The sequence below is a fragment of the Synechococcus sp. HK01-R genome (assembly GCF_014217855.1).
Lineage (GTDB): Bacteria > Cyanobacteriota > Cyanobacteriia > PCC-6307 > Cyanobiaceae > Synechococcus_C.
In genome coordinates, this window is record NZ_CP059059.1 from 1,332,847 (window position 1) to 1,769,589 (window position 436,743).

Consider the following 436,743-nt stretch of genomic DNA (forward strand, 5'->3'; position numbering starts at 1 on the left):
CGGCGGGTGGATGGGCTGGCCGGCTGGCAAGATCCCGCCCAGCGCCTGCAGGCCACAGGGCCGGCCACGGCGGTGTTCGCAGCGCCCCAGCGTCTGGGTTACGACGATGGTCTAGGGGTGGCGGTGATCGGTACCTTCGCCAACTGCGCCGGTGGCACCACCCCTTGGGGCACAGTGCTGAGTGCAGAGGAGAACTTCCAGTCGCAGGTGCCGGAGGCTGTGTACGCCGATGGCAGCGCCTCGGAACCCGGGGCCATGCCCCTGGTCTGCCGGGCCGGCGCCCTGGCAGGCCTTGGCAATCCCTACGGGCTGGCTGGCAACAAGTACGGCTGGATGGTGGAGCTCGATCCGTCGGATCCCGGCTCGACTGTGCGAAAGCACACGGCCCTGGGTCGCTTCCGCCATGAGGCGGTGGCGATGCGGGCCACGGCCGGTGAGCCACTGGTGGTCTATTCCGGCTGTGACCGCAGGGGTGGCCACCTTTACCGCTTCGTGAGTGAGAGTCGCGTGACGCGCCCGGAGGATCCCGCTAACTCCCGCCTGCTGGAGGCGGGGGAGCTCCAGGTGGCCCGTTTTGCTGCTGATGGCACCGGCGAATGGTTGCCCTTGCTGCCGCAGACACCGGTGCAGCCGTTTGCGCCAGGGCGGTTTCAGGCGGCTGGCCTCAGCTGTCCAGTGGAACTGCCCCATTCCGACCGTGCTCGCGCCGGTGCCGAGCTGTTCCGTGACGATGCGGCGGTGGCTGCCTATGCCCGGCGGTTCCCTACTCTGGCGGACCTCTATCGCGGCGATGGGGAGGCCTTGCAGGGCGCGATTTTGATTGATGCGCATCTGGCTGCCTCGGCCATCGGTGGAACCCCCACGGCCCGTCCGGAAGATACGGAGATCGATCCGATCACAGGGGATCTGCTGGTGGCGTTCACCTCTGGTGCTCCTGGCAGTAGCGGCGGTGCCGACCCGGCGATCTTCAGCGGTCCCAGGGGTGAGGCCAGTTGGGGCCATGGCTGGGTCATGCGCCTGAGTGATGAATCCTCCCGGTTCCGTTGGCGCATGGCCGTGACCGGAGGGGAGCCCTGGGCCGGTGGACTTGGTTTCACCAATCCCGACAACCTGGCGATTGATCGCGGGGGCAACCTTTGGATCGTGACGGACCGCTCCACGAAGTCCGCCGCCAGTGATCAATTCGGCAATAACAGCTGCTGGTTCATCCCCCGTTTGGGGGATGGGGAGTCAGCGGCTTGCTTTGCGATCGGTCCGATGGAATCTGAGCTCACCGGACTCTGCCTCGATCGGCAGGAGCGTGCCCTGTTTCTGGCGGTGCAGCACCCCGGTGAGGTGAACGGGCGCCGTCTGGCCGGTGCTGAGGAGTATCAGGCCCACCGTCTTCAAGACCGAGATGGCGTCACGATCGAGCAGCTTCGCCGGGTGCCTTTGGGTTCCAATTGGCCTTCGCAGGCGCCGGGGCGCCCTCCCCGTCCAGGGGTGGTGGTGGTGCAGCGCCTCGACGGTCAACCTCTGCTGGGTGCTTGATCCCGCTGCTGCCGTTCCAGGCCTGGGATCAAGGCCAGGGAGGCAACAAGACCCAGAAGCAGGATCATCAGAGCTGGCCAGAGGGCGGCGGCCAACCGCTCATCGCTGGCGTACTGAAACACCCGCACAGACAGGGTGTCGAAATCGAAGGGGCGCAGGGCGAAAGTGAGGGGCAGCTCCTTCACCGTGTCGACGAACACCAGAAGTGCTCCGACCGCCATGGGGCCACGCAGCAGGGGGAGATGCACCCGCTGGAGCACATCTGGCCAGCGGCAGCCCAGGCCTGTGGCCGCTTCATCAAGGCTGGGGGAGAGGCGCTCCAGGGCAGCGTCCAGCCCGCCTTTGGCGACGGCCAGAAAGCGGTCGCAGTAGCCCCAGAGCAACAAGAGCAGAGGAGCGAGACGCCAGGGACCGCCTAGGAGCAGCAGGGCGAGGGCGAGCACAGCTCCGGGAACGGCATAGCCCATGCCAGCGAGAAAGGTCAGGCTGCGCAGCCATGGAGCGCTGCTCCAGCGTTTGGCGATGGCCAGCACCAGGGCTGCCGTGAGGGCTAGCCCAGCTGCCGCGAGGGCAAGGCCGAGGCTGCGTCCAGCCAGCAGCAACAGTTCAGCACTGAGCCCTGACTTCAGCTGATCAACGTTGACAGCAGCCCAGAACAGCGGGATTCCCAGGCTGAGCAGCGGGGGGACCAGGGCCAGGGCCTGGGCTGCAAAGGCGCGCTGACCCTGCAGGGGCCAGGAGGGTGATTCACCACCGGCCACCCCATCCGACCAGCGACGACTGCGTCGTCGCAACCGCCGTTCACCCACCAGCAACACCATCACGATCGCCAGGGTGATCAGGGCAAGACCCACGGCACCGGTGGGATTTCCCTCCGCTTGCCAGGCCTGGAGGATTCCGGCCGAGAGGCTGGGGATGCCGAGCAGCTGCACGGCGCCAAGTTCGTTCACCACCTCCATGCCCATCAGGGCAATCCCGGCACCGATGGCTGGGAGGGCCATGGGAAGGGCGATCCGTCGGAAGCTGTTCCAGGGGCCGACCCCCAGGCAGCGGCAGGCCTCCAGTTGGCGACGCCCGCAGATCGTGAAGCTCTCGGTGCTGAGCAGAAAAACGTAGGGGTAGGTGCTGAGGGCCATCACAAGAACCCCCCATCCCAGTCCATGGATGCGGAGGCCCTGGCGGCTTCCCAGGTCGATCAGGGTGGCGGCAAGCAGATAGGAGGGGCTGGCCAGGGGGAGGAGCTGGGCGATCCGTAACAGTCGTCGACCCGGAAAACGGCAGTTCGCCAGGAGCCAGCCATTGGCTGTCCCCAGCAGCCCTCCCAGGAGCGCTGTGCCCAGGAGCAGCAGGGTGGTTCCCCTCAATTGCAGGCCCCCGTCAGCTCCCAGGCGGGCGGAACCGTTGGTCAGCCCCTGCAGGCCCTCGCGCAGCAGCCCGGCCACAGGCCACAGCGCCAGCAGGGCGAGCAGCAGGGCGCCTGCGCTCAGCAGACGCCGACCAGGCCGCCAAGGCCTCCCTTGGGTTGCGGTCAGCCTTGAGCTGCTCATTGCCAGCCGTTGGCCGTCATCAGTTCGAGCGCCTTGCCATTGAGTTCACCGAGACGGGCGGCGGAAACATCAGCTTGCCGGAACGGACCCCAGGCCTTCAGCACTGGGTCATCGCCGAAGCCTTTGATCGGATATTCATGGTTGGCGGCTGCGTAGCCCCCCTGGGCCTGATGGGAGGCAAGAAATTCAAGGAAGCGACGGGCTGCCGCTGGCTGGCGACTGCCGCGGGTGACGCCGGCCCCGGTGATGTTGACGTGAACCGGGTCGGGCCAGACCACCTTGACCTTGGTGGAGAGGCTGCGATCGGTCTCCCCTGAGTCGCCTGCCTGCAGTCGGCCCAGGTAGTAGCTGTTGGCCAGGGCGACACCGCAACGCCCCTGGGCCACGGCCCTTATCATGGGGGTGTCACTGCTGAAGACCGGCTGCGCCAGATTGGCCACCATGCCGCGGATCCAGGCGGCTGTGGCTGCATCTCCTTGGCGATCGAGCACAAAGGCCACCAAAGACTGGTTGTAGACGCTGCGGCGATTGCGCAGGCAGAGGCGGCCCTTGAGGGCGGGCTGGGCCAGTTTCTCGTAGCTGTCGACCTCGGAGGGCTGCAGAGCCGCCGGGTTGATCATTGGGGCACGCAGGCGGCGGGTGAGGCCAAACCAGCGGTTCGCTGGATCCCTCAGATCGGCCGGGATCGCCGCTTTGAGCTTGTCCGAATCCACGGCTTGGAACAGGTTCAGGTCGGCCGCACGATCCAGGCGGGCTGCATCGGCAAGGATCAGCACGTCTGCCGGCGATTCCGATCCCTCGGAGCGAAGCCGCTGAATCAGGGCGTCGTCCTTCGCTTCCAGCAATTTCACCTTGATGCCGGTTTCAGTGGTGAAGCGGTCGTAGAGCGCCTGGTCGGTGTTGTAGTGGCGACCGGAGTACACGCCGATTTCCTGTTCGCTTCGGTTGCCGCAGGAGGCCAGGAGCCCTGAGCTGAGCAGCAGCAAGGCAAAGGCTGAGAGGCGACCCATCCGGGCTTTGTTGAGACTGATCCGCATTTGCGAATGGCAACTGGTTGCGAATGATACTCAATAGCCGCCGCTGGCGGCGGGCAAAAAAAATCCCCGCCAAGGCGGGGAGTTGAGTTGGGGTTCACAGGGCTCAGCGGCGCTGCTGACGAACCGGAATCGGAACCAGGGCGGGCTCCATCAGGCCGCCTCCACTGTTGTCATCGTCGGAATCGACCAGAAGCCAGAAGGCAACACCTAGAACGATGAGCAGGGTGCCTGCAGTGAGAAGTTCAACCATTCCCTCTCCCGGTCGAACGCCACCCTAATCACCTTCGCGGGATTCCGCCTGTGACCAATGCTGCGGTTTACAGCCCTGCTGCGGTTTACAGCCCTGCTGCGGATTACAGCCCTGCTGCGGTTTACAGCCCTGCTGCGGATTACAGCCCTGCTGCGGTGTTCAGCCGAAGCCCTGACCGGCATCCTTGGCCACGCAGGCCTGCAGCTGTTTGCGCAGCAGGGCGTGATCGAGATCGCGACCGATCAGGACCAGCTGGTTCTTGCGCTCGCCGGGCCAGTCGCTGTCATCGATGGAGAAGCGTTTGCCAGCCAGGTGGAAGACGTGGCGGCGATCGCTTTCGTTGAACCAGAGAATCCCCTTGGCGCGGAACACCGACGCCGGCAGTTGATTGTCGAGGAAGTTCTGGAACTTGCGCAGGGCGAAGGGGCCATCGCTGCTGAAGGAGAGGGAGGTGTAACCCTCGATCGCTAGATGATCGGCGTTGCCCTGACCGTGGTGATCATGACCGTGGTGATCGTGATGCCCGTGGTCATGCCCATGGCTGTGGTTATGCCCATGGCTGTGGTCATGCTCATGGTCATGACTGCAATGGCCATGGTCGTGATCGCAGTCGCTGTGATCGAGGCTCGGGTCGCTGGAGGCGCTGACCACGCGGTCTGATTCGAACAGCCCCACGCTCAGCAGCAGCGGCAGTGGAACCTCACCTTTGACCGAGCGCAGGATCCGGGCGTCTTTCTTCACCTCCTTGAGGCTTGTCTCGAGCGCCTGCAGACGCTCCTCCTCCACGAGATCGGTCTTGTTCAGCAGAAGAATGTCGCCGTAGATCACCTGGGAGCGCCCCACCTCGGTGTCGAGAACCTCGGGGCCGAAGTTCTCAGCGTCAATCAGGGTGATGATCGAATCCAGTCGGGTTTGGTCGCGCAGCTCGCTACCCAGAAAGGTCATGGCCACGGGCAGAGGGTCGGCCAGGCCAGTGGTTTCGACGACCAGATAGTCCACCGGGTCAGGGCGTTCCAGGATCCGATCCACCGCCTCCAGCAGTTCGCCATTGATCGAGCAGCAGATGCAGCCGTTGCTGAGCTCCACCATGTCTTCGCCGGTGCTCACCACCAGATCGTTATCAATGCCGATCTCGCCGAATTCGTTCACGAGGACGGCGGTCTTGACGCCGTCTTGATTGCTGAGGATGTGGTTGAGCAGGGTGGTTTTTCCAGCCCCCAGAAAGCCGGTGAGGATCGTCACCGGCACGCCACCGGCCTGAATCGCTGTGCTGGTTGGGGTGGCTGTCATGGTCGCTGCGGGGGAAGCCGACGAAGTCCAGCCCACCATGCTGGCAGGCCTCAGGCAGGAGTGATGCGATCGATCGCTTCGGCCAGGGCTCGGTCGAGACTGGAGAGTCCCCCGAGGTCGTGGGTGTGCAGCTGAATGGTCACCGTTGCGTAGACGTTGCTCCAGTTGGGGTGATGGTTCATGGCCTCCGCTAGGAGGGCGACCCGGCTCATGAAGCCCCAGGCCTCACTGAAATTGGCGAAGGTCCATTGGCGGGTCAGCTTTCCATCGACGATCGCCCAAAGAGGCAGCTGATGGCTGAGTGCTGCGCATGCATCTGGGCTGAGCAGGGTGGCGGCCATCGCGGTGACGCACGGAGGATCAGACCTAGTCTTGCGCTCAGAACCCGCCGTCAGCTCTGATGCGCCGGACTGTCCTGACGCTTGCCTTGTTCGGTGCGGCCATTGCCTGGCTTCCCTTCCGGGCGCATGCCCAGCGTGTGGTGCCCAAAATCGCCGATCTGTGCCCCATGGGCTACGTCGATACGTTCAACGGCAAGTGCAGCACCTTGGGTCTGGTGACCTACACGGTGAAGCCAACCAATGGCAAGCCTTGCCCCTCCGGCTGGATGAATGTGGGCGGCGGCTACTGCCGTCGGAAGTGAAGCGTTCGGCTCAGATGGCATAGAGCCTCGCTTGCTCCAGGGCGGCTCGCACGATCAGCGCATGCCGCTCCACGAGCGGTTCAAGGGAGTCATAGCCGCCGCCAATCACTGTGGCGACGGGAATCGAGCGTCGCAGGCAGGCATCCAGAACCAGCCTGTCTCGTTGCAGGAGACCCTGATCCGTCAGAGCCAGCCTGCCCAGGCGGTCGTCCCGGTGGGGGTCGACGCCGGCGTTGTAGAGCACAAGGTCGGGTCGGATGGCATCAAGCTGTTCTGGCAGGCGGTCTCCGATGGCCTGTTGATAGAGCTCGTCATCGGTGCCATCCGGCAGGGGAATGTCGAGATCGCTTTCACCCTTCCGCAGGGGGAAGTTGCTTTGGGCGTGTGCTGAAAGGGTGAACACGCGTGGATCAGCGGCAAAGCAGGCGGCGGTGCCATCCCCCTGGTGCACATCAAGATCGATCACCATCAGCTGCCGCACCACGCCATCCGCCAGAAGAGCAGCAGCGGCGACGGCGCAGTCATTGAAGATGCAGAAGCCGCTTCCGTAGCCGGGGTGGGCGTGATGGGTGCCACCCGCCAGATGGCAGGCGATGCCGTGGCGCAGGGCCAGCCTTGCCGTGAGCAAGGTGCCCCCGACGGCAAGCCAGGTGCGTTGCACCAGCTCCCGGCTTGCGGGCAGACCGATGCGCCGCAGGGCGCTGCGGTCGAGCTGATGGCGACTGAAGGCCTGGTGGTAATGGCGCCCGTGGACGCGCTCGATGTCCCTCCGGCAGATGCTCAGCGGCGTGTGCACCTGTTCTGGTCGGATCCAGCGTCGCTGCAGCAGCAGAGCATGGAGCAGACGGAATTTGGCCATCGGGAAGCGATGGCTGCTGGGCAGAGGGGCCGAGTACCGGGGGTGGTAGACGATCGGCAGGGGCACTTCGAGAGCTGCAGGGGTGCTGCGAGGGGAATGGGCCAAACTGCCCGGATTCCCTTCTAATCGCGATGGCGGAGACGCCTGATTTCAACAGTTCCGCCGAGCGGCGGGCCCGGTTCGGCAAGGTGTTTGCGCCGCGGGTGGAGAAGCTGATCGAGGATTTGCAGGCCGTTGCCAAGACCGCCAACCTCGAGATCTATGACTTCGATGAGGCGCTTGTGAAGAAGCTCTTTATCGAGTTGGCTCGGCGCTTTCGGGCGACGGCCCATCGATTCGGCATCGATTTCGAGATTTCCGTGGAAGGAGAAAGCGTGGAGTAGGGCTTGCAGGTCGGTCTCGCCGTGAGCCAGTCTTAAGACAATCTGTAGCCGTTGCTGTGAAGGCTGGACCCTCCTGTCCGATCCATCTGGGAACCCTGGACTCCCCTGACTATTGGACCGATAACGCCCTGGTGGCAGCGGTTCAGCCCGCCAGCGAGGTGGAGTGGCGTCGCTGGGCCACGTGGACAAGCGAGCAGCAGGCTCGGCGTCGCACCCGTGACCTGCGGCGCTAAGTCGCGGCCTGTTTGAGAGGGTGGTGAGACATTGGTGTTGATCGGAGTGAGCGGTCGTAGCAGCGCTTGGCAGCGCCTGGGCTACCATCTGAGGGAGACCAACCTGCTTGGTTCGATCCAGAGCACGCATTGAGCGTAGACTGTCCAAAGCTGATTTGGCTAGCAGTTGCTCCTCGTCCCTCTCCGCCGCGTCTCTTCCGGTGAGCAGGTCTCAGGGTCAGGACTGGCCCGTCAGTCCGATGCCATGGCCGCCTACGCCGAAGCTCGTGGCTGGGATCTCCACCCCGAGACCTACTCCGACGAAGGCGTCTCCGGCTTCAGCGGCGCCAACCTGGATGGCGACCTTGGCAGGTTCCTCGCCGACCTGAAGCGCGGCCACTTCGGCACGCAGCCAGTCGCCCTCGGTGTGGAAGACATCGACCGCCTCAGCCGTCAGTTCACCCTGGCGTTCCTGCCGGTCCTGATCGACCAGCTGATCAATGCTGGCGTCACCATCTCGGTGGTCAGCAAGGGCCGTGACTTCAGCAGGGAATCAATCAAGGCCAACGGCTTCGAGCTTCAGGAGCTGCTCCTCTATCTCCAGCAGGCCCATGAATTCAGCGAGAAGCTCAGCAGTCGCATCACCGATCACCGCGGGCGGATCCGTGCTTCCATCCGCGACGGCAAGCCCGCCAACCCCGGCACCGCCCCCAGCTGGATCTCCCTGGTCAATGGTCAATGGGCGCTGAACGGTTACGCCGGCGTCATCCGCGAAGTGATCGCGATGTCCCAAGCCGGTGATGGTGCCCCGATTATCGCCAAAACGATGAACGCTCGAGGCGTCATCAATCCCGGCACCGCCAAGAAACGGCGCACCAACCCCGATGCAGAGCCCCAGCCCTGGGCAGCCAATCACGTCCTACAGGTGCTCAAGCAACCGGCAATTCACGGCGCACGGCTGGTCGCCAAACCCGGCCACAACTCTCGGCTCCGCAACTGGAAAGAGGAGTGCGCGCGACTCAAGCGGCAAGGCAAGGCTGAATCAGAGCTGCCCCCTCGGCCTCAGCGCGAGTTCGAGTCAGAGCAACCGAATTACTATCCGGCGCTGCTCAGCGAACCCGAGCATCGACTTCTGCTGCAGCAGATCTCCGATCGCGCCAACCCTGGTCATTCACGCGGCGGTGCCTGTCGCTGGATTGGCCAGGAGCTGACCACTTGCAGCGAATGCGGTTCAGCCCTCAAGCACTTCCACAGCCGTGGCAGGAAAGGTGAGATCTACAACTACCTGCGCTGCGCCGGGAAGGAGCGGGGGATCTGCTCGGCGCCGCTGCAGAGGTTTGACCCGCTGCAGGCGCATGTTCTGACCCGCCTCTCGGTCGGCGTGCTCCAGGAGCTGCTTGGCCTTGATGCCACCGGGGCTCAGCAGCGGGAGCTGGCTGCGGCAATCGACGCCATGGAATCGAGAAGGGGAGATCTGGACCGAGTGAGCCTGCGCCACGCCGCTGGTGAACGGGCCCTGGAGGAGGCCGACGACCCCTCGGAACTCAAGGTGTTGGTCAAGCGGCAGAGCGCCTTGGAGATGCAGCTGGAAGCCGCCAAGCAACAGCTGGCCGATGCCGAGATCCAGGTGGAGCTGCTCAGCCGCAGGCCGCCAGCGGCGGAGGCAGCCGCTGAGATTCAGGAACATGTTTCCAAGCTGTTCAAAACATTCGACAAGGGTGAAGACACCTTCGAGCAACGCAAGTCGATCAATCAGCAGTTCAAGCGGATCGGCCTGAAGATTCAGGTTGACACCGCCGGAGGCCGGGTCGGCATGGCTATTGGTGATGGCGAATTGGACTGGCAGCCGCTGGCCCCTGCTGCTCGCCGGTATGCGCTCAACTCCGGCATGGTGGATCCCATCGCCGCCAAGGACACTGCCACTGGGCTGCAGGTGGCCGTGGCCGGTGGTCTGGAGTCCGGCGCCCCAGGGCCAGCAGCCGATGGCAGCAAGCCGGGTGTGGTGACAGTGATCACCAGCGAGGACGCCACCGAGGAGGCTGAGGTGCTGGAGCTGCTGCGCGAGCAGGGCTTGGAGCCGGTGGAGCAGGGTAGTTGAAGCCGGACAGGACTGCCTGAATCTTTCGCCGCAAGACCCGCTAATTCCCAGCCCGTGGTGTAGTGGTGGCATAAGCGCCCTTATTGCCCTAATGGACCTAATCGACCAGCTGCAGAACCTGGCCGCCAGGGCCGAGCAGACCGGCGACAGCCTCACCAATGAGGAGGCGACCAAGATGGCCCTGATCGCCCCCTTCATCCAGGCGTTGGGCTACGACATCTTCAATCCCACTGAGGTGAAGCCCGAGTTCAGCGCTGACCTGCCGGGCATCAAGCAGGGCGAGCGAGTGGACTATGCGGTGCTGGAAAACGGTGTGCCCAAGATCCTGATTGAGGCCAAGCCTTATCGGACTGACCTCAAGAGTGCAGAGAAGGGTCAGCTGTCCCGCTACTTCCAAGCCACGCACGCTCGCATCGGCATCCTGAGCAACGGCAGGCAGTTTCTGTTCTTCTCCGATCTCGACCGTCAGAACCTGATGGACGAGAAGCCGTTTACAGAGATTGACCTGGCCGACCTGAAGGCGGCACCGCTGGAGCAGATCAAGCAGCTCTCCAAGTCGATGTTTGATCTGGACACGCTGCTGTCCACTGCAGAACGCCTGAAGTATTTGCGTGGGGTGAAGGAAGAGATCAGAACCGAGCTGGCCGATCCGAGCGACTGGCTGGTGCGTGAGATGGCCCGCCGTGTTCACACGGCAGAGAGGGTGTCGGGGCAGCTGGTTGAGAAGTTCAAGCCTGTGGTGATCGACGCGATCAAGGCGGTCATCAACGACCGCATCAACGACCGCCTCAGCTCAGCCATGGAAGCTGAGAGAGAAGCGGCCTCGGCGGACGCCCCTGCAGATGCTTTCGTGGAGGCCGAAAGCTCCGAAGGCACTGACTTCACGGAGGAAGAGCGCGAGGGTCTCTATGTGGTGAGAGCAATCTGCGCCAGTGAGATCGACCCCGCCCGTCTCAGCGAGAAGGACACCAAGAACTACTGCAACATCCTGCTGGATGGGAACAACTGGAAGTCAATCCTGCGGATGCACTTCAACGGCCCCACCAAGAGGCTGGAAATCTTCGATGAAGCCGAGCCCAAGTTCGTGCAGCTTGAGAAGGTGCTGGACATCTATCAGCACAGCGACCGCATCAAGACTGCGCTGCGAGCAAAGCTCGGCTGAGCGGGGAGAGGGCACTGCGGCGAGCACTGCGGGAATCGGTAAAGCTCACGGTTGAGGCGGCTTGAGCAGCGTTAGACCCCCCAGAAGGATCAAGCTGCAACGGGCATGTCCTTCAACAGCAGCTGTTCCAGCGCTTCGCGCAATGTCTGCACAGCAGCCGCGTGTTGGCCACCACCGGCGGTGCGTCGCACAGCATCCACCATGACCGTTGCCTGGCGGTCAGGCCGCGGCGGGCAAATGTCATCAGAACACAAGCCCTAGCCGGCGCTGGGCCCAGTGGCCTGCAGTTCCTCAAACGCCTTCAGGATCTCGCTGGCCGCCATGGTCAGGAAGGGGTGAGGCTCTCGATCAAGCACCTTGACGGGTGCAGGCCATGGCTCAGGCGTTGCAGGTAGCTCAACGGATTGCGGCGGCGCAGGCTGAATGCAGGTCTCTGGCGCTGAGCCGGCTGCACGCTCACGCTGACGCCGTGCCAGGAGTCGCGTGTAGGCGACATGCTCCGCCAACTCCGGTGGTGGGTGCTGCTGAGCCCCCGGCAGTGCGTTCAACGCTGCTCGCGCAATGACCGCCCTTGCCCGCGGGAAACCAGGGACATGGATCGGCAGCCCCGCAACATGCGGCGGCAGTGTGCTGATCGCACGCCGTGCGTCCTCCTCGGCCTCGCTTGCATCCAGCGACCACCCATCAAGCACAACCGGCTGGCGATCCACCGGCAATGCGGAGTTTCTGCTGGTGTTCAGCCTGGCTGTCCACTTCTGCGCTGCAATCGCTTCGGCTTTGTCGGCACTGGTCTTGCACCAGGGATAGAAGCAGTTGGGAACCACCGCCCAGTAGATCGCATTGCTGCGCTGCACCCAGGAGATCTCCAGCTGTAGCCACTGCCGCACTTCCCCGTCGCGTTTCACAAATGCACTGCCGGGCAGCACCTCGGGGAACACCGGCCCAGAGTTCCGCTTCCGCTTTGGGACGCTCGGCCAATCAGCCGCCGCCATTGCCACAGCTTCCGGCGCTCTCCGCCGTTCGATCTCGCGTTGTTCACACAGCGCTGCACGCTCAGCAGGGCTCACCCGTGGCTTCGGTCTTGATCTGCGATGGGCCGCGGCATCCCGTGCCTGCTGGTTCTTCTTTGCCGCCGAGAACAATGCCCTGGTCATTGCGCTGCACCTCCGGCGGCAACCACCCAGCTGCGACCTCTTGTTGCCACGCCCTGCTTCTCCAGCTCCATCGAGGCCCGTGTTCGACGCTTCTGCCAAGTCGGGCTTGAGATCGAACGCTTGGTTCTCCGGCGCAACTCAGCCTTTGCCGCCATGAAGCTGACCACTTTCATCCCGTCCTTATCCGGTGTGGCGGCATCCAGCAGATCAAGCACAACCTGTTTCACCTCCTCTTCCCTGGACACAACTGGCAGGACTGGCTGGCCAACGCCTTCCCAGTTCACCAGCTCATAGTTGCCAAGCACCTGCCGGCTCAGTCGGACAAACTCCATCGGCTTGCTGCCTGGATCCCAGATCTGGCAGTACAGATTCATTGGGATGCAGCCACCATCGGATGATCGCCTGGCGGCACCACGCATTGCGGCCTGAATGAAATCGCAAACCATCTGCGAGCGGCGCAGTTCCACCAGATCCCAGGGCAGTACTTTCACGCCTTCATTGCTTTCCCCTGCTTCGCTCCAGCTGTGCATCTGCAACCCAAGCGCTGGCTGCTGAATCAGACCAAGCAAAAGCACATTCTCAAACAGCACATAGGCATTGGTCGCCTTATGCCGGCCCCAGGTGTCGATGGCCACTCGATGCCATGGCTGCAGCTCATCTCGATCCACGCAGATCAGATCAGCTGGGATGCCCGCACGGATCAACCATTTCCGAAGCCATGTGGCATGGTTCAGCTCAACGCCACCACGAAACCCTGGCAGGAAGGTGAACACTAACGCTCGTTCGCTGGTGGTGCGGTAAATGCGCAAGATCTCATCAACGATTGCCTTGCCCAGTCGCCTGCGTTTCACGGAATCAGTCATCGCTTCGCTGCCACAAGGCCCAGCCGCCATGTGGACTCGCAGTGCTGCCATATCCTTGAGCTTGTGCGATGGCACCTTGACCAGATCCATCAACCGACTTCGGCTGTAGCGGTTGGATGCGCTGGACAACAAATCAGCAGACCAGTTGGCATCCAGCGTCACAACGCTTTTAATCTCCTCCGGCCAGCACGGCACAGACTTACACACAACGGTTGATTCTTCGCCTCGCTTATGAAGCGCAACCTGCAAGTCAATAACTGAGCCGATCTCCGCCAGCATGCTCAGTGTTGAGGAAATTGCAAAATGGCTTTTCCTCAACTTGTTTGCCAGCACTTTTGTTGAGCCCGCCAACCGCTCGTCCATTGCGGGGACTTTGCACAAGCGCACGCTATGGGCCGGGTCGTTCTGTAGCTCGTCAGCCACGGCGACCAAGTTCTCCTCTAGCTCCACCAGGAACCCGCCCAGCCACTTGTTTTTGTCCATGACACGCTTGATGGCTGCCGTTGGCTGGTGGCAAAGCGTGTAAGCCGTATGGCGTATCGCATTCAGATCGGTGACATAGCACTCCGTGACATGCAGTGTTTCATCCTTGATCACCAACGCCCTTTTGCCGTGCTCGCCGATCTGCATGAATGGCTTGGCACCAACTGCAAACGGGATTCTTCGCGCCTCCTTGGCCCTTGCCTGCAGCTGCTGAGCGCACATCAGCAGGATTGGATACTTCGGACACTCATCACGCTCGATTGGCTGGATCTTCCGGTCTTCCAGTGTGTGGAATACGCCAAGCCATTCGCTGGCTTTCAGTCCTGCGCGATTCAGTGAACCTGACAGCGAGCGATGCACACTCTCCAGTTCATCTGTTGAATCAACTGCAAACAGAACACCTGGATAGCGGTCAACCCCCAAGCCACCTTCTTGAAACAGAATTGCCGATGCGATCAGGAAACCCTTGGCGGACTCTGACTTGCCAAAGCCGCACGGCACATCGAGCACAGGCGCATCAACCCAGCGCAGTGCATCTGCGATTGGACCGCCCTTGAGTTCGTCACGGAAGGCCGCCAGCGCTTCATCGCTTGGTCGCAAGAACTGAATGGCCAGCTGGTAGGCGCACAATTTCAACGCGATCAGCTGAACCGGCGTGTATCGGAGCGGGCCCTGCCCTGAATAGCTGGCCATGGCCGCCACCGTTGCCAAAAAGCTCAGCCGGGTCAGCTCCTCCAGCGTTGCGATCCCTGGATGCACTTCTGCCACTCGCCGAGCAGCGCCACGGATCCGCCCATGGGTGTCCGTCAGCCGGTCGATCTCGGATTCCAGCCCTGGGGCTGCGTTGCCCAATGCCAAGCCCTGCCTCTTTCGTGATTAATGCAAAGACTTTAGCTATTTCGTACAGATTAAGGGGTTGTCATTGCCGGCCACTGCGCTCGCTGCAGCAGGGCTCCCAAAACCCTCAATGACGGGCTCCGTTACGCCCATTTCTGAGCCACGGAGCCCGTCACCAACCCTTGGCGCGTATCTGAAAAATCCAGTCCCAGCCTGGTTTTGTGACCTCGCGCACCTACTGATTAATGCTTGACCCCTCTTTTAAAAAGTCCAAGGTGGGGTCGTTTGCATTAATCCCTGCCTTATCCACCCCCCTTCTTGGATTAGTCCAGCGCCTTCTGCGTACCCCTCCCTGGCTCGCCACGGATCGCGCCACGCTCTGGACGGCTTCGCCGCCCATCGCTTAGCGATCCGGGCTCCCTGCGGTCGGTCGCGTTTCTGCTGGACCAAAACTCCGATGGCCTGGATCTCGCTCCGCTCGATCCGCAGCCACCTCCGTCTCCGCGCTGGGTCAAGCCACTGCCACGCTCACGCCTAACCCCTGCGCTTCCCCCTGGTGGGCTACCTCTCGATCAACTCGGGAACCGTCTCACCATCCGGACTCACATCCCGCTGATCACGAACACATCGCCACACCCCTGCAAGCCACTACGCGATCCCGATTTCAACCGGGGCCAGCAACGACTGTTCACTGTCAGCAGCTGACAGCCAACTGCCTGTTGTGTCTCCGGCCTCCTGAACAGCTGATCCCTGCCCTGCCTGCTGGGATCTCTCTGGAACAGATGCTTGCCTGTGGTCTCCCTCTTGCCGAAACCAGGCATGGCTGGGCAATGCCAGCCTTCCTGCTGGAACCACTGCTCCAGCCAAAACGCTGAACACAGATCTGTTCAGTTGTCTTCTCTGCGCCACGACCAAACCGCTGGACACCCCACGGCCAGCCTTCCTGCTGGAACCGCTGCTGGGATCCCGCTGGAACCGCCGCTGGGATCCCGCTGGGGCTGTGTGTCTCCCGCCGGCAGGCGGCTGTTCCCGACATCGGCTGTTCCAGCCAAAACGCTGAACACAATCCCCTGGCTTGTGTCTTTGCCCTACGGGCCGGCACGCGCCCAGGCCCTTCGGGCACGCCGCTTCGCGGCTCTGGGCTTCGCCGAGCAGAAGCGGTGGGCTTTGTGTTCGGCTCCGCTGCGCTCCGCCTCACGCCCACCGCAACAGCCCCGCCAGAGGCCGCTGGAAGACCTGCTGGAAGACCTGCTGGACAACACGCTGGAACAACCGCTGGACACAGACGCTGGAGCTGCGCTCCCCAGTTCGCTCCGCTCACTGCTGGCCTTCCGCTGGAAGACCTGCTGGGCTTCGCCCTCAGACCGCTTCGCGCTCTGCTGGCAAAAACGCGGGATGATTCCCTAAACGCCTGCCACCCCCTCAGCCGTGGGCTATCAGCTCATCCCCCAAGAACATCGCCACCGCGTTGATCTTGCCGATCAAGCCCTCCGATTCCTCTACGAAAGCGGCAGCCCCCTCGTCGGCAGGCTCGTCCTCTCCATCGCCGCTGATGGTCCTGACAACATCAAGGCCATCGCTCAGCGCATCGGCGTACCCACTACTTCCGCCTGGGCTGCCGTTCGCTCTGTCTCCCTCGGCCGCATTCGTAACGGCAAAGTCATTCCCCCACGAGCCAAGCTCCTCTGCATCACACGCTCCGGTGATGGCAATGGCCGCTTTGTCTACCTGACTCCACAGGGCAATGACCTCGCACGCGCTCTTGCTGGCCTTTGATTAACGCCAGGTCGCACATCCCGGCGGTAAGCCCGCACATCCCCGTCGCTTGACCGCCCTTTATCGAGTAACTGTGCTGAAATTTGGGGCGCGCACTTGCTTTTGCGCCTGCAGGCGCCCGCGCCCCTGCTGGCGACCGCTGCATTTTCAGCCCTGCTCCTTGGCCTTTGCTGCTGCTCTTAGTTGTCGCTTTCGTTCAGCGAACACTGCTTTTCCCGCTGGGCTTTTTCTCCAGCACGGGTTACACAGCAGGTTCAATTCTGGGCTGCCTCGATCTACTTGTTTCAGCAGTTGAATCACCCGACCGCACGCCAGACAGGGTCGGGTCTGTGGCGCACCATTGGCCGCCAACCGTTCGCGGTAGCGCCTGGTGCGTTCGGCTCCTGATTGCGGCATCCCTTCCGATGTGACGCTGGCCGCCATTCTGGGGGCCTTCATCACTGGGGGCTCCGCTCAGCTGGCATCTGCTGGGGGCTCCGCGCGGTGACGCTCGGGCCGCAGGCTGCTGGGGGCTCCTGCTGGGGACTCCGACGCTGCAGGAACCGGGCCACCGCACTGGGGCTGGCGTCCACGCTGGCGGCGATGGTGCGCAGGCTCTGTCCCTCTGCTGCCAGGCGCCGCACCAGCTGGGCCTTCTGGCCGGTGATTGATGGGCGGCGGCCACCAGTGCGGCCCTCTGTTCTGGCGCGTGCCAGGCCGTCCATGGTGCGCTCCCGGATCATGTCTCGCTCCAGCTCAGCCACGGCGGCCAGCAGGGTGAACGTGAACCGGCCAGCGGGGCTGCTGGTGTCGATCTGCTGGTCGAGTGCCACCAGATCAACGCCGCGCCCCTGCATGGCCTGGGCCAGCTCCAGCAGCTCGCGGGTGCTGCGTGCCAGGCGGTCGAGCCTCACCACCACCAGGGCATCGCCTGGCCTGAGGTAGTCGAGGCAGGCGGCCAGCTGTGGCCGGTGCTTGATGCGTGAGCTGATCGTCTCGGTAAACAGGCGTGAGCAGCCTTCAGCCCGTAGGCGTAGGGCCTGGGCCTCGGCGTTCTGATCGGTGGTCGAGACGCGGGCGTAGCCAACTCGTTCCATGTGTCGATAAGGGGTAGCGGTGTGGTTTTGAAACGGTGCACAGAAACGGCGCAACGGTTGGCCCGTGGGGCCGTGTCACCGCTGCGCCTGGTTGGTTGTGTCGTTCGGTGCCGTTTGCGGTGCGGCCTTCAGCAGCGCCAGCAGCTGCCGGAGGTAGGCGTGGCGTTGCTGTTTGGTTCTGGGGTTGCTGGTTTGCTGCAGCAGGCGGAGCGCCTTCTCGCGTTGCTCCTCGGTCAGGGCCAGCCCCGGGCCTGGTGGCTTGGGTGCTCGTGGTCCTGCCGGTCGGATGGTGCGCAGGCGCTCCAGCTCGGCCAGCACCTCAGCGGCTGGCCGTTGCGGGAACAGGGGCAGCTGCACGGGTCAGCAGCCGGGGCCGCCGTGGCTCTGGCTGTAGCGGCAGGCATCGGCCTGGCGTTGCTCCTGCTGCCGCTGGATCTGATCGTTGATGTCCTGCTGGTCGTACCTGAACGGTCGGCCTGCGTTAAACGCCTGGCCCAGCAGGGAGACGGCAACGATGGGCAGGGCCAGCACCAGGGCAACGAGGCCACCGAGGCCGGCGAACTGCAGCAGCAGGCGCAGCAGGCTTGCCGGCGTGATCCGCACGGGCTGGGCGCTGGCGGTGCGTCGGGTTGGGTGGGTCATGGCTCAGCGGCTGCAGAAGATATGCACACCGCCGGAGCTGCAGGGCTCGGCGTGGTAGCCATCACTGGCAAGCTCGCGCCAGGCACCGGCCCAGTCGATGTGGGACAGCGGCCAGGGCAGCTCATCCGGCAGGGCGCCGGTTCTGATGGCCTGTTTGTAGGCGTAGTCCTCCTCGCTGCTGTAGCAGTCGCAGTAGGTCTCCCAGAACTGGTCCTTGTCGAGGGTCTTTCCCTGGTTCTCGCAAGCCAAGCGGTAGGCCTCGTCTTCTTCGGGGCTGCCCAAGGAGCAGGCAACATGAGCCCATTCGATCAGATCGCTCAGGGCGGGCCATTCGTTGCGGCTCAGGTAGCCGGGCAGGTTGGAGCTGTCGTGCATGGCCCACTCCTCAGCGCCAGGCTCGGGGCTGGTGGCCAGAATCCAGTCGATTGCGGCTTGGATGTCGCCCTCGTCCTGACACTGCTCCAGATCGACCCAGGCGCCATGCAGGCGGCCTGCGTTGTAGCTGGCCAGGCAGGCGATGTAGACGCCCGTGTAAGGCATTTCGGGGAAGATGCAGGCGGGCTTTTTGGTTGTGGTTGCGGTCACGGGTTGTTTTCGGTTGTGGTTGGAGCTGGGAGAACCCAGCAGAGAAGCCCCTAAGGGCCTCAGTGCTGGGTTCAGTCCGCGTAAGGCGGCAAGTCGTAGTGATCGGCCATCAGGGCAGGCCAAGCCGGCTGGGAGCCGTCACCAGGGCGCACGGCGATCAGATGCCCGGGCCACCACCACCGGAGGCAGCGGGCCAGCCGGTGGGCTTCGTGGTTGGTCAGCGGGAATCGCGCGTTGTGTTTGGCCAGCTGCCACGGGAGCCAGTGCTCGCCGTCATCAGCGGGGCAGGCCATCCAGACCGTGTAGGTGGTGGCGGTCATCAGGCGCTCTCCTGCTGCAAGCGCTGCCAGGCCACGGCCTGCCCAGCCATCACCTGGGCATGGGTGAGGGCGTGGCTGTGGTCGCCGTAGACGGTGCCGAGCGGGCCAGCTGCCCAGCCCTGGCCATACCGGCGTGCTCGCGGCTGCTCGAATGGCACCGGCTCAGGCCTGACGGCTGGCCATACTTCGCTGCTTTCGTCGTCCTCGAGCTGGGCCCGCCAGTCATCGAGGCTCACCAGACAAACGGTGCCACGGTTCAGCTCACGGGCAAGCTGACGCAGCACAGCGGCCAGGGTGTGCTCACCACTGGCGGAACCATCCATTTGCCGGGCGATGCAGGCCCAGGCCAGCAGGTTGGCGCCATAGGTCTCGGGTGTGGTCTGCCCCTCAGGCAGGCGCACCACGGCCAGCTGGCCGGCGGCGATGCGTTGGGCGATGCCATGGGCGAGCTTGTCGGCCTTCACCGGGGCCAGCGCTGACGCGATCGCGTCCTGTTCGCCGATGGAGAGGGCTCCGGAGCGGGTTGTGGTGGTCGTCATGCCCACACCCCCTGCAGTTGGATTCGCTGGGCCACCTGCTGGGCGTGCCATGGCAGGGCGCTGAGCCGAATCGTCAGGCCCTGCTGGTAGCGGCTGCGCAGCTGTTGGTGAGCCACCAGGTAGGCGTCAGTGCCACGGCAGCCCCAGCGGGCGCAGTAGTCCTCGTGGCGGTTGTGGGCATCGGCCAGGGCCTTGATCAGCTGGTAGCGGCTGAGCGGGCCCCAGCGGGCTGGGTCGGTTGCGCGTTGCATGTCTCCTCAGGCGGTAGCGGTTGTGATGGCCCGTGCTGCCCGTTCGCGGGGTTTTGCCGGGGCCTTGGGCGTGGTGGGCGCCGCAGCGGTTGCAGGGGCCTTGCTGGCCCGCCTGCGCGGCGCTGGGGTAGCGGTGGCCGTAGCGGTGGCCTGTGGCGCCTTGCTGGGCCTGTAACCGGCCAGGGTGAGCACCAGAGCCACCAGCGCCACCAGCAGTGGGCGCAGGGCCTGCAGGGCCGCCAGGGAGGCAGCCAGGGCCAGCAGCAGCAGGTCGTCGTCGTGTTTCATGGCGGCGCCTCAGTAGCCGAGCCAGGCCAAGGCCTGAGCGGCGTGGGAGAGCGGCAGGGCAGTAGCGCCCTGGAGCTGGCCAGCGGCCAGGTCGGCCTGGAGGTCAGCCACGGTGAAGCCGTGCTGCTGGAGCAGGCGGTGCAGGTCAGCCATGGCCAGCAGGCAGTCGTCGTCACTGGCCCAGATCACGGAGCTGGCGTAGGTGTCAGCTGCGCAGTCCTGGTAGGCGTCGATCCAGTCGGCGCGGTCGTAGTTGGATTGCTCGGCGGGGATGATCCAGCCGGGCGCGGTGAGCGTTGCGGTCATCGGTTGGTGTCCGGCGGTGCCGGGGCGTGGTGGTGGTGGCGGTGGGCCAGAGCTGGAGCGGCAGGGCTGTTGCCTCGCTGCCGGTTGCCGTGTCTGGTTGGCGTTCTGTGGCTGGGGCTGGGCCGCTGCTGCAGGGCCTGGCTCCATCGCCTACCGGCCACCATAGTCTCCGGGCGTCACAGATGGGAAGGCTCCTGGCCAGAAAAGTGGCACACTGCCAGCAAAACGCCTGCACCGCAGCGGTTCCGCCCTGGCGCTCAGCCTGCCCCGGCTGGGCCAGCCTGCTCGGCATGGCGTCAGGCGTTACGACTGGCGGGGCTGGCCCGGCATCGGCGCCCAGCACCAGGACCAGCAGCTCCCGGCCCGGCTGACCCGGCCCGGCTGGCGCACCACGGCCACCAGCCCAGCTGCCACCACCGCCAGACCGGCCACCACGGCCAGCGCTGCCGGCGCCACCGCCAGCCAGGGCAGGGGGGCACCCCCACCCCCGCCCCCGCCCCTTGAGGCGACGAGGGGCTGGCGGGCCCGGCCCGCCCACAGCGGAAGCGCAGGGGGGCACGGGGGGGCTGCTGCGCTTTGCGCTGGATGGATGCCCCCGCAGTCGTGAATAATTTTTCTGCCGTTGACGAAGGAACTCCCCCCGGGTCGGCATCAGGAATCGCCCCAGGGATTACCCCAGCTGGTGCTTAGCTAATGCCCCAGCGAATGCTGAGGGTGATGTTGTGTCAGTGGCGGGGGGATTGGCGGGGTGTTGTCCAGGATCAGCGGTAGGACTTGAGCAGGGCATTGATGCGTTGCCGAGAAACGCCTAGGGCCGAGGCCAGTTGTACTGCGACACCACGGGGCCAGGATGTGCCGAGAGCCCTGACGACACGATCAACGGCTGCGGATGTATCTGTGTCGGGATTGAATGTTGCTATGAGCCCGGACAGTTCAGCTGGGGTGGCGGTGGATGGCATTGGTGGGTTTGGGTGTCTGTTCAGTTGTTCGGGCTGTTGGATCAGACAGCGGACCACATGGGTTGTGGGTGTGGCAGGTGGTCTTCCTTTGGGCGTTGTGTATCTGCAGAGCAGGTTGCATTGACTGGCCAGCGTTGTCCGTCTCTGGCTGGTTGCCAGGGGTGTTGCTGCCATAGGGCCAGCGCTGCTGACTGGTTCAGGATGCTGTCATCAGCTGCGGCACCGATGATTTGGTTGCGGTCGTCAAGGATGAATAGGGCTTTGCGTTGGTGTACGGGGAGCCGATTTCTGTGGATGGGTTTGTCCAGCTGGGTTATCGCTGGGCAGGGGTGCTGGAGCTGCATTGGGGCTGAGTAGGTCTCTTCACTGTGACCACTGCACTTGATCGGGACTGATGCGCTCAAGAAAGAGCCTATGCACCTCGCCAATTTTCCATCCTTCCAACGCAAGTTTTGGCCTGTAGTTGAGGACAATTCCGGCCTATGCGTGGGGCGGTTGAGGTGAGTTTTAGCCGGACAGATGGGGCGTTTGAGCCCTAGTGTCCGCGTAAGAAATGTCCGCGTAAAAGATGGGGACGACAGCACGGTGTGAGCAGTGCGGGAAGGGGATCGAGGCCGCTAGGCGGACGCGTAGGTTTTGTTCTGACGCTTGTCGGAAGAAGGCGAAGAGGGCTTACGCGGACACGGCTGGATCACCGGCAGCCGACTGTCCGCCTAAAAAATGTCCGCCTAAGGACTGTCCGCCTAAGGCTTGCGCGGACAAATGTCCGCCTAAGGCTTGCGCGGACACGGCTGGATCTGATGTGTTGTCCGCGGAAGCAGGTGAGGTTGCGGTGTCCGGCTTAGCGGTTACGGCTGAAGCCGAGCCAGCCCCAGCCCCAGCTGAGCCCGTGACGGATGCCCCGGCCCAGGTGAAGGTGGTGATCACGCCAAGCGATGAGCCTGACCAAAAAGGTGGAGCCCAGATCTCCACCCCTGGCTTGCTGTGTGTGTCCGAGCCTGCTGAGCCAGCTGCTGGCGACACCCCAGCACCAGTCACCGATCAAAAGGGTCCCCGCCAGATGGGGACCATTGATCAGAAGGGTGTCAGTCAGATTGACGCCCTTACCGAACCGCCAACCCCAGCCCCGACTGCTGTCCTGTCGATCACCCCGGACGAGCAGGCGCTTGCTGAGGAGCACGGGTTGCAGTTGGGCAAGAACGCACAGGGAAAGGACTGGTGGGTTGCTCCTGCGGGTGCAAGTCAGGCGGCCAGGGCATTGGCACGGGAGTTGAATTTCAACCGGGATGCCACCCCCCAGCGGGGGGACGCAGCAGAGCGCGGATCAAAAATCGAGTCCACGGGTGCAAGCGGCAAAGTGGCTGTCCGCGCCTGGGATGGGGCGGTATTGCGAGCGGAGGCGGTTAGCGGGGAGTTGGTGTTACCGGCAGCGGAAGCGCTAGCCAGCCGTCCCCTGGATCTGGAGCTGGAGGGCGATCTGCCTTGCAGGGTGGATGGTCTGGATGGCGAATGGCTGTTGCATGGCACCTGCGTGCGGAGCGAAGACCACTTGGCGATGGTCTTGTCGGCCGATCGGCAGCGCGCTGCGGTGGTGCTGCTGGAGGCCGTGAAGTTGAGCAAGACGCTGTCCAGCCACGGGTATTTGATGCGGACGCTGGAGCAGGAGAAAGCCGGATTTGAGCCGGATGTGCGGCTGGTGACGACCACGGAGGGTGGAGTGACCAGAACGGTGACGGCACCGCTGCAGGAGCCTGCTGCTGCCCCTGTGACCACGGCCCCTGCCGTGGAGTTGAAGGAACTGCCGGCAGCGATCCTGAAGAAGCTGCCGGACGATGTCGTGCATCACGGCAATCGCCCCTGTCGTGTTGTCGGCGATCCACACGAATGGCTGTGGGTGTGCTCCCGGCCTGCTACCAGCAATGCGTTGCTGAAGCGCAAGGCGGGTCGGAGGTGGCTGGTGGTGTCCTGCGTGGAGGGCGCTGTTCAGCTGATCCAACCCCGGGTGGAGGCCGGCGATGCGGATGCCGCGGCCAATGGCTTAGCAGCTGCGTTTATGGGCGAAGTGCTCAACCTGGAGAATCCGCTGGAGGCGGTGGCCTGAATCCAACGCTGGTTGCGCTCTACAGCCACCGCCCTGGCAGTGGTGCAGTCGGTGGACGCCTACTCCGAGTGCGCGGCACCACGCCTGAAAAGGTCAACCGCCCAGGCGTGGCATCCCCTGCAGCAACAGCTGGCCGAGCATCGCTCGCTGTCCCTCGCTGAGCTGCAGGAGCTTGCGACACATCTCCTGCAGGGCTGTGGTGTCTGCTGTGGAGTCGATCACCCTGCGCAGCCGTTCAATCTCAAATTGATGCGCTGTGTCCTGCTCCACGATCAAAGTCGCTGCACCCACCGTGGCGCTGTTCAGCATCCACTGCAACTGCGTAGCGAGAACAACACAAACTGCCTTGCACAGTTCTTGTATCATTTGTGCATCAATCAGCGGGGTCAGCCATGACTACTGCTACAGCGCAAGGCAACAAGAACCAAAAAATCCGCAACGAACTGGCTGGCACAGGTGCTGATCCCTTTGCCATTGCTGCCCAGGCTTTGGCTCGCAATGAGGAGCTGCTGAACCACATCCAGCGGCTGGAAGCGATGCTGCGGCTAAAGCCCTAGGTCGCCACCAGCAGCAGGTTTTGCTGCGGCAGTTGGCCGCCACGAACCCGTCAAGCCGTCAACGCCGGCAGCTCAAGGGCTTCCAGGTCGGCTGGGTCGATGTCTTGGCCCTGGAGGTGCTTGCGGATGTCGGCGATGCCGCGTTGTCGTAGTTGGCCGGCTCGAGTGCGGCTGTCGCCGTGGTCTGCGGCGATTTCAGCGAGGGTGCGGCCCTGGAAGTAGGTGCCGAGGATGTATTTGCGATCTCGCTCATTTGTGTGCTTGATGAGGCTCCGAGCGAATTCAGCCCGAGCTGAGGCGAGTTCAGCCTCGTGGAGTTCTTCATTGGTGGCGCCAGAGGCGGCGATCAGCTCGTGGAGCAGGCTGGCGTCTTCTTGGCTGTTGCTTCCATTTTTTCGGCAGTGGGCATCGAGGCTGCTGACCAGTTTCATGGTGCCGGCAACGATGGTCTCCTGGATCTGGGCGGCAGTGAGTTTTGACTTCTCGACCAGATAAGCCAGAGGTGGGTCGATACCTTTCAGCGCCCGGTATTCGGAGATGAGTTTATTTAGTCGTTTCCACTGATCATTTCGGTTTGCAGGAACATGAATCAGGGGCAGGTCGTTTTCATAGGACCTTCCTACGGCCTGCAAGATCCACCAGTAGGCGTAGGTGGAGAACGCAAAGCCGCGTTCAAAGTCAAACTTTTCGGCAGCTCTTATGAGGCCGATCGTTCCCGCCTGGATGAGGTCCTGGAGTTGATCCTGGTCATTGCTCAATCCGCGTTTGTATTTATTGGCGATTTTTATGACGAGGCGCAGGTTGCCTTCTACTAGGCGATTCCTGGCTTTCAGGCCACGCCTGGCAATAGCTGGTGGGCATGGGGCTGGGTGTTCAAGCCAGGCCTTTACGAGGCGCCCTGCATGGATCTGCGCTTCGCGTGACATGACCGGGCGTGCGCTGCAGAAGCTGGTCAGTGTTTGATCAAGCCCGTGCATTGGTTGTGGCAGCGGAGTCCTTTTGCGAGGTTGCCACGACCCGGGGGCAGATGGAATTGGTTAATCAGAGGTTTTCGTAGAAAGCCTGCAACGAAGAAGTCGCTTGCAGCTGCTCTTCAGCAGCGGCACGGTCCAGGGCAATCATGTGCTTGTTAATAACCACACGGCAGTAGCTGCTAACGGATAGGCCGTGCGCTGCGGCAAGGGCCTCCAGACGCTCCTTTAGGGGTGCGTCAACGCTCACCTGAACGATTGGCTGTCGCATCTATTCGGTCAATAGCTGTTAGTAATTTTCTCACGGATTCGTTCTGGCGGTTGGGATTCAGCAAACTACATTCGGGGTGACGCCTTTCTTCTGGCGCATGAAATGCCGCTGAGTCAGCCAGATGATCATTGATCCCATTTCAGCTGGCGTTGCTGGTGTTTCGACAATCCTTGGTGTTTTCCAGGGTGTTGCCCAGAACCGTGCTCAGCAACAGGATTACCTCAACCGGACTGCCTACGCGAATGCCAGCGCCAAGTTCAACCAATGGCAGGCAGGGCTGAACCAACGGACGAGCAACCTCAACTCGCAGTACAACTACTGGGCCGAAACGGTCAACTACAACCAGCAGCTGGCGTACACGTCACAGCTGCGCAACTACGACCTGGCGATGGAGATTGCCCAGGCGGAGAAGGTATGGGAGACGCGGGTAGGTGCTGGCACGGACTACCTCGTCAACAGCCAGGCATTGAGCGACAAGTTCGCCGAGGAAGGCATGAGCCGCGCTGTGGGGATGCAGCAGTACATGTACCGGGCCATGCAGCAGTCGGCTGCGTTCCAAGCGCAGATGACCGAAGGACAGTCGATTGATCGGATCGTGAACAACTTCTCCCGCCAAGTGGGGGACATGCAGACGTTGCAGGCAATCAACCAAAAGCTGTCTGAACGCCAGTACAACCGAGATCAACTGGGGCGGATCACGGAGTATCTGAGTCAGTACAACAGTCAGGGTTTTTTCAAAGCACAAACGCGGATGAATCCGCTTGCACCATTCCCGCCATTGCCGTCTTTGGTGACGCCACCACCGCCGTCGATGAGTGGCGGTGCGCCGAGTGGTACGGCTGCTGGTCTGAATATCGGCAGTGCCGTGTTGGGTGGCGTGAACACCTACATCAACACAGCTACAGCGATCAAGAAACTCTGAGGGTTGAACCATGGCACGCGAGATTGATTTACCCCAGGGACAGATTCAGCCATCTGCCAGGCCGCTGGATGCTTTCATCCGACCTGCTGACATCAACGTTGCGAAGCCAAATCAGCTGGCGCAGTTGGGTCAGCCAAAGGGCGTCAGAACGATTGGCACTGGCGCTACGCCAGATAGTCGGGGTCGCAACAGCTATGTCCAGCTGGCCGAAGCGTTGGAGCCGTTTAACAGGAACCTGACGCAGGTACTACAAACCGCTGGGTTGATGTATGCCCAGGAGCAGATTGCAGAAGGCGAGAAGCAGGCCCGCAATCAGGTATTGCAGGCGATGGCTCAGAACGACTCTGCAATGGAGTCGGAGGAGCTGCAGCGTGCGGCGATGAATCGCTCGCTGGCTGCTAAGGATCCCCAGGCCGGGGGATTCATGGCGATGCTGAATCCGTATCAGCAGATCGGCTGGGAGCGGGGCAAATCAAAGATGGCAGCGCAGGAGGCAGAGATTGGCCTGCCTGCCTTCATTGCACAGAACAACAGCAAAATCGACTACACCGCCCCCGATCAAGGGTTTGCGGTGTTGGCGCAACTGCAGGCGCAGTACACCGCCCAGTTGGCGCAGAAATATGGGGTGGATGCCAGTAGCCCTGGCTTCCAGAAGTACACCCTGCCGTCACTGGAGAAAGCGCAGGAGAAGGTACAGACAGCTCATGTTGCGGATCGGAAGGCTTATTTCGACACAGCAGCGGTTGGGCAGGCATCAGCGCAGTTAGCGCAGCTGTATCGCAACGCCAAAACCACAGGTCAGGTTGAGTTCAAGGGACAGGTTTATTCCTTTGCTACAAACCCGGACTATTTCTGGGGTGCGCTATCAGCTCGTGCGCAGGAGATTGTTAGCACAACTGTGCTGAGCGGATCTCTGCCTGGTGAGGCATCAAAGCGTTCTGAGTCGATCTTTCAATCGCTTCGTTCCGTTGCCGACTACAAGAGCGATAAGGAGTATCGCTATTTCATCGACAACATTCAGGGCACTGAAATCAAGCGTGATGTCAACGGCAAGGCTGTCATCAATCCCTTCACGCAGCAGCCTGATCGGCTGACGTGGGGTGAGCAGTATTCGCAGGAATCTCTGGATTCAGAGATCAAGTACGGGCAGGCGGGTTACGCAGAACGCAAGCGTCAGCGAGAGGAAGCGGTTGAAGCACCTGGCGGGTTGGAGGACCGGCTATTGCGGGCGACAGCTGGCATGGAGGTAGGGCCAGAGCGCAATCAAATAGCTGATGCAACTGCCCTGCAGTTCTTCCAGGAGCAGAAAGCAAAGAACATTCCGGTTAGCTGGGCAGAGATCAAGCGTCGCCAGAAGAATCTGCTGGATCTGAACACTGATCTACGCACGCAGGGATTGGATCCGAATGTGGCCTCGGATTACTTCATTGGTTTGGAGCAGCGTCGTGGCAGCAATTTCAATGCCAGGGATGAGCGTCTAAGGGTTGATGAGATTGCTGCTCAGCTACCAGAGAAGGACCGGGCAGCGTTCACCACCCGTGCATTGGGGTTGATCAAGGACCGGGAGGAGGAGCAGCAGAAGTTCACGGGGTACAACGCAACTCGTGATTCGGTGTTGCGGACCAACATCAACTCACTGCTGGATCGGAACTATGGCCCGCAGAACGAACGGAACAAGGTCAACCGCACGGAGTCAGAACGGAGGATGCGGCTTGGTCTGACGGCATTGGCCAACCAGCGGTTGCTGGAGAAGGAAGCGCAACTGAAGCGACGGCTGAATGATTCCGAGGTCCGCCAGACGGTACAGCAGGCGATTGATGACTACGGCAAGGGTGACGGCGGGGGTAGCACCGCCACGAGTGGCAGGCGGAATCAGCAGCGGGATTACCTATTCCCTGGCGGCAAGTTCAGTGATGAGCCGTCTGTACGTCCGAGTGATGTGCAGGCTGCGAGCCAGCCACGCAATCCAGACGGCACCCCCAAGCAGCAGGTGCCAGGCGGGAAATATGGCGAGGGGGATCTGGACTATCTGCCTGATCGGAAGATGCTGCTTCGTAACTTCCGGGACAAGGCAATCCTTTCAGCGCCTGCCGTTGATCGGTTGATTGACCTGGTGGTGAAAGGCAAGCCATTGCCTGCTGCGGTGCAGCGTGCATGGCGTGATGCAGGTGCTCGGAACTTGGGTGAGTTTCTGCTTGAGCAGGCGGATTTTTACCCCGACATCGAGCTGGCCCCGCAGGTGCGGCAGAAGGTCCAGCAGGTGGCGTCTGCACAGGCGGCTGCGCAGAACTACCCAGTTGCACAGGCGCAGTCCTCACAACAGACGCCGTTGTTGGCATCGTTCGGCAACTGGGCGATGAACACATTGCTGGGCACTGCTCCAGCCGCTGCAGCTGAGATGCCATCAACGGCCAGCAATGGTGTGCGTCCTGGCCCGCCTCCTGGCCCGCGTCCAGGAGGCAGCACTCCAGGCGGTGGCGGTGGTTCACCGGCACCAGGCGGCGGCGATGGTGGTTCACGCCCTGGCAGTCGTCGGCCTGGGCCAGCACCAGCTGCGCCTGCACTGCCTCCACCTGAGCGGGCGCCGGTTGGTGCTGCACCCGTTGCTATTGAAGTGACGCCGTATCAGGGGACTGCAGCTGCTCCGATGCAGGTGGCAACAGCGTCTGGGCCGTTGCCATTCAAGCCACTGCCGGGCCCTAGTTACCAGCCGCAGGCTGCGCCATTTGATCCAACCGAGGGAGGTGCCGCCCGCCCTTTTGGGCCTAGCGGCTCCTTTGAGAAGCCGGTGAGTGTTGTCTACGAGAACCGTTCAGGTCAACCAGGCGTCGATCTGTACTTCCCCAGCAAGCGATTCCCTGCGGTGCTGGGAGGTGTGGTGAAGGACGTGAGCAGTGAGCCGGGATACGGCAACTACGTCGTGGTCGAGTCCACCGATCCACTGACAGGGCGAAAGGTTGATGTGTTGTACGGCCACCTGGCGGATGGCGTGCAGCTGCGCCGTGGGCAGCGGATTGAGGCCGGGCAGATCGTCGGCAAGCAAGGCGGCACGGGCAATGTCCGATCTGCTGACGCGACCATTGCCAGCGTTGATTTCTTCGCTCCGCGCCCCGCCGGGTCGAAGGACATGACGCCATACAGCGGGTTTGATCAGCTACGGCGGCATGTGGTCGCAACGCTGCAACGTGGCGGCGACGGTCGGCCAACAACGCGCCCTGGTGGTGGCCTGACCGGCCTGGCTACTTACTACACCGGCAGCGGTGGCAGCGATGGCGTTGCTGGTGGCCCTACTGCAAACGGGGAGATCTACGACCCCAACAAATTGACTGCCGCTGTGCAGTGGAGCCTGCGGGGCAAATACCTCAACAAATGGGTGACTGTTGAGGACATGGATACAGGAAAGACCGTGAAGGTATGGGTCAACGATGTTGGCTCAATGGGTGGCGACAGGTTGAGCGTCAATCGCTCTGATCCAAGGGTGATTGATCTGTCGCCTGCTGCATTCCGCAAGTTGTTTGGCAGCACCCAACGCGGCGTGGGTCGCATTCGCATTCTTCCTAACTGATCGCCATGCCTGTTACCTACCAAGTTGATAAGAACGGCAAGGTCGTTCGCGTTGGTTCGCTTTCTTCTGCCGGAAACCAGGCAGCAGCCAAGCCCCCAAGTCGGCAGGCTGCTCAACCTCAGCAACCAGCAATTGGCCAGTGGGCAGTCTTAAACGGCAAGCGCGTGCGATGGTCTGGCAATGGATGGAAATGGCAGTCGCCAGAGTCCTACGCAAAGCTGCAACGAGAGAATCGGTTTGATACGCAACGCAATCCATTCAACTGGATTGAAAACAATCTCAAGCACTTATTCAACGCCAGCAACCAACTCGATAAAGGCACCAGACTCGTTGGCACGGTTGGGTTCCTGCCGATTTATGAGGAACCCAATGGCCGTGTATCGAGTTCCACGCCAGCGCAGCGGCAGGTTGCTCATGCCACAACGGCACAGCCAGCTACGAATGCAGCGTTAGCAGCAGTCAACTTGGGGCAGCGGTTGCTGAGTGGTCAACCGCTCAAACCAACTGATCCAGAGAGCAGCTCCATTGGCCGGAAGTTGGTGCAATGGAATCGTTCAGCTGCTGTTGGCATGGGTGCCAAGTTGCCAGAGCAGCTGACGCCTGATCAGAAGTCAATCCTGACGGACTTGCCTTCGTCGTTGGCAACAAACGCCGCTGTTGCATTTATTCCAGGGCTACGGGTTGGCACGACTGCATTTAGCGGTTTGGTTAGCAAGGCGCCGTATCTCTCAAAGCCACTGCAGAACGTGTTGGCAGGTGGTTTGCGTTGGGGCACCAATGCAGGACTGAATGAAGGCGTGAGCGGCATTCTTGATGACAGCTCACAGGGTGGTGCGGGCAACCTCTTGCAGGCTGCTGGAGTTCCGGTCCCTGATGCGTTTGTTGTTGACCCACGGCGTGATGACCGCATCAGCGGCGGTTTGCGCAGTGTGGTTCCTGGCGTGTTGCTGGGTGAAGCAATCGGCGCACCATTTGGTGCATTGGCAAAGGGGGTTGAGTTTGCTCCGAATGCTTATCGCAACCTGCGGGAATGGCGTGCTCGTAGTGAGGTTCAGACGGCCAGACAGCAAACGGTGAACGCTGGTTTGCAGGAGCCGGTGGAGGGCACTGGGGAGCATCGCTTCACGGCAGCTGCAACACCTTCCCCTGTCGTGCCGGATGGCGCTGCAGCTCCCGCCGCTGCTCCAGCCAAAACGCCACGGCAAGCAGTGGAGGACGTGATTGGTCCTCGCCCTGGTGCTGAACCGCAGGCGGCTGCCGCAACCCCTGATGCAGCACCCACTGCTGCAGCTGAGCCTGCCGCAATCCCATCGCAGGAGATGACTGTTGGTGGAGCAGTCATGCCTGGCGAGCTACCGGACGGCTCTGCTGCCGATCCGTGGTACGACCCATCCCTGCCGGAGATTGACTTGCCGGCCATTGCTCTGAATCGTCTGGATGACGACGGGCTGAAGGCCATTCAGCAGGGCGAGGGCCCAGTGCTGCAGCGGATCGAGACCTACCTGCAGACGCAACAACTGCCTGAACTGGATCCAGGTCTGGCAACAGCACGAACTGCAGCACCGACTGAATCATTGGCTGATCCAGTGGTGGGGTATGGCGAGCAATGGCAGACGCTGCCGAATGATCGGCTGCTGCAGCTGGCCCATCCCGAGGTGAGCCCTGATCTGTATGAGCGGGTGCAGGGTCTGACTGGCCGTGAGTGGGAGCAGTTCAGCAGGCAGGACATCCTCGATGGGATGGAGACATTGCGGCAGGACGGTTTGACCGTGATGCCGACACGGTTGCAGCCCAATCAGAACCTGCTCGGCATTGAGGACATTGCTGTTGACCCTGCACGGTTCCAGTTCAAGGGCAACACCGATGAACAAGGCCGTCAGCGCGGCAACTCGTTGGAGGGTGTGGATCGTTGGAATCCTGACGCCGAGGGTGAAATCCAGGTTTGGCAAGACCCAATGGATGGCCGCACCTATGTGGTGAATGGTCATAACCGTGTAGCGAAAGCACGGGAGCTAGGTATCCCGACGCTGCCCGCCAAGGAGCTGTTGGCGACCACCGCTGAGCAGGCCCGTACACAGGGCGCAATCAGCAACATCAGCAGTGGCGGTGGCACCGTCTTTGATGCAGCCAAGTTCCTGCGGGATTCAGGTGTTACAGATCCGGCTCGTTTGAGCCAAATGGGGATCCCCCTCGATTCCGGGTTTGGCACTCAGGGCCTGGCGCTGAGCAAACTGCCGGACAGCCTGTTCCAGTCGGCCATCAATGGGGAACTACCGCTAGGTCGGGCGCTGGCGCTGGGTGGCAGTGAGCTGGACCCGGCAGACATGATCCGGGTTGCTGGTCTAGGCGCTCAGAAGGAAATCAGCGAGCGTGGTTTCGCTGAGCTGGTGGAGATGGCTTCCTCTGCACCGAAGGTTGCTGATAGCGCCCAGGGCGGAATCCCTGGCCTTGATGAATGGTTGAAAGGTTCAAGTGTTCTGGAGAAGGCTGAGCTGGCAGCAAAGATCAGAGCAGAGCTGAATAGCGAAAAGAATCTGATGAGCAAAGTCGGCAAGAACAAGACAGCTCAGAAGCTCGCTGAGAAGGGTGGAACTGAAGTCAACCAGGGGCAAGTTCTTACAGCTGCTGATACAGCCAGAAGCATTCTGGCTGAGTTCGACCGCACGAAATACCTAACCGGTACGCCGATCAGTGAACTGCTGAATCAGGGCGCCATGGAGATTGCCAATGGCGCCAAGGCTGCGGTGATTGCCAAGCGGATCCTGCAGCAGCTGGAGAAGGCCGCGTTGGATTCCGGCATGGCTGGCGCTGATGTCGCTAGCCAAGCTGCTGCTGCTGCGGCCCCTGGTCGTGGCGCTCAGGCGTCGCCAGCAACTGGAGCGGACCCTGCAAGGCTTGAGGCCAGATGGGCGCAGCTGTCGCCTGAGCAGCGTGCTGCCAAGGCAGCAGAAGCGAAGGCGTTGTTGCTGACGCCAAAGAAGCTGCAGAACCGGCAGGCATTTGAGGCCGACTACAAGGCGAATGAGGCCCAGGTGCAGCAGTACCTGGACGAAATGCCTGGCTCCAACTCAGGCAAGGAGCTGACAGAGGAGGAGTTCCTGGCGAAGTACGGCGCGGATGAAACGCAGCATCCACAGCTGAAGCACAAGGGAAGTGCAACACCGAAGCAACTGAAGGAGCTTGAGGCTCACCGCTGGGCGGAGCAGTACCTGGCTTGGTACGAACGTCAGCCGTTGTCGCCTGCTGATCGGGATGCCGTGAAGGCTGAGATCCTTGGCCAGGCGATTGCCAATGGTGAGGTCAGGCCCAGCGCCACACCAATCCCACCATCACCGGATCAGCCGTCTGTTCGTCTGACGGAGGGCTTGCGTGATCTGGAGCAGCAGCTGCGAGAGCAGGGAAACATTGCGCCTGGCACACCAGCTGCTCAGTTGTTGGTGGATGAGGTGCGACTGGCAGAGACGTATCAACAGCGTGATGCAGTCATCGCCCAGGAAACGGCTCGTGCTCAACGCGAAGCGATGGGATACACCGACCTGACCTTTGAGGAGAAGAAAGCTCAGGCGGGGATTGCTGAGGGGTGGGAGCTGCCACCTGCTCGTCAGCCAGGTGAGCTGACGACACAGGACGCCACCACGTTGGATCAACGTGCGGCATTGGCCAAGCAACAGCGGGAAGCAGCGGAAGCAGCTGGTGATGCTGAAGGTGCTGCGGCATGGCGTGAGGAGGAACGCCGCCTGGAGCGCAGCCGTATCGCCAATGCGCAGGGTGCGATGGATGCCAGCCAGCAGGGGTTGTTTGCCCCTGGTGCGTATGACGCCGATGCACCGCTGTTGAATCAGGGCGGGGTCATCAACCCCGAGGTGCTGCCACTCGAGGGTCGAGTGACACCGATTGGGGCCGGGGCGTTGCCTCCTACGTCAGCCTTTACTCTCCCTGCTGACCTGTCGGGCGCAAAGCCTCGTTATGGCTACCGGGATCTGAACCTGGAGGTTGGATTTGGCAATGACTTCGACCTGGCGGCGTACATCTTGGCTGGTGATGCCAAAGGGCAGTCCAGGCGTGCTGGGCAGTTCCGTGCGGCGCTGGAGGCTGCTGGGTACGACCTGAAGGAAGTGATCGCCCATGGCCAGCAGGTGAAGGCTGCGCTGAAAGATGCAGCCCGGAACTGGAAACCCGATCCAGCCAACCCTTCCGTTCAAGCGATCACGCTGGATGCCCAGCCATTTGCTGGTGCTCCACGCCCTGCGGTGACGGTGCAGATGCAGCCGGTGATGCCTGCTGCGCCGCTTGAGATCCCTGCTGGTGCCAGCCGGAAGATCACAATCAAGACCAGCGAAGGCCGTATTCGGGGTGCTGCTGAAGCTCTCTACAGCTGGGCAAACAGCGGCATCCCTGGCGAGGGGCAGGCGATCAAAAGCATTGATCAGGCCCTGGAGCTGGTCAGAGCAAAGGGGGCAATCCTCGATCCAGACAAGATCCCTGGCTTGGACATGGACGCGGCACGCAACAACAAGACCATGGGTCGCACCACCCCTGAGGTGACTGCTGCGTACAAGCAGTTCTACGGCCTTGAGCAGCCTGCAGCGGCACCGCTGACGCGGGTGAAGGTCTCTGCCACACCCAAGGTGGCAGACATCTTTGAGTCGCTCTCTGACGCCCTTCTGGAGTCCGATAGGCGGACCTTCAAGAAGGTTGATCGTCTGCAGGGTTTAACCCAACGGGCGATCAAAGAGCTGGATGCAGGTGATCCAACCATTGCCCTGCAGGAAGCAGCAGCACTCGGTGAAACCCGACTGGCTGAACTGCAAGGTCAGATCGAATCCATCAAACAACGCGCTGCTCAGGAGGGCTGCTGATCATGTCCCAATGCGATGACGCCTTCCAGGAAATCCAACGCCTGGAACAAGAACGCCGGAAGATCGAGGACCAGCTGATCCGCGCCAGGGAGGCGTTAGATCCTGAGCAACGCATTGATCCAGCACGGGTCTTTGTCTTCCAAGACAAGGCCACTGGCGCCTCAGTCGAGGTGCAGTTTGACCAGATCTGGGATGCGTTGCGGCGTACCGATAGCCCTGCCATGCAGGCATGGGCTGATCGGGCATTAGGTGCTCGTGAACGCCCTGTCGGTTCGGAGGGCCAGTTCCAGAACCTGAAGCAACTGGTGGACCGCATCGGCATTGAAGATGCCAACCAGATGGCCCGACTGGTGCAGACCATTACGGGCAGCTGGGAGGAGATGAATCCCAAGGATTGGAACGCCGTTACTGCCATCAACAACAAGGAGACCTTTGCTCAGCGGTTGGCCGATAGCTTTGCTGAGGCAAACATCCGGCTGGATACGGACAAGATCAGCCGTGGTGTTGCTGAGAATGTCGCACCATTCCTGACGATCCTGAACCGTCAGACCAAGCTGCAAGTCTTCTCTGATGTCACTCGGAAGACATTGATTGAAAAGGTTCGTGCGATTCGTGAACACATTGAACAGACGGGAACTCCAGCGACACAGGAGTTGAAGTGGGCATTGGTTGATGCAGGTGCCAAGGCGATCTTTGCTCAGCGTTCTGCTGCACTCTCCCGTCGTGTATCAGGCCAGCTGCTGCAACAACTGCAGAACAACAGCATGGTGGCGCCTGCGATTGCAGGTCGGTTGTTCAGGGAGGAGCTGGAACGTGAGGCCGGGAAGCTGTTTGTCCCGACTGCTGGTGATCTGATTGGCGAGAACACCGTGCTGGGCAAGGTGGCAGAAGCCTCTGCTCGTGGTGTGGATGGCGTGGAAGACCTGAAACAGCTTGAGATCACACTTGAAGCTGAAGGCGCTGATCCATTTGCGCCCAGTCTGGATGATGACTTTGCTTACAACTGGCGTCGTCAGGCAAGGGCTTACTACAAGGATTCTCAGCTGTTTAACCTCAACACTCAACTGCTGAATAACTACCTCGCCAATAAGCTGGTGTTTGTTGCTGAGGGTTTTCGCAAGGCGTTTGAGAATGGCGTCAAGTTGCGCCCTTTCGGTACATCTTTTCTGCGTGGCATCTTCGATTTAGACAACACGATCAAGGGTGCTCGCATTGCGGCTGAAGCTGGCTTCATCGCCCAGGACGTGATTCGTCAGAGCTGGAAGGACAGCTTCCGCGATGCCTTCATCGAGGGCCGTACACCCTTTGCTGGCAACCCGGACCAGCTAGGTACGCAGGGTGCCATCCCGATTGATCAGCAGTACGAGATTGCGTATCGGGTGCTGTATGGCGATGAAGGTCGCCCAACGATGAAAGACGCCGATGGGAACGATGTGCCCATCGAGATGCCAAGCAAGGTCCAGAAGCTCCGTGCTGCCATCACGCAGGGCCTGGACCCTGACGCCCGCTACTGGCCGATGGACATGCGGGATAAGGCGTTCGTCGGGCTAAAGCTGCTTGGAAATCACCTGATCGAGAAGCAGACCGGCATGAAGTTGCCTGTCACTTCAGCTCTGCAGATGATGGCAGCTGTCGATCATCGCGCTGGTCTCAAGACCTTCATGACCGCAAGGGCCAATGAGCTGCTGCTGCGGTCTGCCAATGAAATGCCGTTGCTCAGCTGGGCAGAACGCAAGGCATGGGTCAGGGAACAGTTGGAAGATCAGCTGTATCAAGCCACCCCGACTGCACAGAACATCAAGGACTTCAGGAGGCAACACGACCTGAGCCCGGAGGAGTTTAGTGATGAGGACATTGCTTCTGCATTGGCTTACCAGGCAGAAATCGGCAAGCCGGTGTTGGCATCACCAGAGCAGCAGGAAGCATTTGCGTTATCGCAATACGCCCGGATGCAACAGAAGCCTGATGGCTGGCTGGGCAAGTTAGATCAAGGAATCATGGGCGCTCGTGAAGATCGCTATGTCGATTCCTTCTTCCCCTACTGGCGTTCACCGATGGGTCAGGCGTTGTGGGACATGAAGCAGGCCAGGCCGCCCATCATCGAAACGGCCAAGGTCATCTTTGGCAAGAACCCCACCACCGAACAGATCGCCAAGGTGACAGGTTCTTGGTACACATGGCTGGGGATGCTCTCCATGTGGGGTGTGTTGGAGTCCCAGGGGCTTGTGGAAGGCAACGGCCCAACGGACCCCAAGGAGCGTGCTGAATGGCTGGCTGCTGGCCATAAACCCAACAGTGTTTTTGGCATCCCGTACAACCTTGGCGGTCTGCCAATCCTCAATACGTTGTTCCTCTACAGCGATCTATGGAACACGTTTGTCAGCGGGGAGTACAGCCACTACGACCGCAAGAACGCCTTCATGGGTCTAGCCCAGGTGGCGATTGGTCAGCTGATGCGTCAGACCGGCTGGCGGCAGTTCCAGATGCTGGGTGACACGTTGATGTCGCAAAGCGAGGGGCAGTGGGCGCGGTTCATGGGTTTCCTGGTGAACGGACAGGTGAATCCCGCGTCTGGTGTTACACGCCAGGTGGAACGTCTTACTGGACTGACCAACCAGGATCTGATGCAACCTCGTGCTCTCACGCTGGAGGACCGCTACTGGCAGGACCAGATCGGTGATGACGACCCGCTCAAGAAGCTGGAAGAGAACCTCCGCAACTTTGCTTACTACTCCGTGCCATCGGTGTCGTTCCTGATGGGGCAGCCTCTCAAGGAGGAGGACTACATGGGTCGCAAGGTCCAGCGGCCTGAGGGGATCTTCAAGGGTGAATGGCCGCTTGGCTTCCCAGCCCATTGGGATAACCGGGTGTACGCCACGTTGGATCGGTTGAACCTGTTGCAACCACCTGCACCGCTGATGAGCGGGAGGCTGGGTGGGGTGTTGATGGATGAACCGTTGGAGAAGGAGTTCAACCACTACACCGGCAACACCAAGGGCGGAGTGATCAGCGACCACCCGTTGTTCAGCCGTCGTCTCAGCGTGCGCTTGTCAGCCGTGGAGGGTGAGCTAGATCGCGGGGAGGGGCGTCGGTATGAGGTGAAGACCACCGTGCCGGTTGACCTGCAACCGCTGCTGGATCGTCTGACGAAAGGCAAGACGCTGTATGAGGCGCTCAATGGTCTCTTCACCTCAGCAAGCTGGAAGCAATGGGAGGCCGATCCAAGGTTCAGCACTAATCCCAAGCTGAATGACCGTCCACGATCACAGCAGCTGGAGCTACCAGGGCCCAGGGCTGTCAAGATCTTGCACGACTACTACGCCCAGCTGGCGACTGAAAAGGTGGAGCTGAGCCAATCGCCTGGTGCAGCGCAGTGGCGTCAGGAACGTGATGCCCGCAATGCGCTCACCACACCTGATCAGGTGGAGCGTGATGCGACTGAACTTGAGCGGATGGTTCGTTGAGACGCAGCAATCGGTTCAACGTCTTTGCCAGCGCTCGCGGGCAACGCGGGCCATGTATTCCGACCGAAGCCCCCAGGAGCAATTCAGGGGTGTGAAGTCACCATCAAGGTCGTCGCGGGTCAAGCAGTGTTTATCGGTGGGCCGATCGCCCATATCGGCGTAGAAGTTGCGGAAGTCGGTCCACTCGTCGCAGACGGAGATCCGGTCTCCGAGATAGCCGGGGCAGGAGGGGCGACGGACACGGGCCAGCATCTGCGTCCAGGCTCGATGCTCTGGGCCGTAAATCATCCCGTGACGGTAGTGAGCAGCTGCGGCCCAATCCTTCCGGTAACAGCCACAGGAGGTGGACCGCCCCTGGATCAAGTTGGTTGCCAGCACTGAGACCTCAGTGCCGCAGTCGCAGCGACAGCTCCAGAAGTGGTGGCTGCATTGCTTCTCGCCGGTGGGGCGTAGCGCAACCAGTCGGCCAAAGCGCTGGTCAGTTAAATCTTTCATTTGGGCTGGACCTCGGCTGGCTTGCGCTTGGACACGGGCTTCAGTTCGTCATCCCGGAGCTGGAGATTGCGGGCTTGGCAGGCCGCGGCAATCGCTTCCTCGCTAGGGCAGGACTCCGCCAGGTTGAGGGCCTGCCGGATTGCAGTGTCGATGAAGGGCATGATTCAGAGGGGTGGAGCTTCGTTCTTTCTATTGAAGCGAGCCTGTTCTTCCGCGACGGCATCGCCATGTTCGGCATACCAGTTTTCAAGGATCTCCAGCCATTTCTCTTGGTAGCTGCGAAGCTCGAGGCCTTCAGTCGAGACAACGGTGACAGGCCTCCCTGGCTCGGGATGGGCAAATAGCAGGCTGCAGCGTTTGACCGGACTGGGGAGCTGGTCGCCATACAGCTCATTGATCGCCAGGGAGTAGGCGGCCAGTTGTGTTCTCTGCTTATCGCAGAACTTGGAGTGAACTTTTTTGTTCTCTCGCTTGGTCTTGTAGTCAATGATCACGACATCACCGTTGTCAGTCATCATCAATCCATCGCAGCTTCCGGCATAACCCAGACCTGCAATCTTGGTGTGAACCGGAATCTCCACGGCGAGGGTTTTCTTCGCCTTGGAGACAAGCTCCTGGAGCGGGTTGATCCAGGGCAGGTGATCAGCCAGCGGCTCATGAGGCTTGCCCTGAAGCCATTGCTCCATTGCGTAATGAACAGCAGTACCGCGTTCTGCTGATTCGCGGGCGACAGCGTCATGGTCAACATCTGGCTCTGCTTCGATCCATTTGGATTTATCGAATGGGAACTTCCATCCCAAGATCGAGGTGACATTGGGAGCGATAACTCCCTGGCTCTCGTAAAGGCCGAAGTCCCGGCCCCTAGGAAACCAGCGTTCGCTGATGGTGATTGGCTGGATCGGGGAATAGATAGGAGGCTTCAATTTCACTGCTCTACCTCCTGCTTCAGTTGATCGGAGAGCTGATCCACCAAGGCCTCTTGATCTCGAACCTGGGCCTGCAGGCGGTCGAGCACCGCCATGGCGTTGACCAGCTCAAACAGGCGCGGAGCGGCGGCTCCAAGCTCGGGGTATTCGGCAACAGCTTCAAGAGGCGACTTTTCGGTGGCGGTTGCGATGGCGCTTGTCAGACAAAAACTTGATGCGGTCATGGTCAAAGCGTTGGTCAAAAGGAGCAAAGCAGGCGGGGCAATTGGCCGTCAAGGCTTACACCCCCGCAAGGAATTACGGGGCTGGAGAGTAAAACGACGGCGGCGATGTTTCGGGTTCAGAGAATGGCGCAGGTGCTCTGTATTCGTCCTGGCGAATCAGCACCCCATTGACTTCCTGCAGGTTGGTGTCGCCAACATTGCAGCCGCCGGGTGACGATGGCGTGGCGCCATAGGTGCCACACTCCACCCAGGCCAAAAGAAAAAGTTCAATCACGATTAGTCGGTTTCAGTGTTGTTTCTTTGCCGGCGCTTTCGGTCAAGCGGCCTCCTTCAATCGGCCTCCCCTGCAAGCGGTCGGTTGGCCCAGCGTTCCCACAGTCGGTAGATCTGCTCGGCCCAAGCCAGCAGTCCATCCGGGTCGCCTGGGTATTCGGGGATGCTGCCGGGTTCGCCCTCGACGCAATCGCCAGGGCTGTCGTGGACGACAACCTCAGCCCTCAGGAACAACCCGTGAGGAGAGAAGTGCACCAACAGGAACCACGGCCTATCTGGCCAGATCGCCAGCGTCTCTGCTGCACAAGGTCGCAAGGTTGGCCGCGCACCGTCGGCTTCCCCATCTGAGAGCAGATACCAGCAGGGCGTATGTACATCGGCCCAACTGCGTTGCCAGCCGCGCTGCACAAGCTGACTGGTGATGCGCTGGAGCGTGTTTTGCTCAGGCGACGCCATCATCGCTGCGCTCCAGCCAGCAGGCGCTGGCACGCCTCGGTGATGGCGATGAACTGTTCCTGCTCGCCGCCCTGGTCCGGGTGGTGCTGCATCGCCAGCTGGCGATAGGCCTGCTTGATCTCGGCCGCTGTGGCGCCGGGCTCCAGATCGAGCAGCAGCCAATCCGATTGCCGGGGTGGGACTTTGCCCGTCAGCGGCGACCACTGGGGTTCTTCCGCAAACTTGCCCCATTTCATGCGGCGCCACAGCTCGGTCATGGTTTCGCCGCCGCTGATGAAGAACATCTCCTCGATTTCGGCGAAGCCAGGATTGCCAGTGGGTTGGTGCCCGAAGCGTGCCTGGAACTCGGCCTTGCGCTCAGCTCGGATCCGATCGCCTTCCGCCTTGGCTGCCAGGTATCCCGGCAGGCATAACTCCTGGATGCGCTGCAGGTCGGCGGCCGAAAACAGCAACCCGGCAGCCTGTTGATCACCGCCGGCATCCGCCAGGGCGCGACCGAGATCAGCGATCTGATGCCGCCAGTTCAAGCGGAGTTCTGGCGCCCAGCGGAGTAGGCGCTGCTCCTGGTCACGGCTGAGCCGTGCCTCTGACTCGTGTGAACAGGAGTGGGTGAGCCCTTCAGTGCACCCCGCCTCACAGGCGAATTGGGAGACTTTCCCCTTGGTTTCCATCAGCAGATCGCGGTGGGGATGCTTCTTGTCTTCCTTCCACACGGTCTTGAGCGTGGCCTCGATCGCCTGGTGGTAGCCGGGGTCATTGCAGGCGGGGAGATCAGCGAGCGGCACGCCAGCAGCCTCAAGCACCAGGCGGGTGCTGGGGTTCTGCACCACGCTGCAGGCAGGGCCGAAGCCTTTGCGGATCGCTGCGGCTTGCTCCACCTGGAGCAGGAATCGGGCCTGTTGGCGGGGGCCTTGTTCCTGGATCGGATCACGCCAGGTGACGGGTGGGTTGCGTCGAGCCATCAGTCCACCTCCGCCGCTTCATCCACCTGCAGCCAATCCGGCAGGTTGCTCTTGAGGTGCTGGGCTAGCAGCGCATCATCGAGCAGCGCATCACCGCCCTGGTTGCAGATAGCAGCAACCCGGTCAAGGCCATCCAGCAGCCCATCAAGATTCTCCGGAACGGGGCTGAATCGGACCACGACAGGGGTGCTGCCGATATTGATGCTGCACTTTTTAACCGTGCCGCTAAATACAGCGCAGACGCTGATCTTGATGTCGCTGCCATCGGGGTAAACCCACAGCCGATGCTTGCCATCGCAGGAGACTGCTGCCGGCAGGATCGACCAATAGCGCCCACCGGCTGGGGGCACATAGGTGCCAAGGTCGCCGGGATCTTTCTTCTGGTAGCCACGCAGCACCAGGCCAGCGGTGAGGGTGAAGATGTTCAATGGTGTGCTCCTCGTTTGATCAGGTGGACGGCTTTGCTGGCCCTGGTGAGCGCCGTGTAGTGCAGTGGGATCAGGTCAGCGGTGTTGCAAAAAGCCAGATCACTTGCAATCCAGATGTGCTTGAAAGTGCTGCCCTGGCTCCGGTGAACCGTGAGCACTGCCGCTGAACGCAGGTCACAACACCAGCTGCGCAGTTCATGCCATTGCTTCCACGCCTTGGTGCGTGCTGGCCCGGCTTCGATCTTGGTGATCGCCTGCCGCAGTTCCTGGATGCGTTCACCCCAGGCAGTGCTGCCAGGGATTGGCGCAAACACCTCGATGGTCTTGAGCTGATCGCCGGGGGCCAGCGGCTCCAGCTTCAGCTTCTGAACGGTGAGATCACAGCTGATCGAGAAGTGCCGGCTGTCTTGTCGCTTGGGGGTGCGCCATACGGCATCGCCGATGTGTTGCACCAGCCGGTGCTGCTTGGCTTCCACCACCCGCCATTCACAGGTGGAAGGTGCCAACGGTGCGGCCAGTGATTTGCCGGGTTGCTGGACGGCATCACCGTTGGCGACCACCTCGCCGACCTGCCAGCCCTTGGCGGCAAGTTGTTTGCCGAGCTTGGCCTCGCGGATGGCCAGCGTGAGCTTGTCCACCTGCCTGTTGGACCAACAGAGGATCCGCCCTGCATCCGGCTGCTGCTCCCAGCGGGGATCGCAGAGGATCCGCTTGGCACTGGCCAGCCAGGGGTTAGCCCAGTCGTAGGTGATGACCTGGCTTTCGGAGTGGGTCAGGTCGCGGCTGGGCCAGGCGCCGTTGATCTGTTCGCGTGTGGCGTATCGCCTGATGGTGGTGGCCAGCTGCAGCACGGGGCCCTGGTGGCGCACCACTTCCGTCAGGGCAGCAATGCCGCCGGGTGGATTGAGGAACGCCTGGGCCATGACGCCGCGGTAGTTGTCCTCCTCGCCGGGTTCCGGTGGTGGGTCCACAGGCGGCAGCTGGCTTGCATCGCCCACGCAGATGATCACGGTGCCGGTGGTGGCAGCGAGGCGCTCCAGATCTTGTCCCAGTTGTTGGCTGAGCATCGACGCCTCATCGACCACGAGCACATCGACCCCGCGGAGCTGGCCGCGTTTCTCGGCCTGCTTGAAGTCGGCGATGAACTGGACGTAGCGGCCCCGTGCCACCGGCTTCAGCCCGAGCAGGGAGGCCACGGTTTTGCAAGGCACCTTGTCAGGCACGCGACCACGAATCACACCCACGGCCTTGTGGGTCGGGGCAGCCGCGGCCAGGCGTTTGCCCTGCTCCAGCAGGCGGTGGATCAGCACGCCGGTGAGCGTTGTTTTCCCGGTGCCGGCAGGGCCATGCAGCGCTGTGTTCCTGCCATCAGCCACGGCCGTGAGCAGCTGGGTCAGGGCCTTCTCCTGGCTGGGGGTGAGGTTGATGGGGTCAGCCATTGGCCTCACCTCTCAGCCGCTTCAACGCCTCAACCAGCACGGTGCCTTCGCTGGCTTTGAACAGCAGGTGGTGGTGGATGGCCTCGGGCTGGCCCTCCAGGAAGCCGCAACCGACGCCCTCCCGGCCAAGGACAAAAAACGCCTCCTCGACCTGGTATTCGGTGGCCTCCCAGTCCAGGAACAACACCGTGGCCCGGTCACATTCCGGGAGAGCCTGCGCCTCCTTCGCCAAGGCCAGGGAGCCGGAGAGATCGGCAAGTGATCCGGGCACCAGGTAATGACGCTGGCCCTCTACCTCAAACCAACAGCAGGCCACGCCTGACGGCAGAACTGCTTCGTGGATTTGGTCGCCCCATGAGACTGAAGCTCGCTTCTTTTCGATCCAGGCTTCAGTCATCGGCCTGCCCCTCCGTTTCAAGCAAGCTGTTCAGCTGCCGCCGCAGGGATGCCATAGCCGAGCTGTCGCCCTGTTGCATGGCAATCTCGGCAGCCTCGTTGTCGAGATATTCGGGTTGCTGAATCAGCGTTTCAATTAGCGCGGGTTCAATGTCGGTCTCGTGGCCTTTCTTAAATGCGTCGTTGCAGGCATCGGCATGGCTCAATACGGATGCCAGCGCACAGATGACGACGCCGATAGTCGCCTGGGTTGAGCAAAGGTGTTCCCCTAGGGAGCTGTTCTTTGAGACCGCGTCGCTGTCGAAGCTGTCGTAGGCAGCGTCAATCTCTGCAGTGGATCCTTTGACTCCTGCGTTTAGTAGGCGGTCGAGAAACCACAACTCATCCTGGATGTCACGCAAGGTCTGCCGGATGCCACGGGTAGCAATGCCCTTCATCCGCTCCTTGATGTGCTCAATGCTCTGCTGTTCATTCGTCATTACTGAATGCCTCCTGCAAAATCTGTTTTCTCCATTCAGGCTTCATCAGAACTCCACTCCAAAGGCTTCGCAGGCGTTGGCGATCCGCGCCACATAGGCGGGGTCGGCTTGAGCTGATTCAGCGGTGAAGCGGAACATGGGCGCAGGGTGCGTCTCCATCCGCTCCAGCAGGCCGCAGGCGCTGAGGCGTTTGGTGTGGCCTTGCACGGTGCGAGGAGCGACGCCGGTGGCATCTGCGATCTGCCTGGCGGTTTGCCATTGCTTGCACCGCTTGAGGTGCGCGAACAGGCGACACTCCTGCGGGCTGAGTTCAATCCGTGGCGGGGTGGTGGTCATGTGATGCGCGGTCAGGGACAAAAGAAAGCCCCGAAGGGCGACGGTCTTGTTCGTGGGCCGACAGCGATGGCGTTACGCCGAGTTGCGTTTGGTCGCGGTGAGAAGCGAAGAGTTCGCGTTGTGACTCGCCCTTTACGGGGCTTGTCGCGATGTCCTTGACCCATTTGCGAGGCTGGTGTGAGCACCGGCCTGGCGATTGAGATGAGCGGTCAAACCGCCTGGGAACGCCTGGGCATCCACCTCAAAGAGACGAATTGCCTGGAGTCAATCCAGAGGACGCTCTACTGGGATCAGAACACGCGCATGCCCAGCGGAGGGGCTGCCTGGCGTGGCGAGCAGCTGGCCTTGCTGGCGCGGCAGCTCCATGCCCGTCAGAGCGCTGCGTCCTATGCGGACCTGATCGCCGAAGCCCGACAGGACTGGCACGTTGCCGTTGCTGCAGCAGGAGCTGCAGACAACAGCGAACTGCAGGCCCGCGGGCGCAATCTGGATCTGCTGGAGCAGGACTTACGTCGTCAGCAAGCCCTGGATCCTGATCTGGTCAGCGCCCTGGCCACCGCCAAGGCGGAGGGCTACGACCGATGGCAACAGGCAAAGGTCAGGTCTGATTTCAGCCTGTTTGCGCCGGCCTTGACCCGCATGGTGTCCCTGCGTCAGGAGCAGGCCCGCCAGCTGGCGGAACCGCGCAGCTGCTGGGAGACCCTTGCCCAGCCCTTTGAGCCCGATCTCAGCCTGGAGCGACTTCAGCAGTTGTTTGCGCCCTTGCGCCAGCGGTTGCCGGAACTGCTGGATCAGCTGCGCAGCGGCCCGAGGCCCACGTCCCTCAGCTGGGATCTGCCTGCCGCGACTCAGCAGCAGCTCTGTGATCAGCTCCTGGAGGACTGGGGCCGCGATCCGGCGATCACCTGCGTGGCCGCCTCCCCGCATCCGTTCTCGATCACCCTTGGCCCCCGCGACTTCCGAATCACCACCCGGGTGGTGGCTGGTCAGCCGCTCTCCTGTTTCCTGGCGACGGCGCATGAATGGGGGCATTCGCTCTATGAGCAGGGGCTGCCCACCGCGAGCCACCAGTGGTTCGCCTGGCCCCTAGGGCAGGCCACGTCGATGGCCGTGCATGAAAGCCAGTCGCTGTTCTGGGAAAACAGGGTGGCCCGCAGCCTCCCCTTCGCTGAGCGCTGGTGGGAACGGTTCGCCGCGGCGGGTGCCCCGCTTGGGTCGGCCAGGGAGTTCTGGGGGGCGATGAATCCGATGGCGCCAGGCTGCAATCGCGTGGAAGCCGATGAACTCAGCTACGGGCTACACATCTTGATCCGCACGGATCTGGAGCTGGCGCTGCTGGAGCAGGGGCTGGCAGTGGACGATCTGCCGCAGGAATGGAACCGTCGCTACGGGGAGCTGCTTGGGGTCAAGCCTGCCGATGATGCTGAGGGGTGTTTGCAGGATGTGCACTGGAGCGAGGGATTGTTCGGTTACTTCCCCTCCTATCTGCTGGGTCATCTGATCAGTGCCCAGCTCAGCGAGGCGATGACCGCGGCGATCGGTGCCCCGGAAGACCACGTCGCCCGTGGCGATCTCAGCGGCATGCTCGCCTGGCTGCGTGAGCATGTGCACCCGATCGGCCGTGCCCTCAATGCGGAGCAGCTGGTGGAGCAGGTGAGTGGCCGTGCCCTGTCGGCCGAGCCGTTTCTCGCCTACCTCGAGGCGAAAATCAGCAGGCTGTCTCCGGCGATGTCAGGGAGCAGCTGATCAGAAGAAAAAGCGATGTGTCGCTGCTTACACGCGCCAGGTGTCTAGCGGTGGGGAGTCCCATCGCTGGCGTGACCATGTCGATGAAACAACTGGAGACGTTCCTCTCCAAGGCTCAGAGCAACGACACGATTCGTCGTGAGGTGGAGAGCTGCGGCAGCGACAACACCTGCGTCGCCAAGGTGGCGCTCCGTCACGGTCACAAATTCTCCCCGGCCAACCTCAGCCGTTGGCAGCGGGAGCATCAGTGATCCAGATGGCTTTGGACCGTTTTGTGTCTGAGCCGCAACGGCAGCCACGACAGTGGCTGCCTGCCCTCTACAACGGACGAGTCCCGCCTGAGACCTGGCATGCCGCGATCCTTCAGCTGCGAGCTGGCCCAGGCCTTGGCCGTGATGCTGCTTGAGCTCGATGCGGAGCTCAGGGAATTTGCCCATCAACTGGATCGCTTGGACGAGTCGCCTTGCTCTGCGGTTGTGACAGGCGAGAGAGAGTTGTTGCCCCCCCGCTGATGCAGGCTCCGGAGTCTTTGCTGATTCGCCTACGGCAGACGGCTGATGGCCAGACGGGCCGCCGTTTGGTGTTGTTGCTCAGCCAGCTCGGTGACTTTGATTCGATGGAGTACGCCCAGGCCCTGGTGCCAGTGCTACCCAGGCTCAGGGATGCCGGTATCAGCCTTCTGGCGATCGCCATTGGAGATGAGGCGGGCGCTGAGAGGTTCTGTGCGTTCACTGGCTTCCCGTCCACGGCGCTGGAGGTGGTGCCTGATGCGCAGCTGCATCGTTCCCTGGGGCTGTATGCAGGTCTCAGGACGCCGGGTGGACCCTGGCCAGGGCTTTTGCTGATGTGTGCCGGCCTCGGGTCACCAGGCACTCTGGCTGAGGTGCTGCGGGGGTACGTCGGTGATCGTCGTGCGGCCCAGCGTTTCACCGACGACGCCGTGATCGATACGGGGGTGCTGCCTGCTTTCCCGGCGTCGTTGTTTCAGCGCGCTGGAGGCAGCGGTTTTCAGCGCCCCTTTGAACTGGCCACCCTGCGGTTGCGCAACATGAATGAGGTGCTGCGCCACTGGCGCACCTATGTGCCGGATGACGCCTTCATCACCCAGCGGGGCGGCACCTTCCTGATTGATTCCGACGACAGCCTGCTCTACTGCCATCGCGATCGCGGCATCCTCGGCTTCTCGGAGACCATGCATGAACCGTTGGCGTTTCTCGAACCTTGGCTCTCGCAGGCGTGAGCGTCGTATCGCAACGCAGTGACGCGCCAGGCAGTGACGCGCCAGTGAGTGGTGGGCCGCCTCCCTGGAGACCGTTGTTGCGCGCTGCCCGCGAGCGGGAGGGGCGTGCCCCCGGGGGCGGATGGCTGCAGCTGGCCACATTGGCCAGTGATGGCACCCCCCGGGTGCGCACCCTGGTGTTCCGGGGGTGGTCGGCGCCTGCCCAGCTCGATTTGCTCACGGATGCCCGCAGCGAGAAGCCGCAGGATCTGATTCAGCAGCCACGGGTGGAGCTCTGTTGGCTCTTTCGCAAGGCTCGGGAGCAGTTCCGACTGCGGGGGACTGCCCGGGTGATCGGGGCCGCAGAAGCGATCGAAGCCCTCGAGCAGCACTGGCAGGGGATGTCGCCTCAGGGGAGGGCGGTGTGGGGCTGGCCCGCCCCCGGGGCCTCGTTCGTGCCGGAGGGACCCTGGCCCGAGCAACTGCCTGATGGCAGCCCACTGCCGGAGGCGTTTCGATTGCTGCAGGTGGTGATCGATCGCGTCGAGCAGCTGGATCTCAAGCCACATCCTCACCTGCGCCGCTGCTGGGAGCAGGGGCAGGGTTGGCAGGAGCAGCGGCTCAATCCCTGAGCGTCCAGAGAGCAAGTCCGCCGCCGCGTCCCCTTGCCGTCAGTGAACCGTTGCGGTCGCGATGAATCAGGGCGAAGAAAGGCTCCTTCTGGGCTGTCGGGGCGGGCAGGTGCCGCTCGATCAGCACCTGCTGTCCCAGGGAGAGGCAGAGGGTCGTGAACTGGAAGCGCAGCAAGGGACGAGCCCCGATCAGTTGCCCGGGGCCTCGGAAGCGCAGTTCCAGGGCGCCCAGATTCACCGCATTGCTGAGGTTTAATTGGCCATCGGTCTCGATGGCGATCTCCAGGCGAGCTTGAAGCTGCCTGAGCAGCCAACCGCTCATGCCGTTGGCCTCACCGGTTGTGCGGGGCCAGACGGTTTGAAGCTGCCAGCAGCCCACGAGTTCCGTGGCCGTGATGCCGCTTCCATGGCGGCGTGCCCCCTGCTCGAGTTCCAGGAGTTCCTTTCGATCCGGGGCGTGCATGGGTCAGCCGAGATTGAGATACCAGCGCAGGGCTGCCAGCACCTGACCGGCGGGGCCAACGCCACTGAGTCGCTCGCCAATCAAAGCCGCAACGAAGCCCAGCATCGCCACGCGCCCGTTGAGGCGTTCAACGCCCACGAGGGCCTGAGTGTTCCAGGGGCGCCGCGTCGTGAGGCTCTCCCCGAAGGCCTCCAGGGGTTCGTAGCGGTAGTCGGAATCGTCCGGCATGGGGGTCAGCAGAGGGTGGCTGAGCTTATTCAGCCTTACCTGCACTGGAGTCGGCCTGGCTGAACTTCCAGAAACTGATGCTGGCCAGGGCACCGCCGATGCTTAGGACGATGACAAGAAAGGATTCCGTGCTCATGTCAAGAAAACGTTTCGTTTCTTGATGCATCCTGGCGCGCGGGAGTGTCGGTTGTGGTGCCGCCTGCTGCCTAGGTACTTCTGCTCAATCATCCGCGAGCGCCACCCGGCGTCCACGGCTGTCGTGGAGGCCTCCTTACGTTTTGTAAACCTGCTTGTTCTCTTGTGTTGCGCACTCTGCTGACGCGCCCGTTTCTTGCCGACTTCGGCCTGTTGGTGCTGAGGGTTTTCACCGGCTCACTGCTGATCCATCACGGCTACGAAAAGCTGGCCAATATCGACAACTTTGCTGACGCCTTTGTGCGGCCGCTTCACCTCCCTTTCCCGATCACCCTCTCCTATCTGGCGGCGTTTTCCGAGATCGCCGGAAGCTGGCTTCTGATCACGGGGTTCCTCACCCGTTTCGGGGCACTGGCGATTCTGGGCACGATCAGTGTTGCGATCTACCACGCGATCGTGATCAACGGTTTCAACATCTATTTGCTGGAGCTGCTCGGCCTCTATTTCGCCAGTGCCGCTGCTGTGCTGGCCGTGGGCCCCGGACGCTTCGCTGTCGATGAACTGATCGTGCGGCGATTGGCTCCTGAGCTCAGCCAACAGCAGACCCGCTTGGAGGCCTCCTTTGCTGCCAGCTCTCAACCCGATGTGGAAACCGTGGGGTCTGCCAGCTGAGCTGGGTCTCCTTGAATGAGGAGGCCTTTGGCTGCCGGGAGCTGGCTTGATGTGTGGTCGCTATGCCTTGAGCACAGCCCTCCCCAACTTGCCGGTTCCCTTGCTGGAGCATCTTGATGGGGACCATCGCCGTCATTACGCCCCAAGGGATCTGATCCGCCCCGGTGAACCGCTGCTGGCCCTGCGCCGCGAGGAGGGCAAGGACCAAGCTGCCCTGATGCTCTGGGGGTTGATCCCCTCCTGGGTCAAGGACCCATCCACCGGCCCAAGGCCGTTCAATGCCCGAGCCGAAACCGTGGCCGAAAAGGCCAGCTTCCGTGGGGCCTGGCGACACCGGCGCTGCCTGCTGCCGGCCAGCTGCTTTTTTGAGAAGGGCCAGCAGATCGCCCGGGATGACGGTCAGCCCTTCTGGATCGCGGGCCTTTGGGAGCGCTGGCTCGGTGCGGATGGCAGTGAGGTGGACACCTGCACCGTGCTCACCACCCAGGCCAACGCCTTGATCCGCCCCCTCCACGACCGGATGCCGGTGCTCATTCCCGCAGGACTGGAGGAGGCCTGGATGGCTCCGAGCGATGGTGCCGAGCTGCGTGCCCTCGAGCCCTTGCTGCTGGGGTGGGATCCAGTCGGCTGGCAGGTCCGACCGCTCACACCGTTGCGCGCACCCGCTGAGGCGCCGGTCCAGGGCTCATTGTTCTGAGCTGCGGCCGCTTCCCTTGAACAGATCCCGCCAGCGCAGCTCCTGATCCTGGGCCTCTGGAGTCCCCTCGAGCGGGAACATCGGCAGAAAGTCCTTGTCGGCGGTGGGGAAATAGGGGCCTTGCTTGAGTTCGAACATCACCGTGTCGGGTTCCAGGGCCACCAAGGTGTGGAACTGGTTCTCCGCCAGCTCCACACCCCGTAGGGAGCCCTTGGCGCTCAGCCGTTCCTGCCTCAACACATGGCCCTGAGCATCCAAGACCAGTAGGCCGAGTGCCCCCTGCAGCACCAGGAAGCATTCGAACCCGGTGCCCGCCTCGGCTCGTACGTGGCGGTGGGGACGCACGTAGGTGCCAGGCTGCAGTGCATTGAGAAACCTCTGCACCAGGTCGCTCTCCCGGTGAAGGTTGTGGTTGCGTCGCAGGCGTTCGCGCTGGCGTGCTTCGGTGGCAACCGCATCGAGCAAGTGCTGGTCGATGCGTTTCAGCTGTACCTGCCAGCGCTGCAGCAACTGCTCCACCCGCCCCTGCAGCTGGACGATCGGGTCGGCATCAGCCTCCCCCTCGCCCAGGTCCTTCACGCTCCAGAACGTGATCTGTTCCTCCCAGTCAGGGCACTGGGCCTGCACCATGGGGCGATGGGCTTCGGCGTCGACGGCGATGACGCAGCTGGCCTGCTCGAGTTCCTGGCGGCTCACCTGATGCGGCAGGGCCAGATCCGCTGGATCCAGCTCCAATCCGCGCTCCCGCAGGGCCGCCAGAGCCTCCTTGGCCATCGGTCCGACGTTGCCGCTGTCAGGCCTCACCCCCAGGCCGGCTGAGCTGGCCTGGACTTGGTCATCAAGTCCGAGCTGATGGGCCCTGTGGTTGAACCACTGCTCCGCAAAGCGACTGCGGAAGTAGTTGCCCGTGCAGAGAAACAGAACGAGGTCCATCGAGGAGTCAGCGGGGGGCGGGGTCGGGTTGGCTGCTGATCACGCCCTGCTCCAAGGGCAGCAGCTCTTCGTCGTCGCCGGCACGGCTGCGCACCGGAGCACTGAAGCCGCGCGCGCGGGCGTTCTTCACTTCAAAGGGGCCTGGGGTGCCGGTGGGCACGGCCAGACGCAAGGCGAAGGGATGGGAACCAGGTTCCACATCGCCGATGGACCCCACCCTTGTGCGGTTCTGCAGGACCGGCTCGCCGCTGCTGTCGAGGATGCGCGCGTAGACGTCGGTATCGACCACGGGACGGCGGCCGGGGTTCTCAACGGTGCCCGTGAGCACGTAGCAGCTCGCTCCCTCCGGGCTGCTGATGCTGCCGCGGTTGCTGGCGCTTGTCGCTCCCGGCTGGGCTCCGGGATCGGCGGCGTCGCAGGGGGCAAGCTCCACGGCGCTGAGTTTCAGGTCGGCGGCCCAGGCCGTTGAAGGGCCCAGAAGCAATGCCGTGACCAGCAGAAGGGCGAAAAACAGACGCGAAACCATGGGAGCCAACTCAGGCAGGCGCAAGGCCCTGAAGAAGGACGTATTCATACGCGGCGACCCCGGCCAGTGCCAGCAGGATGGTCACCACCAGCAACTTGCCGTTCATCGTGAAGCGCGCCTGACGACTACCCCACCGATGATGGACGGGATCGTCCTGCCCTGCAGAGTCATGCCATACGGACCACGACCATCACGGGGAGTGACTTGAAGCCAAGGGTGCGCACCGGACTTCTGATTGTTTTGGCGCTGGGGTTGTTCACCCACTGCGCATCGAGAACGCGGGTGCGCGTCCGTTATCGATTGATTCCTGTGCAGCCGCAGCCTGAGCTCAAGCAGAGATCTCCGGGCCAACCGCTGCCACTGCCCTCCCGGGGCAGCCGTCTGATCTGAGCGAATCAGCTGAGCTCAGGCTCGATCCGGATCCAGAGGTAGGCCCTGCAGACCGAGAGCGAGTTGCCGGGCGGCGAGAAGGCCTGGATAGAGCAGGTTGGCGCGGCGGCTGTCGCGGAAGAGTCCGTGCAGCAACTGAAGCAGTGGGTCAGTCGGCGTCAGCTGGCGGCAGAGCACAGCGATCGCTTCACTGCCATGCCAGACCCGTGCACCATCCATCAGCACGGCGCCTTTGTTGAGGTCGTGGCCCTGCTCGCGGAGCTGCCGTCGCAGCCCGTGATCAGCGCGGCCATCGCGGATCACCAGATCGGGGATGCCACCGAGCAGTTCACTGCGCAGGGCGAAATGACGGCAGAACGGGCAGCCGCCGTCATACACAAGGGTGAGAGGCATCGGACCATTCTCGCTGCTTCCGAGGCTGATTCGCAGCCGGGTAGGTTGATGCGATTGATTGTTGTGAAGGGATGTCTGACAAGGCCCTGCTGAAGGAAGTGGCTCAGGAGCTCTGGGCCAGCGTGAAAAAGCTGCGCCCCGGCTTGCCCCGTGATTCCCGCTTGGAGCTCACCCTCAAGGCGCTGATGACCATCGGTGATCTCGCCGATCAGATTCAGGCTGCGGTGATTGTGGGTCTGGTGGCGGAGATGGAACCTCCCGAAGATGAGCCGAAGGGCGAGGACGTGACCACGACCCCCGGGGGTGACGCGACCGTGGAGCAGACCCCGGATGGGCGCCGGGTGGTGCGTCGCCGCTCCAGCACGGCCGGCTGACGCCCCTCAGCCGGATTGCCCCTCCAGCAGCGCCATGCCGCGTCGGTGAATCTCCTTGGCGTAGTCGGTCCAGGTGCCCTGCCCCCAGTAACGGAAGCAGCTGGTTTCCAGCAGCAGCAGATGCAGGAGGGCCTCCTGGTAGTCGGCGCGTCGGCTGATCGTTGGATCCTGATCGCGCAGTGGATCGAAGCGGGCGTGAAAGCGGGCGCTGAGTTCCTGCATCGGCTCCAGAACGTTGTCGTATCCCTGCACCCAGCTGAGATCGTTGGTCCATGAGGATCCCTCCATCGCAAAGGAGGGATCGGCCTGCTGCAGTCGCTCGATCGCAGCCTGCACAGCTGCCGGCGTCGGGGCCGATCCCACCGCCTCCCAGAGCCGGCTCTGACCCACGGCCTGAATGGTTGGGAATGCACTGGTGTCGATTCCGGCGGCATCCAGCTGCGCCAGATACTCCGTGCCGTTGAGGGCGATGCAGCCGTTTCCGTTCTCATGGAGACGGCGATGGGCCTGCCGGAAGGCTTCGGGAAACTCGTTCATCATCACGCCCCCGTTCTCACCATCGGCAATCTGTGTCACCAGGGCGGGCACCGTTTTGGTGCCGAGGGGGAGGCGATCAAGCCCCAGTGCCTCGTAGCAGGGCTGCATCTGACCCACGAGCTTGGTGTCGGAGCCCTGGGTCTTGATCAGCGCTGTGATCGCAATCTCCTCGCCGCAAGCATTGCGGGCCACCAGGCGATTGGGCAGCAGGCACTGCTCCCTGCTCAGGGGGGAACCGCTGAGGGTTTCCACGCTGTGCTCCTGAACCAGCAGCCACTGATAACCGCTCTCCCGGAGAGCGGTGATGAAGCTGAACAGGGTGTCGGGATGGTTGGGCAGATGCATTTCCGGTGGCGAGAAGCCCCGGACCCTCTGCAGCGCCTCATCACCGAACATCGCCGCAAACTGATGCTGCCAGGCGCTGATCTGCAGCTTCAGATCCGGGATCGGCGTGGAGGGGGCCACTGCATGGCTCCAGAAGCTCCCGAGAAACTCAACATGGCGCTGCATCTGCGGGTCGCAGGCCAGGAATCGGAGCGCGCCCGTGATGTCCTCACGCCCCATCTGGGTGGCACCCCAGAGCAGGTTGCCGGAGTAATCGAGCATGATCCGCGGCTCGCAGCCCTCACCGATCAGCTCGGGAATCAGCTCGGCCATTCGCCGGTAGCAATGGGCAAACGGCTCGGCGTTGTGGTTATCCCCCTCGCCGGGGTGATCCAGCATGTATTGCAGGTGGGAGATCAGTGCTCCATCGGGCCCGGCTGGGATCGTGGGCTGATGCATGTGCAGCGCACAGGCAAAGGCGGAGCGGCTCGACGCCAGCGGTCGCTCTGAGGAGGTGAGTGGTCTGAGCGCGGGCTGTTCCATCAGGGCCCGGAGCTCGTCTTCGCGGCCGGCGATCGGCGGTGGAGCACTGGTGGTGATCAAGGTGGCAGCCGCTCCGTTTGTTCAAAGCATGGTCCCGGCTGGCTGCGATGACCATGCTGGCTGGGCTGACTGCTCATGAAGGAGGCCGCCCCTCCCGGATGGAAGAGACGGCCTACGTCGCTCGTTTGTTCATCAGTTTCCTGTCATCGACTGAACTGAACGCGAATCAGAAAGAAACTCCGTTGCGAAGGACAGTGTGTGAAGCGAAAGGAAACAGGAAGCGTCTGGCTGGTGGCGCCTGGGGCCATGGTTCCAGGTGAGGGGCTTTTGACTCCGAAGGGCACCTGTGGCGGTGCGGTGTGGAGGGTCGTTCAGGCGTTGATGACCTGATGAGGTGACGAGCCCTTCTTTGGGTGTGAAAACTGTTGGAGCAGGGGCCAGAAAGTCAGCTTGCTTCTAGAAGTTGCTCAGGTGGAGTGTCTGCCGTCATCCGGTTCCTCCGATCTCGATGCACTCAGTCTTGGTTGCCTGGAACACATCGGCAATCGGTGTAAAGGCGCATTGCCTCACGACTGGCGCTGACCGAGATTGGATCTGGCGTGCCCGCGGCAGAGTGAGGGCAAAAGCGCTGCTGCCATGAAGCAACTTCCTGGGCGAAGCCGGCCGCGATGGCTGCGGCGACTGAGTGCCATGCTCGCCGGGATTGTGGCTGCGACCGTGGCGGCGATCTGGCTGGTCACCTTGCTGCCGGTGCTCCTGGTGGTGGGACTCGTTGCAGCGCTTCTCTTGATCCCCGTGTTGCGTGAGCTGCGTGCGGAGTTGGAGCGGATGGAACGGGTCCAGCAAGGGCCTCCGCCTCCCCTGCAGGACTTCACCCCATGGCATCGAAAGGCCTGGAATCGCTGGCGAGAGCGCTGACTCCTCAGGCCACCTCCGGTGCCCAACCCGCCTGTTGCTGCCAGGTGGGGGCCCAGAGCGAACAGGTGCGGGTGAGATGGTCTCCCTGGGGCAAGAGGCGCTGGCGAAGTCCGCAGGCGAGCAGCGTTCGGCAGTGCTGATCGCAGCTGTAGCGAAAGTGTTGGCAGGTGATGCAGACGCTGGCGCAGCGGCTGCTGCGCAGCTCGCCCTGCTCAATGAAGTCCCAGTCCTCCATGGTTCCCGGAATCAGTACGCACGTACTAAGCCTGGGGGTTGGTGCTGTGCAAGGGAGAAAGGGTTAAGGCTGATCGCTGCCTGTAGGGTCTGCCTCGACTGCATGGAAGGCCTCTGAATCCGCTCGAGCAGTTTCTTCAGCGGCTGGCGCGCGATCCGCAGTTGCGGCGGCAGGTGCAGGAGGCGATCACTGCGGATCAGGTGGCCATGCTGGCCCAGGAGTTGGGTTATGCCGTTTCGGGGAGCGACCTTCTGCGCCTTTCAGGGCGATCCGTGGCCGGCGTGCGGGTGACGCGGGTGGACCATCCCGGGGAGTATCCAGGGCGTTACTACTGACCGCAGTGCGGAGACCCTGTGGCCTCCCTGCTTCACAGCAAGGTCAAGAAATCGCACGGTTCTCGTCAGCGGAGGGAGAACCGCTCGAAGCTGCATCCATGGGATTGATGCACTGCCCTCTCTGCCTCGGCCTCGCGATCGTTTCGGCGCTTCGCTTCTCGGCTCATGTCGTCCTGCTGCTGCAGTTGGAATTGCTGCGCACGGATGGGGTGGATCATCCCGCCAGCCTGCTGGGCACGGTGTTTGAGCTGTAAGGGTGTTTGAGCTCTAGTCCGGTTTGTCGCGCTCCTGAACGCGCTTCTGAAACTGCTGCACGTGGCGACGTTGGCGGGCGATGGGGACGCCGATCAACAGCGCGACGAGGCCAAGTAACAGCAGGGTGAACAGCAGTTGTCCGAGCGATGCCTGGGGAAACACTGCGTTCGAGAGTTGCTCCACCGCATGGCCGATCGGATTCGGCGTCGGTCCCCCTGCGCTTGCCATCGATGCCGTGCTGCCGAACGTCATTGCCTTGATACCGCAGCCTGAGTTGCAGCTGGTCACAACCCTCCCCCATTTGGGGGAGATCTTCGGTCTCTGTGCCATCGACAGTGAAGGCCCAAGCGAAGACCGATGCCTCGTCTGCCGTTGATGACCGCTGCAGCGGCCCTGCTTCAGGTGCTAATCGGCCTGGAGGGTGCAGCGATGGCGGAGATGGTTGCCGTGCCGGTGCCAAGCCCCTACAGCTACGACGATGCCTCCGTGCGACCGATTGTGCTCAGCGGTCGTCGTGATCGATATCTGGAATTCGTCGGCCACACGGTGATCGAGTGGCCAGCCATCCCCGCTCGACTGAATCAAGGCAACCCCGGCACGGTGCGCTGCGAGCGCAACCGGTGTTGGCGTGATGGCTATGTGGCTCCGAGCCTCACGGGCGGGACGCCCGCGGGGTCGACCCGCTCCTTTTTCACCTATCGCCTCGACTGTCAGGACCGCACCTTTGACCGACTCGGTGATGTGCGCATCCCCCGCTCAGTTCCGAAGGGTTGGCAGCCCGTGACCAACGACCCCACGGCCCTGGCAGTGGCCAACCGCTTTTGTCCAGGGCATGCTGGCTGGCATTGAGGCTCAGGGCACGCGTGGACCCACCACCCATTCCGCCCTTACCGCCTGTGGAGATGCGCCGGCAGAGCCCTCAGCAATCCGGGATACCCATCGAGGAGTTCTCTCTGCAGATTGACGGCCGCAGCATGGACTGCGGCGTCGCAGAGCTGGGTTCCGGCAACCGGGCACCCTATGCCTACAACCCCATGAATGGCACTTCTTCTGGTGAGCTTCAGATGCATGCCGCCCGCTGTCGCCTGAGTTTCTAGGGCCAGCACGGCGGGTTCGGCCTCAGGGACACCACTCCTGATGCACCACATCCAGTTGCTGGGGACTGAGGGTGAGCAGCTGAATGTGGAAGGACTCGATCAGAGGTTGTTGCTCGTCCGCTGCGTCGGCCACGTCCGCGGCCACCCGACCGGCATAGGCCTCGAGGATCTCCTGGATCATGTGGTGTTCCGGGAAGGCCATGGTGCCGCCGGACATGGGCGGTTGGGATCGGGCGCCCCATCGTCACCTCAAACGGCCATGGGGTGTGTGTCGGCGTTGAGTTCCTGACGGTTCATTGTCCGAGGAGCTCCCTAGCCTTGCTGGGTTGAATCCAGCGAGGGTCATGCGTCGCTCCACTGGTCACGCCCTGCTGAGCGCGGCCCTGATCGCCGGGGTTGGCAGCGCCATCGCCTACCAGGCGAGTGGCTATGTGATCGGGCTGCTCTACGGCGGGGCGATGCGCGCCTATCGGCTTGGTGCTGAATCCAACAAACAGCCCGTCACCGATCAGGCTTCAGGGGAGCCGGATAAGCCCAAAGACTGGGCTCGCGACAACGTTTATCTGGGTCGCTGGAAGGCCAACAGCACGGCCGGACGCGCCGTCGTGGATGTGCTGTCGGTGGAGCCGAATCGGATCCGCTGGGGGACGCCAGCGAATGGAATCTGCGAAAGCGACTACAGCGTGAAGGTTCTGCCCTGGGGCCGCAACGGCGCTTTCCCGGATCAGTTGGTGCCACCCAATGAGCCCAGCGACCTGGTGTTTGGCGTTGCGCGCCTCACCCTGTTTCCGAAACCCTGTCCAACCGGTGACGCCGTGGTGCAGTTGGCGGTTCCTCTGGATGGCAGCAATCGGCTGGCGATGAACACCTACGACAGCAACGGAAAGCTCACGGCTCAGTATCCCGATCTCACTCTGATCCGCTGAATCTTCTTGCGCTGAACCTTCTTGCGCTGAATCTTCTTGCGCCGAACTCTCAGCTCAGGGGCGGCAGGGTGAGCCAGCACAGCACCACGCTCACGGTTGTGAATCCCACCACGCTGAGCGGCCAGAGTTCATCGAGGGTGTGCAGGCGCTGGGCAAGCGCCTGTCGCTGTGGCCCCTCGGGCATCGCCTCGAGTTCGTTGTAGCGGCGTCCGATCCAGATCACGAGCACGAAGGCCAGCAGGGTGACCACGTAGGCCACCACATACACCTGATCGAGGAAGGTGAGAAAGGGCAGCTGGGGCAGTTCATCCCGGTAGGTCTGCTGCAGGAACACCAGGGTTAGCAGCACGGTCACGGGAATACCGGCGCGTGCATCCTGCTCATCAGCACGCACCTTGAACACCAGCAGCACCATCGCCATCACCACGAGCAGCGGCAGGATCAGGCGCCAGAATGCCGACCAGGAGGAGGTGCCGAAGGCGATGTCGTACACCAGGGTGCTGTAGGCCGCTGCTGGACCGCCGAGGCCGAAGTTGGTGGCGTATTGATGGCGATATTCCGCAATGGACCAGCCCCGTTTCAGCCAGCCGATGATTCCTGAGAACAGGCCGACACCGCTGTTCTTCACATCCGGCACAAAGCGCAGATTGGCGTACTCGAACACCCCGTCAACGTCATCGGCCTCCAGCACCAGCGGCAGGCTCACAGTGGTGAAGGGAAAACGTCGGAAACTGGCGCGATCGATGTAGAAGCGTCCGAGGTAGGAGAAGAGCTGGTAATAACTGCCATCGTCGAGACGTTCTGGGTCGCCGATCGGTTGGAGTCCCGGATCGGCATCGGAGAGCAGCTGATTGAGCAGGATCACGCGATCCTCAAGTCCAAGCTGCTGCTGCTCGAGGTAGCGCTGCAGCGGCTCCTGCCAGCGCAGCCAGATGTAGCCGTTGGACGCGAAGCTGGGAACGCTCAGGTCGAGGTCGTAGGTATTGGTGGCGTAGACCCCGACCGTGACGCGATAGGTCGCGGCAGCGGCGTTCTCCGCATCCTGCTGCAACTCCCGTTGTGACATTCGATCGCTACGCAGGGAGCTCCAGCCGTCGCGCCGCTGCTGCTCCAAGCGGATGCTGCTGCGGTGGGGCAGGGCGCTGAGCTGCAGGCGATCGGCGTCGGCACCGCGCTGAAGATCAAGCTGGCTGATCCCCGAGACCGCCAGCATCGCCGCCAGCAGCAGGGCCACAGCGGCCATCAGATTCCAGCGCTTGGTTCGGCGCAGCGGCATGGCGTTGATCGAATGTCTCCATGATGGCCATCCCTGCAAAGCCCATAAACTGAGCGCCCACAAAGGGTTCCGATGGTGGTGTTAGGGCGCCGGGCCATTCTCGAGGCGATGGATCACGGCCAGATCACGATCACCCCGTTCACGGCCGAGCATGTGGGACCGGCCTCTGTGGATCTCACCCTGGCCAGCACCTTCCGGGTGTTCCGCAAGGTGCATGAAGTGATTGAGGTGCGCGAACACACCGATTACCGCAGCTTTACCGACAAGCTGGAGGTTCCTGAGGGACAGCATTTCCTGATCATGCCGGGCGAGACGGTGCTGGGTATCACGCGCGAGCGTCTCAAGCTCGGCCCGGGGCTTTGCGGTTGGCTGGAGGGGCGGAGTCGGTTTGCACGCCTCGGATTGATGGTGCACATCAGTGCACCGTTCATGGGGCCAGGCATCGACAGCCAGCAGGTGCTGGAGATGAGTAATTTCGGGCCGGCGCCCTTGGCGGTCACCCCGGGCACGCCCATCTGTCAGTTCATCTTCCAGCGCATGGAGGGCGATGAACACTATGCGGGGCGTTTCGCTGGCCAGAGCGAGCAGAGCTTTTAGGAGCTGGGCCGCGGCTTCAGTCGGACCGCTGCTCCTGCTGCCGGAGGGTTTCATAGGCCTTCCAGAGTCCATCCACTTCGGCGCAGTGCGACTGGCGATCGCAGACCCGGTAGCGGCCGTTTCCGACGGCATCAATGGTGGACCCGCGGGAGGTGGCACAAATGCGGCTGATGAACGCCATTGGAATCGTGCGGATGGATTCGGTTTAGGCCTGCCTGTGATCCTTCCGTCAGGGGAATTTCATTTCGACATCTCTCCGGCGGGATGAAATTCGCCTGTGCCACAACAACGGATGAGGGTGCGCTCCGGAGGCGTGATGCGTGGGTCCTATGAGGTTTGCCTGTTGTCGGCGGCTGGTGAACAGAGAGTGCGGGTGCGGGCCTCCAGCCGCAGTGATGCCTGCCGGGTTACGGCGGCCGATCATCCCGGTCGCAGCTTCGTGGTGATTGGACTGATCAGAGATGGGGCGATCCCCCAGGATGGGAGCGGAAAGCCAGTGTTTTGAGGGTGGATGGCAACGTGTCTGGTTACAGGTGCCAACCGGGGCATTGGTCTGGAGTATTGCCGGCAGTTACAGGCACGAGGTGATCAGGTGATTGCGGTCTGCCGCGAGCCCTCTCCGGAGCTTGAGGCCCTGGGGGTGCGAATTGAAGCGGGGCTGGATCTGGCCGAGTCTGGGACCCCCGCTGAACTGGTTGCTCGCCTGCAGGGACAGCGTCTCGATGTGGTGATTCTCAATGCCGGCATCCTGCAGTCGATGGGGCTGGAGGATCTCGATCCGGAGGGGATCCGCCGTCAGTTCGAGCTGAATGCCCTGGCGCCGTTGCTCCTGGCGCAGGCGCTGCTGGATCAGATGCCGCGGGGGGCCAAGCTGGCGTTGATGACCAGTCGTATGGGTTCGATCGCCGATAACAGCTCCGGGGGCTCCTATGGCTACCGGATGTCGAAGGTGGCCTTGAACATTGCCGGCAAATCGCTGGCGATTGACCTCCAACCCCGCGGTATTGCAGTCGCGATCCTGCATCCTGGCCTCGTACGCACCCGCATGATCAACTTCAATCCCAATGGCATAGCCCCGGAGCAGGCGGTCGAGGGGTTGCTGGCGTGCATCGATGCACTCACCCTGGAAACCAGCGGCAGCTTCTGGCACTCCAATGGTGAGCTGCTGCCCTGGTGAGCGCACCCCATGGGATTTGATCCGCGCCAGTGGTCGACCTCTCGATCGCGCGCTCAGGACCCGGGGGCTGATCCCCGTGTCACCGTCAATCTCACGGCACTGCTCGCGGAGAATGAGGCCCTGCGCCGGGAGGTGCGACGGCTGCAGCGGGAGCTTGAGCGGCAGAGGCGTCAGCAGTGGGTGCAGTCCCCGCGATGGCAGGAGCCTTCCGCCAGTCCGCCGCCGCGGGTGAGTGCTGACCAGGTGCGTCGCTGGGGCGAGGCCATGGCCCAGCAAGCGGGCTGGTCTGACCTGCGTCAGAGCGGCCTGGAGGCTCTGGTGGATCGACTCAACCGCAGCAGCTTCCACCCGCAGCTCAGTCTCCAGCAGCGCCTTGACCGGCTGGTGAGCGGCCTGGGCACCGATCTGCTGTCGGCGGTGGGGCGCAGGGCCACCAAAAAGGGCATGGCCGTGCTGGCCGCCTTCGCGCTCTATGGCGTGCGGGCCAGTGAGTGGCTGGATGAGGATCCGGCCCGGGTGGTGGCGGAGCTACGGCAGCGGCTGCGTCCGAACAGCAGCCGGCGCACTCGCACGGATCAACGCAGTACGGATCAACGCAGCACGGATCAACGCAGCAGTGATCGCCGGCAGAGCAGCGACCAGGCCTGGACCTCCGGCTCGGATCCTTTGGCAGTGCTGGGCCTTCAGGCCGGGGCGTCTCAGGAGGCGATCAAGCAGGCGTTTCGGCGCCTGGTGAAACAGCACCATCCGGATATGGGTGGCTCGGCAGAGGCCTTCCGGCGCATCAGCGAGGCCTACCAATCACTGATGGCCTAGCGGCCCGGGCCTGGCAGGCAAATCAGCTGAGAATCTGCTGTCTCATCACTGGAATCCTTGGCGGTGCCAGCTTGAAGCCATGAGCATGTCTCTCCAGTTGGTGGTTGCCCGAGGTACGGCCCGGAGTTTCCTCAGTGGAAACGCTGCCGCTGACTACGGCGATGTGATCCTGTTGAGACGCTTGCTGCTCGCTGAGGGGGATCAACTGCTGGCGGCCGACCTGCTGCTGATGGCGATCGCGATGAATCCAACACCGGCGGAAATCTCAGCGTTTGGGAAGGCTCTTTGAGCGGGCCCTCCAGGGGCAGAGGCGATTACGACGAACAGCTGTAGTGGGAGAGGCCGCCGGTATTGAACAAGTCCCGGGGCCTGAGGCGGTCGTAGCGGGCAGCACGTTCTGCTGAGAGATCGTCGTAGGGAGTGCTGAACACCTCCTGCAGCTCCTGGATCAGGCTGTGGTCTCCCTGTTCCGCTTGCTGGTAGGCAGGGGCGATCAGCCACTCGCGCCAGGTGACGGCGGGGTTCACGCGACGCATCGCGGCCGATGTTTCCTCCAGGGTGTTGTTGGCATGGAGTTGTGTGCGCCACTGCTGCAGCCAGCTCTCCCACTGCTGATCGAGCTCACTGGAGCTCGGCACATAGAAGCTGGGGTGCAGATCGGAGGCCTGCTCAGGAATGGCAGACAGCAGCCGGAAGCTGCGGGTGTAGTCAGCTCGGGAGGCCATCAGCAGCTGCAGCAGCTTGCTCACCAGCTCTTCGTCGTAGATGGCGAGACCGAGCTTGCGGGCCCACATCGCTTCGAGTTCCTGCTGCATCACGGCGGCGAAGCCTTCGTGGATCGCATCGAGCTCCGTCAGGGCTTCACGGTTGCCTTCGAGCAGCGGCCGCAGGGATCGCCAGAACATCCCGTAATTCACTTCGGCCGCCGCAGGTTGGTTGAAGAAGGAGAAGTGCTCACCCCCTCCGGTCCAGGGTTGGAAGCGCGGATCGAACAGTTCGCAGAAGCCGAAGGGGCCGTAGTCGAGGGTGTAGCCCCCGGCGGCGCAGTTGTCGCTGTTGAAGTTCCCTTGGCAGTAGCCGACGCGCATCCAGTCGGCGACCAGTCGCGTGAGCCTGGCGCGGAAGTGTCGGGCCAGCTCCAGCAGCTGCTCTGAGAACGGCAGCGCTGGATCGATCTCGGCCCGGTAGTTGCGCTCGATCAGGTGCTCCACGATCAACTGCAGTTCGGCCATGGCCTCGGGGTGGGCCTGGCTGCGGGCGCGGCGGGCGAACAGCTCGAGCTGCCCCACGCGCAGGAAGGACGGTGCCACCCGGGTGCTGATCGCTGCGGGGTTGTCGACCATCACATCCGGCTCGAAGGAGCGTGACTGGGGGCTGTACCAGGGCCGGCGCACGGTTTCGGCGCGCGACATGTAAAGGGTGAGCGAGCGGGAGCTGGGCACACCGAGGGCGTGCATGAACTCCTGGGCCAGGAACTCACGCACACTGGAGCGCAGCACCGCACGGCCGTCGGCGCCGCGGCAGTAGGGGGTGGGGCCGCCACCCTTGAGCTGCATCTCCCAGCGCCGGCCTACGTAGACGCCCTCCACGATCGACAGGGCCCTGCCATCGCCGTAGCCGTTGCCAGTGCCGAAAGGACACTGCTGGATGTATTCAGTGCCGTAGATCGAGAGGGCATAGCCCGTCGCCCAGCCCCAGGGACGCATCGCTCCTGTGGCCACTGAGGCATCCCCGGAAAACAGTCGGCGGAACCGAGCGTCGTGGGCCAAGGCATCGCTGAGTCCGAGCTCGGCGAAGAGCCCCTGGCTGTGGGCCACGTACTCGGGCTCAGGAAGGGGGGTGGGCGTGACCGGTACGTAATGGCCTGAACGGACCTGGCGAGGCCGGTGATCGTTGCCGTCGCTGGTGGCCTCGGGATCCGGACGAAGGGCCTCCAGCAGCGAGTAATCCACCCGCTCGGCGAATTGGCTGAAGTCGGTGATCACCTCGGCGCTGCTCTCGTCTCGCGTTGGCATGGGCCCGACTTCCGTGTTGGTCGATGCTATGGAGTGAGACTGAGACCAGTTGTTTCCTCTTGGCGATGTCAAAAGCACGCGACATGATCAATGCCCATCTGATGCCGGTGCTGGGGATCATCGCCACGGCCAGTGCGGTGTCGATTGCCGTGTCTCTGCGCCCGATTGCGGAACAGTCGGCTCGCTGGAACACCTGTTATCTCGACAGCATCCGTTGGTATCAGGCCAATAAGCCCGACTGGACCGTGCAGGACCAGGAGGTGTTTGCCTCCAACTTCTGCAACGGCGGAATCCCCGTCAAGCCTGGCCCTGGATTCCAGAAGGCGCCTTGAGGAAGCCAACACCGTTCGCCGTGTGGTCGTTACGGCTGATGTGGGGGCTTCCCCAGAGGGACGGCTGGGATCTATGACTGTGGGTAGGAAAGCTCCTCACAGGGCTTTTCTCCTCACACCCTCCGAGAGGCTGCCGAAAGGGGCCTCTTTTTTGTGGGTCGCTGTTGACGCTGTGGGCAGATAAAACAAAACCCCCGCCGAAGGCAGGGGTTCCGAAAACGCTTCAGGAGTGTGACCTTGTTTCCACCCTGAAGAGTTTTTTCTCCTCACGCCGCAATACTACCCGGATGAACTGGCACTGTGCCAGTTGCCTTTGGCCAGAACGTGAGCTGCCACAGGGGGTGGTCGGGTTGAGCCTGGCCAGCATGGGGCCACTCAGGTTGTTGCTTCGGGATGGGACTCCGTATTCCCTTTGCGCTGTTTGCTCTCGCTCTGCTGCTGGTGGGCTGCGGCGGGCGGGATGGCGCAAAGCCAGGCGGTGGCTCGGGCAGCGCTGAACCGCTGGACGGTCCGATCCGGATTGCGATCGATCTGAACGATCCGGCCCAAAGCAAAGGCACGTTGGTGCGTGGCAAGCAGCTCACCAGTTTTCAAGTGGGCTACGGCCGTTACGGCGTCACCTGTGCCGGCACCCGATTCGAGGAGGGCTACACACCGCTGGGGCGCTTCAAGGTGAATGCGATTCTGAGCCGGGACCAGTTCGTGATGGCCCCGCAACTCATCAAGCAATCGGGCAAGAGCGAAGCTGAGCTCAAGACGATGCTGTTCAACAACATGAGCGCGATCGACTTCAGTGGCGATGGCGAGGTGGGGGAATACGGCATCGGCTACATCAGCCTGGAGCCGATCGACAGCGTGAAGCAGCCGTTCCGATTCAACGAGTACGCCGGCAAATTCCGCTGGTACAGCTTTGCGATCCACGGCAGCAACAACGAGGCGCGTGTCGGCGAGAAGGTCACCGGCGGCTGCCTGAATGTGAAGGAGCCGATCCTCAAAACCCTGCTCCAAACCGTGACGTTGGGGGATGAAGTGGTGGTGACGGCCAACGGCCCCTGCACACCCTGAGCACGCCGCCGTCGGGCCGCCGCACGGATCTGCCTAGCCTCAAGCACCGTCTGGTTCAGATGACCATTCCCTTCGGCGAGCCCGAACCGAGTGATCGGCTGCTCAACCGATCGGTGGCGTCCACCCGGCTGAAAGCCTGGCTGAACACGCGTTTGCGTCAGCTGGCCTCGGCGCAGCGCATTCAGGATGCGCGGGCTCTGCGCAGGGAGTTTTCGCTCGAGTGATGGCCATGACGGAACAATCCAGGCCTTCCCACGTGGTGGTGATCGGCGCAGGCTGGGCTGGCTGGGGAGCGGCCAAGGCCCTCGGCGAAGCCGGAGTGCGTGTGACCCTGCTGGATGGGATGGCGGATCCCACCGGCAGCACGCCGCTCATCACCGCCACCGGTAAGCCGTTTGAAGCCGGCACCCGTGGCTTCTGGAGGGACTACCCCAACATCAATGCCCTCACCGCCGAGCTCGGCCTCAGCGATGTGTTCACCGAATTCACCACCAGTGCCTTCTGGTCGCCCGATGGTCTGGAGGCCACGGCGCCGGTGTTCGGGGATGCGCCCCAGTGGCCGAGTCCTTTGGGACAGGTGGCAGCAACGCTCACCAACTTCAAGCGCCTGCCGATCGCCGATCGGTTGAGCATCGCCGGTCTGCTGATCGCCATGCTGGATCTGCAGCGCAGCGAGCAGGTGTTCAGGCGCTACGACGCGATCAGCGCCCAGGCCCTGTTCGAGAAGCTGGGCATCAGCGAGCGCATGATCCACGACTTCCTGCGGCCGATCCTGCTGGTGGGACTGTTCAAGCCGCCCGAAGAGCTCTCGGCGGCGGTGACGATGGAGCTGCTCTACTACTACGCCCTCGCGCATCAGGATTCATTTGATGTGCGCTGGATCAAGAGCAAGAGCCTTGCCGAACAGCTGATGGCCCCCCTGGCCCGAAGGCTCGTCGAGCACCACGGCCTGAGGGTGCTGGGGGGCACGCTGGCCACGGGATTGAACCTCACGCCCGATGGATCGGCGGTTGCTTCGGTGGCAACCCGTGCGGTTGAAACGGGTGAGCAGGGGCTGATTGAAGCGGTGGATGCGGTGGTTCTGGCCGTGGGCGCCAAGGGGATGGGCGCGTTGATGACGGCCTCGCCGGCCTGTGCTGCTGCCGTTCCGGAGCTGGTCGAGGCCGGCAGGCTTGGTGCCATTGATGTGGTGTCGGTGCGTCTGTGGCTCGATGCCTATGTGGAGGTTGCCGATCCCGCCAATGTGTTCTCCCGTTTTGAGGCGTTGCGGGGAGCCGGTGGCACCTTCTTCATGCTCGATCAGCTGCAGAAGGGGGAGGAAGCAGCCCTGTGGGGCGGGGAGCAACCCCAGGGTTCGGTGATTGCCAGCGACTTCTACAACGCTTCGGCCATCGCGGCCCTCAGCGATCAGGAGATCGTGGCGTTGTTGATGCGGGAGCTGTTGCCGGTGGCCAATCCCGCCTTTCACACCGCCACGGTGCTGGAGGCGGAGGTGAAGCGCTATCCGGGGTCGGTGTCGCTGTTTGCACCGGGGAGTTTCAAGCAGCGGCCGCCCCTGGAAACGGCGCTGCCATCGATCGTGTGTGCCGGCGACTGGGTGCGGATGGGCAGCCGCGAGCATGGCGCCAAGGGTCTGTGTCAGGAGCGGGCTTATGTGTGTGGCCTGGAGGCCGCCAATTCCCTGATTCGTCGTTGGGTCGTCACGACTCCCACCGCCTCGGCCAGGGAACACCCCGTGATCCCGATCCGCGCTGATGAACCGCAGGTGCTGATCGGTCGCGCCTTGAATGCTCTGGTGATGAACCCGGCGGAAGCTCTGGGTCTGCGCTGGCCGTGGTTGCCATGAAACGACTCTTGATCACGGGCGCCAGTTCGGGCATCGGTCTGGAAGCGGCTCGGCGTCTCGCTCGCAGTGGCCATCAGCTCACGTTGTTCTGTCGCACGGCCGAGCGAGCCGATCAGACGGAGCAGCAGCTGCGAGCTGCCGGAGCGGCGCCCAGTCAGATCGCCTGCATCGCCGTGGATCTGGCGGATCTGGCGAGCGTGGAGCGCGCCTGCCAGAAGCTGCTGGATCAAGGGCAACCCCTGGATGGCCTGGTGCTGAATGCCGGCCAGCAGCGTGCCGGAGCCGCCGCGCCCGTGTTCACGCCCCAGGGGATTGAAATCACCTTCGCTGTGAACCAGCTGGCCCACCAGTTGATCGCCGCCCGGCTGCTGCCGTTGCTGCAAGCGGGGCCGCAGCCACGGATCGTGATCACCGCGTCGGAGGTGCACAACCCCGCCAGCGGCGGAGGGCGTGTGGGCCAACCGGCTGACCTGGGGGATCTGGCGGGGCTTCGGGCGGGTGCCGGCTTCGTGATGCTCGATGGCAGTGATCGCTTCGATGGCGACAAGGCCTACAAAGACAGCAAGCTCTGCAATGTGCTGCTGGGGCGCGAGCTCGATCGGCAACTGGAGGGCTCCATGCCGGTGATCAGCTGGAGCCCTGGGTTGGTGATTCCCCGCAGCAGCGAAGGCTTCTTCCGCCACAACCGCCAGAACAACCCTCTGGGGATGGCGTTGTTTGCGCTGGTGGCACGGGATCTGCTGCGTCTCACCGAATCGGTGCCGACGGCCGGTCGGTTGCTGGCTGATCTGGCCACCGATGCTGCCTTTGCGACCCCTGGCTTCAGTTACTGGAGCAACCGGCTGGTGCGCCCGGGCCTGCATCGCTTTGAGGCCACGGCCACGAGTGCGGCAGGCGCCGATCACGAGCTGGCGGCTTCGTTATGGCAGCTTTCGGAGGCTTTGCTTCACAAGCCATGGGAGCGGGCCCAGGCGTAGCCGAGAAACGCCACCACGTTGAACCTGATCACCAAGGCCCAGAGAGGCGCCAGGGTAAGCCTGATCTCAAGCTCGATCTTGATGCGCTGAAGCGGCTCGGGCGCAGCTGTTCTTCAAGGAAGGGATCGGCGGAGCCGACATCCACGAGCAGGCTGTCGTCCCGGCGATGACCATCCTCGAGTAGGGCCACGCCATCCCAGGCCCGCCAGCTTGCCTGCGCCTCGGCGCTGTTTCCGAGAAAATGGCTGAAGGCCTTCTGCCCCCATGGGCAGGCGCTGGGATGGCAGATCGGTGCCACCGCTGAAACAGAGCGGTAGCGCTGCGGATGACGCAGGCCCAGCACCGTGGGAAAAAGTCCTTCGGGATCGGCTCCCGAGAGGGTGTAGGCATCGGTGTGGCACACCCCTGTGGCTACCACCTTCAGCAGCACCTCTCCGGCCTGGGGCGGGGCCACGTCGATCTCGGTGACATCGAGGGGTTCACAGGGAGCCCAGGCCACGGCAGCTCTGGCGCGAATCATGGGCAGATGCTGATCGGCTCATCCTTCATCTTGGCCATGGTCGGCGCCAGTGCTGCGTGTTCGAGATGGGTCGTGGATCAATCCGCTGCGTCCAGTGCACAGCGAAAACCCATATGGCATGTGGACGTATCCAAGGTTTGCCCAATCAGGGCTGAAGGCCTGTAGCGCTTGCAGTAATTATCCGCGCACAGGAAGGAACCTCCCTTCACGATGTGGCGTTGTTGTTCAGCTTTCGGAGTTGGATAGGCCGATGACGTCCATTCCCAGACGTTTCCGCAGACATCCATCAGGCCGTAGCCGTTGGCCGGGAAAGCGCCAACAGGCGATGTCCATTCCCACCCGTCGAGACCATCGTTCTGCCAGGGGAATTCACCTTGCCAGGTGTTCGCCATCCAGCGACCGTTGGGATTGACGTCCTCCCCCCAGGCGTAGTCCGCATCCTTCAAGCCACCGCGGGCTGCTACCTCCCATTCCTCTGCGGTGGGCAGACGCCGATTGGCCCAGGTGCAGTAAGCGATGGCATCGGCGTAGGCGATGTGAACGACAGGGTGATCGTCCAGATCAGCAATGGAACTGCCGGGCCCCTGAGGATGTTGCCAACTGGCTCCAGGAACAAGCGCCCACCACTGGCGAGGCTGAGAGCGATCCACGGCCGATGGTGGCGCCTGAAACACGATGGATGCGGGTTGACGCTGTTCCGGGGTCAGTAATGGATAGACCTGTGGATCGGCGGGTCGCTCAGAGATCGTGCGGTACCCGCTGCTGCGCACGAAGTGAGCAAATTCTCTGTTGGTGACGGGTGATCGTTCGATCTGGAATGCGGGCAAATCGATCTCCCGACTGGGTGCTTCCTCCGGGTAGAAGCGATCCGATCCGATCCGGTATCGACCGGCAGGGATGTGCACCAGTGAGCTAAGGGAATCAAGGCTCATGACGACGACTCCAACACCGCAATCCCCAGAGTGTCAGCAACAGCTCTGATGCGGTGTAAACCAGGAAGATGGCACCTGGGCGACCATCGACGGCCAGGCTGAGGAGACGACCGGCGGCGAGCCCGCCCATGAAGACCACTTCGCTGATCAGCGCCGTTGTCAGCAGGGCACCCCCTCGCAAGGCTCCCGTGATCCAGAGAGAGGCCATGCCCAGATACAGGCCCATGACTGCTCTGAAGACATGCGCCATGTTGGTTCCGCTGAACTGCAGATCCATCAGCTCGGGCAGCAGCGAGCTGGGGTTGATGCCGTAGCTGAGTGCAATGGGCAGAAGTCCCACCGCACTCAGCAGCAGATACCAACGCGCTTCTCTCATCTCGATGCAGGTTGCTCCCTGGTCAATCCCTGCCCGAAGGTGTTGATCAAACGGGTGTTGATCGCCTGAAGCACTGGAGACACGGCCATGCCCTGACGAGCGGCGATCCAGGTGAGATCGTTGAAGCGCACCACAACCTGGCCTTCGGCATCTCTGCGGATCAGCATCTTCTGGCAGAACGCATCCAGCCCGAGCAGGGTGGCGTCAGCCATCGCGCGGCCGCCGGGGCCTGGCCCCCCGAAGAGAACAAGGGTGACAGGTGCGCCTTGCTGGGCTGCCTCATCGGTGGCATTGAATCGGATCACCTCAAAGAGCACCGTGTCGCTCTGTTCATCGATGATCTCGAGAACCCGCGCGAGGGTTTGATTCAGATCCAGTGGACTGGGGATGCTGACGATGCCATCTCCAGCTCTCTTGAAAGCAGGAACGACCTGAACCGCTGAATTCGGCACCTGCTGGAGAAGAGAGACCATGCTCCGGTCGTATTGCCCAGCCAGGGATGGATGGCTCAGCCCATGGCGCTGCAGCAGGGAGGCACCGCTCTGACGACTGACCCGGGGGGATAGCTCCGTTGTTGGCTGGTGGACGAGTACACGCAGGGGGAGTTCCAGCGCCAGGTCGGGATCAGCTTGCAACCAGCTGGTCTCCAGATCTGGATCACGAACCATCACCACCGTGGAGGGCGGCATGGGTGACCCGGCCTTGCGGGCGAGCCGGGCGTGATCAATGCTCAGGGCGACGGGCAGGGATGCTTTGCCGGCTCCTTGCTGCACCTGTTCAACAATCTTGTCGACGGCGTTCTGTCGGGCTTCGTCCTGGGCTTGAGCAGAGGGTGCGGACCATCCCGCCAAAGCGACGATCAGGGCGCAGCCAACAGTGAACGGAGCGCTCGCGAGGGAGAGACCTGCCATCAATTCACTCTCCCGAAGGAACTCCATGGGCTCCAGTCGTCGGCCACCGGCACAATCCCTTTCTCGCTGGCATAGATCTCGTATTGCGCGACCATGCGCTTGAGACGTTCGGGCTGGGCGTCGTCCAACGGTTGGGTTTCGCCAGGGTCAAGAACAATGTTGTAAAGGTGCCATTGGCCATCTCCCCACATGCCGCTGCGCTGGCGCATCACCTTGTAATCGCCGTCAATCAGGTAGGCATTGCCCATGAGTTCAAAGGCCATCCACTCACCCGGAAGGCGTGGTCTTGGCTTTGTGCCGGTGAGGTAAGGCTTGAGATCAACACCGCTGCTGGGCACAATCTCGCGATCGCCGTAGCGACGCTCTGGCCGCTCCACACCCGCATAACTGAGGATGGTGGTGGCAAGATCCTTGACCCTGACAGGTGCCGATTCGATGACGCCGGCCCGGGTGAAACCACTGCCCTCGGGTGGTCGGATGATCAACGGTGTGCGCACCCCGCCGCCAGCGACGAAGACCTTCATCCACTGCATCGGGCCGGTGCTTCCGTTGGCCCACTCAGCGCCGTATTGCCAGTTGCTGTTGGCCTTGCCGATGTCATTGTAGGCATCGGAGTAGTTTTGTTGGATGTAGGACTTGCCGATTGGGTTGGTGATCACTCCTCCCTGTCCGTCGAAGGCTTCAGGGCCGTTGTCCGCCAGGTAGATGATCAGTGTGTTATCGAGTTGATTAGTATCCTCCAGGTAATCCAGCAACCGGCCGATGGATCGGTCCTGGTGGTCAACCATTGCGGCAAACGTTGCCATCACACGGGCCTGAACGCGCTTTTGCTCTGGCGACAACGATTCCCAGCGCCTGCGGACCAGCGGATTAGCAGGTGGCAGGCTCACGTCGGCAGGAATCACGCCAGTCGCCTGCATGCGTTTGAGCCGATCGGCTTTGAGGTCATCCCAGCCGAGAGCTAGGTAGTGGTCTTCGTACTGATCGATCAGCTCCTGCGGTGCCTGCAGGGGGAAGTGGGCGGTGGTGTAAGGAAGATAAGCAAAGAATGGTTGGCCTTCCTTTCGTCCTGCTTCGATGTACTCGATCAGTTGATTAGTGAACAGATCATCGGAATAAACCCCTTCAGGACGAGTGACGCGTTGACCATTTTCGTAGTAAGACTCTTTGCCGACGGGGGGAACCTTCCCCGCTTTTAGAGCGGCCTGAACTTTCGGATCCCGTTGATTCGGCAGGAATTCCTCGTCGTTCCAGTGGTTGCCGCCACCACTCAACATTCCATAGCTGCGCTCAAATCCCCACTGCGCAGGTCCTTCTCCTCCAGTTTTACTGCCACCTAAATGCCATTTTCCAGCCATCACGGTGTTGTATCCGGCATCTCTGAGCAGCTCGGAGATCATTACCGTATTGCGGGTGAGATAGCCCTCGTAACCGGGTTTACCCTTGGCTGGACCATACACGAGATAGTCGTAGGAACCGAGTCCTACTTCGATGTTGTTGTTGCCCGTGAGCAGCTCCGCCCGAGTGACCGAGCACACCGGCGTCACGTGGGAATTCGTGAAGCGCACACCCTCTGCCGCCAAAGCGTTGAGGTGAGGGGTTTGGATTTCTGATCCGTAAGGTCCGATGTCCGCGAGACCCATGTCATCCCCGACGATCAGAAGAACGTTGGGACGTGCGCCAGGCAATCGTGCTGTTCTGGATTGGGCTAGGCCATTGGGTGCCTGAATCAACAGCACTGAAAGCCAGCTCAGCAACAGGAAGGCAAAGCGCTGTCGGACAGGCATGAACAAGGGCATCGTTGTATGTCCTGATCGCTTATAGCTCCATCTGGGTTGGGGGCAATGTATTCACCAGGAGCAGGTCGCCCATCGCCTTGCACTGATCGCAATGAACTGCATCGGAGAATGAAGTTTGAGCAAGCCCAAAAACTTCTGCACCTGAAACCCTGAGCCGCCGCTGGCGATGCCCAGCCGCAACATGCCCACCAATGTCGGCGGCGATCCCAAGGCCAAGTGCAGCGCAACTTCACGGACCCCGACAAGCGGGGTGGGCTGTGACTGTCGAACTGTGCAACACGCTCCTGGCACTCCACAGCTCGCCTGATCCCTTCCTGCTAACCCATCGATGACCGCTGTCCACTCCAGGCACCTGCATCACGCAACCGCTCCCCTGCTGCTGGCGTGCAGCCTGCTGCAACCGGCCCCCGCCCAGGCTGATCACGCTGAGAACGGGGCAATGCCGGCATCGCCGAGGCAGACAACCAGCACACTCGAACCGAACACTGCCTCTGCAGTGGAACTGGCGCCTGGATAGGACGCGGCAGAAGGCAGCAACCCCTGGCGGGGCTCGGTGGAGCTCTATGGCTTTGCGCCCCTACGGGTCACGGGCAGCACCACCATCAAGGGCTTCGAGGCCGACACGGACCTCGACCTGAGCGACATCCTCTCCGGCCTGAAGTGGGCCACGGCGCTGCGGGGCAGCGTGGAACGGGATCGACTGGGCCTGCTCACCGATCTGAGCTACGTGCGCCTGGGGGCCGAATCCGCCTGCACCACCCCGGGGGGCGCTTCATCGGTAAGGCCATGGTGTCCAACACCCTTGGCCTTTACGACCTGGCCTTGCGCTATCGATTCAGCTTGCTTGGAGTTTGAAGCAGGCGCCTCAGGGGGCGCTCACCTCGATCTTGTTGCCGTAGCCACCGATCTCCACCAGCTGGAAGGAGTGATGGCCGCTCATCGCCCAGCGGGTACCGGTGCTGTCGACCATCTCCTGCCGGTCAGTTGTGGCAGGCCCCACCGGGGTGAGGGTGTAGATGGGTTGGTCGGCATGGGAGAACTCAAGGCGGAAGCCGCCGTTCGCCGTTGGTGTGGTCTTACAGGTGGAGGCGACTGTGTTGAGCCAGCACTGGAGGGGGTAGGCCCTGGAGACCTTGGGGGCTGTTGTCGGAGCCGGCTTGCCGCCCTGATAAATGCTGAGGGTGTACTCCCCTTCCCTGATTAACCGGATCCGCTCGATTGAATTGTCGCGCTGGAAGGTCTTGCCCTGTTCAGCTGCCGGGAACAGAAACGACCAGCGTGTGGAGGTGACCTGCACCGTCCCCTGGGATTGCCGGAACTCGCAGTCGAACTCTTCCACCGGAATGGTGTGGTCGTGCCGGGAGAGAACGCAGAAGGCTTTCACGATCTCGGCCTTGGCTGGAACCACCAGGGAGCCGGCGATCAGAGCTGATGTGAGACAAATGCTGCGGAGCATCGGGCCCAGTGCAGGGGGAGATGGCCCAGTCATAGGTGCCGCAGCTGCTATCTGGCAGAACTCAGCCAAGATGGTGGCCAGTTGGAACAAAGGGTTCGATCGTGCGCGCCTCACTGTCTCTGTTGCTCGCCTCTGCCGTCGTGCCCCTGCTGCCGCTGCCGGCTCCAGCGGCGGAGGTGTGCAGCTCATCTCAAAGCACGGTGGCTGAAACCGGTTGTGTGATCGCCGCGCTGAAAACGATGGACCAAACCCTGGAGAAGGCCCTCGCCCGGGTGGCCAAGGAAGCCAATGAGGTGCCCAGTGAGGTGTTTCAGACGCTTTGGCGCGACAACCTGACCGGGTTCTACAAAACCAGTGCCGATCCAAAAGCACAGGCCTCTGCCTTCCGGGCTGAACGCCGCACGATTTGCGCCTATGCCAAGTCGATGGCGTTCCAGGGCACGGGCTATGGCATTTTCACCACGCGCTGCGAGTTGGCGCTGACCCAGACCCTTCTGGATCAGCTGAAGCCTTGAGCACCAGCCGACCCGGCTCCCACTTGTGAGCGGAATTCAGCTGAAGGGGAAGAATCGCTTCCAGCAGCTTCCTGGCCCTCTGACCCTTGCGCTGTTTGTTCTGTTGAGGGGAAGCGACAGCACCCTCCTCAAGTGGCTTCAGCTCCGCGGCGCCTCGATCGCCATGGACGAGGGCATCGAAGTGATCAGCTTCTGCAATGTGTTCTTCTTCTCCACCTTGGTGAGTGGCGTGGGTCTGGTGCTTCTGGATCGCCGCACCAGTTGTGAACGATTCCAGCTGCTCACTGTTCAGGAGAAGCAGCTGCTTGCCTGGCAGACAGTGCTCGGTTTTTGTCTTGCCCCTGTGGCGTATTACCTCGCGCTTGAGTCGCTGGGTGTGGTGCAGCAGACCCTGGTGTTCTCACTCACGGTGCCGGCGAGTGCACTTCTGGCCTCCTGGTCGTTGGGGGAACGCCTGCCGCGAACGTTTCCTCTCAGCGTGGGGCTGATCATGGTGGGTTTGCTGGTGGCTGCTGCAGCCGGTGGCTCAGCGACGTTCGAGGGTGGAGGGTTGTCTCTGTCTGGAGTCGCTTGGGCCCTGGTGGGTGTGGTGGCTTTCGCCTTCAGCGGGCTTTCGGCACGCAGGATTCAGCAGCACGGCTTACCTCCAGGGCTCTCGGTGGGCCTTTGCAGCCTGGTGGCCTCCATCGCGTTTGCTGTGATTGCTCTGGCGCTGTATGGACCCAGCCATTTCATGGATCTCAGCCGATGGTGGGTGCTGGGAGTGATCGGTGGTTATGCCTGCCTGATCACCCTGGGGAGTCAGTGGACGCTTGCGCGCGCTTACGGATCGCTGGGCGTGGTGACAGTCACGTTCTGGGCCACCCTCACGCTGGTGGTGTCTTTGATTGCCGCGCACTGGGTGTTGGCCGAACCACTCGGCTGGCCGCAAGGGCTGGCGGCAGCGCTGATCGTGATTGCTGTCTTGATCCAGCAGGTGTCTGGCCGTCGGCGGATCGGCGCTGGATAGATCCGGTCAGATTCTTCTTCAGGTTCAGTCACCCTTCCGCCGTCGTCTCGGAGTTGGCTGGTGGTAGGTCAACAGGCATGGCGTCTGTCTGACCTCCTCACACACACTCAAGCGTCATGACCTTTTTCGCGTTTCAGCACCGTTGGCTGCGGCCAGTGGCTGTCTGCTGCCTTGGCATTTCCGCAACCATCAGCGCCCTGTTCCCTCCGATGGCCGAGGCGCGCCCCTGGTGGAGGAGCCATGCAGGCCAAAGCAACGGCCCTAGCTACAGCAATGGTTATGTCTATGGCAATGGCTATGGAACACCAGTGAACAACGGTGATCAGGCCTACGGCACGCCAGCACTCACGCCGGAGCAACAGGTGCAGCGCTGCAATCTCGGTCGCCTGATCGGTGGGCTCGGTGGTGGTGCTGCGGCCTACGCCATGTCTCGGGATGACGGCCGCTCCTGGGCGATTCCCCTCGGGGCACTGCTCGGCTCCCAGGTGGGTTGCAACACTGCGGCAGGACGCGGGCCGCTGCCCTGGTGAGCTGGGCTTTGCGATCCCTCACTCCAGGACCCTGGCCGGCCCGGTGCACACCCAGGTGCCTACGCAACGGGCAATGGCTCCAGCGATGCGGGGCGTTGGTTGTTGCTGGAGGACCTCTCGGCCATGGCGGTGGGGAACCAGGTGCGCGGCATCAATGCCATGGCCTGCGGGCAGGTTCTCGAGGCCATGGCCGCGATGGATCTCGCCTTCCTGATCGGCGATCGCCCAGGGCACCGCTGCCTGATCAGCCTCTGCTAGTTGATCGCACCTGATCGACTGCGGACTGATTCAGGAATGCAGGGAACCGGTTGCCTGTGAACAGGGCGGGTGCTTCGGAGGCATACGCAGAAGCGATGCGCATTGCGGTTGCGTCGTCATAGGTGGTTGTGCAGATCTGAAGACCCGTCGGCATCTGATTGCGATTGAGACCTGTGGGGATGGAAACAACCGGATTCCAATTCAGGAGATTCCACAGTGCTGTGAGCACCCAGCCCACATTGGGCTCCACGGGCTGACCATTGATGCGGATGGTGTCTTTTGTTGGATCGAAATCAGCCGCGACATCGCTGGTGGCCAGTGTCGGCATCAGCACTGCGCTGTACCCGTTCAGGAAGACAGCATCCTGAATCCGTTTGTAGAGGGCATTGATCATGTCCTCGGCTTGCTTGGCTTCGGCGCTGCCGCGAGCTGTTGCCGCCATCTCGGAGAAGTAACGGCCGTAGCTGGTGAGTTGGTCGCTGTAGGCGTTGAGCTGCTTCAAATCCTCTCCGAAACCTCCGCTCAGCAGAGCATTGACGAGGGCGGTGCGAAGTGCGGGGCCGTCCACGCCGAGATTCAGGTCAACCTCGTCAATGACTGCACCCAGGCGCTCAAAGACCCGCAAGGCTTCACGGGTGTTCGCTTGGGTGTCCGCATCGATCTCGGCCCAGCCTTGATTCATGCTGAAGGCGATCCGCATGCCCTTGATCGATGGATAGCGGAGGGGAAGCTCCAGCTTGGGTCTCAGGGCCGTTGGCGTATAGGGAGCCGGTCCGCTGAGCACGTTCTGCAAACGGACCATTCCTTCGAAGGTTCGAGCCATTGGCCCTTCTGTGGAGGGCAACAGAAAGGTGGAACCCGGTGGCGGTGCGTTCCGCCCATAGGGAGGCTTGAACCCGTAAAGGCCATTGAAGGCGCAGGGAATTCTCGTTGAACCCCCCATGTCTGAGCCAGTGGCAAGGGTCGTCATGCCTGCTGCCAGAGCAGCGCCTGACCCACCCGACGATCCGCCAACGGTGTACTTCAGATTCCAGGGATTCCGCGTGACCCCCCAGAGATCAGTCCATGTCACTGCGGCGAAGTACATCTCCGGGACGGTGGTCTGCATGTGCAGAACGGCTCCGGCCTGGATCAGCTTGTCGACAGCTGGATGGTTGCTGGTGGCCACGTTGTCCTTCAGGACCTTGGATCCTGCCGTGGTGATCCAACCTGTGACGTCGTATTCGTCCTTGAGAGCAACGGTAATTCCCTCCAAAGGACGTGCCGTCTTGTTTTTGTATCGCTGTTCTGATGTCTTGGCGGCTTTTCGTGCCGAGTCAAAATGTGTGTAGGTGCAGGCATTGATGAGCGGCTCGACTTCGCTGTAGCGCTCGATCTGTGCCTCAAGAACCTCAACCGGCGACAGCTCACGACGTCGATAGCGCTTGAGAAGATCGGCCGTTGATGCATAGATCAGATCGCCACCTTTGGTGTGCAGCGGTTTGGCCACGGCGGCACCTGAAGCCCCAGCTATTGGAATGGAATCGCGCAGCAGGATCGCAGACCCTGCTCCGACACTCCCCGCGATTAAACGTAGCGCCTGTCGTCTATTTAATGGCATCATTCAAATGTATAATTTTTTTATTGTAAATAGCATTGTTTGGCCAGGAGTCGTCTTGTGCCAGATAGGGATTTGGTTCAGACTGGTCGGAGTTGACGGATCCAGACGATGCCTGCTGTCGAGTTCGAGCCTGTTGGCGCTCCAATCATGGATGCCGAAGTTCGCTCCCTTTCGCGCCTTGAGCGACTCACGGATATTATTTATGGTCTTAGTTTTCTGTTGATTTTGCTGCAGATTGATCGCCCTGATCTGGCTGTCTTGCTTAACAATGAAGCCATTAATCACTATCTCAGGGAGCAACTGCCATCCCTCGGAATTTATTTCACCTCTTTTGTTCTGGTGGGTTGTTATTGGCAGTCTCATCTCTCCATGGCGAGTCGCTTCAGTCGTTCTGATACGACCCACCGATGGCTGCAACTAGGGGGTCTGATGGGTGTGGCCTTGCTGCCCTTCGTGAATGACCTTCTGGAGCTGATGCCGCTGCAGGCCTCGATTCAGGTGGTTTACAGCCTTGTTCTGGTGCAGATCGGGGTCTTTGACCTGCTCACCCTTCTGCATGGATGGCGTCGGCCCAGGCTTTTGGTTGAGCCTCCACCCAACCAGCGGCGATGGCATCTGCTTTTGGAGCTCGCCCTTGAGCCTGCGGTCTGCCTGTTGAGTCTTGGAGTGGCCCTGTGTCTGTCACCTGTCTGGTGGGACTGGACCTTCCTGATGCTTCTTCCGGGTTACGGCCTGCTGTGGTGGCTGGATCGATGACGTGTCTTGATTGGGCTAGGCCAACCACTGCGATGGGGCTTGCAGAACGCGCGCGCTGGAGGCAGCGGGTCTGCCGGTCATGCTAATACTTCCAGCTGAAGGAGCTGGGCGGCCTGATTCAGTCGGCGGTCGTAGCAGGCGAAGAGAACAGTCTCGGATCAGCGAGAAGGGGCTGACTTTTGCGCTCGATGCGTGCAATAGCTTTCAGAAGGCCGCTCAGAAGCTCGCGCTGTTCAGGAGTCATGCCGCCAGACCCTCGCGTTCGATCCGCTGCCGCAGCGCCGGGTTCATGCGTTGACGTATACGCACAACGTCCACAGGGGCCTGTAGCAGGGCATTGAGCTCCTGCTTGAGATGCACCAGGGCATAAGGGGTGAGGGGTTCAAGCTCCACCCAGATGTCGATGTCGCTGCCTGGGCGCTGTTCGCCTCGGGCCACGGAACCAAACAGGCCGATCGCCTTGAGGTGGTACCGCTGCTGCCAGTCGGCCCAGTGGTGGCGCAACTGGCTGAGAACCGCGTCGGCGGCAGGAGGCTGATCCATGGCTGGGGGAGGCCGCAACAACCAGAGACTGTGGGTCCCTGTGGGGATTCTGGATGCTTAGCTCTGCATCTGCCGCACGTCCGGCAGGAGGAGCTGCGCCAGACCTGCCGCGGCCTTGCAGACGCCGACTTCATGGCGAATGGGCTGATGGCACTGGATGCGGGGATGGAGCGCTACCAAGCGGCCCAGGCGTTGCGGGTGGAGAAGGAGTTTCAGGCCTTCCTGGCCGTTGAGGGTCATTCTCCCGCGAAGAGTCGCAGAACTACTGCGAAATTGCTGCAGATGCTGGAGCCGCGGTTGCAGCCGGAGCGGCTGCGGGAGCTTGTGCGGCAGGCGCCTATTGGTCACTCCAGGACCCTGGCCGGCCCGGTGCACACCCAGGTGCGGCTGATGCCTTTCGCTGAGAGGAAGGGGGCGTCGTAAAAGCTGGGGCGACCTTGTGGGTTGTCGCTGTTTTGAACCCGCCACTGCTCGCTGTGATGGCGTTAAACCCGCCGACGCGGAGTGCCCCACCCACAACCAGTGCCATGCGGATCATGTTGTGCGTGATGCCGTGGCTGTCCATCATCATCCGTTGAGCCACTGCATCGCCCATGCGTTGTTCGTTTCTTTCTGGGCTCGCATCGATGCTGCTGCCGTTGCTGAGTGCAGCGGCTTCGGCGGCGCCGATCCCGGTGGTGCCGATTCAATTCGCAAGGGGATCCAGTTGCGGCACTTACGCGGGAGCGGCGCCGGTTGAGCTGATGCTGCAACTGGCTGGCGCGCAGGACTGGAGGATTGACCCACGCCTTGATCCACGGCCCGATGCGGTTCCTTTGCAGGTGATGGTGATCTATCCGGGCGAGGAGGCCGATGGCATGGCCGAACCCGCGGGCTATCGGCGGATCAGAACGCCCCGTGCCGGCCTGTACCGCTACAGGGTGCTCAACGGTGATGCTGTGGATGTGCGCTTTTGCGTGTTCTGAGTTGCTTCAACGCAGCAGCAGCCACATGGCCAGGGCTCCCAGCCCCACCCCTTTGCCGAATTGCACCCAGGTCAACCCGTAGGTATCGAGCCCGAAGGTGCGCATCATCCAATTGAGCACTTCCTTGTGCTTGCGAATCACGAATGCGCTATCGGCCGTATTCAGCTGTTGAACACGTTTGAGCTTGAGTTCTGCCAGCTTGGCCATGGACTGATTTGCTTCACGTGCGCAGCGACTGTAAAGACGCTCCCTAGGGTCGATTCGCCAAGGCAGCCTCCTCCAGGTGCAGTCGCCATGGGGCTGGGCCTGCTCTCAGTGCAGCTCTGCCGGATCAATGCCCGGGCTGTCTGATGGAGAAGCTCTTCGTCTGAACTCCTTGAGCAAGGCGCGATTGAGGCGGTCATCGCACCGACGACCATCTGCGGATCGATCGTGCCGTCCTTGTAGGGGGCGTAGGCGTGGCTGCAGAGCGCCTTGGTCGCCTCGTGCCACTGCTCCATCAATCGCTTGCCCACCTTCTGGCGCAACTGGGCGTCCGACTGCTCCCATGACTTTTCAGCGCAGTAGCGACCCAAGAGGTGCTCCACCACGAAGGTGGGCACCGGGTACTGGCGGCCGTTTCTGTCACGGCAGCACCTCCAGTTTCAAGAGCTTGGCGGCCTGATTGAGTCGCCGGTCAAAGCAGGCGAAGGTGAGCGGAAGCGCAAACTGCTCATGCAACTGATGGGCGGCTGCAAGCTGCACGCTGTCGTAGCCACGCAGGGCGAAGGCCTCGGAGAACACACCAGCTTTTTCGACCAGCGACTGGGTGACATCGGCGATCGCAAAGCCAGCCCAGGCCTGCTCAAACATGGATCTGGCCTGCGCCAATCCAGCCTGATTTGCACCCTTGAAGCGAGTGCGCTGGGCGAATGCAGCCATCGACTCAGCCCAGGTGATTCTGCAAACCGCGATTCCTTCTGAAGAGGAGCGCGCCTTGATCATGCTCTCGCTGTCCTGTTCATCAATGAACAGCTTGAGAAGCGCAGAGGTGTCACAGAAAAGGATCACAGCGCCTAACCACGATCCTCGATCACGATGTCGCTCATCAGTGGACCACCATCATTCAGCTTGACCGGTGGTGGAATCACTGGGTTCTGACCGTTCCAGCTGATCAGGCCCGCGTCAATCGCTTTTTGCAGCGGGCTCGTTGGGGCTGGTGCAGCTGGCTTCACAGCCGTGATGCGGGCGATCGGTTTGCGGTGTGAGGTGACTTCCACCTCCTCACCGGCCTGCACCCGGCTGAGCCATTCGGAGAGGTGGGTCTTGAGATCCCGCACCGAAACCTGGCTTGCGACTACTTCTGACACGACTGACTTCGCTAATGCGACCACATTAGGTCTGATTTCGGCGCTCATGCCTCGCCTCCCACCCACCACGGTGCGGCGCTGGGCGATCACGCGATCGTTGCCATCGACCAAAACGGCCGTCACGGCCTTTCCCTCCAGCGCGTCGTCGCCAACGAGCAAACGGGCACCGCCATCCTCAAAAGGTCTGGGTTTGGTTGCGACCCTTGGTCCGCCGGGGCCGTCAAGGCGTAGATCGGCCATGAGTGCTGAACCACCGCCGCTCTCCTCCAGGTTGCAACGCATCCCCTTCCAGCTGATTTCCGTGATGGCGGCTGCGGGGGCGCTGCTCGACCCACCGGAGACACCAACACCGGGGTGATGCACTCCTGCAGGCTGATGCCGCCATGGGCGTAGGAGGTGCTGCCCCCTGTTTATGAAGCAGGCGGCGCCGTTGGGGGTGGCGAACTGCTCACTCTGGTTCCAGCTCCAGTTGGCGGTGGGAACGGGCACCTGCGAGTCGCCTTTGATGGCGGCGCCGCGGGCCCACTTGCTCGCGGTGAGGTGCTTGGGCAACTCGGCGGTGGGCAGACCATCGGGGCAGAACAACCAGCCGTGGTCGGTGACGACCTTTATCGAACGCCAACCGGCATCAAGGAGTTTCTGGATTCGGTGGGCTAGTCGTTCGATCTTGTCTGCTTCATGGCGTGCTTTCTCTGCAGGTCTGCTGGATCAATGCCCGGGCTGTCTCACGGAGAAGCTCTACGTCTGAACTCCTTGAGCAAGGCGCGATTAAGTCGATCATCGCATCCGACAACCATCTGCGGATAGATCGTGCCGTCCTTGTAGGGGGCGTAGGCGTAGCTGCAGAGCGCCTTGGTGGCCTCGTGCCACTGTTCCATCAATCGCTTGCCCACCTTCTGGCGCAACTGGGCGTCCGACTGCTCCCATGACTTTGCAGCGCAGTAGCGCATCTGCGGAGTGGTTGCGCCGGGGCACTGGATCCGTGCTGGTTGGGCGGCGGCTGGTTGGGGAACGAGTGCCAGGGCGCCAACGATCAGCAGCTGTCTCATCTGTTCCGGTGCCTTCGCTCCTGTTGGCCAACTCTGGCTGCCCTGATCCTGCTCGGCATCCCCATCCCCCATTCGGGGGATGCGACTCATGGCCAGATCAGCCAGTTTGATTGAAGGATCCCAATGCCTTCATGGCCCCAATCCTTCTCTTCATCACTGGTGTGCTGGCCGGCTTAATCGCCGGCTTCATCCTCAGCCGCTTGTTCAGCAAAGGCCGCAGCGGTGATGGTTCCGGTGAGGCGCGTCTCCTTGAAGAGCGGCTGCTGAAGGCCGACCAGGGTCTGGAGCAATTCAGTAGGCAGCTGGAGGCGCAGAGCAGTGAGCTCAAGGCGGTGCAACAGCAGGCGCAGCAGGCCAGTGAACAGGCGGCGATCAGCCGCACCCAACTGGAGGGGGTGAGCCAGGAGCGGGATGCCCTCAAGGCCGGCCATGCCACGGCCTTGGCGGCAATGGAGCAGTTGCGCAGTGAGAAGGAAACACTCACAGCTGCGATGGCGGAGGTGGCCGAGAAGCTGCGCAGCCAGGAAAGCCAGACTCAGTTCCTTGAGCAGGCACGCACCGATCTGCTCACCCAGTTCCGCTCGCTGAGCGGCCAGATGCTGGATGGCTCCCGCGAAGCCTTGCTCAAGAGCACCAAGGAAACGGTGAGTGAGCCGTTTGCCAAGGAGGTGCTGCAGTTGCGCCAGCAGGTGGAGGCCTTGCAGAAGGAGTCCAATGCCAAGCTCACGGTGCTGGCGGAAACCACTCGCGATCTGCGCCAGCGCAGTGAAGACGTTCAAGGTGCAGCCCAGCAGCTCACCTCCGCGCTGCGTTCCCCGAATGTGAAGGGCCAGTGGGGGGAGGTGAACCTGCGCCGGATCCTGGAGTTTGTGGGCTTACTCCCCTACTGCGATTTCGATGAGCAGGTGCATGTGGGCACCGAGGAGGGCGCCTACCGGCCGGACTGCGTGATCACGATTCCCGGCTCACGCCGCTTGATCGTGGATTCCAAGGCACCGATCGAGAGCTATCTCGATGCCCTGCAGGCCACTGATCAAGCCAAGCGGGACGCAGCCCTCACTGAGCACCTCAAAAAGGTGCGCAGCCACATCGATCTGCTGAGCAAGAAGGATTACGCCGGCAAGCTCAGCAGCCTGGGCCAGGTGGTGGATGGGGTGGTGCTGTTCATCCAGGTGGAAGGTGCCCTGTCGATGGCACTGGAGCGGGATCCGCAGCTGCTGGAGTATGCCTTCAGCAAGAACATCATCCTCACCTTCCCCACCAGCCTGCTGGCGATCTTGAAGGGATTGGCGATGACGATTCAGCAGGCGGAAATCGCCAAGAACATCGATGAGATTCAGGCGCAGGCGGTAGAGCTGCACAAGCGCTTCTCGATTTTCATCGACAAGTTCAACGACATCGGCAGCAACCTCAACCGCTTGAACAAGAGCTTCAATGCAGCGGTGGGTTCTGCGCAGAGCCGGCTGTTGCCTCAAGGCCGGCGTTTTGCAGAGCTGGCGGGGCAAAGCGGTGAGATGGATGTGAGCGATCCAATCGATGAGGTGGTGCGGGAGATTCAGGCGGGGGAGTGATGCTCCAATAAGTAAGTCCTACTGGGCTGATATCGATCCCCCCAACCGCTGCGCCACCACCACGTTGGCCATGGCCTGCACGGTGGGGTTCATGCCCTGGATCCGCACGGGGCCGTCGAACACGGCCTGACCGCGTGGGTCTTCTGCCGCTAGACGTCCAAGGAGCTCATCAAGGAAGCTGCTGGCTGCAGATTTCACGCCTGAGAAATCAAGGATCAGCGGCTCGCCCTCCATGGCGGGCAGAAGGCTCTGAATTTTCCTGCGCAGCAGCTTGGCGGGGGCGCGCCCACCGGTGTGGAGACATTCAGCAGCGACATCGAGTCCGCTGTCACTGGCTGATTCCGTGAGGAGATTGAGGAAAAGGCATTCCACTCCTGAATTGGAGGCGATCCAGGTGCTGGCGAGATCAACGGGTTTACTGGTGTCGAGCGAGAACATCACTCCTGTTCCGAAAATAGGCGGCATGGCCTGGAAGCCAGGGCGGCGTTTGCCTTTGTTGAGCTCGTAGACGACATCACCGGTCCAGATCTGATATGTGCCGCCGTTGAGGCGCACGATCTCGAAGGAGCCGGCCATGCCATTGCCCTGGCCAATGGCGGGATCTCGAGTAGCTCCGCGTTCGATCGCTTTGTCAATTGCCTGGCCGTAGCTGCGCACCTCAGGAAAGGCGGGTTGCAGGGATCCGAGCAGGCCTCGGCCCATGTCGCAGATGCCAATGTCAATGCGTTGCTGCTTGGGGTGGTACTGAGCGCAGACCACGCCGGGTGTTTCTGAGGCTGCGTGGGTGAGGATGTTGCCGAGGATTTCGTTGGCCAGCCATTCCAGAGCCGGGATGAACGCCGTGGCGTTGTCGACGGCTGCAAGGGCGATGGCACAAATGGCATCAACGGCTTCGTATTGCTGCTCTTCAGTGGCAATCGGTGAGAGGGGCAGCACGCCAACCGTGGAGGCCTTGGCAGGTTGAACGTTGGACTTGGTGCTTGAAGGTGGAATATCGAGAAGCTGATGAAACCCCAGTAACTGGAGCACTGTGAGTGTTTTCGCCTCACCCCGCAGCTTGATGGTGCTGCCGTTGTTCCTGGCCATGAGGCCCCAGGCGCCGAGGAATGCCAACACATCTATCCCTGGAACGTCTGCAAATGAGAGAAAGATTGTGTCGCCGTTGGGATGCAGGGCTCCCTCGGTATGGAGAGCTGCAACCGCTTGATGAATGGCAGCTCGTGCAGGTAAGGAGACGATGGGCATGCCTACCTCCTCCGATACCCGCGCACCCGGGTGCCGTCTCGACGGGTGTAGGAGTTAACCCAGGTACCCGTCGCCGCTGAGCTGGCGGCGCTGGAGGCCATGTTGCCCACCAGTCGGCCGACGCCCTCCCAGAACTTTTTGGAGCGCTGTGCCGCCTTCTCTCTTCTGATGGCGAGTTCGCGTTCTTCCAATTGTTGTTGACGAAACAGACGGCGACGCTGTGCTTCCTCCAGGGCTTTGCTGAGCCTTTCCTCTCTCAAGCGCCGGAGTTCAAGTCGCTGGGCCTCGAGCTGATGGCGTTGCTGTTGATTGATGGCCTTCCCGACCGCTTTCCAGTCGACCTTGCGTGCGGTCGCAGCGACACCGCGGTAGGCCTGGACCAAGGCTTCTGAGGTGGTTCGCTCGATTTCACGTATCTCTGGATCGGTGTTGAGGGCCGCTTGTGCCAGGGCCGATGGAAGCTCTGGCGCAGGAGGGAGCGCAGGGATGGGGCGGCCAAGCAGCCGGCGGAAGAACTGCTCGATCCGACTGAGGAACGATTGGCGCCTCGCTAACTCTTGTTGGTAACAAGCCAACTCTGTGAGCTGCGAAGCGCGCAAGAACACCTGCACCGAGTGATCTGTGCAAACAGCTAGAACATCACCCGATCCGCTGATTGTGAGCGCCTTGGTTTTCCCATCGACCTGTAGTGCCGATATGGGTTCCAAGGTCCGGAGATTCCACTCCTGAACCACGCCCTGCTGATCAGCGAGAAACAGCGATGGCATTGTATCCGCGATCTGAATACCAGCGAGCTCGTCGTTGGCAATCGGCAGCACGCTGCGTTGGCTGTGCGTGCCGGCATTGAGAATGGTGACCGTGCCATCTTGAGCAGCTGCGACCAGATGTCCATGGCCTGAACTGTTGTGGGTCTGACGGGCTGTGCCCGCGTGGATCACCAGCAAGGGGGCTAGGAGTTGAGGGCCGACCAGGTGAAGGTTGTTGTCACTGCCAGCTGAGATCAACTGTTGATCAGGTTCAAGGAGTTCCAGGTCGTGACTAACCCAACGAAGTTTTTCTGAGGTAGAGATTTCTTCAAGGCTTTCAGGAGCCAGGCGACGGAGTCGACGATCCTCTGCGGCCACAAGTAGCCCGTAGTCCGCTGACCAGAGCACCGATGTGATCGCTTTGCGACTGACCTTTGCAGACAGGAGCTGCAGCCCTTGTGCCGAAAGAGAAATGACGATGCCATTGTCCAGGCCAGCAAATAGCTGCTGCCCTGAATCTGCGAAGCACAGACTTCGAATCCCAGACTCAAGCTTCTTGGGTTCAAGTGCTTCGAGAGTCTGAAGATTTACTAGAAGGACCCGACCGCCACCCCCAGCAACTGCAAGGACATCGCTTCGTTTGCTGTAGGCCAATGCCGTGAGCGATGAAAACCATCCCTGCCTGACGTGGCGTTCGTATCCTTTGACCCAGAAATCAGTCAGGGAAGAATTAGGCACCACTCAACCTCCAAACAGCCGATCCCATGCCTCAAGCACTAATCGTTGTGTTCGGTACTCACCAAATTCACGGATTTCGTTGTTCTTGAGTACCCGGAAGGTTTCGCTTGGGTAATCAGGCCCCATCACATCGGCAGGGTCAAGGATGTATCGCAGGTCTTCACGGTTGAGGCCGTAGAGGTTGGCGTATAGGGCATCGAGTTCTGCACGTAGCAGGGCTCGGCGTACGGGATCGAAGCGGAAGGGTGCGCCGTCGTAGCCAATGTCTTCGGCCCAGGGTTTGAGGTCGTATGAGGTGTATGTGAGTTCGAGGACGCGGGGTTGGATGAATTCGACGACAGACTGGGTATAGGTGCTGGGAGCGACGAAAGGTAGTTGCTTGAGATAAGAGTATGTGAGATGAGTGCCGCCAATCTTGTTTCTTGTGCAAAAATCGAGAACCAAGCTCGTCCAATTGCCGAGCAAGCAGCACGATAACTCTGCGAACTCGGCCGCAAAAAATAAAGGCATTGTGTGGCCAGTCCCGGCAATTGGAATGACAGATGTGATAGCCGTGCGTGTGTTGGTTGGAAGGGTTACATCGCGCCACCCCATCAACCACTGTCGATCCCACCCTTGCGCCTTTAGCCGCGCCTGCACTTCTGACTCCTCCACCCAGTAGCGCGGTGTGATCTGAAAGCTGGGATCCCGCTTTTCGGCCAGTGTCACATCGCGGTTGGAGTCATCTGCTTCGTATGTGGCCCAGCGATGGTCGTAGTGGTGGATCAGTTTGGCTTCGTAGAGGAGCAGGCGATCGGCGGCCGACTCATCGAAGAACAGATGGCTGTCGTTCGACATATGGAACATCGTTGTGAACCTGACACCCCAGGGATTGCCCTGCTCCCCGAGTGCCTCATCGATCAGCACCGGCACACGGTTATAGATCTTCTTGGTGAGTTCCGCATCCATCTGGCTGCGGAATACCGGACAAGTCCGGGTGTTCGGATTCAGGAGGGTGATTTCATCTGGAGACAACTCAAAGAATCTCGCCTGATCGTTCAGTTGAGAGAAGTGGCGGATGTAGAAGACGTATTGAGCGGCATCATTTTGGTCGGTGGCCTCCCGGAGGGTGAGACAGCAGAACTTATAGGCATGATGAACATCGCGGAAGATGAATGATTCATTTTCAAATGAAATCAGTGATACCAGCATTCCCCTGCCGCTCACCTCATCGAAGAAAGCTTTGGTGCTGTTATCCGTCGCAATCCCCGTCGGCACAATTACGCCGGAACGGCCCGATGGAGCAATCAGCTTGAGGAAGTGCTCTGCGAACAGTGCGTAGGTGTTGAGGTCACCAACGGCAGTGAGTACAAAGCGTCCACTGCCGCGTATGAATTCGCCATTACCTTCGGCTTCGCGCTTGGCTTGTTCAAACTCGGCAACTAGCGACCGATCAGCTTCAGATGCTTCCGTTGCACTCAATGCCTTGATTAGGCGTTCGCGTGCCGCCTTGTTTGTCGCCGTGGCGATCGCTTCGGATCGTGCAGCAAAGAACTCCTTCTCCTGCAGCTTGATCCGCTCCCATGGCGGATTGCCCAGGACGCAATCAAAGCCGCCTTGCTCCATCACCTCGCCAAAGCGCAGGTGCCAATGGAAGAAGCGAAAGTTTTGAGAGGCCTGAACGACGGCCTCTTCCATCGCTTCATCAACGGGTTGACCAGCGAGAAGTTTGAGCAAGTGCTCCGTGGTGGGCACCGTGGCGCGTGAGTCGCTGGTTTTCCCGAGGAAAAACGCTGCTGTGTAGAGATCAGCAGCCAACGCCTCCGGATCCCGGCCTCGATCAGACAGCCACTGGGCGTAGGCAGCTTGCTTGGCAGCCGTTTCAGCCAGGGAGCTTTCCGGCATCGCCTCAATGGCCTGCAAGGCCTGCTGGCCTTGGCTGCGCGGTTGCGTGCCGCTGAAAGCCAAACTCCCCTGAATCCCGCGGTTAGATCCACGCCGGCTGATGGTCTTGCGGGCTGCAGCGTTCTCCTTCTTGAGGCTCGTGCACACCGTTTTGTTGTCACCGGTGAGTGGCTTGTAGGCCCCATCAGGGATGCCCTCCTCCAGCACCTTGGGGTCGAAAACCCCCACCAGCGAATCGCCGCACTGGATGTGAGCATCCAGGAAGCTCAGTGGCTTGCCGGGATCGATCGCTTCGATCCACAGCGCCACCTTGCACAGCTCCACCGCCATTGGGTTTTTGTCGACCGCGTAGATGCAGTAGGCCACCACATCGCGTAGGGCGTGCTGGCGGTCGTCTTCGCTGGGTTGGTCATCGCCCGCGCGCACCTGGGCGAGGGCCACCGCCAGGCGACGTGCGGCTGCCAACAGGAAGTGCCCACTTCCGCAGGCCGGATCGATCACCTTGATTTTGAGCAGCGCCTGTTCCTGCTCTGTCGGACCATCGGCTTTGCTGAGCCGATCGTCAATCACCGGGATCAGGGCGCTCTTGATCAGCCCCTGCACCAAGGCATCGGGTGTGTAATAACTGCCGGTGGTTTTGCGATCACTGCCCGCACCGCCGCCATAGCTCAGCTGCCATTGGCTGCCCTGTTGCTTTAGCTGGGGATGCAGTTCAAGCAGGCCCTCATAGACACTGCCCAGCTCTTCAGTGTTGAGGTCGCGGTAGCGCACCCGGGTGAAGCTGCCGTCAGCGTCGAACCAGCCAATCGCCTTGATCGCCCGCAGCAGGGGGCCATTCCAGAGTTCAGCGGCCTGCAGATCCGGGCATTGCTCGAGGCTGAACAGACCGCCCAGGCCTGGCAGCCCCAGGGGTGAGTTGCCAATGCTCAGCTGCTGGAACACCAGCCGCTGAAGCTCCCAGAGATCGCCGTAGGCCCCCTCATAAGCACTGCGCTTAATCGCCAGCTCACGCAGACGGCTGACGCTGTAGCCCTCCTGATAAATCCGGCGGCGTGCGTCAGCCTTGTCGACCTCGCGCGGGAAAAGCAGATTCCGATCTTCTGTGGTGAACAGGAAAAGGAACCGATACACCAAGCGCAGCAGCTGCTCATGGAACTGTTGGGGGCTGAGTTGTCCGCTCCGCAACGCCTCCCGCAGTTCGCCATTGTTTGGGTGATTCAGGAAGCCCCAGCCCAGCTTCTCCAAAGCGCTCTGGACCCCAACGCGCAAGGCACCGAGCACCCGCTCACCGGAGGCTTCCGCCTGCTGCTTCCACTCATCCAGCACACAACTACCCGTTTGGGGATGCTGAAAACGACTGGAGTGGAGTAGCAGCCAGAGCACGGCGAATTCGGCATGCAACCCGCCTTCGATCAAGAGCTCAAGATCAGCAGCCAGATAGGCGGGCTTCACCAGGGACGGGTTGTCGTGCAACAGGCGGAGCCGATCGCCGGTGAGCAACAGGCCCCAATTGGCGCTGTCGTCAGCGTTGAGACATTCCTGAAGGCAGCTGTGGGGTGAGCGCTTCCGACCCTCCTGGCCGAACTGGGCACTACCGCTATCGAGAGCGCCCACGTCGATCCCTCGCAGGATCAACGGCACGGCTCCATCAAAGGCGCGGGCGTTGATCGGATAGTGCGATTCGCCTTGCTGCCAGCCGTTGCAGGGTTGGGTGCCACTCCAGCCGAACACCTCCTTGAGCAGGCGCGTGCCGAAGTGCTGCCCTGCAATGCTCTTCCCTGCTCGATCGCTCAGTTTTGTGTATTCCTTCCACAGTTCTTTGGTGAGCACCCAGGCGGCATCGATCCGCTCCCGCAAGCCTTCGCCTTTGCCCAAGCCGTAGTCCTTCGGCTCCAACAGGAGCTCCTTCGGGCGGCTGAACTTGGACACCTCCTCGAGCAGGGACGCCGGCAGCAGGCTGCCTTTGAGTTCAAGTGCCTGAAAGCTGACGGTGGCGGTGGTGCGGGCCATGGCTCAAAGGGTTGGGGCAGGAAGCAGCAGGAAGAGGCCGATCACATCCACGGCCGGGGCGGGTTCGCAGTTGAAGCGCATCCGCAGCGATTCACCGCGGCGCAAGGAGGCTTCGCGGACGCGGCGGTGGTCGTCTTCGGCCAGTTGGGCCCGCCGTTCAGCCAGAGCCTTGAGTGCCGGTTGCAAGGCATCAAGGGCAGCGACGGCATCCTTCAGCCACTGCTGGCGTTGGCCAGGGTCCACGTTGCCTGTGGGTGCCGCTTCGAGCAGTTCCAGTGCAGCGGCTCCCTCCAGCGGTTCAACGCTTTGCTCCTTGACCTGCACCGTGAGGCATTCCTCCACGAGCAGATCGGGGAGTGCGTCGTAGCCATTCCCGGTCCAACGGTCTTGATGCAGCTGATGCCGCAGGCGTAGCACCAGCAACTGGGTGCGGCTGCTCACGGCTTTGGTGCGGATCACCGAGGCCCGTGCCGCTAACTCGGGTTCCAGGCCGCTGAGGGCACGCTCTGCCACAAAGTCAGCAAGTTCCACCACCAGCGGATGGGAGCGGCTGAGCAGTTGGCTTCCCGCCTGAGCGGGCGAGCGGAAGCTCAGGCGCAACCTGCCCTCCAGGTCGTGATTGCGCAGGCGCTCCCGCAGGGCCGTGCGGTCGTCTTCCAGTCGGCTGAGATCCAGCTCCCAGGTTCCGGGGCTTGCGCCGATGGGGCCGATCGGGAGGTTGAGCCTGCGGCTGGCATTGACCACCAATCGCTCGACGGCCTCTTCACTTCCCAACGACTCCTTCATTCGCTCCCACTCGCCGAGCGCCTCCTCCGGCTTGAGGCTCCGTTGGGCAAAGATCGCTTGGTTCTTCTTGGCGTTGTCTTTGGCGCTCGTCCATTCAGCATCGATCGTGGCATCAAGCGCCAATTGCGTCGTGGTGTCTCCCTCCAGCTCAAGATCAAAGCTCCCCTGAATGTGCTGGGCTGGGCCTTGCAGGATGTTGCTGAGGACGGCTTGGGTGATTGAGTTGGCATTGCCGGGGATCGGCACGCTCACCCCCAGCTCCTTGCGGATCGTTTTCTCCTTTTCAAGGATCACCGTGCGCACCCGATCGTCGACGGGATTGGAGCTGCCGCCGTGCAACATCAGCGCCCGCACAGCTGTTCGCGCTTGCCCGAAGCGGTCCACCCTGCCCTCCCGTTGCTCATGGCGGGTGGGGTTCCAGCAGAGGTCGTAATGCACCACCGCATCAAAGGTGTGCTGCAGGTCGATCCCCTCTGACAGGCAGTCGGTGGCCACCAATACCGGGACTTTCTCGTTGGCGACCTCAGCTTCCAGCTCCTGGATGCGCAAGACGCGTTCTTCTGGTGGCAGATCACCGGTGACCGCCGTCACCACGTGGCTGCGCTTTGGCAGTGCCTCTTTGAGCTGCTCGGCGAGGTAGTACGCCGTCGGCCGGAAGCGGCAGAAGATTACCGGGCGAAAGCCTTCCTTGAGCAAGGCATTCAGCTCCTTGATCAGCTGCTTGAGCTTGGGGTCGTGTGCCTTGCCGCGCAGGAGATCGGCTCGAGCGATCAGATCCTGGAGTTGCTCCGCATCTTCTGCAATGGCCAGATCAGCACCGGGTGCTGCTTCCTCCCCGCTGAATCCCTCGTCCGCCCCATCCAGCACCGCCAGGGAAGCCATGGCTTCCAGGTCGGCGGCAACTTGGTTGTCATCGCGGTCGCGATCACCGTTGGCGTCGGTTTGCAGGTTGAGCAACTTTGTTCGCAACGAGGCGGATGCCGCTGCCGGACTGCTGCTCACGCAGCGCAGTAGTGCCAGAGCTGCCCACCAGCTCATGCGCTGCCGCAGCTTGCTCTCACCGGCACTGCGTTGCACCAGATCCTTGGCGTAACCGAGCACGTCGTGAAACAGCTCAGCCCAATCGCCTGAGAGCTTGTACTCCGCTTCCCGTGTTTCTCGGTCTGGGAAGTCGGCGCCGTTGGTGCCCCACTCCTCCTTGAGATCTTGCCGGCGCCGCTGCACGAAGTAGTTGCCCAGGTCATCGCGCAAGTCCTTGCGCCGTTGACCTTCCGGCATCTCGCTCAAGCCGGAGAACTTCGGGTCCAGCAGCGCCAGAAGGTTGTCAAAGGCTTCGGTATCGCCGCTGTGGGGTGTGGCCGTGAGCAGCACCAGATGTCGATCGGGCTGAGCCGATAACCCGCGCAGCAGTTCAAAGCGTTGTTGGCGTCCGCCACCTTTGCGCGCCGCGCAGGTGTGCGCTTCATCCACGATCACGAACTCACCGCAACTGCGCAGGAAGCTCTCCCGGTTGCGATCGCTCTTGATCCAATCAAGGCTCACCACGGTGAACGGGATCACATCGAAGATCGACTTGCCCGCCGGCAGCCCTCGCTCCAGCTTCTGGGCCGTACCAGGCCGAACCACCTCAGCGGCGAGGTTGAACTGGCCGATCATGTCGGCCCGCCACTTTTCGCAGAGGTGTGGTGGGCAGATCACGGTGATCTGGCGGATCTCGCCGCGATCAAATAGCTCCCGGGCGATCAGCAACGCCTCCACGGTCTTGCCAAGCCCCACCTCATCGGCGATCAGCACCCGGGTGACGGCTTGCTTGAGGGCCATCAACAACGGCACCAGCTGGTAGGGCCGTGGCTCCAGCGCCACATTGCCGAGGCTGCGGAACGGCCCTGCGCCAGCGCGGAGTTTGAGCAGCAGGGCATCCCGCAGCAGCAACGCCGAACTTTGTGAGCCACTTTGGGCTGGATCCGGCGGATCAAAGCTGGCTGGCTTCACCGCTGCGCCTTCTAGCGGCCAATACAAGGTGGCGATCGTCTGATCTCCACCTCCCAGGGGCCGAAGTTTGAGCACCTGCTCCTGCTTCTCAGTGCTGCTCTGGGGCAAGGCGATCCACTCACGCCCGCGCACCTTCACGATCGAACCGGGGCTGGGGATGTCGATGGGAGCCGCAGGGGTTGGTGTCAGCGTCATGCGTCGATCTCCTCGAGGGCAGCGGTGGTTTCGTCGTCTTCATCCAATTGAGGAAGACCTTCCTCACCCGCAGATTGCGTTCCCTCAACGGCAATCGTCTTACCGATCACGCGGCTGATTAGCTCGAGCAGATCACGCCTTCGTTGCTCATAGAAAGCCTCAAAGGCGTCACGCCTGAGATGTTCGGGGTGAATGCTGTGCGAGTGCAACAGCGCATCCATCTCCGTTCTGCCATTTCCGACTTCATCTCCTTCCTTGCCTTGGTGCTTGAGATAAGCCTTCTCCAGCTTTGGCAGGTAAATCGATGGCGCTGCCCCACCAATGACTCGGTTGGTTCGCGCCGTCAGAGGAGTCTTGTTGAGAATTGAATTCGCCTGATCTGTGTCAATGCCCTGGGCTTCACACCACACAGCGGGGAAAACGTGGTGGATATCAATCGCGTCTTCGTAGAAGATGGAGTCGTCGATCGGCCTGCCTGTGCGGAAATCTTTGGCCTGTTCGCGCAAAAGCAGTGTGTAAAGCCCTTTGTAAGCCGCACTGTTACGGGTGCGCATCGTGTCGAGCCGGCTGGGCCTGAAGTCAGCGTCGTAGACGGTGCTCGGGACGCCCTTCCCTTCAATCCAATGGATCACTTCAGGGAGATCCTTTCCGAAGCGCGTTTCAATTGCGCCCCCGTAAAGCTCTCCGAGAACACCGCACCAGTACCACTGCTCTACTTTTTGCGTGGTTGCAGCAGCGTTGTAGTCGTCCCCCAGGCTGCTCAAGATGGCAGCAAGGGGCACCAGCTGAGTGACATATGGAAGATCTTTGCTGCGGTAATAGCCCTGTTGAATCAGGAAACGGCCTGCTCGAAAAAAGCCCAGCTCTGCTTGATCGGCCCATTGTTGGTATTCACTGAGTGGCAGATCGAGGATGGTGGCGCGCTTGCAGCTGATGCCTGTACACTTCTCAATTGGCAGTTGAGAGTTCTGCTGATCCAGTTCTCGGCGCTGACGGGTTGAGAGCAGGGCGACGCATTGCAGAAAGTCGGTCTCACGAACAGCCTTGAGGATCTTTCCGAGCCGCTGAACACCATCCGTTTTGCCATGTTCACGACCCGCTAAGAAACGCTGATAGCGGCCTTCGATGGCCTCGTCTCCATCACGTGCTTTGCGGCCATACCAATCAGCCCTGAGATCAAATCCATCAGCGGCATAGCTGGCCGTCACCAGTTCAAACGCATTCAGCTTCACCCCGCCGGTATTGACCTTCTCAAACACCTGGCAGACCGCTTCGCGTCGACTGCTTTTTGCCAAGGTGATGACCGGAAGTTGGTATTCACAGAAGGGAGCAATCACCTTGTCTTGAAACGCGGTGTACACCTCAAAAGCCTCAGAGAACTGCTCGGTTTCCTTCCAATGTTTGACATAACCCGTTTGCCAGCTCGACGCTTCGTAAATCCTGCCAAGCGGGAAAAGCTGGAGCTCGTATTCAAGTTCTGATGTGGAGAGATCGAGCCCCTTACGCCCAGCAACATCAGGACGTATCCGGTCAGCTGGAACATCGATGACGGCTTCCTCCAGCAAATCGGGGTTATTAAGCAGCCTGTTCATATCCAGGTAGTACCAGCGTTCAACCTTCTGCTTGCGTTCGTTCTCCGTCTTTGCAGCAGAACCCATCAAAGTGGCCTGAAACATGGAGGTCAGGCGTTGCTGGCCATCAAGAATCAGGAGCTCAGGATCGGGCGTCTGTCCTTGAAAATGCAGCCCCTCTACAGGCCTGGTTTGAAAACGAACCTCACCACCCGCTTCCAGTAACATCACAGCACCGATGGGATATTGCCGAATCACAGAGGCAATCAACTCCTTGATCTGCTCGTTTTTCCAAACCCAGCCCCGCTGAAATTCAGGTAACTGAATGGTTCCTTTTCTCAGTTCCTGGAGAAGTTCGCGAAGGGAACGCTTTGTGCTGTCAAACATCAGCTTTTCCCCTCACCAAACAACCAGCTGTATTCGCTCAAAACTTCCGGCCAACTGCTGGTGTCCTGGGTAAACACCACAACCGAGATCCCTGCATCGATCAGGGCCTGGCGCTTCTGTTGGTCCAGCCGTTGCTGCAGTGGTTTGTCGTGATGGGGGCCATCGATGAACACCACAACACAGGCCTCCTTGTAGGTGAAGTCCGGGGTGACGTAGTGACCCGGCACCTCCTGTTGAGCGTTGTCAGGAAGCGTGTGGCCATGCCGGTAAAGGGTGTCGAGCCAGAGCCTTTCCAGACCACTGCCGGCTAGCTCCTTGAGCCGCTCCAGCAACGCGCTGCGGCTATCCACTCCGCCCTGGCCCACCAGTTCACAGCGCGCCAGATCAAGCAGAACTTGTTTGAGCTCGGTGAGCTGGCGATCAATGAGGTCGTGATCGCGTTGGTTGTGATAGCCGAGCAGGCAGCGGTAGCAGCCCGCCTCACACTCGGGATCTGAGTTGATCAATTGGGATTCGAGGGCGGGCACCTCGCCGACCCAACTCCAGTGGCAGATCTCGAGGGCGGTTTTGCCCACGGCCTGCAAAGCGCTGGCGCTTTCCACCAGTCGGCTCAGAACGCCGGCACCACCTTCTGCCGATTCATAGAGCAGTAGCGCCGTTGCTGATTCTTCGTTGGGCATCAGCTCAGCTGCCACCTCACTGCCATCAAGCTGAAACGCCACTTCGATGCCCCGTTTGATCGCGCTCTTCACGCTCACCAGCTGTTGCGGCTCCCATTCCCCGAGGAAGCGAACCAACAATGCGTTTTTGCGGTCCTGCACGTAGGGCGTGATCTTCACGAAGCCCACTTCTGGGCCGTCGTCGTCGGCCGCATCGCCACGCATGTCTTTTTCGCCGCCCCACTGACCGTTGATCGGGTGGATCGGGAAGCCCATGTCGTTTTTGTTCTCCCGCCGCCGCCAGCCGAGGTTCACCCGGCTGATTTGCGTGGCCGGTGCGTAGCTGAGTTCCAGCAACGGTTGTCCCTCGCAACTCACCTGGGCCTTTGCCACTTTCACCACACCGTTGTCCTTGGGGAATTCGTAGGTGGTGATCAGCTCGTAGCCAAGGCGTTGGCGCTCTTCGTCGTCGGAAGTAATCCGATCAGCTCTCCTCGTGGTGACCTGCTCGATTTGATACAGCTTCGGGATCCGAACGGCTTGGCCCTCGGGATGCAGCTTGAGCGGTGTGCCGCAGTGGCAACACAGTTCTGATTCAGCGGCATCACCGAGATGGGCATGGCCGCAGGCCCCACACACCAGGGCGTCCTGCGTGGCGAGGGTTGCTGATCCGGCTGCAGCAGCGTTGTCCTGCAACCCCAGCAGCGCACCTTTCACCTTGTAGGTGTTCCCCTCGTGATAGATCAGCGAGTGGGGACCGAATTCACTGATGCCGACAAACCGCGGGCGAGTGATGTAGGTGCCGCCGCCCACTTGTTCTCGTGTGCCAGGGATATACGCCATCAGCGGTAGACGCGGGAAGTTGTAGCCCGGCATGAAGCCTTGGCTTGCCAGGTATCGGTAGGTGCTGAAGTCGTTGTTGCTGTTGCCGCTGCCTGGCTTATCCGCCAGCAGCAACTGTTGTTGCATCCGTGCTGCTTTGAGACGGGTGTCGGCGGCCAGGCGCTCGCGCTCGCTGATGGCGTGGTTGCCCAGATCTTTGAGTGCCAGGTTGATCTGACCATCCACTGCCTCAAGTAGCTCACGCCAGCGGCTGAGCGCGGCTTCGAAATCCAGCGCGGCGCCATGGGTAATCGCTTCCAGCCAGCTGCCTGTAAGCCATGGCGGTGGCGTGCTTCCGAGCCATTGCTTCTCGATCAGGTCGTCAACGATGGCCTGGCAATCAGCCTGGGCTGAGCGGTAGGCCTCATCCCTGGAGAGGGCCTCCATCAGCTCGGCTTGAACTGGCCGCCCTGGGGCACTGATGTTCACCAGCTCCTTCACCTTCCCGGGCAGGCGCTGCCGAGTGGCTGCCAGCCAAAGCGCCCGGAAGTGGGCCTTGAGCAACTCTTCATTGGCCAATTCCAGCGTTGGAGCGCTTACAGCACCCGCCACCATCCGCACGGGATCCGCAAAAAAGTACTGGTCGTGGGGCGATGTGGCACCGCAGTAGCTGAGCACCAGAGCTGGTTGCCCGCTGCGGCCGGCGCGGCCGCTGCGCTGCGCGTAGTTCGCCGGCGTGGGCGGCACATTGCGCATGTAAACAGTGTTGAGCGATGAAATATCAACGCCCAATTCCATCGTGGGTGAGCAGTACATCAGCCGAAGGGCAGCACTGCGGAAGTCATCTTCCCGTCGTTCGCGCTCACTCGCATCCACTTGGGCTGTGTGCTCCCGTGCGGACAGCGTCTGCAGGAATGGTCGGCCTTCCGTTGCGATCAGATGGGCGAGGTCGGCGTAGAGACTTCGGAAGTAGGGGTTGACCGGCCCACGTCGCCCACTGTTCTGCCGCACTTGTTCCAAACACGCGGCGTAGCGGTCCTGAGGTGGTGCTTCCGGGTCCACCAGAGTCCAACGCAGAGCAGTGCTGTTGAGGCGCCAACCTTGCATCACCTCACGAGCCTTGCTGCCAAGCCGCACGTCCACGGTCTTCACAAGGCCCCATGCCGAAAGCATCTCGAGGATGTGACCCATCACCTCTTGGTAGAGGTCGTCCTTCCATTTCAGGGTTCGGTAGAGGTCTTCTGCCGAGAGCCAGCGTTCGCGTGCCTTCAGCCAGCGACCGAATTCACCACGGAGCGATAAGCCTTCAACACCCCGGTTTCTGAGCTCCTGGGGGACTGGGCTTGTCACCACACTGCGGGCCAGCTCTGGCTTCTCCTCGCGGCCGATGCTCCAGACCTCCTCAAGATCGGTTGCTGACTTCTTGCGCCGTTCAAATTCCTCTTGAATCAGTGCATCACAGTCGATCGCAAGTCGTTCCCTGAGCTCTTCCAGGAGGCGATGGCAGATCAGGAACCGTTCTTCACTGCTCGCTTGAGCCAGCAAAGGATGGCGCTGCCCCCAGTCCTCCTGGTCTTCGGCGCAATTCACCAGCTCCGCATAATCCACTTCAAGCAACCGCAGTTGCTCGAGGTTGGGATTGGTGAGCCGCCAGCCTTTGCGCAGGTCCACCATCAGCCGGTACTCCAACACTCCCCGCAGAGCACGGCGATTGCTTTGCTCGATGTTGGGTTTGACGTTGGGAATGGCGATGAAGTCTTCCGCATCGAGCCGTAGGGCTTTTTCCACGGCCTGCGCCAGGGTTTCAAGGCTCAGTTCCTTCTCGGATTGCGCGCTCAATGCGGCAATGAGGCCTGCCCGTAGCTGCAGAACCCGCACAAAATCGTTGAAGTGGCCGGCCTGCAGTGATGCGTCCTGCCGGTTGTCACTGAAGGCCAGCAGTTTGCGGGCCTGATCAGGGATCTCCTTCGCTGGGAACGCCAGCAGTTGCCTCAGCACCGCCAGGCTCAAGGTGGTCGTGGCGGAGCTGCGGCCTTCTGAGTTGAGCCCACAAAGCTTGCGAAATTCGCTGCTGCGCACCCCGTGCTCCACACCACAGCTTGGGCAGAAGCGGAAACTCCCTTTCAGAAACCAGCCGGAAAGACCATCACTGCTCGCACCTCCATCGGAGCGAAAACGACAAGGCACCGGGGCAAACTCCCGATACGTGCGCTTCAGGACAAGCTCGTCATTCTTGTCAGGCTCAAGCCAACCATCGGGAAAGTTGGCTTTGTCCAAGTCATCGATGGTGTATTCACCGTTGGCATCGGGCATGAAGTAGCCATTCACCACATCCCGTTCGCGAAGACTTGATTCGTCTTTGAAATCGCGTGGATCGATCTTGACCGGAACCTTGTTATTGAGATGGGCCCAGACTGGGTGAAACTCTTGCCCGCAGTTCCGGCAGAACACAACAGGGTAGAGCAGTGCCTGGCGCCCGGCATTGGGTTGGTACTTCTGTGCCTTCAGCGTGAGATAGCGTTCCTGAGGGGCTTGGAGAGATGCCTGTACTTCACCACCTGCGGAGACAAATTGATGCAGGCGAAAGGCAAAAAAGCGCCGATTCGGACCAACTTCCACCTGATAGGCAGCCAGAAGGAAATCCCTCAACGTTGCCAGGATCTGTTCCTCATTTAGCCCTGTTTGCTCGGCCAATGTGCTGGTGGCCTGCTGCAGGGTGTGCGGCTTACAGCGCACCCATTTGCCATCAGGCAACCCGTCTTCTTTCTCGAGGCCGAGCTTCAACTCAACCCAGCGGGCGAGAGGGTGCTGGCGTAAATCTTCAGCTGTCCAGGTTTCGGTTACTTGAGTCGAATAATCAACTCTTAGGGCCTGGGTTAACTCTTCCTGGTTGGGAAGATCACCTTCAGTGCAGCGCTGCAGCGTCTCCGTGACGATGTGTTCGCTGGGGATTTCGGTGCCAAACAGCTTGCTGGCAACATGCGCCACGGTGGCATTGCGTTCCTTGGCCGTGCCTTCTGAGGCCATGGTGGCCGAGGTGCCAATGCAGAGCAGATTGGCATTCAGTCGTTGTCTGACTCGGCGTACCAAGAGTGCGACGTCCGCACCCTGCCTCCCTCGATAGGTATGCAACTCGTCAAGCACCAGGAACTCCAGTCCCTTGGCGTCGCCGATGACTTTCTGATCGAGTGGATCCTGCCGGGTCAGGATGTACTCGAGCATCACATAGTTGGTGAGCAGGATGTCGGGGGGATCATTCTTGATCTTCTCCCGCTCTTCATCGCTTTCCTGACCTGTATATCGCGCAAAAGTGACTTTCGGGCCTTCCGGATAGCCAAGGCCGAGATATTTCTGTAATTCCTCTTGCTGGCTATTGCACAGCGCATTCATCGGATAAATCACAATCGCCCGAATGCGTTTCTGCTGATCCCCTCGCGCTCGCGCTTCCAGAACCCGATTCACGATCGGAATGATGTAACCCAGCGACTTACCGGAGCCCGTGCCCGAAGTCACCACAAAGCTGCCGCCACGGCTGGCAATTTCAATGGCATCGCGTTGATGGCGGTGCAGTTGTAGCTCTTGCCCGGGGCCGTTGTCCTTACCCCAGCGGAAGATCCGGCTGCATTCCGGATGCAAAAGCCCTGCGTCCACTAGCTCGCTGATGGCGCCGCCGCTCACAAAGCTTGGATTCAGCTGGATGAGTGGTGAAGGCCAATACTCGCCCTTGCCATAGGTCCCATCCACAAACGACTGGAGATCGGGCGCTTTGATCTGGGTGAAGCTGCGCGAGAACTGGCCGTAGTCCTCAATAACCCGGTCTCGGAAGGAAAAGACGTCCATCAGCCCATCACCTCACACAACCGATTGATCTGCTCGGCTTCCGCCACCGTGTTGGCGATGCCGCTAGCCAGACCCGGTGAACCCACCACGATCGAGAGGCATTGGGCGCGGCTGATCGCCACATTCAAGCGATTGGGCTCCAGCAGAAAGCTCAGCCCGCGAGGTGCTTCATCACCACTGCTCGCCGTGAGCGAGTGAATGGCAACCGGGGCCTCCTGGCCCTGGAACTTGTCCACCGTGCCCACCCGGGCTTTGCCAGCCAGCCGTTGCTGCAGCCGGTTCACCTGCACGTTGTAGGGCGCCGTCACCAGGATTGTGTCTGGCGTCAGCGTGCCTGCTGCGATGCCGCCGGCTTTGGCGTGTTGATAGCTGCCCCCCAGCAGGGCATCCACCAGCGATTCGATGCGGTTGATTTCTTCGTCGCTGCAGACGCTGTTGCCGCTGTGCGCCACCGGATCAAACACCAGGCCTTGACCTTGTAATAGCTGTCCGTCACTGCTTTGGCAGGGTGTGCCCCAGTTGATGCGGTTGGCGCAATTGGCGGGGCTGGCCTGTAGCCGGCCCTCGTAAAACAGTGCACTCACCATCGCCGTGAGGCTTGGTTCCATCCGCCAGCTGGTGGAGAGAAACACGCCGCGATCGTCTGGCACCACCGAGGCGCCTTCCATCCAGTACTCCAGGCAGCTCTGGCCTGAATTACCCGGGTGATCGGCCTGGGAGGGCTGGGCCAGTTGCTGTTGATCGCCCACCAAAAGAATCGATCTGGCGCAGCGTGCCATCACCAGCAGATTGGCGAGCGACATCTGCCCCGCCTCATCCACCACCAGCCAATCGAACTGATTCGCCAGCTCCTCTTTGCAGAACATCCAGGTGGTGCCGCCCACCACCGCCATGGCCTCCGTGATTTGGCCGGGCTTCACCACGCTGATGCCTGCGGCGCTCAGCGCCTCTTCCTTGCTGTTGTTGCACTTCACCACCTCGCCGGCCACCCCTGCAGCGCTGCAGGTGCTCTTGGCTTTTTTGAGCAGGTTGTTGATGGCGGCGTGGCCGTTGGAGCTGATTGCCACCCGTTGGCCTGCGGCCACCAGCTGGGCGATCACCTGGCCGGTGACGGTGGTTTTGCCCGTGCCCGGTGGCCCCTGCAGCGCCAGGCTGATGCCGGAATGCTCCTGCAGAAAACCCGCCAGGGCATCGCCAACGGCGTTGGGATCTTCGGCAATGGCTGCATTGAGCTCTTGGAGTGCCGGCAGGGGGTGCCGTTCCAGCAGTTGCAGGATCGCTGGTGGGATCGGCTGGTGCTCGTGCACCCATGCCATGGCCTGCTCTTCCAGCTGTTCGCGCAGGCTCTTGCTGATGTCGGCCGGCACCTTGATCACCGAGGTGGCGTGTTTGGGGATGCCCTCGCCTTCGCCGTTGGCAAGGCGTTGATCGCGCTTGCTCCAGGGCAGCTTCAGGCTCAGCGTTCCCCGTTCGGCATCGAGCGCATCCACATCCAGCTTCAAGCCGGTGGCGGGCAGTTCAACGGTGAGCCGGCCGTCGCCATCGCCGGCATGCAATTTCAGCGGTTGGCTGGGGTCAAAGCGGAAGTGGTGGATGTCGGCGCCGGTGCGGGCACTGGGGCGTTCGTCCATCCCTACCCATTGGGCGTCGGCGATCGCTTCGCCGTCATCGATCAGCTCCGCTGGGCTGAGTTCGGCCTTGGAGCGGCGATCGAAATAGGCCCACCAGCCCACCTTGGCTTCGCGGTGGTGGAACGGCAGCAGCTGAGCCAGCAGCCTGTGAGTACGCCAGCTCATCCCGCGTGGCCCCAGAGCATCCTCATCTGCCAGGTGGTCAGGAATCTCTTCGAGCAGCTGTTGGCTGAGCAGCTCGAGGGGTTGTGGTTCCCGTGGCTCCTGAGCAGCCTCATCAGGGGGCTGCTGCAGGGGTTGCTCTGGCAGGCCTTGCTCACGCCTGAGCTTCAGCAGCCAGTCGTGCAGGAACACCGTGCTTTCGCAGTCTTCGCGGTTGTAGTCCTCAATCGCCTGCAGCTTCGGGCTGGCTTTCGGTGCTTCCCCGGGCATCTCTGGCTCGCCGGAGAGCTGCCAGTGCAGGTAAGCCACCACCGAATCGCCGGCGTTGGTCACCCCCGCCTGGCGCTGCTCCATATAAAGGTGCTCCACCTTCTTGATCGAGTAGCTCGGCTCACCGAGCACAATTGCGCTGGTCACCACCGGCAGCAGGTCAACCAGCAGGCCGCTGCGCAGCCAGTCGTCGATCTCCGCTTCCCGCGTGGCGTGCTGCTGGGCCAGACGCCGCATCGCCGTTTTCTCGTAGGCCGCGTAGTGGTAGACGTGCAGGCCCGGATGGCTCCGGCGCCGCGCTTCCACCCAATCCACCCAGTCTTCGAAAGCGGTTTTTTCTTCGGCCTCACTGTGGGCCCACCAGCCCTTGAAGCGGGGCTTGGCCTCTGGACTATCGCGGTAGCAAGCGCCAAAAAGGTATTCCAGCTTGGTTCCCGCCACGGAATCCTGGATGCCCTCCATGTCGAACCAGATGTCGCCGGGATCCGCTGCCGGCAGTGCATCCAAACCTTTGCCCGCTACCAGCGGCCGCAGCCGATAGGCCGGCCGGCCGTTGGCATCCACAGGGGCGAGTTGCAGTTCAGCTTGTTGGCGCAGCTCATGCAAGGCCTCGCCAGACAGCCCTTTCACGCTGCTGCCAGCCGGCAACGCCGCCAGCTGCTCGATTGTGTTGATGCCTTCGGCGCGCAGTTTCTGGCGTTGGCTCTGGCGCATGCCCGCCACCAGCATCAGATCGCGCTGCTGCTCGAGCCGTTCGTCGATGAAGGCCGTCCAGCCGCCGTGATCACCCGGGGAATCCTCGGGCGCTTGGCTGGGGTCAAAGCTCTGTTGAAACGTCGCGAAGCGTTGGCGCAGCAGTTGGTACCAGGCCCAGAATTGATCGGTGGCGTAGCGCTGAAACTTGCCGCCGCCCAAGTACAGCTCGAACTGATCGGGGCGATGCCCCAGCAGTGGAGTGAGCAGTTCGCAGTAGGCCGAGGCCTGCACCAGGAAGGTGGTTTTGGGCTTGCTGGCGAGCTTGCATTCGATCGGGATGTAGCTCCAATCGCCCAGGGCCGATGGCTGCTCGATCCTGCGCAACAGATCGGCACTGCCGCGCATGCCGCCATGGCACATCGAGGCCTGATGGATGAAGTCGAAGCCGTCGGCCATCGCAGCCTGGGTGGCGGCGTAGTCAGCGTCGGTTTGTTTGCCGGGCAGCCGGGCAATGCTGTGGCCTGCCTTTTCCAGCTTGGTGAGCAGCACCTGCTCGTGGCGCAGGCCATCAGCAAACAGCTGCTGATCCAGCTCACTCACCGCTGGCTTGCTGCCTTCAAACAGCTTCTGCGCCTGCAGCTCCTCCCACCAGGACCCGATCACGGGGCTGATGCTGAACAGCGACAGCTGGCTCGGTGTGATCAGGCGGGTGGGCATGAACGTGCATGTTCCTTCTCAGGATGGTTCTGGCCAAGGGTTTTGGGCATCCCTTGATTGAGGGAGATGCGCTTTGGTGGCTCCAGCAAAAAGGCTTGGATGCGCATCCGGTAAGGGACCTCTAAGTTCCAGATCCCCGCCGCCGTAGGTCTGTGACCTTTAAATCTCCTCGTGCCTTGAAGCGAGTGTCTCTTGAGTTGCCTGAGGAGCTTGTGGCAGCGATCGATGCCCGCAAGGTCGCGATGGGGTTTGCAACACGTGGTGAGGTTCTCTCAGGGCTGATGAGTTGGATGTTGAAGGATCCTCTTGATGATGGATCTGCTGGATAGGCCTTTGGAGGCGAGAGTGCTGGTTGTTGATCGCTGCTTTTTGAGTGATACGTCGGCCGCCTCCCATGTCGAATTTCAAGGCACGTTGGCGAGGAGGTTTTGATTCCTGAGATCGCCAAAGAGCAGCTGGTGTTCAAGTGCATCCCCGATCCAGATGCGGATCTCTGGAGTTGAGAATGCTTCGCGCACACCATCAACGGAAAGCTTTGGTTGCCATTGCTAACGGTGGTGGTCGCCTGCTTTGTGGTCATGCCGCTGCGGGTACGCTTCGGCCCACTCCGTTTCCGTGATTCCTTGAGGAATCAGGGCTTGATAGGCGCCGCTGTTGAGGATGTCGTTCACCGCTTCCCCCAGGCGCTCCACCGAGCGGCTGCTGGGCAGGCGGTCCACCAGCGCCTGATGCATGCGCAGCAGATACCAGGCACTGCCATCGAGGCCGGCATTGAATTTGCTCCACATCGCTGGATCGCGCCTTTCATCCAGCACCATGTCGCCGGCGTTGTGGGCCTTGTCGGCAGCGGTCACCAGCAGTGAGGACAAGGGCTTGCTGGCGAGGGAGTCGAGGTAGCGCGTTTTGCGCAGCAACCAGGGTTCCTTTTCACCCGGCTTGGCCTCGGGAGAAGTGTCGGTGCAGTCGCGCACAATGTCGGCCACCGCCACCCCGAAGCGTTCGGCGATCGATGCATGGCTCTGGCCTGCGTCTTCGATGGCGTCGTGCAGCAGGGCTGCAATCGCCTGATCTTCATTGCCGCCGTCTTCCCACACCAGGGCGCTGACGCTGATCAGGTGCGAGATGTAGGGCACCGGTTTGCCTTTGCGGCGCTGCGCGCGATGCAGTTCTTCGGCCCATTGCAGGGCTGCGCCGTAGCGGGGGGTGGTCATCATTGGCTTCCTGTCTGACTGGCCCATCGGCGAACTCCTCCGCTGTCAAGCCAACACGCCTGAATACACACCCTCAGTTGAGGGATGGAAATCGAGCAATGCCTCCCTCAGTTGAGGGATGCGGAGATCCGCTTCATCGCCCTCAATAGAAGGAGCGCAAGGAGTGGTGATGCCCCCGGCCTACGACCTGATCCTGCAACGACGCGGACAGCTGCAGACCGAAACCGTGCAGGTGAGCGATGCCGCCGCGGCATGGCGTCTGGGCCGTGATCGCTACCCCGAGTGCATTCGTGGGGTGGTGTGCCGCGATCACTCTTCTGTTGATGCTGCTGAGCCGGATTCACGCAGCTAGAACAAGGGCTCTCGACCTCGCTGGTGATGGAACTGCGGCTGGAGTCGCAAGCGCTGCTCGAGGCGATGCATCAGGCAGAGCAGTTTTTCAGAATCAGCGGGTCGTGGCCTGCATGGGCGATCGCTTTGCCCTCAGCTGCCTTTGCCTGGCGGAGCCGATTCGACGTTCGATGGTGGGCGCTGCCACCACAGAAGACGAAGGTTTGGAACTGGTGCTACGCACCCAACCCAGCCTGTTGATCTGCAGTTCGGATCTGGAAAGTGGCTACGGCATTGATCTGCTCAAACGGGTGAAGGCGGAGCTGCCCACCTGCCAGCTGCTGATCTTGCTGGTGCGTGAAACCAAGGAGGTGGTGCAGGAGGCGATGGAAGCTTTCGCTGATGCCGTGGTCTTTAAATCCAGCCTGGGCAGCGGCAAGGGCGATTTCATTCAGGCTTTGGCCACCCTCGCCGAAGGCGGGGTGTATTTCCCCGAGGAGATTCGTAAGCTTGGTGCTGCGCAGTCACCCCGACCTGATCTTCCGCCTTTGGTGGAAGAACTCAGCGACCGGGAACGTGATGTGGTGGCAGGCGTGGCCCGCGGCCTCACCAATCAGGCCATTGCCGAAAGCCTCGCCATTTCCCTGGAAACGGTGAAAACCCATGTGGTGAATGCCAAAGACAAACTTGGCGCTGCTGATCGCACCCAATTGGCGGTGATGGCCTTGCTTTATGGCCTGATTGATCCATTGGGGTGATCAGGTGGTGCTCCTTAATACATCAGCTCTCCCGCTCGAAGGTTAATGCGTGAAGTATTGATTGCTTTCTGGTTATGTCGTTCGACAAGCTCGACCGCACCACTCAGACCATCTACAACGCCAAGATGCGCGCCACTGCGGTGCTGCATGAGACAGCGCCAAAGCTCACGGCCTTGGAGAAAGCGATGTGGCTCCAATTGAAGCGCAAGCAGCACTCCTCTCGCTGAAAGGGAGGCGGCCATGGTGTGCAAAGGCTTGAGCTAGGTGGAATCACTTAAAACGTCGAGCGTGTGTTGCTTGCCACATCACTGGTTTGTGGGCTGAGGCGATAACGAAATATCTTGTTCTCTCCGTGATGGATTCGTTAACGGCCTTTGCAGCGGTTGGCTTTGCCGCTGTGTCTTGGGATGGTCATTTCACCAAAGCGGGCACGCGCTCATTTCGCCATGCGCTGGATTATCGCGAACCGTTCTGCCAGATGACCGATGGCGAAATGATTGCCCTTTTGGATGAACTGCTCGATTTGCGACGCGCGTTAGGGGCCCACGAGATGATGCTTCAGGCCGCGAAATGTCTCACGAGCGCTCAGTGCATGACGGCGTACGCGATGGCCTCCGAGTTGATGCGTTCCGATGGCCCATTTGAGCCCGAGGAGCGACGCTTTCTGGATCACCTCGCAGTGATCTTGGAAATGTCCAAATTTGAAGCGCAGCGGATTGATGCGGTGTTTGAAATCTTTCATTCCCGCCTCACCCTCAGCAGCACGCTTGAGCTCAATCCTGTTGTGCCCTGCTGATTCAGTCTTCACTCCAGGACCCTGGCCGGCCCTGTGCACACCCAGGTGCGGTTGATGCCTGGTGCTGCCAGGAAGGGGGCGTCGTAGACATTCGAACGCCCTTGGCTGTTGTTACTGCTTTGCACGCGCCACTGCTCGCGTTCGCAGCTCACCGACACGGTGAGGCTGCCGCTGCCCTGCTTGTTGATCCGCAGCAGGCGCACTCCGTCGTAGAGGCCCAGGGGCTTGGCATCCAGCTGTTTGAGCAGGATCGCCAAGGCCTGCTGGGGCTCGGCGCTGGCCTGATTCGGTTTCGCTGCGCAGAGATCGCTCAGGCCTGAGTTGGGGCATTGCTCGAGCGACATATCAAAAATGATCGTGTTGCCGTTGGCTTGATTGATAAGCCCGAAGCTGCCGGCGTACTCCCGCAGCATCCATTCCCCTCCCCTTGCGTCTTTGTAGAAGCCCACATTGCGGGCAGCACCGTCTTTCACCCGGGTGTAGGTGTCGTGGACGCCGTCTTTCCACTCAATCTTGAACCGGTCGCAGGGGGCATCGGCGCAGAGAAAGGTGCGCCGGCAGGGGATGCTCTTGTTGTTGTAGAGGCAGCTCACCCAGGGTTCAGCGGCCATGGCTTTCCCGGCACTGTTCGCAGTGATGGCGTTGACCCCACCGAGGAGGAGTGCCGAACTGAGCCCCAGTGCGATTCGGATCATTGGGTGAGTGATGCCGTGGCTTTGCGTCGACATCATCGTTTGATCCACGACAGCGCGCCTGCGTTGTTCGTTTCTGTCGTACTCGGAGGCAGCGACAGGGCACAGCTTCAAAGGGAGACACTTGCCGCCTCGCTGGATAACGCAGCGAACTTCGGTCTCTAGTTTTTCGCTGCTTGTTCTCTTGTGTCGCGATGCGCTCTGCCGTTCTGATGGCCGGTGTTGCTGGTTTGCTGATCAGTCCCCTGGCGGCCCAGGCCAACACTGATGCCATCACTTTTCCCCGTGCAGGTGAGGTCTGCGACCAGGTGGGGCAGGTCTGTTACGACAGCTACGGGCCTTCCATCGGCATCACCAAGATCTATTTCGGTCAGTTCGCCGCCGATCGCCTGACGCAGAACCTCAGCGGCTCCAACAGCCGCGACTTCCGGCTCAGCTCCGGTCAGGCCTGCAGCATTGCGCAGCGCACCTGTTGGAAAGATGGTTGGAGTGCCCAGAAGAAAGCCAAGCGGCTCACCAGGCAGTTGTTCGGCGCTGACCCGGTGCAGCCTCAACCCCAGCCACAGAAGCAGGTGGCGCAACAAACCGGGTTCTGCAGCCTCAGCGAAGCGGGCAGAACCATGTTCGATGGGCCCTGTGATCTCAAGCAGGTGGTGAAGGGAAACAACAGCCGCTACCGCATCCATCTCGGCAACGGCAACACCTATGTGTTCACCAGCAAAGGGGGCCATAGCTACACCATCACCGCTTCTTTCGGGGGCAGCTGGCCGGTGACCTTCGTGGATCACGGCAACACCGGTGTGTTCCGCTTCGCCAACTACAAGCTGGTGGCCACCCAGAACAATGGCAGCCCGCAGCCCACTGCCGGGGAAGCGGTTGGAGCGGCCGTTGGTGCTTTGCTGCAGAACCTGTTCAAATAAGCCGTTGCTCGCCCTGGTCCCTGTTTCTCATGGGCCAGGGTGGTGAACTCAGATCACCGCCGCGTCATACCGACCCTCAGTATTGGTTGGAGCCGAAACAGCGTCAGCAGGGCTCTCGCCGGATTGTCAGCTGATCCGTGTTATCGGCGCTTTCGACGCGAGTGGTGAGCTTGGTTGTGATCGGTCTGTAGATCTGGTGGATGAATTCCCGGGCTGTCCCTTGGGGAGCTCTGCGTCGCCACAGGTAACGCAACTTCCAGCTTCAAGCCTGAGTGGAGGCTCCCAAGACTATCGGCCATTGCTATTGAACGGGAATGGCTTGAGTGCTCTATGGCTCCCACCCTTCTGTTCATCACCGGGGCGCTGGCCGGGCTCATTGCCGGCTGCACCCTGCGTCCATCCTTAGTGCAGTGGTTCAGTGCTGTTGCGGCCCCGGGGGCGGGCAGCAGCTAGAAGGAGCTCGCCCGGTTGGTGTGGGTTCGATGCACAGCAACCTCGGCGTTGAGGTTGGAGTCGAACCCTCTGGCTAACGTCAACCCAACCGTTCGGCGATGACTGGCGTGCGCAGGAGCAAATGGATCGTTGCGTTTCTGGCTGGCCTTCTGAGTGCGTGCCTGCTCTCCGGTCTGCCGCTCTGGGCTGGTCCTCAAACAGGGAACCATCAGCTGCTGGATCAGCGTTATGGGAGTGCCCAGACGGTGATTCCGCTCGAGGATCAGCCGTTTTACACCGATCTGGAACGGCGTGCCGATCTCTGGCGCCACACGCCCCTGGGGCAGGTGGTGGGGGACTCACCGCAGGCCACCCTGCTCAATTTCTATGCCGTGATGGCTGATGTGGGTCAACTGATCGAGGATGTGGAGGCGTCGCACCTCAACGATCGCGGCCTGTTCTGGAACCGTCAGGCCCGGGCTGAGATGGAGGAAGTGGAGGTGCGCTTCGATGCGGCGGTGGCGTCGCTGGATGGATCGCTGTTCCCGCTCGGCGTGCGCCCGTACCTCAAGGACGAAGCGGCGATTCAGCTCAAGCATGTTCTCGATTTCATCTTCAACAGCAGCCGGCAGGTGATCACCATCCCCGATGCCGCCGCCATGAAGGCGCTGAATGACGAACGCTCCAAAGACACCCAGTCATGGACGCTTCCGGGGTCCTCGATCGTGCTCACCAGCCAGCTGGCGGAGGATGCGGCCAACAGCAACTTTTATTTCTCGGCGGCCACGGTGGCGAGCGCCTCGGCCATGTATGCCCAGCTGAGCCGGCAGGTGGCTGATCTCGGCGATCAGACCTTTGTCACCCGCAATTTCTACGACGATTTCATTCACACCCCCGGCCGCCTGTTCCCGCCCAAGTGGTACCTGAATTTTCCAGCCGGCCTGCGCGCCGGTCTGGAGACCGAGGTGCTCTTCGGGCAGACCCTGTTCCGGCTGGTGCTGTCGGTGCTGGCGATCGGTCTGCTGCTGGTGTTGCTGTCGCTGCTGTTCCGGCAGCTGATCCGCTCCTTCCGCACCATCTCCACGGATGCGGCGGGGGTCTGGATGCGCGATTCGCTGGCCTGGAAGCGCTTTGTGCTGGTGCTGCCGATGGTGATCGCCACCAAGGCCGTGGAGTTGCTCGTGGACGACTACCTCAACTACACCGGCCTGCCCCTGGTGGTGCTCACGTTGCTGTTTGAAGTCGCCTACTTCAGCCTGGGCGTGTTGCTGGTGTTTTTGTTCTTCGAGGCGCTGGGCCGCTCGGTGTCGGAGGGGCTGGTGCGCCTGTCGGGCAGTCACGACGTCTGGCGCCTCTCTCGCACCAGCAACCGGGTGATGCCCACCTGCCGGATCGTGTCGGGGGTGGTGGCTGTGGCCCTGATCTACAAGCTGCTGCTGCAGCTGGGCCTGTCGCCCACTCTGGTGCTTGCCCTCTCCACCGTGCCCGGCCTGGCGATCGGCCTCGGTGCCTCCAAGCTGCTCAGCAACCTCTTCGCCGGCCTGTCGCTGCAGACCGACCGGCCGCTGCGGGTGGGGGAGTTCTGCGAGATCGGCGACCAGCAGGGCTTCCTCACCAAGATCGGCCTGCGCTCAGTGGAACTCGAAACGGTCACCGGTCGCGTCACGATTCCGAATGCGGTGGCGGAAGACTGCATCGTCAACAACCTCTCGCGCCATGTCACCGTCGCCGGTTCGCCTCAGCTGCAGGGCCTGGAGCTGAACCTCGAGCTGGATGCGGAGTCTCCGTTCAGCCCCGATCAGATCGCCGATCTGCTGGCGCTGGCGCGCCGCTATGCCGAGGGCCGGCCCGATCTGATCAATCCCTGCCTCACCGTGGAGCTGGAGCCAGGTTCGCCGCAGCGGCTGCGCTGCATCGGCCTGATTCACGTGGTGAACTGGCGCGACTACATCGATCTGCAGGAGTCCCTGACGCTCGCCTTCAATCAGCTGATCTATCGGGTGGATCTCTCCCACTTCGTGCTCTCGGTGTCGTACGACACCACCGATCAGCAGCTGGCATCGATCCCCGGCCTGGTGCGCGGGATCATTGATCGCACAGCCGGATTCGAGCTGAAGGCCTGCCGGCTGCTGGCTATCGCCGAGTTCAGCTACGACTTCAAATGTCACCTCGTCTCGGAAGGGCTGACCTTCACCGCGTTCAAGGATTCGATCGACTGGATCAACCGGGAGCTGTTGCGGGAGCTGGCGGCGGCGGAGATCGTGATCCCTTTCCCCACCGCGATCGAGATCAAGGGGTGACGACGCTGTGGCCGTAGATGATTCCGCCGCGATCGCGCCCCTGATGCCTCTCAAGGCGCAGATCCCCAACCATGCAAGGCCTGCCGCATGCACGCCGACCTGCGTGACACGGATCCAGCGGAGTTCCCTCCTGCCACGATCTTGCGGAGCAATCAGCTCCTTCTGATCTCAGCTGATCTGGAACGACGGTTCTGCTATTGGGTGTTGACCCAGCTCAAAACCGACACATTCAACCGCCTTCAGTCTTTGTTCATCCACGTCGATGAGCTGCAGCCCCGACCGCTGGCCGTCTCAGGCAACCATCTCGATCACCGCTGCCGATCAGCCTCTGCCGGTTGATCGCTCCTGGTCGACTTCGGATTGATTCAGGAATTCAGGGAACCGGTCGCCTCTGAACAGGGCGGGTGCTTCGGAGGCAAACGCTGAAGCGATGCGCATTGCGGTTGCATCGTCATAGGTGGTCGTGCAGATCTGAAGACCCGTGGGCATCTGATTGCGATTGAGACCTGTGGGGATGGAGACGACCGGATTCCAGTTCAGGAGATTCCACAGTGCTGTGAGCACCCAGCCCACGTTGGGCTCCACGGGCTGACCGTTGATGCGGATGGTGTCTCTGGTGGGATCGAAATCGGCCGCGACATCGCTGGTGGCCAGTGTGGGCATCAGCACTGCGCTGTACCCGTTCAGGAAGACAGCATCCTGAATCCGTTTGTAGAGGGCATTGATCATGTCTTCGGCCTGCTTGGCTTCGGCGCTGCCGCGAGTCGTTGCCGCCATCTCGGAGAAGTAACGGCCGTAGAGAGCATTGACGAGGGCGGTGCGAAGTGCGGGGCCGTCCACGCCGAGATTCAGATCAACCTCGTCAATGACTGCACCCTGACGCTCAAAGACCCGCAAGGCTTCACGGGTGTTCGCCTGCGTGTCCGCATCGATTTCGGCCCAGCCTTGATTCATGCTGAAGGCGATCCGCATGCCTTTGATGGATGGATAGCTGAGGGGAAGCTCCAGCTTGGGTCTCAGGGCCGTTGGCGTATAGGGGGCCGGTCCGCTGAGCACGTTCTGCAAACGCACCATCCCTTCGAAGGTTCGGGCCATCGGCCCTTCTGTGGAGGGCAACAGAAAGGTGGAGCCCGGTGGCGATGCGACCAGGCAAACGCCGAGCGCTACCTGACACTCCAGAAGGAAGGCTTGAGGATCTGATCGAGGCTGCAAAGGCACACGTCCGCGCCAAGGTTGAGCACCCATTCAGGGTGATCAAACAACAGTTCGGCTTTCAAAAGACCCGACTGCGTGGCCTGGCCAAGAATCGATGCAAGATTAATGTGATGGCCGCACTGACCAATCTGTTTCTCGCTCGTGGCCATCTACTGGCTGCAGCATGAACACAGAACTGGTGTGGCTGTTGGGATGAACAGGGTGCCAAAAGAGAAGGCAAAGAGCCCGTAATCAGCTATCCAGGGGCTGATTCAAGTTTCAATGCAACACAAAGGCCACGTCAGACAACTTTTGGCGGCCCCGCGCCGCTCAAACCGGCGTTGCCCAGAGCTTCCCTAGTAAGAGTTAACCCTGAAAATATTAATTGCTGTTAATTGAAGCCTGTCTCTAGAACATTGACATCGCTTTGACTTTGCTCAGTTTTTTCTGATCTAAGCCATTGAGGTCGTCTGAGGTGATCAATTTTTGTTTGATCATGTCTGCAAGCGTGAAAAGAATATTGCTGGTGTCGAAATCAGCCAGGCCCTCGTATTGATAGCGCTCCGTGCTCAGATAATCGTGGAGTAACCAAATCGACTCAGGGGAGCTGAGGTCCCCAACGCTTTCCTGAAGGGTTTGAATCAAGACCTCGATGGAGCGCTGCTTGCCTGCCTCGAATGCTGCGCGAGCGATTGTTAATTCGTCTGGGGTCCAGTCAGTTGTCGACATGGGGATTGGGGGAGTGGAGGTTTGCGATCAGGCTTGGTGACTCTTTAAAGACTGCTGGTGTGCGGCGTGCAGCTTGGGCAGCTGATACCAAGGCGTTGAAGGGAATTCATGGTGTTCCCGATGGTAGCCAAAGTGGTAACAAGCTGCGAAAGATAGTGCTGCTGGAAGTCGGAGGCTTGTCGGTTGATTGGATGCGTTGTAAGCATTCAATCGTTTTCTGTGAGGTAAACAGGTGCCGATCAGGAACAGCTGCCAGGAGCTGATGATGAGAGGCAGAACAGCAAAGAGAATGATGGCTCGTGCTGCATGGTCTTGAACGCTCAGGGTCACAAAGAAAAGCGCAAGCCAGATTGCCGCAAGGCGGACAATCTGTTGGCCTCCGATGTAATGACCTAGGAAATGAACGTACCAAGCCAAGATGGATTGCTCACCTGTTTGGCAGTAATCGGGGTCTGACTCGGATGCAGGATGTTGGTGATGAAGATGGTGGTTGCGAGAGCAAGTCGTATACGACAAGCCTGCATAGGCCATTAAGCACCAACGTCCGATTCGGCGGTTCAAGGCGAAAGCCCCTGGTGCCAAGCTTTGGTGCATTGCATCGTGGGCCACGATGAACAGGCCGGTGTGCAGGAAGCTGCGGAGCAGAACCAGCGCAATCACCACAGCAAGCTGTGCCTGTTGAACAGGAAAGCCAAGGCAGACCACAAGGGACAGAAGCCAGCCGGCACCAATCAGCCCGGCAAGTTTCAGCCCCTTGTTGGACACAGGCGCTACCTCATTTCGCGCCAAGTTTCAGCAGCTCTGCAGGGGAGGCCAGCAAGTCGATGGCAACGAAGTAGATCTTGTTGTTGTCATCGAGCAGGAAGCGCCAGGCAACGTTCATGCCCACTTCGCGGCCGAACCAAGGGGTTTGCACCTTGCCGGTGACTTTGATCTGGTTGAAGCCACCCTCTGCGGGCTCGCCGAAGCCGCCCTGGGGCATCAGCTTCAAGTTCTGGCAGTCGCGCTTGAAGAACTTGAGAATGGCTTCACGGCCAACGATCGGACGCTGGAAGGGGGGCTGGAGGGCGCCGTCGTCAAGGAACAGATCGATCAGTTGATCGAAATCGTTGGCGTTGAGGAGCTTCATGTAGCTCAGGATCGTCTCGTTGAGCACGCCTGGGATGAAGATCTCCTCGCGTTGCTCGATCGGAGTGGGAGCGACGATGGGTTCAGACACCACTTTGTCGTCGTCGAGGTTGGGGTCGAAGCCCATGTCAACCACGAAGTTGCGCAGCAGGGTGATCTGCTGGCCCTGTTCCACTTTCTTCACCGCGTCGAGAACAGACGAGGCGTTGGCAGACAGCTTGTAGCCCTGGGGGATCGGCGCCACTTTGCCCTGGCGCATCAGCTCACCGAGCTCGTACCAGAAGCCCAGCTTCACGTTCACCGACCAGTAGGCGTAGCGGCTGGAAATCGGGGATTCGATCTTGGCGGCCAGGTCGCACATCACCTTGGTCTGCTCGTCGAAGCTCATCGCCACCATCTCGTCGAGGGTGGGTTGGGCCAGAGCCATGCGAGCGGCGCCAGGAGCGGCAATGGTGATCGAGCGACCCATCTCGAGATAGGCAAACCAGATCAGCGCCAGTTGGTCTTCGGCGCTGAGCAGTTTGAAGCGGGCTGTAATCGCTGGGACGGCGTCGGCAGTCTTGGTTTCAGGAAAAATCTGACGAGCTTTGTCGAGCGTGTACATCCGCAAAACCATTGGGTCAGCGGAACCGTAACACTGTGTTTCAAAAAAAGCGTCAGCGGAAGCCGATATTTGCCTTTATTCGATCTTTGTGGTAATGCGGCCTTGCTTCGAGGGGTTCGCTGGCCATCGCGAGTTGGATCTCTAAGGAGAAGGCCGCCTTCCCGGGTGGAAAGACGGCCTAACTCGCTCGTTCGCGCATGGTTGAACCCCGTCACGTCTTGAGGAAAGAAGGAAAGGGGCGAAGCGTTCTGGCGTTGGCAACCCTGGGGCCATGACGTCCAGGAGTAGTGCTGATGAAGCTCCGGGGCACCTTGTCTGAAGGAACAGCGTTGGGCGGTGCAATGGAGTGTCGATTCGCGTGGCGCACCGGATCAGTGCCTACGAAAGGACCAGCTCTACGGATGAGTGGAAACTGTTGGAGCAGGGGCCAGAAGTCAGAGAGCTTCTTGGATCTGGTTGGGTGGAGTGTCGGCTGTCATCAGCGCCTCCGATCTCGATGGACCTACTTTGCGGTGAATGGCGTTGGTTGCCTATCCGTGTAAAGGCGCATTGCCTTTGCGTGCAAAGCAAACGAAAGTTTGAACGGCGTGGCTGACGCAGGGGCGCTAAGACAAGCCTGCTGACGCTTTAGGTGCGATGTCGAAGGCTCGAGACATGGTCAACGCCCACCTGTTCCCCGTGCTGGGGGTGGTGGCCACAGTCAGTTCTGTGTCGATTGCTGTTTCCCTGAGGCCGATCGCGGAACAGGCGACCCGGTGGAACACCTGTTACAGCGACAGCATCACTTGGTATCGGGCCAACAAACCCGACTGGACGGTGCAGGACCAGGAGGTGTTTGCCTCCAACTTCTGCAACGGAGGGATTCCCGTGAAACCAGGCCCCGGCTTCCAGAAGGCGAATTGATCAGGGATCTGATCAGGGGGCGCTGACGCTGATGCGGTTGCCGAACCCGCCGACCTCTTCGAGTTCGAAGGAGCGGTGGCCGCTCATCAGCCAGCGGGTGCCGGTGCTGTCGACCATCTCCCGTTTGTCGGTGGTGGCAGGGCCGACGGGGGTGAAGGTGTACACCGGACCTTCGGCATGGCTGAAGAAGAGGGTGAACCCGTCGTTGGCGGCGGGCTCTGTGCGGCAGGTCGACGCCACCTCATTGAGCTGGCAGGTCAAGGGCCATTGGTCGGTGCTCTTTTCTGCTGTGCCCTTGTCCGCAGTGGGCTCGGTTGCAGCGGTGTTCGGGGTCGTGGATTGGGTGCTGCCGGCCGTGCTTGCGGCCGTGGTGTCGGGCTTGGTCTGGGTGCAGCCGGCCAGCAGGAGTGCACTGCTGAGTAGGAATGCGCTGGTTTTCATCGCGTTCGATGCAGATCTCGCCGATGGTTCTGTAGAGAGCTATGGCTCCGTTGCCCAGGCAGCGTGGACACTTGCTTCAACGCCGTTGGTTTCGTGGTCCGATTCGGTTCATGCAGGGGAGCCATGGCTGCCCTGAACCAAGTGTGATGCTCTTCCCCCTTCGCCGTTCTTCCGAGCCAAAAAAATTCCCAAGAGCCGAAGCTCTCGGGAGTTGGTGCCCCGTCCCATGGGACCTGCAACAGGTCTAGGGCGATGGCTTCAGAGGCGAAAGATGCGGCTTGCCGCCTTGCAAGGTTCGGTCGGGCTGTGGCCTTCTCTCAACTGAGCGGATTTCACTGTGCGCTTCGTTCAACTGTGCGCTTCGTTCAACTGTGCGCTTCGTCTCAGCTGAGGGTGTCGACGCGGAACTCGGTGGTGGCATCGCCTGCTGCGTTTTGCAGGGTCACATCAAAAAACCAACTGCGGTCATCGGGGCTGCGGCGGTTCACCTTCCACTGCTGCACGGCGGTGTTGGCCAAGGCCAGGGTGAGGGCATCGCCGCTGCAGCCACTGCACTCCAGCTGTTGGGTGGGGAACCCATCGGCACTGATTTCAAAACGGCGCATGGGGCGATGGATTGAGGCTGATGGTGAGGTGGGCGACCCTAATCCTGCTCACGCCAACCTGCTGAAGCCTTAGCCCCAGGCCTCTGAAAGGGGTTGCATCTGGCCCTGGCTGTCGTAGCGACGCATGATCTGATGGTTGCTGCCATCTGGGGAGGACCAACGCAGGCCGCAGGCGGTGGCGTCGCCGCTTTGGCGGACGCGGCTGTCGAGCAGCAGTTCCACGCCGGGCTCGGGCGTCCAGACCGTGAACGCGTTGATGGGGTGGCTTGGGCAGTGCAATGGCTCGGGGAGGAGTGGTTGCAGCGGCTCGTCTTGGCTTTCCCTCACGTACACCACGCTGTCGAGGCCGCTGGTGCCGTGGCGCACGATCATGCGGCGCCGTTGCGTCCCCCGCACCACGCACAGTTCCCCCACCCAGTTCCAGGGGGTGATCGAGCTGGGGCCCAGCGACCAGCCACCGTCTGCGCCCACTTGCATCGTGAAGGGCAGGGCCGTGAAGTTCATGGCCCGCTGCTCGCCTCTGTTCACGTAGGTGAGGTTGGTTTGAATCACCCCGTCGCGTTCTTCCACATCCAGCACGGTGGGGAAGCGTTCCTGCTCAAGGCCGCTGCCATTGAGGCGGATGAAGCACCCCGCCCAGCGTCCGCTGTTGTGGTTCAGCAGCGTTGAACGGGGATCGTGCATGGAGCGTTGCCGCCATCGGGTGGGGGCATCGTGGCGGCAACGACCGCGCCACTGCGGATTGGGCTGCAGCGATGCCGATGGTGTGTCTTTAGCCTCGAGTGCCGTCCGCTGCCGATGACGATTCCCTTCGGTGAGCCCGAGCCGAGCGATGCCCTCTTGAGCAAATCTGTGGCCAGCACGCGGCTGCGGATCTGGTTGACCGAACGGCTGCGCCACCTGGCTGGTGCGCAGCGCATTCAGGATGCCCGGGCGTTGCGCAGTGAATTTTCCCTGGAGTGATGGCCATGACTGACGCCTCCAAGCCTTCCCATGTGGTGGTGATCGGTGCCGGCTGGGCTGGCTGGGGCGCTGCCAAAGCCCTCTGCGAAGCCGGTGTGCGCGTCACCCTGCTGGATGGTCTGGCAGACCCCACCGGTGCGACGCCGCTCATCACCGCCAGCGGCAAGCCGTTTGAAGCCGGCACGCGCGGTTTCTGGAAGGACTATCCCAACATCAACGCTCTCACCGCTGAGCTCGGCCTCAGCGATGTGTTCACCGAATTCACCACCAGCGCCTTCTGGTCTCCGCAGGGTCTGGAAGCGACCGCGCCCGTGTTCGGTGAGGGCCCTCAGCTGCCCAGTCCGTTGGGGCAGGCCTTCGCCACCATCAACAACTTCAAGCGGTTGCCGGTTGCCGACCGCTTGAGCATCGCCGGGTTGTTGGTTGCCATGCTCGACCTGCATCGCAACCAGGTGGTGTACGAGCAGTACGACCGCATCGATGCACTGACGCTGTTCCAACAGCTGCGGATCAGTGACCGCATGATCAACGAGTTCCTGCGGCCGATCCTGCTGGTGGGTCTGTTCAAGCCACCGGAAGAGCTCTCGGCGGCGGTGACGATGGAACTCCTCTACTACTACGCCCTCGCTCATCAGGATTCGTTTGATGTGCGCTGGATCAACAGCAAGAGCATCGCCGAGCAGTTGCTGGCGCCGTTGAGCCAAATGCTCTGCAGTGAGCACAAGCTCGAGGTGCTGGGGGGAACGGTGGCATCACGCTTGACCCTCGATGCAGACGCTGCGGCTTTCGCCGTAGGCGCGTCCGCGGGCGATCAGTTCATCGCTGCGGTCCGGCGCGATCGTGCTGAGGATCAAGCCCCAACCCCAACCCACGGCCGTATGGCCTGAGGGGTAAGAGCCATCGCTGCGCAGCGCTGGTTCATCTTCCGGTGTGCAGATCGGTTGGCCATTCACCATGAAGGGCCGCTGACGCTGGTATTTGTTTTTGGCGGGGTAGGTGGAGAGTCCCAGGTCGGTCATGCTGCGGCGCATCAGCATCAGCAGCTTGGGCGTCTCCGTTTCGTTGATTGGTACGCCTAAGGCGCAGGAAAAGGTGGCGGCGACGCCGGGAAAGTGCAGGTCGGCATCCTTGGCGGCCAGGGTCCAACGGGCCGTGCCTCGCAGCGCAAAGGTGGCTTTGGCCGTGGCTTGATCGAGGGCCTCTGCCGCACTGCCTGATGCCGGTGGACCGTCGACCAGGGCCAGAGCCTTGGCCATCTCGTTCTTCTCGAGATAGCCCTTCCAGATTCCAGGCTTGATAGCCCTGCTGCTTTGGTTGTTGTGGTGCGGCTGGTGCAAATTGACCTGATTCGGATCAGGGTCGGTTTTCTGCCCCACAGCAGGCACGGGGCAGCCGCCACAGTTCTGGCATTGACGGATCCAATCCATGGCCGATCACAAGCTGTCGGTGGAGCAACGCTTTCGGCTCGAGGCCGCCTGCCGCAAGTTGGATGGCTGCGATGACATCGATGCCATCCGTGATCTGGCCAAGCAGCTGCTTCATTCCCTGGAAATGGAGAGGGCATCGGCACGGCAGGCCATCGCCGATCTCAGGCAGAACAATGAGCAAGCCCCTTCTCTGGCCCGGCGCTTTGGCTTCAACATCAACCAGATGTGAGGGTCAATGGGGGACTCGCAGCTCGGCAGGGTGATGCGATGAAGCGGCTTCTGATGACCGGCGCGAGTTCGGGCATTGGCCTGGAGGCGGCGCGTCTGCTGGCCTGCGCCGGTCATCAGCTCACCCTGTTGTGCCGTTCGCAGGAGCGTTGTGAACAGACGCGCCAGCATCTGCTCGCAGCGGGCGCCGATGCCAGCCGCATTGTTTGCCACGCCGTCGACCTGGCGGATCTGTTCAGTGTGGAGCGGGGCTGTCAACAGCTGTTGGCACAGGGCCAGGCCTTGGATGGGCTGGTGCTCAATGCCGGTCAGCAACGGGCTGGTGCTACGGCTCCGGTGTTCAGTGCTCAGGGGATCGAGATCACCTTTGCGGTGAATCAACTGGCCCACCAGTGGATTGCCACCCGACTGCTGCCGTTGTTGCGAGCCGGAGAGCAGCCACGGCTGGTGATCACGGCCTCGGATGTGCATGACCCCGCCACGGGCGGAGGCCGGGTGGGCCAACCCGCGGATCTGGGGGATCTGGCGGGACTGCGCTCTGGAGCAAGCTTTGTGATGCTCGATGGCAGTGAGCGCTTTGATGGCGACAAGGCCTACAAAGACAGCAAGCTCTGCAACGTGCTGCTGGGCCGTGAACTCGCCCGACAGCTGGAGGGGGTGATGCCGGTGATCGCCTGGAGCCCGGGCCTGGTGATTCCCCGGTGCCGAGAGGGCTTCTTTCGCTACAACCGCCAGAGCAATCCGGTGGGCATGGCGCTGTTTGCTGCGGTGGCCCGGGATCTGTTGCGGGTGACTGAATCGGTGCAGACGGCCGGGCGACTGCTGGCGGCGCTCACCACGGAGGCTGACTATGGCACTCCTGGTTTCAGTTATTGGAGCAACCGGTTGGTGCGGCCGGGTCTGCATCGCTTTGAAGCGAAGGCCACCAGCCCCAATGCTGCCGACTTTGACCAGGCTTCGGCGTTGTGGCGGTTGTCGGAGCTTTTGATTGGACGCTGCCTTGACTGTGTGTCAAGGCCATGATCAGGTGTTTACGCCGGTTTCGGCGTCAAGACACTTGAGGCGATCCGGGCAAGCCCCTGTTGTTGCGACGTTGGCATGACATTCGCTACATCAAGCTGTGTCAGCCCTGATGTGAGCACTCTTTCGTCGCAATCGAACTGAAAATCCCCTTTGTGTTTTTCGGAGCCCTGACCGTGGGCTCTGCTGTGGTGTTGATGGCGAACAGATAGCAGGAGCTCGTTCCCCTTGGCGGGGTGTTGAGGGGTTACACGGATTCGGGCACCAGCATCGATGGGGACTGAAAGCTGAAGCCAGCTGCTTTAATCTTGTCGTTCGACACCCTGGCGTTCATCATGCGCGCGCCTGCCGGTTCGCTGTGGCCCCACAGCACGGGAGGAAGCCCCTCGCGGTCGCAGATCAAGGTCGAGAGTTCGCGGCGGGACAGCTGCATGTCGTCGACAAGGTTGTAGGTGCCCTCGAGGCCTTGTTGAAAGGCGAAATGCACGCCGCGGGTGATGTCGAGGATGCTGCTCCACGCTGGAATGGCATTGCCATTTTTGGGGACTTGCTGTCCCGCTGCGCGGCGAATCATGGCCACCATGTCGCGGCCGGGACCGTAGATCCCGCCCAGGCGGAGAATGCAGATTTCGGTGTCGGGTCGATCGATGTTGCGCAGAAGGTCTTCCGCTGAGGCCAGCAGCGCATTCACCGGATTGCTGGTGTCGCAAGGAGAGTCTTCATTCACGCCGTTGCCCTGCTGGTCGCCGTAAACGCCGGCGCTGCTGATCAGGGTGATGTGCAGGTTTCGGGTGCTGCGGCGGCAGCGCAAGGCACGGGTGAGGTTGCGCAGGCCGCTGGCAAACACGCTGTTGTAGCCCTCGCTCTGCTGGGTGGGAGCCACACTGATCAGGAGGCCGTCGAGCTGCTCGAGAAAGGTGAAATCCGCTGCGGCATCGGTGAGGTCCAGCTGATGGGCCTCATGAACCACCTCCTGGAGTGCTGGCATGCGCTCAGGCGAGCGGGTGGTGCCGATGAGCTGATGGCCTGCATATTTGAGGTGCACGGCGACATCACTGCCGACGTAGCCGCAGCCAATTACTCCAAAAACCGCCATGCTTGTCTCTCAACTGCACATGTTGTAACGATTTTGGTGTGGCTTCGGGTGCAGCGATGCTTACCGTTTCAGCACTCTGTTGGGCGCGGCCTCGATGCCGGCTCTCACCCCGCGATCAATGCATCCCACTGCTGGAGGAGGGCGCGGGGCACGGGGCGCGGGCGATAGTCGCGCGGATCGCTGGGGCCGTGCCGCAGCACGGCATTCACCATCACCGCCGCCTGGCAACTGCGGTTAATCGCTCCATGCGGCACGCCTGCGGGAATGCGCACCCAGGTGGCTTCGTCTTCTCGCAGGGTGATGCGGCGCAACTGCCGGTTCTGCAACACGATCAGATCGACGCTGCCGCGCAGCACCATCAACTGGTCGGTTTGTCGGCGGTGACAGAACAGCTGGGGTTGGTCTGATGAGGGGACTTCTGCGATGAGGGTTGCATCGCTTGGCAAGGGGTCGCTGAAAAAGGCCACGCCGGCTTGAAGGCCTGAGCGGGGAAGAATTTCAACGGGTCGATGACTCGACATCGTCGCAAGGATCAAGTGTTTTCACGATTGCGACCTTCTGTTATTGCCATGGGTGTCGTTTGGTACGAAAGGCGCCTGATGTCAGCAATGGCAGATCCTTTGAACCTGACGCCAGCCGGAGGCTCGCAGTTGGCCCCAGCGCTCCAGTGCATCGTCGAGAGAAATCAGACGGCGGTTCTGGGTGACTGGCGGATGGGGCGGAACCCAGTAAAGGTAGCGCAATTCGATCCATTCGCCGCTGCCTTTATTCACAGGTTTGAAGTGCAGCAGTTGACGACTCCTGCCATGCATCAACCAGCTCCCCGCGGGGGGCTCGGGCTGATGTCGTTTGGCGTTGGGAGGTCGATGCCGCATGCCTCCACTCTTGTCGATCGTGCTCTGTGTGGTGAGCCGAATCGTGCATGATTGCGATCAGTTGGCAGGTGATCAGTCTTCAAAGCGGTAGCGGCTTTGCAGCGCACCATCGTCGGCATGGCGGCTCAGGTATTGGGCATTACTCCAACCTTTCACAATGACGCAACCTTGCTCGCCGCAAACGCGGAAGTGATGATCACCGAGAGCTTCAATCGTTGAGGGTCGGCAGCTCGAAAGTCTGTTCTGCATCGCTATTAAAGCAAAAGGCTTGTTGTGAGTTAACACGTTGGGACGTCGTTAAACCATGAACTATGGAAATCGCAAGTGAAGACTTCACCTGCAGATCAGCCATGGGGCCACCACCCCGGTTTGGAGAAGCGTCGGGGAGAGGTGGCCTGAAGCGGAACGTTCGTGGTGAAGCGTTCCGCTGACGGCAATGGGCTGTGTCTTGAAGCCGCTGCTGCCGCGACCACTGTCTAGTGGTCTTGCTCTGGAGCTGCAAAGAGCAAATATGCTCACTTCAAAGCGTCTTACACATCCAGCCTGCATGGGTGTTGTCGGCTCAGGTGCCTGCCTGCCCGATCCCTCACGCTATTGAATCAGCGAAGGCCGATGCCCTGGGAGCGGGCCCAGGCGTAACCCAGAAAGGCCACGAGGTTGAAACCGATCACGAAGGCCCAGAGCCGCCAGGGTTGTTGGGGGTTGTTCATGGTTGCCATTAAAAAACCCCGCATCAGCGGGGTTGAGAAGCATCGTGAGCCGATGGCATTCACTGGGCGTTCATTTCTGAACAACAGTGCCGCGATACACGAGAACTGGGCGCTGGTTGCTGGTGGCAGCAGCGGTGTTCTGCACGTACTTCTGGCCGCGATAGGTCAGGGTCATGATGAGGTTCCTCGAAGCAAGCTCAGGTCCCCGTTCCATGGCCTGAGTCGAACTGCGCCTCTCTGAATGAGAGGTGAACGTATGTAGCGGTGGCTACCCGATCAGTGTGCCGCCTTTGGCGGATTCGTGTCGTTCATGCGGGCACAGATCAATGGCTCTTGCCAAACTTTCAGTGATTGCGCTGCTGTGGTGATGGCTCCTTCCGTCGTGACCTACGCGCTGGATCGTCTTGCCGATCTCGGCATTGGGCATGTCTTCGGGGTGCCAGGGGATTACTCGTTCCCGCTGAATGATGCGGTGGAGGTGCATCCACGGCTGCAGTGGGTTCCGTCCGCGAATGAATTGAATGCGGCCTATGCAGCTGATGGCTATGCCCGCCGCCGCGGTGCCGGCATTGTGTGCACCACCTACGGCGTGGGGGAACTGAGTGCGCTCAATGGCCTGATGGGCGCGATGGCCGAGCGGTTGCCGGTGTTTCATCTGGTGGGCACCCCCAGTTTGCGCATCGTGCGCCAGGGTCTGATCTGTCATCACACCCTTGGGGATCGCAACTACCAGCGTTTTGAGGCGATTTCCGCCGCCGCCAGCTGTGTGAGCGCGCGCTTGACCCCTGAAAACGTGGTGATCGAACTGGAGCGGGTGATCGATAAAGCCCTGGAGGAATCCAGACCGGCCTATCTCACCTTTCCGATGGATCTGGCGCTGATGCCAATCACTGGCACGCCGATCCAGGGGGCTCCGCTTGGTGCGATTGATCAACACGCCAGCGTTGCCGTGGAACTGGAGGCGGTGCTCGATCTGCTCGAAGCCAGGATCAAAGCGGCGCAGCGGCCGGTGGTGCTGCCCACCATCACCTTGCGGCGTTATGGATTGGTGGAGGCCTTTGAGGCGTTTCTTGAGGCGTCGGGTTTGGCCTATGCCACCACGCCGATGGACAAGGCCCTGCTCAGCGAAGGCCATCCCGCTTTCCTTGGGATGTACAACGGCGGTCGCTCCACTCCCGCAGAGTTGCAAGGGGTTGTGGAAGACGCCGACCTGTTGATCGATGTGGGCGGACTGGTCTTGGAGGACCTCAACACCGGCCTTTGGAGCGGACGGGTGGATGGGCGCCGCACCGTGGCCTTGCATGCCGATTGGGTGCAGGCCGGTGATCAGGTGTTCACCAGCGTGAGCATCAGTGATGTGCTGGCCGGACTGACTCGGCGTTTCCAAGCGGATGCGCCACGCGTTGCCTGTTGGGGAGACCAGCGACCGGTTCAACCCTCACCGCTGCTGCCCCTCAGTGGAGAGGGCGATCAAGCCACGGGATCAGCCAGTTTCTATCCCCGCCTGCAGCGCTTCCTGCGAGCCACGGATCTGCTGGTGTCCGACACCGGCACCTGCCTGCTGCAGCTCAATGCGATACGGCTGCCGGCTGATGTGGCCATGGAAAGCCAAACGCTCTGGAGTTCGATCGGTTGGGGCACGCCGGCAGCGTTGGGGTGTGCCTTGGCGGATCAAGGCCGCCGGGTGGTGTTGGTGACGGGCGATGGCGCCCATCAACTCACCGTGCAGGAAATCGGTGTGATGGGTTTCACCGGCGTCACCCCTGTGGTGATCGTGCTCAACAACGGCCTCTATGGGGTGGAGGCCCTGATCAGTGAAACGGGCCATGCCTATAACGACTTGCCTCCCTGGCGTTATGCGGAGATCCCGGCGGCACTGGGTTGCAAAGGATGGTGGTGCGGCAGGGCCTCCACGGTGGTGGAGCTGGAGCAGGCGTTCACGGCAATCAATGCCCACAACGGGGCTGCCTATCTGGAGGTGTTGATTCCAGCGGCAGAAAGTCAGCCCCTAGCCGAGGAGGTGATTGAAACCATGCACCAAACCACCACGCCAATGCTCAAAGATCAATCGAGGTGATGGTGAGGATGCCGTCGTTGGGCAGGTTTCGGAAGGCGAAGCTGCTGGCGCTGTGCAGATTGAAATGGCGGTCGCTCGCTTGATTCACTGGCCTCAATGCTTGCTGTGGTCCTGATCGCAGCTGCGTCCAGGCCAGATCACCCTCAGCTACCAAGGTTTTCAGGCCTCGATGACGTTGCTAGGTGTTGATCGAGAGTTGCGTTCGGAAAGCTCCAATGGAATTTCATGGGACCTTCCTCGAACTTCAAGCTGCTGTGGAAAAGCTTGGTGTGCCCTGCCATTGGGAGCATCGCCACGATTTCGAATCTGCTTTTTTTGATGACGGCATCAGCAACCTCAAGTTGAACTGGTGGCCTGCAACTGGTGCCATCCAAATGATTGGCGACCCTGAGGTTCGTACTGAGCGGTGGCAGCGGCTGCAGTTGCTGCTTGAGATCTGATCACCAGTGCGGCTGGCACCGCACCCATCTGGCCTTGAGCATGCGCTCCCAGGCTTCGATGGCGTTATGGCGCAGCATCCGACGCACGACGGGCTGCCCGCCGCCATGAAGCGGGCGCGTTTCCACCTCAATCCACTTGGCATGGGCTGACGGCAACGCATTGCGAAAACAGCAGATCAGCTGCTGCTCCTGGCTCATCAGCCAACCCTCGCCTTGCTTCTGAGGGTGTTGCTCAACCTGGGGCTGGTCTTTCTTAGCCATCAGCTCAATCCTTGGTGCCCCCACAGGCATGCCGGGGTTGGTAGCCGTTGTGTTCTGCCAGGTAGCGGAGGTAAACGATCGAATGGCGATCGGGAAGACCTGCCGCAGCAATCAAGCCAAGGGGGCCAAACAGCAGGCCGGCCAGCAACCAGCGGTTGCTGTTGCGCGCCTTCTGGGCCGCCAGGGTTTTGGACCAAAAGGCGCTGGCCAGATGAGAGACCACCACCATCACCAACAACTTGGGCTCCATGGAATGCTCGCAATTCACCCTTCTATAGCCAGTGCAAGGGTGAAGTTCATCGCTCAGGGCATGGCGCCAACGCCACGGCACGGTATCCAGCTCTTGCCACGATGTCGCGCATGCTGAAATCTCCCAGTGGTTGACTGATTGTTCAGCAGGCACTTGAGCTTTTTTAAATCCGTAGTGAAGTAGTGCGTCGCAGCACTGTTGGCGCTCCTGGTTGCCACCTTGTGGATATGAGCTTGACCCTTCAATTGTTAGTGGCGCGTGGCACTGCACGCGGACTCATCAACGGCATTGCCTCACCTGACTATGGCGAGGTGATCACCTTGAGAAAGTATTTGCTGCAGGAGGGTGAGCATGGCCTGGCATTCGGCCTGCTCACGCTTGCCAAGACCATGCAGCCCACCTGAGCCCATCGCCGCGATTGAATTTGTACTGGAGCAACGAGGGCTGTCGCGAAAAGATTTAGAAGGAGTCATTGGGAGCAGCGGCCGTATTTCAGAGGTGATGAACAAGCAACGCTCGCTTTCGTTGGCCATGATCCGAAAGTTGGTGGAGACGTTTGATCTTCCCGCTGATGTGTTGATTCGTCGCACAGGAAGCACAGCGGCTCAGAGCTTCACGTCCCGCGTGGCGCTGTAGGCGTCGTACGGGAACCAATCCCGCCCGGTGCCCTGATGACTGGCGTGGTGGGGTGGAACGCGGCGCGGAGGCATCAGCGCAGTCCTCCTTCCTGCTGAAAGCAGGCCTCAAGCCCCTGCAGCTGTTCTGCGCGCTTGGCACCCTTCAGTTTGGCCAGGTTCTGAAGCTTCCAGCGGATGGCCGGAAGCTCCTGCAGATGGGCAAACGGCATGCACTCCCAGCGGGGTTGGTTCTGCACCAGCGAAAGCAGGAAATTACGGTGCTGATCGGTGAGGGCGCGGGGCAGGCCCTGCACCAGACGTTCTCGGGTCTGCTCCAGTGTGTCCAGGCTGATCTCGGCGCGGGTCATGCCATCGAACTGATTGGCGAACGGGGCTTCCAACGGATGCAGACGGGGCTTCAGCACCTCATGCACCGGCCTGTTATGGCTGGCCAGATAGACCACGAAGCAATCCACGATCTCCGGGGTCAGGCCCGTGTCGTTGTAGAGAATATGAACATCAAAGAGATCGCGGGGATGCTGGCGGTCCATGGCGGCCACAAGCTTGCTGCCATAGAGCTCAGCGGTGGCGAGCAAGGGCAGGGTGACCGCCTGGGCAAATTCCTCCTCGGTGGTTGGTGAAAGGGGTCGTTGCTGCAACGGGAGCAGTGTGCCGCGAAACACCTCATTCACCTCCACCTTCACTTCGGCCAGTGGGCCCAGAACCTTCAGCTTGCTTTCGTTGTTGCTGCTGTTTCTATGCAGCAGCACCTCGTAGCCCATGGCCTCAAGCTTCTCGCTGATCACTCGCAATTCAGTGGAGATGGCTTGCAACGCGGTTGCTCGATCAAGGGTGTGGTCGGTGAACACCACATCGATATCGACCGACAAGCGGGGCAGGTCGTGTAGGAACAGATTGAGGGCGGTGCCGCCTTTGATGGCGAAGTTGGGTGACTCGAACACCACGGGTGCGATGTCCAGCAACTGGCGAACCGTGGCGGTGTAGACGCCGTTCATGGGGTTGCGGCCAGATTCAGCCGTTCACCCGTACGGCCCACGGCCACCCAGCGGCGGCCGCCACCGAGGCGGCGGCTGTGCTGCTGGGCCAATGATGCCCAGGGCAACTCCAGCTCGGTTGCAAGACGAGCTGCGAGGCGCACAACTTTGATGCGAGATAGGTGGCCGAGAAGCTCATCCATCAGCGGGAGCCTCAGGTTGCGCGTACTCTCCACCAGCTGGCGAACCTCCTCCAGGCCTTCAAAGCTGCCGGTTTCGCTGAGTAACTCCAGCAGGGCCCGTTCCGGGGCGGATACAGGCAGCTCTGGATGGCCGCCAGCCAGGGGTGCCAGGCCCAGACCAGCCGGTAGATCCGGGGCAAAGATGTGGGCCACGCGGTAGCGCACGCGCACGACGCCATTCAGCCAACCGGGAAGGCGGGCCGGCTGATCACCCCAGAGCACCACGGTTTCCCTGTAGGCCAGGTTGTGACGGACACCACGCCAAGCCAAAGCCGTTTTGCCGGCGACGTGCAGGCCAGGCACCTGCTTCGCCAGGAAGGCCAGGCAGTCGTCCCGCTGGAGGGTGTCGCCGGGAAGGGCGTAGGCACCGCGGCCGAGGCGCAACAGCCAGCCCGAGCGCACCAGAGCAGAGGCCCGCTTGGCCGCGATGCCATGGGCATCAAGGGTCTCCACCCCCAGGGGGCCGCCGCGAGGAAGCTGCGCCAGAGCCTCCTTGAATGAAAAACGGGCCACAGCTCGTGCCATAGAGGAACTGTAGCTGTTTTTCCATGCAGGCCTCGGAGCTCGCCGGAATGCTTTGCATGATATTTGGGCTGCAAGTCGCTCTATCAGTGAAAAAGAGCAGGTTTTTCATGCGTTGAGCCGCTCACCTGCTCAATCGCCGCTGCCACCAACTCCAGCCTCTGCTGCAGGAATGGCTCGTAGTCATCGCTCCATAGCCCCGACTCAGGGCCATAGGGGATCAGGTGACTGCTGAGCACGGCCTGCATGGGGAAGCCGGTTTCATCGCGCAGTTCGGCCATGTAGACGGAGGGGGCGCTGCAGCTGATGCGTTGGTTGGTGGCGCTGTCGATCAGGCAGCGGTTGAGCACGCAGTCGCGCTGGCGGGTGTCGAAGCCGCGGTCTTCCAGGAACTTGGCGGGGAAGATGTGGTGGTCATCGATGCCGCTGGTGGAGAGCAGCTGATCGTTGAGCACGGCGCGGCTGTGGAAGTCGAGCGGGCGATCCCGCTGGCAAGGATCAGGCAGATCGTGGCCCGGTAGAGGGAACGCTGGCGGGGGGTGACATCCCGCAGCTGCTCGGGATTGAAGCGGAACTGACGCACGTTCTCGGGTGCTGGTGCCGCTGGATCGCTAAGTGTTGTGTCTCACCACGTTGATCAGCGGAGCAGCTCGTTGAGCCGCTGCTGAGGAGATCGGTCGCCGAGGGCTGAGTGCTTCCTGAGCCGGTTATAGATCGACAGGTAGCGAGGCAACCACTGATTGCGTTCCTCTGAGTTCTGGAACGGCATCCCGTAGGCCCATTCCCGGCACAAGGTCTGGATGAAGACGCAGTCGGCCGGAGGCCATACCGTTCGGCTTTGCCGTTGGTGCGGGGCGTGTAAGGCCTGGTGCGGATGTGCCTGAGGCCCAGGACCTTGCACGCCTTGGCAAAGCTGCGTGAGACATAGGCGGGGCCGTTGTCAGACATGACCTGCCTGCACTCGACACCCTGACTGTTGAACCAAGCCAAAACTCGGCTCATAAAGCCAATGGCCGTTGCCTGCTGCTCGTCTGCGAGCACCTCGACGTAAGCAAGCCGTGTGGCGTCATCAATGGCGACGTGGACACGGTCGTAGCCGACGCCAGTAGAGCGGCACTGCTGGCGGTTGCCGGTGATGCGGTGGCCGACCTTGCGAAAACGGGCGAGCTTTTTGACGTCGATATGGATCAGGTCTCCGGGATGCTCCCGCTCGTAGCGCTGCACTGGAGGTTTGGGCTCGAGATTCCGCAACCGCCCGAGACCAAGGAGGTTGAGCACCCTGGCCACGGTGGAGAAAGGTGCTGCTAGAAGCCTCGCGATGTGGCGCAGGTGCAGCCGTTGATGACGGAGCTCCACGGCGTGCTGCAGTTGCTGCGGATCGAACGTCCGCCGCTGGCTGCGGCGAACACTGCGTCGATCCACCAGAGCGGCTGCCCCACCTGAGCGGTAACGGGCCAGCCACTTGTAGGCACAGCGGAGGCTGATACCAGCTTCTGCAGCCAGTTCAGCCAGGGAGCGGTGGTGGTTCAGGTGTTGAGAAACCAATCGCAGCCGGCCTCGCTGCGTCAGGCGGGCATTGGCGTGTGTATGCATGGGGCGTGAGGTTTCGGTTGGGCGGTGACACCTCAACCGGTAGCGACCTCACACCTCATTGGCTACTGAACAACCTGCTGAGACAGAACAGCTACCCACTTACTTGAACGTGGATCCGACATTCGAACCATTCAGGAACTTCTGGGACACAGTGATGTGAAGACAACAATGATCTACACGCATGTGCTTAATCGAGGCCCGGTGACGTGGCCCCTGGAAATTGGTCCAGGGTGAATGAGAGTCCTCATCCGGCCAGACTGGGCCGGGGACTTCACCATGAAACGCATCCGCCACACACCCGAGCAGATCATCCGCAAGCTCAAAACCGCTGAGCAGTTGATCGCCCAGGGCAAGACCGTCGCCGACGTCTGCCGCGCCATTGAGGTCACCCAGCCGACCTACCACCGCTGGAAACAGCAGTACGGCGGCATGCAGGCCGAGGAAGCCAAACGGCTGACTCAGCTGGAGAAGGAGAACGCCCGCCTCTAGCCGAAGGCTTCTCCGAAGGAGTAGAAGCTTCTGGCCGAGGCTGAGCTGGAGAAGGCAATGCTCTAGCCGCAGGCCCGGCGAAGCCGTAGGAGTTAGCCGAGGGAAACTTCTGAGCCCGGAACGACGTTGAGCTGTCAAGCGCACCTTGCGGTGCGACAGGGCTGTTGAGGCCCTGCGCGCCATGTTCCGGGTATCGGAGCGGTTCGCCTGCAGGGTGGTGGGTCAACACCGCAGCACTCAGCGACATGCCACCAAGGTTGTCGACATTGAGGAGGCCAAGCTGCGGCGGCGACTCCGGGAGATCGCGGCCGCCGGCTCAAATTTCTCAACGTGATCGACGAGCACAGTCGTCTATGCCTGGCGATCCGTGTCGGCCGGCGCTGCAAGGCCAAGGACGTGGTGGCGGTGCTGGAGGAGCTCACCAGCCTCTACCCCGCACCGACATACATCCGCAGCGACAACGGTCCTGAGTTCAACTGCTTCGCAGAAGCCTTGCGGCTACGCTCACGCCCTCAGGAAGTGGTGCCAGAGCAGCGGCACCAGCACCGCCTACATCGAACCAGGAGCACCGTGGCAGAACGGCTTTGCCGAGTCGTATGAGCTCCGCTCGACTTCGTCTACAACAGCAGGTTCAGGGATGAATTCCTCAACACCGAGCTGTTTGCCACGGTGGCAGAAGCCCAGGGCTTGGCCAATCGCTGGCGCTGGGAGTACAACACACTCAGGCCTCATTCGGCCCCCCAGGGGCGTACGCCCCTGGAGGCAGCTCAACAAGGAGCTGCAGCATGATCACGACCACCCACTCTCATAAGCACTGGACCGATGAAGGGGGTCACGTCACAGGAACGGACGGCAGGTTGGTGACCGGCAATCCCCCGGAGGATTGGCGCCGGTGCGCGGGATGAACGGAGCAACCTCCACGACCAAACATTAGGCCTTTACAGCCGTATACACCAATGCCTTCGTGCGAATAACGAGGGGGAATGCTTCGTGCAGAGATCCTCAAGGCTTTGACCAGTGCCAGACCTGGCTTGATTGCCACGTATCGGGAAGCGTTGTCTTCACGTCACTACGCCCGACGAACAATTGGAACGTATGAGCGCTGGCTCCGGCGCTTTTTGAGGTTCCATCAGCGGCGCCATCCACGTGAGATGGGTGGGCCTGAGATCAATGCTTTCCTGACCCATCTTGCCGTTCAAGAGCATGTGAGCGCATCCACTCAAAATCAGGCCCTGGCCGCGTTGCTGTTTCTTTACAGGCGGGTGCTCAACGTTGATCCTGGCGACCTCGATGGTGTTGTTCGTGCGCGACGGCCCAAGCGTCTGCCAGTGGTTCTGAGTGTAGAAGAAGTCCGCGCGGTGCTTCAACAATTAGAAGGAGCCCCTGCCTTGGTGAGCGGACTGTTGTATGGAAGTGGGCTCCGGCTGATGGAAGCCCTACGGCTCCGTGTTCAAGACATTGATTTTGCGGCTTGTCAGGTGGTGATTCATGGCGGCAAAGGCAACAAGGATCGGGTGACGGTGCTTCCTCAGAACCTGATGGAGCCTCTGCAGATCCATCTGCAGGAGGCCAGGAGGCTCCATCGCCAAGACCTCGCAGCTGGGTGGGGGCAAGTCCCACTCCCGAATGCACTGGCCCGAAAATACTCGTCAGCCTCGCGTGAATGGATGTGGCAATGGGTGTTCCCGCAAGTAACGCGCTGGCGGAATCGGGAGTCTGGTGAACAGGGTCGCCATCATCTTGATCCTTCTGTCATCCAGCGAGCCGTTCGCTCTGCAGTCCAAGCTGCCGGGATCAGTAAACATGCCAGCTGCCATACCTTTCGTCATTGCTTTGCTACCCACTTACTTGAACGTGGATCCGACATTCGAACCATTCAGGAACTTCTGGGACACAGTGATGTGAAGACAACAATGATCTACACGCATGTGCTTAATCGAGGCCCGGCAGGCGTAACGAGCCCGGCAGATTTGCTTTGAGACAGGTTCTGCGGGTCCGTAGAACACCCGGAACGCCATCAAAAAGCCTCTCGCCGGTTGAGTAGACGAAAGGCCTATCCGCTGCTATCTGGGCCGATATACGCGATCTAGGTTGCTACGCAGACTTTCTAATTAGCGTTAGGAGGGCTCGCTCCGAGTGTTTGCACTCTTGCAAGGCGTAAGTAAGCTAAGGAAGACTCGTTTTCTAGCCACTCTGCGATGAGCATCGAGATATGCAGTCTTATTCCTGTAGATCTCAGGCTCGCATGGGCACATGAAGCCAACGATTTTACGCCATGGCTTGCCAGCAATTTGGACAGGTTACGTGCAGCAGTCGGAATAGATCTTGTCCTAGAAGGCACAGAGGTTACCGTCGGCCCTTTTTCGGCTGACATTCTGGCAACGGATGCACTCACAAATGAAAGAGTGCTGATCGAAAACCAACTTGAGCAAGCAGATCACGCTCATCTCGGGCAAATACTCACCTATCTTGCTGGACTTGATGCTCGATCGGTCATCTGGATCGCAAAGGCATTTCGCGACGAACACCTCTCTGCAGTGAGATGGTTGAACAATAATACCATGGATGACTTTTCGTTCTTTGCTGTAGAAGTCAGTGCTGTTCGCATTGGCGATTCTCCTGTTGCCCCTCTGTTCAGCGTTGTAGAGAAACCTAATGACTGGGACAGGCAACTCCATCAAGCTGCTCCTGGCATACAAGAAGATAAGCCTTCGCGCCTCGCGAAAGAGTACTGGGAAAAGGCATTTCTTGCTTATCCAGAGCTGCAGGGAGTGGGTAGAGCTGGTCCAGGGGGCTCAAATGTCTGGATTGAAATTCCAAATACACACTTCATCCTGTCACTTGCTTATAGCGTATCTTCTGTTGGTTGGTTCGTAAGGGGAGGTACTGGGGTCCCAGATTCTGATGTCGCTGAGGGATTACTGCCATGTCGCGACTGTCTTGCGGAGAACCTTGGCATACAGATAAATTCCAGCCCAAGTAACAGTTGGTCCACACTCTCAGAATGGCAGTCGCTTGATATGAAAAATCGTGATAACTGGGATGAAGGCATTAAATGGCATAGCCAACGGCGACTCATGGTCCTTGAGGCATTCAGTAAATGCATCGCAAGCCCACAGTCCTCCTAACACGGCCATGCACCTGACCCGCCTCCTACAGATTCCTGACCCGAAAAAAATCTCGAACCGACGGCTCTCTGCGGGCGGGTGATGGCCAGCGTTAGATTGCCACAACAAAGCAGGAGGCCCAATTGAAAGTGACAGTTGGCGGGAGAGAGTTGATTGACTACGCCACTCTCTTGGTACCAAGTGGCGAAGACGCTTGGGTTGAATTTACTGCAGACACGTCCCCAGTCAAAATCAAAATCTCCTTTATAGACGACAAAGAAGATCCCGAGACTGGCTATGCATTGACGGGCGCTGGAGATCACGCAATTCTGACGATAAGGAACTGGAATAATGCATTGCCAATGTGTATCGAACACCCATTTCACTTTGGCGAAGAAGATGGACGAGGCATCTATCTTCAATTTATTGGAGATTCTGTTGGCAGCCTAAAGCGGATTGAGCTTGCATTCTTCTGGGAGGCATCACAATGACCAACAGAGTGCGCTACAGCCAGGCAAATGCACGAATTGCAAAAGTCCACAACAATACGGACCAAGAGCTAATTGTTATCACAGCTGACAAGCTTGAGTTGGTTCTTCAAAGGCATCTAAGCAATCTCGAACGCCGAAAAGAGTGGATAGCGCCACTTGGCATACTGATTGCGATTGCGTCTGCATTTTCAACGGCAACATTCAAAGATGCTTACTTTTCGGCGGCAACATGGCAAGCGATATTTGTAATCACTGGTATTCTTTCTGCTATATGGCTTGTTAAAACCGGATGGACTGCGATACGGGCCCCTGCCCTTAGTGAGATCATGGATAAGATCAAGCAAAGTTCAGACAAGCAATCTAACAACCAACTGCAGCGGACGGATTCAAGTGCGTCCTCTGTTTAGCACTGGATTTTGGCCGCCGCTGATCTTGAGCGTTAGAGAGATGGGGGCGGAGCGGTTGCCGCCCATAACGGGTATACTCCCTGTATAGCCGCTGAGTTGCTGTGCAGACGCGGGTCCAGAAGTGGGGAAACAGCCTCGGGGTGCGGATCCCTCGTGGCCTTGCTGAGGAGGTTGGCCTCGGCGCTGGTACTGAAGTGAGCTTGAGTACCAAGGATGGCGAGCTTGTCGTGAAGCCGTTTGTCCCTGCTCGCCTCAGCCTCGATGATCTCTTGGCAGAGGTCTCAGAGAAGAATCTCCATTCCGCTATCGATACGGGATCAGCTTTCGGTGCGGAGATCTTTTAGTGACTGCTGCGTATGTCCCTGATCGGGGTGACTTGGTCTGGCTGGAGTTCACACCGCAGACAGGTAGTGAGCAGGCTGGACGGCGTCCTGCTTTGGTGATCTCGCCAAGGGCCTACAACGCGAAGGTTGGCTTGGCCTTGTTTTGTCCAGTGACGTCACGCGTCAAGGGTTATCCGTTTGAAGTGGCATTACCTAAAGGCAGTGGTGTGGTTGGTGTCGTTCTTGCTGATCAGTTGAAGAGCCTTGACTGGCGTGCCAGGAAGGCGAAGCTGATTGAGTGTGCCTCGCCTGATGTGCTGGCGATGGTTACAGCAAGGATCCTGCCCCTGCTTGTTCCTGACAATCCTTCAACTCCCTGACACAGCCATTCACCTGACCCGCCACTGCAGAATCACCACACCCATTGGCTCGCTTCTGCCTCAGCTCTGCGCGTACAGGTAATGGCCAGCGTTCGGTCGATAAGGAGACAGAATTGGTGTGGATGGACGATCCCTCATTGTGCAGTACTGATTTCACGGCGCATGAGATAGCCCGCCTTCCTCGAGAGTCTCGTCAAGCCGTTCAAAGGCAAGTTTGTAGCGCAGGTAGCGCCCGATAGGGCCTCAAGGCTACGGATGCCTCCCTGAAGGCTCAGTCTTTTCCGAATCGCGGATCCATGCCTTCACTTAAGCAGCCGTCTGATGGAGCTTGTGATGGCCTGGGCGCACAAGCGTGGGGCCACGGTTCCAGCTGGGCATCGAGAAGCGTTTTGATGCGATTGATGGCTTCCTTGCTGCAGACGCTGTGCGCCACTGGATCAAACACCATCCCTTGACTTCGTTTTAGCTGGCAGCCTCCGCCTTGGCATGGTGTGGCCCAGCTGATGCGATTTCTGCAAGTCGCTGGGCTGCCTTGCTGTCGCCCTCCCTCAACCAGCGCACTCACTGTTGGCTTGCTGTTTCGCTTTCGCATCCCCCATTCGGGGGATGGCCCCCACGACCCTTGGCGGCCGTTGGTTAGAAGAGCGCCCATGACCCAGTTCGAGCGCAACCAGATCCGCGCCAAGCTCCACCGTCTGGAGTTGGATGAGCGCTTCATTGAGCGCTACCTCGCCAAGCTCGATCGCAACGGTGAGTGTTATGCGATCGCCTGCCGCACGATCGATCGCTGGGAGAAGCCGGATCCCTCCGCCACCGTGCTGCAGGCACTGATCTGTGGCTTGCTTGCCGCTGCCGCTGGCGCCTGGCTGGCCCTGGTGGGTTAAGCCGCCTCGGCCTTTAAGGTTTCATCCGATACAGATCCCGCCTGAGCGGCCTGCCTGCGCCATGAAAGCTTCCAAGGTTGTCGACTTCCTCGGCCGTGTGCTGATGGCCGCCGTGTTTGTAAATGCTCTACCCGGCAAGCTCACCGATTTCGCCGGCACCGCTGGCTTCATCGCCTCTAAGGGCATCCCTGCTCCCCTGGCTGCTTTCCTGCTGGTGTGCGCGATCGCTGTGCTGATTGTGGGGGCGATTCTGCTGGTGTTTGGTGAAACCACCGTGCTCGGTGCCTCCTTGCTGCTGGTGTTCCTGGTGCCTACCACGCTGATCTTTCACACCTTCCCCATCGATCAGGGCTTTGTCATGAACCTGGCTCTGATCGGCGGGTTGATCCTCGCGATCACCCGCGGCAACGCCGGCGCCGCCCCCAGCTTCAGCAATCTGCGCGCCAGATCGGAACAGTGGCGCGGTTGATGGCTATCAAGGGGTTGCCTGCTGCAATCCCATGACTGTCGGCGACATTGTTCGCATCATCATTGCCTTCATTCTTCCGCCCCTGGCGGTGGCCACTCAGGTGGGGGTCACCGGTGCGTTCTGGCTCAATCTGATCTTCTGGTTGCTCAGTTTCGGGGGGCTGGGGCTGCCTCTCCTGGCGATCATGTGGCCTGTGGCTGTGATTCACGCGATCTACATCTGCGTGACCCGCAAGTGAAATCCGCGTCTCGTGCTGAGACCTGCAAGTCGTGTTCTGAGACACGTGTGAGATTCGCGGTGCCGCCTAGGTTCCAGCGGCAGGTCCTTCCGTAGATCCATGCAGCTCTATTTCGTGATCGGCACGATCCCCGATATCGATAGCCAGCTCGATGTTTACAGGGAATTCATCAACTACTTCGAAGCAGGGTGCCTCAACGATTGTTTCGAGGGTTTTGAGCTGATTCAGCGGGCTCACCTCCCTGGCCAGGGCCAGGTGGTGGCTTTGATGAAGGCCCGTGGCACGGAGGAGCTCTTCCGCCATCTCGCCCCTTGGCGAGCCCAGTTTGGCGTCGAGATGGAAATCACTCCGGCGATCAGTGATGCCGAGGTGGTGGCCAGTCACAAAGTGCTGTTCGCATCGATGGACGACTGAATCAGTCTCCGGCTTGCAAGCCGGGTTTCAATGGCCCTGGTGGCAACCCTGAGGTTCCAGATCGATGGCGCTCCTTCCCCGCTGGCACTACATGACCGACCAGAGCAAGGCTCTGGTGAAGCGCACCGCCGTGAGCCTGCTCGTGTTGCTCATCGCGGCCACCCTGCTGCGGGGGCTGCTGCCCTGGGTGCTTCTGGCTGTGATCGTGTGGTTTGTGTGGAGCTGGCTGAGCCGTCGTTGAGCTTGCGTCTCGGCCTGTGTCGTGATGCTGTTGCCCAGATCTCACGAAGCAGGCAGGCTCAGCCTGAGCACGCTGGTTCTCCGGATGGAACTTCGCCTCGGATCCCCGTCCATCCTGAGGGCCCTCGAGACGGCCGAGCGTCTGCTGGCCGATCAGCGTTTGGTGGCTGTGATGGCCGATCGCCTCACCCTGTCGGCCTTTGCCCTGGCCGGGCCCGTGCGCCCCGGCCTGGTGGGTGCCGCCACCACCGAAGACGAGGGTCTGCAGCTGGTGCTGCGCACCCAGCCCGATCTGCTGATCGCCTGCGATGGTCTCGAAGCGGGCTACGGCATCAGCTTGCTGCGCCGCGTGAAGGCAGAGCTGCCCACCACGCGCTTGCTGATCTTCCTGGAGCGTGAAACCCGGGAGGTGGTGCAGGAGGCCATGGAGGCCCACGCCGATGCGGTGATGTTCAGATCGAGCATGGGCAGTGGTGAGAGCGATTTCATCCAGGCCCTCAACGCCGTCGCCGAAGGCAAGGTGTATTACCCCGAAGCGATCCGCAGCCTGGCGGCTCAGTGCAGCCCCAGGCCAGGCCTGCCGCCGCTGGTGGAGGAGCTCAGCGCCAGGGAGCTGCAGGTGGCTGCTGCCGTGGCCCGCGGGCTCTCCAACAAAGAGATCGGTGATCTGTATGGCATCTCGCCGGAAACGGTGAAAACCCATGTGAGCAACGCCTCCGACAAGCTCGGCGCCAGCGATCGCACCCAGCTGGCGGTGCTGGCCCTCCTCTACGGCCTGATTGATCCGTTGGGGTGATGATGATCAGCTGCAGCCGCAGCTGACGCTGCCTTTTGTGCAATGGCTCTCGATCAGTTGAAGGCGTTCCTTGTGCGCATGCAAGACGATGCGCAGATCAAGCAGACCGTGCTGGCCGCCTCCACCGCTGACGATGTCGCCAAGATCGCTGCCGGGCTTGGTTATGAGTTCTCCGGTGATGAACTGCTGCGCTTCTCCGGCCAGAAGGTGGGCCGGGTCACCGTCTCCAAGCAGGAAACTCCCGGCGAATACAACTGAGTCCCCCGCGGAGGGTTGACGCTTCTGGAATCGTCACATCAGGGCGTGCTCTCTGATACAGCGCCGATCGTCGGCCGGGCCAAAGCTGATCGTCTCTCCTGGCGCCACCGCGCATGTCAGCTCCACGCCGCTACAGGCTGATTGATGCCGCCCTGCAGCCCCATCCCCACTTCGATGATGAATATGCCTCGCTGCCGGAGGCCCTGGATGCAGCGATTCACTGGAGCCTGTTGCTCGCCTTTGATCCGATCCAGTCATCCATCGGCGTTGAGGTGAGCACCGATTCCGGCAGCTGGCGCACGCTTCAGCTGCCCTCCAGCGCCAAAGCTCTCACTCTCTAGCCCGGAAGATCCAGGGGCGGGTGATGCCCTGCTGGCTCCAGATCCCCAGCCGTTGGCGTTGGGCCTGCCGCTCTGCCTCCAGATAGGCCTTGCGATCACAACGCTTCAGGTAGCGGTGGAAAACAAACGCCTGGCCCTGTTGAACCATCGCCAGATTGATGTTGCGCCCTTCAGAGCTGAACAGTTCCGCCACGCTGCGGCCATAGCGATCCTTCGTTTGCACCCGGACGCTGAGCCCGCTGCCCACGGGGACGAGTCGCACCAGTGCTGCTTTGGATCGCGCGCCGTAGGGAGCCTGGGCCCGTTCCGGTGCATCGATGCACGCCAGGCGAAGGGTGAGTGTGCGGCCGGCTTCGCTCACGCGCAGCGTGTCTCCATCGCCGATCGACAGCACACGCGCCCTCTGGATCACGATCGGAGTGGTGGCCAGCACCACAGCCAGCACCTCAGTCAGCACTGGGGCTGCCATCACCCACTGATGCGTCTGGCATCAATGATCCGCGCCAGCTCGAGCATGTAGCCCGCTGTGCACCAGCGGCCATAGTTGCGAGCCCGGTTTTCCAGGTCGGAGCGGATCTCAGCGGTTTCCGCCATCAGCAGATCCAGCTCACCCTGCGGGAGCTCGAAGAGCTCCTGAAGTTCCACCTCCCGATCGAGTAGGTGACTCCGGAACCACTTCTGTGTTGTGTCCTGGGGTGGGGTGTCGCGTGGCATGCCTGCATTGCCTTGATGGGCAAAGGCCGCCCCCTCCGTTGGGAAGGGACGGCCTTGTTCGCGTTCTGTGCGAAGCGACTGGCTGTTGGCGCCTGGGGCCAGGGGATCCAGAGGTGGGGTTGATGAAGCTCCGGGGCACCTACTCCGTGGAACACGGTTGGGGCGGTGCAGTGGAGTGTCGATCGACGTGGCGCACAGTCGTTGCCTGCCGAAGGACCAACCTCACGGATGGGTGGAAACTGTTGGAGCAGGGGCCGGAAAGTCAGGCTGCTTCTCAGTTTTGCTCCGGTGGAGTGTCGGCCGTCATGGGCTCCTCCGATCTCGATGCACACAGTGTTGGTGATCCCGGCGACCAGGGCAATCGGTGTTAAGGCGCATTGCCTCCAGGGGCGGAAGCGCCGAGAGTCAGAACGGCGTGCCCATGGAGTGCCCAGCCATCGCCAGGATCTTGCAGCGCCTTAGCGCTGCCCCAACAGTTCATCCCAGCTGATCAGTTGACCGTTGCTGATGCGCTGTTGGGTTTGCTGTCGTTTCTGACGGGGACCGCTTGATGGGCGGCTCGCGGATTCATGAGCAGGCAACGGCTTAGGGCCGCGCCTGGGAGCGGTGTGTTGTTTCATCGTGGTTCACCTGTTAGGCGGTATCTGGATCGCGCTGAATGGAATGAATATTCAGGCTCACTTGGCGACCGAGCGTCTTTAGGGGCTCGTTTCACATCTCCACCATCGCACAGATCCAATCGGCCCGGGTTCGCTCAGGTTGTTCGGTTGCACGCCAGCACTCACCAAAGCTCCGGATTGTTCAGGGCGCCTTCGATGCGTGAACCGCTCCGCACGCCCTTCAGCACACCAGGCGTCAGCGCACGGGCAAACCAGCAGTCACCATGCTCCGTGGGTTGGGGGGTGCTCACCTGGTGGGGTGTGGAAAAGCGCCGGGCGTAGTGCAGGGGATTGCCCAGCACGAACAGCGCATCGGCTTCCAGGGCCTCTTCCGCTCGGTTCATCAATTCGCTCGCGAGCCCCTGGCGCTGCCAAGCGGGGAGCACGGCCAGCGGTGCCATCACAAACGTCTTGAGCCGGGGCGCTGCAATCAGTGTGAGCGGGGTGTAGCAGGCATGGGCCACCACGGCCCCGTCCCGTTCCAGTGTGAAGCTGGGGCGTCCTTCTTGGATCAACGTCTCCGCCAGGTCGGCAATGCTGCGCGCTTCGTCGGGGCCATAGAGCGGTTCCCGGGAGAACGCCTCAAGGTGAAGAGTGCGTATTTCCTCGATCAAGGCTCGATCGGACGATGACCGGGAGTCCAAGGGTCTGACGTCTGTTCGACCTTGTCTAGCGATGGCTCCCGTGCGGCGGCCACCCGTGCTCCAGCCCTACGCTGCACCGGCTGCCATGGAGCGACTTTTTGATGAAGGCGATCTTCAACGGAACCGTGATCGCCGAGAGCGATGACATCGTCATGGTCGATGGGAACCCCTATTTCCCCCGCTCCTCCATGCGTGAGGAGTACTTCCGGGAATCCAGTCTCACAACGGTCTGCGGCTGGAAAGGAACCGCCCGCTACTGGGATGTGGTGGTCGGAGATCAATCGGTCGCCAATGGTGTTTGGGCCTACGACACCCCCAAGCCCGATGCCGAATCGATCCGTGAGCGGTTCGCGTTTTATCGGGGCAAAGGGGTGGAGGTCAGCTGACGCGACCGTTCCTGGAGGCCTTCACTTGCCCTCCGGTAACGGGCAGGGCATCAGAGGCAGGGTCTCGCCTTTGGGGTGGAGCCACTCCTCGAATTCCTGGTGAACCGCCTCAGCATCAGCCAGTCGATCGCGGCTGGTGAGCACCCTGCTGCGTTGTCGGCTGTAATCCACAGCGCCTTCGATCAGTTCGATCGCCTGTTCGGTGGTCATGGGGATAAGGCATTTGCCAGCCATGCTTGGTCCCCTGCACCAGTCCGGTCGTCGCGATGGCGACAGTGCGGCTCGTTTTTCAGCGTTCCAGCACCGCCGAGTGCAACTGGCTGAGCAGGCGGGCGGCCAGACCCCTTGAAATGCGGCGTGCCACCAGCAATTGGCAGATCCAATCAAATAACGGAGGGTTGCTGGGGTTCTGCAGCAGGTGATCGCGAAGGTCCAGCAGTGCCTCCTGGTGCCGACACCCCCGCAGAGCATCGATCAGGGTGTCTTCCGGGGCCCTGGTGCTTGGCGCGGCGGTGATTGTCATGGAACCGTTCAGACGCTGTTTCGTTCTGGCACCGATGAGCGGTCTGTTGCAACAACCGCTTGAGATCGCAGCCTTTCTGCTGCTGAACAGCCTTCCTGCTGCTGAACAGCCTTCCTGCTGCTGAACAGTCTTCCTTCCCAAGCATTGCCCTTCACATCTGCAGCACCAGCCAAGCCAGGCCGCAACCCACCACCAGGGAGATCACGCCAACGATGGCCTTCCAGAAGCGGGGATCACTGGGTTGGAAGACCATCGGTTGGGTGATTCAGCACAGCTCCAGTTTCAGATAAGCGTCGTCCAGTTCTCGCATCTCTTCGAGGTTTTCGTGGAACCAGCAGCCATACATCAGATGGATGATCCGGCCGGTGTCCATGTCGCGATCGGCGACTTCCTGCCAGAGCCGGTGGGCCAGCTCCTGATCCGCGAGCACAAACTGCGCTTCCACCAACGCCTGCACCATCTGGAAGTACGACTGACGGTCATTGCGAAGCCGGCATTCCTCGCTGCCAGTTGCTGCCGGCATCGAAGCCGGTGATTTCAGCTGGGTGCGCGTCATCGACAACCTCCTTGCTGCGATCAAGCTCATCAACACTGTTGATCGCGGCGCGATCCGCGGCAATCAGTATTCATGCGCACTCTTTGGCGCTGGCTGACTAGGCGCCGACGGATTGGGAGCGGCCTGAACTCAGGGGATCAGGTTCATGCCAAGGAAACCGCGGCCCAGGCCGGAGCGTTTGTCCTGCAGAAAGGTGACCGCCAGTTCGAAATCCATCAGCCCGGCGGCTTCGATCGTCTCCAGGGGTAATTGCCCCTGGCTGCGCTGGGCGTAATTGCTGTAGATCTCCTCTTTACGAGCTGAGAGAAAACTCACCAGTTCGCGCAGGATGAAGTCTCTCCATTCGTCTTTGTCCTGCTGACGCACCTCAGGAGCAGTCATCACGATGATTCAGGCCTGATCGGCACCCTAGAGACAACGCACCGATGCTCACCGCTCTCGATACGCCCACCATCAGTCTCCTGTTGTTTGGTGCTTGTTTCGCGGCCCTGCAGGTGTGGTGGATCGCCTCCCTGTTGCAGCGCAACCGTCGCCGCCGTGCGGGTGAGCCGATGAGCAGCCGTGAGTTCCGCGCTGAGTTGGAGCGCATCTTCCGGCGAGAGGCCTGAAGCTTCCAGGCTGAAGCGTGGCAGCATCTCCCCCATCGCGTCTCCCCTGTCATGCCTTTGATCAACGTGCGCACCTCGTTGCCTGCCGTCAAAGACGGCTCCGCGCTGTTGCAGGAGCTGTCGACGGCATTGGCCGAGCAGACCGGCAAGCCGGAGGCTTATGTGATGACCCTGCTGGAGACCGGCGTGCCCATGACCTTCGCCGGTAGCGCTGACCCCTGTGCCTATGTGGAGGTCAAGTCGATCGGTGCCCTGCGGCCGCCGGCGATGACCGCCGCATTTTGTGAGCTCATCCAGAGCCGCACGGGTATTCCCGCCAATCGCATCTACATCGGCTTTGACGATGTGCAAGCCAGCTGCTGGGGCTGGAACGGTTCAACCTTCGGTTGAATTCCGATGCCTGTGTGCAACGCCTGTCCTCAACGTTGGCGTTGACGGCGGTTGGCCTTGCGGGTGCCGCCGTAGCGGTAGCCGGGCTGTCGGCTGATTGGTTCCCAGCATTCAGGGCAGGCGAGTCGCCACTCAGGCCGTGCATCGCTGCGCACGCGGTAGTGGAGGGGGCCTGCCTTGCCGCAGCAGTCGCACTGGGGCAAGTGACGCGTCAGCAGATAGCTCTCCTCCTCGGCAGTGGAGAGTCGCCCCAGGGCTGCATTGCGATGGGGGTACCGGCCGAAACGCAGGAGAAGCTCCCTGTTCCTTCGTGCCACGGCGGCAGTTGCAGGATCGCTGAAGCGCTCGAGCAACGGAATCCCCTCCTCCAGGTCAGCGAGGGTTTCGCTGTGCAGAAAGGGCATCAACCAGAACTGTCGTCGCGGGCGGGATGCTTCGTCTGACAACCAGCCGCAGGTCAGCGCCTGACGGCTCAGGGCCAGGGCCGCTGCATCGCCACTGAAGGCCTCGGGCTGATCCCGATACAGCTGTCGACTGAACTGATCCAACAGCAGCACCAAGGCCAGCCCGCTGTCCGGCTCCTCTCCCCATGCCGTCAGTTGGCCGGCAAGGGCCTCCATGGTCAGGGGGCCAAAGCGGCTGCGAACCTCCCCATCAAAGGCATCGCTTTGTTGGAACCACTGACGGGGCCGGCATTCTTCAAACCAGAACCGAAGCACAGCGGCAGCGGCCTGCTGGTTGTTCACCCCTGGTTGCGACGCACCCGTTTCACGGCCAGCCCCGCTTCAGTCGCCGTGATCGCTGCAAGCAGCACCAGGCCGATCAGACCCACAAGCTGGTTCTGAGCCTCAGCACTGGCCTCAGCGTTTTGGCCCAGAACGGCTCCGGCGATGAACCAAGTGCTGGCCAGGATCGAGGTGATCCAATAGGCCTTCCAGCGTCGTTGGTAGAGATAGCCGGCTCCAAGGCCAGGAATCACGTTGAGCAGAGCGGCCACCCAACCGGAGGAGGCGGCCAGGATCTGTTCGCGGCTTGGAGAGGCTGTTGCCTGGTTGGAGGAGTCGTTCATCACTTGCTGCGAGTTGCGGCGTAGGCCACGGCGCCACCGGCGATCAGGGTGAGCAGGCCTGTGCTCAGCAGAAATCCGGTGAGCATGAACAGGCCGAGCAGGGAGCCGAGCAGTGACATCTTCACGCGCAGCAGTTTCGACTTGATCAGAAGCACGAGCAGCAGCATCACCGTGGCCTTCAGGCCGGCGATCTTCGCTGCACTGATCGGACAAAACGGACTGAAGGGGAGCATTGCTGGAAAGGCCACACTGTCACTCTGTCGCGCCCTTGAGCACGCTGTGGATTGCTCCCTGCTGAATCGCTGCTGTTGCGCCGTGTTGACGCTTGCGCTCACCCTGCAGCTGATGCTGGCGATTCCGAGCCCGGTGTCCGCCGACTGGATCTGCGAGGGCGATCGGCTCAGTGTTGAGACGATTGATCTGGGCCGGGAGGCCATGGGGGCTCTGGCCGACTCGATTCCCAACACGGCTGCGGGCACCTTGCCTGGTGATGGCGTACTCATTCATTGGCGGGGCGTCACCCTGCAGCTACCCCGCACCAACAACGCCGGTGCCCCCAGTTACACCGATGGTCGCTGGTGGTGGAGGGCCGAGGACCCCGATCATCCTGAGTTCCGCCAGCGGCGTGGTGGGGTTGAGACCTACCGCTGCGAACCCTGGGCCTGAGCTCCGGTTCGGATCGGCCAGAAGACCCGTTAGGCTCCGCTTGTCTCATGGTTGGACCCATGCTCCGCAGTCTGTTTGGCGTGCTGATGGCCGCGGTGCTTTGGGTGCAGGTGCCCCAGTGGAGCAACGACTGGTCCCATTGCGCTGTGGATGTGCCGGATGCCGATTGCCACTGGTATGTGGTCGCGCCTGACAACACGTTTGGTGAGGGGTTCGACTGGGCCACGGCGCCTTGGTTCGACGTCAACGGTCTCCATGACATCGCCCAGCTCCAGCACACCGTGGATGCGATCCAGGCTCAAGCGATCCAGCCCTGATCATGAGCTGAGGGATCGCCCCTTCCAGGTCCAGCCCTGACCGGTGAGGCTGCGCCAGACCGATGTCGGTGCCAAGCCGGCCACGATCAGACCGCCGGCGCCCATCAGCCACCAATGCTTCAGCGGTAGGGCGAATCTCTTCAGGGTCCAGAGCCTCAACCCCAGCTGCAGGCCGATACCCACCAGGCCCAAAACGGTGATGGCCTGCCAACAGGTCTGTAGAGGGCCAGCCGGCAGGAGTCGATCCATCACCAGGGCACCCGGAACCACCAGCCAGGGCGTGCTGAACATCAGCAGAACCACACCGCCGGCACTGAGGGCTTTGAGGATGCTTCCATCGAGGCCAAGAAACCAGTTTTTGCTCCACCCCTCCCAGAGGGCGCTGAAGCTGGCATACATGTGCAGCTCCACGGCATCAAGCCCCAGGCGGTAACGCAGCCGATAGCCCCCATGCTTGATGCGGCGGGCGAGTGCCAGGTCTTCCACCACTTCTGCGGCAAGGGCACGGTGGCCTCCGATGGCCTCATAGGCCTCCCGTCGGAAGAGCATGAAGGGCCCGGCGGCAAAGGCCACGCTGGAGTCGGGTTCATTGGTTTCTTGAATCGGAAACCCCAGGCCCAGCAGGCTGGCCATGATGGGCTGGACCATCCACTCCGCCAGACAGCTGCAGACCAGGCGGGGCGCAAGGCTGAACAAATCCGCCTCCTCTCTGGTCGCCTGATGCAGGGCGCGGCGGATGGCGTCAGGGGCTAGGCGCACATCGGCATCGATGAACAGCACCCAGCCACTGGAGACCTCATGCATCGCCTGGCTGCAGGCCCAGTTCTTGCCCACCCAGCGCTCGCCTTCTGGCCGCGGGCCCGCTGCGATCACCTGGCCTTCAGGGTTTTCGCCCGAGCTCTTGCACTCGAGTTGGCTCATTTCTGCCCTGGCGATTGCCAGGGTTGCATCGCTCGACTCATCATCCACGACCAGAACCTTCCACTGTTGGCAGGGAGACGCGCTGGTCAGCACAGTTCTCAGGCAGGCTTCAATGTTGGCGGCTTCGTTGAAAGCCGGAATCACCACTGTGAGGCTGGTGTCGATCGGATCGCCGCCGTAATCCGTGGATTCGGCATCCAGTTCCGGTGCCGTTGCAAAGGTGCGCTGGAGGCCAATCAGCAACGTCACCAGCCCCAGTGCGGCGGCCGAGGCCGAGATCAAAAAGAATGCGGTGATCAGCCAGCTGGCGTCCATTGCTGAGGCGTCAAACCTCAAGAATCCTGCTGCATCGTCCTTTGCTTAGCTGCTTGCTTCTGATTTCCTAACCTTGGGTTAGGAGCAGTCCAAGGCCAGGTGTTGGCGGTTGTGCTCATGATTGAGCAATGATGAAGTTGCACATGAGGCATGGCCATGCGTTGTCTTTCCACGCTCGACCCCTACACGGTTCGCTACAAAAACTTTGACGGCCATAAATTGGAAACCTGCTTTTATGCCAGTGATGCCTTTGAGGCTCGTTTGCTGGCGATTGAGTTCAATGCTTATATCCGCAACCGTCCCCAATGCATTGATGCCGTGATCCGCGAAGTGCGGCGTTCTGCTTGATCATTGATGCGCTGCATGAATGCCTTGGTGCATGAGTGCATGTGCATCATTGTGCTTTCCTTTGGGCCGTTATGGTGATGGTTTCAATCAGTCTGAATGCCTCGGCTCACGCTGACTCTTGATGATCGGCAGCACAAAGCCCTCAGGCTTTTAGCACTGCAGAGAGATCGAACAATGCTCTCCTTGATCAAGGATGCACTTGGGGAATATCTCGAGCGAGAGGGAGGCTTTGAATTGAGAATTCGCTCTTCTGCCGATGGTGGTGATTTGAACTCAGCACCAACTGATTCCGCCAGCCGCTGATTCCGCAAGGGTCTGATTCCGCCCCAGACGCCTGGAGATTCGCCAGCATGGTGCAGTCGACTGCGCGCTGCATCGCTCCATGCCTTGGCGTTCCCTGGTGGTGCTGTCCATCCTTTTGAGCGTGTCCTCGTTGCCGCCCGGGCCGGCAGCTGAAGCCAGCGGTTACACACTGGTGTTTCAACGCTCCAAGGGGGCTCTCCCCTCAGGGCATCGACGCTGGCTTCTGCAGGTGCGTCGGGCAGGTCAGACCCTGGCGAGTTGGACAGCGGTGAGTGGCACTCGCCAGGCTCAGACATCCGACCGGCGTTGGTCTCCCGGCAATGGAGCACCGCTGCCGGTGGGCACCTACAACGTGGGGCGGCCTGAGCGTTGGGAAGGCTCCTGGTGGATTGACCTCAACCCTCGCTTCTCCACGACCCGCAGCGCCCTTGGGATTCACACTTGCCTGCCGGGAAGTGGTTGTATCTGCCTGCCAAGTCGGGCCGATACAGAGGCTGTGGCTCGCTGGATCAACAAGACAGGGCTCAGCCGGCTGCAAGTGCTGAACTGAAATCCGAGTGGGATTCAGACCAGGCGCACGCTGCCCGTTTCCACCAGGCGCAACAGGGTGGTCTTGAGCTTCTGCTCCTGTTCGTCAAGGTTCTGCTGCAGCAGAACGGCCCTGTATTCGTCTGTGCTGATCCTGTTGTGGAGTCGCGCGGCGAGATACATCTCGACCATGGAAGCAGCTTTGATCGCCCGACGACCCTAGGGGGAGGACGATGCGATCTGTGGTTCGTAGGATGCGCCGCGCCGATCCTCCCTGCCCATGGCCAACCTTGACCAGGCCCCGAGCCGCAGCATGCCCAACCTGCTGCATGTGCTGCCGGCCTTCGCCGATGAGGCGGAGCTCCGCCTGAACACGATCGTGGAGCTCAACTCCAACACGATCAACAAGTATGAGCTGATCACTGAGACCGGTCATCTGAAGCTGGACCGTGTCGGCTACTCCTCCCTGGCCTACCCCTTCGCCTACGGCTGCATTCCCCGGACCTGGGACGAGGACGGCGATCCCCTCGACATTGAGATCGTCAACGTGACCGAGCCTCTGATCCCTGGATCCGTGGTGGAAGCTCGCATCATCGGCATCATGACCTTTGATGATGGCGGTGAGGTGGACGACAAGGTGATCGCTGTGCTGGCCGATGACAAGCGCATGGATCACATCAAGAGCTTCGAGGATCTCGGCGAGCACTGGAAGAAGGAAACCACCTACTACTGGGAGCATTACAAGGATCTCAAGAAGCCTGGCACCTGCAGGGTGAATGGCTTTTTCGGTACCGAGAAGGCCGTGGAGATCATCAAGAGCTGCGAGGCTCGTTACATGGCCGAGATCGATCCCAAGTTGGTCGACTGAGCCTGAAGCGTTCCGTGGCGCTGTTGAGGGCGGGGGAGACCCCGCCTTTTTTATTGGCTTCGCGGAAGGGCTGCTTTTTCTCTGAGCGATGTTTACGTTGAGACCAAAGGGTCTCGACGATTCAATGTCTACTCGCTCTGTGCCTCTTCCTCGACCGGTTGTGCTCGGCGCCCTGCTGGGGCTGGCCCTTCCGGTGTGCTCGGCTGCTGCCGCGGTCGCAGCGCCCCAGCTCGGGCCTGGCCCCCTCGCCGTGTTGCCGGCAGCTCCCACCACCCGGATTGAGCTGGATCTGCGGACGCGGCGCATCAGCGTGATCCGCAACGGTGAGCGCCTCGGCCCCTGGCCCGTGGCGATTGGTGACCCGAAAACGCCAACGCCGGCTGGGGTCTTCCAGGTGGAAAACAAGCGGGTCAATCCCCAGTATCAGAGCACCAAGTCAGGCAAGGTGCATCCCGTCACTGGACCTGCCAGCCCCCTCGGCCACCGCTGGATCGGTTTTCTCCAACATGGCCCGAATCAGTTCGGAATCCATGGCACCCCCTGGCCCCATTGGGTGAAGATCCGCGCCGCGGTCTCCAATGGCTGCGTGCGCATGCTCAACGCTCACGTGCAGCAGCTCTATGACCTGGTCGATGTTGGAACGCCGGTGGTGATCACGCGCTGAGCATCAACTGCTCACGCCATGCTGAAGAAGCACCGGGAAGCCGGCGCTCAGGCCGCTGAACAGCATCTGCACGGCGATCGCCGTAAGCAGCAGGCCCATGATCTTGGTGAGCACCTTCAGCGCTGAACTGCTGATCTTTGAAGACAGCATCTCGCCGGCGTCGAAGATCAAATACACCACCACGGTGAGCAGCAGCACCACCAGGCTTAGGCCCAGCTTGCCGCCCATGCTCGCGGCCGCAGGGTCAGCGATCACCACGGTGAGGGTGCCAGGGCCCGCCAGCAGAGGGATGCCCAAGGGCACGATTCCCTCCGCTGTGTGCAGCAGAGACATCAAGTCAGGCTTCGGGACGCACCGAAGCAAAAATCTCTTTCAGAATCTCTCCTGCGCCGCGGGATTTCAAGTCGTCGGCAAGACCTTTGCCAAGGTCCTCGGCGCTGCTCACCGCTCCGCGACGCTCATCACGGATCAGGCGTAGGCCATCAAGGCTGGCCACCATGCCGGTGAGGATCAGCTCGTCACCCTCGATGCAGGTGTTCACGCCAATCGGCACCTGACAGCCGCCTTCGAGTTCACGCAGAAAAGCTCGCTCCGCCAGACAGCGGGAGGCGGTTGGACCGTGTTCCAGCACCTTGATCAGCTCCAGCACCTCCGGCTTGCCTTCCACGCATTCGATCCCAAGGGCGCCTTGGCCAACGGCATGAAGGGAGATGGCGCTGGGGATGATCTGGTGAATGCGATCCCCGAAGCCGAGCCGGCTGAGGCCAGCTGCAGCAAGGATGAGGCAGTCGTAGTCGCCGGCATCCAGTTTTTCCAGACGGGTGATCACGTTGCCGCGCACATCCTTGAACTCAAGGTGCGGGTAGTGATGGCGCAGTTGAGCCAGGCGGCGAAGGGAGCTGGTGCCCACCACGGATCCCTCCGGCAAGGTCTCCAGCTTGTAGTCGGCATTTTTGGCGTTCACCACCAAGGCGTCGGCGGGATCCTCCCGTTCAGTGATGCAGCCCAGCATCAGGCCTTCCGGCAGGTTGGTGGGTAGATCCTTGAGTGAGTGCACGGCGATCTCGGCGCGCCCCACCAGCATCTGAGCTTCCAGCTCCTTCGTGAACAGACCCTTGTCGCCGATCTTGGCCAGGGCGACATCCAGGATCTTGTCGCCCTGGGTGGCCATGGCTTCCACGGAGATCGCCAGACCAGGGTGGGCTTTCTCAAGCTCCGCCTTCACCCAATTGGTCTGCACCATGGCCAGCTGGCTGCGGCGGGAGGCGATGCGCAGGTGCTCGAGGGCCATGGATAAAGGATTGCAGCCGCTAAGACTACCCAGTCGGCCCTCCATTCAGGCCGCTGTTTGACAACGCATGAAGCACCAGTGGCCAGCGGCAGCTTTACGATTCGAGACAGTTGATCCGCTGTAATGCCGGGACCCGTGGTCAACGGAGTGCGTCATGACGCTGGCTCCACCGAGCCTGGAGCTCCAGCAGCACGTTCCTCGGCAGTCCCATCAGGTGCCGGGGAAGCCCAGGCCTTCCTTCCGGTGCTGGCGGAGGGAACGATCCGACTGCTCCTGCTCACCAGTGGTCAGCTGGTGATGGCCCGCCTTCGCCAGACCAGCGACGGTGATGGTGAGAGGGCCTACCAGCTCCTGAGGCCCCTGCTGGTGGAGGCGAAGACCGCAGCCGATGGCACCCAGGCCGGTTGCGGTTGGGTTCTCGCACCGTTTCTCGATGGCCTCACGGCTCAGAAGAATCTGGTGCTGTTCAAGGGAGCGATCGCGTCGATTCTTGAGCCTGAGCCTCGTTTGATTCAGGCCTACACCATCCGCACCAACCAGGAGTGCCCTCCGGCCGAGACCCCAGTGGAGCGGCTCAAGCGTGCTTTTCAGGAATTCACAGAGAGCATCGAGGGCTGAAGCGTCGCCGCAGCCCCCGACGCGTTGCTCGCTTACTTGATGTATTCCTTGAGCACGCCGTTGCGGTTGGGGTGGCGCAGTTTGCGCAGGGCCTTGGCTTCGATCTGGCGGATGCGTTCCCGGGTGACATCGAAGATCTGTCCGATCTCCTCAAGGGTCTTCATGCGACCGTCATCGAGGCCATAGCGAAGACGCAGAACATCTCGCTCCCGTGGGCTGAGGGTGGCCAGCACACCCTCCAGGTCTTCCCGGAGCAGGTTCTTGGCCACATCCTGTTCGGGGTTCTCAATGTCGGCTTCGATGAAGTCGCCCAGACGGGAATCCTCCTCCTTGCCGATTGGGGTTTCCAGAGAGATCGGAAGCTGAGCACTTTTGGCGATGAAGCGCAGTTTCTCGATCGTCATCTCCATGGATTCAGCAATCTCTTCTTCGGTCGGCTTGCGACCGAATTCCTGGCTGAGCACCTTGGTGGTTTTCTTGATGCGTGAGATGGTCTCGTAGAGGTGCACCGGAAGCCGGATGGTGCGGCTCTGGTCGGCGATGGCGCGGGTGATCGCCTGACGAATCCACCAGGTGGCGTAGGTGGAGAACTTGTAGCCCTTCTCGTGATCGAATTTTTCAGCGGCCCGGATCAAACCCAGGCTTCCCTCCTGAATCAGGTCCTGGAAGCTGAGGCCCCGGTTCATGTATTTCTTGGCAATCGACACCACCAAGCGCAGGTTGGACTGCACCATCTTTTCTTTGGCCCGTCGGCCAAGCATCAGCCGGCGGCGGAACTTGATCAGCGGCATTTCCACCAGGGCTGCCCATTCCTTGGTGTCAGGCAGGCGACCGTTGTCACTCTCGAATTGAGCTGCCAGCTCCTCGAGCAGCAACAGGTCGGCAATTTTCCGGGCCAGTTCGATTTCCTCATCCGGACGGAGCAGACGGATGCGGCCGATCTCCTGCAGGTAAACCCGGATTGAGTCTTCGGTATAGACCCCTTTGGGGCCAATCTTGATGCTGGCCAAGGCCTTGGCCTTGGCATCTTTTGCGGCGGACGCCTCGGCGGCATCACTGCCGGCCTTGGCATCCGCCTTGGCTGCAGGGGCAGCGCCGGCCGCGGCCAGGAGTGCATCAGCAGCGGCATCGAGATTGTTGCCTGCGGCGGCAGCCGCTGCCTTGCTGTCGGTTGCTTTGGCAGCCGCAGATTTGCTGCTGCTGCTTTTCGCCTTGGTTGTGGACCTGGCCGCCGTGCTCTTCGCAGCAGTGCTCTTGGCCTTGGTCGCCGTGCTCTTCGCAGCCGTGCTCTTCGCAGCCGTGCTCTTCGCAGCCGTGCTCTTGGCCTTGGTTGTCGACTTGGCCGGGGGTTTCACGTCCTTCGCCTTGCCGCTGGCGTCAGCCAGCATCACGATGGCGGGCTTCTTTTCGGCAGCGGCTTTTGCCGATTTGGCCGCAGCAGTTTTGGTCGCAGCAGGGCTCATGGCAGATGGGGAATCGAGGCGGACTCAAGGAACGTCACAACATGAGTGCGGACGCGACACACTCACTGACAGCGATCTATTTCAGTGCGCACCCGTCTTTGCGTGACAGGTGCGAAGCTGAACAGGAATCGACAAGGTGATAACAGGATCGGGACCAAGGCAGGGCTGTCAGGGGCTTTCGCAGACCGGTCGGCCGTAGTGGAGGAGAACTCCTGGCTCGAGCTTCGTGTCTTCCCTCTGGACGGAACTCTGCACGGTTCCGACGACAGCGTATGGCTGTCCAACTTCTTCATCTTAAGAAAAACCTGTAGCCCCTGCAACCCCTACCCTGCAGGCCGCACCTGCTGGCCGTGCTGATGGTGGAGGTGGTGGATGTCTGGCTCGAGGCGGGGCGTGATGGTCGCTCGTTCACTTACGCCGACTCCCTTGGGCTAGGGGTTGCGCCTGGTGATCTGGTGCGTGTTCCCCTTCGCGGTCGCTCGATGCAGGGGCTGGTGATTGCCCGCCGTCTTGCAACCTCGACCGATGCCGATCTCGGCGAGTCCCTTCAGGCGGTGCAAGCGCTGCTTCAGCCCGCTGCCGTCGACCCCGCCTGGAGGGATTGGTTGGATGCGATGGCGATCCGTTGTCACACCAGCCCCTTCCGCATGCTGAAGGCGGCTCTGCCTCCGGGCTGGCTTGGCCAGCGGGTCCAGCCCTCCTCGGCGGGGCGTCGGATCTGGTGGGTGGAGGCGTTGCCCCTGTCTGACGTGGGCCTACCCCCTCGCCAGGCTGCACTGCATGCGTTGCTGCTCGAGAGGGGTGGCGAATGGCAGCGTCAGCTGCAGCAGGAAGGTTTTGGCTCCCAGCTCATGCAGGCCTTGGAGCGCCGCGGAGCTGCCAGTCGTGAGCTGCGCCTGGCTCCAGCTGTCACCGCTGCCGCGACACCGCCGGCTGTTCCATTGGATCCCGAGTTGCCCCAAGTTCTCACTGAGGAACAGCAGCGGGTGCTGGAAGCCTTTGCTCCGCAGCCCGCCGGTGGCGGCATGCTCCTGTGGGGGATCACCGGTTCCGGCAAGACCGAGGTGTACCTCCAGCTGGTGGCCCGCGAGCTCGCAGCTGGTCGCCATGCCCTGGTCCTCACGCCGGAGATCGGTCTGATTCCTCAACTGGTGGATCGCTGTCGCCGCCGTTTTGGCTCGTCGGTTCTGGAGTATCACAGCGGCTGCAGCGACCGGGAACGCGTCAGCGCCTGGCGTCGCACTCTCGACACCGCCACGCCTCTCGTGGTGGTGGGGACTCGTTCGGCCGTGTTCCTGCCCCTGGATCCTCTGGGTCTGATCGTGCTTGATGAGGAGCACGACAGCTCCTACAAGCAGGAGTCCCCCATGCCCTGCTACCACGCCCGTGACCTGGCCCTCGAGCGGGTGCGTCGACTGGGGGGACGGGTGTTGCTCGGTAGCGCCACCCCCTCCCTCGAAACCTGGATTCAGCTGGAACCCCGGGGACCGCTGGCCCTGGCCCGTCTCAGCCGGCGGATCTCCAGTCAGCCACTCCCGCCGGTGCATGTCATTGATATGCGTCAGGAACTGCAGGATGGCCATCGACGCCTCCTCAGCCGCCCACTGATGGATCGACTGGCGCTCTTGCCAGAGCGTGGAGAGCAGGCGGTGGTCTTGGTGCCTCGACGCGGCTACAGCAGTTTTCTCAGCTGCCGCAGCTGTGGTGAGGTGGTGCAATGTCCCCACTGTGATGTGGCGCTGACCGTCCATGGCCAGCGCCCAGGTCGCCAGTGGCTGCGCTGCCACTGGTGTGACCATCGCGCTGAGATCACCAGTGCCTGCGGCCACTGCGGCTCCCTGGCGTTTAAGCCTTTCGGGGCTGGAACCCAGAGGGTTCTTGAACGCCTCTCTGAGGAACTCGAGGGCTTGAGGCTGTTGCGGTTCGACCGGGACACCACCGGGGGGCGTGACGGTCACCGGCGCCTGTTGGAGCGTTTTGCAGCCGGCGAGGCGGATGTGCTGGTTGGCACGCAGATGCTCGCCAAGGGAATGGATCTGCCTCGCGTGACCCTGGCGGCCGTTCTGGCTGCCGATGGCTTGCTCCACCGGCCTGATCTGCGCGCCGGTGAGCAGGCGCTCCAGCTGCTCCTTCAGCTCGCCGGTCGGGCCGGTCGTGGGGAGCGACCCGGCCAGGTGTTGGTGCAGACCTACACGCCTGATCATCCCGTGATCCGACATCTCGTGGATGGACGCTATGAGCGTTTTCTTGAGGAGGAGGAAGTCGTACGCCGTGAGGCGGCCCTGGTGCCTTTCAGTCGGGCCTGTCTCCTGCGCCTCTCGGGTGTGTCGGTGTCGGCCACGGCCACGGCTGCCAGCGTGCTCGCCGAGCGGCTTCGCCCCCTGTGTCAGGCCTCGGGTTGGCTGTTACTGGGACCAGCCCCAGCTCCCGTGGCCCGGGTGGCCGGACGCAGCCGCTGGCAGTTGCTCCTGCACGGTCCTTCCGGAACTGATCTGCCTCTGCCACCGGGATCGGCCCTTTGGGATGCCTTGCCCAGGGATGTGGCCCTTGCTGTTGATCCCGATCCCCTGCAGCTCTGAATCAGGACGGCAGCTCCGGGTAACCAAAGCCCAGATTCAGGCGCAGACGCTGGAGCAGCAGGGTCACCCCAAGCAGCACCACCACGACGAGGGCGCCGAGACCCAGCCGGCTCCAGCGCCAGATCCGCAGTGTCAGCCGGTTCACCTGACCTGCTTCAAGGGGCCAGAGCAGTGCGCCGTCGCCGATGGTGGGCTTCTGTGGGCTGCCCTGGCTGTGGCGGCCCGCAGCTGGCGGCGTCAGCCGTACGCGCAGTTCGGGCAGCGGCAGCCCCTTCAGCGCTTGTAGATCCAGGCTCAGTTCCAGCCGTTGCTGCACCCCGATCAACCAGTTGCGCTCCTTGAGCTCCAGCTGAGGCGCAGGCAGATCAAGGCCCGCGGCGGCGGCGGCGGCCGCCGCCGTGTTCTGCAGCAGCCGTTGCGCTTCGTCGCTGCGAAGCACGGGGGCCTGGAAGTGTTGTGAACCGCCCCGGGGCTGGGAGGCCGACCAGCGGGGGCTCAGTGCTTCCAGGCTTCGAGCGAAGCGGCCCTGCCAGGGAAGCGGCTGACTGGTGCCGCTGTCGATCGTCCATCCCAGCTGCACTCGGTCTGGACCGGGCAGACCGATGTCCGCCGTCAGGCGTCCGCATCCACTGAGCAGCACGGTCAGCCCGATGAACACCAGCAGCACCACGACAGCGAATCCAGGCGTGGCGGCTGTGGTGGGGCCGGTCGGCGGTGGCGGCGGCGGTGGTGGCCCCTGATTGCGGCGGCGACGGATGGGGCGGGGTCGTTCCCCCATCTGCGGCGCCAAGTCGAGGGTTGGCAGTTGCATCGACCACCGCGCCGGCCGCTGCAGGCTCGGTGCCTCAAGCACCTCCAACAATTGTTTGGCACGGGTGCGCACCTCGTTGTCACGGCAGCGAGTCAGCAGGCGACAGGTGCTCAGGGCTTTCTCCTCCTGCCCCTGCCCCATCCAGGCCGTCACCATCAGCATCCGGATCTGGGCCCCGGCCGGATCCGTGATCGGGCAATCGGCCACCAGCGGCTCCAGCAGCTGCAGGCACAGGCCATAGTCCCCCCGTTCAAGGGCGGCTTCCGCCGGTGCTACGGGCGTGCTCATCGATCAACCGCGACCCAGCACCATCGTGCCGATTCCGGCATCGGTGAACACCTCCAGCAAGAGGGCATGGGGCACGCGTCCATCAAGGATGTGTGCTGCGGCAACCCCCTGGGCGAGGGCACGGATGCAGCACTCGGTTTTCGGTGTCATGCCTCCAGCCACGACGCCCTCGCTGATCAACTGTCTCGCCTCCGAGAGCCGCAGTTGGCGGATGAGGGAGTCGGGGTCGTCACGATCCCTCAGGATCCCCGGGGTGTCGGTGAGCAGGATCAGCTTCTCGGCTTCCAGGGCTGCGGCTAGCTCACCGGCGACAGTGTCGGCATTGATGTTGTGAGCACGGCCATCAGCGGTGGCGGCCACACTCGAGATCACCGGCACGTAGCCCTTCTCAAGCAGTGGTTCGAGCACATCGGGGTTGACCCGGGCCACATCTCCGACCAGTCCATGGCTGCCATCCCCCCAAGGGCGCGCTTCAACAAGCATTCCATCGCTGCCGCTGAGGCCAACGGCCCTGGCGCCTAGGCGGTTGAGGCCGTTGACGATCTGTTTGTTGACCCGTCCCACCAGCACCATCTCGACCACATCCATCGTGGCCGGATCCGTCACCCGAAGGCCGTCACGGAACTCAGCCGGAATCTCGAGACGTTTCAACCAGGTGTTGATCTCTGGCCCGCCGCCATGCACCACCACCGGCTGCACACCCACGCTGGTGAGCAGGGCGATATCCCGGAACACCGCTTCCTGCAATGCGGCATGGGCCATGGCAGCCCCGCCATACTTCACCACGATCCGCCGACCGGCGAAACGCTGGATGTAGGGAAGGGCTTCGCTGAGAACCGAAACCCTCAGGGCGTCGTCAGTGGCCATCGCGTCAGTTCACTGCTCTCCATGCTCGCCTGCCGCCGGCAGCAGGGTCAGGTCGATCCGATCACTCCCCAGAGCTGCGATCTTGGCTTGAAGGCCTTTGGCGAAGAAGCGTCCCAGACGTTCTTCCCGCTCCTGCCAGCGCTCCAATGGCACGGCTCCAAGGGTGAAACGAAGTCTGAGGCCATAACCGCCATCACTGGCTAATTCCTCGATCTCCAGCAGCTGGGGCGGGGTGTCTTCATCCCAGAGTTTGAGGGCTTCCAGCGAAGATTCCAGATGGGCTTTCTGCCCGTAGCGCCAGCGGGTCACATCACCGAGCAGCTTGCCCAGTTCCGGAGCGGCGGCTTCACGCTGTTGCCGAAAGGTGGTGGCTGGAATCACTCGGCGGGCTGGGGGCAGTTCGGATGACTTGAGTGCCAGGCCCCCCAGCAGGATCGGAATCCCGTAGAAGATTGTCGGCAGGCTGAGGTTGGCGTTCCCGCTGCCATAGGCGATGGCACCCACCACGGTGAGCACACCGCCAGCCACGGTGATCAGGTTGCCGGGAGAGATCAGGTTGGTCATGGGTGCACTCTGATGCAAAGGCCTGCCCTGGCGTGGCGCAGCAGGGCCCGGGGGCACGGAGAATGGGATGGTCATCGGCGGTTATGCCCCCATGGAGAGCTCCCCCCAACAGGACCCGGGCACGTCTGCTGATCTGGCCACCCTGATCGCCAAGCTCGACCAGGACAGGGCCTGGCTGCTCGAGCAGATCGATCGTGGACGCTGGGCCGAGCTGAGGCTTGATCTGGCGGCCTTGGAGCGGGAGCTGGGCCAGTTGCTGGTGAAGGCGGCGGAGCGTCTGGAGACGGATGGCGGCAGGTCCTGAGCGCTCACCTCACCGCCGGCTTCATGGCATTGGCTGTTCGGATAGGCCTCGCTGTTCCGGACAGACCGGCTGTTTAGAAAGGTCTGGCTGTTCAGAAAGGTCTGGCTGTTTAGAAGGGAATGTCGTCGGTGTCAGGCACGAGCGGTGCGCTGTTCCAGGTGGCGGCTGCCTCCTGGGGTTGCGCTGGAGCTGGGGGTACCTGTTTGGGAGCAGGCGTCACAGGGCCGCTCGAGGCGGGGGCAGCCGAGCGGGGAGCTTGCGGCGCTGTGGTGGCTCCAGAGCCCACGGGATGGAGACGAGCAAGCGTGAATTCCGCACGCTTCTCCTTGGTGCCGTCCTGGCGGGCCACGGTGTTCATCCGCAGGCGCCCTTCAATCATCAGGCGCTGTCCTGGCTGAACTCGGTTCTGAAGGTCCTGGGCGAGGTTGCCCCAGCCCACCACCTTGATCTGGCCGGCCGGATCATCGGGACGCAGGCCGTCGAAACGCACCTCCATTTCCGCGATCGGGGTCTGGTTGTCCTGGGTGTAGCGAAGGGTGGGGGCCTCCAGCACCTCCACTTCGAGCACACAGTGGTTCATCGCCGTCCGACGCGTTGATGGAGTCGCCATCCTGATGCACGAACCGCGCAACCGCCAGGGCCATGTGTGGCTGCTTGCCGGCACCGGCGAAGGCCCTCTGATCGCCCGCACCCTGCTGGCCAAAGGCTGGCAGGTCAGCGTGAGTGTGGTCTCCTCCTCTGCTGCAAGCGTTTACGACGGCCTGTCGCTGCGTCACCTATGGATCGGTGCCCTGGCCGGACCGCAGGCGATCCGGGGACTCTTCGAGCGCGAAGGGATTGATCGGGTTGTGGATGCCACCCATCCCTTCGCCACGCGGATTACGGCCCAGCTGCTGGAGGCCTGCGGCGGCGAGGGGCCAGCGTTGTTCCGCTTTGAACGACCGATCGAGCCCCTTGCCGGTGCACGGCTGATGGAGGGCGTTGATGCACTCACAAGCTCCGCGGGAGGGCGTCGGATCCTTCTGGCTCTGGGTGCTCGGCACCTGCCGGCGGTCGTGGCAGCCCTCAAGCCCGGCGGGCATCACCTCCATGCCCGCGTGCTGCCCAGTCCTCTCGCCCTTCGCCAGGCCCTGGCGGCCGGACTTCCCGCCCAACGTCTGGCGGTGCACCGTCCGCAGCAGGAAGGGGATGGCGCCTCCCTGGAGGCAGCGCTCTGTCGCCACTGGGCGATCACGGATGTGCTCTGCCGACAGTCTGGGGGGATCACGGAGCGTGCCTGGCACCGGGTGACCCAGCAACAGGGGCTTCAGCTGTGGCTGCTGCGTCGCCCCCCTCTGCCGGAGCAACTTGAAACCGTGCATAGCGTGGATCAGCTGCTCGATCGCCTGTGCTGAAGCTTGTTCTCACCACCGAAGCCGATGCCGCAAAAGCGGATGCGCTGGCCCAGGCCTTGGTGGAGCGGCGCCTGGCCGCTTGCGTCAGTCAGCATCCAATCCGCTCGTGCTACCGCTGGAACGGGGTGATCGAGCACAGCGAGGAGGTGCAGCTGCTGATCAAGACGACCGAGGCCGCGTGGCCGCAACTCCAGCCCGTGCTGTGTGAGCTGCACAGTTATGACACCCCCGAATTGCTCCACTGGACGGTGGAGGCCAGTGATGGGTATGGGGGGTGGGTGGTAGCGGAGCTGCTCAGCTGAGGTGCTGCCGCACGAGCTCGGGCAGGGATGCCTGGGAGCGGGGGCCGAGCTGGGTGACCACCTGACCGGCGCAAACAGACCCGATTCGGCCGCAGCTTTCAAGGTCGAGCCCCTGGGTGTAGCCGTGGAGGAATCCGCCGGCATAGAGGTCGCCTGCTCCAGTGGTGTCGACCAGGGTGCCCAGGCGATAAGCAGGAATGTCCCAACGCTGATCGCCGCTGAGCACGACGGAGCCCTGTTCACTGCGGGTCAGGGCCGCCACCTGGCAGCACCCCTTCACCTGTTCAAGGGCGCTCTCAAAACTGTCGGTGCCGTACAGCGAGGTGATTTCACTTTCGTTGGCGAACAGCACATCCACATGGCCATTCACGAGCTCAAGAAAGCTGTCGCGGTGACGATCCACGCAGAAGCCGTCGGAGAGGGAGAGGGCGACTTGTCCGCCGCTGTCCCGACAGGCTTCCGCTGCTGCGATGAAGGCGCGCTTGGCTGCTGGGCTGTCCCAGAGGTAGCCCTCCAGGTAGAGCACCTTGGCGTCACGGACCATGGAGAGATCCAGGTCTTCGGGTTCCAGTTGCACGGAAGCACCCAGGTAGGTGCACATCGTGCGCTGGGCATCGGGCGTCACCAGAATCAGGCAACGGGCCGTGCTGGGGCCGTTGGTCGCTGCTGGGGTGTCAAAGCGGGTTCCGACAGCTCGGATGTCGTGGCTGAAGATTTCACCGAGCTGGTCATTGCGCACGCGACCGATGAATCCGGCCCGGCTTCCTAGTTGAGCGAGACCCGCCAGGGTGTTGGCGGCAGATCCACCGGAGGTCTCGAGGCCGGCGCCACTGGCCTGGTAGAGGATCTGGGCCTGCTCTTCATCCACGAGGGCCATCGCCCCCTTGGTGAGGCCATGGCTTTCCAGGAATGCATCGCCGGTCTGGACCAGCACATCCACAATCGCGTTGCCGATGCCCACCACATCCAGGGAAGCGGCGGAGTTGCTGAATCGGGATGAGGTCATCGGGTGATGGCGAACGCGTTACGCCGCAGTATCACCCTTCGCCGGATCGACTCAGGCGCTGAGCAGGGCCCGTTTGGGCCCGTGGATTGGGTCTTCCACCACGATCGTCTGATCTCTACTGGCGCCGAGCGACACGATCGCGATCGGCACTTCCATCAGGTCGGCCAGGAAGCGCAGATAGGCCATCGCCTTCTCTGGCAGATCGTCCAGGCGCCGGCAGTCGGCGGTGGAACACTGCCAGCCCTGCAGGCTTTCAAAAATCGGCTTGCAACGGGAGAACTCCTCGGCGCAGCTGGGGAAGTAATCGATGCGCTCTCCATCCAGTTCGTAGGCCACACACACCTGGATCTCATCGAGCTCATCGAGCACGTCCAGCTTGGTGACGGCCAGGCAGTCCAGACCGTTCACTTCAACGGCATAGCGGCCGATCACGCCGTCAAACCAGCCGCAGCGGCGACGACGGCCCGTGGTGGTGCCGAACTCGCCGCCACGCTCGGTGAGCTGGTCGTTGAGACTGCCACTCAGCTCTGTTGGGAACGGCCCTTCGCCAACACGGGTGGTGTAGGCCTTGGCCACGCCGATCACCCGGTCGATCAAGGTCGGGCCGACGCCGGCACCGATGCAGGCCCCGCCGGAGACCGGATTGGAGGAGGTGACGTAGGGGTAAGTGCCGTGGTCGAGATCCAGCAGTGTTCCCTGGGCCCCTTCGAACAGGATGTTTTTGCGGTTGCGGGCGGCGCTGTGAATCGCCCGGGTGCAGTCGACCACATGGGGAGCCAGACGCTGCCCATAGGCCAGGTATTCCTGGATCACCTCGTCGCCATCGACGGGCTCCATCCCGTAAATGGTTTCGAGCAGTTGGTTTTTCTCCCTGAGGGGCCCTTCGAGTCGGTCGCGGAGGCGCTGCTCGTCGAGCAGGTCAATCACCCGGATCCCGCTGCGTTGGGATTTGTCGGCGTAGGTGGGGCCGATGCCGCGTCCGGTGGTGCCAATCCTGCGATCACCACGCTGCTTCTCCATCGCCAGATCCAGCAGGCGGTGGTAGGGCATGGTCACGTGGGCGGTGGAGGCCAGCTGGAGGCCGGAGATGTCGATCCCGTTCTCGATGAGCATGTCGAGCTCCCCAAGCATCACCTTCGGGTCAACGACCGTTCCCGAACCGATCAAGCAGATGGTGTCGGGATAAAGGATTCCAGAAGGGATCAGGTGAAGCTTGAGCACCCGACCGTCCACGACGATCGTGTGGCCAGCGTTGACGCCGCCCTGATAACGGACGACAACATCGGCGGAGCGGCTCAGGAGATCGGTGATCTTTCCTTTTCCCTCGTCACCCCACTGAGCACCGATGACGACAACGTTGGCCAAAGACACTGCGGCCCGAAGCCGCTAATCTGCACAATCCGGCAGTTTCGCACTTCACCCTTCCCTACGTCAAAAATGCCCCTGAGTGCGTGACATTTTCAGTCCGGATCAGCGCGATGCCGCATGCGGGCAGCTGAGCTTTCCTCAGCTGCCGCGCACAGCCGAACGCTCGGCCTTGGACAGTTCTTTGCCGACCCGTTCTTTCAGGCTCTCGGGCAGTGGGCGGTTGGCGTAGGTGTTGTAGTGACCGGCCAGGGAATTCAGAGCGGTCTGCATCGTGGTGAAGGAGGCCAGGCCATTCACTTGGGGGCGTGGGCGGTACCGGGACATGTAGTCATTGATCAGACTCCGCGCTGCCAGTTCTGCATCAGGACGCTCGGCATCGTCCTGGCTCAGGGCGATCGTGGCCTGCAGGGTGTGTGCAACGGCCACCGTGTCCTCCACGTAATCCCCGGTCAGGCCGGACGCTGAGGCCCCGGAGCAGGCGGTCAGCAGCAGGGTGACGCTGAGGCAGGCCACCACGGTCCAGGCCATCGCCACCTTCAGCAGCTGTTGGGTGAGGCGATACAGGGCGGAGAGCATGGTGGCGGATCCGATTCAGGCGACTGTACGAGTTGTGCCCCGAACCGTCAGCCCAGAGCGGATCGCGCTGATCACTTTCTCGAGGGCTTCTCCCTGGGGCAGCACCGCCGTGCTGCGGTTTTGGCGCTCCACGAGCTCAATCCGCCCATCGGCAGCATCGCGACCGACCACGAGGCGCCAGGGGATGCCGATCAGGTCGGCATCCTTGAACTTCACCCCGGCCCGTTCGTTGCGGTCATCGAGCAGCGCATCGATGCCGGCCTCCAGGAGTTGGCTGTAGAGCTGCTCGCCGAGCTGGCGTTGCGTGTCGTCCTGCATGCTCGCCACCACCACGATCACTTGGAAGGGGGCGATGGCCAGGGGCCAGCAGATGCCACCCTCGTCGTGGTGCTGCTCGACGGCGGCCTGCGCGAGGCGCGAGACGCCGATGCCGTAGCAGCCCATCCAGAAGGGTTCTTGCCCGCCATCCGCATTGGTGAAGGTGGCTTCCATGGCGGAGGAGTACTTGCGCCCCAACTGGAAGATGTGACCCACTTCGATGCCGCGCCGCTCGATCAGTTGCTGCGAAGGGTCCGAGAAACAGCGATCCCCTGCTCGGGCATTGCGCAGGTCCACCTGGATTGGTGCCGTCCCAAGATCGCCCCAGCTCCAGCCCCAGCGATGCCGGTCCGGCTCATTGGCGCCGCAGACGAAACGGTCCAGCTCAAGGGCTGTGGGGTCGGCGAAGCGAAGGAAGGAGTGAGCCCATGATTTGGCGCCCTGAAGGATCCCGTCCTCCAGATCCGGACCGAGAGCACCGAACGGCCAGGCCTGCAGCCCCTGGCTGCCGATCTGCTCCGGGCTCACGGGATTGAGATCCAGGACTCCTTCACCAAGGTGGGCCGCCAGGGCGTTGGTCAGCTTCACCTCATTGAGCTCCTGGTCACCACGAAGGCTGACCAGGAGCGGACGCATGGCCCCGGATTCCATCCGGGCAACCAGGGCCAGCACCTTGACCACCTGGCTCGGCTCAAGAGCCTGGTTTTGGCAGAGCGCCTCAATCGTGTGCTGGCCGGGTGTGTCGATCACACGACGCTCACCCGCTGGCAGGGCAACGGCATCGGGAGGAATCGAGACCGCCTTCTCAAGATTGGCGGCGTAGTCACCCGATTCGCTCATCAGGATCAGGTCTTCACCCGCTTCAGCCGTGACCATGAACTCCTGAGATGCGGCGCCGCCAATGGCGCCGCTGTCGGCATCCACGGCAACGGCTTGCAGGCCGCAGCGTTCGAAGATCCGCCGGTAGGCCCCATCCATGGCCTCGTAGCAGCTGCGCAGATCGGCTTCGTCTGCATGGAAGGAATAGGCATCTTTCATGATGAATTCACGCCCGCGCATCAAGCCGAAACGGGGTCGAATCTCATCCCTGAATTTGCTTTGAATTTGGTAAAGCGTGACTGGCAACTGCCGATAGGAGCGCAGCAGGTCTCCCGCGAGGGCGGTGACCACTTCTTCGTGGGTCGGCCCTAGGCCAAGACGGCGCCCCTGACGGTCCTCGAGGTTGAACATGATGCCCTCGCCGGCGGTGTAGCCCTGCCAGCGACCGCTGCGCTCCCAGAGCTCGGAGGGCTGGAGTTGCGGCAGCAGGGTCTCCAGTGCTCCGGTGGCGTCCATTTCCTCGCGCACGATGGAGCTGATCCTGCGCAGCACCCTCCACATCAGGGGCATGTAGGCATAGATGCCGGATCCGACCCGCCGGATGTAGCCGCCTCGCAGGAGCAGTTGATGCGAAGCGATCTCAGCGTCAGCGGGAACATCCCGCAGCGTCACCAGCATCAGGCAGGAGACGCGCATGGGAGGAGATGACGAGAAAGCGGGAAATTACCACCGCTTCAGTTAAGGGTCGATCGGCGAAGTGGCCCTGATCGAAGGAGGAATGGGTGACTCTTGAGTCTCAACTGCTAACGTCCCTGAGACTTCAGTTGCCATCAGGCTTTCCCATGCTTTCTCGGTCGATCGACCCTGCTTCCGCCGCCGGCGGAGTCTCCGTCGAAACGACCGCCGATGTGGATGCGGTGATCGCCCGTTCCGACGCGCTCGTCGGCATCGAAGACGTTCAGAAATCGCTCAACAGATCCCGCGCGTCGGTGTACCGCTACACCAACACCGATCCCAGGAATCTCAACCCTCCGTTTAATCCTCGCAAGCTCAATCCTGAGTACCGCGGCGACCAAAAAGATCCCCTCCTCTTCCACCCCAACGAGGTGGCTCGCTTCGCTAAGGACGTCCTTCGCATCAAGGAGGTCACCGTTGAAGTGCTCAACTCGCCTTCAACCGCCACACAGCAATGTCTGGGGGCGATTCTCGAGGAGCTGCGTCTGATTCGCTCCCATCTCGAGGGCCTGCAGGACGCTCCTTCCGATCTTTCCGCTCGCCGTGAGCGTCAGGACCGCAGCGCCGCCTGATCGATCACCCGTCCTGCAGTCTGCTGGAGGCGATGCCATGATGGATCGGCTAGCCCTGCATTGTTTGTGATGGAGGGCGGCTCTCCCGGATGAGAGATCGAGCCCCCCATGGTGCTCCTCTTCATTGGGATGTCCCCGATCACCCCTGCATGGACCCCGAACCTCCTCACGGTTCCCAGCCCGACTCTTCCCATCACGACGGCCTCGACCTTTCTGGCCCGGCCCTCGTTCTTGCTGGTTTTGCCCTCGCAATCGTCAGTCTCGGTGTTCCGATGATTGCAGTGATTACGGACCGGCCCCTCAGAGGTGCTCTGCCCTCCACCGCTCAGGAGCGCAATGGATCTGCGATCCCTTCCCCCTTCGCCATCACCCGGGTTGGTGAACCTGGTGGTGGAGATCCCGGCGGGCAGCCGCAACAAATACGAGTATTTCGCTGACGCGGGAATCATGGCCCTGGATCGGGTGCTGCACTCCTCGGTGCGCTACCCGTTCGACTACGGATTCATTCCCAACACCCTGGCCGAAGACGGGTCTCCCCTCGATGCGATGGTGATCATGGAGGAGCCCACCTTCGCGGGTTGCCTGATCTGTGCCCGGCCGATCGGCGTGCTCGATATGCACGACACAGGCCATTACGACGGCAAGATCCTCTGCGTCCCCGTGGCTGACCCCCGTCAACGAGGCATCACCAGCATCCGTCAGATCGCTGCGAACCAGTTGGAGGATGTGGCTGAATTTTTCCGGATTTACAAAAATCTCGAAGGCCGGGTGACCTCCATCGGTGGCTGGCGTGATGCCGATGCGGTTGCCCCGTTGCTGGAGACTTGTATCCGAGCCACCCAGGTCTGATCGGCGCGCGGTCCCTTCCTTGGTGACGTTCCGGGAACGTTCCGTTGCAGAGCCGCGGGTTGGTGCCGGGATGCTTGTAAGTTGGTGCGCGCCCAGCATGTGAACGACCCGTGCCCACCATCCGTTTCGAGCAGGAAGGCCAGCAGGTCGGTTGCATTGAAGGAGCCAATCTTCGAAAGGCCGCCCTCGACGCCGGCATCAACCCCTACAAGGGTTTGAACAACCTCAACAACTGCGGTGGTGTCGGCCAGTGCGGCACCTGTGTGGTGGAGGTTGTCGAGGGTGCCCAGAACCTCTCTCCCCGCTCTGATGTCGAGGAGGTCTATCTGGCCGACCGTCCCGCGAACTACCGCCTGAGCTGCCGCACCAGCGTCAACGGTGACGTCACCGTCCGTACCAGGCCCAGTGATGGGGTGGGTAAGGGTTCCAACAGCCTGCTCGGCGCCGTCAAGAACCTCCTCGGACGCTGATTCTCTGTGGCTGGCTTGCAGATCTGGAGCTACTCAAAATGCTCCACCTGTCGCAAAGCCCTGGCTTGGCTTGATCAGCGGGGTATTGCCTACGAGTGCGTCGATATCACCGTCAACCCACCCGAACGCGACAGGTTGGTCCGAGCCTTCCAGCACTTCGGTCGCCTTCAGCCGCTTTTTAACACAAGCGGTCAGAGCTACAGGGCCCTGGGAGCTGCCGCTGTCAAAGCCATGACGCCTGAGCAGGCTCTTGATGCTCTGGCCGCAGACGGAAAGCTGATTAAGCGTCCCTTCCTTGAGAGCGGAGACGGCGCTTTCCTCGTTGGATTCAACGAGGCCGTATGGAGCGAGACGTTTCAGGGTTGAAGCTGAGGCCATCCAGTTCGGTGATCAGCTCATCGACGCCACCCTGGTCGCGGAGTTGCACGACACTGTTGCGCTTGAACTCTTCCAGGAACGAAGCCACCAGTTCCTGGCTGCGTTCCAGAACCGGACCTTGTTCCAGCGTGCGGGCCAGTTCCTCCCAGAAGCGATCGAAGGCCTTGATGGTCAGCTCCTCCATCTGTGCGTCTTTGCGGCCCAGGCGCTGACCGGTCTGCCGGGAGAGATCCAGAAAGGCATCCACCATTCCTGCTGCGAGTTGGCGGCTGATCCCGCTCTCTGCTTGCTGCACGGCAGCCAGCTCACGCAGCGGAGAGGGCACCATCACATCATTCATGCTGCGCTGCAAGGCATGGCCGAAGAGGGCGATCAGCTGTGGGCGCATGCCAGGTCCGACCTGGGTGAGCATCAGGGGGGCCCAGAGCCGCACCAGTTCCGCAAGCTCTCGTTCGCCGTTCTCTTCCACGGACTGGTGACTGCAGAGTCCTCGGATCCGCTGAGGCAGCCGTGGTGATCGGATCAGTCCCTGGAGAGCATCGAGGATTCGCAGGGTGAGGACTTCAAACAGTTCCAGGGCCAGCACGGCGACCACCGCACGGCTCACCGCTGTGCGCAGGGGCTCCAGCTGGATGAGGCCGCTGCTCGAGAGCCGCTCGGTCACCGGAAGAATCCGCAGCAGGCGCCAGAAGGGCAGAAGCAAAGGCAGGTCAATCCAGCGTCTCAGCAACGCATCTCTCCAGTGGATCGCTGGATAGCGCCGTTTGAGCCGTACCGCACGGATGAGGATGTCGAGCAGGAACAGCACCTGAAAAGGGGTGTCGATCCTCCAGGCGTGATCGATCGGCTGGCCGTTCTCGTCAATTCCCCGCCAATAATTGGTTGCGGCCAGGGGAAGGACGCGGGTGTTCCAGAAGGCACGCTCTCTCTCCCAGTCGCTCAGCTTGAGATAGGAATCGCTCAGCAGTCGTGCGGCGGCTTGTTTCGCTGAATCGAGGCCGGCGCGAGCCCTCAGATGGTTTTTCAGCTTCTCGAGCGTTCCTGCATTGCCCGATCCGATGAATGGGTTCTCATCGATCAGCTGGCTGTTGCGGACCACCATCTCCAGGCGCAGCTGTCGAGCCGCCGCGCTTTGGATCCCCTGCGACTCCGCAACCCGCTCCAACTGACGGAACTGGGAGATGAAGGCCTGCGTGTCCCGGTGGGGTTCGATGCCCTTCACCCGGTCATAGGTCGGAGTGATGTCAGGCAGCCAGGGCAGGGGCAGGGCCAGGTTCACCGATGGCAGGGGGTACAGGGTCCGCTGTTGCCAGAAGGTGCGCAGTGGCACATAGGTCACATCGAAGACCACCCAGGCCAAGTTGGCGGTCGCCACCAGTGCGATCAGTCGGTCCCAGCGCAGCCAGAAGCGGCCGGTGGCTGTGGGTTGCAACGCTTGCCAGCGGGGACGGACCATAGACCTGTCTGCCTGACGTCAGCCTAGAAGCCGGCACCGGTCGCGCCTATCCTTCCGGATCAAACGAGACTTGCAGCGCCTTGGCTGACGAGCAGAGGGATCCAGAGCTTCAGGCGCAGCCCGATGCCAAGTCGGAGGCCAAGAAGAGCAACACCCATCCCTTCTGGGATTTCTGGGGGCCGGTGCTGTTCACCGTTGCTCTTTATCTAGGCATCAGGCACTACGTGGCTGAAGCCCGCTTCATTCCCTCGGGCTCCATGCTGCCAGGGCTCCAGATTCAGGATCGGCTCTTGGTGGAGAAGCTCACCTACCGCCGCCGATCCCCCCGTCGTGGCGAGATCGTCGTGTTCCACTCGCCCTATGCCTTCGACCCTGTCCTCAAGTCCAACGCCTCTCCATCCGGCTTGCGTTGCGCCCTGGCCAACCTGCCTCTCGTCGGCTTGATTCCCGGGGTCGGCGATGTGGCCTGTGACGCCTACATCAAGCGAGTGGTTGCCGTGGCAGGTGATCAGGTGGTGGTGAACCCCCGCGGGCAAGTGAGCGTCAATGGTGAAGCGGTATCAGAGCCCTATGTGAGCCATGACTGCCCGCTGGACGAGCAGGGAATGAGCCGTTGCCGCACCCTCAATGTGACCGTGCCGAAGGGGCATGTGCTTGTGCTTGGGGATAACCGCCGCAACAGCTGGGATGGCCGCTACTGGCCCGGTGGCCCTTTTCTGCCTGAAAAGGAGATCCTTGGGCGGGCGGTCTGGAGGTTCTGGCCCCTCAATCGCACCGGTTCCCTGGGCTCCTGAGGCCTGAGCTGGTCACCCGACCCTGAAGCATCAAACCCTGCCAGGGCTGATTGGCAGCTCGGGGTTGATCAGGGTCTCGGCGATCCATGCGCCAGCTGTGCTCCGGATCAAACAGGAGCCAGCGTCTGCTGCCAGTTTCCAGGCGCTCCTCCGGCCGGCCAAGAAGGCGTGAGGGGCCAAAGCTCAGCACCTCCCAGAGCTGACGGATCGTCCAGCCCCGTTCCAGCACAAGGGTTTGCCAGAGCGCAGGCAGCACCAGCTGATGACCGGCCAGGCCTCGTTTTCGCTGGTCCGGCGGGAGCAGGCAGTCCTCCTCGTCGATCGGCACCGCATGCACCGCCACGGCCTGAATCACGCCGGACCCTAGGGCTTGGATCAGGGCCTCCCGGTCCTCCGGGGCACCGAGGGATGGGGTCACGCTCCAACCCATCTCGGTGGGGCTCAGCCGGCTGTGGTCGCTGACCAGATGCCACCAGCAAACACTCGCCTGCGGGCGGACGCTCGCAGCGGCAAGCTGGCTGACGGCCGCGGCGGTGGAGAGATTCATCAGCCGAAGCCGCCGCTGTGGAAACTGGCGCTGAAGGTCTAGCAGCTGTCCGAGCGGCAGCGTTTCGCTGGCGACAGGGTCAGGCGTCCATCCGGCCCGCAGGGTGGCGACCCCCTCTCGCACCAGGCCATCACCCTGGATGCCGGGATCGCGGGGTGCCAACAGGACTGGCGCTTCACCCATTTCACCAAGCACGAGTGCCCGCTGCAGCAGAGCGATCGGCGGGCAGGCATCGTCTTCGGCGAGACCGCATGCACCCTGATCCAGCAGGTCGCCGTGGGCTGAAAGCTGCTCTCCACGGCCCTCGAGGCTGAAGCCACCCCACAGGTGCACTCGCACATCGCTGTCCTCCCCGGCAAATCCCTGCAGGCGCTCCACCCGGTCGCGCCACGAGTTGGCTCTGGGCAGCAGCGCCACCTGGCCGTAGCCCGCTCGGGCGGCGGCATGGCGCAGGCTCAGGAGCGTCTCGGCCGCTCCTGAGAAGGGGCGATCCAGCACCGAATGGGGGTCCACAAGGCAGGGGGCCAGGATCTGGCTCGGCCTTGGATCGGGCGCCACTCCGAGCGTGGAAGCCTGTTGCCGAGCCTCGTCATCGAAGGCCACGAGAACGCCGTCCTGGATCAGTGCGGCGCCACCATCATTGGGCTCCCGGTCACGACTGATCAGGAGCCGGACGGGATCCAGCAACAGGGTCTGGCGCATCAGCTCAGAGGGCTCCGGCGGCGGTGCGATCGAGAACGCCTCCCAGGTGGGAGGTGAGATTGAGGCAGGTCACCACTGCAGGCTGGCCCGGATCGACCGGCATGTCGACCACGGTCACACCACCGTTGCCCTGTTTCACCGCCCAAATGTCCCCGGGGCTGAGGCCGAGCAGCTGGCAGAGAATGGTTTTGTTGACCGCGTCATGGGCAACCACAAGGGCGGTCTCCTCAGGCTCGAGGCTGTCGGCGATGGTGGACCAGGTGTTGACGGAGCGATCCCAAACGTTCTGGATTGTTTCCCCCTCCGGCATCTGAACCGTTTCCGGCGTGCGCTTCCACTCCTCGAGAAGAGCACCCCACTCCGCCTGGATTTCGGCTTCCAGCTTGCCCTCCCAGAGCCCATGGCCGATCTCCACCAGGCCGCGGGTCACGGTGAGGGGTACACCTGGATGGGAGCGCAGGATGCCCTCTGCGGTCTGACGGGGTCTGGACATCGAACTGCTGTAGGCCCTCTGCAGAGAGACGTCAGCAAGGAAGGCCCTGGCGGCCTCTGCCTGGGCGTGACCGTTCTGGTTGAGGGGGATGTCGATCTGTCCCTGGAAGCGACCCTCTCGGTTCCAATGGGTTTCTCCGTGGCGAACCAGGATGAGGCGGGCGCCCTTGCCCTTCGCCGGCAGGGCCTGGCCGAGGTGGGAGGTGTTGTTGAGGCATTCGATCTGCACCTGATGGCCATCGGCCTTTGGCGTGAGGTTGAACACCGACAGGGAGGCATTGTCGATCTGAAGGCGTCGGAATCCCCGCTCCGGTTCCCCCAGGAGCACCAGGATCAGGCAGCGCAGGATCGCGTTGTGCCCCACCACGAGAACGGTTTCGTTCCCATCCACCGGGTGCTTCTCGAGCAGTCGGGTCAGGAAGTGGCGGGCCTGCTCCATTAATTCGGGCACAGGCCGGTAGCGACTGCCGTCCTTGCGGGTGAGTTCCAGTGTTTCTGGGTGCAGGCGCCAAGCGCTGTAGGCCTCTGGATCTCTGGCAGCCCGCTCATCGGCCGTGAGACCACTCCAGGGCTCCAGGTCCACCTCCAGCAATCCCTCATCCAGCACAGGTTGGAGATCACCGCCCTTCGCGGCGAGCAGGCCTGCGGTGGTGGCTGCCGCTCGCTGGAGCGGGGAGCTGTAGACCGCATCGATCGGCACCTCCTGGAGAGCTTCGCCGGTCCGTCTCGCCTGCGCTTCCCCCTCGTTGGTGAGCTTGGACAGATCATCCCGTCCCTGGATCCGGCGTTCCACGTTGAAGCTGCTCAGGCCATGGCGAACGAGGAGAAGTCGCAGAGACACCGGATCAGGGGCGAAGGCGCGGCCATCGTATGGGCGGCCGGTGAGAATCAGTGCCAGTCGCCGCCGGCCGTTGACCACGCCCCCGCTCGGACGCACCACTCCCGTCAAGGGATTCCTGGCCGTTCTCTCTCTGCTTTTGGCAGTGACCGTGTGGGTGGTGGGCCTGTTGGATAGTCTCAGTCGCCCCTCAGTGGCGCCGGCCCTGTCCCTCCAGCAGCAGGAGATGGCTTTGCTGGCCGGATCCGCCTTGCCGGATCCGCTGCGCTCCCTCTTGGTCGGCAGCGATCCGGCGGCCACCCTTCGGGATGCTCTAAGAGAGATCCCTCTCGATCGACTGGACGATCGGCAGCGTCTTTTGCTGGCGTCCCTTGAGGCTGACTCAGACAAACGGCGACTTGTGCTGGCACCACCGCTCGGCAGTCCTGACCTGCAACCACTGCAGCGGGCTCTGGTGGATGACACGCAGTCCGCACAGTTGTCGGTGTCGGAGCGAGATCTCCTTGCGGACCCCAAGGCCGATCCACTCCTGCGGGAGTTGAGTTGTCTGGCGCTTGGTGGCACCACCGTTGATTGTCGGCAGCAGGCCATCGCCAGGGCCGTCGCCCGTCGTCTGGTCCTAGCGGAATTGCTGCCCTTGCTCGCTCTGGTGCTTGGTGCCGGCCTGCTGCTGCGTCATCTGTGGCTGCTCTGGCGGGGGGGGATCAACCCTTGGCCAATGCTCACGGCTCCGCCTCTGACGCTCGTTGACATGGTGCTCCTGGTGGCGGGTGGTTTCGTCGTGCTCGGGGAGGTGCTTCTGCCCCTGGTGGTGAGTCCGGTGACGGCGGCGCTGTCGCGGGGGTTGGCTCCTCCCCTCAGTCAGGCGGTGTCGGTGCTGTTGGGTTACGCCGCCCTGGCCCTGCCTCCTTTGGTGATCATCCGCCAGCAGCTCAAGGGTGTGGACCCGGCCACGAGGCCGGAGTTTGGTTGGCTGCAGTGGCGCCTCCGTCCTGCGGGGACGTCCGTGATCCAGGGGGGACGGGCCTGGCTCATGGTGATGCCACCGGTGGTGTTCACGGGTTGGCTGATGGGGCGTCTTCTCGGCGATCAGGGGGGCAGCAATCCCCTGCTCGAACTTGTGCTGCGCAGCCAGGATCCGCTTGCGCTGATCTTGCTGGCCACCACGGCCATCGTGCTGGCTCCGCTGTTTGAGGAGACCGTCTTCCGGGGGGTGCTGCTGCCGGTGCTTGTGCGTTATCTCGGCCGCGGCTGGGGTGTGTTTCTCAGCGGTCTTGTTTTTGCAGTTGCGCATCTGAGCATCGGGGAGTTGCCACCATTGCTCGTACTTGGTCTGGGGTTGGCGTTGCTGCGTCTCAGCAGCGGTCGTCTGTTGCCCTGTGTGGTCATGCACGCCTTCTGGAACGGCGCCACTTTCCTCAATCTGATCCTGCTGGGTGGCTAGCCCAAAGGCCCTGTGATGATCCGGTGTCTGCCGCTTGCAGCAGCCTGTCTCAGGTGGTTCACTGGCGCATTGGTTGGCAGCTGCCGTGACCGCCGTTCCCCAGCCCAGAGAGACTGCCCATGAGCGCAGTCGCGCTAACGCGGCGCTTGAGCTGATTCAGGGCTCTATGTCAGCCCAGAAGGTGGCCCGGCGTTCCCCCTTGCTGGCTAGTTGTCATCGTGCAGCTGATGGGGGCTTGCTCGGCGTGTTCCTGGCTGTGGTCGTGCTGAGTGGCCTCACCCTTCATTGGCAGCACCGCTGGACCATGGCGTTCCGCCAGCTGGAAGTCACCCGCTCCCTGTCCCATCGCTTGACGGAATCCACGGCGATGCTTGAGCAACATCTTCTCGAAAAAGCGCGACTTCCCCGCACCTTGGTTCCCACCAAGGCATCGGATCTTGTCTATCTAGAGCGGCCCGCTGCTGCGAGTCAGCCACCGCTGAATCATCTGGCGATGATCGGTGCCTGGATGGACGGGCCCATCCATCAGGGGTACTGAGCTGATGCCGAAGGCGATGGATGAGAGGACGCGCAGGCCGGCGCGTCCCCGCCAGCGGGTGATTCACCTTGAACCGGTTCCCGCAGGTCGGATCCGCATTGTCTATGCGTTGCTTTGCCTGGGATTGATCGGTCTGGCCGGGCGGATGGCCTGGTTGCAGGTGGTGCAGTCACAGGACCTTGAGGCTCGGGCGCGTTCCTTGCAGACCCAGCGCACCGATCCGCTCGGAACCCGGCGTCCAATCGTCGATCGTTCCGGTCGTCTTGTCGCTCTTGATGAGGAGCGCTTTCGCCTTTGGGCTCATCCCCGCTATTTCAATTTCCCCGGTGATGCCCCCCAGCGGGTGCGCCCGCCCCTTGAGGTGGCCCGTCGCCTCTCCGGCCTACTGGCGGTGCCGATGGCTGAACTCGTCAAGCGAATCGGTGATCGTCCCTCGGGGATTCGTCTCGCCGAGGGCATTGATCCTGAAACCGCATCCGAGATCCGGCGGCTTGGCATTAGTGGTCTTGATCTTGAGGCCTACCCCTATCGCGTTTATCCGCAGGGTGACCTTTTCGCCAATGTGGTGGGCTTTCTCAATCTGGAGCGGGTTCCACAGGCTGGTCTGGAGCAGAGCCGGGATGAAGACCTGCGCCGTCATGAGCAGTCCCGAAGCCTGAGGCGCGGTGCTGACGGCACGCCCCTGCCCGACAGCCTCAGCCCCGGGGTCTTCTTTGGAGATGATCTGCGCTTGCAGCTCACCCTCGATGCTCGACTGCAGGAGCTGGCTGCCAAGGCACTGACGGCTCAGGTCAAGAAATGGAAGGCCCGCAAGGGTGTTGCGATCGTGATGGATGTGCGCAACGGCGAGCTGCTTGCCCTTGCCTCCACCCCCACCTACAACCCCAATCGCTACTGGTCCTTCCCTGCGGCACGGTTCCGGGAATGGTCTGTGCAGGATCTCTATGAACCTGGCTCCACCTTCAAGCCCATCAATCTTGCGATCGCTCTTCAGGAGGGGGTGATCCAAGCCAACGGTCGAGTGAATGACACCGGTCAGCTTCAGATCGGTGGCTGGCCGATCTTCAACCATGACCGCCAGGGCAATGGCGTGATTGATTTTCCCACCGTGCTTCAGGTGTCAAGCAATGTCGGCATGGTGCAAGCCATGCGCAATCTCAATCCGTCCGTTTATTGGGATTGGCTTTACCGACTCGGTATCGAGACCCGTCCGGATACGGATCTCCCTGGTGCCCAGGCTGGCCAGTTGAAAGCGAAGGAGCTCTTCACAACCCAGCCGATTGAGCCTGCTACAGCCGCATTCGGCCAAGGATTCGCTCTCACGCCGTTGAAGCTCACTCAGCTCCATGCCCTGCTTGCCAATGGTGGTCGTCTGGTCAGTCCCCACATCACGCGTGGTCTTCGCGCCGGTGATGCCCTCACCAGCTCGGGCCGTTCGTCTGGTCAGCAGTTGCTCCGCCCTGAGGTCACCCGCACCGTGATGGCCTGGATGGAGTCGGTGGTGGATAAGGGCAGCGGCAAGGGAGCCAAAACCCCCGGCTACCGGATCGGTGGCAAAACCGGAACGGCTCAAAAAGCCCACAACGGTGTGTACATCCCTGGGGCCCGGATCTGCAGTTTCGTGGCCACCCTTCCCGTCAACGATCCCCGCTTCGTGGTGGTGGTGGTGGTGGATGAACCTCAGGGAGACAACGCCTATGGATCCACCGTTGCCGTGCCTGTGGCCAAGCAGATCATTGATGGCTTGCTGGTGTTGGAACAGATTCCGCCCCAGGTCGCGGTCAACGCAGCACCCGGGTAGCGCAGAGGGCTGTCAGTTCGAAAACCGCCGCTACGTTACGGGCATTGAGCCTGTTCTTTGCCCCATGGCTTCACTTCTCGAGCAGCTGTCCGCCATGACCGTTGTCGTGGCCGACACCGGTGATCTCGAGGCGATCCGTCGGTTCACCCCTCGGGATGCCACCACCAATCCGTCCCTGATCCTGGCAGCGGCACAGATTCCCGCTTACCAGAGCCTCATTGATGAGGCCTTGCGCTGCTCACGCAAGCTGATCGGCGAGAACGCACCCGTGGAGGATGTGGTGCATGAGGCCCTCGATGAGATCAGCGTGATCTTCGGTAAGGAGATCCTCAAGATCGTGCCCGGCCGGGTGTCGACTGAGGTTGATGCCCGCCTCAGCTTCGATACTGAGGCCACCATTGCCAAGGGTCGCAAGCTGATTCGGCTCTACAACGATGCTGGGATCAGCCATGATCGCGTCCTGATCAAAATCGCCTCCACCTGGGAGGGGATTAAGGCCGCAGAAGTGCTGGAAAAAGAGGGCATTCATTGCAATCTCACCCTGCTGTTCGGTTTCGGTCAGGCCGTGGCCTGTGCCGAGGCAGGTGTCACCCTGATCTCCCCCTTTGTCGGGCGCATTCTCGACTGGTACAAGGCCGATACCGGCCGCGACTTCTATCCCGGTCCTGAGGATCCGGGCGTGCTGTCGGTGACGCGAATCTTTAACTACTTCAAGACCTACGGCTACAAAACCGAAGTCATGGGTGCGAGTTTCCGCAACATCGATGAGATTGTCGAATTGGCTGGTTGCGATCTGCTCACCATCTCACCCAAGCTTCTTGATCAGCTGCGTGAGAGTGATGCCTTACTCACCCGCAAGCTTGATGGCTCCAATCCGGTGAGCAGCGAAGAGCAGATCCATGTGGATCGTGATCGCTTTGATGAACTGATGCATGCCGATCGCATGGCGACTGACAAGCTCGGTGAGGGCATCAAGGGCTTCAGCAAGGCCATCGAGACCCTCGAGCAGCAGCTGGCGCATCGTCTGGCCGAACTGGAGGGGGGAGCGGCATTTCGTCATGCCGTTCAGGAGATCTTCATGCTCAATGACATGAATGGCGACGGTTCGATCACTCGTGACGAGTGGCTCGGTAGTGATGCCGTTTTCGATGCCCTCGATCAGGACCATGACGGTCGCCTCACTCCCGAGGACGTGCGTCAGGGCTTCGGGGCCGCACTGACCCTGGCCACCGCCTGAGATGAACGCTCTCGATACGATGCGAGCCCTTGCCGCCAAGGGTGAATCTCGCAGCTGCAACGCCGGGGATGTGATCTTTGCGGCCGGTGATTCGGGCACATCAATGTTTGGTGTGCTCGAGGGATCGGTCCGGCTGAATTGGCACACCGATGCCGGCACAGAGGGCTACGAGCTGATCGAAGCGGGCCATGTGTTCGGTGCTGGTGCTCTCGTGATGAGCGACCACCGACGGCTCGGCACCGCCATCGCCGTGACGCCCTGTCGGCTTCTTGAGATGAACCGGGAGAAGTTCCTGTTCGCTGTGCAGGAGGCTCCGATGTTTGCGATCGAGTTGCTCGCTTCCGTCGATGAACGGCTGCGTGATCTCAAGCTCAAGGGCCAGGCCTGAAGGTGGGAAGCCGCTGAACAGAGCGCTCTGTTCCTAGGGTCATTTCCGGTGCTTTAAGGCTGATGCCGGATCACGACCGGCCCCTCCAGCTGGTCTGGTTCAAGCGTGATCTCCGCACGGTTGATCACTGGCCCCTGTTTGAGGCTTTGCAGCAGGGGCCAGTGCTTCCCCTCTACATCGTTGAGCCTGAGTTTTGGCGTCAGCCCGATGCTTCCGCCAGGCAGTGGGCCTTTTGCGCTGAAGCGCTTGCAGATCTGCGCCAGAGACTCGAGCAGCTCGGGCAACCGCTTGTGGTGCGTGTGGGGGATGCGATCTCTGTGCTTGAGCGGGCTCGGCAGCGCTTGGGTATGGCGGCTCTCTGGAGCCATGAGGAAACAGGCCATGCGCTGAGCTACGCCCGCGATCGGCGGGTGGCGGCCTGGGCTCGGGAGCATGGCATTCCCTGGAGGGAGATTCCCCAGTTCGGGGTGATCAGGGGGTTGCGACGGCGGCAGGGGTGGGCACAGCACTGGGAGACACGGATGAGGGCCGAGCTCGCTCCTGAGCCGCAGTCTCTGCTCCGGCTCGATGGCCTGGCCCCTGGAGCGATCCCCACATCCGCCGATCTGCAGCTGCGCTCCGATCCCTGTCCCCATCGTCAGATCGGCGGTCGTCGTGAAGGACAACAGACCCTGGACACATTCCTGCGTCGTCGTGTGAACCGCTACGCCGGTGGCATCTCCAGCCCGCTCACCGCGTTCGAGGTCTGTTCCAGGCTTTCGCCCTATCTCACCTGGGGCTGTCTGTCCCTGCGGGAAGTGGTCCAGGCCAGTGCGCCGATTCAGGGACGTGGTGGACGTCAGTTCCGCTCCCGCCTGCACTGGCATTGTCATTTCATCCAGAAGCTCGAAAGCGAGCCTGCGATCGAATTTCAAGACTTCCACCCCTTCATGCGCGGCATCCGTCCGTCGCACCCCGAGCGCTTGCAGGCCTGGGCGGAGGGGCGCACCGGTCTGCCGTTCGTGGATGCCTGCATGCGTGCGCTGATCGCCCATGGCTGGCTCAACTTCCGGATGCGGGCGATGTTGATGTCAGTGGCGAGTTACCACCTCTGGCTTCCGTGGCGAGAGAGCGGTCTGCATCTGGCCCGGTTGTTCGTGGACTACGAGCCTGGGATCCATTGGAGTCAGTGCCAGATGCAGTCGGGCAGCACCTCAATCAACACGATTCGCATCTACAACCCGATCAAGCAGGGGCTCGACCATGACCCGCACGGGGTGTTCATCCGTCGCTGGTGTCCAGAGCTGGCAGGAGTTCCTGATGTGGTGCTGCACGAACCCTGGCGGGGTCACCCTGACCATCCACGGCCGATCGTCGATCCAAAGGTTGCGGCCCGGGAGGCGCGCGATCGCATCTGGGAGATTCGGCGCGCCTCCGGTTTCGATCAGCTTGCTGATGCAATCCAGGAGCGCCATGGATCGCGGCGTGCGGGGCTTCGGCCCTTGGGCAAACGTCGATCACGCCGGACCCTGGAGGGGGCAGGCGCTCAGCAGCTGACCCTGGATCTGGGGGCAGAGATTTAACCGCGCTGCAGCATCAGACGGCGGATCACCCGTTGGGCAATGTCGCCGTAGCCCATCTCGCCGGAGAGAATCTGGGCAATGCGCTGGGGAGCGGTTGGCCGCTTGATTCCCAGCTGGTAGCCCACCTTCGGAAAGCGGTAAAAGACCTGAGCAATCCGGCGACCCCAGGCCATGGAGTCTCCCCAGCGTCGCCGCATGCCGGCGCTGTAGCCGCTGAGATCGCGGTTCTCGCCTCGGAGCCAACCATCCAGATGGGTCGCCGCTTCACACCCGCTCATCAGCGCGGGCCGCAACCCCTCCGCCAGGAAGGGATCACAGAGAGAGGCCGCATCACCCACCGCCAGGATGGCCTCGCCGTGGAGGCGCTGATGGCCATTCCAGACCCGCAAGGAAGCCTGTTGGCGTAGCCCCGCATCCGCAGCGAAACCCAGATCCGGAAGCAGTTGCTTCAGGATCGCCTCGCTGTCGGTGTCCTGACGACCGATGAAGGTGCCGACCCCCACATTGACCCCATCACCGATCGGAAAAGCCCAGGCGAAGCCGTGGTGCACCAGGCCAAATTCGAACCGGGCCGAACCGGGTTGCAGCGCTCCGCGACCCTGAAGGCGCACAGAGGTGGTGCGTGCTGTGTGAAGGCTGGAGGGGCCCAGGCCGAAACGCGCCGGCCAGGGGGAGTTCGAACCATCGGCAATCACCACGGCTCGGCCGACACATTCCTGGCCGTCGTCACTGCGGACCAGCCAACGCTCATTCTTCCGCTCCAGGTCCTTCACCGACCAGCCCTGCAGAAGTTCAGCCCCCTGCGCTTGGGCCTGCTCCAGGAGAAGCTGATCGAGTCGTTCGCGGCGCACAATCCAGAACGGTGCCGAGCCAGGAAGGTTCGCCACCACAGGATCCTCCAGGCACCAACTGAAATCGACCCTGTTGATCACCTCCTCCACCGCCGGGGTGAGTGGGAAGGGGAACCATTGCTGCACGGATGCCGCCATGCCCCCGCCACAGGGTTTGACCCTGGGCGAGGGATCCCGTTCAAGAACGACCACCCGGTGTCCCGCGCTGGCCAGATGGAAGGCCGCAGCACCCCCGGCTGCACCACCCCCCACGATCAGCACATCGGCATCGCTACACCATGCAGAACCGGTCACAGGTGTCTGCTCACACCTTCAGGATGTCGGCTTCCTTCGTGGCGAGGTGCTTCTCGATCTCGGAGATGTAGCGGTCGGTGAGCTTCTGGATACCGTCCTGCTCGTCACGGCTCTGATCCTCCGAGAACTCACCCTCCTTTTCCAGCTTCTTCACCTTGTCGATGCCATCGCGGCGGATGTTGCGAAGGGCCACCTTCCCCTCCTCCGCATATTTGGAGGCCAGCTTGCAGAACTCTTTGCGCCGTTCTTCGGTGAGGGGCGGCACGTTGATGCGGATGATCTTGCCGTCGTTGTTGGGGGTGAAGCCCAGTTCGCTCATGGCGATCGCCTTCTCAATCGCGCCAAGGGCACCGATGTCGAAGGGTTGGATCTGGATCGTCTGGGAGTCGGGGGTGGAGAGGGTTGCCAGCGACTTCAGGGGGGTGTCGGCGCCGTAGTACTCGACGCTGATGCGGTCGAGCAGGGAGGGGTTGGCCCGCCCGGTGCGGATCGTGTTGAACATGCGCTGGGTGGATTCCACCGACTTCTGCATGCTGGCTTCGATCTCGTTCTGAGTCATGACGTTCTCTAGTTGCTGATGCGGGATCCGATCGGTTCACCGGCCACGGCCCTGCCGATGTTGCCGGGTTCAAACAGATTGAAGACCACAATCGGAATGTTGTTGTCTTTGCACAGGGCGATGGCGGTGCTGTCCATCACGGCCAGTTCCCCACTGAGGACCTGTTGGAAGGTGAGACTGTCGTAGCGCACGGCATCGCTGTGCTTCTCCGGATCCTTGTCGTAGACCCCATCCACCTTGGTGGCCTTGAAGACAACGTCGGCGCTGATCTCTGCAGCCCGCAGGGCAGCGGTGGTGTCCGTGGTGAAAAAGGGGTTGCCGCAGCCGGCGCCGAACACCACGACGCGACCTTTCTCCAGATGCCGGATCGCCTTGCGGCGGATGTAAGGCTCGGCGACTTCCTGCATGCCGATAGCGGTTTGCACTCGGGTCGGCACACCGGCGCGTTCCAGGCCGTCCTGGAGTGTGATCGCGTTCATCACCGTGGCCAACATGCCGACGTAATCGGCAGTGGCTCGATCCATCCCAGCAGCTGAACCCTTGAGACCCCGGAAGATGTTGCCTCCGCCGACAACGATCGCCAGCTGGGTGCCACTGGCAACGACCCGTGCCACGTCCTCGGCGATCGATTGAACGATGGCGGGATCAATTCCATACCCCTGATCACCCATCAGCGCTTCGCCGCTGAGTTTGAGAAGGGCACGCGCGTAGGCCATGCATCCACCAGATCTTGCTGACAGTAGCAACAGCCACTCAACGTTTCTTCCCGTGGGGACTTCGCAACTGAAGTGGCCAGGGGCTGGTGCATTGCCCCTGGAATCGCTTCCATGGAGCAGTGCTGAGCAGTGCATGGCGGCGGAGCAGGAACCTCGCAGCGGCGTGATGGCCCGTCTCACCCTTTCCGCACTCGATCGGGCCAGTCGCGATCCTGCCTGCTGGCGAGATCCAATCGTTCATCGGGCCTTGCTCGTGAGCGGTTTGTCTGTGCTCACCACCGCCTCCAGCCTTCTGGAGGCCGATCTCAACCGCTCCTGAACCTGGCGTCAGTATTCGATTCCTGCCTGGGCCTTGACGCCTTGTTCGCGGAATGGATGGCGCACCAGAGTCATTTCCGTCACGAGATCAGCCCGTTCAATGAGTCCCTGGGGTGCACCTCGGCCCGTCAGGGCTACATGGGTGAGGGTCGGTCGGGCATCCACGCCGGCCAGCACGTCCTCAAGGTCGAGGTAACCCAGTTTCAGGGCCACATTCACCTCATCGAGAATCACCAGCTGGTGCTCTTCGCTGCGCAGGTAGTCGAGTGACTGTCGCCAGGCTCCCTGCACCAGCTGCCGATCCCGTTCACGATCCTGGGTTTCCCAGGTGAATCCCTCCCCGAGGGCGTGCCAATTCAGGGCATCACCAAAGGTCTGTAGGGCTCGGGCTTCCCCAGGTTCCCAGCCACCCTTGATGAACTGCACAATGGCGACCCGATGGCCATGTCCGAGGGTGCGCAGAGCGAGGCCAAGGGCGGCTGTGGTCTTGCCTTTGCCATGACCTGTGAACACCATGACCAGGCCCTTTTCCAGGGAGCGTTCCTGCACGCGTTGCTGTTGCACTTGCTGCCGTCGACGCATGCGCGCCTGGTAGGCCTCCGCATCGCGTTCAGGGGCGAGATCGCCCCCCATGCCGAGTTCTTCTGCGGATTGATCGAGGGTGTTGCCCTCGTGGGTGGCTCCAGAAGTCATGCCATCGCGTCCTGGTCTGTGAGCAGCATGGCCGCAGGATCGCGTTGCGCCACGATCCGTTGCAGCGCGTCGCCTGCGAGCGACTCCCAATCCACGCTTCGATAGCCGATTGTTGTCAGCTGGCGGGGTAAATCGTCCTCCAGGAGCGCCAGGGCCGTTTCGGTTTCAAACAGGGCGCAGAACAGCCTCTGGGGCAAGCGCAGCCACGGACCTGCCGCATGCAGGTCAACGATCACGATCCAGCCCCCCGGCTTCAGCAGCCGAAGGCTGCTGCGCAGCACCCTCTCCCGTTCCTGGCGACTGAATTCATGCAGCGCCAGGCTGATTTGGATGGCGTCGAAACTGGCCTCCGGCAGTGGCGGGTCTTCGGCAAGGCCCTCGATCCGCTCTAAGGCTGGGTGTCGCTGGGCCGCCAGTGCTAAGGCCCTGGGTGAAACGTCGAGCCCCGTCACCTGAAAGCCGGAGGCCAGCCAGGGGGAGGCCGCTTCACCACTCCCGCAGCAGAGGTCCAGCACGGTGGCCTGTTGGGGCAACCGCGGCTGCAGCGCTTCCAACCCCAGGGCACGCAGCCGAGGAACCCCTCCCACTGCCAACGCTGCAATCGCGGTCACACTGTCGTAGATCCAGCGGTGGCGGTAGGCGAGCTGACGTAGAGGTGAGGCCATGGATTCCGATCAGGCTCTGTGGCGCGCCAGGGCTGCATCCACCGCCTGCTGCTGGTCACGGCGGGTGATCCAGTGGTGGTAGGTGCGGGTGTGAATCGCCACGGAGTGGCCCATCATTCTTGCGGCGACTGTGTCGGGCAGGCCGATGTGAATGGTCCGCACCGCCCAGGCATGGCGCAGGTCATAGGGGGTGAAGGGCAGTTCGTAGCGCCGGAACTGTTCCGCCACCCGGCGTCCTACCTGCTGAAGGGTGGTGCGGCGTAGATCGGTGCAGACAGCTGGCAGTAGGGATTCATCGCGGCCGAGGGGCTCCAGCCCGAAGCGCTCAACCCACTCAGGATGAAAGGGCCAGGCCTGATGTTCTCCCGTTTTGCTGGTGGGCAGCACGCGGATTACACGATCACCTCCCGGGGCGAGGGCTGAGAGATCGCAGAAAAACACCTCGTGATTGCGCAGGCCATAGGTGGCCATCAAGCCGAACACCAGTCGCCATCGAGGGTTGGGAATTCGCAGGCAGGTTTCGAGAATCTCCCCGTCAGTCGGCAGGCTGCGGAAGCGGGCACGGTGCAGTCCGTAGCCACCGGCCTCTGCGCGCCAGTTCTGGGGGAGTGTGATGGCGCAGTGCCGCGCCAGGGCGGCGAGGGCCGTGGCGCATTGCTGTCTGCTGCGGCTGCCCTCCTCGTAGCTCTCAAGGGTGGCCTTCAGCAACTCGACGCCCAGCGGTAACGGCCTGCTCTCCGCCAGCATTTGGAGCCGGCGCAGGTAAGGGCGGTAGGCGGCCGTCCAGGTGCTGCGGCTGCCGGCAGCCGCCCGTCGTCGGATCGGATCGCTGAAAAAGGCGTCCTTAAAGCTGTTCAGTTGGCTGTTCAGCGATTGGCTGTTGAGCGACTGGCTGTTAGGCGAGTTCTGGTCTGAGCGTGCGTTGGGAGTTGCGGATTGACGGGCAGGGCTCTGCCACTGGTCCCAGCGGAACTGGCTACGCCTCAGTTGCAGATCCACCATCTGCAGCAGTCGTTCAGCCTCCTGCAGGTTCTCCTCAGCAGCGGAAAGTCCAAGGCTCAGCCGTTGCACCCGCAGCGTTGCGGAGTCCTTGCGGCAGGGCAGGGGACCGCGGAGATTCAGGCGTTGCCCCCGCTGCTCGATCCGCAGGCGGATGCCATGCGCCGCCAGGTCAGCGTTGATTGTTGTCAGTGCGCTGCTCAGATCCATCCAGTCCGGGTGACGCCTCCACGCTTGGCCTTGATGCCACGTTGGCGTTGATGGGGGTTACGCTCAAGCCCCTTCTTGCCTCGCACATTCTCCATGGCCAGGGTCGGTGTCCTTCTTCTCAACCTCGGGGGACCCGAACGCATTCAGGATGTCGGTCCCTTCCTTTACAACCTGTTCGCCGATCCTGAGATCATCCGGTTGCCGATCCCGGCATTGCAGAAGCCTCTGGCCTGGTTGATCAGCACCCTTCGCAGCGGCAAGTCCCAGGAGGCCTATCGCTCGATTGGTGGCGGTTCTCCCCTGAGACGGATCACCGAGCAGCAGGCCCGTGAACTCCAGAGTGTGCTGCGTCAGCGGGGGATCGAAGCCACCACCTACGTAGCCATGCGCTACTGGCATCCGTTTACGGAATCCGCTGTGGCTGACCTCAAGGCCGATGGCATTGAGCAAGTGGTGGTGCTCCCCCTCTACCCCCATTTTTCGATCAGCACCAGCGGCTCCAGCTTCAGGGAGTTGCAACGGCTGCGTCAGCAGGATCCAGCCTTCCAGACCTTGCCGATCCGTTGCATTCGCAGTTGGTACGACCATCCCGGCTACGTGCGTGCGATGGCGGAATTGATCGCTGGCCAGGTGCGCGCCTCGGATTGTCCCGAGGCCGCCCATGTGTTCTTCAGCGCCCATGGTGTGCCGAAGAGCTACGTGGAGGAAGCGGGCGATCCCTATCAACGGGAGATCGAGGCCTGCACGGAATTGATCATGGCCGAGCTTGGCGCGATCCTCGGCTGGTCGAATCCCCATACCCTCGCCTACCAGAGCCGGGTTGGCCCCGTTGAGTGGCTCAAGCCCTACACCGAGGAGGCCCTTGAAGAGCTCGGCCATGCCGGTACCAGGGATCTGGTGGTGGTGCCCATCAGTTTTGTCAGTGAACACATCGAAACCCTCGAGGAGATCGATATCGAATACAGGGAGCTGGCGACGGAGGCCGGGGTGGTGAATTTCCGCCGTGTTCCTGCGCTCGATACCTACGCGCCTTTCATCGAAGGATTGGCCGATCTGGTCTCCACCAGCCTGGAAGGGCCCGAGATCAACCTCGACCAGGCGGCAGAGCTGCCCACCAAGGTCAAGCTCTACCCGCAGGAGAAGTGGGAGTGGGGTTGGAACAACAGTTCAGAGGTCTGGAACGGTCGTCTCGCAATGATCGGTTTCTCGGCTTTCTTGCTGGAGTTGATCACCGGTCAGGGGCCTTTGCATGCCCTCGGCCTGCTCTGAAGCAGCCTTTCGCCCGGGCCCTTAATCTTGAGGTCTAGACCCGTGTGATGACGCAGTGACCCTGACCTCCGCTCCCTCGGTCTCCAGTGCGTCCGATCCAGCCGGCAGTCGCCGGGTCACCGGGGCAGAGGCCCTGATGGATGCCCTGCATCGCCATGGCGTTGACACGATTTTCGGTTACCCCGGCGGGGCGATCCTGCCGATCTACGACGCCTTGCATGTGGCGGAAAGCCAAGGCTGGGTGAAGCACATCCTGGTGCGTCATGAGCAGGCGGGCACCCATGCCGCCGATGCCTATGCCCGTGCCACTGGCAAGGTCGGGGTGTGTTTCGGAACCTCTGGGCCTGGCGCTACCAACCTGGTGACCGGCATTGCTACCGCCCAGATGGACTCGGTGCCGTTGGTGGTGATCACCGGTCAGGTGCCCCGCGCGGCGATCGGCACAGACGCCTTCCAGGAAACAGATATTTTCGGGATCACCCTTCCGATCGTGAAGCACTCCTGGGTGGTGCGTGATCCCGCCGATCTCGGTTCGATCGTTGCTCAAGCGTTTCTGATCGCTGCCAGCGGCAGGCCCGGTCCCGTGTTGATCGACATCCCTAAGGACGTCGGCCAGGAGGAGTTTGATTACGTGCCCGTTGAGCCCGGCAGTGTGATTCCTGCCGGTTTCCGTCAGCCCGCGCCTCCTGAAGAGGCAGCGGTGGCAGCGGCACTGGCCCTGATCGAGGAGGCCCGTCGTCCCCTTCTCTACGTCGGAGGTGGTGCGATCTCAGCTGGAGCTCACGCCAGTCTGCGGATGCTTGCCGAACGTTTCCAGCTGCCTGTCACCACCACGTTGATGGGCAAAGGGGCCTTTGACGAGAACCATCCCCTCTCGGTGGGCATGCTGGGCATGCACGGCACGGCCTATGCCAATTTCGCGGTGACGGAATGCGATCTGTTGATTGCCGTAGGCGCCCGGTTTGATGACCGTGTCACGGGCAAACTCGACACCTTCGCGCCCCGGGCGCGAGTTGTGCATTTCGAGATTGATCCTGCTGAGGTGGGCAAGAATCGCCCCGCCGATGTGGCCGTGCTCGGTGACCTTGGCCTCAGCCTCTCGCGACTGGTGGATCTGAGCCTTCAGCGTCATGAGGAGCCGCGAACCGCTGCTTGGCTCGAGCGCATCGAGGCTTGGAAGCAGCGTTATCCGCTCACGGTTCCCCAGCCGGAAGGTCCGATCTATCCCCAGGAAGTGCTGTTGGCTGTACGTGATCTTGCCAACGACGCCATCGTCACCACGGACGTGGGCCAGCATCAGATGTGGGCGGCCCAGTATCTGCGCAATGGGCCCCGCGGCTGGATCAGTAGTGCTGGTCTTGGCACTATGGGTTTTGGCATGCCTGCTGCGATCGGCGCTCAGATGGCCTGTCCCGAGCGTCAGGTGATTTGCATCGCTGGCGACGCCAGCATCCTGATGAACATTCAGGAGTTGGGAACGCTTGCGGCCTATGGCTTGCCAGTGAAGGTGGTGATCGTGAACAACCATTGGCAGGGAATGGTGCGCCAGTGGCAGGAGAGTTTTTACGAGGAGCGCTACTCGGCCTCCGACATGCTCAATGGCATGCCCGACTTCATCGCGCTGGCCTCCGCCTTCGGAGTGGGTGGCGTCAAGATCACGGAACGTTCCCGCTTGCATGCAGACCTCGGCGAGGCCCTGCGTGCTCCTGGCCCGATGCTGATCGACGTGCATGTGCGCCGTGGCGAGAACTGCTATCCGATGGTTCCCCCTGGCAAGAGCAATGCTCAGATGGTTGGCTTGCCGGCCCATCCCGAGCTGGCCATGGATACAACCCGCAGCTGTGGCAGCTGTGGTGCCACAACGGCCCATGAACATCGCTTCTGTCCATCCTGTGGGGCTTCGCTCTGATGGGGAGGGATTGGAAAGCCCGACTCCTCCATCTGGTCTGCGTGGTGGTGTTGCTCCTGACTCTGCCGTTGGCTGCCGCTGCCGCAGAAGTCCTCCAGGTGCGCAGCCCCTCGCTGCTGCAAATCGGTGACCGCAACCGCAATTACACCGTGCGTCTCGCTTGCCTGGAGGTGGATGCAGCTCAGGAGGCGGAGGCCATCGATTGGCTGCGTCAGGCCCTGCCTAGGCGCCGTCGTGTCAATCTTCGTCCCGTGGGTACTGAAGACGGAACCCTGCTCGCCCGTGTGACTCCGCTTGGTGCAGAACAGGATCTGTCGATGGCGATGGATCAGGCCGGTGTCGGGCATTTCACTTGCCCCTCTGAACCTCCCACTGTTGCCAGCCTCTGAGATGGAGCGCAATCGTGTTGCGGCAGGCGTGGTGATGGTGCCCTGTGTGCTGCTTGGGGCCGCGTTCTTGAGTACGGCGGTGTGGACCGAAGCGGCCGGGGAGAACCGACCTCTGGCAGCGGTGATCGGTGTTCTTCTGATGCTGGCAGGTCTGGCGTCCTTGCGTCTGCCAGCTGTGGCCGACGCGGATCTGCCCGATCCTGTGACAAAGCCGGACGGGGTTGAAGACTCTCCCTAGCTTGAAGTCTTCAGAACGCACCCCTCCCTGCCATGGCCGCCTCGCCGGAGGCTCCCTTTCAAGATTCTGCTGTTTCAGGGCCCCTCGGCCCTGATCGGGAGGAGCGGGTTCTTGGGACGTTCGGGTGGCGTCAGGGTCGCCGCTTGAGGCAGGGGGCCATCGTTTTGGCGACTCTGCTCGGTTGTCAGGCCATGGCAGCGGCGCAGATGCCGAGGGCCTCTGTAGCCGTGCTTCTCCCCACTGGGCCCGATCGGGCGAGGGTGTCCTTCCTCGATGGCTTTCAACTCGGACAGGATGCCGTGCGCTCCTGCGGTCTTAAGCCCCTCATCCCCGACTGGCGACCGTTTGCCTGGGATGGAGATCCGCTCGCCTTGTTCCCATCTGGGACGGTGCCATCGCTAGTGGTTGCTCCCTATGCGGCTGATCTGCGTGCCTTCAGCAAGCTGGCGGAGATCAGTGATGCTCGCGTCTTGCTGCCCCTGCAGAGAGGTGCCTCCCTTCAGAGACTGAAGGGCCTGGATGCCGGCGGTCGGCTCTGGCCGCTCGTACCTTCGCGGGAGGAGGATTACCGCGCCCTGGCCACCGATGCCTTGAAACGAGGCTGGAAGCGGCTTGTGGTGGTGCGTGACCCCACAACCCTGCAGGGCGAGGCTGCCGCCGCCTTTGTGGAGCTGTTCCAGGGCGATGGGGGGCAGGTGCTCTCGTACAACGAGACCCTGCTGCAGGATGTGGATCCTTCCCGTCCTGAACAGCTGTCGCAGTTGGCGCAGGATTTGGCCTGGCTGGCTCCTGATGCCATGGTGCTGGCGGCTCCTCCGGATGGTGCGCTTGCTCAGGCCCTGCGCCAAGCCCAGCGGCAGGGTGAGTTCGTCCCGGCACATCCCACCTGGATCTGGCTTTTGCCTGCGGATCAGGCGGCCAGGCTGCCATCTCAGGACTGGCCCCAGCTGGCTCTGAAGCGCCCGGCGGTGGGGCCTGCCTGGGCTGCCTTCGCCAATCGCTTTCAGCAGCGCTTTGGTCGGGAACCTGATCAGTTGGCCGCGGCTGGTTATGAGACAGCGCGTGTTCTTGCCCTCTCCACGCTGGCACCATCACCCGTCTCCAGCGAGGGAACCCGTGATCCCCTCGGCTGGATCGATCCGGATGCCGAGGTCAGCCCCCTGTGTGAAGCGATGGCGCGTCGTCGTGATGGACAAAGGGTGCGACTGGAGGGAGTGGCCAGCCGCTTTGATCTGCGTGCCGGTCAGGCCCCCTCAGGCCGTGCCAGCACCCGCCTGATTGCGGCTCAGTAGGTTTGAAAGGGTTCGGCGGGCGACGCGCGTGTTGCGCTTGAGCGAAGTGCGGTTACCCCTCGACCATGGGGTTGAGGATCTCGAGGTTGCGATCCTGCGTCGGCTTCGGCTGCCGGCCGATCAGCTCCTTAGCCATCGGCTTGTCAAGCGCAGCATCGATGCCCGTCGTCGCGAGCGAATTCAGATCATCTATAGCGTCGATGTTGAGGTGCAGGATGAGCGTGCGCTGCTCCGGCGCCATCGCGGCGAAGCCCGTCTACGTCCTGCACCTGAGACTGATTACCGCGCCGTGGGCCTGGCGCCAGAGGGGTTCCCCAGCGCACAGGAGCAGCGTCCGGTGGTGGTGGGGGCTGGTCCCTGCGGCTATTTCGCAGCCTTGCTGCTGGCACAGATGGGCTTCAGGCCCTTGCTTCTCGAACGTGGTCAGCCCGTGCGGCAGCGCACCGGTGACACCTTCGGCTTCTGGCGCGGTGCCCTGCCTCTGAACCCTGAGTCGAACGTGCAGTTCGGCGAGGGGGGCGCTGGCACCTTCTCCGATGGAAAGCTCTACAGCCAGGTCAGTGATCCTGAGCATTACGGCCGCAAAGTGCTGGAGGAGCTAGTGGCCAGCGGTGCCAACCCAGAGATCCTCACCGTGCATCGCCCTCATATCGGCACCTTCAAGCTCGCCACGGTTGTGCGCGGGCTTCGATCCAGAATCGAGGCCCTGGGCGGGGAGGTGCGCTTCGGAGCCCTGGTTGAGGAGTTGCTGGTCGAACCGCTCCAGGCCGAGGCGGAGGGGCAGAGCCAACGCCTGGTGGGGGTTCGATTGGCTGATGGCTCGGCTTTGGCTTGCCGGCATCTTGTTCTGGCACCTGGGCATTCCGCCCGCGATACCTTCGCGATGCTGGAGCGGGTGGGTGTGGCGATGGAGGCCAAGCCGTTCGCGGTTGGTTTACGCATCGAACATCCGCAGCCACTGATCGATCGCGCCCGCTGGGGGCAGCAGGCGGGGCATGCGCGCCTTGGTGCCGCGGAGTACAAGCTCGTGCATCACGCCAGCAATGGACGCTGTGTTTACAGCTTCTGCATGTGCCCCGGAGGCCTTGTGGTGGGTGCCACCAGCGAACTAGGCCGCGTGGTGACCAACGGGATGAGTCAGCACTCTCGGAATGAACGCAATGCCAACAGCGGTTTAGTGGTTCCTGTTCAGCCTGAGGATCTAGAGCCGTTTGAACGCTATTCAGGAGATCCACTGGCAGGCGTGGCCTTTCAGCGCGCACTCGAAGAACGGGCTTTCACCCTGGGTGGAGAGGACTACAGCGCTCCTGTGCAGCGTTTGGAGGACTTTCTCTCCGGCAGCCCATCCACAGCCCTAGGCCTGATTCAACCCTCGTATCAACCAGGAGTTCGCCCTGCCGATCTTCGTGATGCTCTGCCTGCGGCCATGATTGAGGCACTGCAGGAAGCTCTGCCTCGTTTCGCGACACGCCTTGAGGGCTACGACCATCCAGACGCCATTCTCACTGGAGTGGAAACCCGCACCTCCTCACCGGTGCGCTTGACCAGGGATCAGCGGGGAGAGTCGATCAACACCCAGGGGCTGATGCCGGCGGGAGAGGGCGCCGGTTATGCCGGTGGGATCCTTTCAGCGGCGATCGATGGAATCCGTGCAGCAGAAGCAGTGGCTCTTCGTTTGCTTGAGGTTCAGAGCGGCGCCTGAGCAACGATGCCGCTCCACTGCACAGCCTTCACCTGATCCCGTCGCCAGGAATGGAAGAGATCCGGCTCGCTAACCGTGCAGAGAGGGCAGACGCTGATTCGCTCAGGTCGTAGGCCATGGCCAATGAGTTGGGCGCGGGCCGCCTGACGGATGTCGAGCCGACAGCGACCCGGTTCTGGATCATCGCTGGCGATGCCCTCCTGAAGGTTGGGATCAATGGAGGCGATGACCTGATCCGCTACGGAATCCTCCACCTGATAACAAGCTCCACTCACGGCAGGACCAAGGGCCACCACCAGGTCGCTTTGACTGGCGCCGCGTTGCTCGAGGAGGGCCACTGCTTCGCCCAGGATTCCGCTCGCCACACCACGCCAGCCGGCATGGCAGGCCGCCGCATGGCCGGTGCCTGGATCTGCGAGCAGTACTGGGGTGCAGTCAGCACCACAAACCCAGAGGCTTTGCCCTCCCCTGTCGCTGACCAGTCCATCGGCCTCCGGCCAGGGAGGACCGCTGGCCGCCGAGGCCTCCAGCACCCGTGAGCCGTGCACCTGCTGGGGACGGTGCACGCTGACGCCGGCCGAGAGATAGGCCGCCAACACATCCGGGGCTCGGCCCTGCCAGCGCCTGGTAAAGAATCCATGCTCAAAGCCCTGGTCCTGCAGCAGGTCTGCGCTCAGGTAGTAGCCCCCGTAGCAGCCAACCCAGGTCCATCCGTTCAGGGTGTTGAAGCGGGTATCAGGCTGGGCGAGCGGATCGCGCTCCTGGTCTGCGCTCATGGCTCCGGCTGGTCCCGGAGCATCCAGAAGCCCTCAAACCGAGGGGTGTCAGGCGTGGCCTGCACGGCAATGAATTGCAGACCCTTGACCTGTTCACGGGCTGAAGCCAGCAGCTCGATCGTCTCAGCTGCCGCATCGGCACTGAGGTCGGTCACCAGCCAGGTGTCGTCTTGACCGGCATCCAACACCAGTTGTTGACCGTCGACTCGAAGGCGCACTGGTTCAAGCCCACCGAGCCATCCGGCCAGGGCGAGGGCACGGGAACGGCTGAACAGCCGCAGTCCTGGCACCGAAAGCTCTGGATCAAGGCTGTCGGAAATCGGCAGCAGGTCGCTGAATCCCAAAGGCCAGTCGGCGGCCTCCCTGAGGCTGCCCAGAGGCAGGCTGGCCAAGCTGAGTGCATCACCTCGAACCGCCTCAGGGAGAGGGACGGCCGGGGTGCTGACGGGCGCTGGAGGGGGAGCGAGTGGACCGCTCATGTAGCCCTCCTCGAGCGGATACACCTCTTGATCGCGCTGGGCCAGCCAGTCGATCAGTGCATAGGTGCGGCGGCTGGAGATCACATCCAGTTCCAGTTCGGCAGCGGCTCGCAGCACCATCGTGCGCATGGCACTGCGCCATGAACGCAGGCGCCGCGGTGGTGCCCATCCCTCCCTGCTGGCCTGTTCAAGCGCATCCCGCAGAGCGGCGGCCAGCCAGGTGGAGTTGACGTCTCCAGCGGGGCAGCGCCGTTCGAATCGAAAGGGCTCAGCTCCTGAGAGATCCGGTGTTCCGGTGATCAGGAGTTCCCAGCGTTTCTTCCCGTCGGGTTCGAGAATCGGCCTGGAATAGAAATCAAGCTCCCAATCGGCCTGACGGGCTGACTGAGAGCTCGCGGTCGCGTCGCTCGACGGGGGGTCGGCCGTGATCATCCGGCGGATTGTTCCTGCTGCCTGAGGACGTTACGAGCCCTGTTGGCCCTGTCGGCGGCTTCTGCCATCACTTTGTCTTTTTCGATGAGCAGCTCACCGGGCTGCCCTTCCAGCATGGCGGTGTTCAAGGCGATCCGCCCCCGTCCAGGGTCGAGTTCAGTAATCAGGGCCTTGACCGTGTCGCCCTGATCGAACACCTCGCGCAGGGAGCGCATGCTGCCTCCGGTCACCATCGACTGGTGCAACAGGCCACTGATACCGCCGAGATCCACGAAGAAGCCGTAGGGCTTGACCGCCACCACCGTGCCTTCCACCAGCTGACCGACCTCGAGTTCCGCAAAGCGGGCGGCGGTGGCTGCCCGCTTTTCAGAAAGCACCAGTTTCCTGGTTTCGGAATTGACCTCCAGGAAGGCGACGCCAAGGGTCTTGCCCACTAAGGCTTCGTGGTTTTCACCGTCCTGCAGCTGGGAGCGGGGAACAAAGCCGCGCAGACCCTCCAGGTCGCAGGTCACGCCGCCGCGGTTGAAACCGCTGACCTTCACCTGAACAACCTTCCCTTCCTTTTCGAGCTGCTTCACCTTGTCCCAGCTCTTGCGCAGGGCCAGCGCACGGCAGCTGATCGTGACCATGCCATCCGCATTCTGTTCGCGGGTGACCAGCACCTCCACTTCCAGTCCCTTGGGGAAGCGCTCCTTCAGGTTGGTGATCACCCCGAGCCCGCATTCACTCTTGGGCATAAATCCGGGTGCTTTACCTCCGATGTCCACGTAGACACCGTCGCTTTCCATCCCGATCACGATCCCGGTGACCACTTCTCCGGTGGTACCGACTGGTTCGTTCTCATCGAGTGCCGCGAGGAAGGCATCCTCATCGAAATCGAAATCATCCACGCTGCGGCTGGCGGCACGAGCAGCCGGCTGCTGCTGGCCGGCACCACCGCCTCGGCTCTGGTCTGCGGGGCCCAGAAGGTCTGCCATGGTCAGCCCCTCAAGTTCGGAGCTGTCGAAGCGGCTGTCGTCCTCTGAATCCGCAGCAACGGATCGCTGCGGCGGAGCTGGCCGGCTGGGGGCCTTGGGGGCCATTGGGCTGCCGGCGGCTGCGGCAGCTTGCTCGAGGGCTCTGGCACGCTCTTCCGCTGCCGCAGCCGCAGCCCTGGCTTCCTCGGCTTCCTTGAGCAGCCGCTCCTGCTCCTCCTTTTTGCTGATGTGCATCACCAGCTGGGGTTTGCGTGGTGCTTCCGCCGATGGCACTGCAGGTTTCGGCTGCTTGGGCTGCGGACTGCCGGATCCGGCCATGGGCCCTGGGGGGTGTCGATCGGACAGTCTGACAGGCAGGGTGGAGATTGAGCGCCGTCTTCAGTCGTGATGCTTTCCCCACTGAATCGTCTGGATGCGTTGAGCTGGCCTCAGGTGAAGGCCGCCCTGAATCGAGAAGGTTCCACGGTGGTTTGGCCCTTCGGCGCCTGTGAACAACACGGTCCTCAACTGCCTTTGACCACCGATGCGCTGTTCGCTGAACGAATCCTTCAGGTGGTCCTGGAGCAACTGCCTTCTGAGCTGCCGATCTGGGCTTTGCCTGTGCAGGCCATCGGGTTTTCTCCTGAGCACGCTGGCTTCCCAGGCACGCTCAGCCTTTCGGCCGATCTCCTGATCCGTCTGCTCGAGGAGGTGGGTTCTCAGCTGGCCGATGCGGGAGCGCAGAGGTTGGTGTTGTTCAACGCCCATGGTGGGCAAATCGGTTTGCTTCAGGCGGCGGCTCGCAGCCTGCGGGCCCTTCGGCCTTCCCTGGCGGTGCTGCCCTGTTTCCTTTGGAGTGGCGTGGCGGGTCTGGAGGCCTTGCTTCCCGAGCAGGAGGCTCGGGAGGGGCTCCATGCCGGTTTAGCGGAGACAAGCCTGATGCTGGCGCTCGCTCCCCATCTGGTCGGCTCCGAGCGGCCCGTTGATGGCCTCCATCACGATCCGTCGCTGCCGGCCACACCTCCTCCAGGTTGGAGTCTGGAGGGGCATGCCCCCTGTGCCTGGTTCACCAGGGAGCTCAGTGCAACCGGCGTGATCGGGGACAGCCGTCAGGCATCAGAGGCGCTGGGGAAGGCACTCGAGGACGCCCTGGTTCGCCATTGGCTGGATCGCTTCCAGGCCTTGCTTGCCAGTGACTGGCCTCCGAGAGCGCAGGTCATCAGGTTGTGATCTCAGAACGCGGAAGCAGTCCAACAGCGGATGTGCTGGTTACAGTCGGTCCCATTGCTCATCACGAGAGACCCATGCCGACCCTCGAGACGTCTGAGGTCGCCGTCCTTGAAGACCAGTCAGGGTCCGCATCCCAGCTGCCCGACTTCACCAGCGCGGCCTACAAAGACGCCTACAGCCGCATCAACGCGATCGTCATCGAGGGCGAGCAGGAAGCGCACGACAACTACATCGCCCTTGGCACGCTCATCCCTGAGCAGCAGGAGGAGCTGGCCCGTCTGGCACGCATGGAGATGAAGCACATGAAGGGCTTCATGTCCTGCGGACGCAATCTCGGAGTTGAGGCCGATATGCCCTTCGCCCGTGAGTTCTTTGCTCCCCTGCACGGCAACTTTCAGGCGGCGCTCAAGGAGGGCAAGGTGGTCACTTGTCTCCTGATCCAGGCACTCCTGATTGAGGCGTTCGCCATTTCGGCCTATCACATCTATATCCCGGTGGCCGATCCCTTCGCTCGCAAGATCACTGAGGGTGTGGTGAAGGATGAATACACCCATCTCAATTACGGCCAGGAGTGGCTCAAGGCCAACTTCGAAGCCAGCCGAGACGAGCTGATGGAGGCCAACAAGGTCAACCTCCCCCTGATCCGCTCCATGCTCGAGCAAGTGGCTGCCGACGCCTCTGCTCTGCAGATGGAGAAAGAAGACCTGATCGAGGATTTCCTGATCGCTTACCAGGAAGCGCTCAGCGAGATCGGCTTCAGTTCCCGCGATATCGCCCGTATGGCCGCGGCTGCTCTCGCCATCTGAGCCCACTGTTGAGGGCAATCATTTGATCTGAGGGCAATCTTCCGGATCTCAGGCCTCGGTTTTTTAGGCCTGGGATCCGACGCTCCGGTTCTGCTTCGTGCACACTCACGTAGCTTCGGATACATGCTTTCGTGGGAGCATGGCAGGCCAGGCCGCCTTCCCTTGTGCCCCTGGCTTTAAATCTGTTGAACGTCGGCGGGACATGTTTGGTCTGATCGGACACTCCACAAGCTTTGAGGCTGCCCGGCGTAAAGCCTCGGAGCTTGGATTCGATCACATCGCCGAAGGGGATTTGGACGTGTGGTGCAGCGCACCCCCTCAGCTGGTCGAGACCTTTGACGTCACCAGCCCCACCGGCACCACCATTACCGGTGCCTATATCGACTCCTGCTTCGTGCCGGAGATGCTGAGTCGGTTCAAGACCGCGCGTCGCAAGGTTCTCAATGCGATGGAGCTTGCTCAGAAGAAGGGCATCAGCATCACAGCCCTCGGCGGCTTCACCTCGATCATTTTCGAGAACTTCAATCTGCTTCAGCATCAGCATGTGCGCAGCACGACCCTGGAGTGGGAACGCTTCACCACGGGAAATACCCACACCGCATGGGTGATCAGCCGTCAGGTCGAAGTGAACGCGCCCCTGCTAGGGATTGACCTCTCCAAGGCCAGGGTGGCTGTGGTGGGAGCCACTGGAGACATCGGCAGCGCTGTTTGCCGTTGGCTTTCGCAGCGCACCGGAGTGGCTGAATTGCTGTTGGTGGCCCGTCAGCAGCAGCCCCTGCTTGATCTGCAGCAAGAGCTTGGTGGTGGACGCATTCTCACCCTTGAGGAAGCTCTTCCAGAGGCGGATGTGGTGGTTTGGGTCGCAAGCATGCCCCGCACACTTGAAATCGACGCCAGCACATTGCGTCAACCCTGCCTGATGATTGATGGCGGTTATCCCAAGAATCTCGACGCTCGTGTCGCTGGCTCAGGCGTTCATGTGCTCAAAGGTGGCATTGTCGAGTTCAGCACCGACATCGGCTGGACCATGATGGAGATCGCTGAGATGGAAAAGCCGCAACGACAGATGTTTGCCTGTTTCGCTGAAGCAATGCTTCTGGAATTTGAGGCCTGTCATACGAATTTCAGCTGGGGTCGCAACAACATCACGCTCGAGAAGATGGACTTCATTGGTGCAGCATCCCAGCGCCACGGTTTCTCCACGCTCAATCTGCCCACCTCGGTTCAGGCCGCTGCAGCCTGAACTCTTCCCCCATCTCTGTCATGGCCCGTCGTCCCCTGCTCGATTTTGAGAAGCCCCTGGTGGAGCTGGAGCAGCAGATCGAGCAGATTCGACAGCTGGCACGCGACTCAGAGGTCGATGTGAGCCAGCAGCTTCTGCAGCTGGAGACCCTGGCCGCCCGGCGACGTGAAGAGATCTTCTCCAACCTGACGCCCGCGCAGAAGATTCAGGTCGCTCGTCATCCCCATCGTCCGAGCACCCTGGATTTCATTCAGATGTTCTGTGACGACTGGGTTGAGCTCCATGGTGATCGCCGCGGAAGCGATGATCAGGCCCTTGTGGGAGGTCTGGGCAGAATCGGATCGCGTTCCGTGCTTCTGCTTGGTCATCAGAAGGGGCGGGACACCAAGGAAAACGTGGCCCGCAATTTTGGGATGGCCACTCCTGGGGGCTATCGCAAGGCCTTGCGTCTGATGGATCACGCCGATCGTTTTGGTCTGCCGATCTTGAGCTTCATCGACACACCAGGGGCCTACGCCGGTCTGCTGGCCGAGGAGCAGGGACAGGGTGAGGCGATCGCGGTCAACCTGCGTGAAATGTTCCGATTGCGCGTGCCGATCATCGCAACGGTCATTGGCGAGGGCGGTTCAGGTGGTGCTTTGGGAATTGGTGTGGCCGATCGCCTGTTGATGTTCGAGCACAGCGTCTACACCGTGGCAAGTCCGGAGGCTTGTGCGTCCATTCTTTGGCGCGATGCAGGGAAGGCCCCTGAGGCGGCAGCGGCTCTGCGCATCACCGGCCCTGACCTCCAAAGCCTCGGAGTGGTGGATGAAGTGCTCCCTGAGCCGGCTGGAGGCAACAATTGGGCCCCTCTTCAGGCCGGTGAAGTGCTCAAGGAAGCGATTGAGCGCCACCTGAGCGAACTCGAGCTGCTGTCTCCTAATGATCTGCGGGAGCAGCGGTACCGCAAATTCCGCGCGATGGGTCGGGTCCTGTCGTCGGGAACTCCGGAAATCGATCCGGCTGTCTAGGGTGTCTCGGCTTGCAAGGCCGATTTGCCTTCTGTTCTGATCACCGGTGCTTCACGAGGCATCGGTCATGCGACAGCACGACGCTTCGCCGATGCCGGATGGGATCTCCTTTTGGTGTCCCGCAGTGAGGCGGCTCTTCAGTCTCTTGCCTCGGAGTTGTCCAGCACCGGTCGCAAAGTGCACTACCGGGCCATTGACCTGAGTGACCCCGAAGCCATCGCTACCGGCGTGGAGGAACTCCTCAGCTTGGGGCTGCGTCCTTCCGTGCTCATCAATAACGCAGGCGCTGCCTGGACCGGTGAGCTCCTGGACATGCCCCTTGACCGCTGGCAGTGGTTGCTCCAGCTCAATCTCACCAGCGTCTTTCAGATCTGTGCAGCAGTGGTGCCGGTGATGCGCCCCTCCGGAGGTCTTGTCATCAATGTGAGCAGCCATGCTGCTCGCAACGCCTTCCCAGGCTGGGGGGCGTACTGCACCACCAAGGCTGCTCTGGCTAGCTTCACCCGATGTTTGGCAGAGGAGGAGCGAAAGCATGGAGTGCGTGCTTGCACGCTCACGCTCGGTGCAGTGGATTCCCCTCTCTGGGATTCCCCCACGGTGCAGAGCGACTTCGACCGCCGTGCCATGCTTCCTGTCGATCAGGCAGCGGCAGCCCTCCTCCATCTCGCTCAGCAACCTGCTACGCAGGTGATTGAGGATCTCACTCTGATGCCAGCAACTGGCGCTTTTTAAACCCGGCATTCATGACTTCTACGCTTTCCGCCTCAGCCAACGGTCTCAGCCGTGAAAAAGCCCCGGTGCTGCCCCAGAGCATCTCTGCCAGGATTCGGGCCCGCCTGAAAGCAGCTGACGCCAGCTTCCTGGCGAACGACAATATTGCTGATTACATCCTCGAGGGTGAACTTGAGGGGTTGGAATGTGAGGTTGCGGATCGCGTTCGTGATCTTCTTCGCGCTCTTGTGATTGACATTGAGAACGATCACAACACCGAAGAGACAGCCGAGCGTGTTGCGCGCATGTATCTCCAAGAGGTGTTCAAGGGTCGCTACCACCAGCAGCCCAAGGTCGCCAGTTTCCCCAACGTCAAAAATCTCGATGAGATTTATACCGTGGGTCCCATCACGGTGCGCTCCGCCTGTTCGCACCATCTGGTGCCGATCATGGGCAACTGCTGGATCGGGATCAAGCCTGGTAGCCGGGTGATCGGTCTTTCCAAGTTCACCCGTGTGGCCGATTGGGTCTTCTCAAGGCCTCACATTCAGGAGGAAGCCGTAATGATCCTGGCGGACGAAATCGAGCGACTCTGTGAACCACAGGGTCTTGGCATCATTGTTAAAGCCCAGCACTACTGCATGAAGTGGCGTGGTGTTCGTGAGCCGCAGACCAGCATGGTGAACTCGGTCGTGAGGGGAGACTTCCGTCACGACCCAAGCTTGAAGCAGGAATTTTTTGAATTGGTGCGTCAGCAGGAAGCCCTTCTGAGCACCTGACCACCCACAGCGTCAGTTCACAGGCACAGGTCCGATTGTGTTGCTGTTCACGCGGCTCACGTTTCCGTTCTGGTCGGTGACTGTCAAAACAGCCATCACTGAACTGCCTGCATCGTCAGGCCCGATGGTGTAGATGCTCTCGCTCACGTCCTGCACCAAGATCCAGGCCCCGTTGCCTTGGCGGCGGTACCAGTGGAGATGAACGGCTGACATGGATCCGCCATTCAGCATCAGCTCTGCCTTCAGCAGCTGCCCCTGTCGGGCCTCACCCACCAGTACAAAACGCTGCAGATCGCTGATGGTCTGTTGGATCCGTCCTTCAGCCTGGAGACCACTGCTGATCTCCCCATCCAGCACCTGGATCTGCTGCTGAGGATCCGCCGTCATCCCTGGCACGCACTGAAGGCTTCCGTTCTCGAGCCGGCATCCCGCCAGCATTCCCTGACTGCGCACGCCAGGGGTTCCCAGGAATGCAAGCACGCTGGCGAGTCCTAGGGGGGCCAGGCGGATCAGTGCGGATCCCATCAGTCAAAAGAGGTTGGGCGCTCAAGCTATCCCTGGTTGCTCCCGATGGCGTCAACCAGGGCCTGCACTTTTTGAAGGTCTTTCAAGCCCGGGGAAATTTCCAGGCGACTGGAGGCATCCAGTCCATCGGGCTGAACGCGTTCCAGCAGGTCTGGGATCCACTCCGCACTGATCCCCCCGGCCAGCCACCAGGGCAGGCTGGACGGACGCAGGCTTTGTAGGGTCTGGAGCCAGTCGAGATTCAGGCGATGCCCGGTACCACCGAGCTGCTCAGGGCTCCAGGCGTCGAGCAGTAGGGCATCAACGCAGTCCTCGTAGGCGGCGAGTTGCTCCAGATCCGCTGGCTCCCGGATCCGCATGGCTTTCCACCAGCGCACCTCAGGGTGACGCTGCCGCAAGCTGCGGCAGCGTTCAGCCGATTCGCCTCCATGCAGCTGCACCACGCTCGGTGCGCCGTCACCGCAGAGAGCCGCTGCTAACGCGGCATCGTCGAGGTTGGCGACCACCCAGACCCGCTCCAGGTCTGGGAACGACCTCTGAAGGCCAGCGAACAATTCACGGCGTTCCGTTGCATTCAGGTGTCTCGGGGATTCCGGTACTCCAATCACACCGATCGCCTCCACACCCATGGCTGCGACTGCGTGGGCCTGCTGTGGGTCCTTCAGGCCACAGATCTTCAGGTTCGGGCGTCGCTTGGGCATGACGGGCACAGTTTCTAGGATTGAATCAACTCGGGATTTTGAACAGCCCGGGATCTTGAACTGCCCGGTGGAGGGTTTCGTGGGTGAAGGCTGGCAGTTGATGAGGATTCGGGGCATCCCCATACGGGTCCACCCCAGTTGGTTTCTCATCTTGATGCTGGCCACCCTGGCGTTTCAGAACCAGGTGGCCACTCAGCCTGCTGCGCAGGCAGCTGGAGCTTGGCTCAGCTGGTTGCTCGGCCTTGTGACGGCGCTGCTTCTGTTCGTTTCGGTGCTGCTCCACGAACTCGGCCACTCCCTGGTCGCGCTGCAGGAGGGGGTCAAGGTGCGCAGCATCACGCTCTTCCTGTTGGGCGGTGTTGCCAGTGTCGAACGCGAGTGCTCGACCCCCATGGGCACCCTGCGGGTCGCTGCTGCCGGCCCCTTGGTCAGCCTCGGCCTTGCGGCCCTGCTGTTGTTATCCATTCACCCGGCCGGACACCTCAATCCTCTGCTCGGCAATCTGGTCGGTCAGCTCGGTGCCCTCAATTTGGTGCTGGCGCTGTTCAATCTGCTGCCAGGACTTCCCCTTGATGGTGGGTTGATTCTCAAGGCCCTCGTGTGGCAGTGGACCGGCAGTCAGCGCAAGGGCATCCAGGTGGCCAGTGCCACGGGGCGAACCCTCTCCTTGTTTGCGATGGTGATGGGAGCCTGGATGTTTCTGCGGGGCGGCGGTCTTGGGGCACTCTGGTTGGTGATGCTGGGCTGGTTTGGTCTCGGGGCCTCCCGCAGCCAGGGTCAGGTTCTCGCTCTTCAGCACGTGCTGCGTCGCATCACCGTTGCTGATGCCAGCAGCCGCCGCTTCCGGGTGCTTGAGTTTGATCAGACCCTCAGACGCCTCAGTCAGCTGCGCCTGGCTTCCTCCGGCGCGAATGACGGGACGGACTCTGTGGGTGACTGGGTGCTGATTACCCGATCCGGGCGCTGGGTTGGCTATGTCACCGATGCCCCCCTCAGGGATCTGCCCGTGCAGCAGTGGGATCGACAGCGGCTGGGGGATCATCTGCGCCCGCTGGAGGATCTTCCCTCGATCGCTGACACCGCTCCTCTCTGGAGGGCGGTTCTGGCCTTGGAGAGCAGTGCGGAGGGCCGCCTGCTCGTGATGAATCGGGCAGGACTGCCCGGGGGCACGATCGATCGCTGTGATGTGGGGGAAGCGGTGCTCAAAGCCCTGTCTCTGCGCCTGCCGCCCTCGCTGCTTGAGGCCGCCAGGCGCCAGAACATTTATCCCTTTGGACTTCCGCTTGTGCAGGCCGTGGAGACCATGCGGGCCTCGGGACTCCTGGAGGAGGACCCTGAAGTTCCGGTGGATGCTCAGGCCAGGCGGTAGTTCCCGCTAGCCGACTTCACCTGTTGCCAGGCATCATCCCCAAGGGTTTGCCCATGCCAATGGACCTCCGGCCAACGGTTCTGCAGTGTTTGGGTGAGGGCGGTGATCAGCTCTTGTTGGGTTAATGCTTCCAGCGGGGCGGGGGGAGTGCTGTCGAACAGCGTCTCCCAGAGATCAGCTGGGGGCTGAAGCACGATCTCACCGTGCTGGAGCAGGTGTCCATGCAGCCAGTACTGAGCACTACCGATCCGTTTGTGAGCTTCACTGTTGTGAGGTTCACGGTCCACCAGGTCCGCTGCACTGGCGCCAGCAAAGCAGTTCTGCAGCCTTGCAGTGGCCGCAGATCGGCCGGGCTCAAGCGTGTGACCCAGGCTTTGGAAGCTGTCGATTAGCCAGGTCGATGTCTGCCGGTAAGCCTCGCGCCGCTGGCGGGGGGCACCCGGCCAGATCAGTGCGTAGGTCAGCCCTCCGGAGTGGAGCACGGCGCCGCCGCCACTGGGCCGTCGCACGAGCTTGATGACACCTGCATCCGCCAGGGCCTGCCAGTGGGGCGGCGTCGCGACCTGGTGGCGACCCAGGGAAAGCCAGGGGCCCTTCCAACCGTAAAAGCGAAGCACTGGGCTTTTCGTTCCGGAGGTCACGCTCTGCTCGAGCAGCCAGCGGTCCAGAGCCATCTGACTGGGCCCGTCCAGCTCCAGAAACGGAAGCGTCCAGCCCTGTCCGGCGGGCATGGGTCGGCAGGATGCGGTGGTTGAAAGGATCGGCATGGAGCTCGGGGATCTGCTGCTGGTGCTGCCCCTCGGGCTGCTCGCTGGCCTGCTGGCCGGTCTGCTGGGAATTGGTGGCGGGTTGATCTTCGCGCCTCTGCTCCTCTGGATGGGGCTGAGTCCCCATCAAGCGTTAGCCACCAGCACCTTCGCAATTGTGCCCACGGCTCTCGGGGGCACGCTCACCCACCTTCGCGCCAGGGGGCTCCCAGGCCGAGCCGGGTTCGTCTTGGGTCTGGCCGCCTTCGTGGCGGCACTCCTCTTCAGCCGCCTCGGTCGCTTTGCGGCCGGCTGGCACCTCCTGGCACTACAGGCTCTTCTGTATCTGCTGTTGGCACTCATGATCCAGGCAGATCATGCCGGTCCTGAGACGCGCTCTGATGCACGAGAACCCCTGGTCGGGATGGCAGCCATCGGCGGCGTGGCCGGCCTGGCTGGTGGATTATTGGGACTCGGGGGCGGACTTGTGATGGTGCCCTTGATGGTGCGGGGACTCTCTGTGCCGATTCATCTGGCGATTCGTTTCAGCACCCTCGCGGTGGCCTGTTCAGCCAGTGCCGCATCCCTGCAGTTTCTGGAGATGGGGCGGGGGGTCCCCCTGCTTGGTCTGGTGCTGGGGGGAGTGGCGGCTCTGGCGGCTCAGTGGAGTGCCTCCCGGCTCGATCGGGTCGGCGGGGCCAGGCTCGCCTGGATGCTCCGAGCCCTTTCCTTACTGCTGGCTTTTGATAGCGGTCGCAGGGCGCTGATGCTTGCGCTCCTGGATCACGCTTGATCCAGCAGGGCCCAGAAGGCGGGTTCCAGCTCGTAGCCAAGGCTTTGGGCCATCTGGGTGAGATTGCCGCGCTGGCTCTCGCCCCTTTGCTTGGTGAGGTCATCCAGCAGCATCAAGCGTTGGGTGATCCAGAGCTCCAGGGCCTGGGGATCGAAGCGAAGACCTTCGCTGCGGCTGAAGTGATGGGGAACGAGCATCGCCACGTGCTGAGCGAGGGAGCCGCTGTTCCGGTCGAGGAGCAGCGGTAGCCAGGGGCAGCGGCCATCCGCACGAAGCGCCCAAAGCCTTGGCTCTGGGCATTCGCTCAGCTCCCGGGGATCCTCCGACTCTCGGGGCCAGACGTACTCCAGCGTTAAAACAGCACCGGCTTCGAGTCGATCCTTCAGAGGTAACGCCAGCCATTCGGAGAGGGGAGCAAGATCCAGGCGGCGGATCGCCTCCTCCGAGATCAGCACAGACATGGATGGTGTGACAGGCCTTTGCGAATGATGGCGTCCTGTGCGGCAATGCAGGAAGAATGGAAAGGCTTTTCCCCGACAATCATGGCCAGCTCCCTCACCCAGGCTGAAGTGCTGATCGCTCTTGTGGTGGCGGCTCACGCCGGTGTGCTGGCCGTGCGTCTGTGCGTCAGCCTCTATCGCGCCTGAATGCATCTGGGGAGGCCTAGTCAACTGATGTTTGCTGCGTTACAAGCGGGCATCTGAACTCAAGCGGTGGCCTCCTCCCTGGCTCAATCAAGCCGATCGCTTCGCGGTCGTCCATCGGTCACCACTGCAGGCGGTCCTGCTGATGCTGCAAGCATTGCCTCTGACCTCCAGCTCGAGGCTGAGCGCAGGGAGATGGTCTGCAGTGCCCTCGCGCTGGCTGTGAAAGTTGGTTTGATTGCCCTTGGGACGGTCAGCCTTGTGAAGCTCTCCTTGGCTTATCAACAACGGCTCGATCGTCATGGTGAGCTGGCTGCAGTTGTTGACGTGGAGACCAGCAAGCTCCACGGACTGCAGCAACGCTTTGATCGTCTCTTCAGCCTTGGCGGTGACCGCCGACTCATGGATGAGCAGGATCAGTGGATCGAGCCCAATCGGTTGAGGGTGATCTGGCGCTGATCCGCCAACTGTTGCACTCCCTCTTTGCTGGGGTCTTGGGGGGGGCTCCCCCCGCTTAGCTTGACTCCCCTGAGTCGCAAGAATCGCTCTGATGGCTGCCCCATCAATTCCTTCCGGTGTCCAGGCCGGCACACCTGGAACCGTGTTGATCACTGGCACCACGTCCGGGGTCGGACTCAATGCCGCCAAGGCGATGGTGGATCGGGGTTGGCGGGTTGTGACTGCCAACCGTGACCCTGTTCGAGCTGCCGAGGCTGCGGATGCTCTCGGCATTGATTCCCGACCGCTGAATCACCTGCGCATCGACTTTGGCGATCTCGAGAGTGTGCGTGCTGGTGTTGAGACTCTCGTGGCTTCCCTGTCCGGTGAGTTGGACGCCCTCGTCTGCAATGCGGCGGTTTACAAGCCTCGCCTCAAGCAGCCCGAGCGTTCACCCCAGGGGTACGAAATTTCCATGGCCACGAACCACCTTGGCCATTTCCTCCTGATTCAGATGCTCATGGAGTCCCTGAAGGCCTCCAGTCATCCGTCACGCCGGGTGGTGATCCTCGGCACCGTCACCGCCAATTCCAAAGAACTTGGAGGCAAGATTCCAATTCCTGCACCCGCTGATCTTGGTGATCTCTCAGGGTTCGAGCAGGGTTTTCAGGCCCCGATCAGCATGGCCAGCGGCAAAGCTTTCAAGCCTGGAAAAGCCTACAAAGACAGCAAGCTCTGCAACATGATCACGACCCAGGAGCTGCATCGTCGGCTTCATGAGGGGACAGGAATCGTGTTCAGTTCGCTCTACCCGGGCTGTGTGGCGGATACCCCTTTGTTCCGCAACACACCGAAGGCGTTCCAGACCATTTTTCCCTGGTTTCAGAAAAACATCACCGGCGGCTATGTCAGTCAGGCCTTGGCTGGTGAGCGGGTGGCCCAGGTGGTTGCTGATCCGGAGTTTGCTGTTTCCGGGGTGCACTGGAGCTGGGGCAATCGCCAGAAAAAAGATGGCCGTCAGTTCAGCCAAGAGCTCTCGGACAAGGCCACGGACCCCTCAACCGCTGAACGGGTCTGGGATCTGTCGATGGAGCTTGTGGGCCGCTCCGCGGTGGAAAGCTGAGCTCAGTCGAAGCCGAGCAGATCGAAGATCTCCCGATCCTTGAGAGGCTCGGCCTCCAAGGGTTCCACCTTGTCGAGCATCGCCTGGGCGAGGTTGAGGTATTCGTTCTGGACCTCCTTCACGGCTGGGTCGCTGTCGTCCATTTCGAAGATGGTGCATTTCTTCAGGCGTGAGCGCCTGATCGCATCCACGTCGCGGAAGTGGGCCATGGTGCGAAGGCCAGTGCGCGCATTGAATTTGTCGATCTGGTCGGTGTCAGCTGAGCGGTTGGCAACCACTCCACCAAGGCGCACCTTGTAGTTCTTTGCCTTGGCTTGAATCGCCGCCACGATTCGGTTCATCGCGAAGATCGAATCAAAATCGTTGGCGGTGACAATCAGGCAGTAGTTGGCATGTTGCAAGGGGGCTGCGAAGCCACCACACACCACGTCCCCGAGCACATCAAAGATCACCACATCGGTGTCTTCCAGAAGGTGGTGCTCCTTCAGCAGCTTCACGGTCTGTCCGGTCACGTAACCACCACAGCCCGTACCGGCAGGAGGCCCCCCGCTTTCCACGCATTGCACGCCATTGAATCCCGTGAAGACAAAATCTTCCGGCCGTAGTTCTTCGCTGTGAAAGTCAACCTCCTCAAGGATGTCGATCACCGTTGGCACCATGCGGTGGGTGAGGGTGAAGGTGCTGTCATGTTTGGGGTCGCACCCGATCTGAAGCACCCGTTTGCCCAGCTTGGAAAAGGCAGCGGAGAGATTGGAGGACGTGGTCGATTTGCCGATTCCCCCTTTGCCATAAACGGCAATGACCAGAGCCCCCTCCTGGATGCTCACCGAGGCATCCTGGTGGACCTGCACGCTGCCTTCACCATCGGCAGGCCTGCTCAGGGTTGTTGTCATTGGAAAGAACCACTTGTTTTCATTGAACTGCAGCAGGGGTGGATTGCAGGTAATCGATCTGGAAATGACATAACAGGTTGAGGAGTGTGCATTTGCCGACAGTAATCACAGATTCTCTGGTGGTTTCTACCTAGGTATTTCTTGCATGAATCGCTGCGCATCCTCGTGCTCATGCACTGAAGTGGGCCTTGGCGTCATACAGGGTTTCACTGTTGATCTCCTTCCGCCCGCTTTCCCGGGCATAGGCCTCAGTGTTACGACGAACCTTGCCGCGCACGAAGAAGGGGATCTTCTTGAGTTCCGCTTCTCCGTCGGCAGTCCATTGCAGGGTTAGTGAGTGCGCTGCAGTCGATTGTTCCTCGCTGTCAGCGCTGATTTCGGCCGTCATTTGGCCTGCCTGCAACCCGCCAAGATGACCGAGATGGCTTTGGTGGCCATCCACAAACTCAAAGTCATGGCGGAACATGCCGATCAGGTGCTCCTCCAGGCCCATCATCAACGGATGCACCCAGGTGTCAAAGATCACATTGGCTCCTTCCCAGCCCATCTGTGGGCTGTAGCGGGCTGGAACGTCCTGCACATGCATTGGTGTGCTGATCACGGCGCAGGGAATCCCCAGTCGCTTGGCGCTATGACGTTCCATCTGGGTCCCGAGCACCAGTTCAGGGGCCGCTTCCGCCATCGCGGCCTCCACCGCTAGGTAGTCATCACTGATCAAGGCTTCCAGGCCCAGCTCCTTCGCCAGCGTCCGGACCGGTCGCGCCATCTCTCGGCTGTAGGTGCCCAGGCCCACCACCTGGAAGCCCAGTTCCTGTCGGGCGATCCGGGCCGCTGCCAGCACATGGCTTCCGTCGCCGAAAATGAACACCCGCTTGCCGGTGAGGTAAGTGGAGTCGACGGAGTCCGAATACCAGGGCAAGCGCGAGCGCTGCCTTCCCTCCTCCGGATCCGGCGGCTCCAGGCCGAGCAGTGCGTGCAGTTCCTGCAAGAACTGTGTTGTTGCCCCGATTCCGATCGGCACAGTGCGTGTGAAGGGGATGCCGTAGTTGCGCTCCAGCCAGCTGCAGCAGGGCTCAGCGATTTCCGGGTAGAGGCAGATGTTCGCGTCCGCGTCGGGCAGTCGCATCACATCAGCCACGGAGGCTCCCATCGGCAGCACGACCTGAACGTCAATGCCGTGGTCCTCCAGCAGTCCTCGGATCTCATGCACGTCATCCCGGCAGCGAAAGCCCAGGAGGGATGGGCCCATCAGGTTCACCCTGGGGCGTCGTTGCTGCTCTTTCCAGGCCTGGGGGCCAGGGTTGGCAGCCCCAGGAGATTGGGCAGCGGCGTTGTGGAGGAGTAACCCGCGCACCAGCTGATACAGGGTTTCCGCTGCACCCCAGTTCTCCTTCTTGCTGTAGGCGGGAAGTTCCAGGCTCACGATGGGTAAGTCCAGTCCCATGCCCGCGGCGAGGGCCCCTGGCTGGTCCTGGATCAGTTCGGCAGTGCAGCTCTCCCCCACCAGCAGGGCATCGGGCCTGAAGCGAGCGACGGCTTCGCGCACATGCCGCTTCACCAGCTCGGCGGTGTCGCCGCCGAGGTCGCGGGCCTGGAACGTGGTGTAGGTGACGGGTGGGCGCCGGCCGCGCCGCTCGATCATGGTGAAGAGCAGATCGGCATAGGTGTCGCCCTGAGGGGCGTGAAGCACGTAGTGCACACCCTCCATCGAGGCAGCGATGCGCATGGCCCCCACATGGGGCGGCCCTTCATAGGTCCAGAGAGTGAGGTCCATCGGTTAGGGGGCTGTGGGGTGAAGCAGCTGGTGGCGCTGAAGGGGTCTGGAAAAGAGCTCTGCCAGCTCTCCGGCCTGGTCGATGCCGTGGATGGGGCTGAAGACCAGTTCGATCGACCATTTGGTGGCGATGCCTTCGGCTTCCAAGGGGTTGGCCAGACCCATGCCGCAGACGACGAGATCGGGTCGGCTGTCTCGCACGCGATCCAGTTGTTGTTCCACGTGCTGTCCCTCCATCACCCGAGTGCCGTCGGGCAGCAGGTCCAGCTCCGCCTGCATCAGGTCCCGATTCAGATAGGGCGTGCCCACCTCCACCAGCTCCATGCCACATTCCCTGTGCAGAAAGCGCGCTAAGGGGATCTCCAGCTGGGATTCGGGCAAGAGAAAGATTCTCTGTCCCGCCAATCTGCGCCGGTGGGGCTCCAGGGCTTGCTTGGCTCTTTGCATCAAGGGATCAAGGATGTCGTTCACGGTTGGTGGATCGACGCCCCAGGCCTGAGCGGCCGCTTCCATCCAGAGACGACTTCCCTCCGCACCTAAGGGGTAAGGAGCCGCGAGGATGGTGGCTCCCCGATCGCGGAGCCGGCGCGCGGTATCGCCAAGAAAGGGTTGGCAGAGCAGGACGCGTGTGCCCTCGCCCACGGGAGGTAGCTCGGTGGACTGCCTGGGGGGGAGGCTGCGCACCGTCGCGATTCCCATGCGCTGGAACAGTGTGATCAAGCGATCTTCCACTGCATTGGCGAGTGTCCCCACCAGCAGCAATTGCTTCTCATCACTGGTCGGAAGCATGGGTACCAGGGCTGCGAGGGCGCCGTCCTCTCCCTGGGTGAAGGTCGTCTCAATCCCGCTCCCGGAGTAGTTCACCACTTGCACCCGACCGCTGAGTTCCTCGTTGAGTCGTTCCGCGGCCCTGGCCAGATCGAGTTTGATCACTTCGCTGGGGCAAGACCCCACAAGAAAGAGGGTGCGGATTTCGGGGCGGCGTTGCAGAAGCTCTCTGGCAACTCGATCCAGCTCCTCTTGGGCATCGGCCAGGCCGGCCAGATCTCGCTCGCTCAGAATGGCGGTGCCGAAGCGCGGTTCCGCGAAGATCATCACGCCGGCAGCGCTTTGAATCAGGTGGGCACAGGTGCGTGAGCCCACCACGAGAAAAAAAGCATCTGGCATGCGTCGATGCAGCCAGACGATGGAGGTGAGACCGCAGAACACCTCACGGGGCCCCGACTCCTTCAACAGGTTGGCGCTCATTCCGCCCAGGGCAAAGGTGGATTCCTTCAGGGTGGCGCCGGAACTGCCTGGAGCCTCTGGGCACAGGAACTCTTTGGGATCAGAGCGGGTTCGATCGGTTGTTTGTGCCTACTGTTCGAGCGCAATCCATGGCGTCTTTCCTTGTCTCCCCTGCGCGTTCTGCCCGAGGTTCTCGCTTGGACTGTGGCGTTGGCTGCCTGTCAATCCCCGGCAAAAAAGGCGGTGAAGGATGAAGTGAAAGTGGCCCAAGGTGTCGAGGCCGTTTGCGCGGCACGTCTCGACGTGGATGCGGCTGTGGCAAGCGTGAATTCCCTGACCGCTCAGTCGACCATCGCTGATGCCGAGAAGGCCGGTGAGTCCCTCAAGGCAGCGCTTAGCAAGCTTGAAGGGGCGGAGGAACAGCTCAATAAGGCTGAGGTCAAGGAGTACCGCGGTCAGGTGCAGCTCTTCCAGAAGGCGATTCAATCTGTCACTCAAGACAAAAACCTGACCCTCGAACAGGCTGCCGAGCAGCTCAAGGGTAAGACTGCTCTGGTGGTCGCGGCCCGCGAACAGCTGGCTGCGACCACGGTGTGTGTCGAGATCAAGGCGCCTGCCGCTCAAGACAAAGCCAAGCCCTGATCTCAGAGACGGCGGCGGAAACGATCATCGTTGAAGCCGCCCGACTTGCTGTCGCTGCTTTCGATTCGGGTCAATCGCCAGACGTTGCGGCTGACCCGACGGGCACGGAGGCCGCCTCGTTCCACTGTTTCAGCACCGGGTCTGGCGCCGAGCAGCAGGCTCACCTCTGCGGTTGAAAGGGGTGCACCTGTTTCCACAGCGAGGGCCGTGAGTTCAAGGCGCTGGCGCAGCTGGCGAATGGAATCGGCGGTTTCGTCAGCCGGGGCGTCCAGCCAGGGAAGGTCCACTTGCCCTTCATGGGCCAAGCGCTGCATCAGGGTGTAGCTCACCAGGCCGAGAGCCTGTTCGGCATTGAGCTCCGGGGTCGCCATGGTTCGAAACAACGGATGGCCGGACGGTATCGGTTGCCTGTCGGTGTGCAAGCGCTTGCAGCTCCTTTATTCATGACCTTCCGGTAAGATCCCGGCTATGACTCGTTTCGCCGGCTTCGATCCCCGGGAGCGGCGGCGTGGAGGCAGCGCTCTCGTCACCGGCACGGAGGTTCACCCCTCCGCTGGAGGTCCGAGCTGTGTGGTGACCACCGATAGCGAATCCCCCCGTCTGAATCGACAGAACAGTCATGTGCAGTCGATTGAACTGCGGACCCATGTCTTTATCGATTCCCTCCAGCCTCAGTTGGCGGCTTACATGGGTTCAGTCAGTCAGGGGTTTCTTCCGATTCCCGGCGATGCCTGCCTGTGGATGGAGGTGTCCCCTGGCATGGCCGTGCATCGGGTCACGGACATAGCCCTGAAGGCCAGCAACGTGCGCCTCGGTCAGATGGTCGTGGAGCGTGCCTTCGGTTCGATGGCGCTCTATCACCGCGATCAGAGCACCGTGCTCCATTCCGGTGATGTGGTCCTCGAGGCCATTGGTAGCTCGATCGAGCAGCGCAGTCCGGCTGATGTCAGCTGGACGGAGGTGATCCGTGCGATCACTCCCGACCATGCAGTGCTGATCAACCGCCAGAACCGCCGGGGCTCGATGATCGAGGCCGGGATGAGCATGTTCATTCTTGAGACCGAACCCGCCGGCTACGTCTTGATCGCTGCCAATGAGGCGGAGAAAGCCTCCAACATCACACTTGTGGATGTGAAAGCTGTCGGTGCGTTCGGGCGGCTCACTCTGGCCGGACGTGAGGGCGACGTGGAGGAGGCCGCTGCTGCAGCGATGCGGGCGATCGAGCTCATTAACCGCCGCTCGTCACTGCGTTGATGATCACCGGTTGAGTCCGAGACGTTCCCGCAGGCGTGGCGCCAGCGCTCTTGCTGCCTTTCCTCGGCTACCAAGGCGAGCCAGCTGGGATCCATTTAGTTCGCCGTAGCTGCAGTTGGCCTCGCGCACCCAGAACAGGGATTCAATGCCGCCGCCGCTGAAGGCCGGTGCTTTGAGGAGTTCCCCCCAGCAGACTCCCTCCGCTTCTTCCAGGCACTGCCCTTCTGGTGAACAGAGAACCATCGCACTACGAAAGCAGGCGCTGCGGTAAGGATCGCCTTCCAGAGCTTCAAGCAACCTTTGGATCTTTTCGGAATCGGTTGGTGCCAGCCGTGCAGTGAAAAGACCAGGGGCTCCTCCAAGCGCATCAACCTCCAAGCCGGAGTCGTCTGCGAGTGACCAGTATCCGGTACGGCGTGCTGCCGCAACTGCTTTCAGACGGGCGTTTTCGAGGTAAGTCGCTCCCGTTTCTTCCACATCAAGATCGTCAGGTTGACGCCTCACCTCGAGAGCGAGAGGGCCAAGCATCGAGACGATCTCAGCAACCTTGTTGGGGTTGCCACTGGCAATGGTCAAAACAGGGCGAACCAATCCTGAACAGGTCGGAAGGCATCCATTGTGTGGCTTAGCGGTATGAATCTCTCCACGTCGCGAGGTTGGAGCCAGAACGGGTTGAACATTCCACCCCCGCAGGCGCGGGGCACTGTCTCCAAATGTGAAGCTAGGTCTGGCGCGCGCTCTTGCCATCGGCCTGTCCGGGGGTGCTCACATGAACCCCAACAGCGTCAGCGAACAGTTGGAGCCTTGGTGATTAGCCCTGCTTATAGCGTTCACTATGGACTGTGATGCTCAAAACGCCTCCTATCGCTTGACGTTTGGTGCTTCGGCAGAGCAATGTCAGCGGCGAACATTCCACCCCTTTCCCGGTAGGCAATGGCTAACGAAACCATGGGCATCGCTCTCGGCATGATCGAGACCCGCGGCCTGGTCCCCGCGATCGAAGCTGCTGACGCCATGACCAAGGCTGCTGAAGTGCGCCTGATCGGTCGTGAGTTCGTCGGCGGCGGCTACGTCACCGTTCTGGTGCGTGGCGAGACCGGCGCTGTGAACGCCGCTGTGCGCGCTGGTGCTGATGCTTGCGAGCGCGTCGGCGACGGCCTCGTTGCTGCTCACATCATTGCCCGCCCCCACCGCGAAGTGGAGCCTGCTCTGGGCAACGGCAACTTCCTGGGTCAGAAGGACTGAGATCTGCCGCTGAGTTTTTGACGAACTCGCGCCTCTCAAATCCCTTCACCGACCTAACGGAGTTTTCCCATGAGCAAGAAGTACGACGCTGGGGTCAAGGAGTACAGAGACACTTACTGGACTCCTGATTACGTTCCCCTCGACACCGACCTGCTGGCCTGCTTCAAGTGCACCGGCCAGGAAGGTGTGCCCAAGGAAGAAGTCGCCGCTGCTGTGGCTGCTGAATCCTCAACCGGCACCTGGTCCACTGTGTGGTCCGAGCTCCTCACCGACCTCGACTTCTACAAAGGCCGTTGCTATCGCATCGAAGACGTCCCTGGTGACAAGGAGTCCTTCTACGCGTTCATTGCCTACCCCCTCGATCTGTTCGAAGAGGGTTCCATCACCAACGTGCTGACCTCCTTGGTCGGCAACGTGTTCGGCTTCAAAGCCCTGCGTCACCTCCGTCTGGAAGACATCCGCTTCCCGATTGCGTTCATCAAGAGCTGCTACGGCCCGCCGAACGGCATTCAGGTCGAGCGCGATCGGATGAACAAGTACGGCCGTCCTCTGCTGGGCTGCACCATCAAGCCGAAGCTCGGCCTGAGCGGTAAGAACTACGGTCGCGTGGTCTATGAGTGCCTGCGTGGCGGTCTGGACTTCACCAAGGACGACGAGAACATCAATTCCCAGCCCTTCCAGCGCTGGCAGAACCGCTTCGAGTTCGTTGCGGAAGCCATCAAGCTGGCTGAGCAGGAAACCGGTGAGCGTAAGGGTCACTACCTCAACGTGACCGCCAACACTCCTGAGGAGATGTATGAGCGCGCTGAGTTCGCTAAGGAACTCAAGATGCCGATCATCATGCACGACTTCATCACCGGTGGCTTCACTGCCAATACCGGTCTCTCGAAGTGGTGCCGTAAGAACGGCATGCTGCTCCACATCCACCGCGCCATGCACGCGGTGATCGACCGTCATCCCAAGCACGGCATCCACTTCCGCGTTCTCGCCAAGTGTCTGCGTCTGTCCGGTGGTGACCAGCTCCACACCGGCACCGTGGTCGGCAAGCTGGAAGGTGATCGTCAGACCACCCTCGGCTACATCGACCAGCTGCGTGAGTCCTTCGTTCCCGAAGATCGCAGCCGCGGCAACTTCTTCGATCAGGACTGGGGTTCCATGCCTGGCGTGTTCGCCGTCGCCTCCGGCGGTATCCACGTGTGGCACATGCCCGCCCTGGTCACCATCTTCGGTGACGACTCCGTTCTGCAGTTCGGTGGTGGTACCCATGGTCACCCCTGGGGTTCCGCTGCAGGTGCTGCTGCCAACCGTGTGGCCCTCGAAGCCTGCGTCAAGGCACGCAACGCCGGCCGTCATCTCGAGAAGGAGAGCCGCGACATCCTCACGGAAGCCGCGAAGCACAGCCCCGAGCTTGCCATCGCCCTCGAGACCTGGAAGGAGATCAAGTTCGAGTTCGACACCGTCGACAAGCTCGACGTTCAGAACTGATCGGCAGGGAGAGCACCTCAATCGGTGTTCTCCCACCGTTCTTCGTCATGACTCCGGCCGGATAACAACAGATCCGGTCCAACCAATTCCGTAACCCAGGATCCCCATGCCTTTCCAGAGCACCGTGGGTGACTACCAAACAGTCGCCACCCTGGAGACCTTCGGCTTTCTTCCGCCGATGACCCAGGACGAGATCTACGACCAGATCGCCTACATCATTGCCCAGGGTTGGAGCCCGCTCGTCGAGCATGTCCACCCCAGCAACTCCATGGCCACGTATTGGTCCTATTGGAAGCTGCCCTTCTTCGGTGAGAAGGACCTCAATGTTGTGGTCAGCGAGCTCGAGGCTTGCCATCGCGCTTATCCCGACCACCACGTGCGCATCGTTGGTTACGACGCCTACACCCAAAGCCAGGGTGCTTGCTTCGTGGTCTTCGAAGGTCGCTGATCCTCGATCCAGCTGATCTTCGATCCAATGGTTCCGAGCCCTGACCTTCATCAGGGCTCAACTCTTTTCCGGGAGGGCTCCACCCTTCCATTCACGACGACAACCTCGGGCGGACATGGCAAGACTTTCCAGTCGCGAACTCGCACTTGAGCGCCGTAAGGCGCTGACCACCGCCGGGAAGAAGGCATCGGTTGCCGCAGGCGGTAAAGCGAATCGTGTGCGCACGGCTTCGGATGCACGTCCGACCCGCACGGATGCTGCTGCTGAGATCACAGCCACCACGCCTGTTGCTTCGCAATCTGCAGTCGCTTCTGTCTCTGCCCCTGCTGCCGTGACTCTGCAGCGCGCTCCAGTCGCCCGCTTCTCCCAGGTGAAGCCCCAGAGCAATCCCAGTCGTGAGCTGGTGCTCGCCCGTCGTGAAGCACTCTCCCGTCGAGGCAAAACCGCTGATACCAGTCGCGACCGCAATCGCACTGATGTGGCTCGGCAAACGGTTGTCGCTCCCGCATCTGAACCGGCCAAGAAAGAGTGCGGATGCGGTGGACAGCGTGCAGCTGAGAAAGGATTGTCGACACGTCCTGCGGTCTCCGTTGAGCTGAGCAATCGCTCCGGCGACCGTCGCGCCGCTGCTGAGCGACGTAGTGCGTCACCCAAGCGCCGGTCCATTGAAAATCCCAGCCGCGCTTTGGTGCTGGCTCGCCGCGATGCCATGTCGAAGCACGGCAAGACTGCTGGCAAGCAGCCCACCAGCGCAGCCGCTGTTGCTCGTCAGGCCAATCCCGATCTCACCAGCCGTGAGTTGGCTCAGCAGGTGCGCGAATTGCGTGCCAAGGCTGGTGCCCGTAATAAGCAGAGTGCGGGTGTGACCCGCCCCTCTGGTCCCAATCGTCATGGTTCCAAGCAGGCAGCCGCTGCGGATGCCCATTGGAAAGTGGGTGAGTCCCAGACAACAGGTGGTCAGACCGTCACCGGTACCCAGGCCAACCGCTCGGTGAAGACCACCGGCAATGAGGCCAGCACCTGCCGCTCCATCACTGGCACTGAGTACTTGGGTGCCGAAGTCTTCCAGACCTTCTGTCAAAGCGCTCCTGCCGTCACCACCCCTGCAAAGGTTCGCGTGACCGCTACCAGCCACGGCAATCGTGTGACCGGCAACGAAGTCGGACGCTCCGAGAAAGTGACTGGTGACGAGCCCGGCACCTGCAAATCCGTCACCGGTACTGAATACATCTCTGCGAACCAGTCCGCGGCTTATTGCGGTGGTTCCACCCCCTCCCCACGCAAAGTCGGACACAGCCTGACCCAGCAAGGACGTCCAGTGAGTGGCGTGATGGTGGGCCGTTCTTCCAGTGTCACTGGTGATGAAGCCGGAGCTGGTCGTGCCCTCACTGGAGATCAGTACCTCGGATCCGACCCCCTCCCTGAGGGACGTCCTGCCGCCAAGGTCGGACGTTCCGCCACCCTTTCCGGCACCGGTGTGACTGGAACGATGGTGGGTCGCTCTGCGCAGGTGACCGGCGATGAGTTCGGCTCTTGCCATCGCGTCACTGGTGATCAATACATCAGTGCTGAGCAAGTCAATGCTTTTTGCGGGTCTAAGGCAGAGCCTGAAGCCGCCAAGGTGGGTTTCAGCATCACCAACCGCAATCAGGTCGTCAGCGGCACCCGCACCGGTCGGTCCGACAAGGTCACTGGGGACGAGCCCGGTAGCTGCAAGGCTGTGACCGGTACTCCCTATGCAGGTCTTGAGCAGGCTGGTCAATACTGCGGTACCCCTGCTGTGCAGGCCATCCGTGAACGCACTCCAGTGCGCGTCGGCACTCCTTCAGCCCCGATGACCGGTCTTCAGCCCGGGGTCGGTGGCGTGATGACCGGTGATGAGCGTGGAGCCTGCGAAGCGATTACTGGAACTCCCTATCTGGGTGCTGATCAACTCGCTGCGGCCTGCGGTTCCGATGCCCCCGCCGGCACTGAAACCCATGGTGTGTCACCGGAAGGTGCCCCTTGGACACGTTTCAGTGTGATGTCCCCCGCCCGTGCCGCTCAACAGGATCGTGAGCTTCGTTCCGGGGTCACTGGCACCGCCTATGAGCAGGGGAGCCGCATCACCGGCCCTTTTGATATGGCCGGCGGAAAAGTCACGGGTACCGAGCAGTTTCGCTTCGATAACCGCGAATTCCAGAACCGGCAACAGCGACAGTTCCAGCCCACCGTGGCTGTGGTGAGTGAGCCTCCCACCAAGCCTGTCTCTCGGGTCACCGGCGAGGGTTCGTCCACCAAGGTCACCGGCGACGACTGGGACCGTGGTGAGCACGTCACGGGTACGGAAGGGGCTTCAGCCCGCCGTCGCAATCCTTCCCGTCCTGGCCCGATGAGCGCCATGTCGTCCTTCGAACGCAAGCGCAACCAGGAAACGGAGTGGCCCGTCAGCCGTGTGACCGGCTCCTCTGGCAACACCGACAAAGGATCGCTGATCACCGTCTCCGGCGGCGCTCGGGGCTGATCGAAGAATGGTTCGCTCCCAACCATCGGCACGGAGCGGGCGCCCACTGGCTCCCACGGCTCCCACACGTCGTCAGCTGCAGTTGGCTCAGGCCCTCTCCAGCTCAACTGAGATGGGACCCAACCAGGATCAACCCGGATCGGATCCAGTTGCTACCACCCGCAGTGCCGCCCTTGAACGGCGTAAGGCGCTGACCACTGCGGGCAAAGCGGCAGTGGTGAATGATGCTCGTTTGTCCAGTGGACGGATTCGTTCAAGTCAGGACACCCGACGACCTGTCGTGCAGCGCCCCTCCTGGATTCGCCGGGATCAATCGGCTGAACTTCAGCCTCAGGCATGCTCTCCTTCCGCTCGATTTCAAGCGGCCACAGTGTCTCGCAGAGGTGTGTTGGCTGCCCATCCCCTCACCCAGCTCTCCGAGAACAACAGGCTCCAGGCCTATGAACTGGAGGTCAAGGGACGTTTTGATCGCATCGTTCCTGTTCTCCAGAGGGTTTCAGCCTTCCAACACGACGCTGATTTCATTACCCAGGCTCAACGCTTAGCTCGGGCCGAGCTCGGATTTGATCTACCCGATCACATCCTTGAGAAAGCATGGGTGCGTCCCCTCGACATGCGCGCCCTGTTTGCCTGGTGTGTGTTCCAGGCCCATCAATCCCTGAGCGAGCGTTTCTTTCTCGATGACCCTCTCGGCGGTGCGTCCGGGAGTCAGCGCGCTGAGCAGTTCAACACTTTCTTGCTCGACTGCGGTTTCCATCTGCTTGATGTCACTCCCTGCGCGGATGGTCGTTTAGCCCATTCCATTGCCTACGCCCTCCGCATTCCCTTCAGTGCCGTGCGGCGTCGCTCCCATGCCGGAGCCATGTTCGACGTGGAAAACACGGTCAATCGTTGGGTCAAAACCGAGCATCGCCGTTTTCGCGAACATGTTCCCAACGAGCCCCATGCCCCTACGCGTTATTTGAAAGTGGTTACGTACCACTTCAGTTCTTTAGATCCATCCCACCAAGGCTGTGCCGCCCACGGCAGCAACGACTCCCTGGCGGCCTCTGCAGGTTTGCAACGCCTCAAGGATTTCCGTGAAGCCGTTGAGAACAGCTTCTGCTGTGGTGCTTCGGTGGATCTTTTATTGATCGGTCTCGACACTGACACCGATGCGATCCGGGTTCATGTTCCGGATCGTGATGGTGCGATCAAGCTTGATCAATGGTTGTGTGCTGCAACTCTTTATGAGAGCACCGCCTGTCTGCAGGCTGATCAGGCTCGTGAGGCGGTCATCGCTGCGGTGGAAACCCACTCCACGACGGCTCCTGATCCGGGCATGGTGCGCTTCATTGCTGAGTTACTGATCAACAATTTCTCCCAACAGGATTACGTCCGTGCCCTGCACCACGGGCCCTATCCCGATGCAGGCCATGCTGAACGCTTTATCGGTGTCGGCATCGGGTTCAAGGAGGTGCATCTACGCAACCTCACCTACTTCGCCCATCTCGACACTGTTGAGGAAGGTGCTCCGGATCTCGATGTCGGCGTCAAGATCTTCAAGGGACTCAATGTTTCAAGGGATCTGCCAATCCCTGTCGTTGTCCGCTTCGATTACTCAGGCAAGGTTCCTGGTGCCAGAGAGCGGGCTGTCGCTGATTGCCATCGCGTCAACCAAGCGATCGCCGCCCGCTACACGGAGCTTGTTGACGCCGGCCTGCTCCACACCATGCTCACGGTCCGAGATCGTGACAACCCCTCCCCTGCCGAAACGGTAGGGTCCTCCCTCGATCCTGTCCGTCAGGAGGCTCACTGATCATGCTCATCGTCAAGGTCATCAAGCCACTCGTCTCAACCAATCGGATCCCCGATTTTGAGCACAAGCATCTTCAGGTCGTCCTCGATGGCAGCACCAAAAAAGTGGCTGTTGATGCCGTCGGTGCCAAGCCCGGAGACTGGGTCATCTGCGTTTCCAGCTCTGCTGCCCGTGAGGCTGCCGGCAGCAAGTCTTATCCCAGTGACCTCACCATCGTTGGGATCATTGACCATTGGGAGCCCGATCCCCCGAAACCTCCCTCCACACCATCCGCACCTGCAGCGTCCCCTGCAGCTCCCCCAACCCCACCCCAGGGGGCTGCAGGCTGATGGAAATCATGCAGGTGCGGGGAACACTGATTTGCACGTATCGGGTCGCCGGACTTGATCACATGCACCTGCGCATTCTGGAAAACAACAAAGGCAAGAAACTTGTGGCTGTTGATCCCGTTGGTGCTCGAGAAGGGAACTGGGTTTTTACTGCCAGCGGCTCTGCGGCCCGTCATGCCTGTCCTGATAACACGGTCCTCACTGATCTCACCATCGGCGGGATCATCGATCACTGGACGCCGGATGGATAACTGATCGCCCCGTCCCGCTTCGTTCCATCCACTCCCTCCTCACCATGGCCACTCCAACGCCCCGCCGTCGCTCTTCCGCTGGTTCCAGCCCGTCGGCTGCTTCCTCAGGTGCTTCTGTTCCCTCCACGTCCAGCGGAGCGCTGACCCCTGCGGCCGCGACCCCAGCGGCAAGCACCTCCGCAGCGGCTGACAAGACAACGCCGGCTGTCAAAAACACACCGGCTGCCAAGGCAACTGTCGATGTGACCGCCGTTGCCGCAGCCACAAGCACACGCCGCAGTGCTAGTTCCAGCACCACAAGCAGCCGTCGCAGCACAAGCGCGAGCCGATCGGGTACGAGTCGCTCGACCAGCACACGATCCAGCAGCGCTTCCGGTGGTGCCGCTCGCCGTGCCTCCTCGAGTGTCTCTGCGGCTGCAACGCCTGCACCGATCAAGGGCATTGCCCTCGGCATGATCGAAACCCGTGGGATGGTGCCTGCAATTGAAGCGGCCGATGCGATGACCAAAGCTGCCGAGGTGCAGCTGATCAGTCGCGAGTACGTCGGCGGTGGCTACGTGACCGTCATGGTGCGCGGTGAGACCGGTGCGGTGAACGCCGCTGTTCGCGCAGGCGCTGATGCCTGTGAGCGAGTAGGCGATGGCCTGGTGGCCGCCCATATCATTGCGCGTCCCCATCAGGAGGTTGAGCCTGCCTTGGTGGCGACCGGCGCCCGTCGCCGCCTCTGAGTGGAATGGCGTTCCCGGACTCCCAATTCCGCTTAGATTCTCCGGCCAACGCGCCTTCGGCCGGAAACGTCTGAGTTCTTTTTTTTGAGCACGTTTTCCACCCTGACCATTGAGACCGCCTGGCTGATCCCCCTCTATGGATTGGCAGGAACCCTCGTGGCCCTTCCATGGGCCGCTGGCTGGTTTCGCAGGGATGCGCATCGCCCCCCCGCTTACCTCAACATCCTTCTCACCCTGATTGCCTTTGTGCATGGGAGTTGGGTGTTGCGTGAGGTGATGCTCAATGGGCCTGTGTCTCTTGAGTTTCCCTGGCTGGCTTTTGCAGACCTGCAGCTCAACATCAGCTTCAGCCTGTCGCTGACCAACCTGGCGGCTCTTGAACTGATCACGGGTCTCAGCCTTCTGGCTCAGTTCTATTCACTCGGTTATCTCGATAAGGAGTGGGCCCTTGCCCGTTTCTTCGCTCTCCTCGGCTTTTTCGAGGGTGCGATGTCTGGAGTCGTGCTCAGTGACTCCCTGTTTCAGAGCTATTTCCTGCTGGAGATGCTCACCCTGTCCACCTACCTGCTGGTGGGGTTCTGGTACGCCCAGCCGCTGGTGATCACCGCTGCCAGGGATGCCTTTCTCACCAAGCGCGTCGGCGATGTCCTCCTGCTGATGGGGGTGGTGTCTCTGGCTGCCTGGTCTGGAGTCATGGGCTTTCAGGATCTTTACGCCTGGTCAGCAACGCAACCCATGACCCCCATTGCCGCGACCCTGCTGGGTTTAGGTCTGATTGCTGGCCCGGTCGGAAAGTGCGCCCAGTTCCCCATGCACCTCTGGCTGGATGAAGCGATGGAGGGTCCGAACCCAGCTTCGATTTTGCGCAATTCCGTCGTTGTCACCTGCGGCGCCATCGTTCTCCTCAAGGTGATGCCCCTGCTGCAGCAGGCTCCCGTCACCCTGGTGGTCCTTCAGGTGATTGGAATCATCAGTGCCCTTGGCGGCTCGCTGGTTTCGATTGCCCAGGTGGATATCAAACGGAATCTCTCCTATTCCACAACGGCGTATCTGGGCCTCGTCTTTATCGCCATTGCGTTGCAGGTGCCCGTCCTTGCACTCCTGCTGCTCTTTGCCCACGCCGTTTCCAAAGCTCTGCTGTCCATGAGCGTGGGTGGCGTGATCGCAGCCACCAATTGCCAGGACATCACCGAACTCGGGGGGCTCGGTTCCCGTATGCCGGCAACCTCCGGATCCTTTCTGATCGGTTCGCTGGGTCTTGTTGGTTGTCTCCCGTTTGGGGGCTTCCTCTGCCTGGCCCAGTCTGTGGAGTTGATTGGCGCTCGTGAACCTGCCCTGGTTGTCGTGTTTCTCGTGACCAATGCGCTGACGGCCCTCAACCTCACCCGCGTCTACCGCCAGGTGTTCCTGGGCCAGTCCCTGGCCAAGACCAGGAGAGCCGCGGAGATCAATTGGCAAATGGCCCTGCCGATGGTGGCGCTGTCTGTGATCGTTCTGATCACCCCGTTGTTGCTGATTCGCCTGGAGTCTCTGGATGGGCTGCTCGCTTTCCCCGTCTGGGCGGCCGCGCTTGTGGTTGGCAGTGGCCTGGTGGGACTTCTCATCGGAGCCTTGATCCCTCTGAATAAAGCCTGGTCCCGTTCCCTGAATCCCATTCTTCGCTGGTTCCAGGATCTCCTCGCTTTTGACTTCTATACCGAGCGCTTCTACCGCCTCACGATCGTGAATGTGGTAGCTGCCTTTTCAAAACTGGCTGATCGCTTTGATCGCACGGTGGTCGATGGTGTGCTCCATTTCCTGGCTCGTTTCTCCCTTCAAAGCGCCGATGGTCTCAAATTGAGCATCAGCGGTCAGAGCCAGAGCTACGTGCTCACGGTGGTGGCGGCGATTGTGCTGCTGCTGTTCAGCCTCAGCTGGCTTCTGAACTGAGGTGAACGCCATGCTCTTGACCGTTCTTCTGCTGATCCCCTTTGGCGGGGCCCTCCTGATCTCTTGCCTGCCTGCCGGTACCCAGTCCGGTGGCATCAGGCGCGTGTCTCTGATGGTGTTGGCGATTCAGTGCCTGGCAGGGCTTCCGTTGCTCTGGGCCTTCGATTCCGCTCAGCAAGGTTTTCAGCTGGTTGAACGCATGCCATGGCTGCCCAGTCTTGGGCTCGACTACTCCCTCGCCGTCGATGGCCTTTCACTGCCGTTAGTGCTGATGAACGGAGTGCTCTGCCTGGTGGCAGCGTTTGCGTCCCGCAGCATTGAGAATCGGCCACGCATCTACTTCTCTCTCCTGCTGATCATCAGCGGTGCGGTGAATGGTGCCTTCCTGGCTCAGAACCTGTTGCTCTTCTTCCTGTTCTACGAATTGGAGCTCATTCCCCTCTGGCTGCTGATTGCGGTCTGGGGTGGCGCCAATCGCGCCTATGCCTCCACGAAATTTCTGATCGTCACCGCCGTTTCAGGGATTTTGATTCTGGCGGCATTCCTGGGAATGGCTGTCTTGACCGGCAGCGTTGATTTCGGCCTCCATCCTGTCCTCAGCTCCCAGATGGGGATTGTCAGCCAGTTGGTGCTGATGGGTGCTCTGCTGATCGGCTTCGGAATCAAGATTCCACTTTTTCCTTTCCATACTTGGCTGCCGGATGCTCACACCGAAGCCTCGACGCCGGTGTCCGTGCTTCTGGCAGGGGTCCTGCTCAAGCTGGGCACCTATGGTCTTCTGCGTTTCTGTCTTGGACTCTTCCCTGAGGCCTGGGCTGTCGCTGCTCCGTGGCTAGCCACCTGGGCGGCGGTGTCTGTGCTCTATGGATCCTTGGCCGCAATTGCCCAGACCGATATGAAGCGAATGGTGGCCTACAGCTCCGTGGGGCATATGGGCTATGTGCTGCTGGCGGCGGCAGCAGCCACCCCTGTTGCCCTGGAGGGCGCCCTTTTCCAGATGGTCAGCCATGGTTTGATTTCGGCGATTCTTTTCCTTGTCGTGGGTGTGGTTTATTCGCGCACTGGCACCAGGGATCTGAATGTGTTGCGGGGCCTTCTCAACCCTCAGCGTGGCCTTCCATTGAGTGGCTCTTTGATGATCATCGGCGTCATGGCTAGTGCTGGCATTCCGGGGATGGCCGGCTTCATTGCCGAATTCCTGATTTTCCGAGGCAGTCTTGAGAGCTTCACCACAGCCACCCTGCTCAGCATGGTGGGCTCGGGTCTCACAGCGGTTTACTTCCTGCTGCTTGTCAATCGTGCCTTTTTTGGACGCTTGGCAATCACCGCTGGTGACGATGTCAACCCCCGGGTGCTTGAACCGGTTCCTTTTCAGGATCAAATGCCGGCCATCCTTCTCAGTTTTGGGGTCCTGATTCTCGGTTTGGCCCCTGATCTTCTGGTCGGTCTGAGCGAGGCGGCGACGACCGGCCTCAGTCAGCTCGCTCTCACCACCCTGCCCGGAGGCCTCTCCTGATGCCCCACACCACGCCCCCGCTGCCCGATCACGAGGAGCTGGTCTCTCGCCTGCTCGCGGACGTTCCCTTGCTCGCTGACACTCCTGACCATCTTCTCCAGGTCGTGAATGTGCTCGAGAGTTACGGCCTCGTGCTGGATGCTTACAGCCGCAACCTGGTGTATCAGGGGCAGACCCAGCTGCTCAATCCCTTCCCGACCCTTCGTTTTTTCCACGAGGGTTTCAGCCTCCAGCGCCTCTGGAGCCATTGGATCGGTGATCGGATCAACTTCGAATACGCCGAGTACTGCCAGAAGGCGATGTTTTGGCATGGCACCGGAGGGCTGGATGCCTACCTCGACAGTGATCCCTTCCAGACGGTTTGTGATCGGATCATTCGCCTCAAAGCCCGTCGCGATCCGCTGTTGGCGCTGGTGAATGGACTGTTTCCGGGTTTCGCACCCGAGGCGATTCGCTCACTCACCACCATCTATGCCCTTGGGCTGTTCTGGCGTGTGATGAGCGATATGTTTGTTGACCTTGCCCGTCGCTATCGCATCGGTGAGGTGGCTTGCGTCAACGATGTGGTCCATCACATCCGTGATGGTCTGGTGGCTGCCGCCGCCAATCCGATCACCTACGAGGTGCAGGTCGGTGGTGAGACCATTTGGATCCTCCCGCCTGAAGCTGGCCTTACCTTCCTGGTGGATGTGGCTGTCCCTTATGTGGAGGCGGTGTTCTTCCGCGGGATGCCTTTCCTGGGAACCGTGTCGTACAACGCCCAGGCTCAGCAGATCTCTCCGGATCAAAGCAGCTTCCGCTACGGAGCGCTCTATGCCGACCCGCTTCCAAGCATGGGGGCGGGGATCCCTCCGAGCCTTTGCATGCAAGACATGTATCGCCACCTTCCCGATGAGCTCAGCCGCTGGTACGACAGCCATGGCCGAGGGCAGGCTGATGTTCATGTGCAGATCTGTATCAGCTTCCAGAAGTCGATGTTCTGTGTCACCAACGCGGCGATTGCTGGCACCATGCCCCATCCTCTCAATGTCCAGGATCCCGAGTCACAGGCGGCCAACCATGCCTATGCGTCTGCCTGGGCTGAGCGATTGATGGGGACTCGCAGGGATGCTCTGCTCTAAGTTCAGCGAAGCGTGTGCGTGTCGTTGTGCAGGATCAATCAGGGCGGCATCAATCAGGGCGGCATCAGTGGGAAGAGCGCAATCGTCCGGTCCGGCTTGAGCGCCGCGTTGAATTCGAGACCTACGGCGCCACCCGTGATTTTTTAGATCGTCTTGGCGCTTTCAGTGAAGAACAGCAACGCTTTCCGGATATCAGTTTTGGCCGCACTTACGTGAATCTCACCTTGCGGCCTCTCGATCTCGAGGAGGGAGCTCCTTTGCAGGCTGAGGATCATGCCTTTGCGGCAGCGGTCGATGGACTCATCGATTGACCTTGCGGCCAGCTTCGCCGATTCAGGCGTTGCTGAGGTATTAGCGCAGCTTGATCGCGATCTTGTTGGCTTGCGTCCTGTTAAGACGCGCATTCGTGAGATTGCAGCATTGCTTTTAGTGGATCGTGCTCGGGAGACCCTGGATCTGCCCAGCTCTGCACCCTCCCTGCACATGTCCTTCACGGGGCGTCCGGGAACTGGGAAAACGACAGTTGCGATCCGGATCTCCCAAATCCTTCATCGTCTCGGCTATTTGCGAAAAGGCCATGTGGTCACTGTGACCCGTGATGATCTTGTTGGTCAATATGTAGGCCATACCGCACCTAAAACCCGTGAAATGATCAAGCGCGCCCAGGGCGGTGTTCTGTTTGTTGATGAGGCTTACTATCTTTATAAGCCAGGCAATGAGCGGGATTACGGGGCTGAAGCGATCGAAATTCTTCTTCAGGATATGGAGAAGCAGCGCTCAGAGTTTGTTGTGATTTTTGCCGGTTATAAAGATCGCATGCAGGAGTTCTATCAGTCCAACCCCGGTCTCTCCTCCCGAGTCGCTCATCACATTGATTTTCCCGACTATAGCGATTCGGAGCTGATGGAGATTGCCCTTCTATTGCTGCATCAGCAGAACTACAGCTTCACTGATTCGGCTCAGCAAGCCTTTGCCGACTACATCGCACGCCGCCGGCTTCTGCCCTTCTTTGCTAATGCACGCTCAATCCGCAACGCTCTTGATCGTTTGCGACTCCGGCAGGCGAATCGGCTGTTTTCAAGAATGGCCGAACCGCTCAATCGTGAGGATCTGATTACGATTGAAGCCAGCGATGTATTGGCGAGCAGGGTGTTTCAGGGGGAAGTCGAAGGAGAGGATCCTGCTCGTCCGCTCACTCCCGGCCCCTAAGTCGTTGGCCTCAGTGCTTCGGTTGCTCAAGATCGCGGCGGATCAGGGCCAGTAAGTAAGACGGTGCCTTGTAGCGGGTGGGAAGGCAGCGGTTGAGGGTTTCCAGATGGCCCCAGCAAACGGTTTTCTGGATGTCTTGGGTGCTGCGACCTTCCTTCAGCAAGCGGCGCAGGGCCTTGCAGTAGAGGGGGTAGCCCGCCTCCAGTTCTCCGATGGTCAGCTTGGCCTGGGCCATGGGATCGCGCAGCGCAACTCCAACCTATGCAACCGGCTGCCCCTCAGTCGATCGTTGGCGGCTGGCCCGCGTCAGCTGTTCGGACCCAGTCCGGCCAGGTGGAGCACCAGTTGGCTGTTGTGGTCCCGGGCGAGTTGTTCGACCTCCTGGATCGGCCCCTGCAGCCAGCGCGCGACCTGAAGCATGGCGCTCAGGTCAAGGGCGTGATTCACCCTGTTTTCCAGGCCGCTAAGACGACTGAGCGTGCCCTGCTCCACTCCGAGGGATTGGAGCCAGTCCCGCAGTGGCGCACTGAGCTGGTGGTGGCAGGCCTCCAGCCAGAGATTCCAGTCGTCGTCATGGTGATTCGGAATCTGCAGGCTGATCTGGATGCTTTCGCTGGGATCCAGCAGGGTGGTGGTGACCCGTTGCGGCGTGCTGCCGGAGTAGAGCAGCTGCCAGCCCTGGCCGATCAGGGTGCGGGCGGCTTGATCACGGAGATCCAGGCTGAGCAGTAAAGCAGTTGAGTCTGGGTCAGGGAGTTCAGCTTCAACTGGCCCGCCGCTGCTCACCCATGGGGTGGTTTGGGAAAATGATGGCATTACCGCGGTTCAAAAGCTGAACTCTGACTAAAAGGCAAGGCAAGGAGGCCGCGGTGAGCTGGATGACACCGTTACCGAATCCGCACCGGCGGTGGTCACCCCATCCAGGCCACGCAATCGATTTCCACCCGGGCACCCTTGGGAAGTGCTGCCACCTGCACGCAGGCCCTGGCTGGACTGACTCCGGCACCGAAGACCTCCGCGTAGAGGGCATTCACTTTTTGGAAATCGTTCAGATCCACCAGGAACACCGTGGTCCGCACCACCCGGGAGGCATCGGCTCCTGCGGCCTTGAGGACTGCAAGCAGGTTGCTGAGCACCTGACGGGTTTCCGCCTCCACATCGCCCGCTCCCACCATGGCGCCTGTGGCCGGATCGAGGGGGATCTGGCCGGAGCAGTAGAGCCATCCCCCCGCAAGGACAGCCTGGTTGTAGGGACCGACTGGAGCCGGTGCGGCGTCCGTGGTGATCGCCTCAGGATGGATGGGGGAGGTCATGGTGGAGTCGCACAATGGACAGGCATCATCACCCTCGAGGGTTATGGCGGGTCGCGAATCAGAGGTCGCGCCGGTTGCGGTGTCGGGCCTCTGGCACCGCTACCCGGGGCGAGAGCGGGACTGGACGCTTCAGGGGATCGATCTGCACCTGCAGCCAGGTGAGCTCGTGGGATTGCTGGGTCCGTCCGGCTGTGGCAAGACCACGCTGCTGCGCCTGATTGCAGGTTTCGAGCAGCCCTCGCGTGGTGAGGTGCACCTGCAGGGTGAGCTGGCGGCAGATGGCCAACGCTCACTGCCCCCCGAGCGTCGCGGGGTGGGCATGGTGTTTCAGGACTACGCTCTGTTTCCCCATCTCAATGCTTGGGAGAACACCTGTTTTGGACTGCGCCGGGGACAGGACACCAGTCGGGCTTCGTGGTTGCTTGAGTTGCTTGGGCTGGAGCGGCTGACCGGCCGCTATCCCCATGAATTATCTGGAGGCCAGCGCCAGCGCTTGGCCCTGGCGAGGGCTCTGGCCCCGGCTCCTGCGGTGGTGTTGCTGGATGAACCCTTCTCCAACCTCGATGTGGAGGTCAGGCTTCGCTTGCGCAGTGAACTGCCAGCGGTGCTCAGTCGCTGTGGCACCTCGGGCATTCTGGTCACCCATGACCCTGGCGAAGCGCTAGCGATTTGCGACCGGGTTGCCGTGATGCAGGACGGTCTGCTGCATCAATGCGCGTCTCCTCGCACTCTGGTGGAGTCGCCGGCCACCCCGTTTGTCGGTCGTTTTGTTTTGCAGGGCAATCTTCTGCCTGTACAAACCGATGGCAGCGGCCATCTGCACTGTTCGCTCGGCCGATTCCGGATGCCTTCCGGCCTTGGGGAGCGGGATCTGGCAGAGGCCTCCGTGTTGGTGGATCCCGCGGCAATCACCCTGGTCCCAGATCCCACCGCTGAGGCCTGCGTCATGGGTCGAGAGTTCCTAGGTCGTGAATGGCTTTACAGGGTCGAGGCGGGAGCCCGTCAGTTGCGCCTGCGCCTGCCGCTCCAGAGCGATTACCAGCGGGGGACCCGTTGTCGACTCGCCCTGCGCCCCGGAGAAACCGTGCTGCTCTATCCGCAGCGTTTAGTTCTAGAAGCGCTTGGTCAATAACTGAGCTGCGCCCTGAGCCGGGCCCTCAGCCACGCCACTGATCCTTGTGCCGGCGCAGTGCCCCCAGCTCCTCCGCATCGTTGGCGCGCATCATCAGGTTGGTTTCCCGTTCGATTCCGATCGTGCTCGGCAGGCTGCAACTGCCCCTGGCCCTGAGGGCCCCGACCTCCTGCCAGCGCTTGTGGATTGCCGGTGCATCCGGCCGCAGGGCTGCCGCCCAGCGCAGATTCGCTTCGGTGTATTCATGGGCGCAATGGACGCCCGTCTGCAGTGGGAGCTGGCTGAAGCGTTGCAACGCCTCGTGCATCTGCGCCGCACTGCCTTCGAACAGGCGACCACACCCCCCGCTGAAGAGCGTGTCTCCGCAGAACAGGGCCGGAGGCCTCGTCCCCTGAGCCGAGAGCAGAAACGCCACATGGGCCCTGGTATGGGCCGGAACCTCCAGCACCTCCAGTTCCCCATCCAGCAGGGTGAGCCGGTCCCCCTCCCGCACCGAGACGGTTTGAAAGGGGATGCGTTCCAGGTCGGCCAGAGCGGCGATCACCGCCGCATCGGGCCAGCGGAGCAGGAGTTCGGGGGTGCCGCCGATGTGATCCGCATGGTGATGGGTCTGCAGCACGGCTTCGAGCCGCAGTTCGCGCTCCTCAAGCCAGTCGATCACCGGTGAGGCCACCGCCGGGTCGACCACGACCGCAGCATCTCCCGCCACCCAGATCCACACGATGTTGTCCTGCAGGACGGGCAGGGGGTGAATGCCGTCATGGGTCGTGCCGGAAGGTGGCATCGTTAAAGTCCAGGTCGACGCATCACTCCATGATCACCGTCGCCCTGGCAAAGGGAGCACTGCTGAAAGATTCGGTGGCTCGTTTTGCTGCAGCCGGTCTCGATTTTCAGGCGGTTCTCGATCCTGATAACCGCCAGTTGATGGTCCCTTCCGCCTGTGGTCGGGCCAGGGCCTTGCTGGTGCGCAACGGTGATGTGCCGGTCTACGTGGCCTATGGACAGGCCCAGCTGGGTGTGGTCGGTTACGACGTGCTGCGCGAGCACCAGATGCCAGTGGCCCAGTTGGTGGATCTCGGTTTCGGCGGCTGTCGGATGTCCGTGGCTGTGAAGGCCAGCAGCGGCTACCAGCGCGCAGCGGATCTTCCCCCCCACTGCCGGGTGGCGAGCAAGTTCACCCAGTGCGCCCGCACCTATTTCGACGCTCTCGATCTGCCTGTCGAACTTGTGCATCTCACCGGTTCGGTCGAGCTCGGACCAATTACCGGAATCGCAGAGGCGATTGTGGATCTGGTCGCCACCGGCCGCACCCTGCGGGACAACGGACTTGTGGCGATCGAGGATCTTTTCTTTTCCACGGCCCGTCTCGTGGGGCATCCCCTTTCACTCCGCCTGGATCGTGGAGATCTGCGCGGAATTGTTGATGCCATGCGTGCCTGCACACCCCAGCCGGCGGCCAGTTGATGGCCACATCGGACTTTCAGCGGGTCAGGCGCCTGGGGCGCTATCTCGGTCGCGACCGGCGCCGGTTGCTGCTCACGCTGGTTCTGCTGGTGCCCGTCGCTCTTGCTGGTGCGATCCAGCCGTTGCTGGTCGGCCAGGCGATTGCTGTGCTTCGGCGTGTTGGGGGTGCTTCCAGGGAGTCGGTGCTGCCCCTGCTTCAGGCCATGGAGACCCCAGCGGCGATGCGCTTACTGGTGGGCACGCTGCTGGTGTCGGTGTTCCTGCGCCTTGGTCTGCAGGGGCTGCAGTCCTTCAACATCCAGGCCGTAGGGCAGCGGCTCACGTCCCGGATTCGCGAGGATCTGTTCTCCCATGCCATGCAGCTGTCACTTCGCTTCCATGACCGGATGCCTGTCGGCAAGCTGCTGACGCGCCTCACCAGCGATGTGGATGCCCTCGCTGAAGTGTTCGGTAGCGGGGCTGTCGGTGTTCTTGGTGATTTGGTCAGCCTGCTGGTGATCGCGATCACGATGTTGTTGGTGGAGTGGCGCCTGGGCTTGCTCCTGCTGGTGGCTCAGGTCCCGGTGACGCTGATGATCCTTTGGCTGCAACGTCGCTATCGAAAGGCGAACTACCGCGTGCGTGAAGAGCTCTCCCAGCTCAACGCCGATTTCCAGGAAAACCTCCAGGGATTGGAGGTGGTGCAGATGTTCCGTCGCGAAGCGGTGAATGCAGCTCGCTTCGAACGCACCGGCCACGCGTACCGGCGGGCTGTCAACGGCACGATCTTTTACGACAGCAGCATCTCCGCCTTTATCGAGTGGGTGGCCCTCGGAGCCGTTGCCGTTGTGCTGGCCCTGGGCGGCTGGATGGTGAGCGGTGGGGCCATGGGCCTTGGAACCCTCACCACATTCATCCTCTATTCCCAGCGATTGTTTGACCCCCTGCGCCAGCTGGCTGAGCGTTTCACCCAGATCCAGGGGGGGCTCACCGCTGTCGAGCGGATCGGCGAGTTGCTCGAGGAGCCTCTGGAGATCGTTGACCGCAGCAGCGAGATGAAGCCCAGGCCCGTCGGCCCCTCGCTTGTGGCCGTTCCAGCCAACAGGGGCGAGGTGGTGTTCGAGAACGTGTCGTTTGCCTATCGGCCCGATGAGCCGATTCTGCACAACCTGAGCTTCCGCATCGCCCCTGGTGAACATGTGGCCCTGGTGGGTCCAACCGGTTCGGGTAAGAGCACCGTCATCCGTCTCCTCTGCCGTCTTTATGAGCCCCAAGAGGGGCGGATCCTTCTCGACGGAGAGGACATCCGCGATCTGCCTGTGCCTGAGTTGCGTCGTCAGCTGGGGGTCGTGCTTCAGGACACCTTCCTGTTCAGCGGCAGCGTGGCGGACAATTTGCGTCTCGATGTTCCGCTCGATGATCGGCGTCTCGGCGAAATCTGCCGGGATCTCGGTCTCGCCCCTTTGCTGGAGCGTCTGCCTGAGGGGCTGGCTTCGGAGCTTCGAGAGCGTGGTGGCAACCTCTCCTCTGGAGAACGCCAGTTGCTCGCTGTGGCGAGGGTGGCGATTCGCAATCCCACGGTGTTGGTGATGGATGAGGCGACAGCCTTCATGGATCCCTCCACGGAAGCAACGCTGCAACGGGATCTCGATCGCCTTCTGGAACGACGCACTGCCGTGGTGATTGCCCATCGTCTGGCAACGGTGGAGGCGGCGGATCGCATTCTTGTGTTGCGACGGGGGCAGTTGATCGAGCAGGGCACCCACCGCGAGTTGCGGGCCCTTGGAGGCCTCTACGCCGAACTGGCTGAATTGCAGGAGCGTGGTCTGGCCAGGCTTTGAAGCCATCCCCTGAGTGCCGAGGCCAGGGCCTCAGGGTGGCTTTGCATCGGCAGATGGCCGCAGTCGGGGAGGCTGACCAAGGCGTGCTGAGGGCTATAGCCAGCCAGATGACGCACATAACCGGGCTCCATCACCCGGTCCTGGCTGCCGCTGATCCAGAGGTTCTCCACCTCAAGTCTGGACACCAGCTCCGTTATGGCCCTGATCGATCCGCGGCAGGTGCTGTTCACCAGCAAGCCGAGCGCTGCCCGCCGCTCTGCCTGGAACGGTCCGAGGGGAAGGGGCAAGGCTGGGCGCATCAGGACCACCAGCCGCCCCCCCTGCCTCAGGCGCTGAAAAGGCCTCGGTTGGTAGATGCCGCCTCCGGCCGCGATCAGCACCAGGGCCTTAAGGCTGTCAGGTGCCTGCTGCTGAAGATGGTCTGCCGCATGGAGAACCACGCTGGCCCCAAGCGAATGGCCCATCAACACCAGAGGTCGGCCATCTGCCCGTCGTAAGGCCTGCACGGCGAGCCAGCGGCCATAGGCGGGAAGGGTTGGCGCCAGATCCCTGGGACGCTTGAGGTCTCCGAAACCTGGCAGGTCCGGGCACCACAGGGGGATCGATGCAGGAGCAACGCTGCCCCCCTGATCTGCATTCCCCTCCCCAGCGGCCCAGGCCTTCTGGAAGGGCTCCCAGACCCGGCTGCTCAGCAGCCAGCCATGGATGCCGATGAGAAGGGGAGCGGAGGTCATCAGACGGCGCAACGGCCTCCATGCTGACCGCAGACAGGGGCGGTGCGTCAGGATCATGCATGAATCGCACCGCCTGGGTGATCAGCACCCCTTTGCTCTCTCCTCAGTCGATGGTGGAGGCCTATGGAGAAGGCGCGCGACTCTGCAGCTCGCCCAATCCCCAGGTGAGCCTGGTCTTCAGTAGCTCCAGACCCCTTGATTTGGTGGAGCTCGAGCGTTTACTGGAGGCTGTGGGCTGGAGCCGCCGCCCGGTGCGGCGAGTGCGCCGGGCTCTCGAGCACAGCCTGATCACGGTCGGACTCTGGCGGCATGACCCGAGGGTGCCGCGCCTGGTGGGTTTCGCGCGTTGCACAGGAGACGGGGTCTTGGAGGCCACGATCTGGGATGTGGCCATCCATCCGCTTTATCAGGGGGCGGGGCTCGGCCGGCAACTGATGGATTACCTGATCGATCTGCTGAGGGAGATGGGCACTGAGCGGGTCACTCTCTTTGCCGACCCCGGGGTGCTGCCCTTCTACGAACGCCTCGGTTGGGAGCTTGAGCCCAATGGTCATCGCTGCGGTTTTTGGTACGCCAGCTGAAGGAGAGGAGGTGGGCTCCCGTCATAGGCCGCGGCCAGGCTCTGGGCTGATTCCCCCTGTCGCCACCGTTGGCGCAGCCGGGCGTTTCTCCAGCTTCGCCCGAGCACTCCATCCCGCTCCCATCGACGTCCATCGGTCTGGATGCAGCAGCTGAGAGGCCGTAACGCCGCTCGCTGGCCGACCCGCTGCACCAGATCAAGATCCTCCATCAGAGGAAGGTCTTCAAAACCTCCGCTCGCGTCATAGAGGTGGCGATGGATTAGCAATCCTTGGTCTCCATAGGGGGTTTGAACCACTCGGCTGCGCAGGTTCACCAAGCGCTCCAGTCCCCGGCGAGCGGCTGTCGAGGGCTCGATGGTCAAGGGGAAGTACCAGGCATTGGTGGCGGCATCGGCGGCCCGCATCGCGTCTGCGACCGCCTCTGGCCATTGCCGGGGCAGCCGGCTGTCGGCATGGAGAAACAGAAGCCAGCTGTTGCCGGCCTGCCTCGCTCCGGTCGCCAGTTGGCGCCCCCTGCAGGCCGGAACGCTAGGCAGCACCCTTGCCCCAGCCAGTTCTGCCACCTCCGCACTGCGATCACCGCTGCCTCCATCCACCACCAGCAGCTCTGGGATGGGCGTGTAGCGCTGTAGATCGGCCAGGAGCAGCGGCAGGCGCGCGGCTTCGTTGAGGCATGGAATCACCACACTCAGCGCAGGCAGGGCGGCCTCCCGGTTGTTGCGCTCCGCCCTCATGCCAATGGTCCTGCCAGCCAAGGCCTCAGGTCCTGGAGGCGATCGAGGTCGTTGTGGCACTGCAGACAATGGGGACGGAGGCCCTGAGCCTCCGCACGCTGCAGCGTGTGGCTGAGCACCTGATCGCTGCCCCAGCTGATCCCAGTGAAGGGCCAGGTGACCGTGGGGCGGAGCAAGCATGACTGGAGTCCCATCAGCCAGTAGCCCCCATCAGCAGCCGGGCCCAGCACGAGCGGATGTTGCCTGAGAGCCGCGATCGCGGCCCGTAGATCCTGGCGTGTCAGCTCAGGAAGATCGGTACCGATCAGCAGCACCGGGGCGCCTGGATGACGTTGGCTGGCCTTGAGGACCTGCCGTCGCATGCGTTCCCCCAATCCCCCTTGGCCCTGCAGGCTGAACTCCCCTGGGCGATGGCCTAGCCAGCGACGGGCGGCACCCGGCCCGCAGCCGGAAAGGGCAATGCGCAGATGCAGGTGTCCGCTGGCTCTCAGCCCCTCCACCACCGCAAGGGTGTGGCGGGTGAGGCCGCGCTGAACCAGGGCTGCCCTTTCGGACCCGAGGCCGGCTGCCAGACGCCGCTTGCAGCGTCCGGCAGCCGGCCATCGCGTCATCATCACCAACACTGGCAGGGGGGATTGCCCTGCTGCTGCCTTCATTCCCCCCTGGGCAGTTCCGCCGGACGCACCGAGAGCTCCAGCTTTTTGCCGTCTCGCTCCACGATCAGGGGCATTGCTTGTCCGACGCGGCCGCGATCGACGGCAAGCTGCACCTGAGAGGGATCCTTCACCTGGGTGCCGTTCACGCGGCGGATCAGATCGCAGGGGCGGATGCCACCGCGGGCGGCGGGGCTGCCTTCCACGACCTCGATCACCAGAACGGCATTGACCTCAGGCACTTTGCAGGTCTTGCTGGTGGCGTTGATTTCGCGAGCCAGCTGGGGTGTGAGACTTTGCAGCCTCACGCCGATGAACGGGTGCGAGGCCTGGCCGGTGCTGATGATCTGCTGGGCGATCCGCTTGGCGAGATTGATCGGAATCGCAAAGCTGAGGCCAGCGCCGGGCGCTTGGCGGATCGCGGTGTTGATGCCGATCACCTGACCGGAGGCGTTGATCAGAGGCCCGCCGCTGTTGCCTGGATTCACGGCGGCATCGGTCTGGATGTAAGGCACCCGCTGGCCGGCACCCACGGCGTTCGTCCGCTCCACCGCGCTGATGATCCCAGCTGTGACGGTGTTGTTGAGTCCGAGCGGATTGCCGATCGCGATCGCCCATTCGCCTGGCTTCAGGTCGTCGGAATTGCCTAGGGGGGCTACGGGCAGTTTCTCCGCGACCACCTTCACCACGGCTACATCGGTGAGGGGATCACCTCCCAGCACCTTGCCGCTGTAGCTGCGGCCATCGGGAAGTGTCACCGACACCTGGTCCGCTCCCTCCACCACATGGGCGTTGGTGAAGATCAGACCATCGGACCGGGTGATGAAGCCTGACCCCTGACCGGCCTGCTGCTGGATGGATGGTCCAGCCCCGAACAGATTGCCGAGGGGGTTGCTGACCCGCTTCAGGGTGTCGATTCGCACCACGGCCGGACCCACCCGCTCGACGGCGGAGACGATCACATTGCGACCTGGTTGAAGGGGCGCGGAGCTGGGGCCGTCACTCACGGATGGAGCGGGGCCTTCGGCAGGCTTGGGCTCTAGGCCGAGCCGCTGGCGCCAGGAGGGATTGCAGCCAGCAAGACCGACTCCAAGCATGCTGATGCCAAGCCAGAGGAGAAGGCGCTGCCTGGAGGTGGGCGCGGCGCTGGCCATGGGATTGCGTGTGAGTTGCTCAGGGTCTCATTAAAGACGGACTGGCCGGCAGAAGGTGCGTAGATTCGGCACCGATGGGATCGGATACGCGTGGTGCTGACCGGCAGCGAGCTGTGGAACAAGGTGCAGCACGCGCTCCAGAGCAACCTGAGCAAGCCCACCTTCGAAACCTGGATCCGACCAGCCCTCTGCACGGGCTTCGCCAATGGGGAGCTCACCCTGCAGGCCCCGAACAGCTTCGCCAGCAATTGGCTCCGTAAGAACTACGTCGCCACGATCGAGGAGGTTGCGACAGGCCTCCATGGGGCCAAGGTGACCGTGAGGGTTCTGGCCCGCGAGGACGAGCCTGCCGCCACCACGCTGTCAGCTGCCTCGTCTGGCGTCAGCGCCGGGAATGCCCAGTCATCGTCGGGAACGGCACCAGCGACACCCCCGACTGAGGGGGCGACGAGCCGCTCATCGCAACCACGACGTTTGCCGGGGTTGAACATGCGTTACGTGTTCAACAGGTTTGTGGTCGGCCCCAACAGCCGCATGGCCCATGCGGCGGCGCTGGCGGTCGCTGAGTCGCCAGGACGGGAGTTCAATCCGTTGTTCATCTGCGGTGGTGTGGGTTTGGGGAAAACCCACCTGATGCAGGCGATCGGTCACTACCGCCTGGAGATTGATCCTGAAGCGCGGGTCTCCTATGTCTCGACGGAAACCTTTACGAACGATCTGATTCAGGCGATCCGTAAGGACGGCATGCAGGCCTTTCGCGATCGCTATCGAGCTGCTGACTTGATTCTGGTCGATGACATTCAGTTCATCGAAGGGAAGGAATACACCCAGGAGGAGTTTTTCCACACCTTCAATGCGCTCCATGAGGCTGGGCGGCAGATTGTGATCGCCAGTGATCGCCCCCCCAGTCAGATCCCTCGTCTTCAGGAGCGCCTGATCTCCCGATTCTCGATGGGGCTGATCGCTGATATCCAAGCTCCAGACCTGGAGACGCGCATGGCGATTCTTCAGAAGAAGGCGGAGCAGGAGCGGGTTTCACTGCCAAGGGATCTCATCCAATACATCTCAGGCCGTTTCACGTCCAACATCCGTGAGCTGGAGGGGGCCCTGACCCGCGCCGTGGCCTTCGCTTCGATCACGGGTCTACCGATGACGGTGGAGTCGGTTGCGCCGATGCTCGACCCGAGTGGTCAGGGTGTTGAGGTCACACCCCAGCAGGTGATCGACAAGGTGTCGGAAGTGTTTGATGTGTCAGCCGAGGACATGTGCAGCAGCAGCCGACGCCGCGCAGTCAGTCAGGCCCGTCAGGTGGGCATGTTTCTGATGCGTCAGGGCACCGCCCTCAGCCTTCCACGTATTGGTGAGACCTTCGGGGGGAAGGACCACACCACGGTGATGTATGCGATCGAGCAGGTGGAAAAGAAGCTGGCCTCAGACCCCCAGCTCGCCAGCCAGGTGCAGAAGGTCAGGGACCTGCTGCAGATCGATTCCAGGCGCCGCCGCTGAATCGCTCAGACTGATGCACCGAGGAGGGCATCAATGGCGCCTCGGAACTCGCTGCGCTGCTTCACGCCACGCCACTGCTGCTTGAGCTCCTTGCCATAGAACAGTTGCACCGTGGGGGTGCCATTCACTCCGGCCTGCTCGGCAATCGATTGATCAGCCTCGATGTCGATCTCCACCCCCTGGGCACGGCCCCCCAACTCATCGAGCACACGCTTGAGTTGTGGTTTGAGCACGTGGCAGGGGCCGCAGCTGGGGGAGGTGTACACCACCAGCAGGGGCTTGTCGCTGTCGTGATAGAGCTTGCGCAATGCATAGCTGCCCTTCTGCCAGAGGGCTTTGGGGTCATAGGTGGCTTCTGTGGCCGTTTCGCTGACTTGGGGTGTTGAGGCCTGGGCAGGCTCAACGCTGTCGCGCGACACGAGGGTGGCCAAATTGTTGTGGCTCAGCCAGCGCTCGGCTGCCAAAGCGGCCTGACAGCCGCTACCGGCGGCAGTGATGCCCTGGCGCCATTCCGCATCAGCCACATCGCCAGCGGCATAAACGCCGTCCACCGAGGTCTCAGGCCTGCCTGGTGCGGTTAAGAGGTACCCCTTGTCATCGCAGTCCAGCTGTCCCTGCACCAGCTCGGTGTTGGGGGTGTGGCCGATGGCATAGAAGAGTCCGCGCACGGGGAGCTCCCGCTCTGCGCCGCTTTCCCGATTGCGAAGTCGCAGGGACGTCAGCCAGTCGTCGCCTTCGGCATCGGCCACCTCGGTGTTCCAGTGGACGCTGATCTGGGGGTTGGCCTGCACCCGGTCGGCCATGGCCGCGCTGGCACGTAACTGTCCAGAGCGCACGAGCAGGTGCACGTGGCTGCCGTATTTGGTGAGGTACACCGCTTCCTCGCATGCGGAATCACCACCGCCCACCACAGCGAGCTCTTCGTTGCGGAACTGGGGGGTGGCGCCATCGCAGATGGCACAGGCGCTGATGCCTTGGCTCCAGAAGCGCTCCTCCTGCGGCAGTCCCAGGCGATTGGCGCTAGCGCCAGTGGCCAGGATTAGCGCCTGGGTCTGGATGCTGCGGCCGTCGGCTTCGATGCGAAAGGGACGGCTGCTGAGGTCGATGGCATCGGCATCAGCTTCGAGAAGGCGCGTTCCCCAGCGCTCTGCCTGGGCCTTCATGAGATCCATCAGGTCAGGGCCGAGCACCCCATCGGGGAACCCGGGGAAGTTCTCCACGTGGGTGGTGGTCATCAGTTGTCCGCCAGGGATGCCGCCCCGTTGGAAGCCAGTGATGAGAAGTGGGCTGAGGTTGGCTCGGGCGGCGTAGATCGCAGCTGTGTAGCCCGCAGGTCCGGAGCCAACGATGACCAGGTTTTCTGTGGCCAGGTGGTCAGCACCAATCTCTGCAGCCATGGCTTAAGCGGATCGATTATGAGTTGACTCTAAGTGAGCCTTCCCTCTGTCGTGATCGGAGGGGCGCGAATTGCATGAACGCCGACCCAAAATCATTGCCGTTTTTTAATAATTTCTTCAGATTTCGAGGGGGTCTTCCCAGCCTTCGTTGAACTGCGGGCGTTTGCTTGGTGCCCTTGAAACGCTCAGCACCGAGTCCTCCAGAAGCTCCGGGTGTTCACCCATGCAGGTAATCCACTCTCTGAATTCCTGGGTCAATGCGTAGCTGTCTTCATAGCGCTCTGCGCTGTCCAGCACAGCGATCCTGGTGGTTGCCCAGCATGTGGCGACGCTGACGCGACGTTGCATGGCTGCTTCCATGATCGGCTCCCAGATGGTGACCAGGCTGCTTGTTGATGGGGACCCATCAGGCCTGAATTCGCAGAACGTCGCATTTTTCTCTGCAGAAATGTGTCGTCAACGCTGCAAAAAGCTGGGCAATTCCGGAGTGCGCATCTGGATCACGGCGCCGGCTCCATCACCGACCGCCTCAAGAGGCAGGCTGGGTCCACGCCAGTTGCCTCCGGTTTCCGTTGCATCGTCCTCAGTCGTGGACAGGCTGCGGATGCGGTACGGCTCCGACCAGGACCAGGTGCGCGCGTAGCTCATCAGTAGAGGATCGGCCGGGGCAAAGACGAAGGAGGGCTCCCTCGGCACCGCTTCCACGCTTGCGCGCTCCCCGCTCATGCGGACCGCCCGTGTAATGCCCTGCAGGAAGCGGCTGCGGGTGACCACGGTGGTCAGGTAAGCCACGACGCGCAACCTGGGGGCGTCGAATCCCTCTGCACACATGTCGATGCTGACGAGCCAGTCGGCATGGCCCTTTTGAAAGGCGCCCAGGCGGCGACTCGCGTCCGGATCCTGGGAGTGCACGAGATCCACCCGATCGCCCTCCTCCTCCAGAAGTCGCGTGATGCTGCGCGCATGGTCGATGTCACGAGCCATCACGAGGCCCGCTGCCTCCCGATGGCGTTCGCGCACTTTCTCGAGTTGTTTTCTGGCTCGCAGCAGCAGCTGCAGGGCAATGCTGCTGGAGTCGGACAGACGGATCGCCCTGCGCAGATTGCGGGCCCTCCAGCTCTCTCGCTGCTCTGCAGACAGTGGCGACACATCACGGTCCGGTAGTCCCTCGCGGCTGTGCTCCACCCATCCATCCTGAAATCGGAACTCCAGTGGCCGAACATCGCCGGCGGCGATCAGTTCCCTTGGCTCCACACAGAGATCCGGACTGATCTGTTCCACAAGCTCCCCCTCACTCTCCACTCGCACCTTTCTTGCGGCGCAAAAGGCGAGGTTGTCGGCCCTGAAGGGGGTTCCTGTCAGACCCAGTCGCAGTCGACTTCCTTCGCTGAGTTCGAGGAAGGTGCGTCCCCAGATCGGCCCCTCTGGTTCCTCCGGATCCACGCCCAGATGATGGGCTTCGTCGGCAATGGCCAACAGGCGTTCAGGACACCAAAGACGGAGAGCTTCCCCCAGTCCCTCCAGTTGGCGGCCCGCTCCCTGGTAGGTCACCAGCCAGCCGTCTGCGTCGCCCAGCCCCTGTCCTGTCCATCGATCCCCCGACTCCAGCTCAGGGGATGGAGACCATTCCGCCAGTGTCAGTCCCAGGCGCTGAGCTGCCAGCTGCCACTGCTTCAGGATTGAAGTGCGATGGCAGAACACAAGAAAGCGATCGAGTCGCTGTTCTGAACGCATGCTGCGGAAGGCCAGCAAGGCGCCCAGGGTTTTGCCTGCTCCGGGGCCAGCATGGACAAGCACATCCCTGCCGCTGGTGTCTGGCTGAGACAGCCTGCGGCGCAATAGCTGAATCAGCTGCCGCTGCCAGACCCTGGGGCGGATCGTCTCGTCCCGGTTGGGCTCGCAGAGTTCAAAGGACGGGGGGACGATCAGTCTGCTCGGAAAGTTAGGTCTTTCTAACCATTCCATTCGTCCTGAGCATCCCTACCTTCCGGCCATCAGCCCTCTTGGGTTTTGCCCGCGCTGCCCATGGCCAATCGTCGCTCCTCCTCACGCCCGAACAGGAACCCGCAGCTGCGCTTGGAGCAGTGTTGGCTGCACGAGTGCGACATCGATCCATTGATCCTTAGGGCGCGCCTCCTCCGCCACCAGGGCCGTCGTGCGATGGCCCTGGCAGTGGAGCAGGAGGTGCAGCCGATGTTCTGAGCCTTCGCTCAGAGCGCTTCGGTGTGATTGGCCAGGAGCAGCTCCACCTCTTTGAGGCCTGCGCTGGCCGCACTCCTGGCCAGATCAAAGTCCCCCTGGGCCTCATCCATCAGCCGGCCCGCCAGACGGTCGAGCAGATCATCTTTCTGTTCTTCGAGCAGCGCCAGCAGTTCGGTTTCAATCAACTGGCGCACAGCTGAGCGGTGCAGGTGTCGATCACTGGCCTCGTCAAAGGTGCCTTGCACGAGCTCCTGAATGAAGAGCCGATGCACCTCGCTGCTGCGCAGAAAGCTCTCGGTGGCATTGATGATGCCGTCCACCAGGGTGCGGTCCGGCTCAGACTCCTGGTCGGCAAGCTTGAACTCCCAGTCGAGATGGCGACGCTGCCAGCCAGCCGCGTGCAGGCTGGGCATCACGGTTTGGGAGAAGGTGTCAACCGACATCTCGTAGATGCGCTCCGCCAGGCGCTCACACCATTCGCGGCCATGCCCCTGAAGAACCGCCTGCATCGCCTGGCGCTCCACCGCATGGCCACCGTGATGGCTGTGGCAGACGCCGTCTGGACATTCGATCGCCGTGAGGCCCATGGGTTTGCGGAATGGGCCCTCTCCTTAGCCAGAGCAATCGATCAGGACGTCGATCTTCAGAAAAGCTCCCGGAATCGTGTACGCGACCCCGTAATCTCGGCTGGGTCGACGGCGTCACGATCTTGCCCAGACTTTTAATACCTGTTGAAACCGCTGCAGGGGAAACCCGAGTAGCGGCTTCTCCTGAGACCGTCAGGAAGTTCATTGGCCTGGGCTGCACCGTTTCAGTGGAACGGGGTGCTGGTGCCAGGGCCGGTTTCGTGGATACGGCCTATGCCGATGCCGGAGCTGAGCTCGTAGCGGCAGCTGATGCGTCGTCCTGGAGCCAGGCCGACCTGCTGCTCTGCGTGCAGCCTCCCGCAGCGTCTGCGCTGGCAACCCTCCGCCGCGGTGCGCTGCTGGTCGGCTTGCTTTCTCCTTACAGCAACGCTGAGCTGGCGAGTGCTCTCCAGGGTGCAGGCCTCTCGGCCATGGCCCTGGAGTTGTTGCCCAGGATCAGTCGCGCCCAGTCGGCCGATGCCCTCTCCTCCCAGGCCAACATCGCCGGATACAAATCCGTGCTGCTCGGAGCCGGCGCCCTCGACCGTTATTTCCCGATGCTGATGACCGCAGCGGGCACCGTTCAACCCGCGCGGGTGGTGGTACTCGGTGCCGGTGTTGCCGGATTGCAAGCGGTGGCCACCGCCCGCCGTCTCGGCGCAGTCGTTTATGTCAGCGATATCCGGCCCGCCGTGAAGGAGCAGGTGGAATCGCTCGGTGCCCGGTTCATCGATCCCCCGGAGATGGAGGACAAGCCGGCTGAGTCGGGCGGTTATGCCAAACAGGCCTCGGAGGCGTTCCTGGCCGCCCAGCGCCAACAGTTGTCCGATCAGCTGGCCGAAGCTGATGTGGCGATCTGTACAGCTCAGGTGCCCGGTCGCCGTGCCCCCCGCCTGATCAGTGAAGACATGCTGGATCGGATGCGTCCCGGTGCGGTGGTGGTGGACCTTGCCGTGGCCCAGGGTGGAAACTGCGCTGACACCCAGCCCTCCCAGACCGTTGATCGCAAGGGCGTGAAGCTCATCGGCGCCAACGATCTGCCCTGCACAGTTCCCAATCACGCCAGTGCGCTCTATGCCCGCAATTTGCTGGCGCTACTGGAGCCCACCCTCAAGGATGGTCAGCTCAGCCTCGACACCGAGGACGAACTGATCGCTGGTTGTCTGATCGCCCAGGACGGCAGCATCCGCCGCGGCGACGTTCTCACCCCCGGAGCCAACTGATGGATTCAAGCTTTGTGAATGCCCTCTGGGTTTTGCTGCTCGGCAGCCTCCTGGGCCTGGAACTGATCGGCAAGGTGCCTCCCACCCTGCATACGCCTCTGATGAGCGGCGCTAACGCTATCTCCGGCATCACCGTGCTGGCGGCCCTGACGGCGATCATCAAATCGAACGGGAGCATCCCTCTGCTGGTGCTTGGTTCTGTGTCTTTGGGCTTTGCCCTTTTCAACGTGATCGGGGGCTTCCTGGTGACCGATCGCATGCTCGCCATGTTCAGCCGCAAGCCCGCCCGCAAGGAGAACCGCTGATGGACATTCTTCAGTACGTCATTGACCTGGTCGCCATCCTGTTGCTGGCCCTAGGCATCAAAGGTCTTTCGAAGGTGCGCTCTGCCCGGGGCGCCAATCAACTGGCAGCCGTTGCCATGGCGCTTGCCGTGCTCGGTCTGCTGATTCACTACCTGGGCACCAGTGGCATCAGCGTGGCTGCCTGGAGCTGGATCATCGGAGGCACCGTTGTGGGTGGTGTGCTGGGTGCCATCACGGCCCAGCGGGTCCCGATGACGTCCATGCCCGAAACCGTCGCTCTCTTCAACGGTTGCGGGGGCATGTCGTCGCTGTTGGTGGCACTGGCTGCGGCCTTCTACCCAAGCGAGCTCGATGCCACTGGCATGGTCGCTGTGGTCTCGATCGTGATCTCGGTGTTCGTCGGTGCGATCACCTTCACTGGCTCGATCGTGGCCATGGCCAAGCTGCAGGGTTGGTTGTCGACGCCGGCCTGGATGCAGAGCAAGGCCCGCCATTTCGTCAACATTGCCCTGGCGGTCGCTTGCCTGGTGGCAGCGGTTGACCTGATTGCCAAGGGTGGTGTGAGTGCTCAGGGCCTCTGGCTTTTGGTGATCGCTTCCAGCCTGCTGGGCATCGGCGTGACCCTGCCCATCGGTGGGGCTGACATGCCTGTGGTGATCTCGCTGCTCAACAGCTACTCCGGTGTGGCAGCAGCAGCCGCCGGCTTTGTGGTCGGTAGCCAGTTGCTCATCGTGGCGGGGGCCATGGTCGGTGCAGCCGGCTTGATCCTCACCCAGGTCATGTGCAATGGCATGAACCGCTCCCTGGTGTCCGTGCTCTTCGGAGGGGCCCTTGGAGCATCCGCAGCGGCCTCCGGTGGTGGTGGTGAATACACCAACATCACCAGCTGCAGCGTTGAGGAATGTGCCCTGACCCTCGAGGCTGCCGAACGGGTCGTGATCGTTCCTGGTTACGGCCTTGCCGTTGCTCAGGCTCAGCACACCCTGCGGGAAGTCACCCGCTCTCTGGAAGCAGCTGGCATCCAGGTCGATTACGCCATTCACCCAGTGGCTGGTCGCATGCCTGGTCACATGAACGTGCTCCTCGCCGAGGCCGATGTGCCCTACGAGCAGCTCAAAGAGATGGATGTGATCAACCCCGAGTTCCCTGCCACGGATGTGGTGCTGGTGCTGGGTGCCAATGACGTGGTCAACCCTCAGGCCAAGAACGATCCGAACTCGCCGCTTTACGGCATGCCTGTGCTGGATGTGCAGCAGGCCCGCACGGTGTTTGTGGTGAAGCGGGGCATGAGTGCTGGTTACTCAGGCATTAAGAACGATCTGTTCGAACTGGCTAACACTTCGATGGTGTTTGGTGATGCCAAGAAGGTGCTGGGTGACCTGCTCGGGGAGCTCAAGGAGCTGGGCGTCGGGAAGAAATGACCCAGCTGCTTCAGCAGCTGGGTGTTGCCGCCTATCGGCAACGTCTTCCCTGGTTAGGCGGAGACCTGCAAACCCTGCGGGACACCCTTCGCCCGATGCGGCTGCCTCCTGATCAGGGGCAGCCGCTTCAGATTCCAGTTCCAGCCCTGCGCAGTGGAGCCGCCCCTGCCGGGCAATTGCTTGCTGTTCTCGACCAACCCGCTTCCGGTCCTGCTCAGGCGCTGGTGGTGCTTCTCCATGGCCTGGGGGGCTCCAGTCGACGGGAAGGCATGCGTCGTCTTGGTTTATCCCTGCAGTCTTCGGGTTTTGCTGTGTTGCGGCTCAACCTGCGCGGGGCTGACCCCGGCCGTCATCTCGCCGCAGGCACCTATGCCGCTTGCTGCAACAGCGATCTCCTTCCCGTCCTCATGCGCGCTCGGGAGCTGGCCTCGGAGCTGGCTCAGGCCGCCGGCCGTCTTCAACCGCTTCCCCTTCTTGGTGCTGGCATCTCCTTGGGTGGCACCATGCTGCTGAATGCGGCGCTGGAGTCGGCCGGGGTTCTCGATGGGTTGTTCTGCGCCAGTAGCCCTCTCGATCTGGCTGCCTGTAGTGCTTCGATTGAGCGCTCCCGCAATCGCATCTATCAGCGTTGGTTGTTGCAACGGCTCGTGCGCCAGACCTTGGCAGATCCCTTCGGTGTCACCGCCACAGAGGAGCAGCTCCTGAGGAAGACCCCACCTCGAAGCATCCGCGCGTTTGATGCAGCCATCACGGCACCGCGCTGGGGCTACGACTCTGTGGAGGAGTACTACCGCTGCGCCTCGCCCCTGGTCCGTTTGCTTGATCCCCAGGCCCGTAGGCGTCTGCCTCCCACCTTGCTGCTTCAGGCGCTGGATGATCCCTGGGTGCCAGCCCGAGCGGCGCAGGAGTTGCAGCGTTCGATCGGGGCTCTGAACCAGTCCGATGCGGCTGAACCCCTGTCGATCCTGCTCACTGCACGGGGAGGCCACAACGGATTCCATGCATCTGGCGACAGCCTGACCGCAGGCTCCTGGTCGGATCGGTTGGCCAACGCCTGGTACCACCAGCTGCTGTGACAGCAATCAGCGCCGTTGACGGCAGCGATCAGGACGGCTGAGGATCGTTTGAAACAGATTGTGCTTCGGAGGGCTGCTGGAATGGTGTCCGGCGGATGACCCACTCGTTGCACGGTCGCCCACCCACCACATGCTCTTCGAGGATCTGCTGCACCCGCTCCGGTGTCACATTCCCGTACCAGATGCCTTCAGGCCAGATCAGGAGCACGGGGCCCTGTTCACAGACTCGTAGGCAGTCAGCCTTGCTGCGCAGCACGATGCCCTGGGCCCGCTCAGGGTTCTCAAGATCCAGCTGGCGCACTCCCTGCTTGAGAGCCTCCCAGCTGGCGGCACCGATGCTGGGATCACAGCACTTCGCCTTGGCCGGCGTGGCACAGAGCAGCAGGTGATGGCTGGCCTGGATCACGCGGCCATGGCTGCCATGGGGATGCGTCGGGTGCCGCGCTGTACCTGTTCACGCACCACATCTCGAGCCCACTGATCCACGGCCAGCACGTCGTCGAGTTGGGGATGATCCATGCGATCGGACTTGTGACGCTCGCAGGTGGCGTCGATGAGATCGGGAATGTCGAGGAAGTGAATGCGCTCCTGCAGGAACTGGGCGACCGCTTCCTCATTCGCCGCATTGAGCACGGCTGGCATCGTGCCACCGGCGCGGCCAGCCGCGTAGGCCAGCTCCATGCAGGGATATTTGGCGGGGTCAGGGCTCCGGAAGCTGAGCTGCCCCACCTCCGTGAGGTTGAGGCGACGCCACGGTGTTTCAAGCCGTTCCGGCCAGCTCAGGCAGTAGAGGATTGGCAATTTCATATCCGGCCAGCCCAGCTGGGCCAGCACCGAGGAATCGGCCAGCTCGACCATCGAGTGGATGATGCTTTGAGGGTGGATCACGATCTCGATGTGGTCGTAGTCGAGACCGAACAGGTAATGGGCCTCGATCACCTCCAGACCTTTGTTCATGAGGGAGGCGGAATCCACCGTGATCTTGCGGCCCATGCTCCAGTTGGGATGGGAGGTGGCATCAGCCACGGTGGCTTTCTCCAGATCGGCGGCCTCCCAGTCACGGAATGCACCACCGGAGGCGGTGAGCTGAATGCGGCGCAGGCCTGGGGTGGGGACACCGGTGGAGAGGCTGGCGTTTTCAGCCCAGGGGGTTCCTTGCAGGCACTGGAAGATCGCGGAGTGTTCCGAGTCGGCTGGCAGCAGGCGGCTGCCACTCTTCTTCAGTTCCGGTAAGACCACCGGCCCAGCGGCGATCAGTGTTTCCTTATTGGCGAGGGCCAGATCCTTTCCGGCGCGCACGGCCGCCAGGGTGGGCAGCAGACCGGCGCAGCCAACGATGCCTGTCACCACAAGATCGGCCGTGTCCCAAGCGGCTGCGACGTTGAGTCCGTTGGCGCCACCCACCAGTTGCGGCAGGGTCTCGGGTTGTCGATCGGTGGGCAGGGCGTTGAGACGGTCCTGGAGTTCGGGCAGCAGGCTGTCGTCTGCCAAGGCCACCACTTCAGGGCTGTGCTGGCTGATCTGCTCCACCAGCAGTGGAAGGTTGCGCCCGGCGCTGAGGGCCACCACCCGGAAGCGCTCTGGGAATTCCTGGGCGATCTCCAGGGTTTGGGTGCCGATCGAGCCCGTGGAGCCCAGCACGCTGATGGCTTTCACGTCGATCCGGCAAGTGTCAACAGTTTCCCATGCCGAACCCTGGCAAACTGCCGCTCAGGCGAGGAGATCTGGCGGCGATGGCGGTGAAGGAGCACTGGAAGTCAGGTCTTGGTTTTGTTCTGGCCGCGGCGGGTAGTGCGGTCGGGCTGGGCAACCTCTGGGGATTCGCCTATCGCGCCTCCCAGGGGGGCGGTGGCGCGTTTCTGCTCCTCTATGTGCTGATTGTGTTGGTGGTGTGTCTGCCGGTCCTCGTGGCGGAGATGGTGCTGGGTCGCAGCACAGGCCACAGCCCCCTGATCGCACCAGTGACCGCGGCTGGTCGCCGCTGGCAACCGATGGGCTGGCTGTTTATCGCGGCGGCGAGCGGCATCCTGGCCTTCTACGCCGTTTTGATGGGATGGACCGGTCACACCCTGCTCCATGCCCTACTGGTGGGACTGCCATCAGACCTGGCGGCAGCCGAGAGCTTCTTTGGGGTGATTAGCGGCGGCAACAGTGCCGTGCTGGGACAGTTGTTCAGTCTTGTGCTCACCGCATTGGTGGTGGCTGCAGGAGTGCAAGCCGGTATCGAACGGCTGTCTCGATGGGCGCTGCCTCTGCTGTTTGTGTTGCTGATCGGACTGGCGCTTTGGGCCTCCGGTTTGGAGGGAGCAGCCGAGGGGCGTCACACCTTTCTGCTCAACTTCGATCCCCGGGAGCTGACTGACTTCACCACCATTCGCAATGCCTTCACCCAGGCGTTTTTTTCGATTGGGGCAGGCATCGGCTGCATCCTTGCCTATGCGGCCTATCTCGACCGCCGCAATCATCTGCCGCGGGAAGCGATTGCCGTTGTGGGGATGGACACCGCCGTCGGATTGCTCGCCGGACTTGTCACCTTCCCGGTGGTGATGAGTTTTGGTCTGAAGGATGTGGTGAGTGGTTCCACCGTGGGCACCCTGTTTATCGCTCTGCCCACCGGCCTCGCTTCCCTGGGGCTCACGGGACGGGTGGTGGCGGTGCTGTTTTTCTTCCTTGCCTACATCGCCGCGATCACCTCATCGGTGTCGCTCCTGGAGGTGCCGGTGGCCTCACTGATGGATCGGCTCGGTTGGAGTCGGCGGCGGGCGGTGTGGATCAGTGCGGCGTTGATTTTTGTGGCCGGTCTCCCTGCGGCCACGTCGATCCCGGTGTTGGAGGTGATGGATTCGATCTTCGGGGGGGTCATGCTGATCCTTGGTGGGCTGTTGATCGCTGTGCTGCTTGGTTGGGTGGTTCCTGCCCGTTTCGACGACGATCTCAAGGGCAGTGCTACTCCGGCTGCCTTACGCCGTTGGTTGCTGTTTGTGCTGCGTTGGATTTCCCCGCCCGTGATCGCCGTGGGCCTGGTGATCAGTCTGGTGGATCTGCTCAGGGGGTGGGGCTGGTTGGCGAGTTGATGATCAAATCAACTGATGCAGGTGGCGAGACGCCAATTGCACCTCCCGAAGGAAGCAGAGCGACGCCAGCATCAGCAGGGCCATTGCCGAGATGAATAGGGGTGCCACGACCACCGTGAGATTCAGTCTGGAGATCACGCTGAAGAACATCACAGCCACCACGGCGGCAATGAGCAGGGTGGAACCTGTGAGCAGTTCAATCGCCCGGATCGTCAGTTGCATGCGCCGGCGATAGCAACGCCGCTCCTGCTCATCGATTGGGTTCCCAGCCAGAACACCCTCCTTGGCGCGCTTGGCGGCATCCACAATCCGTGCCAATCGGGTGGAGATCACGTTCAGTAGAGCGCCGATGCCGGCAAGAAGGAACACCGGAGCCACCGAAAGCTGAATCGCCTTGGAAAGCGTCTCCGGTTGCATCACCATCAGATCCTCTAGACCTGCACCATCTTCACTATGGCCACCATGCTCTGGCTCAAACGCTGGAATTTCATTGAGCGCGCCAAGTTGGAGCGTGAGCTTTGGGAGGCTTTTGAGGCTCGCGAGAACCTTGAGGCTAAGATTGAGGAACTGCAGGCCTGGATCGGTGCTGCGGAACCGTCGGAGCCCACCCTGGCGGATCAGCGCTTCCGTCTGGAGGTCTGGACCACCACGTTGGCGCGGATCCGCAAGATCGAAGCGATGATGGCTGGGAAACGGCGCTGAGTGTCCTCAGCAGCGTCGCCATTCAGTAACGCCACCCGGCTTATCGATGAGCTCGATCCCTTGGCCCGTCAGTTCGGCGCGGATCCGATCGGCTTCGGCGAAATCCTTGGCCTGTTTCGCTGCCTGACGAGCGGCAATCGCCGCTTCGATGGCGCTGGGGTCGCAGGATTCGGCATCTTCAGGCTCCAGCCCCGATGCCTCCGAGCGCAATCCGAGCACCCCGGCAAGCTCCCGCAACAACAACCAGCGCTGCTCCAAAAGGGGCTGCTCGTCATCGGTTTGCTCGGGAATGTCACCGCGATCAAGGCGATTGGCAAGCCCGCGCAGGGGTCTGGCAAGGTCGAACAGCACGGCCAGAGCGCCTGAACTGTTGAGGTCATCGTCCATGGCGTCGATGAAGCGTTGGCGTGCGCCCAGCAACGGCTCATCTGAGAACGTCATCTGACCGGGGATCTGCTCGATCGTGATCGCTCCCTCCGGCAGGGGCGCGGGCTCCCGCCATCCCAGGCTGGAAGCATGGTGTTCGCCCAGCCCGAGGGCAGCGTTGAGACCCTTCCAACCTGTGGTGGCCGCCTCCAGTGCTTCCGCTGTGAAGTCGAGCGGTTTGCGGTAGTGGGCCTGCAAGACGAACAGACGCAGGGTCATGGCGGAGATTCCGCTCTCCAGCAGGGCCCTGATGGTGGTGAAGTTACCCAGCGACTTGCTCATCTTTTCGCCCCCCACGTTCACCATGCCGTTGTGCAGCCACACCTGGGCCAGCTCCTTGCCGGTGGCAGCCTCCGATTGCGCGATCTCGTTCTCGTGGTGGGGGAAGACCAGGTCGGCGCCACCCAGGTGAATGTCGATCGTCTCCCCCAATTCCTCCCGCACCATCGCTGAACACTCGATGTGCCAGCCCGGTCGCCCCTCGCCCCAGGGTGAGGGGAAGCTGGGTTCGTCGGTTTTGGCGCCCTTCCAGAGGGCGAAATCGAAGGGGTGTTGCTTACGGGCTTCTTCGGCATCGGCGACGCGGCCGTCGGCATTGGTCTGTTGTTCACTGAGATCGCGGCCGCTGAGCTTGCCGTATCCGGCGTGTTTCATCACAGCGAAATACACATCACCATCAGCGGAATAAGCGGCTCCTTTGGCCTCAAGCTCACTGATGAAGGCGCGGATGCCATCGAGGCAGCGGGTGGCCCGGGGCATGCGGTCGGGCCGCAGAATCCCGAGGGCATCCATATCGGTATGGAAAGCCGCGATGTTGCGCTCGCTCACCGCATCCATCGAGCTGTTTTCTTCGGCTGCGCGTTTGAGAATCTTGTCGTCGATGTCGGTGAAGTTCTGCACGAAGGTCACCGCATACCCACGCCAGATCAGATAGCGACGCAGGACGTCCCAGTTGATGTAGCTGCGGGCATGGCCCAAATGGCAGAGGTCGTAGACCGTCACACCGCAGCAGTAAATGCTCACCTGGTCCTCCCTCAGCGGCTGGAAGGTTTCCGTGCGGCGGGTGAGAGTGTTGGTGAACCGCAGGGGCACAGGGCAAGCGCAGTGGGCTGGGGGGAGGCTACGGCGTGGGGCTTACTTCGCCTCCATCCAATTCGCGCCCACGCCGGTTTCCACCAGGAGTGGCACGCTCAGCTGCAGGGCGTTTTCCATGGTCTGCACGACGAGGGTGCGCACGCTGTCCAGGGCCGAGGGATCCACCTCCAGCACGAGTTCGTCGTGCACCTGCAGCAGCAGGCGTGCCGGTAACCCTTGTTGGTCTAAAGCGGTCTGCAGCTGAATCATGGCCAGTTTGATGATGTCGGCGCTGGAGCCTTGAATCGGTGCGTTGGCGGCGGCGCGCAGCTGCTGCGCCTCCATGCCTCCCCGCCGTGCCACATCGAGATCGATGTCCAGTGGATCCTTGCCAAGCAGTCGGCCGAGCCCATTGCGATCGAAGTGGAAGGGCCGGCGCCGGCCCAGGATTGTCTCGACGTAGCCGCGACTCAGCGCCAGACGCTCCTGGAGTTCCAGGAAGGCAAACACCTTCGGATAACGGTGCCGGTATTTGCTGAGGAACTCCTTGGCTTCCGCCTGGTTCACGCCGGTTTCCCGCGCGAACCGTTGGGCACCCATGCCGTAGATCACCCCGAAATTGATGGTCTTGCCCAGGCGGCGCTCATCGCTGCTCACCTCGGGTTTGTCGAGCAGCACTCTGGCCGTGAGTGCATGCACGTCATCACCATCTCGGTAGGCCTGCTGCAGCACCTCCTCACCGGAGAGATGGGTAAGGATGCGGAGCTCGATTTGGGAGTAATCAGCACTCAGCAGCTTCCAGCCTTCTTGGGGCAGGAACGCCTTGCGGATTCGGCGGGAGAACTCCGTCCGCACGGGGATGTTTTGCAGGTTGGGATTGCTGCTGCTCAGTCGACCTGTGGCGGTGACCGCCTGGTTGAAATCGGTGTGAACGCGGGCGGTTTCCGCTTCAACCAGCTGGGGCAGGGCATCCACGTAGGTGCTCTTGAGCTTGCTGAGCATCCGATGCTCCAGCACTAGGGGGACCACCGGATGGTCGGCTTCCAGTTTCTCCAGTACGGCTGCATCGGTGCTGAAGCCCGTTTTCGTGCGGCGCGATTTCTTGCGGTCGAGGCCAAGGGTCTCGAAGAGCAATTCGCCGAGCTGCTTTGGAGAGGCGAGGTTGAAGTCAACTCCCGCAGCTTGCTTCGCCTCCGCTTCCAGTCGTTCCAGGGTCTGGCCCATCTCGGAGGAGAGCTCCGCCAGATAGGGGGTGTCGATGCGGATCCCCGTGGCCTCCATCAGCGCCAGCACTGGCTCAAGGGGGAGTTCCACCCGCTCGAGCAGCTCGGTCAGCTGGGGACCCATCACCTCCAGGCTGTGGCGCAGATCGATGGCCAGGCGTCGCGTGAGGTGCACGTCCATGCCGCAGTAAAGGGCGGCCTGATCGACGGGGACGTCCGCGAAGCAGCTGGCCTTCCCCTCCTTTGCCTTGCCCACCAGATCGCTGAATAGCGTGGGGCGGAAGCCGTAGTCGCGCTCGGCCATCGCATCAAGGCCGTGCTTAGCCGCTGCATCACGTAGATAGTCCGCCAGCAGGGTGTCCATCACCACGCCGCCAAGGGGGAGGCCATGGCGCAACAGGATCAGACGGTCATATTTGGCGTTCTGGAGGGCCTTGGGATGCTCGGGGCTGGCCAGCCACGGTGCCAGTTGCTCGAGCACCGTTTCAAGCGGCAGCTGTTGGAGGCTTTTGGAACTCTCGGGGCTGTTGGCAATGTCGAGGCTGTTGTCAATGTCGAGGCCGGGTTCTGTAGGCGGGGTGTGTCCCACCGGGATGTAGGCCAGGTCGCTGAGTTCAGCTCCCCAGCAGACCCCGATCCCGACCAATTGGGCTTTAAACGGGTTCAGGTCACTGGTCTCGGTGTCGAGGGCCACCGGGGCTTCGGGGGTGCGGCAGGCCATCAGTCGCTCGATCAGGGCGCTGAGTTGTGCCGGGCTGGTGATCAGCTGGGGGGCTAGGGCCGGGAGGCTGGCTCCGTCGACAGCCGCAGCCGTGTTGCTGTCGGGCACTGTGTCGACTGGGGGGCTGGAGTTGACGGAGGGTTTTGAGGAATGCTCCGTTGTCTCCAGCAGATGGCCATTCGCCGTCAGGCCGCCGCTTGAGAAGGTCGCCACGAAAGTGGGCACCTGGCGGACCAGGCTGTTGAGCTCAAGCTCTTTCAGGCGGGTGGTGAGCGTTTCGGCATCCACCGTGCCCAGATCGAGCTCAGGATCCTCTGGCAGGGGAATGTCCACAAGGATCTCCGCCAGTTTGCGCGAGAGGTAAGCGTTGTCGCGATCGGCGCTGAGCTTGCCCTTCAGGGCACCCTTGATGGCACCTCGGCTGGCTTTCGCCCCTTCGGCCTCCACTTCCTCCAGCACCCGGTAGACGCCATCGAGGTCGCCGTTTTCCTTGAGCAGATTGATGGCGGTCTTGGGGCCGACGCCCTTCACTCCGGGGATGTTGTCGGAGCTATCGCCTGTGAGGGCCTTCAGGTCCACCACGGAGGTGGGATGCACGCCCAGCTTCGCCTCCACGCCGGCTTCGTCGATCAACGTGGGGCCGCTGTTTTTGGCATATGGGCCACCGCCCATGTAGAGCACTGCGATGTCGCGCTGGTCATCCACCAGCTGGAACAGGTCTCGGTCGCCGCTGAGGATTCGCACGCGCCAGCCATCGCCTGCGGCGCGATTCGCCAGGGTGCCGAGCACGTCATCGGCCTCGTAGCCCGGGGCCAGGCAAAGGGGCAGACGCAACTGTTCGCGCAGGATCACCTGCAGCTGCTCCAGATCCTGGAAGAACACGTCGGGGGCCACATCCCGGTGCGCCTTGTAGTTGGCGTCTGCCACATGGCGAAACGTGGGTTCAGCCGTGTCGAAGGCAATCGCCACGCCCGTGGGTTTTAACCCCTTGCAGTTGTCCAGGAGGGCTTTGAGGAAGCCGTAGGTGACGCTGGTGGGCAGTCCATCTTTGGTGGCAAGACCACCCTCACCACCCTTGGTGAAGGCGTAGAAGCTTCGGAAGGCCAGGGAATGGCCGTCCACCAGAAGCAGCAGCGGTCGATCCTTTCCCTCAGATGTCACGGTGTGCTCGGGCAGGGGCAAGAAGGGGCATTGTCGCCGTCAGTCGCGCTTTTTGGCCCAGGGGGGCAGATCGATGAACACCTTGGATCCCGGTTGAACGCCATTGAGAATGGCCGTTTGGCTGCCGCTGCTCGCACCGAGCTCTACCGCTTGAAATTGGGGCTGATCGTTTTTGCCGACGAGCAACACACCCGGCTTGCCGTTCTCGGTCACGATGGCCACCGTGGGCACCAGGGTGCTGATCGCCGTGCGGCCAGTCTGGAAGTCCACATCTGCTGTCATCCCGATCCGCAGTCGGGGAGGTGGGTTGAGGAGATCGAGCTCCACTTCGAAGGAGATGACGTTGTCGAGTTTTTCGGCGCGAGGTGCAATGTCGCGCACCCGTGCGTTGAACCGCTGATCGGGGAATGCATCCACACGCACGATGGCGTCCTGGCCGATCCGGATGCGACCGATATCGCTTTCTGGCACCTTCGCGGCCACTTCGAGCCCCTGGGAGAGCTCAACGATTGAGGAGCTGGTCGCGCCGGCGGTTGCGGAGGCGGTTGTGGTGGGGGTGACGAAGGCGCCGGGCTCGGCATAACGCTGGGTGATTACGCCGCTGAAAGGGGCGCGGATCAGGAGCTCTCCACCCTCCACCTGGCGTTGTTGGATTCGCTCTCGTGCAGCAGCCAGGGCCGCCTTGCTGGAGAGGTAAGCCGCTCGGATGTCGTCCACGTCCGCACGGCTGATGGCACCGCTGGCAAAAAGCGATTGCTGGCGCGCATAATCCGCGGCTTTGGCGTCGTAATCAGCCTTGGCCTGGCGTTCGAGGGCCATTAACTCGTCGAGCCGGTCGCGGTAGTCGCCGCTGTCCATGCGGGCGAGTACTTGGCCTTGTTTGACCGAGTCGCCTTCTTCCACGAAAAGCGCTTCCAGGCGCCCTTGCTGCTTGGGGCTCACATTCACGCGACGTACCGCCTCCAGTTCGCCACTGGCGGTGACCACCCCGGGTAACGAGCCCCGTTCGGCACTCACCGTGTAAGGCGTGAGGTTTCGGGTTCGGTTGCGGCCGGGACCCAGGGTCCAGATGCTGGCGCCACCGGCAATCAGCACCACCCCTGCGATCACGGCAACGGTGCGGCGTCGATGGCGTTGAAGGCCACTGAGTGGGATGAGACGAGGCAAACCCAGCTCCTGAGGTGAGGTGCGGGGCGGGCGGTTGGTGGTGGCCATGCCCCACAGACGCAATTGCGACCAGTCTCGCTGGCTGGCGGTCTTGCTGTGGTCTGCGCGCGTGTTGTTGGGGTGACTGTTCTCTGAACAGCAGTGGTCCGCTGTGGGCCGCAGGTAGATTCCCGCCCATGCTTAAAGCCGGAATCGTCGGGCTGCCCAATGTCGGCAAGTCCACCCTGTTCAACGCGTTGGTCGCCAATGCGCAGGCGCAGGCTGCCAATTTTCCCTTCTGCACGATCGAACCCAACGTGGGCACTGTTGCGGTGCCTGATCCACGCTTGCAGCAACTGTCAGATCTGAGCAGCAGCAAGGAGTTGATTCCCACCCGGATGGAGTTCGTCGACATCGCCGGTTTGGTGAAGGGAGCCAGCCAGGGTGAGGGCCTGGGCAACAAGTTCCTCGCCAACATCCGCGAAGTGGACGCGATTGTGCATGTGGTCCGCTGCTTCGAGGATGACGATGTCATTCATGTATCGGGTTCCGTGGGGCCGGCCAGGGATGCGGAGGTGATCAACCTGGAGTTGGGGCTGGCTGATCTGTCCCAGATCGAGAAGCGCCGCGAACGGCTCAAGAAGCAGATGCGCACCAGTCAAGAGGCGCAGGTGGAAGACGCCGCTCTGGAACGGATCCAAGAGGTGCTCGAGCAGGGGGGAGCCGCACGCAGCGTGCCGCTGAGCGATGAGGAGGCCGCCATGATCAAGCCCCTTGGTCTGCTCACCGCTAAGCCGATTATTTATGCCACCAATGTGAGTGAAGACGACCTTTCCGCGGGGAACAGTTTCTGCGAGGAGGTGGTGGCGTTGGCCCAGCAGGAGGGTGCAGAAACCGTACGCATCTCTGCCCAGGTGGAAGCCGAGCTGATTGAGCTCGGGGATGAGGAGCGCAGCGATTACCTCGAGGGGCTCGGAGTGAGCGAAGGCGGGTTGCAGAGCCTGATCCGGGCCACCTACCGATTGCTGGGTCTGCGCACCTACTTCACGACGGGTGAGAAGGAGACCCGTGCCTGGACCTTCCGTGCGGGCATGACCGCTCCCCAGGCCGCCGGGGTGATCCATACCGATTTCGAGCGGGGCTTCATTCGGGCGCAGACGATTGGCTGGGAGAAGCTGCTGGAGGCCGGTTCGCTGGCTGAAGCCCGCAACAAGGGCTGGCTACGGAGTGAAGGGAAGGACTATGTGGTGGCGGAAGGGGATGTGATGGAGTTTCTCTTTAATGTTTGAACCCCTAGCGCTTCACCGGGTCTCCCTGCCGATTGCCTCATAGGGCGTCGATCGCCTGCATCGCCGGCACGAAATCTTTGCTGTTCTGATCAAAGTCATCGCAGCTTTTGTTCATGGCGTCGGTGGTGAGGGCCACCACGCGCAGAGCCTGAGGGGAGCGGAGCCAGTCGGCCTGTGACTGCCAACCGTTGTTGGCGATGCCGCTGCTGATGATGCGCTGGGCGCGTTCGGCGCTGTAGCCGGCATGGCGCTCCTTGCAACCCGCATAGGCGGCCAGGCCTACCAGGGCTTTCCGGATCTCCTGGGGACTCTCGCCAGCAAAGATTGCGGACGGAAGTGGGGCGGCCAGCGTCAGGCTGAGGCCTGCGGCGCTGAGCAGCCCCTGGCAGCGTCGAATGGCCATGACGTGCGTCCTCATTGAGACAAGACTGGCGGAACTGTATGGAGCCCTGTGGCTCATTGGGCATGTCTGTTGACGCGATCGGTTATCTGGCGGCGCTGCTCACCACCTTCAGTTTTTTTCCGCAGGCGCTCAAAACCTTGCGCAGTAATGACACTCGCTCGATCTCTCTGTCGATGTACGGCCTGTTCACCCTTGGGCTGGCCACCTGGGCGCTCTTCGGGCTGCTGACGGGCAATGGGCCGGTGATCGCTGCCAATTTGGTCACCCTGGTGCCAGCGGTCTTTGTGCTGCAAGCCAAGTTGCGCCATCGCCTTCAGCGTGGCTCGTCGCCCTCGGTGATTCAGTAGACGGCGCTGAAGGGCTCTCCCTCAGCAATTCGGAGGCCTAAGTCTTCACGCCATTGCTGAAGGGGTTTGTCCCAGCCTTCCTCCCATTTCTGGGTCACCAGAGGGGCTGCCTCGAGGCCGATGCGGCTGCCATGGGCGATCGCCCTGCTGATGCTTTCCAGCTCTTTGGGCTGGAGGCGGAAGGCTCGGAAGCCCGAAAGCAGGTTGAGAAGCACGAAGGCCGGGAAGCCGATCTGGGTGGCGGTGATCGCCAGAACCCCGGATTCGCCTGCAGCTTCCGTGTTGAAACCTGCCACCACGTGATGCAGATCGTGGGTGGTCGCGATCCGCTGGGTCAGCCAGAGCGCTTCTGTGCTCGTGTCCCGCGGTCGGAAGAACTCCGGGTCGTAGTTGAGCCGCCGGATCATGCCGGCATAGGCGCGGCCAAGACTGCCTTCCGGCAACCGCTCCAGGGCGTCCACGTCCGGCTGGAAGGGTGGGTAGCGCTGTTCGAGGAGTTCGCGACCGCCCGGCAGGGCCCTGAAGCGTTCGATGCAGAGCTCCATCGCTTGGCTGTCGATGAAGTTGTCGACCAGATCAGCGACGCTGTCCAGCCCCCCATCCGTCCGGGCCAGCTCCCGAAGGATGGTCATGTTGCGCACGGAGCGCAGCAGTTCCCGGGCTTTGCTCATCGGTCTCCAGGGGCAGAGGAATCGCCGCCAGACCCGCTGTATAGCGAGGCCTGACGCTCTTGAGCAGCGGGGTGCTGCAGACGCAGATCAGGGCCATGAGGAGCCAGAGCACCAGGCCGTGCCCCTGGGAGTCGAGCAGGGTGCCGGCGATGAGAGGGGCACCGGTGGCGCTGATCGCGAAGCACTGGGAGAAGAGGGCCATCGCCAGGCCGCGATGCTGCAATGGCGTTTCTTCAACCATTGCTTCGGCCGCTGTCGGCAGAAAGGCTGCTTCACCGAAGGCGACGGGAAGCACCGCCAGGGGGATCAGGCTGACGCCACCGCTCCATAGCGCGGAGCCAGCCAGCAGTAAGCAGCCCACCGCAAAGCTCACGAGGCCAAGGCCCAGCCCGAAACGGAGGCTGCGGCGCGCCACCCAGTTGCCGACCGGCCACTGCAGCACCACCAGCAGGCTCAGCTGAAGGGCAATCAATCCGCCGCTCCAGGCTTCGCTCAGGGCGGGGCGCTCCAGACCACCGCGCACCAGGTCGAGGGGCAGAGCGCTTTGCATCAGGGCGATCATGCCTGTGGCCACGATGCTCAAGGCCAGCACCGGCAGCAGGGGCAGAAGCCAGCGTCCACCGGCGCTGGCGGCCGGCTCCTTGAGGAGAGGCCTCTCAGTGCCCTGGGGATGCAGCAGGGCATCACGACCATCGGGGAGAGGTCTCCAGGCCAGCAGGGTCAGCATCGCCAGCACCGCGGCCGCTTCCACCAGAAACACACCTCGGATCAGGCCCAGGCCGGCAAGCACTGCTCCCGTCAGGGCACCCATCGCAACCCCAAGGGCGTCAGCACTGCGGGCCAGGGCGTAGCCCCGGCTGGAGGGGAAGGAGCCTGTGCTGAGTGGGACGGCCAGTTCGATCGCTGGGAAGTAGAACCCCGCGGCAACGCCGATTAACAGCTGGCCACTCACGTAGCCCTCAAATCCGTGGGCCTGCAGCAGTACCAGATCGGCGATCAGGGCCAGCAATGCTGCGGCCCTCACCGGCCAGGAGCAGCTCAGCCCGCGGTCGAGCATGAGTCCGCTGAGGAGTCTGGCCACGGTTCCGATCAGGGCGGAAGCCGCAAGCCCCTGTCCCACCTGGCTGGCCGAGAGGTCCACCTGGTGAAAAATGATCGGTGTCATGTAGATCACGCCACCAGCCCCGAGCGAGGCGATCCAGCGAATCACTGCCAGTTCCTGCAGTGCTGCGGGAAACTGGTGCCACCAGTTCAAGGGCCTTGGCCTTGCGACGACGCTCAACAGGACGATTTCCTCAACAGTGGTTGGGCGTTGGACTGCTGGCCAGTCTGCTGCTTTCCCCGACGTTCCTGCGTCCGCTACGCGCCGCGGAGCAGCTGCAAGTGCAGCTCGACGGTATGTCGATACCCTTTCAGATCACTGATCTGGTGGCCTGGGTGCGGGCTAACGGGCGCAGTACGAGTGAACTGGCGATCTGGCTGAACCTGCTGGAACCTGAGAGCCGTGAAGGCGTTCTGGCCCTGCTGAAGGCCCCCTTGATCAATGACCGGAGCATGGCCCGTCAGATGCTCGGCAGTTGGGCCGGCCGTCGCCTGCTCGATGAAGTGGCCGACATCGTCCGTGTTGATGAAGACAGCCAGGGCATCACTGTCCTGACGACTCTGGAGATGCTCCTGGAGCGTCAGGAGCAGGTCAGCAGTCTTGATCTGCTTGAGGCGCTGCCCGCCGAGCGGGTGCAGCTTGACCTCGATGCTCTGCTGCAGGTGGCCAGCCAGTGGCGTCAGCAGCTGGAGCGTCAGCAGCAGCTCGTCCGACGTCTCTCCAGCGAGTCTGTGGAGCAGGCCGAAGAGCGAGTTAGCGACGTCGGAACCATTGACGGGGGCAGTGCCCTGGCGGCTGGCCAGGCTCCCGATCCCGAACTCCAGCTGCTCACGGTGCCCCACCGCTCCCGTCCGCTCAGGTTGCAGATCTGGCCTGCCAGTCCTGGTGCGCCCCAACGACAGTCCTGGTTGGTGTGGATGCCGGGGTTGGGTGGCAGCCCTGACCATTTCCGTTGGCTCGGCCGTGATCTCAGTGCCCGTGGCTGGCCGGTGCTGGTGCTGGAGCATCCCGGCAGCGACGCCGACGCCGTGCAGGCGCTGCTCGATGGCCGTCGTTCTCCACCGGGCGCTGAGGTGTTGCCGGATCGGCTCCGGGACCTCGAGGCCGTGCTCATGGCACGCCGGGAGGGGAGCCTTCAGTTGCCCGGTCAGCAGTTGGTCCTCGGTGGTCACTCCCTTGGTGCCCTCACCGCCCTGCTGGCTGCCGGGGCGCAACCCCAGCCAGGGTTGCAGCGTCGTTGTGCCGTGGCCCTGGATGGTTTGCCCCTTGGCAATCTTTCCCGTTTGCTCCAGTGCCAAGTGGAGGATGTGCGTCTCCCCCAGCTGACCCCTCCCAGGGAGCTGGTGGGGGTGATCGGCATGAACAGTTTCGGGAGTCTGCTCTGGCCCCGGGATCGCCCCATTGATGTGGCGGTGCCTGTGCTTTTGACCGGGGGCACCCTCGATCTGATTACCCCTCCCCAGAGCGAGCAGCTGGGGTTGATGCTCGCCGTGTCTCCCCACCCCGCCAGTCGCGCTGCGCTCGTGCAGGGAGCGAGCCACTTCTCACCGGTGCGGGTGGAGGGTCAGGCTGGAGGTGGCCGGGGTGAGGATCTGTTCCAGCTCGGGGAAGAGCTGGTGGGGGTGCAGCCGCTTCAGGTGCAGGCCCTTCTGGAAGCGGAGATCATCAGCTTTCTCGATCAGCTGGAGGGACCAGCGTTGCCCTCAGCGCCGCCAGCAGAGACCAGGGTCCTGCATCGCCGGATTGGTGAGCTGCATCTGCATCGACTCGATCGCGGTGGTGCAGCCCGTTTGCTCGCTCAGTAGCGAACCCTCGGATCCAGCAGCGCCACCAGAAGATCCACCAGCACGCTCACCATCACCACCAGGGCAGCCACGACCACCACAATCCCTTGCACCACCGGGTAATCGCGCTGGTTGATGCTTTCCTGCAAACGCAGGGCGATCCCCGGCCAAGAGAAGGTCACTTCGATCAGCAGGGCGCCACCGATCAGCGAGGCCACAGTGATTCCGGCGATGGTGAGGACGGGCAAGAGGGCATTGGGCAGGGCGTGCCGCAGCACCACCTGTGCTTCGCTCAGCCCGCGACTGCGGGCCGCTTCCACGTAATCGGAGCGAAGGGCACGGCGCAGGTTCAGGCGCAGGGCGTTGGTGAACACGCCACTGAGCAACAACCCAAGGGTGCAGGCGGGTAACACCAGGTGGCGCAGGGCGCCCTGCAGCGCTGCCCAATTGCCACTGCTGAGACTGTCGAGGATCAGAAAACCGCTGCCGCTCGGTGGCACAAGGCTGGGGGGGAAGCGGCCGCCCACCGGCAGCCATCCCAGGATCACGGCAAACAGCAGCTGCACCAGCATCGCCACCCAGAAGGGTGGAAGTGCATAGGTGCCGATCCCGTAAAAGCGTCCGGCGAGATCGAGCTTCCCCTCGGGGCGGGCAATGCCGCTGAAGCCAACGGCCAGGCCGCTCACGGCCGCGATCAGTAGGGCGGTGAGACTGAGTTCCAGGCTGGCGGGCAGCGCCTTGGCAATGATCTGCCCCACTGGTTCCTGGTTGATCAGCGCCTGGCCCAGGTCGCCGTGGAGGAGACCTTGAAGAAAGTCGAGGTATTGATGGCTGAGGGGTAGGTCGAGCCCCAAGCGTTGGCGGAGCAAGGCCTTGGCTGCCGCTGGGGCTCGACTGCCGAGCACAGCATCGACAGGATCGCCAGGGGCAACTCGCAGCAGCAGAAACACCAGACTGGCGATCAGCCAGAGCATGAGAGGCGCCAGGGCGAGGCGTGTGGCGCAGTAGCGCAGTAGCTCACGACCCCGTGCCATCAGAGTCCCCTCGCCTGAGCGGAGCGTTTCTTGAGTTGGGAGAGCTGTAGCAATCCGCTTCCATCGAACCGGGGTCTGTCTAGATCGGTCTGGGCCCAGGCCTTTGGCGTCACCAGCCAAACGGGTAGGTAGGCCGCTCCCTGAGCAGCTATGGCATCCACCCGTGCCAGTTGTTGCAGACGCTGCTGGCCCAGGAGACTGTCGCTACGACGCAGGGCCAGCTCGAGGCCAGGGCGGGTCCAGAAGCTGCCGCTGCTCACGGCCTCGCCTGCTTCGCAAAGCGAGCCCTGCGACCTGTTGCAGCTGAGCAGGGGCACCAGGAACGCCTCCGGGTCGGGGTAGGTGCCTCCCCAGTCGAGCATCACCGCTTTGAACGCCCCTTCACCGAGCTGACGGTAGACCGTGGTCGACTCCACGCCCTCCAGGTTGAGCTTGATGCAGTCCTGCAGATCCCGCCTCAGCTGGGCCTGCCAGGTGAGGGCCATCAACCGGTCGGAGGGCACATTCGAGCGGTAGGTGAAGGGCACGTTGAGGGGCTTGCCCTGGCAGTAGCCAGCCTGTTGCAGCAACCGGCGTGCTGTCGCCGGGGCATAGGTGGGCCAGGGTTCGCTTGCGCCCCCTCGAAGGGCCGGAGGAATCAGAGAGCGGAGGGGCTGGCGTTGTCCGTGGCTCACCCTGCGACTGATCAGGTCCCGGTCGAGGCTGTGGGCGAGAGCCCTGCGTACCAGCTGGTTATGCAGCGGTGGGGCATTGCTGAGCAGAGTGACGTAGCCGATGGTCAGAGCGGGGCCGCTGCTCTCCAGCAGCAGTCCCTGTTTGGCGCGCCGATCGAGGGCCAAACGCTGGTCTTCATCGATGGAATCGGAAAGCAGCACATCCACTTCGCCACTGCGCAGGGCCCCGAACAGAGCCGTGGAATTGCTGAGGTTGACCAGGTCAAGTCCGCCATTGCTAGGTGTCTCGCCCCAATACTCAGGAAAGGGCGTGAGGCGCTGCTGAGTGGCGTTGAAGCGCGTGAGTTTGTAGGGGCCCGTGCCGATGAAGCGGTCATTGAGAAAGCGATCGCGATGGTCGGCGTACGCCGTTGGGGAGACCGGCGTCAGGTAGGGGGAGGTGAGCAGGCTTTCTAGTGAGCTCGAGGGACGGCTCAGCCGCAATCTGAGCAGAAAGGGGGTTGGCGTTTCGATGCTCTCGATCCGATCCCCCACTACATAACTCTGGGTGCCGATGCGCAGAAAACGACGCAGGCTGAAGGCCATGGCATCGGCATCGAAGCGGCTGCCGTCGTGGAACAACACATCCCGGCGGAGCGGGATCTCCACCGTGCGCCCCCCATCGCTGAGCTGGGGTTGGGCTGCAGCCAGCTGGGGGGTCAGCGTCCCGTTCTTTGAGCGGCGGTAGAGAGTGTCACCGAGGGCGCTGAGCAGTTGGAGGGTGCCCGTGGTGCTTGCCTGGGCTGGGTCGAGGGACACGATGCGTCCAGCGCTCGCCACCGTCAGTCGATCACTGCTGCGTTGCTGCTGGCAGGCCAGCTGGCTGCTGCCAAGGACGAGCAGCAGGGACGCAGCCATCCAGCAGGAGCGGGAAGGGCGGCACGGCTGCTGCACGGCGATTGATCTTCAGCTGCCAGCCATTCAAGGGCGCCGAGCCTGGCTGTGGGGCAGAGCCGGCTCGGGACGGGTGATCTGTTGCAGGGAAATTTCGAAGACGCCAGAGCCACCCTTGGGCTGGAGGGGCCAGCGGCGGACCCAGCAGCGGTTGTGGTCTCCGTCGATGCTGATGACCTGGAAGAGATCGTTGGTGTTGTCGATCCGAATGCAGTCACCCTGGTGAAGATCCATGGTGGAATGCGACGCGTTCGCGATGCAGCGTTGCCCCGGGGCGTGGATCAATTCGTTCGGCATGAACCGGATGAAGCACAGATCGGCAAATGCAGACCTGTCCTGTGATGGTTCTTACAACTCTGCCCCATGCAGGGGGGTGGCTGCCAGGGTCGGCGGCAACGGTCAGGAATCGCTCAGAGACAGCCCAGATGGGCGGCGATCCCCCGGATCTCCGGTCGTGCCGTGATCGCGGCAAGGGCCTTGTCGAGGTTGCCGTTGCTCACTTCGTGCGTAATCACAACGATCTCGGCGCCTGCATCGCTGGCATCGAATTGCACGATCGATTGGATGGAAACACCGTGATCGCCGAAGCTTGTGCCGATTTGGCCAATCACCCCGGGGGTGTCGTCGGTGTGGAAACGCAGATAATTCCGTTGCCGGATCGCGCTGCTCTCCACCAGGTGGCAGGCACGCCAGCTGCTGGCAGCCAGTAGAGGATCGAGCTGGCCATCGGTGTCGTTGAGCTGTTGGATGCCGGCGATGTTGAGGATGTCGGCCACCACGGCGGAGGCGGTGGGGCCGGCGCCGGCTCCGGGGCCGTAGAACATCACGCGCCCGATTGGATCCCCCTCCACGAGGATGGCGTTGTTGACACCGTGCACCCCGGCCAGGGGGTGATCCAGGGGGACCAGGGTTGGCTGCACCCGAACGGCTAGCGGGAGAGAGGGGCCTCCATCACGGTCTGCGTTGTCAGCGTCTGTGTTGTCAGCGCGCTCGGCAACGGCCAGGAGTTTGACGCCGTAGTCGAGCTGGGTGGCGTAGTCCACGTCGCGGCTCTGCAGGCTGCTGATGCCATCGGTGGGGATTCCGGCACGGGGGATCGGACCGCCGAAGGCCAGGCCAGCCAGGATTGCGATCTTGTCGGCGGCATCCAGGCCATCCACGTCGGCAGCCGGGTCGGCTTCGGCGTAGCCCAGCTCCTGAGCATCGCGAAGCACGGCGTCGTAGTCGGCCCCCTCCTGGGCCATGCGGCTGAGGATGTAATTGGTGGTGCCATTGATGATGCCGCTCACCCTCTGAATGCGGTTGCCGCCGAGGGATTGCTTGAGCGGTTCGATGATCGGAATGCCACCGCCCACGGCTGCTTCGATCAGCACGTAGACCCCTGCAGAGGCGGCTGCTGCTGCGATCTCCTCGCCGTGACGTGCGATCACGGCCTTGTTGGCGGTGACCACCGACTTGCCGGCAGCGATCGCTCGCATGATCAGGGTGCGGGCCGGTTCAATCCCACCCATGACCTCCACCACCACATGGACATTGGGGTCATCGACCACCGCCTCGGGGTTGGTGGTCAGGCAATCGGCTGGTAGCTCCACGGGGCGTGGGCGATTGAGGTCGCGTACGGCCACGCGCACCAGGTCAAGATCAGCGACCAGTGGATGGCGACCATCAGGGGTCTGCAGGATCTCGGCTACGCCGCCACCCACGGTGCCCAGGCCCAACAGGCCAATGCCGATCCTTGTCGCCATGGGGATGTGTCCGATCCGTTTATCGATCCAACGACTCTATGAAGTGGAGGGGTCGCTCCCTGTCTCGAGCTGTCGTGCTTGGGCCTGCATCATGCGCAGGATGTTGAGGAAGCCGTTGGCCCTGGATGGGGTGAGGCTGGCCTGGAGTCCCGTGGCGGCGATGAAGGCTGGATCGACCGCCTGCACCTGCTGCGGGGTGAGGCCGCTGAGTCCCTGAATCAGGAGGGCGAGCAATCCCTTGGTGATCAGGGCATCGGAAGCCCCCTGCCAGAGGACGCGACCGTCATCAAGCTGGGCATCGATGAACACCTGGGAGACGCAGCCCTGCACCTTGCGGTCGTCGGTTTGCAGCTCCGGGGGCATGTCTGGCAGCTTTTTGGCGAGCCATAGCACGTATTCGTAACGCTTGCGTGGGTCTGGCGTGCCACTTAGCCGTTCTGCCAGTTTGTCCAGGCTTGCGCTGCCGTATCGGCTTTCGCTGCTCTCCTTCCCGTTCATGCCTTATGAGCTGCGGCGTGAGCGACGCACACTAACGACCAAGCCGGCGCTACCCAGTAGGGCCGTGATGCCAGCCCACTGGAACAGTCCCTGGTGCCCATGGGGCTGTTCGCTCACCTGATCCAGCTGCACCTGGCCATTGCGGACCGGCAGTTCCAGGTAGTCGCGGTGGCCAGGGCCGCCATCCACCTGCAGGTCCACCCGGCCGTTCCGCAGATCGGGGGGGAGGGTCAACGCCAGGCGTCCGTCCTCCCCCATCCGGCCCAGCTCCTGTCCAGGGCTGCCATCAGCCTTCAGAAGCCGCACGACGGCATCCTTGGCAGGCTCACCGCTCGAAAAACTGCTGCTCAGTTCGAGCGATCCGTTCAGATAGTGCAGGCTGCTTTCAATCGCGTGGGCCGCGGCCTGGCGAGGCACGGCCACATTCGCAGCGGCCAGTCCGAGAGCCAGAAGCGGGCTCATGCGCAGCAGGGAGGCCATGAATCGCAGCTAAGGAGGCCCCCATCCTGTGGGATCCAGCAGCCCTTGGCTAGCCGTGCCTAGCGACCGGAGGACCAACGCCTGGCCACGTTGGCCTTTGGTGTCTGAACCATCGAACCCATTGCCTGCAGCATCATCTCCAGCGCCTGACTCCCTTCGCGACGGCCGGCCAACTCACGGGCAATCACCTGCTGCGCGAGGGTCGGTGCCTCCTGACCATGCTGCTGAAGTCTCTGGGCAAGGCTGATTGGGCTGGCCTGAGACACAACGGATGCATGCACTGCGCACATCCTGTCAAACAGGATCGGCACGGATCGAATCAGGGTGCCTCGGCTCAACAGCTTGTAAGGAGCCTGCAGCCGCTTTCGCAGACCCAGCCATCAAAGGGCTGATCCCAGGCCTCTCGTGGCAGTGGCTGTTCGTGGACGCAGGCCTCAGGGAGCACCACCAAGGCGGGAATCGCTCCCCAGTCGGCTTGGGCGCGCAGCCGGTCGTAGTACCCGCCGCCATAGCCCAAGCGGGTGCCCGCTTCATCGATCGCCAGGGCGGGAACGAGCAGCAGGCTCAGCTGCTGCGCCTTTAGCGCAGTCGTTCCGACCGGGGCAGGGATGCCGCAACCGTCGCGTGCCAGGGGGCCGCTCTCCCAGCGGCGATACTCCAGGCGTCCTTGGCCATCGGCGTGGGGCAGCGCGGCCGCGCGACTCAGACAGAACCGCAGCGGCCGTAGGTCCACCTCCCCCTCCAGGGGCCAGAAGAGCCCCACCGCTCCCGGAAGGAGTCCCAGGTGCTCGCGGCGTTCGATCTCCCGTTGCACCTGTTGGCGGATCCGCTCCTCAAGATCGCCCTGCTGGGTCAGGGCAGCGCGCCGCAGTCCCCGCAGTTGCTGGCGTAGCGCTGCTTTGTCTTCAGCCGCAGTTCTCCCGTTCATGGCAGCAGCTCCAGCGACCGATCAGGGGCCGATGCCTCGATCCCGCCTTGGTCAGGGTTGTTGCTCATTGCTGGAACCAACCGGTGAGCGCCACCGCCAGGGCATCGGCGGCATCGTCGGGCCGCGGCGGCTCGCTCAGATCGAGTTCGCGCATCACCGCCTCGAGCACTTCATCCTTGTCGGCATGGCCATGACCGGTGAGGGCCTGCTTGATCTGCATCGGCGGAAACTCCACAGCCGGAATCCGGAAGCGGGCCAGAGTCATCATCAAGACTCCGCGGGCTTGCACCACCGAAATCGTGGTGCTGGAGCGGTAGAAAAAAAACTTCTCCACGGCTGCCAGATCTGGTTTCCAGCTGCGGATCAGCAGGCGCAAGTCATGGGCGATCTCCACCATGCGCTCCCCTTCGGAGCGACCTGGATCGGTGCGGATCATGCCGCAGTCGAGCATGCGCTGCTGACCCGGCACCTGGCCTGAGCGGGCCGTGACCTCGATCAGGCCGTAACCCACTCGGGCGAGGCCTGGATCAAGACCGAGGATCCGCATCGGTCGGACGGCGGTTCCGTTCAGGCCGCCAGGGCCAGTTCGAAGGCGCCGCGATCGCTGCCTTCACCGCGCTCAAACACCTTGCAGAACACCTTCACCACCCTGTCGCCGGAATCCACTTGCTCGAGCGGGTCCTTGCGCAGGCGGTGACGCAGGCAGCAGGAGGCCACTCGGGCCACGTCGTCTTCACTGACTTCCGTACGGCCTTCGAATGCCGCAAGGGCCCTCGCCGCCCGGTTCGTGACGATGTCACCCCGCAGGCCATCGACATCCAGCTCACCGCAGATGGCCGAGATGCGCAGGCGCAGGTCGTCGTCGATCTGCACCTGGGGTAAGCGATTCTGCGCTTCAACAACCCTTTGCTGCAAAGCGTTCTGGTTGGTTTCCACCGCGGAGCTAAAGCCCTCGGGGTCGCTGTCGAAGGCCGTGCGCTGATCGACCACCTGCACGCGCAGCTCTGGGTCGCGCACCGTGCGCACCTCCACGCTCATGCCAAAGCGGTCGAGCAGCTGCGGGCGTAGTTCACCCTCCTCAGGGTTGCCAGAACCGATCAACACGAAGCGGGCTGGGTGGCGGACCGACACCCCTTCCCGTTCCACCGTGTTCCAGCCGGAGGCAGCTGAATCGAGCAGAACATCCACCAGGTGATCGTCGAGAAGGTTCACCTCATCGACGTAGAGCAGGCCGCGATTGGCTTTGGCCAGCAGTCCAGGCTCGAAGGCGCGCACACCCTCGCTGAGTGCCTTTTCGATATCGATGGTGCCGCAAAGGCGGTCTTCCGTTGCACCCAGGGGGAGGTCCACCATGGGCACCTGGCGAGTTTCGGTGGTCAGGCTTTCGCCATGCTCCAGGCGCTGGCGCACCTCGCTGCTCTGGAGGTCAGGGTCGGTGGCCGAGCTGTTGTAGGGATCGCCGGCTACCACCTCGATGCCAGGCAGTAGATCCGCCAAGGCACGGATGGTGGTGGATTTCCCCGTGCCGCGGTCACCCATGATCATCACACCGCCGATGCGGGGATCGATCACGTTGAGCAGCAGGGCCAGTTTCATCTCCTCCTGGCCGATCACGGCGGTGAAGGGGAAAACCCTGCGCTTCCGGGTTGAACTCACGGGCTGACGCGCTGCACAGAGATGGATTGTTTCACAGGCAGGACGGTGAGCACCTGCGGTGGGGTGGCATCAGCCGGATACACCAGCCTGACCCGCACCTTGCGGCTCTGGCCCGGGGCCAGGGTGACTTGGCCGAGGACAGGCCCTTCCTGCCCCTGTCGCAGCACCAGATGCAGGCGCCGTCGGCCGAGGGGCCGTCCGTTGGCCCCATCCAAGCCGCTCACTTCCAGCGGTCCTCTGAACATCACAGGACCGCTGGCCGGGGTCTTGAAGCGCAGGCTGCTGCTGGTGCTGCCGGTCTTGAAGGGGGATTCCAGCGCGATCGCGACCCTGCGGCTTCCGGGCCCGGGGTTGTGGAGCGGCAGGGTGAGGTCGTATTCGACGCCGTAGTTGCCGTGGGCGGCCCAGGCGGTGCCTTCCGAGAACACCTTGAGCTCTGCGGTTTGCACCTGCCCGGTGCCGAGATCGCCACGTTCAAGGCTGCTGATCGGCCAGGAGATCGCTTTGTCCTGGACGATCAGGCTGTTGGAGCCGGGATCACTGAGGGTGGCCCGCCAGAGGCTGCCGATCTGGACGCCGCTGACCCTGGAATAGATGATCTTTCCCTTGCTTCCCCGCGGCGTGGGCCGGTGCTCTTTAGGGCTGAGCGTGCCAGCGTCTAGCAATGACTGCCAGTAGGATACCGGCGGCGCTGAGGCTCCTTCGCCGTAGGCCGCCAGGGTGGCGACGTAGACCGGGGCTGAGCTGCGAAGGCGCAGCTGCAGGTTGCGGCCATTGAGCAGAGGGTCGAGGCCTGCCACCGGAATTGGCAGCACCACCAGAGGGCTGGCTTCTCCGGGACTGATCTCCCAGCGGCTCGTTAGCTCTTGAGCCTGGTTGCCTCGGAGCAGATCCCCGGCCACGCGGCTGCCAGGCCCTGCCGCGATCGGACTGCTGGTTTCCGCCATCAGCGATGGCAGCGGCAGGAAGGGGGCGGCTGTTTGCCCCTTGCGGGTGGCCTGGGAAAGGGAGGTGCTCCCCCCGAGCAGCTCCAGGGTCACAGGCTCATCCCCTGCCGGCTCCGCTACCAGTGCCAGCCAGAGGGTGGAATCGAGCGACTCCGGTTTACCCGCATACACGTGGTGGCTGAACATGTCAAAGCGACCGCTCAAAGGCAGATTGAGGCCTGGGGCGTCCGGGAAGGTTGAAAGCAGGATCCCTTCACCGGTGATCAGTTCGGGGTTGTTGTCGTTGACCATCAACACCCCATCCAGTTGTCCAGGCAGGGGGCGAACGCTCTGCTGGCGCTGGATGATCTCAGCGGTCTTCGGCTTGGCGTCTTCGCCCGCCAGCGCGGGGCCGACTGCTAAGGCGGTTGCTATGCCGACTGCTACGCCGACTGCTGCGCCAGCTGCAACGCCAGCTGTGGCGAGCGTGCGGCTGAGGGCGGCGAAGGACATCAGCGGTTGGGCCGTCATGGCGTGGTGCTGGCGGTCGCTCCTGTTTTAGGCGGCTTGCGCACCACCGGTGGTTTGGGCTTCAGCACCGGTGCCATGGCAGCGGCCATCTCGCGGATCAGTTCGGTGGAGCGGGGGTCGTTGAAAGGCCCTTTCACCACAAATGCAGCAACGGCTCTGCTGCCATCGGGGAGCTCGATCAGTCCCGCGTCGGCATAGGCGATGCCGATGTCCCCGGTTTTGTTCAATACCCGATAGCCCTTGATCATCAGGCTGTCGTCAGGGTCTCCCTGTTCGCCGCCCAGGCCTTTCAGCAGGCCTCCAGGCAGCAGTCGGTTGGTCCGTGAGGTGCCCATCACCTCTCGGAACAGATCACGGCTCCTGGGCCCCAGGGTTTCGCCGGTGTCCACCAGCGCGATGGAGCGGGCCAGGTCGCGGGCGCTGGTGGTGTTGGTGCCCTCCAGATCCGGAAGCCAGTTGTTCACCGCTGTGGCGCTCAGGCCGAGGGCGTTGAAGCGTGCATTGAGCTCTTCCTTGCCGCCGACCCTTTCGATCAGCAGGTTGGTGGCGCTGTTGTCACTCACCCGGATCATTTCTGTGGCCACCTCATGGGTGGGGAAACGGGTGCCGATCGGTTTGGAGGCCATCCATCCAGCGCCGCCGCCAACGGTGGTTTTCGTGAGGGTGAGGGGTTCGTTCCAGCTGAGGGTGCCAGCATCCAGCAACTCCAGGGCCACCAGCAGGATCGGGGTTTTAATCGAGCTCGCCGCAGGCAGCGCGGTGTCGGGATTCAGCTGGGCGTAGCGGCCGTCATCGAGCAGCAGCAGGAAGGCGCTGACTTGTAAATCCTTCTGGGAGGCAGCCAGTTCCTGCCAGCGTTGGCTGAGGGCTGTGAGTTCGGTTTTGGTTTCGAAACGACCGAGGCTGGAGGCGAAGCCGCTGCGGCGCGTGGTGCTTGGAAGGGCCTGGGGTCCTGTGCTGATCGCCCCCTGCAGGAGCTTGGGGTTCAGCCAGTCGGGTAAGGGCATCCCGCTAGCCCCTGCGCCAGTGCCTCCCTGGGACACATGGGGGGCGAGCATCTTCAGGGCGGAGCCACTGATCACGCCAAGGCCGATGCCCATGAGCATAAGGCGCACCAGCAGCATGAGGGGGCGGCGCCAGCCAGCTTCTGGGCGACGGGATCGGCTGCTGCTCACCGTTGGGCTGCAAGGGTCTGCCGAGGTTAAGAGCGGTCCCGGTGAATCGCCCAGCGGAGCTGACGCACCATGCCGCGGACGAGAGCGACCTCTTCGCTCCTGACCATGGCTCGCTGCAACAGGCCACGCAGCTTGGCCATGCGTGCATGGGCGGTGTGCTCCAGGAGAAAGCCAACCTCCAGCAGCAGTGCTTCCGCATCCTTCAGGCAGGGCTCTAGCTCGCTGGGACCAGCTGGTGAGGGCTGGCTGTCATTGGGGGCGCTGCCACGGCGTAGGCGTTCCAGTTCGTGGAGCACCACCGCAACGGCATGGGAGAGGTTGAGGGAGGGGTAGCTGGCGTGGCTGTGCAGCTGAATCACCCGCTGGCTGAGCAGCAGCTCATCGTTGCTGAGGCCCCGGTCCTCCCGCCCGAACACCAGCGCCGCCCGCGGGCTGTCGCCGTCCCCTGCTTCCGGAGCGTTCAGCAGCCAGGGCAGCACCTGTTCAGGCGGATGCAAGGGAATCTCGCCATGGTCGAGCCGTCCGCAGGTGGCCACGACCCGCCGGCAGTCCGCCAGGGCACTGATCAGGTCGGGGTAACAGCGAGCCTGCTCGAGCACCGCCAGACCGTGCACGGCCATGCGCTGAGCCTCGGGGTCAGCGCTGGAGCAGCGAGGTGCCACCAGGCGTAGGTCTTGGATTCCGAAATTGGCGCAGAGCCTGGCGACGCTCCCCACGTTGAGCGGTCCTGAGGGTTCGACCAGCACCACGCAGAGTTGTTGGGTGGGGCTCATTCGAGGGATTTGAGATGGGCGAGCAGATCGGCCATCGTTTGAGGTTCGACTTCGAAGCGGGGCATGGGTGGCGTCGCGCCACTCACCACCTGGTGAATCAGTGAGGGGTCGCTGCGGCGGTCGGCGATGCCATGCAGATTCGGGCCCACCAGCCCTTGGCCTGCCAGGCCATGGCAGCCGGCGCAATTGATTCGGAAGATCTGGCCGCCATGGTCGGCATCACCACTGAGTTGGAGGGTGGCGCGCACGTAGGGATCCCGTCCTGCGCTGCCCATCACCCAGAGGGTCAGCACGATGCAGGTCATGGCTGCAACACTCACCAGCGCGGCGATCAGGCCCCGCTTCTGCCCCACGGGCCCTACAGCAGTTGATGACGGAGCTGTCACGGTCGCGGCCTGGCCATGAAACAATTGTGCTCAATCTTTTCATCGGTCGCGACGACATGATCGAACCTCTGCTCTGCGGCATCGTTCTGGGTCTGATCCCCGTCACCCTGGTGGGTCTGTTTGTTGCTGCCTGGAACCAGTACCGCCGGGGCAGTGCCCTGGGGGGCTGATCAGCAGCAGTCCGCTGTTGCCATAGCGCCGCTGGTCCCTGAGTTGCCAACCCTGAGGCAGCTCGGGGATTGCTTGTATGGCGTGTTCGCAGATCACCAGCGCTCCATCGCGGAGCCATTGACCTCTGAGCAGTAAGTCCAGGCCTGGCGCATACAACCCCGCGGCGTAGGGGGGATCGAAATACACCAGGTCAAATCCAGGGTCAGATTCAGGTCGCCCTGTGCCAAGCCAGCGTCTGAGGTCGGCACAAATCACGCTGTGGCTTGGTGATGGCGATAAGCCAGTGGCGGTGGCCGCCATGTTCTCGCGGCAGATTGCTGCAGTGCCTGGATTCTTCTCAATAGCGAGCACCCTCATCGCCCCCCTGAGCATCGCTTCGCAACCCATCACGCCACTGCCGCTGCAGAGGTCAAGCCAATGGCAGCCGTGGAGTTCTGGGGCCAGCATGTTCATCACCGCCTGCCGCACAAGGCCTGTGGTGGGACGGGTGCCGTCACCTTTCGGGCTTTTGAGGCGGCGGCCTCCACTCAGTCGCAGCTCACCCTTGGCTGTGCTTCCTTTCACGCCTGGCAAGGGCCGCTGCGCTCGAGCCATTGCAGCCAGCGTTGAAGCAATCGCTGCCCTGCGTCACCTGATTTTTCAGGATGAAACTGGCAAGCCCCCAGCTGCCCGCTCCAGACCATGGCTGTGGCCTGACCTCGGCCGAAGGGCGCGCTGGCAGCGAGCACCTCAGGCTGCTCTGGAGCAGCGGCATAGGAATGAACGAAATACATCCATTCCTCTGGGTCATCGTGTCCGAGAAGCGGGCAGGGATGCGACACCTGGAGAGGTGCCCAGCCCATGTGGGGGATGCGCTCTCCGGCATCATCCGGAAGCCGCCTCACATGGCCCTTCAGCAGGCCAAGCCCGGGGCGTCTGCCTTCCTCGCTGCGTTCAAATAAGAGTTGAAGACCTAGGCAGATTCCCAGCAGCGGTTTCGCTTCGGCGTGCCACTGCTGCAGGTGGGGGATGAGGCCTGTCTGCTCAAGCTGAGCCATTGCTGGGTCGAAGGCTCCGACACCAGGAAGGATCAACGCATCGCAGGACGCCAGATTGTCTGGGTCATGGACCATCCCTAGCGGCTGATCGAGACGTGCGAATGAGGTCTGCACCGAGTGCAGGTTCCCCATCCCGTAATCAATCAGCCCAATCCTCAAGGTGATGGGGAAGTGATCAGAGGTACTTGGAGATCGTGCCGGAGAGGGTCGCCTTGGGAACGGCGCCGACCACGGTGTCGACCTTCTGGCCGCCCTTGAACACCATCAGCGTGGGGATGCTGCGAATGCCGTATTGGCTGGCGACGTTTGGATTTTCGTCGGTGTTCAGCTTGAACACTTTGATTTTGCCTTCGAATTCCTTGGCGATTTCGTCGACGATCGGAGCCACCATGCGGCAGGGGCCGCACCAGGGGGCCCAGAAGTCGACCAGCACAGGCATGTCGCTCTGGAGCACGTCCTGCTCGAAGGAGGCGTCGGTGACGGCAGCAGCGCTGGACATTCGATCTGACCTGGATTTTCACTGAAACTTAGCAACCATCAGCGGATTTATTCAGTGCCGAGATGGTGACTGAGGCGAACTGTGATGCTCGCCGGGGGAAGACAAAAAGCCCGAGCGCGTCGGGCCGGGGGGTGTGAGGAGTGTGTGGGCCGGAGCCCCCACAAGGGCAAGGTTAACGCTTGTCTTGATGGTGTCGCACGGGTCTTATTTTGCGACTTTCTTGGTTTTGGGGTTGGCTTATTTGCCCATGCCCAGCTGCTGGGCTTTCTGATAAACCTTGCCTTCGGTGAGCAGGGAGGGGGCAACGACGACCTCCACCTGTTGCATGTCGCGGATGGTTTGAGCCCCGAGGGTTCCCATCGAGGTTTTGAGGCATCCCAACAGGTTGTGGGTGCCATCATCCAGTTTCGCGGGACCCCGCAGGATGCGCTCCAGGCTGCCGGTGCTGCCGACGTTGATGCGAGTACCCCTGGGCAGGACTGGGCTCGGGGTGGCCATGCCCCAGTGGAAGCCACGGCCGGGGGCTTCCTCGGCGCGAGCGATCGGTGAGCCGATCATCACGGCATCGGCTCCACAGGCGATGCACTTGCAGATGTCACCACCGGTGACGATGCCGCCATCGGCAATGATCGGAACGTAGCGGCCGCTTTCACGCTGGTAGTCCTCCCGGGCGGCGGCGCAGTCAGCCACGGCAGTCGCCTGGGGGATGCCCACACCAAGGACTCCCCTGGATGTGCAGGCGGCTCCGGGGCCGATGCCCACCATCACGCCGGCGGCGCCAGCGCGCATCAGCTGCAGGGCCACGTCGTAGGTGACGCAGTTGCCGATCACGACGGGGACTCCCATGTCCCGGCAGAGGGCTTCCAGGTCGAGGGTGTCTTGCCCTTCTGGACCGATGTGGTTGGTGGAGACCACGGTGGCCTGCACGAAGAAGAGGTCGGCACCGGCCTCAGCGATTGCTTTGCCGAATCGCATGGCAGCCACGGGGGTGCCGCTCACCGCAGCGATGCCACCTTTGGCTTTGATGTCTTGGATGCGCTTGCGGATCAGGCTCTCCTGAACAGGCTGGCTGTAGATCTCCTGCATCAGGGGGACGAAGGCGTCCTTGCCTACCGCTGCAATGCGGTCGAGAACGGCGTTCGGGTCTTCGTAGCGGGTCTGAACACCCTCAAGGTTGAGCACACCCAGGGCCCCCAGTTGAGAGAGCTGAACGGCCATGTCCACATCCACCACACCATCCATGGCGCTGGCGATGATCGGAATCTCCCGTTCGATGCCCCCCAGGCTCCAGCGGGTGTCTGTGACCTCGGGATCAACGGTTCGACCGCCGGGCACAAGGGCGATCTCGTCGATGCCATAGGCCCGGCGGACAACCTTGGAGCGACCGAGCTGAATGTTCACCGCAAGCCAATGAAGATCCAGACAAGCTACCAAGCGGTGTTGAAGGGGCTCAGCCCTTGCCGCCGCCCCGGAACTCTTGCCAGCGGCCACTGACGGCGGTGAACACCTTGCGCCGCTCATCACTCCGAACAAGACGAGTGACAGAGAACCAGGCCAACCAGCTCACTCCCGCCAGTTCGAACAGGCGTGGGGCCAGAGGAACCGTGGCGATTGCCGCAAGGATGCCGCTGTAGATCCGCATGACCAGGATCAAGCCAACCAGGCCTACCCCCAGCAGCAGAGGCTGACGCAGGCGCTGCCATTGATGATCAAGATCCTGTTCCTGCCACCAGCTGCGTAGCTTTTCGCTGAGCAGATCCCATTCCCCGCCTTCACCGTTCTCGAGACCGGCCTGGCCAGGGTCGGGGCTCATGGCTGCTGGCACGGTGACGCGGCTGGCAATGGCCGGATCGAGAGGTGCCGGTGTGACCGCTGCTTCGATGCTGGCGGCTGGCTCAGTGGCAGTTGCCGACTCTTGGCCCAGGATCGTGGGGCTCGTGTCTTCAGCGCTCGCGCTGGCAGTGCTTGTCTCGGGGGTTCTTGAAGGGGTTGGCTCGCTCGGCACGGCGGCTGTGTCCTGCAACGGCTGCTCGATGCCCGCCCCTGGGGTGCTGCTGCTGGAGGGGTCGGTCGTCATGGCAGCCGCGTTGGTTCACGCGCAGGAAGCTTAAAGGCGTCTGCCCGCAGTGGCGACTCTTGCGGCTGATTCCGTAGCGATCCCTCACGCAAGACGTCTGAACCGTTCGCGATAAACTGATTGCAGGCAAATCAGGTCTTTTATGGCGGATCCAGTGGGGCCCGGCAGCGGCGGTCCCGGAGAATCCGACGGTCGGATCATTCAGACGGATCTGCGCAACGAGATGTCGCGCTCCTATCTGGAGTACGCGATGAGCGTGATCGTCGGGCGCGCCCTGCCTGACGCACGCGATGGACTCAAGCCAGTGCATCGACGCATCCTCTATGCGATGTACGAGCTGGGGCTGACGAGCGATCGGCCCTACAGGAAATGCGCCCGTGTGGTGGGTGAGGTGCTGGGTAAGTACCACCCCCACGGCGACACGGCGGTGTACGACGCCCTAGTGCGGATGGCCCAGAACTTCTCGATGTCGATGCCCCTCATTGATGGGCACGGCAACTTCGGTTCGGTCGATAACGACCCGCCGGCGGCCATGCGTTACACCGAATCGCGGCTCCAGGCGCTCACCACCGACAGCCTGCTGGAGGACATCGAGGCGGAAACGGTTGATTTCGCCGACAACTTCGACGGCTCCCAGCAGGAGCCCACCGTGCTGCCTGCCCGGATCCCCCAGCTGTTGCTCAACGGGTCAGCCGGCATCGCCGTGGGAATGGCGACCAACATCCCGCCCCACAACCTCGTTGAGCTCATCAACGGACTCTTGGCGCTGATCGAGAACCCGGAGCTCGATGACAACGCTCTGATTCAGATCATTCCGGGCCCCGATTTCCCCACCGGTGGTCAGATCCTGGGCCGCTCCGGCATCCGCGAGACCTATCGCAGTGGCCGTGGTTCGGTGACGATGCGCGGGGTCGCGGCGATCGAAACACTGGAGGTGCCTGGCCGGCCCGATCGAGACGCGGTGATCATCACCGAGTTGCCTTACCAAACCAACAAGGCGGCGCTGATCGAGCGCATCGCCGAGATGGTGAATGACAAGAAATTGGAGGGCATCTCCGATATCCGCGATGAAAGCGATCGCGATGGCATGCGCATCGTGGTGGAGCTGCGCCGTGATGCTTACCCGCAGGTGGTGCTGAATAACCTGTTCAAGCTCACTCCACTGCAAAGCAATTTCAGCGCTCACATGCTGGCGCTGGTGAATGGGGAGCCGATCCTGCTCACCTTGCGCAAGATGCTGCAGGTGTTCCTCGACTTCCGGGTCGAGACGATTGAGCGGCGCACCCGCTACCTGCTGCGTAAGGCCGAAGAGCGCGACCACATCCTTCTGGGCTTGCTGCTGGCCCTTGATCAGCTCGACCCGATCATTGCCCTGATCCGGGCTGCTCCCGATACGGCCACGGCTCGTCAGCAGCTGCAGGACCGCCATGGCCTAAGCGAGATCCAGGCTGACGCCATCCTTCAGATGCAGCTGCGCAGGCTTACGGCCCTGGAAGCGGACAAGATCCGTCTTGAGCACGAGGATCTGGTCACCAAAATTGCCGACTACAAGGACATCCTCGGCCGTCGCGAGCGAGTGTTCGGAATCATTCAGGACGAGCTCACGCAGCTGCGTGAGCGCTACCCGATTCAGCGCCGCACGGAGATTCTCGATCTCGCTAGTGGGCTGGAAGATATCGACCTGATCGCCAATGAGCGCTCGGTGGTGCTGCTCACCGAAACCGGCTACCTCAAGCGCATGCCGGTGAGCGAGTTTGAAGCCACCAGTCGCGGCACCCGCGGCAAGGCCGGCACCCGTAGCCAGGGAGAGGAGGCCGTGAAGCTGTTTATCGGCTGCAACGATCACGACACCCTGCTGCTGTTCAGTGACCGGGGGGTCTCCTATGTCCTGCCGGCGTATCGGGTGCCTCAGTGCAGCCGCACCGCCAAGGGCACGCCGGTGGTGCAGTTGCTGCCAATCCCGCGCGAGGAATTGATCACCTCGCTGCTGGCGGTCTCGGAGTTCAACGACGACACCGATCTGTTGATGCTCACCCAGGGCGGCTTCATCAAGCGCACACGCCTGTCTGCCTTCAGCAACATCCGCTCCAACGGTTTGATCGCGATCGGTCTTGAAGAGGGAGATGCCCTCACCTGGGTGCGCCTGGCTGTGCCGGGCGACAGCGTCTTGATTGGCTCCAAAGCTGGCATGACCATCCATTTCCGCCTCAGCGATGAGGAGCTGCGGCCTCTTGGACGCACAGCACGGGGTGTGCGTTCGATGAATCTGCGCGATGGTGATGCCCTGGTGAGCATGGACGTGTTGCCGGTGGAGCTGGCCGATCGGGTGGCCCAGAGCAGCGACGACGACTCCGAGGATGATGAGGCTGGCGCTGCCAGCGATGGCCCGTGGGTGCTGGTGGCCTCGGCCTCCGGATTGGGTAAGCGGGTGCCGGTCACCCAATTCCGCCTTCAGAAGCGGGCGGGTATGGGCCTGCGGGCGATGAAGTTCCGCACCGAAGCTGATGCCTTGGTGGGTCTGCGCGTGCTTGGTGCCGGCGAAGAGGTGTTGCTGGTGAGCGAGAAGGGCGTGATTGTGCGCACCAGCGCCGATTCCATTCCTCAGCAGTCACGGGCGGCCACGGGGGTGCGGCTGCAGCGGCTTGATAAGGGCGATCGTCTCTCAGAGGTCGTGTTGGTGCCGCCGGAAGCCGAGTCTGATGAGGCGACCGACGCTGAAACTGAAGACGAAGCTGCTGAGGCTGCCGCCAGCGCTGAGCCCCAGGACAGCTGACCTTGGCTGAACTGGTGGATGTGCTGGTGCTCGGGGGCGGCCCTGCCGCCCTCTGCATCGCCTCGGAACTGAACCAACGCGGTGTGGCTGTTGCGGGCATTGCCTCCGATCCGGTGGATGCCCCCTGGCCGAACACCTACGGCATCTGGGCCGATGAACTCAAAGCGGTAGGTCTCGAGCACTTGCTGGAGCACCGCTGGAGCGACACCGTCAGTTATTTCGGCGCAGGCGGCTCAACGGCTCAGGATCAGAGCCATGCCCACGGGAACGACTACGGCCTGTTCGATCGGGCCGCCTTGCAGCGCTATTGGCTGGAGCGGGCTGATGGGGTGGTGTGGCACCAAGACAAGGCCGAACGGGTGGACGTCACCGGTGCCACCACCAGCGTCAGCTGTGCATCGGGCACCACCTTGCAGGCGCGCTTGGTGATTGATGCCTCCGGCTCGCGCACGCCCCACATTCGCCGCCCTGATCAGGGGCCGGTGGCCGGCCAGGCGGCCTACGGCGTGGTGGGGCGCTTCTCCAAGCCTCCAATCCAGGCGGGTCGGTTTGTGTTGATGGACTACCGCTGTGATCACCTCAGTGAGCAGCAGCGCAGCGAGCCACCCACGTTCCTGTATGCGATGGATCTGGGCGATGGGGTGTTCTTCGTGGAGGAGACGTCGCTCGCCTTGGCACCGGGGGTGCCCTACGACGTGCTCAAGCAACGGCTCCAGCAGCGCTTGGATCAACGCGGTGTGGCGATCACCGAGGTGATCCATGAGGAGTTCTGCCTCTTCCCGATGAACCTGCCGCTGCCAGACAGGAGCCAGCCGCTGCTGGCTTTTGGTGGTGCGGCGAGCATGGTGCACCCAGCCTCGGGCTACATGGTGGGATCGCTGCTGCGGCGGGGGCCTGATCTGGCTCAGGCCATTGCTGAATCCATCGCCAACCCAAGCCTTGGCTCAGCGGCCTTGGCGCATCGGGGCTGGCAAGCGCTGTGGCCGATCGAGTTGGTGCTGCGCCATCAGCTTTTTCAGTTCGGCCTGGGCCGCTTGATGGGTTTCAACGAAGCCTTGCTGCGCACCCACTTCGCCACGTTCTTTTCACTGCCAAGAGAGGAGTGGTTTGGCTTCCTCACCAATACGTTGCCGTTGCCCAGGTTGATGGCGGTGATGCTGCGTTTGTTTGCCCTGTCGCCCTGGGAGTTGCGGCGGGGGTTGGTGTTGGGGGCTGGGACGCATCAACGTCCCACGTTCCTCCAATCGGCCGGTTGAATCAGGGGGAAAAGGGCATCCTCCGCTTCTACTTCCTCCAGCCATTGATCGGGCAGGTCTTCACGCCCATCAATCGCTGCCATCAGCCGCCAGAAGCGCTCAAGGTGGCGCTCGATCCTTTCCTTGGCGAGTTCGGTGGTGGTGCCGGCCCGCAGGATGAAGCTCCAGTCGGATGACTGGGCTAGCAGCAGCTCTCGGCCCGCCTGGTGGAGCAGCCGCAGATCGGCCTCACTGCCAACGCCACGGCTGCAGCGCTCCACCATCGCCCTCCCGGCCCGACTCCACTCCGGCACGATCCAGGCGTTGCTCTGATTGAGCCAGTAGTCGTGGAAGCCCCCCTGGCCCCAGCTCGATGGACAGGGGTCGCACAGTTGGAGATTGGGCTGGCTGCTGAGCACGCCTCGCAGCGTGCTGAAGCTCACGCCCTCGCTCGGAGCCTGACGAAACAGTTCACCCAGGAAGCGAGGGCCTTCAAACCACCAATGGCCGAACAACTCCGCGTCAAATGGCGCCACGAGCAAGGGCGGAATCGCCATGCCGGCTCGCAGGTTCTCCAGCTGCGCGCGTCGTCCTTGTAAGTAATGCCTGGCATGGATGGCGCAACGACCTTCAGCCTCCAGCGGTTGGTAGGGCTGCTTCTGATCCAGGGGGGCTTGCAGGTCGCTGACGCGATGGAGTTTCAGCCCCAAGGGCCGTTCGGTCGGCAGCCCGAGGGTTGTGAGGTCCTCCTTGGGCAGATCCCAGCCAAGGTCTCGATGAAATTCCCGGTAGGCCGGATCGCCTGGATAGCCATCGCGTGCCGACCACACCGGCAGGGTGGCGTCGCTGTCGCGCCCGAAGAAGGCCACCCCCTGCCGGCTCACGATTGGTGCATACACCCCGTAACGGGGGCGAGGCTTGGCATGCAGGAGACCATGGCCGTCCAGCACGGCGTAACGCAGCCCTGCGTCACGCATCCATTGATCCAGTCCTTCGTAGTAGGCGCACTCCGGTAGCCAGATGCCTACGGGCCGTTCCCCGATCAGTCTTTGGTGTTCGCGAACCGCAGTGCGCAGCTGGGCCCGCACCGCCTCAGGGTGTTCCCGCAGCAGCGGCAGATAGCCATGGGTGGCTCCGCAGGTGAGTAGGTCGAGAACGCCCTGCCGTTGCAGGGTGGCGAAGCGGGGAATCAGATCGCCGTCGCAGGCGGTCCAGCGTTTGAGATGGCGGCTGAAGCAGGCGCTCAGATGCTCAGCAGCCTCGCGCTGGTCGGCAGGAGCTTGTTGAAGCAGCTGCTGGCGTGTGCCGATCCAGGCGGGGAAGCGCTGCCGCAGGGTGGGATCGGCTAGCAGCGACAGCAGGGTGGGGGAGAGCCCCATGGTGAGCCGGGGCTGCTGCAGCGGATCGGCTGCGGCCGCTTCCAGCACCTCGAGCAGGGGGAGGTAGCACTCGATCAGCGCCTGAAAAAACCAGTCCTCCTCCAGGGAGTCGGGCTCATTGGCGCGCACATAGGGCAGATGGGCGTGGAGAACCAGGGCCAGTGCGCCTTCGGCCACGTTCCATCCATCCAGAGCCATTGAATGTACTGTCAACTCGCGACTTCAGTCGTAGGGCCGGGAGCAGTCGCTTAGAGTGGACTAACTCATAGTCACTCCGACTAACACCTGTCGAGGCTGCTGCCATGGCCAAGGATCCCGGCCGCGTACTGATCTTCGACACCACCCTCCGGGATGGTGAGCAGTCTCCAGGCGCCAGCCTGAACCTTGAAGAGAAGCTGGCCATCGCTCAGCAGCTGGCCCGCTTGGGTGTGGATGTGATCGAGGCCGGCTTCCCCTTCGCCAGTCCTGGTGATTTTGCTGCTGTGCAACGAATCGCCCAGCAGGTGGGTGGTGATCAGGGCCCGATCATCTGCGGCCTCGCCCGTGCGTCCCGCGGCGACATCAAGGCCTGCGCCGATGCGGTGGCCCCGGCTCCGCGCCGTCGTATCCACACCTTCATTGCAACGAGCGACATCCACCTCGAGCACAAGCTGCGCAAGAGCCGCAAAGAGGTGCTGGCGATCGTTCCCGAGATGGTTGCTTACGCCCGCTCCCTCGTTGATGACGTGGAGTTCTCCTGCGAGGACGCTGGTCGCAGCGATCCGGAATTCCTGTATGAGGTGATTGAAGCCGCCATTGCTGCAGGGGCCAGCACCATCAACATCCCGGACACCGTTGGTTACACCACCCCTTCAGAATTCGGGACGCTGATCGCTGGCATCGATCAGCACGTGCCCAACATCAATGAGGCGGTCTTGTCGGTGCATGGTCACAACGACTTAGGCCTTGCTGTGGCCAACTTCCTGGAGGCAGTGAAAAACGGTGCCCGGCAGCTGGAGTGCACCATCAATGGCATCGGTGAGCGGGCGGGTAATGCGGCCCTGGAAGAGCTTGTGATGGCCTTGCATGTGCGCCGCCGCTACTACAACCCATTCTTCGGTCGCCCTGAGGATTCCCCAACGCCGCTGACGGCCGTTCGCACCGAGGAGATCACCAAAACCTCCCGCCTGGTCTCGAATCTCACCGGCATGGTGGTGCAGCCAAATAAGGCGATCGTGGGTGCCAATGCCTTTGCTCATGAGTCGGGCATTCATCAGGACGGCGTGCTCAAGAACCGGCTCACCTACGAGATCGTCGATGCGCGCACCGTCGGTCTGAGCGATAACCGCATCTCCCTCGGCAAGCTCAGCGGTCGCAGTGCCGTCCGGGCCCGTCTGGAGGAGCTCGGTTATGACCTCAGCCGTGAGGATCTCGATGAGGCCTTTGCACGTTTCAAGGATCTGGCCGATCGCAAGCGGGAGATCACCGATCGCGACCTGGAAGCGATCGTGAGCGAGCAGGTGCAGCAGCCTGAGGCCCGCTACCAGCTCAAGCTGGTGCAGGTGAGCTGCGGCAGCAGCCTTCAGCCAACGGCCACCGTCACCCTGGCTGATGAGGAAGGCCGCGAGCAGACCACGGCAGCGATCGGCACTGGACCTGTGGATGCCGTGTGTCGCGCCCTCAATGCCCTAGCGGAGGTCCCCAATGAGCTCATGGAGTTCTCGGTGAAATCGGTCACCGAAGGCATCGATGCCATGGGAGAGGTGACGATTCGACTGCGCCGTGATGGCGAGCTTTATTCGGGGCACTCCGCTGATACTGATGTGGTGGTGGCGGCGGCCCAGGCCTTTGTGAATGCGCTCAATCGCTTGGTGGCCGGAACCAGCCGTTCCGCCATTCATCCCCAGCGGGACACCGCCGACGCCGAACTCCGGGCCAGCCTCTGATCCATGGCTTCAAGCGTGCGCTCCCGCTTCGCTCCGCTGCTTCAGCTTCTGCTGTTGATTGTGTTGGCTCTGGTTGTGCTGGTGCCCCTGCTCTGGCTGGTCAGCACCTCGCTCAAGGGGCCTGCCGAAGACATTTTCTCCAGCCCCCCAGCCCTGCTTCCAGCGCAGCCCAGCCTGGAGGCCTATCGCCGACTCTTTCAGGACAATCCCCTGGGGCTCTATCTGCTGAACAGCACGATCGTGAGCGTGCTGGCGGTGGTGGCCAATTTGCTGTTCTGCTCCCTGGCCGCCTACCCCCTGGCGCGCATGCGCTTTGCAGGTCGTGGCCTGGTGCTGGCTCTGGTGGTCGCCACCATCCTGATTCCGTTTCAAGTGGTGATGATTCCCCTCTATCTCCTGATGGTGCAGCTGGGGCTACGCAACACCTTGATGGCCCTGGTGATTCCCCAGGCGGCCACTGCGTTTGGGCTCTATCTCCTGCGTCAGAGCTTTTTGGCCGTACCCGTGGAGCTGGAGGAAGCGGCTCGCATTGATGGTTGCAGCAAGCTCGGCGAGTGGTGGAACGTGATGATTCCTGCAGCCCGGGCCGATCTGATCACCTTGGCGATGTTTGTGTTCATCGGCACCTGGAGTGATTTCCTCTGGCCGCTGGTCATTCTCGATGATCCTCAGCTCTACACGCTTCCGCTTGGGCTGCAGCAATTGGCGAGCAGCTTCTCCCTCGATTGGCGCATCGTGGCGGCCGGATCTGTGGTTTCGATCCTGCCGGTGCTTGTGCTGTTCGTGTTGCTTCAGCGCTACATCCTGCCCAGCGCCAGCAGCGATGCGGTGAAGGGGTAAGGGGGGATTGCTTACTCCTGAGGAGCCGGCAGGGGCAGTTCCAGACGGGGAAGTGGAGGGAGAAACGGGCGACCGTTTGCTTCTGGTTGTTGCTCCGCTTTCTGGCGTTCCCGCGCCTGCTTCTCGTCCTGCTCCCGTTGTTGCTTGACGGCTTTGAGCAGATCGCTGAACTGCCGCTCGAGGCTCTGTTGACGGAGCCGCAAGGTGCCCATCTGGTCCTCCAGCAGCCTGCGGTTGTTCACTTCCTCCCGCTGTTCGATCGCCTCCACTTGCTCCTGAAGGCTCTTTAGAACCGCCGTTTGCTGAGCTAGGGCTTGCCAGAGCACCAGAAACAGAACGGTGAGCAGCGACACCAGGGCTGCGGGCAGCAACTTCCAGCCGGATCCGTTCATGCGTTTCTCCCCCCGTTGAGGCCCAGTCCGAGCGTTGCCGTTCCCAGGTGGTCGCTGAGGCGATCCAGATGGTGACCCACGCGCTGAGCCCAACGCAGAGCATCGAGCTGGAGGCCGCTGTCTTCAAGGCTGAGTTGCCCATCAGCCGATCGGGCGATCAGCCCATGCCGTTCCTGGTCCAGTTGTCGATCCAGCAGGGATGCCACCATGCTGCAGCGCTTCTGAAGTGCCAGCCAGCGTCTCTGGTCCAGATCGCCTGGGATGCGCAGGAGCAACGTCAGCAGCATGCGCCGGGGCGCAGCCAATGTCTCTGCGCTTTGCAGGCACTGGGTCCTTTCCTGTTCCGCCAGCCGAACCTGCAGCCGTTGGAGGTGATCGAGGGCATGCAGCAGATGCAGCAGAGCCTCCACCTGTTGGCGATTCAGGTTCACGAGATGGAGTTGATCAAGGAAGTGCTCCGCTTGGCCCAGGGACCGCGCCAAATCCTCCAAGTGCAGTTGCACCGGTTCTGGCGGCTGTCCGCCCAGGGTGTCGATCAAGAGCAGGATCTGTTGCCTCCAGAGCGCCCCCTGGGCCGCCAAGGCCAGGTTGATCGCTACGGAGAGATCGGCGGGGGGGTGTTGCCCCAGCTGCCAGGGCCCTGGGCCGCGGTGCTCTGGCACCAAGGAGCGAATCAACGCGGCGAACGGACTGGTCAGCGGCAGGGCGATCACCACCCCCAGCAAGTTGAAGCCGGTGTGAAAGGCCGTCAGCGCAAAGGGGACATCCAGACCCATGCCCCCAGGCCAGGCGAGATCCAGACCTCTTAGGTAGAGCGGCAGCAGGACGAGCGCCATCAGCGCTGTGGCCAGGTTGAACACCACGTGCGCCAGGCCAGTGCGCCTGGCGCTCAGGCTGCCCCCAAGGCTGGCGATCAGCGCCGTGACTGTGGTGCCCACATCCATCCCGATCACCAGAGCGCAGGCCTGCGGAAGGGTCAGGGCTCCGGCGGCAAGACCGGTGAGCGTGGTCGCCACGCCGGCGCCGGAGGACTGGGTGATCAACGTGGCCAGCAGGCCAAGGAGCACCAGTTGCAAGCGACTGATCAGGTCGAGGCCGTCCAGCGCTGTGGTCGTCAGCAGGGGCCCATGGCCGGCCATGGCCTGCTGCAGCTGGCTGACTCCAAGAACCACCAAACCAAATCCGGCCAGGGCTGAGCCGATGGCTGGTGTGCGCTGCCGACCGATCAAGCGCAGAACGGCACCCACCAGAATGGCTGGGGTGAACAGGCTGGTGATGTTCAGCTTCAGGCCGATCACGGCCACGAGCCAGCCAAGACCGGTGCTGCCGATGTTGGCGCCGAAGATGATCCCCAGAGACGACTCGAAGCGAATTAACCCGGCGCTGACAAAGCCAACGGTCGCCACAGTCGTTGCGCTCGAGGATTGGAGAAGTGCAGTGCCCAGCGCCCCTGCGATCGCTCCGGACAGGGGGGTGCGAGTAAAGCGGAGCAGCGTCGCGCGCAGGCGACGGCCGGCGAGGGCCCGCAGGCCTTCGGTCATCACGGTCATGCCGAGGAGGAACAATCCGAGGCCGACCGCGACCTGAATCAGGATCGTGTTGGTGATCTCAGTTGCAGCCCTGAACGGAGATCCGGTAGCTGAAGCCGGTGGAATCCGGATCGCTTCCCGTTCCGATTTTGAAGTTGATCTGGCTCACCGTTTTGCCATCAGGGGCGCTGAAGGGGCCAAACATGCGACCAGTTCCGATCGGCGGCGTCATCGACTCCTGCACCACCCGCAAGTTGCTTCCGTCGGTGAATTTCAGATAGGCCTCCACCGGGTAGGTGCCACTGGCTGTGGAATCGGCCGTGAAAAAGAGCTTGTAGCTGCGGTAAACGCCGTTCACGGCAAAGTCGGTGTTCCAGTTGGTGCGTCCAAGAAGTTTGGGTTTGCCCACGCGCTTTTTGACGATGTCGCTGCTCCCGTCGCCTCCTACGGGAGGCAGAAAGGCGCAGGCGGCCTTCACGCTGCTCCCGATCAGGGTTGTGGTCAGGCCAATGGCGAGCATTCCAACGAGCGGAGCATGCTGGCGGATCAACATCACGTCATCCTTGGTCTTAAGACGTCTTAGCAGCGGTCCGCTCGATCAGCAGATGCGATAGACCGGGCGGGTCGAACGTCGCTGCTGATGTCCCTCGAAGATCTGGATCGTCTGTTGGCCCTGCGGATTGAAGACGCCCAGCTCGCTGCTCAGCTTGCTCAGCCCTTGGGTGTGCAGGAGCTCTGTGAACTGGCCGCAGCTCGGGGTTTGGAGGTTGGTGAGGCGGATGTTCTCGCTGCCCAGCAGCGGGAGGAGTCGCGCTTGTCTCAGCAACAGTTGCAGGAGCGAGTCGCCCAGGAGGCTCGTCGCTTGCGCCACTTCATTCAAGGGTGATAGTCCAGGCCCTGCTGATGGCTTGGGTGCCACCCCTTACCTCCATTCAGTATTGCTGGACACGGCAGCCACGGCCTCTTTGCCCTGAAGCTGTCCAGAGGTTGACGTTGTAGTGGAATGACGTTCTGGAAGGAGTGGGCTCCCACCGAAGTTGCAAACACGGGCTGGGATCGTTTCCTCGACAAGGAGTCGTTGACCCTTCTCCGTCAGGATGAAGTGGCTGAGGTGATGTCTGCTGAGGCTTATCTGTCCTGGGACGATCTCGTGGGTCAGCGCTGACCTTGTCAGCAGATGCTCACCAGGCAAGGCAGGTTCAGTTCCTTTCCCTAAGAAAGGTTTGACCTCCCTGGTTTGTCATGGCTTCGTTCACCATCGCGATTGAAGGTGGTTCCAGCTTCAGCTGTGCTGATGACCAGTACATTCTTGATGCCGCTGAAGAACAGGGCATCGATCTGCCCTATTCCTGCCGTGCCGGTGCCTGCAGCACCTGCGCCGGCAAGATCATGAGCGGCAGTGTCGATCAATCGGATCAGAGCTTTCTCGACGACGATCAGATCGCCAAGGGGTATGCCCTGTTGTGTGTGAGCTATCCCCTCAGCGATTGCACGGTCAAGACGGACGTCGAAGACGAGCTCTGAGTTCAGCGGATCATCACCACGTCGGGAGTCTCACCCAGCACCTGACCCATGAGTAGGGCATGGGTGACGGCTCCTTCGTGGCTGTGAAAGGTCCAGGCAGATTCGGGTGTCGCCACACGCTCGATCCCCTGATCGATCTCGTTCACTCTGAAGTAGGTGCCGGCTTTGGGGCTGCGCAGCACGAAGCGTTCGATACGGGGGAGCAACATGGCTGTTCTCGTTGAGACTCATTCCCTGGCTAGCGCTGCCAAGCATTCGTCCAGCGTCCACTTTCGTTTTCCTGCGCTTTGTCCCTTCGTGAAAGTTTGAACATCCGACCGCTCAAAAACACGGTACGACTTGGGTGATGGGCTGTGGGACAACCTTCTGCGAGGCAACGCTGCAGGCCCCAGGTGTCTGATCTCAAGTGACCGGGAGTGACGAGCGTCGCTCCCAGATCAAGCCCTCAGGAGCTGTGAAGAGGCTCAGATGCCCTCCTTCGCGGAACCATGCTTCTGCCTGGGCCTCTAAGGCGGGTGTGTCCAGTTGCCAGTGGCTTGTGAAGTAGTCCTCCACGGCTGCATTGCTGGCGGGCTCTGCTTGGAGCCAGTGCACCAGCGCCAGCTTGAGGGGGCGGATCGTCAGCACTGCGATGCGATGTGTGGCGTTGTCGCTGGCCGTCTCGATCTGTTCCTCCACCTGCTCGTTCGCCACAAAGAGGCGCAGCGCGCTGGTGCTGTCCCGCCCGTCGAGGGGGAACTTATTGAGGTAGAGGCGGCGTGCCTTTGGGAACAGGGCTGAAGGGGCCGACTGCATCAGCTGTGCGAAGGCCTGCTGCAGGCTGGAGCTGGGCATCGGGCTGGGAGGGGGCGACGCCTGCCCAGCATCACCCTTGGCAGTCCAGCGCCAACAGTGCGACGATGGGGACAGTTTTTGGTCTGGACCGTGCCGGAGTCGGGGCGCTGCACGTATCGATTGGTCGCCCTTGATGGCAGCCCTCATCCCGTCTTGGACACTCCCTATGACTCCAGGGAGGCGGCGGAGGCGGCGGCCCAGAGCTGGTGCACTGGTCAGGGGATGGCCTTTGGTGTCGGCCAGAGGGGAATCGCTCTAGAGGTGCAGACCCGCTCCGGGGCCTGGCGCACCGTCGGTTATCCGCTCAGTTGCCTTCGAGGCGCTAGACCTTGATCGGTTTCGCCGATCGATCATGTGGGTCAGTGTTGATCTGTGTGTGGTGCCGCTGGGTGTCGGTGTCTCGCTCGCGCCCTATGTGGCTGCCTGTCAGCAGGTGATTGAGGCGACGGGGCTTGACTTTGAGCTCGGGCCGAACGGAACGGCGATTGAGGGGGAGTGGGAGTCTGTCTTCGCCTGCGTACAGGCCTGCCATGAAGCCGTGCATCACCTTGGCGCCCCGCGGATTTACACCACGCTCAAGGTCAATACCCGTGTTGATCGTCAGCAGTCATTCCGCGACAAGGTGGACAGCGTGATCGCCAGCCGTTCAGTCCGACCGGCCTGAATCCGTAGAACTTCGGTGCAAGGGAGACGCCCTGGAGTCTCTATGGGTCCAATGGGACTAGTGCTGCGACTGATGACTGATGGGGCGGTTGGCGTGGCTTGTGCTGTTCGTGGGGGTGTCGGCGGCTGCTCCCCTGCAGGGCAGGGCTGAAAGTTGGGATCGGATTGGACGCTTTGCCGGGCTTCTGCGACAAGCGGGCACCCAGACACTGGTAGCGAAGGACTGCCCGTCGGCGCTGCTCGGAGCCTTTCATGCCGGCCGTAATGCCTTGCTGCTCTGTGCCAACAATCTCGCCAATGATCCGGCTCAGATCTGGACGGTGCTCGCCCATGAATCGGCCCATGTTATGCAGCATTGCCGTCAGGGCCCTCTGCTACCGGATGATCAGCTCACCGCCGCCATCGCCCAGGTGCGTCGGTGGGCTCCTGGGGCGTTGCAGGAACTGAGCCTCTACCACCACAGCCAGCATCGTGATGAGGTGGAAGCACGCCTGGTGCAGGGTCTTCCTGCCGATGAGGTGGAGCATCTCTTCAGTCGCTTCTGTGCCGAACGGCTGATCCGGCGCTAATCCAGGAGTGAGGTGTCCCGGGAGAGGGCGGATGGAGGACCAAGACGATCCCGTTACGCCGCTGACCGGTCCCACCCTCGATGCTGACGGGCATCTCACCTACGTCGGAGAGGACGGTCGGCGCTATGTGGTCGTCGATGGGGTGGAGCTGGATGCAGAGGGCTCTGCTCAGGTGATGGAGGCCCTTCAAGCCGCCGGCCCGTTGTTTCAGGAGATCGAGGCCCTTTGTCATGGCTGGCTCGATCTGGTGGCGGATTCCCCGCTTCTGCGAGAGGAAGCGATGGCTCTGCTGCTCGCCACCCTTGAAACCGTTCTTGAGGCCTCAGCAGACGACGCTGTTGATGACGACACCCCAGAGGGGAACGTCAGTGACCAGAACGGAGCTGACCAGAACGACAACGATGAGAACACTCCCCAGCAGGACGGCTGAACGTCATTGCCTACGGTGATGATTCGTTTGTGCTGCGGTCTCCGATGGATTCCAGCCTTCGTGGCTACTGGCTGATGACCTGGCTCGGACTCGCCGGCAATGTGTTGGCCCTTCCCCTGATCGGGTGGATTGCCTTCACCTCTCCTGACTTGCGTGCGGCCAATCTCAGCGTGGCCTTTGGCCTGGCCTGGCCGGCTGCTGTTGTGGGCATCGTTGCCTGTGCCGGTCTGATCGCCCGCCGCCGCTGGGGGGTGATCGTGGCCATCGTTGCCCTTTCGATGGCCTTGGCTGCATCGCTGCCTTACGGCATTGTGCGCCTCGCGCTGATCTCCCTCGGCGCTGATGCGGTTCGCCTAGGAGCGCTTTCCCTGGTGCTTGCTCTTCTCAACTTGCTGGCTCTGCTCTATTGGTGCAGGCCTGAGCATCGTCGTCAGAGCCTGCGCGCAGGCTTACGTGGGAGCGGAAGCCTGCTCTGAAGTTGATTCACGCGATCCCGGTCCTCTTCTCCGACATCCACCTGATGGTGGTGGACAAACCAGCCGGGCTTCTCAGCCAGCCAGGGCTCGGGCCGGCGCAGGCCGACTCCCTGAGCAGCCGTTTGCAAGTGGCTGAACCTTCGCTTCAGCTCGTGCATCGTTTGGATCGGGACACCTCCGGTCTGCTGGTGTTGGCCCGCTCTCCGGAAGCCCTGCGCCGGCTCAGTGCGCTTTTCGCCCAGAGGGCTGTTCAGAAGCTTTACGTCGCCGATGTCTGCGGTGCGCCGGCAGCGCTGAGCGGTCGCATCGATCATCCCCTGGCTCGTCTTGAGCGGCTACCGCCCCGTTATGGCAACCACCCCGGCGGTCGCCCGTCCCTGACCTGCTGGCGCTGGGCCGCTCCGGGTGATCGCTGCAGCAGGCTCTGGCTGCGGCCTCTGACCGGTCGGTCCCATCAGCTGCGGGCCCATCTCGCGGGGTTTGGTTGGCCGATCCTCGGTGATCCGATTTATGGATCCGGTGCTCAGCCCTCTGGGCTTGCGGTCACCCGCCTGCATCTGCACGCGCTGGCCCTGGCCTTTCGGCATCCGTTCAGCGGCAGGCGACTGAGGGTTCATTCGCCGGTGCCCTTCGCGCTCCCAGTTCAGGCTGGATAGCCCTTGTAGGCCGGAATCGGATAGGGAATGCGGCGATGGCGCATCCGCCTCCAGACCTGCACGAACGCCCGCACCAGCAGCTCGACTTCCGCGCGCGTGAGGCTGCTGGACCGCAGCTGACCATCGCGGAGGCGTGATTCGACAATGCGCCGCACGGTCCCCTTTGCCTGGAGATCGCTGGTGTCCGGAGGAAGGGAGCGCAAAGCTGCTTCGCAGCCATCGGCCAACATCAAGATCCCTGTTTCTCGTGAGCGCGGTGTGGGGCCGCGATAGCGGAAACGTCCCTCGGGCACCTTGGGGTCGAGCTCCCGTGCTTTGTGAAGGAAATAGCCCATCTTGAGGGTTCCCTGGTGCTCAGGGATGAAGTCGGCCACTGGGCGAGGCAAGCGATAGCGGCGGGCCAGCTTCAGCCCCTCGTCGACATGGGCCTGGAGGACTCCGGCACTGGCGAGGGGGTCATTGAGTCGGTCGTGGGGGTTCTCGCCGACCTGTGTCTGGTTTTCGATGAACCAGTCAGGGGCATGCAACTTGCCGACATCGTGATACAGAGCGCCGGTGCGAATGAGATCGACATCGGCTCCGATCGCACGGGCTCCTCCCTCCGCCAGGCTGCAGATCATCAGCGTGTGCTCGAAGGTGCCTGGAGCCTCACAGGAAAGGCGTCGCAGCAGGGGACGCTCCTGATCGGCCAACTCCATCAGACGGGCTCGAGTGAGCAGTCCGAAGGAGCTTTCCAGCAGTGGAATCAGCAGGATCGCCCCCATGAGCAGCAGTCCCATCAGCAGGGCCTCAGAAGCAAGCTCTCCGGCATTGGGGGCGAGGCGCGTCCAGGCGCTCATGCCCGCATTGATCTGACTGCGCAATAACAGCCATTCGACCAGCAGAGCCGTCAGCGGTAGAAGCACCGCCAGCTGCAGCAACTGGGCGCGGCTGCGAAGGCGTCCGGCCTGAAGTGCCGCCACGGCGGCGATGGCGGCGGCGATCATCAGTCGCCCTTCACCGAGACCATTCACCGGCAGGGGCCACAGCAGGCTGGCGATCGCCATCCAGGCCAGGCCGCAGCTGGTTCCTAACCCCTGGGCAAGCAGCAGGGTTGGCGGCACGATCACCGCTAGAGGGCTGACGGCAGCCCCGAACCAAAGCTTCGCCGCTTGCACGATGAGAAGCAGCCCGAGGGCCAGAAGGGCATGGGATGCCTCCAGGCAGGGACGCTCCCGGCGCATGATCAGCACCATTACTCCACAACCGGCCAAGGCCTCTGTGAACCGCGACATCCAGATGCCAAGACGGGGGCTGCGATTCACCAGGCCGAAGTAATCGAGAACGTCATAGGCCTGGGGACTGATGGGTTCTCCCTTGCGGGTGATCAGATCCCCCCGGGTGACCTCGATGGTGGGAATCCCCTGATTGGTGATCAGCTTCTCGATCAAGCGCTGACTGCGCACCGGATCCGTGCGCAGGTTGCTCGAGCCCTGGAAGGTGGTTGCTAGCAGCTTGCTGCCGAGTGTTTTCCTTGGATCCTGTGCGTCTCCAAGGGTCGTGAGCTGCAGGGAGGCCGCTTTGCGCAGCTGTTCGACTGCCAGGGTGTTCACCAATCCCTGGCTGAGCATGCGGTCAGCCGCACGCCTGAGGGCCATATCCCATTGGCGACGTTCCCTTTGGCTACGGCCTGTGAGCCAGGCCTGTTCAGGATTGCTCAGGTTGACGGGTCCGATACGTTCGGCGTCATCACTGCGTGCCACCCGTTCCAATTCGGCCAGCTGCCGCTCCAGTCGTTCCCGAAGCCGCTTGGTTTCCTCAAGGTCGATCACCTGCACGAATGTGCGTGGCACCAGGCTGGAACGGCGCTGTTCCAGGGCTTCGCTATCCACGACCCGAGCACTTTTGGGGGCGACGGCATCGAAGGGGGCTGGCAGACCGGGACGCAGGTTTGGTTCCACCAGCCACGGCCAGCTGGAGACCAGCGCCACGAGGAGGCAGACAAGAAGAAGCCCTGCTTTTTGATGGTTGCGCCAGCGCAGCACGGGGCGAGTGGGAGACTCGCTGCGCAACCAGCTCTGCCAGAGCTGACCGAGGCGATGGAGGCGAATCACAGCCGAGGGCATCCGTCTGCACGCTAGCTCTATCGGGCGGGCATGCTGGGGTGAGGTGCTGACCCGGTGATGGCCCTGAAGCTGGATGGCAGGCAGCTTGCTGCAGAAATCGAAGAGAGGTTGCAGGCTGCTGTTGAACGCTGCAGCAAGTCGGCTGGGCGTCCACCCGGTCTCGCCGTGCTGCGGGTCGGTGATGACCCCGCCAGTGGTGTCTACGTCGCCAACAAGGAAAAAGCCTGTAGCCGCATCGGCATCGCCAGCTATGGGGCGCATCTACCCGCCAGCTCAACCCAGGAGCAGGTTTTAGACACGATCAACTCCCTCAATGCTGACGAGCGGGTGGATGGGATCCTTCTTCAGCTCCCCCTGCCTGCTCACCTCGACGAGGGGCCTCTGATTGCTGCCATCGATCCTGATAAGGACGCCGATGGCTTGCACACCTTCAATCTGGGGCGACTGCTCAAGGGAGAACTCGGACCCCGCAGCTGCACACCTGCTGGGGTGATGGCCCTGCTTCGGCGTCATGCGTTGCCGCTCGAGGGCCGTCGGGCCGTTGTGGTGGGGCGCAGCATCCTGGTCGGTCAGCCCATGGCGTTGATGCTTCAGGCGGCCAATGCCACCGTCACCGTCGCCCATTCCCGGACTCGCGAGTTGGAGCGCGTCACCCGGGAGGCGGAGGTGTTGGTGGTGGCCGCAGGCCGTCCCCGCATGATCGGAGCGGAGCATCTCTCCCCTGGAGCGGTTGTCGTTGATGTAGGAATTCATCGCCTGCCGCTGCCGCCCGATGCTCCCGAGGGCGCCAAGGCGAAACTCTGCGGTGATGTGAGGGCTGAGGAGATCGAGGAGCTCGTGTCAGCCCTCTCGCCGGTGCCTGGAGGTGTCGGACCGATGACGGTCGCGATGCTTTTGGTCAACACAGTGGTGGCTTGGTGCCATCGCCATGGGCTCGACCACGGTCTGGACGACCTGGTGGTCTGAAGCTCGATCCTTCAACGGCCTGTTGTTTAACCAGCCTGGTGTTCTGTGTCGCCAGGGGAGGGCTTGGCCCTCCGGCCTGAGAGAATCCGGCCAATGATTGATGTTCCATGACCGCCGCGGCGACCAGTTCCGATAACGCCCGGCCGGCGGGAGCACCCGAGGACTTTGATTTCAATTCCTACCTCGCGGCTCGTAAGTCCGAGGTGGAAGCTGCTCTAGACGCAGCTCTGGGACCTGAACGACCGGAGTCGCTCCGTGAGGCGATGCGCTACTCGCTGCTGGCCGGTGGGAAGCGCTTGCGGCCGATTCTCTGCCTGGCGGCCTGTGAACTCGCTGGTGGTGATCCAGCGCTGGCCATGCCGACGGCTGTGGCCCTGGAGATGATCCACACCATGTCGCTGATCCATGACGATCTCCCCGCCATGGATAACGATGATTTGCGGCGTGGTCGCCCCACGAACCACAAGGTCTATGGCGAAGCGGTGGCGATCCTCGCGGGCGATGCCCTGCTCACCCGTGCCTTTGAGATGGTCGCTCTGCGCAGTCCTGGAGTGCCAGCGGAACGCCTGATCAAGGTGGTGGCTGAACTCTCTCTTGTGGCAGGAGCCCCTGGACTGGTGGGGGGCCAGGTGGTGGACCTGGAGAGTGAGGGGAAGGACGTGGATCTCGAGACCCTCGAATACATCCATCTCCACAAGACGGGCGCCCTGCTCAAGGCCTGCGTGATCACCGGTGCCTTGATTGCCGGAGCCGATGCCACCCGCATCGCTTCCCTCGGTACCTATGCCGGTGGGATTGGCCTGGCCTTCCAGATCGTTGATGACATCCTTGATGTGACCGCCAGCAGTGATGTGCTCGGAAAAACGGCTGGCAAGGATCTGATCGCCGACAAGACGACCTACCCAAAGCTGCTGGGTCTCGAGGAGTCCAGGGCCAGGGCCAGAGCGCTGGTGGAGGAAGCCAAGGCGTCTCTGTCTCTCTTCAAGGGAGACGGTGGAGGGCTGGCCAAGGCAGCACCTCTACTGGCTCTGGCTGATTACGTGATCGGACGCGACCGATGATCCTGGCTGATGTCACGGCTCCAGCAAGCCTTTCGCTTCTCGACAATGCTGTACTGGCCTGGGGACTTGCGGCCTGTGGCCTCGCTCAGTTCTCCAAGTTGTTCATTGAGCTACTCCTGCACCGTCGTTGGCGACCGGCCGTTCTGATCGAGACGGGGGGCATGCCCTCCAGTCATTCCGCGCTGGTCACCGGTACCGCAGCTGGTGTGGGTTGGCAGCTTGGGTTCGCTGATCCTGTGTTCGCGCTCGCCGCGACCATCGCCTTTGTGGTGATGTACGACGCCAGTGGGATTCGGCGGGCCGCAGGCTTCACGGCTGCACGGGTGAATGCGCTTCCCGCATCCAATTGGTCGCCCCCCCCCGAGAAACCTCTGAAGGAGACCCTGGGGCATTCCAGGCTTGAGGTGTTCGTTGGCAGCGTGCTCGGTCCGGCGATCGCTCTTCCAGGTCTTGCGTTGTTCGGCTCCCCCTGGCATCTGGCCCAGGGGCTTCTTCAGGCCCTGGGGTGAATCGCTTGCCAGCATCCAGTGCTGATCTCACTGGCGATCAGCGGCAAGCGGCAGAGGCTTTCAGCCGTTGGCTTGCAGGCTCCGAGTTCGGGGTCCCCTTCGTGCTTAGCGGCTATGCGGGTAGCGGCAAGACGTTTCTCTCGATGCGCTTGCTCAGGCAGGTGGATGCCGCAGGACTCTGCTGGACCGTGGTCGCCCCCACCCATAAGGCGGTTGGCGTCCTGCGTCAGGCGCTCAACCTCGAGGGGCTTCAGCCCACCTGGTATCCCTCCACCATCCACCGTCTGTTACGGCTCAAGCTCCGTCGCCAGGGTGATCGCGAGCTCTGTGAGCCGACCGAGCAGACGGCGATGGCCCTGGAGCATCTGGGTCTGGTCTTGATCGATGAGGCCTCGATGGTCGACAGCTCGCTGTTGTCCATCGCCTTGCAGTGCGCCCATCCATTCAAAACGCGGTTGGTGTTTGTCGGTGATCCGGCCCAGTTGCCCCCTGTCGGTGAAATGGAAAGTCCTGTGTTCGCCATGGGCCGCGCTTGCAGCACAAGTCTCACGGAGGTGGTGCGCCACCAAGGTCCGGTGCTTCAGCTGGCGAGTTGCCTTCGCGATGGCCGGATTGCCTGTGATCGCCCGCCGTTGCTGCCACCTTTGCGCTCTCCCCAGGGGACTGTGGCTGCGCTGGATCGCAGCCAGTGGCTGGCCCGGGCCCAGGAAGCGTTGCGGCAGGCCTCGATCACGGACAACCCTGATGCAGCGAGGATTCTCTGCTGGACCAACCGCAGCCTGGAGCAGCTGGTTCCCCATGCCCGCCGAGCGATTCATGGAGATTTGGCTGATCAGATGCCGGTGTTGCCCGGAGAGGTCTTGATCACCCGCACCGCTGTGATGGCGCCCGCCTCGAGGGATGGGGCGGAGACGGGCGAAGAGCCTGATCTCGTGCTGGGCTCCAATCGTGAACTGGTGGTGGAGGATGTGACCCCTGAGCGCTGCGATCTCACTGAGTTTGGGCTCAGCGATGCGGATCTTCGGGGCGATGGGCAGCTGGCCCTTGCCGGGCTTGGGGTTCCTGTGATCGACACTCTGATGGCACGGGTGCGTTGTGGTGAGCTTGAGCTCAGCCTGAGGCTGTTGCCACCGGTGGGTTCGGAAGCACGCCAATTGCTCGATCGTCTGCTGCAGCGCCTGCGCGTGCAGGCCAGGGATGCCGGCAAGCGGGATGGCCGAGCGCTTTGGCGGCGTTTCTTTCTCATCCGCGATGCCTTCGCTTCCCTCGGACCTGCGGCCGTTCTGACGGTCCATCGCAGTCAGGGCAGCAGCTTCGGGGAGGTTTTTGTGGCCGATGACGTCTTCTGGTCCCAAGACCTGTCCCTGCGACGTCAGTTGGTGTACGTGGCCGTTAGCAGGGCCCGCCATGGGGTCTGGATGGTTGGACGGTCCAGCGCCAGTCGAGAGTCGCAGCTGCGTTGGCAGGAGGCGCTCAGATCAGCCTGAGACCACTCACCCCCTGCCAGCCCAGGTAGAGCCCCAGGCCAAGGCTGACGCCACCGACCACCAGGCCACTGCGGGCGAAAAGGATCTGTTTCCCTTGTTCCAGCCAGGGCACGACCTTCTCTCGGCCAATCATCACGGCCACCAGGGGGGCGAGCAGCAGCAGGCTTGCCCCGAGGGTGAAAGCCAGCAGCGCGACCAATTCCTGCCAGGTGGGTGCTTGGGCTGCCAACACCACTGAGGCGGATTTGGCGAACAGCACCAGATCATCAGGGCTTGCCACCTCTCCAACGGAGCCCAGCAGCAGCAGCAGGGGCAGAGGCATGGCAACGAAGCGATCGATGCTGGCGGTCCAACTGGGCGGTTCTGCTCCCTCTGAAAGGGAGTGCAGGAGCTCTCGACCGCCAATGGCGATCAGGGCTCCGCCCGCCACCAGGTCAAGGCCCGTGCGGTGATGAGAGCCGTGGCTCATGTCGAGTACAAGGGTGTGACCCACGGTCACCAGCAGTGTTGCGGTGAGCATTGTGGTGACCACCCAGCCCGCCACAAACCAGCCACCGCGGCCTAGGGGCTGGGGGCCCAGCAACAGGAGCAGCAGAACGGCAATGTGAACGGGCGAGAGACCGATGCCCGTGCCGTAGGCCAGCAGTTCCGCCCAGAGAGTGGTGTCGCTCATTAGAACCGGCCGTCGGCCGGAGCATTCCAGCGAACGATGGCACGGTTTTCGCGCTCGAATCCCAGCACGCCGATGCTTCCTGTACCGAGCTTCAACAAGCTGCCGCCCACAGCACCCAGACCCAGCCAGGTTCCCGCCAGCGCCCGCAGCAGGTGTCCGTGAGCGAACAGCGCCACATCCCCTGGTCCGGAGACCTCCAGGGCGCGTTGGATGGTGATTTCGCAGCGCTTCTGCACGGCCTCGGCATCCTCCCCGTTGGGGCAACCATGGCTCCAGACCGTCCAACCCGGCACCGTCTTGCGGATCTCCGGCGTGGTGATGCCCTCGTAGTCGCCGTAGTCCCACTCCAGGAGTTCATCCATCACCTGGGCTTGCTCCCCGAGGCCGCCCAGTTCACAGGTGCGACGGGCGCGTTGCAAGGGTGATGTGAAGACGGCTGCGAAGGGCTGTGCCTTCAGCACCGGTGCCAGCCGACGTGCTTCCTCCTCGCCCTCAGGAAGCAGGGGAAGGTCGGTGCTGCCGGTGTGGCGTCCGTTTTTGGCCCATTCCGTGGCGCCATGGCGCAGCAACCAGATTTGGCGGTCTGACGTCATGGTCTCACCTCAAACCAGTCGTCCCCCGTGATGGGTAGGTGACTCAGCCGCACCGTGCGCACATTGGCGGCGCTAGGGCCTCGTTCACACCAGAGGCGCAGTTCATTGAGGGTCATGGGGTTCCCCTCGGCCTGCACCTCCACTCGGCCATTGCTGAGGTTTCGCACCCATCCACTCAGCCCCAGTTCCGTGGCTCGCCTGCAGCAGCTGCTGCGGAAGCCGACGCCCTGCACATCTCCATCCACCATCAGTCGCCAGCGTTCCTGCAGGGGGGAGGAGCGTGTCGGTTGGCGTTTTAGGAAGCGCCTGCTCTCGCCGTTGCCCCGGCTTCGAGCGCGGCGCGCCATCGGCATGAGATCGTCGAGCAGCCGCCCCAATGGAGGTGGACCCAACTGGCGTGAACGTTGTTCAGATTCCATCCCTCCTCCCGGCGCTGCGATCTCCAGCCTTCAACCTGCCACAGGCTTTCTTCCTTGCCCACAGTCTTCAGTGACCAGCGGTGAAACTCGTGGCCTACATAGCGTTCTCCCTTCCGTAGAAGCAGACTGTCTGCAGTGGCGGTCAGCTGTCGGTAACCCACCTGCAGGTCGCCGCGGCGCGCTCCGAAGGGCAGAACTCCGGCCATGGGGTGTGCCCTGCCTTCCAGGTCGGTAAGTGTTTGCCCGAGTAGCAACATCCCGCCGCATTCCGCATAGAGCGGTCGTTGTCTGAACCAGTGGCGCAAGGCGGTCAGACTTTGTTGGCATTCGCTTAGGGCTGCGGCGTGCTGCTCCGGGAAGCCACCTGGAAGAATCAGGCCTGTCGCTTCCTCCGGAATCGCTTCGTCAGCCAGTGGGCTCCAGGGCAGCACTGGCATCCCTAGGGCCTCAAGGCTTTCCTGCATCTCCGGATAGCGGAAATGGAAAGCGGCGTCCTGGGCTACAGCCACTGGAAGCAGCGAGCGGCTGGTGCCGTTGGGCGGCTCTGCATGGAGCGATTCGAGTGGAGGAACACGGCTCGAGGGGGGCTGCAGCAGCGGCAGAAGGGCTCCCAGGTCGAGATGTTCCTGGGCTAGGGATGCCCAGGCCTCTAGGCGACCTTCAAGTCGTTCCAGTTCGTGGGCTGGTGCGAGTCCGAGATGCCGACTGGGCAGTTCCAGGCTCAGATTGCGGGGCAGGCTCCCCAGCAGGGGCACCTCAATGCCATCGAGTACCGCATCCAGCAGTTCTCGATGGCGGGGACTACTGACTCGGTTGAGCACGACCCCAGCCAGTCGCAGAGAGGGGTCGTGTTGTTGAAATCCGCGCACCAGGGCAGCGAGTGATTGGGCTTGTCCGCTGGCATCCACAACAAGGACCACCGGGAGCTGGAGAGCGGCTGCAACAGCTGCGCTGCTGCCATCACTGCTTGGACCGATGCCATCGAAGAGGCCCATGACCCCTTCCACCACCGCCAGATCAGCCGTGCTGCCATGACGGAGGAAGCTGCCTCGTACCCAGTCCTCACCGCAGAGGCTCAGATCCAGGTTGCGACAGGGGCGCCCCGATGCAGCTGTGAGCAGCTGGGGGTCCAGATAGTCAGGCCCCACCTTGAACGGTTGAATGCTCCGCCCCTGCTGGCGGGCCCAGGCGATCAGGCTGAGCGTGAGCAGGGTCTTGCCACTGCCGCTGGATGGCGCGGCGATTAGACAGGCCATGCAGCGGCAATGCGGCTCAGCTCAGCAGCTTGGCAGCTAAAGGAGCGGCGGCGGCGAGCAAGGGGTTTGTGGTGTCGTGTCCGCCCTCGAGCAGGCGGGCCACATCGGCTTCAACCGGATTGTTCTGTACTGGCACCACCTCCTCCAGCAGTTCCATGCTGGCCATGCCCCCAGCCTCGAGGCGCATGCAGCCTCCTGATTCAGCGCAGAGAATCACGCAGACTGCCGGCCGGGTCTCGGGCTTGCAGATCAGCCGCAACCCAACGATCTGTCCGGGGTGGATGCTTGGTTGTCCCATGGGTACTGGTGCGATCCGCATCTGCACGCTGATGCCATCCGGCCGCTGGAATTCGGCGCTGATGCCGTGGTCTTCCGTGCGCTGGGACCCTTTCAGGAGCCAGCCCAGGCGATCGGCCACCCAGGAGGCGAGCAGTAAACCCTGAACGGGATGCTCGCCCTCTACATCGAGATCGATTTGCACCACATGGCTGAGAGCGTCGCGACGCTGGGGCGGATCGAAGACCATGGCCAGGGTTTCGCGCCAGCTTCTTAGTCGCAGCCAGTTGAGATCATTCACCGCTTGTCGGGCTTCGATTCGGCTGGAGAGCAGCTCGAGGCAGTGCTGGGGGGAGCCCAAGGCGGAGTCGATGATCAGGCGCCGGGGGCCGATCGCCAGTTGCTGGAGCAGCTCGGGCGCCTCATCAAGGTTGCCGTTCCACCACACCCATGAGGGCAGTTCTTCAGGCAGAAGCGGTTGCAGAATGCCCAGGCCGCGGCTGAGGGCGTCATGGCCGCCGCGTAGCACCACAACATCGCCACAGGCGGCGGTGCCACCGCCTTCCTCAGGCAGCGGGCAGTAGGCCGCCACCAGTGTTTCGAGCTCGCGTCCTCCATCAAGGCTTGGGGCGAGGGTGATGAGGCGACGGGGCCGTAGGGCACTGACCGCCGGATCCACGTGCTGTCCACGCAAATCCTCGCTGTTGCTCTGACCTTCGAGTCGGGCCAGAGAGTCCGCAACGGTTGGTGTGAGCGGGGGAGTGCTCAGGGCGAGATCTCCATCCACCACCGCTTGCCGTGCGGCAGCGATCAGCTCGTCACGCTGCACGCCGGTGACAGGGCCGGGGAGTCGGCCGGTGCGTACCAGCTGCTGTTCCACCCAGGCGGGTTGCCAGATCAACAGACAAAAGGTGTGAGCACCGGTGCTGCCGGGCTGGTCTTTCGACCAGAGTTGCTCCAGGTAGGAGGGAACCTCGGAGGGGGGGAGTTCGAGCGGGGTCTGCAGGGTGAGCTGGGGAGACATGACGGGCCTTTGGATAACGGATGGAGAAAGGGATCGACGTCAGGGGCGGCGCCAGAGGAGGCCGTCACGGGCCAGTAGGGCATCGGCAGCGGCGGGTCCCCAGGTTCTGGATTCATAGGGGTGGATCGGCAGCCGCCAGGGGCTGTCTTCAATCAGTTCAAGCAACGGCGTGTAAAGCCGCCAGGCCGCTTCCACCTCATCGCTACGGGTGAAGAGCGTGGGGTCGCTCAGCATGGCGTCGGCCAGCAGCCGCACGTAGCCCTCGTCTGAGGGCTCGCCGAAGGATTCGTCGTAGGAGAACTCCATTTCGACCGGCCGACTGCGCATGCCGGATCCGGGCGATTTCACCTCAAAACGGAATTCCGCACCCTCATCGGGTTGAATCCGCAGGATCAGCTGGTTGGCGGTCGGGCTTCCACCTGCCGCATCGAAGAGATGCACTGGCGCCTCACGAAATGTCAGCACCACCTCGCTCAGGCGCTTGGCCAGCCGCTTGCCGGTGCGTACATAGAAGGGAACCCCCTGCCAGCGCCAGTTGTCGATGAACAGCTTCATCGCCACATAGGTCTCCGTGGTGCTGTTCGGATCCACACCCGGTTCCTGTCGGTAACCGGCCAAGGGTGATGTGGCTGTGCCACCTGGGCCGTATTGGCCGCGGATGCAGCAATTCCAGGGCTCGAGTTCGTCAGCCAGGCGGGCCGCTTGCAGCACTTTTGCTTTTTCGCTGCGGATCGCTTCTGGATCGAAGCGACCGGGGGTCTCCATGGCGGTGATCGCGAGCATCTGGGTCAGATGGTTCTGCACCATGTCGCGCAGGGCTCCCGAGGTTTCGTAGTAACCGGCCCGCTCTTCCACACCGACAGTTTCGGCAGCGGTGATCTGCACGCTTGAGATGTAGTTCCGATTCCAGATCGGCTCGAAAATCGTGTTAGCGAAACGCAGAACCATGATGTTCTGCACCGTTTCCTTGCCCAGATAGTGGTCAATGCGGAAGATCTGGTTTTCCTGTCCGCAGGCCTGCACCACCTTGTTGAGCGCTTGGGCGCTGCTGTAGTCGCGGCCAAAGGGTTTCTCGATCACGACCCGGCTCCTTGCCGGATCTTTCAGCAGACCGGCATCAGCAAGGGCGCGGCAGCCACTGCCGTAAAACTTGGGTGAGACCGAAAGGTAGAAGGTCCGATTGCTACGGGTCGCGCGAAGACGGTCGATCTCCTCGAGGCGGCGCCCGAGCTTCACCAGGTCTTCAGGTTGCTGAAGATCCACTGGCTCGTAAAACATTCCGGCCGAGAACTGCTCCCAGGCCAGGCGGTTTTCACGGACTGTCTCGCCCATGGCCTCGGCCATCTTCTGGCGAAACTCTTCATCGCTCCAGGGGCGGCGCGCACAGCCGAGCAGGGCGAATTCACTCGGCAGGCGACGCTGCTGGAACAGTTCGAACAGAGCCGGAACCAGTTTGCGATGGGTCAGATCCCCACTGGCACCGAAGATGACCAGACACTGCGGGGCGATGACCCGTTCCTGCCGCAGACCGACCCGCAGTGGATTCGTGATCGTTGCGCTCATGGCACGGAGAGTTCTGCCAGAGGTTTAACCAGGAATTGCAGTCCTGGCAGTGCTCCAGAACATCCCGCCATGGTTTTGAAAAAAAAGCCCGCCGGGAGGCGGGCTGAGCTGATCAATAGGTTTCGACGTGCCAACGATCAGCTTTCTTGAGCTGGGGACGCAATTCCGACCAGTCGAGCCCTTTGGCGGCAGCGGCGGCACTCATCGCTTCATCAATGCCGGGCTCCATGCCCCGAAGTCCGCACATATACACATGGGTCTTGGGATTTTCAATCATCGCGAAGATCTCTTCGGCGTGTTCGAGCACCCGATCCTGGATGTACATGCGGCCACCCTTGCTGTTCTGCTGCTCGCGGCTGATGGCCTTGGTGTAGCGGAAGTTGTCGGGGAACTGGCTCTGGTAGTGCTCGAAATCAGCGTCGTAGAGAAGGTTCGGGGTTTTGGGTGCACCCATGAACAGCCAGGCCTTGCCACGGAAGTGCCAGTTGTTGAGCTCGCGCTCCTTGGGCTCAAACATGCGGCGCAGGTAGGTGCGCATCGGAGCAATACCGGTGCCCGTGGCCAGCATGATCACGTTGGCCTCCTCGTCTTCGGGAAGAAGCATTTCCTTGCCGACGGGGCCAGTGATCTTCACCTTGGCGCCTGGCTCGATGTCACAGAGGAAGGTCGAGCAGACGCCGTTGATGGTCTCTCCGTCTTTCTCGTATTGCAGTTGGCGAACGCAGAGCGAAACGGTGTTGTCGTGATAGTTGTCGCCATGGCGCGTGCTGGCGATCGAATAAAGGCGGAGCTTATGGGGCTTGCCGTTGGCATCTTCACCATCGGGAATGATGCCGATGCTTTGGCCTTCGACGTAATTCAGATGGGGGTCGCCGCCACTCAGGTCAAAGGTGATGTGCTGCACGCGTCCAATCGCACCCTCATCCAACAGGCTGTAGTTCTCGGTCACAGTGCCGATGAAGGGAGTTTTCGGTTTGTAGAGGTTGACCGGAACGGCTGCATGGGCAGGCTTGGGAGCGGAAGCAGTCACAGGGGCAGAGGAAGAGGGCGTCTGAGAGGCGGTAATGGCGGGCGTCGAACCGGAATCGGCTGCATCGGCAGGGATCACGGCTGTGATTTTGCCGCCTGACGAAGTAATGCGCTGAACAGTGGCCTGGAGCTGGCTGAATCCCACGGTGAAGCGCCGTTCCGCACGGCGCTGACGACCGGACTGAAGGCCGAGCACCATCACGGTGAACATGCGTTCTTGGGAGTCGCCTGAACCAGCCGTGCTGACGCGCATGGACTTTGCCTTCTCATGAAACGGCGCGATCATAGGCGTGCTCAGCAGATCTCTGGTTACATTTGCCGACTGCTTCACGCTGCTTGGCGCTGCTGGTGAGTGTTTTTCTTAAGATCATTCGATTGACTCTTTCAGATTTCTCAGCGGGGACTCGTCGTTGACGTTCACGGATTTGTCACGGCTGCAGCGCAACGGGGCTCGCGATGTTGAGGATTCCATGCTGCGCCGTCAAACCATTGAGCAGACCATGGAGCGCCTCCCCCAAGGGGTGCGCAGGCTCGCTGTGCAGCTACGCACACCAATTGGTGTCGATCTCCTCTGGTCCGTTCTCACGGATTACGACCGTTTGAGCAGCTTCATCCCCAATCTCAGCAGCTCCACCCTTGAAGCAAGGCAAGGCAATCGCGTTGAGCTCGCTCAGGTGGGTAGTCAGCAGTTGCTGGGTTTGCGATTTTCCGCAGCTGTTCAGCTCGAACTGGTCGAGCATCGTCCTGAGGGGCTGCTGCAATTTCGGATGCTCAAGGGCGATTTCCGTCGTTTTGAAGGCTCCTGGCGTCTTCAGGCCTTGCCCGACGGCACCTCACTTCTTTATGACCTCACGGTTCAAGGATGTCTTGGTATGCCTGTGGCCCTGATTGAGCAACGGCTGCGGAGCGATCTTTCGGCCAATCTTCTTGCCGTGGAACGGGAAGCCCAGCGACGGATTCAGTTCGACAACTGAAGTGATTGGATTGGTCAAAAGCCCCGCCTAAACCATTGGTCGATGGTCAGGTGAAGGTGAAGCCAATTGATCAATGATCAACACACATGAACCGTGTGTGAATCAAAGTCATTTAACCATCAATCAGTAATCGGAGGTTGAACGACTCCGACACTCGCAGTACCCCCAAGGGGATTCGAACCCCTGTCGCCTCCGTGAAAGGGAGGTGTCCTAGGCCTCTAGACGATGGGGGCGAGGCCGTGATCGTCGGATGTGCTCCCGATCACCAGATGAAACTAGGGGTCCGACTGACCCTCCGTCAAGACAGCAGCAGAGCTGTTCTGATCTTGCCCTTGCCAGACGGGAACTGTGAAGAAGAAGCAGGCTCCTTCTCCTGGTTCGGAGACCACCCAGATTTTGCCGCCGTGCACTTCAACGATGCGCCGACAGACTGAAAGGCCAACGCCGAATCCGGAGGTGCCTCCGGATGTTTGAGGAAGTCGAACACGATCCTGGAAAATCCGTTGCTGTTCCTCTTCGGGTATTCCAGGACCGCTATCGCAGACGCTGATCTGCAACCACTGACTGGTGCGATGCAACATCGTCAGTGAGATGCGACCGCCGTCCTGGGTGTATTTAAGGGCGTTTTCAAGCAGGTTCAGGAGTACTTGGCGCATCCGGCGTTGGTCGGCGAACACCTTGGGCAGGTCGGAGGGGATGTCGGTGTGGATCGCCACATCTCGTCCAAGCCAGAGCTTCTCGAGCTCAAGGATCGCTTCGGCGGCGACGCTTGTCAGGTCGAGTCGCTGGGGGTTGAACAAGGCCTCCCAGCGGGTGCTGCCCACTTCCAGCAGGTCTTTCGAAAGCAGCGCGATCTCCTCCAGTCGTCGTTTGAGCACGTCCTGGAACCGCGCCAAGTCGATCTGGCCGAGTTGCTGGCTCTGCAGGGCCAGCGTGGCAGCGGTCAGGGGGGTGCGTAGCTCATGGGCGACCATGCGCAGGAGCCTTTCTTGGGCGCTGAGGCGATCGATCAGAGTCTCGTTCTCCTGACGCAGCACAAGCAGCTGGTCTTCCAGCTGGAGCTCCCGCTGGGTACGGCTGCCATCCAGCTCCGCGGGTTGGAGGCTCAGCCCCAACCCGCTCACGACCTCATCCTGTTGCCAGCGGGGAAGCCAACTCCGCAGCTGTTGGAAGATGCTGCTGCCGGCAAACACCTGCTTGGGAGCTGGTAAGAGCTTCACCAACGCAGGAGTCACGACCAGACGATGCAGCTCAAGCAATTCGGGCTGCTGTGAGGGATCCGACATCTGCAGCGTGACGTCGAAGCCGTTGTCTTCATGCTCGAGGAAGTGGATCAGCGAGCGCAGATCACCACTCGAGAGATGGTGTCGACCGGCCACCAGCAGGAGCTTGAGCTGCTGTCGCGGATTGGGATTGTTCCCATCCACAGGGCTGTCGTCGGAAAGATGATGCTCACCTTATGGGTTTTTGCATGCTTCGGCAGAACCGCTATGACGAAGCTGTACAGACTGTTGTCTCACCGGACGGTTCTTCATGCCGCTGCTGCCGCTTGAGCGACGGGGAGTCTCCGAGCCCCCCGGAGATCCGCCGGTCGTCCAACGGTTGCCGCTGGACAGTCACCTGCGCCGCTGGTTTGCGCGCAACCTGGGCCTCTGGCGTTCTCAGCGGCAATACCTCTTCCCCACGGATGAGGTTCTCTATCTCGACATGATGATCCGCGTTGAGATCTTCGCGGAATCCCAGGTGGGCCAGCCGCGCTATCGCTTCACCTGGTGGCCAGAGCGGGAGACTGACTTCTTCGAGCGGCAGCCGCGCTATCGCCGAGAAGGGGTCATGGAGGCGACCCTGATGGGGCATCAACTCCAGCGAGAGCGTGCCTACCTTGAGGACATGCCGGTGCGCACCAGCATCCGTCAGGTGGATGAGCACGAGGTCGTCTTTGAATCCCATTACGCCGACTGGCATGTGCTGGAACACACCCGCCTGATTGATCAGGATCACTACCGCTCGAGGGCGATCTACAGCTGGGAGCGAGGGGAGCTGGCGATTGTTGAGCATCACCATGAAACCCGGATGGAGGACGCTTCCGCCCCCATCCCCGCCTGATCATTCGTCACGGATTCGAACAGTTTTTCAGCTGAGTCGAATCAGATTCGGTCATGTTTCGAGTGGTCTATCCGCGGCTGAATGGGGCAGCATGGCTCTGTCTTCCGATTCGGACTGTTGCGCTTCCCCACTCGCCGTCTTCGGCTTGCATTAGCGGCTCCTCTGCTGCTGTCTCCTCTGGCTCTGCTCGGTCCGTCCGCCTTGGCTCAGGACGCTGGTCAGTCAGCTGTCAAGCCCGCCAGTAACGACGATGTCTTTCTTTATCGGGGGATGGGCTCGTCTTACGTGTGCAATGCCCGTGCCGCTGGGGTCGAGTTCCCCAAGGCCGTCGGTATCGCTGCTGCCACTTATGTGCAGATTCTCAACGGTCGCCATGGCGGTCAGGTGGCTTCAGCCGGCAAGAAGAAGCTGACCAATGAGCAGCTCTTTGCTGGCGCCGAATTCCAGATCATCACCGGTGCTCTTCAGTTCTGTCCCAAGGAAGTGCCCGCCGATGTGAAGGCCAAGGTGGAAGAAGCCCTCAAGAAACAGCAGGGCGCCAAGTAAGCCGTTCCCTCACAGCGCAAGCTCCAGGCCCACCAAGTGCATGCTGATGCATCTGGTGGGCCGTTGGGCAGCAGGCCCAGTTCCTTGGTGAGCACCGCCTGAGCGATGAGCGCGCCAGGATCGCTCAAGAGAGAGCTGCGCATGACTCACACCGCTTCCCTGGATTCCGTCGTTCGCCTTGCTGACTACAAGCCATATCCCTTCTCGATCCCCAGCATCAGCCTGGATTTCCGCATCGAGGAACGCCTGGTGCAACTCACCAGCAGTCTGCAAGTGGAACCCCTGGCGGATTCTCAGCCGCTGATCCTGCGCGGTGTGGATCTGGAGCTGCTGTCGATCCAACTCGATGGAAAGGTTCTGGATGGGGCTGATTTCGTTCTCGATGGCTCGCTGCTTCGAATCCCAGCTCCTCCTCTTCAGCCGTTCACGCTCACGACGGTTTGTCGCATCGATCCCCATGCCAATACCTCCCTGGAGGGGCTGTATGCCAGTGGTGGCATGCTCACCACCCAGTGCGAAGCGGAGGGCTTCCGGAGGATCGCATTTCATCCCGATCGCCCCGACGTGCTCAGTCGTTATCGGGTGCGCATCGAAGCCGATCGACAGCGCTTTCCGGTGCTTTTGTCCAACGGCAATGCGTTGAGTCAAGGCCCCCTGAGTGGAGACCCCAGCCGCCATGAGGCGATCTGGGATGACCCGTACCTGAAGCCCTCTTATTTGTTTGCCCTGGTGGCTGGTGATCTACGTGAGCTGCGGGATCACTTTGTGACCCGCTCCGGTCGCGAGGTGGCGTTACGTCTTCATGTGGAGCCCGGTGATGAGCCCTACACCTCCCATGCCATGGACTCCCTCAAGCGCTCGATGGCATGGGATGAGCAGGTCTATGGCCTCGAATACGACCTTGATGAGTTCAACACGGTTGCCGTGCGCCACTTCAACATGGGCGCGATGGAGAACAAGAGTCTGAATATCTTCAACTCCAAGCTGGTTTTGGCTGATGCCGAAACCGCAACTGACGGCGAACTGGAGCGGATCGAAAGTGTCGTCGCCCATGAGTATTTTCATAATTGGTCGGGCAACCGGATCACCTGTCGCGACTGGTTTCAGCTCTCTCTCAAGGAGGGGCTCACCGTGTTTCGCGATCAGTGCTTCACGGCTGATCTGCATTCCGCTGGCCTGAAGCGCATCGAGGATGCCTCGATGCTTCGCAATACCCAATTTCGGGAGGATGCCGGTCCTACGGCCCATCCGGTCAAGCCGGACGCCTACCAAGCCATCGATAATTTCTACACAACGACGATTTACGAGAAGGGTGCTGAGCTGATTCGCATGCTGCGCACCTTGCTTGGGGAGGAGCGCTTCATGGCTGGCATGCGGCTGTACTTCCAGCGGCATGACGGCGAGGCGGCCACCACGGATGATTTCGTGGCCGCCATTCTTGAAGGAGCCAGCGCCGATCGTGACGAACTGGGCTTCGATCCTGAGCAGTTCAAGCGCTGGTATCACCAAGCGGGCACGCCCACAGTGCAGATTCACCGTGCATGGAATGCTTCGACCGGGGAGCTGACCCTGCGCTTCCGTCAGAGCACGCCGCCCACCCCAGGCCAGCCAGAGAAGCAGCCGCTGGTGATTCCTCTTCTTTGGGCTCTTCTCGGGCCCAACGGTGAACCTGGAGAGGAGCGCCTGTTGGTGCTCGATCAGGACGAAGAGACTCTCGTGCTGGAGGGACTCTCGCCATCAGCGCGTCCGCCTGCACTCTCCCTGTTTCGTCGGTTTTCGGCCCCGGTGCATTGGCAGGCCGTTCAGGACGTGGATGAGTTGTTCCTGTTGTTCGCTCACGACGACGACCCCTTCGCGCGCTGGGATGCGGGCCAGCAGCTCTGGCGCACTCTGTTGCTGGCTCGGGCTTCCGGGACCAGGGATTCGGATCTTGAACAACGGATGCTCGAGGCCTTGCGTGGCCTGCTCGCGATTGAGGGCGAGTCCGACCCAGCGGTGTTGGCGACCCTGCTTGCTTTCCCAGGTGGAGCAGAACTGGAGGCTCTCCAGAAGGAAGCAGATCCTCCGGCTCTCTTTCAAGCCGCCTGCGGTTTGCGTGAATGCCTTGGCCGGGTCCTGGCGCCGTTGCTGCACCAGCGGCTGGAGGCCCTGGCCCCGCAGCTTTCCCAGGCCTGGCCCCTGGGGCAGGGTGAGCGGCAACTCACCGCGGTGATCTGGAGCTGGCTGGCGGCAGCGGGTGATGGCGCCGTATGGGCCCAGGCGCTAGCTGCGGTCAATGGACCTTCCATGACCCTTGCCCGAGCTGCCCTTCGGGCCCTGTTGCCGATTGACTGCAGCGAACGGGAGATGGCCCTGCAGTGTTTTTATGACCGTTGGCAGGAGCGGCCGGTCATCCTTGATGGTTGGTTTGCTCTCGAGGCATCGACCCCGCGAACAGATGGTCTGGCGCGGGTGGAAGCGCTTCTCGCTCACCCACGGTTCGATCCGATGGCGCCCAATGCGGTCCGCGCCGTCCTTGGTGGGCTGGCGGGGAATCCGCTCGTGTTTCATGCGGCCAATGGAAGCGGTTACCGCTTCATGGCAGCTCAGATCATTCAGGTGGATCAGCGCAATGCGATCACGGCGTCGCGAATGGCCAAGGTGTTCAGTCGCTGGCGCAGCTACGCGCCGGAGCGTCAGGCCTTGGTCAAGCAAGCCCTGGATCAGCTCGCAGCGGCAGAGCTCTCGACGAATACCCGCGAGGTTGTGGCCCTGATGCAGCAGGGCTGACGCCGAACCGTTAGGGGGGTGTCGCACCCAGTGACTCGAAGGCGGCCTGGCGAATCGCCGGCCCCTCCTCCCCTGCGTACGCTCCCCACAAGCCTTCCCAATAGAAGAAGATCACGCCGTGCCCCCGTTCACGGGACAGCCGCACCTTCTCCCGCAGCACTGGCATCGGAGTGGTGCGTTTGCCGAATCCGGCCAGCACTCCGATCTGCACCGGCATGCCCCATTCTCGGGCCTTGCGTAGGGCCGGTTGATCGAGATCTTTGGCAAATCCCTTCAGGGAGTAGGCGTAGTTCTGCACAACCAGATCGTCGATGAGCTCTCCAACGGCCCAGAGTTCCCAGTCCTGGAGCCAGTGGTTGTAAGCAAACCGGAAGGGCCCAGGGGAGAGGCTGATCCGTTGGGGCAGCGCCTCCTCTTTCAGGCGACTACGGAGCTCCCTCAGGAGCCCTGTGAGTTGTCGGCGGCGCCAGGTCATCCATTGGCGATTCGTGTGGTCCTTCGGTGGAAGCGAGCCGGTGTCTTGCCTGTAAAGCTCAGATGTGTAGGGGTCGTAACCCAGTTCCACGGGCCAAGCGAAGTGGTCATCCAACTGCAGGCCATCCAGCCGGCAGCGTTTCATGACCTCCACCACGAGCCCGATGAAGCGCTCGCGTACCTGGGGGTGGGCGGGATTGAGCCAGACCATCTCCTTGCCGTGCAGCACGGTGATCGGACTCCCATTGGCCTTCTGCAGCACCCAATCCGGCTGATCCCTGACCACAGCCGATCCCGCCGGCTCCATCAGTCCATATTCGAACCAGGGAATCACCTTCATGTCTCTGGCATGGGCTTCCCTGCTCAGAGTGCAGATTGGATCGAGGTTCACCCCTGCTGCCGCAAGGGCGGGCTCCAAGGGCGCGAATTGGCTTTGGTGAAAGGTTGTACCCCGACTCCAGACATTCGGATACAGGGTGGTGAATCCCGCGGCCTTGAGTTCCTTCACCGCCTGTTGCAGTCGATTCCTGTCGTAGTACAGGGGGCTTGGGCTGTTGGTGAGCCAGACCCCGAGGGGTTGGCTGCTGGTGACCGACGCGAGGCGTTCACTCAGGCTGCTGGCGCGTTGAATTGGGGGAGTGGGCTCAGCTGGTGGCGGGGGCGTCCTCGGGACAGTCACTCGCGAGGGGAGTGGGACGCTCTGACCCGCCGGGCTCGCCAGGCAGAACACAAGGCTGAGCAAGGGAAGACCACCCAACGCTCTAATCCCTCTCGCCGTGGCTCTGCCCCAGCTCACGTCAGCGGAACATCGAGCTGACTGAACTTTCCTCGTGAATCCGCCAAATCGCTTCTCCGAGCATGTTGGCAACCGAAAGCACCTGCAGCTGAGGGAAGGTGCGATCAGCCGCGATCGGAATGCTGTTGGTGACCACCACCTGCTCAAAGAGCCCATCGACAGATAGACGCTCGCAGGCCGGTGGCGAGAAAACGGCGTGGGTGGCACAGGCGATCACCCGATCGGCACCCTGCTGACGCAGGAGGCGAGCTCCGGCGCAGATGGTGCCACCCGTGTCGATCATGTCGTCGATCAGGATCGCCGTACGGCCGGCGACATCACCAATCACCGTGAGGCTTTCCGCCATGTTGTGGCCAGTCCGGCGCTTGTCGATGATCGCCAGCGGCGCATCGTTCATTTGTTTGGCGAAGGCGCGGGCACGGGCCACCCCGCCCACATCCGGCGAAACCACTACAACATCCCCAAGATCCTGTGCGGCCAGATAGTCGACCAGCACGGGCGATCCATAGATGTGATCGCAGGGGATATCGAAATAACCCTGGATCTGGGCTGAGTGCAGGTCCATCGCCAGCACGCGGTCGACCCCGGATTTCACCAGGAGGTTGGCGGTGAGTTTGGCCGTAATTGATTCCCGCCCTGCGGTTTTTCGGTCTGCTCTTGCGTAGCCGTAGTAGGGCACCACGGCCGTGACTTGCCGGGCTGAGGCCCGACGGCAGGCATCCACCATGATCAGCAGCTCCATCAGGTGGTCATTGACCGGAGCACAGGTGGGTTGGATCAGGAAGACATCGCAGCCCCGGATCGACTCCTGGATCTGCACGTAAAGCTCGCCGTCGGCAAAGCGCTTGACCACCCGAGGACCATCGGGGACGCCCAGGTAGGCCGCAATTTCCCTAGACAGAGCAGGGTTGGAGGTTCCGCTGAACAAGCGGAGCCTACGGGTGTCCTGCTGAATTTTCTCCTGTTCGGCACGGGCTGCAGTCAGGAAACTGGTCACGGGCCCGCGGACGAGGACAGTTGTGTTCCGATCGTAGTGCCGTGGGGGGCAACGCCAAGTCCTTCCTTGATCTCCAGTCCCGTTAAGGTCCCCCCATGGCTGATCCAAAGCTGGTTCTGATCGGTGCCGGGAGCTTGCCCGAACAGCGGATGCGCCTGGCCTGTGAGGCCCTTGCTGAGCATTGGCCAGCGCCCCTTCGCCACCACGCCTGTGGGGAGGATCCCGATCTGGTGTTGTCGGCCCCGTCTGGGACCGAGTTCTCCCTGTTGCGACTCGCTGGCGATGCCGGTTTGGACCTCGAGCATCGGCGCTCCTGGCTTGAGGCGCTTGGCGACTGGAGGATGCCCACGCTGCTGATGGCTGCTCCCGGCGAGGACGGCGCGATGCCCGGTTGCGTGCCCGCCTATGCGGCCCTCTGCACGGCATTGCGGGTTCCCCTGGTCGGCCTGGTGCAGATCGGAGGCCCCTGGTTGCCGGACCGTCGCCGACGGGATGGCCTTCCCTGGTGTGGTGAGGTCGTTCGCTCGGATCCCGACCAGAATGCATTTCTGGCTCGGCGGTTGCGTCAACGCTTGCAGCGATTGGTCCCCTGAGTTCAGGGGGCTGGTTGGCCGTTCACGGGTTCCCAAAGCGGCCGAGGGGCTGAAGGGTTGAGCTGGCGAAGGATCTGCTTTCCGGCACGAGGGGCAAGGGGGAGGCTGCTGATGCGAGGGGGTTGGTTGCTGCTCAAGGTGGCTGCCGTCAGGCTTAGCCATTCCGCGCTACTGAGATCGCTGCTGACATCGGCGGATATCTCACCCAGTAGGCCGGGGAGCAGGGTGATGGCGTTGGGCTGGCGCAGCTGTTCGGCAAGACCCATCACCAGCCACTGCTGGCGGATCCGTCGGGCTTGCTCGTCGAGAGGATCCTGGCGTAGGCGCACCAACTGTTCGGCTTGGGCCCCGTTCAGGGTCTGACGACCGGCCTGGAGGTTCACGCGGTAGTCCTGGCTCTTGTCGGTGTGGCTGAAGGACTGGCTGAGGTTCACCTCAACTTGGCCGAGTCCATCCACCAGGCTGCGCAGAGCTTTGCGCGGCACCACCACAAAGCGTTCCGGCTCTCCCTCCGGCAGGCCCACCAGCTCCCGGATGATGTCAGCCGTCAGGGCAACCCCTCCATCGCGATAGCTCGCACTGAGGGGCACCATTCCCTTGCGGCCTGGCAGGTGCACGGCCAACTCCACAGGGATCTGCAGTATTTGTAGGGGTTCACCCGCCTGGATGCGCACCAGCATCAGGGAGTCGGCATTGGCCGGTCCTTTGGGTGCTGCCCGATTCACCGGATCCCGCAGTCCATCACTATCCACCCCCACCACGAGCACGGTGACCGGACGGCTCGGGAAGGCAGCAAGGCTTTTGGGGTCTTCGGCTGAGGGCCGATCAGGGGCCACCCGGTCGGCCTCAGGCCAGACCAGGCCAAGCGTGGCTCCCACGACACCGATCCCCACCACGGCGGCACCAAGGCGCAGCAGAGTGCGCGCCGGGTACTGCCCCAGCCAGCGACGCTGAGAGGGAAGAGCCATGAACTGGGCTGAATCCACTGCGAACAAGTCTCGCCCAACTTCCGCTCATTAGCTTTGGAGGCTTGAAGGCCCGGCCTCTCCGTGACACAGCAGTATTCAGCTCCAGCTCCCCATGATCGGGCCAGGCCGATGGCGCGGGGGACGGTTCGCCCGGCAAAAGACCTCTGCAGTGACTGTGGCCTCTGTGATTCCCGCTGGGTGGCCTATGTGAGGCAGTCCTGTGCGTTTCTCCATCAGGACTTCGAGGGGATGGAGCGTCGCCATCACGGACGTTCCCGTGATCTGGATCAAGAGCATGAGCTGTATTTCGGCGTCCAGCAGCGGATGCTCACCGCGCGTTTAAAGGCTCCGATTCAGGGAGCCCAGTGGACTGGAATCGTGAGCCACCTCGGTATCAAGGCCTTGAAGAGCGGCCTGGTGGATGCCGTGCTCTGCGTGCAGCAGAGCCCGGAGGATCGCTTTACGCCGGTGCCGGTTCTTGCCCGTACTCCCGAGGAGGTGCTGGCCGCCCGGGTGAACAAACCAACCCTGTCGAACAACCTCTCGGTGCTCGAGCAACTACCGGGTAGTGGAATTCGTCGTCTGCTTGCGATTGGCGTCGGCTGTCAGATCCAAGCGCTGCGTGCGGTGCAGGACACCCTCCCCCTCGAGCAGCTCTATGTCCTCGGACTTCCTTGTGTTGACAATGTCTCTCGCGAAGGCTTGCAGACGTTTCTCAACAGTGCGAGCGATTCGCCCGAGACCGTTGTTCACTACGAGTTCATGCAGGATTTCAGGATTCATTTCCGGCACCAGGATGGACGCGAGGAGACGGTCCCTTTCTTCGGTCTCGATACCCCGAAGCTCAAGGATGTGTTCGCACCGAGCTGTCTGAGCTGCTTCGACTATGTGAATGCCGGTGCTGATCTCGTGGTGGGTTACATGGGAGCTGAGTTCGGTCGCCAGTGGCTCGTGGTGCGCAATGACCGCGGGGCGGACTTGCTGCGGCTGATTGAGGCCGACCTCGACATCGCCCCCGTGACCAGCCGGGGCGATCGCCGCTCCGCTGTCCAGCAGGGCATCGATGCCTACGACAAAGCGGTTCGTCTCCCGATGTGGCTTGCTGAATTGGTGGGCTGGGTGGTGCAGCGCATTGGCCCCAAGGGACTGGAATATGGCCGTTTCTCGATCGATTCCCATTTCACCCGCAACGCCCTCTGGTTGCGGCGCCATCATCCAGGGATGCTGGAGCGGCACCTGCCTGCTTTTGCCCGTCGAATCGTGGAGCGTTACCGGCTCCCATCAACCTGAGCCCTCCCATGCGTGAACTCGGTGTGCTGCTGCACCCCACGGCCCTTCCCGGCTCTCCGGTCTGTGGTGGCTTTGGTGCCGCTGCCAGCCGTTGGCTGAGGTCCTTGGCCCAGCACGGAGTCAAGGTGTGGCAGGTGCTGCCCCTTGCGCCAGTCGATGGCACAGGCTCGCCCTACAGCTCCCCCTCCAGCTTTGCGCTCAATCCCTGTTGCCTTGATGCCGAGGAACTTGCGGAGGAGGGCTTCATCCGAGAGGCGGACCTGGCCGAATTACCTGATGCCCCAGGGACTGACAGGGTCGATTGGCAACTGGCGGAGCAACGGGCCGAGCGGATTGGCCAGGCCCTGAGTGCTTCTTGGTCAGAGCAGTCGTCTGAGCGCCATCAGGCCTTTGCCCGGTGGTGTCAGCTCCAGGCCTTTTGGCTTGAGGATCATGCCTGTTTCATGGAGCTGCGCCGTCAGCATCAGGGGCAACCTTGGTGGACCTGGCCGTCAGCTCTGGCCAACCGTCAGGGGCGGGCTTTCAGACGCTGGAAAGTCGACAACGAAGCTGCGCTCCTCCACCATCGGCTGCTCCAGTGGCATCTCGATCGCCAGTGGCAGCGGATCCGATCGCTGGCCCGTGAGCTCAATGTGCGCATTTTTGGTGATTTGCCTTTTTATGTGGCCCGAGACAGTGCTGATGTCTGGAGTCATCGCCAGCTCTTTTCACTGACGAGTGAAGGGGAGCTCCTCGTACAGAGTGGTGTGCCGCCGGATTATTTCTCCGCCACCGGCCAGCTCTGGGGAACACCCGTCTTCCGCTGGTGGCGCCACCGTCTCAGTCGTTTCCGCTGGTGGCGGCAGCGCTTTCGGCGCCAGTGGCAACTGGCCGACCTCCTGAGACTTGACCATTTCCGCGCCCTGTCGGCCTACTGGGCTGTGCCGGGCGGCGATGACACGGCCATGAATGGTGCCTGGAAGCGGTCCCCAGGGGCTTCTCTGCTGCGGAAACTGCGTCGAGATGCTGGTGGAGAGCTTCCTCTGGTGGCAGAGGATCTCGGCGTTGTCACCCCCGATGTGGAAGCGCTGCGCGATCGGTTTCGGTTACCCGGGATGAAGATCCTGCAATTCGCCTTTGACGGCAATCCCGACAATCCATACCTGCCCGCCAACATCCAAGGTGAGCGCTGGGTGGTTTACACCGGCACCCACGACAACCCAACCACGATCGGTTGGTGGAAGACCCTCGATGAGCCGGCCCGTCAGAGGGTTGAGCAGCTGTTGGGATGTCCGGTTGAAGCGCCTGGCTGGCAGCTCCTCGAGCTAGGGCTCGCCTCGAGTGCCTGGCTGGTAGTGACCCCGCTTCAGGATCTTCTTCATCTTGATGATTCCGCCCGCTTCAACACCCCCGGAACCGTCGGTGGCAACTGGACCTGGCGTCTCACTGTCCTGGATGAGCAACTGGAGGGCGCCTTGCAAGGCTATGGAGTGCGCGGTGAGGTCTGGGGGAGGCGATAGCTGCCGTCCTGGCCTGCCATTGAGGTCACCTTGTCTCCGTTCCAGAGAACCTGATCAGCCTCGGCCGGTGCCGGCTGGATGCTCAGTGTGACCGGGGTGCGCAATTGCAGCGTGAGGCGTCCCTGACTGCCGGTAAGTTCGCTGCGGTCTCCACCCGCACTCGACAGCCGGATGCTGCTCGGTCGGCTGAGCTGAAGTTCAAGAACACCGGTTGGGTTGCTTGTTGGCGATGGGTCCGGGCGGTTCGCGTCCTGCTCCTTAGGCACAAGGCTGCTCAGAGAGCGACGCTGGGCTTCTTCCACCGGTCTTAGCCCAGCCAGGGAAGGGTCGCTGGCCATGGTGGCGGTGCTGGGAATCATCGGTTCCAGAGCCAGGCTGCCCTGCTGCGCCAGATAGCGCTGTTGATGGTTCAGGGCCAGGATGCTTGCCACCATCAGGGCGCCATAGACAACACTGCCCTGCCAGGTGGTGAAGATGTCGATGCTTCCGATCGTGAACCGTCGACTGCCTCGATCCCCACGTGCCAGCCGTGAGCGCTGGGGTGGGGGCAGGGCACCGTTGAGGCTTCCTGGTTCCAATTCGAGATGTTGTTCCAGTCGATGGAGCATCGAGCCCAGGTAGGCGGCCTCTGGCAGGCGGTCACGCCATCCACGCTCGAGAGCCTCTAGCACTGGGGTTGTGATCCTGATCTCCCTGGAGAGATCCCTCAGGCTGAGGTTGCGCTCCTCTCGTCGCTCCCGCAGCCTGCGGCCTGCCACCTCGAGAGGGTCGATCGGGCTCTGGGGAGAGCCATCGGCAGTCGCTGGTGGGGCAACCTTGCGTCGCCTCCAGAAGCTCGTGAGTCGCATCAGCGTGTCTGTGGAGGCTCCGTCGTGGACAGTTCCATCGCGGGCATCAGGTCACGCCATTCTCTCTTGTTCAGGGCACGCCAATGCCCTTCAGGGAGGGAACCGAGAGGAAGATCAGCGATCGCTGTTCGCTGCAGGTCCAGCACAGGATGCCCGAGCAGATCTGCCGTTCGCCGAATCTGTCGATTTCGCCCCTCGCGGAGAATGACCTCCAGCTGGCTACGCCCTGCCGCTCGACGTAGGCAGATCACTTCTGCTGGCTGGGTTGGCAGGCCATCCAGACGCACGCCATCGCGCCATCGCTGCAGGGTCTGGGGCGTCGGGTGGCCTTCCACCCAGACCCGGTAAGTCTTGCGATGGGCGTAGCGCGGATGGGTCAGCTCCAAGGTGATGGCTCCCTGGTTCGTCAGCAGCAGGGCGCCACGGCTATCGGCATCCAGACGCCCAACGGGATGGAGGCCCCGGCGCAGTTCGGCGGGGATCAGGTCCAGCACAGTCGGTCGTCCTTGGGGATCGTGACAACTGCTGATCACCCCCTGTGGTTTGTTCAGTAGCAGCACCCGAGCAGGATCCTGGCGGCGGAGAGGGCGTCCATCCACACAGATCTGATCCTGCTCTGGATCGGCGCGGTCTCCGAGGGTGGCGATTCGACCGTTCACCTGAACCCGCGCGTCCAGCAGCAGTTGCTCTGCCTTCCGTCTGGAACAGAGTCCAGCAGAAGCGATCAATTTCTGCAGGCGTTCAGCCGTCAAAGTGCCTGTCCACCGCGGGGGAGCAGCAGTTCCACGTTGGTGCCACCTCCTGCGTGATTGCGGGCTTGGATCCGCCCCCCATGGTTCACTGCAATTTGTTGAACGATGGCCAGCCCGAGACCGCTACCGCTGCGATTCGAGCGAGCCCTCGAGGGATCGCCGCGGTAGAAGCGCTGGAACATGTTGTTCAAATCCATGTCACTCAGGCCGGGGCCATGGTCACGGATCGACAGCATCCACCAGCCACCACTCGGAAGGATCTCCACTTCCACGTGGCTGTTGTCCGGGGAGTAGCGGAGCGCATTGTCGAGCAGATTCAGGATCGCCCGATGGAGACGTCGCTGATCTCCGAGAAGCGGTCCGGGTTCATCACTATTGATGGCAAGGTGAACGCCCCGGGCATCGGCAAGGGGACGGATGCTGGTCCAGGCACTATCGACCAGGTTTTCAAGGGTGAGCGCGCTGTAAGAGCTGTTGTCTCGCGGCAGGCTGTTCTCAAGCCTTGAGAGCTCCAGTAGGTCTTCCACCATCAGTTGCAGGCGACGAAGCTCTTTCTGCAGGCGCTCCACCAGCACACTGTCCTGGCCCTGAACAGCGCCTTCGAGACGGTCGCTCACCAGCATGAGAGCGGTCAGGGGCGTCTTGAGTTCGTGGGCCACATCGCTCACCCAGCGTTCTTGTTGCTGTTGTTGCGCTTCAAGGGAGCGGCGACTCTGCAGCAGCACCAACAGCCATTCATCCGATCCCGGCAGCACGATCGCTTCTAAGGGATCCCCCTGCCATTCCCATTCACTGCGTTGCGGCCGTTGCTGATGGCGGACGCGCACAATCGCTTCCTCCAATTCTGGGATTGACAGCACCTCTTCCAGGGGCTGCCCACGCACGAGCAAATTGTGGGAGATCTGCAGGAGACGCTCAGCCTTTTCGTTGATGTAGGCGATGTGCAGATCCGGGGTGAGGATCAGCCAGCCCTGGGTGCCGGCATCAATCCAAGCGAGCAGTTGTGGTGTGGTGAGGGTCTTGCCGTGCAGAACCGCACCATTGGGGGTCGCGGCGCGTGACCTGTGCCTGAGTCGAGTCCAGGTGAGTCCTGTGCCGATCGCTGCACCCAGGGCAAGCCCCAGCCCGAGTTGCTCCACCATTCCTTTCTTTAGCCGAAGCGGTAGCCGAAGCCCCGCACGGTGCGGATGTGGCAAGGCGAGGACGGTTCATCCTCAATCTTTTCCCTCAGCCAGCGAATGTGCACATCAACGGTTTTGGTATCTCCGACGAAATCGATGCCCCAGATTCGCTCCAAAAGCTGGTCACGACTCCATACCCGCTTGGGATTCTTGATGAACAGCTCGAGAATTTTGTATTCCTTCGGCGAGAGATTGAGATCCTTGTCGTCGCGGGTGACCCGGCATTCCTGGGCGTAGAGGCAGAGATTGTCGTGCTTGAACACCAGTGGACTCGGCTCATCGCCAACGGGTTGCTGGGAACGGCGCAGCAGCGCCCGGCAGCGGGCTACGAGTTCCCGCAGGCCGAAGGGTTTCACCAGGTAGTCATCGGCTCCGACCTCGAGGCCCAGCACGCGGTCGGTCTCGCTATCGCGGGCACTGATGACCAGGATCGGGGTGTTGTCTTCGCTCTTGCGCAGTTGCCTGCAGAGGTCCAAGCCGCCAAGGCCCGGAAGCATCAGGTCGAGCACCACCAGGTCGACAGGTTCGGCTGTGGACTGCGTGAGAGTGGCGAGGGCTTCGGCGCCATCTCCGCAGGCGAGAACCTCAAAACCCTCTGCTTTCAGAGCTTCTCGTACCGTTTCACGGATTGATTCATCGTCTTCAACGAGCAGAAGCCTGGCTGTGCTGACGGCACTGGCGGGTGGGCTGATCACCGGAACCTCTGTTCTGACTCCATTCTGCCCAAGGGCCTGAATTCCGCCGATTCGGTCAGGAAAACCCTGTCAACGATGGTAAATTACGAAACAGTTCAGTTTCGTAATCGACCTGTGGCCCCCCTGTCCGTGCTCCCCGACGTGGATCTGGTACGTTCGTACCTGCGGGACATCGGTCGTGTGCCGCTGTTGAGCCATCAGCAGGAGATCACGCTGGGTCGTCAGGTGCAGGAGCTGATGGAGCTTGAGGCGCTGGAGTCTGAGCTGAGTGAGCAGCGTGGAGGCGAGGTGGTGGCAGCCGAGGAGCTGGCGAAGGCAGCGGGCTTGAGCGGTGTGCAGCTGAAGCGGAAACAGCAGGCGGGCCGTCGTGCGAAGGAGCGGATGGTGGCGGCGAATTTGCGTTTGGTGGTGAGCGTCGCGAAGAAATACACGAAGCGGAATATGGAGCTGCTGGATCTGATCCAGGAGGGAACGATCGGCCTGGTGCGTGGTGTGGAGAAGTTCGATCCAACGCGTGGCTACAAGTTCAGTACGTATGCGTACTGGTGGATCCGTCAGGGGATCACGCGTGCGATTGCGGAGAAGAGCCGGACGATCCGTCTGCCGATCCACATCACGGAGATGCTGAACAAGCTGAAGAAAGGACAGCGTGAGTTGAGCCAGGAGCTGGGTCGCACACCAACGGTGACGGAGCTGGCTGAGTTTGTGGAACTGCCGGAAGAGGAGGTGAAGGAGCTGATGTGCCGTGCACGTCAGCCCGTGAGCCTGGAGATGAAGGTGGGAGATGGCGATGACACGGAGCTGCTGGAGCTATTGGCGGGGGATGAAGAGCTTCCGAGCGAGCAGGTGGAGGGCGAATGCCTGAAGGGAGATCTGCGCGATCTGCTGGAGCAGCTGCCTGATCTGCAACGGCGTGTGCTGCGGATGCGGTATGGGATGGACGGGGAGGAGCCGATGAGCCTCACCGGCATCGCCAAGTCATTGCGGATGAGCCGTGATCGAACCCGCCGTCTTGAGCGGGAGGGCTTGGAAATGCTGCGGGGGCTGGATGGCCAACTCGAGGCTTACGTGGCGGCTTAGAAGAATTCGTCGAAGTTGTCGAAGTCGACAGCTTTGAAATTGCCGCTTTCCACCTGCCGCATCAGCCCCTCCAGCTGAACCCAGAGGGCTCCGCCGGTCAACAGCGATAGAAGCAAGGCAATCAGGTAGGCAGCACCGGATGCAAAGCCAAACACCTGCAGTGAACCTCCGATGAAGAGGGTGATCCCGATCAGGGTTCCGGTGTAGCTCATGGTGGTCTCCGCCGTGCCGAGTGGAAGCAGGGCCAGGCGATCCTGTTTCCAACCGTTCAACCGGTCCTGCACCAGTTGGGCGAAGGTGAGGCCGCAGAGCACGCCGATCGCCAGGCCCAGACCTGCCACGAGGTAAGGGGGCTGGCTGAGGGGCGCATACTCGAGCAGGATTTCGTCGGCGTTCAGGTCGCCGAAAGCCCCAGTGAGCAGATCCAGGCCGGCCTGCTGGGCATCAAGAGGCGCGACGTCCGATTCAAGTGCCATGGCGGGCCGATCTCCCTGAGCAGGGTTGCTGGAAGCGCCGACCTTAGGGGACTCAGGCGACAGCGAGTGGATTCAAGCTCTGCAGCACACCACCTGCCACGCGCCGAGGGCTGAAGGTGCGTCGGATAAGGCCCAGCAGTGCACGCAAATCGCTTGTGCTGAGCCGGTCATCACGAATCAGAGTCAGCAGCAGGCGACGCCGAAGGTCGGATCCGTCTTGGCTGAGCAGGAGGCGCAGTCCCGCCCCTGCCACCGGCAGCAGCTCCAGGCCGGCTCCACCTCCTTCGTCTCCGACAACGTTGAGGAGGCTTTCGAGACGTTCGATGCGAAGTCGGCCTTCGGCATCGAAGATCACCTCCAGAAGTTTTTCACGCATCTCGCGGGTGTCACCGGCCAGAAGGCGTTTGGCCACGTAGGGATAGGCGACGGCAATGATCCGGAATTCAGGATCGAGCCGCAGCGCTAATCCCTCCTGGCTCACAACCGCGCGGATAATCAGGGCAAAGCGAGCGGGTACCCGGAAGGGGTAATCGAACATCAGCTCTGAGAAGCGATCCGTGATCGCTTTGAAGTTGAAGGAGCCGACCTCCTCTCCAAGACTGCCCCCCAGCACTTCTTCCAGGGCAGGAATGATCGGGGTCAGATCAGCGGTCGGGGCCAAGAATCCAAGGGTTTGAAAATCCTTGGCCAGGGCTGAAAAGTCACGATTGATCAGGTGAACCACCGCTCCGGTGAGCGTGAGCCGATCGGCATCGCTGATTGAATCCATCATTCCGAAGTCCACATAGGCCACATGGCCCAGATCGCCACTGCGACCACTGAGGGCAAAGAGATTGCCTGGATGGGGGTCGGCATGGAAGTAGCCGAACTCCAGCAGTTGCTGCAGGCCGCTGATCACGCCCGTGCGAATCAGCGCCGTGGGGTCGAGTCTTTGGGCTTTCAGTTCCTGACGGTCCCGCAGTTTCGTCCCATGAATCCAGCTGGTGGTGAGCACGCGTCGACTGGAGAGCATGCGTTCCACCTTGGGAATCGTGACGGCAGGGTTATCAGCGAACAGAGCCGCAAACCGTTCGGCGTTGTTCGCCTCAAGGCCGTAATCGATCTCCTCGAACAGACTGCGTCCGAATTCATCGATGATTTCTCCCAGACCGAACCCGAGATTGAGCGGCAGGAACGGTGCGCTCAGGACCCCGAGGGTGCGAATCAGGACCATGTCCCGGCGCAGGATGAAGGGCAGATTTGGGCGCTGCACCTTGACCGCCACCCAGTGCTGGCCGTGAAGCCTGGCTCTGTACACCTGCCCGAGGCTGGCTGCCGCCACCGGGGCTTCCGGGAAATCGGCAAAGAGCTGTTCAACAGGGGAGCCAAGATCCGCTTCGATCGTGGCTAGAGCGATGGCATGGGGGAAGGCGGGAAGATCGTCTTGCAGTCGTGTTAGCTCGTCCAGCCAGTCGCGCCGGATCAGGTCCGGTCGCGTCGAGAGCGCTTGCCCCACCTTGATGAAGCAGGGCCCCAGGTCGGTGAGGGTGCGCAACAGGCTTCGGGCGAGGTTGCGCTGCACCTCGGGGTCGTTGCTGCTGCCTCGAATCAGGAGGTTGAGTCCAAGACTCAACAGGGCCCAGAGGATTTGGATCAACCGCGGAATCGAAAGCCAGGGGCGCAACAGCAGCCAGCGAGCATCTCGGCTCGGGTCATAGCGGAGTGTGTCTTCCTCACTCCTTGATGCACTGGTTGCGGCCATCACGAGCTCTTCCTGGCGCAAATCTAGAGAGATGGTCCTGGCGGATGATGAAGGGTGGGGAGACCCGGGTGTTTTGGAAGCTCGATGGCCACGCTGTTGTCCCAACTGCTGCCAGCCCGTTTCCCTCAACAAGGGCGGTTGGATGCCTTGCATCTCCCGGCCCACGGTCGAGGATCTGCTCTGCCAGGGGATCTACGACGGTTGCTGGGCGGACGACCGGTGAGTTGGGATCTTCCTGAACTGCCAATGATTGGTGGACCGCTTGAAGCGGAGGGGGCGGTCGCTGACAGCCAGAGGGAAGCAGCAGCAGCCGTGGGGGCTGATCAATGTTGGTATGGCGTGAATGGGGCGACGGGGCTTCTTCAGGCAGCCCTTTTGGCGATCGCAACGCCTGGTAGCTCCGTGCTGATGCCCCGCAATGTGCACCGCAGCTTGATTCAGGCCTGCGCGTTGGGGGGAATCACCCCGCTGCTTTTTGATCTGCCTTTCCTCCCCGACCGCGGTCATGTCACAGCCCTTGACGGGCCCTGGCTTGCCAGGGTTCTCCAGGAGCTTGATCGTCAAAAGCAGCGACCGGTGGCGGCCGTACTCGTGCAGCCGACGTATCACGGCTACGCCGCCGATCCTCTTGCCCTGGTGGCACCGCTGCAGGCTCGAGGACTCCCCGTTTTGGTGGATGAAGCCCACGGCGCCCATCTGCTTCCGGGGGTGGACCCAAATCAGCCCCGCTCGGCCCTGGCAGCAGGGGCTGATCTGGTGGTGCATTCTCTGCATAAATCCGCCGCTGGTTTGGGCCAGACCGCTGTGCTTTGGGCGCAAGGCACGGCCGTGGATTCGGACGCCATTGCTCGTTCGCTTGGGTGGTTGCAAACCACAAGCCCCAGTGCGCTACTTCTCGCCTCCTGTGAAGCAGCCCTAGGCGAATGGCGCAGCGTCCGGGGCCGTCGCCGGCTTAACCGCAGGTTTGACCAAGCCAGAGCCCTGGCCGTTCAGCTCCGCGACAGTGGCCTGCCTTTGCTCGAGACCCAGGACCCCTTGCGTTTGATCTGGCATACGGCTGCCGCTGGCATCAATGGTCTGGACGCTGATCCCTGGTTGATGGAGCGCGGCCTGATCGCTGAGCTTCCGGAACCTGGATGTCTGACCTTCTGCCTGGGGCTGGCCCGCCACCGCGGACTTGCACGCCGCATGCAGCGCCTCTGGCGAGAGCTCTGCCGGCACCAAGGTGGGACAAGTCCCGCTGAGGTCTTCTCCGCGCCACCGCTGCCCTTGCTCGGAGCTCCTGAGCTGGATGTTCGGGCTGCATGGTGTGGTCCCAATCGATCTGTTCCGTTGGCGCAGGCTGCGGGGGCGATCGCCGCCCAGTTGATCTGCCCCTACCCCCCGGGCATTCCCCTGGTGATTCCAGGGGAGCGACTCGACTCCTTGCGGGTGCAGTGGCTGCTCGAGCAGGCTGCCCTCTGGCCCGATCAGATCGACGGTATGGTGAAGATTGTGGCTTGAGTGCCGCTGATGCAGCGACGTCATGGTTGAGGCCATCCGGGGCAGGATGGCAAGCGCGTCCGGCCTTGTCTCCCGGCAGCGCTTCAGCAGTGGTTGTCTTGCGGGGGCCTTCGGTCTTCTCGTCGTCGGCTTAGGTGGCTGGTGGTTCACCCTGGCGCTTGGGGTGATCGTGCATCTGGGGTTGCTGGAGTTCTTCCGCATGGCCCAGTTCACAGGGATTCGTCCAGCCACAAAAACCACATTGGTGGCCTGCCAGCTCATGCTGATCAGCACCCAGTGGGGCGTTGAAGGCGGATTGCCCTCGCACCTTGCCGCGGCTGTTCTTCCCCTCTCTGGTGCAGCGATCTGCGGCTGGTTGTTGCTTCAACCCGTGACCGGATCGATCGCCGATATCGCGGCTTCGATTTTCGGCCTGTTTTATCTGGGCTTCCTGCCCAGCCATTGGATCAGGCTGCGCAACCTCTCCGACGTTTCCCTTGCGCCGGGCCTTTCGGATCTTCCCGCCTGGTGTGGTGGTTGGATCAGCAGTGGCCTGGTGATCACGTTGATGGCTTGTCTGATGATCGTGGCGAGTGATATCGGCTCGCTCCTGATCGGGCGCCGCTTCGGTCGCATGCCCCTGTCGCCGATTTCACCGCGCAAGACCGTGGAGGGTGCCATCGGGGGGCTCGTGGCCGCTGTGCTGATGGGTGTTGCCTTCGCACTGCTGCTGCGATGGCCCCTGGCTCCCTGGCTAGGCGGGGGGCTGGGGGCCTTGGTGGCCTTGTTCGCCCTGGTGGGGGATCTGACCGAATCAATGATGAAGCGGGATGCGGGCCTTAAAGACTCCGGTGATGCCCTGCCTGGCCATGGCGGCATTCTTGATCGCATCGACAGCTATCTGTTCACCCCCGCGGTGGTCTTCTATGCCGTCACGTTGGTCTTGCCGGTGCTGCAGTAATCCTCAGAACAGCACCGCCCTCTCAAGGCTTCACTGTGGCTTCACCAAGGAGGTGGAGTTGGCCTGCCTGGAGTCGGGCTTCCTTAATCCGGATGCCTGGGTCCATGGGCAGATGGACAGCCTCATCGGCATCCAGATGTTCAATGCGTAGGGTGCCGGCATCCGCCTGGAGTCGGAACTGACGACGAATCGAGTCGCCGGCATTGATGACTGGTGCCTCCAGCAAAAGAATGTCGTTGTTCACAGTCAGGCTCCCCAGGGTGGGCAGTCCGAGGAGTTGTTCGGCCAGCCAGTCACCGAGCCATCGCCAGCGATCGCTGAGCAGGGCTCGGTTGAGATCCGTGCCCTGCAGGGTGACGCCACCGGTGAGTGAAAAGGCTTGCTGAAGCTGGAGGACCTGTTGCGGGAATCCAGGCCGCAGGTTGACCTTCAACGCTCCGCTACGCAGTTCAGCGTGCTGAATCGGCAGTCCCTGAAAACTCACCCGCCTGGCCTTCAGGTCAACCGCATCCAGCCGGCCGCGTAGGAGCTGCAAGGCTGATCCGTGCAGATTGAGCTTCAGCTCGCCGACCTCGTCACATTGACTGCGGATCCAGAGCCCCAGGCCATTGGCCAGCAGCTGAAGGATCGGACCGGAGCTGGCACTGCTCTCACTCATCGCTGGACCTCCATGGATCTCCATCGCTCGGCCACGAGTTCAGCTTGATCGAGATGGGGCAGATGTCCACAAGCGTCAACCTCCTCAAGCCGTGAACCCAGCAGCGTCAGAGCAGCTCGTTTTTGTGGCGCTCTCAGGATCCGATCCTCGCGTCCCCAGAGCACGTGGAGGGGTTGCGGGGGAAGGGGCTCACCGCATCCCGCGAACCCTCCACTACGGGCAAAGGCTGCGAGGGTCTTGGCCCAGCCGGGCACCTGAAGGTGGAGGGAGGCGATTTGCACCTCCGGATCACCCACGCTGGTGTCGGGCTCTGCAAAAGCCTGCCGGCATAACCCTTTGCGGACACCGGGGCGCTCGAGAAACCACACCCCTAGTTGATCCAAGACCGGAGGAAGGGGCATCGGTCGGCCATCGAGACCTGCTGGGGCAAGCAACAGCAAGTTGTTGATCCGCTGCGGATGACGACGGGCCAGTTCCAGGGCGACGGACCCACCCATGGAGGCGCCAATCACCCCAATCGGCTCGTTGGCTGGAAGTTGGTCCAGCAGATGGCTCAGATGCTCCATGACGGCCTGGGGGCCGACGCTGGCTTCGGGATGGCGTGGGCAGAACCCGAAGCCATAGAGATCCGGGATCAGCAGAGTGTGATCTCTGCTCAGCAACGGGGCCAGTCGACGGAACTCCAGGTGTGAGCTGTCAAAGCCATGCAGCATCAGCACCAGTGCTCCCTGGCCTTGACGCACCACTGGATAGCGATCCGCTACTGGGCCATCAAGAGGCAGCCATTGCACCGATGCGATGAGCTCGCGGGCCTGAGGATCGAGCAGGGTGGGTGCGGCCTTCTCCAGCAGCTGCTGGTTGTTCAAGCCTTTTGCTCCTTCGGTTGTTTCTGGCCACTGGTGATCCCACTGTCGGTGCTGATCAGGGCTTCAAGCAGATCGGTTTCAGTGACTGCGAAGGGCAGGTGATGGAGATCCGATCCGGGGCGGCAGGCGAAGCGGCTGGCGCTCCGCAGCTCGTGAAGACCGGCCTTGGCCAGGCCGAGGTCCGTCAGGGTGACCGGTACCCCCATGGACTGGAGAATGGGGAAAAGCTGACGGCGAGCCTGGGCTGCTAACTGGCTACCTCCCAAGCGTTCTTCAAGGCGCAGCTGCACCAGAATCCCAAATCCCACCTTCTCGCCGTGAAGGGCGTCATGGCAGGCCGGCAGCTGGGTGAGTCCGTTATGGACGGCATGGGCAGCCACGGTTCGGCATTGAGCTCCACCCAAACCACCAATCACCCCTGCCGTCAGTCCGCAGGCTTCAGCCACCCTGACCCAGGCTTCACTCTGAGGATCGCTGAGAGCGGTTTCGGCATCGATCAGGAGCTGGTCGCGCAGCACTCGAGCCATTTGAACGGCCTGCTGAATCACGCCGTCGTTGCTGGCGCCGCTACTCACCGAAGCCTCGTACCACTTGGCGAGAGCATCGGCGATTCCGCTGGCCAGGGTGCGGGCTGGTGCTTGGCGCACCAGGTTGTGATCAAAGATCAAAAGATCCGGACAGTGCTTGAGGACGACGTCTCCTTCAAAGGCACCGCTGGGTGAGTAGAGGTTGGAGAGTGCAGTCCAACCGGCGCAGGTGGCAGCGCTTAGTGGCACGGTGATGCAGGTGAGGCCTAGGCGATCAGCCAGCAGTTTTCCGGCATCGAGCACCTTGCCGCCGCCGGCAGCGATCAAACCATCGCAGGCGTGATCACGCAGCTCCTGCTCGAGACGCTGCAGATCGCGTTCACAGCAATCGAATTCCAGGATGAGCTCGTGGGGGGAGAGCCCCGAGCGGTTCAGATCATCGTTGAGTTGCTCACGAAGCGAGCTCGTGGCGGAGCTTCGTCCAAGCAGGGCCGGTCGGTGACAGAGGGATGCAATGTGTGGAAGGGCCTGCAACCAGACCCCCTCACCCCTCATCACCCTTGCTGGGGCGATCGCATGGCTGGCGTAAGCCGCCGATGCAGCGGGTTCAACCATGTCCGTTGTCAGAGTCCAGCGCTGGCGAGCTCAGGAGTGACTGGGGCACTGCTGTTGCCGTGCCTCACCACCACCTGTTTCTTCTCGTCCACATCCACCTCGACGGCATCACCATCCTTGATCCGACCTGAGAGCACCTCTTCGGCAAGGCTGTCTTCGAGCAGTCGCATCACGGCACGACGCAGGGGACGAGCTCCATAGGCGGGGTTGTAACCCTCTTCCACGAGACGTTCCTTGAAGGCGTCGGAGACTGTGAGGGTGATGCCTTTCTCGCCGATGCGTGAGAAGACCTCTCGCAGCATGATCTCGGCGATCTCCTTCACCTCATCGCGGTTGAGCTGACGGAACACAATGATTTCGTCGAGGCGGTTGAGAAATTCAGGACGGAAATACTGCTTCAGCTCTTCGTTGACGAGGGAGCGGATGCGGTTGTACTGGTTCTCTTCGGCGTTCTCTCCTGAGAATTCAAAGCCCAGGCCACCGCCGCCCTTCTCGATCACCTTCGAACCGATGTTCGAGGTCATGATCACCAGGGTGTTCTTGAAGTCGACGGTGCGTCCTTTGGAGTCGGTCAGTCGGCCGTCTTCAAGAAGCTGCAGCAGCAGGTTGAACACATCGGGGTGCGCTTTCTCGATTTCGTCAAAGAGAACGACGGTGTAGGGACGGCGACGCACGGCCTCCGTGAGTTGTCCACCCTCGTTGAAGCCCACGTAGCCCGGGGGAGAACCGATCAGCTTGCTGACCGTGTGCCGCTCCATGAATTCGGACATGTCGAGCCGGATCATGGCTTCTTCGCTGCCGAAGAAGTAGGTGGCCAGAGCTTTGGTCAGCTCGGTTTTACCCACCCCTGTCGGGCCGGAGAAGATGAAGCTTGCAATGGGGCGATTGGGGTTTTTGAGACCAACGCGAGCCCGTCGGATCGCTTTGGATACGGCCTTGACGGCTTCGTCTTGACCGATCAAGCGCTGGTGGAGGGTGTCCTCCATGTTCAACAGTTTCACCGATTCGCTCTCGGTGAGTTTCTGCACCGGAACGCCTGTCCAAGAAGCAACGATCTGGGCGATGTCCTCCTCGTTCACCACCGGGGTGGTCAGTTCACCACCTTCAGATTTTGTCTCGCTGGTAACGTCTCCCGATGCACCCTCGGCTGTTTGGACTTCAGCGTCAGGCGAGTCGTTGCTGTCGGTGTTGCTGTCGGAGCGGCTGCTCTGAAGCAGGGTGCGGATCTGTTCGCGCAGCTCCACTTCCTTGTCGCGCAGCTCACCGGCGCGCGTGAAATCTTGATCGCGAACAGCTTCTTCCTTGTCTTTCTGAACCTGGCGTAGCTCCTTGTCCACCTCCTTGGCAGCGGGTGGCAGCTTGGAATTGAGGAGGCGCACACGGCTGCCGGCCTCGTCGATCAGATCGATGGCCTTGTCAGGAAGGAAGCGATCCGAGATGTAGCGGTCGCCGAGGGTTGCGGCCGCTTCAAGGGCTTCATCCGTGATCTTGAGGCGGTGGTGTTGCTCGTAGCGCTCTCGCAGACCGCGCAGGATTTCGATCGTGTCGGCAATCGACGGCTCACCCACCGTGACGGGCTGGAAGCGCCGTTCAAGCGCAGCATCCCGTTCGATGTGCTTTCGGTACTCGTCGAGGGTTGTGGCACCGATGCATTGCAGCTCACCCCGTGCCAGTGCCGGCTTGAGGATGTTGGCAGCGTCGATCGCGCCCTCGGCTGCACCTGCACCAATCAAGGTGTGCACCTCGTCGATCACCAGGATCACGTTCCCGGCCGCCTTGATCTCCTCCATGATTTTTTTCAGCCGTTCCTCGAACTCACCGCGATATTTGGTGCCGGCGACGAGCAGACCAATATCGAGGGTCAGAACACGCTTGTCTTCGAGGATGTCAGGGATGTCACCCTGATGAATGCGTTGGGCGAGACCTTCGGCAATCGCGGTTTTGCCCACACCCGGTTCACCAATGAGCACCGGATTGTTTTTGGTGCGCCGGCCGAGGATCTGGATCACCCGTTCGATTTCGTTCTGACGACCGACGACGGGATCCAGCTTGGCTTCACTGGCGAGCTGGGTGAGGTTGCTACCGAATTCATCGAGGGTCGGTGTCTTGGTTGACCCCTTGCTGCCCCCACTTCCGCTGCCGGCCCCCACTTCAGCGGTCTCGCCGAGCATGCGGATCACCTGGGTGCGGACCTTGGCCAGATCAACACCAAGGTTTTCGAGCACGCGCGCAGCGACACCTTCACCTTCTCGGATCAGGCCGAGCAGGAGGTGTTCGGTGCCGATGTAGTTATGCCCCAGTTGTCTGGCTTCCTCGAGCGAAAGCTCCAGGACTCGCTTGGCTCGGGGGGTGAAGGGAATCTCGACGGCAACGAAGCCGGAGCCTCGTCCGATGATTTTTTCGACTTCAACCCGGGCGTCCTTGAGGTTGACGCCCATCGATTTCAAAACCTTGGCGGCCACGCCTGTTCCCTCGCCGATCAGGCCGAGAAGAATTTGCTCAGTGCCCACGAAGTTGTGACCCAGGCGGCGAGCCTCTTCCTGGGCCAGCATGATCACCTTGATGGCCTTCTCGGTAAACCGCTCAAACATCGTCCAGGCCGGATGCAGATACAACCAACTTATCAGGGCCGGAGCATTGCTGTGAGCGGATTGCCGTACCGGCAACTTCCCAGCGCCAGTGGGGGGTCAGCCTGAATGAAGTTGTCAACCAAATCCGTAAGTTTGCGATCGTTTTTGAAGCAAATGCCCGTGATCTCACTCCGATACTTCTGCCTGCACCCCTGAATTGCCAGGCACGGTCAAGTCAATTTTCGCCACTGAATCAGAGCATCACGTCCGTCGCTGTAGTAATTGCGACGGCAGCCGGCAGTCTCGAAGCCGCAGTTGGAATACAGGGCCAGTGCCGCAGCATTGCAACTGGAGACCTCCAGGGTGGCGTGACGTGCGCCGCCAGCGGCGGCGCGCTGCAGTAGCGCTTCAAGGAGCACCCGGCCGAAACCGCAACGCCGTCGCTCTGGAGCGACGGCCACTGCCGTGATGTGCAACTCATCCACCACCATCCAGCCACAGGCGAGGGCCACCAAGCGCGGTCGGTCAAAAGGAGGTCCGTCAAAAAGAGGTCCGTCAAAAAGACCGAGGCAGATCCGTTGCGCTTCTGAGAGCTCGTGGGTCCATTGCTGCAGGGTCCAGAGTCCGCCCAGGGCAGCTTCGTCTAAATCTCGACAAGCTTTGGCATGCCTCGCGCCGAGGGTGGTCACGGTCGTTTGGCTCTGCATCGTGACGTCAGCACCGGGCGCCCCGCTTCCTACATTGCCCGCTTCAGGCGCTGCTGACCTGCTTTATGCCATACCCCTTCGAGTCGGGCTGTGATCCCCAGAGTCCCAACCGGAACCTCGCGCCTGTCAGTGCGGGCCTTGATCAGCAGGGTCGCCTTGAGGTCGGTGGCTGCCGGCTCAGCGACCTGGCAGAGCGTTATGGCACTCCTTTATATGTTTTGGATGAAGCCACAGTGCGTGCCGCTTGTCGGGCCTATCGAGAGGCCCTGAGCGAGCACTATCCAGGTGACTCCCTCGCTGTTTACGCCTCGAAGGCCAACAGTTCCCTTGCGATGACGGCTCTGGTGGCCTCAGAGGGCCTTGGGCTTGATGCGGTCTCAGCCGGTGAGCTGCTGACTGCCCTGCAGGGTGGGATGCCCGCGGAGCGCATCGTTCTGCATGGCAACAACAAATCCGATGAGGAGCTGCTGTTGGCCTACCGCAGCGGTGTCACCATCGTGGCCGACAACCAGCATGACCTTGACCGCTTGGCTGAGCTGGTCCCCTCCGGCGGAGAACCGGCGCGGCTGATGCTTCGGTTTACGCCAGGCATTGAATGCCACACCCACGAATACATCCGCACGGGCCACCTCGACAGCAAATTCGGTTTTGATCCCGATCAACTCGAGCCGGTGCTTCAAGGCCTTCGTCACTCTTCATGGGCTCGGGTCACCGGACTGCATGCCCACATCGGATCGCAGATCTTTGAGCTCAATCCCCATCGCGACCTGGCGTCCGTCATGGCGGATGCCCTCAAGCTGGCACGAGATTTAGGCCATCCGGTGGAGGACCTCAACGTCGGAGGTGGCCTCGGGATCCGTTACGTCGCCTCCGATGATCCCCCGTCGATCGCCGCCTGGGTTGAAGTGGTGGCGACGGCCGTTACCGCCGCATGTCACGACCGAGGGCTTGCCCTTCCGCGTCTTCTTTGTGAACCCGGTCGATCGCTGGTGGCATCCGCAGGGGTGACGCTCTATCGCCTGGGTTCCCGCAAGGAGGTGCCTGGTCTGCGGACCTACCTCTCGGTGGACGGAGGCATGAGCGACAACCCGAGGCCGATCACTTACCAGTCGCTTTACACGGCCTGTCTGGCGGACAAGCCTCTGGCAGCTGGGGAGGAAACGGTCACCCTGGCGGGCAAGCACTGCGAGTCGGGTGATGTTCTGCTCAAAGACCTGTCGCTTCCCCTGAGCGTCAGTGGTGATGTTCTCGTTGTCCTGGCCACCGGGGCCTACAACGCGTCGATGAGTTCCAACTACAACCGCATTCCCAGACCAGCAGCCGTGCTGGTTCATGACGGTGATGCCGACTTGATTCAGCGACGGGAGCGGCCTGAGGATCTGCTCCGCTACGACGATTTACCCGCTCGACTGGCCCGGTAGGCTGAGGTCTGATCGGGAGGCTGATGTGAACGTGTCGGGGGTGTTTCATCCACGCCTTCTTCTCGACGTTCTCTTCGCCTCATCCATCGGTTTTCTGCTCTTTTCCAGGGTCAATGAGCAGCGAACGCTTTGGTTGCTGAGGGGCTATCTCTTCCTGGTGGCTCTGGCCTGGTTTGTCCAGCGTTTCGCCAACCTTCCCCTCACGTCCAAGCTGGTCGACGCCCTTGTTCTGGCCTGTTCACTCTCGCTCGCCATCCTCTGGCAGGGCGAACTCAGGCGCTTGATGGAGCTTCTCGGTACGGGTCGCCTGGCCGTCCTGGTCGGTAATCCCCAGGCCAAGCAGCGAGCCACTGCCAGCACGGTGGCTCAGCTCACCGATGCCTCTGGACGGCTGTCCCAGAGCCGTCGAGGTGCCCTGATCGTGGTGGACCTTGGCAGTGATCTGAGGCCGGAGGATTTTCTCAATCCTGGTGTGCCGATCGATGCACAACTCAGTAGCGAGCTGTTGCTCAATCTGTTCGCTTCGGATACGCCATTGCACGATGGTGCCGTGCTGGTGAAGGGCAGCCGCATCCTCTCGGCCGGAGTGATCCTCCCCCTCTCCCGCCAGGGGATCAGCCGCTATGGAACACGCCACCTGGCTGCCCTGGGGATCACGGAACGCTTTGACCGCTGCATCTGTGTCGTTGTTTCCGAGGAGACCGGCACCCTGTCCCTGGCCAATCAGGGACGTCTGGAGCGTCCGATCACCAGCAGCCGCCTCCAGGACCTCTTAATCGAATTGATGGGGGTGCCATCGGGGTCATCATCAGCCAAGTCGGCGAGCCTTGGCTCAGGGCGTAGCGTGTCGGTCGGCACTCAGGATCCGCTTTCGTGAGCCAACGCTTGGCCGCCAGCTCTGACGATTCGAAGCTCAGGACTCTTCCTGCTGACCTCGATCCTGCGCGTCTGCCCGCCCATATTGCCGTGATCATGGATGGCAACGGCCGTTGGGCACAGGCCCGAGGTCTGCCGCGCGTGATGGGCCACCGCGCCGGTGTCGAGGCCCTCAAAACCACCTTGCGCCTCTGCAGCGATTGGGGCGTCAGGGCGTTGACCGCCTACGCCTTCTCCACTGAGAACTGGTCGAGGCCAGGGGATGAGGTGAATTTTCTGATGGCCTTGTTTGAGCGGGTGCTCCAGAGAGAGCTTCAGGCCCTCGAGGCCGAGCAAGTGAGGATTCGTTTTCTTGGCGATCTTCAGGCACTTCCCGATCGGCTGCAGGCTCTCATTGAGGAGGCCACGTCCCGCACCGCGGAGAACAGTGGCATTCACTTCAATGTCTGCACCAACTACGGAGGACGCCGGGAGCTGGTTCAGGCTGCCCGCAAGTTGGCTGCCCAGGCGCTACGCGGTGAGATCAGTCCGGATGAGATCGACGAAAACCGCTTGGCTTCGGAACTGTTCACCGCTGGGGAGCAGGATCCCGATTTGCTGATTCGCACCAGTGGTGAACGGCGCATCAGCAACTTTCTGCTTTGGCAGCTGGCCTATGCCGAAATTCACGTGACCGATGTGTTCTGGCCTGATTTCGACCAGCTGGCCCTGTTGGAAGCCCTTCGTGATTTTCAGAGCCGAAGCCGTCGTTTCGGAGGACTGGATGGCCTGACGGATCCCGGCGCTCTGGGATCCTGAACATCAGATCAGAGATGGCGTTGATGAATGAGCCCACAACCCCTCGCCATGACTGGAGCGTCGAGGAGATTCAGGCACTTCTGGATCAGCCACTGATGGATCTGCTCTGGCAGGCCCAGGCTGTCCACCGCTCCGCCAATCCTGGCTATCAGGTCCAGCTGGCTTCCCTTCTGAGTGTGAAAACCGGGGGCTGCGAGGAGGACTGTGCCTACTGTCCTCAGTCCATGCATCACAGCAGTGATGTCACGGGCCAGCCTGAGCTGGATGTGGAGCCTGTGCTGGAGAGGGCGCGTGCTGCCAAGGCGGCAGGGGCCGATCGCTTTTGTATGGGCTGGGCCTGGCGGGAAATCCGCGAGGGTGCCCCCTTCGAAGCGATGCTTTCGATGGTGCGCGGCGTGCGTGAACTGGGCCTTGAAGCCTGCGTCACCGCCGGCATGCTCACAGATCATCAGGCTGAACGCCTCGCCGAGGCGGGGTTGACGGCCTACAACCACAACTTGGACACCAGTCCCGAGCATTACGACCAGATCATCACCACGCGCAGCTACCAGGAACGGCTTGAGACCCTCCAGCGGGTGCGCAAGGCTGGGGTGACCCTGTGCTGTGGAGGCATCATCGGCATGGGTGAAAGCCAGCGCGATCGCGCCTCCATGCTTCAGGTGCTGGCTGGGATGAATCCACATCCCGAGAGTGTTCCGATCAACGCGCTGGTGGCGGTGGAAGGCACGCCGCTAGAAGAGCGGGAACCGGTCGATCCGCTTGAGCTTGTGCGGATGGTGGCGACAGCACGCATCCTGATGCCCCAGAGCCGTATCCGCCTCAGTGCTGGACGGGAGCAGATGAACCGTGAAGCTCAGATTCTTTGTCTCCTGGCAGGGGCTGATTCGATCTTCTATGGCGAGACTCTGCTCACCACCTCCAATCCTCAGGTGGAGGCCGACCGTTCATTGCTGGCCGCGGCTGGAGTCCAGGTCCGCTGGCAGGAGCTGGCGGCCTGATGGCGCCGTCGCTTCTGGTGGCCGCCTTCTATTCCTTCACGCCTCTGCCTGAGGCTGAGCGTGAGTGTCTGCTCGAGGAGCTTCCACGCTTGGCCGCGAAGGGGGACGTGCTCGGCTCGGTGCTGATCGCCACGGAGGGGGTGAATGGCACCATCAGTGGTCCTGAGCAGGGAGTGGAGAGCCTGCTGCAGGTGTTGCGTCAGACGTTGACGCTTGAAGAGCAGCCCTATGCGCGTTTGGATGTGAAGCGCAGCTGGAGCGACAGCCAGGTCTTCCGTCGTTTTCGTGCCCGTCGCAAAAAGGAAATCGTCACGCTGGGATGTCCTGAAGTGGACCCCCGCCGCAGTGTGGGTGTCTATGTGGAGCCTGAGGATTGGAATGCTCTGATTGATGATCCCGAAACACTGGTGATCGACACCCGTAATCACTACGAAGTGGCCATCGGCAGCTTCGAGGGGGCGATCGATCCGTGTACAGAGAGCTTTCGGGACTTTCCCGACTGGGTGGAACGGGACCTACGACCCCGCACTGAGGCGCAGGTTCCCAAGCGCATCGCCATGTTCTGCACCGGTGGAATCCGATGCGAGAAAGCGAGTGGGTACCTGCAGCAACAGGGGTTCGGAACTGTGCATCATCTGCGCGGCGGCATTCTCAATTACCTCGAAAAGGTTCCGGAGGCCCAGAGTCGTTGGCGTGGTGAATGCTTTGTGTTCGATCAGAGGGTGGCCCTGAACCATCGGCTCGAGCCGGGTGTGCATCGTCTCTGCCATGCCTGTGGGCTGCCGTTGACCCCTGCCCAGCGGGCGTTGGAGACCTATGTGCCGGGAGTGCAGTGCCTGCATTGTGTTGATCGCTTCAGCGATGCCGATCGGGCTCGCTTCTCCGAACGCCAGCGCCAGATTCGTCAGCGCCAAGAGCGTGACCAACAGCCAACAGCGCGATGAGCGATCTCCCGATCCTCTACAGCTTCCGACGTTGTCCCTATGCGATGCGAGCTCGCTGGGCCTTGCTGGAGGCGGGGTTGCTGGTCTCCTGGCGTGAGGTTGAACTCAAGGCCAAGCCCTCAGCAATGCTCGTGGCCTCTGCCAAGGGCACGGTGCCCGTCCTGGTGCTTGCCGATGGCACTGTGCTCGAACAGAGCCTGGATCTGATGCGTTGGGCTCTGGAACAGTCGGATCCGCGCAACCTGCTGCGGGTTGGTGATCGAAGTGCCCAAGAGCAGATTGCGGCCCTCCTCGCCTGCAACGACGGTCCCCTCAAGCACCATCTCGATCGATACAAATACGCCGACCGGTTTCCCGGTGAGCGGCAGCAGGATCATCACCAGGCCGGTCTCACTATCTTGTGCCGTTGGAGTGATCAGGTTGCGCAGGGTGGCTGGTTGCTCGATCACCGACCGTCCCTTGCCGATGGGGCGCTTTGGCCCTTCGTGCGGCAGTGGCGCATTGCCGATCCTGATCGCTTCGATGCCGAGCCCGCCCTGGCGCCATTACGGGACTGGCTGAAGCGATTGGTGCAGGCCCCTGCGTTCGAACGGCTGATGCAACGGGCCGATCCCTGGAGCCCAGGAGGCTTGCAGCCCCGATTCCCTGCTGATGCCATCCCTGTGCCGGGCGATCAACCTCTGTTTCATCTCGCCTTGTTGGAGGACTGGACCGCAGCCCAGGCCTGTGGCGCTTACCGCATCTCCACCCGGGGACTCACGTTGGAGGAGGTTGGGTTCATCCATTGTTCCTGGCGTGAACAGCTGGCCAGCACCTATCGGCGTTATTACGCGGACGCGGAGGCTGTGCTGCTGCTGGAAATCGATCCGGCCCTCGTGAAGGCTCCCCTGCGGGCTGATGCGATCGTGACCGGTGAGCTGTTTCCTCATCTCTATGGCCCCCTGCCCTGTTCAGCCGTGAAGCGGGTGAAACCGGTGGAGCAGGGGAGTGATCTCTGACCCCATCGCTGTTGTGATGAACCGATGCTGAATCAGTTGGAGCTTGAGTCCCGTCAAAGGGACCTGCTGCTGCGTTTGCAGGTGAGACGTCCCCTGGGCTTGTGGAGTCTGCGGCTGGTGGTGGCCAGGCCCTTAGGGGAGCAGCGACTTCAGCTGTTCGGTGAACTGAAGGGGTGGGCTTATGGGGCGTCTTCGGGTCTTCAGCTCGACACGATGCGGGTGAGTCCTGATGCCCCTTTAGGCACCGGGGATCTGATCTGGGCTGCCGTCATGGCCTGGGCCCTTGAGACCACCCCCTGTCGTCGGGCACGTCTGCTGGCGATCCGAGATGACGAGCGACAACATCGACGCTTGGTGCGTTATTTCCAGAGCCGCGGATTTCGTACGGCCCGAGAGTTGAATGCAGCGGTCTGGGATCTGCCGTTGCGCATGGTCTGGGGTGGTGCCGGCGCTCTGATGGTGGGTGACTGCGAGGAGGTGCAGAGGCGAGCGATCCGTCGTTGGCGTCAGTCGGCGGCGTGATAACTGCTGCGCACGAGTGGGCCACTGCGAACCTGGCGAAACCCCATCGCCTTGGCGATCACGGCCAGCTCTTCGAACTCTGAGGGTTGCCAATAACGCTCCACTGGCATGTGAGCCAGGGATGGTCGCAAATACTGCCCGAGGGTCAGTCGCTGACAGTCGACGCTGCGCAGATCCTCCAGAGTTGCGATGACTTCCGCGCGGTGCTCCCCCAGGCCGAGCATCAGACCGCTTTTGGTTGGAATCTCAGGTGCTTGCTCGCGGGCCGCGGCAAGGAGACCCAGCGAGCGGGTGTACGTAGCTCCCCGCCGAACCTCCCCTTGAAGTCGCTCCACCGTTTCCAGGTTGTGGTTGAAACAGACCGGTGATGCAGCCAGAACGGTGTGCAGTCGCTCGCGCTGGGCTCTCAGCCCCTCCTCGTCGTTCCGGTGGCCCCCCCAGAAATCGGGAGTGAGGACCTCGATGGCGATCAGAGGGTTGCGCTGACGGATCGCAGCCATGGTTGCCGTGAACAGGCTGGCACCGTGATCGTTGAGATCGTCGCGGGCGACGGCTGTGAGCACCACGTAGCGCAGCCCCATCTGCTCGACCGCATCCGCGACTCGTTCGGCTTCGCCGGCATCGACCGGCATGGGGGCACGCCCCTTCTCCACCTGACAGAAGGCACAGCTGCGGGTGCAGATCGCCCCACCCAGCAGAAAGGTGGCCGTACCAGCTGCGTAGCACTCGGCACGGTTCGGGCAACGCCCCTCCTCGCAGATCGTGTGCAGTGCTCCCTGCTTCACCACACCCTGTACCGCTTCCAGGGCGCTGGCATTGCCCACTGGCCGTCGCAGCCATTGGGGGAGCCGCTGCTGGGGCCGAATGCTGCTGTAACGGCTGGTTTTGCTCACACCACTTCTCGACGGCCTTCCAGAGCCCGGCTGAGGGTCACATCATCGGCGTATTCCAGTTCGCTCCCAACCGGCAGGCCGTAGGCGATGCGGCTGACCAGGGTGAAGGGTCGCAGTAAGCGGGCCAGATAGAGGCTTGTGGTGTCCCCCTCCACGCTTGGAGTGAGGGCGAGGATGACCTCGCGAATCGCTTCGTTTTCCACCCGCTGCACCAGGCTGCTCACCTGAAGCATCTCCGGCCCGATCCCGTCCATGGGTGAGATCAAGCCGCCCAACACGTGATAGCGGCCCGCGTATTCCCGCGTGCGCTCCAGGGCGAGCAGGTCTCGAGAGTCGGCGACGACGCAGAGGAGACCGGTGCTGCGTTCTGGGTTGCGGCAGATTTCGCAGCTTGTGTCGGCGCTGAGATGAAAGCAGGTCTGGCACTGGCCGACCTGGCTCCGGGCCGCGAGCAGGGCTTCGGCAAAGCTTTGAATTTGCTCCTCCGGTTGGCGGAGCAGATGCAGGGCCAGGCGCTGGGCGGTGCGGGGACCGATCCCGGGCAGTCGCTCGAACTGATCGATCAACCGGGCCAGCGGTCGGGTAAAGCCGCTCAGGGGTCTGCCGCGAGTGCCAGGAATCTAGGCACGCTGCCCAGAGGCAGAATGTCTCCAGCTGAGCTGTTCCCGTTGTGCGCTTGAACTTGTCCAAGACCTGGCGTGCCCTCCTGGCGGTTCTCTGTGCACTGACGCTGACCGCTTGTTCTGGATCCACCGCTGGTCTGAACTCCTTTCAGAGCCCAGATGGTCGTTATGCCTTTCTCTATCCCACGGGCTGGACGCGGGTCTCGGTCAGCAACGGTCCCCAGGTGGTCTTTCACGACCTCATTAACAGCGATGAGACTGTCAGCCTGGTGGTGTCGGAAGTGGATGGAGACGACAATCTCTCGCAGTTGGGCAGCGCCGTGGCCGTCGGAGAGCGTCTGCGTCGGGATGTGATTGCACCAGAGGGAAGTGGCCGTGAAGCTGATCTGGTGGAGGCTCGGGAACGGGATGCCTCCGGCCGCACCTTTTACGACCTCGAGTTCGCGGTTCACCTCGCTGATCGGGATCGTCACGAACTCGCCACCGTTGTGGTGGATCGTGGCCGGCTTTACACCCTGGCCACCAGCACCAACGAAGAACGCTGGCCCAAGGTTCAGAACCTGTTTGAACGGGTGATCAGCTCCTTCACGTTGCTGATCTGAATCCCCTCGAGGCCGTTGTCAGTAACTCTCCTCTGAAGCACGGTCCCACCCTTTGAATGCCGCCAAGCTGGAGGGCATGACAAGCACTTCAAGGGTCGAGCGTTTAAGGGTCCATTGGAACGGCCTGACAGACCACGAGCAGGTGGGAGCTTCCCTGCTGGCTGTCGGTGGTCTCTTCTCTGCCTGGCTGGTGTTCTGGCCTGTCCCCACGCAAGTCAAGGGACAGGGAGTTCTCATCTATCCAGGTAACGCCGGTGTGCTGAATGCCCGTGCCAGCGGCCAGGATCGTGTGAACAACAAACGTCACTCGACCACCGGCCATCGTGCCGAGGATGCGACCTCTTGCGGCACGCAGGCTGTTGTCGTCCTGGTCGTCGACCACAAAGATCACGGCGATCAGGGGATACCAGAGAAAGGTGATCCGCTGAAAATGCTGGGCGATCGCGCAGGTGATTAGCACACTCAGCCCAAGTCGCAGGCTCTGTCGCAGCAGATTGCCGCTCACGCCAAGGAAGCTGATCGCTGCCATTGTGCGGGGAACCCGTCGCTCCGGCCCGTGTTTCTGTCCGATTTGCTAACGACCACAGAGCTGGATCTCGATGTGCTCTGGCGAATGGGTCTGTCGGTGGTTTGCGGAGTTGCCGTTGGTTTCAACCGTTCCCATTCTGGGCAGCACCACCCCCATCGAATGCGTGTGCATGTGCTGGTGGGGTTAAGTGCCTGTCTACTGGTGTTGGCCGCCGGTGCTGGAGTTGACAGCCGCAGTCGAGCCATTCAGGGGGTCGCCACCGGAGTCGGCTTCCTCGGGGCTGGTGAAATTCTCCAAGAGCCAAGCTCGCGCAAACGCGGAGAACCTGCCCAGGTGCGCGGTCTAACCAGCGCCGCTTCGATCTGGTTTACTGCCGCCCTTGGAGTGACCGTGGCCACCTCGCGTCCATCGGTAGCTGCAATCGCGTTGATTCTCGCGTTGGTCGTGCTCACCTTTGCAGGCCGCAACGGACGTGATCAGAACAACACGCGATAGCGCCAGCTGCTGGCTTCGCTGGCTTCTGCTCCCCCCTTCTTTTTGCTGGGCCATTCGGTGTTGAGATAGCTGATGCCATCGCGATCGAAGGGGGTGGCTTTCAACCGTTCGGTTTCGAGGTTGGTGGTGCCCATGGCAGTGATCAGGCCACCAAGTTCCATGGGACCGAGATCGGTCTTCAGATTGCGACCGGCCGCGGTGATCAGTGCGGGCAAACGCACCAGATTCTCAGGTCGCTTCAGAGAGGCAAACAGACTTCTGAGCACCATCTGCTGCCGCTTCAGTCGACCAAAATCACCTTCCCCGTCATGGCGCCAGCGCAGGAAGCCCTCGAGATCCCTGCCCTTGAGCAGCTGAGGCCCTGGTTGGAGATCAATGAACAGACCTTGAGAGCGGTCTTGGTAGTAGAGACGTTTGGGCACATCCACCATCACGCCCCCTACAAGGTCGCCCATGGTGCGGATGCCTTCCAGGTTCACAAGGATGTGATGTTGGATCGGGCGGCCCATCAGCCTGCTGAGTTCCAGCTGCACAGCTTCCGGCCCTCCTCGTGCATAGAGGGCGTTCACTTTCATCGGCCCGAAGCTTCTCGAGTCGATGTAGCTATCGCGGGGAATCTGGGTGATCTTGGTTTCGCCATTCTCGACTCGAATGGTGAAGATCGCATCGGTGTTGCCGCCACCGGCATCCATGCCGAGCACCACAACTTCCCGATCTCCGAATCCTGTCCAAGCGGAGAAGGGATTGCTAATGGGGAGGATCGAGCCCCCTGTCTCGATGTCATGAGGGTTGAGTGATCGGCTCAGCGGAACCGAAATCAAGAGACCTCCCCCAAGCCCAATCGCCATGGCGATCAATAACGATCGTGGCTGGCTGGGATGAGGGAGAGGGCTGGTCATTGGCAGATCTTAGGGCGCCCTTTGCGTTCTCTTAAGGATTGCTGCTGTCTTTGTGGGGTGACGCAATCAGAGCAGCGGCTCGCTGATGACCAGCGTGGGGCACTTGAGTTGGCGGATCAGGCTGCTGGTTCGGTCGCTCGCGGGGATCGGCAGTCCGGCGACGCGACGACGCTGGGAGCGCAGGATCACGAGGTCGTGGTGCCGACTTGAACGCTGGATGGTCTGGTCAATTCCTGGGCCAGGAACAAGATCAATGCGAATCCGCTCTCCCGACTCACCTGGAGGCTGCCAGCGACGGAGCTCGCGCTCAATCCATTGGCGATCGTGGCGGCTAAAGCGAGGGTCAACGATGTGCAGGAGTGTGATCACTCCAGAGCTCCCTTCGGCGCTCGCCAGCAGGCGTTGAGCGAGTTCGAACTGCTCCCGTGCGCTGGCGGAGAGGTCTTTGATCGGCACCAGGATCCGTTGAAGATCATCGACGCCCTGCCCGGCCAGATTCACCACCACCACAGGGCAGTGAGCTGTGCGGCAGACGCCATCAACCAGATCTCCGAATAACCAGTTGCGGAGCTTGTCGGGTTGGCCTGTGCCGATCAGAAGGAGATCCGCTCCCTGTTCCAAGGCACTTCTGCTCATGCCACCGGCGATGTCTTCGTCAAGCCTCAGCAGGCAGCGAGTGGGCACCTTCAGGTCTTCTCCGATCGAGGCGGCCTCGTTCAGGCGATCTCTGGCGGCAGCAACAGCCCGATTGAGACTTCCGCGTGCCTCCTCCAGGCTCGGGCAAACCAGAGCCATCGGCAGAAGCTGGCCCGGAGCGCTTGAGCCCCCATTCAGAAGACGGGACGCCATGCTCAGGAGCCCATATTCGGTGGCGGGATTCGCCACGGGAACCACGATTTTCAAGGGGCGGCTGACCACTGGCAGCGCGAAATCGGCCGCTTCTGGATTCGATCGGTTCCGCTCGTCTGACGTGTTGGTTGATGATGTTTTGATGCTGTCTTCGGGTTCAACCAGCTGGGTGACCGAGCGGGCTGTCAATGCCGGCCCAAGAGATGCCGTGACGACCATCATGGCGAGAACGCCATTGAGAACTGACGCATTCAGAAGGCCTGCCTCATAGCCAACGAAAGCCGCGGCAAGAGTGGCGGCGACCTGTGGCATGGCTAAGGACCACATCATGACCATCTGGTTGCCGTTGTAGCCAAAGCCTCGACCGGCAATGACGCTGACGAGGCCCTTGCAGGCAATCACTCCAACCACCATGAGAGCTGTTAATTCAATGCTGCTAAAACTGCTTCGCAGGCTGTTGAAATCAATGAGTAATCCAAGGTGAATGAAGAAGATCGGGATGAATAAAGCCCCGCCAACAAAAATGACTTGTTGTTTTGCTTTTCCTTCTGGAAGGACAGAGTTGATGGCAAGGCCGGCAAGGAATGCACCTGCAATCTTTTCGACTCCAGCGAGTTCGGCGCCAAGGGAAGCAATGAAAAGGGTGAGCAGGACGGCGAGAAATATTCTGTTTTCGTCGTTGATGCTCTGTTTGAAAATTTTGCCTCCAATCGTTCGGATGCTGAAGACGACGATGACCGCGAAGAGGCTGACGCTGGCAATCAGTGAGGCGAGGTTTGTGGCTGAGAATGAACCCTTGCCAAGTCCCATCGCGATTGCCAGGACCAATAGAGATGCGATGTCAGTGAGGATTGTGCTTCCAATGCTGACAATGACTGACTCATCGCGCTGTGCGCCATAGCTGCGAATGATTGGGTAGCCTAGGGGGGTATGAGTGGCGATTAAGGTTCCTATTAAAATGGAGGGAACCATCGGAAAGTTGAATAAAAGGCCAATGGAAATACCTGTGGCCATGCCAAATAGGAAGTGGAGAACTCCCAGCGTTAATGAGCGACTTTTGACTCGATTAAACTCGTCAAGATCAATCTCTAACCCGACAATGAAGAGGAGGTAGATGGCGCCAATGTCGGAAAAGAGGGTGATCGTTTCGCCATTGGGCTGCAGCCAATTCAGGGCATTGGGGCCAACAAGCATCCCGGCAATCAGGAGGCCGACCAGATCAGGCAGGCCTGTTTTCCGGAAGATCGGTGGCACAAGCATGGCGATCGCCACCAGCAGGGCAAAAATGCCGAGGGGGTGATGCGTCAGATGGGCGATGGATGCGCCCGATGGCGCTGCTGCAGCGAGCAAGGCGTTCATCAGAGGCGGAGAGCTTCGTCGGGTCGCAGGCCTGCCTGGACGCGCCAGAGATCGGCATAGGCCCCGCCTCTCTGCAGCAGGTCCTCATGGTTGCCCTGCTGAGCGATGCGTCCATGGTCCATCACCACGATCCGATCCGCATGCCGCACGGTGCTGAGGCGGTGAGCAATCACCAGTGTGGTGCGGTTGGCGGTGATCTGCATCAGCGACCGCTGGATCGCCGCTTCCGTTTCGTTATCGACAGCAGCGGTGGCTTCATCGAGGACAAGGATTGGAGCGTCCTTCAAAATCGCCCGCGCGAGGGCGATGCGTTGGCGTTGGCCTCCGGAGAGGCGTTGACCTCGCTCCCCGACCACTGTGTCGTATCCCAGGGGTAGGGCTTGGATGAAGTGATGTGCTTCTGCCAGTTCGGCAGCCTGTTGCACCTGGGCTTGGCTCGCTCCTTCGGCGCCGTAGGCGATGTTCGCGGCCACGCTGCCGTGAAAGAGATACACGTCCTGGCTGACGAGAGCGATGCATCGTCGTAGGTCGCCAAGATTCAGTCTGTCGATCGGTTCGCCGTCGAGAAGAATGTGGCCGCTGTTCAGTGGGTAGAGGCGAAGGAGCAGTTTCACCAGGGTGCTTTTGCCTGAACCGGTGGCTCCCACGATGCCGATCGTCTGCCCTGCAGCGATGGAGAGGGAAAAGTCATCCAGCAGGATGGGGCGATCCTGGTAGTGAAACCCCACGCGCTCGAAGTCCACGCGCCCTTCAATCGTTCGCTTGTCGAGTCGCTGTTGTCCTCCAGTGATGCGAACCGGTGTATCGATCAGATCCAGCACCCGTTGCGTTGAGGCCATGGAGCGCTGATAGTCGTCCAACGTGCGGCCAAGGGTGGTCAGAGGCCAGAGCAATCGCTGTGTGATGAACACCAGGAAGCTGTAGGTGCCGACGGCGATCTCCCCTTTCCAGGCCTGGAGGCCTCCGATCAGCAGGATGGCCAGGAAGGCAAAGAGAATTGCAAATCGAATCAGGGGGATGAAGGCGGCGGACAGACGGATGGCGCGGCCGTTGCTGCGGCGGTAGGCGTCACTGTCTTCTCGGAGCTGCTCGAGCTCCCAGGATTCGGTGGTGAAGCTCTTGATCGTGAGCATGCCACCGAGGTTGTTGGCGAGACGCGAGGCCATGGCACCGGCCCTTTCGCGCACATCGCGGTAGCGGGGGGCGAGACGTTGTTGAAAACGCAGCGAGCCCCAGAGGATGACTGGGATGGGGAGGTACGCGAACAGGGCGACGCCTGGGGCCATCCAGGCCATGGCTCCACCGACCAACACCACGGTGGTGATCAGTTGAAGGATCTCATTGGCCCCGTGATCGAGGAAGCGCTCCAGTTGGTTGATGTCATCGCCGAGAACGGTGAGCAGGCGGCCACTGCTATCTCCTTCAAAGAAGGCCATCTCCAACCTCTGGAGATGGTCATAGGCCTCCAGGCGCAGGGTGTGTTGTGTGCTCTGCGCGAGATTCCGCCAGAGAACGCCGTAGAGATACTCAAACAGGGATTCGGCACTCCAAACCAGGAAGGAGAGGCCGGCCAGCACCCAGAGTTGGCTGGGCACCGTGACAGCACCCAGGCGTGCCAGCCAGGACGTCTGCTGCTGCACGACCACATCCACCGCGAGGCCGATCAGCACCGGTGGGGCCAGATCAAAGAACTTGTTCAGAAGGGAACAGGCTGTGGCCGCCAGCACAAGCCGGCGATGGGGGGCCAGGTGAGCCAGCAGTCGCTGGAGTGGCGCAGCGGTTGAGAGCATGGATCTATTCAAGGCCAGCGACCTCAGCGGCTTGTGCAAGCCTGATGGGGTTGCGTTGTGAGTCCAGGCGTGCGTGAAATCTCGACACCCGCTGATTGCTTGCGCTCCTTGATGGAGGAACGTGCCTGTTTGTTGATGCCCTGTTGTTTCGACGCACTCTCTGCGCGTTTAGTGGAGCGGGCTGGCTTCCCGCTCACGTTCATGAGTGGGTTTTCTGTTTCGGCAGCACGGGCCGGATTGCCAGATACGGGTTTGCTGTCCGTGGCGGAGATGTTGGATCAGGGCCGCTCGATCTGCGATGCAGTTCGTATTCCTGTGATCGGTGATGGTGATACCGGCCACGGCAATGCAGCGAATGTGCAGCGGACCATGCACCAGTTCGCCAGGGCCGGTTTTGCAGGGATCATGCTCGAGGACCAGCTGGCGCCAAAGCGCTGTGGGCACACCGGTGTCAAGGAGGTCGTGGGGCGTGAGGAAGCCCTCATGCGCATTCGCTCGGCGGTGGCGGCTCGCGCTGATGGTGCTGACCTGGTGATTGTGGCGCGCACTGATGCCCGCTCAGCCTTGGCGGCAAGCCACGGCGATCGCGCGGCGCTGGATGAGGCTCTCTGGCGTTTAAAGGCCTTTGCCGAACTCGGTGCTGATGTGCTGTTTCTTGAGGCCCCCCGCTCAGAAGCGGAGCTGCGACGGTTCTGTGAAGAGGTGCCGGGGTGGCGTATGGCCAACATGCTGGAGGGAGGCCTCACCCCTTTGCTTCCGCCAGCTGTTCTGGGAGAGATTGGCATTCATCTCGCCGCCTATCCCCTCACCTTGTTGGCCTGTGCGGCAGCAGCCATGAAGGAGGCTCTTGACGACTTGGCGGTGGGACGCACACCCGAGCGCATGATGGATTTTTCGGCCCTGCGCGAGCTGGTGGGCTTCGATGACTACGACGCCCTGCTTGGCGAGTCGACCAATCTCTGACAGGGCGATGCCTGCCAATGTGCTTGATCTGAACAGTGCAAGTTCTTCCGGCTGGGTTAGACCAAGGGAGTCACCACCAGGAGGTGTTCATGACAAGAACCCGAGACTTTCACCGCTTCCAACGCTGGACGGCGAAGCTGCGCCGTCGCAGCTTGAGGAATGTGTTACCTGAACCTCGCGAGGGCGAGCTTCATCCACTCCATTCTGTGAACGACCTGCGTTGTCGGGAATGGCAGCTCGATCAGCTGCACGACTTGATTGAGCTCGATGAACGCGAAGAAGCAGCCTGCTAAGGCATTGGCTTCAAAAGCGAAAGCCCTGGAGCCTGCCGTTTGAGCAGGACTCCAGGGCTTTTTTGTTGAACTCAGCCGCTTGTGTGCGGAGGAGCTTGGCTGATCACCAACGGTTGCCGCCGCCGTAACCACCTTCGCCGCCGCCGCCGCCGCCGCCGTAACCGCCACGACCGCCGCCGCCGCCGCCGCCGCCGCGGTTGCCGCCGCCGTAACCGCCGCGACCGCCGCCGCCGCCGCCTTCACGGGGGGTGGCTTTGTTGACGCGGATCATGCGACCCATCCACTCCACGTTCTGGAGATCGTCGATCGCTTTCTGTTCGTCGCTGTCGTTGTTCATCTCAACGAAGGCGAAACCGCGCTTGCGGCCGGTTTCGCGGTCGAGGGGAAGGCTGGCGCTCTTCACTTCGCCGTATTGGCCGAAGAGGTCGAGCAGATCCTCCTGTTCCGCTTGGAAGGAGAGATTGCCGATGTAGATGGTCATTCCTGTGGGGACCGATGGACGTTTTGATCAGTGAAGCCGTGGTCCGAAAAGGAAAGTCCTTGATGCTGAAGCCGTGGAGCTGAAGCCTGGGGGAGCGAGCCGATCAGAGCCGAACGCTGAAGCTGATGCCTCTCCAAGCTACAGGGGCGCCTGCAGCTTCTTCACTGGATCGTGAAGGGAAGTGGAAAAGTGGGGCGATTCCACGCCCAATGCCCCATTGTCAGAAGACCCTGACAGGAGGGAGTGGTGGGAGTGTCTTCGATTCGTGCCCTTGACTGGACCCCTGAGGGGGAATTGTCGACGGTGGACCGACTTGATCTCCTCGTGACTCTCCTGGAGACCAGCATCCCGGAGGTGCGTTATGAGCTCGTTTGTGCGGTCGAGGCTTTGGCTTTGCGCGAGCGTGAGGTGTCCGTTCAGGTCACGGTTTCCTGATCAGAGGGCGTCCTGGGCGACGCCCTGATGCCGATCAGAACTTGTAGCGCTCGGCGGCCTTCTGCTTGCAAATGTCCTGGGCGCTTTGGATCGAAGCCCCTGCGTTCACTTGCTCAAGGAAGCAATTGCAAGTGAAGGTGCCCATGCCGGCAGGAGGTGTCTTTCCGGCATGGCTCATGGCGGCATTGAATCCCGCCAGGCAAAGGCGGTTGATCGTGCTCTCATCTCCAGCCGCATGCCCGTGGGAGGGCATCAGGGCCGAACAGCCAAGGCCCATGGCCGTGGTGAGCAGAAGGGTACGAACCAAAACCATGGCCAGTGTTCAGGCGTTTGGGCGAATCTGAAGCTCCCTGTTCATCACTTTGAGGCGCTTCAGGGAATTAAACACATCTTGAGGCATTCCTTTCGGCAGGTCCACCAAGCTGTGGGATTCGAAAATCTGAATCCGTCCGATCATGCGGCCCTGCAGACCGGACTCATTGGCGATTGCGCCCACAAGGTTGCCGGGTTTCACGCGATCGCGGTGACCCACTTCAACCCGATAGCGCTCCATGTTGTCTTCAGGGGGACGCGCAGGACGATCCTGGCGACGGCGATCTCCGTAACGGTCACCACCATGGCGTTCACCGCCGCGCTCATCGCGTGAACGTTGGCGGTTGGCAGTTTGCAGCCAGCCCTCATCCCCCTGCACCAGAAGGGGTTGATCGCCGAGGGCCATGGTGAGCGCTGCCAGTGCCAACTGGGAGGGTTCAAGATTGAGTTCTTGCCCCACCCGCTGCAGCAGTTCCTGGAGCAGAGGACCTTCGTCAGCTTGGCGCTCGCTTCCCTCTCCAGTGGCTGCATTGCTCAGCCGTTGCCGGAGCTTGTCGAGTCGCGCCTGGTTGATTTCGGCGTTGCTGGGAATCTGCATCGGCTCGATCGGCTGACCTGTGGCCCGCTCGAGGTTGTTCACGAAGCGCCGCTCCCTCGGGGTCACGAACAAGATGGCCTCACCACTGCGTCCAGCACGACCGGTGCGCCCGATCCGGTGCACGTAGGCCTCGCTGTCGAAGGGCATGTCGTAGTTGATGACCAGTCCGATCCGATCCACATCCAGGCCTCGGGCTGCCACGTCGGTAGCCACCAGGATGTTCACGGTTCCCTTGCGCAGCCGTTCGACTGTGCGCTCCCTTTGGTTCTGGGGGACATCACCGTTGAGGACGGCAACGTCGTGGCCGGCAGCCTCAAGCGCCTCCGACACCGTCAGAGTGATCGCTTTGGTTCGGGCGAAGATGATCACACCTTCCCCGGTCACAGCTTCGAGCACCCGATTGAGCGCTTCGAGCTTGTGGTTGTTCTGGAGCGTGATCCCTCGCTGACGGATCCGACGCGCTTCCTGATCTTTGGTTTTGATCGTGATCTCGGCTGGTTCACGCAGATAGCGCTTCGAGAGCCTGCGGATCTCGGCTGGCATCGTGGCTGAGAAGAGCACCACCTGACGCTCTTCTGGCAATTGGTCGAGGATCCACTCGACGTCGTCAATGAATCCCATCCGCAGCATTTCGTCGGCTTCATCGAGCACCAAGCTGCGCAAGTTGCTGGTGTCGAGGGTGCCCTGGCGCATGTGATCCATCACCCGACCAGGGGTTCCAACCACGACATCCACACCCCGTTTGAGGGCATTGATCTGGGAACGGAAATCGGAGCCTCCGTAGATCGCCAGCACGTGGAGTCGGGGATGGCCGGCGGCATAGGCCTTGAAGGAGTCGGCCACCTGCATCGCCAGCTCACGGGTCGGAGCGAGGACCAGTGCCTGGGGTCTGGGCCCTTCGGCCTGCAGGCGCTCGAGGATGGGAAGAGCGAAGGCAGCGGTTTTGCCCGTACCGGTTTGGGCCTGCCCCACGAGGTCGCGTCCGAGCATCAGCTCGGGGAAGGCGGCTCGCTGGATGGGAGAGGGCTCCTTGTACCCCTTCGATTCCAGGGTTTGGAGTAGCGCTTCGCTGAAGCCAAAGCCTGCGAACCCTGAGGCAGGGCTCTGCTCTGGAACGGTGTCAATTGCTCCTGCGTCTATCACTCCTGCGTCAATCACCGTGGTGAAGATCGCGTCCTCCTGGCCCTCAGCTTTCTGAACCCCATCGGCGGGCGACATCGTGGTGGCACTGAGATCCACCGAGCACGACGCATCAACGTCGTGCGAAACAGTATTGGTCATGTCTGGAAGGCGTTGGCCTGATTGATCCTTCAAATCAGGCTTGCAACGTCCAATCGGTCGAAACCGTGCTGTATTGCTTGCCCTTTCTTCAAAGGCTTGATCTTCAACTTATCACCCTGCCGAAATCATCTTCCAGGCGCTCAATATCGGTTTCCTCAAGGTGGGTTCCGTGCTGAACCTCGATGATCAGCAGATCTCCTTCACCGCCTCGGGCTCGGTGGATGGCTCCGCAGGGGATGTGCAGGGTGGATCCAGGGGTTGCCTGATGCCAGTGTCCATCGCAGAAGAGCTCGCCCTCCCCGCTCACAACCGTCCAGTTTTCGCTTCGGTGTTGATGCCGCTGCAGGCTCAGCCGCTGGCCGTTGCGGATCAGTAGACGCTTGAGCTTGTAACCGGGGCCTTCGAGTAGATCCTCGTACCAACCCCAGGGGCGCTCCACCCGTTGGCTTGCAAGGGATTCAGGGAGTAACCCCATCAAAGCGCTGCCTCCGATGACGACTCCAGCTTGGCTGGATCTGTCGCCGTCAGCAGGAGTAGCTGTTGACGGGCTCTGGTGATGGCGGTGTAAAGCAGGGCGCACTCCTGCTGGGGGCGTTCCTGATCCCGAAGCGCTCCTGGCCAGAGCAGCAGGACGTGATCCGCCTCGCTGCCCTGGGCTTTGTGCACGGTCAGGGCCAGGGCCGGTTCCAGTGCTTTCAGTCGTGCGGGGTGCAGCAGCCGTGGACTTGCGGTCCCGGTGGCATCGATGCATCGGAAGAGCACGCGCCGCTGAGGGCCTGCCCCGATCGTGAGGCCCCGATCACCATTGGCGAGCCCAAGCTCTGGTTGGTTGGCGGCACAGAGCACCGGAACTCCTGGGGGCCAGGCCTCGACACCTCCTTCGGGAAGCAGGGTCCGATGCAACATGTCGACCCCCCAGGCGCCCACCCTGCGCGGGCAGAGCACCTGCAGTCGGTCCAGCTCATCGAGGGCCTGGTCGGCGGCGGCTGCATCCAGGTTGTCCCCCATGGGCTCAGTCGGTCCGGGGGGGAGAGCAGCCACGGCGTTTTGAAGCGTGTTCAGGTGGTCTCGCAGGGCCTTGGTCACCGCAGGGGGGATGGCGCGTCGATCCCCCTGTTGCCATTGCAGATTCTCGCTAGAATCTGAGGCCGCAGTGCTGTGGCGGCAAGCGCGCCAGAAGGCTTCGATTCCCTGATCCCGCAACACGCCGCTGAGTCGGGCCAGAGCGCCTCGATTGCGATACACCCGATGCAGCTCGATTGCTGCAGATCCAAATCGTTGCCGTTGCGCATCCTCCTGGAGGTGCTGCCAGACAGCACCGGCGCCAATTGGTGGCAGTTGGGCCGCATCGCCCACCAGCACCAGTTGCGCAGTCTCGGGCAAGGCCTCAAGCAGCGCAGTGGCCAGATTGAGATCCACCATCGACATCTCATCGACAACAAGCAGGTCGAGGGGGAGTGGTCGGCGTTGATGACGCCCGAAGCCCCGGGACCCTGCCTCCAGCCAGCGATGCAGGGTGGCGCAGGGAAGGGCCGCCAGGGCCGGTTGCAGGGACGGCGGCAGACACTCTCGGCCGTTGCGGATGGCGTCTTGCAGCCGACCGGCTGCTTTGCCTGTGGGTGCGGCAAGCCCGATGCGTAGCTCGGGCTGGTCGCTGACGACCTGAGCCAGCATCCGAACCACAGTGCTGGTTTTTCCGGTGCCTGGGCCACCGCTGAGCAGCACAAGCCGGTGCTGTCGGATCGCCGCGACCGCCGCCAGCTGCTCTGGGTTCAGCCCCTGGATCCAGGGAGACTGCTCCGGCGTCGGCTGTTCCAGCGTCGGCTGTGTCGCTGGATCGGTCTCGTTGATGTCGGGCGAGGCAGCAACCCGCTCGAGAAGACGCAGCACGAGAGTCTCCATCCCCTCATGCCAGCGCCGAAAGGCCAGCTTGGATTCATGGAGCACCAGGGGGCTTCGGGGTCCGTTGAGCCATCCGCTCTGGTGCAAAGGCCGATGCTGCTCCGGCTGCAGAGGTAGCCAGGTGATCCCTTGGGCCAGCGCCGCGGTCAGATCCACCAGGATTCGATCCAGCATCGGGTCGTCTTGATCGGGGGGGAGGGAGCGGCGCAGGAGTTCGATCAAGCCGCGACTCACCGGGGCGGACCAGTCACTTGGAAGGGAGTTGGCGTCTCTCATGGGATCACTCCCTCCAGTTGTTGATTGAGGTGCAGGATCCTCTCGACTGGTGCCGGTTCCACCAGAATCCCAGGAGTGAACTCGGGTGCTGCTGGAGCACTCAGCTGTTCTGGCTCCGGCACACCGCGCAAAAAGACATAGACGTAGCCACCCAGATTGCGCTGCGGGTCGTAGCCCGGCAATCGCCATTCCAGAAAACGATGGAGGGCCACCATGTAGAGATGGGCCTGAAGTGGGTAGTGGTGCTTGACCATCTCCTCCAGGAGTGCCTCTCGCTGGTAGTGGCATGGGCCACAGGCGAGCACCTGGCCATCGCCGTCCCGTTCTCCCAACCAGTTGCTTTTCCAGTCGGCCACCCACCAGCGGGAGGTCTGGGGATTGTTCGTGTCGGAGAACATCAAGTCGATGGATCCCGTGAGGAAGCCTCGGCTGTGGATGGACAGGCTCGCGACGCGGTCGGCATAGCTGCCCGAGAAGCTGTGCTCGGGTTGGATCCGAAAGCTGGCCGCCAGGGCGTGGGCTTGGATGGCGCGACCCCGATGGGCAATGGGCAGATCGAAGCTGAGCTCGTGGCGCCGGCGATCGGCAGCGATCTGTTCGAGGCGCAGGGCGCCGAGCGGGCCGCCGAGGGGCACCTTCAGCAGTCGGGCCAGGCCTTGCTGCACGCTGGCTTGCAGATCAGCCTCCAGGCCGGCCCGGCGCAGTTCCTGGGCAATCACCTCGGCGCTGCCGGGATCTGCCGCCGCCGTTGCGAAATTCACCCTTTCGAGCATGCGATGCAGGCAGTCGCCGGCCGCCGGACCGCGTGGAAATCCACTCAGGGGACCCAGGCGACTGGCCGGATCCTCAGGCACTCGCTCGTTCTGAACCTTGTCGTGATCAGTCGTGTCGCTTGAGGGGCTTCCAGGGGGGGCATCAACGGGGCTGATGGGATCACGATCGCGTCCCTCCTCCAGGGTGCGGGGATCATCGGTTCTGGCAGCGGCATGGTCGCCTCCCCCGCTGCTGCTCCAGGCTGAGTAACTGCTCCGGCCCCAGATCCTGTCCAGCGATCGCTCGGGAATTGGACCCAGTTGCAGAGCAACCGGTTCAACGGAGCGTCGCCAGGCCTTGACGGGAGCCTCGGGGTCAAGGAGCTGGCGGCTGATTCCGACTGGCTCGGTCGCCAGCCAGCGCTTCAGAGGGTTGTGTTCATGGCCGCCGGCCTGGGCGTCGATGAGGATCAGCTGACGAACGGCGCGAGTCATTGCCACATAGGCAAGACGTTCGGTTTCGGCGCCGATCTCAGCGTCTTCTTCCTCAGCGGCCCTTCGGCCGTAACCCCAGTGACGGTTGATGGCCACGATCCAGCCATCGCTCCGGCGCCAGAGCGGCCCCTCGGCTTCCTGGGGCATCTGCCAGAGGTAAGGGCAGATCACCACTGGATATTCCAGGCCCTTGCTGCGGTGCACCGTGACAACGGCGACAGCGTCTTCGGCGTGGTCGCTGTGGGGTTGCCGTTCGTCGGATGGGCTTGGTTCCGGTTGGAGACGCTGTCGTCGCAACCAGTCGGCGGCACTGGAGGCATCCAATCCCAGGCGGTGAATCGTGTCTTGGACAAGGCGTGCGCATTGCTGGAGGTCTCCGAGAAATCGGCCCCGCTCCGTCAGTGCTGCCATGGTTTCCCCCGCCAAGATCTGGGACAGGCAGCCCAGCAGACCAAGGGTGGGCAAGGCATCGGCGAGATTTCGCACCTGCTGGGCGAGTTGATCGAGACCCCCGTCTGCTTCTGCGCTGGCAAGCTTGTGGGCAGACCACTGGAGAAGGGCTGAGCAAGCCAGCAGTCGCAGCGTGCCGTCATTGGCAGGACTGGCCAGGCTGTCGAGCAATCGCTGCAGCGCTTCTGCTGCTGCACTGTTGAACACGTCGCCGCGGCTGACCAACCGACTCGGCAGGCCGATGGCTGCTAGCTGGGCGCGGATCGCTTCGGCCTGTCGGTGCCGACTGACGAGCACGCAGAGGTCGGCAGGGCTGAGCTCCGCATGGCGATGCATGAGCTCACTGCTCACACCAGCCACCATCCTGGGCAACAGATCCTCCAGGACGGTTTTGCTGGCGCTGGAGGTTTCCCCTGATTCCGGCAGGTTCAACACCTGGAGTGGTTCAGGGCCGTCGGGACCCGCGAGGGGTTGGGCAGAACTCTTGGCATCCAGGGCTGGAACCTCCAACCGCGATTGCTCCAGACCCGTTGCCATGAGCTGGTTGAGTCCCAGCATCAGAGGAGGTGTTGTTCGGTAGTTGTCGAGCAGGGCATCGATCCGGTCGGCCTGTTGGCGCGCCTCCCGATAGGTGTTCAGGTCACCGCCGCGAAATCGATAGATCGCCTGCTTTGGATCGCCGACCATCAGAAGCAGATGCGACGCACCGGTGGCGAAAGCAGTGCGCAGTAATCGCCATTGGAGAGGATCGGTGTCTTGGAATTCGTCGATCAGGGCTACCCGGTAGCGGCGGCGAAGTTCGCTGATCCACCGCTGCTGTTGTTCTTCGCTCTGGCTTGCTGGATCGAGGGCGTCGAGCAGTCCGGAGAAGCCAATCACTCCCCGGCGGTTGCGCCGCTCTTTCAGGGCGGCCGCACCACTGATCAGCGCATGGCGCCAAACCTGTTCGCTGGGGCCGTCCCAGAGGGCGGCGATCGCCTCCATGGTCTGCGGACAGGGCAAGCGGGGCTGCGCCTCTCCGCAGGCTCGGGCCACGCGAGAGAAGGTGCCGGGATGGAAGTAGCCCCCGAGTAAGGGCTGTTTTCGCACGTAGCCGTAGCGTATTCGTGCTATTTGCGTGTCGTCAGGCCGGCCTGCGGGTGTTGCAGGTCCGGCTTGTCTCATCCAGTCGCTCAGAGTGCTTGCTCGTTGCGTTCGCGGTTTGGGGCTGTAGGGGGTGGTGCGATTGCTGCTGCAGCCTCGGCTGCGCCAATCGGCAGCTGCTGCGCAAAGCGCCGTTTCCAGCTCGTCGCCGTTCTCCTGCCACTGCTTCTTGGCGCTCAGCCAGCGCTGCTCGATCCATGATTCGAACTGCTCCTTGAGGGGGGCGTTGGGATCGGGTGGATCGTTGCCCGGATCAATGCGCACTCCACTATCCCCATCGAGGCGCCGCAGGGCTTCGCTGAGGGTCTCCGGGGAGAGCTGCGCCATCTGCAACCCCTTCACATCCTCTGGATCCAGCGACAGCACCTGTTGCTGCCAGTAGTCATGGGCCACCTCATGGCAGAGGTCGGCGTTGTCGCTCTCCAGATCGGGATCCATAACGGCACCGCTCTGCAGGGACAAACGCCGGAGCGTGCGGTGACAGAAGCCATGGATGGTGGTGATGTCAGCTTTCTCCAGGCCGTCGAGGGCGGTGAGAAGGCAACTGGCGATCTCCCGCCGCCGGTTGCCATCGGCTCCGTGGCGTTCCAGCCAGGCGCGCAGCACCGGATCAGCGTCGCTCAGGACCTGGTCATTTTCGATCTGAGTGAGCCCCTGTAGGGCAAGATCCAGTCGCCGCCCGATGCGATCCTGCAGCTCTGCAGCTGCCGCATCGGTGAAGGTCACCACCAGCAACTGCTCGATGCGCAGATTCCGCTCCGTGATCAGACGCAACACCAGATGCGCCAGAGCGAAAGTCTTGCCCGTGCCAGCACTGGCCTCAAGGAGTCGAACGCCTCCATCCAGGGGGTAGTCGTTGTGCTCAAAACGTCTCACGCTTTCAGCGCCTCCCCCATCGGCAAGTAGAGGCAGGAGAAGGCCCGCTCGAATCCGGGAGCATTGAGGAGCTCGCGGCTCTCACAGCCATCGCCGAAGCAGGCACGCATCTCCGCCCGCTCCCGTTCGGGCCAACCCTGGAAGTCACCCTGCCAGCTCTTGTGGAAGGCCTGGTCAGCGGCCTCCTGGCCTTTCTGCCATTGACGCAGGCGTGCCAGGCCGCTCGCTGGAGGCACTGGCCAGCACTGTTTCAAGCCTCTGTTGGCTGCAGCGTGCAAGGCAGCGAGATGACGCTCAGCCAGCTCAGGCTCGATCGGTTGCCAGTGCAGAAGCACCTCAAACTGATCGCCCTTGCCCTGGCGATCTGAACGACCGATCACAGCGGTTTCGCATTCGTACCCTTCCAGCTGGGCTTCAAGGTGGCGAAGCCAGCCCAGCAGCGCTGAGCGGGCTTGCAGCTTGCCGGCCTGTGGCAGCAGCTGACAGCGCCCTGTCAGGAGTCGACCGCTGCGCAGCTGTGGCGTCCCGAAGCTCAGCAGACAGCGCTGAAGACCTTGCCAGCGCTGTTCCAGTCGCTCCTGCTCCACCGAAGCCGCTGCCGCAGGCGGCAGGATTCCCCTGCCAGCACAACGACTGAGCCAGTCCCCCTGCGTTGCTTCCTGCCAGGGCAGAGCGTTTGGTTGCTTCATTGTTTGGAGCGCTTCCTCCAGCTGTTGCTGAAGCAGCCCCTGACGCTGGCGTTCCCCCAGGTCGAGGGCTTCAAGATCCTCGATGGGCTCCAACCATTCCCCTGGCCTGAGCCCTTGTTGCTCCAGCCAGCAGCGCTGCGGGGCCAGGAGCCAGCGTTCCAGTTGCTCGGTCTCTAGTCGAGTCCCCTCGGAGCTGTCCTGTTCATGGCTGTGGGCCCGACCGCTGTCTGCAAGGCCGCTCGGCCACTGCAGCGGCATGGCCAGGGCATGGCCTCTCCTGCCGGCTTCTCTCTCTCCTCCACGGTCAAGCTCCCTTCGGGCAGCGAGGAGTCGTTGGTCGCAGCTAGGCAGAGCGCCCGTTGACTGCATTTGGAAATTGCCAGGGTCTAGGGGATTGGCCGGAGGCTGCAGCAGCACCTGGGCCATCGCGTTCTCGCCGAGTTGTTCCCTCAGGAGGGTGAGCCACTGCTGGACCGGGGCTGCTGGTGGAAGCGGTTCTCCGCTGCGCTCATCACGGGCATTCCAGCTGAGCATCAGATGCTGGCGCGACGACAGCAGGGCCTCCAGCAGCACATAGCGATCCTGATCGCTGCTGGAGGGATCACCCAGCCGCCGGATCTGCTCCAGCAAATGGAATCCTGGGCGCTCGTTCTGGCGGGGGAAGCTGCCCGCATCCAGTCCGATCAGCACCACGACCCGGTGGGGAATCGCGCGCATCGGTTCCAGCGCACTGATGGTGAGGGCTCCGCTGCGATGGCCGAAACGACCGCTGTCGTTGGAGAGGGCTTCCTGTAAGACGGCTCGCACCACTGCGGCATCCAGCAACAGTGGACAGTCGAGGCTGCGCTCTCTCCAGAGCTCAAGGGCATCCAGAATGGCCTGGCGCTCCCAACCCCATCGGCCACCGTCACCGAATAGCTCCTCCAGCAGAGACGTGAGGGTGGTGATCCAGCTGCTGCAGTGTCGTGGGGAACGCAATCGGTCGATCCAGCGGGCCAGCTTGTCCAGAAGCGTCCACCAGCGGCCGACCTCATCCGCTGTCAGTTCATCGCTAAATGGAGCGGCGTCGGCGAGGACCCAGCCCTCCTGGTCGGGCAGCATCAGACCCAGTAACCATCGATCGAGGCACCAGCGAAGGCTGTGGCTTGGGTCGCCGTGACGCTCCCGTTCATGCAGCCCCCAGCGGAACCCAGTGCGTTGCAGACAGCGGTGCATGGCATCCAGCTCGTCTGCCGTCAGTCCCTGCAGCTCCTGCAGGGCAGGGTTGGCGAGCAACTGTTCCAGTCCTGTGGCTGTGAAACGATCGGCTGCCAGGGCCAGGAGGCTTAGAAACCCCTGCATCAGGCCTGGTGCCTCCTGTTGGCTGCGGTCGGTTAGCCGCCAAGGCACCAGCACGCCCGTGGCATCAGCATCGTTGAAGGCTGATGCCAGAAGGGGAGCGAAACGGTCGATCTGGGGCGTCATCACCAGCACGTCCCTGGGTTGAAGGGTCGGGTCAGCAGCCAGCCATTGCAGGATCTGATCCCGCACCAACTGCACCTCCCGCCAGCGACCGGGACTGGCGAGGAAACGCAGGGAGTGGTCGTTCGTCTCGAGAGTGAGCGTCGGTGTGCTGCCTTCCACCAGCTGCTGCTGCACCTGGGCGAGCAGGCTCGGGGGTTGTTGTTGGTCCCTGGCCATGCTGACCGGTGCCGCGAACAGGTCCCTCTGTTCCCATGCTCCGAGCTGGCACTCTCCGCTGCCTTCGAGAAGCAGCTGGAATTCAGCGCCCATCCGCCCAAGCATGGCTTCAAGTCGAGGGGACTCCAACAGCCAGGAGCCATCCAGTGGGGTCTGCCAGCGTTCTCCCAGACGACGTCGTCGGTGTTCGGAGCGCTCCCATAGGTCTGGACAGGGGGTGAGCAGAAAAATCTGCACATCGATGCAGTCTGAGAGGGCCTGGAGCAGATCCACTTGGATCGGGGCCATGCTGCTGAGACCGAACAGCCGCAGACAGCGGGGAAGGGGCAGCACGGGGGACTCGCCGGCGCGCAGGCGCTTCACGGCCTCCATGACCTGCAGCCCAAAGGGCGCCGTCGGCAGCTTGTCGGCGAGCAAGCGGGCCAGTTCGGGTTGCCAGCGCAGCGACTCAGCGAGTGCACTGCTGGCATCGGAGTCGTGGCCGAGCCAGCGTCCGAGCTCATCGGCGCGGTACAGCGCGTAATCATCGATGGCATCGGCGAGGCTGCGGGCCAACAGCCAGTGATCGCGGTTGAGCTGACCTCGCTCGCAGGGATGGAGCTCCATCCATTGGCGCAGGGGGGCAGCGGCTGGTTGCTGGAGCAGCTCGGGGAGCACCTCCAGCACTGGCCAGACGAGCCGCTCGGCCCGCCAGGGATCCTCGCCGCCCCTGGGGTCACCATCTGTGCCATCGCAGCCCGTGCCCTCACCGAGAACGGCTCGCACCAGTTCACGAAGCCTGGCGCCTGGGAACGGAAAGCGCACCAGGGCACTGATCCCGTTGACAACAGCCAACTGTTCCCCCAGCCAACGGCTGGTGGGCCAGGTGTTGACGACCACTTCGATTTCTTCGAAGGGCGAGGGGGGATCGAGGCGCAGCTGTTCCGCCAGCAGCTGCGCCAGCCATTCCGCCCGATTGCTTCTGAAGATGGTCAGCAAGAGGTGGACTCAATGAGTTCCTGCTGGTGCTGGTGCTGGGGTGCAGGAATCGCAAGTGCTGTCTGACCCATCACCTGCACCACGGCATCGGTTTCAGGGCAGAAGGCCGAGAGTCGTCCCCCATAGACGGCGCCGGTGTCGATCATCACGATGTGTTGGCGTCGCTCCACGCTGGGCCTAGGGGTGTGACCCACCACCACGCGGCCGAAGCGGCCGTCGTAGGTCTCCCAGAAGGGTTCGCGGATGCGTAAATCAGGGCGACCTTGAGGGTCAAAGCCTGCATGGGTCGCGATCCAGCCTTTGCCTCGATAGTGGTCTGGCAGGGTCTGGAGACGCTGCAGCCACTGGCGGGTGAGGCCATCGCCGAGCTGGCGGTAGGTGTCGATCCTCAGCAGGCTCTGGTGTGCGTCTGATGACCGTTGCTCAAGGGCTTCGATCAGGTTCTGCTCGTGGTTGCCCCGCAACCAGGTGGCTCGACCGTTGCAGACCAGCTCCCAGACCAGATGGAGAGTGTCTGCGATTCCAGGGCCGCGGTTAATCACGTCGCCGCAGAGCACCAGATGGTCTCGGGTAGGGAGCACGGCCAGGAGCTGGATCAGGGAGGCATGACAGCCGTGCACATCACCGATCACCCAGTGACGCTCAGCTGATGCCACCTCGTTTCCGCTCCATCTCATCGCTCTGCATCGGATTCTGACGGAGCCCCCCTCCCCTGTCATCGACCCTGTCTACGGTGTTGCATCGCTCAAAGGGGGTGGTCTGTGGATCCACGTTCATTGCCGGTGCCTCGGAGGGTTGCGTTGCTGGTTCAGGCTCTCAACGGTGCCCCACGCACCAATGAGGCCCTGGCCAAGGCTGCCGATGGGGAGGAGATGCTCGATGTGCTGGTGGGTGCGTCCGACAAGCTGGGCCTGGGGCTAACCCGCGAGCATCTGCGCAATACACCGCCGATTAGGGATTGGGTGTGGTGGCACAAGAAGCAGGCACCCTTCACGATCGGTAGCTGAGGGTGCGCTGCTGAGGTGGCGATCAAGAGGCTTTCGATCCAGCCTGTCTTGATGAGGAGATCACCAGGGAAATTCCTTGGCGGTCGCCCCCTCCGGACAGGGATCAGAGGCCCGACCTCCCGGCAGATCCTCGTCGCCAATGATGTCGTTCAGATACGCCGCGCAGAGTTGTTCTGGGGTGAGGGACTCCACCCAGTTCTCCCAGCCTCCCCCCGTGTCAGCACTGACGGTGAAGACCGTCGACGCGCTGAGCACGGCTAGCAAGGTGCTGCTGCCAAAACGAAACCCGTGGGACCTTGTCATCGCTCCAGACCAATGGCTGTGTTCAGCATGACCACGGTTGTGGGCAGCCGTGGCTTTAGGCCGCTGTTCCGGCGCAGCTGGCGAGGGCATCGGGAATCGACGCGCTTGGAGCTTCGAAGCGGCCCTCGGCTACAAACTCCAGACGCAGCTTCATGAAGGTGATGAAGCTGGCATCGGTGGAGACCACGGCAGCCGATGGGCTGGGTACCTGTGCTGCGAGTTCCGCCAGCTCGGGAGCGCTGAGGAATGCCGGTTGACGGATCAGCCAGAAGTCGATCTCTCGCCCCTGCTCGGCGTAATGACGGCGTCGCTCACTCAGCACTTCTTCCAGAGGTTCCTCCTCGGTCAGGAAGCGTTCACTGGCGGCGACGAAGTGATAGGTGGTCATGGCTGAAGGCTTCCAAAGAGCGGCTCACGGCGGGGATTCTGGACCAGCCGCTTCATCTCCCTGACGGCGGCCTCGAGGCCAACCACAAGAGATCGCGCCACGATCGTATGGCCGATGTTCAACTCTTCCATGCCCTCGATGGCTGCCACGGGCTCCACGTTTTGATAGGTGAGTCCGTGGCCTGCATTCACCCTGAGTCCAAGGTTGCGGGCATGCGCTGTTGCTTCCGTCAGTCGAGCTAATTCAGCCGGCTGTGCGCTCCAGCTCGCTTCCGCGTAGGTGCCGGTGTGGAGCTCAACCCAGCGTGCCCCGCAGCCGATGCTGGCCTCCAGTTGCTCAGGATCAGGGTCCACGAACAGGCTCACGGGGATGCCGGCGGTCTGCAGCCTCTCCACCACGCCTTTGAGGCTGATGAGCTGTGCCCTCACATCCAGGCCTCCCTCCGTGGTGACTTCCTCCCTCCGTTCGGGCACGAGGGTGACCATGTCAGGACGGATCCTTCTTGCGATCTGTTCCATCTCGGCCGTGGCGGCCATTTCCAGATTCAGACGGCTGCGAACGGTTTGGCGGAGCAGCTCCACGTCTCGGTCTTGGATATGACGACGATCTTCGCGGAGATGCACCGTGATTCCATCGGCACCGCCGAGTTCCGCCAGCATCGCCATCGGCACCGGATCGGGTTCGACCGTGCGTCGTGCCTGGCGCACGTTGGCAATGTGATCGATGTTGACGCCGAGACTGGCCACGTCCGTTGCTTCCTGGGTCCAAAACCCTAACGAGGGGTCAGGGCGTCACTGGCCGCAGAACCAACTGCCCAGCCTTCTCTGGAAATGCAGGGGCCGGACCTTAAGTTCCGAGATAGTCCAAGACCACCGGGGCGCGGTGACCTCAAGCCTGGCGACACGCGAAAGTGCCCTTGGTTCGGGGATTAATCCCTTTTGGGCTCCCCTGGCGATGGTGCTCACCCAGGATCTCGCTCTGCGCAGTTATTTCCGCGAGCGACTCGTGCTTGGGGAACACAATTTGCCCCTGGAGGGTCCGATCCTGCTGGCGCCGACCCATCGGGCCCGCTGGGATGCCCTGATGCTGCCGATGGCTGCCGGTCGACGGATTACAGGCCGCGACTGTCGCTTCATGGTGACCCGCACGGAAATGGACGGCGTGCAGGGGTGGTTTCTCCATCGCCTCGGTTGCTTTGCTGTGGACCAGGGACGCCCGTCGCTCACCACCTTGCGCTTTGCGATTGATCTGCTGGCTGCTGGGCAGCAAGTGGTGGTGTTCCCAGAAGGTCGTATTAATCGCAGTGATGAGCCGATCCGCCTTCAGCAGGGGCTGGCCCGCTTGGCCCTGCTCGCGCGCCGACAGGGAGTTCCGGTGCGCGTGCTGCCTGTTGGCCTCGCTTACAGCGAAGCTAGGCCGCGCTTCTGCGGACGCGCAGCAATCTGTTTCGGCGAAGCGATGGCCGTGGAGGGAAGTGGCCGTGAGGCGGTGCGTGCCTTCAATGCCGATCTGGCCTTGCGGATGCAATCAGCTGAACAAGCGGCCAGGGAGGCAGTGGGGCGCCCCCTCCACTCCCCCTAAAGTCCGGCCACTGTTCCGGTCTGATCATGCGTTCCCGCCTCTCGCTGACCGCCCTGGCTCTGGTGGCTGGTCTGTCTCTGTCTCCCGCGGCCGGCCTCGCCCAGACCAGCGAGGACAGCCAGGCCTCAAAGGTGCTGGCGTCCGGTGGTGCCGGTTTCAACGTGGCCGCTGTTCAGTCTCTGATCAACCGTGGTGATGCGGCGGTCGCCGCCGGCAATCTGGCCGAGGCTCGCAAGGACTATGACAATGCCCGTGCAGCAGCCAAGCAACTCCTGGCGTTCTACCGGGATCTGAGTGGTGCGTTCCGAGGTCTGGATGCTCGGATTCCCCGCGAAATGGACGCCAAGGGTCGTGCTGCACTGGGTCTGCTGGCTGAGGCCAATCTCAGGTTGGCGGCCCTCTTCCGCCGTCAGAATCAACCCGAGGTTGCCGTTCCTGTGCTCGTGGAGGTGGTGCGGTTGATGACCCCCTCCCAGGCCCAAGGTCAAAAGGCCTATCAGAGCCTGGTGGAATTGGGTTTTGTCGAGACGCCCTTCGCCGCTGCCAAAACCGCTCCCGGCAGCTGAGCCTGACCGCTCGTCTCCCTGATCTGTCAGCATCAGTTTCCAGCTGAAGCACCCGGTGATGGTTCAACCCGATGCGGTGGCCGCGGCAATACGCCGTGCCCTTCCCGACGCCCATGTGGATGTGGAAGACCTCACCGGCGGTGGCGACCACCTTCAGGTGCGGGTGATCTCCTCTGGTTTCGCCGGTCTCAACCGGATCCGTCAGCATCAGCTCGTCTACAAAGCGCTGCGAGACGAGCTCGCTAGTGAGGCGATCCATGCCCTGGCACTCACCACGTCAACACCCGACTGAGTCCTCTTTCGCTTTTTTTCGCCGCTCTCTTTTGCCATGGATGCTCAGACCCAGGCCCGAATCGAGGCCTTGATTCAATCCAGCCCGATCTTCGTGTTCATGAAGGGCACCAAGCTGATGCCCCAGTGCGGCTTCTCCAACAACGTGGTGCAGATCCTGCATGCTCTGGGCATGCCCTTCGAAACCTTCGATGTGCTCTCTGACATGGAGATCCGCCAGGGCATCAAGGAATTTTCCGAATGGCCCACCATCCCTCAGGTGTATGTGAAGGGGGAATTCATGGGCGGATCCGACATCCTGATCGAGATGTACAACTCCGGCGAGCTCAAGGAGAAACTGGAGGTGGCTCTCGCCTCCTAGTGCTGAGGCTGCCGATAGAGGGCACTCACGTCCCCATCGGGGCCGATGAAGCTGGATGGATCCAAGATCCAGCGATCCACTAAGGCCTCCAATCGGGCTTGATCCCTCGGTTCGAGTGCTCCTGTGCGGCGTAGGGCATGCAGATACCCGTCGGCGTAGAGCCTCAGTTCCGAGGGGCTGTGGTAGCGAAGTGTCAGTTCCTGGCAGGCGTCACACAGCGACTGGAAGTGTCGAATCGCCTCCGGATGCTGCAGGGATGTCATGACCTGTGAGGACGGCAGCCTCTGTTACCAGCGTGCCTTGGAATTGGCCTTAGCGTAAGCAGGCAATCAACAGCCATGTGACCTCCTCTTCCCGCGACCTTCTGCAGAACGGTAGTCCTCAGGTGACCACTGTTGCAGTGCCCCATCAAAGCGGCGGGGGTCCGAAGGAGCCGTCCAGGGTTCTGGTTGTCGAACCGCACCCCACCCTGCGCACCGTGCTGGTGCAGCGCCTGCGTCAGGACGGCCACCTCACGGCTGCCGTGTCCAACGCTGCTGAGGCTCTGGAGGTCTGCCAGGACCAGTCCCCTGATCTCTTGATCAGTGCTGAAATCCTGGATCACAGCTCCGCCCTGCGCCTGGGCCAGCAGCTGCGTTGCCCCGTGATTGTGCTCACGGCCCGCAGCGGAGCCGAGCCAGTGGTGGGTCTCCTTGATGAAGGGGCTGACGATGTCCTGCGCAAGCCATTTGGCCTGGAGGAACTGGCGGCTCGCTGCCGCACCCTGTTGCGACGGGGGGGCACCGGCCTGCAGGAGCGCGTCACCGTCGGTCCCCTTGAGGTGCATCTGCTGCTGAGGCAGGTGACTCTGAGAGAACAGCCCGTTGAACTCAGTCCCAGGGAGTTCGCTCTGCTCTGCGCTCTGCTCATGCCGCCTGGCATGGTGCGTAGCCGTCAGGATCTGTTGCGGATGGCCTGGCCACCCTTCAGCGGCGGGCCCCGCTCCGTTGATACACAGGTGCTAACGCTGCGCCGCAAGCTCGAGCAGGCTGGCCTCGGCGAAGGAGGTGGGATTACCACCGTTCGGCAGCAGGGCTATCGCTTCAGCCTGGAACACCTGCCGGCATCGTGATCCAACCCTGTTGCAAGCCAAGGCCCAGTGCCATCTCACCTGCAAGCATCAGCGACGCCAGGACGGCTAGCAATTGATAGGTCCAAGGAGGGGTCAGCCGGCCGATTCTTTGCGTGTTGAGTCCACTGCACGCTTGAAAGACGGCAAGAAAACGATCGAAATCAGCAATGCGCTGGGGAAGCAGATAGTGGCTCTGCCCTTTGGTGCTGACGTAAAACACCGTTCCTCCCTGACTGGTGCCCATCGGCACGAGGGCACGAATCTCAGGCCAGCTGAGCTGCCAACCGCGGCGAATCAACCAGCGACACCAGAGGGGGTGGCCCACCTGGATCCCCTGGGGGCTTAAGCGAACCTCTTCGCTGAGCATGGCCAAGACCAACCCGAGGCCCATGGGGGCAGCGAGCAGCAGCACGACACGAAGCCCCGGTGGTGCGAGCAGGGGCAGCGGCAGGACCAAGGCCAGATAGACACTGATCAGGGTGCCCCGGATCAGAGGGGAGATCCGGAAACACTGCTCAACACCGCTCAATCCAGTGGCAACCACCTCAGCGATCCTCGGGCGATCCGGGCAGAGGTTCAATCAGTTCGCTGGGCTGATAGCGGCCCTGGAAAACCTCGGCCTCGCGCCCTTTCCAGAACTCACCAAGTCGCATCAGGTCGGCATGGGCCTCCTGGATGCTGCGCATATAAGCCTCAGGACTCATGCCCTCTCGAGCTTCTTTGAGCTTCGCCAGTCGCAGCATCTGCAGCATCCATGGCTTGCTTAGCTCGCCGCGGGACTCCATGTAGCGGGCGAGCTCAGCGGCCGAGGGCTGGGGGGTGGCTCCCATCTCACAGGTCAAGCAATGAACAGACCCTAAGCAGCGGATGCAGGGAATTGCGCGGGAAGGCTCCAGCTGTTGAGCCCGAGATCAGCACCGATTCGATGGCTGCAGGCAAAGCCGCTGAAAGCAACGGCATTCAGCCCCTGACCAGGGAAACAGGAATCGCCAACGCAATAGAGACCGGGGAGACCGGTGCGGTTGAAGGGCATGGGCAGCAGACCCGGCAATCGCATGGCCGGGATTGGTCCGTAGCTGCCACCCATCCGACCAAGAAAGCGTCGATGGGTGCGGGGGGTACCCACCTCCTTCAGTTCGATCGCTGCGCTGAGCCCAGGCAGCAACGCTTCGAGTCGTTCAATCAGACGATCGGCGTCTGCCTGCTTTTTGCTGGCGTATTGCGTCGGATTCAGTCCTCGCCAATGACGGATGTCGCTCATCGTGAAGGTGTGCACGATGTGACGTCCCGGAGGGGCGAGAGAGGGATCCAGCAGCGTGGGGATCGACACGAAGATCACGCCCTGTTCGGCCTCCATCGCTCGCCAGTCCTCCAGCAACAGATGGTGGCAGTGCAGGCCCTGGGGGATGACATCGGCCCTGACGCCGAGATGCAGCGACAGGAAGGAGCTGGAGGGCTGGTAGCGGCGGCGCCACGTGGATTCCGCGGCCGGGGTATGAGCGTCATCGACCAGTGTGTTGGCGGGTGATCCCTCTCCAGCGAAGGTGTCCCAGCGGGTGGCATTGCTGACGATGCGGCGGGCTCGCAGCTCCTCCCCATCAGCGAGCCTTACACCGATGGCACGGCCATTGTCGATCAGCACCTTGGTGACCCTGGCCCTGTAGCGGATCTCTCCACCGTGCGCTTTCAGGCCCTCCACGAGCTTCTCGGCGATGACACCCACGCCCCCTTTGGGATAGTTGATGCCGCCGGCATGTCGATCGGAGAAGACCATGCCGGCATTGATCATTGGCGTGCGATCCGCCGGCATCACGCTCCAGCAGAAGCACTCCATATCGATCAGCTTGAGCAGCTGTTCATCCTTGATGTGCTTGCGGGCCACATCGCCCACGTTGAACGGCAACCAGCGCGCCAGCCCTAGGCAGGCCAGCGGCGCGCGGAAGAACACCTTGGCCAGATAGGCCGGATCCTCCAGCGAGAGCAAAGGCATCGCATCGAGGCAGTTGAACACCTGCCAACAGGTGTCGTAGAAGGCGCGGATGCCCTTCGCTTCGTGGGGGAAGAGGGCGGAGAGGCGTGCGATGAAGGCCTCGTAGTCGCGGTCCACCGCCACCTTCAGGTCGCCGGGCAGGTGGTATTCGAGCTGCACCGGATCGGGCACCGTGTCGCAGTGCTGCCCCACATCAGCCAGGGCGCGGGTGAGCAGGTTGGTGTGGCCCTTGTCTCCAAAGCCAAAGATCATCGAGGCGCCCACATCAAAGGTGTAGCCCTCGCGCCGGAAGCTGCCGCCCGAGCCCCCGGGGATCAGGTAGCGCTCCAGCACCAGTGTTTTGGCGCCCTTGGCCGCCAGCTGGGAGGCGGTGACCAGGCCGCCGATGCCCGAGCCGATCACGATCACGTCCCAGGCGGGCACATCCAAGGCAGGCTTGGTCACGCTCATCCCTCCATCAGCCTGGAACCCTAAGCGGCCCCTGGTGACGGGAAAGGGGATGTGGCTGTCAGGATCACCTCCGAGCGCACCGGTCTGCCCATCAGCTGATGGCAGCGTTCTTCGATGCGATGGCGGATCACGTCGATGGCCGCCCCATCCATGGGTTGGCTGGGATTGAGATACACGACCACGAAGGCGGTGCGACCCACTTGCATCACGGTGAGATCGAGAAGCCAGCAGGAGAGCCCAGACAGCAGGTCTTCGATGGCCGCGCGTGTCGTTCGGATCGTGTCAGTCTGCGCAGAAGCGCCGGCGGCTTGCCCAAGGGCGGTGAGAAAGGAGCGCACCGGTTCCCCAAGCACCACAGCGCTCACCACCAGCACCAACAGGGAATCGGTGATCGGTATCAGACCGGCCAGAGCAGTGCCCTGAAGCAGCGGGGTGATCAGCAGGGCCAGCCCTGTCAGACCACTCATCAGCCCATCGATCCGGGCCGCCTTGGCTTCGGTGAGCAGAAGCTGTGACTGCTGGCCCGTGCGTTGCCAATCGTGCTGATGGCGCCAGGCGAGTCCCCAGCAGATCACCACCATGGAAATGGCATAGAAGGCCACCGGGCCAAGGCTGACGGGGGCAATGCTGCGGCCCTTGGCATAGTCGATCACTGTGCCGAGGCCAGCGGCTGCGGCGAAGCTGAGCACACCGATCAGCACCAGCGAACGGAACAGCACATACAGGGCCTCCTGGCCGTCATAGCCGTAGGGGTAGGCCCGGTCGGGTGGGCGCACAACGTTGCGGCTGATGCGGGCCGCGACAAGACCCGAACCCACCATCACGGCGGAGTAGAGGCCATCGAGAAGCAAGGCATAGGAGCCGGACAGCACGTGAACCCAGAGTCCGGCAACAGCCATCACGGCGCTCGCGCCCACGCCGATCTGAAGGGATCGCTGTTCGATCAGGCGATGCTGGCGGGTGGCATGGTCAGCAGCCATTCGTGGTGTTCAGCCATTCGTGGTGAGCAGCCTTTGGAGCGACCCCTCTGTTGATTTGGTAGCAGCGGGTTGCAGATGACGGGCGAGATCGTCGAGGGCCCGATCCCGGTAGGCGCCGTAGCGGGCACGCTTGTCGCGAATACGGGTGGGCAGCTCCGGTAGCAGGCCGAAGTTGGGCGGCATCGGCTGAAACTTGCCGGAGGGGGCCTCGCTGATGAAATGGGTCAGGGCGCCGATCATGCAGGTGGGTGGTAGGTCGAGGGGGGCGTTGCCCCTGGCCAGTCGGGCTGCATTGGTGCCGGCCAACCAACCTCCGGCCACTGCTGCGGCATAGCCCTCGGTGCCAGTGATCTGGCCTGCTGCGAGCAGGCTGGGCCGCCGACGGAACTGGAGGGTGGGATCGAGCAGTTTCGGTGCTTCAAGAAAGGTGTTGCGGTGCATCACCCCAAAGCGCACGAATTCGGCGTTCTCCAGCCCTGGAATCAGGCGCAGCACTCGCTTTTGTTCGCCCCATTTGAGGTTGGTCTGAAAGCCCACCAGATTCCAGAGGCGCCCGTCCTTGTCTTCCTGACGCAGCTGCACCACGGCATAGGCGCGCTTGGCACGCCGTACGTCGCGGTCGTTCACATCTCCCCAGCGCGGGTCCCAGAGCCCGATCGGCTTGAGCGGGCCGTAACGCATCGTGTCTTCACCCCGGCGGGCGAGCTCCTCGATCGGCAAGCAGCCTTCGAAGAATGTGGCACTGTCTTTTTCGAAGTCTTTGAGCTCGGCCTGTTCGGCCTGCAGCAGTGCCTCCCGGAAGGCGTGGTACTGCTCCTGATCCATCGGGCAGTTGATGTAATCCGCGTCGCCTTTGTCGTAACGACTGGCGCGGAAGGCCCGGTTCATGTCGATGCTGTCGCCATCCACGATCGGACTTGCGGCATCAAAGAAGTGGCAGTCCTCCAAGCCTGTGAATGCCCGTAGCTCCTCCGCCAGTGCTTCGCTGGTGAGTGGTCCGGTGGCCAGCACCGTGATCTGCTCAGGATCGGGAAGGCGGGTCTGTTCCTGGCGGCGGATCGTGACCAGAGGATGTTGATCCAGGCGTTCGGTGAGGGCCGCGCTGTAGCGCCCACGATCCACCGCCAGAGCACCTCCGGCTGGGACGGCATGGGCATCGGCCGTTTGGATGACGAGGGAGCCCAGCCGTCTGAGTTCTTCCTGGAGCAGACCGGCGGCACGGTCGCTGCTGAGCGCTCCGAAACTGTTGCTGCAAACGAGTTCAGCAAATTCGGCGCTGTGGTGGGCGGGCGACCGGCGCACCGGTCGCATTTCGATCAGGGTCACGGGAACACCTGCCTGGGCGACCTGCCAGGCCGCTTCGGTGCCCGCCAACCCGGCACCAATCACAACAACGGAGGGTTCCGTGCTCAAGATGGTTGGGATCGAAGACGATCTCCAACCCTATCGACCCTTCTGGTGGCTCAGGCGCGGCTGCGCTTGATCATCAGCTGGAGCTGGCCTACGGCTGCACGGCCGATGTTGAACCCTGCCCAGCCGAGAGCCAGAAGGATGGGGGAGGCCACGAGGACGAGCCGGAGGTCCATGGTTCCAGTCGGATTGTGCAGCCGATCTTAAGGACCGCAGGGGTTCAGCTTCGTGAACTCTTCTCAGTCCGTTTGGTTTTGCAGCAATTGAGACCAGCGCTCGGCCAGGTTGGCGTAGTGCAGCGCATGGTCTCGTTGCTCCCGCACGCTGCTCTCGCTCTGCTCTCGTTTGGCCTGGGCTGGAACTCCTGCCACCAGGGTGCGGGCCGGCACATCTTTGGTGACCACAGCACCAGCGGCGACGAGGGCGCCCGCTCCGACGGTGACGCCATTGAGAACGATGGCTCCGATGCCGATCAGGCAGCCGTCCTCAAGGGTGGCGCCATGCACCACAGCGCGATGGCCGATGGTGACATCTGCGCCGATGTGCACCGGAGCGCCGGGATCGCCGTGAAGCACGGCACCGTCCTGCACGTTGCTGCGCGGTCCGATCCGGATCGCGGCCATGTCGCCCCTGGCCACGGCTGTCGGCCACAGGCTTGAACCGGCGGCCATCTGTACATCGCCCATCAGCACGGCGCTCGGTGCCACCCAGGCCTCAGGATCGATGTGAGGTGTACCCCAGCTGGAAATGGTCTCGCTCGCTGTCATGGCATGCCAGTCGCTGCCACCAGTCTCCAGGCAGACCGAGTGATAATGTCCATGGGTGCCAGATCGGCATGCCCAAGCGGGCGGGTCGCTAGCTCAGCGGTAGAGCACTCGGCTTTTAACCGATTGGTCCTGAGTTCGAATCTCAGGCGACCCATCACGACTCCATCGTTCCGTCCGTAGCAAGTTGCCCCAAGGGGCTTGGTGGTCAGAGTTCTCCTGATCCATCAGGATGACGCTGGCAGCGACTGTCTTTTGTCTGAAATCGCTTCAGATCCCACCAGGCCTCAGGTCGCTGTCGTCGATGACGATCCCCGCCTGCGCGATCTGTTGGTTGAGGAGCTTGAGGATCTCGGGGTTCGCCCCATCACCTGTGTTGATGGGGCTGAGCTGCTGAGGTCTCTGCCGCGGGAGCGGATTGACTTGATCCTGCTCGATCTGATGATGCCCGGCATCGATGGACTCTCCTGCCTGGCTGCACTGGAGGAGCTGCAGCATGGGGCACCGGTCGTGGTTGTGACCGCCTTGAGTGATCCTCAGAAGCGACAGCAGGCCATGAAGGCTGGTGCTGTCGACTATGTGCTCAAACCGGATCTCTTCGCTCTGCTGCCGGAGCTGCTGAAACGCCATCTCCCCACGAAGGCTTAGGCAGGCGCAGCACCACAACCATGCCGGGCTGTTGCAGCCCATCGAGATCGCGGTTGGGCCTGCAGAACACCTCTCCCCCCATTCCTTCCATCAGGCTGCGCACCACGGAGAGACCGAGGCCGGCACCCTCGCCGCGGCCGGAATCGCGATGCTCTTCGAGGCGGGTGAAACGATCGAACACGGCGCTGTGACCCATGGCAGTGCCGATTCCTGGCCCCCAGTCGCTGAATTGAATCTCGATGTGGTCGGGGCCTGCTGAGGCCGTGATCTGAACGGGTGATGCACTGTTGCTGAACCTCAGGCTGTTCTGCAACAGATGGCTGAGCACCTGCTCGAGGGCCTTGGGATCCAAGACAAGGTCTGGGATGTCGCCGTTGAGATTGAGCTTGATGCGCGCACTGTCGGCTGCAGGCAATCCCTGGATCCAGCTCTCCAGGGCAGTGCGCAGGGAGATGGCTTCAAAGCACCAGGGGAACTGATCGGTGTCGAGTTCTGAGAGCACCAGAAGCTTGTCGAGTAAGTCGCCCATGCGATTCGCTTCTTCACAGGCCTGCTGAAGCCGTTGCTCTTGTTTGCCTGGCAGCCTCGCTTTGCGGGCGAGCTGGTGAAGTGATCCCGACAGGATGGCCAGCGGGGTGCGCAGTTCATGGGCCAGCCGGTTGACGAAGCGACGTTGCTCCAGCAGCGCGGTTTCGAGCGGCCCCAGATCGCGAATGATGAGCAGCACGAAGGAGGCACGCAGGCCCTGGATTGCAGTCCAGCGCAGCAGCTGCGGTGCTGAGGATGGCTGGCCAGAACTGAGTCTGTAACGGCGTTCGCCATCGCCAAGACGCATCAGTTGCAGGGGGTGGGTTGGAGCGTCCGGTGGGATGGGTTGTCCATCCACACGCTCGAGCAGCACAAGCTCAGCGAAGGGCTTGCCCGTGAGCAACGGGGTGAGGCCCCTCCCCCAGAGGTCAGCGGCTTTCTGATTGGCCCAGCGGATCTTGCGCTCTTCATCGAGGATCAACATTGCTTCGGTGGCGGCATCAAAGGCCACCTGAAGCAGACCGAGAGACTCCCTCAGTTGCTCGATCAGTGCGTTGGCAGCTGGTTGCTCAGCAGGCATGCGGCCCCTCCAGGGGCCGGAGCGTGGCAGCGAAGCTCCAGCCGCTCGCCGCGTCCTTTTCGGCCACGATGTAGTGCTCACTGCGGATGCTCTGGCCATCGCTGCAGATGGTGGCGAGCTCCAGGGGGTGATTCACCAGCTTGGATTGCTCTGTGAGTTTGAAGCGGGCAAAGCCGCTGTGGTGCTGTTCGCGTAACGAGGCGGGCAGGATGGCGCCAATTGACTGACCGATCAGGGACTGATCCCAGCCGTAGACCTCGATGAAGCGTGCGTTGAACTCAACCACCAAGCCTTCGGCGTCCGTGCGCACAAACGGCAGGTTGTGCTTCGTTCTGAGCGCTTCCACGGCACCGGGAGTCCAGGTTTCGCCCATCGCTGCAGCAGCTTTGCTTCAGGCTAGGCAGCTCTGCGCTCCCGCACATCGGGTGCCCTGACTTGTGCCCCTGGCCTTAGGCCGCCAGCTAAGCTTCGGGCACCGGGGTATAGCGCAGTTTGGTAGCGCGCCTGCTTTGGGAGCAGGATGCCGGGGGTTCAAATCCCTCTACCCCGACTCCATCAAAAGCCAGTCAGTGACTTGTTTCTCGGCCGCCTCTCCCAGGGCAGTTTTTTATTGCCTTGCCGCTAGTGCGTGCAAAACGCGTGCAAGCGCTCGGAGCTGGCATTGCCCGCGTAAGGGCTCAATCAGCCGAATCTTGCCGATAGACATCGCAAATCACATCCCATTTCTGGGCCTCGCTAGCGGATAGAGGCACCCGAACCGGTGGCTCGCCATGACTAGGAGGCGGCAGAACGATCACGGCAGCGATCGGATCAGCCGTGCCGCACGATCCCTGAAACAAGACCCGAAGCTCAGCTTCCTCATCCAGGTCTGTGTGCAGTGGTCGCATCACCAGGCAGCTGCTGTGCGCATTCAGCAGGTCGACATCACGGCAGCCAATCGCCATGAGGATGTCTTTGATCTCAGGGTGCATCTGATGCCACCTCCTGCAGGGCCATGTGGATGACATTCGCCAGAGAAATCCATCGATCCGCTGGCCATGGCCCTGGACCCCATAGGTCGAAATCGATCCATGAGTTGCACAGCCTTGCAACCTCATCCCACTCACTAACTGAAGCAACTTCAGGAGCCTTCGCTTGGGGGCGATCGATACGAGGTCGGGTGCTTCGAGCAAAACGAGCTTCGAGGCCATCTCGAAGGATCAGCCGTTTCGACCGGTCGTGATAGTGCAAACGAGGTGGACTGCCATTTAATGCGGCATAGATTGCACTCTTTGATCGACCTAAGATTGCGGCCGCCTCAGCTACAGTGATCAGCTTTTTGTTTTGCATCCTAGCTAGACTCAATGCGGGAGATTGTTAGCAATATGCGCATTATTACTGCTATTTATTTGGGTATTGCTTAGGACAATGGAGGGGTCCGAATTTACCCGCCTGAATTTTAGAAAGAAGGACCCGTTTTTGGTTTTGAGCAGTTCCGTCATCAAGGCTTGCATTAAGGCAAAACGGGCAAAGGGCGCAACTGCTGTTCCCTAAATCCAGTAGCGGGCGCTGCCCCGGCGCTGGTGCTGATCTCTGATGGCAAGAGGCACCCCGGCTCAAGTCCGATGAAGACCTGCAGTTGCTGATTCGCTGCCCTTGGGACCAGAAGGCGGAGCGGTTGGAGATCGCTCTCGGCCGTAGCGATCGGTTACTCGGCGGTCTTGAGTTCGCGAATGATCTGCTCAGTCTCAGACCTGGAGGAACAACCCTTCCGCAACCATCTGGCGGAAGTGCTTGGCCACCTGATCAGCGCGCCACGGTTCTCGAACGAGCCAACCGGCTTCAAAGTTGTGGCGCTGCGCCGTTTCGCTGAAGTTGGCACTGGTGACAAGAGCGCTTGAACGCACCGTGTCGGCATCTGCGACCACAACCTTGGCGTGCTGGTAGCAGCGCTCAGCAGCCCCTGAGGAAAGCCTTTGATCGACGTAAACCAGTGGCTTGGCCGGCCAGGGCCACACCTCCTTGTCGAACCAATTCCGAATCATGCCCAGCGGATCCGAGCCCAGTCGATCGGCGATCTGAATCGGATGAAAGAACAACTCCACCCGCTGAAGCTGGCCGCTCACTAACCGGTCCGCGATTGACTCCAAAAGCTCCTGAAACTGATTGGAGAGACCGATGTTGTATGTCGCGATCAAGAGGCTCGTCTGTGCCTGTTGAATCAGCTGATCCACGGTGGCGAAAGTGTCAGCTGTCTTGGCATGGGCTGGCTCAGGTCCCGACCACACAAAGCTCCAGGCATCGCGCTCCCGCTGTAAGGCCTCTCGTTGATCGGCTATGTGCTCAAGCACCATTGCCATCAATTGCGGAGACCCGCCCTCGCGCACGAGGTCATGCAGGAAGGTCTCTAGCTGGCCGCGGCCATCGGCATTGAGCCCTGCCAGAACGCCCTGCCAGCTGGTCGGCACGTAACTGAGCTGCCTCAACTTGGCGGCTACTCCTCGCAAGGTTTGCCCTGGGAGGGTGATTGGCATCAGTGGGCCTCAGGGTTGATGAAGCTCCAGAAGCTCGGGTCATCGACGTCATCAACCACCGAAACGGTCCGGCTGACGAGGGCTCGGTCGAGAAACTCGTTGCGTTGCTCACAGGAGGTTTCAGCGATCAGCTCACAGCCATGACACGCGGCGCCATGGGTTGGGCGGATGTCGAATTCGTGGTTGGGATCATGCTCAGAGCAGAAGGGGTCGTTGCTGCAAAGCTGACCTCGCTCGAAGGCCCGTTCCAGATAGGGAACAATCCGCTTGCCCGCATCAACGAGCCCCCCGAGCGTGCCTTCAGATCCAGATGAGCTGGTGAGCAAGAGAATGCCGTAACCGATCTCAGAGTTGGCGTAGATCCGTTCTCGGATTGAACTTGAGCCATAGCCGCACTCCAAGGCCATCTCGGTGATCAGCAGATGGCTGAGGCTGTGGAGAAGGATGTATGGCGCTCCTGGGAACGGGAATTGTTCGGTGTCGAGCCCTCGGGACTTGAGCCATTCATTTTCGAAGGCCTTGCTGAACTGAGCAGCGCGGCTCATCACCGCATCACTGGACGCCCACGCCTTGATGGTGGCGGGATCGAACTCGATGAAGATCCCCTCCCCCTTGTTCTCTGAAGCGGGGAGCCAGCGCAAATCATTCGCTAGAGGAGCACGCGCGTTGCTCTTGCTGGTGTCGATCGGGAGACCACCGAGGCTGCTCGTGCGAGCCGTGAAACGGGTGAAACCCACCAAGGCCTGGACTTCTCGCAGGCGCCTGACGAGCAGAACGCGTTTGATCGCCTTCTGGAACCACTGTGGTGAATGGTCCGGCGTCCAGATCGCAGCATCAAAGGGGCTGTCCTCTGTTGACCTGGAGACCCCTTCCATCGGGCCCACCAGAAGCCGCAGTTCCTCATCCTTCGGTTGAGGGACCTCGCCTGTTGGGCCTCCCCGCTGCGCCTCAATCGCTTGCCACAAGGCTGCAGGCTCGACTCCTTCAAAGACACTCTTCAACCTTGGGTTGAACTTCAGAGCCATTGGAATCTCTGCTTCTGACTCGATCGCCTCAAGCTCGTCTTTCAGTTCAGTGACTCGCTTGGCCAACCCGCCAGCCTCTTCTGGCAGGGAAATCACCGAGATCGTCTCGCTGAAGTAAGCGTTCGTTGCTGAGCGAACCAAGAGCCGACTTGGGGTGGGTTTGCCATCCGTCAGGCACTTCTCGTCATCACGGCTGAAGCGACCCAACCAAGGGGTGTGGCCCTTGCATTCACCCAGCGGGTTCATCTCCTGGATCAAGGCGTCAGCCAACTTGCGGGTTACACCGCTCTCCGACTGCACAAAGATCTGAGTGAAGTCGTTGCCGGTGCCTGCTTCCAGCAGATAAAGGCGTTCGGTGTTCTTGCAGCCGAACTGACGGAAGCAGAAGTCGCGCCAGCGAATATCGCTGAGGTGGCCATGGGGGCAGGCCATCACAAAACGCACAGGCACCAGGGGGTGTTCGCCGTCTTGGTCCTGGAACTTCTTCCAATCCTTGATGCAACCGTCGTTGTAGTGCACCAACAGACGGGCCCTGCAGTTCACTCCGAAGGCCTGGCGATCAGGGATCTTTTTCTGCACCACAGACCATTCCGGGAAGCGAAATGCCTTGATCGAGCCACTGATGTTTTTGAGCGGATCCACCTCTTTTGGTGGCGTGCGCAGTTCCACACGCGCAGCCCCGGTGGCCTGTTGTGCCAGGCGCAGCAGCCTTGGTTCGTGGACCGGATCACAGCCGCGATCGTTCCACAAATCGAGGCCGCCGATTAGCACCGCGTAGTCGGGGAGATCGACCATGGCCCCAGGGCCATACATCTGCAGCACTTGGCTCTGGCGGGCCTCCCCTAAGGGAGGTGGAGCTTGTTTTCGGCGGTTGCTAGCGGGCATCGTTCAGCTCACTCGTCGTCTGCGGTGATCTCCTCGCGGTAGTTCACCAAGCGAATCGGCACGGTGGGCTCCACATCGCGAAGGCTCCAATTGGTGGCGAACTGCTTGTAGCCATCACTGGCATAAAGAACATCCGTATCGAGTGGGGTGTGCAGCAGCCCGGCTCCTGATCCCTTCTCTTCGTGGGTCCAGTACTGGAGCTTGGCTTCCGGTTGTTGGGTGAGCTTCCACCAGGCCTCCATTAGGTCCATCACCTGCTGACGCACTTCTGTCGGCAGCAGCTGGCTTTGATCAGCATCGGCGGCGCCAGTTGCTATGCAGCGGTTCTGCAAGACCTCAGCAATATCCCCTTTGATCCGTTGCAAGGCGTCGGCCGACATGGCTCCCGAGGGGGGGGCGAGCTGAGCTTCGCTGTGCCGCGCCATCGCCACCACCACGCCGGGGAGCCCCCGATCGATGGCACGGCTGGCAAAAGGTGTGCAGCTCGTCGCCTCGACGTGCCGGTAGAAGGTTTGGTGCCAGTAGGGGAACAGCTCAAAGTGGGAGCGATCCCGAGGGCGGTTGGGGTTCAACAGCACCAATACCAGCCCTGGTTTGTTGGCATCAGGATTGCCGCTGAGCTGCCGACCCACACGACTGGTGGCCTGGATGTATTCAGCAGCCGTCTTGGGCTGGTTGAGCACCACCATCAAGCCCAACCGAGCGATGTCCAGGCCCACCGAGATCATGTTCGTGGCCAAGGCCACATCCAGCTTTTGCTTGTCGACGTAGGGCTTGGACAGGCGGTCCTTCGTTTCGCTGATCTTGGCGGTGTTCACCCGTGAGGTGAGTTCCTCGGGCATCTCGGGTCGCCGCCGCCTGGCGAAGGGGTTCTCAACTCCCTCAATGGCGCGGTTGTTCGCGAACTCTTCGAGCTGAGCGCCGAGTTCGTCTTCCAGGATGCTGCGGGTGACCCCCAGTTCCTTGAGGTTGGAGAAGTACCCAAGCAAGGTCATGTAGGGATCCGCTGGGTTTTTCTCGCCCATGGCCTTGTTGTCATCCCAAGCTTTCTGCGCTGCTGCCATCAAGCCGAGATAGCTGCGCAGCAGAACACCCTTGAGGTTGCGGCCTGCAGCTGAGAGCCCCACATAGAGCCGCGCCTGGTTGGGATCCTCGACAGTCCGCGAGAAGAAGTTGTCGTCCCGTTCAGGGCCTGGAGGTGGGAACACCCGCGCTTGGGAGCGGCCGAACAGGGCCCGAATCTGCGCCTCTGCCCGGCGCACGGTTGCGGTAGAAGCGACGATCTTGGGTGGTGGCGATTCAGGCGTTGGTCGCATCAACCGCTCGATCACCGTCTCGTAAAGACCGGCGAGGGTTCCCAAGGGGCCACTAATCAGATGCAGTTCGTCCTGGATCACCAGCTCTGGTGGCAAGAGCCGGCCATGGGGAATCTTCAGGCCTGCCGCCTTTTCAGCAGGGCCCCAAAAGCCCGCGACACCTGCACCCGTTGGCAGCTGGTAGTGACTGACATTGCCGAAGAGGGATGAGGTCTTCCCAACCCAGGGCAGAGCCGCGAACTTGTCGATCGTGGAGATCAAGAAGCAGGGCAGCCGGCGATAGATCTGTTCATCCACCGCCAGCACCGGAAGAGGTGTGGCGCGGTTGAACGGGCAAGGGCCCATGTGGGCGTGCTCCTGCTTGGCCTCGGGAAGCCGAGGTTCGCGGCAATAGATCTCCAATCGATCGGGCTTGTTCTTAGGCATGAGATGGAAGCCTTCATGCGTGAGAGGCCGGTTGCACCAGGGGCAGGTCTCGATTGGAATCGGCCGGTCACGTTTGCCCGCTTTCCACTTGTTGAGCAGCGCGTGGGTCGAGTTCTGATCGCTATCGCCTGATCCACCGAGCTTGTTGGGTGTGGCGGCCTTGCCTACCCACATGCCGATCTCGAAAGGCCACTCTCCAAGCAAGTAGCCATCACCAGACTTTGCGCGTTCCTGGCGCTCCAGTTCCAAGGCGCAGATCAAGGTGGCTGCTCGGCCGAGCTGATCCAGCGTGAGCAGGCGCAAGGTGTAGCGCATTAACACCGTGACGCCGGCCGACTCGATGCCGGGATGAGCCAGTCGGCGATACACCAAGGTGAACGCCGCCAAGCCCAGATAGGCCTCGGTCTTGCCCCCCCCCGTGGGGAAGAAGAGCAGTTCAACGGTCTCTCGGTCGATCCTTCCTTGCTTTGTGAGGGGCTGGGCTAAGCCCGGCAAATTCATCAGCACGAAGGCCAGCTGGAAGAATCGCCAACCGGGTGTGCGGGTTCCGTTGGCAATGCCGATCTGATCTGGGGCGACCTTGGCTGTGAAAGCTGAGCGCTGCCGCTGGGCTTTTGCCATCACCACATTCATGGTGCGGAAGGCTTCCCGGTCGACCGGATCACTCAGCAACTGGATGCCGTTTTCGATGCGCTTGGCACAGTCTTCAGCTTGCGCTCGGAGCTGCTTGGCCGTGTCGTTCTGGTCTTTGTCGCTGACTGGATATTTGGGTTGTTGGCTGATCCAACCGCGATAGGCCTTCACCATCGGCAGCAGCCGATCGATCACCTGCTCGCTTTGCGCGAGATCGGCGAGGGCTTCCATCCCCATCGGCACACTGCGAGCTTCTGCTGGTGGTTCAGGCAGAACCCGCATCACCTCAGCGGTGGGCAACCAGGTGCTGGTGAGCGTGAAGGCGCGATCAGGTCGCTCCACAGCAATCCCATCGGCGTTCACCGCCACGTTGTGACCGCTCGCAAAGCAGAAATCACGCCGGTACTGGAGGGCAGCTAAGGCTTCGTCGTTGTCTTGGTTGGAGGCGTTTTGCAGGGCATCCCGACGAGGCGGAAAGCCTTCTGGGCAATGCACACTCAGCTCAGCCTGAAAAGCCGTGTGCGGATCGCGATGGCGGATCTGATTGCTCTCAGGCGGCTTGCGCTTGTTGAGCAGGAACAACGACACCGACAGTTGGTCGCTGGGGTAACCGAGCTTCTTGGGCGCTGGCCGGGCAATCCAGCGCAGACAGAGCCCTTCTGGGTTGCCTTCTAAGGGGATGTCCTTGCTGGTGCCTGACTCCACGATGGTGATGCTCTGCTCTTTCTTCTGAGGAGAGCGCAGCCAGAGCTTGGGCTCGTCGCCATCAGCAGGAGGTTCGTAGTCCCCCCAAGTGACGGTGGCCTCGAGGGTGGATCCCCGCTCGAGGATGAAGCTCATCCCCAGCGATGAAGGGAACCAGGAACGTCGTTTGTTCCCCTGATCGAGAGAGTCGTTGGCGTCTTCGTCGCGTTCTTTCTTCTCCAGCCGGTTGGCGGCGTCGTTGCTTTCGTCTTCGCCAGCCAGATCGGCGTAACTCGCCTGGCCTTCATCTCCAGTGCGATCTGCTTCCTGTTGGAAGACATGGGGAACCAGGAAGCCGGTTGTGTACCAAACCGATGGCGGTTGGTTGAGCTGCTCATGGCGGCGATTCCTGTCGTCCCAACCCGGGCCGATCAGATCACCGCGCAGTGCAGCGACGAGTTGCTGACGGATCTCGGCCGACGTCGCCATGCGTTTACACCTCGGCTCCCTTGATAGCGATGGAGTGGGTCATAGGCCTAACCCCATCTGCTCTAAAGATTCAGAGGCTCCTGTCTTGGCGGGCCTGCCGCGCTTCTTCCCTGATGCTGTTGCAGCTGATTTCTTGCCCTTGCTGTGCAAGCCCTGGGCGACTTCTTCGGCGTAGCGCTCAGCGTTGAGGGCTAGAAGGCGGGCAAGGACATCATCACGAACGTCATCAGGCCAGCGGTAGCGCCAAGGCAGTTTCTTCTTGCCTTTGATGGCTTCATATGAACGCAACTGTGATTCGAAGTTAATGGCCTCATCGGCATCCCAGAAGAACGACTCACCGCTATCAATGCGCTCCTGTAGAGCATCAGGGAGCTTGGCATCATCTTCGGTGTCGAGGTAGTCAAGACCAAAGCCGCAGGCGGTGGGCACATCACTCCAGCCATAGGCAGCTAGAACCACTCGGTCCATCTGGCCGTGGAGATTGCGTAGCTCCAGGTGGTCACTACTGGTTTCCCCTGGATCGTGGAAGCGGTTGTAGGTGCTTGTGAGCCCTTCGTTGTTGCTGACCATCAATTCGGCGCGGTACTGGTGGTAGCGGTCGCCGATGGAATCGAGGCTCTGGCGTAAGGCGACGTGGGCGGGGTTGTTGGCTGTGGAATCGCAGAGAGCAGCGGGGAAGGGGAAGGTTTCGAAACAATCAGTGGGGGTGTAGCGAAGGTCGTCCTTCATTGACGATCCGAAAAACCTTGCCCAGAGTTCATGTGTTGTTGACTGCAGGATGCCAAGGTCTTGGTAATCGTGCAGCGAGAACACGACCAAAGCATCAGAGAAAACTTGATCAGATCCCATGAATGCAAGTTGCCAGTTTGGTTGATGCCGCGCAGTTGCTATTACTCTTGAATGACCTGCAATGGCTGCATCGAGTGCAGGTGTTGAGCGACCAAACTTCCACCAGTTCTGCTTACGTCTTCTTCCGTCAGCATTGTCCTTGAGCTGGTCACGCTCAGGTTTGACCTTTCGCTCAACGATCGCCATTAATTCAGGCCATTCCTGTGTGCATTCCGCAGCGCTCCGCTCGCCGAAGTTGATCACATATCTGTGATGGGTATGAGTGGGGCTGCTGTTGACCTCTTCGCCGCCAATGTACGGGTAGATCACCTCTGCGTTCTTCGGAACCTTGGCAATCAGCCTCTTCATCGTCGCGATCGGAGATGGGATCCCTAGGCTTTCGTCGTCGGCTGATCCGGAATCATCGAAAGTGAAGCCCATGCCGTACACCATGGTGCCCTTAAAGCTTTTGCTGGCATTAGCCGTCAGCTGCTTGGGATCGTCGTGGCCTCCATTGGCAAATAAAAACGCCGTGATCTGCTGCACCCGTCGATTCTCCAGCAGCTTTACGCCGGTGTAGACGCCCTTCAATAGGTGCACCATGCTCACCACTACGGCCGCCACTCCTGGCCACTTAAAGCGCTTGCGCGCTGCATAGATCGAGCCACCGTTCAAGCAAATCCAGCGCAGCCCACTGCTGCGCGTGTCGCCCTGGGCAATGGTGTTGGTTGCAATCAGCCCTAACGTGCCACCGGGCCGTAAAAAGTAGAAGCAGCGACGGAAGAAATGGGCCACCAGATCGCAATTCCCACCGCTTTCAGGATGGAGCTGCTTGAACCAGTCAAGGATGGTTCCTGGGTATGTTTGAACAAAGGTGTTATTCCCAGCGAATGGCGGGTTGCCCACGAACACATCGAAGCCAGCATCCGGTCGGTTGAAAACATCCGGGAAGGCAAGCTGCCAGTGCAGGGGTTGAAGCCCTTTCTCGCCTTCTCGTAGCCGTTCAAGTGGCTCTCGGAGTGAATCCTCAAGAGCTTCAGCCGTGCTGTTCTGAAGAGTTTCTTCTAGATAGATCTGCTTCAGCTGTTCGCGATCCTTGGGCTTCTTGCCATTGAAGAAAGCAGCTACTAATAGATCGCCAACCGTGTGCAGGTAAGCCGTGCTGGTGTTCCACTGTTCAAGCGCTTTTCGCTTCTGTTTATCGTCAGCATCACTGCGGCTGTCGGCATGGAAGAGAGCAAAGCTCTTAGCCTCCTGTTGCTTCACTTGCTCGATGTAATTGATCTGAAGTTCACGCTGAAGACTGGCGCCCTTCAGTGCTGCCTCGATCTCGCTGCGCTCCATCCCCACTAAGGAATCGCCGCACTTGAGGGCGTGATCCACGAAGGTGAATGGTGCGTCTTTGCTCAGGCTCACCAGCCAGAGGCTGAGACGAGCCAGATTCACCGCAAAGGGGTTTTTATCCACGCCATAGAGACAGCTCTGAGCAATCAAGCGGCGGGCATAAATCAGTGGTTCTTCGCCAAGGGCATGGCCACCCGGCTTGAGTGCATCGGGCAGGCCTTCACGGGTCCAGGCCTGCTCCAAAAGTTCAGCGAGATAGCGGCAGCTCTCTACCAGAAAAGCCCCTGATCCCATTGCTGGATCGCAGATCTTCAGATCAAGGATCTGGGCTGCTGTGGGCTTGTGGTCACAACGCTCCATCCAGGGGCGTAACGCCTCTTCCACGATCGGCCGAGTGAGTGATCGCGGTGTGTAGTGACTACCGCTGCGGCGCCGTTCTTCGGTGGGTTGGAACACCAGGCTCCCTGCTGCCTGCGGACCATCGAAAAGGTCTCGATTGATGCGCGGTGCTAAGGCTTCAACCAACTCATCTTCTGAGTCGGCAACCTTGAGAGCGGTTGCAGCTTTGGTCGGCAGGGTTGTGCCTGCTTGATCGTCCAGCCATTTCGTGCGTTTCGCGCCGGGCATTTCCAGCAGCACATCGAGATCAACGGCTGTGGTGATCTGCTTCTTGGCCCCTTGCGGTTTGCTCTTCAATCCAATGCAACGGCCTGGTATGCGCTGAACCGCGTAGCCCATGATTCCTTCATAGACCGAGCCGATCTGCTCCACATCCAGGGCCCGGTAGCTGATCCGCTCGCCCTGCACGATCAACAGGTTGCGCAGCACCGCCAGCACCACCCCATCGCTGATCCATGGCGACTCCAGCCAGGGGTAGACATCGGGATCAAACAGCTGCCCGTGGCGAGCCGGCAAGTAGTCGACTGTTGGTCCGCCGCCGTCGAACACCAAGCGACAGAGGCTCATCAGCCCAGCCCAAGCACCGAAGCGCTGCTCCATCGTGTCGGGGTATTCGCTTTCGTCTTGCTGCAGTTGCTCGAAGATCGCGCTCAGCTTGTAGTTCTGCTCGTACACCGCATCGCTGGGCATCAGCGCTTCGTCTTCGGCGTAGAGCAGGAACACCAGCCGCATCAGCATGGTGATCAAGCCGCCATAGAGCTGTTGGGGATCCCGCTCGGGTAGATCTCCCAGCAGTGGGTTGTCTTGCTGTTGGCTTAGCTCATCGGCCTGCTGAAAGCCCCGCAGCAGATCCCACAACGCGGCCAACACCTGATCAGCCAGGGCATTGCTGACCACGGCCTGGAAGCTGCGGCTCTTCTTGAGCACGTCGCTCAGCCGGTAGCCATCGGGATCCAGGAACACATGGCTCTGGCCCAGGAGCAGATCGAGGCCCGAGAGCATCAACCGGCCGCTGACCTCCGCCAATTCGCTCAGCCGGAAGGTGAGATGGCCCGAGCTTTCACCCTTGGGGGCCACCACCAACCTCAGTTGGCTGCCGTTGAACAACAAACCTGCTTCAACACCTGTTTCTCGCAGCAAGCGCTCCAACCGTTCTTGCGCTGACGCGCGCCAGAGATGGTCGGCGTCACTGCTCTTCTGATCGAACGGAGCAGCGAGCGGGAGTTCCACCACCAGCAGCTGGGCTCCCTCGCCGTTAGCAGCAGGGACCACTGCAGTCGGCGTCAGGGTGTCGCCCAGTTCCGGCAGCTCTTTGGAGTGAGCCTGGATGGCCTCGGGGCTCCGATCGAATTGATCGTCATCCCAGCCCAGGTGCTCGGTGAGCAGATCCAGCAGGGATCGAAAGCCTTGCTCTGTATCGCTGTCGTCTAGCTCGCCTATGTAATCCAGTGGCTCAAGCGCAGCCCGGTAACGCGCTTGCCGCTCGATCAACTCACTACCGCTGCGGGTCACCACCCAGCCGGCCTCTTGCATGGCTGCCGGTGCCACCACCAAGCCAACGGGCTGCAGGTAGCCGAGCCACTCCTGATGCGCCTTGAGCTCAGGATCCATCGCGGGAGAACGTCGTGCCATGGCTATCCGCTGATCGGCCAGAGGTACACAAGCCCGGCCGGCTCCAACCGGTGGGTCACCACCCGGTAGCTGTCGACGATCCGCTGCGGCTCACTGCCGAGCTCAGCTTCGATCGTTTCCAGCCTGCGCTCCCAGTGCCGTTGATCAGATCGCAATTGGGCGTGCTCTTTCTTGGACAACTTGGAGAGGTCGAGCGCTGGCACATCCACCTGATCAGCAAGGCCAGGAATCAGACCCGTTGGCTCGGCATCAGCCGCCTTTTTCTCCAGCTTCCCAAGCTCCCTGGTGCGTTGGCGCAGGGTTGCATTGATGCGCTTGCGCTGGCCGCGGAGCACATCCTTGAGGGCCTGAGCTTCCGTGCCGCCCCGCTGCTTCAGCAGCTCTGCCGCGGCTACCAATGCGGTCTCCGACTCCTGCTTCAGCAAGGGCAACAGAGCCTGCACGTCGTGTTCGGCCATGGCCTGGAAGCGTCCGGTGTCGACATTGGGGAGACCACCGCTCTCCGCCTCCTTCAAGGCATCTTGAAGCAGTTTCCACGTGGCCTCTTTCGTGGCTGCTGGCAGTGGCTGCAGCGCGCTCTGCCGGGCATCGCCTGGATGCCAATCGGCCACCACCGTGATCAGCTCGTCATGCAACCGGGCAGCACCCTGACCGAACAACGACAGGCGCCCAAGCACCACAACCTTGGGCTGGGGATCACGGCTGGGCAGGACGCAGGCCCGGCTCAGTTCGTGGTGCAGAAAGCCTTGGCTGAGGAAACGGCTGAGGAGGCGTTGGGCCAGGCGGTGCTCGAGATGCAGATGCACCGACTCAGCACTCAGCCGCCCGGGGTCGGAGAAGATCACAGGGCGTACTGGATTCTCCCGGCGCCATTCATCGAGATAGGCCTTGGCAGGTTTCACACCCCGCAGGCTGTCGAGGGTGTTCTCCCAGCTCTTGTCACGCGTCTTGGCAGGCAATTCCTCTGGATTGGTTAGGCGCCAGCAGGTTTGACCGCGCTCGTCGGTGTGTTGCTCCAGCCCCGAAACACCCAGCAGATCCAGGGAGCAGTTGAGGGCCTGACGGAAGCGGTCGTGGGCAAAGGCAAGCCACTGTTTCGACTTCGACAGCAGCTGCCGGAGAGCATCCTGTTGCTGCTCGAGTTCCGCCACACGCCGGCTGGCTTCCAGCTCTTCTCGAGCTTTGGTGAGCAGCACGCCGCGTTCGGTGGTGGCTGAATCCATTCCCTCGAGTTGGCCCTCCAACTCGTCGAGGTTGTCCAGGTCGATCCCAGCCTCGAACGCCTCATCCACTTGGCGCTGCACCAGTGGAGAGAGGGATCCCAACTCCTGTCGGATCACTTCCGTCTTTTTGACCAACACGTCCATCACCCGATCTTCTGGGCGGTCTTCCAGCAGGAAGTAGTGGCACCACACCTGCGGGGCCTGCTGCAGCTTGCGGTCGATACGCCCGTTGCGCTGCTCCAACTTGCTGGGATTCCAGGGGATGTCGAAGTGGATTAAGTGCTTGCAGTGGTTCTGCAGGTTCACCCCCTCTCGGGCAGCGTCGGTAGCGATCAGGATCCGCAACGGCTCTTGATCAGGGTCGGCGTTGAACTGAGCCTTCAGTCGTTCGCGGTTCTCCTCGCTCATCCCTCCGCTGAAGCTGGCCACTCTTTGCTGGGCTTCTCGCTCCCCAAGTAGTGCCCCCAACTGCCGTTCCAGGTAGCGCTTGGTGTCGACGTAGTCCGTGAAGATCAACAGCCGGGTGGGATTCCACTGCAGGTCATTCGTGCCAAGCCCTGAGCAGAGGTGCTGTTCCATCCATTCCTGCAGCATCTCGATGCGTGGATCTGGCCTGCCTCTCTGGGCAGCGGCGATTGAAGCCATCTGCTCCAGCAGTTGCTGATCGCTTTGATCTGCCGCGATGGTCTGGCGCAGGGCAGCCCGGGTCTGAGCTTCCTCCAGATTCAGCACCTCGTCATCGTTGAGTTCCGCGAGATCGCTGTCGGCATCAACGCCGCCTTGAAGTAGCTCAAGCTGGGCATCCCGTTTCTGATGTTGCTTCTCGGCCAAGGTGCGTTGGTGCACCGCCAAGGTGCGCGCGAAGGCTTCGATCGAGCTGAGCAGACGCTTCTGCAGGTTGGTGATCACCAGTCGGTCGGCGTTTAGCTGGCGCTTGGTGGCCCCTTCAGCCAGCAGCCTGCGCTCCCTTTGTTTTCGGTACTGCTGAAGCAACCGGGAGAGTGCCAGCTCTGGGGTGTCAGCTGAAAGCGACCCCTTGGGCTTCTTTAAGGGCTCAACGATCCGCTCTGGGAACTCTTCGCCAATGCGGCGTAGGTCGTCTTTCAGGCGGCGGACGAGGACTGAATCCAGATCCCCCTGTGCGAACGGCACCCCACGGGTGAAGCGCGCTGGATCCAACAACTCCAACAACGCTGTGAAGCTGTTGCTGTGGCCGTTGTGGGGCGTCGCACTCAGGAAGATCCGGTGCTCGAAGCGTGGTGCCAGATCCCGGAGGCTGCGCGTCAAGCCTGAATCAATGGCGTAGCGGAGGCTGTTGCTGGCAGGGGCCGCATTGTGGGCTTCATCCAGGATCAGCAGGCTCTGCAGAGGGGCCTGGTCTTCTCCTCCTCGGCCTTGCTCGAGCCAATCAATCAGCGGTGCGGCGTAGTCGCTGTTGCGCAGGAGCGCATGGGAGATCAGGAAGCGGTTCCCTGTGCTCCAAGGGTTGGTGCCATAACCACGCTCCTGGCGCACCTTGGCCACATAGGCCCGGTCCATCACGGTGAAGGCCAAGCCAAAGCGGCTCGCCATTTCTTCTTGCCACTGACGCAGCACCGAAGGAGGGCAGCTGATCACTACCCGCCGGATCCGTTGCCGCAGCAGCATCTCCCGCAGGATCAGACCCGCCTCAATCGTCTTGCCCAGGCCCACGTCATCAGCGATGAACAGCCCCACGCGAGGCATCTGCAGCGCCTTGCGGAGCGGTTCAAGTTGATAGGCCTTCACATCGATCCCAGCCCGATAGGGGGCCTGGAAGAGCTCAGCATCGGTAGCCGTAACGCAGTTCCAGCGGAGGGTGTTGAGGTACGCCGAAAACTGCTTGGGCTGATCGAAGCCTCTCTGGGCCACTACCTCCCAGCTGCTCTCACCCAGTACCTCGAAATCGATCTCGCGCTCAAGGAACACCGTGAGCCGCTGGCCGATCGCCTGGTCTTCCATGCAGGCCATCGCCACCACCGTGTCGGCACCGGCCTCAACAGGCGGCTGCACCTCTTCAACGAGGTAGCGGCGGGTGCGGCAACGGACGACCGAGCCGGGCTTGAGTTTGGATCTAGGCGAAGCGACAGGCATCAGACCGGACTGTGACCTCGAGCTGCATCAGGCTCCACTTCAAGATGCCAGTGGTTATGGGGAGTTGTCTTCCCTCAGTTGAGGGATGACGCAATCTCTGCATCAAATCGAGAGATCTTCGAGCAGCCCTGCCACGCCAAGAGCCGTCGCCTCAATGTTCATGGCACCCTCCAAGGCTTTGCAGGCCGCGGCCATCACAGAAGGAAGCTCTCGCCCTTGAAGGACGGCGCCGGCTTCAAGGGGATGCCTCACGCTCCATCGTCAATCAATCCCTAAAACCCCTTGAACCCAGTCAATCAATACCCCTAGAAGCTTGGATCAGTGCTTCCAACGACCTCTTTAAACCCGGCGCCACCGACGGGATTTCAACCAGCATCCATCAATAAAAACTCTTTCGCCGGAAGTAAACAGCAAGCCCCAGCGCAGCAGCAAACAAGGCAAGGAAAGACATATCTCGACTCTCTTGAATCTTTAGATGGCGCAGACTCCTCGACCTGAATCCGTTATTCGCACGAGAAGAAGCTTCGACTTCACAAGTCGCTGGCATCTTGACCTCGCCCTCGACAACAGAAAAGATGGAGGCCCAAGCACTAAACCTGAAACAACGCCTAGAGCGCTATTGCCATGTCACTTGGCTCGCCCCATACCTGGCAGGAGAAAGGCATTGCCTGTTCAATCTCTACCTTCATGTCAATTACTGCACCCCCCAATCTTCAGGAATACCTGGTGATTGGGTGACTAAGCATGAGCGCTTACTTCAATCAGTAGCTCGAACCCACTCAGAGAAGGGGCGGGTCGTACACATTGAGCAGGAGAACACCATGCGCCTACGTAGCAAGAATGGCGTCACCATCCATGGCCAGTGCGATGTGGTGGTCAGCGAAACAAATTCAATGCCAGGGATTATCTCGGATGCAAAAACAGGTCGCCCACGCGGCAAAGATCGCGCCCAAGTCCTCACATATATGGCCTTGGCTCCATATGCCACTGCACTAGAAGGTGTTCAACATCCACCCTGCGGTGAATTGGTGTATGCGAATGGAGATCGAGTTGAAATCCCTGCACTCGAGGCCGGGGTGGCATTCCAGCAACAGTTGTCAGATTTATTGAGCCTCACAGCTGGGCCACAACCTGAGCCATCCCCATCTACTAACGAGTGCCGCTTCTGCCGCCTTGCCGAAATCTGCCCTCACCGCATAAGCGAAGAACCAATTCAAGAAACGGTTTCTTGGCTCTGAGAAAAGTGAGTGATGCAGACCATCCATCGGTTATTCGCACGAAGAACTGAGGATCGACTGACTAGCAAGCAACACTGAAAAAACTTCCCGCCAAAGAGAAAACCACCATGTCCCGTGAACGTGACCCCTATCGGCTTCCCCGCGCTGGCTGGGAGATCGCGCCTACGGCCGGCTTGGCCTCCATCGATCTGAACGGCAACCATGGCGCGCTGACCGGCGGTGAATTCATCGGCGAAAGCACCGTTGGCGGGATGGTCGTGTTCGCCATCTACCAAGCCCTGCTCACGGGCCTCCGCACCGAAGCCATGCGCAAGCGTGGCGAGATCGATCGGAGCACCCAGGTTCAAGCGATTGTGGCGAGCGTGTGGGAAACCACCAAGCAGGGGGCTGCCGTGAGTGCAGTGCTCAGCGTGGTGCTTTTCGTCTTCCCCTGGTTGGGGTTTCCGCTCAGCCTGATCGGCATGGTTGGCCTTGGTAAAGCCTCGATCGACCTCGTGCACGCCTTCTGGGATGGGCTCAGCGAAGAACAGCGCTCGGATCTTCACCGCGCCGCCTTTGATGCGGGGGTCAGCCTGAGTCAGCTGCTTGGTGGGGCAGCCCCTGCCAGCCAATCGGCATGAGCCGGCCGTTTGCCATTGGGCTCACCTCAGCTTTCATCACACGTCTGAGCGAGCAGTCTCTGGATCCGAGCGTTGTGGCCGTGCTCAAGGAGCGGCTCGCTGCCCATAGCGCCGAACTACAGGGGCAGCTGCCAGAGCTTCTGCTCCGCAGTGATAGCCCCGAGGAAGCAATCCGCAGCTGGTTATCCGACAAGGATCTCAGCCACTGGATCCCTCAATCCCAAGGAGGTTCAGCGCAACAAGGCTGGCAGTTTGAAACTGCCAGCTGGAACCGAAGCCGCGGCGGCGAACCGATGAGCGCCGTTGATGTGGGGCGAGCCCATATCGATGGGGGCATCGATGCGTTTGCTGCTCCAGGTGTGGCGGCCGACATCGCTGGTCACTGCCTGGAGGCCGCTGTTCTGGCAGCGTTGATAGCGATGGCTTGGGAGCTGCTCCGGAACAAGGAATCTTGGAGGCGGGCTACACCTATTGAGCGTCAGCAGAGGCTTCACCACATCTTGAAGAGTGCTGGCATCGCTGCGCTGAGCGGGGCATCCTTGTCGCTTGCTATCAGCGTTGCTCTAGCGCTCATTCCGGGCGGGCAGCTCTGGCTGGTCGCCGGTGCCATTTGCAGTGCGGCAAGAGCGTTACCTGGCAATGGCGAGAGGGCATTTGATCTGAGGAATCTTTCGAAGCAATGACAAGCCGGGAACCCATAGAGAATCAACCCTCAAACTTGCCAATTAGAAGGGGCTCACACCAGCCGTCATAGAACTTCTCCACGATCAATCTCTGCCAAGAGACCGATTTTTTGATCCGAAGAGACAACTCAAAACCCTGCCGAACATTGATCATCCCACTCGCGCACTATCCCAAGACAAGAACAAGCACCCTGGAAGAAGCTAAGGAATACTGAAAACTCTGGCAGGGTGCATAGAGAGACGATAGCAACTAACAAAAAATAGCAAGATTTCCTTATCCACAGAAGCCTCAAAGCTCATGATAGAGATACAAATTCAATGGGTATATTAATTAGCGACTATAAGCAAGAGACGCTTAGAAGTTGACCATAATCAGAAGGGGCAGTCCGGCTGTCTATTCTTCGAAAGAATCTGATCGATGCGCTCGCGGTACATGCGCTCTTGCTCGTCAAGCATAAAGGATCTATTAGTATTTATAATTCTTGAAACGAACTGATCTGTCTGTTTTAGCTGGTCGTAGCTGCAAACCCCTTCCTGAATCGCTGGCGCGACAATTGGCGACTGCAGGATGCAGTTATAGAACTCAAAACGCGAGTCTATCCTTTTAAGGTTATTGCGCATTTCGCTGCAGAGACTTCGCAGCTCTGAGAGGATTTTCTGAGAACTATTTCCAGCCGTAGGCGGCTGCGAGAAAGCTGAAGTCTGTGAGTCAGACTTCATGCTATTTGCATGACTGAATCTCCTTTCTGCTCCCCCATTCGAATCCGCACTTTGGCGCACGTAAAGGCCTCCATGAGAGGTGTCGCTGTTTGGCGCCTGCCTCCCAAGGAGTGCCTGTAGAACGTCTTCAATATTCTTATTCTTCCAAGGATCAAGCAAAGAGTTACTTAAGTCCTCTGCGGCGCTGGTGATCAATGAGTTTATTCGCTCTTCCAGCCAAGCAAAGTAAGATCCGGACTCATCATGGGCTTCACGGATTGCATCGACAATCTCGTACAGATCAGTTTTGGAGATAGTGCTAGATGCAGGGTTTTCCCTTTCTGTTGCTGGTTGCTCATTTGCTGACGCACTCACTGGTATGGCGCCGAGCGCACTGCTTGCGTCATGATGCGGAGGCCTCAACGCATCAAATATATCTACAGAAAGGCCTTCAAATCTTTCAATATGACTTTTAATCATTGGCAGGGACTCACCCTGTTCGTTTACCGGGCCATTGGTGATCCATCCTCTACTGCACGTGAATTTCAAGCAATTATCAACAAGCTGCTTGAAACGACTCATGAGCGAATGGTGATATGTATAGAAAGCTTTATCGGTGCCATCTTGGAGTTTGCGATGGCTTTTGCGGTTGCGGAAAGAGACCTTGAGCAGCCCTGCCAACTCAACTATCTCTTGAAAGTCAAAGGTGAAATCACTTATTGTATCAACAATATTTGCATTCCTGATTTCGTTCGAAATCTCTTTTTTATTCCAGATAAGCATGCTGAGAATATTTCTTGTACTGACCTTTCCATCAAAATCCTGCAGCAGGCCTACTGCTTTAGAAAGTTCGACATTTTTGTCGCGTATGTCCTGAATACATTCTTCAAAGAACTCAGAATCTACAACATAGCGAAGAGCCTTTTCAGGATCATCCCTTACGGTTGCAGCACCCCTGCCAGGAACGGAGCCATTATTGTATACTCCATCTCCTTCAAACCTAACGCCGAGGCCCTTGCATAGGTCAAAAAGCGAGGCAAGAGAAATAAGAATCCCCGTTGTAAGCCACGGCTCCCTGGGGTCATTAAATGGATCGAGTTGCATGAGAAGTCAGGGGGATTAATGAGGCATCTCCTGTAAGTGAAGAGCAATTATTTCCCTGCATCTCGCGAGATATTCATCCAGCAGATAAGCGGGATTCTCTAATGAAATATCGGCTCCATAACCAAATAACCACCGCCGAAAGTCCACATCCCGAGCCACGGTCCAAGGCGGCAGGTCGATCTCGATCGGGAACGGGTGAATATCACCCTCGATCGGTTCCAGCATCAGCTGTGTCTTGGAAGGTTTTCTCCAGGGATCGCTAGGCAAGGGTTTGGACAGGCGCATGTGACTAGGCGGGTAACGCTGCAGCCCTTCACGCAGAAAGCGGTAGACCCGAAGTGTGCAGCGGAAGCGCACGGTGGTCAACAAGGCGCTCAGCTTCTCAGGGCTGGCCTCGCAGAGCTGCTCCTGCAAAGCAGCGTCATCTCCGAAGTAGATCCCACCGCTGAGCTCCATCAGCCGAGAAAGACGCCGCACTGCTTCAGCCCGTTGCTCCGGCGTGCGGCGAAAGCCGCTGTCCACCTGCCGTAGAGCGAGCCGATCCAGCCGTTCCGTCCTGATCAGTCCACGCTCGTGACCCACCGCATCGTCTTCAAAGGCGACGTACCAACCGATGTTGTGAAACAGCAGCTGTATGGGCCACACATGAACCGGCTTCTTCGGCTCCACCCCGTGATCGGCTGCATCAGAAAAGCGCTCGAGCAACACCCGCTGCCCGGATGTGATCGCTGCCTCCAGCTTCTCGGCCTGTTCAGGCACCGCCAGCGAATCACGTCGCACGAGATCGGGGTGCACGATTGAGCGATTGGCAAAGACCCGTACCGGCAGCTCGTCCTCCCGCAATACCCCGCCCCAGCGCAGCCGCTCATCGAGCTCAGCTAGCAAGTCCTGCGCGGTGGGATCACCTAGACGGGACACCGCCTGACTTACCACCTGGTGCACTTCCCTCAGCCGCGCTGCCGATAGCACCGCCGTACCAAGGCCGTAGCCGTGGCGCACATTGTCGTTGCGGGTGCGGAAGCCATAGGGGGTGAGCACGCGCTCCACGTCCTTGCGCAGGGTGCCGGCTTCACCTGGCATGTAGACACCGCCGAGCTGGCTGATCAGGTGCTCCTGCAGTGGCACGCCCTTCTCGCAATCAAAGGGGTGATGCAACAGATGGCGCAACAGGCTGAACACCCGGATGAATACGCTCCGGTCGGCCATCGGAGGCCAGCCGCCCAGGTTCTGCTCATTCAGGTTTTCTGGGGCAGCGGGTGGCTCGATGGGTTGTTGCGTGGGCGCCGCATCGAGACAACCCTGGCTCTGGAGCCAAAGGAGATCTGCCTCCAGAGCATCCACATCGCCGTAGCACTCGCCGCGCAGGCGAGAGAGATAGGCCGCAGCCCGTTGGGCCATCGCCCCTTCCGGCAGCGGATTGCAGATTGCCTCCAGCTCTGCTCGGGTGGTGATATCCCCAGCGCTGAGTCCGGGATAGCGGCTGAGGAGTTGCAGCAGATAGAGCAGTCGCTCCAGATCCAACAACCGGGAGTAGCCGTGGAGCTCCTTGGCCTGCTCGCGGTTGCGGGCAGCAGAGATGCGTTTATCGAGCCGCGCGATTTCTGCAGCGAGCTCCTCGGCTGGATCACCGCCTGTGGCCGGGTCGTAATCCACCAGAACCGCAAAGCCTTCACTGCGAGAGGGTTGAAAGTCGCGATCGCCCAGTGCTGCCGCGAATTTTTGCACCACCAGCTCGGGCACCTGGCGCGCGCGCCGCTTGTTCCACTCCAGGCACACCTCGAGTGGGGTGCGCATCCACCAACCGATCCACTCCACCGGCCTGTACAGCTCCAGCCGCTGCGTCAATGCGAGCCGCCAGGGCCGCTGAGCATGGGTGGCATCGATCAACACCGAACGCCCTGCCGCCACGCTCGCCTGAATCCCGGCGTGCAGTTGTTCCTCCACCTCATGCCAGTGGCCCTGAATTATCGGGTCGCCGTATAGCTCCTCACGGATCCGATCCGTAGAGAGGAGCTCGGCATCCAGCATCGGCGCTAGCAGTGCCGCGATGGTGGTCTTGCCGCTGGCGGGCGGTCCAATCAACAGATGGCAGCGCAGGGCGGCGGCCATGAATAAATGCAAGATGTCTGCATCTTGAGTATGCAACAAAAAAAATGGCTTCTCCGGGACTCACGAATTTTTATCGACATAGATCGCGTCAACGCGCTGATGAGTTCGATCGCTTTGCAGTGACTTAATCCACCGCCGATGCTGAGGAGGCGCCATAGGGTCGCCTTGGGGGCTCGGGGAGAGTCATCATCGCAGTCGATGTTGAAGCCATGCTTGATAAATTCTTCGCGCATTAGAGTGAAGGAAGCTCGTGATAGTTTGAGGCAGCAATGCAAACAATTAAACACGGCCTCGATGGCTTGATTAGTGAGCTCATTGCACTCGAGAAGATGCAACTTCCCTATGCCGCAAAACGAGCACTTTTTTGGCTTGGCCCGCACCTGAGAAACTTTCACGCTCGGGAGATGGCAAACGTGTTCAGGGATCCGGTGCCTTACACGCTTCGATCAGTGCGCTATCGGGTCGATCCCGAATGGCTCAGCCTGACGCTCCGCATCAGCGAAGACGGCACGCTGGGGCAGACACCTGCGGACTATCTCGAGCCGGTGTTTCGGGTTGGCGCCAGCACCCGTGGCACTGCGCTTACAACGCGGTTCAGCAGGCGATTGCAACGCGGGGGGGTGTTCACACCCGGCACGCATCTGGTGCCCATTACAGGCGCACGCCACGCGGAAACACGACGCGGCAGGATGAGCCAAACCGTCTATCAAGCTGCTCTCGGTCAACTGCGCGCCAATGAATTCGCGGTCGGTAAGCAGCGCAGCAGGGGGCGGTACTTCGCGATCGATCGCAGCAGCAGCAGCAGCACACTGCAACCCGGGATCTACCGCGAGAAAAACGGCTCGATTAGTCGGTTATTTGCATTGCTCGACAGCCCGCCATCAGTGCCGCGTTTGTATGACTGGCGCGACGCCAGCATCGATGAGGCGATCGATCAACTGGAGGGGCGTATCGCGCGGATCCTTGCGCGGTGACACGCTACATTGGGAGGGAGGGGAGGGTGGTAACTTTTTGTTCCATGTAAATAGTGATTAGGCATCCGGGAGCCATATGATGAATATTTACTTCATGAAACGCTTGGTAAAATGAAAATAGTCTTTCTTGCCTTAATACTTGCTTCGGCTCCGGCTGCGTTGGCAGTTGATTATGAGAAATGTGAGGCGATTCAGAAAGCTTTCGACAGGGTATCTGCCCCAGGCGGGTCAAAAAAGCGAGCCACGGCCGTGCGAATAAAGCATCAGACTGAATTTTGCGGTGGGCCGCAAACGGGAGATTGGTGGAAATGCGACGATGGAAGATCTGTCCCCGAAGATTATCCACGCTTTTTGCGTGAATGGAACGAGCTGGAAAGCGCAAACAGTGTTCGCTTGGAAAAGATCAAGGCAGACTATAATTTGCATGGTTGTTACTAATTCTGTCTGCTATTTCGTCTCGCTCAACTGACCAGCGGTAAACGTATCTGACATATCTATGCCCGAGTTACTCTCTTGTTTCTAGTATCCATTTGCTCAGCTAAAGGGCCGCATCGCGAAGCACCTTCGGTGGCCGTAAAGGTGCTCCGGGCCTGCTGTCTACATCGACGACGACTGACGCAGCCTGCAATGGGGGATGCATTGGGGGACATGTCACGCTCCCCCATAAGAAGAGCCGCCACGACTGCGATCTTTCAGCTATGGGGGATATGGGGGAGGGGGGTCCCTTTTTTAATCAGGTCCACAACAGGGGGGGGAAAAAAGAGTCGAAACCAGTCCCCCTCTCCCCCCTTCCCTCAAACCCCCTGGGATCACTGGTTTGTTATGGGGGACAAGGCCGCTCCCCCATTGCTCCTCGACTCCCCCTTAAGAAGGCAGATCAGCAATGGCCCGGTACAGCATTCCGCCCCTGGGGCCCTCGCTCACCTCGCCGACACCCAGCTTGGCCAAAGCCTGCATGGCCTGTTCAGCTAGACCGGCATCGATTCCCTTCTTCTCTTTACCGCTCATCTGCTGGCGCAGCTGCCCCCAGGTCACTTCCCCCTCCCCCTTGTGGGCCAGGGTGTGAATGCGACGCATTAGCGACGACACCCCCTCCGCATCGGCTGCTGCTTGCTCGTGGAAACCCAGCGCCCAATCATCCATCGCGTCTACCAACTCCATAGCTCGCTGCAGTGTGGCCACCGGAACTTCCACCTCAACCGGCCTGTTGAGTACCGACAGCTCCAGCAGGTGCAGTAATACAGCAACCCGGAGCACTTTGCCGGCTGACTTGCCGTAGAGCGCACCATGCGCGTCCAGACGGGCTTGCTGGGCCTGAATCTGCTTGTTGTGCTCGTAAGCACTGAAGGCCTCGATTGCCTCAGGATCGAGCTGGTAGCGCTGTGCCGGCATCTTGTGGATTTGTCGGGCATAGTCCTGCAGATCCTGATTGGCCTGTTTGACTGCTGCCACTCCCTCCGCACTAATCCCTGTGGGCAGGGGCACCGTATTTTCCGGTAAAGGCGAGAAGAGGAAGCGCGCCCATTTGCCTGAGGGGTCGCCGCCCTTGATCAGTTCCCGCAGCACCCCGGGCTGAATGGCTCCGTAGATGCTCACCTGACAGCGTTCATAACTGCGATCGCCGGCTGAGACCCGCAGCGAGGTGTAGGCCTGCCCGTCAAACAGCTCCAGCAGCTGCTGTTCATCGGAACCGCGGCCGGAGCGGTAGGCATTCATTGCACCGAACAGGCCGGAGAGCTCATCGCGCAGCACCAGCACGCTCAGGCCTCGTTTGTCGAGCTCCTGCAGCTGCTGAACGAAGGCCTCCCCGGTGTAGTCCTGAATCTGTAGATAGATCGCCACCGGCTTGGGTGGACGCTCGTCTTTCTTGCAGCCTTTGCATTGATCTCGCCAGGCCTTTAATGCACGGGTGTTGGCGACATCGATTTCCCGTTTGAGTTCCTGCGCCGGCCTCCGAACCAGCAGCTTCTCCAGCGGGGTTTTCTTCTGGCCTGAGCGCCCCACCGTGGCCACGTAGAGGTTGGCCGGGGTGACGAAATCGGTGTAGGGGTTGCCACAGATCGTCGTGCCCAGCTTCACCAGGCCGCTGACACCCGCCAGGTAGGCCGTCGCCACCACGTGGTCGCAGTACGGCAGGTGTTCCGTGATTCGCCTGATCGCCTCCGCCAGAGGCGGCGGGAACAGGCGATCCAGGGTGATGGGTGCACGGGCTTGATGCCGAGCCAGATCCTCTTCCAGGGCGCTGGCTTCTTGCTGCAGGACATCGAATTGCTCTTGCTCGATGCGAACGGCCGCCAACAACTGGCGGAGTTCGTGCGGATGGAGATCGGATTCATCCCCCAGGTCCCCGAGCAGCAGCTCCAGTTCGGTGGGCGAGCGATGGGCGGCAATAGCATTTCGGATTCGGTCGCGACACTCTTCACGGCTCAGTGGCGGCGGCTTGCTGCGATCAGAGGCGGCATCAGCAGATGCCCCGCTGCTCGAGCCTTTGCCGCGGCCACCCCAGTGGCGGGTCCGATCACCGGCTAGCCAGGCGTAGTGACGCTGGGCCCGATCGGGATCCCGATGACGACAATCCGCCCGGATGATCGATTCCAGAACACGTTCCGCTTTGTCGCCGATGTCGAGGGCGGCGATCGCCTGGGCGAGCAGCTGATCGGGATCGCCTTCAAATCTCCATCCCTTCTCCAGCAGCAGGTTGTGCCAGCTCCAGAGCTCCTTCACGTAGCCGGTGAGCTGAAGGCTGCGATCAGAGGCGGCCGATGGATCCACGCCATAGGGCCGGCCTCCCCTGAGCACCTCCTGCGCCTTGCTGCCGATTAGGTCGGCCAGCTGCGGAATGTTGCTGACGCTCGTCGGGGCTTGTCGCTTACTGGCTGGCGGCGATGGTTCCGGCGCGGCTGGCCGGGGCATGGCTTTGACCACTGGGAAGATCCCTATCGAGGCCAGGTCAGGCACCTCCACAAAGTGGTGGGCGGCTTCGGGATTGATCAGTTCATATGGGCCTCTCCCGTTCTGGGTGGGCGCACAGACCGACACCCGGGTGCCGGCCAGCACCTCACCGCGATGAGGGCCACCATGTTCAGTGCTGAAGTTGCAATGCAGCCCACCGCCAGGGCGCTTCCAGCTAGCCATCCGATCCCTGACCCGCACGTAAACATGCACCCCGCCACTGGGGGTTCGCTCCATGCGTGTGCCGGTGAGCACTGGATACCTCTCCAGTAGCGCCATCCAGTCAGCCTCCAGATGCTGGACACTGTCGTAGTTCTTGGTATCGAAGTCGATCGACACCACGTCCTTCGATGGGATGATCGCCAGCCCCAGTTCCTTCCCCAGTCGTTCAGCGATCGCGATCCGTTCGAGAAGTTCTTCCCTGTCAGCACACATGGCGTGGCTGATGGTGCTGGGGTTGCCATTAGGCAACCAGCAAGATGGGTTCTTGCCTACGAAGGCCGGCACAGGCTGACCGTTCTTCAGCACCGGCTCCCACTCACCCGTGGCCCTGTTCTTCTTCCGCCTTGGATAGAACTCCGCTGGCAGAGCCAACGGGATGACCGTCTGGACCTGCAGTCCCAATCCTGTGAGAGCGCAAATTTCTGAGCGCAGAATGTCGTAGTAGGAGGGATCAATCATTGATCTCTCCAATGCACTCGTTATCCCACCCGATCGGGAGAAGAATCAGGTCGGGATGGAGTCGATGTAGCTGGGCAAACCAGCGCGGGGAGGGCGTCTTGGATACACTGATGTCTGGAGTGTTTTCCATGACGCCCTGGTGGTTCAGGGCGTTTTTCATGCCTGGTCATGGCGGAGTGTTGGGGGGTAAAGGGCAATGGGATAAGTGTTAAGTAGCGCATCGCATTAGCACTCAACCGGCTCGATCTCCTGTCTTCGCGACAGCGCGGTTGTGCTCCACCATCGCGTCGCGTGAGACCTCGTCAGGGTTAAACCAGTCACAGGCTCCCCGAAAGTCAGCGGCCCGGTCACCACGGAAGATCCGGCAAGGCACCCAGCGAACAGGCCCTCCGCTTTCGGGCACTTCGATGATGTTTTGCACCTCGAAGCCGCTATCCCATTGGGCTAGGACGGCGCAGTGGTGTTTCTCGGTTTGCCACGTTTCGTAGATCTGCCAGGCATTGCAGCCCAAGCGGAGGTTCTCGATGTACGAAACAGCATTGTTTTCAGCCATGATGAGTATGTTTGTTGTATGTCTTTCCCGCCCTGTCGGGCGTGGATTTGTTTGACCTTCGCGGTCCTCAGCCGACCGCCTGCTCAAGGGTGCGGTGATCTCTCGCGAACTGCGCTGTGATCGCAGCATCAGTAGCGGGAAGGTTGTAGAGCAGCGCGCTGCGTGAATTCATGAATTTGCGGCGGTAATGCTCACCGGGCTGCAAGACACCGGCTTGGCGGTATCGCATGAGGGTGCGTTCAGACATGCCGAGATAGTCGGCAGCCTGCCGCTGCGGAACCCAAGGGGATTCAGGCATTTTTGATAGGTAGATGAAGAACAACCGACACACATCTGAGCGCGTCGTACTCAAACTCTACACGATCTGTCAGGGGTAGGCAATCGAAATAAGGATCTAATTTCGTCTGCGTTTATCTATCTAACTAACGCTGCGTTTTGCATTGCGCGATTAAATGCGTTTTCAGCTCCTGATTCGGTGGCCCACGGATACGACCGGCAATGCACTTCAAGGCTGTGGCCCATCGCCAGCGCCATACTTCCGCTGTCGATCCCGCGTTGGTGGCCCCTCACGCTGTAGCTATGCCGGAATGAATAGGTCGTCACCCTCTCATCTCTCGCAGCGGCTGCAGCGATCAACGCCATCCATGCTGGTCTGCGCCTCAGGTACTGATTGACCCGCAGTGCAACCCGCGAGCTCTCATCCATCTCGGGCAGCCGCAACAGCCCGGCCTCCCATCGCTGCAGCAGATTCCAGCGCTGCATTTCACCATCGCCATCGATCAATGGCAGTGGATACAACCGCCGGGGACGCGTTACCCCTCCACCGGCGCGCTTCTGGTAGCTGCACCACCAGTAGCTCTGGCTCGTTTTCGGATCGGTCCGTACACCTAGATATGTCAACTCGACCGGCCGCAGCCCCAGCTCAGCCAGCAACCGAATCGCGTCTGCCCACCTGCGGCCCGGGCCGTCATCAGGGAATGAGGCGATCAGGTTGATGATCTCCTGATCGCTCACCGGATCGCTGCCGCCCGCCTCCGCTGTAGCGGGTTTCCGGCCGATGTGATCCTTAAGGCTCGGTGGTGGTTGCCATACGGCCGGGAATCGCTCCCGGGTTGTGCAGTAGGTCAAAAACTGCGCGAGGTTGCGCGCGCGCTCCTGCCGCGTTCTGCTGCCCGGTTCCCATCGCCTGATGCAGGCATCGATCAGATCCGCTGGTGTGGTGGGGGGGTTCCGACTGGTCAGCAGCGCAATGGCATCAGTCAGCACAGGTTCGTAGCCGCCTGCCCATGTCTGAGGCTTGATCGCGGTGCCGTGGTGGAGCTTTTGATCTCTGAAGCGCTCCATGGCGCCAGACCAGTCGGTGCGTTCAGTGAGCTTTGGTGCCTTACCTGCAGCGACATCCGCCGCTTGCCTCAGGTTGTAACCCTCTCCGACCACCAGCCCGAACAGATTCCGCACTCGGGTGTAGGCGTCACCAGCGGAGCGCTCCGACCATTGAATTTCAAGTGTCACGCTTTGAGACTTCTCCCCCGGCGGCCTCAAGTTGACGCGAACACGGCCCCTCTCTTCTTGAACACCCCACCCCTTCCCGAGGGCTCGAACCTGCGACCTGAGCGCCGTCTCCCAGGGATCCTGCTTTCTGACAGATGGCATTGAACGCGTGCAAAACGCGTGCAAAAACTATCGAAATGGTCATGACAGGTCAAGTCAGCATCGGCCAAATCGCAGTCAGGGACTAGAGATGCCTTGCGGCGCATACTTTCTTGTAGTGCTTTGGGAGCAGGATGCCGGGGGTTCAAATCCCTCTACCCCGATCCATTCACGAGCCAGCGACCGGTAGCGGCCAGCAGCACCATCAAACCGGTTGCTGCGATCCAGGCGCTTCGACTGTTGCTCAGCATTCTGCGCAGGATGACGGCACTCCAGAGTGCGCCGATCACCACAGACAGGCTTTGACAGAAGGCGATGACGTGGAGGTCTGCTTGCCAATGGGGCAAGTTCCATGCCCCCTCCTCCAGCAGTGGGGATGCACTCACTGGCAGCAAGAGGCCTGCCTCCTCCATTCCGAGGGGAAGGTGGTCGGCCAGCAGAAGGCTCCAGATCAAGGGGAGCAAGCCGTAGACGGTGCGATCCAGGCGGGTCTGGCTGAAGAACGGGCGTGCACAGAGAACCAGTAGAGAAGGGATTGCCAGGGCGAGGGTCGCGAAGGCAAGCCTTGGAAGCAGTGGTCCGCTGCTCAGGCTTTCCGGTGCCAGGGCATGCCAGCCCCAGAGCCGCTGCCAGTGATCCAGGCTGATGCTGCCGGCCAGGATCAGAAGCAGGGCCGGTTCGCCGAATGGGATTGCCATGCTGCGTTGCAGGTCGGCAGCCGGGGGGCGAATCGCCAGTCGAACGGAGCGATGGAGGCAGGCCTGGGCACAGGTGAGGCAGAGCACACAGTTGCGGTTATCGCGCAGGTGGGCGGGGTGGGTGCCAAGCGGGCAGCCGTTGCTGGCCATTCCTTCACCTTCGGCCGGTCCACCCTTGAAGCAGGCGTAGCTGTTGCAGTTACCGCTACAGATCCCTGCCTGGGCGCGCAGTTCGAGGATCGACAGCTTCGCGAACAGACCGTTCATGCCACCGATCGGGCAGAGGTAACGGCACCAGAACCGCTTCTCGAAACGCAGTGAACAGACCACAGCGCCGGCTGTGATCAGCAGCAGTAAACAGCTGCTCAGCCAGGCTGTATTGGGCAGGTTGCCAAGCGCTTCCCAGATGAGGATCAGGGCAAAGCCAGCGCTCAACCAGCGGGACGCCCAACCGTCATGGTCTCCGCGGGGCCATGGGGCTGGTCGCCAGCTGAACCTTCGACTCAGCCGCTGGCTGATCTCTCCCCAGACCATGAAGGGGCAGAACGAACACCAGAGCCGCCCCACCAAGGGGAAGCCGATCAGGATCAGGGGCCACCACCAGGCCCAGAACAGATTGAGGGCTCCGTTATGGGCTCGATCCTGAGGTCCAAGCCAAAGCCAGAGGTTCACCAGCACGAACACCCAGCTCACCAGGCCGAACAGCAGGGTGTTCCAGAGCCGTGTTGAGCGCATCCACTCCCTGAGTCGTGGCTTCCAGCGCCAGAGATCGAAGCGGGAGTACTGCTGGCGGGGTGACGTCCAGAACACATCCTCCGGCAACAATTTCGGAGCTTGTCTGGAGCTCTGGCCATTGTGATGCGTCTCCTGATGGCGCACCTGCTGGATCGCCCGGTCGATCAACGCATCGAGTTCGCGCAGGTTGTTGGGAAAATCGTGGGTTTGCAGCTGCTTCACCACTCCTTCTGGCACTTCCGGAACTTGCTGCCAGCCAAGGCTTCGGCTCTTTTGCCGTACTTCGTAGCGCAACCATTCACCGAGGTCCTGGCGCCTGACCCGCAAAGGGGGAACGCGAATCAGCGTGCAGCAGTCGTCGAACTGGCCGAGGCTTCGTTCGGCGGTGAAGAAGAGGCGACCTTCAAAACGATGTCTGGGTGTGCTGGCATCCAGCGGCGCCCATTCACCGGTGCGGGCCAGGTTGAGCAAGGCCTGCCTGGCTGGTTCGGGCACCTGATCGAGATCATCAACAAGCAAGGATCCAGTCCCGAGCAGCTCCAGGAGGGGCTTTGGCCCCGGGGCATCCCCACTGCCAAACAGATCGGCGCCGTCACTGCGCATGCGTGCTCCATCGAGACGAAGCATCAAGTGATGGCGATCAACAGAGCCGAAATGAATCAAGGCCGCCAGGTTGTCTTTCTCCAGCCCGGGTTCGCCGTACAGCAATACCGCATGACGGTCCCGATCTGCGGCAGCCGATCGCACGGCATCCCGCAGTTGCTTCGCCTGTCGGCTGCTGCCCACGACCCCGCGTCGCGGCCGCGCCACCAGATGGGGGGCAAGACGCTGCAGGGTGGCGTTCTCAACCCGATCAGGCGACATCGCGGCGTTGTGCTCTGAATCCATTGTTGTGTGGGCCCGAGTAAAGCACCGTGTGCTGCTCAGATCAGCCGCGAACCGCTGGCCTGGCGTCGCTGATCCGGATCGAACACCGCAGCAATCGTGCGGATCAGCCAGCGGCCGTCGTTGGTGACCTGAACGCTGACCCCTCCCTCGTGGCGGTTGAGTCGCACCAGACCGTCCCGCTCCAAGGCCTCCAGGTCGCGGAGCTCGCTGTCAAAGCCGTGCTGGGGAACCTCAACCGTGAAGTGGCACATCACATCGCGGATCAGCTCCCGGCGGCGCAGCACATCCGGATCCTTCACGACCAGACCGCGCTCCACCGGGAGCGTCCCGTTCGCCAATGCGGTGGTGTAGGCCTTCAGGCCCCGTTCGTTCTGGCTGAACAGATGGCGGAACTGGCTGATCGCGCTCGGCCCGATCCCGAGCAGATCCAGCTCTCCACCGGTGGTGTAGCCCTGGAAGTTGCGATGCAGACGTCCTTGCCGAGCGGCCTCGGCCAGGCCATCGCTACTCAGGGCGTAGTGATCCATGCCGATTGCGTCGTAGCCGTTGGCGCAGAGAAGCTGATTGGCGTCCTCCAACATGCTCAGGCGTTGCCACTGGCTGGGGAGATCCTCCGCCTGAATCTTGCGCTGCATCGGCAACTGCTCGGGCAGGTAGGCAAAGGAAAACAGTGAAATCCGATCCGGACGCAGCTCCTGCACCAGGTTGAGGGTGCGCCTGAAGCGCTCCTGGGTCTGCAGGGGCAGACCACAGATCAGATCAACATTGACGCTTTCGAACCCCGCTTCCCGCAACCAGTGCATCGCATGACGCAACTGGGTCTCCGGCACCACCCGGTTGACGGCCCTCTGCACATCGGGATCGGCATCCTGGATACCGAAACTGATGCGGTTGAAGCCCAGCTCCCGTAGCTGGCAGGCGGCATCGCGGCTGAGACCTTCCGGGTTGACCTCAATCGAGGCCTCCAGCTCGTCGTCGAAATCGAAATAGCGACGGATCAGTTCCCAGAGCTGGGCCGTTTCCTCGCGATTCAGATAGTTCGGGGTGCCGCCGCCCCAATGCATCTGCGCCAGTCGTCGGCGTTGGGGCATGGCCTCGGCGATCAACTCCAGTTCCTTTGCCAACGCGGCGAGGTAGGGCTTCACCACCTTGGAACCGAGCTGGGTGGTGATCCGGTTGCAGCCGCAATACCAGCAGGCATGGCGACAGAAGGGCACATGCACATACAGCGACAGGGGCGCGTCGGTGACGTCCGCCAGCTGTTGCCGCAACTGGAGCTCGCCCACATCGTTGCGAAAGGAAGCGGCGGTGGGGTAGCTGGTGTAACGAGGCACAGGCCGATCGTGTTTGAGCAGCAACGCGAGGGCTCGGCTGGTCTGGGGCGTTGCTGTCATGGCGATGGCTGGGTGGCGGGATGGATGAACGGGGCGGGGGGCAGCGGCCTGTGGTGGTGCTTTGGGGGGATCAGTCGAGCTGGGTCAGCTCCGCCAACAGGGCCTGGGTGGCGTCGAAGGCCTGCACCGCCTCATCCAGCAGTTCCTCCTCCTCGGCTGCGGAAAGTTCCATCTCTTCGAAGCCGTCGTGCAGCGCCAGCTTGAGCTCGGTGATTGGGGCGCTGAACGACCAGAAGCTGAGGGCGGGAAGAGCGGCTTTTTGCAGGATGGCGTTGGCCTGGGTTGCCAATTGCTGCCCGCCTGAGAGATCGCCGCCATAGCGCACATACACGTGGGCCATCAGCCGATGGGGGGCCTCACGGGCCAGCAGGTGCAGTTGCTCCATCCAGATCGCGGCCGCAGCCGATGCCGGCGTGGCGGGAACGCTGGCGAGAATGGCGAGGTCGTGACGCAGGGCGGTGGTGCGGGCGAGGTCGTTCCAGGGAATCGAATCAGATCCGAGCGAGTGGGCCAGGTCGGGGGCGTTCTGCTCAAGGAAGGCATAGGCCGGCGCCAGAGCCCGCATCAAGGCCGCCAGCTGGCGGGGGGAGGCGTCACCGGCGAGCAGGGCCCTGGAGAAGCTCATGCCTTCGGCCTTGTGATGGGCCTTGCCGATCCGGCTATGCAACTTGCGCACTCTGGGGCCAAAGCCGCGACGCATGTCGGCATCGGCGGGATTGGCGTGATCAGAGATCGAGTGGCTGGCGGTCATGGCAATCAAGCGACCAATGTAAAAACAGTAATACGTTGCCGTTATGACGTGGTTCAATGGTTCTGGTTTGTTGTGTGTCTTCATGGTTCTCGCCTCTCAGGGCTCCTCCTCAGGTCTGCAGGCGTTGATCGCCCGCGTCGGGCGTCTCAGTGGTGATGGTCAGTTGCGCGAACTGATCAAGGAACGCCACGCCCATTCCTCCCCCAGCGATGCCGGGATCTGGTACCTGCCCGAGGCCTGGTCCGAGGCGGTGTTCGGCGTGGCAGGTCGGGAGGCCGTGGTCGTGCAGGACCCGAGCGTCGCCACCTGGTTGGAGCTGCGCTTCGGCGTCACCCCCCAACCCCTGTCGCTCGAACCGGAGTGGCTCAATCGCAATGCCAGCGGGCTGCCGCCGGCGGCAGCCCCTGTGGCCCTGGATTAATCAGGCTTGATTGGGATGGATCAAGGGGCCATCCGGGCGGCCGCTCGCATCAGCAGTCGCCGCGCCTCCTTGCTCTCAAAACCCACCGCTTCCAACGACTCGCGGAACAGCTCGCTGAAGCTGGCGAGGGTCTCGACCGGATCCATGCCGATCTGCTGCAGGTCACTGGCGAGCGTCTGCAGGATGGCCAGGGTGAGCGGCAACGCCTCCACCACCACCGCGCTGACCCGGGCCTTCACCTGATCGAAATGGCGCTGCAGCCAGGTCTCGGCGTAGTCGAGGTGTTCCGATTCATCGTTCATCACCGCTGCGGTGATCGGCCGGGCGTAGGCATCGGCCACCGGCAGATAGTGGCGGTAAGCCGCCACGGCGAAACATTCCACGATCAACCCCTGGATCACCAGGCATTCAGCCCGATTGCCGTCGTGGTCGTGACGTTTGAACAGATCATGGAGAGGCTGAAACAGGCGGCGGGCCAGGGGGAGATCGGCCACCACGCCGAGGTTGCGGCCACAGCCCACAAAGGCGCTGGCATGGTCCCCCTCCATCCGTCCGAGCCGCTGCAGCTCGTCGCGATCAGCGGGAATGCGCCGCGCCAACATCTGAAAATGGCGATTGGCGAGACCTTCGCCCACAATCACAACGCCGTTGATCCGGCTGTAGGCCTCGCGGTAGGCCGCACTGGCAAAGTCGAGCTGGGTCATCACGAAGAAGCTTGAAGCGCTAATGGGTGGTTGAGGGCCTGGCGGGCCTGTGTCCAGAGCTCAGAGCGAGGCATGGTCTGGCAGTCGTCAAACCAGGGACCGCCCAGGGTGTAATGGAGGATGCGGGCGTCTTCGGGAACGTCCTGCACACCCACCAGCACATTCCATTGCGGCGGCAGTTCGCCGATCTCGCCGTCCTCGAGCCATTGGAACTGGTGCAGCTCCAGACCGCTGGCCGTGTTCACCACCTGGGGGGTGAGTGCCTTGCAGCGACCACAGTTGAACAACATCACCGACGACCAGTTCTTGCGGCGATAGGGGGTCTGGGGCATGCCCTGGAATTTGGTGCCCGACTCGCAGTCGTGCTGATGCTTGACCACCTGCACCGCATAGCGGTCGTCGCGCAGGGCCCAGAGTTCAGCCAGATCACCGAGGCAGAGCATGTCGGCATCGATGAAGAGGGCCCAACCCTCGTAGCCGCAGAGCCACGGCACCAGAAAGCGACTGAAGGAGAATTCCGTGCTCTGCAGTGGATTGTGCGGCCGGGTGTACACCGAGCGCAGCTGGGAGAGGCGGATCTGGGCGATCTGCACCGGCGCGCTGGCATGACGCTGCATCGAATCGGTGAGGACATTCACCGCCACGTCTTCGCGCGGATCAAAACCAATGAAGACGCGGGGAAATGGATCGGTGGGTGTCATGCCGCCACCTCGTTGCTGGCCTGCATCGGCTGCAGAAACTGGCGCAGCAACAACTGACCAAAGCGCAGCCTCAGGCCGAGCCGAGTCCAGGCACCGGCCAGTCCTGGCTGATCCACCTTGCTGTTGTTCAGGCGCCGGAAGGTGTCGACCAGTTGATCCCGCAGGGCCAGGAACTGGGAGTTCTCCAGATCAAACACCCGGGGGAAGGCGCGCCGGGCTGTGCGATTGGTCTGGCGCATCACCTCCGCATCGAAGCGGTCGGGATCCATGCCGAGCAAACGGTAGAAGTCACCGCGCTCACACACCGTGAGGCTGTGGGTCAGGAACACGCTCCACAGGAAGAAGCGGCTGAGCAGGGAGCCGCGCAGGCCGCTGTTGAGGCCGGGCCAACAACGGATCAGCATGTTGAAAATGTCGCCATGGCGGTTCTCGTCCTGACACCAGGGCTCGAAGAAATCAAACAACGGCGCGAAGGCATTCTCTGGATGGGCCTTGAGATGTCGGTCGATCAGGATGTAGCGCCAGTAGCCGATCTTCTCGGAGAGATACACCGAATAGAGCACCCAGTTGAGCGGGAACCAGGTGATCGGTCGCTTGGTGCTGAGGGCGGGCAGGTCGATTTCGATCCCTTCCGCCACCAGGGCCCGGTTCAGGAAACCGGCGTGGCGGGCCTCATCGCGGGCCATCAGGTTGAACAGACGACTGAGCTCCGGGCGCTTGGCGTCGCGCAGCTGGCGGGAGAGCTCCTTGAACAGGAGAAAGCCGGAGAATTCAGAGACGCAGGAGCGCACCAGATAGCTTTCATAAGCGCTTTTCTGCTCGGGATTGAGGTCGCGCAGGCGATCCAGCGGGGCACGCCGATCGAAGTGATCACGGTTGTAGTCGGCCTCCATTTCACTGAGCATCGCCTCGAAGGAGGAGCGCTGCTCCTCGAGATTCGTGCGAGCGGCCTTGGCGATCTCCGTGGTGTAGAAGCGAGGTGTGAGCAGGTCTTCACGAAGATGGGGAGCCGTCGGTGCTCCGCTGGTGGTGGCTGTCATGGTGTCGAGAGCGCAGGGCATGTCGCTTCGAGGACTATGCCATAACGAAAGCGTGATGACACGGAATCGGCGATCAACGGATCCGTGCCATGATGATGGCGTTTGAAGCTTGTGACGCGGCCCGATGGAGCATCTCGCCGATTATTTCAAGGTCTTTTCCGAACCCAACCGTCTGGCGGTGTTGGAAGCCCTGCGCGATGGGCCGATCAATGTCACCGCTGTGGTGGAGAAAACCGGTCTGAGTCAGGCCCTGGTCTCCAAGCACCTCAAACTGCTCACGATCGCCGGTGTGGTGGAGCGCCGCCCTGAAGGATCGCTGGTGTTCTACGAAGTGATCGATCGCTCGGTGTTCCGCTTCGTGGCCCAGGCCGAGAAGCTGTTGCTCGCCTCCCGGCGTCAACAGCTCGATGCCCTCAGCGCCATCGTTTGATGGCTGGTTTCAGCGCCCTGCCCACCACGGTCGAGGAGCTGCGGGATCAACTGAACTCCGGGCAGACCCGATTTCCGGGATTGCGCCTCGGTGAGATTGATGGCGTCGATCTCGATCTGGCCGGATGTGATCTCCACGGTGGCTGCTTCAAGGAAGCCCGTTTCGGCCACGCCTGTCTGGCCGGCACCAACATCGAAGGCTGCTGCTTCCAGCAGTCGCTGATCTGGGGCGCCGACCTCTCCGGCGTGCTCGCCCAGGGCTCCTCCTGGCATGACGCCGACCTCTCCGGCTCCCGCCTGCAGAAGGCCGATTTCAGTGGCGCCTTCCTGCACCGCTGCTGCCTGCGGGGCGTGGTGGCCGCCGGAAGCCTCTGGCGCGGCGCCCGTCTGGTGGAAGCGGATTTCCGCTCCGGGCTCGACCAGCTCACCGATCTCGGCGGCGCCGATTTCGCTGCCGCCGATCTCAGCTTTGCCCTGCTCCAGGGGGTCAACCTGCAGGGCGCCAATCTGCGAAACAGTTGCCTCTATGGCGCTGATCTCAGTGGGGCCGATCTGCGGGGTGCCGACCTGAGTGGCTGCGACCTGCGCGACACGCGCCTTTGCAACGCCGATCTGAGCGGAACGGTGCTGGATGGCGCTTTTCTGCCCGAAGAACGTGCTCTCTGATCCGATGCAAGACCAGCCCGATACAGGTCAACGCATCCAGTACGAGGCCATGGTCCTGGCCACCGGCCTGCAATGCCGCGAACCGAAGGCCACGGCGGGCCACTCCTGATCGGCATGGATCCGGCGGAACTGCGACGTCACTACGGATCGGCGGCCTTACGGCGCCGCGATCTCGCGGATGACCCGATCGCCCAGTTCCGCCTCTGGTTCGAGCAGGCCCTTGCCGCTGAGCTGCTCGAACCCAACGCGATGGTGCTCAGCACCGTGGCGGCGGATCAGCCGAGCAGCCGCACCGTGCTGCTCAAGGCCTATGACCAGCGCGGTTTTGTCTTCTTCACCAACAGCAGCAGCCGCAAAGCGAGGCAGATCGCTGCCAATGGCCGGGTTGGCCTCCTCTTTCCCTGGTATGGCCTCGAACGCCAGGTGGAAATCCAGGGTGAGGCGACGCCCATTGCCCTCCTGGAGACCCTGGCTTACTTCCGCTCCCGGCCCCGGGGCAGCCAGCTGGGTGCCTGGGTCTCCCAACAGAGCTCGGTGATTTCCGGCCGCCAACTGCTGGAGCAGCAGCTGGCGGCGATGCGGCAGCGGTTTGAGGCTGGTGAGGTGCCCTTGCCTCCGTTCTGGAGTGGCTATCGAGTGCGTCCGCAGACGATCGAGTTCTGGCAGGGGGGCGCCGATCGACTGCACGATCGCTTCCTCTACCAGCGCGAGGGCGAGACCTGGAATGTGGAGCGACTTGCCCCCTGAACGCAGAGGCGATCCGACCAATCCCTTGATGCGCTTATGCCGGTAAAGGCATACCATGGACTCATTCGGTGGATCACCCTCCTCCCATGGCCGATCGCATCTTCCAGTTCCGCCTACGCAGCGACCACACCGCGCCGGATCGTCAGACCGAAGCGTTGGTCGTGGACTTTCTCAATGCTGAGGGGCAGTGGGAACCCCAGGATCCAACCCTCACCACGCCGGGATTTCGGCTCCTCCTGCTCTCGCTGTTGCTCTGCCAACACTTCTATCTCGTGGCCAATGCCCGGGAGATGGCGCTTCCCCTCCATCGCGTCGAAGGCGACATCAAGGTCACCACCGGCGACGACTGGATTCTGACCGCCTTCCAGGGTGACTTCCGCATCAGCCTCGACCCCGCGGCCAGCCCAGACGATCGCGCCAAGGCCGATGCCGCTGCCCTTGATCACATCCGTCAGCGCATGGCCCTCTGCCCGGTGTCGCGCAACCTGCCTGGCACCGTGCAGAAGCTCACCAGCCTCTGCTTGAGCGAGGGGAGGGGCCCCGCCTGAGGGCTGTGGTCGGGGCCGCCGATCCGTGGCTATGGATCAGGGTGGTCGCCTCCACCGGCATGCCCCGCTCGTCCTTCCTGGTGATGCTGCTGGCTCTGGGCATGGCGCCCGTGGCCGCCCAGCCGAGGCGCGGTCTGCCGCTCAGCGCAGGTCAGTCGATTCTGGAAGCGGATGCGGTGCTGGTGTCCTCAGGCTGGCGTCCGCATCCGATCGGTCCAACCTTGCCCCTGGATCAGGAACGGGCCGGCGTGCCCCTCACCAGCCTGTCGGCCTGTTCCGGAACCGGGGTGGGGTTCTGCCGGTTTGATTACCGCCGCAACGGTCGCCAACTGTCGGTGGTCACGATCCCTGCCCCTGCTCGTGTCGAGCGTGGTCGGGCCATCGGTGGTGTTGTGGAGCGCTGGTGGGTCGAGACGGTCGGGCCTTAATTCGCTCAGAGCTCCCGACCTCAGCTGATTGTTCCGGTGAGCCGGATGGTCCCCCAAAGGTCAAACACGCAGAACACGATGCCGATCACGATGAGATCCCAGGCACGGTGACGGACCGCCCAAGGGGCCAGAAACAGTTCGGCAATGCCATGCAGAGCGGTTCCAATCGCCACGTGCTCCAAAACCAGCAGGCCATGGGCCAGCAGGAATAGAGCACTGGCCAGGCAGCGCATCACCACTTGCCAGGATCCGGCCAAAGCCTTCAGCAAACCATTCAGGAGGATGGGGCACCCTACCCCCAGCGCAACAGGGTTGTCCCCACGCTTCCGTCTTCCTTGATGTCCAGCAAGCGCCCGCCGGGGTGTTCCGGTCGATTCAGGGGGCAGGGTTGCACGGCCTGGAATGACGCCAGGGTTGATGGACAGCCCAGCAGGATCACATCCTGACGCCCTGGCAAAACACCTTGCCAGTGTTGATGGATATGGCCGAACACCACAGCGCGCAGGTCCGTCGCCGGCTGAAGCATGGCGATCAGCGCGGCGGCATCCTTCAGGCCGATGGCATCCATCCCTGGATCTCCGATCGCCACGGGGGGATGGTGGAGGGCCACCAGCAGCGGTCGTCCCGCCTGGCTGGGGTCTGTCAGCCGTTTCTGAAGCCAGGTGAGCTGCGCGGTTCCCAAGGCACCGGCGCAAGCTCCGGCCTGATGGCTGGAGAGAAGCAGCACCCTTGCGTTGCCAACCAGCAGCTCGGCGGGCGCCACCGCCGCAGTTCTGCCAAGCGCGGCTCGCAACAGGGCTGGATGATCATGGTTGCCTGGCAGCAGCGCTACCGCCACGGTGTCTGGTAGCCGTTCCAGGGAGTCGCGCAGTTTCTGGTATCCGCCCCAGCTTTCGTCCTGGCAGAGGTCACCGCTCACCAGCAGCAGATCAGGGTGAAGGGTCAGGCCCTCCTCCAGGGCTTGATGCCAAAGCCGCAGAGCTGGCTTGCCGCGCACCAGCGCAGAAGCCCGGTTCACCAGATGGGGATCACTCAGCTGCAGCAGGCGCACAATGAAAGCCTGATCGGCACCACCATTGTCGCCTCCTCTCATTAGTGGTTACTGTTGAGAAGATCGACGGAAACCGATGTCAGCAGGATCGCCGTCGACGCGGGTGAAGGAGCCGTTGGAGCGTGGGCTTCACGAGGACGGTCGGCGTCTCACCCCACAGCGTCGGCGAGTGCTCAATCTGTTTGAGCGGATCGGTTCCGGCTCCCATCTCAGTGCGGAGGATGTGCATCAGCACTTGCTGGAAGCGGAAGCCAGGGTGTCCCTCGCCACGATTTACCGCACCCTCAGGCTTCTGGTGGAGATGGGATTTCTGCAGGAGCTGGAGCTCACGGAAGGTGGACGTCGCTTTGAGCTTTGCTCTGGTGACCATCGCGATCACCATCATCTGGTCTGCATCCGCTGCGGACGCACCGAGGAGTTTGAAAGCATTCCTGTGATTGAAGCTGGCCGCGAGGCAGCTCAAAGCCATGGGTTCGAGTTGATCGAATCGAGCCTCAATGTGCGTGCGATTTGCCCGGATTGTCGCTGACGGCCTCTGCATGGTTCAGGCAGGGCATCCAGTAGTCACCCATCCGATGGCTACCTGAACAGCCGAGTCTCAGGGCTTGCTGTTCGGCCTCTTCGCGGGTCGGATAGGCGAGCAGGGTGTCTGGTTCGCTGGCGGTGGCGGTTCCAGAAGGGCTGTGTTGATGCGAGGCGCCCTGATGGGCGTGATGGCTTCCTGTTCCGCCGCCCAGATGCACGAGGCCCATGCCCTGGGGCCCTGCGGTCCAGACCCCCATGGTGTTGACGCCTACCGCCAGAAGACCCATGCCCACCACCGCACAGTTGATGACTCCCATGGCCACGACACCGATGGACACCACGCCCATGGGCACAACGCCAATGCAGATCACACCCATCGGCACGATGCCGATGGAGATGGTGCCGAGGGGGGCAACGCCGAAGGCAATCCGCTTCGGTTTACTGCCGCAATGGGCCGGAGCCTGATCTTGCATGCTCAAGTCTGGTGGTTGGTTCATGCTCTCAGCTCAGGGACCCGCAGCAACTGGAACCATGACCAGCGGTGCAGCCGAAGCAGTGATCCGCGACGTGAATCTCCATGCCGATCAGCTGATTGGTCTGATCCAATAAATCCTCCAGATGGCGGATCGGTCCCTTGATCGAAAGCCCGAGCTGCTGGTTGAAATCACAGTCGAAGAGTTCACCCGTCCAGTTGACGCTGATCAGTCCTCGGCACATCACGGCCTCGAGGTTCTCGTGGCGATGGGCGAGCTGAAGCGTCTTTTGGTAAGTCTCCAGCTCGCCGCGATGGGCGAGGTCGCGGGCGAATCGCTCGATCGGCATGTTGGTGATAGTGAGCAAGCGGTTGAAACGCAGGCCGTAGCTGTCTGCAAGGGCCCGCTGATAGTGCTCTTGCAGCTGCGCCTGGGGTGGTGGCAGCGCCGCTCCTGCCGGGTTGTAAACCAAATCCAAGGGCAAGGAGCCGTCAGGGTTCCCATAGCCGAGGGCATTCAGGCGCTGTAGAGCTTGGATGCTGCGCTCGAACACTCCGTCACCCCTCTGGCTGTCGACTCGCTCCGCCTCCGTACAAGGCAGCGAGGCCACAACATGCACGTTTTGAGCTGCCAGGAACTCCGCGAGATCCTCCTGACCATCCTCCTGAAGGATGGTCAGATTGCAGCGATCGATCACCGCAATTCCCAAGGATCGTGTCCGCTCCACCAGAGAGCGAAAGCGTGGATGGAGTTCGGGTGCCCCACCAGTGAGATCAAGGGTTTTGATTTGTAGCCGTTCCAGCAAGTTGGGGATGATCTCGATCAGATGATCCGCCATCATTTCGGTCCTCCAAGGACCGGCATTCACATGACAGTGGCTGCAGCTTTGGTTGCAGCGGTAGCCCAGGTTCACCTGCAACGTGTGCAGCTGGTTCCGATGCAGCGTGGGGAAGCTCGTGGTTCGGGTCGTCGAGGCCAGGGCGTGCAATCCAGTGGGGACCATTCTGGATTGTGAAGACTCCAGGGTGTGAATAACAGACAGACAGAGAGGCCCGACCATGGGGCCGGGCCTCAGGTTCAATGGCTGCTTTGGCAGTGGATCTTTGTGATCGCGAACCGAATAGATAGAACGTGCAGGCTCGATCGACTCTGCACAAAATGATTCAATTGTTGTGCGGAGTTGCTGGCGCAGGGCCCTGGGGCCATGACGTTTCAGCAATGAAATCTTTGCGACCCTGGGGCACCTGGCACGGCGCATAGGGAGATCATAAACCCCTTTTTGAAAAGGGCTTGACTGACCTTAAGACTTCAGAAATTCGAACGAGACTGTTGGAGCAGGGTCCGAAAACGTCAGCCAACTCCTTGTTGCTGGCGGGGTGGAGTGTCTTCCGACATGGAGCCTCCGAATCAGTGATCTAACTGTTGTTCAGGTTTTTAGGGGTTGCAAGCGCAAGTGAGTCAATGGGGTCAATTCTTGATGTTGCTTCAAGTCTCTTCATTGCCGTTACAGCGTGTGCTTGGCGTTTTGAAGCGCAGCCCCAGGCAGCTATGCCCCAGTTCATGGCGATGCCACAGCACCTGGACGGCGCGGGACTCGCCGAAATGCCCCTGGGCATCTTCCAGGCTCAGGTGTCCCTGCTGGCTGGGCAGCGTGCCGATCTCTCCATCCAGGATCACGCAGGCGCCGTCCTCGCTCAGGGCGCTGAGCTCTCCCTGGATGCAATCCCAGCTGCGGGCCTGGGCACCGATCTCAAGACAGAGACAGGCATGCCTGGGAGTCAACAGGCGTTGAAGTGTGTCGGCCATGGCCCCACCTCTCGGCTGTCATCAGTCTCTGATCCATCACAGCCACCGGAGCGTTCGTTTCGGTGAGGGTTTGGTGAATGTTGGCTGTCCATGCCTGCGATCCGGTCAGGATGATCTTCGAGATATGGGCCATGCCGTGAGGGCCTTGCCACTGGTTGTGCTCGGTGCAATCTCCGGGTTGCTTGGCAGTGGATTCGCCCTGATCCGTCCTGATCTCCTGCTCCAGACTCCTCAGGGTGAGATCGATCCGATTGCCTGGCTGGTTCCAGAGCAGCCCCCGCAGCCCCCGCCCCTCGATCAGATCGCGAGCTATCAGCCCGATCAGGCGCTGCCGCTCGAGCGAGCTGACGGCAGTGCCGTCACCGTGGGCTACAGCAGCATGATCCTTGATCCACGCTGGGTGGATCTTGAATTTTTCGGCGGCTGGCAGCGGGAGCTGGAGGCCAATGACGACGCTGCAGCCTTGCTGTTCTTCACGGGCCCCACCTTTGAGAAGGGGCACCCGAATGAGCCACTTGGGATCGCCTTGCACGGTGATCTCAAACTTCGCAATGGCCTCTGGCGCGCCGGAAACCGTGCCGCCGCCGCAGGTCGGGCCTACGTGGCGGTTTCCGAATCAGGGGAGCTGGTGTTTGGCTACGGCGATCTCACCCCGGAACGCCAGGCGCGTTACCGCTGGTTCATCGGTGGCCTGCATGCCTTCGATCACACCGTCAGTCATCCACCAGAGAGCTATCGCGGCGTGTACGGCGCCATGAAGCTCGCCGATGTGCGCATCGTCTACGGCTTGCGGGCCGATGGTCGGCTGGAGGTGATCGAAACCGCTGACGGCGTTCATTTCGATGATCTACGCCTACTGGTTAAGGCCCTGGGCTTCCAGGCGGCCTATCTGCCGGATCATGCCTCCAAGTCGCGCCTGATCGTTCCGGGTCGACGTCTCTGGAGCGAGGAGCAGGCGGTCTGGGTGAGCGGAGGGAAACCGTCGATCACCGCTCTGCCCTTCATGGTGCGTGTCCTGCCCCGCTCCGGGCCTGCGTGAGTGCCTTGAACCAGGCCACATAGGCCTGCGGTCCATCGGGAATGCAGACATCCATGCGAAGGGGGTCTTCAGGGTCACTGATGCCCTTCAGGGATCCATCAGCGAGGGATGGCCGGTCGACCTCGCCGCCGCTGCTGTCCACCAGGACCACCCGGTTGGCTTTGTCGTAGCGGTCGCCGATCTCCTGGAGCAAGGTCAGAAAGCCCCTGTCGCTGCCGCCCCTCAGCCAACCGGTCCCGGAAGGACAGGGGGTTGAGGTGACCGTGTCTCCGACTCCCACCAGATGGGGCATTTGATCCGGGCTGATGCGCTCATGGCAGAGGCTCAACAGGGCTTCATGGTTGTGGGGGGCGGTGCGCACGTTGAAGTCATCGCCCAGGGGAGCGCTGCCGGTGCGGGCGGCGATGTGACGGTTAATCAGCACCAGCAGCCCCGCCTCTTTGATGGCTCCGCGCAGCATGAACTGGATGTCGGTGCTGCCCACATCGTTGGGTTCAGCCGGTTTCAATCGCTCTTGCCCCTGGGGATCTCGCCCCAGATTGGGGGCCACATGCAGGAAGAAGGAGTTACCGAGTCCCTGGTTGTCGGCTGCGGCCATCAGTGCATCCATCAGGGACGCGAGCATCGTCTGCAGCTCTCGCTGCCGGGTCACATCACCTGGAACTCTCGCGAACAGGCTGTTGAGGTTGATGGTCGGTGACACCTGAGTGTCGAGAATCGCCCGTTGGATCTCCTGCTTGAGATCCCCAGCTGTTAGCTCCGGCATCAGTGCCGGCAGCCGCTCGGTCAGGAGCCTCTCCATGCGTTGCGGAACCTCTGCCAGAAACGCCATCTCTTCATCGCTGACCCCAGGGTGGCTGAGGCGGCCGTAGCGGTCCTGGAGCTGCACACCTCCAGCGGCGAGGCCAGGGAGGTAGAGACCATCGCGCCCTGGCCGAACACGATCGCCGAGGGCCTGCTCCACCAGCCGGTTCACGCCACGACGTCCCTCATGTTCTCCATTGGTGAGCACAGCGAAACAGCCGTGCATCTGCGCCACACACTCCACGTAACCGCGATCCATCCTCCGGGTGAGTGGATCTTTCACGAGATCCATGCAGACGCCATCGAGGTCTTGCACGATCAGGAGGTCAGAGCTGGCGGCCAGCTCAGCGTTCAAGCAGTCAAGGCTGATTGGTGTCATCGATTCAGCGCGCTCCCATGGCGATCTGATAAGCGGGGCGTTCGCGAACCCGCTCGATCATCGTCTGAATCACCGGGTATGGGCTCAGGTCAATGTCCGGGAAGAAGATCGGCAGATAAGCCAGGTAGGCCTGCACAGCACAGTCCGCTGCTCCCCAGCTCTGGCCCACCAGTGGATGGCCTGGGTCGAGTTGGCGGTTCAGCTCACCCATGAGGCGTGGGAACTCCCGCTCCCGGTTGCTGGGCACGAACAGGGCGATGGCCAGGGTTGCGTTAGCGAACAGCAGCCATTGGCTGGTGAGAGCCCGTTCTGCCGCGGAGTGAATGTCGCTGCTGTGCTGTTCTGCAAGATGCAGCAGGATCGCGCCGCTCTCAAACAGTTTCAGGGGCTGTCCATCTGGACCCTGGAGGCTGTCATCTTCCAGAGCAGGAAGCTTTCCAAACGGGTTGATCGTCAGAAAATCCGGCTGGCGGTGTTCTTGGGCCTGCAGGTCGAGCTCCACCAGGTTGTAGGGGATGCCCTTCTCCTCCATGTACCAGCGCGGCATCGAGGCGCGGGTGCGTTGACCGCCGTAAAGGGTGAGCGCCATGGAAACGCGTGTTTAGGGTGTCGGGGGATCATGGCCCCGAGGCCTCGCGCGCTGCCAGCAGCATGGATACGGCCCTGAAGAGCAACACCTTCTTTCCCCGCAGCCTCGATGCTGAGCCGATCAGGCGGCGCATCCTGGAGCTCGAGTCCGGCCGCGTCGGTTTCTACAGCGTGGGGCTGTATCCAGCCTCTCTCGCCTACAACTGCGCGATGCAGCAGGACGAGACCCCCAATCTCCTGCTGGCACCAAGGCCTGGCCGTGATCTGTTCGGGGCCTTCCCCCCAGCGGCCCTTGAGGGCATGGATCCTGCGCATGTCGACGCCGTCGAGCGCATGGCGAGCCATTTCAGCGAAGGTCAACGCCTGACCAACACCCTGGCCGACCTCCTTCAGCGCTGTGAACTGGTGGTGCTCAGCGCTAACAGCAACCATGTGGAGGAGGATCTGGCTGAAGCCTGTCGTCTGCGAGAGGAGCTGGGTCGGGAGCAGGTGGTGCTGGCCTGCCTAGCCGGCTCCTTCAGCCATGACCACATCGCCAATGAGTCCTATGTGCTTTGTGAGAAGGTTCCGAACCTCGCGTTCTTCTCTGGCTTTCATCGCCATGGGGCCCTGCGCAATCCCCTCGACAGCTTCACGGCGAACTTCTGCCATCCCAATGCACTCACGGCCCTTCTCGGTGCCCGCATGCTGGACCAGCTTTCACCCAATATTCAGGTCTCTCCAGGCGTCCACAACATCGAAGGCCAATACATCAAGGCGGCCAAGAACATGTCGTCGGTCTTCGCCGGTTTCGGTTACAGCTTTCACCAGGACAACCCCGGTGTTTTGCCGACGTTGCTGACCTTATTGCTCGATCAGTGCCTTGATCAGGCCGCCACCGTTTCGATAGCGCGCCGGGATCGCCAGCGGCTTTACAACCGTCAGCCCTTTCCGCTCACGGAACTCGGCTACGGCGTGCAACGGATCGAAGCGGCTCTGGTGCGCGGTGGTGATATGGAAAAGGTGCGCGATCACACCTTCGCCCAGCTCACGGCCATGGTGGCCGATGTGCGCGGCAGCATGATGCTTCCGGTCTCGGGAAAACCCACACGCAACTTTCAGGCCGGTCAGGTTCTGGCGGAAAGGATGCGCAGTGAACAGCGCTGTCCCGCCTCGATGGAAGAGCTGGAGGGGTGGTGCGAGCAGGCCGGTTTACGCAAGGGAGGGCTTGAGGGGCTCAAGGCTTTGCGTTTCTGGCCTCAGATCGCCCGCAAGTACGCCATTCCCGTGCATGACGCCTCGATGTTGAATTTGCTCTACATGGCGATCTACGGCAACAGCGCCACCAAGGAGGTGGCCTTCTCGGTGATGACCGACAGCCGCGAACTGTCGAACTACTGCCAGGAGTCCGTACGTCCAACCCATAGCCGTCGCTATGCGGAGGCCCTTCAGAACCTCGCGCAGCCCGAAGCCATGGATTTGATGGTGAATGCGGTGATTGCCGACAACGCCCGTCGCCTAATCCGCGACGACGCAGTTCTGGACGACCTAGAAGCCACTGGTGAACCCCCCGCCTACCTGAAGGCGATGAACGTGATCGAAAACGCTCTCTGATTGTTCAGCTGCTGGGCAGGAGCCGTTCAGTTGTCAGTCAGTTCCACCACCGCATCGGCGATGGGGCGATAGGCATCGGGGTCACAGCTCATCACGATGACTTGCAAGCCCCGCTCGACGGCCTCCCGCAGCATGGAGAGAACAGCCTGCAGGCGATTGGGGTCGCTGTTGGTGAAGGCGTCATCGAACAGCACCGGAAGGCAGCCGTCATGGCCATGACGCAACACATCGGCAATCGCCAACCGCATGGCGGCATTCAGCTGTTCTTTCATGCCGCCGCTGAGATCCTCAAAGGCAAAGGCAAGGCCGTCTCTCTCCAGCCCAAGGGCTTCGAGCCCCTGTTTCGGGTCGTAGCCAAGTTGAACGCCATCGGCTCCCCGCCTGCCCTCTGGAGGCTTCGTCTGTCTGAGCAGCGGGGTGAGGAAGTGGTTGATGCTCAGGCGTAAGGGTTCCGTGTAGCGGCTGGAGAGATCGCTTCGGGCCTGTTGGAACAAGCTCAGCAGGTGACGGTGGGCCTCCACGCGCTGGCGTTCCTGTTGCTCCCTAGCTATGCACTGGTCGAGCCGGGTACGTGCTTCCTCCTCGGCGCCATAGGGATCCGCAAGGCTGAGGGCTTCGCAGCGCTCCTGAAGAGCACCTCGCTGGGCGCTCAGCTCCTGCAGGCGCTTGCGCAGCAGGCTGTCCTTGTACTCCAGTTCCTTTCCGTCTAAGCCTTCCTCTTGCTCGAGGGGGATGAGGCGCTTCCGCAGGGCCTGCTCTTGCGCACGCAGGGCTTCCAAGGCCGGATCCAGTGTCGCGAGTTCGCCACTCTGTTCCACCACTTCGGCGCGCTGCCGACGGCGTGCCTCGGATGCAGCATCCAGGCGCTCCCGGCGCAGCCGACGCTGTTGCAACTCCTGGTCGCTTCTTCGCAGTTCCTGTTCTTGCTGTCGGCTTTGCTCCCTTGCCAGTCGCAAACTGTCTTGCACCCTCCGGTAGGTGATTCGACATTGCTCCAATGCCTCGCGCAGTGTCGCTTGTGCGTGTGTTGGAGAGGTGGTGGATGCTGACGGCTCCTCCTCCTGGGATGCCATGGGTTCCTCGAGGGCTTCCAGACGGTCTCGCAGGGTGGCGATCGCCTCAGCTGGATCCTGCTGATCCTTCGATCCTTGGCGTTGAAGCTGTTCCCCAAGGAACCGATACTCAGCCTCGAGTTTGGTGCGTCGACGCCATTGCTGCTCAGCCTCAGCCAGGCTGCTCACCCCCAGGGCTTCAAGCCTTTGTGCCTGTCGCCGTTCTAAGGCGGTCCGCTCCTCCACCAGGACCTTGAGATCGCTCCCTCCCCCGGGGATGACTTCCAGTTCCATCGCCTCGCCGACTTGGAGCCTGAAGGCTTCGCTCAACAGCCGCTCCTCTCCGGTTTCAAGGGGACTGCCATCGATGAGAATGCTCTCTTGCGCCCGCAGAAGTTTCACCCGGGTGGCCATCGTCTCCTGACGGATGCGGAGGTGTTCAAGTTGCTTCTCTTGCGCCTGCAGGGCCTTGAGTTGCTCTTCGCTCAGGCTGATGGTCTGCTTCAACTGCTCCTGCACGGCCTGGAGCTGGTTCTGGAGGGATGATCGCGTGCGTTGCTTGCTCTCCAACTCCTCCAATTGCGCCGTCAGGTCCTGCCGCTCCTCCCGGCGGCGCAACGACTGGCCACGTTGTTCAAGGCTCTGGCGTTGCAGCTCGAGCTTCTCGAGCTCCACTTGCGTCTGTTCGTGCTGTTGGTGTTTCTGCTTCAACGCTCTTTCCATGGGCTCCAGGCCTGCATCGAGCTGCTGGCGTTCCAGGGCTTGCTGTTGTTCCTCCGCATCGAATTGCATCAAGGCGGCGCGATTGCGTTCCAGCCGTTCCCGTTTCAAGGTCAGCGGTTCGATGGCCTGCTGCAGGGAGCGTCGCTGCTCGAGGCGCTCGCGGCTTCGCTGCAGAGCTGGGAGCTGTTCTCGTTCAATCGTCTTCATCTCTCCGACGATTCGATCCAGCTCCTCGCTGCTGTCTTCGAAGTTCTGTCGCTGACGCCGCGCCTCCTCCAGGGTGTTTCGCGCTGCGCTCAGGTCCTGCTGGCATTGCCAGAGCAGGCTGTTTTGGCGCACGCCTCGAGTGCTGAGGCTGCTTTGAACAAGAAGCTCCAGTTCGTCATGGATGCGTTGATCCAGCGGAGATTGCAGCGCTCCTTCCGCCCGTGCCTCCAGCTGTTCAATCAGGGCATCGAGGGCATAGTGCTCCGGGCCGCGGCCGAGCAGGTCTTGACCGGCATCTCCCTGCATCACCCAGAGGTGGGCCCAGCGGCTCGGCAGGATCCGGTTGGCCTGGCGACTGCCGAGGATCTCCTCAACGCCGAGCAGCGTTGCCAGGGTCTCTTCTGCTTCGCTGCCCAACAGGGCTGGCTGACCATCGGACCGCAGTCGCACGCTGCCACTGCTGCCACTGAAGCGTTTCTGAACAGTCCAGCTCTGATCTCTTGCCTCAAAGCCGACCTCCACTAAGGGATGGCCGGCGTGGAGACGAGAGCACAGGGTTTGTACCGCCGCTCCCGTCGCGCTAGCCCGCAGGAACAGACCCCGGTGCATGGCGGTGACCAGGGAGCTCTTTCCACTCTCGTTGGCGCCGCTGATCAAGGTGAGACCTGGGGCAAAGCTGAGTTCCAGATGGCGATGACGGCGCACGCATTCCAGGCGGCAATGGGTCAAGCGCATGGGGCCTCCTTCTGAGCCCTTGGGTTCTCACCGCTCTCCCGTTCGCAGAGACGATGCAGTTCACACAGGGCTGTCTCCAGCAGCGTGACCTGCTCGGGATCGTTGCTTCGCTCCAGCTCCCCCAGTAACTGCAGCGCCACAGCACTGAGCAAGGGGCCGTCTCGGCGATCCGTCAGCTCACTCAACTCCTCTGCTTGCGGCCTTCGATGGATGCCTTCCCCGCGGAGACGTAGGTGCAGCAACGATGGCTCCAACTGCTCGAGGCGCTGCGCGAAGGCCTGATGGTCAGCGAGGCTCAGCTGTCCCTCGAGTTCGAGCCTGATCAGATCCTTGCCCACCCGGCGGCCCACTTGCTGATCCAGCCAGTGCTCCAGTCGCTCCAGGTCGGTGTTGGAGTTGAGCTGCATCTTGAGGCCATGCCATTGGATGCCGGCGGTTCCCAGAGTCGTGACCTGGGGCGGCCTCTGCCGCTTCAGGTCCACTTGCAAGATCTGTCCGCGTTGCTCAGCGCTCGAGCGTGAAAAGCGATCGGGTTCGGGGGTGCCGCTGTACCAGCAGCGCTCGCTCACCCGATGGAGAGCATGCCAATCGCCCAGGGCGATGTAGTCGACCTCCCGCTCAATCCCGGGCCCGAGCCGGAGACGGTTGCTCTCTGCCCTGCCGCCACCTCCGGCTTCAAGGTCGTCATCGCCACCGTTGAAGCCTTGCACTGAGCCATGGGCCAGAACCACACGACTGGAGTCCGAAGGAAGGCTGCTCCAGTCGAGGGCATCGAGCCATGCGGTGGGGCTTTCGCCTTCGTGCTGACGCAGCAGTGGACAGGGCAGGACCACCAGCTCCGGAAGCTTGATAGGGCGGCGCTCCAGCAGAAGCTGTAGCCCGGGGCAGCGTTGCTGCATCTCCCGTTGCACGTCAGTTCGGCGCCAAATGCCACCAGCTCCCCCATGGTCATGGTTGCCGGGAATCACCAGCACCGGGCAGGGGATGGAGGCCATCACCTCCAGCACCTCCATCACCGTGGCGGTGGGGACGGCAGCGGAATCGAAGAGATCTCCTGCCACCAGCAGTGCATCAGCGTTCTGCCTCTGGGCGTGCTCCGCGATCCGGCTGATCGCTTCGATCCGCGCCTGTTGCAATCGAATCCGCTTCTGTTGGTCTTCCACCCAGCGGAACGGCTTGCCGATCTGCCAGTCGGCTGTATGCAACAGACGGGGCAAGGCAAGCCGTGTGCGGACGTGGCCCCATGCTGCCTGAGGTTCTGACCACTCGCCCCTGGTGTGGCGATGGAATCGCGCCATTCTCCGGATTGAGACGCATGCGATCACCCATGGCTGAAGGGGCTCTTCATCACGAATCGTCCCTGCAGCAAATCGCCGGGCAGTTTCACCCACCTGAGCGGATCGCTGGGATTCAGTCGCTTGGCAGCGGCAATGTCAATGACACGTTTCTGGTTCGGCTGGATGGAGAGGGTGATCCTCCGGCTTTCGTGATGCAGCGCTTGAACACGACTGTGTTTGCCAGGCCGGAACTGGTGATGGGCAACTTGCTCACCCTGGGTCGTCATGTGCAGCGCCGTTTGGCGTCCCCACCACCCGAACTCGCAGGTCGGCGCTGGGAGGTGCCCCGCGTGCTCGCCGCCCGCGGGGAGGCGGGCCATTGGGTGGAACACGATGGCCAGTTCTGGCGATCGATCACCTACATCGGAGCTGCGACCACCACGGATGTGATCCGTGATGCCAGCCATGCCCGTGAGATCGGCTACGGCCTGGGGATGTTCCACCACCTGATTAGTGACCTACCAGCGGGGGAGCTGGCCGACACCCTCGAAGGGTTCCATGTTACGCCAGCGTACCTGTCTCGTTACGATGCCGTGCTGTCTTGCTGCTCGGTCGATGGAGCGTCCGAGCCCAGGTTGCAGCAGGCTCTCGAGCATGTGGAGCGCAGGCGTGTGGGGGTGGATGTGTTGGAGGCTGCCTGTGCTCGAGGCGAGCTTCAACGTCGTCCCATCCACGGTGATCCGAAGATCAACAACGTCATGATCGATGAGAGCAATGGCCAGGCCGTTGGCTTGATCGACCTCGATACGGTCAAGCCTGGCCTGATCCATTACGACATTGGTGACTGTCTGCGCTCCTGTTGCAATGCCGCCGGAGAGGAAACCCTCGACCTCGCCTCCGTGCGCTTTGATCTCTCGCTGTGTCGTTCCATCCTCGATGGCTATCTCGCCATTGGTCGCTCTTTTTTGACGGATGCCGATCTGCGTTATCTCCCCGATTGCATCCGCCTGATTCCCTTCGAGCTGGGTCTCCGCTTCCTGACGGATCATCTCGAGGGCGACATTTATTTCCGTACGGAGCGGCCTGAGCACAACCTCGACCGCGCGCTTGTGCAGTTCGCCCTCACCGAGTCGATCGAAAGCCAGTGGGACGCGATTTCAGATCTAGTCCAGGCATCGATCAGCGCCTGTCCTGTCCGCTCCTGACATGGCCCGCCATTCCGTGATGGTGCGTCAGGTCTGCTCTTTGCATCCCTTTGCATCAGAACTGAGTCCGACCCTCTCCATCCGTGTCGAGTTTGTCTGGAGAGAGTCCGGCCAGCTTGAGCTCAGCTTTGGTCTTCGCCCGTTGCTGCCCAGTGGCGATCTGGAGGAGCTCTTGTTACCCCCGCTCCAACCGACCCCTCAACGTCGGGATGATCTCTGGCAGCACACTTGTTTTGAGGCCTTTCTCGGTTTACCCGGAAGCCCTTGCTACTGGGAGCTCAATGTCTCCCCCTCCGGCGACTGGAACCTTTATGCCTTTGACGCCTACCGGGTGCGACGGGAACCTGTTGATGTGCCGTTGGCTGTCGAACAACCACCCTCGCTCACCCTCCAGCGCGGCCTCCGCGATCTTCGCGGCGATATCCAGCTTCCCCTGCACCCCTGGTGGCCTCCAGGAGTGCAGCCCGAGCTCGGTCTTGCCATGGTGGTGGAGGAACGGGATGGTCGCTTGAGCACCTGGGCCCTTCGCCATCCAGCGGAGCAGGCTGATTTCCACGACCGTCGCGCCTTTCTGTCGTTCTGATCGCTGCCCTCAACCGGATGGCCCGTGCCCGTTCACGTCGTTGGTGCTGGACTCTGCTGGCGGCGCTGCTGATACCGGCGGTCATCGTCAGTCAGCGCAGCGGAGGGGGGGGATCCCAGGCCTCAAGGGTCGCGCCTGCCTCCCTGCCGGTGCTTCCCACCCACCCCGCTCTTCCCCGCAGTGCGGACGGTCGCCACTATCCCTTGATCCCGCAGGATCCCAGCGCGCTGGCGACGTTGCTGGAGGCTCTTGAGGCTGCGATCCGGGCGCCGGCGACACCGGATTCAGCCCTGCCGCGACTCGCCCATCAGCAGCAGGTGATCTATCGGGTGCTCTCCCGCGATCCCGCAAGGGCTCGACAGGTCCGCCAAGCCCTGTCGCCCTCCTGGCATTGGTTGTTTGATCAGCACGTCGCGGCCCGCCGGGAATTTCTGGCCATGCACCGGGGGCCGGCTGGTTCGACGCTGCCCGCATGGCGCATTCAGGCACCGGCCCCGGCTGAGCGCCTGCTCGAGGCGTACCGCAGTGCTTCGGCCAAGACCGGGATTCCCTGGGAGGTTCTAGCGGCGGTGAATCTGGTCGAAACCGGTATGGGTCGGATCGATGGGGTGTCGGTCGCCAATGCCCAGGGACCTATGCAGTTTTTGCCCAGCACGTGGGCGGAGCCAGGCATCGGTCGTGGCGGCAACATTCGTGATCCCTGGGATGCGATCCATGCCGCTGCTCGCTACCTCGTGCGTCGGGGGGGACTCAGCGATATCCGCCGCGGGCTCTGGGGGTACAACAACAGCCATCACTACGGAGAGGCCGTTCTGCGCTACGCCGCGGTTTTGAAGGCTGATCCGGCTGCCTACCGGGGCCTGTACCACTGGGAGATTCACTACGCCTCGGCTGCAGGGGATCTCTGGTTGCCCGTGGGCTATGCCCAGGCAAAACCGATTCATGTTCGGGACTATTTGCGTCGCCAGCCCTTCAGCAGCCCACCAACTACGCTGCGACCAACTGAGAACAATCCTGCGCGTGGCCAAGGAACTGACGCATCGGGGCGATGAGCTCAAGTCGCTTGGCTGGTCTGCCGAGGACGTGGCCCGTTATGCCGAACTGTGGGAGTACCGCCAGCGCTGGGGGGCGATGAACCTCGAACGGGAGGACCGACTCTTCCTTCGCAAGGCAGAAGCTGCCCTCCCGGCCATCCTCAGCGGCAAGGCAGCTGCCCGCAAAGGGCTGCGTGACAAGGCCTATGTGCGTTGGCTTCAATTCCATCTCGATGCCATGCAGGCAGCAGAGGCAGCGTTCGGTTTGCCTGATGGTGCCCAGGGTGCCTGGCCGATGTTGCTCGAGGAGGAGCTGCGCCTACTCGACTACTACCAACCCGTTCTCGGCCTTCCCGACACCCTGAAAGCCAAGGGCTTCGATCCCGTTCGCGAGGAGCTGGCTGAGATGGCCACCGCTCTTGCCGCCTCATCGGGTGAGATGCGCCAGTACGACTTCATGGCCGCCCTTGAGGCCCTGAAGGCCAAGGAGTCGACTCGCTTCCGACCTCTGCGTGACCTGGAAGGAGCTCAGCCTTATCCCGTGCTCCACGCCGATGCGCTGGTCAGCTTCCGGGATCAGGTCCGGGCTCGACTCACGCCACTCCTTCGGGAGACCTTGCCGTCTTTGGCCAACAGCGAGAAACCTGAACCGCCTGCCGATTGGAGTCGGGACCCTGGTGCCGGAAGCTAGAACAGGGATTCATTGCTCGACTGGCCTTGGCTTCGCATCGCTTCGAGACCCTGCAGCTGCATGCCGGACAGGCTCCTGATCCGGCGACCAATGCCCGGGCGGTGCCGATTTACCAGACCAGCTCCTACGTGTTCAATGACGCTGAGCACGGTGCCAACCTGTTTGGCCTGAAGGAGTTCGGAAACATTTACACCCGTCTGATGAATCCGACGACGGATGTCTTTGAGAAGCGTGTGGCTGCCCTCGAGGGAGGTGTGGCTGCCCTTGCTACAGCGTCTGGTCAGTCCGCTCAGTTCCTGGCGATCACCAACTGCATGCAGGCTGGTGACAATTTTGTCTCCACCTCGTTCCTCTACGGCGGCACCTACAACCAGTTCAAGGTGCAGTTCCCTCGCCTCGGCATTCAGGTCAAATTCGCTGAGGGTGACGACGTCGCCAGTTTTGCCGCCCAGATCGATGCCAACACCAAGGCGATCTATGTGGAGGCGATGGGGAATCCCCGCTTCAACATTCCTGATTTCGCCGGCTTGTCTGCCCTGGCTAAGGAGCGTGGCATTCCTCTGATTGTTGACAACACCCTGGGTGCCTGTGGAGCGTTGCTACGACCGATTGAACACGGTGCCGATGTGGTCGTGGAAAGCGCCACCAAGTGGATCGGTGGCCATGGCACCAGCCTCGGTGGTGTGATCGTGGATGCCGGCAGCTTTGACTGGGGCAACGGCCGTTTCCCGCTCATGAGTGAGCCCAGTGCCGCTTATCACGGACTGGTCCACTGGGATGCCTTCGGCTTCGGTAGCGAGATCTGCAAAATGCTGGGTGTTCCCGCTGACCGCAACATCGCCTTTGCCCTGCGGGCAAGGCTTGAAGGGTTGCGTGACTGGGGCCCGGCGGTGAGCCCCTTCAACAGCTTCTTGCTGTTACAGGGGCTCGAGACCTTGAGCCTGCGTGTTGAGCGTCATGCGGAGAATGCGATGGCCCTGGCGTCCTGGTTGCAGGACCATCCCCGGGTGGCATCCGTCAGCTATCCCGGACTGGTCGGCGATCCCTATCACGCCAGAGCGAAGCAGTACCTCACCGGCCGGGGGATGGGCTGCATGCTGATGTTCTCCCTGAAGGGTGGGTTTGATGATGCGGTTCGCTTCATCAATGGTCTTCAGCTCGCTAGCCATCTCGCCAATGTCGGTGATGCCAAAACCCTTGTCATCCATCCAGCTTCCACCACCCACCAGCAGCTTTCGGAGGAGGAGCAGGCCTCCGCAGGCGTGACCCCCACGATGGTTCGCGTTTCGGTGGGATTGGAGCACATCGATGACATCAAGGCCGATTTCGATCAGGCCCTGGCATTGCTTTCCTGATCTGCGACCTCAAGGCGTGACCCCATGGCACTGATTCTTCCGCGCAGCTATCACAAGATCGCCGCGGTCGAACGCAACGGCATTTCCTGGATCGAGCCCGAGCTTGCCGAGCGTCAGGACATCCGGCCCCTGAGGATCGGCATTCTCAACATCATGCCCCTGGGAAAGCAGTACGAATTCAACCTGCTCCATCCCCTCGGGCTATCCCCTCTGCAGATCGAACCGATCTGGATCCGACTCACCAGTCATTCCTATAAAACCTGGGACCATCACCACCTCGATCAGCTCTACGTGAGCTGGGAGGAGGCCACCGCTCAGGCGCCCCTCGATGGCCTGATCATCACCGGTGCTCCAGTGGAGCATCTTCCTTTCGAGCAGGTCACCTATTGGCCAGAACTTGTGGATCTGATCGAGGAAGCCCGACGCAGTTGCGCCAGCACCCTTGGGCTTTGTTGGGCCGGATTTGCCTTGGCGTATCTGGCTGGAGTCGACAAGATGCCGTTTGAAAAGAAGCTGTTTGGGGTGTATCCCATGCGCAGCCTGGTGCCGGGCCATGCCCTGATGGGAACCCAGGATGATCGCTTCTTCTGCCCCCAGAGTCGCCATGCCGGACTGGCGGATTCGGCGATGGAGGCCGCTCAGCGTCAGGGAAGGCTGCGCTTGCTCGCCCATGGCGAAGACGTCGGCTACACCATCTTCGAGACCACCGATCAGCGTCAGCTGATGCACTTGGGGCATCCCGAATACAACACGTCCAGGATCCTGGGGGAGATGGAGAGAGACCGGGCTCGCGGTGATGTGCCGCCTCCCGAGAACTTTGATGCTGATCACCCCCAGACCCTCTGGCGCTCCCATCGCAATCTGCTGTTTCAGCAGTGGGTCTGGTTCTGTTATCAGCGCGTCAGTCTGGCGGGCTGATGGGCTGCGCTTTGTCGCTGTAGAACACCGTGCAGCGATAGCGATCGCTTTCGCGCACCTGGATGGTGGTGCATTGGGTGTCGGTCACAGTGCTGCCTTGCGGCACCTGTTGCTGGGCCCTTTCGCTGGCATCCTGGGCATCCCAGACCGACTCGGCGGTGATGCTTCCCGCCACGAGGGCTGAAGGGGCAAGAAGGAGAAGGAGCAGAACACCAGCGCTCTTGCCAATCACCTGGTTCATCACGGAGGCGCTGGTCTCGATCGCACGCTCGCTGGATGGGCCCCGATTGAGCTCCCGTTCGAGAGCTTCCACACGTTTTTCCCTGACGCAGTGGCGACATCCGCCTGTGGTCTGGAGATGTTTTTCAGGTGTGATGCAGATCTGCTGCACAGGGTGTTTGCGGCAGAGAATTTTGATCGGGCTTTTGTAGCTCCGGTAGTGAATACCCGAATAATCGAACCGGTCTCCGAAGCGCTGACGCGCCCGTTCAAGGAATTCCTCTTCGGAGATTCGTGCCGCCATTTCCGAAATTTATCGGCCATCGCAGGCTTTTTCTTGACCAGCTTTATTGCTTGTTACTCAGATGCATCGCCTGCAACAGGCTCTCCAAGGAGCTTGGATCTGAGCACCGGCAGCAGATTGGATGGCCGATCCCCCTCTCGGAAGACAACACTCTGCGCCTGTTCCTGTGAATCCAGAGGCTCGATCCACTGTTTCTGTCGCTCACGGACAGAGCAATCGGCCTCGGATGGGTCGCGACCAAGGGCCTGGCGCTGTTGGATCCGGGTCGACGCCGTGGCATCACTGCATTGGCAGTGCAGGATCACCATGGCGCGGTCCATCCGTTTCGCCAAAAGGCGCATCCACTCCCTCTCCCTGCGTCGCAGGAAGGTGGCATCCACGATCACATCAAAACCACTGCTCAGTAGGGACTCCACCAGCTCTGGGAGCCTTTGCTCGAACAGCCATGCTGTGACCTCAGCGCTGTAGGGGTCAGGATCCGTGCGCCAGCCGACCTGCAACGGCAGTCGCCCGAAGGCCCTGGCGCGTTCGAGATCCGAGCGAACCCGCAGGGCCGGCAGCGCTCCCACCAGGAAGCGGCTGAGGGTGGATTTGCCACTGCCGCTCAGCCCATGCATCAACACCAGCCCTCCCTTCGCTGGTTGTTCCATCTGGGTAGCCCGCTCGATGTAGTCGCTCACTCTTCCCATCAACGTTGCATTGGGTTGTTGGCCCTGGCGCACGGCAGTGACCTTCGCCCGCACCATGGCCCGGTAGGCGACATACCAGCGCCAGAGGTCCATGGCTCTGTAGTCACCACTGCACTCCAGCCAGCGGTTGAGGAGGATGGCGCCGGCTCCCGATTGCTGCTGCACCTGGAGATCCATCACCAGAAAAGCGATCTCACTGATTGGGTCGATCCATCGCAGCCCTGGGTTGAAGTCTATGGCGTCAAAGACCTCGAGCTTGCCGTCGGCTCGGCGGTGGATATTGCCGCAATGCAGATCGCCATGGCACTCACGGATGGCTCCCGCTTCGAGCCGTTGTTGGAAGCGTGGGGAGAGTCGTTCGCTCTCCTGCTCAGTCCAGGTGCGGTGCCTGGCGAGGGCGGCGTGGATCGGCCCCTTGGGTGTTCGTTGATCCAGCACCAGCAGATTGGCCTGGACTGGTTCAATCACTGCTGAAGCGGTGCCGAGAGGGCCTGTCGGGGCCGCACGGGCTGCCTGATGGTGGAACTGGGCGAGGCTGTCGGCCAGTTCCTCGAAGCAGCTGTCCGGTAATGGTTCGTTGAGGCAGTTGCTCAGCAGAGATCTGGAGGGGAATTGGTGCATGCGCACCGTCGCTTCCAGCAGATCTTGTTGGTTCCGTCGTGCTTGGTCGGGGTCGCAGGCAAGGATCCGGGCCGACTCCGCTGGGCCGACCACGGAGTCCACGGCGGCGTAAAGATCTGGGGCCAGCCGCTGATTCAGGCGTAGCTCCTCTCGGCAGTAATGCAGGCGTTGCTCAAAGGTGGCGGCCTGCACAAAGCCGAGATCGATCGGCTTTTTGATTTTGTAGGCCCACAGGCCAGTCAGCAGCACCCAGGAGATATGGGTCTCCACCAGCTGCACTGATTCCACCGGATGGGGGTAGGCCTCTGGACGCAACAGGGCCTTGATCAGAGGCGGCTGCCCATCTGGGGTTTGCGCATCGGGGGAGTCAGCCAGCATGGGGGGCGTCCAGCGCCGATTCCATGATGCTCGAGCCTTGGCATCTGCACCGCCGTTGGATGGAGGCAGAGGCCTGCAGGCACTGGATGGGTCGATTACAAGAGCAGTTGCTCTGGGAGCAGCCTGTGGTTCAGGTGTATGGACGCCGCCATCCCGTGCCCCGGCTGACGGTGTTCCTGGCAGACCAGCAGGTCTCCTATCGCTACAGCGGAGTTCTCCATCGCGGTGGGGGCTGGCCCGATTGGTTTCAACCTTTGCTGGAGAAGGTCAATGCTGCCTGCGGCACTGCCTTTAACGGCTGTCTGCTCAATCTGTATCGCCATGGTGATGACCGCATGGGCTGGCACGCCGATGATGAGCCTGAGATCGATGGCGCCCATCCGATCGCATCGCTCTCCTTCGGGGCATCCCGGACGTTTCAGTTTCGCCATCGCCTCTCCAAGGAGCGCCGTGACCTCGAACTTGCTGATGGCGATCTGCTGGTGATGGCCCCTGGCTGTCAGCAGCAGTGGTTGCATGCTGTGCCGGTGCGGCGGCGGTTGCAGGAGGTTCGGATCAATCTCACCTTCAGGGTGTTCCGAACCACTGCAGCAGCCACCACCAGAGAGGGACGCTGATCAGCGCCAGCAGAGTGCTGCGCAGCACCAGCAAGGCTGCGGTGTCGTGTTCACGCTGCACGGCCTCCGCCATCAGCAGCACGGAGATTGCCGTGGGGGCAGCTGCCTGCAACACCAGCGCATCCCGACTGCTGCTGGCCAAGGGCAACAGGCGTGTGACCAGAAGCATCAGCAGGGGATAGAACGCCAATTTGGCGATCAGCGAGGCGCCGAGACCTGCTCTGGAGGCGGTCGCCTCGCCCTTCGGTTCGATCGCTCCTAGGCGCATGCCCACCACGGCAAGGGCCAGCACAATCACCACCCTGGAGGGAAACCACAGCAGCGCGGCGATGTCCGCTCGCCAGGGGGTTAGCTGAACCATCAGAGCGCCCAGCAGCCCACGACTGGCAGGGCTTTCACTGATGTGGCGTAACAATGAGATCAGGGTTCCAGCCTGTTCCTGCCCCTGCGTCCTCGCCAGCCAGAGGGGACCCAGTCCCCACGCCAGCAAGGTGGCACCGAAGTCGTAGCCGATGCTCACTGGAAGAGCTTCCTCCGGAAGCAGGGCCAGGGCAACGGGAATCCCGAAATAGGCGGTGTTGCCGACGCAGCTGCCCAGTTGCAGGGTCGGTGTGCCGAGCCCCAGGGCCTGGCAGCGCTGCTGCTGCGTGATGGTGAGCATCAGCAGGATGCCGAAGACGGCGATCGCGGCGTAGCCGAGCACAGCCCAGTTCAGTCCGCTGCGAAGCAGGAGTCCCATCAGACTGATCGGCACTCCGAAACGCACCAGTGGCAAGGCAAGGGGCCTTGTCCAGCTCGGGCGCCGACGGCCGATCAGATAGCCGAGCCCCAGCGTGGGTACGAGTTCGGCGAAGAGGCGAAGCATCCGCGATCAGCCGAACAGGGGTGATTCGATCTTGACCCACGACCCCTGTGACAGACTTCAGATTGTCTACAGGTTGACCGATGCGTGCTGCTGGCCCCGTCTGCTCGATCCCTCGCCACTGGGAGCGGTTGGCGCTCAGTCTCAGTGACCGACGGGATCAGTTGCTCGAGCGCTTGGCTCAGCAAGTGGAGGCCCTTCCTGCAGACAATGAGAGTTGGCTGAGCACCGAACGGGAGCTGATGGCTGCTGAGAGCGCCCTGAGGCGTTTGCAGGCCATTTAGTGCTGCATTTGGCTCAGGAAGCGGCGACTGCGTTCCTCGCGGGCATGGTTGAAAAAGGAGGACGCATCATTGAGTTCCACCACCCGCCCGCGGTCCATGAAGAGAACGCGGTCGGCCACGTCCCTGGCGAATCCGAGTTCGTGGGTGACCACCACCATGGTCATGCCCTCAGATGCCAGGGCTCGCATGGCATCCAGCACTTCCTTGACTCGCTCGGGATCCAGGGCGCTCGTGGGTTCATCGAAGAGCATCACCTCCGGTTTCAGCGCCAGGGCACGGGCGATCGCCACCCGCTGCTGCTGACCGCCACTGAGCTGGGCAGGGAATTTGTCTGCCTGCTCCGCAATCCCCATCTGCGACAGCAGGCTTCTGGCCTGTTGTTCTGCTTCCGGCCTGGCAATTCCCTGAACCCGGATCGGTGCCAGGGTGATGTTGTCGAGGATCGAGAGATGGGGGAAGAGGTTGAATTGCTGAAACACCATGCCCACCCGCTTGCGGATCCTGCGGATCTGCCGCTCATCCCCCTCGGCATCCAGGGGGATTCCGAGCACGTTCAGAGTCCCCGAATCGATCGACTCGAGACCGTTGAAGGTGCGAATCAGGCTGCTCTTGCCGGATCCTGAAGGCCCCATCACCACGAGCACCTCGCCCAGCTTCACCTCCAGGGAGACGTGATCCAGAGCCAGGGGCCCGTTCCCATAGCGTTTGCAGAGGTCTCTGGCCTGGATGGCTGTGGTCATAGCTCTATCGACTGGTCTCAAGGCGGCTGGCGAGTAGGGCCATGGCGGTTCCGACCAGCCAGTACACCACGCCAAGCCAGAGGTAGACCTCGAGGTGACGACCAATGAAGTCGGGATTCGCGAGCAAACTGCGGCTGATCCCAAGCAGTTCCACCAATCCGAGTAAAGCCATGAGGCTGGTGTTCTGCAGCAGGCCGATGGCTTGGTTGGTCAGTGCCGGCAGCGAGATCCTCAGCGCTTGAGGGAGCACCACCCAGCGCAGGCTTTGGATCGTGGTGAGCCCAAGAGCGGCGGCGGCTTCTCGCTGGGTGCGGGGGATGGCCTGCAGGCCCCCGCGAATGTCTTCCGCCACGTAGGCGGCAGCAAAGAGACCAAAAGCAACCACGGCCCGGAGCACGCGGTTGATCTCCAGATTCACCGGTAGAAACAGTGGGATCAGCAGTTGCCCAAAGAAGAGCACGGCGATCAGGGGGACGGCACGCATCAGGTCGACGTAGAGGCGACTGCTGTGATGCAGCACGGGCCAGGGGCTATTGCGTCCGAGCGCGAGCAGGATGCCTAGGGGCAGTGCCAGAAAGCCACTCGCTCCCGTCAGCAGCAGGGTCAGGGCCAGCCCTCCCCAGGCACGGGAGGGAACGGCGGGTAGCCCCATCCCCCCTCCGAGCAGGGTGATGCCGAAGGGAAGCATGGCCAGCCATAGCCAGGGGAGCAGCAGCCTGAATACACCCCTGCTCTGTGGGCTGCGTTTCACGGGCAGCACGAGCGTGCAGAGGGTCAGGAGCAGCAACAGCAGCAGCCACAGGATCGGTCTCCAGCGTTGGTCCGCTGGATAAGTGCCGCTGGCGAACAGAGGCAGGTTGCTGCTGACGACAGACCAATCTGCTGCTGTTAACACCCAGGCACCTGTGCTCCAGAGAATCC

473 protein-coding genes, 3 tRNA genes and 7 pseudogenes (2 of these 483 cut by a window edge) are annotated in these 436,743 nt (G+C 61.9%); 225 read left to right on the top strand and 258 right to left on the bottom strand.

Annotated elements, in window-relative coordinates; all coding sequences use genetic code 11:
• Positions 1-1,530: the 3' portion of a PhoX family phosphatase gene (locus H0O21_RS06995; RefSeq protein ID WP_185189166.1), read on the top strand. Its footprint begins 639 nt before the window's first position; only the last 1,530 of its 2,169 coding nucleotides appear in the window; its start codon lies off the left edge, out of view; its stop codon occupies positions 1,528-1,530.
• Here the strand turns inward: H0O21_RS06995 and H0O21_RS07000 are convergent.
• From H0O21_RS07000 to H0O21_RS07020, 5 genes are all read right to left on the bottom strand, one after another.
• On the bottom strand, positions 1,509-3,077 hold the full coding sequence (locus H0O21_RS07000; RefSeq protein ID WP_185189167.1) for an iron ABC transporter permease: 1,569 nt from the start codon (positions 3,075-3,077) through the stop codon (positions 1,509-1,511). The two genes, H0O21_RS06995 and H0O21_RS07000, sit on opposite strands and share 22 nt — an antisense overlap.
• Entirely contained in the window at positions 3,074-4,114 is a 1,041-nt protein-coding gene (locus H0O21_RS07005; protein ID WP_185189168.1) for an extracellular solute-binding protein, read from the bottom strand. The genes H0O21_RS07000 and H0O21_RS07005 overlap by 4 nt, the downstream gene beginning before the upstream one ends.
• A gap of 103 nt (positions 4,115-4,217) precedes the next feature.
• Complete coding sequence (locus H0O21_RS07010; RefSeq protein ID WP_185189169.1) at positions 4,218-4,364, bottom strand: hypothetical protein; 147 nt, start codon at positions 4,362-4,364, stop codon at positions 4,218-4,220.
• Positions 4,365-4,523: 159 nt separating this feature from the next.
• Entirely contained in the window at positions 4,524-5,654 is a 1,131-nt protein-coding gene (locus tag H0O21_RS07015) for a GTP-binding protein (protein WP_185189170.1), read from the bottom strand.
• 50 nt (positions 5,655-5,704) lie between these two features.
• Positions 5,705-5,995 carry a 4a-hydroxytetrahydrobiopterin dehydratase gene (locus H0O21_RS07020; protein ID WP_131454562.1) on the bottom strand — a complete coding sequence of 97 codons (291 nt, stop codon included), beginning with the start codon at positions 5,993-5,995 and terminating at the stop codon, positions 5,705-5,707.
• Positions 5,996-6,054: 59 nt separating this feature from the next.
• Here H0O21_RS07020 and H0O21_RS07025 point away from each other — a divergent pair, with 59 nt between their 5' ends.
• Positions 6,055-6,297, top strand: a complete 243-nt coding sequence (locus H0O21_RS07025) for a hypothetical protein (RefSeq protein ID WP_185189171.1) — start codon at positions 6,055-6,057, stop codon at positions 6,295-6,297.
• A gap of 10 nt (positions 6,298-6,307) precedes the next feature.
• On the opposite strand, the gene H0O21_RS07030 is transcribed toward H0O21_RS07025, so the two are convergent.
• Complete coding sequence (locus H0O21_RS07030) at positions 6,308-7,222, bottom strand: histone deacetylase (RefSeq protein ID WP_185190924.1); 915 nt, start codon at positions 7,220-7,222, stop codon at positions 6,308-6,310.
• Positions 7,223-7,287: 65 nt separating this feature from the next.
• On the opposite strand from H0O21_RS07030, the gene H0O21_RS07035 reads away from it, so the two are divergent.
• The 4 genes from H0O21_RS07035 to H0O21_RS07050 all read left to right on the top strand — a co-directional run bounded on the left by H0O21_RS07035 (position 7,288) and on the right by H0O21_RS07050 (position 11,011).
• On the top strand, positions 7,288-7,539 hold the full coding sequence (locus H0O21_RS07035) for a hypothetical protein (RefSeq protein ID WP_131454560.1): 252 nt from the start codon (positions 7,288-7,290) through the stop codon (positions 7,537-7,539).
• A 56-nt stretch (positions 7,540-7,595) separates the two neighbouring features.
• Positions 7,596-7,772 (top strand): hypothetical protein, encoded by a 177-nt coding sequence (locus tag H0O21_RS07040; protein WP_161567576.1) that lies wholly within the window; start codon positions 7,596-7,598, stop codon positions 7,770-7,772.
• Positions 7,773-7,938: 166 nt separating this feature from the next.
• Positions 7,939-9,849, top strand: coding sequence for a recombinase family protein (locus tag H0O21_RS07045; protein ID WP_185189172.1), 1,911 nt, complete (start codon positions 7,939-7,941; stop codon positions 9,847-9,849).
• 91 nt (positions 9,850-9,940) lie between these two features.
• Positions 9,941-11,011, top strand: coding sequence for a type I restriction endonuclease (locus H0O21_RS07050; protein ID WP_185189173.1), 1,071 nt, complete (start codon positions 9,941-9,943; stop codon positions 11,009-11,011).
• A gap of 257 nt (positions 11,012-11,268) precedes the next feature.
• Here the strand turns inward: H0O21_RS07050 and H0O21_RS07055 are convergent, their stop codons facing one another.
• Both H0O21_RS07055 and H0O21_RS07060 read right to left on the bottom strand, forming a co-directional pair.
• Positions 11,269-12,078 carry a hypothetical protein gene (locus H0O21_RS07055; RefSeq protein ID WP_185189174.1) on the bottom strand — a complete coding sequence of 270 codons (810 nt, stop codon included), beginning with the start codon at positions 12,076-12,078 and terminating at the stop codon, positions 11,269-11,271.
• 83 nt (positions 12,079-12,161) lie between these two features.
• The gene (locus H0O21_RS07060; RefSeq protein WP_185189175.1) at positions 12,162-14,213 is read right to left on the bottom strand and encodes a hypothetical protein; all 2,052 of its coding nucleotides are present in this window, start codon (positions 14,211-14,213) and stop codon (positions 12,162-12,164) included.
• 1,026 nt (positions 14,214-15,239) lie between these two features.
• Here H0O21_RS07060 and H0O21_RS07065 point away from each other — a divergent pair.
• Both H0O21_RS07065 and H0O21_RS07070 read left to right on the top strand, forming a co-directional pair.
• Positions 15,240-15,755: a hypothetical protein gene (locus H0O21_RS07065; RefSeq protein ID WP_185189176.1), complete on the top strand. Its 516-nt coding sequence runs from the start codon at positions 15,240-15,242 to the stop codon at positions 15,753-15,755.
• Between the two features lie 21 nt (positions 15,756-15,776).
• Positions 15,777-16,124, top strand: coding sequence for a hypothetical protein (locus H0O21_RS07070; protein ID WP_185189177.1), 348 nt, complete (start codon positions 15,777-15,779; stop codon positions 16,122-16,124).
• 437 nt (positions 16,125-16,561) lie between these two features.
• Here the strand turns inward: H0O21_RS07070 and H0O21_RS07075 are convergent, their stop codons facing one another.
• The 9 genes from H0O21_RS07075 to H0O21_RS07115 all read right to left on the bottom strand — a co-directional run bounded on the left by H0O21_RS07075 (position 16,562) and on the right by H0O21_RS07115 (position 20,131).
• Positions 16,562-17,200 carry a recombinase family protein gene (locus H0O21_RS07075; RefSeq protein ID WP_185189178.1) on the bottom strand — a complete coding sequence of 213 codons (639 nt, stop codon included), beginning with the start codon at positions 17,198-17,200 and terminating at the stop codon, positions 16,562-16,564.
• Positions 17,201-17,275: 75 nt separating this feature from the next.
• The gene (locus tag H0O21_RS07080) at positions 17,276-17,557 is read right to left on the bottom strand and encodes a hypothetical protein (protein ID WP_185189179.1); all 282 of its coding nucleotides are present in this window, start codon (positions 17,555-17,557) and stop codon (positions 17,276-17,278) included.
• Positions 17,558-17,560: 3 nt separating this feature from the next.
• Positions 17,561-17,842 carry a hypothetical protein gene (locus H0O21_RS07085; protein ID WP_185189180.1) on the bottom strand — a complete coding sequence of 94 codons (282 nt, stop codon included), beginning with the start codon at positions 17,840-17,842 and terminating at the stop codon, positions 17,561-17,563.
• A gap of 3 nt (positions 17,843-17,845) precedes the next feature.
• Positions 17,846-18,427 (bottom strand): antirestriction protein ArdA, encoded by a 582-nt coding sequence (locus H0O21_RS07090; RefSeq protein ID WP_185189181.1) that lies wholly within the window; start codon positions 18,425-18,427, stop codon positions 17,846-17,848.
• Between the two features lie 71 nt (positions 18,428-18,498).
• Complete coding sequence (locus H0O21_RS07095) at positions 18,499-18,747, bottom strand: hypothetical protein (protein ID WP_185189182.1); 249 nt, start codon at positions 18,745-18,747, stop codon at positions 18,499-18,501.
• Positions 18,747-19,286, bottom strand: coding sequence for a hypothetical protein (locus H0O21_RS07100; protein WP_185189183.1), 540 nt, complete (start codon positions 19,284-19,286; stop codon positions 18,747-18,749). Before H0O21_RS07100 ends, H0O21_RS07095 begins: the two co-directional genes overlap by 1 nt.
• A complete protein-coding gene (locus H0O21_RS07105) occupies positions 19,283-19,537 on the bottom strand; it encodes a hypothetical protein (protein WP_185189184.1) in 255 nt (84 codons plus the stop codon). Before H0O21_RS07105 ends, H0O21_RS07100 begins: the two co-directional genes overlap by 4 nt.
• 6 nt (positions 19,538-19,543) lie before the next feature.
• Positions 19,544-19,825 carry a hypothetical protein gene (locus H0O21_RS07110; RefSeq protein ID WP_185189185.1) on the bottom strand — a complete coding sequence of 94 codons (282 nt, stop codon included), beginning with the start codon at positions 19,823-19,825 and terminating at the stop codon, positions 19,544-19,546.
• Positions 19,826-19,834: 9 nt separating this feature from the next.
• Positions 19,835-20,131 (bottom strand): hypothetical protein, encoded by a 297-nt coding sequence (locus tag H0O21_RS07115; RefSeq protein ID WP_185189186.1) that lies wholly within the window; start codon positions 20,129-20,131, stop codon positions 19,835-19,837.
• Between H0O21_RS07115 and H0O21_RS07120 the strand changes: the two genes are divergently transcribed.
• Positions 20,115-20,297, top strand: coding sequence for a hypothetical protein (locus H0O21_RS07120; protein ID WP_185189187.1), 183 nt, complete (start codon positions 20,115-20,117; stop codon positions 20,295-20,297). The two genes, H0O21_RS07115 and H0O21_RS07120, sit on opposite strands and share 17 nt — an antisense overlap.
• Before the next feature lie 137 nt (positions 20,298-20,434).
• Here H0O21_RS07120 and H0O21_RS07125 read toward each other — a convergent pair whose 3' ends face one another.
• Positions 20,435-20,587 (bottom strand): hypothetical protein, encoded by a 153-nt coding sequence (locus H0O21_RS07125; protein WP_185189188.1) that lies wholly within the window; start codon positions 20,585-20,587, stop codon positions 20,435-20,437.
• Positions 20,588-21,895: 1,308 nt separating this feature from the next.
• On the opposite strand from H0O21_RS07125, the gene H0O21_RS07130 reads away from it, so the two are divergent.
• A complete protein-coding gene (locus H0O21_RS07130; RefSeq protein ID WP_185189189.1) occupies positions 21,896-23,191 on the top strand; it encodes a hypothetical protein in 1,296 nt (431 codons plus the stop codon).
• A 93-nt stretch (positions 23,192-23,284) separates the two neighbouring features.
• On the opposite strand, the gene H0O21_RS07135 is transcribed toward H0O21_RS07130, so the two are convergent.
• On the bottom strand, positions 23,285-23,500 hold the full coding sequence (locus H0O21_RS07135; protein WP_185189190.1) for a hypothetical protein: 216 nt from the start codon (positions 23,498-23,500) through the stop codon (positions 23,285-23,287).
• 83 nt (positions 23,501-23,583) lie between these two features.
• On the opposite strand from H0O21_RS07135, the gene H0O21_RS07140 reads away from it, so the two are divergent.
• Positions 23,584-23,748: a hypothetical protein gene (locus H0O21_RS07140; protein WP_185189191.1), complete on the top strand. Its 165-nt coding sequence runs from the start codon at positions 23,584-23,586 to the stop codon at positions 23,746-23,748.
• 50 nt (positions 23,749-23,798) lie between these two features.
• Here H0O21_RS07140 and H0O21_RS07145 read toward each other — a convergent pair whose 3' ends face one another.
• Together H0O21_RS07145 and H0O21_RS07150 are read right to left on the bottom strand one after the other, a co-directional pair.
• Positions 23,799-24,674 (bottom strand): sigma-70 family RNA polymerase sigma factor, encoded by an 876-nt coding sequence (locus H0O21_RS07145; RefSeq protein WP_185189192.1) that lies wholly within the window; start codon positions 24,672-24,674, stop codon positions 23,799-23,801.
• Positions 24,675-24,789: 115 nt separating this feature from the next.
• Entirely contained in the window at positions 24,790-24,990 is a 201-nt protein-coding gene (locus tag H0O21_RS07150) for a ribbon-helix-helix protein, CopG family (RefSeq protein WP_185189193.1), read from the bottom strand.
• Positions 24,991-25,111: 121 nt separating this feature from the next.
• Here H0O21_RS07150 and H0O21_RS07155 point away from each other — a divergent pair, with 121 nt between their 5' ends.
• The 4 genes from H0O21_RS07155 to H0O21_RS07170 all read left to right on the top strand — a co-directional run bounded on the left by H0O21_RS07155 (position 25,112) and on the right by H0O21_RS07170 (position 37,800).
• Entirely contained in the window at positions 25,112-25,912 is an 801-nt protein-coding gene (locus H0O21_RS07155; RefSeq protein ID WP_185189194.1) for a hypothetical protein, read from the top strand.
• 10 nt (positions 25,913-25,922) lie between these two features.
• Positions 25,923-29,477 carry an RlpA-like double-psi beta-barrel domain-containing protein gene (locus H0O21_RS07160; RefSeq protein WP_185189195.1) on the top strand — a complete coding sequence of 1,185 codons (3,555 nt, stop codon included), beginning with the start codon at positions 25,923-25,925 and terminating at the stop codon, positions 29,475-29,477.
• A 464-nt stretch (positions 29,478-29,941) separates the two neighbouring features.
• On the top strand, positions 29,942-34,336 hold the full coding sequence (locus tag H0O21_RS07165) for a hypothetical protein (RefSeq protein ID WP_185189196.1): 4,395 nt from the start codon (positions 29,942-29,944) through the stop codon (positions 34,334-34,336).
• 2 nt (positions 34,337-34,338) lie between these two features.
• Complete coding sequence (locus tag H0O21_RS07170) at positions 34,339-37,800, top strand: hypothetical protein (RefSeq protein WP_185189197.1); 3,462 nt, start codon at positions 34,339-34,341, stop codon at positions 37,798-37,800.
• 15 nt (positions 37,801-37,815) lie between these two features.
• On the opposite strand, the gene H0O21_RS07175 is transcribed toward H0O21_RS07170, so the two are convergent.
• The 11 genes from H0O21_RS07175 to H0O21_RS07225 form a co-directional block, all read right to left on the bottom strand.
• The gene (locus H0O21_RS07175; RefSeq protein WP_185189198.1) at positions 37,816-38,295 is read right to left on the bottom strand and encodes a hypothetical protein; all 480 of its coding nucleotides are present in this window, start codon (positions 38,293-38,295) and stop codon (positions 37,816-37,818) included.
• The gene (locus H0O21_RS07180; protein WP_185189199.1) at positions 38,292-38,456 is read right to left on the bottom strand and encodes a hypothetical protein; all 165 of its coding nucleotides are present in this window, start codon (positions 38,454-38,456) and stop codon (positions 38,292-38,294) included. The genes H0O21_RS07175 and H0O21_RS07180 overlap by 4 nt, the downstream gene beginning before the upstream one ends.
• Before the next feature lie 3 nt (positions 38,457-38,459).
• Positions 38,460-39,224 (bottom strand): PD-(D/E)XK nuclease family protein, encoded by a 765-nt coding sequence (locus tag H0O21_RS07185; RefSeq protein ID WP_185189200.1) that lies wholly within the window; start codon positions 39,222-39,224, stop codon positions 38,460-38,462.
• On the bottom strand, positions 39,221-39,445 hold the full coding sequence (locus H0O21_RS07190; RefSeq protein ID WP_185189201.1) for a hypothetical protein: 225 nt from the start codon (positions 39,443-39,445) through the stop codon (positions 39,221-39,223). Before H0O21_RS07190 ends, H0O21_RS07185 begins: the two co-directional genes overlap by 4 nt.
• A gap of 330 nt (positions 39,446-39,775) precedes the next feature.
• Complete coding sequence (locus H0O21_RS07195; RefSeq protein ID WP_185189202.1) at positions 39,776-40,177, bottom strand: hypothetical protein; 402 nt, start codon at positions 40,175-40,177, stop codon at positions 39,776-39,778.
• Positions 40,174-41,136 (bottom strand): J domain-containing protein, encoded by a 963-nt coding sequence (locus H0O21_RS13255; protein WP_255440932.1) that lies wholly within the window; start codon positions 41,134-41,136, stop codon positions 40,174-40,176. Before H0O21_RS13255 ends, H0O21_RS07195 begins: the two co-directional genes overlap by 4 nt.
• The gene (locus H0O21_RS07205) at positions 41,136-41,564 is read right to left on the bottom strand and encodes a hypothetical protein (protein ID WP_185189203.1); all 429 of its coding nucleotides are present in this window, start codon (positions 41,562-41,564) and stop codon (positions 41,136-41,138) included. The genes H0O21_RS13255 and H0O21_RS07205 overlap by 1 nt, the downstream gene beginning before the upstream one ends.
• Positions 41,561-43,003, bottom strand: coding sequence for an AAA family ATPase (locus tag H0O21_RS07210; protein ID WP_185189204.1), 1,443 nt, complete (start codon positions 43,001-43,003; stop codon positions 41,561-41,563). The genes H0O21_RS07205 and H0O21_RS07210 overlap by 4 nt, the downstream gene beginning before the upstream one ends.
• Complete coding sequence (locus H0O21_RS07215) at positions 42,996-43,274, bottom strand: hypothetical protein (protein WP_185189205.1); 279 nt, start codon at positions 43,272-43,274, stop codon at positions 42,996-42,998. Before H0O21_RS07215 ends, H0O21_RS07210 begins: the two co-directional genes overlap by 8 nt.
• A gap of 118 nt (positions 43,275-43,392) precedes the next feature.
• Positions 43,393-43,836, bottom strand: coding sequence for a hypothetical protein (locus H0O21_RS07220; RefSeq protein WP_185189206.1), 444 nt, complete (start codon positions 43,834-43,836; stop codon positions 43,393-43,395).
• Positions 43,837-43,923: 87 nt separating this feature from the next.
• A complete protein-coding gene (locus H0O21_RS07225; protein ID WP_185189207.1) occupies positions 43,924-44,214 on the bottom strand; it encodes a helix-turn-helix domain-containing protein in 291 nt (96 codons plus the stop codon).
• 201 nt (positions 44,215-44,415) lie between these two features.
• Here H0O21_RS07225 and H0O21_RS07230 point away from each other — a divergent pair, with 201 nt between their 5' ends.
• The 5 genes from H0O21_RS07230 (at position 44,416) to H0O21_RS07250 (ending at position 47,811) form a co-directional block, all read left to right on the top strand.
• Entirely contained in the window at positions 44,416-45,960 is a 1,545-nt protein-coding gene (locus H0O21_RS07230) for a carboxypeptidase M32 (RefSeq protein WP_185190926.1), read from the top strand.
• Between the two features lie 77 nt (positions 45,961-46,037).
• A complete protein-coding gene (locus tag H0O21_RS07235) occupies positions 46,038-46,211 on the top strand; it encodes a Nif11 family protein (RefSeq protein ID WP_131454559.1) in 174 nt (57 codons plus the stop codon).
• A 99-nt stretch (positions 46,212-46,310) separates the two neighbouring features.
• Complete coding sequence (locus H0O21_RS07240) at positions 46,311-46,472, top strand: hypothetical protein (protein WP_164498730.1); 162 nt, start codon at positions 46,311-46,313, stop codon at positions 46,470-46,472.
• A complete protein-coding gene (locus H0O21_RS07245; RefSeq protein ID WP_185189208.1) occupies positions 46,472-47,200 on the top strand; it encodes a peroxiredoxin-like family protein in 729 nt (242 codons plus the stop codon). The genes H0O21_RS07240 and H0O21_RS07245 overlap by 1 nt, the downstream gene beginning before the upstream one ends.
• The gene (locus H0O21_RS07250) at positions 47,197-47,811 is read left to right on the top strand and encodes a pyridoxamine 5'-phosphate oxidase family protein (RefSeq protein ID WP_370523009.1); all 615 of its coding nucleotides are present in this window, start codon (positions 47,197-47,199) and stop codon (positions 47,809-47,811) included. The genes H0O21_RS07245 and H0O21_RS07250 overlap by 4 nt, the downstream gene beginning before the upstream one ends.
• On the opposite strand, the gene H0O21_RS07255 is transcribed toward H0O21_RS07250, so the two are convergent.
• Together H0O21_RS07255 and H0O21_RS07260 are read right to left on the bottom strand one after the other, a co-directional pair.
• Positions 47,801-48,274, bottom strand: coding sequence for a hypothetical protein (locus H0O21_RS07255; protein WP_185189209.1), 474 nt, complete (start codon positions 48,272-48,274; stop codon positions 47,801-47,803). The two genes, H0O21_RS07250 and H0O21_RS07255, sit on opposite strands and share 11 nt — an antisense overlap.
• A gap of 3 nt (positions 48,275-48,277) precedes the next feature.
• The gene (locus H0O21_RS07260) at positions 48,278-48,502 is read right to left on the bottom strand and encodes a chlorophyll a/b-binding protein (RefSeq protein ID WP_131454556.1); all 225 of its coding nucleotides are present in this window, start codon (positions 48,500-48,502) and stop codon (positions 48,278-48,280) included.
• Between the two features lie 300 nt (positions 48,503-48,802).
• Between H0O21_RS07260 and H0O21_RS07265 the strand changes: the two genes are divergently transcribed.
• Together H0O21_RS07265 and H0O21_RS07270 are read left to right on the top strand one after the other, a co-directional pair.
• The gene (locus H0O21_RS07265; RefSeq protein WP_131454555.1) at positions 48,803-49,309 is read left to right on the top strand and encodes a DoxX family protein; all 507 of its coding nucleotides are present in this window, start codon (positions 48,803-48,805) and stop codon (positions 49,307-49,309) included.
• A 49-nt stretch (positions 49,310-49,358) separates the two neighbouring features.
• Positions 49,359-50,006, top strand: coding sequence for an SOS response-associated peptidase (locus tag H0O21_RS07270; protein ID WP_185189210.1), 648 nt, complete (start codon positions 49,359-49,361; stop codon positions 50,004-50,006).
• On the opposite strand, the gene H0O21_RS13635 is transcribed toward H0O21_RS07270, so the two are convergent.
• The 3 genes from H0O21_RS13635 to H0O21_RS07290 form a co-directional block, all read right to left on the bottom strand.
• A complete protein-coding gene (locus tag H0O21_RS13635) occupies positions 49,995-50,939 on the bottom strand; it encodes a WbuC family cupin fold metalloprotein (RefSeq protein WP_370523010.1) in 945 nt (314 codons plus the stop codon). The two genes, H0O21_RS07270 and H0O21_RS13635, sit on opposite strands and share 12 nt — an antisense overlap.
• A 7-nt stretch (positions 50,940-50,946) precedes the next feature.
• A complete protein-coding gene (locus H0O21_RS07285) occupies positions 50,947-51,465 on the bottom strand; it encodes a hypothetical protein (protein ID WP_185189211.1) in 519 nt (172 codons plus the stop codon).
• Between the two features lie 405 nt (positions 51,466-51,870).
• Complete coding sequence (locus H0O21_RS07290; RefSeq protein ID WP_131454551.1) at positions 51,871-52,248, bottom strand: DCC1-like thiol-disulfide oxidoreductase family protein; 378 nt, start codon at positions 52,246-52,248, stop codon at positions 51,871-51,873.
• 71 nt (positions 52,249-52,319) lie between these two features.
• On the opposite strand from H0O21_RS07290, the gene H0O21_RS07295 reads away from it, so the two are divergent.
• Positions 52,320-52,622: a TIGR03894 family protein gene (locus H0O21_RS07295; RefSeq protein WP_131454550.1), complete on the top strand. Its 303-nt coding sequence runs from the start codon at positions 52,320-52,322 to the stop codon at positions 52,620-52,622.
• Positions 52,623-52,628: 6 nt separating this feature from the next.
• Here the strand turns inward: H0O21_RS07295 and H0O21_RS07300 are convergent, their stop codons facing one another.
• Positions 52,629-54,026 carry a glycosyl hydrolase family 57 gene (locus tag H0O21_RS07300; protein ID WP_255441191.1) on the bottom strand — a complete coding sequence of 466 codons (1,398 nt, stop codon included), beginning with the start codon at positions 54,024-54,026 and terminating at the stop codon, positions 52,629-52,631.
• 636 nt (positions 54,027-54,662) lie between these two features.
• Between H0O21_RS07300 and H0O21_RS07305 the strand changes: the two genes are divergently transcribed.
• Positions 54,663-54,944, top strand: coding sequence for a hypothetical protein (locus H0O21_RS07305; RefSeq protein WP_185189212.1), 282 nt, complete (start codon positions 54,663-54,665; stop codon positions 54,942-54,944).
• A 4-nt stretch (positions 54,945-54,948) separates the two neighbouring features.
• On the opposite strand, the gene H0O21_RS07310 is transcribed toward H0O21_RS07305, so the two are convergent.
• A complete protein-coding gene (locus H0O21_RS07310; RefSeq protein ID WP_185189213.1) occupies positions 54,949-55,179 on the bottom strand; it encodes a hypothetical protein in 231 nt (76 codons plus the stop codon).
• A 113-nt stretch (positions 55,180-55,292) separates the two neighbouring features.
• Here H0O21_RS07310 and H0O21_RS07315 point away from each other — a divergent pair, with 113 nt between their 5' ends.
• A complete protein-coding gene (locus H0O21_RS07315) occupies positions 55,293-55,514 on the top strand; it encodes a Nif11-like leader peptide family natural product precursor (protein ID WP_130130483.1) in 222 nt (73 codons plus the stop codon).
• Positions 55,515-55,612: 98 nt separating this feature from the next.
• The gene (locus H0O21_RS07320) at positions 55,613-55,768 is read left to right on the top strand and encodes a hypothetical protein (RefSeq protein ID WP_161567578.1); all 156 of its coding nucleotides are present in this window, start codon (positions 55,613-55,615) and stop codon (positions 55,766-55,768) included.
• Between the two features lie 13 nt (positions 55,769-55,781).
• Here H0O21_RS07320 and H0O21_RS07325 read toward each other — a convergent pair whose 3' ends face one another.
• Positions 55,782-55,997 carry a hypothetical protein gene (locus tag H0O21_RS07325; protein ID WP_185189214.1) on the bottom strand — a complete coding sequence of 72 codons (216 nt, stop codon included), beginning with the start codon at positions 55,995-55,997 and terminating at the stop codon, positions 55,782-55,784.
• Positions 55,998-56,126: 129 nt separating this feature from the next.
• On the opposite strand from H0O21_RS07325, the gene H0O21_RS07330 reads away from it, so the two are divergent.
• Together H0O21_RS07330 and H0O21_RS07335 are read left to right on the top strand one after the other, a co-directional pair.
• Positions 56,127-56,618, top strand: a complete 492-nt coding sequence (locus H0O21_RS07330) for a hypothetical protein (RefSeq protein ID WP_185189215.1) — start codon at positions 56,127-56,129, stop codon at positions 56,616-56,618.
• Between the two features lie 14 nt (positions 56,619-56,632).
• Positions 56,633-56,866 (top strand): hypothetical protein, encoded by a 234-nt coding sequence (locus H0O21_RS07335; protein ID WP_185189216.1) that lies wholly within the window; start codon positions 56,633-56,635, stop codon positions 56,864-56,866.
• 22 nt (positions 56,867-56,888) lie between these two features.
• Here H0O21_RS07335 and H0O21_RS07340 read toward each other — a convergent pair whose 3' ends face one another.
• Positions 56,889-57,083 carry a hypothetical protein gene (locus H0O21_RS07340; RefSeq protein WP_131454545.1) on the bottom strand — a complete coding sequence of 65 codons (195 nt, stop codon included), beginning with the start codon at positions 57,081-57,083 and terminating at the stop codon, positions 56,889-56,891.
• Positions 57,084-57,210: 127 nt separating this feature from the next.
• On the opposite strand from H0O21_RS07340, the gene H0O21_RS07345 reads away from it, so the two are divergent.
• Complete coding sequence (locus H0O21_RS07345) at positions 57,211-57,792, top strand: hypothetical protein (protein ID WP_185189217.1); 582 nt, start codon at positions 57,211-57,213, stop codon at positions 57,790-57,792.
• Positions 57,793-57,841: 49 nt separating this feature from the next.
• On the opposite strand, the gene H0O21_RS07350 is transcribed toward H0O21_RS07345, so the two are convergent.
• Positions 57,842-59,068 carry a hypothetical protein gene (locus H0O21_RS07350; RefSeq protein ID WP_255440933.1) on the bottom strand — a complete coding sequence of 409 codons (1,227 nt, stop codon included), beginning with the start codon at positions 59,066-59,068 and terminating at the stop codon, positions 57,842-57,844.
• A 72-nt stretch (positions 59,069-59,140) separates the two neighbouring features.
• Here H0O21_RS07350 and dcd point away from each other — a divergent pair, with 72 nt between their 5' ends.
• On the top strand, positions 59,141-59,665 hold the full coding sequence (dcd, locus tag H0O21_RS07355) for a dCTP deaminase (protein ID WP_131594514.1): 525 nt from the start codon (positions 59,141-59,143) through the stop codon (positions 59,663-59,665).
• Positions 59,666-59,681: 16 nt separating this feature from the next.
• Here dcd and H0O21_RS07360 read toward each other — a convergent pair whose 3' ends face one another.
• Positions 59,682-59,846, bottom strand: coding sequence for a hypothetical protein (locus H0O21_RS07360; RefSeq protein WP_164498729.1), 165 nt, complete (start codon positions 59,844-59,846; stop codon positions 59,682-59,684).
• 111 nt (positions 59,847-59,957) lie between these two features.
• Between H0O21_RS07360 and H0O21_RS07365 the strand changes: the two genes are divergently transcribed.
• The 4 genes from H0O21_RS07365 to H0O21_RS07380 all read left to right on the top strand — a co-directional run bounded on the left by H0O21_RS07365 (position 59,958) and on the right by H0O21_RS07380 (position 61,947).
• A complete protein-coding gene (locus H0O21_RS07365) occupies positions 59,958-60,170 on the top strand; it encodes a hypothetical protein (protein ID WP_131454542.1) in 213 nt (70 codons plus the stop codon).
• Positions 60,171-60,176: 6 nt separating this feature from the next.
• Positions 60,177-60,842 (top strand): SDR family oxidoreductase, encoded by a 666-nt coding sequence (locus tag H0O21_RS07370; RefSeq protein ID WP_185189218.1) that lies wholly within the window; start codon positions 60,177-60,179, stop codon positions 60,840-60,842.
• A gap of 9 nt (positions 60,843-60,851) precedes the next feature.
• A complete protein-coding gene (locus H0O21_RS07375) occupies positions 60,852-61,658 on the top strand; it encodes a J domain-containing protein (protein ID WP_185189219.1) in 807 nt (268 codons plus the stop codon).
• Positions 61,659-61,737: 79 nt separating this feature from the next.
• A complete protein-coding gene (locus H0O21_RS07380; protein WP_185189220.1) occupies positions 61,738-61,947 on the top strand; it encodes a hypothetical protein in 210 nt (69 codons plus the stop codon).
• A 25-nt stretch (positions 61,948-61,972) separates the two neighbouring features.
• On the opposite strand, the gene H0O21_RS07385 is transcribed toward H0O21_RS07380, so the two are convergent.
• A complete protein-coding gene (locus H0O21_RS07385; RefSeq protein WP_185189221.1) occupies positions 61,973-63,673 on the bottom strand; it encodes a protein adenylyltransferase SelO family protein in 1,701 nt (566 codons plus the stop codon).
• A gap of 65 nt (positions 63,674-63,738) precedes the next feature.
• Between H0O21_RS07385 and H0O21_RS07390 the strand changes: the two genes are divergently transcribed.
• The 5 genes from H0O21_RS07390 to H0O21_RS07410 all read left to right on the top strand — a co-directional run bounded on the left by H0O21_RS07390 (position 63,739) and on the right by H0O21_RS07410 (position 67,893).
• The gene (locus H0O21_RS07390) at positions 63,739-64,005 is read left to right on the top strand and encodes a hypothetical protein (RefSeq protein ID WP_130129669.1); all 267 of its coding nucleotides are present in this window, start codon (positions 63,739-63,741) and stop codon (positions 64,003-64,005) included.
• 393 nt (positions 64,006-64,398) lie between these two features.
• The gene (locus tag H0O21_RS07395; RefSeq protein WP_185189222.1) at positions 64,399-65,070 is read left to right on the top strand and encodes a L,D-transpeptidase; all 672 of its coding nucleotides are present in this window, start codon (positions 64,399-64,401) and stop codon (positions 65,068-65,070) included.
• 59 nt (positions 65,071-65,129) lie between these two features.
• The gene (locus H0O21_RS07400; RefSeq protein WP_164498727.1) at positions 65,130-65,294 is read left to right on the top strand and encodes a hypothetical protein; all 165 of its coding nucleotides are present in this window, start codon (positions 65,130-65,132) and stop codon (positions 65,292-65,294) included.
• Complete coding sequence (locus tag H0O21_RS07405; protein ID WP_185189223.1) at positions 65,294-66,916, top strand: FAD-dependent oxidoreductase; 1,623 nt, start codon at positions 65,294-65,296, stop codon at positions 66,914-66,916. Before H0O21_RS07400 ends, H0O21_RS07405 begins: the two co-directional genes overlap by 1 nt.
• Positions 66,913-67,893 carry an SDR family NAD(P)-dependent oxidoreductase gene (locus tag H0O21_RS07410; protein WP_185189224.1) on the top strand — a complete coding sequence of 327 codons (981 nt, stop codon included), beginning with the start codon at positions 66,913-66,915 and terminating at the stop codon, positions 67,891-67,893. The genes H0O21_RS07405 and H0O21_RS07410 overlap by 4 nt, the downstream gene beginning before the upstream one ends.
• A 28-nt stretch (positions 67,894-67,921) precedes the next feature.
• Here H0O21_RS07410 and H0O21_RS13390 read toward each other — a convergent pair whose 3' ends face one another.
• The 6 genes from H0O21_RS13390 to H0O21_RS07445 form a co-directional block, all read right to left on the bottom strand.
• Positions 67,922-68,413 (bottom strand): alpha/beta hydrolase-fold protein, encoded by a 492-nt coding sequence (locus H0O21_RS13390; protein ID WP_370523011.1) that lies wholly within the window; start codon positions 68,411-68,413, stop codon positions 67,922-67,924.
• Positions 68,414-68,490: 77 nt separating this feature from the next.
• Complete coding sequence (locus tag H0O21_RS07425) at positions 68,491-69,345, bottom strand: formylglycine-generating enzyme family protein (protein WP_185189225.1); 855 nt, start codon at positions 69,343-69,345, stop codon at positions 68,491-68,493.
• A complete protein-coding gene (locus H0O21_RS07430; protein WP_185189226.1) occupies positions 69,335-69,721 on the bottom strand; it encodes a DUF4345 domain-containing protein in 387 nt (128 codons plus the stop codon). Before H0O21_RS07430 ends, H0O21_RS07425 begins: the two co-directional genes overlap by 11 nt.
• Positions 69,718-70,632 carry a DUF302 domain-containing protein gene (locus H0O21_RS07435; protein WP_185189227.1) on the bottom strand — a complete coding sequence of 305 codons (915 nt, stop codon included), beginning with the start codon at positions 70,630-70,632 and terminating at the stop codon, positions 69,718-69,720. Before H0O21_RS07435 ends, H0O21_RS07430 begins: the two co-directional genes overlap by 4 nt.
• Positions 70,632-72,419: an arylsulfatase gene (locus H0O21_RS07440; RefSeq protein ID WP_185189228.1), complete on the bottom strand. Its 1,788-nt coding sequence runs from the start codon at positions 72,417-72,419 to the stop codon at positions 70,632-70,634. The genes H0O21_RS07435 and H0O21_RS07440 overlap by 1 nt, the downstream gene beginning before the upstream one ends.
• Positions 72,420-73,296: 877 nt before the next feature.
• On the bottom strand, positions 73,297-73,887 hold the full coding sequence (locus H0O21_RS07445) for a hypothetical protein (RefSeq protein WP_185189229.1): 591 nt from the start codon (positions 73,885-73,887) through the stop codon (positions 73,297-73,299).
• 101 nt (positions 73,888-73,988) lie between these two features.
• Between H0O21_RS07445 and H0O21_RS07450 the strand changes: the two genes are divergently transcribed.
• The 4 genes from H0O21_RS07450 to H0O21_RS13395 all read left to right on the top strand — a co-directional run bounded on the left by H0O21_RS07450 (position 73,989) and on the right by H0O21_RS13395 (position 76,199).
• The gene (locus tag H0O21_RS07450; protein ID WP_185189230.1) at positions 73,989-74,402 is read left to right on the top strand and encodes a lysozyme inhibitor LprI family protein; all 414 of its coding nucleotides are present in this window, start codon (positions 73,989-73,991) and stop codon (positions 74,400-74,402) included.
• Between the two features lie 25 nt (positions 74,403-74,427).
• Positions 74,428-75,411 (top strand): DMT family transporter, encoded by a 984-nt coding sequence (locus H0O21_RS07455; RefSeq protein ID WP_185189231.1) that lies wholly within the window; start codon positions 74,428-74,430, stop codon positions 75,409-75,411.
• Between the two features lie 116 nt (positions 75,412-75,527).
• Complete coding sequence (locus tag H0O21_RS07460) at positions 75,528-75,941, top strand: glycine zipper 2TM domain-containing protein (RefSeq protein WP_185189232.1); 414 nt, start codon at positions 75,528-75,530, stop codon at positions 75,939-75,941.
• 99 nt (positions 75,942-76,040) lie between these two features.
• Positions 76,041-76,199 carry a hypothetical protein gene (locus H0O21_RS13395; protein WP_255440934.1) on the top strand — a complete coding sequence of 53 codons (159 nt, stop codon included), beginning with the start codon at positions 76,041-76,043 and terminating at the stop codon, positions 76,197-76,199.
• Here the strand turns inward: H0O21_RS13395 and H0O21_RS07470 are convergent.
• Positions 76,186-77,688 carry an amidase gene (locus tag H0O21_RS07470; protein ID WP_185189233.1) on the bottom strand — a complete coding sequence of 501 codons (1,503 nt, stop codon included), beginning with the start codon at positions 77,686-77,688 and terminating at the stop codon, positions 76,186-76,188. The two genes, H0O21_RS13395 and H0O21_RS07470, sit on opposite strands and share 14 nt — an antisense overlap.
• A 219-nt stretch (positions 77,689-77,907) precedes the next feature.
• Here H0O21_RS07470 and H0O21_RS07475 point away from each other — a divergent pair, with 219 nt between their 5' ends.
• Positions 77,908-78,555 (top strand): TMEM175 family protein, encoded by a 648-nt coding sequence (locus H0O21_RS07475; RefSeq protein WP_185189234.1) that lies wholly within the window; start codon positions 77,908-77,910, stop codon positions 78,553-78,555.
• Positions 78,556-78,795: 240 nt separating this feature from the next.
• Here H0O21_RS07475 and H0O21_RS07480 read toward each other — a convergent pair whose 3' ends face one another.
• Positions 78,796-79,098, bottom strand: a complete 303-nt coding sequence (locus tag H0O21_RS07480; RefSeq protein WP_185189235.1) for a nucleotidyltransferase family protein — start codon at positions 79,096-79,098, stop codon at positions 78,796-78,798.
• Between the two features lie 132 nt (positions 79,099-79,230).
• Between H0O21_RS07480 and H0O21_RS07485 the strand changes: the two genes are divergently transcribed.
• Together H0O21_RS07485 and H0O21_RS07490 are read left to right on the top strand one after the other, a co-directional pair.
• Entirely contained in the window at positions 79,231-79,521 is a 291-nt protein-coding gene (locus H0O21_RS07485) for a hypothetical protein (protein WP_185189236.1), read from the top strand.
• Between the two features lie 170 nt (positions 79,522-79,691).
• On the top strand, positions 79,692-80,063 hold the full coding sequence (locus tag H0O21_RS07490; RefSeq protein ID WP_185189237.1) for a hypothetical protein: 372 nt from the start codon (positions 79,692-79,694) through the stop codon (positions 80,061-80,063).
• A gap of 6 nt (positions 80,064-80,069) precedes the next feature.
• On the opposite strand, the gene H0O21_RS07495 is transcribed toward H0O21_RS07490, so the two are convergent.
• From H0O21_RS07495 to H0O21_RS07510, 4 genes are all read right to left on the bottom strand, one after another.
• Positions 80,070-80,270 carry a hypothetical protein gene (locus H0O21_RS07495; RefSeq protein WP_185189238.1) on the bottom strand — a complete coding sequence of 67 codons (201 nt, stop codon included), beginning with the start codon at positions 80,268-80,270 and terminating at the stop codon, positions 80,070-80,072.
• 417 nt (positions 80,271-80,687) lie between these two features.
• Entirely contained in the window at positions 80,688-81,113 is a 426-nt protein-coding gene (locus H0O21_RS07500) for a type II toxin-antitoxin system VapC family toxin (RefSeq protein ID WP_185189239.1), read from the bottom strand.
• A 5-nt stretch (positions 81,114-81,118) separates the two neighbouring features.
• On the bottom strand, positions 81,119-81,997 hold the full coding sequence (locus H0O21_RS13400; RefSeq protein WP_255440935.1) for a type II toxin-antitoxin system Phd/YefM family antitoxin: 879 nt from the start codon (positions 81,995-81,997) through the stop codon (positions 81,119-81,121).
• Between the two features lie 140 nt (positions 81,998-82,137).
• Positions 82,138-82,551 carry a lysozyme inhibitor LprI family protein gene (locus H0O21_RS07510; RefSeq protein ID WP_255440936.1) on the bottom strand — a complete coding sequence of 138 codons (414 nt, stop codon included), beginning with the start codon at positions 82,549-82,551 and terminating at the stop codon, positions 82,138-82,140.
• Between the two features lie 41 nt (positions 82,552-82,592).
• Here H0O21_RS07510 and rmuC point away from each other — a divergent pair, with 41 nt between their 5' ends.
• Entirely contained in the window at positions 82,593-84,032 is a 1,440-nt protein-coding gene (gene rmuC / locus H0O21_RS07515) for a DNA recombination protein RmuC (RefSeq protein WP_185189240.1), read from the top strand.
• Positions 84,033-84,050: 18 nt separating this feature from the next.
• Here the strand turns inward: rmuC and H0O21_RS07520 are convergent, their stop codons facing one another.
• The 8 genes from H0O21_RS07520 to H0O21_RS07555 all read right to left on the bottom strand — a co-directional run bounded on the left by H0O21_RS07520 (position 84,051) and on the right by H0O21_RS07555 (position 105,597).
• The gene (locus tag H0O21_RS07520) at positions 84,051-85,277 is read right to left on the bottom strand and encodes an STAS-like domain-containing protein (protein WP_185189241.1); all 1,227 of its coding nucleotides are present in this window, start codon (positions 85,275-85,277) and stop codon (positions 84,051-84,053) included.
• A 2-nt stretch (positions 85,278-85,279) separates the two neighbouring features.
• Positions 85,280-86,764, bottom strand: coding sequence for a WD40 repeat domain-containing protein (locus tag H0O21_RS07525; RefSeq protein WP_370523012.1), 1,485 nt, complete (start codon positions 86,762-86,764; stop codon positions 85,280-85,282).
• On the bottom strand, positions 86,765-90,655 hold the full coding sequence (locus H0O21_RS07530; RefSeq protein ID WP_185189243.1) for an N-6 DNA methylase: 3,891 nt from the start codon (positions 90,653-90,655) through the stop codon (positions 86,765-86,767).
• A 3-nt stretch (positions 90,656-90,658) separates the two neighbouring features.
• Positions 90,659-93,628: a helicase-related protein gene (locus tag H0O21_RS07535; protein WP_185189244.1), complete on the bottom strand. Its 2,970-nt coding sequence runs from the start codon at positions 93,626-93,628 to the stop codon at positions 90,659-90,661.
• Positions 93,625-95,586, bottom strand: coding sequence for a DUF262 domain-containing protein (locus H0O21_RS07540; RefSeq protein ID WP_185189245.1), 1,962 nt, complete (start codon positions 95,584-95,586; stop codon positions 93,625-93,627). Before H0O21_RS07540 ends, H0O21_RS07535 begins: the two co-directional genes overlap by 4 nt.
• On the bottom strand, positions 95,586-100,907 hold the full coding sequence (locus H0O21_RS07545; RefSeq protein ID WP_185189246.1) for a DEAD/DEAH box helicase: 5,322 nt from the start codon (positions 100,905-100,907) through the stop codon (positions 95,586-95,588). Before H0O21_RS07545 ends, H0O21_RS07540 begins: the two co-directional genes overlap by 1 nt.
• Positions 100,907-104,383 (bottom strand): TM0106 family RecB-like putative nuclease, encoded by a 3,477-nt coding sequence (locus H0O21_RS07550; RefSeq protein WP_185189247.1) that lies wholly within the window; start codon positions 104,381-104,383, stop codon positions 100,907-100,909. Before H0O21_RS07550 ends, H0O21_RS07545 begins: the two co-directional genes overlap by 1 nt.
• Positions 104,384-104,931: 548 nt before the next feature.
• Positions 104,932-105,597 carry an HD domain-containing protein gene (locus H0O21_RS07555; RefSeq protein WP_185189248.1) on the bottom strand — a complete coding sequence of 222 codons (666 nt, stop codon included), beginning with the start codon at positions 105,595-105,597 and terminating at the stop codon, positions 104,932-104,934.
• 166 nt (positions 105,598-105,763) lie between these two features.
• Here H0O21_RS07555 and H0O21_RS07560 point away from each other — a divergent pair, with 166 nt between their 5' ends.
• The 4 genes from H0O21_RS07560 (at position 105,764) to H0O21_RS07575 (ending at position 107,478) form a co-directional block, all read left to right on the top strand.
• The gene (locus tag H0O21_RS07560) at positions 105,764-105,946 is read left to right on the top strand and encodes a hypothetical protein (protein WP_185190933.1); all 183 of its coding nucleotides are present in this window, start codon (positions 105,764-105,766) and stop codon (positions 105,944-105,946) included.
• Between the two features lie 112 nt (positions 105,947-106,058).
• Positions 106,059-106,682, top strand: coding sequence for a response regulator transcription factor (locus H0O21_RS07565; protein ID WP_255440937.1), 624 nt, complete (start codon positions 106,059-106,061; stop codon positions 106,680-106,682).
• Positions 106,683-106,756: 74 nt separating this feature from the next.
• Complete coding sequence (locus H0O21_RS07570) at positions 106,757-106,909, top strand: hypothetical protein (protein ID WP_185189249.1); 153 nt, start codon at positions 106,757-106,759, stop codon at positions 106,907-106,909.
• Positions 106,910-106,995: 86 nt separating this feature from the next.
• Positions 106,996-107,478 (top strand): tellurite resistance TerB family protein, encoded by a 483-nt coding sequence (locus H0O21_RS07575; protein WP_370523013.1) that lies wholly within the window; start codon positions 106,996-106,998, stop codon positions 107,476-107,478.
• An 8-nt stretch (positions 107,479-107,486) separates the two neighbouring features.
• On the opposite strand, the gene H0O21_RS13405 is transcribed toward H0O21_RS07575, so the two are convergent.
• The gene (locus tag H0O21_RS13405; RefSeq protein ID WP_255440938.1) at positions 107,487-108,173 is read right to left on the bottom strand and encodes a hypothetical protein; all 687 of its coding nucleotides are present in this window, start codon (positions 108,171-108,173) and stop codon (positions 107,487-107,489) included.
• Between the two features lie 191 nt (positions 108,174-108,364).
• Between H0O21_RS13405 and H0O21_RS07590 the strand changes: the two genes are divergently transcribed.
• From H0O21_RS07590 to H0O21_RS07600, 4 genes are all read left to right on the top strand, one after another.
• Positions 108,365-109,090, top strand: a complete 726-nt coding sequence (locus H0O21_RS07590) for a YcgJ family protein (RefSeq protein WP_185189250.1) — start codon at positions 108,365-108,367, stop codon at positions 109,088-109,090.
• Positions 109,091-109,420: 330 nt separating this feature from the next.
• Entirely contained in the window at positions 109,421-109,543 is a 123-nt protein-coding gene (locus H0O21_RS13410; RefSeq protein ID WP_255440939.1) for a hypothetical protein, read from the top strand.
• A 98-nt stretch (positions 109,544-109,641) separates the two neighbouring features.
• A complete protein-coding gene (locus H0O21_RS07595) occupies positions 109,642-111,822 on the top strand; it encodes a mechanosensitive ion channel family protein (RefSeq protein WP_255440940.1) in 2,181 nt (726 codons plus the stop codon).
• A gap of 87 nt (positions 111,823-111,909) precedes the next feature.
• The gene (locus H0O21_RS07600; protein WP_185189251.1) at positions 111,910-112,161 is read left to right on the top strand and encodes a hypothetical protein; all 252 of its coding nucleotides are present in this window, start codon (positions 111,910-111,912) and stop codon (positions 112,159-112,161) included.
• Here the strand turns inward: H0O21_RS07600 and H0O21_RS07605 are convergent.
• Positions 112,144-113,067 (bottom strand): amidase family protein, encoded by a 924-nt coding sequence (locus H0O21_RS07605; RefSeq protein ID WP_255440941.1) that lies wholly within the window; start codon positions 113,065-113,067, stop codon positions 112,144-112,146. The two genes, H0O21_RS07600 and H0O21_RS07605, sit on opposite strands and share 18 nt — an antisense overlap.
• Between H0O21_RS07605 and H0O21_RS07610 the strand changes: the two are divergent.
• Positions 113,022-113,204: pseudogene (locus H0O21_RS07610) on the top strand (transposase); the annotation flags it as partial. The gene H0O21_RS07605 and the pseudogene H0O21_RS07610 sit on opposite strands and share 46 nt — an antisense overlap.
• A 220-nt stretch (positions 113,205-113,424) precedes the next feature.
• Here the strand turns inward: H0O21_RS07610 and H0O21_RS07615 are convergent.
• From H0O21_RS07615 to H0O21_RS07625, 3 genes are read right to left on the bottom strand one after another with little or no spacing between them, the layout of a single operon-like run.
• Positions 113,425-113,745 (bottom strand): hypothetical protein, encoded by a 321-nt coding sequence (locus tag H0O21_RS07615; RefSeq protein ID WP_185189253.1) that lies wholly within the window; start codon positions 113,743-113,745, stop codon positions 113,425-113,427.
• A gap of 27 nt (positions 113,746-113,772) precedes the next feature.
• Positions 113,773-114,534 carry a fatty acid desaturase gene (locus H0O21_RS07620; RefSeq protein WP_185189254.1) on the bottom strand — a complete coding sequence of 254 codons (762 nt, stop codon included), beginning with the start codon at positions 114,532-114,534 and terminating at the stop codon, positions 113,773-113,775.
• Complete coding sequence (locus tag H0O21_RS07625; RefSeq protein ID WP_185189255.1) at positions 114,521-115,477, bottom strand: orange carotenoid-binding protein; 957 nt, start codon at positions 115,475-115,477, stop codon at positions 114,521-114,523. Before H0O21_RS07625 ends, H0O21_RS07620 begins: the two co-directional genes overlap by 14 nt.
• Positions 115,478-116,113: 636 nt before the next feature.
• Here H0O21_RS07625 and H0O21_RS07630 point away from each other — a divergent pair.
• Positions 116,114-116,380: a hypothetical protein gene (locus H0O21_RS07630; protein ID WP_185189256.1), complete on the top strand. Its 267-nt coding sequence runs from the start codon at positions 116,114-116,116 to the stop codon at positions 116,378-116,380.
• 12 nt (positions 116,381-116,392) lie between these two features.
• On the opposite strand, the gene H0O21_RS07635 is transcribed toward H0O21_RS07630, so the two are convergent.
• The 3 genes from H0O21_RS07635 to H0O21_RS07645 all read right to left on the bottom strand — a co-directional run bounded on the left by H0O21_RS07635 (position 116,393) and on the right by H0O21_RS07645 (position 118,110).
• Positions 116,393-116,821 (bottom strand): hypothetical protein, encoded by a 429-nt coding sequence (locus H0O21_RS07635; RefSeq protein ID WP_185189257.1) that lies wholly within the window; start codon positions 116,819-116,821, stop codon positions 116,393-116,395.
• A gap of 383 nt (positions 116,822-117,204) precedes the next feature.
• Positions 117,205-117,426, bottom strand: a complete 222-nt coding sequence (locus H0O21_RS07640; RefSeq protein ID WP_185189258.1) for a hypothetical protein — start codon at positions 117,424-117,426, stop codon at positions 117,205-117,207.
• A gap of 69 nt (positions 117,427-117,495) precedes the next feature.
• Complete coding sequence (locus H0O21_RS07645; protein ID WP_185189259.1) at positions 117,496-118,110, bottom strand: DUF3598 family protein; 615 nt, start codon at positions 118,108-118,110, stop codon at positions 117,496-117,498.
• Positions 118,111-118,224: 114 nt separating this feature from the next.
• On the opposite strand from H0O21_RS07645, the gene H0O21_RS07650 reads away from it, so the two are divergent.
• Both H0O21_RS07650 and H0O21_RS07655 read left to right on the top strand, forming a co-directional pair.
• Positions 118,225-118,389: a hypothetical protein gene (locus tag H0O21_RS07650; RefSeq protein WP_185189260.1), complete on the top strand. Its 165-nt coding sequence runs from the start codon at positions 118,225-118,227 to the stop codon at positions 118,387-118,389.
• Positions 118,389-119,174, top strand: a pseudogene (locus H0O21_RS07655) (NAD(P)-binding protein); the annotation flags it as partial. The gene H0O21_RS07650 and the pseudogene H0O21_RS07655, both read left to right, overlap by 1 nt.
• Here H0O21_RS07655 and H0O21_RS13640 read toward each other — a convergent pair.
• On the bottom strand, positions 119,142-119,816 hold the full coding sequence (locus H0O21_RS13640) for a phosphatase PAP2 family protein (RefSeq protein ID WP_185189261.1): 675 nt from the start codon (positions 119,814-119,816) through the stop codon (positions 119,142-119,144). The pseudogene H0O21_RS07655 and the gene H0O21_RS13640 overlap by 33 nt on opposite strands.
• On the opposite strand from H0O21_RS13640, the gene H0O21_RS07665 reads away from it, so the two are divergent.
• Together H0O21_RS07665 and H0O21_RS07670 are read left to right on the top strand one after the other, a co-directional pair.
• Positions 119,815-120,045 (top strand): hypothetical protein, encoded by a 231-nt coding sequence (locus tag H0O21_RS07665; protein ID WP_185189262.1) that lies wholly within the window; start codon positions 119,815-119,817, stop codon positions 120,043-120,045. The genes H0O21_RS13640 and H0O21_RS07665 overlap by 2 nt on opposite strands.
• Positions 120,046-120,083: 38 nt before the next feature.
• Positions 120,084-121,067: an SDR family NAD(P)-dependent oxidoreductase gene (locus tag H0O21_RS07670; protein ID WP_185189263.1), complete on the top strand. Its 984-nt coding sequence runs from the start codon at positions 120,084-120,086 to the stop codon at positions 121,065-121,067.
• A 244-nt stretch (positions 121,068-121,311) separates the two neighbouring features.
• Here the strand turns inward: H0O21_RS07670 and H0O21_RS07675 are convergent, their stop codons facing one another.
• From H0O21_RS07675 to H0O21_RS07695, 5 genes are all read right to left on the bottom strand, one after another.
• Positions 121,312-122,160 (bottom strand): NAD-dependent epimerase/dehydratase family protein, encoded by an 849-nt coding sequence (locus H0O21_RS07675; RefSeq protein WP_185189264.1) that lies wholly within the window; start codon positions 122,158-122,160, stop codon positions 121,312-121,314.
• Positions 122,161-122,264: 104 nt separating this feature from the next.
• On the bottom strand, positions 122,265-122,681 hold the full coding sequence (locus tag H0O21_RS07680) for a cupin domain-containing protein (protein ID WP_185189265.1): 417 nt from the start codon (positions 122,679-122,681) through the stop codon (positions 122,265-122,267).
• 81 nt (positions 122,682-122,762) lie between these two features.
• On the bottom strand, positions 122,763-123,035 hold the full coding sequence (locus tag H0O21_RS07685; RefSeq protein WP_185189266.1) for a DUF1651 domain-containing protein: 273 nt from the start codon (positions 123,033-123,035) through the stop codon (positions 122,763-122,765).
• Positions 123,036-123,107: 72 nt separating this feature from the next.
• Positions 123,108-123,284, bottom strand: coding sequence for a hypothetical protein (locus H0O21_RS07690; protein ID WP_185189267.1), 177 nt, complete (start codon positions 123,282-123,284; stop codon positions 123,108-123,110).
• Between the two features lie 531 nt (positions 123,285-123,815).
• Positions 123,816-123,920: a DUF4278 domain-containing protein gene (locus H0O21_RS07695; RefSeq protein WP_185189268.1), complete on the bottom strand. Its 105-nt coding sequence runs from the start codon at positions 123,918-123,920 to the stop codon at positions 123,816-123,818.
• 192 nt (positions 123,921-124,112) lie between these two features.
• On the opposite strand from H0O21_RS07695, the gene H0O21_RS07700 reads away from it, so the two are divergent.
• Both H0O21_RS07700 and H0O21_RS07705 read left to right on the top strand, forming a co-directional pair.
• Complete coding sequence (locus H0O21_RS07700) at positions 124,113-125,822, top strand: alpha-keto acid decarboxylase family protein (protein ID WP_185189269.1); 1,710 nt, start codon at positions 124,113-124,115, stop codon at positions 125,820-125,822.
• A 215-nt stretch (positions 125,823-126,037) separates the two neighbouring features.
• Positions 126,038-126,262 (top strand): hypothetical protein, encoded by a 225-nt coding sequence (locus H0O21_RS07705; RefSeq protein ID WP_185189270.1) that lies wholly within the window; start codon positions 126,038-126,040, stop codon positions 126,260-126,262.
• Here the strand turns inward: H0O21_RS07705 and H0O21_RS07710 are convergent, their stop codons facing one another.
• A complete protein-coding gene (locus H0O21_RS07710; protein WP_185189271.1) occupies positions 126,263-126,523 on the bottom strand; it encodes a DUF1651 domain-containing protein in 261 nt (86 codons plus the stop codon).
• A 4-nt stretch (positions 126,524-126,527) separates the two neighbouring features.
• Positions 126,528-126,773 (bottom strand): hypothetical protein, encoded by a 246-nt coding sequence (locus tag H0O21_RS07715; protein ID WP_185189272.1) that lies wholly within the window; start codon positions 126,771-126,773, stop codon positions 126,528-126,530.
• Positions 126,774-127,000: 227 nt separating this feature from the next.
• On the opposite strand from H0O21_RS07715, the gene H0O21_RS07720 reads away from it, so the two are divergent.
• The gene (locus tag H0O21_RS07720) at positions 127,001-127,177 is read left to right on the top strand and encodes a hypothetical protein (RefSeq protein ID WP_185189273.1); all 177 of its coding nucleotides are present in this window, start codon (positions 127,001-127,003) and stop codon (positions 127,175-127,177) included.
• On the top strand, positions 127,125-127,409 hold the full coding sequence (locus H0O21_RS13645; protein ID WP_185189274.1) for a type II toxin-antitoxin system HigA family antitoxin: 285 nt from the start codon (positions 127,125-127,127) through the stop codon (positions 127,407-127,409). Before H0O21_RS07720 ends, H0O21_RS13645 begins: the two co-directional genes overlap by 53 nt.
• Positions 127,410-127,482: 73 nt before the next feature.
• On the opposite strand, the gene H0O21_RS07730 is transcribed toward H0O21_RS13645, so the two are convergent.
• The 5 genes and pseudogenes from H0O21_RS07730 to H0O21_RS07745 all read right to left on the bottom strand — a co-directional run.
• Positions 127,483-128,406, bottom strand: a complete 924-nt coding sequence (locus tag H0O21_RS07730) for a nucleotidyl transferase AbiEii/AbiGii toxin family protein (RefSeq protein ID WP_185189275.1) — start codon at positions 128,404-128,406, stop codon at positions 127,483-127,485.
• On the bottom strand, positions 128,403-129,152 hold the full coding sequence (locus H0O21_RS07735) for a type IV toxin-antitoxin system AbiEi family antitoxin domain-containing protein (RefSeq protein ID WP_185189276.1): 750 nt from the start codon (positions 129,150-129,152) through the stop codon (positions 128,403-128,405). The genes H0O21_RS07730 and H0O21_RS07735 overlap by 4 nt, the downstream gene beginning before the upstream one ends.
• An 83-nt stretch (positions 129,153-129,235) precedes the next feature.
• Entirely contained in the window at positions 129,236-129,604 is a 369-nt protein-coding gene (locus H0O21_RS07740; RefSeq protein WP_185189277.1) for a hypothetical protein, read from the bottom strand.
• A 182-nt stretch (positions 129,605-129,786) separates the two neighbouring features.
• Complete coding sequence (locus H0O21_RS13420) at positions 129,787-129,918, bottom strand: hypothetical protein (protein ID WP_255441194.1); 132 nt, start codon at positions 129,916-129,918, stop codon at positions 129,787-129,789.
• 143 nt (positions 129,919-130,061) lie between these two features.
• A pseudogene (locus H0O21_RS07745) lies at positions 130,062-130,742 on the bottom strand (leucine zipper domain-containing protein); the annotation flags it as partial.
• Between the two features lie 90 nt (positions 130,743-130,832).
• On the opposite strand from H0O21_RS07745, the pseudogene H0O21_RS07750 reads away from it, so the two are divergent.
• The 16 genes and pseudogenes from H0O21_RS07750 to H0O21_RS07825 form a co-directional block, all read left to right on the top strand.
• Positions 130,833-130,976 (top strand): annotated as a pseudogene (locus tag H0O21_RS07750) (tyrosine-type recombinase/integrase); the annotation flags it as partial.
• 42 nt (positions 130,977-131,018) lie between these two features.
• Positions 131,019-132,020, top strand: a pseudogene (locus H0O21_RS07755) (integrase core domain-containing protein).
• A gap of 194 nt (positions 132,021-132,214) precedes the next feature.
• A complete protein-coding gene (locus tag H0O21_RS07760; protein WP_185189278.1) occupies positions 132,215-133,210 on the top strand; it encodes an integron integrase in 996 nt (331 codons plus the stop codon).
• Positions 133,211-133,429: 219 nt separating this feature from the next.
• Positions 133,430-134,359, top strand: a complete 930-nt coding sequence (locus H0O21_RS07765; RefSeq protein ID WP_185189279.1) for a hypothetical protein — start codon at positions 133,430-133,432, stop codon at positions 134,357-134,359.
• A 128-nt stretch (positions 134,360-134,487) separates the two neighbouring features.
• Positions 134,488-134,829: a DUF6864 domain-containing function gene (locus H0O21_RS07770; protein ID WP_370523107.1), complete on the top strand. Its 342-nt coding sequence runs from the start codon at positions 134,488-134,490 to the stop codon at positions 134,827-134,829.
• A complete protein-coding gene (locus tag H0O21_RS07775) occupies positions 134,826-135,236 on the top strand; it encodes a hypothetical protein (RefSeq protein WP_185189281.1) in 411 nt (136 codons plus the stop codon). Before H0O21_RS07770 ends, H0O21_RS07775 begins: the two co-directional genes overlap by 4 nt.
• A gap of 101 nt (positions 135,237-135,337) precedes the next feature.
• Positions 135,338-135,580 (top strand): AbrB/MazE/SpoVT family DNA-binding domain-containing protein, encoded by a 243-nt coding sequence (locus H0O21_RS13650; protein WP_185189282.1) that lies wholly within the window; start codon positions 135,338-135,340, stop codon positions 135,578-135,580.
• The gene (gene mazF / locus H0O21_RS07785; protein WP_185189283.1) at positions 135,580-135,939 is read left to right on the top strand and encodes an endoribonuclease MazF; all 360 of its coding nucleotides are present in this window, start codon (positions 135,580-135,582) and stop codon (positions 135,937-135,939) included. Before H0O21_RS13650 ends, mazF begins: the two co-directional genes overlap by 1 nt.
• Positions 135,940-136,589: 650 nt before the next feature.
• Positions 136,590-136,823, top strand: coding sequence for a hypothetical protein (locus H0O21_RS07790; protein WP_130129659.1), 234 nt, complete (start codon positions 136,590-136,592; stop codon positions 136,821-136,823).
• Positions 136,824-136,884: 61 nt separating this feature from the next.
• Positions 136,885-137,292 carry a DoxX family protein gene (locus H0O21_RS07795; RefSeq protein WP_185189284.1) on the top strand — a complete coding sequence of 136 codons (408 nt, stop codon included), beginning with the start codon at positions 136,885-136,887 and terminating at the stop codon, positions 137,290-137,292.
• A 31-nt stretch (positions 137,293-137,323) separates the two neighbouring features.
• Entirely contained in the window at positions 137,324-137,530 is a 207-nt protein-coding gene (locus tag H0O21_RS07800; RefSeq protein ID WP_185189285.1) for a YqaE/Pmp3 family membrane protein, read from the top strand.
• Between the two features lie 99 nt (positions 137,531-137,629).
• Complete coding sequence (locus H0O21_RS07805) at positions 137,630-137,944, top strand: DUF3303 domain-containing protein (RefSeq protein ID WP_131454518.1); 315 nt, start codon at positions 137,630-137,632, stop codon at positions 137,942-137,944.
• A 64-nt stretch (positions 137,945-138,008) separates the two neighbouring features.
• Positions 138,009-138,185, top strand: a complete 177-nt coding sequence (locus tag H0O21_RS07810) for a hypothetical protein (protein WP_164498726.1) — start codon at positions 138,009-138,011, stop codon at positions 138,183-138,185.
• An 84-nt stretch (positions 138,186-138,269) separates the two neighbouring features.
• Complete coding sequence (locus H0O21_RS07815) at positions 138,270-138,980, top strand: response regulator transcription factor (RefSeq protein WP_185189286.1); 711 nt, start codon at positions 138,270-138,272, stop codon at positions 138,978-138,980.
• 42 nt (positions 138,981-139,022) lie between these two features.
• Complete coding sequence (locus H0O21_RS07820) at positions 139,023-139,238, top strand: Nif11-like leader peptide family natural product precursor (RefSeq protein ID WP_131454516.1); 216 nt, start codon at positions 139,023-139,025, stop codon at positions 139,236-139,238.
• Positions 139,239-139,351: 113 nt separating this feature from the next.
• Complete coding sequence (locus H0O21_RS07825; protein ID WP_185189287.1) at positions 139,352-139,579, top strand: hypothetical protein; 228 nt, start codon at positions 139,352-139,354, stop codon at positions 139,577-139,579.
• On the opposite strand, the gene H0O21_RS07830 is transcribed toward H0O21_RS07825, so the two are convergent.
• From H0O21_RS07830 to H0O21_RS07840, 3 genes are all read right to left on the bottom strand, one after another.
• Positions 139,569-140,048, bottom strand: coding sequence for a thermonuclease family protein (locus tag H0O21_RS07830; protein ID WP_185189288.1), 480 nt, complete (start codon positions 140,046-140,048; stop codon positions 139,569-139,571). The two genes, H0O21_RS07825 and H0O21_RS07830, sit on opposite strands and share 11 nt — an antisense overlap.
• Positions 140,048-140,293 carry a hypothetical protein gene (locus H0O21_RS07835; RefSeq protein ID WP_185189289.1) on the bottom strand — a complete coding sequence of 82 codons (246 nt, stop codon included), beginning with the start codon at positions 140,291-140,293 and terminating at the stop codon, positions 140,048-140,050. Before H0O21_RS07835 ends, H0O21_RS07830 begins: the two co-directional genes overlap by 1 nt.
• Positions 140,294-141,074: 781 nt before the next feature.
• Positions 141,075-141,566, bottom strand: a complete 492-nt coding sequence (locus tag H0O21_RS07840) for a GNAT family N-acetyltransferase (RefSeq protein ID WP_221625460.1) — start codon at positions 141,564-141,566, stop codon at positions 141,075-141,077.
• Positions 141,567-141,697: 131 nt separating this feature from the next.
• On the opposite strand from H0O21_RS07840, the gene H0O21_RS07845 reads away from it, so the two are divergent.
• Positions 141,698-141,982 carry a DUF427 domain-containing protein gene (locus H0O21_RS07845; RefSeq protein ID WP_185189290.1) on the top strand — a complete coding sequence of 95 codons (285 nt, stop codon included), beginning with the start codon at positions 141,698-141,700 and terminating at the stop codon, positions 141,980-141,982.
• 21 nt (positions 141,983-142,003) lie between these two features.
• Here H0O21_RS07845 and H0O21_RS07850 read toward each other — a convergent pair whose 3' ends face one another.
• The 4 genes from H0O21_RS07850 to H0O21_RS07865 form a co-directional block, all read right to left on the bottom strand.
• Positions 142,004-142,192 (bottom strand): hypothetical protein, encoded by a 189-nt coding sequence (locus H0O21_RS07850; protein ID WP_131454511.1) that lies wholly within the window; start codon positions 142,190-142,192, stop codon positions 142,004-142,006.
• A 79-nt stretch (positions 142,193-142,271) separates the two neighbouring features.
• The gene (locus H0O21_RS07855) at positions 142,272-142,505 is read right to left on the bottom strand and encodes a hypothetical protein (protein WP_131454510.1); all 234 of its coding nucleotides are present in this window, start codon (positions 142,503-142,505) and stop codon (positions 142,272-142,274) included.
• Between the two features lie 265 nt (positions 142,506-142,770).
• Positions 142,771-143,061 (bottom strand): hypothetical protein, encoded by a 291-nt coding sequence (locus tag H0O21_RS07860; protein ID WP_185189291.1) that lies wholly within the window; start codon positions 143,059-143,061, stop codon positions 142,771-142,773.
• 129 nt (positions 143,062-143,190) lie between these two features.
• Positions 143,191-143,442 carry a hypothetical protein gene (locus H0O21_RS07865; RefSeq protein WP_131454508.1) on the bottom strand — a complete coding sequence of 84 codons (252 nt, stop codon included), beginning with the start codon at positions 143,440-143,442 and terminating at the stop codon, positions 143,191-143,193.
• A 44-nt stretch (positions 143,443-143,486) separates the two neighbouring features.
• Here H0O21_RS07865 and H0O21_RS07870 point away from each other — a divergent pair, with 44 nt between their 5' ends.
• Both H0O21_RS07870 and H0O21_RS07875 read left to right on the top strand, forming a co-directional pair.
• Entirely contained in the window at positions 143,487-143,669 is a 183-nt protein-coding gene (locus H0O21_RS07870; RefSeq protein ID WP_131454507.1) for a hypothetical protein, read from the top strand.
• Between the two features lie 51 nt (positions 143,670-143,720).
• On the top strand, positions 143,721-144,059 hold the full coding sequence (locus H0O21_RS07875; RefSeq protein ID WP_131454506.1) for a phenylpyruvate tautomerase MIF-related protein: 339 nt from the start codon (positions 143,721-143,723) through the stop codon (positions 144,057-144,059).
• A 29-nt stretch (positions 144,060-144,088) separates the two neighbouring features.
• On the opposite strand, the gene H0O21_RS07880 is transcribed toward H0O21_RS07875, so the two are convergent.
• The 3 genes from H0O21_RS07880 to H0O21_RS07890 are packed head-to-tail and all read right to left on the bottom strand — an operon-like array spanning position 144,089 to position 145,361.
• Positions 144,089-144,805, bottom strand: a complete 717-nt coding sequence (locus H0O21_RS07880) for a DUF924 family protein (RefSeq protein ID WP_185189292.1) — start codon at positions 144,803-144,805, stop codon at positions 144,089-144,091.
• Positions 144,802-145,128, bottom strand: coding sequence for a hypothetical protein (locus H0O21_RS07885; protein ID WP_131454504.1), 327 nt, complete (start codon positions 145,126-145,128; stop codon positions 144,802-144,804). The genes H0O21_RS07880 and H0O21_RS07885 overlap by 4 nt, the downstream gene beginning before the upstream one ends.
• Positions 145,128-145,361 carry a hypothetical protein gene (locus H0O21_RS07890; protein WP_131454798.1) on the bottom strand — a complete coding sequence of 78 codons (234 nt, stop codon included), beginning with the start codon at positions 145,359-145,361 and terminating at the stop codon, positions 145,128-145,130. Before H0O21_RS07890 ends, H0O21_RS07885 begins: the two co-directional genes overlap by 1 nt.
• Before the next feature lie 112 nt (positions 145,362-145,473).
• Between H0O21_RS07890 and H0O21_RS07895 the strand changes: the two genes are divergently transcribed.
• Together H0O21_RS07895 and H0O21_RS07900 are read left to right on the top strand one after the other, a co-directional pair.
• Positions 145,474-145,794 carry a hypothetical protein gene (locus tag H0O21_RS07895; protein WP_131454797.1) on the top strand — a complete coding sequence of 107 codons (321 nt, stop codon included), beginning with the start codon at positions 145,474-145,476 and terminating at the stop codon, positions 145,792-145,794.
• 59 nt (positions 145,795-145,853) lie between these two features.
• Positions 145,854-146,111: a hypothetical protein gene (locus H0O21_RS07900; RefSeq protein WP_131454503.1), complete on the top strand. Its 258-nt coding sequence runs from the start codon at positions 145,854-145,856 to the stop codon at positions 146,109-146,111.
• Here the strand turns inward: H0O21_RS07900 and H0O21_RS07905 are convergent, their stop codons facing one another.
• On the bottom strand, positions 146,112-147,347 hold the full coding sequence (locus tag H0O21_RS07905; RefSeq protein WP_185189293.1) for a glycosyltransferase family 2 protein: 1,236 nt from the start codon (positions 147,345-147,347) through the stop codon (positions 146,112-146,114).
• A gap of 156 nt (positions 147,348-147,503) precedes the next feature.
• Between H0O21_RS07905 and H0O21_RS07910 the strand changes: the two genes are divergently transcribed.
• A complete protein-coding gene (locus H0O21_RS07910) occupies positions 147,504-147,695 on the top strand; it encodes a hypothetical protein (protein WP_131454501.1) in 192 nt (63 codons plus the stop codon).
• Between the two features lie 382 nt (positions 147,696-148,077).
• Positions 148,078-148,548: a hypothetical protein gene (locus H0O21_RS07915; protein WP_185189294.1), complete on the top strand. Its 471-nt coding sequence runs from the start codon at positions 148,078-148,080 to the stop codon at positions 148,546-148,548.
• Positions 148,549-148,562: 14 nt separating this feature from the next.
• Here the strand turns inward: H0O21_RS07915 and H0O21_RS07920 are convergent, their stop codons facing one another.
• Positions 148,563-148,718, bottom strand: a complete 156-nt coding sequence (locus H0O21_RS07920) for a hypothetical protein (RefSeq protein WP_164498725.1) — start codon at positions 148,716-148,718, stop codon at positions 148,563-148,565.
• A gap of 88 nt (positions 148,719-148,806) precedes the next feature.
• Between H0O21_RS07920 and H0O21_RS07925 the strand changes: the two genes are divergently transcribed.
• Complete coding sequence (locus tag H0O21_RS07925; protein WP_131454499.1) at positions 148,807-149,394, top strand: inorganic diphosphatase; 588 nt, start codon at positions 148,807-148,809, stop codon at positions 149,392-149,394.
• A gap of 124 nt (positions 149,395-149,518) precedes the next feature.
• Positions 149,519-150,058, top strand: coding sequence for a L,D-transpeptidase (locus H0O21_RS07930; protein WP_185189295.1), 540 nt, complete (start codon positions 149,519-149,521; stop codon positions 150,056-150,058).
• A 3-nt stretch (positions 150,059-150,061) separates the two neighbouring features.
• On the opposite strand, the gene H0O21_RS07935 is transcribed toward H0O21_RS07930, so the two are convergent.
• Both H0O21_RS07935 and hemC read right to left on the bottom strand, forming a co-directional pair.
• On the bottom strand, positions 150,062-150,391 hold the full coding sequence (locus H0O21_RS07935) for a MarC family protein (RefSeq protein ID WP_255440943.1): 330 nt from the start codon (positions 150,389-150,391) through the stop codon (positions 150,062-150,064).
• A 4-nt stretch (positions 150,392-150,395) separates the two neighbouring features.
• Positions 150,396-151,349 (bottom strand): hydroxymethylbilane synthase, encoded by a 954-nt coding sequence (gene hemC, locus H0O21_RS07940; RefSeq protein ID WP_185189296.1) that lies wholly within the window; start codon positions 151,347-151,349, stop codon positions 150,396-150,398.
• A gap of 123 nt (positions 151,350-151,472) precedes the next feature.
• On the opposite strand from hemC, the gene H0O21_RS07945 reads away from it, so the two are divergent.
• A complete protein-coding gene (locus tag H0O21_RS07945; protein ID WP_185189297.1) occupies positions 151,473-151,967 on the top strand; it encodes a DUF6561 domain-containing protein in 495 nt (164 codons plus the stop codon).
• Between the two features lie 32 nt (positions 151,968-151,999).
• Here the strand turns inward: H0O21_RS07945 and rpoD are convergent, their stop codons facing one another.
• Positions 152,000-153,430 carry an RNA polymerase sigma factor RpoD gene (rpoD, locus tag H0O21_RS07950; protein ID WP_185189298.1) on the bottom strand — a complete coding sequence of 477 codons (1,431 nt, stop codon included), beginning with the start codon at positions 153,428-153,430 and terminating at the stop codon, positions 152,000-152,002.
• 356 nt (positions 153,431-153,786) lie between these two features.
• Between rpoD and priA the strand changes: the two genes are divergently transcribed.
• The gene (gene priA / locus H0O21_RS07955) at positions 153,787-156,009 is read left to right on the top strand and encodes a primosomal protein N' (protein WP_185190938.1); all 2,223 of its coding nucleotides are present in this window, start codon (positions 153,787-153,789) and stop codon (positions 156,007-156,009) included.
• Position 156,010: 1 nt separating this feature from the next.
• Here the strand turns inward: priA and H0O21_RS07960 are convergent, their stop codons facing one another.
• Genes H0O21_RS07960 through H0O21_RS07970 form a run of 3 tightly spaced genes read right to left on the bottom strand, consistent with a single transcriptional unit; the run spans position 156,011 to position 158,539 of the window.
• Positions 156,011-157,108, bottom strand: a complete 1,098-nt coding sequence (locus H0O21_RS07960; protein WP_185189299.1) for a DUF3153 domain-containing protein — start codon at positions 157,106-157,108, stop codon at positions 156,011-156,013.
• A 3-nt stretch (positions 157,109-157,111) separates the two neighbouring features.
• Complete coding sequence (argB, locus tag H0O21_RS07965) at positions 157,112-157,975, bottom strand: acetylglutamate kinase (protein ID WP_185189300.1); 864 nt, start codon at positions 157,973-157,975, stop codon at positions 157,112-157,114.
• A gap of 9 nt (positions 157,976-157,984) precedes the next feature.
• Positions 157,985-158,539, bottom strand: coding sequence for a DUF2854 domain-containing protein (locus H0O21_RS07970; protein WP_185189301.1), 555 nt, complete (start codon positions 158,537-158,539; stop codon positions 157,985-157,987).
• A gap of 91 nt (positions 158,540-158,630) precedes the next feature.
• Between H0O21_RS07970 and H0O21_RS07975 the strand changes: the two genes are divergently transcribed.
• Entirely contained in the window at positions 158,631-158,843 is a 213-nt protein-coding gene (locus tag H0O21_RS07975) for a hypothetical protein (RefSeq protein ID WP_131454490.1), read from the top strand.
• Between the two features lie 109 nt (positions 158,844-158,952).
• Here the strand turns inward: H0O21_RS07975 and H0O21_RS07980 are convergent, their stop codons facing one another.
• The gene (locus H0O21_RS07980) at positions 158,953-159,423 is read right to left on the bottom strand and encodes a single-stranded DNA-binding protein (RefSeq protein ID WP_185190939.1); all 471 of its coding nucleotides are present in this window, start codon (positions 159,421-159,423) and stop codon (positions 158,953-158,955) included.
• A gap of 34 nt (positions 159,424-159,457) precedes the next feature.
• Between H0O21_RS07980 and H0O21_RS07985 the strand changes: the two genes are divergently transcribed.
• Together H0O21_RS07985 and cutA are read left to right on the top strand one after the other, a co-directional pair.
• Positions 159,458-160,237 carry a precorrin-6A/cobalt-precorrin-6A reductase gene (locus H0O21_RS07985; RefSeq protein WP_185189302.1) on the top strand — a complete coding sequence of 260 codons (780 nt, stop codon included), beginning with the start codon at positions 159,458-159,460 and terminating at the stop codon, positions 160,235-160,237.
• Positions 160,231-160,539, top strand: coding sequence for a divalent-cation tolerance protein CutA (cutA, locus tag H0O21_RS07990; protein WP_131454487.1), 309 nt, complete (start codon positions 160,231-160,233; stop codon positions 160,537-160,539). Before H0O21_RS07985 ends, cutA begins: the two co-directional genes overlap by 7 nt.
• Here the strand turns inward: cutA and H0O21_RS07995 are convergent.
• From H0O21_RS07995 to H0O21_RS08010, 4 genes are all read right to left on the bottom strand, one after another.
• Positions 160,532-161,545, bottom strand: a complete 1,014-nt coding sequence (locus H0O21_RS07995; protein ID WP_131454486.1) for an adenosine kinase — start codon at positions 161,543-161,545, stop codon at positions 160,532-160,534. The genes cutA and H0O21_RS07995 overlap by 8 nt on opposite strands.
• A gap of 51 nt (positions 161,546-161,596) precedes the next feature.
• Entirely contained in the window at positions 161,597-162,916 is a 1,320-nt protein-coding gene (locus H0O21_RS08000) for an adenylosuccinate synthase (RefSeq protein WP_185189303.1), read from the bottom strand.
• 135 nt (positions 162,917-163,051) lie between these two features.
• Complete coding sequence (gene psb27 / locus H0O21_RS08005) at positions 163,052-163,489, bottom strand: photosystem II protein Psb27 (RefSeq protein ID WP_185189304.1); 438 nt, start codon at positions 163,487-163,489, stop codon at positions 163,052-163,054.
• Positions 163,490-163,504: 15 nt separating this feature from the next.
• Positions 163,505-165,322: a proline--tRNA ligase gene (locus H0O21_RS08010; RefSeq protein ID WP_185189305.1), complete on the bottom strand. Its 1,818-nt coding sequence runs from the start codon at positions 165,320-165,322 to the stop codon at positions 163,505-163,507.
• 146 nt (positions 165,323-165,468) lie between these two features.
• Here H0O21_RS08010 and H0O21_RS08015 point away from each other — a divergent pair, with 146 nt between their 5' ends.
• From H0O21_RS08015 to H0O21_RS08030, 4 genes are all read left to right on the top strand, one after another.
• Complete coding sequence (locus H0O21_RS08015; protein WP_185189306.1) at positions 165,469-165,933, top strand: resolvase; 465 nt, start codon at positions 165,469-165,471, stop codon at positions 165,931-165,933.
• 336 nt (positions 165,934-166,269) lie between these two features.
• Entirely contained in the window at positions 166,270-166,782 is a 513-nt protein-coding gene (locus H0O21_RS08020; RefSeq protein ID WP_131454481.1) for an inorganic diphosphatase, read from the top strand.
• Positions 166,783-166,892: 110 nt separating this feature from the next.
• Entirely contained in the window at positions 166,893-167,252 is a 360-nt protein-coding gene (locus H0O21_RS08025) for a 2Fe-2S iron-sulfur cluster-binding protein (RefSeq protein ID WP_131454480.1), read from the top strand.
• Positions 167,253-167,258: 6 nt separating this feature from the next.
• Positions 167,259-167,618, top strand: coding sequence for an arsenate reductase family protein (locus tag H0O21_RS08030; RefSeq protein WP_131594613.1), 360 nt, complete (start codon positions 167,259-167,261; stop codon positions 167,616-167,618).
• On the opposite strand, the gene H0O21_RS08035 is transcribed toward H0O21_RS08030, so the two are convergent.
• A complete protein-coding gene (locus H0O21_RS08035) occupies positions 167,581-169,086 on the bottom strand; it encodes a hypothetical protein (protein WP_185189307.1) in 1,506 nt (501 codons plus the stop codon). The two genes, H0O21_RS08030 and H0O21_RS08035, sit on opposite strands and share 38 nt — an antisense overlap.
• Before the next feature lie 80 nt (positions 169,087-169,166).
• Between H0O21_RS08035 and lepB the strand changes: the two genes are divergently transcribed.
• Positions 169,167-169,880, top strand: a complete 714-nt coding sequence (lepB, locus tag H0O21_RS08040) for a signal peptidase I (RefSeq protein WP_185189308.1) — start codon at positions 169,167-169,169, stop codon at positions 169,878-169,880.
• On the opposite strand, the gene H0O21_RS08045 is transcribed toward lepB, so the two are convergent.
• Together H0O21_RS08045 and H0O21_RS08050 are read right to left on the bottom strand one after the other, a co-directional pair.
• Positions 169,852-171,129, bottom strand: coding sequence for a dihydroorotase (locus tag H0O21_RS08045; protein ID WP_185189309.1), 1,278 nt, complete (start codon positions 171,127-171,129; stop codon positions 169,852-169,854). The genes lepB and H0O21_RS08045 overlap by 29 nt on opposite strands.
• Before the next feature lie 4 nt (positions 171,130-171,133).
• Positions 171,134-172,462 (bottom strand): 2-carboxy-D-arabinitol-1-phosphatase, encoded by a 1,329-nt coding sequence (locus H0O21_RS08050; protein WP_185190940.1) that lies wholly within the window; start codon positions 172,460-172,462, stop codon positions 171,134-171,136.
• 70 nt (positions 172,463-172,532) lie between these two features.
• Here H0O21_RS08050 and H0O21_RS08055 point away from each other — a divergent pair, with 70 nt between their 5' ends.
• The 6 genes from H0O21_RS08055 to H0O21_RS08080 all read left to right on the top strand — a co-directional run bounded on the left by H0O21_RS08055 (position 172,533) and on the right by H0O21_RS08080 (position 179,429).
• Positions 172,533-173,903, top strand: coding sequence for a CPBP family intramembrane glutamic endopeptidase (locus tag H0O21_RS08055; RefSeq protein ID WP_185189310.1), 1,371 nt, complete (start codon positions 172,533-172,535; stop codon positions 173,901-173,903).
• 85 nt (positions 173,904-173,988) lie between these two features.
• The gene (locus H0O21_RS08060; protein WP_185189311.1) at positions 173,989-174,441 is read left to right on the top strand and encodes a hypothetical protein; all 453 of its coding nucleotides are present in this window, start codon (positions 173,989-173,991) and stop codon (positions 174,439-174,441) included.
• Between the two features lie 16 nt (positions 174,442-174,457).
• Positions 174,458-176,242: a peptidoglycan D,D-transpeptidase FtsI family protein gene (locus H0O21_RS08065; RefSeq protein ID WP_370523014.1), complete on the top strand. Its 1,785-nt coding sequence runs from the start codon at positions 174,458-174,460 to the stop codon at positions 176,240-176,242.
• Between the two features lie 64 nt (positions 176,243-176,306).
• The gene (locus H0O21_RS08070; protein ID WP_185189313.1) at positions 176,307-177,479 is read left to right on the top strand and encodes a transaldolase; all 1,173 of its coding nucleotides are present in this window, start codon (positions 176,307-176,309) and stop codon (positions 177,477-177,479) included.
• A gap of 1 nt (position 177,480) precedes the next feature.
• Positions 177,481-177,867, top strand: a complete 387-nt coding sequence (locus H0O21_RS08075; protein WP_131594635.1) for a Crp/Fnr family transcriptional regulator — start codon at positions 177,481-177,483, stop codon at positions 177,865-177,867.
• Between the two features lie 62 nt (positions 177,868-177,929).
• A complete protein-coding gene (locus H0O21_RS08080) occupies positions 177,930-179,429 on the top strand; it encodes a deoxyribodipyrimidine photo-lyase (RefSeq protein WP_185189314.1) in 1,500 nt (499 codons plus the stop codon).
• Here the strand turns inward: H0O21_RS08080 and H0O21_RS08085 are convergent.
• Genes H0O21_RS08085 through pyrH form a run of 3 tightly spaced genes read right to left on the bottom strand, consistent with a single transcriptional unit; the run spans position 179,426 to position 181,849 of the window.
• Positions 179,426-180,574: an NAD(P)/FAD-dependent oxidoreductase gene (locus tag H0O21_RS08085; protein WP_185189315.1), complete on the bottom strand. Its 1,149-nt coding sequence runs from the start codon at positions 180,572-180,574 to the stop codon at positions 179,426-179,428. The two genes, H0O21_RS08080 and H0O21_RS08085, sit on opposite strands and share 4 nt — an antisense overlap.
• Positions 180,575-180,584: 10 nt before the next feature.
• Complete coding sequence (gene frr, locus H0O21_RS08090; RefSeq protein WP_131454467.1) at positions 180,585-181,133, bottom strand: ribosome recycling factor; 549 nt, start codon at positions 181,131-181,133, stop codon at positions 180,585-180,587.
• 8 nt (positions 181,134-181,141) lie between these two features.
• Entirely contained in the window at positions 181,142-181,849 is a 708-nt protein-coding gene (gene pyrH, locus H0O21_RS08095) for a UMP kinase (RefSeq protein WP_131454466.1), read from the bottom strand.
• A 133-nt stretch (positions 181,850-181,982) separates the two neighbouring features.
• Here pyrH and H0O21_RS08100 point away from each other — a divergent pair, with 133 nt between their 5' ends.
• The gene (locus H0O21_RS08100; RefSeq protein ID WP_131454795.1) at positions 181,983-182,168 is read left to right on the top strand and encodes a hypothetical protein; all 186 of its coding nucleotides are present in this window, start codon (positions 181,983-181,985) and stop codon (positions 182,166-182,168) included.
• An 8-nt stretch (positions 182,169-182,176) separates the two neighbouring features.
• On the opposite strand, the gene cobO is transcribed toward H0O21_RS08100, so the two are convergent.
• Genes cobO through H0O21_RS08115 form a run of 3 tightly spaced genes read right to left on the bottom strand, consistent with a single transcriptional unit; the run spans position 182,177 to position 184,734 of the window.
• Positions 182,177-182,860, bottom strand: coding sequence for a cob(I)yrinic acid a,c-diamide adenosyltransferase (gene cobO, locus H0O21_RS08105; RefSeq protein ID WP_185189316.1), 684 nt, complete (start codon positions 182,858-182,860; stop codon positions 182,177-182,179).
• Positions 182,857-183,525, bottom strand: a complete 669-nt coding sequence (locus H0O21_RS08110; protein ID WP_185189317.1) for a class I SAM-dependent methyltransferase — start codon at positions 183,523-183,525, stop codon at positions 182,857-182,859. Before H0O21_RS08110 ends, cobO begins: the two co-directional genes overlap by 4 nt.
• Positions 183,526-183,534: 9 nt before the next feature.
• On the bottom strand, positions 183,535-184,734 hold the full coding sequence (locus H0O21_RS08115) for a site-specific integrase (protein ID WP_185189318.1): 1,200 nt from the start codon (positions 184,732-184,734) through the stop codon (positions 183,535-183,537).
• 93 nt (positions 184,735-184,827) lie between these two features.
• Here H0O21_RS08115 and hemH point away from each other — a divergent pair, with 93 nt between their 5' ends.
• From hemH to H0O21_RS08145, 6 genes are read left to right on the top strand one after another with little or no spacing between them, the layout of a single operon-like run.
• Positions 184,828-186,003 carry a ferrochelatase gene (gene hemH / locus H0O21_RS08120; protein WP_185190941.1) on the top strand — a complete coding sequence of 392 codons (1,176 nt, stop codon included), beginning with the start codon at positions 184,828-184,830 and terminating at the stop codon, positions 186,001-186,003.
• A gap of 55 nt (positions 186,004-186,058) precedes the next feature.
• Positions 186,059-187,912 (top strand): biosynthetic-type acetolactate synthase large subunit, encoded by a 1,854-nt coding sequence (gene ilvB, locus H0O21_RS08125; RefSeq protein ID WP_185189319.1) that lies wholly within the window; start codon positions 186,059-186,061, stop codon positions 187,910-187,912.
• Positions 187,912-188,301, top strand: a complete 390-nt coding sequence (locus H0O21_RS08130) for a nuclease (RefSeq protein ID WP_131454461.1) — start codon at positions 187,912-187,914, stop codon at positions 188,299-188,301. The genes ilvB and H0O21_RS08130 overlap by 1 nt, the downstream gene beginning before the upstream one ends.
• Position 188,302: 1 nt before the next feature.
• Positions 188,303-188,539, top strand: coding sequence for a GIVxVP protein (locus tag H0O21_RS08135; RefSeq protein ID WP_131454793.1), 237 nt, complete (start codon positions 188,303-188,305; stop codon positions 188,537-188,539).
• 32 nt (positions 188,540-188,571) lie between these two features.
• Positions 188,572-189,831: a histidine kinase gene (locus H0O21_RS08140; protein WP_255440944.1), complete on the top strand. Its 1,260-nt coding sequence runs from the start codon at positions 188,572-188,574 to the stop codon at positions 189,829-189,831.
• Positions 189,832-189,859: 28 nt separating this feature from the next.
• On the top strand, positions 189,860-191,533 hold the full coding sequence (locus H0O21_RS08145; protein ID WP_185189320.1) for an NAD(P)/FAD-dependent oxidoreductase: 1,674 nt from the start codon (positions 189,860-189,862) through the stop codon (positions 191,531-191,533).
• Here H0O21_RS08145 and pgeF read toward each other — a convergent pair.
• From pgeF to H0O21_RS08160, 3 genes are read right to left on the bottom strand one after another with little or no spacing between them, the layout of a single operon-like run.
• Positions 191,518-192,309: a peptidoglycan editing factor PgeF gene (gene pgeF / locus H0O21_RS08150; protein ID WP_185189321.1), complete on the bottom strand. Its 792-nt coding sequence runs from the start codon at positions 192,307-192,309 to the stop codon at positions 191,518-191,520. The two genes, H0O21_RS08145 and pgeF, sit on opposite strands and share 16 nt — an antisense overlap.
• Positions 192,306-193,220, bottom strand: coding sequence for a Tab2/Atab2 family RNA-binding protein (locus tag H0O21_RS08155; protein ID WP_185189322.1), 915 nt, complete (start codon positions 193,218-193,220; stop codon positions 192,306-192,308). Before H0O21_RS08155 ends, pgeF begins: the two co-directional genes overlap by 4 nt.
• On the bottom strand, positions 193,217-194,515 hold the full coding sequence (locus H0O21_RS08160) for a S1 RNA-binding domain-containing protein (RefSeq protein ID WP_185189323.1): 1,299 nt from the start codon (positions 194,513-194,515) through the stop codon (positions 193,217-193,219). The genes H0O21_RS08155 and H0O21_RS08160 overlap by 4 nt, the downstream gene beginning before the upstream one ends.
• Before the next feature lie 69 nt (positions 194,516-194,584).
• On the opposite strand from H0O21_RS08160, the gene H0O21_RS08165 reads away from it, so the two are divergent.
• From H0O21_RS08165 to folE, 6 genes are all read left to right on the top strand, one after another.
• Positions 194,585-195,406, top strand: coding sequence for a creatininase family protein (locus tag H0O21_RS08165; RefSeq protein ID WP_185189324.1), 822 nt, complete (start codon positions 194,585-194,587; stop codon positions 195,404-195,406).
• A gap of 74 nt (positions 195,407-195,480) precedes the next feature.
• Entirely contained in the window at positions 195,481-196,212 is a 732-nt protein-coding gene (locus tag H0O21_RS08170) for an aldehyde oxygenase (deformylating) (RefSeq protein WP_185189325.1), read from the top strand.
• A 202-nt stretch (positions 196,213-196,414) separates the two neighbouring features.
• Positions 196,415-197,455 carry a long-chain acyl-[acyl-carrier-protein] reductase gene (locus H0O21_RS08175; protein WP_185190943.1) on the top strand — a complete coding sequence of 347 codons (1,041 nt, stop codon included), beginning with the start codon at positions 196,415-196,417 and terminating at the stop codon, positions 197,453-197,455.
• Between the two features lie 20 nt (positions 197,456-197,475).
• Complete coding sequence (locus H0O21_RS08180; protein ID WP_131454453.1) at positions 197,476-198,465, top strand: acetyl-CoA carboxylase carboxyltransferase subunit alpha; 990 nt, start codon at positions 197,476-197,478, stop codon at positions 198,463-198,465.
• Between the two features lie 24 nt (positions 198,466-198,489).
• A complete protein-coding gene (locus H0O21_RS08185; RefSeq protein WP_185189326.1) occupies positions 198,490-199,197 on the top strand; it encodes an SDR family oxidoreductase in 708 nt (235 codons plus the stop codon).
• 11 nt (positions 199,198-199,208) lie between these two features.
• The gene (folE, locus tag H0O21_RS08190) at positions 199,209-199,955 is read left to right on the top strand and encodes a GTP cyclohydrolase I (RefSeq protein WP_185189327.1); all 747 of its coding nucleotides are present in this window, start codon (positions 199,209-199,211) and stop codon (positions 199,953-199,955) included.
• A gap of 12 nt (positions 199,956-199,967) precedes the next feature.
• Here the strand turns inward: folE and H0O21_RS08195 are convergent, their stop codons facing one another.
• Entirely contained in the window at positions 199,968-200,480 is a 513-nt protein-coding gene (locus H0O21_RS08195) for a hypothetical protein (protein WP_185189328.1), read from the bottom strand.
• 26 nt (positions 200,481-200,506) lie between these two features.
• Positions 200,507-201,181: a phosphoribosylanthranilate isomerase gene (locus H0O21_RS08200; protein WP_185189329.1), complete on the bottom strand. Its 675-nt coding sequence runs from the start codon at positions 201,179-201,181 to the stop codon at positions 200,507-200,509.
• Positions 201,182-201,260: 79 nt separating this feature from the next.
• Between H0O21_RS08200 and H0O21_RS08205 the strand changes: the two genes are divergently transcribed.
• Complete coding sequence (locus tag H0O21_RS08205) at positions 201,261-202,550, top strand: site-2 protease family protein (protein ID WP_185190945.1); 1,290 nt, start codon at positions 201,261-201,263, stop codon at positions 202,548-202,550.
• Here the strand turns inward: H0O21_RS08205 and H0O21_RS08210 are convergent.
• Positions 202,535-203,281, bottom strand: coding sequence for a lipoate--protein ligase family protein (locus H0O21_RS08210; RefSeq protein WP_255440946.1), 747 nt, complete (start codon positions 203,279-203,281; stop codon positions 202,535-202,537). The genes H0O21_RS08205 and H0O21_RS08210 overlap by 16 nt on opposite strands.
• Positions 203,282-203,315: 34 nt before the next feature.
• Here H0O21_RS08210 and H0O21_RS08215 point away from each other — a divergent pair, with 34 nt between their 5' ends.
• Entirely contained in the window at positions 203,316-204,089 is a 774-nt protein-coding gene (locus H0O21_RS08215; protein WP_185190944.1) for a sulfite exporter TauE/SafE family protein, read from the top strand.
• Here H0O21_RS08215 and H0O21_RS08220 read toward each other — a convergent pair.
• Positions 204,080-204,550, bottom strand: a complete 471-nt coding sequence (locus H0O21_RS08220) for a CRR6 family NdhI maturation factor (RefSeq protein ID WP_131454446.1) — start codon at positions 204,548-204,550, stop codon at positions 204,080-204,082. The genes H0O21_RS08215 and H0O21_RS08220 overlap by 10 nt on opposite strands.
• 81 nt (positions 204,551-204,631) lie before the next feature.
• Here H0O21_RS08220 and psaM point away from each other — a divergent pair, with 81 nt between their 5' ends.
• From psaM to H0O21_RS08235, 3 genes are all read left to right on the top strand, one after another.
• A complete protein-coding gene (psaM, locus tag H0O21_RS08225) occupies positions 204,632-204,736 on the top strand; it encodes a photosystem I reaction center subunit XII (RefSeq protein ID WP_007101959.1) in 105 nt (34 codons plus the stop codon).
• 66 nt (positions 204,737-204,802) lie between these two features.
• Positions 204,803-205,192, top strand: a complete 390-nt coding sequence (locus H0O21_RS08230; RefSeq protein ID WP_255440947.1) for a hypothetical protein — start codon at positions 204,803-204,805, stop codon at positions 205,190-205,192.
• A 91-nt stretch (positions 205,193-205,283) separates the two neighbouring features.
• A complete protein-coding gene (locus H0O21_RS08235; protein WP_185189331.1) occupies positions 205,284-206,294 on the top strand; it encodes a protochlorophyllide reductase in 1,011 nt (336 codons plus the stop codon).
• A 2-nt stretch (positions 206,295-206,296) separates the two neighbouring features.
• Here H0O21_RS08235 and bchL read toward each other — a convergent pair whose 3' ends face one another.
• The 3 genes from bchL to H0O21_RS08250 form a co-directional block, all read right to left on the bottom strand.
• Complete coding sequence (gene bchL, locus H0O21_RS08240) at positions 206,297-207,187, bottom strand: ferredoxin:protochlorophyllide reductase (ATP-dependent) iron-sulfur ATP-binding protein (RefSeq protein ID WP_131454444.1); 891 nt, start codon at positions 207,185-207,187, stop codon at positions 206,297-206,299.
• A gap of 169 nt (positions 207,188-207,356) precedes the next feature.
• On the bottom strand, positions 207,357-208,961 hold the full coding sequence (locus H0O21_RS08245) for a ferredoxin:protochlorophyllide reductase (ATP-dependent) subunit B (RefSeq protein WP_185189332.1): 1,605 nt from the start codon (positions 208,959-208,961) through the stop codon (positions 207,357-207,359).
• A 3-nt stretch (positions 208,962-208,964) separates the two neighbouring features.
• Complete coding sequence (locus H0O21_RS08250) at positions 208,965-210,209, bottom strand: ferredoxin:protochlorophyllide reductase (ATP-dependent) subunit N (protein ID WP_185189333.1); 1,245 nt, start codon at positions 210,207-210,209, stop codon at positions 208,965-208,967.
• A gap of 141 nt (positions 210,210-210,350) precedes the next feature.
• Here H0O21_RS08250 and H0O21_RS08255 point away from each other — a divergent pair, with 141 nt between their 5' ends.
• Entirely contained in the window at positions 210,351-210,830 is a 480-nt protein-coding gene (locus tag H0O21_RS08255) for a hypothetical protein (protein WP_185189334.1), read from the top strand.
• Between the two features lie 2 nt (positions 210,831-210,832).
• On the opposite strand, the gene H0O21_RS08260 is transcribed toward H0O21_RS08255, so the two are convergent.
• Entirely contained in the window at positions 210,833-211,201 is a 369-nt protein-coding gene (locus H0O21_RS08260; RefSeq protein ID WP_131454440.1) for a hypothetical protein, read from the bottom strand.
• A 97-nt stretch (positions 211,202-211,298) separates the two neighbouring features.
• Here H0O21_RS08260 and H0O21_RS08265 point away from each other — a divergent pair, with 97 nt between their 5' ends.
• Positions 211,299-212,084: a BMC domain-containing protein gene (locus tag H0O21_RS08265; protein WP_131454439.1), complete on the top strand. Its 786-nt coding sequence runs from the start codon at positions 211,299-211,301 to the stop codon at positions 212,082-212,084.
• A gap of 3 nt (positions 212,085-212,087) precedes the next feature.
• Here the strand turns inward: H0O21_RS08265 and H0O21_RS08270 are convergent, their stop codons facing one another.
• The gene (locus H0O21_RS08270; protein ID WP_255440948.1) at positions 212,088-212,675 is read right to left on the bottom strand and encodes a non-canonical purine NTP pyrophosphatase; all 588 of its coding nucleotides are present in this window, start codon (positions 212,673-212,675) and stop codon (positions 212,088-212,090) included.
• A gap of 342 nt (positions 212,676-213,017) precedes the next feature.
• On the opposite strand from H0O21_RS08270, the gene H0O21_RS08275 reads away from it, so the two are divergent.
• The 13 genes from H0O21_RS08275 (at position 213,018) to cbbX (ending at position 226,646) form a co-directional block, all read left to right on the top strand.
• On the top strand, positions 213,018-213,329 hold the full coding sequence (locus H0O21_RS08275) for a BMC domain-containing protein (protein WP_006169870.1): 312 nt from the start codon (positions 213,018-213,020) through the stop codon (positions 213,327-213,329).
• 69 nt (positions 213,330-213,398) lie between these two features.
• A complete protein-coding gene (locus H0O21_RS08280; RefSeq protein ID WP_131454437.1) occupies positions 213,399-214,814 on the top strand; it encodes a form I ribulose bisphosphate carboxylase large subunit in 1,416 nt (471 codons plus the stop codon).
• A gap of 106 nt (positions 214,815-214,920) precedes the next feature.
• Positions 214,921-215,262: a ribulose bisphosphate carboxylase small subunit gene (locus tag H0O21_RS08285; RefSeq protein ID WP_006043651.1), complete on the top strand. Its 342-nt coding sequence runs from the start codon at positions 214,921-214,923 to the stop codon at positions 215,260-215,262.
• Between the two features lie 115 nt (positions 215,263-215,377).
• On the top strand, positions 215,378-217,765 hold the full coding sequence (locus H0O21_RS08290) for a CsoS2 family carboxysome shell protein (RefSeq protein WP_185189336.1): 2,388 nt from the start codon (positions 215,378-215,380) through the stop codon (positions 217,763-217,765).
• 7 nt (positions 217,766-217,772) lie between these two features.
• Positions 217,773-219,563: a carboxysome shell carbonic anhydrase gene (locus H0O21_RS08295; RefSeq protein WP_185189337.1), complete on the top strand. Its 1,791-nt coding sequence runs from the start codon at positions 217,773-217,775 to the stop codon at positions 219,561-219,563.
• Between the two features lie 2 nt (positions 219,564-219,565).
• Entirely contained in the window at positions 219,566-219,892 is a 327-nt protein-coding gene (locus H0O21_RS08300) for a carboxysome peptide A (RefSeq protein WP_131454434.1), read from the top strand.
• Positions 219,892-220,143 carry a carboxysome peptide B gene (locus H0O21_RS08305; protein ID WP_131454433.1) on the top strand — a complete coding sequence of 84 codons (252 nt, stop codon included), beginning with the start codon at positions 219,892-219,894 and terminating at the stop codon, positions 220,141-220,143. Before H0O21_RS08300 ends, H0O21_RS08305 begins: the two co-directional genes overlap by 1 nt.
• 140 nt (positions 220,144-220,283) lie before the next feature.
• A complete protein-coding gene (locus H0O21_RS13565) occupies positions 220,284-220,871 on the top strand; it encodes a BMC domain-containing protein (protein WP_370523109.1) in 588 nt (195 codons plus the stop codon).
• Positions 220,872-220,955: 84 nt separating this feature from the next.
• Positions 220,956-222,800 carry an NAD(P)H-quinone oxidoreductase subunit F gene (locus H0O21_RS08315; RefSeq protein WP_185189339.1) on the top strand — a complete coding sequence of 615 codons (1,845 nt, stop codon included), beginning with the start codon at positions 220,956-220,958 and terminating at the stop codon, positions 222,798-222,800.
• 10 nt (positions 222,801-222,810) lie between these two features.
• Positions 222,811-224,316 (top strand): NADH-quinone oxidoreductase subunit M, encoded by a 1,506-nt coding sequence (locus H0O21_RS08320; protein WP_185189340.1) that lies wholly within the window; start codon positions 222,811-222,813, stop codon positions 224,314-224,316.
• Positions 224,316-225,437 carry a CO2 hydration protein gene (locus H0O21_RS08325; protein ID WP_185189341.1) on the top strand — a complete coding sequence of 374 codons (1,122 nt, stop codon included), beginning with the start codon at positions 224,316-224,318 and terminating at the stop codon, positions 225,435-225,437. The genes H0O21_RS08320 and H0O21_RS08325 overlap by 1 nt, the downstream gene beginning before the upstream one ends.
• Before the next feature lie 14 nt (positions 225,438-225,451).
• Positions 225,452-225,748 carry a 4a-hydroxytetrahydrobiopterin dehydratase gene (locus tag H0O21_RS08330; RefSeq protein ID WP_255440949.1) on the top strand — a complete coding sequence of 99 codons (297 nt, stop codon included), beginning with the start codon at positions 225,452-225,454 and terminating at the stop codon, positions 225,746-225,748.
• Positions 225,732-226,646, top strand: a complete 915-nt coding sequence (gene cbbX / locus H0O21_RS08335) for a CbbX protein (protein WP_185189342.1) — start codon at positions 225,732-225,734, stop codon at positions 226,644-226,646. Before H0O21_RS08330 ends, cbbX begins: the two co-directional genes overlap by 17 nt.
• A 10-nt stretch (positions 226,647-226,656) precedes the next feature.
• Here cbbX and H0O21_RS08340 read toward each other — a convergent pair whose 3' ends face one another.
• The 3 genes from H0O21_RS08340 to H0O21_RS08350 all read right to left on the bottom strand — a co-directional run bounded on the left by H0O21_RS08340 (position 226,657) and on the right by H0O21_RS08350 (position 227,959).
• Positions 226,657-226,881: a DUF3136 domain-containing protein gene (locus tag H0O21_RS08340; protein WP_131454427.1), complete on the bottom strand. Its 225-nt coding sequence runs from the start codon at positions 226,879-226,881 to the stop codon at positions 226,657-226,659.
• A 71-nt stretch (positions 226,882-226,952) separates the two neighbouring features.
• Positions 226,953-227,462, bottom strand: coding sequence for a hypothetical protein (locus tag H0O21_RS08345; RefSeq protein WP_185189343.1), 510 nt, complete (start codon positions 227,460-227,462; stop codon positions 226,953-226,955).
• Positions 227,463-227,557: 95 nt separating this feature from the next.
• On the bottom strand, positions 227,558-227,959 hold the full coding sequence (locus H0O21_RS08350) for a RidA family protein (protein WP_185189344.1): 402 nt from the start codon (positions 227,957-227,959) through the stop codon (positions 227,558-227,560).
• A gap of 43 nt (positions 227,960-228,002) precedes the next feature.
• Between H0O21_RS08350 and H0O21_RS08355 the strand changes: the two genes are divergently transcribed.
• On the top strand, positions 228,003-229,091 hold the full coding sequence (locus tag H0O21_RS08355; RefSeq protein ID WP_255440950.1) for an ABC transporter ATP-binding protein: 1,089 nt from the start codon (positions 228,003-228,005) through the stop codon (positions 229,089-229,091).
• A gap of 25 nt (positions 229,092-229,116) precedes the next feature.
• Here H0O21_RS08355 and gloB read toward each other — a convergent pair whose 3' ends face one another.
• Entirely contained in the window at positions 229,117-229,875 is a 759-nt protein-coding gene (gene gloB / locus H0O21_RS08360; RefSeq protein ID WP_185189346.1) for a hydroxyacylglutathione hydrolase, read from the bottom strand.
• Positions 229,876-229,904: 29 nt separating this feature from the next.
• On the opposite strand from gloB, the gene hisG reads away from it, so the two are divergent.
• Both hisG and H0O21_RS08370 read left to right on the top strand, forming a co-directional pair.
• On the top strand, positions 229,905-230,555 hold the full coding sequence (hisG, locus tag H0O21_RS08365; RefSeq protein WP_131454423.1) for an ATP phosphoribosyltransferase: 651 nt from the start codon (positions 229,905-229,907) through the stop codon (positions 230,553-230,555).
• Positions 230,555-232,375, top strand: coding sequence for an ABC transporter ATP-binding protein (locus H0O21_RS08370; RefSeq protein WP_185189347.1), 1,821 nt, complete (start codon positions 230,555-230,557; stop codon positions 232,373-232,375). The genes hisG and H0O21_RS08370 overlap by 1 nt, the downstream gene beginning before the upstream one ends.
• Here H0O21_RS08370 and H0O21_RS08375 read toward each other — a convergent pair.
• The gene (locus H0O21_RS08375) at positions 232,327-233,109 is read right to left on the bottom strand and encodes an alpha/beta fold hydrolase (protein ID WP_185189348.1); all 783 of its coding nucleotides are present in this window, start codon (positions 233,107-233,109) and stop codon (positions 232,327-232,329) included. The two genes, H0O21_RS08370 and H0O21_RS08375, sit on opposite strands and share 49 nt — an antisense overlap.
• Before the next feature lie 59 nt (positions 233,110-233,168).
• Between H0O21_RS08375 and H0O21_RS08380 the strand changes: the two genes are divergently transcribed.
• Positions 233,169-233,690: a GNAT family N-acetyltransferase gene (locus H0O21_RS08380; protein WP_255440951.1), complete on the top strand. Its 522-nt coding sequence runs from the start codon at positions 233,169-233,171 to the stop codon at positions 233,688-233,690.
• Here H0O21_RS08380 and H0O21_RS08385 read toward each other — a convergent pair.
• From H0O21_RS08385 to H0O21_RS08395, 3 genes are read right to left on the bottom strand one after another with little or no spacing between them, the layout of a single operon-like run.
• Positions 233,660-234,424 carry a TIGR04283 family arsenosugar biosynthesis glycosyltransferase gene (locus H0O21_RS08385; protein WP_185189350.1) on the bottom strand — a complete coding sequence of 255 codons (765 nt, stop codon included), beginning with the start codon at positions 234,422-234,424 and terminating at the stop codon, positions 233,660-233,662. The genes H0O21_RS08380 and H0O21_RS08385 overlap by 31 nt on opposite strands.
• A complete protein-coding gene (locus tag H0O21_RS08390) occupies positions 234,421-235,080 on the bottom strand; it encodes a TIGR04282 family arsenosugar biosynthesis glycosyltransferase (protein ID WP_185189351.1) in 660 nt (219 codons plus the stop codon). The genes H0O21_RS08385 and H0O21_RS08390 overlap by 4 nt, the downstream gene beginning before the upstream one ends.
• Positions 235,077-236,231: a trypsin-like peptidase domain-containing protein gene (locus H0O21_RS08395; RefSeq protein WP_185189352.1), complete on the bottom strand. Its 1,155-nt coding sequence runs from the start codon at positions 236,229-236,231 to the stop codon at positions 235,077-235,079. The genes H0O21_RS08390 and H0O21_RS08395 overlap by 4 nt, the downstream gene beginning before the upstream one ends.
• A gap of 90 nt (positions 236,232-236,321) precedes the next feature.
• Between H0O21_RS08395 and dnaA the strand changes: the two genes are divergently transcribed.
• The gene (gene dnaA / locus H0O21_RS08400) at positions 236,322-237,737 is read left to right on the top strand and encodes a chromosomal replication initiator protein DnaA (protein WP_185189353.1); all 1,416 of its coding nucleotides are present in this window, start codon (positions 236,322-236,324) and stop codon (positions 237,735-237,737) included.
• Between the two features lie 5 nt (positions 237,738-237,742).
• Here the strand turns inward: dnaA and trxB are convergent, their stop codons facing one another.
• The 3 genes from trxB to H0O21_RS08415 all read right to left on the bottom strand — a co-directional run bounded on the left by trxB (position 237,743) and on the right by H0O21_RS08415 (position 241,099).
• A complete protein-coding gene (gene trxB, locus H0O21_RS08405; RefSeq protein ID WP_185189354.1) occupies positions 237,743-239,134 on the bottom strand; it encodes a thioredoxin-disulfide reductase in 1,392 nt (463 codons plus the stop codon).
• A 117-nt stretch (positions 239,135-239,251) separates the two neighbouring features.
• Entirely contained in the window at positions 239,252-239,494 is a 243-nt protein-coding gene (locus H0O21_RS08410) for a hypothetical protein (RefSeq protein ID WP_131454416.1), read from the bottom strand.
• 96 nt (positions 239,495-239,590) lie between these two features.
• Complete coding sequence (locus H0O21_RS08415) at positions 239,591-241,099, bottom strand: DEAD/DEAH box helicase (RefSeq protein ID WP_185189355.1); 1,509 nt, start codon at positions 241,097-241,099, stop codon at positions 239,591-239,593.
• A 60-nt stretch (positions 241,100-241,159) separates the two neighbouring features.
• On the opposite strand from H0O21_RS08415, the gene H0O21_RS08420 reads away from it, so the two are divergent.
• A complete protein-coding gene (locus H0O21_RS08420; RefSeq protein ID WP_185189356.1) occupies positions 241,160-241,336 on the top strand; it encodes a hypothetical protein in 177 nt (58 codons plus the stop codon).
• Between the two features lie 8 nt (positions 241,337-241,344).
• Here H0O21_RS08420 and H0O21_RS08425 read toward each other — a convergent pair whose 3' ends face one another.
• Positions 241,345-241,923, bottom strand: coding sequence for an EF-1 guanine nucleotide exchange domain-containing protein (locus H0O21_RS08425; protein ID WP_185189357.1), 579 nt, complete (start codon positions 241,921-241,923; stop codon positions 241,345-241,347).
• Positions 241,924-242,045: 122 nt separating this feature from the next.
• On the opposite strand from H0O21_RS08425, the gene H0O21_RS08430 reads away from it, so the two are divergent.
• From H0O21_RS08430 to H0O21_RS08445, 4 genes are read left to right on the top strand one after another with little or no spacing between them, the layout of a single operon-like run.
• Positions 242,046-243,185: a Re/Si-specific NAD(P)(+) transhydrogenase subunit alpha gene (locus tag H0O21_RS08430; protein ID WP_255440952.1), complete on the top strand. Its 1,140-nt coding sequence runs from the start codon at positions 242,046-242,048 to the stop codon at positions 243,183-243,185.
• Positions 243,185-243,490, top strand: coding sequence for an NAD(P) transhydrogenase subunit alpha (locus H0O21_RS08435; RefSeq protein WP_131454411.1), 306 nt, complete (start codon positions 243,185-243,187; stop codon positions 243,488-243,490). The genes H0O21_RS08430 and H0O21_RS08435 overlap by 1 nt, the downstream gene beginning before the upstream one ends.
• Positions 243,490-244,911, top strand: coding sequence for an NAD(P)(+) transhydrogenase (Re/Si-specific) subunit beta (locus H0O21_RS08440; protein ID WP_131454410.1), 1,422 nt, complete (start codon positions 243,490-243,492; stop codon positions 244,909-244,911). The genes H0O21_RS08435 and H0O21_RS08440 overlap by 1 nt, the downstream gene beginning before the upstream one ends.
• Positions 244,908-245,987 carry a YheT family hydrolase gene (locus H0O21_RS08445; RefSeq protein ID WP_185189359.1) on the top strand — a complete coding sequence of 360 codons (1,080 nt, stop codon included), beginning with the start codon at positions 244,908-244,910 and terminating at the stop codon, positions 245,985-245,987. Before H0O21_RS08440 ends, H0O21_RS08445 begins: the two co-directional genes overlap by 4 nt.
• Positions 245,988-246,015: 28 nt before the next feature.
• Here H0O21_RS08445 and H0O21_RS08450 read toward each other — a convergent pair whose 3' ends face one another.
• Both H0O21_RS08450 and H0O21_RS08455 read right to left on the bottom strand, forming a co-directional pair.
• Entirely contained in the window at positions 246,016-246,393 is a 378-nt protein-coding gene (locus H0O21_RS08450) for a ferredoxin (RefSeq protein WP_185189360.1), read from the bottom strand.
• A complete protein-coding gene (locus H0O21_RS08455; protein WP_185189361.1) occupies positions 246,390-247,643 on the bottom strand; it encodes a 1-deoxy-D-xylulose-5-phosphate reductoisomerase in 1,254 nt (417 codons plus the stop codon). The genes H0O21_RS08450 and H0O21_RS08455 overlap by 4 nt, the downstream gene beginning before the upstream one ends.
• A gap of 77 nt (positions 247,644-247,720) precedes the next feature.
• Here H0O21_RS08455 and H0O21_RS08460 point away from each other — a divergent pair, with 77 nt between their 5' ends.
• Positions 247,721-249,061: a sodium-dependent transporter gene (locus H0O21_RS08460; RefSeq protein WP_185190948.1), complete on the top strand. Its 1,341-nt coding sequence runs from the start codon at positions 247,721-247,723 to the stop codon at positions 249,059-249,061.
• A 3-nt stretch (positions 249,062-249,064) separates the two neighbouring features.
• On the opposite strand, the gene H0O21_RS08465 is transcribed toward H0O21_RS08460, so the two are convergent.
• The gene (locus H0O21_RS08465; RefSeq protein ID WP_370523016.1) at positions 249,065-249,484 is read right to left on the bottom strand and encodes a DUF2721 domain-containing protein; all 420 of its coding nucleotides are present in this window, start codon (positions 249,482-249,484) and stop codon (positions 249,065-249,067) included.
• Positions 249,485-249,523: 39 nt separating this feature from the next.
• Between H0O21_RS08465 and H0O21_RS08470 the strand changes: the two genes are divergently transcribed.
• Positions 249,524-249,763: a hypothetical protein gene (locus tag H0O21_RS08470; protein ID WP_131454784.1), complete on the top strand. Its 240-nt coding sequence runs from the start codon at positions 249,524-249,526 to the stop codon at positions 249,761-249,763.
• 6 nt (positions 249,764-249,769) lie between these two features.
• On the opposite strand, the gene cysS is transcribed toward H0O21_RS08470, so the two are convergent.
• The 3 genes from cysS to H0O21_RS08485 are packed head-to-tail and all read right to left on the bottom strand — an operon-like array spanning position 249,770 to position 255,583.
• On the bottom strand, positions 249,770-251,281 hold the full coding sequence (cysS, locus tag H0O21_RS08475) for a cysteine--tRNA ligase (RefSeq protein ID WP_185189362.1): 1,512 nt from the start codon (positions 251,279-251,281) through the stop codon (positions 249,770-249,772).
• 42 nt (positions 251,282-251,323) lie between these two features.
• A complete protein-coding gene (gene polA, locus H0O21_RS08480; protein WP_185189363.1) occupies positions 251,324-254,368 on the bottom strand; it encodes a DNA polymerase I in 3,045 nt (1,014 codons plus the stop codon).
• A 39-nt stretch (positions 254,369-254,407) separates the two neighbouring features.
• A complete protein-coding gene (locus H0O21_RS08485; protein ID WP_185189364.1) occupies positions 254,408-255,583 on the bottom strand; it encodes an efflux RND transporter periplasmic adaptor subunit in 1,176 nt (391 codons plus the stop codon).
• A 128-nt stretch (positions 255,584-255,711) separates the two neighbouring features.
• Here H0O21_RS08485 and ychF point away from each other — a divergent pair, with 128 nt between their 5' ends.
• Positions 255,712-256,803 carry a redox-regulated ATPase YchF gene (gene ychF / locus H0O21_RS08490; protein WP_131594741.1) on the top strand — a complete coding sequence of 364 codons (1,092 nt, stop codon included), beginning with the start codon at positions 255,712-255,714 and terminating at the stop codon, positions 256,801-256,803.
• Between the two features lie 37 nt (positions 256,804-256,840).
• On the opposite strand, the gene H0O21_RS08495 is transcribed toward ychF, so the two are convergent.
• Positions 256,841-257,206, bottom strand: coding sequence for a hypothetical protein (locus H0O21_RS08495; protein WP_185189365.1), 366 nt, complete (start codon positions 257,204-257,206; stop codon positions 256,841-256,843).
• A 62-nt stretch (positions 257,207-257,268) separates the two neighbouring features.
• Here H0O21_RS08495 and H0O21_RS08500 point away from each other — a divergent pair, with 62 nt between their 5' ends.
• Positions 257,269-257,553: a SemiSWEET family sugar transporter gene (locus H0O21_RS08500; protein WP_131454402.1), complete on the top strand. Its 285-nt coding sequence runs from the start codon at positions 257,269-257,271 to the stop codon at positions 257,551-257,553.
• Here H0O21_RS08500 and H0O21_RS08505 read toward each other — a convergent pair.
• Both H0O21_RS08505 and H0O21_RS08510 read right to left on the bottom strand, forming a co-directional pair.
• Positions 257,547-258,185, bottom strand: a complete 639-nt coding sequence (locus H0O21_RS08505) for a Coq4 family protein (RefSeq protein WP_370523017.1) — start codon at positions 258,183-258,185, stop codon at positions 257,547-257,549. The two genes, H0O21_RS08500 and H0O21_RS08505, sit on opposite strands and share 7 nt — an antisense overlap.
• On the bottom strand, positions 258,130-259,389 hold the full coding sequence (locus H0O21_RS08510; protein WP_370523110.1) for an MFS transporter: 1,260 nt from the start codon (positions 259,387-259,389) through the stop codon (positions 258,130-258,132). Before H0O21_RS08510 ends, H0O21_RS08505 begins: the two co-directional genes overlap by 56 nt.
• A 140-nt stretch (positions 259,390-259,529) precedes the next feature.
• Here H0O21_RS08510 and H0O21_RS08515 point away from each other — a divergent pair, with 140 nt between their 5' ends.
• The gene (locus H0O21_RS08515) at positions 259,530-261,131 is read left to right on the top strand and encodes an alpha/beta hydrolase (RefSeq protein WP_255440953.1); all 1,602 of its coding nucleotides are present in this window, start codon (positions 259,530-259,532) and stop codon (positions 261,129-261,131) included.
• Here H0O21_RS08515 and H0O21_RS08520 read toward each other — a convergent pair.
• Positions 261,125-262,144: an ABC transporter permease gene (locus tag H0O21_RS08520; RefSeq protein ID WP_131454401.1), complete on the bottom strand. Its 1,020-nt coding sequence runs from the start codon at positions 262,142-262,144 to the stop codon at positions 261,125-261,127. The genes H0O21_RS08515 and H0O21_RS08520 overlap by 7 nt on opposite strands.
• Positions 262,144-263,715 (bottom strand): ABC transporter substrate-binding protein, encoded by a 1,572-nt coding sequence (locus H0O21_RS08525; protein WP_185189368.1) that lies wholly within the window; start codon positions 263,713-263,715, stop codon positions 262,144-262,146. Before H0O21_RS08525 ends, H0O21_RS08520 begins: the two co-directional genes overlap by 1 nt.
• An 84-nt stretch (positions 263,716-263,799) precedes the next feature.
• On the opposite strand from H0O21_RS08525, the gene H0O21_RS13655 reads away from it, so the two are divergent.
• Positions 263,800-264,093: a hypothetical protein gene (locus H0O21_RS13655; RefSeq protein WP_185189369.1), complete on the top strand. Its 294-nt coding sequence runs from the start codon at positions 263,800-263,802 to the stop codon at positions 264,091-264,093.
• Positions 264,094-264,161: 68 nt separating this feature from the next.
• On the opposite strand, the gene H0O21_RS08535 is transcribed toward H0O21_RS13655, so the two are convergent.
• The 11 genes from H0O21_RS08535 to H0O21_RS08585 form a co-directional block, all read right to left on the bottom strand.
• The gene (locus tag H0O21_RS08535; RefSeq protein ID WP_185189370.1) at positions 264,162-265,496 is read right to left on the bottom strand and encodes a homoserine dehydrogenase; all 1,335 of its coding nucleotides are present in this window, start codon (positions 265,494-265,496) and stop codon (positions 264,162-264,164) included.
• 36 nt (positions 265,497-265,532) lie between these two features.
• Positions 265,533-265,994, bottom strand: a complete 462-nt coding sequence (locus H0O21_RS08540; protein ID WP_185189371.1) for a SufE family protein — start codon at positions 265,992-265,994, stop codon at positions 265,533-265,535.
• A gap of 3 nt (positions 265,995-265,997) precedes the next feature.
• Positions 265,998-266,474: a hypothetical protein gene (locus H0O21_RS08545; RefSeq protein ID WP_370523018.1), complete on the bottom strand. Its 477-nt coding sequence runs from the start codon at positions 266,472-266,474 to the stop codon at positions 265,998-266,000.
• A gap of 59 nt (positions 266,475-266,533) precedes the next feature.
• Positions 266,534-266,785 carry a hypothetical protein gene (locus H0O21_RS08550; protein ID WP_185189372.1) on the bottom strand — a complete coding sequence of 84 codons (252 nt, stop codon included), beginning with the start codon at positions 266,783-266,785 and terminating at the stop codon, positions 266,534-266,536.
• A gap of 23 nt (positions 266,786-266,808) precedes the next feature.
• Positions 266,809-267,402, bottom strand: coding sequence for a 5-formyltetrahydrofolate cyclo-ligase (locus H0O21_RS08555; RefSeq protein WP_185189373.1), 594 nt, complete (start codon positions 267,400-267,402; stop codon positions 266,809-266,811).
• Between the two features lie 64 nt (positions 267,403-267,466).
• Entirely contained in the window at positions 267,467-267,949 is a 483-nt protein-coding gene (gene ruvC, locus H0O21_RS08560) for a crossover junction endodeoxyribonuclease RuvC (RefSeq protein ID WP_131454394.1), read from the bottom strand.
• 20 nt (positions 267,950-267,969) lie between these two features.
• A complete protein-coding gene (gene bchI / locus H0O21_RS08565; protein ID WP_131454393.1) occupies positions 267,970-269,058 on the bottom strand; it encodes a magnesium chelatase ATPase subunit I in 1,089 nt (362 codons plus the stop codon).
• Complete coding sequence (locus H0O21_RS08570) at positions 269,055-270,515, bottom strand: DUF3370 domain-containing protein (RefSeq protein ID WP_185189374.1); 1,461 nt, start codon at positions 270,513-270,515, stop codon at positions 269,055-269,057. Before H0O21_RS08570 ends, bchI begins: the two co-directional genes overlap by 4 nt.
• A complete protein-coding gene (locus H0O21_RS08575) occupies positions 270,512-271,690 on the bottom strand; it encodes a serine hydrolase (RefSeq protein WP_185189375.1) in 1,179 nt (392 codons plus the stop codon). The genes H0O21_RS08570 and H0O21_RS08575 overlap by 4 nt, the downstream gene beginning before the upstream one ends.
• 26 nt (positions 271,691-271,716) lie before the next feature.
• Positions 271,717-272,463 (bottom strand): RNA methyltransferase, encoded by a 747-nt coding sequence (locus tag H0O21_RS08580; RefSeq protein ID WP_131454391.1) that lies wholly within the window; start codon positions 272,461-272,463, stop codon positions 271,717-271,719.
• A complete protein-coding gene (locus H0O21_RS08585; protein ID WP_185189376.1) occupies positions 272,460-272,849 on the bottom strand; it encodes a cytochrome c in 390 nt (129 codons plus the stop codon). Before H0O21_RS08585 ends, H0O21_RS08580 begins: the two co-directional genes overlap by 4 nt.
• 56 nt (positions 272,850-272,905) lie before the next feature.
• Between H0O21_RS08585 and petG the strand changes: the two genes are divergently transcribed.
• Positions 272,906-273,019, top strand: a complete 114-nt coding sequence (gene petG / locus H0O21_RS13430; RefSeq protein WP_015110794.1) for a cytochrome b6-f complex subunit V — start codon at positions 272,906-272,908, stop codon at positions 273,017-273,019.
• A gap of 13 nt (positions 273,020-273,032) precedes the next feature.
• On the opposite strand, the pseudogene rsmD reads toward petG, so the two are convergent.
• From rsmD to H0O21_RS08610, 5 genes and pseudogenes are all read right to left on the bottom strand, one after another.
• A pseudogene (gene rsmD, locus H0O21_RS08590) lies at positions 273,033-273,614 on the bottom strand (16S rRNA (guanine(966)-N(2))-methyltransferase RsmD); the annotation flags it as partial.
• Positions 273,581-274,189, bottom strand: coding sequence for an imidazole glycerol phosphate synthase subunit HisH (gene hisH, locus H0O21_RS08595; protein WP_370523019.1), 609 nt, complete (start codon positions 274,187-274,189; stop codon positions 273,581-273,583). The gene hisH and the pseudogene rsmD, both read right to left, overlap by 34 nt.
• A 43-nt stretch (positions 274,190-274,232) precedes the next feature.
• Positions 274,233-274,556, bottom strand: coding sequence for a thioredoxin (trxA, locus tag H0O21_RS08600; protein ID WP_185189378.1), 324 nt, complete (start codon positions 274,554-274,556; stop codon positions 274,233-274,235).
• 237 nt (positions 274,557-274,793) lie between these two features.
• Entirely contained in the window at positions 274,794-275,957 is a 1,164-nt protein-coding gene (locus tag H0O21_RS08605) for a GuaB3 family IMP dehydrogenase-related protein (RefSeq protein WP_131454778.1), read from the bottom strand.
• Between the two features lie 49 nt (positions 275,958-276,006).
• Positions 276,007-276,633, bottom strand: coding sequence for a CAAD domain-containing protein (locus tag H0O21_RS08610; RefSeq protein WP_185189379.1), 627 nt, complete (start codon positions 276,631-276,633; stop codon positions 276,007-276,009).
• A 142-nt stretch (positions 276,634-276,775) separates the two neighbouring features.
• Here H0O21_RS08610 and gyrA point away from each other — a divergent pair, with 142 nt between their 5' ends.
• Positions 276,776-279,406 carry a DNA gyrase subunit A gene (gyrA, locus tag H0O21_RS08615; protein WP_185189380.1) on the top strand — a complete coding sequence of 877 codons (2,631 nt, stop codon included), beginning with the start codon at positions 276,776-276,778 and terminating at the stop codon, positions 279,404-279,406.
• Between the two features lie 2 nt (positions 279,407-279,408).
• Positions 279,409-280,662 carry a lycopene beta cyclase gene (crtL, locus tag H0O21_RS08620; protein ID WP_185189381.1) on the top strand — a complete coding sequence of 418 codons (1,254 nt, stop codon included), beginning with the start codon at positions 279,409-279,411 and terminating at the stop codon, positions 280,660-280,662.
• On the opposite strand, the gene H0O21_RS08625 is transcribed toward crtL, so the two are convergent.
• Positions 280,629-282,218, bottom strand: a complete 1,590-nt coding sequence (locus H0O21_RS08625) for a glycoside hydrolase family 57 protein (RefSeq protein ID WP_185189382.1) — start codon at positions 282,216-282,218, stop codon at positions 280,629-280,631. The two genes, crtL and H0O21_RS08625, sit on opposite strands and share 34 nt — an antisense overlap.
• Before the next feature lie 104 nt (positions 282,219-282,322).
• Here H0O21_RS08625 and H0O21_RS08630 point away from each other — a divergent pair, with 104 nt between their 5' ends.
• Positions 282,323-283,945, top strand: a complete 1,623-nt coding sequence (locus H0O21_RS08630) for a 2-isopropylmalate synthase (RefSeq protein WP_131454382.1) — start codon at positions 282,323-282,325, stop codon at positions 283,943-283,945.
• Between the two features lie 3 nt (positions 283,946-283,948).
• Positions 283,949-284,785 (top strand): carbohydrate ABC transporter permease, encoded by an 837-nt coding sequence (locus H0O21_RS08635; RefSeq protein ID WP_185189383.1) that lies wholly within the window; start codon positions 283,949-283,951, stop codon positions 284,783-284,785.
• 11 nt (positions 284,786-284,796) lie between these two features.
• Here H0O21_RS08635 and H0O21_RS08640 read toward each other — a convergent pair whose 3' ends face one another.
• Genes H0O21_RS08640 through H0O21_RS08650 form a run of 3 tightly spaced genes read right to left on the bottom strand, consistent with a single transcriptional unit; the run spans position 284,797 to position 287,226 of the window.
• Positions 284,797-285,177, bottom strand: a complete 381-nt coding sequence (locus tag H0O21_RS08640; protein WP_185189384.1) for a signal protein — start codon at positions 285,175-285,177, stop codon at positions 284,797-284,799.
• A complete protein-coding gene (locus H0O21_RS08645; protein WP_255440954.1) occupies positions 285,174-286,742 on the bottom strand; it encodes a Na/Pi cotransporter family protein in 1,569 nt (522 codons plus the stop codon). Before H0O21_RS08645 ends, H0O21_RS08640 begins: the two co-directional genes overlap by 4 nt.
• Before the next feature lie 43 nt (positions 286,743-286,785).
• Positions 286,786-287,226 carry a hypothetical protein gene (locus H0O21_RS08650; protein ID WP_185190953.1) on the bottom strand — a complete coding sequence of 147 codons (441 nt, stop codon included), beginning with the start codon at positions 287,224-287,226 and terminating at the stop codon, positions 286,786-286,788.
• 120 nt (positions 287,227-287,346) lie between these two features.
• Between H0O21_RS08650 and H0O21_RS08655 the strand changes: the two genes are divergently transcribed.
• From H0O21_RS08655 to H0O21_RS08665, 3 genes are all read left to right on the top strand, one after another.
• Positions 287,347-287,592 carry a Nif11 family protein gene (locus H0O21_RS08655; protein ID WP_185189386.1) on the top strand — a complete coding sequence of 82 codons (246 nt, stop codon included), beginning with the start codon at positions 287,347-287,349 and terminating at the stop codon, positions 287,590-287,592.
• Positions 287,593-287,709: 117 nt separating this feature from the next.
• Positions 287,710-287,871 (top strand): hypothetical protein, encoded by a 162-nt coding sequence (locus H0O21_RS08660; RefSeq protein WP_185189387.1) that lies wholly within the window; start codon positions 287,710-287,712, stop codon positions 287,869-287,871.
• 77 nt (positions 287,872-287,948) lie between these two features.
• Positions 287,949-288,230 (top strand): 2Fe-2S iron-sulfur cluster-binding protein, encoded by a 282-nt coding sequence (locus H0O21_RS08665; RefSeq protein ID WP_131454377.1) that lies wholly within the window; start codon positions 287,949-287,951, stop codon positions 288,228-288,230.
• A gap of 2 nt (positions 288,231-288,232) precedes the next feature.
• On the opposite strand, the gene H0O21_RS08670 is transcribed toward H0O21_RS08665, so the two are convergent.
• Together H0O21_RS08670 and H0O21_RS08675 are read right to left on the bottom strand one after the other, a co-directional pair.
• Positions 288,233-288,439, bottom strand: a complete 207-nt coding sequence (locus H0O21_RS08670; protein ID WP_185189388.1) for a hypothetical protein — start codon at positions 288,437-288,439, stop codon at positions 288,233-288,235.
• A gap of 193 nt (positions 288,440-288,632) precedes the next feature.
• The gene (locus tag H0O21_RS08675) at positions 288,633-289,064 is read right to left on the bottom strand and encodes a hypothetical protein (protein ID WP_185189389.1); all 432 of its coding nucleotides are present in this window, start codon (positions 289,062-289,064) and stop codon (positions 288,633-288,635) included.
• 78 nt (positions 289,065-289,142) lie between these two features.
• On the opposite strand from H0O21_RS08675, the gene H0O21_RS08680 reads away from it, so the two are divergent.
• From H0O21_RS08680 to H0O21_RS08705, 6 genes are all read left to right on the top strand, one after another.
• Positions 289,143-289,397 carry a hypothetical protein gene (locus tag H0O21_RS08680; protein WP_255440955.1) on the top strand — a complete coding sequence of 85 codons (255 nt, stop codon included), beginning with the start codon at positions 289,143-289,145 and terminating at the stop codon, positions 289,395-289,397.
• Positions 289,398-289,416: 19 nt separating this feature from the next.
• The gene (locus H0O21_RS08685; protein WP_185189390.1) at positions 289,417-289,728 is read left to right on the top strand and encodes an MTH1187 family thiamine-binding protein; all 312 of its coding nucleotides are present in this window, start codon (positions 289,417-289,419) and stop codon (positions 289,726-289,728) included.
• Between the two features lie 79 nt (positions 289,729-289,807).
• Entirely contained in the window at positions 289,808-290,296 is a 489-nt protein-coding gene (locus H0O21_RS08690; RefSeq protein WP_185189391.1) for a hypothetical protein, read from the top strand.
• A gap of 31 nt (positions 290,297-290,327) precedes the next feature.
• Positions 290,328-290,726: a hypothetical protein gene (locus H0O21_RS08695; RefSeq protein ID WP_185189392.1), complete on the top strand. Its 399-nt coding sequence runs from the start codon at positions 290,328-290,330 to the stop codon at positions 290,724-290,726.
• 44 nt (positions 290,727-290,770) lie between these two features.
• Positions 290,771-291,202 carry a hypothetical protein gene (locus H0O21_RS08700; RefSeq protein ID WP_131454372.1) on the top strand — a complete coding sequence of 144 codons (432 nt, stop codon included), beginning with the start codon at positions 290,771-290,773 and terminating at the stop codon, positions 291,200-291,202.
• Between the two features lie 2 nt (positions 291,203-291,204).
• On the top strand, positions 291,205-291,858 hold the full coding sequence (locus tag H0O21_RS08705; protein ID WP_370523020.1) for an RluA family pseudouridine synthase: 654 nt from the start codon (positions 291,205-291,207) through the stop codon (positions 291,856-291,858).
• Here H0O21_RS08705 and H0O21_RS08710 read toward each other — a convergent pair.
• Positions 291,846-293,963 (bottom strand): HDIG domain-containing metalloprotein, encoded by a 2,118-nt coding sequence (locus H0O21_RS08710; RefSeq protein WP_185189393.1) that lies wholly within the window; start codon positions 293,961-293,963, stop codon positions 291,846-291,848. The two genes, H0O21_RS08705 and H0O21_RS08710, sit on opposite strands and share 13 nt — an antisense overlap.
• Positions 293,964-294,020: 57 nt before the next feature.
• Between H0O21_RS08710 and folD the strand changes: the two genes are divergently transcribed.
• The 4 genes from folD (at position 294,021) to H0O21_RS08730 (ending at position 297,986) form a co-directional block, all read left to right on the top strand.
• Positions 294,021-294,929 (top strand): bifunctional methylenetetrahydrofolate dehydrogenase/methenyltetrahydrofolate cyclohydrolase FolD, encoded by a 909-nt coding sequence (folD, locus tag H0O21_RS08715; protein ID WP_185189394.1) that lies wholly within the window; start codon positions 294,021-294,023, stop codon positions 294,927-294,929.
• Between the two features lie 107 nt (positions 294,930-295,036).
• Complete coding sequence (gene crtE, locus H0O21_RS08720) at positions 295,037-295,990, top strand: geranylgeranyl diphosphate synthase CrtE (RefSeq protein WP_185189395.1); 954 nt, start codon at positions 295,037-295,039, stop codon at positions 295,988-295,990.
• A complete protein-coding gene (locus H0O21_RS08725) occupies positions 295,987-296,499 on the top strand; it encodes a divergent PAP2 family protein (RefSeq protein WP_185189396.1) in 513 nt (170 codons plus the stop codon). Before crtE ends, H0O21_RS08725 begins: the two co-directional genes overlap by 4 nt.
• Positions 296,496-297,986 carry an AAA family ATPase gene (locus tag H0O21_RS08730; protein ID WP_185189397.1) on the top strand — a complete coding sequence of 497 codons (1,491 nt, stop codon included), beginning with the start codon at positions 296,496-296,498 and terminating at the stop codon, positions 297,984-297,986. The genes H0O21_RS08725 and H0O21_RS08730 overlap by 4 nt, the downstream gene beginning before the upstream one ends.
• On the opposite strand, the gene H0O21_RS08735 is transcribed toward H0O21_RS08730, so the two are convergent.
• From H0O21_RS08735 to H0O21_RS08765, 7 genes are all read right to left on the bottom strand, one after another.
• Complete coding sequence (locus H0O21_RS08735; RefSeq protein ID WP_185189398.1) at positions 297,973-298,659, bottom strand: GAP family protein; 687 nt, start codon at positions 298,657-298,659, stop codon at positions 297,973-297,975. The two genes, H0O21_RS08730 and H0O21_RS08735, sit on opposite strands and share 14 nt — an antisense overlap.
• Positions 298,659-299,252, bottom strand: coding sequence for a histidine phosphatase family protein (locus tag H0O21_RS08740; RefSeq protein ID WP_185189399.1), 594 nt, complete (start codon positions 299,250-299,252; stop codon positions 298,659-298,661). Before H0O21_RS08740 ends, H0O21_RS08735 begins: the two co-directional genes overlap by 1 nt.
• On the bottom strand, positions 299,249-299,599 hold the full coding sequence (locus H0O21_RS08745) for an acylphosphatase (protein WP_185189400.1): 351 nt from the start codon (positions 299,597-299,599) through the stop codon (positions 299,249-299,251). The genes H0O21_RS08740 and H0O21_RS08745 overlap by 4 nt, the downstream gene beginning before the upstream one ends.
• Positions 299,548-300,927: a cobyrinate a,c-diamide synthase gene (locus tag H0O21_RS08750; protein WP_185189401.1), complete on the bottom strand. Its 1,380-nt coding sequence runs from the start codon at positions 300,925-300,927 to the stop codon at positions 299,548-299,550. Before H0O21_RS08750 ends, H0O21_RS08745 begins: the two co-directional genes overlap by 52 nt.
• 16 nt (positions 300,928-300,943) lie before the next feature.
• Positions 300,944-302,227 (bottom strand): glucose-6-phosphate dehydrogenase assembly protein OpcA, encoded by a 1,284-nt coding sequence (locus tag H0O21_RS08755; protein WP_131454362.1) that lies wholly within the window; start codon positions 302,225-302,227, stop codon positions 300,944-300,946.
• A gap of 39 nt (positions 302,228-302,266) precedes the next feature.
• Positions 302,267-303,790 carry a glucose-6-phosphate dehydrogenase gene (zwf, locus tag H0O21_RS08760; protein WP_131594816.1) on the bottom strand — a complete coding sequence of 508 codons (1,524 nt, stop codon included), beginning with the start codon at positions 303,788-303,790 and terminating at the stop codon, positions 302,267-302,269.
• Positions 303,791-303,902: 112 nt separating this feature from the next.
• On the bottom strand, positions 303,903-305,072 hold the full coding sequence (locus tag H0O21_RS08765; protein ID WP_185189402.1) for a phycobilisome linker polypeptide: 1,170 nt from the start codon (positions 305,070-305,072) through the stop codon (positions 303,903-303,905).
• 217 nt (positions 305,073-305,289) lie between these two features.
• On the opposite strand from H0O21_RS08765, the gene H0O21_RS08770 reads away from it, so the two are divergent.
• Positions 305,290-305,793 (top strand): SRPBCC family protein, encoded by a 504-nt coding sequence (locus tag H0O21_RS08770; protein ID WP_185189403.1) that lies wholly within the window; start codon positions 305,290-305,292, stop codon positions 305,791-305,793.
• A gap of 160 nt (positions 305,794-305,953) precedes the next feature.
• On the opposite strand, the gene H0O21_RS08775 is transcribed toward H0O21_RS08770, so the two are convergent.
• Together H0O21_RS08775 and H0O21_RS08780 are read right to left on the bottom strand one after the other, a co-directional pair.
• Positions 305,954-306,026: transfer RNA gene (locus H0O21_RS08775), tRNA-Glu, on the bottom strand.
• 42 nt (positions 306,027-306,068) lie between these two features.
• Complete coding sequence (locus H0O21_RS08780; RefSeq protein WP_185189404.1) at positions 306,069-307,220, bottom strand: histidine kinase; 1,152 nt, start codon at positions 307,218-307,220, stop codon at positions 306,069-306,071.
• A gap of 106 nt (positions 307,221-307,326) precedes the next feature.
• On the opposite strand from H0O21_RS08780, the gene H0O21_RS08785 reads away from it, so the two are divergent.
• The 3 genes from H0O21_RS08785 to pepN all read left to right on the top strand — a co-directional run bounded on the left by H0O21_RS08785 (position 307,327) and on the right by pepN (position 311,214).
• Positions 307,327-307,899, top strand: a complete 573-nt coding sequence (locus tag H0O21_RS08785; protein WP_185189405.1) for a hypothetical protein — start codon at positions 307,327-307,329, stop codon at positions 307,897-307,899.
• Between the two features lie 81 nt (positions 307,900-307,980).
• Positions 307,981-308,445: a cAMP phosphodiesterase gene (locus H0O21_RS08790; protein WP_185189406.1), complete on the top strand. Its 465-nt coding sequence runs from the start codon at positions 307,981-307,983 to the stop codon at positions 308,443-308,445.
• Positions 308,446-308,586: 141 nt separating this feature from the next.
• A complete protein-coding gene (pepN, locus tag H0O21_RS08795) occupies positions 308,587-311,214 on the top strand; it encodes an aminopeptidase N (RefSeq protein ID WP_185189407.1) in 2,628 nt (875 codons plus the stop codon).
• Positions 311,215-311,224: 10 nt separating this feature from the next.
• On the opposite strand, the gene H0O21_RS08800 is transcribed toward pepN, so the two are convergent.
• Both H0O21_RS08800 and H0O21_RS08805 read right to left on the bottom strand, forming a co-directional pair.
• On the bottom strand, positions 311,225-312,319 hold the full coding sequence (locus H0O21_RS08800) for a glycoside hydrolase family 10 protein (protein ID WP_240789207.1): 1,095 nt from the start codon (positions 312,317-312,319) through the stop codon (positions 311,225-311,227).
• A 166-nt stretch (positions 312,320-312,485) separates the two neighbouring features.
• Positions 312,486-313,481 carry a ribose-phosphate pyrophosphokinase gene (locus H0O21_RS08805; RefSeq protein ID WP_131454354.1) on the bottom strand — a complete coding sequence of 332 codons (996 nt, stop codon included), beginning with the start codon at positions 313,479-313,481 and terminating at the stop codon, positions 312,486-312,488.
• 95 nt (positions 313,482-313,576) lie between these two features.
• Between H0O21_RS08805 and H0O21_RS08810 the strand changes: the two genes are divergently transcribed.
• Positions 313,577-314,074 carry a hypothetical protein gene (locus H0O21_RS08810; RefSeq protein ID WP_185189408.1) on the top strand — a complete coding sequence of 166 codons (498 nt, stop codon included), beginning with the start codon at positions 313,577-313,579 and terminating at the stop codon, positions 314,072-314,074.
• Positions 314,075-314,076: 2 nt separating this feature from the next.
• Here the strand turns inward: H0O21_RS08810 and H0O21_RS08815 are convergent, their stop codons facing one another.
• On the bottom strand, positions 314,077-315,042 hold the full coding sequence (locus H0O21_RS08815; RefSeq protein WP_185189409.1) for an LCP family protein: 966 nt from the start codon (positions 315,040-315,042) through the stop codon (positions 314,077-314,079).
• Positions 315,043-315,171: 129 nt separating this feature from the next.
• On the opposite strand from H0O21_RS08815, the gene H0O21_RS08820 reads away from it, so the two are divergent.
• On the top strand, positions 315,172-316,332 hold the full coding sequence (locus H0O21_RS08820; protein ID WP_185190956.1) for a Coenzyme F420 hydrogenase/dehydrogenase, beta subunit C-terminal domain: 1,161 nt from the start codon (positions 315,172-315,174) through the stop codon (positions 316,330-316,332).
• An 8-nt stretch (positions 316,333-316,340) separates the two neighbouring features.
• Complete coding sequence (gene malQ / locus H0O21_RS08825; protein WP_185189410.1) at positions 316,341-317,831, top strand: 4-alpha-glucanotransferase; 1,491 nt, start codon at positions 316,341-316,343, stop codon at positions 317,829-317,831.
• On the opposite strand, the gene H0O21_RS08830 is transcribed toward malQ, so the two are convergent.
• Genes H0O21_RS08830 through H0O21_RS08845 form a run of 4 tightly spaced genes read right to left on the bottom strand, consistent with a single transcriptional unit; the run spans position 317,795 to position 321,307 of the window.
• Positions 317,795-318,679 carry a helix-turn-helix domain-containing protein gene (locus H0O21_RS08830; protein ID WP_185189411.1) on the bottom strand — a complete coding sequence of 295 codons (885 nt, stop codon included), beginning with the start codon at positions 318,677-318,679 and terminating at the stop codon, positions 317,795-317,797. The genes malQ and H0O21_RS08830 overlap by 37 nt on opposite strands.
• Complete coding sequence (locus H0O21_RS08835) at positions 318,679-319,431, bottom strand: pseudouridine synthase (protein ID WP_185189412.1); 753 nt, start codon at positions 319,429-319,431, stop codon at positions 318,679-318,681. Before H0O21_RS08835 ends, H0O21_RS08830 begins: the two co-directional genes overlap by 1 nt.
• The gene (locus tag H0O21_RS08840) at positions 319,428-320,573 is read right to left on the bottom strand and encodes a cell wall metabolism sensor histidine kinase WalK (RefSeq protein ID WP_185189413.1); all 1,146 of its coding nucleotides are present in this window, start codon (positions 320,571-320,573) and stop codon (positions 319,428-319,430) included. Before H0O21_RS08840 ends, H0O21_RS08835 begins: the two co-directional genes overlap by 4 nt.
• An 8-nt stretch (positions 320,574-320,581) precedes the next feature.
• Positions 320,582-321,307 (bottom strand): response regulator transcription factor, encoded by a 726-nt coding sequence (locus H0O21_RS08845; RefSeq protein ID WP_185189414.1) that lies wholly within the window; start codon positions 321,305-321,307, stop codon positions 320,582-320,584.
• A 114-nt stretch (positions 321,308-321,421) separates the two neighbouring features.
• Between H0O21_RS08845 and H0O21_RS08850 the strand changes: the two genes are divergently transcribed.
• Entirely contained in the window at positions 321,422-322,387 is a 966-nt protein-coding gene (locus H0O21_RS08850; protein ID WP_185189415.1) for an RpoD/SigA family RNA polymerase sigma factor, read from the top strand.
• On the opposite strand, the gene H0O21_RS08855 is transcribed toward H0O21_RS08850, so the two are convergent.
• Together H0O21_RS08855 and H0O21_RS08860 are read right to left on the bottom strand one after the other, a co-directional pair.
• Entirely contained in the window at positions 322,384-322,863 is a 480-nt protein-coding gene (locus H0O21_RS08855) for a hypothetical protein (protein WP_185189416.1), read from the bottom strand. The genes H0O21_RS08850 and H0O21_RS08855 overlap by 4 nt on opposite strands.
• A gap of 52 nt (positions 322,864-322,915) precedes the next feature.
• On the bottom strand, positions 322,916-324,604 hold the full coding sequence (locus H0O21_RS08860; protein WP_185189417.1) for an AarF/ABC1/UbiB kinase family protein: 1,689 nt from the start codon (positions 324,602-324,604) through the stop codon (positions 322,916-322,918).
• An 84-nt stretch (positions 324,605-324,688) separates the two neighbouring features.
• Here H0O21_RS08860 and H0O21_RS08865 point away from each other — a divergent pair, with 84 nt between their 5' ends.
• Entirely contained in the window at positions 324,689-326,107 is a 1,419-nt protein-coding gene (locus H0O21_RS08865) for an aminotransferase class I/II-fold pyridoxal phosphate-dependent enzyme (RefSeq protein WP_185189418.1), read from the top strand.
• 46 nt (positions 326,108-326,153) lie between these two features.
• Positions 326,154-327,047 carry a phosphatidate cytidylyltransferase gene (locus H0O21_RS08870; RefSeq protein WP_255440956.1) on the top strand — a complete coding sequence of 298 codons (894 nt, stop codon included), beginning with the start codon at positions 326,154-326,156 and terminating at the stop codon, positions 327,045-327,047.
• Between the two features lie 22 nt (positions 327,048-327,069).
• On the opposite strand, the gene H0O21_RS08875 is transcribed toward H0O21_RS08870, so the two are convergent.
• From H0O21_RS08875 to H0O21_RS08895, 5 genes are all read right to left on the bottom strand, one after another.
• The gene (locus H0O21_RS08875; RefSeq protein ID WP_131457143.1) at positions 327,070-327,705 is read right to left on the bottom strand and encodes a DUF2993 domain-containing protein; all 636 of its coding nucleotides are present in this window, start codon (positions 327,703-327,705) and stop codon (positions 327,070-327,072) included.
• The gene (locus tag H0O21_RS08880) at positions 327,702-328,571 is read right to left on the bottom strand and encodes an alpha/beta fold hydrolase (protein WP_185189420.1); all 870 of its coding nucleotides are present in this window, start codon (positions 328,569-328,571) and stop codon (positions 327,702-327,704) included. The genes H0O21_RS08875 and H0O21_RS08880 overlap by 4 nt, the downstream gene beginning before the upstream one ends.
• Positions 328,568-329,713: an iron-containing alcohol dehydrogenase family protein gene (locus H0O21_RS08885; protein ID WP_185189421.1), complete on the bottom strand. Its 1,146-nt coding sequence runs from the start codon at positions 329,711-329,713 to the stop codon at positions 328,568-328,570. Before H0O21_RS08885 ends, H0O21_RS08880 begins: the two co-directional genes overlap by 4 nt.
• An 8-nt stretch (positions 329,714-329,721) precedes the next feature.
• Positions 329,722-332,304, bottom strand: a complete 2,583-nt coding sequence (locus H0O21_RS08890; RefSeq protein ID WP_185189422.1) for an ATP-dependent Clp protease ATP-binding subunit — start codon at positions 332,302-332,304, stop codon at positions 329,722-329,724.
• Between the two features lie 209 nt (positions 332,305-332,513).
• Positions 332,514-332,972, bottom strand: a complete 459-nt coding sequence (locus H0O21_RS08895) for a GNAT family N-acetyltransferase (protein ID WP_255440957.1) — start codon at positions 332,970-332,972, stop codon at positions 332,514-332,516.
• Positions 332,973-333,055: 83 nt separating this feature from the next.
• Between H0O21_RS08895 and lysA the strand changes: the two genes are divergently transcribed.
• The 7 genes from lysA to H0O21_RS08930 are packed head-to-tail and all read left to right on the top strand — an operon-like array spanning position 333,056 to position 339,547.
• Positions 333,056-334,411, top strand: a complete 1,356-nt coding sequence (gene lysA, locus H0O21_RS08900) for a diaminopimelate decarboxylase (RefSeq protein WP_185189424.1) — start codon at positions 333,056-333,058, stop codon at positions 334,409-334,411.
• A gap of 25 nt (positions 334,412-334,436) precedes the next feature.
• Complete coding sequence (cdaA, locus tag H0O21_RS08905) at positions 334,437-335,288, top strand: diadenylate cyclase CdaA (protein WP_185189425.1); 852 nt, start codon at positions 334,437-334,439, stop codon at positions 335,286-335,288.
• Entirely contained in the window at positions 335,285-336,085 is an 801-nt protein-coding gene (locus H0O21_RS08910; RefSeq protein ID WP_185189426.1) for an isoprenyl transferase, read from the top strand. Before cdaA ends, H0O21_RS08910 begins: the two co-directional genes overlap by 4 nt.
• A 23-nt stretch (positions 336,086-336,108) precedes the next feature.
• The gene (gene bioB / locus H0O21_RS08915) at positions 336,109-337,083 is read left to right on the top strand and encodes a biotin synthase BioB (RefSeq protein WP_185189427.1); all 975 of its coding nucleotides are present in this window, start codon (positions 336,109-336,111) and stop codon (positions 337,081-337,083) included.
• Positions 337,083-338,027, top strand: a complete 945-nt coding sequence (locus H0O21_RS08920; RefSeq protein ID WP_185189428.1) for a rhodanese-related sulfurtransferase — start codon at positions 337,083-337,085, stop codon at positions 338,025-338,027. Before bioB ends, H0O21_RS08920 begins: the two co-directional genes overlap by 1 nt.
• Positions 338,024-339,025, top strand: coding sequence for a DUF952 domain-containing protein (locus H0O21_RS08925; protein WP_185189429.1), 1,002 nt, complete (start codon positions 338,024-338,026; stop codon positions 339,023-339,025). The genes H0O21_RS08920 and H0O21_RS08925 overlap by 4 nt, the downstream gene beginning before the upstream one ends.
• A gap of 24 nt (positions 339,026-339,049) precedes the next feature.
• Positions 339,050-339,547 (top strand): hypothetical protein, encoded by a 498-nt coding sequence (locus tag H0O21_RS08930; protein ID WP_185189430.1) that lies wholly within the window; start codon positions 339,050-339,052, stop codon positions 339,545-339,547.
• Here the strand turns inward: H0O21_RS08930 and lipA are convergent.
• Entirely contained in the window at positions 339,532-340,440 is a 909-nt protein-coding gene (lipA, locus tag H0O21_RS08935; RefSeq protein ID WP_185189431.1) for a lipoyl synthase, read from the bottom strand. The two genes, H0O21_RS08930 and lipA, sit on opposite strands and share 16 nt — an antisense overlap.
• Positions 340,437-341,015 (bottom strand): recombination mediator RecR, encoded by a 579-nt coding sequence (gene recR, locus H0O21_RS08940; protein WP_185190957.1) that lies wholly within the window; start codon positions 341,013-341,015, stop codon positions 340,437-340,439. Before recR ends, lipA begins: the two co-directional genes overlap by 4 nt.
• Positions 341,016-341,122: 107 nt before the next feature.
• Here recR and psbP point away from each other — a divergent pair, with 107 nt between their 5' ends.
• A complete protein-coding gene (gene psbP / locus H0O21_RS08945) occupies positions 341,123-341,665 on the top strand; it encodes a photosystem II reaction center PsbP (RefSeq protein ID WP_255440958.1) in 543 nt (180 codons plus the stop codon).
• A 103-nt stretch (positions 341,666-341,768) separates the two neighbouring features.
• On the opposite strand, the gene H0O21_RS13660 is transcribed toward psbP, so the two are convergent.
• Positions 341,769-342,194: a hypothetical protein gene (locus H0O21_RS13660; RefSeq protein WP_370523021.1), complete on the bottom strand. Its 426-nt coding sequence runs from the start codon at positions 342,192-342,194 to the stop codon at positions 341,769-341,771.
• A gap of 27 nt (positions 342,195-342,221) precedes the next feature.
• Here H0O21_RS13660 and H0O21_RS08955 point away from each other — a divergent pair, with 27 nt between their 5' ends.
• Positions 342,222-342,689: an MgtC/SapB family protein gene (locus tag H0O21_RS08955; protein ID WP_255440959.1), complete on the top strand. Its 468-nt coding sequence runs from the start codon at positions 342,222-342,224 to the stop codon at positions 342,687-342,689.
• On the opposite strand, the gene H0O21_RS08960 is transcribed toward H0O21_RS08955, so the two are convergent.
• The 3 genes from H0O21_RS08960 to H0O21_RS08970 form a co-directional block, all read right to left on the bottom strand.
• Positions 342,671-343,537, bottom strand: a complete 867-nt coding sequence (locus H0O21_RS08960; RefSeq protein WP_255440960.1) for an LCP family protein — start codon at positions 343,535-343,537, stop codon at positions 342,671-342,673. The genes H0O21_RS08955 and H0O21_RS08960 overlap by 19 nt on opposite strands.
• 117 nt (positions 343,538-343,654) lie before the next feature.
• Positions 343,655-345,796 carry a cation:proton antiporter gene (locus H0O21_RS08965; RefSeq protein WP_185189434.1) on the bottom strand — a complete coding sequence of 714 codons (2,142 nt, stop codon included), beginning with the start codon at positions 345,794-345,796 and terminating at the stop codon, positions 343,655-343,657.
• Positions 345,796-347,586, bottom strand: a complete 1,791-nt coding sequence (locus tag H0O21_RS08970) for an ABC transporter ATP-binding protein (protein WP_185189435.1) — start codon at positions 347,584-347,586, stop codon at positions 345,796-345,798. The genes H0O21_RS08965 and H0O21_RS08970 overlap by 1 nt, the downstream gene beginning before the upstream one ends.
• A 111-nt stretch (positions 347,587-347,697) precedes the next feature.
• On the opposite strand from H0O21_RS08970, the gene H0O21_RS08975 reads away from it, so the two are divergent.
• Positions 347,698-348,549 (top strand): oxaloacetate decarboxylase, encoded by an 852-nt coding sequence (locus H0O21_RS08975; protein WP_131457185.1) that lies wholly within the window; start codon positions 347,698-347,700, stop codon positions 348,547-348,549.
• An 89-nt stretch (positions 348,550-348,638) separates the two neighbouring features.
• Positions 348,639-348,842, top strand: coding sequence for a hypothetical protein (locus H0O21_RS08980; protein ID WP_131457187.1), 204 nt, complete (start codon positions 348,639-348,641; stop codon positions 348,840-348,842).
• 103 nt (positions 348,843-348,945) lie between these two features.
• Here the strand turns inward: H0O21_RS08980 and H0O21_RS08985 are convergent, their stop codons facing one another.
• Positions 348,946-349,323 carry an RNA-binding protein gene (locus H0O21_RS08985; protein WP_185189436.1) on the bottom strand — a complete coding sequence of 126 codons (378 nt, stop codon included), beginning with the start codon at positions 349,321-349,323 and terminating at the stop codon, positions 348,946-348,948.
• 252 nt (positions 349,324-349,575) lie between these two features.
• Between H0O21_RS08985 and H0O21_RS08990 the strand changes: the two genes are divergently transcribed.
• On the top strand, positions 349,576-349,758 hold the full coding sequence (locus tag H0O21_RS08990; RefSeq protein ID WP_185189437.1) for a hypothetical protein: 183 nt from the start codon (positions 349,576-349,578) through the stop codon (positions 349,756-349,758).
• Between the two features lie 34 nt (positions 349,759-349,792).
• On the opposite strand, the gene H0O21_RS08995 is transcribed toward H0O21_RS08990, so the two are convergent.
• The 7 genes from H0O21_RS08995 to H0O21_RS09025 all read right to left on the bottom strand — a co-directional run bounded on the left by H0O21_RS08995 (position 349,793) and on the right by H0O21_RS09025 (position 361,846).
• Entirely contained in the window at positions 349,793-350,071 is a 279-nt protein-coding gene (locus tag H0O21_RS08995) for a hypothetical protein (RefSeq protein ID WP_185189438.1), read from the bottom strand.
• Between the two features lie 9 nt (positions 350,072-350,080).
• Positions 350,081-351,949, bottom strand: a complete 1,869-nt coding sequence (locus H0O21_RS09000) for a DEAD/DEAH box helicase (protein ID WP_185189439.1) — start codon at positions 351,947-351,949, stop codon at positions 350,081-350,083.
• A 103-nt stretch (positions 351,950-352,052) separates the two neighbouring features.
• A complete protein-coding gene (locus tag H0O21_RS09005; protein WP_185189440.1) occupies positions 352,053-352,424 on the bottom strand; it encodes a phosphomannose isomerase type II C-terminal cupin domain in 372 nt (123 codons plus the stop codon).
• Positions 352,424-354,127, bottom strand: a complete 1,704-nt coding sequence (locus H0O21_RS09010; protein ID WP_185189441.1) for an AAA family ATPase — start codon at positions 354,125-354,127, stop codon at positions 352,424-352,426. The genes H0O21_RS09005 and H0O21_RS09010 overlap by 1 nt, the downstream gene beginning before the upstream one ends.
• Positions 354,124-357,843: a UvrD-helicase domain-containing protein gene (locus H0O21_RS09015; RefSeq protein ID WP_185189442.1), complete on the bottom strand. Its 3,720-nt coding sequence runs from the start codon at positions 357,841-357,843 to the stop codon at positions 354,124-354,126. The genes H0O21_RS09010 and H0O21_RS09015 overlap by 4 nt, the downstream gene beginning before the upstream one ends.
• The gene (locus H0O21_RS09020; protein WP_185189443.1) at positions 357,840-361,190 is read right to left on the bottom strand and encodes an exodeoxyribonuclease V subunit gamma; all 3,351 of its coding nucleotides are present in this window, start codon (positions 361,188-361,190) and stop codon (positions 357,840-357,842) included. The genes H0O21_RS09015 and H0O21_RS09020 overlap by 4 nt, the downstream gene beginning before the upstream one ends.
• Positions 361,184-361,846, bottom strand: coding sequence for a metallophosphoesterase (locus H0O21_RS09025; protein WP_255440961.1), 663 nt, complete (start codon positions 361,844-361,846; stop codon positions 361,184-361,186). Before H0O21_RS09025 ends, H0O21_RS09020 begins: the two co-directional genes overlap by 7 nt.
• A gap of 126 nt (positions 361,847-361,972) precedes the next feature.
• Here H0O21_RS09025 and H0O21_RS09030 point away from each other — a divergent pair, with 126 nt between their 5' ends.
• Complete coding sequence (locus H0O21_RS09030) at positions 361,973-362,197, top strand: hypothetical protein (protein WP_255440962.1); 225 nt, start codon at positions 361,973-361,975, stop codon at positions 362,195-362,197.
• A 60-nt stretch (positions 362,198-362,257) separates the two neighbouring features.
• Here the strand turns inward: H0O21_RS09030 and H0O21_RS09035 are convergent, their stop codons facing one another.
• Genes H0O21_RS09035 through H0O21_RS09045 form a run of 3 tightly spaced genes read right to left on the bottom strand, consistent with a single transcriptional unit; the run spans position 362,258 to position 363,634 of the window.
• Positions 362,258-362,500 (bottom strand): hypothetical protein, encoded by a 243-nt coding sequence (locus tag H0O21_RS09035; protein WP_185189445.1) that lies wholly within the window; start codon positions 362,498-362,500, stop codon positions 362,258-362,260.
• 55 nt (positions 362,501-362,555) lie between these two features.
• Positions 362,556-362,888: an MgPME-cyclase complex family protein gene (locus tag H0O21_RS09040; RefSeq protein ID WP_131457212.1), complete on the bottom strand. Its 333-nt coding sequence runs from the start codon at positions 362,886-362,888 to the stop codon at positions 362,556-362,558.
• A complete protein-coding gene (locus H0O21_RS09045; protein WP_185189446.1) occupies positions 362,885-363,634 on the bottom strand; it encodes a pyridoxine 5'-phosphate synthase in 750 nt (249 codons plus the stop codon). The genes H0O21_RS09040 and H0O21_RS09045 overlap by 4 nt, the downstream gene beginning before the upstream one ends.
• Before the next feature lie 136 nt (positions 363,635-363,770).
• Between H0O21_RS09045 and H0O21_RS09050 the strand changes: the two genes are divergently transcribed.
• The 4 genes from H0O21_RS09050 to grxD are packed head-to-tail and all read left to right on the top strand — an operon-like array spanning position 363,771 to position 365,687.
• Positions 363,771-364,469, top strand: coding sequence for a 1-acyl-sn-glycerol-3-phosphate acyltransferase (locus tag H0O21_RS09050; RefSeq protein ID WP_185189447.1), 699 nt, complete (start codon positions 363,771-363,773; stop codon positions 364,467-364,469).
• A 26-nt stretch (positions 364,470-364,495) separates the two neighbouring features.
• Positions 364,496-365,035, top strand: a complete 540-nt coding sequence (locus H0O21_RS09055; protein WP_131457216.1) for a hypothetical protein — start codon at positions 364,496-364,498, stop codon at positions 365,033-365,035.
• 58 nt (positions 365,036-365,093) lie between these two features.
• A complete protein-coding gene (locus tag H0O21_RS09060) occupies positions 365,094-365,327 on the top strand; it encodes a BolA family protein (protein WP_131457218.1) in 234 nt (77 codons plus the stop codon).
• A gap of 36 nt (positions 365,328-365,363) precedes the next feature.
• On the top strand, positions 365,364-365,687 hold the full coding sequence (gene grxD, locus H0O21_RS09065; RefSeq protein WP_131457220.1) for a Grx4 family monothiol glutaredoxin: 324 nt from the start codon (positions 365,364-365,366) through the stop codon (positions 365,685-365,687).
• On the opposite strand, the gene H0O21_RS09070 is transcribed toward grxD, so the two are convergent.
• A complete protein-coding gene (locus H0O21_RS09070) occupies positions 365,684-365,950 on the bottom strand; it encodes a DUF6761 family protein (RefSeq protein ID WP_131457222.1) in 267 nt (88 codons plus the stop codon). The genes grxD and H0O21_RS09070 overlap by 4 nt on opposite strands.
• 77 nt (positions 365,951-366,027) lie before the next feature.
• Between H0O21_RS09070 and H0O21_RS09075 the strand changes: the two genes are divergently transcribed.
• On the top strand, positions 366,028-366,798 hold the full coding sequence (locus H0O21_RS09075; RefSeq protein ID WP_370523028.1) for a response regulator transcription factor: 771 nt from the start codon (positions 366,028-366,030) through the stop codon (positions 366,796-366,798).
• On the opposite strand, the gene H0O21_RS09080 is transcribed toward H0O21_RS09075, so the two are convergent.
• From H0O21_RS09080 to H0O21_RS09110, 7 genes are all read right to left on the bottom strand, one after another.
• Positions 366,770-367,342 (bottom strand): hypothetical protein, encoded by a 573-nt coding sequence (locus tag H0O21_RS09080; protein ID WP_255440963.1) that lies wholly within the window; start codon positions 367,340-367,342, stop codon positions 366,770-366,772. The genes H0O21_RS09075 and H0O21_RS09080 overlap by 29 nt on opposite strands.
• A gap of 1 nt (position 367,343) precedes the next feature.
• Positions 367,344-367,628: a hypothetical protein gene (locus H0O21_RS09085; protein ID WP_185189448.1), complete on the bottom strand. Its 285-nt coding sequence runs from the start codon at positions 367,626-367,628 to the stop codon at positions 367,344-367,346.
• A gap of 26 nt (positions 367,629-367,654) precedes the next feature.
• Complete coding sequence (gene crtH / locus H0O21_RS09090; RefSeq protein WP_185189449.1) at positions 367,655-369,238, bottom strand: carotenoid isomerase; 1,584 nt, start codon at positions 369,236-369,238, stop codon at positions 367,655-367,657.
• Between the two features lie 20 nt (positions 369,239-369,258).
• Entirely contained in the window at positions 369,259-370,218 is a 960-nt protein-coding gene (locus tag H0O21_RS09095; protein WP_185189450.1) for a cation transporter, read from the bottom strand.
• Positions 370,219-370,227: 9 nt separating this feature from the next.
• Positions 370,228-371,631 carry an FADH(2)-oxidizing methylenetetrahydrofolate--tRNA-(uracil(54)-C(5))-methyltransferase TrmFO gene (gene trmFO, locus H0O21_RS09100; protein WP_185189451.1) on the bottom strand — a complete coding sequence of 468 codons (1,404 nt, stop codon included), beginning with the start codon at positions 371,629-371,631 and terminating at the stop codon, positions 370,228-370,230.
• Positions 371,632-371,681: 50 nt separating this feature from the next.
• Positions 371,682-371,804, bottom strand: a complete 123-nt coding sequence (locus H0O21_RS09105; RefSeq protein ID WP_011933287.1) for a photosystem II protein Y — start codon at positions 371,802-371,804, stop codon at positions 371,682-371,684.
• 63 nt (positions 371,805-371,867) lie between these two features.
• Entirely contained in the window at positions 371,868-372,395 is a 528-nt protein-coding gene (locus H0O21_RS09110; protein WP_185189452.1) for a gamma carbonic anhydrase family protein, read from the bottom strand.
• A gap of 82 nt (positions 372,396-372,477) precedes the next feature.
• Between H0O21_RS09110 and H0O21_RS09115 the strand changes: the two genes are divergently transcribed.
• Positions 372,478-372,549 (top strand) — tRNA-Lys (locus H0O21_RS09115).
• Between the two features lie 47 nt (positions 372,550-372,596).
• Entirely contained in the window at positions 372,597-373,040 is a 444-nt protein-coding gene (locus H0O21_RS09120) for a response regulator (protein ID WP_255441197.1), read from the top strand.
• Here the strand turns inward: H0O21_RS09120 and H0O21_RS09125 are convergent.
• Both H0O21_RS09125 and H0O21_RS09130 read right to left on the bottom strand, forming a co-directional pair.
• Positions 372,976-374,148: a PAS domain-containing sensor histidine kinase gene (locus H0O21_RS09125; protein WP_185189453.1), complete on the bottom strand. Its 1,173-nt coding sequence runs from the start codon at positions 374,146-374,148 to the stop codon at positions 372,976-372,978. The two genes, H0O21_RS09120 and H0O21_RS09125, sit on opposite strands and share 65 nt — an antisense overlap.
• Positions 374,138-374,521 carry a PAS domain-containing protein gene (locus H0O21_RS09130; RefSeq protein WP_185189454.1) on the bottom strand — a complete coding sequence of 128 codons (384 nt, stop codon included), beginning with the start codon at positions 374,519-374,521 and terminating at the stop codon, positions 374,138-374,140. The genes H0O21_RS09125 and H0O21_RS09130 overlap by 11 nt, the downstream gene beginning before the upstream one ends.
• Positions 374,522-374,624: 103 nt before the next feature.
• Between H0O21_RS09130 and H0O21_RS09135 the strand changes: the two genes are divergently transcribed.
• Positions 374,625-374,698, top strand: a tRNA-Pro gene (locus tag H0O21_RS09135).
• Between the two features lie 127 nt (positions 374,699-374,825).
• Here the strand turns inward: H0O21_RS09135 and H0O21_RS09140 are convergent.
• From H0O21_RS09140 to H0O21_RS09170, 7 genes are all read right to left on the bottom strand, one after another.
• Positions 374,826-375,119: a hypothetical protein gene (locus H0O21_RS09140; RefSeq protein WP_185189455.1), complete on the bottom strand. Its 294-nt coding sequence runs from the start codon at positions 375,117-375,119 to the stop codon at positions 374,826-374,828.
• A 756-nt stretch (positions 375,120-375,875) separates the two neighbouring features.
• The gene (drmC, locus tag H0O21_RS09145) at positions 375,876-376,661 is read right to left on the bottom strand and encodes a DISARM system phospholipase D-like protein DrmC (RefSeq protein WP_221625461.1); all 786 of its coding nucleotides are present in this window, start codon (positions 376,659-376,661) and stop codon (positions 375,876-375,878) included.
• On the bottom strand, positions 376,661-378,571 hold the full coding sequence (drmB, locus tag H0O21_RS09150; RefSeq protein WP_185189456.1) for a DUF1998 domain-containing protein: 1,911 nt from the start codon (positions 378,569-378,571) through the stop codon (positions 376,661-376,663). The genes drmC and drmB overlap by 1 nt, the downstream gene beginning before the upstream one ends.
• A gap of 8 nt (positions 378,572-378,579) precedes the next feature.
• On the bottom strand, positions 378,580-382,119 hold the full coding sequence (gene drmA, locus H0O21_RS09155; protein WP_185189457.1) for a DISARM system helicase DrmA: 3,540 nt from the start codon (positions 382,117-382,119) through the stop codon (positions 378,580-378,582).
• Between the two features lie 39 nt (positions 382,120-382,158).
• A complete protein-coding gene (locus H0O21_RS09160; protein ID WP_255440964.1) occupies positions 382,159-386,322 on the bottom strand; it encodes a DNA methyltransferase in 4,164 nt (1,387 codons plus the stop codon).
• Between the two features lie 2 nt (positions 386,323-386,324).
• Entirely contained in the window at positions 386,325-389,657 is a 3,333-nt protein-coding gene (drmD, locus tag H0O21_RS09165; RefSeq protein ID WP_185189458.1) for a DISARM system SNF2-like helicase DrmD, read from the bottom strand.
• 102 nt (positions 389,658-389,759) lie between these two features.
• Positions 389,760-389,909, bottom strand: a complete 150-nt coding sequence (locus H0O21_RS09170) for a hypothetical protein (protein WP_185189459.1) — start codon at positions 389,907-389,909, stop codon at positions 389,760-389,762.
• Positions 389,910-390,205: 296 nt separating this feature from the next.
• Between H0O21_RS09170 and H0O21_RS09175 the strand changes: the two genes are divergently transcribed.
• From H0O21_RS09175 to H0O21_RS09185, 3 genes are all read left to right on the top strand, one after another.
• Positions 390,206-390,895 (top strand): PD-(D/E)XK nuclease family protein, encoded by a 690-nt coding sequence (locus H0O21_RS09175; RefSeq protein WP_185189460.1) that lies wholly within the window; start codon positions 390,206-390,208, stop codon positions 390,893-390,895.
• Between the two features lie 107 nt (positions 390,896-391,002).
• On the top strand, positions 391,003-391,515 hold the full coding sequence (locus H0O21_RS09180) for a hypothetical protein (RefSeq protein ID WP_185189461.1): 513 nt from the start codon (positions 391,003-391,005) through the stop codon (positions 391,513-391,515).
• Positions 391,512-392,198, top strand: coding sequence for a hypothetical protein (locus tag H0O21_RS09185; protein WP_185189462.1), 687 nt, complete (start codon positions 391,512-391,514; stop codon positions 392,196-392,198). The genes H0O21_RS09180 and H0O21_RS09185 overlap by 4 nt, the downstream gene beginning before the upstream one ends.
• 372 nt (positions 392,199-392,570) lie before the next feature.
• Here the strand turns inward: H0O21_RS09185 and H0O21_RS09190 are convergent, their stop codons facing one another.
• The gene (locus H0O21_RS09190) at positions 392,571-394,001 is read right to left on the bottom strand and encodes a hypothetical protein (RefSeq protein ID WP_185189463.1); all 1,431 of its coding nucleotides are present in this window, start codon (positions 393,999-394,001) and stop codon (positions 392,571-392,573) included.
• Positions 394,002-394,016: 15 nt separating this feature from the next.
• Complete coding sequence (locus tag H0O21_RS09195; protein ID WP_185189464.1) at positions 394,017-396,110, bottom strand: AAA family ATPase; 2,094 nt, start codon at positions 396,108-396,110, stop codon at positions 394,017-394,019.
• Between the two features lie 404 nt (positions 396,111-396,514).
• On the opposite strand from H0O21_RS09195, the gene H0O21_RS09200 reads away from it, so the two are divergent.
• Complete coding sequence (locus tag H0O21_RS09200) at positions 396,515-397,084, top strand: hypothetical protein (RefSeq protein WP_185189465.1); 570 nt, start codon at positions 396,515-396,517, stop codon at positions 397,082-397,084.
• A gap of 864 nt (positions 397,085-397,948) precedes the next feature.
• Here the strand turns inward: H0O21_RS09200 and H0O21_RS09205 are convergent.
• The 7 genes from H0O21_RS09205 to H0O21_RS09235 all read right to left on the bottom strand — a co-directional run bounded on the left by H0O21_RS09205 (position 397,949) and on the right by H0O21_RS09235 (position 407,386).
• The gene (locus H0O21_RS09205) at positions 397,949-400,717 is read right to left on the bottom strand and encodes a DUF3987 domain-containing protein (protein WP_185189466.1); all 2,769 of its coding nucleotides are present in this window, start codon (positions 400,715-400,717) and stop codon (positions 397,949-397,951) included.
• A gap of 232 nt (positions 400,718-400,949) precedes the next feature.
• A complete protein-coding gene (locus H0O21_RS09210; RefSeq protein WP_185189467.1) occupies positions 400,950-401,270 on the bottom strand; it encodes a hypothetical protein in 321 nt (106 codons plus the stop codon).
• A 67-nt stretch (positions 401,271-401,337) separates the two neighbouring features.
• Positions 401,338-401,568, bottom strand: a complete 231-nt coding sequence (gene xisR / locus H0O21_RS09215; RefSeq protein ID WP_185189468.1) for an excisionase family protein — start codon at positions 401,566-401,568, stop codon at positions 401,338-401,340.
• A gap of 116 nt (positions 401,569-401,684) precedes the next feature.
• Complete coding sequence (locus tag H0O21_RS09220; RefSeq protein WP_255440965.1) at positions 401,685-402,782, bottom strand: site-specific integrase; 1,098 nt, start codon at positions 402,780-402,782, stop codon at positions 401,685-401,687.
• A 293-nt stretch (positions 402,783-403,075) separates the two neighbouring features.
• Positions 403,076-405,217, bottom strand: a complete 2,142-nt coding sequence (locus H0O21_RS09225) for a 4Fe-4S binding protein (protein WP_185189470.1) — start codon at positions 405,215-405,217, stop codon at positions 403,076-403,078.
• Between the two features lie 59 nt (positions 405,218-405,276).
• The gene (gene hemN / locus H0O21_RS09230) at positions 405,277-406,635 is read right to left on the bottom strand and encodes an oxygen-independent coproporphyrinogen III oxidase (protein ID WP_185189471.1); all 1,359 of its coding nucleotides are present in this window, start codon (positions 406,633-406,635) and stop codon (positions 405,277-405,279) included.
• A 70-nt stretch (positions 406,636-406,705) separates the two neighbouring features.
• A complete protein-coding gene (locus tag H0O21_RS09235) occupies positions 406,706-407,386 on the bottom strand; it encodes a biliverdin-producing heme oxygenase (RefSeq protein WP_185189472.1) in 681 nt (226 codons plus the stop codon).
• An 82-nt stretch (positions 407,387-407,468) separates the two neighbouring features.
• Between H0O21_RS09235 and H0O21_RS09240 the strand changes: the two genes are divergently transcribed.
• Entirely contained in the window at positions 407,469-407,807 is a 339-nt protein-coding gene (locus tag H0O21_RS09240) for a hypothetical protein (protein ID WP_185189473.1), read from the top strand.
• Positions 407,808-407,827: 20 nt separating this feature from the next.
• On the opposite strand, the gene H0O21_RS09245 is transcribed toward H0O21_RS09240, so the two are convergent.
• From H0O21_RS09245 to acsF, 3 genes are read right to left on the bottom strand one after another with little or no spacing between them, the layout of a single operon-like run.
• Positions 407,828-408,511 (bottom strand): long-chain fatty aldehyde decarbonylase, encoded by a 684-nt coding sequence (locus H0O21_RS09245; RefSeq protein ID WP_185189474.1) that lies wholly within the window; start codon positions 408,509-408,511, stop codon positions 407,828-407,830.
• On the bottom strand, positions 408,511-409,212 hold the full coding sequence (locus H0O21_RS09250) for a glycosyltransferase (protein WP_185189475.1): 702 nt from the start codon (positions 409,210-409,212) through the stop codon (positions 408,511-408,513). Before H0O21_RS09250 ends, H0O21_RS09245 begins: the two co-directional genes overlap by 1 nt.
• On the bottom strand, positions 409,209-410,252 hold the full coding sequence (gene acsF / locus H0O21_RS09255) for a magnesium-protoporphyrin IX monomethyl ester (oxidative) cyclase (RefSeq protein WP_185190963.1): 1,044 nt from the start codon (positions 410,250-410,252) through the stop codon (positions 409,209-409,211). The genes H0O21_RS09250 and acsF overlap by 4 nt, the downstream gene beginning before the upstream one ends.
• Positions 410,253-410,376: 124 nt before the next feature.
• Between acsF and H0O21_RS09260 the strand changes: the two genes are divergently transcribed.
• The 5 genes from H0O21_RS09260 to H0O21_RS09280 all read left to right on the top strand — a co-directional run bounded on the left by H0O21_RS09260 (position 410,377) and on the right by H0O21_RS09280 (position 413,070).
• Positions 410,377-410,682, top strand: coding sequence for a helix-turn-helix transcriptional regulator (locus tag H0O21_RS09260; protein ID WP_130129091.1), 306 nt, complete (start codon positions 410,377-410,379; stop codon positions 410,680-410,682).
• Complete coding sequence (locus H0O21_RS09265) at positions 410,682-411,347, top strand: pentapeptide repeat-containing protein (RefSeq protein WP_185189476.1); 666 nt, start codon at positions 410,682-410,684, stop codon at positions 411,345-411,347. Before H0O21_RS09260 ends, H0O21_RS09265 begins: the two co-directional genes overlap by 1 nt.
• A gap of 114 nt (positions 411,348-411,461) precedes the next feature.
• Entirely contained in the window at positions 411,462-412,094 is a 633-nt protein-coding gene (gene pdxH, locus H0O21_RS09270; protein ID WP_185190964.1) for a pyridoxamine 5'-phosphate oxidase, read from the top strand.
• A gap of 86 nt (positions 412,095-412,180) precedes the next feature.
• Positions 412,181-412,642 (top strand): hypothetical protein, encoded by a 462-nt coding sequence (locus H0O21_RS09275; protein ID WP_185189477.1) that lies wholly within the window; start codon positions 412,181-412,183, stop codon positions 412,640-412,642.
• A gap of 41 nt (positions 412,643-412,683) precedes the next feature.
• Positions 412,684-413,070, top strand: a complete 387-nt coding sequence (locus H0O21_RS09280) for a hypothetical protein (RefSeq protein WP_255440968.1) — start codon at positions 412,684-412,686, stop codon at positions 413,068-413,070.
• A 20-nt stretch (positions 413,071-413,090) separates the two neighbouring features.
• On the opposite strand, the gene H0O21_RS09285 is transcribed toward H0O21_RS09280, so the two are convergent.
• Entirely contained in the window at positions 413,091-413,327 is a 237-nt protein-coding gene (locus tag H0O21_RS09285) for a hypothetical protein (protein ID WP_131457268.1), read from the bottom strand.
• A 35-nt stretch (positions 413,328-413,362) separates the two neighbouring features.
• Complete coding sequence (locus H0O21_RS09290) at positions 413,363-414,121, bottom strand: metallophosphoesterase (protein ID WP_185190967.1); 759 nt, start codon at positions 414,119-414,121, stop codon at positions 413,363-413,365.
• A 76-nt stretch (positions 414,122-414,197) separates the two neighbouring features.
• On the opposite strand from H0O21_RS09290, the gene H0O21_RS09295 reads away from it, so the two are divergent.
• Complete coding sequence (locus H0O21_RS09295; protein WP_185189478.1) at positions 414,198-414,650, top strand: Fur family transcriptional regulator; 453 nt, start codon at positions 414,198-414,200, stop codon at positions 414,648-414,650.
• Here the strand turns inward: H0O21_RS09295 and H0O21_RS09300 are convergent.
• From H0O21_RS09300 to H0O21_RS09310, 3 genes are all read right to left on the bottom strand, one after another.
• On the bottom strand, positions 414,616-415,119 hold the full coding sequence (locus H0O21_RS09300) for a hypothetical protein (RefSeq protein ID WP_185190968.1): 504 nt from the start codon (positions 415,117-415,119) through the stop codon (positions 414,616-414,618). The two genes, H0O21_RS09295 and H0O21_RS09300, sit on opposite strands and share 35 nt — an antisense overlap.
• A 28-nt stretch (positions 415,120-415,147) precedes the next feature.
• Positions 415,148-416,122 (bottom strand): arsenosugar biosynthesis radical SAM (seleno)protein ArsS, encoded by a 975-nt coding sequence (gene arsS, locus H0O21_RS09305; RefSeq protein WP_185189479.1) that lies wholly within the window; start codon positions 416,120-416,122, stop codon positions 415,148-415,150.
• A gap of 482 nt (positions 416,123-416,604) precedes the next feature.
• Positions 416,605-416,925, bottom strand: a complete 321-nt coding sequence (locus H0O21_RS09310; protein WP_185189480.1) for a hypothetical protein — start codon at positions 416,923-416,925, stop codon at positions 416,605-416,607.
• Here H0O21_RS09310 and H0O21_RS09315 point away from each other — a divergent pair.
• A complete protein-coding gene (locus H0O21_RS09315; protein ID WP_255440969.1) occupies positions 416,924-417,964 on the top strand; it encodes a hypothetical protein in 1,041 nt (346 codons plus the stop codon). The two genes, H0O21_RS09310 and H0O21_RS09315, sit on opposite strands and share 2 nt — an antisense overlap.
• On the opposite strand, the gene stpA is transcribed toward H0O21_RS09315, so the two are convergent.
• Together stpA and H0O21_RS09325 are read right to left on the bottom strand one after the other, a co-directional pair.
• A complete protein-coding gene (gene stpA / locus H0O21_RS09320) occupies positions 417,927-419,147 on the bottom strand; it encodes a glucosylglycerol 3-phosphatase (RefSeq protein WP_185189481.1) in 1,221 nt (406 codons plus the stop codon). The two genes, H0O21_RS09315 and stpA, sit on opposite strands and share 38 nt — an antisense overlap.
• Before the next feature lie 4 nt (positions 419,148-419,151).
• Positions 419,152-419,736 (bottom strand): glutathione S-transferase family protein, encoded by a 585-nt coding sequence (locus H0O21_RS09325; protein WP_185189482.1) that lies wholly within the window; start codon positions 419,734-419,736, stop codon positions 419,152-419,154.
• Between the two features lie 62 nt (positions 419,737-419,798).
• Between H0O21_RS09325 and H0O21_RS09330 the strand changes: the two genes are divergently transcribed.
• On the top strand, positions 419,799-421,328 hold the full coding sequence (locus tag H0O21_RS09330; RefSeq protein ID WP_185189483.1) for a hypothetical protein: 1,530 nt from the start codon (positions 419,799-419,801) through the stop codon (positions 421,326-421,328).
• Between the two features lie 26 nt (positions 421,329-421,354).
• Here H0O21_RS09330 and H0O21_RS09335 read toward each other — a convergent pair whose 3' ends face one another.
• Positions 421,355-424,045, bottom strand: coding sequence for an AAA family ATPase (locus tag H0O21_RS09335; RefSeq protein WP_185189484.1), 2,691 nt, complete (start codon positions 424,043-424,045; stop codon positions 421,355-421,357).
• Positions 424,036-425,343 carry an exonuclease SbcCD subunit D gene (locus H0O21_RS09340; protein ID WP_370523030.1) on the bottom strand — a complete coding sequence of 436 codons (1,308 nt, stop codon included), beginning with the start codon at positions 425,341-425,343 and terminating at the stop codon, positions 424,036-424,038. Before H0O21_RS09340 ends, H0O21_RS09335 begins: the two co-directional genes overlap by 10 nt.
• A gap of 29 nt (positions 425,344-425,372) precedes the next feature.
• Between H0O21_RS09340 and H0O21_RS09345 the strand changes: the two genes are divergently transcribed.
• The 6 genes from H0O21_RS09345 to H0O21_RS09370 are packed head-to-tail and all read left to right on the top strand — an operon-like array spanning position 425,373 to position 431,108.
• On the top strand, positions 425,373-426,527 hold the full coding sequence (locus H0O21_RS09345; protein ID WP_185189485.1) for a phosphotransferase enzyme family protein: 1,155 nt from the start codon (positions 425,373-425,375) through the stop codon (positions 426,525-426,527).
• Between the two features lies 1 nt (position 426,528).
• Positions 426,529-427,110 (top strand): DOMON-like domain-containing protein, encoded by a 582-nt coding sequence (locus H0O21_RS09350; RefSeq protein WP_185189486.1) that lies wholly within the window; start codon positions 426,529-426,531, stop codon positions 427,108-427,110.
• Positions 427,111-427,127: 17 nt separating this feature from the next.
• Positions 427,128-428,162 carry a transglycosylase SLT domain-containing protein gene (locus tag H0O21_RS09355; RefSeq protein WP_185189487.1) on the top strand — a complete coding sequence of 345 codons (1,035 nt, stop codon included), beginning with the start codon at positions 427,128-427,130 and terminating at the stop codon, positions 428,160-428,162.
• Complete coding sequence (locus H0O21_RS09360) at positions 428,131-428,835, top strand: hypothetical protein (protein WP_185189488.1); 705 nt, start codon at positions 428,131-428,133, stop codon at positions 428,833-428,835. The genes H0O21_RS09355 and H0O21_RS09360 overlap by 32 nt, the downstream gene beginning before the upstream one ends.
• A gap of 26 nt (positions 428,836-428,861) precedes the next feature.
• The gene (locus H0O21_RS09365) at positions 428,862-430,190 is read left to right on the top strand and encodes an O-acetylhomoserine aminocarboxypropyltransferase/cysteine synthase family protein (RefSeq protein WP_131594142.1); all 1,329 of its coding nucleotides are present in this window, start codon (positions 428,862-428,864) and stop codon (positions 430,188-430,190) included.
• Positions 430,191-430,214: 24 nt separating this feature from the next.
• Entirely contained in the window at positions 430,215-431,108 is an 894-nt protein-coding gene (locus H0O21_RS09370) for a homoserine O-succinyltransferase (protein ID WP_131457299.1), read from the top strand.
• 259 nt (positions 431,109-431,367) lie between these two features.
• Here the strand turns inward: H0O21_RS09370 and H0O21_RS09375 are convergent.
• A pseudogene (locus tag H0O21_RS09375) lies at positions 431,368-431,631 on the bottom strand (hypothetical protein); the annotation flags it as partial.
• Positions 431,632-431,684: 53 nt separating this feature from the next.
• On the bottom strand, positions 431,685-433,319 hold the full coding sequence (locus H0O21_RS09380) for a bifunctional aminoglycoside phosphotransferase/ATP-binding protein (protein WP_185189489.1): 1,635 nt from the start codon (positions 433,317-433,319) through the stop codon (positions 431,685-431,687).
• A gap of 23 nt (positions 433,320-433,342) precedes the next feature.
• On the opposite strand from H0O21_RS09380, the gene H0O21_RS09385 reads away from it, so the two are divergent.
• Positions 433,343-433,936: an alpha-ketoglutarate-dependent dioxygenase AlkB gene (locus tag H0O21_RS09385; protein ID WP_185189490.1), complete on the top strand. Its 594-nt coding sequence runs from the start codon at positions 433,343-433,345 to the stop codon at positions 433,934-433,936.
• On the opposite strand, the gene H0O21_RS09390 is transcribed toward H0O21_RS09385, so the two are convergent.
• Positions 433,887-434,801: an AEC family transporter gene (locus H0O21_RS09390; protein ID WP_185189491.1), complete on the bottom strand. Its 915-nt coding sequence runs from the start codon at positions 434,799-434,801 to the stop codon at positions 433,887-433,889. The two genes, H0O21_RS09385 and H0O21_RS09390, sit on opposite strands and share 50 nt — an antisense overlap.
• 80 nt (positions 434,802-434,881) lie before the next feature.
• Between H0O21_RS09390 and H0O21_RS09395 the strand changes: the two genes are divergently transcribed.
• Complete coding sequence (locus tag H0O21_RS09395) at positions 434,882-435,082, top strand: hypothetical protein (RefSeq protein ID WP_131457305.1); 201 nt, start codon at positions 434,882-434,884, stop codon at positions 435,080-435,082.
• Here H0O21_RS09395 and H0O21_RS09400 read toward each other — a convergent pair.
• Together H0O21_RS09400 and H0O21_RS09405 are read right to left on the bottom strand one after the other, a co-directional pair.
• Positions 435,079-435,822, bottom strand: coding sequence for an amino acid ABC transporter ATP-binding protein (locus H0O21_RS09400; RefSeq protein ID WP_185189492.1), 744 nt, complete (start codon positions 435,820-435,822; stop codon positions 435,079-435,081). The two genes, H0O21_RS09395 and H0O21_RS09400, sit on opposite strands and share 4 nt — an antisense overlap.
• A 4-nt stretch (positions 435,823-435,826) precedes the next feature.
• On the bottom strand, positions 435,827-436,743 hold the 3' portion of the coding sequence (locus H0O21_RS09405; RefSeq protein WP_185189493.1) for an amino acid ABC transporter permease. The gene runs 88 nt beyond the window's last position; 917 of the gene's 1,005 nt are visible here — the last part of the coding sequence; its start codon lies beyond the right edge, outside the window; the stop codon is at positions 435,827-435,829.

Bases quoted from the DNA above. Each gene is read 5' to 3' on its own strand.
- H0O21_RS07000 (WP_185189167.1), bottom strand. From the start codon at position 3,077: ATGAGCAGCTCAAGGCTGACCGCAACCCAAGGGAGGCCTTGGCGGCCT.
- H0O21_RS07005 (WP_185189168.1), bottom strand. From the start codon at position 4,114: ATGCGGATCAGTCTCAACAAAGCCCGGATGGGTCGCCTCTCAGCCTTT.
- H0O21_RS07010 (WP_185189169.1), bottom strand. From the start codon at position 4,364: ATGGTTGAACTTCTCACTGCAGGCACCCTGCTCATCGTTCTAGGTGTT.
- H0O21_RS07015 (WP_185189170.1), bottom strand. From the start codon at position 5,654: ATGACAGCCACCCCAACCAGCACAGCGATTCAGGCCGGTGGCGTGCCG.
- H0O21_RS07020 (WP_131454562.1), bottom strand. From the start codon at position 5,995: ATGGCCGCCACCCTGCTCAGCCCAGATGCATGCGCAGCACTCAGCCAT.
- H0O21_RS07025 (WP_185189171.1), top strand. From the start codon at position 6,055: ATGCGCCGGACTGTCCTGACGCTTGCCTTGTTCGGTGCGGCCATTGCC.
- H0O21_RS07035 (WP_131454560.1), top strand. From the start codon at position 7,288: ATGGCGGAGACGCCTGATTTCAACAGTTCCGCCGAGCGGCGGGCCCGG.
- H0O21_RS07050 (WP_185189173.1), top strand. From the start codon at position 9,941: ATGGACCTAATCGACCAGCTGCAGAACCTGGCCGCCAGGGCCGAGCAG.
- H0O21_RS07075 (WP_185189178.1), bottom strand. From the start codon at position 17,200: ATGGAACGAGTTGGCTACGCCCGCGTCTCGACCACCGATCAGAACGCC.
- H0O21_RS07085 (WP_185189180.1), bottom strand. From the start codon at position 17,842: ATGACCCACCCAACCCGACGCACCGCCAGCGCCCAGCCCGTGCGGATC.
- H0O21_RS07095 (WP_185189182.1), bottom strand. From the start codon at position 18,747: ATGACCGCCACCACCTACACGGTCTGGATGGCCTGCCCCGCTGATGAC.
- H0O21_RS07100 (WP_185189183.1), bottom strand. From the start codon at position 19,286: ATGACGACCACCACAACCCGCTCCGGAGCCCTCTCCATCGGCGAACAG.
- H0O21_RS07105 (WP_185189184.1), bottom strand. From the start codon at position 19,537: ATGCAACGCGCAACCGACCCAGCCCGCTGGGGCCCGCTCAGCCGCTAC.
- H0O21_RS07110 (WP_185189185.1), bottom strand. From the start codon at position 19,825: ATGAAACACGACGACGACCTGCTGCTGCTGGCCCTGGCTGCCTCCCTG.
- H0O21_RS07115 (WP_185189186.1), bottom strand. From the start codon at position 20,131: ATGACCGCAACGCTCACCGCGCCCGGCTGGATCATCCCCGCCGAGCAA.
- H0O21_RS07135 (WP_185189190.1), bottom strand. From the start codon at position 23,500: ATGCTGAACAGCGCCACGGTGGGTGCAGCGACTTTGATCGTGGAGCAG.
- H0O21_RS07140 (WP_185189191.1), top strand. From the start codon at position 23,584: ATGACTACTGCTACAGCGCAAGGCAACAAGAACCAAAAAATCCGCAAC.
- H0O21_RS07145 (WP_185189192.1), bottom strand. From the start codon at position 24,674: ATGTCACGCGAAGCGCAGATCCATGCAGGGCGCCTCGTAAAGGCCTGG.
- H0O21_RS07150 (WP_185189193.1), bottom strand. From the start codon at position 24,990: ATGCGACAGCCAATCGTTCAGGTGAGCGTTGACGCACCCCTAAAGGAG.
- H0O21_RS07155 (WP_185189194.1), top strand. From the start codon at position 25,112: ATGATCATTGATCCCATTTCAGCTGGCGTTGCTGGTGTTTCGACAATC.
- H0O21_RS07160 (WP_185189195.1), top strand. From the start codon at position 25,923: ATGGCACGCGAGATTGATTTACCCCAGGGACAGATTCAGCCATCTGCC.
- H0O21_RS07170 (WP_185189197.1), top strand. From the start codon at position 34,339: ATGTCCCAATGCGATGACGCCTTCCAGGAAATCCAACGCCTGGAACAA.
- H0O21_RS07175 (WP_185189198.1), bottom strand. From the start codon at position 38,295: ATGAAAGATTTAACTGACCAGCGCTTTGGCCGACTGGTTGCGCTACGC.
- H0O21_RS07180 (WP_185189199.1), bottom strand. From the start codon at position 38,456: ATGCCCTTCATCGACACTGCAATCCGGCAGGCCCTCAACCTGGCGGAG.
- H0O21_RS07190 (WP_185189201.1), bottom strand. From the start codon at position 39,445: ATGACCGCATCAAGTTTTTGTCTGACAAGCGCCATCGCAACCGCCACC.
- H0O21_RS07195 (WP_185189202.1), bottom strand. From the start codon at position 40,177: ATGATGGCGTCGCCTGAGCAAAACACGCTCCAGCGCATCACCAGTCAG.
- H0O21_RS13255 (WP_255440932.1), bottom strand. From the start codon at position 41,136: ATGGCTCGACGCAACCCACCCGTCACCTGGCGTGATCCGATCCAGGAA.
- H0O21_RS07210 (WP_185189204.1), bottom strand. From the start codon at position 43,003: ATGGCTGACCCCATCAACCTCACCCCCAGCCAGGAGAAGGCCCTGACC.
- H0O21_RS07220 (WP_185189206.1), bottom strand. From the start codon at position 43,836: ATGAAGGGCATTGCTACCCGTGGCATCCGGCAGACCTTGCGTGACATC.
- H0O21_RS07225 (WP_185189207.1), bottom strand. From the start codon at position 44,214: ATGACCACCACCCCGCCACGGATTGAACTCAGCCCGCAGGAGTGTCGC.
- H0O21_RS07230 (WP_185190926.1), top strand. From the start codon at position 44,416: ATGAGCGGTCAAACCGCCTGGGAACGCCTGGGCATCCACCTCAAAGAG.
- H0O21_RS07235 (WP_131454559.1), top strand. From the start codon at position 46,038: ATGTCGATGAAACAACTGGAGACGTTCCTCTCCAAGGCTCAGAGCAAC.
- H0O21_RS07240 (WP_164498730.1), top strand. From the start codon at position 46,311: ATGCCGCGATCCTTCAGCTGCGAGCTGGCCCAGGCCTTGGCCGTGATG.
- H0O21_RS07245 (WP_185189208.1), top strand. From the start codon at position 46,472: ATGCAGGCTCCGGAGTCTTTGCTGATTCGCCTACGGCAGACGGCTGAT.
- H0O21_RS07255 (WP_185189209.1), bottom strand. From the start codon at position 48,274: ATGCACGCCCCGGATCGAAAGGAACTCCTGGAACTCGAGCAGGGGGCA.
- H0O21_RS07260 (WP_131454556.1), bottom strand. From the start codon at position 48,502: ATGCCGGACGATTCCGACTACCGCTACGAACCCCTGGAGGCCTTCGGG.
- H0O21_RS07270 (WP_185189210.1), top strand. From the start codon at position 49,359: ATGTGTGGTCGCTATGCCTTGAGCACAGCCCTCCCCAACTTGCCGGTT.
- H0O21_RS13635 (WP_370523010.1), bottom strand. From the start codon at position 50,939: ATGGACCTCGTTCTGTTTCTCTGCACGGGCAACTACTTCCGCAGTCGC.
- H0O21_RS07285 (WP_185189211.1), bottom strand. From the start codon at position 51,465: ATGGTTTCGCGTCTGTTTTTCGCCCTTCTGCTGGTCACGGCATTGCTT.
- H0O21_RS07290 (WP_131454551.1), bottom strand. From the start codon at position 52,248: ATGCCTCTCACCCTTGTGTATGACGGCGGCTGCCCGTTCTGCCGTCAT.
- H0O21_RS07295 (WP_131454550.1), top strand. From the start codon at position 52,320: ATGTCTGACAAGGCCCTGCTGAAGGAAGTGGCTCAGGAGCTCTGGGCC.
- H0O21_RS07300 (WP_255441191.1), bottom strand. From the start codon at position 54,026: ATGGAACAGCCCGCGCTCAGACCACTCACCTCCTCAGAGCGACCGCTG.
- H0O21_RS07305 (WP_185189212.1), top strand. From the start codon at position 54,663: ATGAAGCAACTTCCTGGGCGAAGCCGGCCGCGATGGCTGCGGCGACTG.
- H0O21_RS07310 (WP_185189213.1), bottom strand. From the start codon at position 55,179: ATGGAGGACTGGGACTTCATTGAGCAGGGCGAGCTGCGCAGCAGCCGC.
- H0O21_RS07320 (WP_161567578.1), top strand. From the start codon at position 55,613: ATGGGATTGATGCACTGCCCTCTCTGCCTCGGCCTCGCGATCGTTTCG.
- H0O21_RS07325 (WP_185189214.1), bottom strand. From the start codon at position 55,997: ATGGCAAGCGCAGGGGGACCGACGCCGAATCCGATCGGCCATGCGGTG.
- H0O21_RS07330 (WP_185189215.1), top strand. From the start codon at position 56,127: ATGCCTCGTCTGCCGTTGATGACCGCTGCAGCGGCCCTGCTTCAGGTG.
- H0O21_RS07340 (WP_131454545.1), bottom strand. From the start codon at position 57,083: ATGTCCGGCGGCACCATGGCCTTCCCGGAACACCACATGATCCAGGAG.
- H0O21_RS07345 (WP_185189217.1), top strand. From the start codon at position 57,211: ATGCGTCGCTCCACTGGTCACGCCCTGCTGAGCGCGGCCCTGATCGCC.
- H0O21_RS07350 (WP_255440933.1), bottom strand. From the start codon at position 59,068: ATGCCGCTGCGCCGAACCAAGCGCTGGAATCTGATGGCCGCTGTGGCC.
- dcd (WP_131594514.1), top strand. From the start codon at position 59,141: ATGGTGGTGTTAGGGCGCCGGGCCATTCTCGAGGCGATGGATCACGGC.
- H0O21_RS07360 (WP_164498729.1), bottom strand. From the start codon at position 59,846: ATGGCGTTCATCAGCCGCATTTGTGCCACCTCCCGCGGGTCCACCATT.
- H0O21_RS07365 (WP_131454542.1), top strand. From the start codon at position 59,958: ATGAGGGTGCGCTCCGGAGGCGTGATGCGTGGGTCCTATGAGGTTTGC.
- H0O21_RS07370 (WP_185189218.1), top strand. From the start codon at position 60,177: ATGGCAACGTGTCTGGTTACAGGTGCCAACCGGGGCATTGGTCTGGAG.
- H0O21_RS07375 (WP_185189219.1), top strand. From the start codon at position 60,852: ATGGGATTTGATCCGCGCCAGTGGTCGACCTCTCGATCGCGCGCTCAG.
- H0O21_RS07380 (WP_185189220.1), top strand. From the start codon at position 61,738: ATGAGCATGTCTCTCCAGTTGGTGGTTGCCCGAGGTACGGCCCGGAGT.
- H0O21_RS07385 (WP_185189221.1), bottom strand. From the start codon at position 63,673: ATGCCAACGCGAGACGAGAGCAGCGCCGAGGTGATCACCGACTTCAGC.
- H0O21_RS07390 (WP_130129669.1), top strand. From the start codon at position 63,739: ATGTCAAAAGCACGCGACATGATCAATGCCCATCTGATGCCGGTGCTG.
- H0O21_RS07395 (WP_185189222.1), top strand. From the start codon at position 64,399: ATGGGACTCCGTATTCCCTTTGCGCTGTTTGCTCTCGCTCTGCTGCTG.
- H0O21_RS07400 (WP_164498727.1), top strand. From the start codon at position 65,130: ATGACCATTCCCTTCGGCGAGCCCGAACCGAGTGATCGGCTGCTCAAC.
- H0O21_RS07405 (WP_185189223.1), top strand. From the start codon at position 65,294: ATGGCCATGACGGAACAATCCAGGCCTTCCCACGTGGTGGTGATCGGC.
- H0O21_RS07410 (WP_185189224.1), top strand. From the start codon at position 66,913: ATGAAACGACTCTTGATCACGGGCGCCAGTTCGGGCATCGGTCTGGAA.
- H0O21_RS13390 (WP_370523011.1), bottom strand. From the start codon at position 68,413: ATGATTCGCGCCAGAGCTGCCGTGGCCTGGGCTCCCTGTGAACCCCTC.
- H0O21_RS07425 (WP_185189225.1), bottom strand. From the start codon at position 69,345: ATGAGCCTTGATTCCCTTAGCTCACTGGTGCACATCCCTGCCGGTCGA.
- H0O21_RS07430 (WP_185189226.1), bottom strand. From the start codon at position 69,721: ATGAGAGAAGCGCGTTGGTATCTGCTGCTGAGTGCGGTGGGACTTCTG.
- H0O21_RS07435 (WP_185189227.1), bottom strand. From the start codon at position 70,632: ATGGCAGGTCTCTCCCTCGCGAGCGCTCCGTTCACTGTTGGCTGCGCC.
- H0O21_RS07440 (WP_185189228.1), bottom strand. From the start codon at position 72,419: ATGCCTGTCCGACAGCGCTTTGCCTTCCTGTTGCTGAGCTGGCTTTCA.
- H0O21_RS07445 (WP_185189229.1), bottom strand. From the start codon at position 73,887: ATGCTCCGCAGCATTTGTCTCACATCAGCTCTGATCGCCGGCTCCCTG.
- H0O21_RS07460 (WP_185189232.1), top strand. From the start codon at position 75,528: ATGACCTTTTTCGCGTTTCAGCACCGTTGGCTGCGGCCAGTGGCTGTC.
- H0O21_RS07475 (WP_185189234.1), top strand. From the start codon at position 77,908: ATGCCTGCTGTCGAGTTCGAGCCTGTTGGCGCTCCAATCATGGATGCC.
- H0O21_RS07480 (WP_185189235.1), bottom strand. From the start codon at position 79,098: ATGGATCAGCCTCCTGCCGCCGACGCGGTTCTCAGCCAGTTGCGCCAC.
- H0O21_RS07485 (WP_185189236.1), top strand. From the start codon at position 79,231: ATGGCGAATGGGCTGATGGCACTGGATGCGGGGATGGAGCGCTACCAA.
- H0O21_RS07490 (WP_185189237.1), top strand. From the start codon at position 79,692: ATGCGTTGTTCGTTTCTTTCTGGGCTCGCATCGATGCTGCTGCCGTTG.
- H0O21_RS07495 (WP_185189238.1), bottom strand. From the start codon at position 80,270: ATGGCCAAGCTGGCAGAACTCAAGCTCAAACGTGTTCAACAGCTGAAT.
- H0O21_RS07510 (WP_255440936.1), bottom strand. From the start codon at position 82,551: ATGAGTCGCATCCCCCGAATGGGGGATGGGGATGCCGAGCAGGATCAG.
- rmuC (WP_185189240.1), top strand. From the start codon at position 82,593: ATGGCCCCAATCCTTCTCTTCATCACTGGTGTGCTGGCCGGCTTAATC.
- H0O21_RS07520 (WP_185189241.1), bottom strand. From the start codon at position 85,277: ATGCCCATCGTCTCCTTACCTGCACGAGCTGCCATTCATCAAGCGGTT.
- H0O21_RS07530 (WP_185189243.1), bottom strand. From the start codon at position 90,655: ATGGCCCGCACCACCGCCACCGTCAGCTTTCAGGCACTTGAACTCAAA.
- H0O21_RS07535 (WP_185189244.1), bottom strand. From the start codon at position 93,628: ATGACGCTGACACCAACCCCTGCGGCTCCCATCGACATCCCCAGCCCC.
- H0O21_RS07540 (WP_185189245.1), bottom strand. From the start codon at position 95,586: ATGTTTGACAGCACAAAGCGTTCCCTTCGCGAACTTCTCCAGGAACTG.
- H0O21_RS07545 (WP_185189246.1), bottom strand. From the start codon at position 100,907: ATGGACGTCTTTTCCTTCCGAGACCGGGTTATTGAGGACTACGGCCAG.
- H0O21_RS07550 (WP_185189247.1), bottom strand. From the start codon at position 104,383: ATGCCCACCCGCCTGATCACACCGAGCCAGCTGTCGCTGTTCAGCATC.
- H0O21_RS07555 (WP_185189248.1), bottom strand. From the start codon at position 105,597: ATGATGACCACCCCCCGCTACGGCGCAGCCCTGCAATGGGCCGAAGAA.
- H0O21_RS07560 (WP_185190933.1), top strand. From the start codon at position 105,764: ATGCCCCCGGCCTACGACCTGATCCTGCAACGACGCGGACAGCTGCAG.
- H0O21_RS07565 (WP_255440937.1), top strand. From the start codon at position 106,059: ATGGGCGATCGCTTTGCCCTCAGCTGCCTTTGCCTGGCGGAGCCGATT.
- H0O21_RS07570 (WP_185189249.1), top strand. From the start codon at position 106,757: ATGTCGTTCGACAAGCTCGACCGCACCACTCAGACCATCTACAACGCC.
- H0O21_RS13405 (WP_255440938.1), bottom strand. From the start codon at position 108,173: ATGATCCGAATCGCACTGGGGCTCAGTTCGGCACTCCTCCTCGGTGGG.
- H0O21_RS07590 (WP_185189250.1), top strand. From the start codon at position 108,365: ATGCGCTCTGCCGTTCTGATGGCCGGTGTTGCTGGTTTGCTGATCAGT.
- H0O21_RS13410 (WP_255440939.1), top strand. From the start codon at position 109,421: ATGGCTCCCACCCTTCTGTTCATCACCGGGGCGCTGGCCGGGCTCATT.
- H0O21_RS07595 (WP_255440940.1), top strand. From the start codon at position 109,642: ATGACTGGCGTGCGCAGGAGCAAATGGATCGTTGCGTTTCTGGCTGGC.
- H0O21_RS07600 (WP_185189251.1), top strand. From the start codon at position 111,910: ATGCACGCCGACCTGCGTGACACGGATCCAGCGGAGTTCCCTCCTGCC.
- H0O21_RS07605 (WP_255440941.1), bottom strand. From the start codon at position 113,067: ATGGGTGCTCAACCTTGGCGCGGACGTGTGCCTTTGCAGCCTCGATCA.
- H0O21_RS07615 (WP_185189253.1), bottom strand. From the start codon at position 113,745: ATGTCGACAACTGACTGGACCCCAGACGAATTAACAATCGCTCGCGCA.
- H0O21_RS07625 (WP_185189255.1), bottom strand. From the start codon at position 115,477: ATGTACACGCTCGACAAAGCTCGTCAGATTTTTCCTGAAACCAAGACT.
- H0O21_RS07630 (WP_185189256.1), top strand. From the start codon at position 116,114: ATGTCGAAGGCTCGAGACATGGTCAACGCCCACCTGTTCCCCGTGCTG.
- H0O21_RS07635 (WP_185189257.1), bottom strand. From the start codon at position 116,821: ATGAAAACCAGCGCATTCCTACTCAGCAGTGCACTCCTGCTGGCCGGC.
- H0O21_RS07640 (WP_185189258.1), bottom strand. From the start codon at position 117,426: ATGCGCCGTTTTGAAATCAGTGCCGATGGGTTCCCCACCCAACAGCTG.
- H0O21_RS07645 (WP_185189259.1), bottom strand. From the start codon at position 118,110: ATGCACGATCCCCGTTCAACGCTGCTGAACCACAACAGCGGACGCTGG.
- H0O21_RS07650 (WP_185189260.1), top strand. From the start codon at position 118,225: ATGACGATTCCCTTCGGTGAGCCCGAGCCGAGCGATGCCCTCTTGAGC.
- H0O21_RS07665 (WP_185189262.1), top strand. From the start codon at position 119,815: ATGGCCGATCACAAGCTGTCGGTGGAGCAACGCTTTCGGCTCGAGGCC.
- H0O21_RS13640 (WP_185189261.1), bottom strand. From the start codon at position 119,816: ATGGATTGGATCCGTCAATGCCAGAACTGTGGCGGCTGCCCCGTGCCT.
- H0O21_RS07670 (WP_185189263.1), top strand. From the start codon at position 120,084: ATGAAGCGGCTTCTGATGACCGGCGCGAGTTCGGGCATTGGCCTGGAG.
- H0O21_RS07675 (WP_185189264.1), bottom strand. From the start codon at position 122,160: ATGGCGGTTTTTGGAGTAATTGGCTGCGGCTACGTCGGCAGTGATGTC.
- H0O21_RS07680 (WP_185189265.1), bottom strand. From the start codon at position 122,681: ATGTCGAGTCATCGACCCGTTGAAATTCTTCCCCGCTCAGGCCTTCAA.
- H0O21_RS07685 (WP_185189266.1), bottom strand. From the start codon at position 123,035: ATGCGGCATCGACCTCCCAACGCCAAACGACATCAGCCCGAGCCCCCC.
- H0O21_RS07690 (WP_185189267.1), bottom strand. From the start codon at position 123,284: ATGCAGAACAGACTTTCGAGCTGCCGACCCTCAACGATTGAAGCTCTC.
- H0O21_RS07695 (WP_185189268.1), bottom strand. From the start codon at position 123,920: ATGACCCTGACCTATCGCGGCCAGAAGTACGTGCAGAACACCGCTGCT.
- H0O21_RS07700 (WP_185189269.1), top strand. From the start codon at position 124,113: ATGGCTCCTTCCGTCGTGACCTACGCGCTGGATCGTCTTGCCGATCTC.
- H0O21_RS07705 (WP_185189270.1), top strand. From the start codon at position 126,038: ATGGAATTTCATGGGACCTTCCTCGAACTTCAAGCTGCTGTGGAAAAG.
- H0O21_RS07710 (WP_185189271.1), bottom strand. From the start codon at position 126,523: ATGGCTAAGAAAGACCAGCCCCAGGTTGAGCAACACCCTCAGAAGCAA.
- H0O21_RS07715 (WP_185189272.1), bottom strand. From the start codon at position 126,773: ATGGAGCCCAAGTTGTTGGTGATGGTGGTGGTCTCTCATCTGGCCAGC.
- H0O21_RS07720 (WP_185189273.1), top strand. From the start codon at position 127,001: ATGAGCTTGACCCTTCAATTGTTAGTGGCGCGTGGCACTGCACGCGGA.
- H0O21_RS13645 (WP_185189274.1), top strand. From the start codon at position 127,125: ATGGCCTGGCATTCGGCCTGCTCACGCTTGCCAAGACCATGCAGCCCA.
- H0O21_RS07730 (WP_185189275.1), bottom strand. From the start codon at position 128,406: ATGAACGGCGTCTACACCGCCACGGTTCGCCAGTTGCTGGACATCGCA.
- H0O21_RS07735 (WP_185189276.1), bottom strand. From the start codon at position 129,152: ATGGCACGAGCTGTGGCCCGTTTTTCATTCAAGGAGGCTCTGGCGCAG.
- H0O21_RS13420 (WP_255441194.1), bottom strand. From the start codon at position 129,918: ATGCCGTTCCAGAACTCAGAGGAACGCAATCAGTGGTTGCCTCGCTAC.
- H0O21_RS07760 (WP_185189278.1), top strand. From the start codon at position 132,215: ATGCTTCGTGCAGAGATCCTCAAGGCTTTGACCAGTGCCAGACCTGGC.
- H0O21_RS07765 (WP_185189279.1), top strand. From the start codon at position 133,430: ATGAGCATCGAGATATGCAGTCTTATTCCTGTAGATCTCAGGCTCGCA.
- H0O21_RS07775 (WP_185189281.1), top strand. From the start codon at position 134,826: ATGACCAACAGAGTGCGCTACAGCCAGGCAAATGCACGAATTGCAAAA.
- H0O21_RS07790 (WP_130129659.1), top strand. From the start codon at position 136,590: ATGACCCAGTTCGAGCGCAACCAGATCCGCGCCAAGCTCCACCGTCTG.
- H0O21_RS07795 (WP_185189284.1), top strand. From the start codon at position 136,885: ATGAAAGCTTCCAAGGTTGTCGACTTCCTCGGCCGTGTGCTGATGGCC.
- H0O21_RS07800 (WP_185189285.1), top strand. From the start codon at position 137,324: ATGACTGTCGGCGACATTGTTCGCATCATCATTGCCTTCATTCTTCCG.
- H0O21_RS07805 (WP_131454518.1), top strand. From the start codon at position 137,630: ATGCAGCTCTATTTCGTGATCGGCACGATCCCCGATATCGATAGCCAG.
- H0O21_RS07810 (WP_164498726.1), top strand. From the start codon at position 138,009: ATGGCGCTCCTTCCCCGCTGGCACTACATGACCGACCAGAGCAAGGCT.
- H0O21_RS07815 (WP_185189286.1), top strand. From the start codon at position 138,270: ATGGAACTTCGCCTCGGATCCCCGTCCATCCTGAGGGCCCTCGAGACG.
- H0O21_RS07820 (WP_131454516.1), top strand. From the start codon at position 139,023: ATGGCTCTCGATCAGTTGAAGGCGTTCCTTGTGCGCATGCAAGACGAT.
- H0O21_RS07825 (WP_185189287.1), top strand. From the start codon at position 139,352: ATGTCAGCTCCACGCCGCTACAGGCTGATTGATGCCGCCCTGCAGCCC.
- H0O21_RS07830 (WP_185189288.1), bottom strand. From the start codon at position 140,048: ATGGCAGCCCCAGTGCTGACTGAGGTGCTGGCTGTGGTGCTGGCCACC.
- H0O21_RS07835 (WP_185189289.1), bottom strand. From the start codon at position 140,293: ATGCCACGCGACACCCCACCCCAGGACACAACACAGAAGTGGTTCCGG.
- H0O21_RS07845 (WP_185189290.1), top strand. From the start codon at position 141,698: ATGAAGGCGATCTTCAACGGAACCGTGATCGCCGAGAGCGATGACATC.
- H0O21_RS07850 (WP_131454511.1), bottom strand. From the start codon at position 142,192: ATGACCACCGAACAGGCGATCGAACTGATCGAAGGCGCTGTGGATTAC.
- H0O21_RS07855 (WP_131454510.1), bottom strand. From the start codon at position 142,505: ATGACAATCACCGCCGCGCCAAGCACCAGGGCCCCGGAAGACACCCTG.
- H0O21_RS07860 (WP_185189291.1), bottom strand. From the start codon at position 143,061: ATGACGCGCACCCAGCTGAAATCACCGGCTTCGATGCCGGCAGCAACT.
- H0O21_RS07865 (WP_131454508.1), bottom strand. From the start codon at position 143,442: ATGACTGCTCCTGAGGTGCGTCAGCAGGACAAAGACGAATGGAGAGAC.
- H0O21_RS07870 (WP_131454507.1), top strand. From the start codon at position 143,487: ATGCTCACCGCTCTCGATACGCCCACCATCAGTCTCCTGTTGTTTGGT.
- H0O21_RS07875 (WP_131454506.1), top strand. From the start codon at position 143,721: ATGCCTTTGATCAACGTGCGCACCTCGTTGCCTGCCGTCAAAGACGGC.
- H0O21_RS07885 (WP_131454504.1), bottom strand. From the start codon at position 145,128: ATGAACGACTCCTCCAACCAGGCAACAGCCTCTCCAAGCCGCGAACAG.
- H0O21_RS07890 (WP_131454798.1), bottom strand. From the start codon at position 145,361: ATGCTCCCCTTCAGTCCGTTTTGTCCGATCAGTGCAGCGAAGATCGCC.
- H0O21_RS07895 (WP_131454797.1), top strand. From the start codon at position 145,474: ATGCTGGCGATTCCGAGCCCGGTGTCCGCCGACTGGATCTGCGAGGGC.
- H0O21_RS07900 (WP_131454503.1), top strand. From the start codon at position 145,854: ATGCTCCGCAGTCTGTTTGGCGTGCTGATGGCCGCGGTGCTTTGGGTG.
- H0O21_RS07905 (WP_185189293.1), bottom strand. From the start codon at position 147,347: ATGGACGCCAGCTGGCTGATCACCGCATTCTTTTTGATCTCGGCCTCG.
- H0O21_RS07910 (WP_131454501.1), top strand. From the start codon at position 147,504: ATGCGTTGTCTTTCCACGCTCGACCCCTACACGGTTCGCTACAAAAAC.
- H0O21_RS07915 (WP_185189294.1), top strand. From the start codon at position 148,078: ATGCCTTGGCGTTCCCTGGTGGTGCTGTCCATCCTTTTGAGCGTGTCC.
- H0O21_RS07920 (WP_164498725.1), bottom strand. From the start codon at position 148,718: ATGGTCGAGATGTATCTCGCCGCGCGACTCCACAACAGGATCAGCACA.
- H0O21_RS07925 (WP_131454499.1), top strand. From the start codon at position 148,807: ATGGCCAACCTTGACCAGGCCCCGAGCCGCAGCATGCCCAACCTGCTG.
- H0O21_RS07930 (WP_185189295.1), top strand. From the start codon at position 149,519: ATGTCTACTCGCTCTGTGCCTCTTCCTCGACCGGTTGTGCTCGGCGCC.
- H0O21_RS07935 (WP_255440943.1), bottom strand. From the start codon at position 150,391: ATGTCTCTGCTGCACACAGCGGAGGGAATCGTGCCCTTGGGCATCCCT.
- hemC (WP_185189296.1), bottom strand. From the start codon at position 151,349: ATGGCCCTCGAGCACCTGCGCATCGCCTCCCGCCGCAGCCAGCTGGCC.
- H0O21_RS07945 (WP_185189297.1), top strand. From the start codon at position 151,473: ATGCCGGGACCCGTGGTCAACGGAGTGCGTCATGACGCTGGCTCCACC.
- rpoD (WP_185189298.1), bottom strand. From the start codon at position 153,430: ATGAGCCCTGCTGCGACCAAAACTGCTGCGGCCAAATCGGCAAAAGCC.
- priA (WP_185190938.1), top strand. From the start codon at position 153,787: ATGGTGGAGGTGGTGGATGTCTGGCTCGAGGCGGGGCGTGATGGTCGC.
- H0O21_RS07960 (WP_185189299.1), bottom strand. From the start codon at position 157,108: ATGAGCACGCCCGTAGCACCGGCGGAAGCCGCCCTTGAACGGGGGGAC.
- argB (WP_185189300.1), bottom strand. From the start codon at position 157,975: ATGGCCACTGACGACGCCCTGAGGGTTTCGGTTCTCAGCGAAGCCCTT.
- H0O21_RS07970 (WP_185189301.1), bottom strand. From the start codon at position 158,539: ATGACCAACCTGATCTCTCCCGGCAACCTGATCACCGTGGCTGGCGGT.
- H0O21_RS07975 (WP_131454490.1), top strand. From the start codon at position 158,631: ATGGAGAGCTCCCCCCAACAGGACCCGGGCACGTCTGCTGATCTGGCC.
- H0O21_RS07980 (WP_185190939.1), bottom strand. From the start codon at position 159,423: ATGAACCACTGTGTGCTCGAAGTGGAGGTGCTGGAGGCCCCCACCCTT.
- H0O21_RS07985 (WP_185189302.1), top strand. From the start codon at position 159,458: ATGCACGAACCGCGCAACCGCCAGGGCCATGTGTGGCTGCTTGCCGGC.
- H0O21_RS07995 (WP_131454486.1), bottom strand. From the start codon at position 161,545: ATGACCTCATCCCGATTCAGCAACTCCGCCGCTTCCCTGGATGTGGTG.
- psb27 (WP_185189304.1), bottom strand. From the start codon at position 163,489: ATGCTCTCCGCCCTGTATCGCCTCACCCAACAGCTGCTGAAGGTGGCG.
- H0O21_RS08010 (WP_185189305.1), bottom strand. From the start codon at position 165,322: ATGCGCGTCTCCTGCCTGATGCTGGTGACGCTGCGGGATGTTCCCGCT.
- H0O21_RS08015 (WP_185189306.1), top strand. From the start codon at position 165,469: ATGCTTTCTCGGTCGATCGACCCTGCTTCCGCCGCCGGCGGAGTCTCC.
- H0O21_RS08020 (WP_131454481.1), top strand. From the start codon at position 166,270: ATGGATCTGCGATCCCTTCCCCCTTCGCCATCACCCGGGTTGGTGAAC.
- H0O21_RS08035 (WP_185189307.1), bottom strand. From the start codon at position 169,086: ATGGTCCGTCCCCGCTGGCAAGCGTTGCAACCCACAGCCACCGGCCGC.
- H0O21_RS08045 (WP_185189309.1), bottom strand. From the start codon at position 171,129: ATGCGCCAGACCCTGTTGCTGGATCCCGTCCGGCTCCTGATCAGTCGT.
- H0O21_RS08065 (WP_370523014.1), top strand. From the start codon at position 174,458: ATGGATGAGAGGACGCGCAGGCCGGCGCGTCCCCGCCAGCGGGTGATT.
- H0O21_RS08070 (WP_185189313.1), top strand. From the start codon at position 176,307: ATGGCTTCACTTCTCGAGCAGCTGTCCGCCATGACCGTTGTCGTGGCC.
- H0O21_RS08075 (WP_131594635.1), top strand. From the start codon at position 177,481: ATGAACGCTCTCGATACGATGCGAGCCCTTGCCGCCAAGGGTGAATCT.
- H0O21_RS08080 (WP_185189314.1), top strand. From the start codon at position 177,930: ATGCCGGATCACGACCGGCCCCTCCAGCTGGTCTGGTTCAAGCGTGAT.
- frr (WP_131454467.1), bottom strand. From the start codon at position 181,133: ATGACTCAGAACGAGATCGAAGCCAGCATGCAGAAGTCGGTGGAATCC.
- pyrH (WP_131454466.1), bottom strand. From the start codon at position 181,849: ATGGCCTACGCGCGTGCCCTTCTCAAACTCAGCGGCGAAGCGCTGATG.
- H0O21_RS08100 (WP_131454795.1), top strand. From the start codon at position 181,983: ATGGCGGCGGAGCAGGAACCTCGCAGCGGCGTGATGGCCCGTCTCACC.
- cobO (WP_185189316.1), bottom strand. From the start codon at position 182,860: ATGACTTCTGGAGCCACCCACGAGGGCAACACCCTCGATCAATCCGCA.
- H0O21_RS08110 (WP_185189317.1), bottom strand. From the start codon at position 183,525: ATGGCCTCACCTCTACGTCAGCTCGCCTACCGCCACCGCTGGATCTAC.
- H0O21_RS08115 (WP_185189318.1), bottom strand. From the start codon at position 184,734: ATGGATCTGAGCAGCGCACTGACAACAATCAACGCTGACCTGGCGGCG.
- hemH (WP_185190941.1), top strand. From the start codon at position 184,828: ATGGCCAGGGTCGGTGTCCTTCTTCTCAACCTCGGGGGACCCGAACGC.
- H0O21_RS08130 (WP_131454461.1), top strand. From the start codon at position 187,912: ATGGGGAGGGATTGGAAAGCCCGACTCCTCCATCTGGTCTGCGTGGTG.
- H0O21_RS08135 (WP_131454793.1), top strand. From the start codon at position 188,303: ATGGAGCGCAATCGTGTTGCGGCAGGCGTGGTGATGGTGCCCTGTGTG.
- H0O21_RS08140 (WP_255440944.1), top strand. From the start codon at position 188,572: ATGGCCGCCTCGCCGGAGGCTCCCTTTCAAGATTCTGCTGTTTCAGGG.
- pgeF (WP_185189321.1), bottom strand. From the start codon at position 192,309: ATGAGCGCAGACCAGGAGCGCGATCCGCTCGCCCAGCCTGATACCCGC.
- H0O21_RS08155 (WP_185189322.1), bottom strand. From the start codon at position 193,220: ATGATCACGGCCGACCCCCCGTCGAGCGACGCGACCGCGAGCTCTCAG.
- H0O21_RS08160 (WP_185189323.1), bottom strand. From the start codon at position 194,515: ATGGCCGGATCCGGCAGTCCGCAGCCCAAGCAGCCGAAACCTGCAGTG.
- H0O21_RS08165 (WP_185189324.1), top strand. From the start codon at position 194,585: ATGCTTTCCCCACTGAATCGTCTGGATGCGTTGAGCTGGCCTCAGGTG.
- H0O21_RS08170 (WP_185189325.1), top strand. From the start codon at position 195,481: ATGCCGACCCTCGAGACGTCTGAGGTCGCCGTCCTTGAAGACCAGTCA.
- H0O21_RS08175 (WP_185190943.1), top strand. From the start codon at position 196,415: ATGTTTGGTCTGATCGGACACTCCACAAGCTTTGAGGCTGCCCGGCGT.
- H0O21_RS08180 (WP_131454453.1), top strand. From the start codon at position 197,476: ATGGCCCGTCGTCCCCTGCTCGATTTTGAGAAGCCCCTGGTGGAGCTG.
- folE (WP_185189327.1), top strand. From the start codon at position 199,209: ATGACTTCTACGCTTTCCGCCTCAGCCAACGGTCTCAGCCGTGAAAAA.
- H0O21_RS08195 (WP_185189328.1), bottom strand. From the start codon at position 200,480: ATGGGATCCGCACTGATCCGCCTGGCCCCCCTAGGACTCGCCAGCGTG.
- H0O21_RS08200 (WP_185189329.1), bottom strand. From the start codon at position 201,181: ATGCCCAAGCGACGCCCGAACCTGAAGATCTGTGGCCTGAAGGACCCA.
- H0O21_RS08210 (WP_255440946.1), bottom strand. From the start codon at position 203,281: ATGCCCGCCGGACAGGGCTGGACGCTTCCGTTTCTGGAGCTGGACGGG.
- H0O21_RS08215 (WP_185190944.1), top strand. From the start codon at position 203,316: ATGGAGCTCGGGGATCTGCTGCTGGTGCTGCCCCTCGGGCTGCTCGCT.
- H0O21_RS08220 (WP_131454446.1), bottom strand. From the start codon at position 204,550: ATGTCTGTGCTGATCTCGGAGGAGGCGATCCGCCGCCTGGATCTTGCT.
- psaM (WP_007101959.1), top strand. From the start codon at position 204,632: ATGGCCAGCTCCCTCACCCAGGCTGAAGTGCTGATCGCTCTTGTGGTG.
- H0O21_RS08235 (WP_185189331.1), top strand. From the start codon at position 205,284: ATGGCTGCCCCATCAATTCCTTCCGGTGTCCAGGCCGGCACACCTGGA.
- bchL (WP_131454444.1), bottom strand. From the start codon at position 207,187: ATGACAACAACCCTGAGCAGGCCTGCCGATGGTGAAGGCAGCGTGCAG.
- H0O21_RS08245 (WP_185189332.1), bottom strand. From the start codon at position 208,961: ATGGACCTCACTCTCTGGACCTATGAAGGGCCGCCCCATGTGGGGGCC.
- H0O21_RS08250 (WP_185189333.1), bottom strand. From the start codon at position 210,209: ATGAGCGCCAACCTGTTGAAGGAGTCGGGGCCCCGTGAGGTGTTCTGC.
- H0O21_RS08260 (WP_131454440.1), bottom strand. From the start codon at position 211,201: ATGGCGACCCCGGAGCTCAATGCCGAACAGGCTCTCGGCCTGGTGAGC.
- H0O21_RS08265 (WP_131454439.1), top strand. From the start codon at position 211,299: ATGACTCGTTTCGCCGGCTTCGATCCCCGGGAGCGGCGGCGTGGAGGC.
- H0O21_RS08275 (WP_006169870.1), top strand. From the start codon at position 213,018: ATGGCTAACGAAACCATGGGCATCGCTCTCGGCATGATCGAGACCCGC.
- H0O21_RS08280 (WP_131454437.1), top strand. From the start codon at position 213,399: ATGAGCAAGAAGTACGACGCTGGGGTCAAGGAGTACAGAGACACTTAC.
- H0O21_RS08285 (WP_006043651.1), top strand. From the start codon at position 214,921: ATGCCTTTCCAGAGCACCGTGGGTGACTACCAAACAGTCGCCACCCTG.
- H0O21_RS08290 (WP_185189336.1), top strand. From the start codon at position 215,378: ATGGCAAGACTTTCCAGTCGCGAACTCGCACTTGAGCGCCGTAAGGCG.
- H0O21_RS08295 (WP_185189337.1), top strand. From the start codon at position 217,773: ATGGTTCGCTCCCAACCATCGGCACGGAGCGGGCGCCCACTGGCTCCC.
- H0O21_RS08300 (WP_131454434.1), top strand. From the start codon at position 219,566: ATGCTCATCGTCAAGGTCATCAAGCCACTCGTCTCAACCAATCGGATC.
- H0O21_RS08305 (WP_131454433.1), top strand. From the start codon at position 219,892: ATGGAAATCATGCAGGTGCGGGGAACACTGATTTGCACGTATCGGGTC.
- H0O21_RS08320 (WP_185189340.1), top strand. From the start codon at position 222,811: ATGCTCTTGACCGTTCTTCTGCTGATCCCCTTTGGCGGGGCCCTCCTG.
- H0O21_RS08325 (WP_185189341.1), top strand. From the start codon at position 224,316: ATGCCCCACACCACGCCCCCGCTGCCCGATCACGAGGAGCTGGTCTCT.
- cbbX (WP_185189342.1), top strand. From the start codon at position 225,732: ATGGACTCATCGATTGACCTTGCGGCCAGCTTCGCCGATTCAGGCGTT.
- H0O21_RS08340 (WP_131454427.1), bottom strand. From the start codon at position 226,881: ATGGCCCAGGCCAAGCTGACCATCGGAGAACTGGAGGCGGGCTACCCC.
- H0O21_RS08345 (WP_185189343.1), bottom strand. From the start codon at position 227,462: ATGCCATCATTTTCCCAAACCACCCCATGGGTGAGCAGCGGCGGGCCA.
- H0O21_RS08350 (WP_185189344.1), bottom strand. From the start codon at position 227,959: ATGACCTCCCCCATCCATCCTGAGGCGATCACCACGGACGCCGCACCG.
- H0O21_RS08355 (WP_255440950.1), top strand. From the start codon at position 228,003: ATGGCGGGTCGCGAATCAGAGGTCGCGCCGGTTGCGGTGTCGGGCCTC.
- gloB (WP_185189346.1), bottom strand. From the start codon at position 229,875: ATGCCACCTTCCGGCACGACCCATGACGGCATTCACCCCCTGCCCGTC.
- hisG (WP_131454423.1), top strand. From the start codon at position 229,905: ATGATCACCGTCGCCCTGGCAAAGGGAGCACTGCTGAAAGATTCGGTG.
- H0O21_RS08370 (WP_185189347.1), top strand. From the start codon at position 230,555: ATGGCCACATCGGACTTTCAGCGGGTCAGGCGCCTGGGGCGCTATCTC.
- H0O21_RS08375 (WP_185189348.1), bottom strand. From the start codon at position 233,109: ATGACCTCCGCTCCCCTTCTCATCGGCATCCATGGCTGGCTGCTGAGC.
- H0O21_RS08380 (WP_255440951.1), top strand. From the start codon at position 233,169: ATGAATCGCACCGCCTGGGTGATCAGCACCCCTTTGCTCTCTCCTCAG.
- H0O21_RS08385 (WP_185189350.1), bottom strand. From the start codon at position 234,424: ATGAGGGCGGAGCGCAACAACCGGGAGGCCGCCCTGCCTGCGCTGAGT.
- H0O21_RS08390 (WP_185189351.1), bottom strand. From the start codon at position 235,080: ATGAAGGCAGCAGCAGGGCAATCCCCCCTGCCAGTGTTGGTGATGATG.
- H0O21_RS08395 (WP_185189352.1), bottom strand. From the start codon at position 236,231: ATGGCCAGCGCCGCGCCCACCTCCAGGCAGCGCCTTCTCCTCTGGCTT.
- trxB (WP_185189354.1), bottom strand. From the start codon at position 239,134: ATGGCTGCAGAGATTGGTGCTGACCACCTGGCCACAGAAAACCTGGTC.
- H0O21_RS08410 (WP_131454416.1), bottom strand. From the start codon at position 239,494: ATGGAAGCAGCCATGCAACGTCGCGTCAGCGTCGCCACATGCTGGGCA.
- H0O21_RS08415 (WP_185189355.1), bottom strand. From the start codon at position 241,099: ATGGAATGGTTAGAAAGACCTAACTTTCCGAGCAGACTGATCGTCCCC.
- H0O21_RS08420 (WP_185189356.1), top strand. From the start codon at position 241,160: ATGGCCAATCGTCGCTCCTCCTCACGCCCGAACAGGAACCCGCAGCTG.
- H0O21_RS08425 (WP_185189357.1), bottom strand. From the start codon at position 241,923: ATGGGCCTCACGGCGATCGAATGTCCAGACGGCGTCTGCCACAGCCAT.
- H0O21_RS08435 (WP_131454411.1), top strand. From the start codon at position 243,185: ATGGATTCAAGCTTTGTGAATGCCCTCTGGGTTTTGCTGCTCGGCAGC.
- H0O21_RS08440 (WP_131454410.1), top strand. From the start codon at position 243,490: ATGGACATTCTTCAGTACGTCATTGACCTGGTCGCCATCCTGTTGCTG.
- H0O21_RS08445 (WP_185189359.1), top strand. From the start codon at position 244,908: ATGACCCAGCTGCTTCAGCAGCTGGGTGTTGCCGCCTATCGGCAACGT.
- H0O21_RS08460 (WP_185190948.1), top strand. From the start codon at position 247,721: ATGGCGGTGAAGGAGCACTGGAAGTCAGGTCTTGGTTTTGTTCTGGCC.
- H0O21_RS08465 (WP_370523016.1), bottom strand. From the start codon at position 249,484: ATGGTGATGCAACCGGAGACGCTTTCCAAGGCGATTCAGCTTTCGGTG.
- H0O21_RS08470 (WP_131454784.1), top strand. From the start codon at position 249,524: ATGCTCTGGCTCAAACGCTGGAATTTCATTGAGCGCGCCAAGTTGGAG.
- H0O21_RS08485 (WP_185189364.1), bottom strand. From the start codon at position 255,583: ATGGCCACCACCAACCGCCCGCCCCGCACCTCACCTCAGGAGCTGGGT.
- ychF (WP_131594741.1), top strand. From the start codon at position 255,712: ATGCTTAAAGCCGGAATCGTCGGGCTGCCCAATGTCGGCAAGTCCACC.
- H0O21_RS08495 (WP_185189365.1), bottom strand. From the start codon at position 257,206: ATGGCCATTCGACGCTGCCAGGGGCTGCTCAGCGCCGCAGGCCTCAGC.
- H0O21_RS08500 (WP_131454402.1), top strand. From the start codon at position 257,269: ATGTCTGTTGACGCGATCGGTTATCTGGCGGCGCTGCTCACCACCTTC.
- H0O21_RS08505 (WP_370523017.1), bottom strand. From the start codon at position 258,185: ATGACCATCCTTCGGGAGCTGGCCCGGACGGATGGGGGGCTGGACAGC.
- H0O21_RS08510 (WP_370523110.1), bottom strand. From the start codon at position 259,389: ATGACACCGATCATTTTTCACCAGGTGGACCTCTCGGCCAGCCAGGTG.
- H0O21_RS08520 (WP_131454401.1), bottom strand. From the start codon at position 262,144: ATGGCACGGGGTCGTGAGCTACTGCGCTACTGCGCCACACGCCTCGCC.
- H0O21_RS08525 (WP_185189368.1), bottom strand. From the start codon at position 263,715: ATGGCTGCGTCCCTGCTGCTCGTCCTTGGCAGCAGCCAGCTGGCCTGC.
- H0O21_RS08535 (WP_185189370.1), bottom strand. From the start codon at position 265,496: ATGGCGACAAGGATCGGCATTGGCCTGTTGGGCCTGGGCACCGTGGGT.
- H0O21_RS08540 (WP_185189371.1), bottom strand. From the start codon at position 265,994: ATGAACGGGAAGGAGAGCAGCGAAAGCCGATACGGCAGCGCAAGCCTG.
- H0O21_RS08545 (WP_370523018.1), bottom strand. From the start codon at position 266,474: ATGGCCTCCCTGCTGCGCATGAGCCCGCTTCTGGCTCTCGGACTGGCC.
- H0O21_RS08555 (WP_185189373.1), bottom strand. From the start codon at position 267,402: ATGAACGGGAGAACTGCGGCTGAAGACAAAGCAGCGCTACGCCAGCAA.
- ruvC (WP_131454394.1), bottom strand. From the start codon at position 267,949: ATGCGGATCCTCGGTCTTGATCCAGGCCTCGCCCGAGTGGGTTACGGC.
- H0O21_RS08570 (WP_185189374.1), bottom strand. From the start codon at position 270,515: ATGACGGCCCAACCGCTGATGTCCTTCGCCGCCCTCAGCCGCACGCTC.
- H0O21_RS08580 (WP_131454391.1), bottom strand. From the start codon at position 272,463: ATGAGCCCCACCCAACAACTCTGCGTGGTGCTGGTCGAACCCTCAGGA.
- petG (WP_015110794.1), top strand. From the start codon at position 272,906: ATGATCGAACCTCTGCTCTGCGGCATCGTTCTGGGTCTGATCCCCGTC.
- hisH (WP_370523019.1), bottom strand. From the start codon at position 274,189: ATGGGGAACCTGCACTCGGTGCAGACCTCATTCGCACGTCTCGATCAG.
- trxA (WP_185189378.1), bottom strand. From the start codon at position 274,556: ATGTCCAGCGCTGCTGCCGTCACCGACGCCTCCTTCGAGCAGGACGTG.
- H0O21_RS08610 (WP_185189379.1), bottom strand. From the start codon at position 276,633: ATGACGACCGACCCCTCCAGCAGCAGCACCCCAGGGGCGGGCATCGAG.
- gyrA (WP_185189380.1), top strand. From the start codon at position 276,776: ATGGCGGATCCAGTGGGGCCCGGCAGCGGCGGTCCCGGAGAATCCGAC.
- H0O21_RS08625 (WP_185189382.1), bottom strand. From the start codon at position 282,218: ATGGCTCTGGATGGATGGAACGTGGCCGAAGGCGCACTGGCCCTGGTT.
- H0O21_RS08630 (WP_131454382.1), top strand. From the start codon at position 282,323: ATGGCCAAGGATCCCGGCCGCGTACTGATCTTCGACACCACCCTCCGG.
- H0O21_RS08635 (WP_185189383.1), top strand. From the start codon at position 283,949: ATGGCTTCAAGCGTGCGCTCCCGCTTCGCTCCGCTGCTTCAGCTTCTG.
- H0O21_RS08640 (WP_185189384.1), bottom strand. From the start codon at position 285,177: ATGAACGGATCCGGCTGGAAGTTGCTGCCCGCAGCCCTGGTGTCGCTG.
- H0O21_RS08650 (WP_185190953.1), bottom strand. From the start codon at position 287,226: ATGCTCGCCATTGGCCTGACCACAACCCTGATCGGGAGCAGCGTGAAG.
- H0O21_RS08655 (WP_185189386.1), top strand. From the start codon at position 287,347: ATGTCCCTCGAAGATCTGGATCGTCTGTTGGCCCTGCGGATTGAAGAC.
- H0O21_RS08660 (WP_185189387.1), top strand. From the start codon at position 287,710: ATGACGTTCTGGAAGGAGTGGGCTCCCACCGAAGTTGCAAACACGGGC.
- H0O21_RS08665 (WP_131454377.1), top strand. From the start codon at position 287,949: ATGGCTTCGTTCACCATCGCGATTGAAGGTGGTTCCAGCTTCAGCTGT.
- H0O21_RS08670 (WP_185189388.1), bottom strand. From the start codon at position 288,439: ATGTTGCTCCCCCGTATCGAACGCTTCGTGCTGCGCAGCCCCAAAGCC.
- H0O21_RS08675 (WP_185189389.1), bottom strand. From the start codon at position 289,064: ATGCCCAGCTCCAGCCTGCAGCAGGCCTTCGCACAGCTGATGCAGTCG.
- H0O21_RS08685 (WP_185189390.1), top strand. From the start codon at position 289,417: ATGTGGGTCAGTGTTGATCTGTGTGTGGTGCCGCTGGGTGTCGGTGTC.
- H0O21_RS08690 (WP_185189391.1), top strand. From the start codon at position 289,808: ATGGGGCGGTTGGCGTGGCTTGTGCTGTTCGTGGGGGTGTCGGCGGCT.
- H0O21_RS08695 (WP_185189392.1), top strand. From the start codon at position 290,328: ATGGAGGACCAAGACGATCCCGTTACGCCGCTGACCGGTCCCACCCTC.
- H0O21_RS08700 (WP_131454372.1), top strand. From the start codon at position 290,771: ATGGATTCCAGCCTTCGTGGCTACTGGCTGATGACCTGGCTCGGACTC.
- H0O21_RS08710 (WP_185189393.1), bottom strand. From the start codon at position 293,963: ATGCCCTCGGCTGTGATTCGCCTCCATCGCCTCGGTCAGCTCTGGCAG.
- folD (WP_185189394.1), top strand. From the start codon at position 294,021: ATGGCCCTGAAGCTGGATGGCAGGCAGCTTGCTGCAGAAATCGAAGAG.
- crtE (WP_185189395.1), top strand. From the start codon at position 295,037: ATGACCGCCGCGGCGACCAGTTCCGATAACGCCCGGCCGGCGGGAGCA.
- H0O21_RS08725 (WP_185189396.1), top strand. From the start codon at position 295,987: ATGATCCTGGCTGATGTCACGGCTCCAGCAAGCCTTTCGCTTCTCGAC.
- H0O21_RS08735 (WP_185189398.1), bottom strand. From the start codon at position 298,659: ATGAGCGACACCACTCTCTGGGCGGAACTGCTGGCCTACGGCACGGGC.
- H0O21_RS08740 (WP_185189399.1), bottom strand. From the start codon at position 299,252: ATGACGTCAGACCGCCAAATCTGGTTGCTGCGCCATGGCGCCACGGAA.
- H0O21_RS08745 (WP_185189400.1), bottom strand. From the start codon at position 299,599: ATGGCGCGCCGCGCTCGAAGCCGGGGCAACGGCGAGAGCAGGCGCTTC.
- H0O21_RS08750 (WP_185189401.1), bottom strand. From the start codon at position 300,927: ATGGCCTGTCTAATCGCCGCGCCATCCAGCGGCAGTGGCAAGACCCTG.
- H0O21_RS08755 (WP_131454362.1), bottom strand. From the start codon at position 302,227: ATGTCTCCCCAGCTCACCCTGCAGACCCCGCTCGAACTCCCCCCCTCC.
- zwf (WP_131594816.1), bottom strand. From the start codon at position 303,790: ATGAGCGCAACGATCACGAATCCACTGCGGGTCGGTCTGCGGCAGGAA.
- H0O21_RS08765 (WP_185189402.1), bottom strand. From the start codon at position 305,072: ATGCGCGTCAGCACGGCTGGTTCAGGCGACTCCCAAGAACGCATGTTC.
- H0O21_RS08770 (WP_185189403.1), top strand. From the start codon at position 305,290: ATGCTGCGCCGTCAAACCATTGAGCAGACCATGGAGCGCCTCCCCCAA.
- H0O21_RS08785 (WP_185189405.1), top strand. From the start codon at position 307,327: ATGCCGCTGCTGCCGCTTGAGCGACGGGGAGTCTCCGAGCCCCCCGGA.
- H0O21_RS08790 (WP_185189406.1), top strand. From the start codon at position 307,981: ATGGGGCAGCATGGCTCTGTCTTCCGATTCGGACTGTTGCGCTTCCCC.
- pepN (WP_185189407.1), top strand. From the start codon at position 308,587: ATGACTCACACCGCTTCCCTGGATTCCGTCGTTCGCCTTGCTGACTAC.
- H0O21_RS08810 (WP_185189408.1), top strand. From the start codon at position 313,577: ATGGCTGATCCAAAGCTGGTTCTGATCGGTGCCGGGAGCTTGCCCGAA.
- H0O21_RS08815 (WP_185189409.1), bottom strand. From the start codon at position 315,042: ATGGCTCTTCCCTCTCAGCGTCGCTGGCTGGGGCAGTACCCGGCGCGC.
- H0O21_RS08820 (WP_185190956.1), top strand. From the start codon at position 315,172: ATGGCGCGGGGGACGGTTCGCCCGGCAAAAGACCTCTGCAGTGACTGT.
- malQ (WP_185189410.1), top strand. From the start codon at position 316,341: ATGCGTGAACTCGGTGTGCTGCTGCACCCCACGGCCCTTCCCGGCTCT.
- H0O21_RS08830 (WP_185189411.1), bottom strand. From the start codon at position 318,679: ATGCGACTCACGAGCTTCTGGAGGCGACGCAAGGTTGCCCCACCAGCG.
- H0O21_RS08840 (WP_185189413.1), bottom strand. From the start codon at position 320,573: ATGGTGGAGCAACTCGGGCTGGGGCTTGCCCTGGGTGCAGCGATCGGC.
- H0O21_RS08855 (WP_185189416.1), bottom strand. From the start codon at position 322,863: ATGGCACTTGAATCGGACGTCGCGCCTCTTGATGCCCAGCAGGCCGGC.
- H0O21_RS08860 (WP_185189417.1), bottom strand. From the start codon at position 324,604: ATGGCCGCAACCAGTGCATCAAGGAGTGAGGAAGACACACTCCGCTAT.
- H0O21_RS08865 (WP_185189418.1), top strand. From the start codon at position 324,689: ATGGCCACGCTGTTGTCCCAACTGCTGCCAGCCCGTTTCCCTCAACAA.
- H0O21_RS08870 (WP_255440956.1), top strand. From the start codon at position 326,154: ATGGCAAGCGCGTCCGGCCTTGTCTCCCGGCAGCGCTTCAGCAGTGGT.
- H0O21_RS08875 (WP_131457143.1), bottom strand. From the start codon at position 327,705: ATGAGTGAGAGCAGTGCCAGCTCCGGTCCGATCCTTCAGCTGCTGGCC.
- H0O21_RS08885 (WP_185189421.1), bottom strand. From the start codon at position 329,713: ATGGTTGAACCCGCTGCATCGGCGGCTTACGCCAGCCATGCGATCGCC.
- H0O21_RS08890 (WP_185189422.1), bottom strand. From the start codon at position 332,304: ATGTTTGAGCGGTTTACCGAGAAGGCCATCAAGGTGATCATGCTGGCC.
- lysA (WP_185189424.1), top strand. From the start codon at position 333,056: ATGCCATACCCCTTCGAGTCGGGCTGTGATCCCCAGAGTCCCAACCGG.
- bioB (WP_185189427.1), top strand. From the start codon at position 336,109: ATGAATGAGCCCACAACCCCTCGCCATGACTGGAGCGTCGAGGAGATT.
- H0O21_RS08920 (WP_185189428.1), top strand. From the start codon at position 337,083: ATGGCGCCGTCGCTTCTGGTGGCCGCCTTCTATTCCTTCACGCCTCTG.
- H0O21_RS08925 (WP_185189429.1), top strand. From the start codon at position 338,024: ATGAGCGATCTCCCGATCCTCTACAGCTTCCGACGTTGTCCCTATGCG.
- H0O21_RS08930 (WP_185189430.1), top strand. From the start codon at position 339,050: ATGCTGAATCAGTTGGAGCTTGAGTCCCGTCAAAGGGACCTGCTGCTG.
- H0O21_RS13660 (WP_370523021.1), bottom strand. From the start codon at position 342,194: ATGGCAGCGATCAGCTTCCTTGGCGTGAGCGGCAATCTGCTGCGACAG.
- H0O21_RS08960 (WP_255440960.1), bottom strand. From the start codon at position 343,537: ATGGCGATTGGGCTTGGGGGAGGTCTCTTGATTTCGGTTCCGCTGAGC.
- H0O21_RS08965 (WP_185189434.1), bottom strand. From the start codon at position 345,796: ATGAACGCCTTGCTCGCTGCAGCAGCGCCATCGGGCGCATCCATCGCC.
- H0O21_RS08970 (WP_185189435.1), bottom strand. From the start codon at position 347,586: ATGCTCTCAACCGCTGCGCCACTCCAGCGACTGCTGGCTCACCTGGCC.
- H0O21_RS08975 (WP_131457185.1), top strand. From the start codon at position 347,698: ATGGAGGAACGTGCCTGTTTGTTGATGCCCTGTTGTTTCGACGCACTC.
- H0O21_RS08980 (WP_131457187.1), top strand. From the start codon at position 348,639: ATGACAAGAACCCGAGACTTTCACCGCTTCCAACGCTGGACGGCGAAG.
- H0O21_RS08985 (WP_185189436.1), bottom strand. From the start codon at position 349,323: ATGACCATCTACATCGGCAATCTCTCCTTCCAAGCGGAACAGGAGGAT.
- H0O21_RS08995 (WP_185189438.1), bottom strand. From the start codon at position 350,071: ATGGTTTTGGTTCGTACCCTTCTGCTCACCACGGCCATGGGCCTTGGC.
- H0O21_RS09000 (WP_185189439.1), bottom strand. From the start codon at position 351,949: ATGACCAATACTGTTTCGCACGACGTTGATGCGTCGTGCTCGGTGGAT.
- H0O21_RS09005 (WP_185189440.1), bottom strand. From the start codon at position 352,424: ATGGGGTTACTCCCTGAATCCCTTGCAAGCCAACGGGTGGAGCGCCCC.
- H0O21_RS09010 (WP_185189441.1), bottom strand. From the start codon at position 354,127: ATGAGAGACGCCAACTCCCTTCCAAGTGACTGGTCCGCCCCGGTGAGT.
- H0O21_RS09035 (WP_185189445.1), bottom strand. From the start codon at position 362,500: ATGACAAGGTCCCACGGGTTTCGTTTTGGCAGCAGCACCTTGCTAGCC.
- H0O21_RS09040 (WP_131457212.1), bottom strand. From the start codon at position 362,888: ATGACCACCTATCACTTCGTCGCCGCCAGTGAACGCTTCCTGACCGAG.
- H0O21_RS09055 (WP_131457216.1), top strand. From the start codon at position 364,496: ATGCGTTCCCGCCTCTCGCTGACCGCCCTGGCTCTGGTGGCTGGTCTG.
- H0O21_RS09060 (WP_131457218.1), top strand. From the start codon at position 365,094: ATGGTTCAACCCGATGCGGTGGCCGCGGCAATACGCCGTGCCCTTCCC.
- grxD (WP_131457220.1), top strand. From the start codon at position 365,364: ATGGATGCTCAGACCCAGGCCCGAATCGAGGCCTTGATTCAATCCAGC.
- H0O21_RS09070 (WP_131457222.1), bottom strand. From the start codon at position 365,950: ATGACATCCCTGCAGCATCCGGAGGCGATTCGACACTTCCAGTCGCTG.
- H0O21_RS09085 (WP_185189448.1), bottom strand. From the start codon at position 367,628: ATGGGAGCCACCCCCCAGCCCTCGGCCGCTGAGCTCGCCCGCTACATG.
- crtH (WP_185189449.1), bottom strand. From the start codon at position 369,238: ATGAGCGTGACCAAGCCTGCCTTGGATGTGCCCGCCTGGGACGTGATC.
- H0O21_RS09095 (WP_185189450.1), bottom strand. From the start codon at position 370,218: ATGGCTGCTGACCATGCCACCCGCCAGCATCGCCTGATCGAACAGCGA.
- H0O21_RS09105 (WP_011933287.1), bottom strand. From the start codon at position 371,804: ATGGACCTCCGGCTCGTCCTCGTGGCCTCCCCCATCCTTCTGGCTCTC.
- H0O21_RS09110 (WP_185189452.1), bottom strand. From the start codon at position 372,395: ATGACAGCGAGCGAGACCATTTCCAGCTGGGGTACACCTCACATCGAT.
- H0O21_RS09125 (WP_185189453.1), bottom strand. From the start codon at position 374,148: ATGCCTGCTGAGCAACCAGCTGCCAACGCACTGATCGAGCAACTGAGG.
- H0O21_RS09130 (WP_185189454.1), bottom strand. From the start codon at position 374,521: ATGGGCGAAACCTGGACTCCCGGTGCCGTGGAAGCGCTCAGAACGAAG.
- H0O21_RS09140 (WP_185189455.1), bottom strand. From the start codon at position 375,119: ATGCACCCTGAGATCAAAGACATCCTCATGGCGATTGGCTGCCGTGAT.
- drmC (WP_221625461.1), bottom strand. From the start codon at position 376,661: ATGCCAATCACCCTCCCAGGGCAAACCTTGCGAGGAGTAGCCGCCAAG.
- drmB (WP_185189456.1), bottom strand. From the start codon at position 378,571: ATGCCCGCTAGCAACCGCCGAAAACAAGCTCCACCTCCCTTAGGGGAG.
- drmA (WP_185189457.1), bottom strand. From the start codon at position 382,119: ATGGCGACGTCGGCCGAGATCCGTCAGCAACTCGTCGCTGCACTGCGC.
- H0O21_RS09160 (WP_255440964.1), bottom strand. From the start codon at position 386,322: ATGGCACGACGTTCTCCCGCGATGGATCCTGAGCTCAAGGCGCATCAG.
- drmD (WP_185189458.1), bottom strand. From the start codon at position 389,657: ATGCCTGTCGCTTCGCCTAGATCCAAACTCAAGCCCGGCTCGGTCGTC.
- H0O21_RS09180 (WP_185189461.1), top strand. From the start codon at position 391,003: ATGTCCCGTGAACGTGACCCCTATCGGCTTCCCCGCGCTGGCTGGGAG.
- H0O21_RS09185 (WP_185189462.1), top strand. From the start codon at position 391,512: ATGAGCCGGCCGTTTGCCATTGGGCTCACCTCAGCTTTCATCACACGT.
- H0O21_RS09190 (WP_185189463.1), bottom strand. From the start codon at position 394,001: ATGCAACTCGATCCATTTAATGACCCCAGGGAGCCGTGGCTTACAACG.
- H0O21_RS09195 (WP_185189464.1), bottom strand. From the start codon at position 396,110: ATGGCCGCCGCCCTGCGCTGCCATCTGTTGATTGGACCGCCCGCCAGC.
- H0O21_RS09200 (WP_185189465.1), top strand. From the start codon at position 396,515: ATGGCAAACGTGTTCAGGGATCCGGTGCCTTACACGCTTCGATCAGTG.
- H0O21_RS09205 (WP_185189466.1), bottom strand. From the start codon at position 400,717: ATGATTGATCCCTCCTACTACGACATTCTGCGCTCAGAAATTTGCGCT.
- H0O21_RS09210 (WP_185189467.1), bottom strand. From the start codon at position 401,270: ATGGCTGAAAACAATGCTGTTTCGTACATCGAGAACCTCCGCTTGGGC.
- xisR (WP_185189468.1), bottom strand. From the start codon at position 401,568: ATGCCTGAATCCCCTTGGGTTCCGCAGCGGCAGGCTGCCGACTATCTC.
- H0O21_RS09225 (WP_185189470.1), bottom strand. From the start codon at position 405,217: ATGTCGCCTGATCGGGTTGAGAACGCCACCCTGCAGCGTCTTGCCCCC.
- hemN (WP_185189471.1), bottom strand. From the start codon at position 406,635: ATGACAGCAACGCCCCAGACCAGCCGAGCCCTCGCGTTGCTGCTCAAA.
- H0O21_RS09235 (WP_185189472.1), bottom strand. From the start codon at position 407,386: ATGACCGCCAGCCACTCGATCTCTGATCACGCCAATCCCGCCGATGCC.
- H0O21_RS09240 (WP_185189473.1), top strand. From the start codon at position 407,469: ATGGTTCTCGCCTCTCAGGGCTCCTCCTCAGGTCTGCAGGCGTTGATC.
- H0O21_RS09245 (WP_185189474.1), bottom strand. From the start codon at position 408,511: ATGACCCAGCTCGACTTTGCCAGTGCGGCCTACCGCGAGGCCTACAGC.
- H0O21_RS09250 (WP_185189475.1), bottom strand. From the start codon at position 409,212: ATGACACCCACCGATCCATTTCCCCGCGTCTTCATTGGTTTTGATCCG.
- acsF (WP_185190963.1), bottom strand. From the start codon at position 410,252: ATGACAGCCACCACCAGCGGAGCACCGACGGCTCCCCATCTTCGTGAA.
- H0O21_RS09260 (WP_130129091.1), top strand. From the start codon at position 410,377: ATGGAGCATCTCGCCGATTATTTCAAGGTCTTTTCCGAACCCAACCGT.
- H0O21_RS09265 (WP_185189476.1), top strand. From the start codon at position 410,682: ATGGCTGGTTTCAGCGCCCTGCCCACCACGGTCGAGGAGCTGCGGGAT.
- pdxH (WP_185190964.1), top strand. From the start codon at position 411,462: ATGGATCCGGCGGAACTGCGACGTCACTACGGATCGGCGGCCTTACGG.
- H0O21_RS09275 (WP_185189477.1), top strand. From the start codon at position 412,181: ATGGCCGATCGCATCTTCCAGTTCCGCCTACGCAGCGACCACACCGCG.
- H0O21_RS09295 (WP_185189478.1), top strand. From the start codon at position 414,198: ATGTCAGCAGGATCGCCGTCGACGCGGGTGAAGGAGCCGTTGGAGCGT.
- H0O21_RS09300 (WP_185190968.1), bottom strand. From the start codon at position 415,119: ATGCAAGATCAGGCTCCGGCCCATTGCGGCAGTAAACCGAAGCGGATT.
- arsS (WP_185189479.1), bottom strand. From the start codon at position 416,122: ATGGTCCCCACTGGATTGCACGCCCTGGCCTCGACGACCCGAACCACG.
- H0O21_RS09315 (WP_255440969.1), top strand. From the start codon at position 416,924: ATGGCCCCACCTCTCGGCTGTCATCAGTCTCTGATCCATCACAGCCAC.
- H0O21_RS09310 (WP_185189480.1), bottom strand. From the start codon at position 416,925: ATGGCCGACACACTTCAACGCCTGTTGACTCCCAGGCATGCCTGTCTC.
- stpA (WP_185189481.1), bottom strand. From the start codon at position 419,147: ATGACACCAATCAGCCTTGACTGCTTGAACGCTGAGCTGGCCGCCAGC.
- H0O21_RS09325 (WP_185189482.1), bottom strand. From the start codon at position 419,736: ATGGCGCTCACCCTTTACGGCGGTCAACGCACCCGCGCCTCGATGCCG.
- H0O21_RS09330 (WP_185189483.1), top strand. From the start codon at position 419,799: ATGGATACGGCCCTGAAGAGCAACACCTTCTTTCCCCGCAGCCTCGAT.
- H0O21_RS09335 (WP_185189484.1), bottom strand. From the start codon at position 424,045: ATGCGCTTGACCCATTGCCGCCTGGAATGCGTGCGCCGTCATCGCCAT.
- H0O21_RS09340 (WP_370523030.1), bottom strand. From the start codon at position 425,343: ATGGCGCGATTCCATCGCCACACCAGGGGCGAGTGGTCAGAACCTCAG.
- H0O21_RS09345 (WP_185189485.1), top strand. From the start codon at position 425,373: ATGGCTGAAGGGGCTCTTCATCACGAATCGTCCCTGCAGCAAATCGCC.
- H0O21_RS09350 (WP_185189486.1), top strand. From the start codon at position 426,529: ATGGCCCGCCATTCCGTGATGGTGCGTCAGGTCTGCTCTTTGCATCCC.
- H0O21_RS09355 (WP_185189487.1), top strand. From the start codon at position 427,128: ATGGCCCGTGCCCGTTCACGTCGTTGGTGCTGGACTCTGCTGGCGGCG.
- H0O21_RS09370 (WP_131457299.1), top strand. From the start codon at position 430,215: ATGGCACTGATTCTTCCGCGCAGCTATCACAAGATCGCCGCGGTCGAA.
- H0O21_RS09380 (WP_185189489.1), bottom strand. From the start codon at position 433,319: ATGCTGGCTGACTCCCCCGATGCGCAAACCCCAGATGGGCAGCCGCCT.
- H0O21_RS09385 (WP_185189490.1), top strand. From the start codon at position 433,343: ATGATGCTCGAGCCTTGGCATCTGCACCGCCGTTGGATGGAGGCAGAG.
- H0O21_RS09390 (WP_185189491.1), bottom strand. From the start codon at position 434,801: ATGCTTCGCCTCTTCGCCGAACTCGTACCCACGCTGGGGCTCGGCTAT.
- H0O21_RS09395 (WP_131457305.1), top strand. From the start codon at position 434,882: ATGCGTGCTGCTGGCCCCGTCTGCTCGATCCCTCGCCACTGGGAGCGG.
- H0O21_RS09400 (WP_185189492.1), bottom strand. From the start codon at position 435,822: ATGACCACAGCCATCCAGGCCAGAGACCTCTGCAAACGCTATGGGAAC.